This is a genomic window from Periweissella fabaria, assembly GCF_918814575.1.
GTDB classification, from domain to species: Bacteria; Bacillota; Bacilli; order Lactobacillales; family Lactobacillaceae; genus Periweissella; species Periweissella fabaria.
In genome coordinates this window covers 115344-576716 of the sequence record NZ_CAKKNS010000001.1, presented here as the reverse complement: position 1 = coordinate 576716, position 461373 = coordinate 115344, and the positions used below count along the sequence as shown (strand labels likewise).

Here is a 461373-nt window from a genome sequence, read left to right as displayed (position 1 = left end):
AGACCCTGGACAACAAGCTCAAATTTATGTATTTGTTTGAGAGTAGTTGGGTGATTAATACGATTAATAACTTAGCTGGTTTTGGTGGTTTTGTTAGTGTTGGGTTACGAACAGAGTTTTATGGTAAGAAAATTGAAAACAAACAATTTGCCGCAACGTTAACCCGGTTGTTTATGTTTATTATGTCCGGACTATCTTTTTATAGTTTAGTGGCGTTAATTATGATTTTCACCGGGGTTGCGACTGATTATGTTGGTAATTTCTGGATTTGGTTAGTTGGTGGGACTTTGTACATTCCTTTTGTATGGGTAACGTCAACGTTGAACAAAAATGTGATTACTAACAAATTCAAGCTCCAAGTTACCGGAATCTCAATCATGGAGTGGACCGGAGTGGTCGTAACGTTCTTCACAGCTGGCTGGGCACTTGGGATGCCCGTGCCATTCCATCAAGTGTTACCACTCTTAATTGCCGCAACAATCATTGGGATTTGTTCATTGATTCCCGGTTCTATTGGTAGTTTCGATGTTATTATGATCCTTGGTTTAAGTGAATTAGGGGTTAATCGAGAACTTGCGTTAGCCTGGTTGCTATTGTACCGGATTGCTTATTACTTTATTCCTTTTGCAATTGGGTTAGTGCTGCTTGTGCACACGTTTGGTACGACTTTTAATGAGCGTTACAACAAGGTGCCTGGTGAGATTCTAATGTCAGTCGGCCACCGGATTGTCAGTGCATTGCTGTATTTTTCAGGTGTCATTATGGTTTTATATGCGACGGTCCCAGATGCCTTTGAGTATTGGGATTGGTTACGACGCTTGAATCCATGGTCAGCCAATATTATTTCTGAATTTCCAAGTATATTATTAGGGTTTATGTTATTAATGGCGGCCCGGGGAATTACTTCCAAAGTAAAACGGGCGTTATATCCAACGCTGATAATCTTAGTGTTGACGCTTATTTATATGATTTATCATGAAGTATCATATTTATCAGTAGCATTTGCGGTTATTTTAATGCTATTAGTATGGTTAAGTCGCAAACGCCTATTCCGCAAACAGTTTGTCTACTCATGGGAAGCGCGGACAATTGATGGTATTATCTGGGCAACTCTCGTAATTATCTATGTTGTGATTGGGGTTTATAGCTTACCAGGAATTAAAAATATTCGGTTTATTCGCCCTCAGCACCTTGATTTTATTTTATTCCCATCAATGAGTGTCTGGATTTCTGGAGCCATGGCGATTGTGATTGTTGCCATCTCTACAGTCGTTATCGAGCGATTCTTTGAAGGGCATCGCGTGGTCCCTGGTGAAAAATTGCAAGGTAATGAAGCGCGGCTTGATCAAATCATTACGACGTTTAACGGGAATGCAACTAGTCAATTAGCTTACTTAGGCGATAAGCGGTTGTATTTTTATCAAAATGCGGAGCACGAAGACACTGTTGCAATTCAATTCCGACCAGTTAATAATAAATTAATTGTGATGGGAGACTTAATCGGTAATCCACTTGATTTTCCGATGGCCGTTGAACAATTCATTCATGAAAGTGATGATTTAGGATATGATCCAGTCTTCTATGAAGTTTCGCAAGAAATTGCGATGTTGGCCCATGAATTTGGGTTTAACTTTATCAAAATGGGTGAAGAAGCGCACGTTGAATTGCCTGAATTTACTTTAGCGGGTAAGAAACGGAAAGCGGAACGGACGATGTGTAATAAGCTTGAACGTGAAGGCTTTAAGTTTAGCGTTGTCCAACCACCGTTTGATGAAGAATTTATGCAAGACTTACGGGTCGTGTCTGATGCGTGGTTACATGGTCGTAAAGAAAAAGGGTTCTCATTAGGTTTCTTCAAGGAAAGCTACTTGCAAAAAGAACCTATCGCAATTGTCCAAGATCCGGAAGGTAAGATTGTGGCCTTTACAACGATTATGGATAGTAATAATGCGGTTGAAATTTCAATTGATTTGATGCGCTTTACTAGTGCTGCACCTTCTGGGGTGATGGATTACATGTTTATCAAGTTATTCACACATATGCAAGAACAAGGGTATATTGACTTCAACTTGGGGATGGCACCATTAGCTAATGTTGGAACATACTACCGTAGTTTTACGGAAGAACGAATTGCTAATTTAGTGTATCAATTTGGTACGAACTTCTATTCATTCCAAGGGTTACGTCGTTTTAAGGCTAAGTATGCTGATGAATGGCGGGCACGCTATACGTCATATTCAAAGACTAGTTTTATTCTGTATGTGATGATTGCGCTTTTAGTAGCGGATAATTCATCGGTTGAACCACAAACCGGTCACCGCTTTGGTATATTTAGATTTAATCGGAATAACTAACAAAAGATTAAAAAGAAGCTAGGAAAATTTTTCCTAGCTTCTTTTGGTGTGCGACAGAATTTATTGAATTTCACTTCGGTAAGTATTGTAATTTTGATATATGATATACTAATTATTAATATCAAAGCGGAGGATTAGCGATGACAAAAGTGTATTTCGTACGACACGGTAAAACTGAATGGAATTTAGAAGGCCGTTACCAAGGTGCCAATGGGGACTCTGAACTTCTGAACGAAAGTTGGCAACAAATTAAGCAATTAGGCGCTTATCTGCGTGATGCAGGAATCGTTTTTGATCATGTTTATGCTAGTCCAATTAAGCGCGCTCGTCAGACGGCATTTGGCGTGTGGCCATATTTAGCTGGCAACCCATCATTAACGTTAAAAAGTGGTCTAAAGGAATTCGCCCTAGGTAAATGGGAAGGCCAAAAATTTGAAGATGTTAAGGCGCAATATCCACAATTATATCTAGGTTTTCGTGAGAATCCGGAACTCTGGGATGGTGCGGTAATTGATGCTGAATCATTTGAAGATGTGATGCAACGGTTTACAAGTACCGTAAAAACGGCCGTAGCAGCTAATCAACCGGATGCGAATTTATTATTTGTATCCCACGGGGCAGCAATCACAGCCGGGGTAGGAGCGTTACTAGATGTGCCATTGGCGCAAGTGCGTGCCCGCGGTGGAATTAGTAACACGTCACTAACAATTTTAGAAACAACAGATAATGAGCACTATACTGAGATTATTCGGAATCAAACCGATTATCTAAGTGCTGCCCAAAGTGCAACGGATACAATTTAAAGTAGGTAGAATGGAAAATGTCAGATAAGAGAAGTGCTCTCGCTAATGAAGTTGACCAAACGATTAAAACGTTGATTAATAAAATTAACACACAACCAAAAGATTGGCGTAATTATAATGATTTGGGGGTCGTGTTGACGCAAATTAGTGATTTTAACTCAGCAGAAGAACTAATTATGAAGGCTCTGGGACTCTTTGGATCACAAGATGAAGTTGCCCACCAAACTTTACTATATACGTTAGGAAATGTTTATTACGGTGCGGGTGAATATCCAAAAGCGGTGACGTATTATCAACAAATCACTAGAGCCGATATTAAAGGGGATGCGTTTGTGATGTTGGCCCAAAGTTTTATGCAACAACAACAATATCAACAAGCATTGGTGTATGCCTTAACCGCCCATGAGAATGTGCCTAATGATATTAGTGTGATGGTCTTAATCGGTGACATTTGGTTAGCTTTAGGTGACTTCAAACAAGCCGATGCGATGTATGCCGAAGTGCTCAATCAAGCGGCCGATAATGTGGCGGCATTATTTGGGCGGGGCATTATTGCTTTGACCCTTGGACAGCCAAGTGCCGCCTTATTTGCCCAAGTTGAACAGTTGGATAGTAAATATTATGCTGATAATAAACAACGTGTTGATGAGATTGCAACCGTTATTCAAAATCAGCAAAATAAATAGATGAATTACTTTAAAAGGAGTCACCATGAACGATGAATTATCATTATTTGAAGACCAAACGGAGCAACCTTACTTATTAGGTAAGGTTACGACGGTTTTTTTTGCGGCGGCTGATAGTTTTTATAAAGTCGTCTTATTAAAAGTGTTGGAGAATAATTTTGATTGGGCTGAACCTGAAATCGTTGCCACCGGTTCATTTGGTGAACTACGGGAAGAAAGTACATACCGCTTTTTTGGTAAAGTGGTGCAACATGCAAAATACGGTCAGCAATTTCAAGTTACAAATTACCAATCAGAAGGGCCAACCACGGAAAGTGGCTTGATAAGTTATCTGGCGGGGGATGCCTTTACCGGTATTGGTGAAAAAACCGCCGAACGAATTGTTGATTTATTAGGGCTAGATGCGATTAATGAAATTTTAGTCGATGCTAGTAAACTAGATGCCTTGCATTTAAAAGCAGATGTCGTTACGAATTTAGTGGAACAGTTGCGATTAAATAACGGGATGGAACAAGTAGTGATTGGCTTAAACCAGTATGGCTTTGGTTCCACGTTAGCAACGGCGATTTATCAAAAGTATCAAATGGATGCGCTCGCAATCATTCATGCTAATCCATATCAATTGGCAGCTGATATTGAAGGAATTAGCTTTAAAAAAGCAGACCAAGTGGCCCAAATTATTGGGATTGAGATGGATAGTAGTGTCCGAATTGAAGCCGGGATTCTAGCAACGTTGGACCAACAAAGCTTTAATAGTGGGGATGTTTACAGTGATGTAAATAGTGTCTTGCAAGGGACACGGCAGTTATTAATGGCCGGGACGCGGGTTGATATATCGCTTGAACAAGTCCAACAGGCGTTATTGCAGCTAGTCGCTGACCAACGGGTGGTTGCAGATGGTGAACGGATATATTTAGCTAGTCTATACTTAGCGGAGTGGGAAAGTGCCACCCAACTAGTTCAGACGGCCCAACAAAAAAATCTAATAATGTATAGTGATGAACGCATTTTAACAACGATTAAAAAAGTCGAAAAAATGTTTAAAATTACGTATGATGACCTACAAAAGCAAGCAATTATTGATGGTATCAATGCGCCGGTCTTTGTTTTAACTGGGGGACCAGGAACGGGGAAAACGACCATTGTTAATGGCTTGGTAGCGACGTTTGCGTTACTACATGAGATTGATTTGGATGTTAATGCGTATAAAGAAGATAACTTTCCCATTCTATTAGCGGCTCCGACTGGTCGAGCTGCGAAACGGATGACTGAAACAACGGGCTTACCCGCCAAGACGATTCACCGTTTATTAGGGTTAACCGGACGTGAACGTAATGAGACGCCCGATGTTGAAGCGCTCAAAGGGTTGTTGTTAATTGTTGATGAAATGTCGATGGTTGATATCTTACTCTTCAATACATTGATGGGGGCGGTGCCAGCGAAGATGCAAGTCATTTTTGTTGGTGATAAAGACCAATTACCATCAGTTGGCCCGGGGCAAGTTTTTGCCGATTTATTAGCCGGACAAGCCTTCAAGCAAGTTGAGTTAACACGCATTTATCGCCAGGCTAATGAAAGTTCGATTATTCCGTTAGCCCATGCAATCAAAGATGGTGAGTTGCCGGCTAATTTAACTGTTAATCAGCCTGATAGAACCTTTATTGCCGCCCATGCTAATCAGATTCCAGGTGTGATTGAAAAAGTCGTTAAACGGGCTCAGGATAAGGGATTTGCCTTTAATGACATGCAAGTGTTGGCACCGATGTATCGGGGCTCAGCTGGGATTGATCACCTGAATCAAGTCATGCAAGATATTTTGAATCCGTTAAATGCGCAAAAAAAGCGGGAAGTTGAATTTAATCAACAAAAATTCCGAGTTGGTGATAAAGTCTTACATCTAGTTAATAGTCCCGAAAGTAACGTTTTTAACGGGGATATTGGTAAAATTGTGGGAATTACGTTAAAAACGGATAAAGGAAATGCCGAAAAAGTTGATCAATTAACAATTGCCTTTGATGCGGGTGAAATTACGTATCCTCGTTCTGAATGGAAACGCTTGACGCTCGCATATGCAACGTCAATTCATAAAGCACAAGGGAGTGAATTCAAGTTAGTGATTATGCCGATGGTGCAACAATATTCAGTTATGTTGCAGCGTAATTTAATCTATACGGGAATTACACGAGCTAGTGAGATGCTGATTCTAATTGGTGAACCAGCCGCATTTGAACGGGGGGTTAATAACTTAGGTGCACACCGGGCAAGTACATTACAACAACGAATCCAGCAAGTTCAAAGTGGTGAAGAAAGTGTGATTACTAGTCAGGTGGTTACAGAATTAGTAAAAAGCAATGATACGCCCACTAAAGAGGCGACACCGGAGCAACCGCCACTAGCCCAACCAGCACAGCCACAAATTAAGCAACCAACAGGCAGTGTGAGTGAGCAATTAGCGGCTAATACGTCATTAAGTTTGTTTGATGAACCAAGTAGTTATCAAGTACCCGTTACAGATGATAAGGTTAAACAAGTCAGTGAACCCGTCGCAGTTTTTGGAACGGTTTTAACACCTGAGATGGTCCAAGGTGAGCAGATTGATCCTATGATTGGGATGAATAATGTTTCACCATATGATTTTATTGAAAAAATTGATTAAGTTTGTTGCAAGACGTCGTTGAGCTTGCGATAATTGTAGTTGTTATAAAGTGAAATTGAGGTAGGAAAATGTCAGAAGAAAAACAGGTTAAGCTTTTTGCGCTTAATTCTAATTTACCATTAGCCCACAAAATTGCGGAAGAATTGGACCTTTCAATAAGTGAAGCCGAAGTGAACCACTTTGCCGATGGTGAAATTCAAATTCAAATTGGTGAATCAGTACGTGGGGCAGAAGTATACGTAATTCAATCTGTTGCTGATCCCGTAAATACATCATTGATGGAATTGATGATTATGGTTGATGCGTTACGTCGGGCCAGTGCGGCTACAATTAACGTGGTAATGCCATACTATGGTTACGCACGCCAAGACCGTAAAGCTCGTTCACGTGAACCAATTACTGCCAAATTAATTGCTAGTTTACTTGAAATGAATGGGATTGATCGTTTAATTACAATCGATTTACATGCTGACCAAGTACAAGGTTTCTTTAATATTCCAATTGACCACTTAATAGGGGCACCATTACTTGCTAACTACTTCTTCAGTCGTAAGTTAGTTGATGATGATCTTGTGGTCGTTTCACCATCACACTCAGGCGTAAGTCGGGCACGTAAGTTTGCCGAATTACTCAAAGCACCAATTGCGATTATTGATAACCGGGATGATGCGAATAATGAAGCCGGTCCATCATCAATTATTGGGGATGTTGCTGGTAAACGGGCAATTATCGTTGACGATATTATTGATACTGGGGTATCAATGTCAACTTCATCACAAGCATTGGCCTTTGCGGGTGCTAAAGAAGTCTACGGAGTGGCAACACACGCAGTCTTGTCAGCTGACTCAGTTGATATCTTACGCAACGCCCCAATTAAGGAACTTATTACCACAGATACCATCAATGTACCTGATAATAAGCAATTCAGTAAATTAACGCAATTATCAGTCGGACCATTGTTTGCCTTAGCAATTGAACGGATTCACAATAATGAACCAATTGAAGATTTATTGCGTTCAAAAGACAATCTCGACGTTCAATTATAATCGCTAATAAAAAATCAGATTTTAGGTTGACCAGGTTGCTGAAATCTGATAATATAACCTATGTTGTGTTTCACGTTTTTAACGTGTTGCTACAACCGCACGGATCACGTATTTAAGCATAGCGCGTGTTATGGCGAGTCTAAGAAAAACACAAAGGAGGTGCACAATATGGCTGTGTACGCAATTATTGAAACTGGCGGCAAGCAATACAAAGTAGAAAAGGGTGATGCCATCTACGTTGAAAAGCTTGACGTTGAAGCAGGTGAAAAAGTTACTTTTGACAAGGTTGTTCTTTACAAGAACCGCACTGCAAAGATTGGTGAACCATTCGTTGCTGGTGTTAAGGTTGAAGGTACTGTAGAAAAGCAAGGCAAGCAAAAGAAAGTTGTTACTTTCAAATACAAGCCTAAGAAGCACATGCATACTAAGCAAGGTCACCGTCAACCATACACTAAGGTTGTTATCAGTGACATCATTGCTGACTAATTCAATTTTACTAAATCAAAATTAAACTAAATCATGGAGGTGCTCAAAATGTTATTGAACATGGAAAGCCTTACAATGTTCTCCCACCACAAGGGGGGTGGATCATCTGCCAACGGACGTGACTCTGCTGGTCGTCGTCTTGGAACTAAAGTTGCTGACGGTCAATCATTGACTGCCGGTTCAATCATCTACCGTCAACGTGGAACTCACATCTACCCAGGTGTGAACGTACGTCGTGGTAACGATGATACTTTATACGCCGTTGCTGACGGTGTTGTTAAGTTTGAACGTAAAGGCCGTGACAAGCGTCAAGTATCTGTTTACACTCGTGAACAATACAACGCAATCATTGCTAAGTAATTGAACTTTGTGAAAAAGCCGTACATCCTTAGGGATTACGGCTTTTTTGTGTGCAAATTTTTGGTGTTTTAGATGCTTGGGGATATTTGGGGACATGAGAAAAATTTTAAAAGAATTTTAGCGCAGAAAGTGCAATGGTCGACAAGTATATGCATTTTGAATATAATCAGTAATCAAAAAGTTTTTATGATCACGTTTAGGTAGATTGAAGTATATGCTTTTTTAGTGAAATGTTAGAGGATACTTAAAAGTATTGTACATAACAGGTATAATTGAATTTGATTAAAGATGAAAAAATATAAAAGCTTAAGAGGTGAATATGGAGCATATTAAATTAGACCCAATACCGAATAGTAAAGAAATTATAGAACGAGTTAATTGGTTTGCTGAACGTGCAGAAGAAATTTTAAAGTGCGATTACTTTGAATTAAAAGAAAAATTTAAAGACCTAAAAAGCTTTAGCGATACGGAAGAAAAAATTCTGGAAAAAAATAAAAATATTGTTTATGCTCACAAGCATTTAACGATATATAAAAATTATTTTTCACACTTAGAAATAACCCGTGATAAAACACTTATACAAAAATTGAGGGAATATATTACGGTGAAAAATATATGGTTTACTAACGTTAAAGAAAAAATGTAGTTTAAAATGATATCTGAACTGACTCGTCTAATTGGCATAAATCCAATAGATGGGTGAATAGGTTTTTAGTTCGTCTGGGGATTAAGAACTGTGATATACAAATGTAAAAGGGCAGCGTAAAATATTATTTTAGAAATTGGCATAATAAAAAGCCCGCTAATATATTAGTCGGGCTTGAAACAAGATTTATGTTACTAAATAGTTTTAATATGAATCTTTGATGGAAATGATTTATACAAACATCTTCTGAAGCAGCGCTTTCTTCATTTGCTTAGTGTGTTCAAGTTGCCGTTCAAGTTCGGTAATCTGATTATCAAGCGACTTGAAGAAGGTGCCTATTTTTTTTTGTTCTGGTAGGATGGGAATCATAATCTGGAGAGATTTAATTATATTTCCCGACAAATTTCCTTGACCACCTTGCAAATATGTTCCTAGAATATGATTTTTGTCTTTTGATAATATTTCTTTTAGAAAATAAGAATCAATATCATTATTTGGTATGATGGCTAAAGTTGCTTGATTAATAGCACCATTTATCTTTGAGATGTCTACCTCACCACTTGTAGCCCCATACATGGCATACAATATATCGCCTTGTTTAACTAACTTTGCGGAAGAATTAGTTAATCCTAATTTAGTCAAAAATAATTCTGTCTTCTTATCGTGTATTTCTCCAGACCGTATAAAGGGTATATCACCCTTATAGTATTTAGAGTTAGTGGCACTAGGAGTTCCACCAGAAAACGATGTGGACACATCGTTAATTGTTGTTTCTTCCCAATCACCATCAAAGCCATCAAAGCGAAGTTTCGGAACTGTTTCACCTTTTTGAGGTAACATTTTTTGGAGCATGGCTTTTTTCTGTTTCTTGAGTAAATTTAATTGGCGCTGAGAAAGATCGATAGTTGTGTTAAGTTTTTCCATAAATTGAACAATCTTACTTTGTTCCTCGTACGATTTAGGAATAATAACTTTCCCTTCTAAGAATTCTAAGTCAGTAATGTTAACATTATTTCGTGCACCAACATTTACAAGTGGAAATAAATAGAAATCTAATCTATTTTTATCTTCAAAATAGAATTGAATAATACTAGAGTTAATATCTTTTTGTAATGTATAAACACAGTAGAGAGAAGGTACTATCCCTACATTACCTTTATTGGTTCTAATAATTCCGTTTGGAAATCCTTTTATAGGAGATTTTGTATATATCAAATCTCCGTTTTCAACAATACGATAATTTTTTACAGATTCTTCGGTTGATTTTAAACCAAAAAATATTCTTTTTGGAATTAGCTCTGTTCCCAAAGATGCAGCTAGAATATCATTTTGGTTATATAACCCATTATTATTTTTGTTTTTTGTTGGTTGAAATAACTCTTTCAACTTACGTTCTTCCCATTCATCCGTAAATCCTTTAAATCTAACCTTAGGTACATTACTCATTACCTTGACCTCCAATGTAGTAGTTTTTAATTTCTTCCTTCACCACATCTTCCATGCGATCAGGGATAACAAACGAGTCCATGAACTTCACATAATTGAGTTCAGGATCTTTTTTTGCGTACAGCGACATAAGTAACTTAATTGCTGTGGCGTGTGCAGCGTACTCAGTCTTTGAGTACCCGCGGCTTTGAAATGCGAGGCGACTTTCGGCAGTGTCGCCATTGATGATGTGTGCTAACTCATGTGAGAACTGAAAGGATATCTCATATTGGTTAGCGGCGTTCATGTTGACCATAATGAATCGCGCTTCAGGAACACACCAAGAAGGTTCATCAGGAGCAAGATGCGCACTATCTAATTGCACCCCGATACCATGTTCGAGTGCATAATTTAATAATTCGTAGATATAATCCATACATGTACGTCCTATTATTTATTTTTGAATCCGTTTTAACGTTTCCCGAATGAAGTTCATCGTATCTTCTGAGATTTCACGACCTTCATAGAAAAAGACGCCTTCACTGGCAAGGTCGGTATTGCTTACTGGTTGGTTAGCGGTACTTTCAATGCGACCACTTAATAGGCTATCGACACTAATATGGAAAAAATCAGCAATTTTCTGCATGGTTTTTTGACTAGGGTTACTAGTACGCCATTTGGAAATTTGACCATTAGATAGTCCGATGGCGCGTTCTAATTCCCGCCCGCTCTTGATATCGGGGCGCTTAGCCGACCAAATAGCAATAAGTTTTTCTTCGAAATTCATAACATTTCTCCTGCTGTGTAGAAAAATATTCTATATTTTATTTGACTCGCAGAAAATTATCTGCAATAATACACTACGTTATACGTTACTACCATCCGTTATGGATAGGGTTAGATACAGGTATCTAAGGATAAACATAGGTACTTATTTAGCTATGTTTATATTGTAGAATACTTTCTACAACAGTGCAATGAATTTCTACAATACGATGAAAGCAGGGACAACAATGATTAAACTGATTAAAAAGCAACTTCTTAATACGGATGGAAGTATTAACGCTCAAGTCTTAATGGCTGCGATTACAGCGCTATTAATGGTTATTCAATCAGCTTTAGCTGTTTTTAAGATTGAATTTCGGGGTGATTGGGGCCAAATTCAATTACTGATAAGTGCGATTTTGACCTTTTTAGCGGTTATTGGTGTCGTAAAAAATACCGATGATAAGCAAAAGGGGAGCGATGAATAAATGTTAATTTACCCGTTTGACGGATGTGAATACGCTATTGTTGTTTTGATATATTAAAAAAGATATAAATTAAAAGCTGTAATTAATAATTGCTTTAGTTTAGTGATAAATAGGCGTATAATTTTTCACTATTGTGTAATTTAATTTTAGGGAGGGTTTATGAAAGCATTTTTTTCAAAAAAACCAGTTATTTTTTCAATCTTTTTAGGTATTATTTATCCTTTGTTTATGGTGGGAATTTACATCGGTACATATAAGCAGTCCGTTCACAAGTTAGATCAATTGGAAATTGCCTTCACCGGTAATCGTCAAGTGTATGATGGCTTTAAGAACAGTACAGATTTTAAGTTTAAGTCAACGTATGTTAGTGACAAGCACCAAGGCGAACAAGCATTACAAAAACACCAAGCGATTATGGTTGTCGATGTTGATAAGAGTAATCACGTTAAGTACTATGTGAATAGTGGTAGTGATGTCTTCTCTCGCCAAGTCGCAGATAAGGCCGCTGAGAAGATTAATGATGCCTTATTGCCAGCGAACGTGCGGCAAATTAGTGATGCCGCTACCCCACACATTGTTGATATAAATCAAAATAATTCTAATATTAATGAGATTATGTCACCGTTTTTCCTTACAATTGCGACCTTTATCGGAGCACTCTCATCAGGGATTGTGATTGTTGGGGTCTTTAGAGCCAAGATTATGAACGAGAAGAAAATCTGGATGGATTATGTCGCCTTACAATTGGCGTTCATTATTATTTCAGTATTTTCACCAGTTGTTGGTGCAGTAACGTTGCAACATATTAACCATATTTCTAACGGGGTAACGATTGATTTAATCCTGCATGGTATGTTGTTTATGTATGTCAGTTTCTTACTCCTCCATATTGTCTTCTTGCTATTAGAACAATATGCGATGGCAGTGGCGGTACCAATCATGCTCTCACAGTTTGTAACGTCAGGCAGTATCGTACCATATTCAACTTTGACGCCAATTCGAAAATTAGTGACGTCAATCTTCCCAATGTACTCAAGTGTTAAAGATACCACAGCCATTATTTTTGGCTTTACGGATAAATTCAGTCAAACACCACACTTGATTGTTTTAGGAATTGCCTACTTAATTATTGGAATAATCGTCTTATACTTTAAGAACATTTACTGGAAAAAAGAATTTTCATTTATGACCTTAAAATAATATTAGTAAGTTAACGACCACTGCATTTTGCGGTGGTCGTTTTGTGTATAATCTAAAAATTTTAATTAGATTAAAATTAAATGTTGACATTCTCATTTAATATTATATTATTAATGCAACAATAAAAACATAACGAAAGACAGAGTACTAGTTTGCAATTCTCAGAGAGCCTTTGGATGGTGTGAAAAGGTGGATGAATGATTAGGAAAATGGGTCTGGAATGGTGGTAGTGAATTAGATTGAACTACCAACGGGGTTGCGCACGTTATCGCTGCTGGGGTTGAAATTTAGTTTGGTGACCTTTTTTTGGTAACTTTATTTTGGCACGCAGAGGCATTGTTGATAGTAGCAGTGTGAATTAAGGTGGTACCACGGATTAACATCCGTCCTTGTTTAAGGACGGATGTTTTTTTATTGTCATTTTTTGTCGGAGGAAGGAAATTTGCATAATATTTTACAGTATTTACCACAATTATTAGGAGCGGCTTTTAAATACACGTTGCCAATCGCGATTATCTCTTTTGTAATTGGGATGATTATTGCCTTGATCACGGCCTTAATTAGAATTTCAAACAAGCGGGGATTTGTCTTAGTTATCAAAGCAATTTTTCGTTTTTACGTATGGATTTTCCGGACAACACCGTTATTAGTCCAGTTATTCATTGTCTATTTTGGCTTACCATACTTAAAGATTGCAGGGATTGCGCCTGATGGTATTAAGTTAGCACCATTTACAGCCGGAATTTTAACATTTTCATTGAACACCGGAGCGTATTGTTCTGAGATTATCCGGGCGGCCATTATTGCAATTCCAAAAGGGCAGTGGGAAGCGGCAGCTACTATTGGCATGACGCGCCGACAAGCATTGCAACGAATTATCTTACCACAAGCATTACGAACATCTGTACCACCACTAGCTAACAGCTTTATCAGCTTAGTTAAAGATACGTCATTAGCGGCTTCCATAACGATTATTGAATTATTTGAAGTTAGTCAGCAGATTGCGGCGGCTAATTTTCAACCGTTGTTAATGTATTCTTTGGTGGCCATAATTTATGCGGTATTTTGTACCGTATTAACGTTTATACAAGGTTATCTTGAAAAAGTCACGTCCCGCTACACGATTGCCTAAAGGAGAAATACTGTGTTAAAACTAACCAATATCAATAAGACATTCGGTCAACATCAAGCGCTTAAAAATATTAATATCACCTTTAACGAGCATGAGACCACCGTCATTCTTGGACCATCCGGGTCTGGTAAATCAACCTTATTACGGTCACTTAACTTTTTAGAAAGACCTGAAAGTGGAACGTATGACTTTGATGGGACCGTCCTTGATCTAAGTAAGCACGTATCTGAAAAAGATATTTTTCGAATTCGCCGTGAAACGGAAATGGTTTTTCAAAACTATAATTTATTTCCACATTTAACAATCACTAAAAATATTACCGAAGGACCAGTACAAGTCCTAAAGCAACCTAAAGCAAGTGCCACCGAAAATGCACATGCTTTATTGGCCAAAGTCGGTTTGGCTGGGCATGAAAATAAGTATCCTAGCCAGTTATCAGGTGGGCAGGCCCAACGAGTAGCAATTGCGCGTTCATTGGCGATGAATCCCAAATACATTTTGTTAGATGAACCGACAAGTGCCTTGGATCCAGAATTGGAATTAGAAGTGTTAAAAGTATTAGTGACCATCGCCAAAGAAAAACGTTCGATGATTATCGTGACTCATAATATGGCGTTTGCGCAAAAAATTGCCGACAAGATTGTGTTTGTCGAAAACGGTGAAATTTTATTTGATGGACCTAAAGAAACCTTTTTCCATTCAGATAACCAACGGATCAATGATTTTATTTCGGCAATGACATTTACGGATATTTGATATTAATTGGAGGATAAAGCATGAAATTTAAAAAGCACATTTTTGCAGCGACCGCAATTATTACGGCCATCGTATTAGCTGGTTGTGGGAGTAATAAGCAAGGTTCTGCTAGTAAAGGGACTAGTTATCAAAGTGAACTCGTTAAAAAAGGTTCACTGACTATCGGTCTAGAAGGGACGTTTGCACCATATTCTTATCGGGATAATGGTAAATTAACTGGTTTTGAGGTTGAGTTGGGGAATGATATTGCGAAAAAGATCGGTGTTAAACCGGTATTTGTGCCAACTAAGTGGGATAGCTTAATCGCTGGTTTAGGTAGTGGTCGCTATGATGTTATTTTAAATAACATTAATAAGACCCCTCAGCGAGCGAAAGTATATGCCTTTGCCAACCCATATATTTATTCACGGTATGTCTTAATTAGCCGACATGATGAAAAGGGCTTCCAAACCGTCAATGATATTAAGGGTAAGAAACTTGTTGAAGGAACCGGAACGGATAACTTCAATGTCGCAACCAAATATGGGGCGACCGTTGTACCGAATGGTGATTTTCCAACAGCGCTTGGTTTAATACGGCAAGGACGCGTAGACGCAACGATTAATTCACGAGAAGCGTTCTTAGCATATGCCAAGAGTAATCCAACGAGTGATTTGAAATATGTTGATTTATCAAAGACCTTAACGCCAACTGCGGTGCAACCAATGTTGAATAAACAAGCCCCACAGCTATTAGCCAAAGTTAACACGGCCATTCAAGAGTTACGCCAAGACGGCACATTAACTAAATTATCAGAAAAATATTTCGGTAGTGATATTACCAAAGCCAACTAAAAGGAGCTGACAAGATGACAGAATTTAACACGAAATTAGTCCACGGAATTGATATTGATGACAATAATACTGGTGCCGTTATCATGCCAGTATATTCAGCCACAACATACCAATTTGCCAAGCCTAATGAATTACCACGTTGGGATTATGCCCGTTCCGGGAATCCGACCCGAGAATTTGTTGAAAAGCAAATCACCGAACTAGAAGGTGGTTACCAGGGCTTTGCCTTTTCATCAGGGATGGCAGCCATTCACGCAGTCTTTGCTACTTTTCGGCCAGGGGACCACATTATTATTTCAAACTCGATCTATGGTGGAACTTTCCGCTTGGTCAATGAATATTTAAAAGAGTTCGATATTGAATTTACCGAAGTTAATATTCAAGATTTAGCAGCAATTACGGCGGCCATTAAGCCTAATACGAAGGGGATTTATTTTGAAGTTGTTGATAATCCCTTGCTGCGAGTGGCTAGTGTTAAGCAAATTGCGGCAATTGCTAAGCAACATGCCATTACGACCATTGTCGATAATACGTTCCTAACTCCCTACTTACAACAACCATTAAAACTTGGGGCTAATATTGTTATTCACTCAGCGACTAAGTACTTAAACGGGCACTCTGATAATACGGCTGGTTTAGTTGTCGTCGATAGTGCAGCATTAGCTACGAAAGTTTACTTTACCCAAAATGCGATTGGTGGCACGTTATCTCCTGAAAATGCGAACTTGTTACGCCGTGGGATTCAGACATTATCAGTTCGGATGGATCGGCATTTAGCTAATACCCATCAGTTGGTTGAGTTCTTTAGTCACCAAAGCTATGTTAAAAAAGTCCACTATCCGGGCTTGCAAAATGACGCTAGTGACCAGATTGCTAACGAAGAGTTACGTGATGGGGGTGGTGTGGTGACGGTTACCTTTACCGATACGGTTGATGTGTCCGCAGCAATTGAAAAGCTCAAAATTTTTAAGCTAGCGGTGAGTTTGGGGTCAGTTGAAAGCTTGGTGGAAACACCATACAATATGTCACATGCTGAACTACCAGTAGCAGAACGTTTACGATTGGGGATTACACCACAATTAGTTCGCTTCGCGGTCGGGATTGAAGATGGGCATGATTTAGTTGCTGATATTGATCAAGCATTTACTAATTAAAAATAACAATTGTTTAAAGCAAAATTCCAGATGGACATGAATACCATGGCTAGCTGGAATTTTTTTGTTTTACAAAAGTGCATGAACTAGTGCGAGGGGGTTACCAATGTAGATAAAAAGTAAATATTACTTATCTTACGTATTATTTATGAAGCACATTTTACCAAAGATTACCAATTATTTACTTGAAATGCTAAAAGTTGTTGATATGTAAGGGTTTATAAATAAATAATTAATAACTTAAACGATACATTCAATTTACAAATATTAAAAACTACCATGCTAAGATTATTTTCAGTTAGTAAAGGAAGGAACCTGTTACATGGATTTGATTGAATTGAAACGTATTAACAAGCAGTATGAAAATAAAGAAAAGGTGATCGAAGATTTTGATTTGAATATCCAAAAAGGTGACTTTACGGTTTTTCTCGGACCTTCGGGATGTGGTAAGTCAACGTTATTACGAATGATTGCTGGATTAGAAAAGATTTCTGCTGGTGAACTTTTAATTAACGGTGAATTGCAAAATAATTTACCACCAAAAGAACGTGACATTGCGATGGTCTTCCAAAACTATGCCCTTTATCCGCACATGTCAGTTGAAAAGAATATGGGCTTTGGTTTAAAAATGCGGGGCATTGATAAACAAGTTATCAAACAAAAAGTCGCCGATGCCGCTAAAATTTTGAATTTAACTGATTATCTTGATAAATTCCCAGGGAACTTATCAGGTGGTCAACAACAACGGGTTGCGCTTGGTCGAGCAATTGTGCGTGAATCTGAAATTTACTTAATGGATGAACCATTATCAAACTTAGATGCCAAGTTACGAGCAGTTATGCGTGAAGAAATTGTAACGCTACACAATCAGATGGCTGCCACGACGATTTATGTGACCCATGATCAAACCGAAGCGATGACTATGGCTGATCGGATTGTGATCTTGAATCATGGTGATATTCAACAAATTGGGTCACCCAAAGAAGTTTACCAACGACCACAAAATATGTTTGTTGCGAGCTTTATTGGTATTCCACCAATGAATTTAATTCCGTTAAAAAATGTGGCGGGTAAATTTTATTTAGAAGATGCTGAACTAAGTTTGAAAGCAGATATTGACCAACAATTAGTTTTTGGGGTCCGTCCAGAGGATGCCTTTGTCGATGAAAGCGCACCATTGAAGATGAAAGTTACCTACATTGAAGACATGGGAGCTGATCGCTATGTGCACGGATTAGTTAATGGGACGAAGTTTACGTTACGTGACAGTTCCGTTAATGATTACCAAGTTGATCAAGAAATTGGGGTTGGGTTTACCGCCCAACAAGTTAGCTTCTTTGACCAAGTATCAACTAATCGGGTGGAGGATAACTTATGGAAATAAAGGCTAGCAAACGACAATTATTATTGTTTGTGGTTATTCCATTGCTCCCACTGATTGTCTTTTGGATTATTCCATTAATCGTTTCGCTGTGGTTAAGTTTCACTGACTGGAATTATATTAGTCCAACATTTAACTATGTTGGTATTAAAAATTACACGCAATTGTTCACCAGTCAAGAATTTAAACAAGCCCTTGCGCACACCGCATATTTTACGTTCTTTAGTGTTGTGCCAATAATTGTGTTGGGCTTCTTATTAGCGGTTGGTTTAAATAAACTAAAGCGCAGTTATAAATTTATTCAAGCTCTTTTATTTGCCCCATGGGTGACCCCATTGATTGGGATGTCAATTGTTTGGGGGTGGATCTTCAATAGTAAAGTTGGGCCGATTAACCAAATTTTACATCTCTTACACTTACCTGAACCCCAATGGTTAACCAATCCAACAGCAGCCATGTGGACCATCATTATTGTCACAATTTGGAAGAATGCAGGTTGGGCGGCGTTATTTTTCTCAGATGCCTTGGCAAAGATTCCCGCTAGTTTGTTTGAAGTATCCGACATGGAAGGGTTATCTTGGTGGCAAAAAATTTGGTATGTCTTAATTCCACTTGTATCACCAACAACGTTGTTTTTAGTAATTGTGATGATTTTGGAATGTCTACAAGCTTATGACCAGATTACGGTGTTAACACAAGGGGGTCCCGCGGGTTCAACGACCACCTTACTATACTTGTATTACCAATTAGGATTTAAACAATTCCAGATGGGTAGTGCTACCGCCTTATCAATTATTATTTTAGTTATCTCAGCAATTTTAGCTTACATTTCAATCCGCATGTCACGTAAGCATACTTACTACTAGGCATGGAGGTTTGTAATGAAAAAAGTCCAAAAAATTCAAGGCTATGTCCTGTTTATAATCTTACTAATCATTGGTCTTTTAATGGTTTATCCAATGATTTGGATGTTGGCTAGTTCGGTTAAGTCAGCTAATGAAATTTTGAATCAACCATTACAATTGATTCCCCGCACGTTGCATTTTGAAAATTTCACGAATGCACTAAAAGCAGCTCCATTTATGCAATGGCTCTGGAATAGTACATGGACGACTGTGGTGATTGTCTTTATGCAATTGTTCTTCTCAAGTTTGATTGCTTATGCCTTGACGCAGTTTAAGTTCATGGGGCGGAATGTTTTGTTTGCCATTATTTTGGCGACATACATGTTACCATCCGCTACAACTTACATTCCTAGTTACGTAATTTTAGGAAAAATGAACCTGATTAATTCATTAGTAGGGTTAGTAGTTTCCAACTTAGCCAATGTGTTTGTGATCTTCTTGTTACGTCAAAGTTTTATGTCAGTTCCAAAAGGGATTATCGAAGCTGCCCGTTCAGATGGAGCGAGCGAATGGACGATTCTTTGGCAAATTGTGGTACCAATGAATAAGAATTCGATTTTAAATGCAACGTTGATTGGCTTTATTACTAACTTTAATGGTTATCTATGGCCATCACTACTATTGAATGATACGAAAAAACAAGTCATTTCAGTAGGGTTGAATTCATTTTCAAATACCCAAGGAGCATTTAATCAGACATTCCCAATTATCATGGCCGGAACGACAATTGCCGTGGTGCCATTAATAATTGTCTATGTAATTTTACAAAAGTATTTTGTGCAGTCATCAAAAACATCAAGTATTAAAGGATAATAGGAGAATTATCAATATGCGTTTTAGTAAACGAACTTTAAAATACCTTGCACTTACTGTATCGGCTGCGTCAGCTTTAACGTTGATGGCTGGTTGTTCAAACGGCTCTGCCAATAACGCCGATAGTGGCAAACCAGTCCAAATTGAATTCTGGTATGGTTTAGGATCAGGTGCTGGTAAACAAATGCAACAAATGATTGCTGATTTTAATAAGTCACAAAAGCAAGTCGTTGTTAAAGGGGTGCAACAAGCCGATTACCCAACTACTTGGCAAAAAGTTCAAGCTGGTTTAGCAGCACATACGGCGCCAGCAGTCTTCTTAGCCCAATCAAATACAATTCAAGCATTTGGTGGTTCTAAAGGGGTTTTACGTGATTTGACACCAATGGTTAATCAAGCAAGTTTTAATAAAGCAGACTTCTTGCCAGTATTTACTAAAGATGACCAAATCAAAGGTGACACATATGCGGTTCCAGCATACGGAACCACGCAAATTGAATACTATAATGAAAAAGTTTTGAAAAAGGCTGGGGTTGATCCAAAAACGGCTTACTCAACTTGGCAAAACTTGGCAACTGCAAGTAAAGAAATAAAAGAAAAAGCGGGTGTTCCAAATGGTCACATGATCATGTGGGGCCCAGATAACCTTACTGATATGGCATTGAGTAATGGTGGTCAATTCTTGACAGCCGGTGGTAAGAAAGTTGCGATTAACTCTAAAGCGTGGGTGGAATCATGGGAATTTGCCCGCCAACAATTATTTGACACGAAGAACATGAGTACTATTTCAGGTGGTCAAGGTTGGACATACTGGTACAAAACAATTGATACGGTAATGCATGACCAAGCCGGTTCATACACTGGTTCATCAGGTGACCGAGCTAACTTGGACTTCTCATACATTAACGCTTTACCACAACCAGGCTTTAACAACAATCCAGCTAAACCACAAGCCCAAGCATTAAACATGGCAATTCCTAAATCAGCAACTGATGCGCAAGCTAAAGCGGCCTTCAAGTGGATTGAATACTTCACTAATAAAGAACGCCAAGCTCAATGGTCAGAAAAAATTGGTTACGTGCCTGTTCGTAAATCAGTTTCAGAAGATGCAAGTTACAAGAAGTTTGTAACAGCTAATCCATATGCGAACGTTGCCTTTGAACAAGCGCAAAATGCGTCACCAGAATTCATCGATCCAACTGGTGGTAAGATTTTAGCTGCTTTACAAAAGGCCGCTGATCAAGTTGAAATTCAAAACGTACCCGCTAAAAAGGCCTTGGATGAAGCTGCCAAAACAGCCCAACAAGCTTTAGATCAATCACTCGCAAGTAAATAATAATTTGGACGGCAGATAAATATGGTAGAGATTAAGTATCAAGTAACAGCAACCAACTCATTTGGTAGTTATGAATTTGATGTTAACGAAGATTTAGCACAAATTGAACTTAACTTGACGACAAGCCTTAAACCTTGGTATCACTTATTTGTGATTCATGAAGGTAAGCAAGTCGGACAAATCCTAATCACCCATAAACAAAATGCGCGCCAAGTGTTAATCGGAAAAACAGTCGCGACTTCAAGTGCGACTGTTTTTCCATCATTATCCTTGGTTGGCCATTGGGAGATTAAATTTTTTGCATCACAAATTGATGCCGAGATTGAAGAATTAACAATTTCACGAACAGATCATCTTAATGCACCGCTAGTTGATGGTGAAAGTCAGCAAGACGTTGTTCATGAACTGGCCAGTAATTTGAATAAGACTGGTTGGTTAAAAGGCGATTTTCATACCCATACGATTTACAGTGATGGGATGATGACCCGCCAAGCCAATCTTGAAAGTGCTAAAAACCAAGCGTTAGATTTCTTTGTTACCACCGAACATAATGTGGTAACGGCTTTATGGCCCCGCCAAGATGAAGTGGCGGTCTATGGTGGGTGTGAACTGACAACGCCATTTGGTCATACTAACTTTTTAGGAATTGATCGCCCCTTACTAGATGCAACTGGTATGCCAGGGTTTGTCGACGAACAGGCGCTAATGGCAGTTATTGAAGCTAATCAAGGTAATGGGATTATGTCAATTAATCATCCGTTTCTTGACCCATGGGCTTGGACACTTGACGTACCACTAGCATATGTTAGTTCCATGGAGTTGATTAATGATCCAACGTATCGGGATAATGATGCGGCAACGATTAAAGCGTTTGACCTCTGGAGTGCATTGTGGAACCATGGATGGCAAATTACCGGTATCGGTGGTTCAGATAGTCATTTACTTCCCGACGATAAGTATCCAGATGCTGACATGCCATCATTGATTGGCGATCCGGCTACGTATGTGTTTGTTGAAACCTTGACGCGGGATAATGTCTTAGTCGGTATTAAGGCTAAACATACGAAAGTTAGTCGTTTTGGTGAAATTAACTTAGTAAGTCAGGACAAAGGCGACATTTTACCTGGTGAACAACTGACAACCAATGTCCGTAACTTTGAACTCCAATTACCAGCAACAACGCCAGCCGGTTATCTAACTGAATGGATTTTAGATGGTACAGTTGTGGCGACATCAACTGACTTGACGTCAACATATACAATTACTAGTGATATTGATTTGAATGACTACCACTGGTTACGCGCAGATGTCAAAGACCAAAATGGGGTTCAACAAGCAACGTTTACGCCCGTCTTTTGGGGTCACCGGCAACCAACTATCACAACATATCAAGAGGTTTTAGTTAATGACTAAAGGGGTATTATTCGATAAGGATGGGACGTTGTTTGAATTTGATTCAATGTGGACGAATGCGATTGAAGAATTCATGCACCAAGTGCTAGTTAAAGCCGAGCATGCTGATCGTTTAGCACAAGCATTAGGGGTTAAAAATGGCCAAGTGCAACCTGATTCAGCATTATCATCGGGGACGATTAAAGACATCGCAACGGTATTATATGACAATGCTGTCTTTACCACGCACGATGCTGCCGAAGAATTTGTACGCGTATTTTTCCTGGAGTTTTTAAAAAAACATCTCGCACAATTAAAACCAATCGGGGATTTACGGGCATTAATGCAAGGATTACACAATGAAGATATTAAGGTTGGTATCGTTACATCAGATGACTACGAGGCAACTGTTATTAGCTTGGAACATGCCGGAATTGCCGATTTAGTTGATTTCATTGCTAGTGGTGATCGCTATCCACGCAAGCCAGATCCAGCACCATTAGTCGCATTTTGCCAACAATTTGGTTTGGAATTAAACGATGTAATAATGGTTGGTGATTCACGGATGGATTTAGAGTTAGGTAATGTTGGTAAAGGTGGGGTTGGGGTATTATCCGGTGTGGGTAGTGCCACAGAATTATCTGATCTGACAACAATGATTTATCCAGATGTGCAAGCAATTCCTTATACCGTCTTATTAAAATAGTTTTATTAAAGAAATTAGTCTAAACGGCTAATTTCTTTTTTGTACCATGCTAATTAGGTGAGATGGTAAAATTAGGCTAATAGATGTTGGTGGAGGTAACATGATGGGAAAAGGAATTCTGTTTGATAAGGATGGAACATTATTTGAGTTTGGGCCAATTTGGCTACAAGCCACGCTGGAATTTCTGGCGGCAGTAGATGCACGAACTCAAGATAATGAACAAGTAAAAATTGCTTTAGGGATGGTGGATGGCGAGTTATTAAGTGATTCCGCACTGACTTCGGGAACCCCAGGGGATGTTGCAGCCATATTAGTGGCGTATCATGCATTTGCAACCACCGACGAAGCAGAACAATTTGTAAAAGCATTTTTCTATGAATTTTTAGTGCAACATTTAGATAATGTTAAGCCCGTCGGGGACCTAATTGGTTTATTAACGCGACTTAAAGCGGAAGGGTATTATCTGGGCATTGCGACCTCTGATGAAACCAATTCGACGATGGCAACGTTGAAATATGCCAAGGTAGCTGAGTTATTTGATTTTATTGCGACGGCTGATGAATACCCAACTAAACCTAATCCGACGTCCTTAATTGCTTTTTGCAAACGCTATGGATTAGAATTAACTGATGTAATCGTTGTAGGTGATTCACGAATGGATATTCAGTTAGGTAACTTAGCAAAGGCGGGGGTAGCGGTGTTATCTGGTACTAGTCGAAGTGAGAACTTTACTGATTTAACAGAATACATTTATCCAACGATTCAAGAAATTCCGTATCAGCAAATTTTACCAACCGTAAATAATGTTTAAAGAATTTAGCGGATAACTTACAATAAATAAGCATTGATGCTAGGATATAACTATAATTTGAAATGAGGGTTAACGGATGCCACTTTTACGATTTGATTTGAATGCTAATGCTTGGTCAGATACACGGCGACGGCAAAAACTGCTTGATATTGCATATGACATAACGCTATCAGCTTTCGGTGCGCCTGAGGGTGATCGTTACCAAGTAGTAAACTTGCACCAACCAGAAGAATTGATCATTGAGGATACTGGTCTAGGTTTTAAACGGACGGAAGATGTCATTGTTTTATCAATTACCACCCGGCCACGAACAATTGTCGAGAAACAAACTTTTTATCGCGAGTTTGTGGCGGCCGTCAATGTTAAATTAGGAATTGCGGCAACTGATATTATGATTAACATGGTTGAAAATACAGATGCTGATTGGAGTTTTGCTAATGGAACGGCGCAATTTTTAACCGGCGAGCTTTAAGATATATTAGTGAGCAGATGATTTGTTTCTTTAACAAGTCCCCCGATATAATGGAAGCACAATTTAAAGGGGGACTACTAAAATGTCATTAGAAGAAAAATTAACAAATACAAAAGATCAAGTTACTGGTAAGGTTAAGGAAGTAACGGGCGAATTAACGGACAATCAAAAATTAGAAGCAGAAGGAAAAGCAGAAGGCCTCTTTGGTAAAGCTAAAGAAGCCCTAGCGGATGCTAAAGATAAGGCCTCTGAAAAGCTTGCTGACGTTTCAGAAGCAGTTGCTGAAAAATTTAATGATACCGTTGATGACCTCCGTGAAAAGAAAGCTGATCACGACGACAAAACCGACAAATAACTGAAAAATAGAGTACCGGCTAGCTTGGGCCGGTACTCTATTTTTGTTAGAAATTAAGTTTTTTATTGAGCAAAATTAAGTGTTTTAACTTAAGTAACAATGTTAAATGCTAATTTAAAAACTTTTTTATCTTTTTTTGTTTGTGAAGGTTGTAATTTGCTTGCTAGTGGAGTACTATAAGTGCATGGAGTTATTCCATATCTTCATGATTTTCCATCTAAAATATCTGTCCATAAATAAAAGGCCGTGAAATTATATTTCGTGGTCTTTTGTTTATGTAATAACAGGTTAACGATGTGCAAAAGATTAATCATGGTCCCATTTTTTACTAGGTGTGAAATGAAAATCGCACGACTAATCTTAGTTTGTTACTTGTTTTTCGTAAGCATATTCGCATAGTTATTAGACCAAAAAGGGTTATAATGGCATTGTCGATAGGTAACATTCATGCATGTTTGAAAGAAGGTTTTTAAATGGCTTATAAATCAATTAATCCTTATAATAACGAACTATTGCACAGTTATGACAATGCAACCGCTGATGAAGTTGAAACCGCAATTGCCCAAGGGCATGCGTTGTATAAACAATGGCGTAATGACGCTGTTAATTCACGCCAAGCCTTACTAAATAAGTTGGCGGACTACTTTGAAGCACACGAACAAGAACTTGCCGAAGTATTAACGAAAGAAATGGGTAAACGCATCGTTGAAGCCAAAGGTGAAGTTGCCTTGACGGCAATGATTGCCCGTTACTATGCTAAAAATGCCGAACAGATTTTACAACCCGCGCAAGTTGAATCTGTGATGGGGGATGCACAAATTATCAACCGCCCACTCGGAGTAATCTTAGCTGTTGAACCATGGAATTTCCCATACTACCAAATCATTCGGGTATTTGCCCCAAACTTTATGGCCGGTAATCCTGTGATTTTAAAGCACGCTGCTAATACACCAGGTTCAGCTGATGCTTTTGAAAAGGTTGTTGAAGCGATTGGTGCTCCAAAAGGCGCTTTCAAAAACCTCTTTGTAACGCATGATCAAATTGCGGATATTTTAGCCGATGATCGGGTCCAGGGATTAGCCTTTACGGGTTCAGAAGCGGGTGGTCGTATTTTAGCCAAAGAAGCCGGTGCTAACTTGAAGAAGAGTTCGCTTGAACTTGGGGGTAATGATGCGTTTATCATTTTAGATGATGCAAACTTTGTAGAACTTGATAAAATTATTGGTCAAGCCCGTTTATATAATGCTGGACAAGTCTGCACATCTTCAAAACGCTTTATTGTAACGAAGCAAAACTATCAAAAAGTACTCGCTTTATTAACTGAAAAATTTACGGGTGTGCATGTTGGTGATCCACTTGACCCCGCAACTAAGCTCGCCCCATTGAGCACCGTTAAAGCGAAAAAATTACTAGTTGAACAAGTTCAAAAAGCCCTTGATGGTGGTGCTAAGCTTGCTTTTGGGACGGTTGATACGGACTTAGAAACGGCGCATTTTGATCCGATTATTTTAACCAATGTGACTCCGGATAATCCAATGTATGATACAGAATTCTTTGGTCCGGTTGGTCAAGTCTATGAAGTAGCTGATGAGGCAGCCGCCATTAAATTAGCAAATGATTCACACTATGGTCTTAGCGGAATTGTCTTTAGCGGTGATGCTAAGCACGGTACTGAAGTGGCCAGCCAAATTGAAACAGGGGCGGTATTTGTTAACTCATACGGTGGAACATTGCCCGAATTGATCTTTGGTGGTGTTAAGAACTCTGGTTATGGTCGAGAACTTGGAGAAGAGGGGATTAAAACCTTTGTTAACCAAGAACTGATTGTTACACGCCAACAACCAATTGATCTAAATAATGCCGGTGGTGGATTTGTTTAAAAATAACGTATACCGCTGATATAAAACTAAAAAAGCCTGACTGCATGTAAAATATGCGGTCAGGCTTTTTAGATATGTGATTAGCAACGACGATTATGGTTTAAATTGAATGAAATTCGGTAACCGTTTCAATCGTATAGGTACTATTACCACTGAGTAATTTGGAGACGGGGCAACGTCCTTCAGCTTCTTTGACGAACGCTGTTGCAGTTGCAAAATCAACAGCGGGAATTCGGATCTGGACATGCACTAAAAATTCAAAAACTGCTCGTTGGCCAACAAAGGCAACATTGACGTGAACTTGCGCACTTTGTGGTACATGATGTTCGTTTTCAACCGCTTGTAAAGTAGCTTTGAGACAAGTGGCTAAAGACAGCCCCAATAATTGTTCCGGATTAGTCCCCGGATGGTCATTTAAAGGGTTACTTACTTGGATTTTAATTCCATCTGGAACGTAGGCGTGGCCTTCAAGACCTTCATCATTGATGGCAGTAGTTACATATAAGGGGTTTTCCCATCGCTTATCCATACAAAATCCTCCGACTTCTATTAAGTACCTTAATTTTAGATGAAAGCGCTAACAAAAACAATCGAAGCATAACAAATTGATTAAATCTTAACTAGTAATAATCATTTAAAATAATTTAATTTTTTTAATTGCAGATGGTTTACAAATGATGATGTACTATGTATAGTAGTACATGTAATATACATAAAAATAAGAAAGGTAGGGCTAACATGAATATCAACCCAACCGGTGGACGACCACTCTACGAACAGTTAATGTTTGGGATTAAACAAGATATTTTGTTAGGCATCTTGCGGCCTGGTGATAAATTACCATCAGTGCGTGAAATGGCCCAACAGCAACTTGTTAATCCAAATACCGTTGCGAAGGCCTATAAAGCTTTAGAAGGTCAAGGGGTAATTGATACAGTCCTTGGACGCGGAACCTTTGTTGCTCAAGAGTCCAGTGATTTAGGACCTGATCGACAACAAATGAATCAATTCAAACGCCAATTAAACGATTTACTGACGGAAGGAATGTATATCGGCTTATCACGGCAAGAAATTACTGATTTAATGAATGAATGGTATGGAGGGACACATGGAATTAACCGTTAATAATCTAAAAAAAGTGATTAATAATCACACCATCTTTGAAAATATTAATTTTAGTATCGCTCCTGGCCAAATTGTTGGGGTTGTTGGACGTAATGGGGTTGGTAAAACAACTTTATTTAAGACAATGACAGGCGTATATTTAGCGGATGCCGGCCAAGTATCAATTGATGAACAACCAATTGAGGACGAGTTGAACTTAAAACAAGATATATTCTTTGTTGATCCATTGAATAATTTCTACATTAACTACACGCCGATTGAGATTGCTAAGATGTATGCCATCACGTATTCTAAATTTAATCGTGATGAGTTTTTAGCAGCAGTCGCTAAACATAACTTGCCTATTAAACAACGTATTAAGAATTATTCGAAAGGGATGCAAGGACTCTTTAATGTCTTGCTGGCATTAGCGACGCGAGCCCAATTTATCATTTTAGATGAACCTTTTGATGGACTAGATGTTTTGATTCGTGAAAACGTTAAGCGTATTTTGATTAATGCGGTGCAATTAAACCAAATTAGTCTAATTATTTCATCACATAATCTCACAGAATTAGATACGCTAATTGATCGGGCGATTATTTTAAAAGATACAACCATCAGTAGTGAATATTCGTTGGAAAACTTGCGAGAAAATGCTCGTAAAATCCAATTGGTTTTCAAAGACGGCCTACCTGAAGAATTAAAGCGTTATGGGACGGTTGTTGAAGAACGTGGTCGCGTTTCCGTGATGATTTTTGAAAACTATACGCACGAAATTGATGAAAAAATTGCAATTTCAGCACCGTTACTTTATGAACAATTGCCACTTTCGTTGGAAGATATGTTCCGTTCGCAATTGGTAGACGAAGCTGATTTTATTCTTAAGAAATAGGAGTTATTATGAATATTTATAATTTATTATGGCGCCGGTATTATAAAACTCTCGTAACGGGCATGGTATTGATTTTGGGAATATTTATTTACCAAACAAGTTCACAAATTAATGAGTGGCACAGTACCAACCGCTTTATGCAGTCACAAACTTTCAAAGATGGCTATGCGAATGATTTAAAAGCATTAAATGGCTATGCGCATAAGACACAACGCCAACGTGAACGCATTAATGATAATCGGAATTTTATTTTGGCTGATAATGAAGCAAATCACCCGTTATCAGAAGCACAATTTGTTAAACGTGGTCTACAATTTTTCACACCATACGCTCACTTGCAGCCACATCCAAGCTATAGTTATCTTGAAAATGGTGGCATGCGGGATAACGGTTGGTTTGTCGCTGAAATGATTATTCCAATCGGGCTCATTTGTATTGTCGTGCTGATGTCTTTATTGGCAGAAGACAACGCCCAAAACTTCAATTTGTTCCTAGCAAGTACCCGCTTTAAACGTTCAAAGGTAATGTTAGCTAAAATGACACTGTTAGTTGGGCTACCAATTGTGGCGATTGCCCTTGGTTATGGAATTTATTTTGCAAGTGTCTACTTTGCAATCCCAACTGAGTACTACAACATTGGTAGTAAGGTGGCTGATTTTGGTCAATTATTTAATGCTTTTGGCTGGGGCTTATTTGCAAGTATGATAGTTTGTTTATCAAGTGTTGTTATTGGGAAGCGTTTTGGTAGTGCGATTTTGAGTACATTATTCTTGTTATCATTACAATTGTTATCACAAGCAATCGCACATACCATAGGCGTTAAGTACCAAGGTATGCATACATTTAATAAATTTATCCAATCACCACAAGTTGGGGTAGCATTAATCGTTGTTGCGCTAATCATTGCGGCAATAACAATGCGTGTCTTTAGTCATTTATCATTGGAAAGAAATGACCGCTTTGTGATGTTTAGTAAGTTTCGGTGGCCATTGTGGTGGATATCAGTTATCTATACCGGATATGTTTTCTTCGCAACTACAAGAGATGCAGGTACACCAACTGAAGCCAATATTATTGTAATTGTCTTATGGTTAGTGATTAACATTACGATGTATTACTTCATTTTTACGCCCCAAACACTCCGGCACCCATTCAAGTCAATTAATTAAAATAAAAAAGAACTAGCGCTTGCTAGTTCTTTTTTGTTGCCATTACTGGTAGAATTAATAGGATAGATTTAAACCGCTTTGCAGTATGCATAAGGGTCGTTAAATCCAGATAAATGATGGAAGATAGAAAGGACGGACTCGATAATGAACTTAGAAGAAATGCGAGAACGCCAAAAAAATATTCGGAACTTTAGTATTGTTGCCCATATCGATCACGGTAAATCAACAATTGCGGACCGAATTTTAGAATTAACACATACAGTTACTGCTCGGGAAATGCAAGATCAATTGCTTGATTCGATGGAATTGGAACGTGAACGTGGAATTACTATTAAGATGAACTCAGTTGAATTACATTATGATTCTGAAGATGGTGAAACATATATTTTCCACTTAATTGATACACCTGGACACGTTGATTTCCAATATGAAGTATCACGGGCTTTAGCAGCCGGTGAAGGCGCTGTTTTAGTTGTTGATGCGGCCCAAGGGGTTGAAGCACAAACATTATCAAATGTTTATTTAGCGTTGGATAATGATCTTGAAATTGTCCCATTGATTAACAAAATCGATTTACCAGCGGCGCAACCAGAAGTGGTCCGGGAAGAAATTGAAGATGTTATCGGAATTGATGCTTCCGAAGCAGTATTAGCTTCAGCTAAGCAAGGAATTGGGATTCAAGAATTACTTGAACAAATCGTTAAAACCGTTCCCGCACCTGATGGTGAACTTGATGCACCACTAAAAGCGTTGATTTTTGATTCAGCCTATGACCCATACCGTGGGGTTGTCTTGACAGTCCGGGTGCGTGAAGGGGTCGTTAAAGTTGGGGATAAGATTAAGATGATGCACTCTGGTGCTGAATATGAAGTGACTGAAGTAGGGGTTAACTCACCTAAAGCAGTCGCTCGTGATTTCTTAGGTGCCGGGGATGTTGGTTACATCACAGCCGCAATCAAAGATATTAAGAGCACGCAATCTGGGGATACAATTACGTTAGCTAATAATCCAGCTAGTGAACCATTGGAAGGGTACCGTCAAATGACGCCAATGGTGTACTCTGGGTTATACCCAACGGATAATGCTAAGTTTACTGATTTACGTGAAGCTTTGGAAAAGTTACAACTTAATGATGCGGCGTTAGAATTTGAGCCGGAAACATCACAAGCGTTGGGCTTTGGTTTCCGAACTGGTTTCTTGGGCTTGCTACACATGGATGTTATTCAAGAACGGTTGGAACGGGAGTTTGATTTAGACTTGATTACGACTGCGCCATCGGTAACGTACCATGTTACTAAGACTGATGGTGAACAAGTTGAGGTTTCAAACCCTGCCGAAATGCCAGAAGTATCAGCTATTCGCTTCATTGAGGAACCATATGTTCATGCAAGTATTATGGTGCCTAATGATTATGTTGGTACAGTTATGGAACTTGCCCAACGTAAACGGGGTGAATTTGACACCATGGATTATATTGATGCTGCCCGGGTCAATGTTAAGTACTACATGCCATTGTCAGAAATTATTTTTGATTTCTTTGATAAGTTAAAATCAGGTACACGTGGTTATGCTTCATTGGATTATGAACCAGCCGGCTACCGTCAAAGTGACTTGGTAACGATTGATATCTTGCTAAATGCTCAAAAAATTGATGCGCTTAGCTTCATTGTTCACCGGGACTTTGCGGCAGAACGGGGCCGGATTATTACTGGTAAATTAAAGAATATTATCCCTCGGCAAAACTTTGAAATTCCAGTCCAAGCAGCGATTGGTGCTAAAATTATTGCCCGGACTAATATTAAGGCTTACCGGAAAGACGTTACCTCAAAGATTCACACTGGGGATCCCGATCGTCGGGCGAAGTTGCTTGATAAGCAAAAGCGTGGTAAGGCTCGGATGAAGTCTGTCGGAACAGTTGAAGTACCACAAGAAGCCTTTATGGCGGTGCTTAAGACCGATGATGACGAGGATTTTAAAAAGGGTCATTAATCTACTTGCAATAAATGTTCAAACAAGTTATATTTATGTTTAATAACTGATGACTGAAGATAAAGAAAAGTACGGTAAAAGTTAGGTGCAGAAAATTGGTGGTTGCTGTGAACCAAGCTAACGATTACTTGAAAGACACTTTTGAAGTCCAGCTTAGGCTGCGTGTCCTCGCGTTACGAGGTAAGTAATAAACTAAGGTGGTACCGTGCTTTTTAGCGCCCTTACTGGCAATTTTGCTAGTGAGGGTGTTTTTTTGTCCAGTCGCTCATATAGAAAGGTAAAGCAATGGCTAAACAATCATTCCAAAAACCAAAAGGAACCGCAGATCTTTTGCCTGGTGACAGTCTTAAATGGCACTATGTTGAAGAAACCGCGCGGTTATTATTTAACAACTACCAATACAACGAAATTCGGACACCATTGTTTGAAAACTTTGAAGTTTTCTCACGTTCAGCCGGTGATACTTCCGATGTTGTGACTAAAGAAATGTACGATTTCCATGATAAAGGTGACCGACACATTGCATTACGTCCAGAAGGAACCGCTGGGGTTGTCCGGGCCTTTGTTGAAAACAAATTATTTGCTCCCGAACAAGTAAAACCTTACAAGGTATTTTACATCGGACCAATGTTTCGTTATGAACGTCCTCAAGCTGGCCGGATGCGTCAATTCCACCAAATCGGGGTCGAAGCTTTTGGGGCTGACTCACCAGCTTTAGATGCTGAAGTGATTGCTATGGCAATTGATTTCTTCCAATCATTAGGCTTAACAAGCTTAAAAGTAGCGGTTAATACATTGGGGGATGCTGAATCACGGGCTGCTTACCGCCAAGCATTGATTGATTACTTAGAACCACACGCAGCGGAATTAAGTGCTGATTCACAAGAACGCTTGCACAAAAATCCATTACGTGTGTTAGATTCAAAAGATGCCAAAGACCAAGCATTTGTTGCAAACGCACCATCAATCTTAGATTACTTAACACCCGCAGCACAAACGCACTGGGATAAGTTAAAAACAATGCTTGATGCACTTGGTTTGGATTATGAAATTGATGCATCAATGGTGCGTGGTTTGGATTACTACAACCACACAATTTTTGAAATCATGACTAATTCAAAAGCACTTGGTCACGGTTGGACAACTATCTCTGGTGGTGGTCGTTACAATGGCTTGGTTGAAGAACTTGGTGGCCCTGAAACATCAGGAATTGGTTTTGGGATTGGTTTAGAACGTTTGATGCTCTTGCTTGAAAGCGAACAAACACCATTGCCTGAAGTTGAACCACTTGATTTTTATGTGGCAAATATTGGTGAAGAAACTGATGTCGAAGCCTTGAAGTTAGTCCAAGGGATCCGTTCATACGGTTACACCGCTGAACGAGATTACTTAGACCGCAAACCAAAGGCGCAATTTAAAGCTGCTGACCGGTTAAATGCCTTATACGTAGTAACAATCGGTCCAGATGAATTAGCTAACCAAGAAGTTAACTTGAAAAACATGGAAACTGGTGAACAAGTTAAAGTACCATTGGCTAAAATTTACACAGAATTACCATTTTTAATTGAAAATGAAGAAGATGCATTGGCTAACTTAGCCGATGACGCAGAGTAGGAGATTAGTTATGAAACGGACAACATATGCGGGATTGGTTGATGAATCATTTGTCGGCCAAGAAGTTGTATTAAAAGGATGGGTACAAAAACGGCGTGATTTGGGCGCTTTAATTTTTATTTCTTTACGTGACCGTGAAGGAATTGTCCAATTAGTATTTTCTGAAGAATTTAGTGCGGATGCCTTGGCAGTTGCTGATCAAATGCGTTCAGAATACGTCATTGAAATTCAAGGAACTGTTAAAGCGCGGGATGCTAAGACCATCAATGCTGATATGAAAACTGGTAAAGTTGAAGTTGAAGTCCACGGTGCTAAGATCTTGGCAGAAGCCAAAACAGCCCCATTTGATATTGAAGATGAAATCAGTGTTTCTGATGAATTACGGTTAAAATACCGTTACTTGGATTTACGCCGGCCAGTAATGCAACGTAATATTTTGATGCGGTCAAAGATTACCAAGGCAACGCATGATTTCCTTGATGGTGAAGGCTTTATTGATATTGAAACACCATACCTTGCTAAATCAACACCTGAAGGAGCGCGTGATTACTTAGTACCTTCACGGGTTTACCCAGGTAGTTTCTATGCCTTACCACAATCACCCCAATTGTTTAAGCAATTGTTGATGGGGGCTGGTTTTGATCGTTACTACCAAGTTGCGCGGGCCTTTCGTGATGAAGATTTACGTGGTGACCGTCAACCAGAATTTACCCAACTTGATGTGGAAATGTCATTTATGGACCAAGATGAAATTCGTGAATTAGTTGGTCGTTGGGTTGCGCGGATTATGCAAGACGCAGCGGGGGTAACCGTTGATCCAGCTGCCTTCCCAGTTCTTGAATGGGCTGAAGCGATGGAACGTTTCGGAACAGATAAGCCTGATTTACGAATTGCCTACGAATTAGTTAGTTTGAATGAAATCGCTGCTAAATCAGAATTTGGGGTCTTTGCAAACACCGTTGCTAATGGTGGTGTCGTGAAAGGGATTACCGTGCCTGGCGGAGCTGATCACTACTCTCGTAAAGATTTAGACAAGTACACCCAATACATCGAACGCTTCGGTGCTAAGGGGCTTGCGTGGGTTAAAGTTACGGAAGAGGGTTTCAACGGCCCAGTGGCGAAGTTCTTGAACACGCAATTTGCTGAAATCACAGCCGCAATGGATGCTAAAGTGGGTGACTTACTACTCTTTGTCGCTGCTAAAGCTGATGTTGTCGCAGGTAGTCTTGATTACTTACGTCGTGATACGGCCAAAACACTTGGCTTGATTGATGAATCAAAATGGGGCTTTGCTTGGATTGTTAACTGGCCACTCTTTGAACATCAAGAAGAAGATGACCGTTGGATTGCGGCTCACCACCCATTCACAATGCCTAATGAAGAAGATTTACACTTCTTTAACGAAGGTGAAGATCCGCACCAAGCCCATGCCCAAAGCTATGACTTAGTGTTGAATGGTTACGAACTTGGTTCTGGCTCAATTCGTATTCACACAATGGACATTCAAGAAAAAATGCTCAAAGCACTTGGGTTTACAGCAGAATCAGCGCATGAAGCGTTTGGTTTCTTGCTTGATGCCATGGAATTTGGGTTCCCACCACTTGGTGGAATCGCCCTTGGACTTGACCGTTTAGCAATGATTCTTGCTGGTCAAGACAACATTCGTGAAGTGATTGCCTTCCCTAAAAATAGTAAGGCTTCTGAACCAATGACTGAAGCACCCCAACCAGTTTCAAAACAACAAATTGAAATTGATTTAGGTTTGAAAGCACCAGTGTATGCTGAAAATGATCAACCTAACATGGCTGAAGAATAATTTTGAGTGTGCTAATCGCTCTGTAAATACATGATAAAACTAGAAAAAGGCCTGAATTGTTAAAAATTCAGGCCTTTTTTTATTGGCTGCTAAGCACCGTTTGAGAGGGGGGTGTTTACTACAATGTTCGGATTTTAAAATGTTTATATCATCAAAACACGAACGATTATTTTGTAAATGTGATATTTTTCGTCTTAAAATAAATATTTCGCTTGTTTTTAATCTAAAGTTCGGTATAATACTTTCTTGGGGCTTTGTTATCGTATAAAGTTCGTGTTTTGATAATTTAAATAAAAAAGTTTGAGGATAGATAATGAATAATGGATTAACAGTTTTTGATTACGAAGATGTACAACTTGTTCCACGCAAATGTGTGATTACAAGTCGTTCCCAAGCTGATACGTCAGTTAAGTTTGGTCCTAAAACTTTTAAACTTCCCGTTGTACCAGCCAATATGCAAACCGTTATTGACGAACCCCTCGCAAAGCAACTTGCTGAAAATGGTTTTTTCTATGTTATGCACCGGTTTGAACCAGAGACCCGCTATGATTTTGTCGTTAAAATGCATGCAGCAGGTTTATTTGCTTCAATTAGTATCGGTGTAAAAGACGACGAGCATGCGTTAATCGAACGCTTTGCTAATGATGGTGTTGTGCCAGAATATATTACAATTGATATTGCTCATGGTCATTCAGAAACTGTGATGGACATGATTAAATTTATTAAATCCCGTTTACCAGAAACATTTTTAATTGCCGGTAATGTCGCTACTCCCGAAGGTGTTCGTGATCTAGAAGATGCCGGTGCGGATGCAACTAAAGTCGGCGTTGGCCCTGGTAAAGCATGTATTACTAAGCTAAAGACTGGCTTTGGGACAGGTGGTTGGCAATTAGCGGCTTTACGCTTATGTGCTAAAGCTGCGCGTAAGCCAATCGTAACTGACGGTGGTATCCGCTATAATGGTGATATTGCTAAGTCAATTCGTTTTGGTGCTGATATGGTTATGATCGGTTCATTATTTGCCGGTCATGATGAAACGCCAGGGGATAAACTTGAGATTAATGGTGAAGTTTTCAAGACTTACTTTGGGTCTGCTTCACAATTCCAAAAGGGCACTTACAGTCACGTTGAAGGTAAGAAATTATTGGTGCCATATCGTGGTTCAATCAATAGTACACTTCAAGAAATGCATGAAGATTTACAATCAGCGATTTCATATGCTGGTGGTCGGGTACTTAAAGACTTACATCAAGTTGACTATGTAATTGTGAAAAACTCAATTGTTAACGGTGATACTTACTAAGCTTAAATTAATTAAAAAAGGTCCTGCCACTCATGAATTAAGTCATGGGTAGCAGGACTTTTTGTATGCTAATTGTTTTTAGAAATGTGTATAATTTAGTTAAGGCGTATAATTTAAGATATTAAAATGTAGTATAATACTACAACAAAATCATGCATAACGTGGGGGACAAAGCTGGATGTTGCAAAAAAATGGGGCTAAGCTTTTACAAGCATTTGCTCAACAAAATGAACAAAAACATATTTACCATTTTGGTCAAGGCGTTCATCAATTTGTGGGCTATGGGCATAGTAATGCGATTGCCATTGAAGGGAGGACAAGTGTTATCTTAGTCGATACCCTTGACTCGCCAGATCGGTCGGCCTTGATGCTGACGGATTTACAAGCAATTACTAATAAACCCGTTCGGACAATTATTTATACACATGGGCATCCAGATCATCGAGGGGGTGCCAGTACATTTGCAGCGACTGCACAGTCAGTAATCGCTTTTGCTAATCGTGACCAAGCATTAATCGATGCACAAAAGGTCAATGATGTTTTATTAAAACGGACCCAACATCAGATGGGGTACCAACTTAACGATGCGGAGGCACTTACACAAGGTGTGGGCATGCGAGAAGGGCACACCCAAGGACAACGGGGCTATGCACCATTACCACCAACTGAAATAATCAGTGATATGTTGGTTGATCGGGTAATTGATGGCATTCATTTGCAATTAATTAGTGCACCTGGTGAAAATGGTGATATGGGCTATGTGTGGTTACCCGAGCAAAAAATAATGTGTGTGGGTGACAATTATTATGGGGCTTTTCCGAATTTAGCGGCAATTCGGGGTGGACAGTATCGTGATATTGGTCAATGGATTCAAAGCTTGGATTTGTTGATTGAATATAATGCGGTTGCCGTTTTACCAGGGCATCTACAACCTTTGGAAGGCGCAACAGTTGTTAAAACAACTTTAGTTAATTATCGTGATGCCATTGCAACGGTCTTTGATCAAACTCTTGCCCATATTGATGCGGGTTTACCAGTACAAGCAATTGTTGAAGTAGTCCAATTACCGGAGCATTTAAGGAATTTACCATACTTACAAGAAATATATGGCAGTGTTGAATGGACGGTACGGGCAATCTTTGCAGCATATGTGGGGTGGTTTGATGGTAATCCGACCAACTTACACCAAATGCCGGAGTACTTATATGCTGGTAAGATGGTCGCTTTGATTGGAGGAAAAGCAAAAGTTATTGTAGCAATCAAACAAGCACTCGCGGCAAGTGATTACTTATGGGCCTTACAATTATGTGATTTACTAATTGCCCTTGGTGAGGCTGAAGCAGTTGATTTAAAAATTACCGCACTATATGCATTAGCGGAGTTAGAAACAAGTGCTAATGGTCGCCATTATTATATTAGTTATGCTAAAGCGATGTTAGAAAATAAGTGAAAAAGTTAAGTCAATTTAGGTTGACTTAGCTTTTTTTGTAGCTCAAAATTAAGTTAGCTAGTTGTTTTTTATTAAAAAATAACTTTTTTATTATAAGTAAAAAACAATTTTAAGCGAAGGCTCTTAAATTCAAAATTGGGGGAATTAGGATGATTTATTTTATTAATTTTGGTATGCCAGCTAAAAAATCTGGGATAGAACATGCACAATTAAAGCGGGCGCACTTGTTTGATAAAAATAAAACGGCATATTATTTTTTAACGCGGGATTGGGTTTATGATTCACACGTAACAGCACACGAAGCGGGAATAAATGATTCACAAATGATTAATATGTTTGATTTTTATCAACAAGCATTGTTTGTTGAACCAAAAGAACTACACGTAAATGATATCGAGTTTGGATTAAAGAATTTACACTTTACCGATGAAAGTGATAATAGTCGCTTCATTGTTAAACGGGCAAATAATCAAATGGTTGCCCGTTTTAATTATATTAAGGAAAGTCAACAAGTTTATTCAGTTGAGATGTTTGATGGGTTCAATAACTTATATCGTGTGGATTTTTATGATCAAAGGGGATTCTGCTCTAAGTCGCAATGGTATACACCTGATAATAAAATTGGTACTGAAACTTGGTATACACCAGGGGGACAAATAGTGCTAAGAAACTTTAATCGCAAAAATGCAGTTAATGAAGTTGAAAAGACAGGTTGGCTTTTGAGTGAGCATGGAGGGACAATTCATCAATTTGATACAATTGATGAATTATTTGAATTCTTTTTGAATCAAATTAATGAGCAAAGTTCAGAGACGAATATTTTTGTGCTCGATCGTTCATCACTGGCTGATCAAGCATTAACGCGCTTGCACAAACCAGCATTTACAGTTATGTATTTGCACAGTTCACAAGCTGGGGATGCGCAAGATCCTATGAATTCAGTTATGAATAATAACTACGAATATGCATTAACAAATGTCGATAAATACTCGGCTGTTGTTTCGGCAACCCAAAAACAAGCTAAAGATGTCAAAGCTCGTTTTCCAACAATTCAACGTAATTATGTAATTCCGGTAGGTGTGGTACCGGAAGTAATTTTAGAACAAACACGAATTAAAATGAATACTCGAACATTCGGTAAAATTGTGGCGGTAGCTCGAATTGCATATGAAAAACGTCTAGGCGATCTTATACGGGCAGTCGCACTTGCACATGAAAAATTTCCAGAAGTTAGTTTAGATTTGTACGGTTATGCAGATTCGACTGACAATTATGCCGAAAAGAGAAAAATTACGGCTTTAATTAAAGAGCTTGATTTAGAAGATGTTGTGACATTTAAAGGTTATATTGATGACGTGCAAAGTATCTTAGATGATGCCCAGATTTTTGGGCTGACTTCATTAATGGAAGGCTTTAATTTGGCTATTATGGAAGCAATCTCACATGGGGTTGTTGGGATTACGTATGATGTCAATTACGGACCAAATGAAATTATACAAGATAATATTAATGGATACGTGGTCCCATTTAATGATTATAAGGCAATGGGGGCCAAAATAATTAGCGTCCTTACACACAAAAGAACGTTACAGCGCTTGAGTAATGGTGCTTATGAATCAGCACATCGTTATTCTGAAGAAAATGTTTGGCAAGCGTGGCAGCAATTATTGGATGATGCTAAGACACTTAAAGTTAAACATGTGCGTTAAAAAGGAGGGAATAATGATATATTCAGTTGGTGAAAATATTTATGGCTTTAATTCAGGTGTTGAATTTGTACAAATAAAGCGGACGCAAAGCTTATTAGCAAATGGAGAAGCTGCCAAAATTGTGACACAGGATTATAACCGCTTTTTGGCTCGTGATATTATTAATATGGGAATTGAAAACACCCAATATATTAATATGTATGACTATTTTCAACACGCCAATAATATTGAACGTCAAGAAACGAGTATCCGTTTTTTATCAACCATTCCATTACGGGATTATCATGTGACAAGTGTTAATGCAAACTATTCGACTATTGATTCAATGGGGCGTAAATTAGCCAAAATAAATGTTATGCCTGGAACGGTTGGATTAGTTGGAGATATTGTGTATTATGATCGCGTTGGTAATAAAGAAATAACACAGTATTACGATTGGCGGGGGTTCCTTTCAATGGAAGAGACTTATCATCCTGATGGATCAGTGGCATTACAAACATTTTTTGATGTCAATGGTAAGTCAGTCATTGAAATTGTGCATATGTTTATTAATGGGGTTGTTACACCAACGATGTATAAGTTACTCAATTTTTATGGTCAAGATTATGTTTTTGATACGCAAGTGCAGTTATTTACGTTCTTTTTAAATGAACTAAATATAGCTGAACCAGGGATTTTCGTAGCAGATCGACCTGGGGTTGTTGAGGCGGTTTTAGGAGTTCTTAATCCAGTCAAGACAGTGGCATATTTGCACGAAAATCATTTAGAGAAGAACCAAATTACAGATGAAAAAATGCTGAAACAAGCATATGCAGGAATTGTGACACCCGTAGGTAAACATTTTGACTTAATTGCTACTGCAACGGATGCGCAGACAGCAGATCTGAAACAAGGTTATACTGGTATTAATGCCTGTACGTTGCAATCAGCTACATATACAAGTATAGATATTAGTAAACAAACGGATTTAACTAAAATTGTATACGTTGGACGATTAGCACCAGATAAAAATATTTCCGGTTTAATTGACATTTTTCAAAGTATTCACGAACAAAAACCAGACGCTGAATTGTATTTGAAGGGATATTATTCTTCAACAGATTATAAGCAACAAATTGAACATCAACTTCACAATACTGAGATTGTTGATGCAGTGCATTTCCTTGACTATAGTATTGATAATCGAGACATTTATCAAGATGCCGCCTTATTTTTAACGGCAGCTAAAAGTGAAGGTTTTGGGATTAACGCGTTAGAAGGCATGAGCCATGGAGTACCGGTAGCTTGTTATGCTGTTGACTATATAAATAAAAATCTCGTAATCAATGGTGAAAACGGCATTACGATTACGAATCGCACGCCACATAACTTAGCAAAATTAATCGTAGCAACATTTGAAGATGTCAATAAAATTAAGAAATTAAAAAGTAATGCTTTAAAAACAGCACAAAAATTTGACGCTAATCGTTTAGTAACACAATGGCGTAGTATTGGTAAAAATTAATTATTAAAATCTCCAGAAAGTGCACTGGTATCTGTCAAGTTGACAAATGAAATAATATAAAATAGTTATGCGATTAACTGTTTTGAAATGGCCTTATGCCGGAATTCTTCCGGTGTAAGGCCATTTCTTTTTTCAGAATGCCGAATAGTATTAAAATACTTAACACCTTCTGCAACTAACATTTCCAATTCACCGTATGTAGTGGGACATGGATGAGTTCTAAGCCAACGTACTTTAAACTCATTCCAATACCGTTCCATTAATGAATTATCGTAAGGTATACCTGGTCGTGACATACTACGTATAGTATTTTTTTGAAACATAAAGTCATTAAATAAGCTGGAAGTGTATGCCGCACCACGATCAGTGTGAACCAGCGGCTCGGCATTATTAGCTACGTTGAAGGCTTGTTTAAAAGTATCAATCGTCGCTTCGGTTGTTTCAGTTAAACTCAAGTTATAGGCTACTAAGTAGCCACTGTAAGTGGGTAAAATCAGATAGCCAGATATCATCAGGCCGCTGGGCTTGCTTAAAATTTTGATTCAAGACGTTACCTTTAAGATATTGTTCAGCTTGCTTAATACGATTACGTTTCTTGATACGAATACCGAATTTACGAGTAAGAAATCTCAAACTACCTCGTCCAGCAAGGTATTCAGCAACAACTTTATTCTTTAATTCCGCAGAGTATGTGTTGTTACTTTTTCGCTAACACTGTATTTACTTCTTGGCGTATAAAAAAGCCTCCTGGTTGACAAATGAAATTTATTATTTCATTTGTCAACCAGGAGACTACCATAGCAAAGTGAAAGCTTTCTGGATATTTTTTTAGTAAACCGCGCTGAATGCTGATTATTTAGTGTTTTGAAATTAGTATAGTTTACAAATAAATTACAGTATTGATTTTTTTAAAAATATGAGTATTTTTAAAATTTAAAATACGTAATTAATATGAATTTAATTACTAAGTAATTACAAAATAAAGATGGTTTAAATAAATGTAATACTTACTTTAATGATAAGACAAAATAAGTATTAGCAGAATATTACAACGCTAATATCTTAGGAAATTCCTCGTATAATCAAAAAGAGCATGAAAATGCTTAGGAAATGTGTAACTTAGAGTTATAAAATCAAAATATTTATGAGTAGTTATTTTATGGGGGGAGCTATAATGCAAAGAAGGATTAATAACCATAATCAAATAATCGCCAAAAAACGATATAAAATGTATAAAGCTGGTAAAAATTGGTTTTATGCACCAATTATATTTTTGGGAATTGGAGTGGGATTGATTGCGGGGATGCCTAGTCATACTGCAGCGGATGAGATACATAATACTGCAACAGCAAGTATTTATACGCAAAAGAGACCGTCCTCTGATAATAAAGGTGTAAATAGCGCAACAACAAATAGTGCTGCTAGTGAAACTGCCACTAGTAGCACAGTAACAAGTAGTGCTACTAGTGAAACTGCCAACAGTAAAGCAACAACAAATAGTGCTGTTAGTGAAACTGCCAATAGTAGTGCAGTAACAAATAGTGCTGCTAGTGAAACTGCCAATAGTAGCACACTAACAAGTAGTGCTGCTAGTGAAACTGCCAACAGTAAAGCAATAACAAATAGTGCTGCTAGTGAAACTGCCAATAGTAAAGCAACAACAAATAGTGCTGCTAGTGAAACTGCCAATAGTAAAGCAATAACAAATAGTGCTGCTAGTGAAACTGCCAATAGTAGCGCAGTAACAAGTAGTACTGCTAGTGAAACTGCCAATAGTAGCACAGTAACAAGTAGTGCTGCTAGTGAAACTGCCAATAGTAGCGCAACAACAAATAGTGCTGCTAGTGAAACTGCCAATAGTAGCGCAACAACAAATAGTGCTGCTAGTGAAACTGCCAACAGCGGTGTGATAAATAGTAATGCTATTCCAATAAGAGTTTCTAATAGTACCAATATCAATACCAGTATCGGTAACAGTTTAGCGATTACAGATATCGCAAAGACGGTTAATCTATCGTTGAGTAACGACACGAGTACTATTAGTTCACAAACTAATGAGCAAGTGAATAGAATTACAGGTAAATTAAATCCTAATATCCTTTTGAAACAAGATAATGTGGCTAATGTTTCGACTGCCCAAGAATTCCATGATGCGCTCTTTAACGGTCAAATTAACCAGATTAATTTACAAAATGATATCAGTTTATCTACAGCTAATGTTCCACTATTTGCTGCGGCAGTTATTCCAACACGGAGTTTAACTATTAATGGTACCACTGGAACAGCTGGAAAATATTATACGTTAGATTGGCAAAATAACTTTGTTGATATGCCAGCTGGAGTTCAAAATGCTAATGTAAAATTCACGGATATCAATTTATGGGCAGCATCTTGGTGGGGGCCGATTCATTTGATGGGGTCAGCAAATGATCCTAAAGTGCAATCATTAACATTTAATAATGTTAATTACTATGGGTCACAGATGATTAGTTCATATGGAATTCCGGTCTTTATTTCTGGGGATGTGAATACAAAGCTACTTACTAGCTATAGTTATAAATCACCGGTTGACGGGAGTAATGTTTCAATCGCAGGTAACGGTGTTTTAGACCAAGAAATTTTTGAGTCAAGTAATGTTGAAGTCCTTGCGGGGGCGAACTTTACTGGGACAACTGCTGGGGGTACGGCAGTTGTCCTTGCACCTAATGGTGTTTTCAAAATTGACCAAGGTGCAACTGTTAATTTATCACGGGCAACCGCATACGGAGCCAATGAAACTGGAACCAATGCCTTAATTTACACGGCAGGTGGATCAGTGATTGTTGATGGGACGTTGAATTTACAAGGACTTAATATGAACGGGTTCTCTGGCATATTCTTAGCTGGTACGGGAGTGTTAACAGTAAGTAAATCTGGAGTAATTAATTACAATCAAAATAATGCAGATACATCGGGAAATAAGGCAATATATATTACAGGTGCTGGTACGGTTAATGATTATGGAACAATTAATATTAAACAAAATGGCCAGCTGTGGACTGCTAATACTGGTGTCATCCAACTAGATGGTAGTGGGACTTTTGTTGTTGGTAACGGTGGCTTTTTAAATGTTGATGCTACTAATCTTGGATCGCAAAATGCAATTATTATTAATTTATTTGGTACTAGTAATTTTAATTTCGAAGATGGAGCGAATGTAACTGTTACAGTAGATGGTAATGGTCAGGTAACGTTGTTGGAGACACAAGGTGCTAATTCAGTAATTACAATGTATCATGCGCACAAGGTTGTATTTGACTTAACCCAAAATACTAATCCGAAGAGTAGTGTTTTTTATTTTGTCTATCAAGGAAATATTAAAGGACAGCTTCAAAAAATTATATATAATACACCAAATGCGATGGCTATTGGACCATACTTATCTTTTAATATTCCGATGTTGAATAGTGCGGTTTATCAATATTCGTCACCTACTGCACAAGGGATGTCTCTTGATTCTGAAAAAGATATCAATAGCTTGGCAATTGCATTGTCAACAACCAAATATCTCGAGTTTGTAACCGCCGCGGATAATAAAGTTAATATTGAACCTGCAGTGACAGATCATACAACGGTTGTTACTGGTAAAACATTACCAGAGGGTTTTATTACTTTGACTGATCAAAATGGTAATGGCATTACTGGTTTGCCAGCGGGGACATTAGTAGCAAATCGGCAAGATACTACTAAATACATGGCTCAGGCAGATAGTCAAGGTAACTGGTCAATTACTTTACCAGCAGGATTTGCGTTAACAGCTAATACCATTTTGCGTGCTGTCTCAAGTTTGAATTACGTAAAAGTTAATTATGATGTCGTGGTAGGTGACCAAACATCTGTTGATAATAACAATAATACTCAAAGTAATGCGCAGGCTACATCAGCAACTGCTGTAACTTTAACAAGCAGTGTCAATGATGCTGCTAGTGCTGCTAGTGCTGCAGATGGTTTTAGTAAGGCAGCACAATCTTTAGCTAATGAATATAGTGATACAGCAAATGTAAAATCATACGCTAACACTGCTATGAGTGCAGCTAGTGTTGCTTCGACTGCTGCTTCGACTGCCGTCACTCAGCAAGCAATGGCTGATAACGCTGCGGCTATAGCTGCTAGTGCCGCGTCAGTTGCATCTATAGCTTTAAAGAACGAACAAAGTGCTACAAGCACGGCTAATGAAGCTTTAAGTGCTGCTCAATCTGCAGCTAGCGCAGCCAGTGCAGCCAGTTATGCAAATGATTCTGCTTATAAATCATTTGCAAGTGCAGCAACTAGTTATGCTGCCGCCGCAACGGTGGCTATTAATAATGCGACTGCAGATGCTAAGCAAGTTGCAATTGCTAGTAGTGTAGCTGCAAGAGCGATGTCGACTGCTAATGAGCAGCAATCGGCTGCGATAGCAAGTGCAAGTACTGCCGCTAGTGCTGCAAGTGTGGCTTCAAATGCACTGCTGGCGGAACAACAAGCAATTGGTCAAGTATCAGTAGATAAGGCCAAGTCAGCAGCAGATAGCACAAATAAAGTAACAGAAAATACAAAGGGTGATTATAACTCAGCTAACAGTAGTGCTACTACGGCCACGTCATATAGCAAAGTTGGTGATTCTGATGCTGCAGTTGCAACTAGTTATGCCAATTTAGCTAATAATGCAGCTAGTGAAGTATCCTCAACTGCAGCAATAAATCCTGATAATCAGGTAATTATGTCAGCTGCAAGTGCTGCTATGAATGCAAGTTCTACAGCTACATCAGCCGCATCAGTTGCATCAGCTGCGGCTTCTATTGGTGCTGATGCAACTAAAAATGCTCAGGTACAAAGCCAAATAGCTTCGAGTGCAGAAAGTGAAGCTGTCATCGCCAATAGCATAGCTTCAACTGCTTATAGTCAAGCAATTTTAGCTACTCAACAAGGTGATATTGAAGGTGCTAATTTAGCTGCAAGTACTGCAATAGAACAATTAACAAAGGCGAGCTCGGCTGAAAGTGTGGCATCATTGGCTGCCTCAACGGCGGCAAGTGATGCCGCAGTCGCTAAGAGTGCCGCAAGTACGGCGACATCAGCCGCTGCAGTTGCCAGTCAAGCACAAGCAACAGCAGAAGCAGAAAATAATGTCGCAACTAGCACCGCTAATGCAGTACACGCTGCCAACAGTAGTGCTGATAATGCGCAAACAACAGCTAGTGAAGCAGGATCAACGGCAACAGAAGCAGGAAATTACGCAAGTGCAGCTACAGTAAGTGCTAGTCAAGCCAGAGTTGATAACGGTACAACGAAGAGTGCTGCTCAAGATGCAACAATAGTTAATAAAAAACACCCCAAAAATACTACTAAGGTGGTACCAGTTACAGTAATTAATAAAACTAAGCCAGCTAAAAATATTGAAAAATCCCCCACTGAAAGTACCCATGTACAAAAGCAATTACCTAAAACAGATGAACAAGCGCAAACAGCAACGATTTTAACCATTATTGGTGAAACAATCCTTGGTTTGATTGGAGGATTAGGTTTGCGTCATCGGAAGGAGGACGAGAAGTAATAAATTTAAAAATAATTGATTGATTTTAGACGCCAAAGGGCCCGGAAAATTTTCCGAGTCCTTTGGCGTTTTATTTGTAATTATGAGGTTGTAAAGTTTGCTGTCCTATCGTTTGAAAGCGCTATCAAAAATCGGTAAAATGGAAGCAGATACTAATTGTTTAATTACATTTTTTCACAGTGAAAGGAAGTTAACATGAAAAAAGGCCGTATTATTAATTCAGATATCTCCCGCGTGGTTGCCCAAATGGGGCACTTTGACACGCTGGCAATTGGTGATGCCGGGATGCCGGTACCCAAAGGAACTGAAAAAATTGATTTGGCAGTTACTAATAATGTGCCAAGCTTCAATGTCGTATTACAAAATGTCTTAACAGAATTAGAAGTACAAAAAATCTATTTAGCCGAAGAGATAAAAACGGCGAATCCCGGACAATTACAAGCAATTAAGACGTTGCTACCTGAAATTGAAATAGCCTTTATTCCACACGAAGATATGAAGCAACGGTTAGCTAATACCCATGCATTCATTCGAACTGGGGAAATGGCACCATATGCAAATATTATTTTGGAAAGTGGGGTAACTTTCTAAAGTAGCTAGTGAAAATCCAATATTGCCATCAATACGGAGGGGTATTATGGAAATTGCAATGCAAAACATCTTCAAAAGCTTTGGTGATAATCATGTTTTGAAGGGAGTTAACTTCACATTAGCACCGGGGGAAATTCATGCCTTAATGGGTGAAAATGGGGCTGGTAAGTCAACTTTAATGAATATTTTGACTGGCATTTTACCAATTGAGCGTGGTCAAATCAAAATTAATGGGCAGGTAACGCATTTTAAAAATGCCATGGATGCGGAATTGCATGGGATTAGTTTCATTCACCAAGAAATGAATAATTATGGTGAAATGACCGTCTTGGAAAATATGTTTATTAATCGTGAAATCACGAACCGTTTTGGGATTTTAAAAACTAGTGCTATGCGCACACAAGCCCGCAAATATCTTGATTATTTAGGGGCTGACTTTGGTTTGGATATGCCAATTCATGATTTAAGTGTTGGTAATCAGCAACTAGTTGAAATTGCTAAGTCATTGATGACGGATGCGCAAGTTATCATTATGGATGAACCGACATCAGCTTTGACAGAAAATGAAATCAACAAGCTCTTTAAAATTGTCAAAGAACTCCAAGCAACGGGCGTAGGATTTATTTATATATCCCACCGGATGGAAGAAATTACGACGCTATGTGACACGATAACAATTATGCGAGATGGTATTTCGGTCACAACGACAAAGGTGGCCGATACAAATGTGAATCAAATTGTTAAAGCTATGGTGGGGCGTGATTTAACTGAATTTTATCCAGAGCGGACAACGCAAGTCGGCGAAGTCTATTTTGAAGCGCACGGTTTGAGTCGGCAAGGCGTATTTAATGATGTTAGCTTTGATGTGCATTCCGGTGAAATTGTGGCCTTTGCGGGTTTGATGGGGGCAGGTCGGACAGAAATCATGCGCGCTATTTTTGGGATTGATCGCTTAGATCATGGCCAAATTAAAGTGAGTGGCAAAGTTGTTGAGAATCATTCGCCAGCCGCTGCCATTAAACACGGGATTGGGTTTATGACGGAAAATCGTAAAGATGAAGGGCTGATTTTAGATGCGACAATTGCTGATAATATCGATTTAGCGAGTTTACGTAGTTTTACTAAATACGGCTTAATTGACGAACATAATGATCGCATTTTTGTGGAGGCATTAATCAAGCGGCTGACAATCAAAACCCAAACGGCCGATATTGCGGTAAGTAGCTTATCAGGGGGAAATCAGCAAAAAGTCGTTTTGGCAAAATGGATTGGAGCGGGGTCGCAAGTCTTGATATTAGATGAACCAACACGCGGAGTTGATGTTGGGGCCAAACGCGAAATTTATGATTTGATGAATGAACTAACGGCACGTGGCGTCGCAATTATTATGATTTCAAGTGATTTACCAGAAGTATTAGGTATGAGTGATCGAATTAATGTCGTGTACGAAGGTAAGATTATGGGGACCTTAGCCACGAAAAATGCCACACAAGAAACGGTTATGACTTTAGCTACGGGGGGACAAATCAATGGATAACACAAAGCGTCAGCAATTCAATGTGATGGATTTTATTGGTAAATTAGGACCAGTTTTGGCATTAGCGTTTTTGGTTTTTTTAGTAACGTTGTTAAACCATAGTTTTTTAGATATTAATAATCTTTTGAATCTGTTACGGCAAGTGTCGACCAATGCGCTAATTGCATTTGGGATGACGTTTGTTATTTTGACGGCCGGGATTGATTTATCAGTTGGTTCAATTTTGGCATTTACGGGCGCAATCACCGCACAAATGATTATTGCTGGCGTTCATCCAGCATTTGCGTTCTTATTGGGTGTCTTGATTGGGGCAATTTTAGGTGGTGTAAACGGTGTGATTATTGCCTATGGTGGCGCAGCACCGTTTATTGCGACATTAGCAACGATGACAATCTATCGGGGGGCAACGTATGTTTTAACCGATGGTAATCCCATTTCTGGAGCGAAGATGACCAATAGTTTCTTCTTTCAAGTTATTGGTCGCGGGTATTTCTTGGGGATTCCTTTTCCAATTGTGATAATGCTAGTAGCGTTCATTATTTTGTATGTACTATTGCATAAAATGGCCTTTGGACGTAAGACGTATGCGATTGGTGGAAATGCGAAAGCGGCATTTGTATCGGGCATTAAAATCAATAAAATCACCATTTTGATTTATACATTATCGGGCATTATGGCCTCAATTGCGGGCTTCATTTTAACATCCCGGCTTAATTCGGCCCAACCAGATGCGGGAGTAACATATGAAATGGATGCCATTGCGGCCGTTGTCTTAGGGGGAACATCATTAGCTGGTGGTAAAGGACGGCTATTAGGCACGCTTGTAGGGGCATTAATTATTGGGACTTTAAATAACGGGATGAACTTGTTAGGAATATCTAGTTTCTACCAACAAATCGTTAAAGGAATCGTCATTATCATTGCGGTATTAATTGACCGTAAGAAAGCCGTTTAGGGGGGAGTAATATGCGTAAACAGATTAAATATCTTATCTTAGGTATAATGACTAGTTTAACCTTAATATTATTAGCCGGTTGTTCCGTAATTACGTTAGAAAATCCATACCAGAAAGTTGATAATACGGCGAAGAAAAAGCCTAAAGAAATTAGGGTTGGGGTATCGTTATCAACGTTAAATAACCCATTTTTTATCGCTGTTAAAAATGGTGTCAATGATACTGCCAAAGCGCACGGTACGAAAGTCCAAATTGCGGATGCGCAAAATAATACGGCGAAGCAAACCAATGATGTTGAAGATATGATCCAACGGGGAGTTGATATTTTAATTATTAATCCGGTTGACTCAGATGCAATTACACCTGAAGTGAAAGCGGCCAATAATGCCGGCATTCCAGTTATTACAGTTGATCGCTCATCGAGTGGTGGGAAGGTCTTGACGTTAGTGGCATCAAATTCAGTTGAAGGTGGTAACATGGCGGCTAAATTTATGCTAAAACAACTCGGGACAGATGCCAAAATCGCTGAGTTACAAGGGATTCCTGGTGCATCAGCTTCGCGTGAACGTGGGCGTGGATTTGACAATGCGGTCAAAGGGAAATTAGATATTGTGGCCAAACAAACGGCTAATTTTGATCGGGCGCAAGGGTTGACGACTACGGAAAATATTATTCAAGGTCATCCCGATATCAAAGGAATTTTCTCACAAAATGACGAAATGGCCCTGGGTGCAGTACAAGCGTTACGTAATAAACCCGATATTATGTTAGTTGGGTTTGACGGCTCCCAAGATGCTTTAACAGCAGTTAAAAATGGTCAAATGGCCGCAACGGTTGCACAAAAGCCATATCAAATGGGTAAACTGGCAATGCAAGCAGTGTATGATCATTTTGATAAAAAGACCTTACCTAAAAATATCAAATCGCCATTAGAATTAGTTGTAAATAGTAAATATCGTTAGCAAAAAACCAGTAAGCTTAGCTTACTGGTTTTTTGGTTTATGCTTCGGTAAAAAAAAGCTGGGAAGAAATTTTATCGCAATTGCTAAAATGAATGCTTGAACGGTAATGATATGATATAAGATTAAGCTAATGAGAAGCGTGAGAATTGCTAACACATTAATTGCTAACTTGACTCTTTTTAATGTCATCTGAAAACCCCCAGACAATACTTTAGCCTAATTCTAACGTGTTTTTAAGCGGTTTTCAACTAGGGATGCTTTAGAGGGGCGAACTTTAGGACTTTTTAGGAAAATCATCAATATAGGGATTACCAGCTAAGCATATAATAATTGAGATGCTTTTGATATAATTTAATAACCTTGCCTAAAATTTTAAGGCATTAAGCTGACATGTAAGTCGCACAAGGTAATGAAATGTTAAATCGACAGCCATTCAATGTTCTTTTAATAGTATTGAATGGTTAATTATTATAAGGTAGTTTTACAGATACAGATAGTTGAATTGTGAAAGGAGCATAAAATGGCATTATTAGAAGTTAGTGGTTTATCAATGAGCTATGATGAAAAGCTCTTGTATCACGATGCTGAATTTGAACTTCAGCCAGGTGAACATTTGGGAATTGTCGGCCAAAATGGAACCGGTAAATCAACGTTAATTAAGTTGATTACCGAACAAATCTTACCAATTAGTGGCACCATTAAGTGGCAAAAAGATACCCGAATCGGTTATCTTGACCAATATGCCCAAATCGATAAGCACTTGACAGTCCGGGAATTTTTGGCAACCGCATTTACCGAGCTTTATCAATTGGAAGCGCAGATGGGGGCGTATTATGACCAATATGCGGTTGATGGAGATGATCAATTATTAATCCAAGCGGGGCAAATTCAAGAACAACTTGAACAAGCTGATTTTTATGATTTAGATACTAAAGTGCAAAAAGTTATCACGGGATTGGGATTGACTGAATTAGCTGAACGCACGACTAGTGAGTTATCGGGTGGGCAACGTTCTAAAATAATTTTAGCCAAGTTGCTCCTAGCTAACGATGATGTCTTATTGTTAGACGAACCAACGAATTATCTTGATACGGCGCATATTGAATGGTTAGTTGGCTTTTTACAAGCCTTTACGGGGACAACGCTGATTGTCTCACACGATTATGATTTTTTAGAACAAGTCACCAACAGTATTGTTGATATTGCGTTTGGTAAAATGACGAAATATCGTGGGAGCTTCCAAGAGGCGATGCGCCAAAAAAATGAAAACCGTAAGCGGCAACAACGGGAATTTACGCAACAACAAGAATTAATTGCAAAGACCCAAAAATTTATTGATAAAAATCAAGCCGGTACAAAGGCTAAACAGGCTAAATCACGTGGGCGGATGTTGGATAAATTAACCTTAGTAGAAGCACCAGAACAAAGTTTACGCTCGTATTTTGACTTTCCATTATATGAAGCACCGAGCCAGGAAGTTGAAGACCCATACGCGATTTATGATGAACCATTTGATAGTGCACCGGTTCCTCCAGCCACAACGCTAACGGTTGAAGAGTTGTGCGTCGGTTACGAGCAAGCCTTGCTGCAACCAGTGACATTTGAAATGGTAGCAGGGCAAAAATTAGCCTTGGTTGGGTTTAATGGTGCTGGTAAATCAACACTAATTAAAACGATTTTGGGTCAATTAATGGCGTTAAATGGGCATGCTAGTTTTAGTGATGACGTTGTAATTAGTTACTTTAATCAAGATCTAGCCTGGGATAATGAGCAATTAACGCCTTTGGATGTTTTACGTGATCACTTTCCAGACCTTGAACTACAAGCGATTCGGCGCGCGCTAAATAACGCCGGAATTAACAAACAAAATGCCCAAAAACCGTTGGCGTTACTATCCGGTGGTGAACAAGCGAAAGTTAAATTAGCTTTAATGAAGTTAACGCCTAGTAATTTTTTAATTATGGATGAACCAACCAATCATTTGGATGAAGCAAGTAAACAAGCGTTGCAACGAGCGTTAAAGCAATTTCCAGGTAACTTAATTTTAGTTAGTCATGAAGCTGATTTTTATCAAGACTGGTTATTAGATGTGCTAGACATCAGTGATTTATCACTAAATACGCCAACCGATTAAAGGTATAAAGGAGTTCCCCTGTGAAAAAGATGTATGAATTTAAAGCGCCCAAACAACACCCCCGCGTTGTTTTTAATAAGCACTTGTTGCAAGCCGCCAAAATGGGTGTCGGTACGATGCTAAATGCATTAAGCACGGTGTTACTAGAATCCCCAATTAATCGTGACCAACCGATTAACTTAACCATTCAAGTAGATGCAGTCGCCCATACCGCACTCCCAGGATTTGATGAGTTATTTACCCACATTGAAAGTTTGCAGGCCCAAGACTCATATACGAGTGGTATTGTGGCGCAAATGGACCGCTGGCAACAATTACCCAATGTACAAACAATGATGCTAACGGCGACAAATGTGCAGCTGCCGAAGTTAAAAAAAGCGGTCCGGCGCCAATTAATGGCTAGTTCAGAATTAAACTTAGTATACGTACAAACGATGGCTAGTAAACATAAGTTAGCACCCATTAACAGTTGGATTGATTTATTTGATCATGAGCTCGCTGGTAAAAAATATGGTGGTCAAGGTAAATTAACCGCAAAAGGTTCAGCTAAAAATGAATTATTTAACCTTACTGAGCCGGGACTCCAAATCGTATTACCATGTGTCCGGCGTAATTTTATTGAACGTGAAACTCTGGTTACGGCAATTTTTGAAAATCTGTGGTTAGCAATTTTACAACAAAAATTAGTCGTAACGGTCATCCATAATCAAAAGCCGGAAGTATTTGATGAAACGACTTTGCGTGATTTGTTAATTAATTACCGGGAGGTGTTGGTCAACAAAGCTGCCGATAACGCCATTCAAGCAGCCCAGTACCTCCAAGTCTATAAGGCCACCACGCCCCGTGAAATTAAAATTGGCGATAATTCGCCAGCGACACTGAATGCGCATGTGCGGCTCGATGCTGAAAAGACCCGTGGAAAGGTGGGAATTTTTGCTAAATCTGGTCTGAAATTAGTTGATTTAGACCTTAGTCCAGTCCAAGAACATGGGTACACGGCGGTCTTGATTGCGGATGCCGATGCCACGGCGATGATTAAGCGTCTTGCGAATAAAAAGGCCAATAAATTAAATGTCAAAAACGTCCCTAACGGTAAGCATAGAAGTACCGCCAAGGCATTTCTTAAGCAATTAGAAGATCAGTTGCTGGTATTAGTTAAGCATGAAATTACTCGCCAAAAACACCAATTATTATCGCCCAATGCCGTGATGAAAATGGCCTTAACGCCATCAGCCACAGGAATTACCCAACAAGAATTAGGCCCTTACTTGCCGGAATTACAAGCCTTACAAGCTCACCCAGTAGCCCAATACCAACAAAAATTTAACATCAACTTAATGATTGGGGGTCGCTACAGTAATCGATTTGCATGGGATAAAATTGGGATTAATGCTTGGACCCAAGGGGCGGACCCATATATTATGCAAATGCCGCCGCTTGATTTAGCAACGTATTTTCCAAGCGATGAAGTGGTCACATTTTATACCCCGGAAGGGACTAAATTAACAGCCCGCCTAACGGGTCAAGGGGCCCAAGCACGGCTCGCGTTTATTGATGGTAATATTTATGAATATATCCGGCGAAGTTTAAAACTAGCCCCGAAAACGATTATTACGTTAGCCGCTTTAAAACAGTTTGGGACCAATGCCCTTACCTTTGAACGATTAACTGCCACCAAATATGCGTTAAAATTTGGTAAATGAAATAAACAATGAAAACCAGTGCAATTGTTGCGCTGGTTTTTTGGTCGTTAGAAATTGATAGTTGAAATAGCCGACATAAGGGCGTAGCATTATTTAGATATATTGGGAATTTATACAATGGAAAAGAGGGCGCAATGGCATTATTAGAAGTTAGTGGTTTATCAATGAGTTTTGCTGATAAGCAATTATATGATGACGCAGAATTTCAATTAAATAAGCACGAACACATGGGAATCGTTGGTCAAAATGGTGCGGGGAAATCAACATTAATTAAGATTTTAACCGGCCAAACATTACCGGTAGCGGGGATGATTAACTGGCAGAAAAACCTAAAAGTGGGTTATTTAGATCAATATGCAGAAGTTCCAGCTGACATGACCATGTATCAATTCCTCCAGACCGCGTTTCAAGAATTATTTGATAAAGAAGCACAAATTAATGATTTATATGCGCAATACGGTGAAACTGCCGATGACGAATTATTAGTTAAGGCCGGCCAGTTACAAGAACAGCTCGAAGCTGCTAATTTTTATGAATTAGATACTAAAATTGATAAAGTGGTGACCGGGTTAGGTTTGAATGCGATTGGTGTTGATCACTTAACTGGTGAAATGTCAGGTGGGCAACGTTCAAAAGTTATTTTAGCCAAACTGTTACTTGAAAACGATGATGTCATTATTTTAGATGAACCAACGAATAATTTAGACACGGCCCATATTGAATGGCTCGTCGAATTTTTACAAGGTTTTGATGGTGGTGCCATTATTATTTCCCATGATTACGAATTTTTAGAACAAGTGACCAATACGATTGCCGATATTGCCTTTGGGAAAATTACTAAATACCGTGGGAGTTTCCAACAAGCAATGCGTCAAAAGGCCGAAAAACGAGAACAACAATTACGTAGCTTTGAAAAGCAACAAGTTGTGATTGCAAAAGCCGAAAAATTTATTAGTAAAAATAAAGCGGGTACTAAATCAAAACAAGCGCGTTCCCGTGAAAAAATGCTGCAAAAAATGGAAATCGTTGATGCTCCAGATGAAGAATTACACGCAAGTTTTGATTTTCCATATGTACCAATGCAATCACAAGAAGTGTTACAAGTTAAGCATTTAACAGTTGGGTATACCCACGCCTTGCTAAGCCCAGTTAGTTTTGCGATGACCCACGGGCAAAAACTATTACTAAAAGGCTTTAATGGGGCCGGAAAGTCAACGTTAATTAAATCAATTTTAGGCAAGATAACGCCACTGAATGGGGAAAGTAAATTTGCGCCAGCGGTTAAAGTGAACTACTTTAATCAAGATTTAGACTGGGACGACGATAAGATGACGCCACTTGAAGTAATGGCTGATGCGTTTCCTAAATTAGAACCCCGGATGGCCCGCCAACGCCTTGGTGCAGCCGGGATTAATGCCGCCAATGCCCAAAAAGCGATGCACCTATTATCCGGTGGGGAACAAACGAAAGTTAAGTTAGCAATGATGGAATTAATTCCTAGTAACTTCTTAATCATGGATGAACCAACGAATCACTTAGATGAAGATACGAAGCAAGCGCTGAAAAAAGCCTTGATTCGATTTGAAGGTAATCTGATTCTAGTTAGCCACGAAGGAGAATTCTTCCGGGATTGGTTACCATGGGAAATTGATGTTGCGGCATTGTCATTGAAGTAAGATTAAAAGAGAATCACGATGTACTTAAAGGCCTTTTGGTATGTAAGCGCATGGTGATTTTTTAAGGTAAACTAGCCAATATTTTATTTAAAATAAATATCAGGTTGCGAGTACGGCTATAATACATTAAAGTATTAATAATAGTAATGATTATTTAATGGTTATTAAATAAAATAATAGTAAAATAGCATATATTAAATTATGTGACGATGAAATATGCGCCAGTTGAATCGTGATTTAGCGATTAAATTAGTCAAAATAAAGTAACACATATACAAAAATGGTAACACATATTAAATGGGGAAGAGTTATGTTGATTGGAATTGATTTTGGAACATATGATTCAGGGAGTGCCGTATTTACCAACGCTGGTCCCACAGTAATAAAAACTAGTACACATGCAGAAATTATATCTTCGCGCGTGGCGCTTGGAAAGCAACCGCTAGTGGGTGGCAAGATTCCTAATTACGCCTTTACTAATCGGCATGTGATTAAATCAATTAAACGTCATTTAGGGGAGGAAAACTACCGCATCTTAATTGATGGGACGTTTTATACAGCGATTGAAGTTTCGGCGTTGGTCTTAGGCGAATTGAAGCAAAATGCGGAGGCTCAATTAGGTGAAGTAGTCACGGAAACGGTCATCACGGTGCCAGTAATGTTTGATGATACCCAACGCAACGCCTTAAAGCAGGCGGCTAAGCTAGCGGGCTTTGAAAAAGTCCGGTTAGTAAATGAACCAATGGCCGTGGCGTTAGCATATGCAGCCCAACAAGATTTTAACGTGCATGAATTGAATGTGTTTTATAGTATTGGCGCGGGGATGTCAAATGCGGCCTTGGTTGAAATAAATAATGGCATTGTGGAAGTACTAGCCGCTGGCGGGAGTTCGACACTTGGTGGGGATGAGTTTGATCGCATGATTGTCGATTGGCTAGTGCAAGATTTTTATCGCCAACAAAAGATTGATTTATCTAAAGTTAGTAGCGTGATGAAACGCCTAACACTCGTGGCTGAACAAGCTAAGATTGAATTAACAACGGCGGCCCAAACAACGATTAAAGTGGTGGCTGTTGCTAACGTAGGTGATAAATCACTAGACATTGATGTTGTTTTGACACGGGAACATTTTAATGAATTAGTTACCCCACTAGTTAATGCAATTAAGGCTCCATTTGAATTCTTAATTAAAGATGCGGGTTACTTGCTTGAAGAAATTGATAATATTTTCTTAACGGGTGGTAGTAGTCAAGTGCCAGTTATTAAGGATATGATGACTAAGCTTGTTGATACGAATGTCGCCGTTATTGGTGATCAAGTACTGGCACTAAAGGGAACCACTATCCAAGCGGCGATTTTGAGTGGGACGTTACCAAATGTGACGGCCATTGATGTTACGCCCATGGCCATTATGCTAGAACAAAGTAATGGTAGTTTTGTTAAAGTAGTGACGGACAATACAGTCTTGCCGAATGTGGCCCCAAGAATTCCAGTTGATAAAACGAATTTAACCCCGTTAAATTTATTACAGGGTTCTGACCACATCCAACAATTAGGTACGATTCAGTTGCATAATATGCCGTTGGGTGCAGCAACTGATGAGTGTGAATTGGAAGTTAGTTTAGATGAAAATGGCTTTATCACGGTTAAAGTATTGAATAATACGACTAAAGATGAGCATGTGGTCTTCTTTAATGATGTGATAATCCCGGTCGCTAGTAATGCAGCAATCGCAGTCACGCCAAGTAGTAATGCCTTAAATCCAGTCGCAGGGGTGTATTATACGAGTGCATATGACGCCATTGAAGCGGCATTTGATGATGGTCAATTCAGATATTGGGATGCCAATGGACAGGTAATGCAAATTGAGGTACCACTAGACCAATATGATTTAGCAGTTACCTTAATGGCCGAACGGATTAAAAATGGTGATATTCCGACAATAACCGATCCGCAAATGGCGCAAAAAATTATTCAAAAAGGGTTGTTTTCGTATGACCAAGTCTTACATTTGGCCTTAAATGGCAATGTTGACGTAATTAAGTATGACGAAGACACGGAAACCATTGTTGCCAAAACCAAGTTATCGATTAGTGTTGCTGTGGCCTATGTGATGCAGCGGTGGGCCGGTGCTACGGAAGAAGCAGCCCTTTTAAATACCGTCTATTTAGGTTTGAAAGTTAGTGGAATTGCCTTTGCGCACGCAATCGTTGAGGCTGAATTTAAGTGTTTAGGCTTAAATCCGCAGTTGTTGAAAAATTCAGAATTAATTTTGAATACGTTAGGGCAGCCGAATAGTGTTGAAATCCTCAAGGATGCCTTTAGCGCCGTGCCAGATTTACCAGCAGCAACCGCATTAAAGGATCAAATCATGAAAAAAGAGCCTGCCATCGACTATATTGATATCGATGATATTCATATTTTATTTAAAGGGCGGGTTGAGGCGCCTATTTTATATACAGCCGTTAAGCAAGCAAATGAGCGACACAGCAATATTACAAGTACTCTGGACCAATTTACGTTAACGGATGCGGAATTTATCGTGAAGGTGGTTCGTGAGCAGTTTATCGAATTGGCTCATGAATACTGCATCTTTCCTCTAGAAGCTCGCCAATTAGTAACCCAGTTAGTGAATGATGCCTCAGGCCGGCTCGCCAATGCTTTGTATGAGTATGTCGATCCGTGGACTTTTGCCAATCAGATTCTAGGACCATTGTTTGATGATTTTGCTAAACATCGGTACTCGTACCATTTAGCGTTAGATATGTTATTAGCACCATTGAAGCTAATCTTGGAAGATGCGAGTGATGTTGAATTTGATGAGTTTTAAGGATACAAGCGTTTGAAATTAAAGTTGATAATCAAAAAGCCCCTATTTATTAATAATAGGGGCTTTTTTTGTGCGCGCTTTTTTGCGTAACGGACAAACTGATGTCGTGTTTTTGTAATAGTTGCGGATGCTCCGAAATTTACGCGCAATATATAAAGCAATCAACGATGAAAGTATAATCATGATAATTCTCCAATTATTAAGTTAATAACTATTATCATAATATATTAATACTTTCTTGTAAAACTTTAAAAATATTTAATATTTGTAAAAGGGATTCAGCGCATAAAATTTGATATTTATGACTTAAGTACATTTTTAATTGATATTGGTGATTAAATAACGCTAAAATAGAAAGATGTACTAATAACAGGAGTAATTTAATGAATAAACGTAAAATCTTTGGGGGGATGTTATTACTAGTAAGTCTCTTATTAGTAGGTTGTGGCCGTTCGGAGGCACAGCCAGCATCAACAAAAGACCGGCAAGTTCATGATACAGATATGACAATTGCAACGCAGCAACCGATGCCAGCAGTTGTTTGGAGCAACCGCCAAGCTTTAGCCCTTGATCAATTTGTTAAACAATGGCAAAAGACGTATAAACCACAGCGTCATTTTTTGAGATATTTTCCAGGGGTAGCGGGGAGTAACTACATGGGTTATAGTTTTCCGCAAGATTTTAGCAGACGTAATCTAATTTATAATGGTGGGCAAATTAAAATCGGACTCAGTAAAGACGGGGCTGATCGCTATAATTATAATGTGGTTGCCGTCTATTCGGATGCCACTAATGCGACTAAGGAAAACACGGATCACTTATATATTATGACCATTCATAATGGCCAGCCCGTGGTGTTAGTTAATACCACAGACCCACAGCCTAAAAAAGGGTTCATCTATTTAAAAGTATCCCAAAATAAAGCTTTAACAACGGCATTTGCTAGTATTTTACATGCTAAGCCACAAGCGTTGAATGCATTAGCTGGTGATAAAAAATGGCCGCTGATCACGTTTGACGGAATGACATTTGATTATCGCCAATTAGGTGCGATGTTAGAAAGCTATCTATCCCTTTCTAATGAACGTATTACCTCGATTGCTGGTGAGGAAAGCTTTTCAATCATGCATGTCGAGAAAGGGCCGTTAACAATCGGTTATTATAATTTGAGTCCTAAAAGTGCCTACACGTATGATGCTAAGGAATTAGTGATGAAATCTAATGACTTAGTGAATCCAACAGCAACGATTGGCTTACACGATTTGATTATGAGTACTTACCGCACTCGTAAGCAACAACAAGATATTAATTATGCCGCCCAAATTATTAATTTAAAACCATAATGGTAGCGACTACCCAAAATATACGTAAAAAAGCTAGGAAGATTTATTTTTCCTAGCTTTTTTGGTGTTTAGGACGCATAAAGGCACCTATTACGAAAAAAGATTAACGATTAATAGTTATTAAATAGGCCTGTAATTATTTGTTAAGGATTGGTTGGTATGATGAATTCATAGCTTAACAGCAAACCAAATTTAAGAATATCTCAAGGAGAAAACATCATGAAAAAATCTAAATTACTTGGAACTTTAGTTGCAGTAGGGGTCGCTGGTATTTTACTGGCTGCGTGTGGTAGTAACGCTGCAAAATCATCATCATCAACTAAGAGCAGTGATGCCGCTAGCTCAATGACTAAAATGGTTGATACTGCGGCCTTCACCGGTTCATTCAAGGGTGATAACAAAATGAAGGTGGCCGGTAATGTAAGTATTAAAGATGGTAAGTTAACGTTAACTGATTTTAGCACTTCTGCTGGTCCTGACTTGCACGTTTACTTAGCTAAGGGCACTGATCCAAAAACAGGGGTTGATTTAGCACCAATCTCATTAACTAAAAAGACGCAAAGCTTTAGCTTAAAAGGTACGGATGTCAAAAAGTACAGTGATGTCTTAATCTTCTGTGATAAAGCCCACGCATTGTTTGGTCACGCAACGTACAATGCCGCTGCTGCCCCAGCAATGACTATGGATACAGCCGCAACATTATCAGGTTCATTTAAAGGCCAAAATGGTAAGCAAGTTTAAGGGGATGTGACCGTCAACGCTAATGAAATTGACCTTTCAAACTTTAAAACGGTTGCCGGTCCTGACTTACACATCTACCTTTCAAAAGATGGTTCAGTTGATAACGGGGCCATTAACCTTGGTAAAATCAGCTTAACTGACGCTAACCAAAAGATCAAAGTACCAGCTGGAACTAACATCAGCGATTTCAAACAAGTTCTTATCCACTGTGATGAAGCACACGTTACGTTTGGTGCTGCTGACGTCAAGTAATTAACTGAAAGTAGGAAAATCAATGGCAAAAGTTAGCAATATTGGCTTCTCAATTATCCGAATCTTATTAGGAATATCATGGTTGCAACAAGGATTATTCAAATTCCAAGCTCATTTTGATATTTTTGGCTTAGTCAACTCAATTCATCAAACTAGTAACGGGATTCCGGCATGGTATCAAGCCTTTGTGGTCCATGTTGTCGGGCATCTGGTGCCAGTATTTAATATTTTGATTCCGCTTGGAGAAGTTTGCGTTGGCTTAGGCTTGATTTTTGGAGTATTCACTAAGGGTGCTTTGGTAGGTGCTGTCTTTATGAATACTAACTACTGGTTATCAAATATGATCTATATTTATCCAATCCAAATGTTGACGGCAATTTTAGTAATTGTGTTCTTTAAATACGCTAATCACTACCGGGTATTTAAATTAATTACAAAATTTAAGCCAAAGCGGAATCATGAATTAATGATGTAGTACACTATACTTATACAACTTAATTAATAGCATTTAATAAGAATGACCCCATACACCATTCTTAGCAAACGAAAAAAGTACGATGTCAGTTCATGGCTCGTGCATTTTTTCGTATACATAGACTAAGTAACCAACCCATCGGAGGATGAATTATGGCTAAAAATATCTTACTAGTTGATGATGAACAAATGATTATTGAAATTGCAAAAAAATATTTAGAAAAAGAAGGTTACGGCGTGTTTCAAGCGACGGATGCGGCCTTAGCCTTACAGATTTTGGAGAATCAAACGATTGACTTAGTAATTACTGATATCATGATGCCAGAGATGGATGGGTATGAATTTATCCTAGAAGTCCTTGAAAAATATGAGAAGATGCCATTTATCTTTATTTCCGCTAAAAGTGCGAATCAAGATAAATTATATTCGTTGACGTTGGGCGCAGATGATTACTTAACGAAACCATTTAACCCGTTGGAATTAGTCTTGCGGGTCAAAAATATTTTACGGCGGGTCTATCCTGAAGCAACGCAAAAATTACAGTTTGGTAATTTAGTGATTGATCATGATCGCTATATTGCTAGTATTAATGAACAACCGATTGAGTTAACGAGCAAGGAATTTACCTTACTGTGGACATTGGCCAAAGAACCCGATAAAGTTTTTTCAAAATCTGAATTACTGCATCTAGTTTGGGAGTCAGAATTTATGGATGATATGAATACGGTGAATGTGTATATTCATCGGCTCCGTGAAAAACTCAATCAGTTTGGTAATGAAGAGGGGATGCCAATTATCAAGACCGTGTGGGGCATTGGTTATAAATTGGAGGTTAGCGCATGAAATTAAAACAATTACTGGCTTTAATATATGTTGCGATTTTGCTATGTATGGCAATCGGAACCATTGTGTTCTTGAAGTTAATGTATATTGATGCTCGGACTGCCAGTTATGTGATGACGGCGACCATTATTTCGACCATTTTATTTGCGGTCATTAATTACTTTGTCATTAAGCCGTTACTGGATACGATTATGAATTTACAAAAGGCGAGCCAACAAAATGCGGCCGGCCATTTTACAACGTTGAAAAAATATCCATTTGCCACTGAATTAGCCGCGTTAACGAAAGATTACAATACGATGGTCGATCAAATTACGCAGCAAGTTGAAGACTTGAAACAGAGTGAAAAAGAAAAAAATGAAATGATTGGTAATCTATCGCATGATATTAAAACCCCGGTCGCCTCATTAATTGCGATTGGCCAAGCTTTGTCGGATGATATTTTGACCGAGGAAGAAAAGGCCCATTATCTCCAAGCGGTCGCAGAAAATGCGCAACGAATTACGGTCTTAGCCGATGAATTGTTGCAAGTAACCGTTGATAACGCCAATGATCCGGCCCAAGTTCTGACCGGTGAAGTGATGGTTGATAATGTGTTAATTAAAGTTTTAAACGCCTTTAAGCCCCGCATTGATCATGACCAACGTGAAATTATGATTTCTGGCCTAGAGGCAGTACCGGCAATTCGGGCCAATGAAGATGCGGTATATCGCATTTTGTATAATGTAATTGAAAATAGTTTGAAGTATTCTCAAAGTGGTACCCCGATTCAAATCAATGTTAACGTCGAAAACGAAATGGTTCAGATGACGGTTGCTGATGAAGGCCAAGGGATTGCTGCTGATGAATTACCTAAGATTTTTCAGCGAACATATCGGATTGAGAAATCACGTAACCAAGCGACCGGGGGACATGGCTTAGGATTATTTATTACTAAAAATTTAGTTGAAAAATTGGGCGGTAAAATTGCCGTCACCTCAAAAGTCGGTCAAGGTAGTCAATTTTCCGTAGCGTTACCAGTCTATCTTAACTAGATATTGGTATATGCAACAATCAAATAAGTTAGTAAAACAGCGCCTGGAAAGCATTGCTTTCTAGACGCTGTTTTTCGATTAACAAAATTGTAAGGAATGGTAATTTTTACAGAACAATTGTTTGGAAACCGCTGAAACTCTGGTATGATGGTATAATACAAAATCTAACATGAATGGCTTTTGTAAGCGAACAAAAATAGATTTAATCAGAATTAATTTCGGAGCACAACAATGACAACTGTAATTCTAGCTGAAAAGCCAAGTCAAGCTAAGGCGTATGTTGATAGCTTGGCAACGGCGACTAAGCATGCGGGATACTACACGGTAAGTGATCCAATATTACCTAACGAGACATTTGTAACGTACGGGTTTGGCCACTTAGTGGAGCTAGTTACCCCTGATAAATATGATGTAAAATACAAACGCTGGGCATTAAATAACTTACCGATTTTTCCGGAGCATTATAAATACACGGTTCCAGCCGATAAGCAAGCCCAGTTTAAAATAGTCAAAGAACTCCTTACAAAGGCTCAGACAATTATTGTTGCTACTGATGCTGATCGTGAGGGGGAAAATATTGCTTGGTCAATTATGGTCCATGCCAAGGTTAATTTTAAAAACACAGAAATTAAACGCCTCTGGATTAATAGTCTCGAACCCGCAGCTATTCGCAATGGGCTAATTAATCTAAAACCAGGCTGGGATTATTATCCGAAATACTTAGAAGCCCAGACACGGGAAATTAGTGACTGGCTAGTTGGGATGAATGCCAGTCCGTTGTATACGTTATTATTGAAACAATATGGCATTGATGAAACGTTTTCAGTTGGACGAGTTCAAACCCCGACTTTAGAAATTGTCCACGAACGGCAAGCAACAATTGAAAACTTTGTGCCCGAGCGGTATTTACAATTAGAAGCGTTAATCACTACCAAAACCAAGTTAGCATTTAAGGCGCAGTTGCAGCCGAATTTGAAATTTAGTGATGACGAACAATTAATGGCGTTCATGAATAGTAAACACCTTAATGCCGGACCGCAATATGGGGAAGTCATTGATATTACGACAACCCCCAAAGTGGTTGCTAGTCCGCGCTTATTTTCATTATCGAGTTTACAAAGCCAAGCTAACCGGCTGTTTAAAGTTAGTGCCAGTGCAACATTAAAAGCTGTCCAAAATCTGTATGAAGCGAAGTTATTGACGTATCCACGTACAGATAGTAATTATATAACTAACAATGAATTTAACTACTTAAAAGAACATCTTGGTCAATACAAACAATTTTTAAACACGGCGATTACGACGCCTAATATGCAGCCGCAATCACGATATGTTAATGATGCTAAAGTCCAAGAACACCATGCTATTATTGTAACCCGCACCATTCCAACAGCCCAATCTTTTGCTAAATTAGGCCGCTTAGAACAACAAATATATCTGCTCGTATTGCGGACCACAGTCGCAATGTTTGCCAGTGGCTATATGTATGATGAAACTGTTTTGGTCCTTAAAATTGCTGCTGCCGAGTTTAAAAAGATTGGCCGGATTGAAAATCAACGTGGTTGGAAAGAATTGTTTGGTAATGACAAAAAGCTAGATGATGAAGATGATTTACCTAAATTAGCGGTCGGTGAATTGGTGGATGCTGATGTTATGGTCGTTGAAAAGTTTACCCAACCGCCAGAATTGCTCACGGAAGGGACGTTGATTACGGCGATGAAGCGTGCGGGAAAATTAGTTGATGATACCCAAGAACAAGCAATCTTGAAGGAAACGGAAGGGATTGGGACTGAGGCGACCCGGGCGAATATTATTGATAAATTAAAGGTTAAAAAGTATCTCACCGTTGAGCAAAATAATTTAACCGTTAGTCCTGCGGGCCAAATTTTATGTCAAGCAGTAGCGTCACAACCATTATTAGTAAGTCCGGAATTGACGGCTAAATGGGAAGTGGCCTTACAACAAATTAGCCAACAAACCCGGACCCCCGAAAATTTCTTGAAGCAAATTAAGCATTTTGTCAGTGACATTATTGCCAATACCCCAGCACGGTTGGCCAGTGATCAAGTATTGCAAAAGCAAATCGAGTTGTATAAGCAAACATTAGTTAAGCAATCAACACAAGCAGTCTTGGGGCAATGTCCGCGTTGTCAAATTGGCCTGATTACCGATAAAGGTAAATTTTATGGCTGCAGTAACTACGCAGCATCTGATGATGGTTGTCGGTTTACATTACCCAAACGCTGGAGTGGTAAGCAAATTCCGGCCGGAGCATTACAAAACTTACTCCAAGGACAAGAGACGCAAGTCTTAAAGGGTTTTAAGAGTAAAGCGGGTAACTCGTTTAGTGCCAAGTTAAAGATGACCGATGATAAGTTGACCTTTGTATTCACCGATAACAAAGCCAAGGTCTAATAAGGGCGCTTAAAACCCGTGCTAGCAGGCTAATATCTTCGCAACATACAAAATAAGCCTCCTTGAAGAAAAATTCTTCAGGAAGGCTTATTTCTGTATTTGGTGATACCGTCAAACTTCGACTGCCGGCTTTTTAATAGCTAGAATTTAGTGAATTTTTGAAATTCTTTGGGCGTAATTTGGGTATATTTAACGAACTCACGGGTGAAATGACTTGTATCGTAATATTGGAGCCGCTCAGCAACTTCAAAAATTTTCAAATTATGTTCAGCAGATAGTAAGGTACATGCCGTTAAAATCTTTTGTTCGTTAATATAATCTAGCGGGGTTGTATTGAGATCTTCTTTGATTAAGCGGCGTAGTTGAGGCCCGCTAATCCCAATTTGGTCCGCAAGGGTGCTGACGGATATTTTCTCAAAGATATTTTGTTGGACTAAATATCTAAACATTGAAACTGGGGTCCGGTATGAGCGCTCTGGAATCGTAAATAATTCCGCCATAAATTCTTCAATAAGAGGTATAAACGGCGGTTTAATCGTTTCAATCTTGTGGAGATATTGATCACTAATCGTGTAGACATAATCAGCATTCAGCCCGGCTGAGATGGCAATTTGTGTGATGTTAGCAATTAGGGCCACTAGTAAGTAGTCGGCCCGGACATTTGGAGGTAATTGCCCGGTTTGCCGATACTGTTGGTAGGCTTGGTTGGAATGCATGATTTTAGTAAGCGTGTGCATACAAGTTGTCAAATCATGATTTGCAATGGCCATTGTTAGGGCATTACGTAAAATACTATTAGTGGCCTTACTTGTGGGAATTTGTAAAACAGGGGTGCTGATAGCATTGGTTGAAATTTCACTGATGTATTTAAAGATAATGGGCGTTTTTTGATAAACGGATAGAATGACATCACGTAAAAAGCCTTGTTGATGATGTGCACTTGAACTGGGGAAATCAGACGCTTTCCGTGGTTGGGCGAGCATAAAAAAGGTTTCAACATGACCAATAAGATAAACCGCATCATCAGTAATTAAACCGACAAACGTATTATTGGTTGCTAACGTACTCTTAATTTGTTGATGAATATCGGCGGATACTTTGGGGATTTTCAACGTATGTAAATCAGGGATGGTTGAAAACTCATATTGTAACCAGGCTGACATGGTCCGTAATTTTTCAATATTAGTTGGCATAACAGGAACTCTTTCAGATGTATATTATTAAAGTTATGTATTTTTTATCCTATATGATGCGGAAATGTACATTTTAAATTGTTAGTAATAATTGTATAATTATTAGGTATCCATTAGCTGGGGGGCTTAATGAATATATTAGCTGAAATCAAGTGATTTCACTAGTTAGTTGAGTACGCACTAAGCTATCATCGGGGGGACGCTTTGAAAAGCGATAAACACATAATTTTATTACAGTATAGATTAAACGTATTCACTTTAATAGCCAAAAATCACACATATATGTGATTTTTTTTTTGCGCTAAATTCCCTAAAGATAAAATGTTATCAAATTAGCCGTTTGTGGATAGCCTTTTGGTGGTAAGTATATTAATATTATATGTTAATAGAATATTTAGCAGATAGGAGACAAAAGGTGCAAAAATTGATTCAAGGTATCTTAGCATTTATCTTAGGGGTAATTAGCTGCATGGTAATAGTACCAGCAGAGCCGGTTGCCGCGGCCCAAGCATCAGCCGAATTTGAATTAACGCCTATTTTGCCTAAAAACCAATTACCACAAGTTCGTAGTCATTTCTCGTTAAATGTCCGGCCACAACAAGTCCAAGCTTTACAAGTGGTTGTCACAAATTTAACGGACCATAAACTGACGGTTTATCAATCAACGGGGAATGCGTTTACGAAAACTAATGGGGACATTTCTACAAAGCATCCTCAAGCAGGGGAAGCATTTAAAGCGGATAGCTCATTAAAATATCCATTTGTGGATAGCTTTCGCATTTCAGGGCCTAAAAAGCTTACCTTGATGCCCCACGAACATGTGACGGTGACAGGGAGCTTTATTGGTAACGTTGATTTACGGTTTGCGGGTTTAATAATGGGTGGCTGGAACTTTACGACGCAACATGCGCATGAACGTGTTGCGACTAACCAGTCAATGTGGGTTGATTTACATGTAACCAAGCACATCCAACCAAATATTATTTTGCAAGGCGTCACAGTTGCGAATAATGATCATCATGAAAAATTGGTGGCCCGAATTCAAAATCCATTACCTGGTTTATTCCATGGTTTTATCAATGCAACGGTTATTAATGATAAAAAGCAAATTGTGAGTCAAGTTGAGTATCCCCAAATGCAAATTGCGCCCAATTCTAATTTTGATTTAGATGTATTAGCCAGTGGGGTCCATTTACAATCTGGAAAATATACGTTGAAAATTGATGCTGAAAATGCGCTAAGTAAGCAACAATGGCATCTGGCTCGTCAGTTAACGATTGCTAAAAATGGCCATCGGCAAGCTGTTACAGCAGACAATAAACCATTTTCATGGGGCTGGATTTTTGGTGGTGTTAGTGGCATCATTGCCTTAATTGCAATTGGTGGTTGGATTAGCAGTCACCGTAAACAACAGTAAATGATCCACTAAATAAAAAAGGCTCGGAAAATTTAATTTTTCCGAGCCTTTTTGGCACTAAATTATTAGTTATGAAAGCTGGTTAAGGCTTTGATTACGCTTACGGATATACGTGAAGAGGGCTAAGTTAAATAACATAATTAAGGTCCCCGCTACAAAGATACCAGAATAATTAAAGATATTAGCTAGTAAGGCCCCAAGCAATGGTCCTAAGACCGCCCCGATTGATTGGAAACTTTGGTTGTATGAAAAGACAATACTTGTTTCACTCGTCTTCGTATTACGGGTGAGCAATGTTTGGACAGATGGCAACATGGCCGCATCTGAAATTCCCGTTAAGAACCGTAAAATCATTAGTTCAGGAATATTTTGCGTCAGTGAAGTCAACAAGAAGATAATGGCCGCAAAGCTAAAACCAAAAATCAAAACTTTGTGTGAGCCAATCTGGTCACCAAGACGCCCAAAGCGTGGGGCGGCAAGGACGGTTGATATGCCGGGCATGGCCGCAACTAGTCCCGCTACGAATGTAATCGTTGCGGGATTAGCGTTTAATTGGCGAACGTATAAACTCAAAATGGGATTAATTGACATGTTAACAATTTGGACAGCCATGGTAGTAATAAATAAGATTAAAATGAGTTTGTTTTGCGTGACATCTTTAAAGGTTTTTTTAGCCGGTAATTGGCCATCCTTTGAAGGTTTGGGGGCAACAAAGGTTTCTTTAACAAAGAAATACGTCAACACAAAGACAGTGAGCATGATGATACCAGTAATATGAAACGACATCCGGTATGAAAAAACACTCGCTAAGGCGCCCCCAAGAAGTGGGCCTAACAAAGTCCCAGCCGTCATCCCCGTAACGAGAATGCTGAGTGATTGGCCGGCATGCTCGCGCGGTGTTTGGGTGGCAATTAAGGCATTTGAATTGGAAACGTAGCCACCAAAGGCTCCTTGTAAGGCCCGTAAAAACATTAATTGCCAGACATTAGTTACAAAGCCCATCAAGAAAAAGACAATTCCCATACCTAATGAAGCCCGCAGTAACATTAATTTGCGGCCTTTGCGATCGGCCATGCGTCCCCATATCGGTGAAACTAGGGCCATCATTAAAAATGATACTGAGAAAACAATACTACTATAAACTGTTAATTCCGGCTTATTGTAGTGACCAAGTTGGTCAATAAACAATGACAAGAAGGGCATGATTTCACTCATCCCTAAACCCGTCATGAAGACTCCAAACCATAAGACGATTAAGTTACGCCGCCATACGGGGAGACTATTTAATTTGGACATATCGGCTACCTCGAAATGATTATAAACACATCTCTGTAAACTAATCATTGAATGCAACGTAGAAATGATAAAGACCATCAAAATAGGGCAAGTTATGTGTTCAGTTAACATTAAAACTGTGTTTTTGCGAAATTAAAGCGGTTATGCTTTGAAAAATAATCAAAAAGATATGTCGCATGAGCTTTACAAAGCGTAAACAAATGGCAACGCAATCTTAATGATTATCAATAACAACCTTAATGATGCAATTAAAGACGCTGACCGTTGGGGTCAACAAGTAGTTTACAGATGATGCTACAGGGTAATTACTAAGAAAATATACACTGACCAGTTCCGAAGTTCAAGTGATTAGTGAAAGCTTTAGCAAAGCATAATTAATTTCCATCAGGATAATTAAGCAGCCTGTACGATGATTGAAGGTGAGGGATTGCAAAAAAGACGAGTAAAAAGGCCAGGAAAATTTAATTTTCCTGGCCTTTTTATATATTGTAAATGTAGCGATTTTCTGGCACTTGGTTTGGGGCGGTTACTAGTTAGTGGTTAATAACATGGTATAAATCAACACTGGCCACCCGGATAGTTTGTAAACTACCATTTGTGGTCAAAATAACGGTGTTTTTTAGTGATTTAGTATTACCGTAGTACGAACCATAGTAACTTAAATTAGCGGCCGCGGCGTGAATTAAACCATATTGGATGTACATCCCATTAGTATAAGCCCGTGAACCAGCTGGGAAAAAGTCTTCCAAGCGGTTTTTAGGAATTAAGGTGCCATTCTCAGTCGCAACAAGGACTTTATAAAAGTCACTTGTACTTTGGAAAATATCACCAGAACCATAGTCAGCTGAAACAATCCGGCGAATATCAGTAAGATATACTTTCTGTGCTAAAACCGTATTTAGATTTTCAGGATAGGCGATATTTGGATTAGCTGGTAATTTATTATAGAAATACGTTTCCTTAAGGCCTAAAGGTTGAATAATATATTGTTCAACGTTTGCCTGATAACTTTTACCAGTTATTTTAGTAATAATCCCAGCTAGCAAGGCATAGTTAGCACTTGAATATGACCATTTAAAAATCCCCGTTGATTTCAAAATATGTTCATTAAAACTTAACTGACTTTCTTCACTGCCTAATGGTGAAACTGGGAAGATATCACCACTTTGAATCCCTGAAGTATGACTCAATAAATTCTGAATTGAAATCCGATCAGCAAACCGGATGTCGGGGTAAAACTTTTTCAAACGGGTGTCTAACGAAAGTTTACCATCGGCAATTAAGTGATCTAAAATAATTCCGGTATACATTTTTTGAAATGAAGAGATGGGGAACAAGGTATGTTCATCAATTACCGTTTTAGTAAGCACATTTGAATACCCATTAGTAACAATCACCGGTTCATTTGAATTAACCGTCGTTGAGATGACAATCCCATTTAACTTTTGTTTGTTAATGATTTCGCGTAACTTATGCTGCGCGGGGGTATCATTTTTAGGATCTTGCAACACTTTTGAGGTATTTGGCGCAGCTTTAATGTGCGCATCAGTTGAACTTGGTTGTTTCTTGGTTGCAGTAGTCTGTTTAGTTTGATTTTGATGGTAGGCATGAAAAAAGTAACTACCCAAGGCCCCACCACCAAGAACTGCTACTAGTAAAATACTAATAAGGGCGCGACGGGGACGATGATTATTTGAACGATGATAAGTTTCACGACGATTGGCCATAATAAGAATGCAAACTCCTAAAGTTAAGATTAAAAAGAATACAGTGGATGCTGTAAGATGCCTCAATGTAATTTGAGGCTATACTACAATATACCACTGCTTTTGATTTTGTTTTACCATTATTTTAAAACGAATCGCCGTCGCTACCATGGGGTAAGCCTAAAATGACATGCTTAACGTGAGCGATTGTAGCTTCGATAACCTCTAAAATATGCGGATCATCAAGGCGATAGTGCACATGTTTACCAACTTTAGTTGAGGCAACAAGTTGATGCTTTTTTAAAATGGCCAATTGATGCGAGACACTAGGTTGATCCAATTCAAGGACTTTTACAATCGTCGAGACATCAAGTTCATTATTTTCAAGGGCATACAAAATGCGAATGCGGGTTGGATTACTTAGAACTTTATAAATGGCCGCTGTTTCGGCAAGCTCAGCTGCACTTAGAGCTTTTACGGTCGCCATCGCGGATCTCCTTTGATGCAATAAATTAGTGTGTAAGTTGAATAAGGTGTGGTACTAAATTACTTTCCAAAATTACACCGACTCCAATTATAACATAAATTAAGCGCGTCGCAATTTCACCGTACTTTTCAATGGCATTACCAATAATTGGCAGGTTATCGATTTTTTGGGCGAGAATTGTTGATAAAATCATTAAGATCGTGATGTACACTGCGCCAAGGAGGGTTTCAGGAATGGTGAGGCTACTTAAAACGGGAACATAAATGGCCATATTATCCGCCCCGCATGTCCCTAAATAGACGGCGGTAACGGCCAAAATGGCTGACTTTTGCTTAGTTTCACTAGCTTCTTCGTCATCGCCACCTTTAAGCGCCATGAAAATCGGAATTAAACCTAAAATTCCTAATGACCAGGCGGGGATGAATTCATGCAATGTTTGACTAATGGTAGCGGCCACAAACCATAGGAATAACATTCCAATCCCATAACCAATTAGGGCGGCTTTAAAACTATATTTCTTTAACAAAAAGAGCAAAATAACAAAAAAATCTAGGTTAACCCCAACAAATAGTAGGGTAAGTAGTACAATATTCATTTCTCCACCTCGTATATATAATATATGTTGCATGTGACATATATTATATTAGTTGAATTTACGTTAATTTACAAGGATAATTAAAAGAAAAAATAAGAGGGCTTGTGGTAAATGCAGTTAATTATTTCACCAACGAAAACAATGCGGACGACTAAAGTCGACTTCCAAAACTTAACGCAGCCGCAATTTAAAGCACAAATGCTACAAATTTGGGCGCAATTGCAACGCTATTCCATTGACGAGTTACAAGCGTTATGGCATTGCAATTTAGCCCTAGCAACCCAAAATTTTGGCCGTCTCCATGACGATGCCCTAATTTCGGGACCAGCAATCTTGATGTATCAAGGGCTGCAATTTCAAAATATGCAAGTGGAAGCGATGCGTCCCACAGAGTTGCAATACTTACAAGCTAATTTATGGATTGTTTCCGGTATGTATGGCTTGTTACGGCCGTTTGATGAAATTCAGCCGTATCGGCTCGAGATGCAAACACGCCTCGCGATTGGCGAACATAAAAATATATATGCCTTTTGGGCCGATCGTTTGTATCAGACGTTATTTGCCCAAAAAGCCAGCCAACCAGCAAATCTGATTGTTAATCTAGCATCTAATGAATATGCCAAAAGTATCAAAAAGTATCTGCATGCTAGCGATCGGTTCATTGACGTTATTTTCTTGGTTAAACGCAATGACAAGTATGTGCAACAAGCAACGATTGCTAAACAAGCGCGCGGGCGGATGGTGCAATTTTGTGCTATCAATCAAGTAACCACGCTAGCACAAATCAAAAAATTCAGTGAATTAGGCTTTATGTATGATACAACTAGGTCAAATGAGCGTGAAATTGTGTTTATTCAAGTATAATCTAACAAAAATTTGTACTTATATGTAAATATCGCGTAAATTTGTAGTAAAATGTTTAGCGGTAGAATTTTCTCAAAGATAGGATAAGGAACATACGATGACAAACAAACGACCAATCGTAATTGGGGTAACTGGGGGCTCTGGTTCAGGTAAAACAACGGTTACCAAAGCGATTTTAGATGATTTACAAGGCGAATCAATCTTAGTCTTGCAACAAGATAGTTATTACAAGGCACAAGATCAAAAGACAATGGCTGAACGCCGGGCCAATAACTACGATCATCCAGATGCATTTGATATCGATTTATACATTAAAGATATCGAAAGCTTACGTAATCGTGAAGCGGTTGAAGCACCGGTTTATGACTTTACTGTTTCAACACGTTCAACTGAAACGCGCCATGTTGAACCCGCCGATATTATTATTTTAGAAGGGATTATGGTCTTTTCAGATGCCCGCTTACGTGATTTGATGGATATCAAAGTCTTCGTTGATACAGATGATGATATTCGTTTTATTCGCCGCTTACAACGAGATGTTGTTGAACGTGGTCGGACGGTTGATTCAGTGATTGGTCAATATTTGGCAACCACTAAGCCAATGTATCACCAATTTATTGAACCAACGAAACGGTATGCTGATTTGATTGTTCCTGAAGGTGGTGAAAACCAAGTCGCAATCGATCTTTTAACGCTCAAAGCGCGTGATATTATCGCCCAAGCTAAAGATTAAGTTGTCGTTAAAAATAGCGTCCCCGATGAAAATCGAGGACGCTATTTTTAGGTAAAAGAAATTATAAAGGAGCTTAAAGCTAGCTGAATTGGGCAAATCCGGCGACCTTTAATTGGATGCAATAATTAATTTAGAAGTATGGGCGGTACCATTAGCGTTAGGTACAAGCAATATTGTAGCAAGCTTTTGCAAAGAAATGGTTTAAAAAAGGTAAAGAAGCGCTTTAATTATTGTAAGGGTGGCCGATATATTAGGTATTATAGTGAAATGAGGCTCTTTTATGTTAAAACCGAAGCACCTAGGTGTTGATATTCGCCCAGTGACCGTTGCGGATGCACCGGTGGTATTAGGGTGTTTGCAAAGAATTGATGCGACGGCACCGTATTTATTGTATCAACCTGGTGAACGCAACTGGGATGTCGATACAACTGCAATGGTAATTGATCAAAGTAGCCAGAGTGGCGTTTTTTTCGGGGCGTTTGCGGACCAACAAATGTGTGGTTATTTATTACTACAAGGTTCAACCTTACAAAAAATTCAACACAGCGCCCAAATTGTAGTCGCCGTTGATGCAACGTATCGGCATCAAGGAATTGGGCAGCGCTTATTAACCACGGCACTGGCATACGCGCAAGACCAAGGATTGCACCGCTTAGAATTATCAGTCATCCCCGAAAATACGGTCGCCAAGCACCTGTATGAAAAATTGGGTTTTACGGTTGAGGGGATTAAAAAACAAGCCATTCAGCAAAGTGATGGTTTTGCGGATGAAATGATAATGGCTAAACTCCTAAAATAAGCGGGCGTTTTTAGGTTCATTTAATCTTGCGGCAGTAAACTACTGATATTCCTTAGAATACAATGTTATTTGAAAAACTATTTAATCTGCAAAGAGGCTGGCCGAAACGTAAATTTCGACCGGTTTTTTTGTGAAAAAGTTAGTAAAAATTCAAAATCTTTAAAAATTTTCTTCTCAACGTTAAATGTAAAAGCTATAATAAGTACACTAATACGTTAATTAACGTGCAAAGGAGTATAGTGGATGCAAATAAAGACGGATAATTTTACAATTCGGCCGTTTACCGAGCAAGAAATTCCAGCATTTACAAAATATCACAATGATTTAACTTGGATGAAGTATCAAGGATTCAAGGGGCTCTCAGCGGAAACATTTGCCCAAGAACTACTACAACCAGTTGATTTATACGAAGGGCACCAATTTGCAGTTGTTAGCAATGATAATAACCAAGCCTTACTTGGTGATATTTACGTTCAACGTGATGGCCAAAAATTCTGGTTAGGTTTCACAACTAATCCCGTTTATGCCCGTCAAGGCTACATGCATAAAGTGCTCCAAGCGGTGATTTCTGAAATTCATCTCGATCCGGTCATTGAAGCCGTCGTTGCGGCCGTCGAAACGGAAAACGAAGCTTCAAGTAATTTACTCAAGAAAATTGGCTTTCAATATGTTGAAACTGAGGATGATGAAGATATTTACACCTTTAAGTTTGCATAGTTGTTAATTTTTTAAGTTCATTTAATCTTGTACGCTTAAGATGATATCAATCCCCTAAGGATTAAAACTTTCATTCATAAATTTACTTACAAAATACCCCTCTGATATGCTGCCAACATGTCAGAGGGGTATTTGTTTTAATTATTGGGCATCGCTACCGACGGCGACTTTAGGTTTGCGCCCCCGTTTAGCGGGTGTTTTAGGCGTGACGGCAACTTCCTTGTTAGGATCAGTAACGATTAATTTTCGATATTCACGTGGCGTAATGCCCGAAACGCGTTCAAATTCTTTGATAAAGTGTGATGAGTCATAAAAGCCAAGCATTTCCGAGATTTCATACGTTTTTAGTTTGGTATTCATCCGCAAAAGACTGTAGCTCGTGTAGATTTTTTGTTGATTAATATATTCAATCGGCGTGATTTGCAAATCATTTTTAACGATACTACGCAATTGATTAGGCGTGATATGCATTTGCTTGGCAATATCATCCGTTGATAACTTAGTGAAGATGTTTGTTTGGACAATTTGCTCAAATTGGCCAATTTCAACTTTGTGGGCTTGTTCCGGCGTCGCTAAAATATCCAGTAAGAAACGATCAATGAAGGAATTAGTCGGTTCGTGGGCATTTTCCACTTCTGTTAAGAATTGATCACAAATGGCGTAAATTTGATTAGCATCTAGGCCCGCCGCAATCGCTAGTTGGCCAATAATGACAATTAAGGCCACACTCATATATTTTTCAGATAAAATTTGGCGACTTTGGGCCGTAGGGTAAAGGGCATTACTTTTACGATTAGCAAAAATAATGACGCGGATAATACTAACACACTTCGCATAATCCCGAGCCTTGAGGCCATCATTAAACATGTTATAGAGCAGCTTACTAGAAGTCGCATTAAAGAGTAACGGCATTTGTTTAACGATTAATGGTGGGGTGGTGCTAGTGATTTTTTGATTAGTAACGACGCGTTCACAATTAATGGTGGTATCGAAGACATTTTCCAAAACGTATTTGAAAACGGTTTGGAATTGATCAGCGATGCCCGAGGTTGCTTTATGTATATTCCGTTGTGGTTTCGATGGCGTTAAAATCAAATATTCATCAAGTTTAACAATATAATGCAATGTTTGATGATCAATTAGGCAAATCGCCGTATGACTTTTATCAGTAAAATAATCAATGATAACTTGTTGTAAATTTTGTTCTAGATTAAGTGGCTTAAAAAAATCTTGCAAGTTAGGAGTTGTTGTATAGGTAAAATGCAAAGATTCGCCAAGTAATGCTAGAGTTTGTAATTTATTTGTATTCATATTACCCCTCATAAGACAACGTATTTTAGTAAAAAGTAAGTAGCTTTCTGGCTTTCGTTTTACTGCAATCAATTATATAATAATATTGTGATTTAAGGAAGCGCTTTCATTAGAAAGAAATTATTTTTCTAAAAATATTATACCATTTTTAAATGTTGATGAAACCTTTTTTTAAAATTAAATTACAAAAATAAAGTGAAAGTGGCGCGACTAAGCATTCGTTTTGGTGACTTGACCACCAATGAGGGAATAATAATGGAAGATGCTAGATTAACACAATTAATTAGTGAAATGACATTAGCGGAAAAAATTGGGCAGTTAGTGCAATTAACCCCCGGTTTTTTCGGTGCCGAATATGGGGATGTGGTTACCGGACCAGAATTGAATATTAAAATGGAGCACGTTGATATTTGGGAAACGGGATCAGTTTTAAATCTGTCCGGGAAAGGAACGTTAGATCAGCTACAAAAAACATACTTACAAAAAAGTCGCCTTAAAATTCCACTACTGTTCATGAATGACATGATTTATGGTTATAAAAATGTTTTTCCAATCCCATTGGCATTAGCGGGGAGTCATGACGAGCAGTTATTGGAATCAATTGGCGCCTTTTTAGCGCAAGAAGCCGCCGCTGATGGGGTGCATGTCGTCTTTACCCCGATGCTGGATGTCGTACGTGATCCACGCTGGGGGCGGGTGATGGAATCGCCGGGTGAAGATGTCCACACGGTCGCCGCATATGGCCGCAGTTTAGTGACGGGCTTACAAGGTAACTTGAGTCGCGATGCCAAGATCGATCTACACCACGTCGCAGCCTGTATTAAACATTACGCAGCCTATGGAGCCGTGGAAGCGGGCCGTGAATATACCGCGGCTGATTTATCACAATACAGTCTGTTAAATACGTATTTGCCCGGATATCTAGCCGCCGTGGAAGCCGGGGTTAAACTGGTTATGACTGCTTTTACGGTTGTCAACGGCATGCCGGCTTCCGTTGATAACTGGTTATTAGGGGAAGTGTTACGCAAGCAAGCGGCCTTTAATGGGGTTGTTATATCCGATTATAATGCCTTAAATGAATTAATTACGATGGGGTATCGGGATGATGATTTAGCCGCGGCCAAAGCGGCCTTATCAGCCGGGGTTGATATTGACATGATGGCCACAATTTTTGCTAATGGGATTACGAAGTTAATTGCCGCAGAGGCCTTAGACGAAGCGTTAGTTGACCAAGCGGTTTTACGCGTGTTACGGCTAAAAAATGATTTAGGTTTATTTGAAAATCCATATCGGGGTTTTGATAATCTTGGTAGCGAGGAAGAATTTACCCAACTTAGTCAACGAGCAACGGTTGAAAGTAGTGTCTTGTTGAAAAATGACGCAGCCCAGTTACCATTAGCAAGCGGTGAGCAAGTCGCGCTCATTGGACCGTTTGCTAATTCACCATTAACATTGGGGCTCTGGGGGTCCATTAATGCTGATTTCAGTAAGGTTAAAACGTTAAAAGCCGCCTTAGAAGCGGCCCATGACGACTTTACGTACGCCAAAGGTTTTAACATGTATGATGCTAAAGTTACCGCCACGGAAATGGGGAGTCAATTTGCTAAAGCTGAAAGTGAAGCGGCCCAAACAGATGCTGAATTAGCGGCAGAAGCCTTAGCAGTTGCTGCCAGTGCGGATAAAATTGTCTTAACGATCGGTGAAGATTTCTTACAATCCGGTGAGGCGGCTTCCAAAACGAATCTGCATTTAGCACCGACTCAAGTCAGTTTAATCAAAGCGTTACACGCCTTAGGTAAACCAATGATTGGGGTCATTTATACTGGACGGCCATTAGTCTTGACCGACGTTGAAAAATATTTTGACGCCTTGTTATTAGTTTGGTTTCCAGGAACCAATGGGGGACTGGCAATTCGCGAAATGTTATTTGGGGCGGCGACCCCCAGTGGTAAATTAGCGATGTCTTGGCCCCGGAGTGTCGGCCAAATCCCACTGCATTATGATAGTTTACCAACCGGGCGCCCATTAACCACGGCGAATGCGAATGAACGGTTTGTGTCTAAATATATTGATTGTGACAATACGCCCTTGTATCCATTTGGTCATGGCTTGTCGTATGGGCAAAATAATATTACTTGTGAGTTAACAAAGATCACGTTTAATCACGCAGCTGCGACCATTGAGCTGACGTGTCAAGTTAATAGTGATACCGTAGCGGTTGAAGATGTCTTACAAGTGTACTTACAACAACCTAAACAAGCGGCGGTGATTTTACCGACCCAAAAATTAGTGGCAACTAAGCGGATTAGTCAACAAGCCAACCATGCGTTGACCATTAGCGTGCCATTAGCAGAACTCGGCTACTATGATAATCAAGGGACCCAACATCTCGATGATGGCGCTTATACGTTTGAAGTTGGCTTGAGTTCCGCTAATCTGTTAACTAGTGGCACGGTGACAGTTACCCAATAGCTTAGTTACGGCATGGCGGACTTTAATCTAGAATTAATGTCGGATAATTATAATAAAAGCTATTCCTTGAAATTAAACGAGTTAAGATATTGAACAATTTTAATTCAAATTAACAGTGCTTAGACATACGTCGGGCTCAATCAAGAAAGCTAACAAAGCGACCTGGCGAAATTGATTTTTCCAGGCCGTTTTGTCGATTACGGGGTGGGCATTGTGGTAACTTTAAAAACATGCTTTAATGAAAGCAAGGATTGAAGTTAACTGAGGAGAAGGTGTCCATGACAGATATATATGAATTAGCGTCCACGTTTCATGAAAAGTTTGATGACCGTAAACCAGACCATCCTAAGCCGTTAGAGTGGCAAGAAGCAATTTACCGGTCGGGCTTTGTGTTAGAAGAATTAGTCGAATTTATGGCGACCACGTGTCCCAATGAAGAACTATTTACCGCCGCAATGGCGCAATTCCAAGCGTCCTTTGAACGGGCCCAGACGAAAATGCGCACTAAAAAGCGTGAACCACAACCAACGTTAGTTAAACAAGCCGATGCGTTAGGGGATGTTATTTATTTGGCGTATGGGACGGCGGTTTTAATGGGGCTTGATCCGCAACCAACCATCCAAGCAATCCATGAGTCAAACATGGCTAAGTTATTTGCCGATGGACAACCCCATTTTGATCCACAAACCAATAAAGTCATGAAACCCGCCGATTGGGAAGCTAAGCATGCCCCTGAAAAGCAGATTAAAGCGGCTGTTTTAAAGCAAGATCCGCAAGCACAATTAGAATTATAAGCGCACAAAAAGGCCCGGAAAAATTGATTTTCCAGACCTTTTTTACATATATGAGACTATTAGAGTACGTTTTTAGCAGCTAAGTCAGTGAGGGCATCGCCATCAACTCGGTAGACAGTCCAGCCGTCCATGGGTTTGGCACCCATGCGCTTGTAAAATTCAATTGATGAGGTATTCCAATCTAAACACCACCATTCAAAACGGCCGTAATCACGGGTAACCGCTAAGTTAGCTAGGTAGGCTAATAATTGCTTACCAAACCCAGCGCCCCGGAATTCAGGCTTAACATACAAGTCTTCAAGGTAGAGCCCCGGCTTACCAACAAAAGTAGAGAAGTTGCTAAAGAAAAGGGCAAACGCAACTGGTTGTTCATCAACTTCACCAATAATTACTTCGGCTTTATGGTCTTCAAACAAAGTTTTACGTAAAATGGCTTCGGTGGCCGTTACTTCGCTAAGTAGTTCTTCGTAATCGGCCAATTCTTTAATAAATTGAAGAATCAAAGGTGTGTCTTCGACAGTAGCTAAACGGACGTGTAAATCAGACATGGAAAATTCCCTCACAATTTTTTAATAAATTTAATATGACCTTTATTATAACTTATTTTAAAGAATTTTCAGCAAAGAAGTTTTAAATATTTGGCAGTTTATTTTAATGCTGAGCCGATTAGGCAAGCGAGTTGCAAATGTGGTAATATTTAAGGCAAATAAATAATGTTGGCCATTAATGACCACATAGTTAGGAAAAATAATGAAGGCATTTAACCAAACCGATGCGGCTTACGAGCAACGTTTACGGGATCTTGAAGTTCAATCAACTGAGATGGGGCAAATCGTTACCTTACCGGGAACCCCTGCCACAATTGATGAGTGGCATGCCGCAATTAAACAACGCCAACAACCATCACCACGGGTGGTCGCTAAATTACAGCAGTTATGGGATGAACATGACTATCAAGGCTTGGCGCATTTGTTACAGTTTACCCCCGCCAAATACAGTGTCGTCCGCCAGCCAGTTTCAGTTGTGACGAGTCACCGGCCAATTAGTCGCTTATTAAGCGCCCAAATCTATGAACTGACTCCTGGTACAGCGACGCATGCGTTAATCTTTTTACATGGTGGGGGCCTTGTTAATGGGACCGCTGAAAGAAATGCCGATTGGTTACAATATTTATTAACACAACTCGGTAGTGACTGGTTGATTGTCAATGTCGATTATCCACTAATAACCCAAATCACGCTGCCAACTTTACTAGCTGAAATCACCCAAGTTAGTGCCGTTGTGCACCAATGGTTACCCAACGTTAAGTTATATTTAGCCGGTGAAAGTAGTGGGGCAGCGTTGGCAATGCAGACTGAGGCCGCTAATCGGTCGTTGATTAACGGACAAGTCTTAATATATCCGCAGTGGCAATTTGGTGGGAGTACTCAGCCAAAACACCCGTTGGCCTTACCGTTGTTAAATGATTTCAACCGGATGTTAAATGTCCAAACGGCGTTGATTAATCAACAAATTGCGGCGCCACTCAGTTGGCAACTAGATACCACCATGCCGACATTAATTATTAAAGCTGAACATGATGTCTTTAATGCTGACTTAGCCACTCGGATTACTGGTCAACAACCGCAGTTACAAATCGCAGTGTTTCAAGGGCTAATGCATGGTTTTATTGATTACTTTGGTGTTTTACCACAAGCCCAAGTTGCTGCGATGCTCGTCAGTGAGTGGTTGCAACAACAATAAGGGACCGGCAGGAGAAAACGATGGGAGATGGAATGATTCAATTAAGGTCGCTCGTGCATGCTACTCAATCAGAGGCCCTCTTAGATGTGTTTTTAACCGTCAATGATCCCGCTTATCTGACTAATCAAGCTAAAACCTGTGTTGAAGCAAAAGCCTTAGCTGGGTTAGCCCGTCAACTCTTACGTTTGCCTGATTTTGGGATCGCAAAGCAAGGCGGCTATATTCTTAATTTTCCGTTTACGTATGACGTGCGGGAAGAGTTTGATGTCTTACGCTTTAGCCGGGATACGGTCTTAAATATTGAACTAAAGAGTCAATTTCCTCGTAAAAGCTCGATTATCGCCCAGTTACGCCGGCATAAAGCGATTTTAGATGTCCTGGGCAAGCAGACCATCTTGTGTAGTTTCATTCGCCAAGAAAACAAACTATATCTACTGCAAAATGATAGCTTGATTCCAATAACCTTTCGGCAATTAGGAAATCTAATTACCGATGATTACTTACTCGAAAATGAATTAGCAATGCTGTCGACCCCGGCTAAGCAACGGGCGGCGAAACAACATGCCCGCAAGGTGGCCGCCCAAAAGCAACAATTAGCCCGGCGGCCCCGGTTAAAATTTAGTTTTAAAGAGTAACCACTTGGTGGGGCAAGGTAGTATCAGAAAAAAGACGTGAAGCAGCAAGGGTTTTCTGATACTATTAAAGCATTACAAAATAAAGCTATTTGGAGGGTGCCACACTTGAATAGGAACTATATTGATAAAATATATCAGATAATTTTAGATGTCGCGATGATTGCACTAGGTGTGATTATGATCAGCTTCTTTGGTAAAGAAATCTGGAATTTAGCGAGTAGCCTAATGGATGGCGGCACATCGGTGAATTTTTATAAAATTTCAGAAATGATTCTGGAAACCTTTATGTTTTTTGAATTTGCTATTTTGACCCGGGAATATTTCGTTCAAGATCGGATTTCATTGCAGAACTTTATCTATATTGGTATTACGGCGATGTTGCGGAATTTACTCGTAATCCATAATGATACGTTAGATATGTTGATTCAAGCGGCTGCAATTGCCTTATTAGTGATTGTGTTTATTGCCTATAACTTGTCTAAACGGCATATCTTAACCCAAAAGCACCATGATGAACGTGACGGGAAAATTTTTACGGAAGAACATCCTGAACACGATTTTTAGATGAATAACAGGACAAAAAAGCCAGGAAAATTTATTTTTCCTGGCTTTTTTGGTTATGCTAGCTGGCGCTGCCACGTTGATGATTAAGTTATGAACCTGAAATCACCGATTGGACAACATTGATGGTTGGCACCGTTTTATTTTGTTTATCAGCTGTTTGATACGTGGTGCGTTTACCTAAAATACCCGTGACGTTCAGGGTGTTACCGGTATGAATCGTTTCTTTGCCGTTAAAGATCATGATATAGACATCTTTAGGGGCACTAGTATCAAAAGCGAGGACAAACGTATGGCCCTTACTATCACCGACTTGCGTAACTTTGGCTTGATTTAAGCCAAACGCCTTTGAAGCTAACTTATCAGACGCAATTAGTTCTTGATAGGGGTATTGTTGGGCGTTTGAGAATGTATTAACCATGGTTCCTTTGGCTTGATTATTAGGTTTACTGCTAGCGCTACTTGCACTAGCGGCACTTTTGAGCGCTTCAGGCAACGCCGGGGCTTTTTTTTGAATGGCTGGTTTAGTATTAGTCAAGATGGTTGTATTTAGGTTAAAGAGCCAAATACCACCGATAACACTAACAAACATGACCATGGTGCTACCGATTAATGCCCCCCGTGATTTTTGGCGCATCTCTTTGACTTGCCGCCACCGCAGCGTATGAGCAAGGCTGGAAACAAAGACGATTAACGCAATGACAGTAACAGTGAATAAAATAATCGCAATAATTTTCACGATAACCTCCAAGAGCTAAATATAATTTATAGATAGTTTAATTATAACATTTAACTTCTCTGTAAGGGTTGTACGAGGGTTAATAGAATAAAAAGTTAAGTAATTCGGTGGGGCCATGGACTGACCGGAAGCATTTTTAGACAATAAAAAACAGATAATAAAGTCTAAATAGGGGGGAAGACTCTACTATCTGTTTTTAAGGGGGGATTTTAACTAAGAAACAACGTTACCGCTGTTATATGTACTAGCTTGTATTTAGCTAATTATTTAACCTTCTAATTAAACAGGGGGGTGTTCGATTAGATAACAGATAAAATGGGGGGATCTGTTGAAAAGGTCATATAAATAAAAAGCGTTAATTACAATTCGTCACATTTCTTCTTTAAAAACCAGTCACTATTTCTAGCAACGTATTGAATATACCTTTTTTTGACCAAATAGTCAATTGTTTAACCTATAAAAAATTTAAGCACTTATGATAATTTTAAATGATAGCGCTTTCGCAGTACTGATAGTAACGAAAAACCGTTAATTAACATTCGTAACCGTTGCGCCTTTATCGAAAACGACTTTCCCATCGCGGATTGAATAAATCGCTTTGGTCGGATTATTTGGGTCCATTAGACTAACGGTGATTCCTTGACCAAATTGTTTACGGACGTTGTCATCAGTTTCATTAACTTTGTTTTTTAATTCGTGCCAAAAATCAAACTTTTTAAGCGGTTTACCAGTACTTAAAATATCCCCGATTTGCTCACCGGTACCACCTTTGAGCACGATGTTAATGTGTTTGGGGTCGGGTACGCTAACGCCGACGCGGTCTCTTGTAATATGGGCATTCGTTTGTTTGTCAATGGCGCGTTGAATTTCATTGGCGCGTTGGATTTGTTGGTAGTGGCGTAATTCGATACCACCAATGAAGGCGACCACCAAGACGATGATAATGCCAAAGATAACTTGCGGTTTTTTTAGTTTAAACATGATATCCTTTAAACTCCTTTCACGGTTAGGTACACACACACGGTATGTTACCAATAACTTATTATGATAATAACTAAATTCAAGTAATAAAGTCAATTTAGGTTGCTTAAACGCAACTAAAAATTAAGATTAGTGTGACTTTTTGCTAACCCGTTTGGCGGCTGGGGTGGTTTTAGCAGGTACAACAGGGTCCGTAGTCATTGCTAAAATGTGCTTAATCTGGGTACAGTCAACGGCATAGGCGACCATCATAATTAGTAAGGCAAAGACGGCATATGCCTGGTTGGTCGCAAGTAAAATGAACAGATCTAAAATGATATATACGACGACATCAATTAAGTAACTCCAGCGACCAAATTTAATAATTAAACGTTCACGAACTTGTTTGGGCATTAAAATGAACAACAATAATAAAATATATAAGACAAGCGTACTCATCAGCAAAGCCTCCAATAGTAATAATTAACTTAATCATAGCAAATTTAACTATTTTTTGAAAGCGGTTACGGTTGCGTCAGAACACAAAAAATGGGCTGAATTTTAATCGTTCAGCCCATGCATTAAATTATTAACTTAATAGTTTATTTGACACGTGCTGGTTCAACAGCTGGTTGTGCATCTTCATCATCACTATGGATGTTTTCTTGAATTTTGTGGACCCCATTAGAAGTGGCTTCCTTAACGGAATCAGTTAAGTCACTAGCTCGGTCTTGGAGCGAAACGTTGTTTTCAGCGAATTCAGCTTTGCCTTGGACATCAATCACACGAACGTTGACTTCTACTACGGTCAAACCAGTCATTTTCTTAACTTCGCGGGCGATGATTTCTTTAATTTGGTCATATAACTTGTGAATATCGCAACCGTATTCCGCAACGATGTTGAGGTCAACAGCAACTTCTTCTTTACCAACTTCGACATCAACACCTTCAGTTGGGTTTTCAGCGTTCACCAGCTTGTTTTTAATATTGGCAATAAGACCACCATCAATGGCGAGGAGGCCTTTGGTGTTTTCAAGTGAAATGCCGACAATTTTTTGAATAACTTTATCATCAAATGATAATTCACCATCAACGGTTGTCTTAGGGGCATCTTTAGCAGTTGTATTATTAATTGTAGTCATCGTATATCTCCTTATTTAGTTAACATTGATTTGATTAAAAGAATAAGATCATTGGGTGATAACTGATGTTTTTGCATGTAGCTACCACACCACCAACCTGCACCGGCTAAAAACAGTAGCAACAACGTCCGCCAGAAGCCTAATACCAAAAATAAAACGGCAATTAGCAATCCGGTGAGTAGGCCGATAACAGGAGGTTGTTTTAGTAAATGCTTCAATGGATTACCTCCTTTTTAAACGACGCGTGGGCGTGCTTTTTCCTGATGCGGCTTTTGATGCATGAGAATCTTAGTATGAATCTTGACCTGTTTATCACCAATAAAGTTGGCTAGCTGGTGATTGAGCTGTTCGGCAATTGCTTCAAGTTCGGGTTTTAACGCCGCCTCACTTTCAGTGGTGGCTTTAATCCTAATCTTAACTCGGTGCTTAGTTGTTTTAACGTTAACTTGCGGATTAACTAAACCAGCATTGCGCACGGCGATAGCAGTAAAACTAGCGATACTTTTGTTACTTAACTCAAGTTGGCCGGCGGAGTCTTTGTGTAACAATAACTCGAGGCGCGCGATTGGCGCAAATAACACAATTAACCAGATTAATAATAAAATACCCAATAAGATGAGACCGGTGTTAAATGAAACCGCAGCCCAAGCAATTTTGGGGATGTGCAGCTTTGGTAGGAACTCGTTGATTGCTTGGAGGGCTTGGTTAAATTCACGTGGCCAAACAAAGTTAGCGACGGGTATTGCATAAAAAATTAGGAGAAGCGACAAAATAAATTTTTGCCATTTTTTCACTTTACCACCCCCTCAATTGATGGAATATGATTTGCAATAGCATGAAACGGTGGAAAAAAAGACCGTAGTGAGAAGTCAATTAAGTTCCCATTACGGTCATTCTAACAAAAGTAATTAAAAAAAGGTTATTTGCGGATTAGCTGCATAATATGCAAGGGTTTTCAACGATATTGGTAATAAACCGTAACAAATAAGCGAAGAAACCAGTAGCGGCCTCTTCGCTTATTGAATCGTTGTTTAGATTATTGTTGGTTATTTTTATAAGCCATTTGTGGGGCTAACGTCCGGCGCATTTGGAGCGCACAGAGGACTTGTTGGAGATCTAAGCGGGGCATTGGTAGGGTAGGTGCCGTCGTTTTAAAATCTTCGATGAGCCGTTGATTAATCGTTGCATCATCCAGTTGCGCTGGTTGTTGACGTAACATAAGCTTTTGGGCAATGACGATGGGATTTAAATTATGAACAGTATTTTTCAAAAGACGTCACCTCGATATACGAAATATTGTGTGTCAACAACACTAAGGCTGCTGAGACGATAGGTCAATTTTAATGCGACTTGATTAAATGAAAATAAAGATTATTGCAGTAAATCATTCGCCAAGTTAGGATTTAAATTAATCGCCGTTAGATAATCAGCACTTGCTGCATCAAAGTTATTCAAGGCATGATATGCACTCGCCCGATTAAATAAGGCTTCGGGATCATCTGGTCGTAAGGTTAATGATTGACTGTAATTTTTAATCGCGGCATCAAAATCTTGTAAAGCCAAGTAGGCGTTACCACGTGTAAAATAAGCACTGGCGTAGTTAGGATTATTCGTTAAGACGACATCATAATCAGCGATCGCTTTTGTAAATTCACCTTGGGCTTCATAAGCAATCCCACGGTTAAAATAGGAACCAGCTTCGTTGGCATTTAGCGTAATTGACTGGTCATAATCCGCAATGGCGGCTTTGATATTCCCAAGAGCAAATTCAGTTGCCCCGCGGTATTGATAAACGATGGCTTGGCTAGCGTCAGCTTTGATGGCATTGTCAAAGGCGACAATTGCAGACGCAAATTGTTGATCATTAATCAACGCTAAACCGGCTTGTAAATAGTATTCGTAATCAGTATTTTGGTTCTGAGTTGATTTCATCGGAAGTCCTACCTATTTCTTTACTTACTAAACACCACCATTATAGCAAATTATTAAAATAAATTACGGCCTTTTTTAAATAAAAGCCTGAAAATCGGCTAATTGGCTAATTTGTAGTTAAAAATTAACGTAATTAATACATCCCGGTGATAGCACAATCACATAAAAATTAGGTATGCTGAGGCTAGTTATTTTAGGACATGTAGCGCATAATTAGCGTTAAGATTATTGTTCATGAAAACACAAAGTAGTACGCTTAACATAGATCGATGTTAGTTGGAATCGTCAAAATTAGTGAGGTAGTGAAATGCGAACACGAGCAGCCGTTTTAATCGTTGATGAAAAAGCACGTCAAGTACTATTGATTAGCAGTGTCACTGGTGATCATAAATATACCGTTATTCCTGGTGGTAGTGTCGCCGCCAACCAAGATGCCCGCACGGTTGTTGTCGAGCGGGTGCAGACAGAATTGGGCCTGGATATTGCCCAGGATGCAATTGACTGGTTAGGTGAATTCGACTATCAAGGGAATCCACAAATTTGTTTTGTCACAAGTTATGCTAAGACGACGCCTAGGCTAACACCCGGAACATGTGCTCAGGCGGCCCACTGGGTGTCATTCAATGAGCTTGAACATACGCTGGATTATTTACCAGCTGTGGTCGATGCCTTTTTCCAAAGTATTGTCGTCCTGCCTTAACTACGACAGGACAACTAACTAGCAAGATAATTGTCACAACGGCCCATAGATGATGGGTCGTTTTTTTGTATTGTTGCAGTTTTTAACAGTTATTGGCTCAAAAAGCAAATATTTACGCTCGTTTTACAGAGTATTTACGATTTTTTACACAGCTTATACAACAATTAATTAATTTAATGGTAAATTTAGATTACACGAAAGGAGACAGTTAATGTCAGATACTAGTAAGCGTCAATTATTTCTTGTTTCAGCGGTTGTTTTTGTTATTTTAATGGCGATTGCCACATTTGGTGATTTAGCAATTAGCAATACTTTGATTGATTATAATAATATTTTTGGAACAACTTTCCAAACCTTTGGGGAATTCCCAATTGCCTTAGTCTTTATTATTTCCGGTCAAATTGTGATGCACTATGCCGTGCGGAGCTTAGATAATAAGTTATTCGCAATTCCCGCTTTTCTAGGTGGCCTAGGGTTATCATTGTGGCAATTACGCCAATACTTGAAAGAAGCCGTTAGTTATAGTGTCTCATGGGCAACTAACTTGGCTGAACACAAGCCAATTGGATTAGCCAACAGTGATGCGGCAACTAAAGGCTTGAGTGCTGTAACAATGTTTATCTTGTGGATGGTGGTGTATCTTGTGATCACTGCATTGTTACAATTCTGGCTTCGGACTAAAACGAACGAACAAATCGAACAATTGTTATTGGTTGCCATCTTTGCTAGCTTGGCTGTGTGGTTTGCCTTGCAAGTTAATGGGGCCTTGAAAGAATATTGGGGTCGGGTACGGCCATATGAATTGAACAAAGCTCAATCAGACTTTACGTCATGGCTCCACCCAAATGGGGCCAATGGTCATAAATCATTCCCATCAGGTCACACAATGGCCGGCACGACATTTATTGTCCTCTCATGGTTTATTGGTGAAGCCAAACGGAAATACGTCTGGACAATCGGGATTACCTATGGCGCCATTATGGGACTTAGCCGGGTAATTGTCGGCGCCCACTTCACATCTGATGTCGTCTTTTCATTCTTCTTAACTGCTTTGATTTACTTCGTGATGCGTGAATTATATCACCGAGTAGCGGCTCACACTGGGAGTGAATACTTAGGTTAAAACAGTACACAATTAATTGGGTGGCATGCGCTGGGAATTCAACCAACGATATGCCAGCCAATTTTTTATTTATAGCGCCCCGCATCAAAAAAAGTTATTAAAGCGCATTTTTTTGTAATATACTGATGCTAATAACTTAAAAAATAATGAAGGTGGTTGGGGATGAAACAACTAACACAGCAACAACGGACGACAGTATTTGTCGCGTATGTCGGTCTGTTACTCGTAGGATATGGATTATTTGGCACCAATCTAATTGATCACAATATCAAGGAGTATCTATACACGCACTTAGCAAGTTGGCAAAATGGGCTAATCAGCATAATCCCAATTGCCATCTTGGCGTACTTGTGGCCGCGGAAGGCCCACCAAGCTTAAGGGCAAAGCAAAAGTCCGTTCGTGGCTGCACGGAGGGACTTTTTGTGTGGAAAGGGTAGTGTGCAAATTTATAATACGACTCTTAAAAAATAAACGTAAACTGCCTGGAGATACTAGGCAGTTTTTTTATTTATTTACAAAATTTATGCCCACTTTTACCGGCCTTATTTGACTGTATAGGTAAGAGTCTATTTAGTAGAGTGAGGTGGGCAAAATGGTTAAAATTTATCGCAGGAAAACCCGAAATTATACGGTCATTGATAATCAAGTTGCATGTGACAAGAACTTGAGTTGGCATGCCCGAGGGATATTTCTATATCTATATAGTCAGGGGGATGAGTGGGAGTTCCTGGCAGAAGAAGTAATCGCAGAAAATATTGCTCGCCATGATACGTTCATGCAAGGAATTAGTGAACTTGAACAAGCGGGTTATTTGCGTTGTGCAAAAATCCTTCCAAATTCAGATGGCAAACAAGAAAAATTATGGGAATTATCAATGTTGCCAGTTTTTGGAAATGTGGCTCCAAGAACAGTGCTAAAGACTGATATAAGTGGCTTTTCACCACATCCGGATTTTCCGGCGCCGGTTAAGCCAGTATTGGATTATCCACCCTTGGAAAAACCAGTATTGGAAAACCCGCAACTAATAAGTACTAATAAAATAAACACTAAATATAATAAACAACAATAAACAGCGAGCAGAGCACAGATCGCAATCAAGAGGCCTGCACCCAGATCATCACGCATTTGAATGCTAAGACTGGCCGGCGATATAACCCAAAGGCAATATCAACAAGAAAGTTGCTTAATGCTCGCTTACAAGAAGGCTATCAAGTTGAAGATTTCATCAAGGTCATTGACACCAAGGTTAGTCACTGGCTCAATGACGAAAAATATAATATGTATTTACGTCCAGGGACGTTATTTGGTGCAAAGTTTGATAATTATATCAACGAGAACGTTAGTAATTCAGACAAACGTAATGGGTCATGCAGCGATGAGGAAGTGTGGTATGAGTGAATAATTACCTGAGAAATTAAAAAATAATAAAATATTTTGGTGCATTTTGAAAAAGATTCGTACTGTATTTCCAATTCAGGTGATGAGGTGGAGGTGAAATAAAAAAATTTGAAAAATATGTGGTCAAAAAACAAAATACTCGTACTGTATTGGGGTATTGAATTTTCTCAGCATAGGAGGAACGTTGATACGTCATTTGTGGATTGAAACTAAAATTGGTGGTGCGTTTGGTAATTTAGTAATGGTAGCTCGTTTTTTGCGAAAAAAGCATAAAAAATTCCCTTAAGTTGGATGCAAGCCAATTTTAAGGGAATCAGTGTCCGGAAATTTGATTGTTTTTTGTTTGATATGTTTAGTTTAACTTACTTTAATCGCTTAAAAAGCGGATCCATAATGAAGGGGGCAATCACGGTTGTTAATGTGACAACGGCCGTGTAAAAGCCAAATTGAGAAGCAGTAATTAACTGGCTTGCCAAGCCGGCGGTTAAAATTACCAAGGCCATTTCACCGCGTGCAATCATCCCGCTACCAATGGCGGTAGCTTCAAGGAGTGACACACCACTCCATTTACTAGCCAGGATAGCACCCAACATTTTAGTAATAATTGCAATTAAGGTCCACCAAACAAGCGGACCAAGATGACTACTGAGGCTAGCTAAATCAATTTGGCGGCCAATGCCAGCGAAAAATAGTGGGATTACTGTCCAAGTGGCAAGGGTAATTAAGCCATGTGATACTGGCATTATACGAGTAAAACGACGACTGATGTAACCTAAAATAAACCAGATTAATGGTAAGAAATTCGCCCAGTTAAAACCATTACCACTTGTTAACATGGTTAAACCAGTTAGACCGATAATGGCAATTAAATCATCGATAATGGCAGCACCAAGAATAACACTACCAATCCGTGAACCGAGTTGATGGTGAGTTCCTAAGACGGCTAACGTAATTGAAATTGATGTTGCTGCAAAAACGAGACCACTAAAACTAGCGACTAATAAAGTTTGGTGTAATGCTAATTCAATGAGCATGAAAACGGTAAATGGGACTAAGGCTCCTAACCAAGCGACTCGATTAGCGATTTTGAAATTAGCCTTAAGTAATTTGGTATCAACGGCAATTCCGGCTTCATACATTAGTAACCAAACCCCAATCTCACCACCAAGGTGTAGCCAATCTGTCGGTAAAGCTAAATTTAATAAACTTGGACCTAAAAGTAAACCGGTTAATATTTGACCAATTACCGCCGGTAAGTGTAATTTGGTGGCTAACCAACCAACTAAAAGGGCTCCTAGAATTAATACTATTATTGAAATCATAAACTCCTCCAAATAAAAAAAGGGTCCCCAAGTACCAACTAGCTCCCCGACTAGTTAATTCTTGAAGACACCTTCAACCGAAAAATATATTGATGATAGTATACCAGAAAAAAATTTGGAATGAAAGTCCTCAAAATAATGCTTATCATTGTATAACATGTTATAGTGGTATTCATTAATAAGTATTAGGAGGTTTTTTATACATGCAAGGAGATCCAGAGAACTCCAAGGGATGGCATCGTACGTTTATAACTTGTTGGCTCGGGTGTTTTATTACCGGAATGGGCTTTTCAATGACGATGCCATTTTTACCACTTTTTATCGGAACGTTAGGGCAATTTAGTCAATTTCAACTAAATCTCTATGCGGGAATCGCATTTTCGATTACATTTTTGGCGCAAGCAATTATTTCACCATTATGGGGAAAACTTGCGGATTTAAAGGGCCGTAAGTTGATGTGTTTACGTGCATCTGGTGTGATGGCCTTTACCATTTTTACAATTGGCTTAGCAACAAACGTTTGGATGGTAATCGTATTACGCATGCTACAAGGGTTATTTTCCGGGTACATTAATAACGCAACGGCCTTAATGGCTGGCGAAACTAGTCGGGAACATTCCGGGTCCGTCATGGCTAAGATGATGACAGCTAATGTATCCGGCAATCTCTTAGGCCCATTATTTGGTGGTGTCTTAGCCAATTTATTTGGATATCGAGTGCCGTTTTTTATAACGGGGATTCTGATGGGAATAGCATTCATTATGACCATCATTAATGTCCATGAACACTTCACGCCAATTGAGAAGCAAGCCATGAAGCCATTGGGTGAAATGATGCATACAATCAAACGCCCTAAGTTAATCTTGACAATGTTTGCAACAACGATGATTATTCAATCAGCATTGATGTCAATTAGTCCAATTATTGCATTGTTTGTTAATCAACTGATGCATGGTACTGGGGATGTTTCTCTCGTTAGTGGGCTCGTGGCTGCGATGCCAGGGATTGGAACGTTACTAGTAGCGGGATATGTTGGGCGTAAGATGGATAAAATTGGTCCAGAAAAAATTCTGGTTGGTGGCATTATCTTAGCAATTTTATCATTTGTACCGATGGCTTTTGTCAGTTCACCATGGACGTTGGCGGCATGGCGTTTTGCCTTGGGCATGGCGAATGCCGGGTTGTTACCAGCCGTACAAACGGTCTTAACCTTAGCCGTGCCAAGTGAATCGTTTGGTCGTATTTTTAGTTATAATCAAGGCTTTCAATCGATTGGTGGGGTTGTTGGTCCGTTACTAGGAGCAAGTATTTCGGGAGCGCTAGGATATAGTTATGTTTTCTTAGCGACAGCGGCACTTTTGGTACTAAATCTTGGCATTATCATTATGCAACGGCGGGCACTAATTGATAGTAATAATGCTAACCGGAAAGCAATACGTGCAATGCACAAAGGTTTGGCTAAGTCATAATAACCGTATTTTAAAAGATATTAAGCAAAGAACATGCGATAAGCGTGTTCTTTTTTTGAAATTATTTGACATGTAATTATGAGGATGTACAATTATTTAAGCAATTATTAAATACAGAAAGTAATGGTTAATATGTCAAATGTAAGTAAAAATCATCCTCAGCACTTTATTGGGATTGATTATATTAAAGTATTTGCTTGTTTTGCTGTTTTATTGGTTCATTTTCGGTTAAATATTCAATATACTATTCCGGCAAATATATTTGGTCGCTACGTTGCATTGTTTATGGCAACGGATTATCAGCTTTTTATTACTAGTGTCCCGTTGTTTTTTATGTGTACTGGATACTTAATGCTCAATAAGCGTTTTAGTTATCAATATTACATTAAACTGGGACGCGTGTTATTGTTATATGTGATATGCAGCTTGTTAACATATATGATTTTAGTTGCCGTTAAGCAACAAACTTTATCAATTGGTCAAATATGGAACGGCATTTGGAGCTATCAATTAATTAGTTATGCGTGGTATGTTTGAATTTATGCAATTTTATATTTGTTGATTCCAATCCTTAATATCATTATTAATTATTTTGATGAAAATAATAAGTACTGGTTATTATTAATGATTGGTATTTTAATGATTGCCATTGGTTTGCCAACTCCACTTGCTAGTGGTTTTGGCATTAATTTGCCGATCAATCTACATGTCATTTACCAACTATATCCGTACGTGTATTATTTAATAGGAGCATATTTACGTAAATTTCCAATCAATATTAATTGGTTTTGGATTTTAAGCCTTGAGATAATTACAACATTGGCTGGTATTGGTATTAACATGTTACGACGTAATCCATTTGTTGGTGGAGCCGAAGGAAATTATCCTTCGTTACTGGTGATGATGCAAGCGGTTGCCTTGTTCATGCTAATTAATGTTCTTGCCAAACGGTCGCATAAGTGGATCACGTGGTTGAGCAAATACACTTTACCGATTTACTTGATGTCATTTGTCGTCGATATGTTTGTTTATCCATTTTTCATCCATTGGTTAGGAAGTGGGAAAGCCACATTACCATTTGCACTATTGATTGTGATAATTGTTTTTGGTTTAAGTCTCGGATTAACCCTGATAGCTGAAACAATCACAAATCTAATTTGGACACCATTAATGAGAGTATTAATGATGCCCCAAAAATTATGGGTGAAGCAGTTTACGATTAAGCAATAATTTTTAAAAGATGTCTTTTGAGACATCTTTTTTTGTGGTCAAAAGGCCCTGACTTGCATTATGCCAAAATAATTAAGATAATGTAAAAAAGAAAGTAGGCGCTCATTTTAGTAATGTCAAAGTGATAAGTTAATACACAGTAAGAAGAAAGCATGAGGTTGATTAATATGGCAAGTGAACCTGATCATAACTCCAAACAATGGCGTGCAACGTTTTATACAATGTGGTTTGGTTGCTTTATGACTGGATTTGGGTTTTCAATGACAATGCCGTTTTTGTCGTTATTTATTGGTAGTTTAGGGAATTTTAATCGGTTTGAGTTGAACTTATACTCTGGGATTGCCTTTGCGATTACATACCTCGCACAAGCAATCATTTCACCGTATTGGGGGAGCTTAGCTGACCGTAAAGGACGTAAATTAATGTGTTTGCGGGCTTCTGGGGTGATGACGATAACGATTTTATTGACGGGATTAGTAAGTAATGTGTGGCTCGTGATTTTACTGCGTTTAGTCCAAGGGTTATTTTCTGGTTACATTAATAATGCAACGGCCTTGATGGCTGGCGAAACGCAAAAGAGTGAATCTGGGGTCGTCATGACAAACATGATGACGGCTAGTGTTAGTGGTTCACTATTAGGTCCGTTATTTGGTGGGGTCTTGGCCAATTATTTTGGCTATCGGATTCCATTTATCGTGACGGGGGTGATTATGGGATTAGTCTTTATTGCGACTTGGTTTAAAGCTGATGAACACTTCACCCCAATTCCAGCTAAAAATATCAAGCATGGGGCCGATTTTTGGCATAGTCTTGGTGATACGAAACTTATTTGGACATTATTATTGACGACCTTGATTGTAGAAACTGCTTTGATGTCGGTGGGACCAATTATTTCGTTATTTGTCGCTGAATTGATGCATGGACATGGTAATATTTCCCTTGTTAGTGGGGTAGTAGCGGCAATGCCGGGCTTTGGGGCCATTTTGGTTGCGCGCAAAGTTGGTCATAAAATGGATAGTATCGGGGCTGGTAAAATTTTATTTGGCGGCTTGATTTTAGCAACGCTATTCTTTATTCCGATGTATTTTGTTACTAATCCGTGGATGTTGGCGTTATGGCGGTTGTTACTAGGAATGGCGAGTGCGGCGATGTTACCAGCTGTACAAACGGCACTGACGGTTAGTGTACCGCGGGATGTTTTTGGGCGGATCTTTAGTTTTAATCAATCTGCACAAGCCATCGGTGGGGTCGTGGGCCCAATGTTGGGGGCAATTATCTCAGGGGTGTTTAGTTACCAAGCGATTTTTGCCGTGACAGCAGCATTGTTAATTATTAATCTAATCGTGTTGTTCTTTAGTCGGACGCATTTGGCAAGTTTACGCAAATAATTGCGAATTATTTAAAATATACAAAAATTGCTTAATTTTTAGCAATCGATGTCAATAATCTGCTAAAGTAAAGATAAGCGTCATGCGATTGTGAGAGAGCGCATTGATTAGAAGGTTTTGAAAACCAACTCCGACGCATAAGAGAGAGGCTTAACTTATTAAGAGTTAAGCGTAGGGCTTGCCAGTTATAGCTAGGCAAGTCCTTTTTTGCGTCATTTTGATAGATGAAAGTGGACTGAAAGGTTAAGTGGTGACGTTAGTTCAGTTATTGTTGCAATAAAAATGGAACAATATTTGCAAAAAAACGTTGACAAATAGTAAGTAAATCCTTATATTAAACATGTAACACAGAGGGGATTTAACTAAATTAAAGGGGATACTTATGAAGATTTTAATAATTGGTGCTACTGGAATGGCCGGGAGCGCATTGACTGCTTTAGCAAACCAAAAAGGCCACACGGTGGTCGCAAATGGGCGTGATGCGGATAAACTAGCCCAACTTGCACAAGATAATGCCGGCATTGAAATACTAGCCCAAGACGCTTTTACCTTGACTAAAGCGCAATTAGCAGCATATGACGTCGTTGTAGATGCCTTTGCTGTGGCTCCAACTGCAGCATATTTGCACATTGATTTAGCAGCACACTTGGTTCATGAACTTCGGGGGGAAGACAAGCCACGTGTTGCCTTTATTTTGGGAGCTGGAAGTCTTAAGCATGGTGATCACTTAGTCGTTGATGAAATTTTAGCGGACGAAAGTACCTTGCCATGGCGAGCAGTACCACAAGCGCAGTTAGTCGAATTAGATTTCTTGCGCTCTGTCGATAATGTCAATTGGGTTGGTTTCTCACCAGCACAATTGTTTACGGCTGGTCCAGCTAGCGATAAGCCATTGCATGGGACGGAAGATATTTTGTTTAATGCAGCGGGTGAATCAGTTACTACGGCTGGGACAATGGCAGTTACAATCCTTGCAGAATTAGAACAACCAACGACTAAACATGGTCGTTTAACGGTTGCTAACGGCTAAATTTAAATGTAAAAAATAATAATATTTATTATGAATTTCTTACATTTAAACGACTTAATACTGCATTAATTTGGTTCATGGTTATAATTGAGTCAGCATTTTAAAGGAGACTTACTTATGACAGAAGCATTAAACTTAGATTTAGCCAAAACAGCGTTGGTCGTTGTTGATGTCCAAAAAGGCATTGTCGGCTATGATAATATTGCACCAATCGATGGTCAAACATTAGTTGCGCGCAACAATCAATTGGCAGATGCCTTTGCTGATGCTGGTGCAACCGTAGTATTAGTTCGGGTTCGTAATACTGGCCGTGAAGGTTTCAATCCAGTGACAGATGCCCCACATGCACCTGCTAAGCCAACCGAAGAAGCCTTTGCTGAATTAGCACTTGATGTCAAGGACAACCACGACGCTGATGTTGTGATTGTTGATAAACATAACTGGGGTGCTTTCCATGGAACTGATTTGGATACACAATTGCGTCGCCGTGGGATTGATACGGTTGTCTTGACGGGGATTGCTTCATCAATTGGTGTTGATACAACTGCTCGTGAAGCCGCCCAAGCTGGTTACAAGGTGGTTTTTGTTCCTGAAGCGATGACGGACTTAAGCTTACGTGCGCATGAATTTGTGACTGAAGTGATTTTCCCTCGTTTGGGTAAGACACGGACAGTGGCGGAAGTATTGGCAGCAGTAAAATAGCGTGCGAAAAACCTTTGGGAAAATTGAGCACGTTTTGGCTCAATTGCCTAGGCTTAAGCGATGACACTATTAATACGAAATGAAAAACCGACGAGCATTTGCTCGCCGGTTTTTTTGTGCGTAAATATTTATTTTACTCCACGCTTTCAACCGCAAGTTCATTAATTAGTGCGGTATGTTGCGGGAATTGAGCGTGCAATTCCGCTTGACTAAAAAGTTTGAAATCTGCAAAAGTGAAGCCGGGGGCAACCATGCAACTAACAAGGGCATAATCATCCCCAGCTGCCACCGATGAGCCGAAAATATTACCGTGATTAACAGTATATTGGAGGACATCCCCAGCCGCTAAGTCTAAGCCGACGGTCGTTTTTTGGTAGGCACCATCAGGTGAAATTTCATGGACTTGTAATGATGAACCATAGTGGAAGTACCAGACTTCATCGGCGGTTAAGGCATGTAAATGAGAAGGACTATCAGCCGTTAGCAAGAAGTAAATATTAGTGTATAGTGGACGGCCTTTATCAGCTAACCAAGTAGATGAAGCTGGTAATTCCTTGTAGTAACCACCTTCTGGATGGGGAATTAAATCTAATTTTTCAATCCAATATTCTTTTGGGATCATTGTCGGGTCTCCTTAATGTTAATAATTAAATTATTCCGGTAATAACCGAGACTGTCAAATGGTTCTTAATATTTTCTTAATGGTATGTATTGCAAACTATCCAATGTTATTGTAGTATGTATTACATACCATAGGAGGATGATGAAATGGCTGAAAATGTTTCAAGTCAACTGTTAAAAGGAGTGCTTCAAGGAATCATGCTGGTCATCTTGGCTAAGAAACCAAACTATGGGTATGGGATTACCAAGGAAATGAATGATTATGGTTTACTAGCAATTCCGAAAGGGACTATTTATCCATTATTAACGAGTATGACAAATAAAGGTTTGTTAACAACTGAAATGCATACGGCTGAAAGTGGCCGTGATCGAAAATACTACTACATCACAGAAGAGGGATTAGTAGAAAAAGCGAAATTTATTAGTGAATGGCACGAATTAGTCGGAATTGTCGGCGGCGTTGTGAAAGGGGAGTTATACGATGAAAACCAGTGAATTAATTGAAAAAAATAACGAATTACGGAAGTTACTAAATCCTGAAAATGAACAGTTTTATAGTGATTTTTTAGTCTATACACGATTAAAAGCATTTCAACAAGACGAGTTTAAAATAGAAACGATTTTATTGGAGATTCTCAACGATATTTTGGATGCGCAAGATGAAGGAATTAGTGCGGCGCAATATTTTGGTAAAAATCCTAAGCAAGTGGCTGATGATTTATTACATGTCGAGCCAATGTCATGGCGTGAAATTATTAAGTTAATTGCATTAGTGGTGGGGAATTTTCTCGCATTTGCTTTTTTACCGGCGATGGTTAATCCGCGAGCAAGTCTTGATGTTGGTCAATTTTTGTTGATGGCCGGCTATCTGATTGTCGTCATTGTCATTGGTATTAAGTACTTAGCGACAATCTTGTATCAAGCTAAGCAAAAAATTACGAATAAATATGGGCAATGGTTGTTGCAAATATTGGTCTTCATAGTGGTTGGCCTACCAATTTTGGGGTTATTTTACGTAAAGACGCCATGGCGATTTGTGTTTGCCGGTTGGCCAAGTATGGTCGTCATTGGCTTGGTTTTACTAGCTTTGACGATTTGGTATGTCTTTTTCACTAACAAGGAAACGAGATTAGTTTATTTGCCAATTTACCTTTTTGAGATTGTGAATGGTGGCTTAGGTCTGCTAATGCGCTTTAATGGAATTGAAAAATTAGTATTTGATACTAAAAATGGTCGCTTAATCTTGGGCGGGGGCCTCTTTGTATTATTGATGTTATTTTGGGTGGTTATTTACTTCCAAAATCGCAAAATTAAAAAGTAGTAATTAAAAACCGGTCTAAACACATTGTTTAGACCGGTTTTTAATTTAATGGAAAGTGCGCATATTAGACATGTGGATGGTCTGGTATTTATGGGATACCCGTTTTTTATAACGATAATGGCCGTACCCCCAACTGTAAAGCATGAAAAGGAAACAGAATGGTAGCATGATGTAATCATAAAATCGAAGCTGTGGGGTTTGAAGCCAGATAAAAATTAATCCGATAGTTCCGACGGTTGGTAGGATACCGCCGAGCCAGAAATAGCGATTGTTGGCGAGCACGAATTCTTCTAATAAGACTAATACAATTGCAATGATGATGAAAGTAACTTGATTCATATAAATGCTCCTTTTCATATTATAGGGTACACAATGATGAATGACTTATTGAATCCTATCATAAGCAATCTTTAGCCAAAAAGACACTATCTTAACTCAAAAAGGAAGAAAATTATTCTTGACTGTTCAGTCAAAAATACTTAAAGTAAGGGTATGGGAAGAAATAAGAAATTTGATCCAGCAGATGTATTACAAGCTATTGGTTTGTTGTTTATTAAAAATGGCTATAATGGCACATCGCTCGACGATATTGTTAGAGAAACCGGGTTACTACGAGGTAGCCTATACGGCACTTTTGGCAGTAAATTAGGGATGTTTATAGCTACACTTGAGTTGAGCTTACATGAAGAGAATTCGGAATTGAGGTGGGGGTTGTTACTCATTGGAATGCTTGAAGTAGCACCGCAAAGTACTAAAGTGACCCAAATAATGCAAACATGGTATGCCACTAATCAAACACCGGATATCGAAGCACAGATTGGCCATGCCTTATTAAAACACAGCGGTATTATTACAAAAGGAGACTAAATCATGGAAAATGTTGTTAAAATTGAAAATCAAACATTAATTGTCATACCGCAAGGGGTTAACAAACTGGCCGCGCTAAAAGATAAACTTGAATTTCCGCTAGCGCAAGTAGTCGGGGCCTCAATTGATGCTGGTATTTTACACGAAAGTAAAGGATTAAGGGCACCGGGAACCGCTTTACCAGGTTATTGGGCCGGTACATTTCACAAAGATGGTGAAAAAACGTTCTTTAATGTTAAAAGTAGTAGTCAACCGGTAGTAATTCAACTCAAGAATGCAGAATTTGCGCGATTAGTTTTAGGTGTTGACCAACCAGTTGAGTTGGTGCGTGTAATCAATAATCACATCAATTAACTTTAAACTACTTGGATGATTAATCTGTATCTGGAACGACTTGCCTCAATCCCCTTGAACGCTCTTAGTTGGTGTTACTTATGATTTTTGGTAAAATCAATAGTAGGAACATAAAGGGGGAAACGATGCAAGAAATTAAAAATGTACTCGCACCAATGCACAATAAGCATGGTATTAAAAATCAACAAGCGCTGTTAACGATTCGTGGTGCCGCTGTGGCTGCTGCTGGAGTCGCTGTATCGCCGATTCCATTTACTGATGCGGCCCTCTTAATTCCTGGACAAACGGCCATGATTATTGAACTATATCGGCTTTATGACCGTTCAATTACAGAAGGTGCGATCAAAGGAATCTTGAGTTCACTTGCTACAACGACGGTTGCCCGTGGCGTTGTCGGTAACTTATTTAAGTTTATTCCAGGATTAGGTACTGCGACTGGTGGGGCAATTAATGCCACCGTCGCATATACTTTTACTAACTCGATGGGAATTGCGGTTGCGCAAGCACTTGAAGCGGGTGAACTAGATAAACCAGGGGATTTAAAGGATGTTATTTTGGCAGCCTTTAACTTTCGTCGGACTGGTCGTAGTCGCCACCAAAAGTAAAAATGTGTTAATTAAGAAGTTACCATCACGGTGACTTCTTTTCTTATATGAAAAATTAACCAAATTCATGATAATTATTGGCATGTTTTACCATAATAAATTATTATTAGGATGGAGCTATTTTTGATAATCCGTAATATATAACGTATATTTTATTAATTAAGCTAAAAACTTACGGTTTAGTGTAAGTAAGCTAAGTGTTTGATAAAACAGATGATTGTATGGGAATAAGGAAGGGGTAACGCATGCAAAAATCAAAGGGAAGGTTGCTGACTGAAATAGGTACGATTGTCGGGATTGTCGTCTTAGGCTATATTGGTCTAGCACCTGAAAAGCCCAAAGATACAACAATCAAAATGGATCATGGTCAGATGACTTACACAGGAGCGATTTTGAACAATAAATTTGCCGGACAAGGAACGTTGCACGTTAAAAATCAAGGACAATATGTGGGAAACTTTGCGGATGGTCGTTTCCAAGGGATTGGAACCTTCACAGCTCAAAATGGTTGGCGAATGAAGAGTAATTTTAACAATGGACAACTAGTCAAAAAAGTTAAACTCCATATTGGTGATAAAACATATAGTCAAAAAATTTTAGCAGATGGGACGTTAAAAAATGCGCATTAAATGGTTTAGTCTAGTCCGTATTACTGGGCTAATTTTAGTGTTAACATATCACTTTTTTCAAACTAAATTCACTGGTGGTTTTATTGGGGTGGATGTCTTCTTTACTTTTTCCGGATTTTTAATCACGGCTTTAATGGTCGATGAATTTATTAAAACCAATGAGTTTAAGTTACTTGATTTTTATCGCCGGCGGTTTTACCGGATTGTCCCACCATTGTTTATCTCCGTATTGGTAGTTTTACCATTAACGTATTTTGTTGATCACGATTTTGTGACCGGGATTGGTAAACAAATTGCGGCGGCATTGAGTTTTACGACTAACTACTTTGAAATTGCCACTAGTGGGAGCTATGAAAATAAGTTCATTCCGCATTTGTTTGTGCATACTTGGTCGTTAGCCGTTGAAATGCATTTTTACATTATTTGGGGTATTATTGCCTTTATTGTTGCGAAAGTTAGTCGCCACTATCGGACCGATGAGTTATCGGGCGTTGCGTTATTTAGAAGTATTTTATTTGTTGTTTCAGGTATTTTAGCAATTGGTAGTTGTTTAGCAATGGCCATTGGCGCAATGGGTTTGAAAGATTTCTCACCAGTTTATTTCTCAAGTGTGACACATAGTTTTCCATTCTTTATTGGGTGTATGCTTGGAATCGTGACGGGGATAAAAAATCATATTCCAACATACAAGCGGATTACCGCGGCTGTTAATCAGCCGATTGCCACCGGAATTATGGTTATTAGTTTCTTAGCGTTGATTAGTCTAGGGTACTGGATGAAATTTGATAGTATTGTGACGTATCAAGGTGGTATGGTGGTTGCTTCGCTCTTAGCTGGTGCAATGATTTATGGTGCGCGGTTATTACACGACCACACGCCAAATATTAATGAGCCACGATGGGCAACGTTTTTAGCGGATGTTAGTTACAGTGTTTACTTGTATCACTGGCCACTGTACGTAATCTTCTCACACATGATGTCTAATACGTTAGCGGCTATTGTGACCACAATTGTGGCAATTATTTTATCAGCTATTTCTTATTATATTCTAGAACCAGTTATTGCCGGTAAGTCAGCCCAGTTCTTAGGACACACATGGACATGGCGTCAATTACAATGGCCGGTCCTAGCAGTGGCAGCTGCCTTAACAATTAACCTTGGCGTTGTGGTTAAACATGCGCCAACAGTCTCTTTATTAGAAGAATCATTATGGGTCGGCGGTATCTATCAAGATATTGATAAACTCACTGCGACTCACGATGCGATCTTAGCGGCGGCAAAACCACGTGATAAGCAAAATAAAGAAATTCCAGCGGGGGTATCAATTATTGGGGATAGTGTAACTTTGGGGACCCGGGCTTATCTAGGGGCTAATGTACCTGATAGTAGTATTGATGCTGAAGGTGACCGGACCATGAATTTGGCGTATCAAGTGATGATGAATCAACAACAAAGTCATACTTTACGGCAATATGTGGTCATCTGTATTGGGACGAATTCATTAGATGACTACGCCGTGCAAACAATGAAGCTCGTCAATGACTTAGCACCAGGTCACAAGTTGATCTTTATGACCCCGTATAATCAACACGCCACTGCGAGTTGGAACTCTACGAAGTCAGCAGTTTTAGAACGGCAATTAGCAGAAAAATACAAGTTTATTACGGTTGCAGATTGGGATAAGGCCGCTGCACAACATCCTGAAATCTTTCAAGGCACTGATGGAGTCCACTTTGCGGGGCGCCATGCAGGGGATGTTTTATATGCTGATGTAATGAACCAAGGGTTAAAAGAAGCCAAAGATAAACCAGCGAAATAAAAGTTTAACCCTCTAGCCAAGCACTAGTGGCAGTTACTTGTACAAAATCAAAAGGGAAGTGAACGCAATGTTCACTTCCCTTTTGATATACCTAGGATAGCTTATTTTAGAGTGTTTAAATCTAACCGTGTAGCGTTTCTTCCAACTTATCGCCGGCACTATCAATTTTTTTAGCAGCAAAGATTGTGCCACCAACTAAGATACCACCAACGAGAAGGGTTGAAGCAATCATAAATTTAAAAACGGCTTTTAAAATTTCCATGTTATTTCCCCCAAGCGAAAGATATTTGATGAATAATTAATTGTTAGTTCGTCCAAAAAAGAACGAAACAACCGCAACCACAATGACCGCCCCAATAATTGATGGGATTAAAGCCATATTAGCTAAGTGTGGTCCCCAGTCACCAAGAATTGCTTGGCCAACGGCTGAACCAACAAGGCCGGCAATAATATTGGCAATCCAACCCATGGATTGGCCTTTACTAGTAATTGCGCCGGCAACTGCCCCGATAATTGCTCCAATGATTAATGTCCATAACCAGTGCATAACAATACCCCCTTACAAAAAATAAATTTGGTTATTGGTAACACTTTAATAATACCAACATCCCTTTATTAAAGTATAAGCGGGTAATTAATAAACTACAAACATTCTGCTTACAGGATATGTTGAATTGTAAAGAAGTATCTTACGAGCGCCACAGCATAGTGGGGATGTTGTGCTTGAGCTTTGAGGATGGTAGCTAAACGACTTGGATAATCAGTAATAATGCCATCAACGTTCATGACGGATAACCAATACATTGATGGGCGATCGTTGGCCGTCCAAGCATAAACTTGCTTATGTTGCCGGTGTACATCTAAGACACCTTCAGGGTCAAGGGTGCTATATTCAATAGTATAAAAATCATTGTTACTAGTAGGAAGTGCCTCTGCATTATACGGTAAAATATAACCGATTTTGAAGTTACGGTTTTGTTTTTTTATATCACTAATTAAGTTCTTGTTAAGTGAGTGCAAAATCGCTCCGTTTTCGGCTAGTGGTTTGGCAAATTCACTTAGGAAATATTTAGCGGTACCTTTATCAGCAACGAGCGGTGTTTTTAATTCGACTAACAGGCGTTGATGATGTTTAGTGGCATACGCTAAGTACGCTTTCAATGATGGAATCTTAGCACTGTGACCATCAACATGCATCGTTAATTTAGTTAGTTGATTGAGGGTTAATTGAGCAGGTTCTTTATTAACACCGGTTAAGGCTTTTAAGTTAGGATCATGCATAACGACGAATTGATGGTCTTTAGTTAGTTGGACATCTGTTTCAACAAAAGCGGGATGGGCACTTTTAATTGTTTGACTAAGACTTTCAATACTATTAGGAACCCCGTTTTTCCCGTTAACACCGCGGTGTGAAAGAATTATGGGTGTGTGGGTAATTGGTTGTAACCAGCCGTTTTCCAATGTTACTGATAGTAAACCGCATAATAATAAGACAGTGGCATAGCCAATTGACCAGTGCCAACGCCGCTTGATGGCACGTAAAGGATGGCTAACGTGAAAATCAGTTGCCGGTACTGATAACAAATACCGCACCATTTGCCAGCAAAACCACGTGGTTAAACCATACATGAGTGCTGTGAAGACCCAAATTAACATATTGGCACTAAATAAAGCATCAAAAGCACTCGCGTGATCGGCTAATTTTTGAATACCATATAGGGCTAGAGCGGCTAATCCACCAACACATAGATTACAAATAACCGCCCCGATAAAACGGAGGACATGCCACCAGGTTAAGGTGTGCCAGCTTTGTTTGACGGCCGCCGTGAACTTTTGCCCAGCCATTAAGTTGGGGATGACTTGTGCTAACTTAAGCATGACTAGCAAATAAGCGCCATAACCAACTAATGCACTAAAACCTAAGGCGGGTTTTTCAATTAAAACTTGGCTGATGAAGTCGGGTAACTTAATTAACGTGATAAGCGGGAGGTGATAGCCAATCATGACCATTGGTACTAAGGCCAGGCTTGTTAAGAGTAACATGAAGAAAATTCCTGGATTAAAAGGATGAAAATACATCGCATCAGCGCGGGTTGGTTGTAACAAGCGGCGGAGCAAAATTTGGAGTTGCAAAGTAAAAAACCAAAAGACGACAAGATAGATAAATAATGGCAAAGCTAACTGGCCAAGATGACTAGTAATAAAGCTAAGAGCATCATGGATTGAAGTGCTAGGGATACTAGCGGTATTTAGAAAGTGCAAGTTGGCATAGTTGTAAATTGCCGCCCATAACCAGTTGAACATAAATAATAGAACAGGCGTGATGACAAAAAACGCTTGCCACAAGGCCGCTTTTGGCGGGGTGTACTTTGATTGAGGCATGAGAATACCACCTTTCAAATTATAATTACTTCTATCTTATGCAAAAACGACAAACTTGTAAAAAATAACGCATGCATCTAAGCTAAAAAGTGTTGAAACCTTTACATAGTCGTTACACGACCGCTAAGGGAAATTTAAGAATCATCGCTATAATTTAAGTAATTTAACGAATAAGATTGTGAGGGCCGGTCAATGTTAGTACAAAATGTGCAAGAAGTTATCAGCTTAGAACCTGTGAGGGTTGAAGACGCAATTGAAATTTATGCGTTAATTGAAAAAAATTATCAATATTTGGCGCCATGGTTACCATGGGTGGCTAATTTAAATAGTATTGCTCAAGAAGAAGCTTTTCTTGAATATGCGGTTAATAAAATCGCTAAAGGGCAGTTATATCTAACCAATATAGTAATTGATGGCCAAATTATTGGGCAAATCGATATTCATAATATTAGTCAGAATAATCATCGTGGTGAAGTTGGCTACTGGCTCGATCGCGAATTTCAAGGGCACGGCATTATGACGTATGCACTTCGGCACATCATGGAATATGCATTTGCCGAGTTACATCTTCACCGCTTAGAACTGTATACCGATGTTGCCAATGAAAGTAGTCAACAGGTCGCTCGCCGGCTGAGTTGGAAAAAGGAAGCCTGCTTAAGAGATTACTTAATTAGTGGGTCCGAGTATCGCGATGCCGTTTTATTTTGTAAGATCAATCATCAAAACTAAGCATACTCGGCTTAGCTGAAGATAAAATGTAAATATACTTAGGAAGCCACTTTGGAAAAATCACTTTTCTGAAGTGGTTTTGTTGTAGTTAGTGGATGCTAAAAAATAAAAAAATTTTTCACCTGTACTGGGCAGTAAAATTTATCGCCGTTAAGTGGTTGCTGACGTCTAGGAAGTCAATTTAAGGATAAATGTTGCTATAACTGGTTTTTGAGTTGCTAAAATAAGTTTTTAGGAAGGGATATTTATCGACCTATAAAAATAATTTATAAGATAGCAAATTTTTGACTATACCACGTTATTTCAGTTAAAGTAGCAGTATAGAAAAGCAGAAGGAGCAAAATGATATGCTTACAGGAAAAGATTTACTCAACAATCCATTTTTGAACAAAGGAACCGCCTTTTCAGCCCAAGAACGCGCGGACTACAAACTCAACGGTTTGTTGCCAACAGCTATCCAAACGCTCGACGAACAAGTTGCTGCAACATATGCACAGTTAGAAACGTACACAACCCGTTACGAACAAAACAAGTTCTTGATGTCAGTCTACAATACTAACCGGGTGCTCTACTACGCCATCGTTGGTTCACACATCAAAGAATTATTACCAGTAATCTACACACCAACCATTGCTGATGCTGTTCGTGGTTTCTCAGATGACTTTGTTCGTCCAAATGATGCCGTTTTCCTTGATGTTAACCACCCTGAAACAATGGCTGATGTTTTGAAGGAAGCTAGCAAGGACATGCCGCAAGTTGATATGTTAGTTATCACTGATGGTGAAGGGGTTCTTGGAATTGGTGACTGGGGTATTCAAGGGGTTATGATCTCAGTTGGTAAGTTAGCGGTTTACACAGTAGCTGCTGGTATCAACCCACAACACGTATTACCAATCGTGATTGATAACGGTACTGACCGTCAAGAATTACTCGACAATCCTAACTATGTCGGTAACCGTCAAAACCGTAAGACTGGTCAAGAATACTGGGATTACATTGATCAATTTGTTGAAACTGCTAAGGGCATGTTCCCTGATGTCTTATTCCACTGGGAAGACTTTGGTCGGGCCAACGCTAGTGTTATCTTGGAAAAATACAAGAATGATATCACTACTTTCAACGATGACATCCAAGGTACTGGGGTGATGATGGCTGCTTCAATGAACGCTGTTGCTAAAGCATCTAACAAGCCAGTTACCGAACAAACTTATGTTGTCTTTGGTGGTGGGACTGCCGGTATCGGGGTTTCAGACCAAATTCGGAACGAAATGATTCGTCAAGGAATGAGCGAAGCCGATGCAATGAAGCGTTTCTTCATCGTTGACCGTTACGGTTTAGTAATTGCTGGTCAAGAAAACTTGACTGAAGGTCAAACCCGTTACGCACGTCCAGCCGACGAATTCACGACCCCAATGACAACTTTGACCGATGTTGTGAAAGCTGTTAAGCCAACGGTCTTGATTGGTACTTCAGGTCAAGCTAACACCTTCACACAAGAAATTGTTGAAGTGATGAGTGCTAACACAGAACGCCCAGCTATCATGCCAATTTCAAACCCAACTGAATTACAAGAAGGTAAAGCTGACGATATTATCAAGTGGTCTAAGGGGAATGCCTTGGTAGTTACTGGTTCACCTTCAGATCCTGTTGAATTCGAAGGTACAACTTACTACATTGGTCAAGCGAACAACTCATTACTTTACCCTGGTTTGGGTGCTGGTATCGTTGTTTCTAAGGCAAGTACTGTGACGGATGCGATGCTTTCAGCTGCAGCCCACGGGATTGCTGATATCCAAGACTTGTCAGAAAAGGGTGCTTCATTGTTGCCACCTGTTGAAACTGCTCCACAAGCATCTAAGTATGTTGCGATGGCGGTTGTTAAAGCGGCTATTGAAGATAAGGTTAACCGTGCTGAAATTAGCAATATTGAAGCTGCGGTTGATGCAAGTATCTGGAAGCCAGAATACTAAGAAACACCGTGCGATAAGTTCTAGTTTAGATCGATTACCTTATGGAACTAAACCGCTTTAAAATTTGCAGATAAATAAAAATCCAAAGGAGTTTTCCTTTGGATTTTTTTGCACGTATTTATGGTATGATGTTGCTACTGAAATTTACTTATATCAATATAGCAAAAATATAAGGTAATCCATGATAAAAGAATGTATTATTTACATATAACATTGGTATAAGCATAGGAATCTGTATGAATTATTCCGATATTTCTTATTTAAAATTAAGAAAGTAGCCAAACTGACACAATTACGTAATTCCAAGTTCAATTAATGCCACTAAAAGAACCTTGTGCGCAAAATAAAAAGCCGATTATCAACTGATAACAGGCTTTTAAGGGGGGCGACTTACATGGGAATAATTTAAGGGGGGATTATTGGCCGTGCAAGCCTCTTAATTATTGTAACAAAGTATACGGAATATCCCAAATGATAAGGGTGACAACATTGTTTATTAATTAATAAGTTGTAAATTATTAAAAATTGAAAAATATGAAGTAACCTAATTAGCATTAATGAAAAAATGAAAGACCCAGTGTGGGGAGGAGGATTTCAATGTTATTACCAACTGAACGGATGGCGATCGCTGTAAGTGTTAGCGGTCACGATCAAGCGACTATCTTAGCAGCTATTAGGGCTTGTCAAAAGTATCCGATTGATTTAATTGAATGGCGCCTGGATACATGTTTAGCAGCTGGATATCAACCCGATGCGGTGGCAATGCGGTTGATTATTGCGGCTAGTCAGGTACCGGTTATTTTAACGTATCGAACTAGTGATGAAGGTGGGGATTATCCATTTGATGCTAATTTATATACGCAATTGTATTTAAATGGTTGGCAAGCCGGGGCCGCTTTTTTAGATGTTGAATATCACGTCTGGTCAAAAGTTCACTTGGCATTAGCGCCGGAAAAGCCAGCTATCATCTCGTCATATCACAATTTTAAAGAAACCCCTCACAACCTAGCTGAACGCATTAATATCATGGGGCAAACACAGCCAGCGATGATTAAAATTGCGGTGATGAGTCATAGTTCCAAGGATACCGATTACCTATTAGAAACAATTGCGGCGTGCCAAACTATTCCAATGATTGGTATTGCGATGGGGGCCACAGGAGAACGCAGTCGCACGGCCGGTTTTAATTATGGGTCACGGATTACGTATACAACGTTACCAGATACTAGTCCGATGGCACCAGGCCAGATTGATTTACCAACTTTAATTACAATTGTCCACAAAGGACACCCCCGGTTTTAATGAAAGCGAGAAATATTAAATGATTATTATTACAAACGATACACCAACAGCAACTGCTTTTAAGGCGGCTTTAGCGACGGAAGCTTCAACATTACTGGTTTTTCAACACGCTAATCGCCTCGCCTTACCAACAATCAAGGCAGTAGAAGCCTTGCCGTTAGCGTTACCATCATATGCGCAAGTGGTATTAAAACACCACGCTGCCGTACAAGCCAGTCGAGAATTCCATCCTGAAAATACGGTTATTACAACACCCCATAGTGTAATTGGTGATGGCGGTTTAACTGTGATGGCCGGACCAGATTCAATTGAAAGTCCAGAACACGTCGCTACGATGGGGCAAGAAGTTAAAGCAGTGGGAGCAACGGTCTTGCGAGGTGGGTCTTTTAAACCGCGTACAAGTCCATACAGTTTCCAAGGAGTCGGCGAAAGTGGTTTAATTGCACACCGACAAGCAGCAGATGCGGCTGGTTTGGATATGGTGACAGAAGTCTTAGATCCCCGTGACGTTGACGTCATTGACCAATACACAGATATCTTCCAAATTGGGACCCGTAATATGCAAAACTTTGCATTACTTAAAGCGGTCGGTGCTAAGCGCAAACCCGTGGTTTTGAAGCGGGGGATGTCAGCCACCCTTGATGAATTTTTGCAAGCAGCGGAATACATTGCAGCGGGTGGTAATACCGATATTATCTTGATGGAACGCGGGATTCGTTCATTTGATAATAAATACACGCGTAATACTTTAGATGTTGGTGCCATTGCGGTGCTTAAGCAAATGACCCACTATCCAGTCTTTTTAGATGCTAGTCATGCGGCGGGTGAACGGGCCTTAGTGACGCAATTGACCTTAGCCGGTGTTGCAGCCGGAGCCGATGGCTTCATGTTGGAAATTCATGATAACCCTGATGCAGCGTTAGTTGATGCGCAACAAGCCATTACGCCAGCTCAAATGGGTGATATTGTTAGTAAGGCACGGCAAATTCATACGATTGTGCGAGGTGTCTAGATGGAAGCCGTTATGTACACACACGATTACCGCCAAACTTTAGTTACGGATGTGATAGCTCAATTCCCAGCACAACGCGTCTTTATCTTAACTGATACCCAAGTTGGCGCCTTGTACCTTAAGCAAACAGTGGCAGCCCTTGAAACCACAGACCGTGAAATTCACACGATGACGGTCCCTGTTGGTGAGGGAAGTAAGTCATTAGCAACGTATGAACAAATTAGTCAAGCGCTTGCGGACGCCCATTTTGATCGGCACGATGCGTTAGTTAGTCTCGGTGGGGGTGTGATTGGTGATTTAGGTGGCTATGTGGCTAGTACTTATAAACGTGGAATTGCGTTTATCCAAGTACCAACTTCATTTACTGCTCAAGTTGACTCAAGTGTCGGTGGTAAAACCGCGCTTAACCTCGGGTCACAAAAAAATGTCATCGGCACTTTCTATCAACCGGTTACAACAATTATCGATAGTCAATTTCTGGATACATTAAGCACTCGTAATTTACTAGAAGGGTATGTTGAAACCATCAAAATGAGCTTGTTAGCGGGTGGTGATTTTGCGGCGTTAACCGCCACAATTAGCACGCCCGGTGAAATTTTGGACCATCGCGATGCCTTGATTAAAGCATCAATTGACTACAAAACTCACATTGTGGCGGGGGATTTCAAGGACTTTGGCCAACGTAAATTCTTGAACTTTGGGCATACGCTTGGCCATGCAATTGAATTAGCGGATCCAGATTTAATGCATGGGGAAGCCGTTGGGATTGGGATGTTCCAATTAGCCCAACTCTTGATGCCGATTGAGATTCAAGCCGCCATTCGCGAACGCTTAACGGCCTTAGGATTACCATTATCATCGCAATACTTAGGCACGGTCGCCTTTTATGATAATTTGTTAAATGATAAAAAAGTCGCGGGTAGCACGATTGATTTGGTGGTCTTACCAGTCATTGGTCAACCAGCAATTCAAACAATGCCGTTGACTGAATTCAAAACGTTGCTCCAAAGCGCTAATTAACAGGAGATATACCATGGGGAAGAAAGTCCACCGTTTGCAAAAAGAAGTTGAAAGTTTACGGCAAGATGTTATGACGTTGCAAGCCATTGTCCGGGATCAAATTGGTGAGCAACCTCAGACATTAAAGGAATGGGCGTTGCTCAATAATGTTTCGTTGCGCGAACTTGGCCGGTTGATGATGCATCTATTCAAATCACTTGAAAAAGGTAAGCCGCTTAAAGTTAACCACGTTACGCGCCGCTTGTTCAAATATAATCATCAATTAGATCAGGCGGAATTAGCGGAATTACGCCCGGCAACCGAAGAATACTTGCAATTTGTTTACCAACAAAATCCAGAATATTACGCTGACATTATTGGAAACATTACCGATTTTAAAATTAAATAGACATAGAAAAAGCGTAGGGTAACCTACGCTTTTTTGCACTGATCCCCTCGAATTGGCGTAAATTCAATCGAGGGGGTCAATGTAGGTTTTGAAAAATCTTATCTTTCGCCATAAATGCAATAAAAAAGCGCAGGAACGACCTGCACTTGGATGTTTATTTAAGTTGTGTTAAGTATTTGCGCAATTTTTTGACGTCAAAGTAGTAGGCAAGCCCGAAAGCCAACGTTAACATTGGCGTGATCACCCGAAAGGGACTAAAGAAAAAGATGGCGATAATGGTAACGTATAAGACCGCCCAAATGACGTATAGTTTAGCACCAAATGTTTGGTAGATGAATGCTTGATACGGCTTACTTATACCAATCGCCAAAAGGATAGAAAGTAGTATAAGTACAATGACATGATAATTGCCTTGTGTGTAAATTTGCTCTGCCGACATGTGAGGACCTCCGGATTGATTTATTGATGCAATTATAAACTAAATTAAATATGATGTAAATAAATTGAGGTAAATTAAAACCGGCTGGTAAATACCAACCGGTTTTGAGTTATTTTGTTGTAGGGCAGTAGGGTTCAATCGCTCTAGCCTAAACGTGCTCAAAGCCGCAAGCACCTAAGCATATACACAATAACTTAACGACTCAAAGATCGAGCCATCAGTTATTGCTAGTATGCTACGGTGCTTAGGCGCGGCTTTTCGCACTCTGTACCAATGCCTCAAATTTAGCATCATCATGGGCATCTTCAGCCTTAAGCTCATCGACACGGCGTTGGTGGCGTCCACCTTCGAAGTCAGTATCCAAGAATGCCTTGACCAAGACTTCGGCAAGGCCAGGACCAACAACACGTGAGCCCAATGCTAAGATATTAGCATCATTATGACGGCGGGCATATTCGGCTGAAAAGGCATCACTGACAGGTGCCGCGCGCACACCTTCAACTTTATTAGCGGCAAGGGAAATTCCAATTCCAGTCCCACAAATGGTAATTCCTAAATCAGCTTCGTGGTCGCGAATCGCTTCACCAACCCGTTTGCCGTAGATGGGGTAGTCGGTACTATCAGTATCATGGGTCCCATAGTCTTTAATTTCATATCCTAAACTTGCCACAAATGGTTTTAAGGTTTCTTTTAATTCAAAACCGGCATGATCAGAGCCAAAAGCAATAATTTTTGTCATATTAAGTTCCTCATATTTCTGATATAAAGCTTGTTAGATAGTCGTTCTTATTCCAATATACCGTTTAATGAAAACGCTGTCAATTTATCTGAGCGTAAAGATTTATATTAGCTATTGGGGCTAAGGACTGGTAGAATTAAGGTAGTATTTGGACCGAAAAATACAGACTCTTAATTCAAAGGAATGGACCGATAACATGGATAACTACATTGAAAATCTAACTTTATTTGGTAACATTGATGACAACGAAAACTTGGATGATGCCCAAAAGTTTGATTTTGTTAATCAAACAATGATGGCATACGAAAGTGTTAACCTTTTGACACAATCACAAGCATACATTGAAGAGTATGTTGAAGAATTAGGAGTTGATAAAGCCTCTGATCTGGAAGCTGATTTGGAAGATGCTATCTTGGCAGTTCAGCCAATCACCTTCCAAGTTACCGGACTTGCCAACCGTGCTGGTGACTTAGCCGAAGCCCTTTTAGGGGATGAATCAACTGAAGAAATGGCTTCAGAATCACAAGTTATCATGGACATTTTACGTGACTTCCAAGCAACTCTACAAGTAGAACTTGGTAAGTTAAATGCTGTGGTAGATGCTTTAGGTGACCTTGATGAAGAAGCTGATCAATTATCTGATAGCTTAGAACTCTTAGTGACTTACTTAGTTAACGTGTTCTTGTTAGCTGGTATTCAATTATTAGAACCAATTGAAGATGCTGACGACCATGAAGGGCATGCCCACGCTTAAGGTTATATAATAGAAGCTAAATTCATAACAACTTAAAAATGGATGTTGACGGCCACCGTATTAATTGCGGGGGCCTTTTTTATTGAGATTATGCAATGCTAACTGGTAATCACTGAAAAACACTCGTATAATAAATAATTGATTATAATACTATTACCAAAAGGAGTTTAACTGTGCATTGGCAACTTACCAGCAAAGCCTTTAATAGGGCTAAATATCCTGTATTCTTATTGGGTTTAATCATTTTACGCATCGTTTTTAATCATGTGCGGTGGCATGTTGTGTTATTGATGGTATACACAGTTATTTTTCTACTCATCGTGGCCTTCACGACACACCACATGGTTAAGAAACAAAGCAACAACAAGTAGTTCACCTAGATAAAGCCACCTTGTAAAAAGGGGGCTTTTTTGTTCTTATATTTAGTGAATCATTTCACAAAATAAGATAAAAAGATGCTAAATAGCGTAATTTAACCAGTAGGGAAGGTGCGCAGTGATTAGCGGAAAATATGCTGATTAAACACAAAAATGCGACTAGTAAACACAAAATTTGTTTACTAGAATGTCAATCAAGTGATTTTAAAAATTACAACAATCAATAATAATTCAAGTTAAGATTTACTAAAATATTTGCTAATTAATTTATCGGGTGATAAGTTAAAAATTATTGATTTATCGGCTTTTTTGCCTTTGGATTTATTAAAAATTTTAATCGAAAGCCACAATAAAAATGAGACCGGTTAAAAATTACTTGTTGACGTTCTTGTTTAGTAAACATAAACTGGGTATAAAGTTGTTTAATTAGGCATTTACTAAACACTTGTTGATAATTTTAACGAGGGTTATGAGAGCATAATTTTATGAATAAAATAATAAAATTTATTAGTAATGGATTATTAAATGAGCGATTTTTAAATTAATTAAAGTTATTTACACAAGTTAGGGGTAATAAAATTCAAGTTAATTGAATAAAATATAATCCTTAAAAATTTTTTTAAAAAATACAATCATTTTTCTAGGTAATCACTTGAAATACTTTTTTTTTTAGCATACGGTTAAATTACGGTACAAAATTAATTCATCAGATTGCTGTAGTTAGTACCAATATGAAATATTAAATAATGTCTTTTAAATTTAGATAAAAATTTCACAATGTATGGCATGAGAGTTCCGAGATTAAGGAGGAAGAAAGCATGATTTTCTTTGTTAATGATACTTTATTAGATAAAAAATCAGGGATTGATCAGGCCGTGATTAAACGGATGCAATTATTTGAACGACAAAACATAGCCTATACGTATGTCACTCGTGATTGGTCACAAGATTTACACCATCAGTTAAATGCCCTTGGGGTTAGTGATCGTCGTTTATTGAATATGTTCGATTATTACCAGCAAATGATTGATATTCAGCCGAATAAAACTTTTTTGCCCGATTTAGACTTTGGCTTGAAGAATTTACGTTATATTGATGAACAAAATGAAGATCGCTTCATTGTTCAACGCAATGATGAACGGCTTGTCGCCCGTGTGAACTACCAAAAAGAAGACCAACATGTGACTTCTGTGGAACGCTTCGATAGTGCGGGAAATTTATATGCGATTGATTTTTATAATCAACGCGGTTTCAAGTCAATGACCCAGTGGTATACCATTGACCACCAACTACGATCAGAAGTTTGGTACACACCAGAAGGCCTAGATGTTTTACATGCTACGTATCGCCAGACAAGTCAAGAAACAGTGGAAGCGATTGGATGGTTGTTGACGACACCTAACGGTCAAGTTTATCAATTCGCAACGATTACGGCTTTATTTGAACATTTTGTTAATGCCATTAACGAATTATATCCAGAATTTAACACTTTGATTCTCGATAGTGTCACGAGTGCGGATGCGGCCTTCACCCGACTACGCAAGCCAGCCTACACAGTTTTGGGTGTACACAATGTCCATGTTACCGATACACAAGAACCAGCCACGGCCCTCCTAAATGAAAACTATGAGTATGCTTTACTAAATGTCGCACACTTCTCTAATGTGTTAACGACAACCCCAAAACAAACCGCTGATATTGTTGCGCGGTTTCCTGATATAAAAGCCGCCACAACAATTCCGGCCGGCTATGTGACAAACGAGCAGCACCAACGCCCGCAAGTTAAAATGAACAAGCGTGAATTTGGTAAAATGGTGGCCATCACTAATATTAGCCCCAATAGTAACCTGATTGACTTGCTGCATGTAATTAAAAAAGTCCACAACCAGATTCAAAGTGTCACACTCGATATTTATGGGTATGCTGATTATGTTAATAATTACGCCGAAGAGATCAAAATTCGCCAAGCTATTATTAATTTAGAGCTTGAAGAAGTTGTCCAATTAAAAGGGCATGTTGATCATTTGCAACCTGTTTTAGAAAATGCACAAATTTTGGTAACGACGGCTCACAGTTCAAGTTTTGATCTCGGGTTATTAGCAGGCTTAACTAACGGCGTTGTCCCAGTGGCATATGCGGTGGATTATGCACCGAATGCGCTAATTACTAATGACCAAAACGGCTGCCTAGTTACGCATGGTGATGTTGATGCGATGGCAGAACAAATTGTGTATTTACTCAAGCACCAACGGATTTTACAACAATTTAGTAATAGTGCCTATGAGACACCTAGTGCTTATGATGAAGCCAACGTATGGCAAGCTTGGGCACAACTTATGACCATTGCAAAGGAGGAGCATCAAGCATGATTTATTCAGTTGGTGAAAATATTTATGCCTTTAACTCGGGTATCGAATTTGCGCAAGTTCAGCGTACCCAAGCATTGAATGCCGCTAAAATGCCTGCCAAAATCATTACGCGGCAGTATAATCGCTTTTTGGCTCGTAATGCAGCTTGGATGGGATTAACGAGCGCCGATTACATTAATATGTATGACTATTTCCAAAAAGTTACTAATTTTGAACCAATCGAACAAAGTGTCCGCACGTTAGCTTCAATTCCCCGGGAAATCTATCATGTCAGTTACCCTGACAGTAATCAGGCACAAATCTCAGAAGATGGGCGCCGGTTGGCCAATATTCATATGTTACCGGGAAAAACGGGGTTAGTCGGTAATATTGAATACTTGAACAACCTAGGGGATGTCATGATGACAGCATATTATGATTGGCGGGGGTTTCGTTCGATGGTCGAAACCTATCACCCAGATGGCAGTGTTGCTAGTCAGACGTTTTATGACCCAGCTGGCGTCCAAGTATTAGCAGTAACTTTTATGCCGCATAATGACGAAAGCCAAGCGACGAGTTGGCAGCTTTTAAACTATCACGGGAAAAATTATACGTTTGATAGTGAAAATCAATTATTCACGTTCTTTTTGAACGAACTAAATGATGTCGTCGCTAGTACATTTTTGATCGGCCCCAGTTGGCAGCGGGCGTATTGGGGATTGATACACCTAAGCGCACGATTGCGTATTTACATGATAGCCACTTACAAAAATATGCCACGGGGAATGATTACTTTGTTAAAGGCAGTTATCAAGCGGTCTTACAACCACGGGGACGTGAATTTAATATTATTGCCGTCGCCACTGCACAACAAGCGGCTCAAATCAAAGACCAGTTTCCAGAACGGGTGGTTCGCCAAGTACCAACCATCTTTACTAAGGTGGTCGAAGACAATACGGTTACGGATCTTAAAAAGGTGCTCTACGTTGGTCGCTTAGCCCCAGATAAAAATATCGAAGGCTTACTTAAAATTGTGGCGGCGTTAAAGCAACATTACGTAACCATTCAATTAGTAATGCAAGGCTACTTTGCTTCGACAGACTATGAAAAACAAATTTTAGCTGAAATTAAGGCGCTGAACTTAGTTGATAATGTTACGATTGCGCCCTATGAGACACCGGTACAATCTGCATATCAAGATGTTGGTTTATTCATTTCGGCGTCATTATCAGAAGGCTTTGGGATGAATATGCTTGAAAGTATGGCGCATGGGGTGCCGGTTGCGTGCTACGGGGCATTGTATGCGCGTGATAATCTCGTGGTTGATGGGTATAACGGTATATATAGTGATGAACTTAATCCCACGGCATTAGCCGATAAAATTATTACCGCTTTTGCTGAGCCATTAAATATTATGAATTTAAAGGTTCAAGCCAAGGCAACTGCAGCTCAATATCAAGCCGAACAATTGGTAGCAGCTTGGCAACAAGTTTTGAATTAGTAACTTGGCGGTTCAAGATGCTAACCGATCGGTATTTAGGAGGTATCATCTATGAAACGTGACAATGGAGTCGCAACTACTCGGTGGAGTGCTCAGCGAGCGACTAAACTAGTACAAGCAACACAACCAAATTCAAAACGCTTTAGTCAGTTTGGCATAATGGATCAAGCCAACTACCAACCGGTTATCTTACAAACACAAGTTAATCTGGATGGGGATGATGTCTATCAAAAGCGCCGTCCAACCACCAAGCGGACATTTTATGAACCATGTGCCTCTACGCCAGTACGACACTGGGAACGCCAAAATCAGCCACTGACACATGAAACGATGCCCATACTGGTAGCAGCCGATACATCACTATCACAGAGTGACTGTAGTCATTTAGCATTCACGCCGACGCAACCTAATCAACGACCTGTCCATTGTGCAGTTAAAGTTCAGCAATTAGTGCCGGTAAATTGTGCTATTGTGAGTGATGCTACGACAGAAACCCAGGGCACATGGCGACAATACGCACGTAAATACGGGCACTTAAAAGTCCAGATTAAACATCATTATCAGGTTAATGTCTGCTACTATGATCCGTATGGGAAACAACAGCATTGCCGCCGTTTAGTACATGCCTTAAATGACACTATTAAAGCGCAAAGTTGGGGGATGTTTAATATTACAGATTATGCCCCGGCAGTCGAAAGTTGATGTTTTTCTAAAATCAATAGCGCTTACCTTGAAAACATATTAGAATAAAGAAAAGTAATTATATGTGAAGGAGGCGCTAATGAAAAGTTTAATTCCACGTGAACCAACCATGCCTGAATTGTCTGCTGGCCAGCTGCAAATGATTACTGACGTTGTCTTTGGCCCACAAGTGCCACTACAAAATGGAGATTTGATTTTTGTCTTTAGTTCAGCACAAGCCGGAATTTGGCAAGCTACGCTCCAAGCATGGCGTCAAGGCCTTGCCCCACAAATTTTTGTTACCGGGGGGCAAAGTAAAACGGCTGATGCTGAGTATGCCGCTTATGTTGGCGACCGTACTGAAAATGCCATTATTACTGAAAAATTAATTGCCAATGGGGTACCGATAACGGCGATTATAGGTGAAGACCGGTCGTCGAATTCATTAGAAAATGTTATCTTTGCCACCGAAGTCTTTGATTTTACTACGATTAAACGGGTTGTCTTTATTACCAAAGCCCACGTGGTTGGTCGGCATTGGCGGACTTTGAAGCAACAGCTCCCCGCAACGGTGGAGCTAATTCCATATAGCTATGTTGCCGAATACGATGGTATTACGGTGACTCGTGATAATTGGGTAGCGAGTGCTGTTGGTCGTGCACGGGTCTGGGGTGAATATTTACGGATTCAAGCATATAGTGAAAAGGGTGATATTGCGCCCATGTAGCGGAAATTACTAAAAAGAAATGAGGTTATCAAGTGAATAACAAACCTAAACGCAATTCAGTAATCGCAGTCAGTTTTATTACTTTGGTTGTACTAGGAGTCTGCGTAGTTTTACCAATCTGGGGTATCTTCACGTTTGAAAAAGTGCTGTTGTTTAACTATCTACATTTAACGATGGTTGATGAGGCACGGATGGTACAAGGTTTTGCCGGTTCAATTTTAGTTGGTTGGTTGGCAGTGTACTTGCAAGAATGGTGGGTCACTAAGCATGGTACCGAATTTGGCCGCGGTGCTAGAGCGACGGTTAGCCGAATCTTGTTGACATATCCATTCTTTGTTGCCTATGTCTACTTACTTTGGTGTTACTTGGATTGGAATCAAAATTTAGGCTTGATTCTAGCAAGTGCAGCAGTAGCGACAGTAGGTTGGTATGCATCGCGCTTTCCAGAATTTATCGTTAAACATCGACCACATAATTAGTAAAGTAAAAAAATATTAATGATTTACGGTTGATTATCGGCTAATTAATGGGAATTATGCATAATTTACGAATGATTAGCACTTTGAGAAATCGTTTTCATAGAATTTCTTTTGTAGCGTTAAAATGCGAGCGTCTATATATTAAGAATATTAAGAAATTCTAAAGAGAAAACGCTTGCCTTATTGCAGACAAGCTCCTATAATAAGCATTGTAACCAGTAGAAGAGTGCTGGCGTACAGGGGGATTAGCTTTGTTAGTTATTAATTTAATAGCGGATAACAAAGCATTAAGAAATAATTGTTAGCGTGATGGAATTTGAATTCGGGGGGATTCCAACATATACAATTGGTGAATAGCTTGCACCAATGTAACAATTAAAAAATCGGAAAGTCCATTGCGGCCTTTCGATTTTTTGGTTGCGGGGCTGAAATTAATTTCAGCAAGCAATAAATGAGAATAGACGAAAAAATGCGACGGAAATGCAAATTTCGGTCGCATTTTATATGTTATTAGGTAGTTATCATACGAGAAATGATATACTAAAATAGATTGAGTAAACACGTTGGGGGAGGCTCAGATGAATAACGTAATTGGGCCATTGGCGATTTTGGCTTTGATTGGCTTGCTGACTTATAATTACGTCTGCTTGCAAGCAATTGGGGAGACCATTGAGCTGCAAATCACGATGTTTGTTGTGATAGGGATCGTCTTGGGGGCGTTAGTTCTTACCCGCCACGATAAGAAAAAATAAATGGGACTGCTTTGCCAGCTAATAGATAGAAGTACATAGGATTAGCTATTAAACGACCAACTCAAATTTTGAGTTGGTCGTTTTTTTGTTCTTGTAGGGGAATTTGTCACTTATAAGCAAATTATTTGCTAGGTCGAGGAGACAGGGTATATACTCCTTCATTGTACGTTATAAAATTATTAATTAACCATAATAAAATACTTTTAAAATTTAATGGTAAGTACGATATAACGTACGGATAAACTTACATAAAAATGAGGAAATAATAAAATGGCTAAAAATATTGTAATTGCAACTGCTACTCTCGATGTTGTTGGTTTGGCAACTGCTACGGAGGCACATGCTGACGACGTTAACGTTGGAACCGATGCCAATAAGGTGAAGGCTACAAATACTGAACCTACGCAAGCAACCAGTAATGTTACTGATCAAACACCAGTTGAACAAGCATCAGCTGCCGTGACTGCCGCATCAACCGCAGCCGCAACTGCCCAATCAGATAAAGCTGACGCACAAAAGAACTATGACGATGCGCAAACTAACCAAGCTGCTGCTCAAAAAGCTGTTGATTCAGCAACTACAAAGGCAACCAGTGCTGCTGCTACCCAAAGTGCCGCACAAGATTCAGTAACCGCTGCATCAACTGCTGTGTCAACTGCCCAATCAAACGCCGTTGACGCAACTCCAGAAAACATCAGTGCAGCTTCAACCGCAGTAACAACTGCCCAAACAAAGGCTAGTGACGCAGCAACATCAACAGCTGCTGCTCAAACAACTGTTGATAACGATACTAAAGCTGTAACTGATGCCCAATCAGCATCAACAAAGGCTCAAGTTGACGCCGATGCGGCAAAGGCATCTGTAACAGATGCACAAAAAGCTGTTGACAACGCATCAGCAACTATGGATACAACTGCTGCATCACAAGCTGTAACTAAGGCTCAAGACGCTGCAAATGCTGCCAAGACTGCCCAATCAGCTGCCCAAACTGCACAACAATCAGCCCAAACTGACAAGCACAATGCGGATGTTACAGTTGATGACGATCAAATTGCCTTGAGCAACTCACAAAAGGCTCAATCACAAACAAGTGACAAACTTGATGCGGCTAAAGCTGCAACTGCCACTGCGCAATCAAATGTTAATACTGCCCAAACTGATGTAAACAACGCTCAAACTGCATTAGATAATGCAACAAGTGCCCAAAACTCAGACCAAAACAGTATTATCAATGCAACATTTAGTCAAGATATTCAAAAAGCTGTCCAAAAATACATTACTGACGGTAAAGCCTTAGCAGCTCAAGGTAAAAATGCAACTCAAATTAATACGGAACTAGCTAACGATTTAACAGCTATCGGAAACGTATTTAGTAGCGGACAAACGTCAGCTAAATATGCAAACCTTCTTTATACCGGTAATACTGCCGCTGATTCATACACATGGATTCCCGGACAAGTTCGAAACGCATCCGCTGGTATTCCAGGAACATTTACAAAAGAACAAATTGATGAAGTTGAACAAGCCTTAGCTGCTGCCATAAATTCATTACGTGACGCACTTGGAATTACCCAACAAGTTGGACATGTCCAAATTTCAAACAGTGCATTAGACTTAGCAAAATTGCTTGCGGATCCAAACTTTGGAATGAGCATTGCAAATCAAAAAGCCGCAGCTACATCAACCCACGTTGACCGTAAAACAATCAACAGTTCAATGAACGACGCTATTGCCGATGAAGGTTTACGACTTCTTGTTAACCCACAAACAATAACATTCCGTGAAGTTAAACAATACTTAATCAATTCATACGTATTGTTACCATTCATATCATTAACAGATCCAACTCAAAGTTTAGGTAACGGTGCGATCTACAGTGATCAAACTGAAACCTATGCTAAACAATTGATTGGTGGAACTGCATACTTATTATCAGCTCCAACGCAAAACACCTACTTCGGACTTTGGAGTTCAACATTTGGAAACCCAAACGCTAATCCATACTTAGGTCTTGCAATTGTTAACGATGCCAACACTACTACTGGATTTGATAAGACTGGACTTGCAACACCCGGTCTTAGTGGTGGTTCACAAGCAAACGATACTGCAATCAAGAATGCCCAAGCTGCATTAAACAATGCTAAAACTACATTCACTAATGCAGTTAACACCTTATCAGCCGCATCAGCTGCTCAAACTAGTGCCCAATCTGTATATGACCGTGCAACTAACGAAGTTAACTACCGCACTGGTGCTTATAAAGATGCCGTACAAGCCCAAGCTGCCGCAGCTACTAAGTTAGCTCAAGCAAACGATACGTTAGCTCAAGCACAATCAAATGTAAAATCAACATCTGAAGCATTAACTGCTGCAAACGAAGCCTACGCTCAAAGTAAACAAGCCGTTGCTACAAAGCAAGCCGCACTAGATGCAGCTAAAGCTACTTTAGCAACTGCTGTTGAAAACGCAAAGACTGCTGACACTAATGCAACTGCTAAGAATCAAGCTGTTCTTGACGCACAAACAACTCTTGCAGCTGATCAACAAGCCTTGAACGATGCCAAAACTGCTCAAGCAGCCGCTGAACAAGCTATTAAAGATGCTCAAACTAAGTTGGCTGATTTACAAGCCGCACCTGAAGCTGTTGCTAAAGCACAAGCCGTCCTTAAAGATGCCCAAGCTAAGTTAGCTGCTGCAACAAGTGCTTACAAAGATGCCCAAGCCAATGTTGCTAACTACCAAACTATCCTAGATGCAACTAAGGGTGACGTTGCTGCTGCTAAATCAATTCTTGATAAAGCTGACGCAAACTTAACAGCCGCTCAAACAAACTTGACAGCCGCACAAGCAACACTTAAAGCTGCTCAAGACGCTGAATCAATTGCTGAACAAGTTGCTCGTCAACAACACGCAATCGAATCAACTGATGCCGCTAAGAAAAACGGCTACCACGTTGACGGTGATAAAGTTATTGACCAAGCTGGTACAGTTGTAACTGGCTGGACAGTTACTAACGGAAACATGATTGACCAATTCGGTAACACAATCACCGTAACTCCAGCAAAACCAGACAACGGTTCAACTGACAAGCCATCTGACAACAGCAACCCTGCTAAGCCATCTGATGACAACGGTTCAACTGACAAGAAGTCTGATGATAACAGTTCAACTGACAAGAAGTCTGATGCCAACGGTTCAACTGACAAGAAGTCTGACGACAATGGTTCAACTGACAAAAAGTCTGACGACAACGGTTCAACCAATGCGGAAGCTGATGACAACAGTTCTACTGACAAGAAGTCTGATGACAATGGTTCAACTGATAAGCAGTCAGCCAGTGATAGTTCAGCAGTCAATCCAGCAATGACAGCCTCAACTTATAGCTTAGATAAAAAGGATACGAATTCTGTAATGCCAACAGTTACTGCTGATAATGCTAAAACGTTGCCACAAACGGATGCAGACACAACTTCTGCCCGTGGATTATCTGCATTAGGTATGCTTACGGCGATTATCACATTAGGTGGTTCAGTAATCTTACGCCGTCGTGGTCGTAAAAATTAATAAACTACTGCTAAGGTAGTTGTTCTTACAAGCCATAAAATTATTAAAATGACCAACTCAAATTTTGAGTTGGTCGTTTTTGTGTTCGCATCATTGTGGATTATCGATTAGTAGATTAGTAATTTGGAGCGGATGAGCGGGTTCGTTCGATTCTGATGTCATCAAGGTGAAAATTAAGCTAGCAAGGTTATGGTAATCAAGATGGATGGTTTGCGCATTATTATGAAAAGGAAATTCGGCAAGATACGCCCAATGAATGGTACCTGTAAAAACGATTTTATTGGATAAAGGTGTTTGACGGATTAGGAGTAAGGGGGTTGCGGTTGTTTGTTGAATTCTTGTAATTTGCTGTTCCAACGTGAGGGTAGTAAGGGCTTCGTTAATGATAAGGGGGGTGGCATGTGATGGCTGGTGTGCAAGCATAAAGCCATACTTAATTAGGTGTTTTTGATAGTTATTCGTCGTACTGGATTGTAGTAAAACAGGTGTCAAACCATTATGCATCGCCGTAGTCGTCAAAAGCTTAACGGTTGAGGATATATTTGAATGAATCCATATAATATGGGGATCTTGTAGATTAGGGCCATCAAGCCAAATCACATGGTGCTTTTGAGCATACGACAAAATCTCAGTTAGCCAACTATCGTTATTACCTAACACAATTAGGGTTGCCACGGCTTCACTGGCTAGGAGCGCTAAAACTTGTGATAGTTCACCGTCATTATTAATCGGCCATGTTGTAATTAAGCGGCTATCTTGACGCGCACAAGTTGTCAGTTCATCAATTAATGGTAAGTAACCAAGCCTGGTCGTATGGGGTACGATAATAGCAATCGTCTGAGATTGGTGATTTTTAAAACTACGTGCTAGAGGATTTGGTTGAAAATGTAGGTCGTCAATAACTTGTAAAATGCGGGCCCGGGTTTGCGGGGCAATGCGACCACGGTGATTTAACACGCGGGAAACGGTGCTAGGAGCAACATCACATAATGCAGCGATGTCTTGTAATGAATAACGATGATTAAGCATGTCAGAAACCGCCTTTCATTTTCATAATGCGCAAACGTTTGCGCACCTTCAGATTAGTGATTCTAATGTTTGAAGTCAAGGATAGTAAAAAGAAATTGCAATAAAACCGACCTTTGTTTTTAGATAAAATATGGGGGAATTAGGCGCATCATAAAAGGAGATTGGCGGCTTTTATGATGACAGCTAAGCTATAAGTAGAAAGAAATATATCTAAAAATACAATTTAGTTGATGGGGGTACGAACAATGCGCAATTTAGATAAAATGTTGGGGACATTATATGGTCAAGCAATTGGTAGTGCGATGGCGATGCCGACGACCGGTTGGGCTCGTGAGCGCATTATCAAGGAATTTCCGTTGCCAATAACGGATTTTATGGACGGACCAAAAACCAATCCACTGGCACAAGACTACCACCGTGGGCAATATACAGTTAGCTTTCAACAAGCATTAGTTGTAATTCAAGCTCTGCATGCCAGCCATTGGGAATATGATCAGGAAACGGTATCACAGCATCTTTTGGATTGGGCGCGCCGGATTAAAGCATATGAAAAAGATACATTAGATGATACTAGTAAAGTCGCACTCCGGTTATTTGCTGGTGATAAAGATATTACCCGCATCACTCAAGTGGCGGTTGATAATGGTGCAGTAGTCCGCATACCATCCATTGGGGCATTGTACACACCAGAAGAAAAAATGCCCCTAGTTGAAATGGTTTACCAAATTTCAAAAATTACGCACGAAACTGATGTAACCATTGCCGGGTCAGCCCTTATTGCTGGAGCTGTCTGTGCAGCAGTCGCCGATTATGATTGGGATGAGATTATTGAATTTGCCTTAGTTACTAGTGAACTTGGGGAAAGTCTTGGTGCCCCAACATATTCCGCTAGAATTAAACAACGTGTCCGCTTAGGCCGCCACATTGCAGAACAATTTAAGCGCCGACCAGCTGGATTTGTCCGGGCAATGTATGAGTTAGTGGGAACTGGGGCTGCTGTAAGTGAAAGTGTCCCAACGGCGTTAGTGATTGCATATTATACGCGTGATGTTCGCAAGTGTGCACAAATGTGTGCCAACATAGGTGGTGATACGGCCACAATTGGGGCATTAGCGACTGCCATTTGTGGTGCTAAGAATGGTTGGCAATCCATTCCAAAAGATTGGTGTGGCTTAATTGATCGGCAAAATCCACCACAGGATTTAAAAGGAGTTGGCCAACAAATGCTGACGTTTCAACCTCTTAGTTCAAGTCAAAATAGCTAGCTAATTACAAATCATTGAAAGGCGGGGGTGAAGGTTATGAATGAAAAAGCAATAGACAATGCCGCTAAATCAACGGTCAAGCAATCAAAGCGTAATGAAATACCTGAAGATTTAGCTTATCAAATTGTGTTAGCGAAACTGGGTATTATTGGTGTGGCGATTGGCATCTTAATTGGCGGTTATAAATTATCTTTTTTACAAGCACTCTTAGCCGCCTTAGTTAGTTCCTTTGGCTTTATTATCCCGGCCTGGGTCGCAGCGCTTGGCCAAAAAACGGGCTTACCCAGTTTGACCTTGAGTCGGGCAACTTTTGGACTATATGGTAATCGAGCGGCTAAAGTTGTTGCGTGGTTCAATGCCTTTGGCTGGACTATATTGCAATTAAGTATTAGTTGTTGGTTGTTAACAGCGCTTATTACCCAGGGACATATTACTAAAAATCCTTGGGGAGTTGGTACTGGTGGCATCATTGCCGTAGTAGTATTAGGGTTCTTAATCTGGCAAGGTCAAAGTTGGAATCATGATATCCGCGTTTGGCTGCATGGATTATTTGTAATTTTAAGCTTAGTTGTGGCGGGAATCGCCTTTAATCAAGTGAATTGGCGGATTGAAAGTTATGTTCCTAGTACCAACTGGCTTGAAAAATGGTTACCGGCAGTTATGTTAGCCATGGTAGCAACAAGCCTGATTAGTACTATGGAAGCCGGCAATTGGGGGAAACAAATCAAAAAGGGGCACTATCGGAATAGTACGTTAGTGGCGGCTCTGATTGGTGGTGGCCTACCATCGTATTTATTGATCTTAGCTGGCTTATTATTGGGTTATGGTGTTCCGGATTTATCAAAGCAACGTTTACCTTTTATGGCCATTTATCATTTACTACCTGGTTGGCTTAGTAACAGCTACTATGTGGTTGCCGTTATTATTTTAAGCCTCCATGCCGCTCGGTCATTTAAGCATGCAACGCATCTGACGGACCCAATATTACCCCATGTGCGAATTACAAAAACTCAAATGCAAATCGGTCAATTATTACTTGCCGCCAGTTGCATGGCTGTTTTAGTCATTGTACCGCTTAAATTTTTCGAGCAATTTAGTACTTGGCTAAGTAGTATCGGAATTATCATCTTTAGCTGGTTTGGCGTCTTTTTAGCGGATTATCTGTTAGCACATCGTCAAGGATATGATGCTAGTGAAGTTTCAACAACGAGTAAATTACACTATCATTGGGAAGGCATTCTCGCGTGGCTCAGTGCCGTTTTCGTAGGTGCGCTTACTACGCAAACCGCCTTATGGCATGGCCCATGGGCGCATGGAATATTTCTAAATGCTGGTAATGGTGTTCTTTTAGCTGGTTTAGTTGGCTTTTTAACGATTTTTATTTTTAAAATAATACCTTTAAAACAATAATGAGGAGAAAATAAAATGCAAATAATTGTAACCGGATATGGTAATTTTGCTAGTGGGTTGTTAAGTAGTGCTAAGTATATTGCGGGGGATTTACCACATATTCAAGTCGTTGATTTTGCAGCGCCAATGGATGCGAAAGCCTTGGCGCACCGATATAATATTTTGTTAAAACATGATCCACAAACGGTCTTTTTTTGTGATATTGTCGGGGGCACACCATTTAAACAAGCCGTTTTAACCAAAGGGTTCCCCGATACCGATATCGCCGTGATGGCGGGTGGTAATATAAGTGGGCTACTAGCAATTGTTTGGCGCCATGATATTAACGGGTATCTTAATTCTGCTAGTTTAGCGAAAGCATTAGTTAGCGCCAGTCAAGCAGGCTTGGGGATTGATGAGTAAAAGTTAACGGTACTGTGACGTAAAGTAGGCGATATTTAGCTAACTAGCAAAAGGTTGGGGAAATTTAAATTTTCCCAGCCTTTTTTTGTGGGTATTTCGGACCTTTGGTGAGCAGTTTAGCTGCAAATAATTACTATTAAAGTGGTATATGACAATTGCTTTTAATTGTGAAAATATTAAGATATGTAAAATGTATTATGAAAAATGAAGGTAAAAGTATGTTTTTAGTTGTAAAATGACATATAATAAGGTTTATTAGAGCCGGCGTAGGCTTAATTTAAAACTATCTACATATGAATGTGAGTAATACTATGACTGATAACGATAATAATAAAATACCAACCCAACCTGTCACAATTCAAGATATCGCCCAAATTGCCGATGTTTCAATTGCGACTGTTTCACGGTATTTACATGGTCATTTAAATCGGATGTCAGCAGAAACGGCTGATCGAATCGCCCGAATAATTAAAGAAAATAACTATGTACCTAATAAAGTGGCCCAAAATTTAAAACAAAAAACTTCTAGTACGATTGGCATTATGGTTGCTAATATCGACGATAGCTTTTCAATCGAACTTTATAAAGGTGCCGAAGAATGCTTATTTAAATTAGGCTATGAATTAGTATTAATTAATAGCAAGGGCGATGCTAAACGTGAAAATCAATTAATTAATGATATGCGGAATCGGCAATTAGCCGGACTATTGGTACAACCAGTTCAAAATAAATTAGCCGATTTTAAGGTTCTTAGCGATTTAGGGCTACCTACGATGCTACTAGATCGTCATTTGGATGAACATCATTGGCCTGTGATTGAATCTAATAATGAAGCAATTAGTCGTGATTTGGGGCAAATGATTATTGATAAAGGCTATGAAGAAGTCATTATTGTTACTGAGACGGTTGCAGCAACAACTTCTCACCAACAACGAGCTAAAGGGATTTGTGAAATAGTAGAAGCCGCTGGTTTAATTACACACATTATTGAAGTGGATGAGAACCATTTTGATGGTGAAGCAGTCCATACTCAAATTGGTCAGTTAACCAATCATCGCCAAATCAAGACGGCTTTAATTGCTTTAAACGAACCATTGTTGATTCAATTAGTCGGGTTAAAGATTCGTAAGAACGTTAAATATCCCCAACAAATGGGGATTGTCGGCTATGCAGATACACCAATGATTAATATTTTAGATCCGGATTTAACTTTGGTACGCCAACAGCCAATCGAAATTGGTCGCAGAGCAGCGCAGATGTTAGTTGCAGAAATTCGTAACGAGGAAGTTGCGGAAGATTCTGTGATTATTAATGCCGAAATTATTGCAGGGAACTCATTATAATGAACTGAAACGGACTTAAATTAAGTTCGTTTTTTGCTTTTAAAAATAATAGATAAATTAATTATGGGATTTTTATATTACAATTATGTGACGTTGACTTGCAGAACTAGCCGAATGTTGCGTTAAAATGTTACGATGTTTTTTATCGCAGAACACGACTGCAAAATAACAGTAAAGGGTATGAAAATGATTGATAAGCAAGTATACACACAATTTGAGACGACTTACATTGATGATAACCGTCGCCAACGTAAATTAATTATGGGAATGAATTTATCACTTTTGATGATTAATCAATACTTAGGTCAATTTCGTCCAGCTAATTTTCCTGTTACAATTGCGGTAACCTTTGATGATCTTCTTGCAGATTTATCATCTGAAGAAATGGTCCTTGTGCTTAAAAAAATGGCAGTAAAATTGAATACACAACATCCTGAAAATAATTTATTTATTAAAATAGCTAATTTCTTGGCGGATTTTGATGTTAATGAAGCTGGTATGGCAGATTTACTAGCTAGTTGTATTGATTGTATCGATATGCTGACAATTGAAGATGATGTACCATGTACCCTACAGCGGTGGTACGATACGTATGTTAATGAAGCCGATGATGATGAACATGCCCGTGCTAAATATGTTCCATTACCAGTTATTGATCAACTTTTAAGCTATTACGAAATTCAGGATGAAGCTAATATTTATACGGAAAATGTTGGTAATGGGGCTATTCCATTACTAGTTGGCGGTCAAGCCAGTACGTATATCGATGTGGCCCAAAATGATTTTGTAACGCAATTATTTGGGGCAATTTATCAATTCCTCAATCAAGTACCAAATAATCGAATTAGCCAAGATTTTAAGTATGTAAAACCAGAATTACAGCAACAAGGATGTGATTTAGCAATTGTTAATTTGGGTGTTTTTAATCCCTTTGATTCCACAAGTACCCATGACACTATTCCAACTTGGAAACGTACATCTTTTAGTATCCGTCAGTTACAAGCCATTTTGAGCAACTATGGTCAAGCAGCCATTGTTGGTAATACAGAGGCGTTACAACAAATAAACTGGGATAATGGCACCCTGGAAGAAGGGCTTGAAAGTGGATTTATTGAAACAATGATGGTCTTAACAGCTGACCATAGTAAGATGATGCCCAAAGATGTTACCATTTTCTTCTTAAATATGGCTTTGGCCCCCTATCCTAAAGCATAGTAGGCTTGCTAGCGTATCGAACAACACCGTGTTAGGCGTGATAATCATGACTTGTCTTGTTAATGGGGGTTTGGTATATTATTAATAAAGTCTAAAAGGAGACTAAATGATGGATAATTATTTTTTTGATTTTGATGGGACTTTAGCCGACTCCGGCCAGACGGCAATCTTAGCCACACAAGCAGCATTTCGTGACTATGATTTGGCCGTCCCTGATGAAGATGCCATTGCTTATTTTATGGGTGTTCCAATTGAAGTATCATTTAAAAAGCTAGCACCAGATGCTGAATTTACTGACTATGAATTCAAAGCATTGTTGGCCATTTTTCGGTCATATTACAAGCAAATGGAAAGTAGTAATTTGACGTTATTTCCACATATTGAAAAGGTCCTTAAGCAACTACATGATGAGGGCAAACAATTATTTGTTGTATCAAGTAAACACTCGGCAGCATTAATTCGTAATTTGGAACAATTAGAGATTGATCAGTATTTCGATGCGGTCCTTGGTTCAGATCAAGTTAAGAAATTTAAACCGGCTCCAGATGGGCTTTTATTCCTACTTAAGAAGTATCACTTGGATCCCAATAAATCAGTTATGATTGGGGATGCCATTTTTGACTTACAAATGGGACAAGCCGCCGGGGTTGCGACATGCGCCGTTACTTGGGGAACCCATAGTAAAAAAGAATTGGTCGTACAAGAACCAACATTTGTGGTTAACAAACCAAAACAATTATTGAAGATTGATTAAGGAGTTCGTTGTCATTTTGACGACGAACTTTTTTATTGTATTTGGGGCACAAAAAGCGGTTTTTCACTAGCTAAATAACGCCGTTTACCTTAAATAAAGCACCACTTATTAATTTGGCAAAGTATTAGTAATTAACCGTGCTATACTAAAAATATTAATTCAGTACAGGGGTGATATAATGGGACTTTTAGATGGATTTAAAACATTGATGCGCGGTGGGGACAATAGCAATGCGGAGGTTAAGCATGCGATTGAAGTGGCAATGGCCCAAGCGGCGGCTATCGCAGCGACGCCAATTCCATTTTCGGGATCGGCTGGTTTAATTCCGACACAGATAAAAATGATTCAAACAATTTATAGCGTGCATGGTCAAACAATTTCTAAAGAAGTGTTGCAAAGCGAATTAAATGGATTAGTTCAAGGGGTTGTTAAAGCGGGAATCAAACAAGAACTAAAACGTTTATTTATTCCATCAATTTCAGAAATTGGGGCGAGTGTTATGAATGCTAAAGATGCTGCCTTATACTTGCAAATTATGGGAAATGAAATTGATAAGGGCCTTGAAATGGGAACCATTAAGGATGAAACTGACCTTCAAGTAGCCTTATTACGGGTAGCAACCCAATACTTGAACAATGTTGATCAGGCCCAAGTCGATAAAAATCAAGCTACTATGCAGCCTGAGGTAGGAGCTACTATCCCACATCCGGATACAAGTGAAATGCCTAAACTGCCATTAGATGAGCAAACCAATAATGGCCTCTTACAAAATGCATGGGGCGGTCTCAAACAAATGCGTGATGAACATCATCAGCAAGAAGCCCGTGAAAAGGAACTCAAAAAGTTACGCCATGATGAACATCATCACCACCATCATGATCACGATTAATATAGGCTAGTTAATAGAAGTCGGGAGAAATTTGCTCTCGGCTTTTTTGGTATATGCTAATAAAATAGGAGACTATGTTATGCATTTCAATCAATTAATAAATTTTTATTTGTTTTAATGTTAAATAAAAGTATAATTTCTTTAAATAAGTATATATTTATTTGTTATAAAACAATAAAAGGAGTTTTAGCTATGGGGTATAATGTTGGACTTGATATCGGAGTCGCTTCAGTTGGATGGTCAGTTGTTGATGACCATAATCGGCTAGTACGTAAAAAAGGAAAAAATTTAATTGGGGTGCGTTTATTTGAAAGTGCAACTACGGCGGCAGATCGTCGGACATATCGGACAACGCGCCGCCGGTTAGCTCGGCGACACTGGCGCTTAGGGTTATTAAACGAATTGTTTGCACCGGCATTAGCTCAAACAGGCGATACTGAATTTCTACACCGGCTTCAGTATTCGTGGGTTCATCCAGATGATGCGGCTAATCATAATAATTGGTACCAAGGGTCATTATTTGGTAATAACGATGCGGATAAGGCATTTTACCAAAAGTATCCTACAATTTATCACTTACGGGCAGCATTGATGCAAGATCCAAAGCAGCACGATTTACGGGAAGTTTACTTGGCAATTCACCACTTGATGAAGTACCGCGGTAATTTCTTGATGAACGCCGCTGAATTGAATTTGGCAGCAGTGTTTGATGTACAGGCATTTGGGGAAGCCCTTCAAATGCTTGATCCAGAATACGTGATTAACAATCCCAATCAATTGGTTGCTAGTTTAGTCGATACGAAATTAAATCGTACCGCACGGGTAGAAGCGGCCCGTGAACTAGTTAATATTGATAAACGGGTTGCCAAAGAAATTTTTAATGCGCTGGTCGGTTTAAATGTTAATGCGGCTAATTTGTTTGGCCGTAAAGTGGTAGGGGATGAAGCGAAGCCATGGAAATTTAACATGAATAATGCGGACATTGACGAGAAATTGGCAATTGTTAGTGATTTATTGAATGATGCGGATTTAAGTAGTGTTTTGTATAGTTTAAAGGATGCCTTTGATGGTTTAACCTTGCAGATGTTATTAAAAGGCAAACCATCATTATCAGCAGCAATGGTTGCTGGATATGAAGCCCACAAGCAAAATTGGGCATATATCAAAGCCCATGGGCGGACGCGTGAAAATAAAGTAGCGGTCAATGCGGCGCATAAGCAATTATTAAGTGATAATCCTGATGAACATGCTAAGGGACTTAAAGCCATGTTGGCAGCGCTTGACGGGGTTGTCCCAGCTGATGTTTTAGCCGATTTTGAACTTGCTGACAATAGTGATAACTTCTTGCCACGACAACGGACTAAAGCCAACGGGACGATTCCAGTCCAGTTACATGCGGAAGAATTAAAAGCCATTATTGCCAATCAAAGTCAATACTATCCATTTTTACAAGACACATATGTTGATGAAAAAGGAATTGCGCAAAATAAATTAATGGGCCTCTTGAAGTTCCGGGTGCCATATTACGTTGGGCCAATGGTCGTTGGTCAAAATGCGAAGGGGCGGGATCAAGCTAATCACTGGATGGTGCGTAAGAGTGCTGCGGCGATTACCCCATGGAACTTCAAACAAGTCATTGATACTGATGAATCGGCCAAGAAGTTCATTAATGCGATGATTAGTACGGATACATATTTATTTGGTGAACCAGCGTTAGCCAAGCACACGCCAACGTATGAAAAGTATAATGTCTTGCAAGAACTTAATAATGTCCGCCTAAATGGTAAGCGCTTGGATGTTAGTTTTAAACAAGCAATCTTTGATGAAGTCTTTACTGAAAATAGTAAGGTTAAACTGGAAGATGTCGCGGCATTCTTAATGAGTAAATATGGTCTGAAGGGTGAATTATCTGGATTGGCCAATAGTGAAAATAAATTCAACTCTAATTTATTCTTGAGAAAAAACATAAGGTTAAACGTTGATATAACAACGATTTTAAGTACATATAAATATATCTGGGGACATTTGGGGACGTGGGATTATTCGTTTAATAATTCAATGGTTTTTTCACTTTCGTTGATTTCTCGTTCCTTTAGTAAATGGGCATAAACTTCTAACGTGATTTTTGGGTTTTTATGGCCAATCCGTTTTGATACATATTCTAGAGCAACACCGTTATACAACAAAAAGGAAACATGAGAGTGTCTTAATGCGTGATAAGAAACATCCGGTATTGCCAATTCTTTAAGAACTTTACGAAGCTGAAAAGCGATATAACCATTTCTGCAATGCCTAAATATTTGTTGATCATTATATGAATGTTCAAGTAATACATTCTGTAATCTGTGGGAAATTGTAATTGTTCGGACAGATTCTTTAGTTTTTGGCAATGTCACTTCCATGTTGTATTGAGAAAACGATTTAGTGATAGATATCATGTCGTCTTGAACATCACTTGGGGTGAGGGCGAGAACCTCTCCTTGGCGTGCACCAGTTTCTAACGCAGTGAGAATCATTAAGTTTCGTTCGTCATCATTAATATGAGCATAGAGATAATTTTGCAATTTTTTAAAGTCAGTTGCAGACATAAATTTTAGTTTCTTTTCTGAGAACTCTGCACGATTTTTCAAACGACTCCACACATTTTTACGTACATAACCGTCTAAAATAGCATCGTTCAAAGCAGCTTTTAGACGTGTTAGGAGAGTTGTAACTCCGGAGTAAGACACATCTTTGGCAAATTCATTAAATCGTTCTTGAAGCAGTGCAGAACTCATATTATTCAAACGCACATCACCAAAATACTTATTTAATCGATATACCTGAGTATGATAAGTGTTGGTTGTAGATGCTCTGATGTCTGGTTTACGGTACTGCTCATACCATTTTTGGAAGTAATCCGCCAATAGCATATCTGATTCAACAAGAACGACACCTTTATTGCGATCAGACTCCATTTCAGTGGCCCATGCCTCAGCTTCACGTTTTAAGGTAAAGGTCTTGCTTACTTTTTTACGTGCTCCTGCTTCCATCACTGAAACGACTGCACGCCATTTTTTGCCACGTTTTTCAAAACTTGCCATAATAAAAAGCCTCCTAATATAGTAGTGATACTTAAATAAGGGGCTTACGTATGCTATAATTTTAAGCATAAGGCCCTCTAGTAGGGTATTAATTTCATAAACAGGACACAAACTTTCGACGGGGCGTGTCCTGTTTTTTATTTCTTATAACTGATATACTGAATTTGAAAAAATATCAGGAGGATAACCATATGAATCCAACGAAAGATGAGATAACAACGTTAATAGAAGTCATAGATTATTTTGTTTTTGACCATAATATTTATGATGTATCAATTGATGAAAATGGAACAAGATATGACATTGATACAAATGGTAAAATGATTTTTGATTCTTTTAACTTGAAACAAGTATCTATTTTTGATGAGCTTTATAATAAGCTAAACTTGGAATATAGTAATTTGTAAATATATTCTTTACGCCACTTAAAAGTTGATCGCATTGCTCTTTACCTGTAAACCCATCATTATGATGGGATACAGAATTTCTGATTGAGAAGAGAGTGTTAATATAACTATGTTGACGTGAATCAAAAGTAATATGCTGACTTGCGTCAAATTTGTTAATGTAATCATGAGCCGTAGGGTCTTTTCTAAGACCTTTTAAATCTTTATAATTTTTAAGAGTTAAATGCATTAGATGTTCTAATAAACTACCTATTCCTGCTGCTGCAATAAACCACTTTTTCTGATTATATCCAAATAAAACTTCGTTCAATTCGGCTGAAAATTGTTCGTTATTTAGAGTTGCGAGCATATCATCAAATTCAAATTTAGCTCTATGTAAGCTTACTGAATCAAAATCTATTAAATCTTTACTAGGTAATTTTAATTCAGAAACATTCCCATTATATTCATTAGAAACCCATTTGGAAATCCAATTTTTTATTCCAAAACTAAAAGTGTTTGAAGCGCTTGCTGCTGCTATAATGTTTTCTTTTTCAAAGTCAATTAGTTCCTTATTAAAAAGAAATTGAAGTCGGGATTCCGTACTTGTAGATATTGAAAAGAAATCGAAAGAATTAGTTTTAGCTGTAAGATCTATAAAGTTAATGTTATTTTCATCATTTTTTTGTACTAATGCCAATAAATCTATGAAGTCAACATTTTGTAAAGTTATTGCCAAAAATGTAATTTTAAGATTATTATTTTTCCAACTATACATTGGGTTTAAACTTTCTTCTAAATCTATAAACGCTACCTCATCTAGATATAATTTTTTTAAACCAGCAAGTATATTATCTAAATTAGATAAAAAGTCTTTATTTCTATCATGTCTAAAATCCATAATTAAGTTATCTATTTCTTGTGCGCTTAAAATGTTAGAATTTTTTTCATTTGACAATTTAATAGTCTCCCGTAATTTTATATAAAATAAACATTTTCAATATCAGCGGTCATTTGAGTGACCAGCAGTGAAGTAGTTTTCAATTTCTTCTTTAACCACATATTCCATGCGATCAGGAATAACGTTAACGTAGTTGAGTTCGTGGGCTTTTTTGATTAGCGTAAAGATTCGAATATCCTTACTACGTCAGACTGAAACAATTATAATTAATGTCATAACAAATTAGGTAAGAATTGCTATTTAATGTTTATTTATAATTGCAGTCTCAATCGCAATCTTTAACTGAAGAATATCTTCTTTTTCAGTTTTTATGAATGAAATAGTATTTTCATCCTTAATAGCATCAGTTACTCCACCTTTAGTATCTTGTGATCCAGGATAGTTGATTTGAAGATAGCCAACGGTAAGACCTGGTTCCTTTAATTGATAAGCAGTTATTTCTCGTAATAAAATTGATTTTTCACCATCAAGTCCTTGTAAAATGGTATTAATAGCACCTCCACGAGCAATTCGAATAAAATTAGTATCCAATCGAACTGTAGTTTTACTAGACTTAATGTAAAATGTTTTTTCATCATTTGACGTTGGAAATAGATTAATACCTGATTTTGAATCATTGAATAGTCCCATAAATATATCCTTAACAGCTTTTTGCGTGGATCAGGATTACACGTTTATTTAATTCGTAGAATACGCATATTACATTTTTAATATGGATTACTTAACATATTAGTTTTCAATTTCTTCACATACAATTGAATCGAGCCAACTAGGAGCATTAAAAATATCTACAAAGTCGGTACTACGGGCCATATATGGTTCTCTAACATCACAATAAAAGGGCATGAGGATTCTTATGGCTGTACGATTAGCAGCAACCTCTAACTTTGAACGATTATTAGCAGAAAAGTATAAAGGGGCTAACGCTATATCATCATTAAGTATGTGTCCCATTTCGTGCGCAAATTGAAATATGTAATCATGGTTATTAGCATTAACCATGATTTTTTTATTTGTGGTAATGCTATGGAAGGAATGTTCGGGGACAAGTCTCTACGGAGTTCAACAGCTATCCCATGCTCCATAGCAAAGTTTATTAAATCACTGGCTATATCCATATTAATCCTTCTTCCAACTGTCGATGATAGATTTTAAGATTTCCATCTGTTCATCGGATATTTCTTGTCCCTGATACAAGAAGACACCTTCTTTAGCTAGATCAGCAGTATTAGATGTTGGTTTTGCTGAATGCATCTCATCAGTATTGCCTAAAAGATAGTCAGTATCTACATTAAGTACAGCAGAAACGGCCTTCAATGAAACTTCGCTAGGTTCTTTAGTTTTCCAATTGTAGATAGCATTTTTACTTAGTCCTGCTTTTTCGGCTACAGTTTGTAAGCTATAACCACGTAATTTTGAAATTTCTTTAGTGCGTTCAAATAGCGTCATATCAACTTTCCTTTGATAATCGACGAAAATATTTCACAAACGTTATAAAAATAGTTGATTAATTTAACAATAGTTGTGAAAAAATAATTCATCAAGTAATACAGCAAAAAAGAAAAACTAAATTTTAGATATACTAATTGTTTTGGCGAACACGTATATATCTATAATAGATTTCTTTTGCTTATTTGGTATGCATTTATTTTACAATAGTTGTAAAATAAATGCAATAATTTGATGAATAAATTACAAGGAGGGTAAAAATGACCGGATTAGAACAAGCTGCAAAGAATGTTCAAAATACATTCAAAATTGCATTAATTAGTCGAGGTTTGAAGCAGGTTGAAGTTGCTGAAATGTTGAACACGATGCCAGCACAAGTTTCACGAGCTATTGCAGGTAATACAACACCTAAAGATACAAAAGAAGTTAGCAAAACTACTAGATGTACAAATTTAAGGAGAAATGAGATGGAAGGTGTAAATAAAAAAGAGCTGTTTACCTTATCTGAAGAGAAAGGCAAACAGCAACAAGATATATTCAAAAAAACTCAAGCAGAAAATATCACATCAGGGAAATTAGATTTACTTACTTTATTGATCATCCCGAGAAATGACACCAAGTTCTATCAAAGTGTTAATAGTAGCAATTAAAGTATTTTTTGTAGATCTTTTTAGTATTAATGGCAATGTGTTATTCAAAAGTAAATGTTCTTTTGGTGTAAGAGGTTGAGCCAAAGAAAGTTCCAACTTTCTAACAAATTCATTTTTTAGGTCGCTCTCCGCTTTACTATCCCAAACTTGAGCAGTATTTTTGGAAATTATATCCATAATTTGTTGATCTGTAAATGTCATATATTAATAGCTCCTTCAAAAGAATTTGTTTCATTAACATTATACATCAATAAGTTGATTAATAAAATATAAATATATTAAGGAAAAAAGAAATGAACTAATTACAAGTAATCGGAAAAGAAAATGTAGCAGGATATGAATTCACTGGAATTGAAAGTGGATTCGGAGATGGGACACGAGGCATGTTAGTTCGTGATATTGCAAAAATTCACGGAACTGATACGCGAACAATAAATCAAAACATTGAGAGAAATCGAAATCGGTTCAAAGATGGGACCGACATTATAGATTTAAAAACAAATAATATCGTTATCACTTTGAGTGATAACGGATTTACACAAAATCAAATCAATAGGTCTAAGCATATTTACCTATTATCTGAACGTGGTTATTCAAAACTTCTCAAGATTTTAGAAGATGACACAGCGTGGGATATTTACGACAAGTTTGTTGATGGTTATTTCAACATGCGAAAGCAAGTTAAAGAGCAACCAGAATTACCAGCTGATCCACATTCCATCATTCAAGCATTGCTAGAAGCATCTAATGATGACCATGAAACGTTAGTACAAGTTAATGACCGTGTAACTGATTTAGAAGAAAATGCGCCGTTATCTACAGGTGAGTACAACTATATCAGTAAACGAATTAATCAACGTGTATCTCAATATGCTAAGGACTTAGGTGGCGATTTAACATCTAAGCAACGAGGACAGTTATTCAAAGACATTAATAACGGTGTCAAAACTATTGCTGGTATTGATACACGGACACAACTTCGTAATCGTCACTATAAAGATGTTATTGAATTCATTAATGATTGGGAACCTTCTACTGTAACAAAGACTGTTATACGTCAAATGTCATTGAACTTAGAACAACCAGCGTAGGGGGAATAATGCAAGAAAAAATAGTTATCTACTTTTATAAGAATTTAGTGGGTCAAAACAAATATTTAGCAACAGCGACTGCAAATAGCGCTCAAGGAACAGACGCATTGTTGAGTTCAGTTGAAGAACAATTGTACAAAAAAATCCCTAAATTAAATTTAGGGAAATACGTATTGATTGATGGTGTTGTATTCAAGATTTAAATACCAATCTGTTTAGAAATGAGATCAGTTATAACCTTTGATGCGATATCAGATAGAACAGATAACGAAACGGATGAAACATTTTTAGCAATATTCTTTGTTTTATCCCATACCTTGTTATCTCTTATGTTATCTAAAAACTCATGTCCTTTCCAGGTTATACCACTACAACCGAAATGGATTACGACATTACTTCCATAAAAGAATTTGATGTCTATATAGTCAGCTTCATTTAACTTCTTGAGAGTATAAATTATTTCTTCTTTATCTATTTTTTCAAGTGATTTAGAGGAAAAAAAGTCGGACATTGTTAACTCGTGACCTTCTTTATGATTACTTTCAATGAATAAAAGAATGACACGAACGTATTCATGATTAAGTTGCATTATTAATGCTCCTTTCAAATTACTAGGCAGTGCAATGCCAGTTATTAAAGGATACCACTAAACTTATAAACCAAAAATTAATTAATGACAAAAAGGAGAAATGAAATGTTGCGATATATTTTGATTGCAGTATTAGTTTTGAACATTATTCATATCATTCAAATTGAGATGATTAACCGTAAATAAAAAATAAAAAGGAGTGCTAATTATGACTGAACAACGATTAGCTGATAACCAATTTCCACGCTTTTCCACGCTTAATGAATAAGCGAGTTTTGTGTGACTATCTCGGTGTTAGTGCGCCAATTGTTGACAACTTGATTAAGTTTGACGGATTAAACGTAGCAGCATTCACACCGTCACGAAATGACGGAAAAACGAACACGTTATTTATTAAAGAAAGGGTTCTCGAATGGGAATTAAAAGGTCGAGACGTAAATGAAGTGAGTGCTGCAATACAACGAACCGATAGACAGTTTTATCGCATCTTGAATAAAGCGTATATAGAGTTTGCTTACGGTTATCAAATAGAGTCACTGTTAGTGTACAGAGACGTGGTTAACTCTTGAAATGTCAGAAAAGTGTCAGATAAATGTCATACTTTAGATGATATAATATAAGATGAACATAACCTTACTTGGGAAGTTCCTCCGAATTAGTTTAGAAACATGTTTAGACATCCAGCGATGGGTGTCTTTTTTTGTGTATAATGTTTAAGTTGATCAAATAATTCGGGTTGCAAACTCGAAATCACAAAAAAATTTTTCTAGTCCAAATCACGTCTTTATAGTAGTATAATTACTGCTATTGGAGGAGATAAGATGCATGATTTTATGAAAGGTTTTAGTTTGAGATCGGAAATTATCATTCCGATTATTTTAACTATATTTACTGTAATCGTTAAAATATTTTGGAATAAATTTATAGAAACGTCAGTAAAAAGAGCTGCGAAGAAACGACCAGAATTTCAAGAGTTTATTAGAAAAGTTATCGAAAAAGAACAGAATGGTAAAAATCATTTTAGTCGTGATGCAGTAAAATGTTCACAAAATAATGTTATTAAATATGCCCGTTTCAAAGAAAAAATTGAAAAATCCGAAATTATTTGGTTTGACGAAATTGATAATTGGAACGCGCATAGAGATATTAAAATCAAACAATTTTATTATTATTTAACAATTACTAAAGATAAACGAAACAAGTACGTAAGCGCATAAGCACTTTTAAAAGCTATTGATGAACTCAGTGATAGTGAACTAACAGATAAGCAAAAAGCCTTTGTGCTAGAGTTTCTTCGTATTTCTAATGCCACGCAAGCGTACTTAAATGTTTATGATGTTGATAGAAAGACAGCTTTTGTAACTGGGCCAAGGTTGTTAGGAAATGTTAGAGTTCAAAATGAAATAAAGCGTCTGCGCAAAGCTAAATTACAAGAGCTTGGTGTGGACGCTTTTGATTTGATGGAAGACATGGTTGTTGAGGCGCGTGCTGATATAGGTGATTATATAGATTTCGGAAAAAGCAATCAAACTGTTTATGAGCGAGACTAAAACGGAGAAGAAATTGCTAACTGTCCTGAAACAGATGATGACGGTAATCCAATTGTTTATAGAAAATCATGGGTGCAATTCAAAGATAAAGACAAAGTCGATACACGGCCTATTAAGTCTATAAAAATGGGGTAAAGATAGCCCAGTGATTGAGTTATACGATCGTAGTAAGGCACGCGATAAATTGATAGATATCCTAAAGTCAGGCAGTGATAGCAAAATCACAGTTAACATCAAACCATTTGAGGAGGATATCTAATGCCTGTGATTAATTGGAATTTACCTAAAATGGTCAGCAAAGCTTACGCTCCGTTGTTTACTAGTAATAAGCGTTATATCGTTTATAAAGGGAGTCGTGGGAGTGGTAAGAGTGAATCTGCTGCACGTAAAGCTATCTTGGACATAGTTACTAAGCCGTATGTTAATTGGTTGATACTTAGACGATATGCAAATACCAATCGACAATCTACATTTACATTGCTACAAAAGGTCGCTACTCAATTAGGAGTTAGTGGCCTTTTTCAATTCAATAGTTCATTGCCTGAGATTACTTATAAGCCAACTGGACAAAAGATATTGTTCCGTGGTGCTGACAAGCCGTTATCTATCACTTCTATATCAGTTGAGACAGGTAACTTATGCAGGTTATGGGTCGAGGAATCATATCAGTTGGAGTCAGAAGAAGCGTTTGATGTTGTCGATGAGTCTATGCGTGGGGTTATTGATGATCCTAATGGTTTTTATTAAACGATACTCACGTTCAACCCATGGAACGAAAGACATTGGCTCAAGCGTAGATTCTTTGATGAAGATACACGAGAGCCTAACTCATTAGCATTCACTACAACGTATCGAGATAACCCATTTCTAGACGATGCTTATGTTAGTCGATTGCTAGAAATGAAGATTCGCAATCCACGGCGTGCCAGGGTTGTGGTTGATGGTGAATGGGGAGTGGCTGAAGGGTTAGTATTTGAGAACTTTGTTGTTGAACAGTTCGATTTATCTAAGATTCTTAAAGGCTCAATGATAGTACATGGTTTGGACTTTGGATTCACTCATGATCCAACAGCCTTTGTTGAAGCTGCGGTGAACACTAAGACACGATATATATATCTTTAATGAACTGTATCAAACGGGGATGTTAACACCACATTCAAAAGTGGTTGGTATCCAATGGGTATCAAAACACTGAGATATATGCTGACGCTGCTGAACCACGATTAATAGCAGAGCTTAAAGCTAATGGCGTTAGACGGATTAGAAAGTCTCGTAAGATTAAAGGAAGCATCATGTATGGGATTGAATACATTCAAGGGTTCAAGGTTCAGTCCAGACGCTAATGCAGTCTTTCAGATGGCAACAAAGGACTTTGAACTATATGAAGATTTATCAGCACAGACATTTGTAGATAAATTAACTAATTATATTTCAGTGTTTCAAGCAGACTAGCTACCACGCCTTAAAGAGTTGAACCGCTATTATTTAGCAGATAATAACATTAAGTATCGCGAGACTGGTCGAGATGTTAATCTTGCTTTAGATGTATGTCAGATTAATCAGTTCGATAACGGTAATCCGGTATAATGAGATATTATTCAATAATAGGGGGATTTGTATGTTAATTATCAAAGTTATTGGGACACTGCTAGTTTTGACAGTTGGCGCCTACATCGTCAATGGTGGGTGGGCTGAAAATTTAGGTGCACTTTATCGAAATTATAAACAATCGAATATGTCACTAGCTGAATTTTGGCGTGGTATCATTCGAAAACGTAAATAGCAATGTTTTTAAAAGGATCGTCGTCCAGTAATAATTCTGGACGACGATCCTTTTTTATTTTTTTGCACAAAATGTAATAGTACACACAGTACAATACCTTCAAAGTCAAAACCACGTCAGCAGGGGGTGAGAGGTCACCTTGTGACAACCTATTTTGTCATCGTAAGTGAGGTTCGTTTAGCTAAATATGAAGATCATAAAAGGTTGTTACTGGAATTTGAAGTGATTTTTTAATATCATAGTGATGTATTTAAATGTGTTAATGTTTGATTGGGATAGGGGCATGCTAGCGATGGCTAAATTCAACATGGTTCTATAGGAGGATTACACATGACAGAAGTTAGGTAAACGCCGTGTATGGTTATTAGTTGGTGCCATCGTCGGAGCAGTTGGAATGTTGATGATGGGCTTTAGTACTAACGTGACTACCTTAGTAATTGGTTGGATGATTGTTCAATTTTTCTACAATATTGCCGGGGCATCATTTTCAAGCTTAGTACCTGATCAAGTACCAGAAGAAAAGCGCGCTAGTTTTTCTGGCTTGATTGGTTTAGCCCAACCGCTAGGAGTTTTAATTGGGAACGTATTAGCTGGGGCTTTGAATGTTAAATTCCCAATTTTACTATGGATTATTTTGACCATCTTTGGTTTAGCCGGTCCAATCATTACTTCCTTGATGATTAAAGACACCGCTACCGTTAAGAAAACCGCTGAACCTAAAAAAAGTGTTGGTAAAATGTTAGGCAGTATTTTCCCCAACCCACGTAAATACCCAAATTACACGAAAGCATTCTTCTTAAAAATCTTTATTTTAATGGGTTATGGGGCCGGCACATACTTACCAATTATGTTAGCTCGAAAATTTGGTTTTTCAGGGAACCATGCTGGTCAAATAGTTGCGATTGTTAATATTGCTAGTTTAGTTTTTGCCGCTGGGATGAGTTTAGTGGGAGGATTTTTAAGTGATAAGATTAAACGCCAACGACCTTTAATCTTAGCTGGGGCAATCTCAATGATTATTGGGTTAATGTTATACATGACAGCAACCGGTATTCCAGTCATAATTATTGGTGGTATTTTCCTTGCAACTGGTTTTGGTTTATTTAACTCAGCCGATGCATCACTTGTTTTACGGGTATTACCTAACAAAGAAGACGCTGGTAAAGATTATGGCTTGATGACCTCCGCTAATAACTTACAAGGAGTCTTAATTCCATTATTAGCACCATTATTGTTAAAACTTGGTGGTTGGTATGCATTTTTCATTGGGCTAGCAATTATTTGTGCCTTAGGGATTGTAATGCTATATTCAATTCCAGAAGACCCACGTTATGCAGCTAGTAAACAAGCAGCAGCGGAAGAAGAAGGCCACCACGTTCCAGTAGCATAACCTAAATTTGGGAGGCAATTTAGATGGACATGAATATTGTAAGTGAAAGTTATAAAGCTAGTAGTCTTAATCGTAATGCTGAGAATGCAGCAATCACTGAATTAACGGTCATGCAAAATAGTACGGCAGCTTTTCAAGTCATTTTGCATGATAATAAGACTAAATGGGTAAATGTTGGAACTAGTTATCGTTTTGGACCGGATTTAGCAACCCCTATCTATCGGATTCAAGTAGAAAGTCAATTGAATGTTAATGTTAATCTAATTGACTATTATCTTGATGATCATGGAATCGCATACGCTGATAAAATTATTGAAGATGAATTTATCAGCTATCCAGGTTCGTTAGACGCCCCGATTTTAATCACGATTCCCACAACTAATTTAGCAGTCGGGGAACGTAGCTTGAATGTGAAAGTTTATCAAGGCTTACCAGGACAAGCAGAAACTTTAATTGATGATCGGCAATTAGTCGTTCACGTGATTGCTAATCCGCTTGAGGCTACGACACCACGCTTACATGTTGACATTTGGCAACAACCAGCTAATTTAGCTAAACAATTTAAAGTTGGTTTATGGAGTGATGCGCACTTCACCTTGATTGATCAAATGGCCTCAATGTTAGCCGAAATTGGTCAAGATGCCGTTACTTTAATTGTGAGTGATGATCCGTGGAAGGGCTGGGGCGCATCCTTTATTAAGTCAAAGCCCGCTGATTTATATGAAACTAATATGGTAACCGTCCGAAAACGGCAAGGTCAGGTGGTGACTGATTTCACTGCGATGCAACGCTACATTGACATTTTTGCTAGTCATGGGATTGACACCGAATATGATTTGTTTGGCCTATTAGGTCTGTGGGATTTACCGTTTTATACCGCCGTACCAAAGAGTGATTATCCCGAAAAAATTGTGATTCGTTATTATGATGAAGATGCCAAAGTATATGGTTTCTTATCCGAAAAGGCGGATATCATTACGTATGTTAAGCAGGTATTACAATACTTTCGTCTGCATGGTCTTTGGGAGCGGGTGCGAATTATGGCCGATGAACCTAAAGCCACAGATTTAGAACGATTTAAGGACTCATGTGCCGTCTTGCAAGCCCAAGTTGGTGAAGCAACACGCTTACCATTGAAAGTTGCATTCAACAATTTAGAAGTTTTAGCAGCGTTAAAAGCGGTTGTTGATTATCCAGTAACATCCCTGTATGCAACAACGCAAACCTTTGAGGGTGTTGAACATCCCCAGCAAGAATACTATGTCTGCAATATGCCTAATCGGCCCAATAGCTTTTTAGCAAGCCCATTGGGTGAAACGCGGCTATTAGGTGCATTGGCTAGTGAATTAAGAGTTGGTGGGATGTTACGTTGGGCCTTTAATTGTTGGGCTAGTGATGCGCAACATGATATTAATTACAATCCAAACTTCTTTCCCGTTGGTGATATGGGCTTAGCATATCCTTTGGAAAATGGCCGCTTAAGAGGCTCATTACGCTTGTTGGCTCTTATGCGTGCATGTGAAGATTACGCATTGTTGATGAGTGTTGATAGTGCAACCCGTCAAGTTGCGTTAGCGAGTCTATTTAATAATCACGATATTGCGAGTTGGATGGTTGATGAACGGACAACAGCGGATGGAATCTTTAGTAGTGATGATGATGCGTTTACTAAGTTTCGTAATATTTTGTTAGCCAAGTAAATGAGGGAGCAATAAAATGGCACAATTAAATCCAGCTTTACTTGCTGACAAACCTGAAATATTAGAACTGTTAGCGTTACTTGATGCAAAAGATTCAGCCGCAATAGCCCAACGTGATGGCTTATTGCGACAACTAATCCCCAAAATCAAACCATATCCAATTGAGCAATTAAGTTTAGATGTACAAGATGTCGGCTACCAAGCACGGGATGGCTATCAGTTAGTCTCACGCTTATATTGGCCAACTGAATTACCACATGACCACCAATCAATAGTATTGTACATTCATGGTGGTGGCTTAATCAGCGGTACGGTAGATGCAGCTGACCAATCAGCACGTGACTTTGCTAGTTTGGCTAAAGCACCGGTATTATCATTGGATTATCGCTTAGCACCACAAAATAACGCTAGTGATGATTTAGTTCAGGATGTGTTTAGCGGGCTACAATGGACAGTTGAGCAGGCCGAACATTTGGGGCTTGATGTTGACCGTATTCAGCTGGTTGGAGTCAGTGCTGGGGGATGTCTTGCAGCAGGCATAATTCCGTTAGCCCAAGCCCATAATATTGCAATTAACCAATTGATGTTGATTTATCCAATGTTGGATGATGCGACAATTAATGAGCAACCGGATTTAGTTGGCTTGACGACTTGGACACCACAAATGAATCGTCAAGGATGGCAAAGCTTACTGAAAGATCATTTAGGGGATGTGACGTTACCAAGTACGGTTGTGCCAATGCATACGCAAAATTATGCAATTTTTCCAACGACATACATTGAAGTTGGCGATTGTGATATTTTTGCAAGTGAAGACCAACAATTTGCTGCTAATTTAAAACAAGCGGGTGTAAGCACTGAACTACATGTGTACGCAGGCTTACCGCATGCCTTTGAGTCGTTTGGAGCGGCCGCATATTTACCAGCAATCTATCAAAATCGAAGTACATGGTTATTAAAAAATAAATAAGCTAAAAGGCAAGGAAAGCTGGTGGTTTCCTTGCCTTTTTGTATCTACTTTTAAAGTATGCTATAATTTTATAATAATTAATTGATTAATTAATAATTTTAATCAAGTTAATTACATTTTTTATTATCGAAAACGATTTAGGCATATGAGAGTGATGAAAAACGAATGACGCGTTAAATCAAATTAGTTGAGTTTAGTTAATTTGATTTGTTGATAAAGGAGTTTTAATAACATGAGTAATGCTAACAATACAAGTCAGACACCAGCAGAAGGTACACTCGATATCGATCGACAGCGGTTCTTAAAATTAATTAGTCAATTGGCAACGATTATGTGTATCGCAATGTATGTGTCGTATATTCCACAAATTATAGCTAACTTTACTGGTTCGCCAGTATCACCATTTCAACCGCTAGTCGCAACAATCAATGCGACCCTTTGGACAGGCTATGGTTCATTAAAAGCGAAAAAGGACTGGCCGGTAATTATTTCTAATGTCCCAGGGATAATCTTTGGGATATTTACAGTAATTACGGTTTACGTTCACTAGACTAGACCATAAACGGGATTTAATTCCAATTATAATCAATGTCACACGCTCCTAATAAAAAATGCAACGTTACTATATAAACGTTATCAGCAACCTTCTATGCAGAAGGTTGCTTTTTTTGTCAAAATAATAGCAAACGTGTCCGCAAGTCTAAAGTTAATTTTAGTTGATTAAGTGAAATATCGAACAAATTAGATTGCGGATATTATGTCAATAAACAAGACGTCCGATTTATACCGATTTAAGCTATAAGTCCAAAACGAATTAATCACGGGCATGAACATCAGCTTAATCTGTGAATTAAAGGGGCACCATATTTGAATAAACCAATTAATTTGGCCACTAGCATGCGGGCAATCAGATAGTTCAAAATTAACGATTATACCATTGACTAGTCATTCATGCTGAAGCGATAAATGATTAAAGTTAACTGTGCTGCTACCGCCGTTTTTTCGAAGAGTTAATCGTAAAAGTTGTGCGCACCAAGCAAAGGATGGGATAGCTTTAGCTACTTTGTGGATATTTAAGTTAGCTGTTAATTTAACCGCTTTTAATTTATGCCAACAGCGGTGATAATTAAGTTGGTTGACCAAGTTTATGGACTTCTTTGAACGGTGGATGACATAATATTAAGTGAAAACAAGGTTATTATTGCTATATACAAATTAAGCGTATTTTATTCCTTGTATCTAAAATAACAGTCAGATATTTTATCTTTTAAATAGCTTTTTGTTATTGACAATAAACAATAAAATAGCTGCTAATCAATTAACGATTAGCAGCTATTTTTAAGGGGTGCTTAGATAAACAATAAGCAGCCAGATATAAGTAAGAAAATATATAGCAAACGATTGAATTTTTGGGGATTAATTTTCGTTAATAGCCATTCTACTAAAATGCTAATGCCAATAAATCCTGGAATGAGGAGTAAAATTGTTTGCAAAACAGTTGCATTCCAAAAGCCACTGACCCCTTGACCAATGACAATGAAGAAGCCAACAACTGCAAAATAAGTTTGTAAATTAGCGCGGGTATATTGCAGGGACCATTTTGAGAGATTCCCATAAATCGCAACCGGGGCACCGTGGGTATTGATGGCCCCACCAAGAAATCCGGAAACAAAGCCAACAATGAACCGTGGGATTTTAATACGTGATTTTGTAAAACCAAAACCAAATAAATTAAAGATGGCATAGCAAATTAAAAAAATACCAGTAAACCATTTCAACGCATTTAAGCTACCGTAATGCACAAATAGTAAGCCTAAAGGAACACCAATAATCGAACCTGTGAAAAGATTCACCAAAAGATTACGATCGATTGCACGATAATTACGAACCGCACCAGGGAGTGCTAAAATGAGTCCCATGATACCGATAATTGCAATACCGTTGTGTAAATTATAGGCGATTAATAGCAGCAGCGGTGTTGTAATGAGGGCCTCACCAAAACCAAAAAAAGCGCGCACAAAGGCGCCAAATAAAAAAATTATATAAATAACAGGCGTTATCATGTTTTCACCTAACCGAAATGTTAATTTTAATTGTTATCTTTTGTGATTATACTAGATAAATATTAAACTCATATTAGTGTAATGTAAACTAGGGGGGACTATATGGAAAAAACAGAATTGTATCAGGCGTTATATGCGTTAATTGATAATTCAAATATGCAAAGTACCAACGGTGTTCGGCACTATGAACCCGATTTATTACAAGATGTCTTAATATGTATTCGTAATTTGAAGGAAAATCAAACGGATGACTTCTTTAATGAAGGGGCACTAAGTCGTTTTATTTTGAATTCGTGGGAAGACCATTATACCGGTACACAAGCAGCTGATGAAATGGCGGCTATTTTGGAACAATGGATTTTAAATCGGCAGTATAGTGTCTATGATGTGTTTTTACCGATTAGTGGGATTGAAATTACTAAACACTTAAAGGTTGGTGCGCTCGAATTTATGACCAGCGATGCGTGGCAAACCGATTTTCAAGCATTATGCACGCAATTTAACATTGATGCTGATGAACAAACTTTTTTTAATGATTCGCTTAAATTGCCGGCCATCAAAGTGCAAGTTTCCGCATTTTATTTGAAAGAAGCAATTACGGTGGCTCAGAGTGCTGCGCAAATTATTTTAAATTATCTGACAATTAAAACCGGTAATATTGGTCAAAGTAGTTATTTATTCCAAGTTAATAAAATAACCGAAATCCAACATTTGTATGCCTTAGCAATTGGCCATGCTGATGGCTATCATCGTATTAATCAGCCCCAACAAAAAATACTGGCGAATCGTGAATTTGTCAAAATTATTACGCAAACTGATGGGTTACTAAAATCGATTAAATTAATTAGTAAAAAAATTACTAATCGTGTTCCATTGACCAAAAGTGAAGTTAATTTACGAACCGCCCTTGATAAACAAGCCTCTGCATATTTAGATACTGATAATCAGCAAAAAATTACGTTGTTAATTGCTGGGATGGAAGCGATGCTAGAACAACCACCACGTGAAGTTCGTGAAGGTATTGGGAATCAATTAGTGCATGGAATTGTGATGTTGCTTAAAGATCATCAAACACATGCAGAATTGGAAGATTTAGCAACAATTGAAGAAAATGTGAATGAACTCTACAATATTCGTTCACGGATTCTACATGGGGATAACGTCTATGTTTTTAAGAGTGGTTTGCGGATTCTTGATCGGTACTTAACGGCAATTATCGATGAAGTCGCCGGAGATTTTAATAAATTTAACAATGATAACGGCATTGCAAATGCGGTTAAAACATTGCGTGATCAAAACAATGTTGTTAATGATATCAAGTGAGCTTGAACTTTAGGTGCTAGTGGGGCCCGTTGGGGTGATTTTGTTAAATTAAAGTGATTTTGTTATAATAGAAAAGTACATTTGCGAATATTATTAATGCTTCAATAAACATATTCAAGGATGGTACAGCATAGTTTAGCAAGACAAGCTACTAAAAACCTATAATCTATAAAGTTACGAGGCGACATCATAAAATGCTAAAGAAAAAAGTATTACAGGCAACGGTTCTGTCAGCAACAGTTTTATCAATTGGATCAGGGGCACTCTTGGTATTTAATCATCAGACAACATCGGATAAGATACATGCCGCAACATCTGATAAAAGTAAGTTAATTACATTAATTAAAAAAGCCCAAGAATTGCATAGTCAATATTGGACACCGGCAACTTTTAATCAACTTCAAGTTGCGTTAAAAGCGGCCCAACAAGTTAATAATCAAGAGCATGCTACTCAGGTCCAAGTTAACCAAGCGACTAATACCTTACAAAATGCGCTTAATAAAATGCAACGACAAGTCGGGGTTAATAAAAAAGGGCTACAACAACAAATAGATGTGGCAAGTACCCATAATGCGGCCGATTTTACTAAGGTATCATTTGACAAGCTACAAGCGGAACTAATTGCGAGTCGGGGGGTTATTAATGATGCTAATGCAACCCAAGCGATGGTTGATAATAGCATTTGGAAATTACGCAATGCCGGGCTTAACCTCGTATCGTTAGTACCATTACGGACTCAGCTTGGAGCAGCAACGCTTTATCAAGCCACAAATTACACACCATACTCATTTAAGCTTTTACAAAATGCAATTAATAGTGGCAAGATGATATTAGTGAATCCCGATGCAAGCCAATTAAATGTTAACAATGCGGTTAAGCAGTTACGTAAAGCAGTGGGAACATTAACTCACGAATTACCTAGTCTGACCTATACACAACCGAGCGGTACAAGCATTGCTTTTTCAAAGTTTGGTAATATTTTAAATGGTCAACAAGTTGATTTTACAAGTACATCATTTGACCAAAGTATTGTTTTTGATTTAATTGGTAACTACAATGATGGTATTACCAATGCACCACAATCGCTATACTTTAAACCAAGCCAAAGTGATGTTGAGACACCAATTAATTCGGGCCAATTGACTGATAGTCAAGCATTGGATTTAGCTAACTTTGCGGCGGGAATGATTAATATGGTACGCTCACAGATTGGTCAAACACCGCTACTAGTTAACAACGATAGTCAAAGTGAAGCGGCTGCAGTGGCGACTAATTATAGTAATGATAATTGGGATGGTTTCGCTAAGCCGCTTGAAGCGCCGCATAATCTAGCCGCTTTAAATGCTGCTAACAAGCAATTTGGTAACTACAATTTAGATGGAGAGTGCATGTCTTATACGCTCAACGTCAATAAATCTTACTTAATTAGTCAATATGGTGCCAATATGGCAACAGCTAAACTCGGATTAGCTTTTGATATTGTGCGCATGTTGTATGCTGATGGTGGTATCAATAAGTATAGCCATGAAATGAATTTATTAGATCTAGATAGTGCTGGTAATTTAATTAAGCGTGAAACTACTTATCTAGGTTTGGCAACTGATAAGTTTGGTAATTTTCATATTGCAACCACGCATCCGTTAGCACCAGATGAAAAGCAAGGTCAATTTACAAATCAATAATAATTGTTAAAAAAGCAAAGGATAAAACCTTTGCTTTTTTATTTATTGAATAATGGTATTATGATAGATAAGCGTATTTGGGATTGGTAACCAATCGCGAATAAAATGAACGAGGAATTAATAATAGATGATTGATCAACGCATTAATCGCCAATTTGATGAACCATATTTAGAAGATCACACAATGCAACGTAAGTACGTTATTAAAATGAATTTATCGTTACTAGTTGTCAAACAGTATTTACGGAATTTTGTTGGTAATGTAGATACTAAAACACAGAGTCCAATGTTGTTTGCAACTTTTTTTGAAAAGTATGCCGAACTTGATATCAGTAAAGGAATTCCATTAATTACACAGATAACGACAAAGTTAGCCGCTGAATTTCCCAATGAACCACTTTTTGACACCATGCAGGCATTTTTTATGGATCTTGATGAATATGATCCAGGTGTACAAGCAATGTTTATTGATTGTATTAAGCAAATTGATGATATACCTGAAATTGACGATTTAATTACCGTGCTACACGATTGGTATGATACCTACGTTAATGACACTGAAGATCCTATAAATGTCCAAGCCAATTATGTACCGCTACCAGTTATTGATGAATTAGTACGCTTTTTTAGTTTACAAGAACATGTAAAATTGTACGCAGAAAATTGTGGTTCCGGGGCCCCACAATTAATCTTAGGTGGTAAAACTAGTCACTTCATCATGTATGATACCAATGATGATGTAACGCAATTTTTTAGTAATTTATATCAGTTTAGTACGAGTATTCCAATCAAGCATATTAAGCGTAATGACCACGCGATTTCAATTTTTCCAGACCAACAAAACTGTGATTATGCGCTAATTAACTTAGGTTATACCGCTACCGCAATTAAGGCCCAACAGACATTAGCAACTAATCGGCCAAGTCGGAGCACTGATAATTTAATTGATTTAGCACAACTACGCCGCTTAATGGCCCCCGATAGTCGAGTTGTTTTATTTGGTAGTCAAGCAAGTTTGCAAGCCATTTTGTGGGACAATATCAACCTTGAGGATGTTGGTACAAATCAATTTGTAGAAGCATTAGTTGTTATTAAAGCAAATGAAGCTGAAATGATGCCAGAAGATGTGTATTTTCTCTATCTTGATATGGCCAATATTGAGCAAGTTTTAATTCACTAATGCTTCATGGATTAATAATGCTTGTTTGAGTAATTTACCACTTCGATAGTTACCATATTGACCACTACTAAGAATGACACGATGACAGGGAACGATAATGAGCAGTGGATTTTGAGCCACTGCATTAGCGACAGCACGTGTACTAGTCGGTCGTTTAAGCTGTTGGGCAAGCGTATGATAAGAAATAGTCGTTCCGGGCGTTAATTGCTCAAGTTCATGCCACACAAGTTGTTGAAATGGCGTTGCATTTAAAGCATGATGCGGCACGGTGAATTGAGTTGTCGGGTTATCAAAATAAGCACTTAATTCACTGGTTGCTAAGGTCAGAATGGGTGTAATTTGTGCTTGTAAATTAATGGCACCATACTTGTGTGTTAATTCTGTGCGAAAATCAACACAGGTACTAATATAGACGAGGGCGTCATTAGTCGCAATCAAGGTGAACTTATATTGCTGCCAAGTAAATGGTTGAAAATATAAAGTTTGCATTTGGTCACCGCCAATCAGATTTATTTTAAGTAAAAACTAAGAAAAAACCTTGTGAGCAAAAGTTCGCCAAGGTGTTTTTTGAGGTTCAAAACTATGAGTCAGTAATTTAGTTTGTATATAGCAAAAATTAGTCGTTATAAGTGATTGCTTTGACATTTGCAAAAACTTCAATACCATAGTGACTTAGTTCACGGCCATAACCAGAATCTTTAATACCACCAAAAGGTACTTCACTATGTGATGCCATGCGGCGATTAATTGAAATTTGACCTGTTTCAATACGACTAGCAAGGCGACGAGCGTGCGCAATATCCGTTGCATAAATAGCTCCGCCAAGCCCGTGTTCTGAGTTATTGGCTAATGCAACGATTTCGTCATCATCGGCTACTTTATAAATTTGCGCCACCGGACCAAATAACTCAGTATCATACATTGGATTATCAGGAGTCATCCCCGTTAGAATCATCGGCGTAAAGCCAGCACCAGGTTGGTTGGTATCAGTTAACTCACCATATAAAACTTGGGCGCCACCGGCAATAACTTGTTCGGTTTGTTCACGGAGTTTCTTTTGGGCGGCTTTTGAAGAAAGGGGCGCAAGAGTCGTGGCTTCATCGAGAGGATCACCGAGTTTGTAGGTGGCAAATTCAACTTTTAATTGAGCTAAGAACTCGTCATAAATATCAGCTGCTACAAGATATCTTTTACCGGCGGTACATACTTGACCGGCGTTAGTTAAGCGGGCTTGGGCGGCTTCTTTAACTGCCCGAGGAATATCAGCATCGGCTAAAACAACAAAGACATCTGTCCCACCAAGTTCCATGCTGGATTGTTTTAAATATTTACCAGCACTTGCCGCAACGGTACGACCGGCACCATCTGAACCAGTGAGGGCGACACCTTGAACGCGGGGGTCCGCAATGACAGCATCAACTTGATCATAATCGAGGAATAAATTTTTAAAAGCCCCCACAGGCCAACCAGCATTGTGACAAGCTTCTTCAAATGCTTGGGCACATTCTGGGACAATGCCGGCGTGTTTTAAAATAACCGCATTTCCTAAAATAAAGTTAGGTGCGACTACGCGCATTACTTGGGTATATGGAAAATTCCATGGTTCAACGGCTAACACAATCCCCGTTGCTTGGTACAAGACATAAGCGTTACTTTTATCAACACTTGGGAAGGTTTTAGGTTTAATAAATTCTGCCCCGTGTTTGGCATAATAGCGTGCAATAGCGACGTTATTTTTAACTTCGGTTCGCGCTTGACCGATTAGTTTTCCCATATTAGTTGAAAGTAATTTGGCATAATGTTCACTATTATTTTCAAATTCATCAGCAAGTTGGGTTAATAATTGTTCTCGTTGGTTAGGAGTTTGTGACTTACTGGCAAGATAGAATTCATGACCGTTGGTTAAAGCATTTTCAATATCTGTGGTAGACGCGTTTGAAAATTCGTTAATTAGTGTTTCATTGAATGGATTAACTGCTTGATAACTCATAATATTAGTCCCCCTTTTATATGCCTCCATTATTTCACTTTCTTTCTGTAAGATAAAGTAATACGGATTACTTGATGGGCAATTGTAAAGATAGTGTCAAATTACGGAATTATGATTTTAACAACTAGCGTAATATGATAGGTTATTGCCAATAATATCTTTTTAAGGGGGCACAAATATGCAAGCAATAACGAAAAGAAGTATCACCGGTGAGGGGAATGGCATTATCCAAGTGCCCCAACCAATACCAAAAACGGGCGAATTATTAATTGAAATTGCTGCAAGTGGGGTTAATCGATTAGATTTAAATCGGGTAGCGGCTGGTACTGCTGATTTAATTTTAGGTGTTGAGGTAGCTGGGGTGGTGCTTGAAAATCATAGTACCGATCCACACTTTGTGCCAGGCACCCGTGTCGCTGGAATTGTTGATGCAGGTGGTTATGCCCAGCAAGTCTGTTTGCCAGCTAAGCAAGCATTATTAATACCTGAGTCAATGACGTATGTTGATGCGGCCGCCATTCCGGAAAATTATTTAACGGCTTATCAAGCTCTAATTTGGTTAGCTAATTTACAAGTGGGTGAAACGGTATTAGTTCATGCCGGCGCAAGTGGGGTTGGTTTGGCAGCAATTCAGTTAGCTAAAACACTTAAACGCGCTAAAGTTATTGCAACGGCTAGTCCACGCAAACACGCTGCATGTTACGCTGCGGGGGCGGATTTAGTAATTAATTATCAAACAACGGATTTTGCAACGGCGGTCCATGATTACGATGCTCATGGAGCGGATGTTATTTTAGATTTTATTGGCGCAAGTTATTTCCAACAAAATTTAACGTGTGCAGCAGTCGATGGCCGGCATATTTTGATTAGCACGTTGGGAGGTAATCAAGTTGAACATTTTGATTTACGCCTCATTGCCGATAAACGCCTTAGTTTAATTGGGACGTTGCTATCACCAAGAAGTAACGCATATAAGGCAGCCTTAACACAAGCATTTGCCGCCGCAACGACAAGATTATTTACGACAGGCCAATTAAAGCCCGTTATTGATAGTTATTTTGATTTTGCTAACACAAAAGCCGCCCTCGAGTACATGGCGGCTAATCGAAATATAGGTAAGATAATTTTAACGCATTGACTATTTTGGATTACGACGATCTGCGTATAGTTCACTACTAATAGTTGACGCCGCCATCGCTAAAATAGCTGATGGATAACCTAGGTGATCACTAAAGCCAGTTAGTAGTAAGGCTGTGAACCAATAAATACAGCCAATAACACCTAAAACTTCACCACGATATGGAAATAACTTTTTGGTTAGTGGTGTCGTATTTAAAATTGGACCGATAAAAAGACCTATAATTAGTGCGCTAAAGAATATAATATCTTCAAAATTAAACATGGCGCATCCTCCAATATCTTTCAAAGGATACAAAACATCAGGGCGCTTTGTCAAATTAATTTCTAATAATTATTATTTTATAAAAAAATACTATAACATTTCTGTTGAAAACGCTTTCATAAGATGGTAATATGTACTTGTCAATAAGTATGTTTTGATTTCTCCATAGAATTAACTGAAATTCTCATTCCTTAGGCCTACTGGTGTAGGTCTTTTTTGTTGGAAAAATGCTAAAAATATTACGAAAACGCTAATTTTCTTTAAGGACCTAATGCATTTTGAAGTCGATTACGTGTATTATCAAAGGGGTATGGTATGATATAAGTACTGTCAGCTTAGTCTGACTAAGCGGCTAATAAATCGTCATAAAGGAGTTTATTGATGAAAGGATTAAAAAAGGTACTGGAATGGGTTATCCCAATTATTATTGGGGTTGCGATTGCCTTCTTTGTTAAAGATAACTTTTTATCAGTGGTTAAAGTTGATGGGACATCAATGCAACCAAACTTACAAAATCGTCAGTCTTTGGTCTTGTTACATAAAGCGCAGATTAAACATGATTCGGTCATTGTTTTTGATGCTAAAGAAGTTGACCCTCAAGCCAATGGCCAAAATATTGATTATGTAAAACGGGTGATTGGATTACCTGGTGATTCGGTTCGGTATAGTGCTGATGGTAAGTTGTTTATTAATGATAAACAAGTTTCCCAAAACTATATTGCTAAGGATCAACAAAATGCCGGCACGCTTAATATGTTAGGTCAAGTTTTTCCTGGCTTTACATTAACATCACTTGCCCAAGCGCATAAGTGGACTTTTAAAGCCGATAGTAACAACGTTATTCCTAAAGGTTACTATTATGTAATGGGAGACCACCGCTCCGTGTCAAATGATAGTCGTTACTGGGGACTTGTACCAAGAAGTCAAATTTTAGGTGTGGTTAAGGCCTTCCCATGGCAAGCCAACCACCAAATTATTAATAACTACAATCCAAATTAAGTAAAATAATCGCATGGTGTTATCTATAAATACCATATGAAGCCTCCGTGAAGAAAAATTCTTGACGGGGGCTTTTCTTGTGTCCATTTGGTTAAATTACTTTTGATTTAATAAATGTTAAAAACATACAAGAGTTTTACAGATTATCAAATGAATCTTATTTAAGGTATGGTACTGTTGTTAAATAGATAAAAAATATAATGAGGTATTCAGATGGTTTACGTTTCACTTGGAGTGGCCATTATTTCAGAGCTAGTTGCAACGTCTTTATTACGTATTAATGCAACGAGTTCCGGCTTCAATCCGCTATTAGTATTAGGAATTTGTGTATTTTATTGCATTAGCTTTTATTCATTAGGGCAATCATTGACCGTTATTCCAACCGGTGTCGCCTATGCAATTTGGTCGGCAGTTGGGATTGTTATTTTGACCGTCTTAGACCGAGTTGTGTACCATACGCAATTCACATGGCAGGTTTACTTAGCGTTAGGACTGATTGTTAGTGGGGTAGTGTTACTGAACTTATATGCCCCAAGTCACGGCTAAAATAAAGCAATATTGGTAAAATAGCTACAATAAAAGCCAGGAGAATGTATTTCTTTCCTGGCTTTTTGATTAAAGGCTAAAATCATTAATGATTTTGTTAATGGCATTTGTAATAACCGTTGATTTTCGATCACGACTCGTAAGTAAATAAAAATTACGATTGAATGTTTCGTCAAGCATTTGATAGGGGATGTCTTGTGGCAAGGCATTAATAGAGACAATTGATTTACCAATGCCGGCTTTTAATAGGGCAACGATAATATCATTATTGGCAATTGTGACTTGTTCTTCTGGTCGGAGATGATTGGCCTTGAAGTACTGTTGTGTGAAATGATAGACGCCTGATCCAGTTTCTCGAACCAACCAAAGTTTATTTCCCAAATCACCAGCCAAGACTAACTGGTCATGCATGATGACATGACTGGCAACATTATTATCAACGATCGGTTTTTCAATTAAGCCCATATCAATGTGATGCTGACTTAATAATTCCAGGACTTGGTCCGAATTATGCATTTGAACTTCGATATCAAAGTGTGTATTTTGGGCTAAAATAAATGGTAGTAATTTTGGTAAAAATATAGCGCCAGTAGTATGTGAAACGGCAATTTTAAACGGTATTTTAGGTTCGTTATGCGTTAAAACGTCTTGTTCAACAGCTTGCCAATCACTCATGATTTTCAGGGCACGATTGTAAATACGGCGTGCAATCTCAGTTGGAATTACTTCACTATGGCCGTTACGAATAAACAACTGAGTATCAAAATGATTTTCTAGCTGTTGAATGTGATTACTAACGGTTGGCTGGGAAATAAACAGTTGGCGAGCGGCATTTGAGAAATTACGTGTCTCATACACGGTGATAAAAGTTGTTAAAAGTCTGAACATAGTAAATCCTTCGTATTAAGAATACTGATTGATTGTATTAAATAAATAAATTTTACAAATCATACATTGCATTTTACACTATAGAATGTAAGTTAGTTAGAAAGAGGGTTTAATTAAATGAAAATTAAACGCACAATGGTTTTAGGCATTATTGTTACGCTTATATTATCGGTTGTTTCCAAGTTTTTGGCGACTTTTTTGCCTCAATTGGGGGCGGAATCAATTGCGATGATTTTAGGAATTATTCTTGGAAATACCGTGTTTACCAATAAGCGGTTTGCGCCGGGGATGAAATGGGCGGAAAAATATCCCATTGAAATTGGTATCGCACTACTCGGTTTAACCGTGACTTTTAAGACAATTGAAAATTTAGGGATTAACGGAATTGCATTTATTTTAATTCAAATGTTTTTAACAATTGCGGTTGTTTTATTTATGGGGGGCCGGTTGTTTAAAGTTTCCAAAGAATCTGCGATGCTAATGGGAGCTGGTAATGCGGTATGTGGCTCAAGTGCAATTGCTGCGGTAGCGCCGGTAATTGGGGCTGATGATGATCAACGCCGGACATCAGTTGCAACGGTTAGTTTGACAGGGGTATTATTGTTACTTGTTTTACCATTACTCGGACCACATTTAGTTGGCCATAGTAACGTGTTACTCGGAGCGCTGGTTGGTGGAACTGTCCAATCAGTCGGTCAAGTTGTAGGGACAGCGGCTTTGATTAACCCAACAGTTGTGACGTATGCAACTATTTTTAAAATGTTGCGGATCATTATGTTGACAGTCATTGTTCTTGTTTTTGCCCGGATGGCACAAAAAAAGCAAGCGACTGGAGATAATCAAGTTGCAAAAGTTAAAAAGGTTAATGTGCCTTGGTTTATTATCGCCTTTGTTATTTTCTTATTACTAAATAGTTTCTTGCCATTACCACATGTTCTAACTGGTAGTGCTAAAGAAATTGCGAGTTTCTTTGGTATTGTGAATTTGGCCGGAATTGGTTTGAATTTAAAATTCAAGACAATCAAAGATTCCGGAGTCCGTTTCTTAAGTTACGGTTTCGTTACTGGGGTCTTCCAAGTCGTCTTGGCAGTGATCTTAATTAAGGTCTTATTTTAATACATTATTTCTATATTAAAGGAAGTTTCCATGGTGGAAACTTCCTTTTTTGCGTACTGTATTAAAAATTAGAACCGAGGGAAATTTAATAATGGAAGTCCGTGATTTTTTATTACAGTTAAGTTTGACCCCAGGATTAACCCAAAAGCATTTAACCGTGCTAGTAACGTGGTTAGAAGAACATCCCCAAGCAGTATTACCGCTATCATGGTTGGCTATTTGCCAATTACTTAGTTTGACACCCCAGCAAGCTGAGCGTGGTAAAGCAACTTATGGTAGTCCCCGCCAATATCAGCAGATGGAGTGCCAATATCCATTTATAGCAATTTGTGATGCTAATTATCCGATGCTATTGAAGGAGATATACCAACCCCCAGTTATTTTATATTACGATAGTGATTTACGAGCGTTGCAACTGCCACTTGTAGCCCTTGTTGGTGCCCGTAAAGTCAGTACTTACGGTCAGCAAGTATTAAAGCCGTTAATTAGACCATTACAGACCGCTGGGATTGGCATTGTGAGTGGCTTAGCACTCGGCGTTGATTATTTGGTGCACCAACAATGTATCGAGCAACGGGCCGTCCCGATTGGGGTGATCGGCACGAGTCTGGATATTGCTTATCCAAAAAGTTCAACTACTTTACAGCAGCAAGTTGCACAAACTGGGATTGTCTTAAGTGAGTACCCGGTTGGCACGGGACCGCGAAAACATCATTTTCCCGCTCGTAATCGAATTATTGCTGGGTTATGCCAGACAACGGTCGTGATTGAAGCTGCTGAAAATTCTGGAAGTTTAATTACGGCAAACTTAGCATTACAAGAAAATCGGAACGTCTTAGCGGTTCCAGGACCGATTAATGCGGTAATGTCAGTTGGCTGTAACCAATTAATCGCCATTGGGGCTGGTTGCGTCTTACGTGGTGAGGATATTTTAAGCGAAATGCGTCTAAATAATATATAAACGACCTAATTATTTTTAAATAAGTACGGATTATTTTTGACATTTTTTAGTTTTCTGTGTTATCGTGCTAAATGACCAAATTATTTACAAAGTCGAAATATAAAATAAATACTAGGAGCATTCATGGCGACTACGACTAAAGCAAAGACTGCAACCAAAGCTAGTGACAAACCAGCGACTAAAGCAGCTACAAAAGCAAAAACAACTAAAAAAACTGTTAAACGTAAAAAGAACTTGGTAATTGTGGAATCACCATCAAAGGCCAAGACCATTGAAAAATATCTCGGTAGCACCTATAAAGTAGTGGCGTCACTTGGCCACGTCCGTGATTTACCAAAGTCACAAATGGGGGTTGATACCGAAAATAACTTTGAACCTAAATACATTTCTATCCGTGGTAAAGGGGATGTTATTAAAGGTCTCCGTAAAGAAGCTAAGGCCGCTAAACAAGTCTTTCTCGCAAGTGACCCGGACCGTGAAGGTGAAGCAATTGCCTGGCACTTAAGTTATTTATTAGGCTTAAACCCAGAAGATAAAAATCGCGTAGTCTTTAATGAAATTACTAAAGATGCTGTTAAAGATGCTTTTAAAACGCCACGTGCTATCAATATGGACTTAGTTGATGCCCAACAAGCTCGGCGGGTCCTTGACCGGTTGGTAGGTTACTCAATTTCACCAGTTCTTTGGAAAAAAGTTAAAAAAGGCCTATCGGCAGGACGTGTTCAATCAATTGCGTTGGATTTAATTATTAAACGTGAACGAGAAATTGAAGCATTTGAACCTGAAGAATATTGGTCATTGGACAGTGAATTTAAGAAAAACCGAACTAAGTTTAAAGCAACATTTTATGGTTTGAATGGTAAAAAAACCGCGGTGCCCAATAACGACGCTGTGCAAGCAATTCTAAAGCAACTTGATCAACAAGGTGATTTTGATATTCTTGATGTCCTTAAAAAAGAACGTAAACGGCAGCCACAACCACCATTTACCACTTCAACGATGCAACAAATCGCCAATACCCAGTTGAACTTCCGCACTCGAAAGACAATGATGGCAGCCCAACAATTGTATGAAGGAATTAACTTAGGTGGTAAAGAAGGTACGGTTGGGTTGATTACGTACATGCGTACTGATTCAACGCGGATTTCTGCAACGGCTAAAGCGGAGGCTGCACAATTTATTCACGATACATACGGTGAAGAATATGCAGCAACCCATCCCCGGGCGGTTAAATTACAAGAAGGGGCCCAAGATGCCCACGAAGGGATTCGACCAACCTCTGTTTTACGGACGCCTGACTCAGTTAAAGACAAGTTAACGAATGATCAATTCAAATTATATTCATTGATTTGGTCACGTTTTGTGGCGAGTCAAATGACACCTGAAATTTTAGACACGATGACTGTCACGATTGCCCAAAATGGGGTTACATTCCGCGCCAATGGTTCTAAGACGAAATTTGCAGGATTTACAAAGGCGTATGCTTCCGCCAAAGAAAAAGACAATGTCTTACCGGACTTAGAAGTCGGTGATACGGTTCAATTGAGTAAAATTGATCCGGCCCAACACTTTACCCAACCACCTGCACGTTTTTCAGAAGCGGCTTTAATTAAAGCGCTTGAAGAAAATGGTGTTGGACGGCCATCAACATATGCACCAACTTTGGATACAATTCAAAAACGGAATTATGTTAAGTTGGAAGCTCGCCGGTTTGAACCAACTGAATTGGGGATGATTGTGGAAGATGTTATTAAGGATTTCTTCCCAGATATCATTGACATTAAATTCACGGCCAATATTGAAGACCAACTTGATAATGTTGAAGTCGGTAAAGAGCAATGGGTTAAAGTAATTAGTGATTTCTTTGGACCTTTTGAAGAAGAAGTCCATAAAGCAGAAGAAAATCTTGAAAAAATCACCATGAAAGATGAAATGGCTGGTTTTGATTGTGATATTTGTGGCGCGCCAATGGTTGTTAAGTTGGGACGTTATGGTAAGTTCTATGCTTGTTCACGGTTCCCTGATTGTCGGAATACTAAAGCCGTCGTTAAAGAAATCGGGATGGCTTGTCCTGTATGTCATGAAGGGCAAGTAATTGAGCGTAAATCACGGCGTAATCGATTATTCTATGGTTGTTCACGTTACCCAGAGTGTGAATTCACATCATGGGATAAACCGTTAACCCGTAATTGTCCAAATGATGGCCATTTCTTAGTCGAAAAAAAGGTTAAGGGTGGTAAACAAGTTATTTGTCCAAATGGTGACTACGAAGAAGACGTCCAAAAATAAGGACCTTTATTTTAAAGCGGTTATCCAAAATAAAACCGATGAGCTTTTGCTCATCGGTTTTTTGTTAGTGTTCGGTTTTGATAATAGTTGAACCATCATAGTTAATCAAATCAGGATAATCAGCGGCTTGGGTATAACTGGTATAGCCATTGACAGGATCATTTAAGAAAATTTCAAAGTCCCGATAATTCTCAACCGTGTATTTTTGGGCGACTGTGAACAATTTGAGATCATCAATAACCTGCCAAGGCCAGTCAGCTAAAACCCCGTGGGCAATAGCTAAGTATAATCTTAGTGAACTAACCCGATACTTAAATGTATGATCAGGTGTTTGAATTTCAAGGTAAGTCGCATACGTATCTAATAATGTCCCAACGTTTAGGTCATCTCCCTGGGTCAAAGCACTACCAAAGGTATGTAGGATACCAACACGTAATGTAATATGATTAGCATCAAGAGCGAGGCTGTTTGTTGTTTGGTTAGTGACACGATAAAAAGTTAATTTGTCTGGGGTGATAGAAACATGGGGTAAAGGAATATCTAATCCTTTGGTGATAATTCCCAGTGTTAATGAAGTGATGGTTTGGTCAATCACGTAATGAGGCTTGGAACCAATCCGCTTTTGAGCATTAGCTGGATAAAAACTACCAGCTAAATCAACGGTAACTTTGATACTTTTTTCAAATCGGGGCATACGGCACGTCTCCTTAATAGTAAAATATAATCGTAATAGTATTATTGGCTAATTATAACACCTGATGTAAGCGGATACACATTCAAAAGGTTGCTTTTTTACGGTATACGAACAAGTGTTCTGGTGATGAAAAAACAGCATTTACGCTAATAATGATTAGTATTTAAAGCTACTAAGGCACTTTTATTGAAGTTGCCACGACTCTGTTATAATAATGCTAAACAGACTAAGGAGAGAACGATGGATATATTTTTGATGATAACCATGATTATGGTTACCGGGTTAATTGCCAATGTCATTGGCCGGCTAATGACAGCTATTCCACTGGCATTTATTGAGATTGCTGCGGGGATGCTACTAAGCATTATTCCGCCGCTAGCTCATTTTCAAATGGAACCTGAGCTATTTTTATTAATTATTATTGCCCCATTGCTATTTAACGATAGTCAAAATACTAAGTTAAGTGAATTAGTTAAACAGACGAAGTCAACTTTTGCCGTGGCTGTAATCTTGGCAGTGATGACTATTGTGATTATTGGCTTTGTGCTTAATTGGCAATTTAGTGTCTTTACCTTGCCATTAGCGATTGCCTTAAGTGCAATTGTGACGCCAACGGATGCGGTAGCAGTAAAATCTGTTACGATATCCCGGCAAGTACCTAGTAATGTCATGCAAACTTTGGAATTTGAATCCTTGTTTAATGATGCATCTGGAATTGTGATTTTTGATATTGCGCTAACCGTGTTAGCCACAAATCAGTTTTCATTTGGCGCTGGTTTGTTGAACTTTGGCTATGTCTTTTTTGGGGGCTTACTTGTTGGCTTGATTGCTGGTTGGTTAGTATTATGGTTACGCTTTAGCTTGTTATCCCATAATCTTGGTGAAGCAACGTTATTAGTGCCACTTAGTATTTTGACGCCATTTGCAGTGTACTTGATGGCTGAACATATTGGTGTATCAGGGATTTTGGCGGTAGTGGCAACAGGAATGCTTCACGCCTATCAACAGACCCGTTTACGCCTGACTTCAACCCGCTTGCAAGTGGTTAACAAAGAAGTCTGGAATATCCTGAGCGATACGCTTAATGGGTTTGTATTTGTAATTTTAGGCTTATTACTCCCCAATGTGGTGATTTCGATGACAAAGAGTTCGCCAGCTTTAATCCCATTATGTTTATTCATTGCGATTTTAATTTATGGCATGATGTTATTTGTCCGTTTTATGTTTGTTCGGATGAATCTTTCTGGCCATAACTGGCACGGCCGTGAATCATGGTTATTTAGTCTTGGTGGTGTTCATGGTACGATGACTTTGGCGATGGCTTTTTCATTACCTTTAACCTTAGGAAAAGAGGCCTTTCCATTTCGCACGGAAATAATTTTTATCGCCGCCGCCGTGATTGTAATTAGCTTGTTAGTGCCAACATTAGCCTTTCCACTAGTATTACCAGCTAAAGCAGTGGCGTTTACTCCCGAACAATTAAAGCAAACGCGGGCTAGTATGATTAATTATGCCTTAGATCGTTTAAGTGATGAAGATTATGATAGCCGGATTCAAACGATAGTTCGCGATAACTTGCGTTCCCAAAATGGGTTCTTTACAGGAGAGCAAAAAGAATTGCTAAGGTTGATTGAGGGGATGAATGAAGCCAATGCGGATGCGATTGATGCAGCCGTTCAAACCGGTATTTTACCGCCTGATGCTAATAAAATTACTAAGCGGTTATTAGTGAAATATAAGCACGGTCATTTATTCCACGGATTATGGGCACTGGCGCAAAGAACATGGTTTACTAAACGCCAAATCAAACGAATTGAAAACATACCGGACTTTGCTAAGCGGGTTGCAGAAATTAAAGCTCAGCATCATGAATTGTTAGATCAAGTAAAGGCCGTCTTAACGGATTCAACGAATACTTTTTTAGAATCGCAAAAGACAAGTGAAAATCACGAAGAAATTGCGATGGTTCATCACATCTTTATTCGTCGTTGGAGTCAATTTGCGCAACGGACAATTACAGATGACATGCAAACCGAATTAAACGATGCATATGTCCGTGTGTTCCAATTTGAATATCAATATTTACAAGACCAATTGACTAGTAATAAAATTTCACAAGGCCTAGCCAAAGAGTTATCCGAACAAGTATCAAGTTCAGAATTAGTCCAATTTGAGGCTGGATTATTAGATGGAGAGGCTTAAACATGGAAGCAACAACGGTTATCGCACCAGTTAATGGAGTCATTAAATTAAGTCAAGAATCAACTGACAGTCTTTTTAGTAGCAATATGCTTGGTCAAGGAGTCGTGATGTGGCCTGAGGGCATGCAAATTGTGAGCCCACTAGCGGGGACTTATTATCAACAAAATGATCATAATATTCAAATTCAAACAGAATATGGTCGTTGGTTACTCCATATTGGTTTGAATTTTGCTGGTATAGCAACGCCACCAGTTAAATATACCTTTACGGATGGGGATGTCTTAGCAGCGAATGTACCAATTGCAACCGTTGATTGGCAACAAGTAGCAGCCGCTAAGTTGGATGTCGTCCAAGAAGTGGCACTGTTGAATTTGGATCAACAAGCAATAATTAGCGAATTTGTTCCAGGAAATTATCAAACAGGTGGTATAATAGGGAAATTGAATTTAAAAGGAGCGTATGAAGAATAACTAATGGACTTAAAAGCAATTAGCGATTTACTAGTACAATTTGATGCTAGTACTTTGATGGAACTACGGTTAGATGACGCTGAAAGTCATTTATATTTTAGTAAACAGACAAATTCGATTTCATCCGATACGTCAGGCCAACTTGATACGGCAAGTCCGGTGCCAGATTCGCAAGCAACCGTAGCTGTGGAGAAGGTTGATAAGGTGACAAATGAAGAAGTAATCATTGCGCCAATTGTGGGTACGGTATATTTACAACCGGCACCTGATAAACCTATGTTTAAACAAGTTGGTGAACATGTTAATGTTGGTGAAACCGTTGCATTGATTGAAGCGATGAAAATGATGACTGATATTAAGAGTTCGGTCGCAGGAACCATAACAAGTGTGAATGTTATGCCTGAACAAACTGTTGAATATGGCCAAGTGCTATATACAGTTACGTTAGATTAAAACCTAGGGAGGAAAATAATGAGCGGTAATGATACTTTTACTGGTATTGTGATGTATCGTAAGAATTATCGTGAAGCGGATGTCTTAGCCAAAGTATTAACACGCGAGGCGGGCAAGCGGATGTTTTTTCTAAAAAATGGTAAACGGCCTAGTTATGCCCTAGCAAGTGAAACGTTACCTTATACGTATGCTGTCTATGAAGGACGCTTGAATCCGACGGGACTTTCATTTTTAAATACGGCTAAGCAAGCAACCCATTTTCGGCTCCTGAATGAAGACATTGAAGTTAATGCGTATGCGACGTATATTTTGAGTTTATTAGATGCTGCTTTTGAAGACCGAGTGATCATTACTGGTTGGTTTGATCAATTATTAGCGGCATTTGCGAAGTTAAATGATCATTTTGACCCTCAGGTTATTAGTCAGATAATTGCTTTAAAATTATTACCAGATTTTGGGGTGCCGTTGCAGTTACACGGTTGCGTTATGTGTGGAGAAATGACCGATACGATGGATTTTTCTGATAAGTATCATGGCTTACTATGTAGTCGTCATTTTGATACTGACCGCCATCGGTTAAATATGACGCCTAAAGGCTTGTATTACTTACGATTATTTAGTTTTATTGATATTACACAAGTTAACTCCATTAAGTTACGTGAAGAGACTAAAGCAGAATTACAACGCGTGATTGATTTAATTTATGATAATACCGTAGGGGTTCATGTACGGGCACGAGGCTTTATTGAACAGATGGATACATGGCAGCAAGCATTAATTGCTAGTCGTAAGCCTAAAATGATTTCGGATGAACCTAAATAACCAGCTAAAACACCACCTCTTTGCTAAGAACTAATTTTAGTTTGAAGCATAGGGGTGTTTTTTATAGTTATTTGCAAATCAAGGTCAGTAGTTAGCAGATTGTTTTTGGTTTTTAGTTTACATAATAATAATTCTGTAAATTGATTGTGTAATGCAACATGCCTACAAAATAAATTATTTTAAAATTGTCAACCCCTTGACAAAAAATAATAGACAAATTCAAGTGGTGTTGCTATAATAATTATCGGAGTTGAAAATTGAGTAAGTCGTGTCCATTTTTGGGCACGACTTTTAATGGCTTTAAAAAGAAAGTGGTGATGATTAGTGGCTACACGCATACCAGAAGAAGTTATTAATCAGGTTAGAACATCGGTCAATATTACAGATGTTGTTAGTGAATACGTCCAACTTCATAAACAAGGTCGCAACTTATTTGGTAAGTGTCCTTGGCATGATGAACGAACACCATCGTTTTCAGTTAATGAGCAAAAGCAAATTTTCCATTGCTTCTCATGTGGCCGTGGTGGGAACGTTTTTCAATTCTTAACCGAAATGAAGAATCTGTCATTTCCTGAAGCGGTCCTTGAAGTCGCTAAGATTGCCCATATTGATATTGATCAAAAGTATCTCGAAACAGCCAATTCTAATAAGCCGGTTAATGAACATGCTGCTTTATATGATTTGTATACTGAAGCCGCCAAGCTCTATCATCACATGTTGATGAATACGAGTGCCGGACAAGAAGCGTTGGATTACTTACATCAACGGGGATTAGACGATGATACTTTGAATCTATTCCATTTGGGATATGCTCCAAAGGAATCATTGCTATTACCATTTTTCCAAGAACGTGGTGTTGATTATCAGCTATTACGTCAAAGTGAATTATTTGTGGAAAATGAGGATGGGTCATTAAGGGATCGATTTGTTAATCGGGTATTGTTTACGATTCGCAATAGTAGTGGTCAAGTAATTGCTTTTTCAGGACGATCATTAGCACATGATGAACAAGCTAAGTATATTAATTCACCTGAAAGCGTGTTATTTAATAAGAGTCAGGAATTATTTAACTTTGACTTAGCGAAGAACCCTATTAAACGTAGCAAAGATGTTATTTTGTTTGAAGGGTTTATGGACGTCATTGCTGCGTTTTCAGCGGGAGTTCAAAATGGTGTCGCTTCTATGGGAACATCATTGACGGTTGAGCAAGTCCAAAAAATAAGTCGGCTTGCTGACCAAGTGTTAATTGCCTATGATGGGGATGCTGCCGGACAAGCAGCAACTAAACGTGCAATTGAATTAATTAGCCAAGTTGCCCCAGCATTGAAGATTAAAATCATCAATCTACCTGATGGGTTAGATCCAGATGAATATCTCCGTAAGTTTGGCGCGCAAGAATTTACTAATGCATTGTCACATGGCTTAGAAACCCCGATTACTTTTGCAATGCGGTATTTAAAGCAAGGGCGTAACTTAGCAAATGAAGCAGAAAAGCTCGGTTACCTAGATGAAGTTTTAAAAATTCTGGCAACCGTTGATAATGCACTAGAACGTGACTTACAAGTTAACCAATTAGCGCAAGAATTTAATGTTGGTGCAACTAGTTTACATGAACAGTTAAACCACTTAAGACAGCAATTACCACAAGCACATCATCAAGGTGCGTCGACATACAGTAAGGAACGTAGTAACAGTCAACGTTCATGGCAACAACAATCAGCGTCGCCAGAACCGCAATTAAAGGTTCGTAGTCGTACCGAACGCGCTGAACGGACATTGTTAATGTGGATGCTCCATGATTGGCATGTCTGGCAAGAAGTTACAGCGGTCAGTGATTTTCACTTTACCAAGTTAGAGTACGAAACATTATTCTTGTTGGCACAAGGATACTGGAGTACTCATCAACAATATGATTTAGGGTTATTCCTAGATTACTTAAACGATAATAATTTAGCACGAGTACTAACTGATTTAGAGAATGATATTATGATTTCACAACCATCATTACCAGCGGTTAAGCAACTCGTTGATCAGATAATGCATTTAACGCCATTAGTTGATCAAATTAAGCATAAATTGCAACAAATTAGTGATGCACAGCAATTAGGTAATAATGAACTACTAGTAACGTTAACCAATGAGTATATTGCATTACTTCGGCAACAACACGCACAGTAACAGAAACCAATAAGGGGGCCCAAATGGCTGAGAAAAAAGAATTTGACCAAAAAGCATTCGATACTGATGTAAAAACTTTGATTAAGGAATACAAGGCAACTAAAGAAATTAACTATGATACATTAGAAAATCAAGTTGCTAAAAAGCACCAACTTAACGCAGAACAGTTAGATGTTTTGATTGAAAAGGTTGAAGATGCTGGTATTTCAATTGTTGATGAAAACGGTAATCCTTCAGAACACGTGTTGAAAAAAGCGAAAAACACGCCTACTAAGAAGGAATTAGCAGCTGCTGATACTGCTCCAGGATCAATTAAAATCAATGACCCAGTTCGGATGTACTTGAAAGAAATCGGTCGGGTTTCATTGCTTACAGGGGATGAAGAAGTTGCGCTTGCTTTACGAATTGAACAAGGGGATGAAATCGCTAAGCAAGAACTTGCCGAAGCTAACTTACGATTGGTTGTTTCGATTGCTAAGCGGTATGTTGGTCGGGGGATGCAATTCCTTGATTTGATTCAAGAAGGTAACATGGGACTTATGAAGGCCGTTGAAAAATTTGATTACCGGAAAGGATTCAAATTTTCAACTTATGCAACATGGTGGATTCGGCAAGCGATTACCCGTGCAATTGCTGACCAAGCTCGGACAATTCGGATTCCAGTTCACATGGTTGAAACGATTAACAAGTTGATCCGGATTCAACGTCAATTACTTCAAGATTTAGGTCGCGAACCTACACCAGAAGAAATTGGGGCTGAAATGGATATGCCAACTGAAAAGGTTCGTGAAATCTTAAAGATTGCTCAAGAACCAGTTTCATTGGAAACACCAATTGGGGAAGAGGATGATTCACATCTTGGGGACTTCATCGAAGATCAAGATGCTACTTCACCAGCGGATTCAGCTGCTTACCAAATGTTAAAAGAACAACTTGAAAATGTGCTTGATACATTGACTGATCGTGAAGAAAACGTATTACGATTACGTTTTGGTCTTGAAGATGGTCGGACACGGACGTTGGAAGAAGTTGGTAAAGTCTTTGGAGTTACTCGTGAACGGATTCGTCAAATCGAAGCCAAAGCTTTACGGAAGTTACGCCATCCTTCACGTTCTAAACAATTGAAGGACTTCATGGATTAATCAAATATCATTAAATAATCCGGTAGATTCGCCTGAGTCTATCGGGTTTTTGCTTGTGAGTTTCGCTAATTGTGAAGCTTAAAACAGGTGGATATTTACCTCTGCCGTAAAAAAGTGTAAGCTAATTTAGTAAAAGACATTTAAATTAGGTGTGTTCGCTTGTCTGTTACGAATAAATAAAATAAAATTAAAAAGATTAATTAAATGAAAGAGGGAATCTAAATGGCTCAAAAACCTGAATACTCAGAAGATTCCATTACCGTCCTTGAGGGCCTCGAAGCAGTTCGTAAGCGCCCTGGGATGTATATTGGTTCGACGGACGGACGTGGATTACACCACTTAGTCTATGAAATTGTTGATAATGCAGTCGATGAAGCGTTAGCAGGCTATGGTGACATAATTGATGTAACAATCCATGCTGATAATTCAATTACAGTTGTCGATCATGGCCGTGGGATGCCAGTTGGAATGCATGCTTCTGGTAAACCAACACCAGAAGTTATCTTAACAGTGCTACATGCTGGTGGGAAATTTGGACAAGGTGGTTATAAGACTTCCGGTGGGCTACACGGGGTTGGTTCATCTGTTGTTAATGCCCTTAGTGAATCTTTAACCGTCACAATCGTGCGTGATGGCCAAAAGTTCCAAGAAGACTTTATTAATGGTGGTGTCCCAGTAGGTACTCTTGAAAATTTAGGTAAAACTAAGGAACATACTGGAACGACGTTAACCTTTAAACCAGATCCTAAGATTTTTTCAACGACGGTTTACAACTTTAATACGTTAGCCGAACGTTTACGTGAATCGGCATTCTTATTGAAAAATATCAAAATTACGTTAACTGATGAACGTAATAACCAAGAGCGGCATGAAGAATTCTTCTATCAAGATGGAATTAAAGAGTTTGTTTCATACTTGAATGAAGATAAAGAAGTTCTTGGCGATGTGATGTATTTTGACGGCGTTAGTCAAAATGTGGAAGTTGAAGTTGCTGCCCAATATAACGATGGTTATACTGAGACGACGTTATCATTTGTTAATAACGTGCGGACGCCCGATGGTGGGACCCATGAAGTCGGTTTCCGTTCTGCTTGGACCAAGGCTTTTAATGATTACGCTCGTAAAATTGGGTTACTTAAAGAAAAAGATAAAAACCTCGAAGGTTCCGATGTTCGTGAAGGATTAGCAACGGTTATTTCTTTACGTGTGCCAGAAGAGATTTTGCAATTTGAAGGTCAAACAAAAGATAAACTTGGAACACCGGAAGCCCGTTCAATTGTTGATACGGTTGTTAGTGAGCAATTGAGTTTTTATTTAATGGAAAATGGTGAATTCGGGCAATCATTAATTCGGAAAGCCTTAAAGGCTCGTGAAGCGCGGGAAGCAGCTCGGAAAGCGCGTGACGAAAGTCGTAGTGGTAAGAAACGTGGGAAGCAAGAACGGTTACTTTCAGGTAAATTAACACCAGCCCAATCTAAAAATGCTGCTAAAAATGAATTATTCTTAGTCGAAGGAGATTCAGCCGGTGGTTCTGCTAAACAAGGCCGCGATCGTAAATTCCAAGCAATATTACCATTACGTGGGAAGGTCTTGAACACGGAAAAAGCTAAATTAGCTGATATTTTGAAAAATGAAGAAATATCAACGATGATTTACACCATTGGGGCTTCAGTCGGAGCGGATTTTAATATTGATGATGCTAATTACAGTAAGATTATTATTATGACCGATGCCGATGATGATGGGGCGCATATTCAAACCCTATTATTAACGTTCTTCTACAAATATATGCGGCCAATGATTGAAGCGGGACGGGTGTATATTGCATTACCACCGCTTTATAAGTTAGCTAAGGGCACTGGTAAGTCACAAAAAATTGATTATGCCTGGACGAATGAACAGTTAGCTCAAAAAGAAGCTACTTTTGGTCGTGGTTATGCCTTGCAACGTTTTAAGGGGCTTGGTGAAATGAATGCCGATCAATTATGGGAAACAACAATGGACCCAGAAACTCGGACATTGATTCGCGTTAAGATTGATGATGCTATGCTAGCTGAAAAACGTGTGACTACTTTGATGGGTGATAAAGTTGAACCCCGCCGAAAGTGGATTGAAGAAAATGTTGCCTTTAACTTATCTGAAGGTGACTCAATTCTTGATACAACGCAAACATTAAATGAAACTGACCAAATCACAGAACCAACAGAAGTTGAACTTGATTTAGGTGATAACGAGCCAATGATTACTAGTTGGCAAGACTAACGAAAAAATGAACGACTAACAAAAGGAGAATTCAATGGCTGACAATATTCAAGAATTAGCCTTAGAAGATGTGATTGGTGACCGGTTTGCCCGGTACTCAAAATACATCATCCAAGAACGGGCGTTGCCAGATATTCGGGATGGTTTAAAGCCCGTACAACGCCGGATTTTGTATGCTATGAATAAAGATGGTAATACTTTTGATAAGGCTTATCGTAAATCAGCCAAATCGGTTGGTAACGTAATGGGTAACTACCACCCCCATGGTGATTCTTCAATTTATGAAGCAATGGTCCGGATGTCACAAGACTGGAAGTTACGCGAACCATTGATTGAAATGCATGGTAATAACGGTTCCATTGATGCTGATCCAGCGGCTGCGATGCGGTATACCGAAGCTCGTTTGAGTAAAATTGCGGGTGAGTTACTGCGTGATTTAGATAAAGAAACCGTTGAAATGGTTTTAAACTTTGATGATACCGAATACGAACCAACAGTCTTACCGGCACATTTCCCTAATTTACTGGTTAATGGAGCCACTGGGATTTCAGCTGGTTATGCCACTGATATTCCACCACATAATTTACGTGAAGTGATCGATGCCTTAGTTTATTTATTAGCGCATCCCAATGCTAAACTAGAAGATATGATGGAATTTGTAAAAGGCCCAGATTTCCCAACTGGTGGGATTATCCAAGGAATCGATGGCATTAAGAAGGCTTACGAGACTGGTAAAGGCCGCATTGTTTTGCGTTCACGCACTAAAATTTCAACAATTCGAGGTGGTAAGCAACAAATTGAAGTTACTGAAATTCCTTATGAAGTTAATAAAGCGCAATTAGTTAAGAAAATGGATGAAATTCGCCTCAACAAAGATGTTGCCGGAATTTCAGAAGTTCGTGATGAATCCGATCGTCAAGGATTATCCATTGTGATTGAATTGAATAAAGATGCGAATGCTGATGGAATCTTAGCCTACTTATTTAAGAAAACCGATTTACAAATCACGTATAATTTCAATATGGTGGCCATTAATAACCAACGTCCAGAACGAGTGGGGTTGTTGACGGCATTACAAGCATACTTAGATTTCCAAAAAGAAATTATTACTAAGCGAACACGCTTTGATTTAGCGAAAGCACAAAAACGGCAACATGTTGTTGAAGGATTAATCAAAATGATTTCGATTCTTGATGAAGTTGTGGCTACAATTCGTGAAAGTCAAAATCGTAAAAATGCTAAAGAAAACATCATGGCTAAGTTTGGTTTTACTGATATCCAAGCAGAAGCGATTGTAACATTGCAACTGTATTGTTTGACTAATACCGATGTAACGCAATTAGAAGCGGAAGCTAAAGAATTAGCGGCCACAATTGCTGAATACGAATTAATTTTGGCGGATGCTAAGGAATTAAATAAAGTCCTACGTAAAGAACTCAAGGCAATTGCTAAAGAATTTGGTAGTGATCGTAAAGCTGAGATTGAAGATCAAGTTGAAGAACTAAAGATTGATCAAACGGTGATGATTGCTGATGAAGATGTCATGTTATTAGTATCCCGGTCAGGATATGTTAAGCGTTCATCAGTCCGTTCATTTAATGCTAGTGATGTAACTGAAAACGGGTTACGTGAGGACGATCAACCAATCTTCCTTGAAAAGGTCAATACCTTGTCACATGTCTTTATTTTTACGAATAAAGGGAATTTGATTTATCGGCCGGTGCATGAAATTAGTGATGTTAAGTGGAAAGATACCGGTGAACACGTTTCACAAACGATTAATGGTTTGGATTCTGATGAAGAGATGTTATCAGTGATGATTTTTGATTCGCTAGAAACAGCCGGTAATTTTGTTTTAACTACGTCTGATGGTTGGATTAAGCAGACGGCATTTGTTGATTTAACACCTAGTCGAACATATCGCAAGCGTGCTGCGGTCGCAATGAAATTAAAAGATCCCACTGCAAAAATTGTTGCCATTAATTTCGTACCAACAGCGACAACTGGGGTCCAAGTATGCTTACTTTCAACGGTTGGATATGCTGTTCAATACGATTTAGCAGAAGTATCTGTGACAGGTGCCCGTACCGCAGGGGTCCGAGCAATGGACTTACGCGATGATGAAACAATTGCTAGTGCCTTAATTGTGCAGCCAACTGATGAAATTGGGATTATAACCCAACGAGGGGCCTTCAAGCGAATGGCCGTCAGCGATATTGCAGTTACTAGTCGTGCCCGTCGTGGAAGTATGATTTTACGCGAACTTAAAGCACAACCACATGAAATTGTAGCAGCATGTATCATTAATGATCCCTTGGCTGCTTTGGAGGTAGTTACGAGTCGTCATTTGATCCATGATATTATCCCTAGTAACTATCCCGTTAGTTCTGGGTACTCAAACGGGACATTTGTAATTGATGTTGATGTTGAAGGCCGACCAGTCCAGATGATAACTAAAATTTTAGCGATGGTTAACAATTAATTCCTTGAATAAAGGGAAAATGTTTAAGAAATTATTAATGTGATTTTTTATTAGTTATTTGTAGCTTCTCTTATAAATTTAAGGTTAAAACACTTGCTATTAACTTATAGTATGGGTATCATATATAATATAATAACTATAAGACAGGAGTGTGGAACTATGAAAACTACCCAAGAAAACATTTTTTCATCAAAGACATTGTCATACTTTTTACAATTGTCAGAAACGATGAACTATACACAAGCATCACAAATTTTGGGCATTACGCAACCAGCTTTAACACAACAAATTAAGAAATTGGAACGGACAGTGGGCGCACCATTGTTTTATTCAATTGGTAAAAAATTACGGATGACCGATGCCGGTTTAACAATGCTTAATGCAACTCAAGAGATTTATGAATTACTTAACCGGGCAACTGATGAAATTCAACAATCAACGTCAGCAACTCAAGGTGAAATTACAATTGGGATGCTTTCTTCAATCGAAGACCGAGTTGTTGAAGACTTTATCATGAACTACTATAAAGATAATCCAGATGTTCGAGTGACTTTCTTTACACTTAGTCGTAAGGAAATTTGGGAACGGCTTGAAAACAACCGGATTGATTTGGCGATTATGTACTTACCAGATGAATCAATTAAAAACTGGAAGCCATACCAAGCTAAGAGTATTATGACCGAAGATTTACTTTTCGTTCACAGTAATCCAGAATTGGCTAAGCTTGAAAAAATTCGCCTAAAGGATACTTTAGATGAAAACTGGGTAACTTATCCAGAAAGCTATTACATTGACCAAACAATTCGCGAAATTTACAAAAACCACTTACTTGATTTACCTAAATCAGTAGCGCGTTTCTCAACTCCAAATCAAATTTTACGCTTTGCTAAGCAAACTGCTTCACACACGGCGTTACCAAAGTCATTTATTACTAGTCACCAAGAAAACTTAGGTGGCAAGACTTTTGCAATGCCATTTGAACCAAGTGTTAAATTTGATTTGTCATTTGTTTACCGTACTGATAAGAGTGAAATTCCCCGAATTGCTAACTTCTTAACAGCGTTTGATGAATACTTAAACGCACATTGTTACGAAGACCGTTTGGAAATGCTCCAACACGTCGATGACTAATTAAAACTTGAAGAGAGGTCCACATACTATGATAGTGTGCGGAACCTCTCTTTTGTATAAAAGGAGATTTATATGGAACCATTGTGTGCATGTCCACAAATTACAACACTGAATGTTGAAGCTGATATGGGAGCTGAACCATTATGGTGTGCTGTCTGCGGTGATAATCTTGATCCGTATGATTTTCCGTTTAGCAGTGATTTACAAGCTGAATTAACAATATGGGCGAATGACTTTGGTAGCTGGGTCGATTGGGAGACTGAACAATTAATACCAGGTGCACAATTTACCGAAGTTGCGCATAATCAAGCTGGGCGAATGTTAACAACTAAAGTTCAAGAAACCTTAGGAAGTAATTACCAAGTTAAATTTATCCCTTCAATGATGTATCAAGCAAACGATTGAAGTGCTTAATATTTGTTACTTTTTAGCCGTTTTTTTGTTGGAGTAATGCGTAAAATTGGCTATAATAGTAATAACAGATTAATAATTTAATAATTGAAGGAGTCAATTATGACAAAGAAACTTGTTTTCGGACATTCAAACCCAGATACTGATGCGATTGTAGCTGCAATTGCATACTCACACTTGTTAAACCAACTTGGTGAAGAAACTGAAGCCGTTGCTTTAGGAACACCAAATGAAGAAACTCAATTTGCATTACGCCACTTTGATTTTTCAGCACCACGTGTGATTACCGCTGCGAAGCCAGAAGTTGAAGCAGTCGTATTGGTTGACCACAATGAAAGCCAACAATCAGTTAGTGATTTAGCTGATGTGGAAATTACTAACATTGTTGATCACCACAAGTTTGCTTTGGAAACAGCTGCTCCATTGTTTATTCGTGCCGAAGCACTTGGTGCAACTTCATCAATTCTTTTGAAGATGTACAATGAAAACAAAGTTGAAATTCCAGCCCAAATTGCTGGTTTGATGCTTTCAGCAATTATTTCTGACACATTGCTCTTAAAGTCACCAACTACAACTGAATTTGACAAGATTGCTGTTAAGACATTAGCTGAAATTGCCGACGTTGACTTTGAATCATATGGTCTTGAAATGTTAAAAGCAGGTACTAACTTATCAACTAAGACAGAACTTGAACTCCTTGAAGGTGACGCTAAGTCATTTGAAATGGGGGGTAAGACAGTGCGTATTGGTCAAGTTAACACTGTTGACATTGCTGAAGTTTTTGAACGCCAAGCAGCCTTGGAAGAAGTTATGACAGCTGAAAATGCTAAGAATGGTTACGATTTATTCTTGTTTGTTGTTACTAACATTTTAACTTCTGATTCAGAATTATTAGTTGTTGGTGAACCAACTGCCCCAGTTGAAGCAGCCTTTAACGGTACATTAGCAAATAACCGCTTAGCTTTACCAGGCGTTGTGTCACGTAAAAAGCAAGTTGTGCCACCATTGACAGCTGCATTTTAATTAATATGTAAGTTTATGCAGGTAGCAGTTAAACGCTACGCTGCAAAATGGACTTGTGGCATAATTGAATTTTAGTAGTAATTTACTATCAAAATACTGCTAGAAGTTCAATATATGTAAAAGGTCGGGAAAAATTTATTTTTCCTGGCCTTTTTTCGCGTATGTTTTGTTAATTCTTTAAATTGTTACATAAGCTTTTTGAAAAGAAAATGATAAAGTAATTAGCCGATTTATAATAAGGTTGAGTTTATCAAATGATGAAATTTTAATATAATCCATTGACAACTTCTTAAAATTAGCCTAACATTGTAAGCGGTTACAAAGTAATTAAACAAGGGGGGAACGTTAATGACTGACGTTAAAAAACTATTTGACCTAACCAACCAAATAGCGTTGATTACTGGGGGAGCATCAGGATTAGGGTATTATTACACACAAGCTTTAGTTGAAGCGGGGGCGGATGTGTGTATTGTGAGCCGAAGTACTGATGGCTGGGAGACAACTCGCGCATATGTCGAAAGTCATGGTCATCGAGTTGAATTTATGCAACAAGATATTACAGTAGTGGGGGCTGCTGCTAAGATTATTGATCATTGTATTAACGTATTTGGGCGACTTGATATTCTCGTTAATAATGCTGGTATTCAAATTAGGAATAACTTATTAGATTTTGCGGATGCGGATTGGTTGAAAGTAATTGATACTAATTTAAATGCATTATACTTCTTAGCTCACGAAGCCGCTAGGGTCATGATTCCACAACATTCTGGGAAAATTATCAATATTGGTTCAATGCAATCTTTTCGAGCCGGAAAGTTCATTTATCCATACGCAGCTAGTAAACATGGAGTAATTGGTTTAACCAAAGCTTACGCAGATGGTTTAGCACCCGAAGGTATTCAAGTTAATGTTTTAGCACCGGGGTATATTAATACTGAAATGACTAAACCATTACAAGCTGACGTCAGCCGAAATGCAGAAATTTTGGCCCATATTCCAGCTGGTCATTGGGCTGATCCATCAGAGCTTAAAGGCACCATTGTGTTTCTAGCCAGCGCTGCGTCAAACTATATTTCAGGGGCGACGATTCCAGTTGATGGTGGATATTTATTACGTTAACTAGGTTAAAGGAGAATACGTATGCCACTTATTGCGGTTTTAATTGGGGTTATTTTATTAGTTATTTTAATAACTAAGTTTAAGTTAAATACATTTGTTTCATTAGTTATTACAGCTTTCGTAGTTGGTTTGATTTTAGGGATTCCGGTAAGTAAATTACCAACAAGTATTGAAACCGGGATTGGCGGCCAATTAGGACACTTAGCAATTATCTTTGGATTTGGTTCAATGCTTGGTAAACTACTTTCTGATACTGGGGGTGGTTTCCGAATTGCACATAAGTTGATTGAAATTTTTGGGCGTAAACGAATTCAGATTGCCGTAATTGTAGCATCATTTATTATTGGTTTAGCCTTATTCTTCGAAGTCGGCTTAGTCGTATTATTACCAATTATTTTTGTGATTGCGCGTGAAGTTGATATGCCACTGTTATATCTTGGTATTCCAATGGCTGCTACTTTAAACGTCGCCCACGGATTTTTACCACCACACCCAGCACCAACAGCCGTCTCAGATGTTTTAAAAGTGCCATTGGGACACGTCCTTTTAATTGGAATTATTGTAGCAATTCCAACGATTATTATCTCAGGACCGATTTTTAATCACTTCTTACAAAAAGTTTATCCCAAAGTTTACAAGCGGGATATTAATATTTCCGTGCTTGGTGATTATAAAGAATTTAAGATTGACGAAACGCCTAAATTTGGTATTAGTGTACTAACGGCTTTACTTCCCGTTATCTTAATTGGGATTGGAACAATCTTGGACTTTATTTTACCGAAAGGTACATTAGTCGGCAATATTGTCGCCTTCATTAGTTCACCTGATGTGGCCATGTTAATTTCACTAATCTTTGCAGTCTTCACGATGGGCCTTAATCGTGGGTTATCAATGCAAGAAATTGGTGACAAAATGGCTGGTTCCGTTAAGCAAATTGCAATGATGTTATTAATCATTGGTGGTGGTGGTGCCTTTAAACAAGTCCTTGTTGATGGTGGTGTCGCTAAGTTTATTGGGGATTTATTCGGTCAATCAAATATGTCACCAATTATTGTCGCTTGGTTAATTACCGCATTACTACGGATTAGCTTAGGATCATCAACGGTTGCCTCAATCACAGGGGCTAGTCTAGTTACCAATATTGTGACTAATTCAACAGTTAACCCAGTGCTAATTGTATTGGCCATTGGGGCCGGAAGTATCTTCGCCGACCACGTTAACGATGCTGGTTTCTGGATGATTAAAGAATACTTTGGTTTAACATTAAAAGAAACTTTCTTATCATGGACGACTTTAACCTGCGTAATTTCGTTGTCAGGTTTAGCCTCAATTCTCGTGGCGTCATTGTTTATTTAAATATAGCCAACGCATATTAAAACTAAAATGCAGATGAAATTAAATATTTCGTCTGCATTTTTCGTATTTTATTAACTAAGAATAAATTATTCATAACAAGCAGCGCGGATATTTTTTATATAAAAATGTTAAGTGCTAGGAATTAGTGACTTATTTTAATAAAATTAAATTTATGGTAAAAGTATATTTTTTTATAATTGTTATTTAATCTTTTTATCATTTATGCTAGACTAAGCTTAGTTTAAATGATATTTAAGTCACGAAAATATGTAGATAGCGGAAATGGATATGGCTAAGGATGGTAAATATGTGTAACGATAAGCAAGCTGTTGATGTATTATTAATTGGCGCAGGTATCATGAGTGCCACGCTTGGGACTTTATTGAAGAAACTTGATCCAACGTTGAACGTTCGGATATTGGAGAAAATGGCCCAACCAGCACAAGAAAGTTCCAATGCATGGAATAATGCTGGTACTGGTCATTCGGCCCTCTGTGAATTAAACTATACGGCACAGAATTCAGATGGCTCAATTTCCATTGATAAAGCGCTTAATATTAATGAACAATTCCAACTTTCACGCCAATTTTGGACTTATTTAGTTGAGCAAGGGGAAATTCAAAATCCAGCTGATTTTATTCGTGCTATTCCCCATATGAGTATGGTTCAAGGCAGTGAAAATACCGAATTCTTGCAACGACGAGTAGCAGCGTTAACTAAAAGCCCACTGTTCCAAGGTATGGAGTATACGGATGATCCTGTAATTTTACAAAAATGGATGCCATTAGTTATGGCTGGGCGTAAGCCAGATACAAAAATTGGTGCAACTAAAATCAACTCCGGTACGGATGTTAATTTTGGAGTATTAACTCGCTTATTATTTGCAAATTTACAGCAATTAGGGGTTGAAATTGATTATGGTCATACTGTTAAAGATATTTGCCGTAAGAACGATAAGCTGTGGGAAGTGAAAGTAATTAATGAGCGCGGACAAGTTGAACAACTTACAACTAAATTTTTATTTATTGGCGCCGGTGGTGGGGCACTACCATTACTCCAAAAAACTGGCATTCCTGAAGCAAAACATATTGGCGGGTTCCCTATTAGTGGCTTATTCTTAGTATGTAAAAATTCCACAATTGCCAATCGCCACCATGGTAAAGTGTACGGTAAAGCAGCGGTTGGGGCACCACCAATGTCTGTACCGCATTTAGACACGCGGTTTATTGACGGTCAAAAAGCGTTGCTATTTGGCCCATTTGCTGGCTTTTCACCTAAATTTTTAAAGACTGGTTCGTCTTGGGACTTAATAAATTCCGTTAAGCCAGATAATTTAGTGACGATGCTTGCATCAGGAGTTAAGAATGTACGTTTGGTGCAATATTTACTCAAGGAACTAACTTTAACTAAAGCGCAACGAATGGCCGAACTTCGACAATTTATGCCTGAAGCGCAAAGTGATGATTGGGAACTTATTGTTGCTGGTCAACGGGTCCAAGTGATTAAAGATACGGATAAAGGTAAAGGGATCTTACAATTTGGAACTGAAATTATTACAGGTGCAGAAGGTTCCGTGGCGGCATTACTAGGCGCTTCACCAGGTGCGTCAACAGCTGTTTCGATTATGTTAAAGCTCATTAATACGTGTTTTGCTGACCGAATGGCCGAATGGACGCCTAAGATTTTAACAATGATTCCATCTTATGGTACAAAATTAAATGATGATGCCACATTATTTGCAGAAATTCAGGCTCATACAACTAAGACATTGCAGTTAGGTAGCTAATAAATTATTAAATGTTACTTGTAAAAGGGTAAACATGATGATAATCTTAAATTGTAAGTGATATGTACAATTATATAAATGTGTTACTAGGGGTGTGATGAACGTCACTGAGATCAGTCAGACTGGGACCCTTGAACCTGTTGAGTTGAAACTCGCGTAGGGAAGTACTGAATGAAGACCTTTTTAGTAGGTGTCAGTCCATGCGTGGATTGGCACCTTTTTGTTTACAGCCTACGTTTTTCGTCACAGCGCATAATTGGTTACTTATGATAATAATATTTTTGCTGGAGATGTTTATGTCTAAATTTTCTGAAACGCTGACGCAACAAGCGCAACCAATTTTGCAAGCAGTTATTGATCATCCATTTTTACAAGAAATAATTACGGATTCAATTGATAATGCTGCACTAATCACGTATGTCCAACAAGATGAATATTATTTACGTGAATATGCCAAAGCATTTGCGAATGCTTACTTATTGGCTAATGATGATGCCCAACGCGATTTAATTGCCCCAAGTATTACCACCGAAGCAGAAGTAATTGCCCATGAGTGGTTATTGGAATATGCGGGGACAACGTTAGCTGAAGTTGGTCTAGCCAAACCTAATCCAAATACAGTGGCTTATTTAAACCATATTAAAGCAAGTGGTGCACACAACTACTTCTACCAAATTACGGCTGTGTTACCATGCATGTGGGTATATCGTGAATTTGGAAAAGCCCTTGGTCCAAAGGTCGGTACAGATACGTTACTTGGTAAATGGCTACATTTATATGCTAATGATATGCCAGAATATTTTGAAATGTCGATTGTTGATGACTTATTAGCAATGCTTGATAAGCATATTGATGAACTCTCAGCAAATGATCAAGCCAATTTAGTTGAGATTTTTCTACGCGGATGTGAATATGAATATCACTTCTTTGATGCCGCTTATCGGCAACAAAAATGGCTCTACGAAGCTTAATTAACTAATTCAAATTAAATTTAAAGGAGTTTTTCCATGTTAAATTATCAGTTATTAGATCAAGTTCGGGCAACAACCCCTGTTATTGTAACGTTTGCTAACTATGTAACACCTCAAATTGTGGCCAATGCGGTTAATGTTATTGGGGGTTCTCCAATTATGAGTTTGGAACCTGCTGAAGCAGCCGCTTTGGTAAGTATGGCAACTGCGGTAACATTAAACTTAGGGACAGCGCAAAGTGCAGAACTTGACTTTGTTGAACTAGTGGCATTAGGTAAAGCCGCTAACGAACTCAATTTACCCGTCATTATTGATCCAGTTGCCGTTAGTGTTCCATTTCGGAGCCAATATGTTGCCCGTTTATTAAAAGAAATCAAGGTTGATGTTATTCGTGGTAATGCAAGTGAAATTGCTCATTTTGCGGGAGTTGCCGCAGAATCACGTGGTATTGATGCCGTTGGTGAAGTCGATATTGAAGCCGTGGCAATTGCAGCCGCTAAAAATACCGGCATGTTAATTGTATTGAGTGGCCCAACTGATATTGTAACGGACGGTAATAAAGTTTATAAGATTAAAAATGGCCACGAATTACTAGCAGCCAATGTTGGTTCTGGTGACATGCTTTCTTCAATTTTGGGAACCTTTTTACTTAAGGGGCAAGATCGTTTAGAAGGGCTCGCTTTGGCAACCTTATCGATGGCGGTTGCTGGCCAATTAGCAGGACAAAAAAATGAAGGTAAACCAGGTACGTTTAGTGCGGCGTTACTTGATGAACTTTATCAATTAACACCAGCTAAATTGGAACAATTTGGTGATTGGGAGGAAATTAATGACTAGTGATTTACAACAATTTCCGCAAATCTTAACTGTTGCCGGCATTGATTCTAGTGGTGGTGCGGGTATTAATGCTGATGTCGCAACGGCGTTTGCACACCACGTTTATCCAGCAACGGTGGTTGTCGCTGTAACGGCTCAAAATACCTATGGTGTCCAAGCAGCAACGTTACTTGATGCGCAGATAATTGAACAGCAGTTTGCTAGTATTGCTGATGATTTAGCCATTAAGGCCGTCAAAACTGGCATGCTTGGTGACCGTGAACACGTTGAAGTTGTTGCTAAAGCGTTAGCAAACTATGATTTAGGACCAATCATTATTGATCCCGTTATGGTTGCTAAAGGGGGTTCCAAGTTACTAACAGATGATGCCATTACAGCTGTCAAAGAACAGTTATTACCATTAGCAACGTTAGTGACACCTAATTTATTGGAAGCACAACAGTTGACGGGTATAGAGATTAAGACACCAACTGACCTAGTCCAAGCTGCTAAAATGTTACAAACACTAGGCGCCAAAAATGTCTTAATTAAGGGCGGTCATGGAACTGGTGATGAGTTAACTGATTATGTATTATTAGCTGATCAAAGTGAGTTTACATTAGTTAACCCGCGGATTGATACGATTCGAACCCACGGAACTGGTGATACTTATGCGGCAGCAATTGCTAGTAATTTAGCCCTTGGCCATGATTTAACCACCGCTATTAAGTTGGCTAAAAGTTATCTATATGCAACCGTAGCTGATGAAATCATTGTCGGGCATGGTCATGGGCCACTTAACCATTGGGCAAAGGGGGAATAAGGTATGCAATTTACAGCTAAGATGTTAAGTTCGTATTTAGTAATTGGCACCCAAGATTTGGTAGCTGGGCAAGATTTAGTAGCATTAGTCGAAGCAACCTTAAAAGCGGGTGTGACAATTGTTCAATATCGCGAAAAAGGCGCAACCGCAATTCAAAATCCCGCTGCTAAGTTGGCGTTAGCTCAAAAGCTTAAAAATTTAACCGCTCAATATCATGTTCCATTGGTGATTGATGATGATCTTGAATTAGCGTTGGCAATTGAAGCGGACGGGATTCATGTTGGTCAAAGTGATCAAAAAGTTGCCCAAGTAGTCGCAGCTATTAAGACTAGTCATAAGCCGGATATGTTTGTTGGGTTATCGGTTAGTAACTTAGAACAACTTGCTAATAGCGACCTTAGTGGTGTAAGCTATCTAGGGAGTGGTCCAATTAAAGCAACTAGTTCCAAAGCCGATGCTGATCCAGTCATTGGGTTAGCGGGGTTAACAGCGTTAGTTAATGCCACTAACTTGCCCATTGTGGCGATTGGGGGCGTTGCATTTACTGATGCAGGCGCGATTGCCGATACAGGAGCCAAGGGATTAGCGATGATTTCGGCATTTACACACGCTAGTGTTAACCAGCTCAATACATGGGTACCTCAGATTAATCAAACATTCAATAAATAAAGAATTTTAGGAGTGAAATAATGGAAGCAAGTATTGCAATTCAAGTATTACCAAAGGCAGAATCTGATGAACGATTAATTGAAGTCGTTGATCAAGTAATCGCTTATATTCAAAGCACGGGTTATAACTATCAAGTTGGGGCCTTTGAAACAAGTATTGAAGGTGATTATGAAGGCTTGATGGAAGTTGTTAAAAACTGCCAATTAATTGCCATCAAGGCTGGCGCACCTGAAGTATCAGCTTACGTTAAAATTACCTACCGTCCAGAAGGTGAAGTTTTAACGATTGCAAAGAAAACTAAAAAGCACGAACACTAATAAAGCACGTTTTGATATGTAAAAAAATAACAGCTAGCAGCATCCTCGCTAGCTGTTATTTTTTTGTTGGTATATGCAATAATTTGATTTAACAACACGGTAATTACAGTCATTAAATGAATTAGCTAATTAAGGGCAAACTAGTTGATATATACAAACATTAGTAAAGCAACTTGATTGCACTTTAGCTTTGTAATAGGTAAACTCAAGTCATGTAACCAAAATATTAGGCGGTATTTCGTTTGTAAAATATGCAGATGTGCTTGTCGATTGAGGAGGCATCAAGTAGAATTGTACGTAGCTTACTTTTACATTGGTTAAGCGCAAATACAGAAATGGTTCGAGAGAGGGTCATGGAAAGAAAAAAAGAATTAGTATCGCTGGGAACGGCGTTAGTTGCAATTGGGATTGTGTATGGAGATATCGGGACATCACCGTTATATACAATGAATGCGATTTTAGCGCATCAAGGTATCTTTAGTAACCTAACCAAAGATTATATTTTTGGGGCAATTTCATTAGTTTTTTGGACAATTACATTAGTTACGACAATTAAGTATGTGCTAATTGCGTTACGTGCTGATAACCGAGGTGAAGGTGGAATTTTTGCCTTGTATGCCATTGTCCGTAATCGCGCTAAGTGGTTGATTGTGCCGGCAGTCATTGGTGGTGCAGCCTTATTAGCTGATGGGACATTGACCCCAGCAATGACGGTTACGAGTGCCATCGAGGGTCTGAAAGGTCAAACGATTGGTAGTTTTGTTTTTAGTAATAACCAAAACATTGTTGTTGCCGCAGTTGTTGTTATTTTATTAGCATTGTTTATGCTGCAACGGTATGGTACGAATGCGATTGGAAAATTATTTGGTCCGATCATGTTCATCTGGTTTGCCTTTTTAGGATTAATGGGAATCATGAATATGTTTAGTTATCCTGATATTTGGCAAGCATTATTACCTCAATATGGTGTTAAGCTATTATTTAGTCCCGAAAATAAAGTCGGAATCTTCATTCTAGGTAGTGTTTTCTTGGCAACAACTGGTTCTGAAGCATTGTATTCTGATATGGGTCACGTTGGTAAACGTAATATTTACTTTACTTGGCCATTTGTCTTCATTACTTTAGTCTTGAATTATATGGGACAAGGGGCATGGACCCTAACCCATATGAAAGCCGATGCGTATCAAAATTTGAGTGGTATTAATCCATTCTTTGCTATGATGCCTGACGCTTGGCGGATTTTTGGAATAATAATTGCAACATTGGCCGCAATTATTGCATCACAAGCCTTGATTACTGGTTCATTTACCTTAGTAAATGAAGCAATTGGGTTAAAGATTTTACCCCGAATTCGCATGCGCTATCCTAATTTCCTTAAAAGCCAAGTCTACATTCGGTTTGTTAACTGGCTAATGTGTGCAGCTAGTTTGGGAATTGTATTATTATTCCGAACATCTGAACATATGGAAGCAGCTTATGGATTGGCAATTACCGTAACAATGTTAATGACAACCTTACTATTATATGAATTTATTAGTATGCGTCGTAATCGGGCAAGTGCTTTAGTAGTGGCCTTATTCTTCGGTGCGTTAGAAACATTGTTCTTATTGGCTAGTTTAATTAAGTTCATTGATGGTGGATATGTCACTGTCTTAATTACCTTAGCTATCGTTGGTGTCATGATCTTATGGTACTTTGGGAATAAAGCCCGTGATAAGTACGTTGATGAAAGTGAGTATGTATCATTACGTGATTTCCGTAAACAGTTAGTGAAATTAAGTAATGATACAACGGTTCCCGAATATGCCGCTAATTTAGTTTATATTGCCAATGTTAAACAAAACTATACAATTAAACGGTCCGTTTTATATTCAATCCTAGATAAACAACCGAAGCGAGCGAAAGTTTACTGGTTTGTTTCAATCCATGAAACAACTGAACCATTCGAACGACGTTATACGGTTGATATGATGGGTACACGTAATATTGTTTGTGTGCACCTCTATCTTGGATTTAAAGTTAGTCAAACATTAAGCTTGTACTTACGTGAGATTGTTAATCAATTAATTGCCGAAGAAGCAATTGACTTACAAATTCAAAAATACAGTACGATTAAAGGACGTAAAATTGGTAACTTTAGTTATGTTGTTATGAAACAAAAGCTTGCCGATTTACGTTCACTTCAAAGTTCATCATTTATTGATCGAACATTAATTGCGGGGCGACTATTCTTACAAGAAAAAATGGCAGCTCCAGCAATTTGGTATGGTTTAGAATTTAGTGAAGTGCTTGAAGAACCCGAACCATTATTTATTAATCGTAAAATATCCCGTAATTTGCATAAGGATTATATTAAAAATACGGTTCCTGCAACAAAAACGGCTGATAATAAGATTGATGATTAAACCAAAATATCTGATTTAGATGGTTAGTTAACTAAATAAAAACGGTTGAGTTCAATAATGACTCAGCCGTTTTTTTATCTAGGTAGAAAATAATTTAATATATTCAGGACTTTTGTAAGAAAATACAATAAAAATTTATTTAAATATAAAAAAATTATTGTAGCTCGAAATGCCTATTTATAGGCTTTATATCGTATTTTTTGAAAAAATAGCAATTTACTTTCAATAAAGTACACTTAAAAAGATAGACAGTAAAGAACAACAGTGCTATTATTTTACTTGTAAATGAAAGCGTTTACAGAGAGCGGTTACATTTAACAAACTTGAAGGGTAGATAATGATACATGACTTATAGATTAGCCGATGAATTTTTATGGGGTGGGGCAATTGCTGCTCACCAAGCAGAAGGTGCCTGGAATGTTGATGGAAAAGGCGTATCAATTGCTGATGTTCTAACAGCAGGTGATGCCAAAACCCAACGGCGTATTACGGATGGTATTCAAGCAGGTAATAATTATCCTAATCACCATGGTATTGATTTTTATCACACTTACGCTGAAGATCTTGAATTGATGGCTGAATTAGGTTCTAATGCCTTTCGGACGTCAATTGCGTGGACACGGATTTTTCCAAATGGTGACGATACCCAACCAAATGAAGCCGGTTTAGCTTATTATGACAAAATGTTTGATAAAATGCACGAATTAGGCATTGAACCAGTAATCACGCTAAATCACTTTGAAATGCCATATCACTTAGTTAAAGAATATGGTGGTTGGACTAATCGTAAGTTAATTGATTTGTTTGTCCATTATGCAGAAGTTGTCTTTAAGCGTTACAAAGATAAAGTAACGTACTGGATGACGCACAATGAAATTTCAAATCAAGCAGCTGTTAATTTCGGCCCACATGCCCAATTTGTTGTATGGACTAACTCTGGTTTTGTCTTCAATGGTGATGAAACTTTGAATGAAAAAATTGCGCAAATGGTTCAAGCAGCGCACTACGAGTTAGTAGCATCAGCAAAAGTTGTCGCCTTGGGGCATAAAATTAACCCGGCATTTAAAATCGGTGGTATGGTCAATGTCGCACCGTTCTATCCAGCTTCATCAGCACCCAAAGATATGTTAGCCTTCCAAAAAGCCCGTCAATCACGTGACTGGTTTAGCGATGTGCACATCAATGGTGAATATCCGGTTGAAATCGAACGTTTGTATGAAAAATTTGGTTTCCGACCAGATATTACGCAACAAGATCGTATCGATTTAAAAGCAGGGACCATTGATTACTTAGCGGTTTCATACTACAGTTCGACAACCGTTAAAGCAGTTGATGATCCTGATAACTTCAAGAATGCGTATGCAAGTTATGAAGTTACGAATAATCCATATATTAAGACAAATGATTGGGGTTGGGGGCTTGATCCAGATGGATTACGTTACTCATTAAACGAATTGAGTGAAATGTATCCTCATACACCAATTATGATTGTTGAAAATGGATTAGGAGCTTATGACAAGCTCGAAGATGATGAATCAATTCATGACCCATACCGTATTGATTACCTTAAGCAACATGTTCAAGCAATGGAAGAAGCCATTGTCGAAGACGGGGTGAAAGTAATCGGGTACCTTTCATGGGGGCCAATTGATATCGTTTCTGCCGGTACGGGCGAAATGAAGAAACGATACGGATTTGTCTATGTTGATTTGGATGACTTTGGTGAAGGCTCTGGTCGTCGATTCAAGAAAGATTCTTTTAAGTGGTATCAACAAGTTATTGCCTCAAAGGGCGCTAACTTATAAATACAAAAAATTTAAGTGAGGGATTTATCATGTCAGAAAAAACTATTATGCTCGCATGTGCAGCAGGAATGTCAACTTCATTGTTGGTTGAACGGATGAAACAAGCCGCTATCACTAAGGGTAAGGATTACGAAATCTTTGCTAAGTCAACTGCCGATATCGACGCACAATTGAGTAGCGCTGATGCTAAACCAGATGTATTGTTGCTTGGACCACAAGTTGGTTACATGAAAGCTGAAGTTAAAGCAAAAACTGATGCCGCTGGTATTCCAATGGAAGTTATTAACATGACAGACTACGGTATGATGCGTGGTGATAAAGTACTTGATGCAGCCGAAGCATTATTGAAATAAATTATCACACGCTAGTTTACTAGTAAAACGGGGAGAATTAGAATGAACGAAGAACATATGGAAGTTGTTATGGGCTTAATCATGCATGGTGGGAATGCTAAAGGGTATGCCTACCAAGCGATTCAAGATGCCAAGGCGGGTAACTTTGATGAAGCCGATAAAAAGATTGAACTTGCTAACCAAGAATTGAAAGCAGCACATGATACCCAAACGGGCATGCTTACCCAAGAAGCCCAAGGTAATCATGTGGAAGTTGACTTGTACATGGTTCATGGCCAAGATCACTTGATGAATGCAATCACATTCAAAGATTTAGCAATTGAAATCATTGAGTTATTGCGTCGTCTCGACGAAAAATAAGGACTTGCCTAGAGAAGGCGTAAAACTCGTATGTACTAAATATTATTACTAACAGCTATAGCTAATTTTATTTTAAAGAAACGAGTGTACGGACTTATGAACACATTTATTAATGAAAAACTTTTACCGCCGGTAATGAAGTTTGTTAACACGCGACCTATGACGGCGATTAAAAATGGGATGCTTTACCCAATTCCATTTATCATCATTGGAGCAATCTTCTTGATCTTGGGTAATTTCCCATATCAACCAATTGCAGACTATTTAACTAAAATTGGGCTAAGTCCAATTTTTGCCCAAGCATATAACGGTTCATTTGCGGTTATGGCATTACTATCTGTATTTGGGATTGCTTACAGTTGGGTGCACAATGAAGGTTATGAAGCTGTTTCTGCTGGTTTATTAGCGGTTATTGTTGATTTTATTCTTCAACCAAACGTTATCACAACGGTTACTAATATTGCTGATCCAACTAAAACTTCAACTAAGTTCATGGTTTCAAATGTAATTGATAAAACATGGCTTGGTGGTAAGGGTATGTTGATGGCAATTATTGTCGGATTACTTGTCGGCTGGAGTTACAGTTGGTTCCTTAAAAAAGGAATTACTATCAAATTACCAGAACAAGTACCAGCTAACGTGTCAGCTTCATTTACCGCTTTAATTCCTGCCGCTGCTATTATTGTTGCAGCGACTGTAATTTACGGAATCTTTAGCCTTGGTCTCAACACAACAATTGTTGAATGGATTTACGCAGTTATCCAAACACCATTGCAAAAGGTTACCGATGGTCCAGTTGGTTTGATTGTTATTACATTCTTACCAGTTTTCCTCTGGTTCTTCGGGGTTCACGGATCATCAATTATCGGTGGAGTTATGGGACCTCTACTTCTTGCTAATAATGCGGATAACTTAGTCCTTTATAAAGCTGGTAAGTTAAGCTTAGACAACGGTGCTCACATTATTACTCAATCATTCATGGATCAATTTATCACTGTTACTGGAGCCGGAGTTACAATCGGACTTGTAGTATTCATGTTACTTGGTGCTAAATCAGCTCAAATGAAGACCCTTGGTAAATTGGAAATTGGACCTGCATTGTTCAATATTAACGAACCTGCATTGTTCGGTGTTCCAATTGTATTGAACCCACTACTTGCGGTGCCATTTATTCTTACTCCAGTTGCAATTGGGGTTCTTAGTTACTTGGCAATCTTGTTTGGAATTATTCCACCAATGAATGGTAGTTTTGTTCCATGGACAACACCAGCAGTTATCTCAGGTCTTATCGTTGGTGGTTGGAAAACTGCTTTATGGCAAATTCTTATGTTAGCAATGACAGTTGCTATCTACTGGCCATTTGCACGTAAATACGACCGGACTTTGTACCAACAAGAACTTGATAACGCAGCTGCTGAAGGCATTACACCTGAAGCATAAAACTTCATATCATCTTATATATCTTATTGAAATCCGTTTATTCGGTTAAGCCACTCGCTCAAAATTTGAGTTAGTGGCTTTTTTGTATATTATGATAAATAGTAATCTTTACTATTTAATTGACAAAATAAGTTACTTTCGATATGATGTTTCTACAGTTAGTTAACCAGTTAACTAATGTTACAAAGGAGGCATAATATCATGAATAAGGAAGTTACATTAGCAGCAGCGTACCGCCAGTTGAAGAGTCCCAATATTAAGACGCGCGAACGAGCTTTAAAAATTATTCACGCGGCTAAAAAAGTCAACAAAGGAAAGTAATTAGGATTACATGAATATAACAATGATTCAGGTAAGTGAATTTTTAGTTATGATCCCGATGATTATTAGTGTCGGGGTGCTGTACTTAGACTATTTTCCCGTGCACCACAACGCCAGCAGTTAGGGAAACAGTTTATTGGGTTACTAGGCATGGGGGGTGTAATTTGGTGGTAATGAAGCGGCCTTTGATACGGCAATTCAATTAGCGCAACGTGGTATTAAAACAACTATCTATACCACGCAAAATAATTTTAAATTAGCCGAAAGTGATCCTAGTAAACGTTTAGCAACTTATACCTATAAGCGTTTTATGCAGTATCAAGAATTGATTACCATTAAGACTGGCTATTGGTTAACCGAAATTCAGGCAACTAATGCCTAGTATACATTACATTTTAAAAATGGGTTAACACATTCGAGTACACAGCGTCCAATTTTGGCCACGGGATTTAATATTAATCATAATCCATTAGTCCACCAATGGTTTGCAAGTGGCAAGCAAAGTGTAGTGTTAAATGAAAATGACGGTTCAACATTGGCACCAAATATGTTCATGATTGGTCCAGCGGTGCATTTTGAAGATACCATTCTATGCTTTATTTATAAATTCCGCCAACGGTTTGCGCCTATAATTGAGGCAGTCTTTGAACGTGAAGGGCAAGTAATTCCACATGCTGCCCATGATTTGTATCTGCGTAACAATATGTTTTTACAAGTTTAAATAATAAAAAATCCGCATGAAAATTCCTGCGGATTTTTTACTATTTAGATTTGATAATCAAACGCGAACAAGCAGCAGCTAAGCAAACACCTAACCCCATTGGTAAGTAGGCATCTGAACCGAGATGTGTAACTTCGATAATCATAAATAATGCCATTAATGGTGCTTGTTGGGAAGCGGCCAATAATGAAACAGCGCCAAGGAGGGCCCCTTGTTGGGGTTCAATTCCAAAGAGGGGACTTGCTAGGGCCCCAAAAGCGGCGCCGATGGCAATTGAGGGTGTCAAAGTACCACCAGCTGCACCGGCTCGAATCGTCAATACTGTGACAATTGCTTTAAGAATGGCACCAATTACTAAAAGACCTAGTAACTTAGTGCCAGTATTACTAATTGATAATTGTGCCAAAGCACGACCGTTACCCATGATTTGTGGTAATACAAAAGCGGCGATTAACCCAGTCATAACACTCACAAGCGGTAACTGCCAAAGGACATGCTTGGTGTGTGTTTGGTTTTTTTCGGCCCATTGACAAGCGTTACGGAATAAAGCGCCAAGAATTCCTGCTAGGGGACCAACAATCAAGACAAAGGGGAGTAAGGTAACTGAAAACTTAGTATCAGTGATGAAATAATATGGTTGGAATCCTTTTTCAAGTGATCCAATTAACATTGCAATTGTTGACATTGATAAACTAACAATCACGGTGCGCATTGAGACTTTCTTAAGTAAGATTTCAACCGCAAACAACATACCGGTAATTGGAGCAATATACACCCCAGCAAACCCAGCACCAGCTGCACTAGCAATCAATAATTGTTGGCTTTCTGGTGAAAGCGCATCTAAACCGGTCTTGGTTAATAGTTGATTCCACTTATTGGCAATGAGTGCTCCAGCTTCACGGGGAGCAAGTTCACGACCAACTGAACCACCAACACCAACATAAAAAATTTGGGTCATAACATGAATTAACATTGGTATGACTGGCATATTTTTACCTTTGATCGTGGCGTTAATACTAACAGGGCCTTGGGTTTTGCTGCGTAATAAGTACCAAATAATGGCAGCAATGAGCCCACCGATAACAACCGAACCAAAGCGATGCCAAGGCAGGGTTGCCACGGGGGCGGGGTTAAGCATGGTTTCCTTAAAATTAAGAAAAACATGCTCAACTAATGATAGCAATAAACTTAGTAAAACAGAGCTACAACCAACCAAAACACCTAATACAATGGTCGAGATGGTTAAGATAAGTGGCTCGGGAATACGGCGTGTTGCTGAATTTGGATTTAGCATAACTAAAGACTCCTCAATTTAGCTTAAAATAATAAAAAAACATAAATGACCAAAAATTAAGTATACACTTTAAAAGTTTGTAATGTTAGTCACAAAGTACCTTTAAATAAAACTTATATATTATTTAAATAAGCTTATAAATTTGGTGATAAGAGGTTATTACCCGCAAATGCAGACTGCGTAATCGGAGTTTGGCGAGCAACAAATTCAGCAGTGCAATCAGCCGGTGTTAATAAGTAAGTTGCGGGCATCCCAACAGCTGGCCATTGCATTTTACCATCTGTTGTAAGTGGCACAAGACCATCAGTCACTAAACCAAGTAATTGGGTTAGGTCAATTTGGTCCTTTACACCCAATATTTCACCAAGACGGGCGAGTTTTTGCTGTAAGGAAGCATCACCATATGGTGACCAACTATCATAAACATTATCACAACCTAGGTGCACAGGGACGCCCGCTTGTAATAATTCTTTAATTGGCGGCAAAGTATTATTAGTCAAAGGGACACTTGAAACAATATGAATTTTAAGTTTAGCAAGTTCAGCAAAGACACTTATTCGTTCACTACTGGTGAAATCATTTAACCCAAAAGCATGGCTAATAAAGACTTGATCTTGGAGTTGATGTTGGGCGGTTAAACGGATAATTTCACGAATAGTCATTGTCCCAGCGACACCTCGGTCGTGGACATGGATATCAATCCCCGCATGATATTTAGTTGCTAAGCGGAAGGTTTCAGCTAGTGAAGCTTGATAATCGCCATCTAATGAGTACGGATCAACACCCCCAATAAAGGTCGCACAACGTTGAAGGGCTACTTCAACTAGGTCACTTGCATGTGAACGTAACAAGCCATGTTGTGGGAACGCCACTAATTCAATTGGAAAAACTTGGTGGGCCCTTAAAGTTTGAATTGCGTCAAAATAACGTAACTCTGTCATTGGTTCAATATCGATATGTGAGCGAAATTGTGTTGTCCCAGCAGCCAGTTCTTGCTTAATTAAGTTAGTTGCTCGTTGCGTGATGGTGATAGGTAGTGCATCAAGTTGCGGAATTTCACTTTCAAAGCGTTCTACTAATGTGGCAGCTGGTGTAACTGGACGCCAAGCAGTACCTAGTTTACTTTTATCAAGATGACAGTGCTTTTCAACTAATCCCGGTAACAACAATTGATTTTGACCATCAATCACTGTACTCGTGCCATCAGTATGCCATAAATTTTGATCAATTATTTGACTAAAGTTACCATCCATGACTTCAATGGCGACCGTTTTTGATGCAGTACCAGCTATCCAGTCATTTTCATAACGGTAGCCAGTTTCAATCCGAACGTTAGTTAACCAATAATGCATACAGAACTCCTTATGTAAAAGGATTTTAACCCTTATTTTTTGTAAACGTTTTCATTTTAATTGAAAAATTACTAATATGCAACTTTACTTTATTATGCTTGCTTTATTCCTGTAAAACGTTGCTAAATCAACGTTTTTAGCTGTTAATATTAATTTTACTGCTTAATTTATGGCATATTTCGTAGTTTTACATCTATTTGGTACTAAAATTCCTTAATATTAAGTATTATAGCGTTTTTCGTGCTATGGCCGCCAACGATTAATTTAATCGTCTGATATTTGCCGTTTTAACTAAATTATTTAATTTGGCATCGCAAAATGACATTAATTTTTAGTGATTTTAAACATGTAAATCAAAGGTTTAAATTCGAAAAATATTGTTCAAAAGTTCTGCAACAACATGTGACGTTAAAGTCAGTAGCCATTTAATTATGGTGGCCAAATTAAATGGCTGCTGATAAAAATTATTAATGGGGGATTGAGCGTGAAATGATTACTATTTTATTTACTTTCTAGTTTACATAATATATATTATCCTAAGTTAAATCAGAAAAACACTATGGCTATTTTAAGTGCTTTTTACGGCTAAATTACCACTTATTTGACCAAAAACTCCCCCGAATTTAAGCCAATTGATTTTTTGAAAAATGCGGCTAATTGCTGTTCCAGCTAGTATTTGCTGGTTACGATACATTAAAAGTCGCTTTAAAGCTTGTTATATCAGCGTTTTATGCGATTTAATTTGCTATCTTGGTAGCACGTTGTATGCCGTTTTTGGTGCTATTTTTCAATAAATCACGTCCTAATGATCATTTTAGCTATCTTAAGATGTCTGATACGTGTATTTCGTTATTAATACTAGCTAGCCTAGCTATTTAACATGCTAACTACTGCTGGTAATAACTCAGTATCCATCTTAACCACGTATACTTAAATAACATTGGTTATAGCCGATGCGTACACAACTATGATCAAACTTTTTTACTCTTTCTTGTGAATTTTTCACAAGAATAACATTGTTAGCACTTAATATACCAGTAACCAATATAAAAACCACTAGTCGCAATGAACTAGTGGCAAAAAATATCTATTAACTTATCCTACACAACGGCAAGAAAACGTTCTTGCCAGAGGTGTTCATAAAATGCGATGGTTTGTTCAGCAGTCATGTATTGGTTATCATGCGTGCTACTTAAACCTTGTTGCAATTGAACTTCATAACCTAAGCCATGTGCCATGGTCATGGTTACATCGAGACACCCTTCTATTTGCGTCCCACAAAATTCAATATCTTCAACTTGGTGCTCTTGTAAGATTGCTTGAAGCTTGGTACCACAAAAAGCGTTGCAGTGTGCCTTCTGAAGATAGTAATCTTCATCGGTGTGATGAATTTCGTCCATCAAACACCATGCATCAGTTCCCCGGACTAATGCGGCATCATTGTTTTGAATAAAAATGATTGGTTTACCATGTGACCAGTATTCACGAATTCGATCATTAATCCCCGTAATCAATTGATCTAGATTGGCTAATGGTTTTTCCCCACGACAAATGCCTTTTTGCATTGCCATCACTATTAATGCGTCTGCTAACATAAAAATCCCCCGATACTATGCGCTGTGCGTGTTGTTTTCTTACTAAATTATTAATAACTTTAACTAATAATTTATACAAATAATATACCATTAAAGCCGCTTAAAAAGCTTATAAAAATTCACTTTTTTAAATTTATGAAAACATTACCAAAATATTATTTATATTTACTACATCTACCTTTCAACAGTGTCTATGGGCAAAATACCTCAAATAAAACCACAAGCCATAGAAAAAAGCCTGCAAACATTGCAGGCTTTTTTGCCATAATAACAGTAAAATAACTACTTGTTACCCTTTTTTAACATCTGTTGATAGATGATAACTGTTAAAACGTAATATAGAGTGTAAAAACTTACGATAATGAGTAACGAAGACGTTAGACCAATATAAGGATTAACCATTAACGCTTTAAACATTGGTAATCCATAGACAACATCAATAATACCAATCGTTAACGGTACGATGAAGATAATAGCAATTTCAAGTGCATTGGCGAATATTCGTTGAGCTGGTGTTGCTCCAATCATTGTAAGAATTTGGTAACGACGGCGATCAATATCAACATTACTTAATACTTTAAACATTAAGGTACTTGCTAACATGACTAAAAAGGCAATTGCCAAGAAAAAGCCCATAAATTCAAGCCCGCCAAAGACCCCTTTAGATATCTCTAAGAAGCCATATGCCCCGCTAACCCCAAGCGTGGCTAATGTTGGGAAGCGCTTAGTTTGCGTTGCCGCAAGTTTTTTAAGAATTTGCGCATTTGGTTGTGATGTCATATTTTTAACATGTACAATCGTAACGCGTTTGACAGGTGCCTTACTAATAGCAAACTTATGCGTATCGACAGTATTACCAATGCTTATATGATTAGGATTAGTAGCCGTAGCTAAGTCCGTCAATGTCTTGCGAATTAAAAAGTCAGACGGATTAGGCTTGCTGATTTGATTTGCGTTACCAAATTGAATTTTAGGGACGCTAGCAGTAAAAGAACTATTATCGCTAGTAGAACTTTTATAATAAGGTAATGGTTCCCGATCAAATTGCGCGGCATCCCAGACAATTTCATTAGTAAGCTGTTTATATTGATATGTTTTTGTGTAGGTAACACCTTGTAATTGACTAATTAATTGATCATCTTGCTTAGAAGGTTGATTAATATTAATTGTAAATGGTGACGATTGTTCAGCTAACGTTGGTGTGCTTAATTCATAGCCGCGGCCCACAGTTAAGGCACCTAACGCTAAGGCAAAAAGTAATGTAACGATGGTCAAGATACGTTCAAAAGCTCGTAGACGAAAACTAAGCTGACCCAAAGTAAAACGGCGTAAGCCAGTTGCAGAAAGTGAGCTTCCTTTCAACACGTTTAAAACCAACGTTAAACTACTGCGAATAAACAAGTATGTTCCACTGATGTTTAACACAATCGCTAAAACCAAAGCTATTAAGATAAATATACCCTTTGCAACCAATTGAGCCATCACAACAAAACTTAATATAAGTAAAACAATACCAATAATACCGGTAATAAAATTAGCAACCCCAGTTTTAGGTGTTTTTTCAGCGGATTGATTAGCCTGCAGTAATTTATTGATATCAGTTCGATTGATATACAATTGATTAAGAAAGCCGTTTAAACTAAAGACAATAATAAAATAACAGATTGTTATGATAAACCCAGTACTATTAAAAATTTGCCAATGTGGTAATGTTAAATCCAATTGTTTTTGGAGTACGTTACCAGCAACGATAGTTAACCCAGCGCCTAAGAAACTTCCCATTACTAAAGAAATTAAGCCAAGGAAGAACGTTTCCATGAACAATAAGCGGCTAATACTTAGTTTGTTTGCACCAAACATCATTAGGAGACCGTATTCACGTTGCCGTAATTGAACTAAAAAGCGATTGGCAAAATTTAGATATATAAAAGTAATTAAACCTAACAAAATTTCACCAATTACAAAAACAACAATAATTGATTTGATCGAAGTGTTAGCAGTTAGAAAGGCTTTATTATTCGCGACAGTACTAAACATGTAGAAAATAGCGGTTGAAATAACTAAGCCGGCAAAGAGAATTAATAGATTTTTCCATTTTGTTTTAATCGTTTGGACAGCAATTTTAGTTAACATTGTTTTTCCCCCTATTCTTCAAAGGTGCCAAGAAAATCAAGGACTGCCCGATAAAATTCTTCCCGTGTTTGATCACCTCGTTCAAGTGTTTGAACAATTTGGCCATCACTTAAAAAGTGGATTTTATTTGCGAAACTGGCTGAGAAACCATCGTGAGTTACCATCAAAATTGAAATGTGTTGTTCATTATTGATTTTATTCAAGTAATTCATCATTTCACGGGCATTAGCAGAATCTAACGCTCCCGTTGGTTCATCTCCAAAAATAAGTTTAGGTTGGTGAACTAAGGCCCGAGCAGCTGCAACCCGTTGCTTTTGTCCCCCAGACAACTCACTTGGAAATTTAGTAAGTTGCTCAGTCAAATGTAGCAATGTCGCCACATGATTAACGGCCTCTTTGATATTAGCTGCCTTAGCTTTGGCTAAACTGAGTGGTAAGGCAATATTATCAAAAACGCTCAAACTTTCAATTAAATTATATTCTTGGAAGATGAAACCAAGTTTTTGACCCCGGAATTTAGCTAATTGATTAGCGTTTAATTGCCAGATGTTTTGGTCATCAATCAAAACTTCACCGCTAGTCGGTGCTTGTAAGCTGGCTAAAACATTTAAGAGTGATGATTTACCAGAACCAGATGGTCCCATAATGGCAACAAATTTCCCTTCACTAACTGTTAAATTAACATCTTTTAGCGCATAAAATGGTTTGCTACCATTGGTGTTGTACGTTAAATTCAAGTTTTTAACATCAATAACATTTTTCATGATTTTAAATCCCCTTGTATAAATAATCTAGGACACTGTGTATCACGTGTTCTATTTGTACTAACTATAATAGTACACGTTAGATAATAAAACAACTATTTTGTTTAAGATACGTAAATAAAAAACGTTAGGATTACAATAAACTGCAATCCTAACGTTTTGGCGACTATTATTGGTCCACCACAACTGTTTCTTTTTTAGACTTAATTAAGGTTATGCGGTGTTTAAGGCGCGTGAAGACATGCGTATCACTCCAACCAATAATGGCTCCTTGAAATAATAGCGAAATAATCGTTCCGACATTAATAGCAACGACGTTTTTAAAGCTAATCCATAAAATAATGACAACTGATAGCGGTATCGCAAAGTTTAACATTTGTGCGGCTATTGGATTACCATGCACGTAGTTAAAACGAATAATATTGGTCATATCGTCGTTAGGATGTAAGATGACATTAACTCGTTGATAAATCGAAATGGCAATACCTAAACACAAAATACCACATATATCGAGGATAATCCGTTCTGGTATAGTAAGTTGATCAACACCTAAGTAGCGGAAATACTTAGCCCATAACGCAACAAAGTAGCCATATGGAAAAATGAAGATCAAATTGCCCAAAATTCGTGGCCAATCAAAATGCCGTAATAAAATAACATTAATTAAAATCGATAAAAGCCCATAAACGATTAAAATCGTGGCAATACTAATATGAAAGTCATGCGCCAAATTAGCAGCCGAAGCTGTCCACATGGCACTCCCCATATTACAAGCAACGGTCAGCCCATTCCCCATTGAGTTAAGTAAAATCGAAATCACTAAATACATAATTACTTCACGAAGATATAATTTACGTTCGGTACCATCAGCTAATGCATACATATAAAATGTCCTTTGAAAGTTATTTTTTGAAGCGTAACTGTTGTTGCATTAAATAACTAGCCATTGGAAAGATAACGAAACCAGCAATAACTGCTAAAATAAAACCTTGGATTAAATTAAATGGTAAGACCATGGTAACAATCCATTCACGCAAGTTTAAACCAACTGCTTGTAAGCTAAAGTTGGCAAATTTTTGATAGAGCGGAATGGCATAAATCCAGTTTAAAAGTGCCATAACAGCTGTCATTGCTAGTGTACCTAGGAAAGCACCAAAGACATAGTTTTTAATACGTAGGCCCTGATTTTTGTTGGTGAAAAGCCAAATGACACTAATAAAGACCGTCATGGCAATAATATTCATTGGCATGCCCACCCAATCAGCTACACCACTATTAAATAATAGCACTTTTAGTACAGAACGTAATAATAAAATTGTAAGCGCTCCCTTAATATTTAATAAGTACATACCAATCAATACAATGACAATTGAAAAATCAAGTTTCATAAAGCCGCCAAACATTGGAATCGTTGGGAAAATCATTAAAATGGTTGAGATTGCTGCTAAGATAGCAATTAAAATTAAACGCCGTGTTTTACTAATTTGATACATGTGGTTGAACCATCCTTTTCTGTTTTACAACAGATCTTCGTGGATTGATTTTACAAAACAAAAAATCCATTGATCAGCACAAGGCGTATCAATGGATTGGTCAAAATTGTTCACAAAAAAACCAATCTTCTGCATACCAGACTTTAACTGTCGGTGCTGGAATTACACCAGCTCAAGCAATTGAAGATTTCAATTGCAGTCGCGGACTATACCGCCGGTCGGGAATTACACCCTGCCCTGAAGATTTCTGTTAAATATTAAATTATTTTCAATACCTTTATTATATTAACTTACAAAAAATAAGTCAACTAAAAAGTGCTTTGATGTTTAAAGTCGGCCTTGAACTTTTAAGTTAGCTTTACCGTTTTTAAGTGCTTCAACTTCTTCAAAGCGTAGTTCACGGTAATCACCCGGTTGTAAACCGTGTAAATCAAGGAAGCCATAACTTTCACGTCGGAGACCGACAACTTCGTGACCAATGTGTTTAAACATCTTTTTAACTTGGTGATTACGACCTTCATGAATCGTAATTTGAACCAAAGAAGTCGTCTTTTTATTTTCGTTAGTCTTAGTATTTAAGATTTTTGTGCGGGCAGGTTTAGTCATTTTACCTTCTAACTTAATCCCATGACGCAATTGCATCAATTCATCATTAGTTGGAATGCCTTCAACTTTAGCCGTATAAACCTTATCAACTTCGTACTTAGGGTGTGTTAAGTAATTCATTAAGTCCCCATCATTTGTCATGATTAAGGCGCCAGTGGTATCGAAGTCTAAACGTCCAACCGGGTAAACCCGTTCATCAACATCTGTTAATAAGTCAACAACTGTCCGACGACCTTTTTCATCTTTAGCAGTTGAAACAAAGCCGCGGGGTTTATATAGTAAGTAATACACTAATTTTTCAGCTTGTTGGATGGGCATACCATCCACTTCAATTTTATCTTTAGGATTAACTTTGTAACCAAGTTCGGTCATAACTTGACCATTAATAGTTACATGACCTGTTGAAATGAGCTCTTCTGATTTGCGTCGTGAAGCGACACCGGCTTGAGCCATAACCTTTTGTAAGCGATCTGCCATTATTAATTCTCCATGTTAGGTGTTGATTCCATCTCGACGGCGAATGGAATAGGATATGCATCATCATCAGCCTGTGGACTAGGCTCAGTTTGCAAACGTTTGTTAAAAGCAGTTAGAAATAAATCACCTGACATCACTTGATCATCATCAAGTGCGGTAGCGGCTGCTAATGGTGGTAAATCATCAATATTTGCTAATCCAAAATAATCGAGGAAGTAACTTGATGTACCATACATAATTGGCCGGCCAGGTTCATTTTTACGACCGACATCCGTAATTAAATTTCGTAACTGTAATTTTTGAATAATTGAGCTTGATTGCACACCACGAACTTCATCAATTTCAATCCGTGTTACCGGTTGACGATAAGCAATGATGGCTAAAACTTCTAATGATGCTTGGGTTAAGTGTGTTGATAGTGGTGCCTCGAAAAATTGTTTGACAATGGGTGCAACGATGGCTTTGGTTGCTAAGCGATAAGTTTCATCACTTTGTAGTAATTCAAAGCTACAATCATTGTCTGCTTGATATTTCTCGGCAAGTTCGTCCAACATTGTTGTAATCATGGGACGGTCAAAGCCGGTTAACACGGCTAATTCAGCCAGTTCAATTCCTTCGTCACCGGCGACGAAAATTAAACTTTCAAGTTGCGCTAAATTTGTCAAAATAAAATCCTTTCCGGTAATCGTTTATTTTATCCGCGGTTGAATAACTAACTCATCGGCCATACTAAGTTGGTGAATTAGTAATTCGTGGTATTTAGCCATTTCAAGAATTGCTAAAAATGTCGTTACATATTCATCCATGTTACTATCTGCTGTAAAAAGTTCCATAAAAGGAATTCCCGCAGAACTTACCTTTAACCGTTGTTTAATACTTTGCCGTTTTTCAGCAATTGTATAGATTTCTTTGTGAATTGTTGTGATGACAGGCTTAGCAATTTGTTGCCGCTTAATCATATGATTAAAGGCCGCTTGTAATGCATCCAAATCAACACCAGGTGCCACAATGTTGACATCGAGATTGGTGGGCATTAAAGCCGGTGCACGCGTAAACTGTTGTTGCCGGGCTTCTTCACGCACACGTAAGGTCTGCGCAGCTTCTTGATAGCGACGGTATTCAATCAGTTGATCAACTAATCCTTGCCGAGGATCTTCATAAATCTCATCACCCGTCTCTAAATCAATCGTTGGACGACTAGGTAGTAAGTAACGTGATTTAATCTTCATCAAACTTGCCGCCATCACTAAGTATTCACCAGCAATATCGAGCGCTAATTTATCTTGATGTAAAAAATCCATATATTGTTCGGTAATGGTAACGATTGGAATATCGTAAATATCCATTTCAGAACTTTTTATCAAATGTAGTAATAAATCAAGCGGACCTTCAAAATCAGTCAACTTAATTTGGAGTTCGTTGTTCATTGTGCCTTCTCCAAGCATTAATAATCTTTTGACCGGCAATGGTCCCCATCAGGATTTTATCTGAATTATAAGTTTGTAAGGCATCTAGCACATTAAACATCAAATCACTGTCACGTAGTGCTGGGGTGATCGAAATATGGCGTAAGAGTAAAACACCATAAACATGTTCAACCCCGACGATGGCCGTAAAATGCCCATCACTATCACGCCACAATAATAATTCACGATTAGGTGAGGCGGCATACCAAGCAAACTCAGCTTCAAGATGCTGTAAATTGCGTAGGCCAGGAATATATGATAATAATCCTAAGGCAATTTTTTTATAATCAAGACGGTATTTAACTAGCATAACTGCTCCTTTTCAATTAAGCCCGTGGATGCGCTTTTTTGAAGACTTGTTTGGCCCGTTCATTAGTAATGTGGGTATAAATCTGAGTTGTTGAAATATCAGCGTGCCCAAGCAATTCTTGAACAATCCGTAAATCGGCCCCGTTTTCTAATATATGGGTCGCAAATGAGTGGCGCAGTGTATGGGGAGAAACATCCTTGGTAATCCCCGCTTGCAAAACTATTTGTTTAATAATTTTCCAAATCCCTTGGCGAGTTAATTGCCGACCGTGGTCATTTAAAAATAAAATTGGATTATCAGTACCCTTTAGCTGTAAAGCCCGTACATCCTGATAGTACGTTAAAACCCATTGCATTGCGACATCCCCGATTGGGACAATTCGTTCTTTGTTCCCCTTACCGATGGTTTGCAATAAACCTAACTCAAAGTGTAAGTCAGCTACCTTAAGATTGACGATTTCTGAAACTCGTAAACCAGTAGCATACATAACTTCAAGCATCGCACGATTACGAATACCTAAGCGGGTACTTGTATCGGGGGTTAATAAAATTTGTTCAACATCTTGCACTGATAAAATATCAGGTAAATGTTGTTTCTTTTTAGGCATCCCCACTTGTTGCATCGGATCATCCGGAATATAATTCATCCGCTTGAGAAATTGGAAGAATTTTCGTAATGACGTGACACAATGAATAATTGTATTCTCGGCATTACCTTGGGTCGTTAAAAACTGTAAAAATTGATTAATAAAGAAATTATCAATTGTAGTTAAATCCGTTACTTTTTGTTGTCCTAAGTAATTTTGAAATTTAACTAAGTCTTGATGATAACTAGTAATCGTATTAACTGATAGGCCCCGTTCAACTTTGACATACTGTAGGTATTCATCGATAAGTTCATTAACTTCCATGATGCATCCTTACTTTGTGGTATCGTCTGGATTCTCCGTATTAGCGGGGACTAGCACGATAGTACCATCAATTTGTTGAATGCGACGTTGCTTAAGTAAGTTACCGACTGCACGTTTAAATTGTCCTTTTGAAATCCCAAAGTAATCTTTAATTTCTTTAGGGTCACTCTTATCTGAGAATGGTAAAGTGTTATCTTTGCTATGTTCTAGCATTGCTAAAAGCATTTGTGCATCTTCACCAATTGCTTCATAAGCGCGGGGCTTTAAACTTAAATTAAGTAACCCATCAGGGCGAACCCCAATAACTCGAGCATTAACAACTTCTCCAAGTCGAGGTTCTTTGTCTCGTTCACCAGGGAATACAAATCCCATGTAGTAGTCATCGGTTAAGATAAAGGTCCCAACCATTTTTAAACGGAAAACAGTTCCAGTTACATTCATGTTTTGTAAGCCTTGCTTAGCTTTAAGTGTAACGGCTTTAAAAATTTGCTCATCGGCAAGTTGTGCCCATAAGCGACCTTTGGCATCCACTCGCAAACTAACCATTAACTTGTCACCCTTTTGTGGCCATAAAGCGGGGATAGTTGGTAAGTTATCCAATGACACGACAATATCCTTGTCAGGTAAACCAACGTTAACAAAGACCCCTAAGTCACGCCGTTGAGCAACAACTTCACCCCATGCGTAATGGCCGATTTGGACCTTAGGAATGTTACGGGTAATTTGCATTTGGTGGTGACCATTTTCATAAGCAAACCCAGTAATTAAACCACCGATGTGGAGTTCTTGACCTTCGGCTTCCATTTCACTTTTCAATAATTGAAAAGTAACTCCTTGTGCTTGCACAAAGTAATATTGATCATTTGAATCAATGACTTTTGCTTGAATAACGCGTCCTACTAATTCATTCATCTTGCGTTTCCTCATTTCGTTCCATAATTAGCTAGTTTCTAGTATAGCATGAACAGTTTACATAACCTATAGAAAGTATCAGATAACCACTGGTAATTTAACTAAAATTAGCTTTTTTTGAGCTATGTAGTTTACAAGACTAGATGAATTGGATATACTAACCTTATCAATTAAATTCTCGAGGTACACGATATGCAATATCGCGAAACTAAACGCTATCTAATTTTATATGAGGTCTTAAATGCCGTGACCCACGGGGTTGGTTTTTTACTTGCTGTGGCTGGCTATGTAGTTTTATTAGTGCTTGAAGCCATGCAACATCGCGGCGGTTTAGCAATGACGGCCTTTGCCATTTACGGAGCAAGTGTCTGTTTATTCTTATTGATGTCAACGTTATTTCACTCGTTAATCTTTACGAAAGCTAAGCGGGTGTTCCAAATTTTTGATCATGCAGGGATTTTCTTAGTTATCTTTGGTTCATACACCCCCTATTGTTGGTTAGCGATTGGCGGTTGGGTTGGTTGGACAATTTGGTCAGTAATCCTTGCCATGACCATTGCCGGCATTCTTTATGAAATTTTCTTTGTTGGTCGCTGGCTATGGCTATCAGTTACCATTTACATCGTGATGGGCTGGATGATTTTATTAGCCATGCCGACGTTATGGCATTCGTTAAGTCACCTTAGTTTCTGGTTACTCTTTGCCGGTGGTGTTACTTACACTTTAGGTGCGGGGGTTTATTCAATTAAAAGCATCCCCTTTGGCCACGTCTGGTGGCACATTTTCGTCCTCGCTGGCGCAGCGTTGATGTATTTCTCAATATTATTTAATGTTTAAGCTAAATAAAAAGCCGTCTGCAAATGCAGATGGCTTTTTTTATGGATAATGCTATACAGTCAGTAAAATCACGACACGAGAACAAGCGTTCGATTATAACGATTTAGGGTCTTAATTAATCCCCAGCAGGCTTTTGCCGCCATTCACGGGCTAATAAACCATATGAATATGTATCAACCCATTCACCTTTGTAAAAGACACCTTCACGATTAATACCTTCACGAACAAAACCAGCCTGTTCATATAACTTAATGGCTGCGGTGTTATATGCATGGACATTTAAAGTGACTTTATGGAGATTTAAATGATCAAAAGCGTATTCAAGGAGCAGGTTAAATGCTTCTCGACCATAGCCTAATGAACGGTCACCGGCTTGTGGAATCCCGATACCAAGTTCACCACGTTGATTACGGACCATAATATCGGAAATACCGGCAAAACCGACAAGCATATCATCACTAACGCGTCGAATGGTAAACATGATATCACTATTACTGTTAGCATCCCCGAAAAATTCATGCCATTCTTTAACCCCATATGGATGAACAACATCCGCAGATAACCCTAAGAAAAATTGTTCATCCCATTGCCAATCAGCTAAATATTCGGCATCCCCATCAAAAAGATTGGCTAAGTAAACTTTAGTTCCTCGTAACATATAACGCTCCTCCAAGATTAGTTGACTTCGACTGTTAGAACCTCAGGTAATTCTTTAAACATGCATTGGATGACTTGATGATTAATCCCTAGTGCTTTAACAATTACAGGTAATTCCGTAATTAGTTCTTCATGTGGCAACGTATATGCAATGACTTCATTAGCCATTAACTTTTGTTTTTCAAAATTCGTCAACAAAGTTGTTAGCACATCTTGGGACACCGCTTGCTTAAAGACTAATATAATTTCATGCGTTGATAACTCAAGACGGTGGGTACCTGAATATTCTTCGATAGGGACTTCTTTAATATCATCACAAGTTGCTTGGTCATCAATGCGGAAATACTGATAACGTTCTTGGTCACTTAAATAATATAAATCCATATTAATAACATAGCTAGGTAATTCTACGGCGAATTCAATGATAAGCGCTTCATCAGTTACCATTTGCTTAGTAATGGCAAATTTTTGAAATTCATCCTGTGCAAAGCTAGCCGTATAATGTTCAACCCATGTGAATGCCCGTAATGCGGTAATTTGTTTACTCGGGAAAATCATGCCATATGATTCACACATGTAATTGTCCGTGTCATCATCGTAGTCATCCCCAATATTAAGGTCCACACAGATGGCTTCCATTCGTTGCGCATCAGTAAACCCATCAATCTTAATAATTAATTCTACTTTATCAGCGTATTGTTTAAGCTCCGAAATTGTGAGTGTTTCATCAGCAATGAGCTGTGCTTGTGCTTGTTTGACTAATTGCTGAATTTCATTAGTCGTTAACATATGTGCGTCGTAAGTAAACGTCACATAACCTTTAATTTTAAGCATTATTTTATCCGCCTTATGTTAATTACTGCTTATTATAACGGTCTTAGTTTTGTGATTCAAACACAAAAAATTTTACTACACTAACTAAAACGCATCAAAAATGAGCCAAACCAGCATCGGTTGGCTCTATTAGTAGCGTACGGACAAAATAATTAATATGCTACTCAATACTTAAAATTAATTGGTTATAATCGTCCCTAGTCCTGATTGCAGATAACCAGTAACGTTATCAAGTGAGGTAATAACGGCAGTTTTGTCAGTTCGCCGGACAAAATTCATGGCCGCTTGAACTTTAGGTTGCATTGATCCGGGCGCAAAGTGGCCTGCATCCAGATACTGTTGAGCTTGCGCAACACTAATGTGCGTTAATTTGGTTTGTTGGGGCGTTTGATAATTTAAGTACACATTTTGTACCGTGGTTAAAATTAACAAAATATCTGCGTCGACTAATTCAGCTAATTTAGCAGCCGAGTAGTCTTTATCAATAACCGCATCAATGCCAGCATATGATTTACCAGCGTGCACAACAGGAATTCCCCCACCGCCAGCGGCAACCAGTGTCACCCCTTGCGCAACCAAAGATTGGATAATAGGGGCTTCAACAATATTTAATGGTTGTGGTGATGCGACCATGCGCCGATAACCGCGGCCAGCATCTTCTAAAATTATCCAATCAGGATGTAACGCTTGCAAATGTTTGGCCATTTTTGGTGAATAAAAGGGGCCGATTGGTTTAGTTGGGTGTTGAAATGCCTTGTCTTGGCCATCAACGACAGTTCGCGTTACTAAAGCAACAACATCATTGGTTAAACCACGTTCCATAAAGGCTTGTGTGAGGGCATTGGCCAGCCAAAAGCCGATTGCTCCTTGAGTCATTGCACCAACAGTATATAGTGGCATGGCCGGCAGATCACTATTACTCCCCCGCTGTTGTTGTAATAGTAAATTGCCGACTTGTGGTCCATTACCGTGAGTGATAATAATTTGCCAATCACTATTAGCCGTTAAAAGCACCGCTAATTGATGGGCTGTTTTTATAAGCGCTAGTTGCTGAGCGGTTGCAGAGGCATCCTTAGTCAAGATGGCATTCCCACCCAAAGCAATAACAATTCGTTTGGTCATAAAAAAGCTCCTTTCTAAATCGAAATTAAGCCGCTAATTAAAGCTCCAATAGCCGATATAGCCAGTGCAGATATCGCACCCATACTAACCCATTCATAACGCTTCATGGTTTGGTGATTTTCGTGTTTCGCTTTAATGTACAATATAAAGCCTAATAAATAAGCAATTGTACAAAGCCATAATAACTGTAACCCCGCCATCGCAATTGCGGTAATTTCAAACAAACACGTGATAAAGCCCGGCATAATAATGTGAAATTGCCGTTGCTGATAACCAAGTTTGAGCTCATAGGCCCCAACAAGGACATAGCAAACGACAATTGCCGCTGTACATAATGAATACGCGAAATTATAAGCTTCTTTAGTAAAAAGTAACGAGATTAAAAAGCCTTGCACTAAAATTTGTGTTAACCAAAGTGAATTAGCAGGCGCTTTGGCCGCATTAAGCTTGCCAAACCATTGTGGCAATAATTTTTGGTGCGCCATTAGTGATGTAGCTTCAACGGGTAACATTGTCCACGAAAGCCATGAACCCATAATTGAAATAATTAAACCGATACTAATAAAAGCCCCACCAAAATCACCGACTAAATTTTTAAATAAATAAACTAAGGCCGGATGGTGTAATTTAAGTAGTTGTGCTTGGGTCAAATACCCATATGGGAGCAAAGAAATGACGACATAGAGCATTAATAAAGATAGTAAGCCAATAATTGTAGCCCGCCCCGCATCACTTTTCCTCTGGGCTCGTCCCGCCATCATCGCAGCGCCTTCAACCCCGACAAAGACCCACATCATTGATAAAATACACCCTTTTACTTGATCGATAATGCCACTAGTAGTTGCTGAAGTAAACAAAGCTTGATTGTGCATATTAGTTTGAAAATTAACCCAAAAATGTTCCGTAAAAATTCCGGCATTAAAACTAAGAAGTGCCACTACAATAAACGCAAATAATGGAATTAACTTACAAATGGTCACAATCGTGTTAATAACGGCGGCTGATTCGACACCGCGCGTAACTAATAAAGTTAGCCCCCATGAAATTATTGAAGCAAACACAATCGCACTTAGACTATTACCAGATTTCAAACTAGGTACAAAATAACCAAATGCTGACATCATAATACTTGCAAACGCAAAATTACCCAGCCAGGCTGATAACCAATAGCCCCAACCGGAAATAAACCCGGCAAAGTCACCAAATCCTGCCTGAGCATAAGCAGAAACACCGGTTAATTCAGGTTTATTTAAAACTAAATGGTTCAGGCTCAGCGCTAGCATAAGAATCCCTATGCCTGTAATGAACCAAGCTAACATCACCGGCCCTGGGGTAGCGACTTTGGCAAATGTCGTTGGTAAATCAAAAATACCCGCCCCAATCGCACTACTAATCACTAATGCAATTAGCGCTGGTAGTGTAATTTTTTGAATATGTTTAGTCATCTAATTCACCGCCTGTCTTAATACTCTGGAACCTTGGGAATAAACAAATACCCTAAAGTTGCTGCCATAACAGCCTTAATGGCGTGTTTACGATTTTCAGCTTGTTGCCATTGACGAGCGTACTTACTATGAAAGACTTCATCGGTTACTTCCATTGCCGTAATACCATAATCAACATTAATCTGAGCACCGTAATCCGTATTCGTATCATGAAAAGCTGGTAGGCAATGTAAAAAAATTAACCGTTCTGGCGGTGTTTGCGTGGCCGTTAATAAATCCATATTAACTTGATAAGGCTTGAGTAACGCGACTCGTGTCTGCCAATCGGTTTCACCCATTGAAACCCAAACATCAGTATAAATAATATTGGCATTTTTGATACCAACTGCAATATTATCTGTCACAACTGGTTGGACATTACTTACTTGGGCTAGTTTATAAGCGAGGTGAATGATTTCAGCCGGTGGTTGGAGTTCTTTAGGTGCAATAATATGCACAGCAACGCCCAGCATCGACCCGGTAATGAGTAATGACTGCGCAATATTATTGCGACCATCCCCGATAAAGACTAAGGTCAATCCCCGTAGATGACCAAAATTTTCTTTGATAGTCATAAAATCGGCCAACATTTGCGTTGGGTGCCAAGCATCCGTTAAACCATTCCATACTGGTACACCACTATACTTCGCTAATTCATCAGCAGTTTGTTGATTAAACCCGCGAAATTCAATCCCATCAAACATCCGGCCCAGTACAATCGCCGTATCTTCAATTGATTCTTTACTACCTAACTGAATATCATTAACACCAAGATATTCTGGGTGGGCGCCTAATTCAACGGTGGCAGTCGTAAAGGCTGCCCGAGTCCGTGTGGATGGCTTTTCAAATAATAAGGCAATGTTTTGGCCAGCTAAATATTGATGAGCAATATTATGACGCTTTAAATATTTTAAATGCAGGCCAAAATCGATTAGATATGCTAATTCAGCTGGTGAAAAATCTTTTTCCGCTAAAAATGAACGGCCTTGAAAAATTGAATTAATGGTATTGGTTTTTACAGTTGTCATTGCATCCTCCTTTAGGAAACTAGCACCTACAAATTTTCACGCCATAATGGTTGTGACATACACCTTGGACCACCGCGGCCACGCGATAATTCACTAGAAGGTACTTCATGAACAATAATGCCATGTTGGCGTAATAATTCATTAGTGACATAGTTTCGGTCGTACGTAATTACTTCACCCGGGGCAATAGCAAGGGTGTTTGAACCATCATTCCATTGCTCACGTGGACCAACGATGGTATCCCCACCACCAGTTTCAATTAAATCTAACTCCGATAACTTGAGAACCGCCTTTAAGGTTGCTGCTAAATTAGTATGATGAACTAACTTAAGTGTATTATTTGGCCCAGGGGTAATAACAAAGATATTCAGTTGTCCTTCGGCATCCATCATTCCGGGAAAAACGGAAAACTGATCATAATTAATCATCGTAAAGACCGTATCTAAGTGCATCATGGCATGGTTATGAGGAATTTCAACAGCGATGATTGTATCGAACTTTGCAGCTGGATTAGCAAACAATTCACGGGCAAGTCCTTCAATTGAGCGTGATGATGTCCGTTGTGAGATGCCCATTGCTAAAACATGCTCATTTAAAATGAATTCATCCCCGCCTTCAATGCGACTATTATTGTTGCGATTACGCCAAATATTAACGAGCCCGGCAAATCGGGGATGATATTTCATCACATATTCGGTAATCAGTGATTCGGGTTGTCGAGCCGAATAGGTTAGGCGGTTAATGGTGATGCCATTACCAATTACCGCTTGTGGGTCACGCGTAAAATAAGCATTCGGTAATGGATTAAGGACATACGGATTAGCGGCATCTTGACCAGCTAAGTCGTGTAAGGAATCATTTTTAAACGTAATTGCATCACGCCGGACGCCTGCATATATTTGTTTAATCAATGTCTGCGGACTAAGTTGGTTTAAATATTCACTTAATGCCTCGTAAGTGGTCCCAATGGTATAATTTGCTTCCGCTAAAAATTGTTTAATAAATTGGGTTTTAACGCTAGTACTTTGTGCGCAAACCGCCGCCATAAGTTCTTCAAGATAAACAACTTCGGTGCCATGAGCACGTAAGCTATTAGCAAACGCATCATGTTCGCTTTGTGCAATTTTTAAATACGGAATATCATCAAATAACAAGTGGCTCATTGTGGCTGGCGTGATGTTTTCAATTTCTGCACCGGGCCGTTTGAGTAAAATTGATTTTAAACGACCAATTTCAGAATTAACATTAATCACGGATTTTTGCATTATATTACCTCCTTTTTAAACATTAATACACATCTAACAAAATCCCTTCTAACCCTTATATTACGCAATTGTTAGGGCTTGATATATGGTATAAAATGAAAATATAGCTATCCAAGTGTTAAAAATAACTAGCGCTTTGGATAACGGAATGGAGGTATTTATGAAAAGAAACATTGACCACTTTTTACATGAATGGCTAACCATTGCCGATACTGATCAAATAATTTCAGATGACCTTGAACATCAAGCCCAAGCGCTAGGCGTTGATTTACACCAAGCATATTATGCCATCATCATTAAGCATTCTGAGCAGGTCCTACCCGTTACCCATATACAATTAGCACTGCGGCTTGATGCCACACACCAAATATATATTTTGCGCCAATTTGAAGCACCGACGTTAGTAACTCAGTATTTTGCCGCGCCTAATCAAATTGGTATTGGCTCTCCTCATTTTGATGTGATAAGAACCATTCAAGAAGCCTTGCAAGCATTATGTTTTACAACGATTAGTCCCTTACAACATCAAGCGACGTATCAAACGACGCAACAATTTGAACTGTTAAGGCATGGGTTGATGGCAAATAAACAATTAATTGCAACTATGCATAATCTTGGTAATGGTACCGATGAATTGAACTTACTAAATACTTTTTGGTTTTTTACGTTAACCAATCATAACGTTGCTAAAACCGCACAAATCCTCCATGTTCATCGTAAAACCGTTGAATATCGTTTGAAACGGTTTACAGCGATTACGCAATACAATCCCCAGCACGTGATTGAAAATATTGATTTATTAGCGGCATATGTAACTTGGCGGACTAGAAATCTACCACTGCAATTAGCTAAATTAGCCCGCATCACAAACCATATGTTGCCACAAGATAGTCAGTTGCCTGACATCTAGGTGTAACCAAATAAAAAAACCTGGACTTCCAGGTTTTTTTATTTATTATTCGTTGCTACCTTAAGGTACGATGATGGTACCAAGCCCATCTTCTAAATAGCCGGTTACATTATCAAGTGAGGTGATAACGGCTTTTTTACCCGTAAGTTTAACAAAACTCATGGCCGCTTCAATTTTAGGCTTCATTGAACCTGCCGCAAACTGACCTTCTGCTAAATATTCTTGAGCTTGGGCTAAGGTAACTGTCGTTAATGCCTTTTGCTCTGGGGTGTTAAAGTTAACGAAAATATTTTTTACGGCTGTTAAAACAACTAGTTCATCGGCATCGACTAATTCGGCTAACTTAGCCGCTGAGAAATCTTTATCAATAACTGCATCGACACCAATAAATTCATTATTTTCTTTAATAACTGGAATACCACCGCCCCCAGCTGCAATTAAAGTAATGCCATCGTTAACCATTTTCTTGATCACATCAGCTTCAACAATGCTAATTGGTTTAGGAGATGGCACCACGCGGCGATAACCACGGCCAGCATCTTCAACAATATCCCAATCTGGATGTTGTTTAGTAATATCGGCTACTTCTGCTTCCGTGTAAAAAGGTCCGATTGGTTTAGTTGCATTTTGAAAGGCTGGATCATGAGCATCAACTAAGGTCCGAGTAACAATCGTGGCAACATCTTCATCCATATTCTTAGCGGCAAAGGCCTTATTAAGGGCGTTTTCCATCCAAAAACCGATTTCACCTTGGGTCATTGCACCTACTGTGTGCAGTGGCATCGCTGGATTTTTTTCAGTGCTACCAGACAATTGTTGTAGCACTAAATTGCCGACTTGCGGACCATTACCATGGGTAATAATTAGTTGTGTGTCACCGTCTTTTAAAAACGATGTTAACTGTTGAGCGGTTGACAACACCGCTGCTTGTTGAGCTTCAGCTGATGAATCTTTAGTTAAAATTGCATTGCCACCTAATGCGACAACAATACGTTTAGTCATAACGAACTCCTTAGTTAAATTGATAATGTGCCAGTTACTAAACTAATGACCGCAGCAATTGCAATTATAGAAATAATTACCATGCCGACCCATTCATAAGTTTTGACAGTCTTACCATTTTCTTTTTTTGCACGAATATAGAAAATAAAACCAAAAAGGTAAGCAACTGTACATAGCCAGAGTAATTGCAATCCCGCCATTGAAATCGCAATTATTTCAAATAAACAAGTAAACAATCCAGGTAAAATAATCCCTAATTTCTTTTGTTGCAGACCTAACTTCAATTCATATGCACCTACTAAAACATAACAAACCACAATGGATGCCGTACATAATGAATATGCAAAGTTATAGGCTTGCTCAGTAAAGATTAGTGATACTAAGAATATTTGAATTAAAATTTGGGTTAACCATAGTGAGTTTGATGGTACGTTGGCTTTATTAAGTTTACCGAACCACTGTGGTAGTAAATGCCGTTGTGCCATTAACGATGTGGCTTCAACTGGTAACATTGTCCATGATAACCAAGCACCCATGATTGAAATAATCAAACCAATACTGATAAAGGCACCCCCAAAATTACCGACTAAATCTCTAAATAAATAGACTAAAGCTGGGTGATTCATTTTTAGCAATTGATCTTGAGTTAAGTAGCCATATGGTAATAGTGAAATAACAATGTAGATACTCAAAAGTGATAAGAGGCCGATAATAGTTGCTCGACCAGCATCAGACTTCTTTTTGGCCCGACTAGCCATCATCGCAGCCCCTTCAATCCCAACAAAGACCCACATCATTGATAGGATGCAGCCTTTGATTTGTTCAAAGACGCCACCAGCCGTAGCGGTACTAAACATCGCTTTGCCACTCGCATTGGTTGCAAAGTTACTCCAGAAGTGTTCAGTAAAGATACCGGCTTTAAAGCTTAACAGTGCTACAACAGCAAAGGCAAATAGCGGAATTAACTTGCAAATGGTCACAACCGTATTAATGGCGGCCGCTGATTCAATTCCTCGAGTAACCAATAAGGTTAAGCACCAAGAAATAATTGAGGCAAAGATAATCGCCGGAATACTATTACCAGATTTTAGACTAGGGAAAAAGTAACCAAAAGCTGACATCATAATTGTGGCAAAAGCAACGTTACCCAGCCAAGCTGATAACCAATAACCCCAGCCCGATAGGAAACCCGCAAAATCACCAAACCCAGCTTGGGCGTAATCAGACACCCCGGTTAATTCAGGCTCACTAATGACTAAATGTTTAATACTCAGTGATAGCATTAAGATACCAAAGCCAGTGATGAGCCAGGCTAACATGGCAGGACCTGGAGCTGCTACTTGGGCCAATGTGGCTGGTAAATCAAAGATCTCAGCTCCAATCGCACTACTAATGACCAACGCAACTAACGCAGGTAATGCAATCCCTTTTTGATTTATTTTCTCATCCATAATAAATCACCTATTTTTCTAGTTCAGGAACATCAGGAATAAATAAGTTACCTAAGGTTGCGGCCATAATCGCCTTGATTGAGTGCTTACGGTTTTCCGCTTCGTCCCAGTGACGTGCAAATTTACTACGGAAGACTTCATCAGTTACTTCCATTTCGGTGATACCGTATTTTTCTTTAATATCTTCACCGTATTGGGTATTAGTATCGTGGAAAGCAGGTAAACAGTGCATGAAAATCAATTGATCATCCGGTGTTCCAGTCGCTTTTAACATAGCCATGTTAACTTGATATGGTTTTAATAAGTTAACTCGTTCTTCCCAGTTAGTTTCACCCATTGAAACCCAGACGTCGGTGTAAATAATATTAGCGCCCTTTACGCCCACTGCAATATCATCAGTTACTAATGGCTTAGCACCTGATTTAGCAGCATAGCTTTCAGCAAGTTGAATAATTTCAGCACTTGGGTGTAATTCTTTAGGAGCAACAATATGAATATTAACACCAAGCATTGAACCAGTTACTAGAAGTGAGTGGGCCATATTGTTACGGCCGTCACCAGCATAGACTAATGTTAAGCCACGTAAATGCCCGAAGTTTTCTTTGATAGTCATGAAATCAGCAATCATTTGTGTTGGGTGCCATTCATCAGTTAATCCATTCCAAACTGGCACGCCTGAAAACTTAGCTAAACCTTCAACGTCGGCTTGTTTAAAACCACGAAATTCAATTCCGTCAAACATCCGGCCTAAAACAATCGCTGTATCTTCAACAGATTCTTTCTTCCCAAGTTGAATATCATTCGCACCAAGATATTCAGGGTGTGCGCCTAACTCAATTGCAGCAGTCGTAAAAGCAGCGCGTGTCCGGGTTGATGATTTTTCAAATAATAAGGCAATGTTTTTACCTTCAAGATACTTATGTGGAATGTTATTGTGCCGTAATGCTTTTAAATGTAAACCAAAATCAATTAAGTATTGAATTTCGGCTGGTGTAAAATCTTTTTCTGCTAAGAATGAACGACCTTGGAATACTGAGTTAGTTTTTGAGATAGTCATTATTAAGTCCCCTTTTTAATTTAATAAATTAATCGCTAAATATCTTCACGCCAGATTGGTTGTGACATACAACGTGGACCACCACGACCGCGAGACAATTCACTTGAGATTACTTCGTGTACCCGAATCCCATGTTCACGCAAAATTTGATTACTAATGTAGTTACGGTTGTAAGTAACTACTTCACCAGGGGCAATGGCTAATGTGTTAGAGCCATCATTCCATTGTTCACGTGGTGCAACGATGTCATCACCGTTACCAGTTAAGATTAAATCAAGTTCAGGCAAGCCCAAGACTTCCTTCAATGTGGCAGCTAAGTCTGTGCGGTGTGCTAACTTGACTGTGCCATTATCACCAGGTGTCATGATGTAAATATTCATCTTACCTTCAGCACTCATAATACCTGGGAATACTGTAAATTGGTCATAGTTAATCATGGTAAAGACCGTATCTAAGTGCATCATGGCGTGGTTATGAGGAATTTCAACGGCCACAACGGTATCAAATTTGGCATCAGGGTTACTAAATAATTCCTTAGCCAAGCCTTCAATTGATTTTGATGATGTCCGTTCAGAAACACCAATTGCTAACACATGATCATTTAAGACTAATTCATCCCCACCTTCAATGCGGGTATCATGGTTACGGTCGCGCCAAATATCAACTTTACCAGCAAAACGAGTATGGTATTTCATAATGTATTCGGTAAATAGTGATTCTGGACGCCGGGCTTTAAAGGTCATATGGTTAATAGTCATTCCGTTACCGATAGATGCTTGTGGGTCACGAGTGAAGTAGGCATTTGGTAATGGATCTAATAAGAATGGATTAGCAGCATCACGTCCAGCTAAGTCATGCAATGAATCATTACAGAATTCAATTTCATTGCGTCGAACCCCGGCATACAACTTAGTTACTAAATCACGTTCTGAAAAAGTTGTTAAGTAATCTTTTAAGGCATCATGCGTTGTACCAATCCCATATCCGGCTTCTTCAAAGAAACGTTGTAAGAATTCCGTTTTTACTTGTGGATTGTCTTTAAAGACGTCGACTGCTAAATCATCGATATAGAGGACTTCAGCCCCGTTATCGCGTAAAGTATTAGCAAATGCATCATGTTCTTCTTGGGCAATCTTAAGATATGGAATATCATCAAATAACAATCTTTCCATTGTATCTGGTGTGATGTTTTCAATTTCTTCACCTGGGCGTTTAAGTAAAACGGTTTTTAAACGACCGATTTCGGAATTAACATTTACTGCTGGATCTTTCATGAAACTATCCTCCACACTAATTTAATTTATAATAATGTAACCGATTACATTTATAATAGTAATCCCTTGATAAGCTCTGAACAATACTCTAAAATGAAGTTAAAATACTCCACATGGATAAACAAAATTAGCAATATATGCAAGCATATTACTTGCAAATTAATGGGGATAATTACTGATCTTTTTCAGTGATTAAAAATGTTATAGGGGTCGATATGAAAAATTCAAAAACACAATTTTTACATGAATGGTTAACTATTTCTGATAAGGATATTGAGGTTTCAAAAGATTTCGAATCACGAGCAGCGTCATTTGGGGTTGATTTAACGCAACAATATTTTGCCGTGGTGGTTGAGCAAAAACCAATTAATCGCCAACTTAATATTCCACTAGCCTTCAGCCTTGACACGGTCAGAACGATTTATATTTTGCGTCAATTTGAACAAGCTAGTGTGGCTATCGATAAAGTTGACGGTAATGCACGGATTGGTGTGGGGACACTGCATTATGATTTATCAGGGACTATCCGGGAAGCATTACAGGCACTATGTTTTACTGAGACACCTTTTGATGCGCCAACCGTTGCGTATTTTAGTGATACCCAAAAACATGAAGCGTTACGAAATAGTAAATTCCATCAACCGGAGTTACTCGCAAAGATAACTAATATCGGTACCATAATGGAAGATTCAGCTATTTTGGAGACATTTTGGACATTTAACAATACTAACCATAATGTTTCTGAGACCGCTAAGCTTGAACATATTCACCGTAAGACAGTTGAGTATCGCTTAAAGCGGCTCCATGCGATGACTAATTTTGATCCGCGAGATGTCTTTGACAATATCGCCCTCTTGGCAGCTTACATTCAATGGTGAACCCGTGATTTAGACGTCTTGTTAACGGAACTTTCAAGTATCTCTAAGCGCATGTTACCACGTGATGCTGTGGTCCAAAGTTAGGCATACGAGAATAAAATACTAAAAAGGACTAAACTTACAAAAGTTTAGTCCTTTTTAGTTTGATACCGTATCTAAAGGTCTTTCATTACACACCTTACGTAATTAAATATTAAGTTCATTAATTTTATGGATAACTTGTTGATTTTGGCTGCGCCCAATTGTTATCCATAAAAGGATGGTTGCCATCAGCATTAAAGTCCCGGCAATGATTAATAACCGACTTGCGGGAATTACGTTTAATAACCCCGTATAGATTAAAATACCGAGTGGTGAAAAAACTTGGGTAATCCCGGATATAGCACTAAAGACCCGACCTTGTGCATTTTGAGGAATACTTTGTACCAAATAAGCAGTTAATGGCACGTTAGCAAACATTATCACGATACCAAATATCACGTTCATTAAGACGACTGTGGTAAGTAAGACCGTTGCTTGGCTAATCACGATACTGGCACTACCGATACTAATAAGAGGAATACAACAAGCTAGGCCCATCAAGCTGGTTAATTTAATTGGCGCCTTAAAGTTAGGATGGCGAGCAACTAGCAGCCCACCAATTAATGAACCGATTCCTATCCCCGCTGAGCTAAGCCCTAATGCCGTTGCTGATAAATGCAAGTCTTTAATGATGAGTACGGAAAGTAGTAAATCTAAACCACTTAAAATAAAGTTTACGATTGGTGAGAAAATCGTTAAAAATTTAAAGCCTGGATATTGGGTAAGCGCTTGGTGAATAAATTGCCAATATCGTATGCTTTTTTGGTTTGACGGTTCTTCAACGACCGCTGCTTTACTGGGTACTTGTTGGAAAGCATGAAAGTTTAAAGCCATCGTGGCGCTTAAAACGACAAGACTTTCGATTAAAATAATCAAAACCAGCATATGAAAGTTAACGGCTGCGTATAAGATTCCACCAAGAACGGGGGCCATAATCCCAGCTAATGATACGGATGCTTGTTCAAGCCCGCTTAGCCGTTGGACATCTTTAGTGGGGACTAGACTAACCACACTAGCCTGATAGGCAACGCCACTAATCCGACTGGTTACGTTTGTCCAAATCACAATCAGAATTGTCCAAAGATATAAGTGCTTAGGAAATTGGTTGACGAGAACGATATAGCCGCTATACATGACCAAATTAATTAATTCGGCACTAATAATAATGCGCTTGTGACTATATGTATCCGCAATCTGCCCGATTAGGCCACTAAATAGTAGTGCCATAACGGGACCAACCATTTGTAAACTCCCAAACGCCAAGATTGAATTAGTATCTTTTAAAACGTGGAGCCCAATGGCAAAGCTAAAAATACTGCCGGCCGTAACGGATAAAAAATCAGATGTCACGGCAATCGCGATTTGTCGTTTAACGAAACGCTTTATTTGGTACTCGGTTAATAATTGCATGATAAATCACTCCTTTTTCTAATCATTTGTTAATTTTAAGAATACAGTATGTTATGATTATGCAAACGATTGTTTCATAATTGAAACAAAAAAGGAGCGGCTAATGGAATTTTTAGGGGCAACAATTAAAAAGCTGCGCGAAGAAAAAGGCTTTACCGTTAAAGAAATCTATACTGGTGTCCTATCACGCACGACGGCTTATCGTTTTGAAAATGATTTTACCGATATTGGGTTTAGTAACTTACGCGAAATTACGCACCGGTTAAATATTTCATCACTCGATGAATTGGTTTATTTACGCAACCAGTGGTTTACTGTAACTGAAGGTGATGATACTCTACTGAGTGCAGTCAATAAAGAAATCACGATGCATCAGACGCAGGCTTTTGATCCTAAATGGGAAACAGTGAGTATCTATCAGCGGTTTAAAGATTCGCCTAATCCCAAAGAGCGGTTCTACGCCTACTTAATACATTTTGTTGCGTTATTGAATATGTGGCATGTTGATCAAGATATTGTGACATTTCCAAGTGAATTTACGGCCGAATATCAATTTATGCAACAATATCTGTTAAAAATGACGACTTGGACTAAGGATGAACTTGAAATTTTTCCTGTGATTGGTTGCTTTTTTGAACCGACGAGTCGAGCGGTTCTATTAAAACGCTTTAAAGTCAATTATGCTAAATATCATGAGCATATTGGTCAAAGTTGGTATGATAGTTACATTAACCACTTACTTAATTATGCGTTATCAATTAATACGTATGATAAACAACCAGCCACGTATGCTGAAATCGACCATATTGTCAGTGAAATTAATGCCCTATATGAAGAACAGCCAGATTTAAAATTGAACTTGATAAATTACCAACGGCTGATTCTTTTAAATGGAATTGTTGGTGCAACTAACCAAGATTATCAGCGAGTCGCGCTTAGTTTTGAGATGTTTCAACAATTAGAAACCTTCTTCGGTTCTAATATTGGGGTCTTTGACCTCGGAACTGATATTGGGGTCTTTGAATATCTTAAAAATTATCTGACCACGGAAACCCAGGCCCTTTTTCCAGCCTATTTTAACTAAATTTAAGTCGCAAAAAAGCCTCGTTAGTAATGCACATATTACTAACGAGGCTTTTGAATTTAATTATTTTGCGTTAAACGATCTATTTGCGGACGCGTTTAACTGTTTTGGCAATATTGGCGACCAATGTATCAATGTCAGCGCTAGTCGTATACGTGCCAAAACTAATCCGGAGTGATTCTTCAATCCGGGGTGATGTTTCACCATACATCGCTGTTAAGACATGCGATGGTTCAAGTGAACCAGCCGTACATGCGGAACCACCTGAAACGGCAATACCTGCCATATCAAGATTTGTTTGCATAACATACGTTGAAACCCCTTTGATCCAAATGTTTAACACATGTTGGAGGGCATCTTCTTTGATAGCACCATTAACTGCTACGTCTACACCAGCAGCGGCTAGACCAGTTAATACTTGGTCTTTGAAGGCCGCGTATTTGGCTTGGCGAGCTGCTTTTTCAGTGGGCGTAATTAATTCCACAGCAGTTGCAAAACCAGCAATTGCGGGGATGTTTTCCGTTCCAGCGCGCCGTTTTTCTTCCTGGTCTCCACCTTTTAAATAACTTGGGAACACCAAGCCATCGCGGCGGTATAAGAAGCCTAATTGCTTAGGACCATTTATCTTGTGGGCTGACGTTGATAGCATATCAATATGGTCACGCTTAACATCAATATCTAACAGTCCATAAGCTTGCACGGCATCAGTGTGGAACCATGCTTGGTGATCCGCTAAAACTTCCCCAATCTCACGAACGGGCATATGGGAACCGACTTCGTTATTCCCCATCATAATGGTTACCAAGATTGTATCATCACGTAAAGCGGCTTTTAAATCAGCAACCCTAACTTCCCCAGCTTCATTAACCGGTAAGTAAGTAATTTCAAAACCGTGTTCAGCTAACCACGCTAACGGTTTCAATACTGCTTCGTGTTCAACGGCACTCGTAATGATATGTTTACCTAAATGTTGCCGCGCTTCCGCAGTCCCAATAATGGCGGTATTATCAGACTCGGTCCCACCAGATGTAAAGACAATTTCATCGTCGTTAGCATTAATGGAACGAGCAATGATTTGGCGTGCATTTTCAAGCACCATGTGCGCTTGACGACCAAAGACATGGGTTGATGATGCGTTACCAAAAGTTGATTGCATCGTCGTTAACATAGCATCAATTACTTCTGGTGCCATAGGGGTTGTTGCAGCATTATCTAAATACACGACCCCAGTATTTAAAGCAACTTCTTTCATTTTTCCATCCTTTTCAAGACACGGCTAGTGAGAATTACTTAGCAGCTTGGTTTTTGAAAAGCGCAATTAACATGTCAGCAGATTGTTTACCAGCTTGAACGATGAATTCATCAAACGTAACCCCAGCATCACCATCAGCATTATCAGACATTGCCCGAACAACTGCATATGGAATTCCGAATTGGTGTGCGGCTTGGGCAATTGCTGCCCCTTCCATTTCCGCAGAAATAGCATCCGGGAAGTTAGCCTTAATACGGTCAACTTGGGCTGCACTGGCCACAAATGAATCAGAAGTCACAATTAAACCTGAAACAGTGTGAAGACCAGTATCTTTAGCAGCATCCATGATTTGTGCAACTAAATCTTTATCTGCTTCAAAGCGTGCTGGTTGTTGGGGTACTTGACCGTAATCGTAACCAAAGACTGTTGCATCAACATCGTGATAAGCCGTTTCAGATGCTACCACAACATCCCCAATTTTCAAACCAGCCCCAATGGCACCAGCTGAACCTGAGTTAATAATGACATCAACATCAAAATTAGTAATTAACAAAGCAGTTGTTAAACCGGCTTGTACTTTACCAATTCCTGATTCCACAACAACCACATCTTGACCCGCAATTGTACCAACGTGAAAGTCGATATGTTTGATGCTCTTGATGGTTAAGTTTTCCATCGCTGCTTCTAAGTTGGCCATTTCTTCTGGCATCGCATTAATAATTCCGTATTTCATTCTTTTCAAATTCCTCTCAAACTACAATGTCATAAACTAATTAATCGACAAAGCGTAAAATTAAAAATGTTGCAATAATTAATATTACTAAAACACCAATCGCTATATTCAAACGAAACTTAAGGCGTTGTTGCTTACCAAGTGACGTTAAACGCCCGAATTCATCCATTTCATAACGTTTGTTTTTGGCAAAACGTTGCGCTGTTTGACGTTCACTTTCCCCTTGAGGTTCTTGCGCCAAACTATCCATCCGTGTATGAATTTCACCATTTTCATCAACATAGCGGCCATCTTGCATTCGCCGGAAGCTCGTATCTTGATTTAAAGGCTCACTTTTTTGTTGGTTTTGTTGGTATTCCCGATACCCTTTACGGGTAATTGGATCTTTATCCATTGAGTAACCCCTTTACATATGCTTGATTTGCCGCCCAATACCAATATGCCACTTGTGTTTTAGAATCATCAAGTAAGCCTTGCGCGTTTAAGTCGGCTAATTCATCAAGTGTATACGTACTAAGGGCTAGATTTTCATCATCATCTTGTGGTAATTCATCATCAACTGGACTTAAACCGGTTGCAAGATATAAATGCATCATTTCATCAGCATAGCCAGATGAAAGATAAAAACTACTAATCTTTTCAATATGGGCCGCTTGCATTCGTGTTTCTTCATTCAATTCCCGAATGGTTGTTTCAAGCGGATTAGTATCACGAGCATCAACTTTACCAGCCGGAATCTCGAGCGTTTCTTTTGCTAATGCAGTCCGCCATTGCCGCATAATTATGGCTTTATTATCATTGGTGATAGCCAAAATGGCAATTGCGGGACAGTGGTGGACAATATCACGGGCTGCTATTTGGCCATTAGGTAATTCAACCGTTTGGACCTCGACGTCGATAATGGCACCGTGATATTTTAATTCACGACCAATAACTTTTTCTGCAAAATCCATAATAATTGCCTCCCCTAATTAGTCAGCTACTGGGGCATCAATAACCCGAACTTGAGCAGCTTGGGGGCCACGAACCCCTTCAACAACTACGAATTCAACGTAGTCACCAACGTTTAAAGCTTTGAAGCCATCGCTAACAATTCCTGAGAAGTGTACAAAGATATCATCTTGACCGGTAATTTCAATGTAGCCAAAGCCTTTTTCAGCATCCCAAATTTTAACGTATCCGTGTTCCATAATTATTCCAACTTTCTTAACTATTTATTGCCTTATCTTAGCATATTTATATGCTTGTTTGTAACAATCACTAGGATTCGCGTCGATTTTCAATATTTTTTTAGATTATTAAATAGCAAAAGACCAGCAGAAGCTGATAATCTGCTGGAATTTTACAATTGATTTTAAACGTATTGGAGTTCTTTTTCGGCGTTGTACGCACGATCGATAATGGCTGAACCGAAACATTCAGCACCATCATAGAAGACAACTGCTTGACCAGGTGTAATTGCCTTAACTGGTTCATCAAAGATAACCGTTGCCAATGTCTTATCCGCATTAAGCTTAACAGTTACTCCAGTGTCTTGTTGGCGGTAACGGAATTTCGCAGTACAGTGGAATTCCAAGCCTCGATCAATTGGTGTTGTGAAGCTAACTTCAGAAGCTTCCAAATGCGTGGCAAATAAGTACTTGTTGTCATCACCTTGACCAACAAACAATGTGTTAGTTTCAAGATCTTTACCAACAACGAAGAATGGATCTTCATTACCCTTTTGACCACCAATACCAAGACCTTTGCGTTGGCCAATCGTATAGTACATCAAACCAGCGTGTGGTCCCATATCACGACCATCAAAAGTCATCATGCGCCCTTCTTTGGCTGGTAAGTAATTGCTAAGGAATTCCTTGAAGTTACGTTCACCGATGAAGCAAATTCCAGTTGAATCTTTTTTCTTAGCTGTTGCCAAATTGTTTTCTTCAGCGATTTTACGCACTTCGCTTTTTTGCATGTGCCCAATTGGGAACATAACCTTACTAATTTGTTCTTGTGATAATTGTGAAAGGAAGTAAGTTTGATCCTTATTAGCATCCCCACCACGGAGCATGTGTGTGATGCCATTTTCATCCTTTTCAACTTGGACATAGTGTCCAGTTGCCACATAATCAGCTCCAAGTTCCATCGCATAGTCCAAGAAAGCCTTGAACTTGATTTCCTTGTTACACATTACGTCTGGATTAGGAGTACGTCCTTTTTTGTATTCGTCAAGGAAGTATTGGAACACGCGGTCCCAGTATTCCTTTTCGAAGTTCACTGAGTAGTACGGAATTCCAATTTCATCCGCCACTTTTGCAACATCTTTATAGTCTTCTGTTGCAGTACAGACACCGAATTCATCAGTGTCATCCCAGTTTTTCATAAATACACCAACGACATCATATCCTTGGTCTTTGAGCACTTGTGCCACAACTGATGAGTCGACCCCACCAGACATACCAACAACTACTCGTGTTTGACTGTTATCTTGTGTCATAACAATACCATCATTTCTTTAGATTCTGAGAATCATTACAATTTGAAGGTTGTAAAATTTCAGTAATCTACATTATACACGAACTTGCTTATTAACTACAAGTGTCACTAATTACCAATCAAATGCTTTTAGATATAGATTAACCTTAGCTTGATTCTCAGCCTTTTTAACTTTTTTTGTTCGCCGGGTCCGTTTTACAACTGGTTCTTGGGCTTTAGCCTGATGGCGTTCATAACGAGCAAAGGCATTGCGAATTGCATATGTATCTTCAACGGTTAACGGTAAATCAACTTCCGCATATTCACGCGTAAATGGCGTATAACGATGTGTCTTTTGTGTTAATAGCCACGCTTTAACATTTGCATTTAACTTCACCCCCCGACGATAGCGCCGTAAAGTTTCATCTAAGCCAAAATTCAATTGGTGAATCTGGGTTTGGAGTTGGCGCATAATTGGTTCAGGAATCTGAGCATGATCAGCAAAATGACTAATTCCAAGTTTAAGAACCTTACCACTTGATTGGTTTTGTAAAATATATTGGTGTTTTAATCGGCGACCACAATCACAAAACAATTGTTCACCATCGTGGCTATCATAATTTTCATTGAGATTATATGCGACAAATTCCCAATCAGTACTTTCGCCCAATAAATTACTGTTAGTGAACAATGATGTTTGCCGGTAACGGACATGCTCATTTAAGACAGCTTGTTGGGCTGGTGTTAAAAGCTGCCATATCCGTTGGCGCTCTTCTTTGCTTAATACGGTCTTTTTAGTTTGTTCTCTTTTCATAATGGTTAATTATAGCAACGTGAACACACGTTCGCAACTCATGTTTACACAGTCCCACAAAATATTGTTATAATAACGGTATAGTTAGAACGTGCAAGCGATATAGGAGGATGAAACATGGATTTCGTCATTTTGTTGGGGATTATTATTACAGTTCTAGAGGCAATTGTAATGATGCTAACTCCTCGTGAGCCAATGTGGGGTTATAGTGTCTACCGTTCAAAAAATCCCGCCATGTCAGCCTTAGCCGTATTTTTGATTATACTAGGCTTGGCAATTATTATTGTTAAAGCGTGGTTGAACGGTCAATTAGGTTAAATAAAAAGCGGCCTTAAAAGGTGTGCTATCGATATTAAAAAAAGCCGGGGATTAAATTTCCCCGGCTTTTTTAATGGTTATCATTGGTATTAGCACCAATTTGTTGGTTAAAGTAATTTAACTGTGATTGAGCTTGCATCATGTAGGTATCTAAAGCGGTAAATTGATTAACATATTGTTGGCGTTTAGCGATTAAACGATCTTGAAAAGCATCAATTTGTTTGTTCAAGTCCTTAATAGTCATATCAAAACTCGTGGTTTTAGTTGCAATAATGCCGGCTTTACCAGTTGACGTTGATAAATAGCTATTAGCAAACTTACTTAACACCGTGGCATAACCTTTTTCGTTTGAAGTTGTCCCTGTGACGTTAGAAATATCAGCGGAGTAGAAGAAATCTTTAACTGCTTGGGGATTATTTTTTAATGCTTTTTGGAATGTTGTCGTATCAAAGCCTAACGTTCCTTCTTTATCCACGAGAGAAAGACCAACCCCATTGGCGGATAAGTTGTGTGAATCCTTACTAGTTGCCGATGGGGTTACAAGTCGTTGTAACTGTGATTGTAATTGAATTAAATCACTATCACCAGCCAAGGCGCTTGTTTGGTTATCCGATTTAGTAGGATCACCGACATTTAAATCTGCTTTAATTAAACCCATCAAGCTATTGTATTGACTAACAAAGTCATTGACGGCACCTTGAAACTTACTATCATCATTGGTTAATCCAATTGTGGTTGGTTGTAGTTCGTTAGCGTCACCACTTGCTGCTTTAGGGCTAACCCCCGTCAATGTAATTGTTGCGCCATCTAAAACGCCAGTTATGCTATTACTGTTACGCGTCGTTTCGAGACCATCAATAGAGAAAACAGCGGCTTGACCAGCAGTTTGCTTAGCATTATCCAAACCTAACTGTTCAGTTAGCCCAGTTGTTTTAATCGCATAATTGCCCGCCAAATCACTCTTAATAACTAAATGATTATCAACTACCGATGCTTGAATATTACTGTCCTTACTGTGACTATTAATCTTGTCAACGATACTGCTAATTGTGTCGTTAGCGGAAATGTCGATTGCTAAATTTGATTTTTCAACCGTGCTCCCTACTGCCGGCGTGTCCGGAATTACTAATGGCTTCCCATTACTATCGGTAATGTCACTAGTACCTTGATAAGTTAGTGCGAGATTTAAGGTTCCCGTCACGTTAAGCGGTTCTTTACTACTTTTAACGTCTGAAATGCGGGCGCCTGTCAGTTTAGTATTAGTAGCTAATTGTTTAACGATTAAGTCATGACTACCTTGTGCCGCAGTACTATCACCACTAATCGTTGCGATTTTATCATTACTACTAGTATTTACTTTGGAATTAAAGGTGTCGGATTTTTGGAGGACGGTGATTTTATTTAATAAATTATTTAAGCGTGAACGAATATCGCCCCACGCAGTTTCTTTACTTTGAATTTGTTGCACTTGGCGTTGCATTAACAACATGGGGGCTGATTCAGCTTGAACTAATTGATCAATGGTTTGATTATTGATACCTGAATATTGCCCCATGTAGGCACCACCTAAACCGCTAGTACTAACCATCTTGCTACCTCGTTTCTTTATTTTTTAATCTGGCTTGTCTATGTACTAATTCCTTAATAAAAGCTATCGGTTATTTTTTATTAAATTTAAGGTGGCCAATAAAAAAACGACAGAAAATTTTCTGTCGTTTTTAATTTATGCTTCTTTACCTTGAAGGTCATACATTTCTTTGTACTTACCATTTAAAGCTAATAATTCAGCGTGGGTTCCACGTTCAATAACTTCACCTTGATCAAGCACCAAAATCAAATTAGCATCTTCAATCGTTGATAACCGGTGCGCAATCGCAATCGTTGTCCGATTGTTACGCATTTTTGCCAATGCTTTTTGAATTGTCACTTCAGTTTCAGTATCGATGTTGGCAGTCGCTTCATCAAGCACTAAAATTTTAGGATTAGTAACAATTGTCCGTGCAAAGTTAAGTAATTGCTTTTCACCAGCTGAGAAAGTTGCTCCATGTTCAATAACTGGTTCGGCATATTGCTTAGGCAGTTCTTCAATAAAGCGATTAGCTTGCACAAATTCAGCAGCTGCCTTAACTTGGTCATCGGTGATAGCTTGATTAAACATGCGAATGTTAGAACTAATATCCCCGTAGAACATGAATGATTCTTGTAGAACTAAGCCCATTTTTTTACGAATTTCAGCAATTGGATATTCACGAATATCTTGGTCATCAATTAAAATCTGCCCTTCCTGAAAATCATAAAACCGCATTAAAGCATTAATTGTAGAACTTTTACCGGAACCAGTATGGCCAACTAAGGCGATGGTTTGGCCAGGTAAAGCCGTAAAAGATAAGTTCTTCAAGATTGGATGAACACCATCATATGAAAATGTCACATTCTTAAATTCAATCTTACCTTGCGTGATTTGACCATGTGGTTGTGCCACTTGCGCCGGTGCAAGTTCTTGATTTTGCAAAATCCGTAACACACGTACTCCCGCTACTGAACCATCTTGGAATAAAGCTAATTCTTGCATGATTTCACTCATTGGTGCAAAGAAGTTATTCAAATAAGAAATAAACGCATACACGGTCCCGGCTGCAACCGCGGCATCCATTGAATGCCAACCAAACATTCCCAAAATTATAACGATACCTAACCCATTGAATAAGTTCATCAATGGATTAAGTAACAGTGATTCCGTTTTAATCATGCGAATACGGGCCATTTGATACTCGTCGTTGGTTACCGCAAAGTCCTTCCCCATGCGCATTTCTTGCCGGAATTGTTGAATGACGTTAATTCCATTAATTGATTCGGCAATTTTAGCGTTTAATTGGGAAAGTTTTTCACGCATACCACCATAGACTTTGGAACTTACACGTTGGTAGTAAAAGATAGCACCAAGTAAAAATGGTAGGAAAACCAATAGAGCCAAGGCAATCTTAGCATTGGTAATAAACATCGCATAATATGATGCCAATAATCCAAATAGTCCCATCAAGACAAGCATGAACAACCGCCAAATTTCAAATAAAGCTTGGGTATCGTTTGTGACCCGTGACAAAATTGAACCTGCGGGATTTTGGTCAAAATAGCGCATCCCCAATGTATGGAGGTGTCGATATAGTTTTTCACGCGTATTTACTTCAGCATATGCTCCACCCAAGCCATATAGATATTCTTGGATAAATTGCAAGATCGCCTTTAATAGTGAAACACCAAAGTAAACGGACGCAAAAATGATTAAGACTTGGAACTTCGTATCAAGATGGATCAAGTATTGATTCATCAGTTCTTGCAAAATTCGTGGTAATAAGACGTTAATCGCTGAGACAAACCCAATGGCAATAATCGCACTAATGAAATACCACTTATAGGGTTTAGCAAATGGCAATAAACCCTTAATGACTTTAACTTGGTCTTTAAAAGTTAATTTTTCTGTCCAAATTGATTGTTCTTTAGCCATTAGGCTTCACCCCCTTCTGTGGTTTCACTCATCCCATGTTGTTGTTGCTGATAAATCATGGCATACCAACCGTGATTAGCGAGTAATTCACTGTGCGTACCCCGTTCTTTAATCTGACCGTTATCAAAGACGATGATGTTTTCCGCATTCATTACTGAACTCATTCGGTGGGCGGCAATAATGGTTGTTTTGTTAGCTCGTTCACGCTTTAAAACATCCAAAATGGCCGCTTCCGTCCGCGCATCAACGGCTGATAATGAATCATCAAGAATCAAAATTTCTGGATCAATAAGGAGTGCCCGCGCAATCGTCAAACGTTGCCGTTGACCACCTGATAAACTAATTCCATGTTCACCAACTTCCGTTTCATAACCAGCCGGCATCTTCATAATATCATCATGGAAAGCTGCTTTTTGAGCAGCCGCTTGGACTTGTTCATCACTAGCATCCGGACACGTAAAGCGAATATTTTCCTTGATAGATGTACTAAACAAGAAGCCTTCTTGTGGGACATAACCAATGGCTCGTAAGTATGTGTCTTGCGGGAATTGGCGAATGTCAGCCCCATTTAAGGTAATGACACCATCATAATTATCATATTGACGGAGGAGCAGTTTTAAGAGCGATGTTTTACCAGCACCAACTTGACCGACGATTCCCAATGTATGTCCTGCCGCAACAGTGACATCAATATCTTGTAACGCAATTTCTGGATCATCAGGATATTGGAATTGTTTAATGGCAAAATGTACATCCCCTTGGGCTGGAATCGTTACGGGTTGAGCGGCGTCTTTAATGTGAGATTCGTTACTTAAAATATCCATCACCCGGTCATAAGACGCATTCCCACGTTCAATAATGTTGAATAATTGTCCAATGGCAAACATTGGCCAGATTAACATTGAAAGATATGAAATAAAGGATACTAATTGCCCAATGTTAATTTGGTGGTGCAAGACCATCCAACCACCATAAACAATCGTTACCACATAGGCCAAGACGATGATCATTGTTGTTAATGGGTCATATAAAGCAGAGACAAATTCGACCTTTTTATATGCCTTCATCAAAGCGCCATTGTGAGCATTGAAATCTTCAATGTCTTGGGCTTCTTGTCCTAATGTCTTAATGGCTTTCATCCCTGAAAGTGATTCTTGCACCTTATCACTTAACTTAGAGAATGCACGTTGTTGATCACCAAAAGCATTATGCATCCGATGGCCGAGCTTAATTGACATGATTGCTAATAACGGAAATGGTAAAATGGCGACTAATGTTAAACGCCAATCAACTACAAAAGCCATTGTAATGATGGTAACCATTCCAGTTGTCAACGAATCAACTAATGTCAAAATCCCCATCCCCGCAACTTGGCGAATTTGAATTAAGTCATTAGTTGCGCGCGTCATTAAATCCCCGGTCCGGTATTTTTGATAAAACTTCGTATCCATGTGCATAAAATGCATATATAGTCGTTGGCGTAATTTGCGCTCAAGATAGGTTGCACCACCCCAAATATGAACGGCCCAAATGTAACGAAAAGCATATAATGTTACTGCTTCTGCACCGACCCCCAATAAAATTAAAGCTAGCTTTAGCGGTGTCAAACTATGAGCGACAATCTGATTGACGGTATAACCGATTAAAAATGGCGGAATCATGTTTAAAAAGGCCGTCATCATCAATGCAAGTAGCCCACGAATATACATCGCTTTTTGTTCTTTGAAGAACCAAGTTAGCTTGCGGAATATATCCATAAAAACTCCTTTCTTAATGTAAAACATTAATTACGTATTTTGCTTTAGTTTTTAATCAAACTACAATACTTTTAATATATCATTCTATAATGCTATCAACAACTATAAAAATAAACAACGTTTTCTAATTTTGATTTAAAAAAGCAAGTAAAAACGGCTTACTAAGGCGTAAACCGTTTTTTTGACTATTGATTGATTTTGTAAATATGTTTTTCGTCTTGGATACCGGCAAAGACAAATGGACTATGATCATTGGTTAAATCAAACATGACATTTTGTCCATCAGTCGGCGCCTTAGCTGCGAAGAGTTCTTCATATTCGGCGACACTGACCTTCGTTCGATTAGCAAATAACGCGTTAAAATCAGTTTGTAACCCATGTTTAAAGCCTGCTTCAACGGTAGCTGAGTAAAATTCACCTTCAGCACCAGAACCATAACTAAATAGTCCTAAACGATCACCGGCTTGAACGGAACCATTAGCAAGTAAAGAGATTAAACTTAAGTAGAGCGAACCAGTATATAAGTTACCAATCCGCCGGTTATATACACGACTTGCTTCAAATTCGGCTAATAAAGCAACTTGCTGCTCCTCAGTAGCTTCTGGCAAAATTTCACGTAATCCTTTGAGGCCCATTTTAGTAAATGGTAAATGGAATGCAAACGCTTTGAAGTCATTAATTGCATGTCCAGTTGTCGCACGGTAGCGATCCCAAAGTTCTTTAAAGAAATCTTGGTAGATATTAGCAGAAAAATGCCCATCAACTAAGGCTTCACTACGATAAATTGGCCGCCAAAAATCCATCACGTCATCTGACATGTAAACACTATCGTCATTTAAACTAATAACTTGTGGATTAGCTTTAACCAGCATTGCGACCGCCCCACCACCTTGGGTAACTTCCCCAGGTGTATCGATACCATAGCGGGCTACATCCGCTGCAATCACTAAAACCTGCTTATCAGGATGACTAGCCACAAAGTCACGGGCAAACATCAAGCCAGCGGTTCCAGCGTAACATGCTTGCTTAAGTTCCAAAGTCCGGGCATAGCGGTTAATATTAAGTAACTTTTGAATATAAACTGCCGCTGATTTGGAATTATCAATCCCTGATTCCGTAGCAACAAGTACCATATCAATGGCATCACGATTACTTTCGTTAATAATTTGCGCTGCGGCACTAGCTCCTAACGTCACAATATTTTGGGTTTTACCAATTACTGCTTGTTCACTTTGACCAATTCCGATTAAGAATTTGTTCGGATCAGTATCCCGGGCAAGTGCTAAGTCTGTTAAATCAAGATACTTATCGCTTGTTGCAAAGGCGATTTGATCAATACCAATTTTCATTTGGTCCTCCTAATTGGATTTCATGGGAATGAAAATGGAAGATTCCGTTGACGGGAATCTTCCATTAGCGTAAATATGAAATCTCCATCTGATAAATATTTTACCATATAAATGAAGATTCAAAAAAATAGCAATCAAATAATAATTTAAATATCACTAAGCCATTATCAAAAAATAATTAGGTTTTATATTAGTTTACTGAAGTATCTTGAACCCAGCCAAGTGCTAAGGCGCCTTGACCGAGGTGAGTACCGATAACTGGACCGATTTCAGCAATTTCAATTGATAATGTTGGATACGTTTGTTTCAATTCAGCAAACCATTCTTGGGCTACTTCGGGTGCATTAGCGTGATAAACAGTTAACTTAATCGTATATGGGACGGTAGTAATAACCTCAGCGAACAATTCTTCAACTCGTTTACGAGCTTTTTTCATTGAGCGAACTTTTTCAAACGCGACAATTTCATGAGTGTTATCATCAAACGTAAGTAAAGGTTTAATCTTCAAGACTGATCCAATAAAGGCACTTGCATTAGATAAACGACCACCACGAACAAGGTTTTGCAAATCATCAACCACAAAAAATTCTTTGATTGTTTTGCGCACTTTATCAAGTTCTGTCAAGATAGCTGCTGGTGTTTCACCATTTGCCGCCATCCGGGCAGCATCAACGACTAATTCCCCCATCAAACGCATCGTGATTTGACTATCATATGGATAGATCTTAACCCCTTCAATTTGACTAGCAACATTGACAACCGTGTTGTACATCCCAGAAATTGTTGATGACAAGTGGATTGAAATAATTGTATCAAACCCTTGGTCACGCAAACCTTCATAGACATTGATCAATTGACCAATTGCTGGTTGTGATGTTGATGGAAATGATTGTGAGTGCGTCAACATATCGTAATATTGAGCATTTGAAACTGTTACGCCTTCTTCGTATACTTGTCCGTCAACAATCACTGGAATTGGAATAACAGTGATATTATTATTCGCAACTTCTTCGTCGTTTAAGTAACAAGTACTATCAGTAACCACGGCGATTTTCATTCAATAACCCTCGTTTCTTTAAGTCTATTAGCAATAATTTATTTTCGATATCAAAAGTTTTCAATATCAAAGTATTGCTCTATCATACTGTTTTTTTAAACAGCTTGTCAAATTAGTTGATAAAATTTTAATTATTCAGCAACCCGCCCCATTGATTTTTCTAAACGATTGAGCAGGATTCGCAACATGTTAATTTCTTCGTTAGACCATTTATCAAAAATAACTCGCTCCAATTGTTGATATTCGCTATTAATTGCTAATACCGCATCGCTTCCTTTAGGTAATACTGAATATACCAATTGGCGACGGTCACGACCGGTTGCGACCTTATCGACAAATTCTTTGGCGAAAATACTTTTTAATTGGCGGGATAAAGTCGATGTATCCAATCCAGTTTCCGCTGATAATTTATCTTGCGTATCAAACCCTGCCATCATCGTTGATAAAAGTTGCCATTCTGCAATGGTTAAATTGTGGTGCTTGGTAATTTTCATTAGTGCGCTACGTTGAATTTTTTCACTATCACGCAATGCATCCAAACTAGATTTCATAATGCCGCCTGTACCTCGGTTAACTTAAATTGATTTTCTCTTAGTTTATCATAAACTTAGCTTATTGTGTATACCAACTATATTTTTATTAATTTTAATTAACTAAATGCATGCACATATTCAGTAAATATTAAAGTTTACTAAGCGTGCTACTTGGCGTGAACATAACTTTATCTCCAATCGCTTTAAAATGCGGTATAATGGTAACTATCGAATTATTTACATACGGAGGAACATGCTCAATGAGTTTTGATGGTTTATTTACCCATGCGATGGTTACGGAACTTCAAGGGCTCTTAGTTGGTGGGCGCATTGCCAAAATCCACCAACCATATCCCCAAGAAGTAGTCTTAGTAATCCGCAGTAATGGGAAGAACTACCCCTTATTATTATCAGCACACCCAACATTTGCGCGTGCCCAAATTACGAATATCCCTTATGCTAACCCAACGACACCACCTTCATTTGCAATGATGCTCCGTAAGCATCTTGAAGGTGCTAAAGTTGAAAAAATTGAACAAGTTGAAAACGACCGGATTATTAAGTTGTCTGTTTTAACACACGATGAACTTGGTGATTTGGAAGAAGTCGTTTTGATTCTTGAAATGATGGGTCGTCACTCGAATTTATTTTTGGTCAATCAAAAAACGAACAAAATTATTGAATTAATTAAACACGTTTCAGCTGATCAAAATCGGGTTCGTTCCCTATACCCTGGCGCCCAATATATTGCGCCACCTAAACAAGACGTGGTTAATCCATATGAATCTTTACAAGGTTTAGCGAATTTCATTTTAGATATTCCAGACCAAAAAGAATTAGCAAAAGCGATTCAAGGCCATTTTCAAGGATTTGCGTTTGATTCCGCACTCGAATTAGCAACAGTTGTCCATGAACCTAGGGATGCCATGGCCCATGCTCAAAACTGGTTAGCTAATTTTGGCACACCAAGCCCCCAATTAATTGATTTAGCAAGCAACAACAAAGTCGTTTTTGCACCCTTTAAATGGCTAACTCTTCCGGGAACCGTTCGTGAGTTTGCTACCCTTGGTGAAATGCTGGATGTCTATTTCGCCGACCGTGCCGAACGTGACCGTGTGCAACAACAAGCTGGTAACGTTATTCGAGTCGTCCGTAACGAAATTAAGAAAAACAAGACCAAGCTTAAAAAACTTGAACAAACATTAGATGCCTCTGCACATGCGGATGAATTTAAAGTTAAAGGTGAATTACTAACGACCTATCTCTATCAAGTTGAACGTGGGATGACGGAAATTACATTACCTAACTACTACGATAACGAACAACCAATGAAAATTACGTTAAGTAATCAAATTGGGCCTTCGCAAAATGCACAAAAGTATTTCACCAAATACAATAAGTTAAAAAAAGCCGTGGCGTATGTTGATGAACAAATTGCCTTAACTCAACACGAGCTTAACTACCTTGAAAATATTATGGCGCAAATTGAAATTGCTAGTCCAAAAGACATTAATGAAATTCGCCTAGAATTAACGACGGAAGGTTACATTCGCAATAAAGCTAAAAATAAAAAAGCACGCTTGCAAATTTCTCAACCGGAAAAATTCTATGCGACAGACGGCACTTTGATTGAAGTCGGTAAGAACAATTTACAAAATGATAAATTAAGTCTTAAAACGGCCGCTCGCAATGATATTTGGTTACACGTGCAAAAAATGGCCGGTTCGCACGTCATTATTCATGATAGTAATCCAAGTGAGCAAACCTTATTAGAAGGTGCAACCCTCGCTGCTTACTTCTCAAAAGCTCGTGAATCAGCCAATGTGCCAGTTGATTACCTCCCTGCTAAATTATTACGGAAACCCAATGGTTCAAAACCGGGATATGTAATTTTTGAAGGTCAATCAACAATGTATATAACCCCAGATGCGCAATTAGTGGCACAATTACGTGATAATAAAGGTTAATTAATAATAGAAAGAGGTCCTTGCAAGTAGTTTGCAAGAACCTTTTTTTATTTTTCCTTCTATTATATAGTGTCGTTAAACACCTTATTAACTAGACTCAAAAACCATCTTTTAAAAAGAGTGTCATTACCGACATAAAATAACAACACGAACACCTAGCTTAATGTACTAAGTCCAGCAGCGCTAACCATCTTAATTATTTAGCTTATCCTTAAAGTCACTACCACATACTAACGTCTTATCATCAATATTTGACCACCTATTCTAACTCGAACCGTAAACTAAATGATGCATGCTACACTCTATCTATTACTTATTAAGAAGGTTTATTATGTACAAAAATTTTACGTGGTTGATTGCCATTGGGCAAACCGGCTTTATTTTAGGTTTAATTACTTGTCTTCGTCATTGGTTATTACCATTTGATACTTTTTCAATTTTAGCCCGTATATTTGGTCATCAACGAGAACTATTCACAATTATTGGTGATGGCATTACGCTTGTTTCTTGGCTCATTTGGACCCTAATTATTGGCAGTCTTTACTACTTAATTCGGCACAAACTTACCCTTAATATGCATTAATTACTAAAAAATACCTAGTATCGTTTATTACTGATACTAGGTATTTTAATTTATTTGGTAATAGCAATAAGCTTTATTTATTGCCTTTAATTGTTAATACTATTTAGCGCCATTAGCACCTTGCTGAATTAATTTAAATTTTACGGTAACGTATGCAAAATTTAATTGTAGGTAACAATGGTTAGTTCAGTTATCCAACAGCATACCAGCATTCTTTAACGGAAATATTTAATTAAACGCCACATCAGAATGGTACTAAATAAGACTAGCATTGCAAAAATCATCGCGACCCAGTTATTAGCCAAGGGATTAGCACCTTCCTTGACCGTCACCGTATTGATAATGATTGCTAGCATACCTAAACATGTGTTAGTAATTGTTAAAATTAAGACAATCCGATCAAAGGTATTTTCATAACCGGATATCGGATCGAGTAACACGGCTACTAATGTAATTAACGCTAAACTAATCATCCCAACGGGGCCACTCAAATGATAGACCGCATTAGTATGCACCTGTAACGCTAAAACTAAATTTAGCAAAGTCACTAAACTTACAACACCCCAACTAAGTACTCCTTGAAAAATATCTTTGACATGCGCCAAGATATAGCAAATCAAAATCGCCCCCGCGCCACCCAAGACCATAAATAAGATTGTGCCACTTAAATCAAACATGTGCTCCGGCCCTAGGACTTGGGGAAAAGCAAACGTAAGAGCAAACAATAACCCAGCTTTTAAATAGCTCCGCCCAGAATGTGGTGTTTGCGCCAAGTGATTACGTGCAAGTTCAACGGCACTTGATTGGTAATACGCTTGGCATACTTGATTGGTCTTTTGTAATTGAATGATTTGTTGTAAAACCGTTTGTTTTTGTTCTTCAAGAATCAATGGCGGACAAAAAGCTCCATTATCAATTAAATACTGTGCATAACAGTGATAATAATGCGCATAATCCATATCTAATTGTTGCTGTAAATGTTGATTTTCTGCACTGATGACTTCAATCGACTGCGCAGGCATAACAATCCCCCTTATTGTTATTTATTACATGTAATTAGTAATATCCCGATAATTTGAATACTATTCTATCACGCACATACCACCAATTGCACAGTTTTGAATTGTTACCTGTTAAAACTGGATGTGCTTACCAATATCATATGAATAGACTAATAAAACGCCTTGGTATATTGACCAAGACGTTTTATTTAAGTTTATCATCGCTAATAACGCATCGTTATATTTTTAATTGTTTACGTGCATTGAAGTATTCACGGTAACCAAGATAGGCAGCAATGAATGAAGCAATACTAGCGGTTGATAGTAACATAAAGGTCACCATAATTTGATATTTAATTGCCCGCACTGGATCAACACCGGCAAAAATCAACCCCGACATCATCCCTGGCAAACTGACAATTCCGACTGTTTTAGCCCCATCAATCGTTGGCTGCATCGCAGTTTTAATACTTAGACGAATAATTGGTAATGTCGCATCTTTTAAATCAGCCCCGAGAGTTAATTTTTCAATAACTTGTTGACGTTGATCTTTGAATGCTTGATCCATCGTCTTAAAACATAACCCAACAGCAATCATCGCATTGGAAGCAATCATGCCTGTAATTGGAATAATTTGAAATGGCACTAATTTAATCGCTCCAGCAAGAACTAAGCCACTAAGCGTAATACTGGTCCCAATCGCAATCGCGGCTAGTGGAATTTTAAATGACTTCAAAGCACTACGCTTCATTGCGTTATAACTAGCATTAAAGATAATGAACATCGCCATAATTAACGTAATCCATAATTGATCTAAATGAATAATGTAACGCAACACATACCCGACGATAACTAGTTGAATAACCGCTCGAATAACAGCAATAATCATATCTTTATCGAGGCCCAATTTTTCATGCCAGGCAATATAAAGGGCAATTACAACAAGTAAGGCAGCATAAAATAATGATTGGTTGTTAACAGCAATTCCCATTTTAGATAACCCCACTTTCATCACTTATCCGACCATCAACAACTTTAAGTAAACGATTAGCCATCGCAATTTCTTCAGCGTCATGCGTAATTTGGACAATCGTAATTTTTTGTTCACGATTAAATTGCTCAATCAAATTATGAATAATTGTTTTGTTAACAGTATCTAATCCGGTTGTTACTTCATCTAATAACAAGACCCGTGGTTCAAATAAGACATTCCGTAATAAAGCAACCCGTTGACGTTCACCACCAGACAAGCTTGCGATTGGTTGGTCCAAATAATGGGCATCTAATTGAACTTGCTCTAAGTAAGCTTCAACTTTGGCAGTATCAAATGCTTGTTTACGAATCTGATATGGAAAGGCAAAATTATCACGTACCGTTTCGCCAAACAAGATTGGTTGTTGGACACAATAAGAGACTTCACGGCGATATTCAATCGGATTAAGCGTCATAATATCTTGACCATTATAAGAAAGCACCCCTTCATCAGGATCGATTAAACTTGCTAACGCTTTTACTAAAGTGCTTTTACCACTCCCTGATGGTCCAGTAACAGTTATGTAATCACCATTAGCAATTGTTAGATTAATATCTTGTAGAATATGTTTTTGCTCACGTATGATACCCACGTGTTTTAACTCAAATTGCATGCAGTTCTCCTTTTATCCTCAAATGTATTTCTTAATAGTACGATAATATAATATTTACATTATTATACATGCTTTTTGGGATACTTTTTAGTATAAATCAAATTATTTAGAATGAATTTAAATAATTAGTGTGAAATAACGTATTATTTCCAGAAAGTGTGTTAGACTTAAGGCACTAGTTAAAGGTGCAAGAAAAATTCGGGGGAATTTTCCAAGTGCTGGTTAAGAATCAGTTTCAGGGGATTGTTGCTTCTTAACTTTCAATATTATTTGGCTAGCTACTAAGTACTGGTGCGTTCAAATACCGGTACTTTTTTATGTTCTTTGCACTTAAGCTATTTTCAGCTAAAATAATATTATTATCCGCCTAGCAAGCGGTAAATTTGAAGTTGATTGGATGGTAAATTCGATGAAGCAACCAACGTGTCTTTTTTGTCAACGTGAACAAATTACTTTTGTCCTCGAAAATGATTTAGCCGGAGCATTTTGGGATCGTTATCCCGTAAGCACTGGCCATTTATTAATTATCCCTAAAACACATCGGGACAATTACTTTGATTTAACAACGCCTGAATTAGTCGCTGTTAATAACTTACTGCATGAAGCAAAGTTATTACTTGACCATGATTTTCATCCGGATGGCTATAATATTGGTGTCAATATTGAACCAGCAGCCGGCCAAACGGTGATGCATGCGCATGTCCACGTTATCCCTCGTTACTCGGGTGATGATCCGCATCCCGCTGGTGGTATTCGCAAGATGTTTCCCGGTGGCGGTGAGTTTAACTAAATCGATTGGAGTCCATACAACATGAAAGTTCGTTATCAAACCCCTAGTGCCATTTTTGCGATTATTCTATCAAAAGATGGCCAACAAATTTTACTACAACAACGCCAAAATACAGGATATCAAGATGGCGCCTATGATTTAGCTGCAACTGGGCATGTCGAAGCCGGTGAATCATTACCGCAAGCCCTCTGTCGCGAATTAGCAGAAGAATTAGGTATCACAGTCGTACCAGATGATTTAGAATTTGTGACAATGATTCATAAGCATGACTTAGATACGGATAATGTTTATTTCAACGGTTATTTTAAAGTGCTAAATTATACTGGAACCCCTCAAGTGATGGAGCCACATAAAAATGCCGGCTTATCTTGGTGGTCTCGGGACCAATTACCAACAACTTTAATTAATGATCGTAAATTAGCATTGGACCTTTATGACCAACATATTCCCTATTATGAACTTGGTTGGTCATAAGCAACATTGTACTTTTAAACTAACTGTGCTACGGTGATGATAAGCCAATGTTAGGAGGTTGTATGATGAAAACATATCAATATACGCACTTACTTCCAGTCTTAGAACATGCTGTCACTGATCTTGAAATAAAAAATATTCCGGTGATTTACGATCGTATTGAACAATTGCGGCAATCAATTTTGGCTAATGAAAATGGCCAAAGTGCCGCTCAAATCCAAGCCCTCAATCAAATGCTTGTATTGTACATGTTGCAACACCATGCGGATTATCCGCGGGAAATCAACACCCTTGTCAACGTCTTGCGGCAATTGCAACGGCCCCCTGTATAATATACAAACAGAGCGAGGCCATAAGTCAGCATAATCAAATAATACACTAAATAGCCTCCCTGAAGAAATTCTTCAGGGAGGCTATTGTCATATTATAAATATATTCAGGTTTAGCAGTAACTGACGCCTAACCTTTAAGCATTCAGATATTCGTTATTGTAATCAGCAAGTAATTCCAAAATGGCGATGGCAACTTGGCTATATGCTTCATCTGGTAAGTTAGCTTCCGAAACACGGATAACCCCTTCTGAAGTTCCAAAACCAGCACCATCCATTACTACAACCCCACTTTTTTCAGAAAGCTTGTAGAGAAAATCAAGTTGTTCAAAGTTGGCCATTAAGTAATCACGGAAACCTACGTCATATCGTTTTTCAGCTAATTGATAAACATCGATTAAAGCATAATATTTAGAATTATATGGACTAATATTAGCAGGAATTTCTAAGCTATCAAATAAGGCCGCATATCGTTTGGCCACAATCGCTTTAGACGCTTCAACATAATAATCACCATTGTTAGCTTCAAGTAAGAAGTTTAATGAGAATAAAACTTCCATTAATTGCTGTGGTGTTGAAAGACCGGCTGTATGATACAACCCAACGGCACGACTGTCAGCGACAATCCGATCAATAAATTGCATCTTAGCTGGTGCGAAGACGTTTAATGCATAGCGTGCGTCAAGTTCGGCGCGTTGTTCAGCTGGCAATTGACTAATTAAGCGGTCAAAAACATTGTCTTCGTGCGCGGCAATCATCCCTACTCGCCAACCAGTTGCTCCAAATAATTTTGAGTATGAATACACCAGTAATGTATTGTTGGGTACGACTGAATAAACAGTTTGGAAATCGTTAACAAAGGTCCCATAGACATCGTCAGTGATAATAATTAGATCCGGATTATTGACCACTAACTGCTTAATTTGCGCTAATGCACGTTCATCAAGTGCCATTGCGCCAGGATTTGATGGATTAACTAAGAATAATGCTTTGATGTCCGGGTCGCTAACCTTAGCTAATTCAGTTGGTTGAATTTCCCAGTTAGCTTCTTCAGATGAACTTAAATCTACTTCAACCATGTCATATTCATTTAACACTGGGATTTGTAGATATGGCGTAAAGATAGGTGTGCTAACGGCAATCTTATCTCCAGGGGCAAGCAAGTGATTAACCCGCAATGAATTGAAAATGTAGACAATCGCCGCTGAGCCCCCTTCAGTTGGGAATACGTGGGTTTGCTCAGCTAAATCGACACCGTTATAAAGGGTTTCTTGTAAATAAGCGTTAAGAATTTTTTCGGAATGTTTTAAGACCCGACTTGGAACCGGATAATTGTTCCCAATGACCCCATCAACCATTTCTTTGACAAATTCATCACGATTAATATTGAAGCGATTAGCTACATATTCGAGCGATTCAAGCAAAAAGTTATCGGTACTATCACCAGCATCAAGAAACTGAGCAAATCGTGTTGAAATGTCAGTTAAGGTTGTATAGCCAGCTAAATCACCTTTTAAAATTGTCCGCCGTGACTCAGCCACCCCAAATTCAATAATCCGGGCAAACGCCAAGCGAGCTTTAGTGTTAATCCAGTTAGGATTACCACGTCCCGCATCCATTACGACATTATTTTTTTCATTATGTTGTGCCAATTTCAACATTTCTTCACTAATTTCAAAAGCTCCAAGATGTTCTAATTGGTGTTCCATTTCTTTTTGATTTGATTCAATGCTCATATGCAGCACACTCCGAAGTAATATTTTTACCGTAACTTATTTAATTTAAGTTTTTGTATAAATGCAATTTTAACGCAAAAGGTATGCAATTACTTCGAAATAATAAATTCTTAATACTTTTACTTATGACTTATATTAGCAAAACATAAAAGTATACAAAATACATATTAACGGCACTTAAAATGCGTATGGTATTCAGCGAGTAATTCTAGTATTTGTTGAGCAATTAAGCCATAATCCTCATCTGGTAAATTAGCTTGTGAGATACGTAAAATTCCTGCCTCAGCCCCAAAGCCAACTCCATCCATTAATACGACTCCGTTTTTTTGTGACAAATTATATAGGAAGTCAACTTGTTCAAAGTTTTCTGCTAAGTAATCACGAAAGGCCGCATCATAACGTAACTCGGCTAATTGATAAATATCAATCAAAGCATAATATTTTGAATTTTGGCGACTAATATTTTCCGGTAACCCTAAATTTTGATACAGCAAATGATACCGACGGTGGACAATTTGTTTGGCCGTCTCGATATATGGATCTGTTTGACCGTCATGTATTAAATACGTCAGTGAAAATAACACCTCCATGATTTGTTGTGGCGTGGATAAACCAGCGGTGTGATATAGCCCTACTGAACGGCTGTCGGCAACAAGGCGTTCAATGAACGGCATTTGACTGGGATTGACGACATTAATTGCGTAACGGTGATTCAATAGCGCTTGGGTTTTACTTGGTAACTGTTGAATCAAACGATCAAAGACATTATCGCGATGGGCCGCAATCAGTCCTAAGCGCCAACCAGTTGCCCCAAATAATTTTGAGTATGAATAAACTAATAATGTATTATGTGGCGCAATGGCGTATACCGATTGAAAATCATCAACAAACGTTCCATAGACATCATCGGTAATAATAATTAAATTTGGATTAGCCGTAACCATTTTTTGAATTGCTACCAAAGCAGCGTGATCAAAAGCCATAGCACCTGGATTTGATGGATTAACTAAAAATAACGCTTTAATCGTTTTATCCTTTAATTTTTCAATTTCACTTACTTTTATTTCCCAGTTATTCTCTTCTGTTGAGCGTAAATCAATTTCTTGTAGCTCATAATCATTTAGTGTCGGAATCTGTAAATACGGCGTAAAAATTGGAGTGTTAATTGCAATCTTATCACCCGGTTCCAATAAATGATTTTCCCGTAACGAATTAAAAAGATACACAATTGCAGCCGTCCCCCCTTCAGTTGGAAAAATTTGGGTGGGTGTACTTAAATCAACCCCATGAAAAAGCGTTTTCGTTAAATAACTACTAATAATCCTTTCTGTATTATACAATACCCGACTTGGAACCGGGTAATTATTACCAAGCACCCCATCCGTAAGTTCATGCACAACGTCATCTAAATTGAGTTTTAAATGGGTATTTGTATATTGAAGCGCCTGGCTGATAAAGGCATCAGTAGCGTTATTTGTAGGTTGCAAAAAGCTAATTAAATGGTCATAAATCCCATCTTTAATTGTATAGCCACCTAAATTGCCATCATTGATAGTCCGATTTGACTCACTAATCCCAAATTCAACTAACCGATTAAATGCTAATCGCGCCTGTTTATTAATCCAATTCGGATTCCCCCGGCCTGCATTTAAAAACACGTTACTTTTTGCATTATGGCGGGCTAATGTTAGCATCTCATCACTGATTTCAAAAGCGCCCAATTGCTCAAGTTGTTGTTCCGTCTCACGTTGTGTCATGACCGTCCCCCTTTTATAATTACATACTAAATTATGCTCTTTATTATAGTCGTTTTATGCGGGAAATAATGGTTGTAAGTTTATAATTAATAATGCTGTCATATTAAAACAGCTAACAAAAAAGCCAGCAAAATTGATTTTGCTAGCTTTTTGAATAGTTTAGACATGGTGGTGATAAATATGATATTCATGCACAATTGGTGCGTGATAGTATGAGTGATACCCATAATGGTAAGTTGGTTCATAATACGAATGGTGAAAAAATGGTAGGTGGAAGAATGGATGGAAGCCAAATGGTGAAAAGAAACTGTGATAGCCATAACCACCATAATAATGGTGGAAACCAAAAATACTATGCACCAGTCCCAAAATAAGTACAATTCCAATAATAGGAATTAAACATCCCATGACACCACACCCCAACATTGGAGTGCCACCCCACATTGTTTCGCCATTGCGATTTGAAAACCACATCGCTACACCAATGATAGCAATAATGATAATAAGTAGTTCCATTTAATCCGCTTGCCCGTTGGCAAATCCTTCTAAAAATTAGCACAATCGCGTGCCTGAATAAATACTTTAGCTCAACGACCCCCGATACTCAAGCTGCTTTAATTAAAATTAAGTAGTTTAATAAAGTAGTAACTAACATTAATCACTAAAATAGGTATCATAATGGAGCCGACATTTAGGATTAAAAGGATGCTGACATTTAGGACAATTTCCACGCGTATAACTAGTAAAATTCATGAGCGTTTTGCATACACCACACATTACCGCTAAGTCCGTTTTAGAACTCGCAACAAATGTATGGTCCCGTAGTTGATCATGACAAGTATAGCAGGCAAAAAATTGTTGGCATTTAGCACATTTCAAGGCGGCAATATCAGTCGGTAAATGGTAATGTTCACATCTCCCATCCGCATCAAGATTACAGCCAAAGATTTCCAAGATAAACGGCCCTCACTTTCAAATGTTGTTTAATTCAATTATCACCTTCCTTAGTCGGATTGTAAGCGCTAAAAAGGAGTCTTAACTAATAAAAAAGAACTTCTACTTAGAAGTTCTTTTTAGTTATTTCATGATTTGCGATGCATTAGTTGGCGCAATTGCTTGTAAATACTTTCATCGGAATATTCCAAAACATTGCGTTGATAGATTTTTAACCCAAACATCAATATCAAAATAACCACGATTACCTGTAAGATAATGGCGATAAACGCTTGCGGATAACTCACAAAATTGAGCGCTAAGCGACTTGGGATTAAAGTTTGCGAGATGAATGGGATATAAGAAGCAATGTTAATAATCATATTATGTGGTGCACTCGTAACAATAAATGATAAGACATAACCAATCATTGTAAGGTAACTAACTGGTTGGACTGCCTGTTGTACTTGGCTTTGGTCGTTTACTAGCGAAGCGATAATCGCTGCTAAAGTTAAGTACATCACGATAGCAAGTAATAGCATGACAATCGTAACGGCAGCAAACTGCCAACTAATGTTACTAAAGATTGCTTTGGCACTTTTTAAAATACGATTATCACTAAAGATGTTAATCGCAGCACCACCGACAACTACATAAAGTAGCATTTGCGTTAAGGCTAAAGCAAAGACACCCGCAATTTTACCGTAGAATTGACTAGCTGCACTAGTCGCTGCTAACAAAATTTCCATGATACGTGATGACTTTTCATTAGCAATTTCTTGGGCGATGATTTGAACATAAAACAATAAGATAATGAAAAATAAGACACCAATACTGATACTAAGGGTTGAATTAGCCTGGCTATTACCGCCTTTAGTCGTTTTATTTTCATGATTCATCTGTTGGACTTTAAGATTGACGGGGGCGGTTAACGCTTGTAATTTATCAGCAGAAATATTGAGTGATTGTGCCGTAGCTGCCATTTTGAATTGTGTTAAAACCGTCGTTAGCGTTGCTTGATTAATTGTACTGCTGCCAGTTGCAGAAGTTACCAATTGGTAATCCGTATTATTTTTAACGAGGTAGCCATCAATATCGGCCTGCTTGAGCTGTTTTTTGGCGGTTGCAACAGTTGTGACATCTGTTAATTTGACATCAAGTGCTTTTGATTGCTTGAGTGTTTGCGTTAATTGTGGTTGTTGCACAATTGCTAAGGTTGCTTTATCTTGACTAGAACTAGCACTTGAAAAAAAGATACCTATGCCAATTGAAAAAGCGGCTAATAACAACGGTGATAATACTAACATCCAGTAACTTAATGACTTAATCCGAATCCGATATGTTTGTTTAGCAACGATTAACCATGGTCTTTTCATAGTTCCACCTCCGTAGCCGCAACTTCTGTGCGGAAAATTTCATCTAATGATGGTGGGGTTTGCATAAATGCTGGCACATAATTGTTTACGGTTGTCACTCGTTCAAAAACAGCATGGCCCGCCGCTTCATCGCGTAACTTTAAGACCCGCCCAAGATTGGCCTGACTAATCGCTTCAACGCCGTCAATTTGTAATAAGTCAGCATCACTAACATCTGATTCCAAGTAAACACGCGTCCGCCCAAAACTTTCACGAATCGCATTTGTTTCACCAGCTAACACGGTCTTTCCTTGCTTGAGCATTAATAAATGGTCGGAAAGTTCTTCCACACTAGCCATATTATGGGCACTGAAAATGATGCGTGCTCCAGCATCACGTAGTAATTTAATTTCGCGCATCATTAAGGACGTATTTACTGGATCTAGGCCCGTAAATGGTTCATCTAAAATGAGTAATTGTGGCTCAAAGATGAGCGTTGCAATTAATTGGACTTTCTGAGCGTTCCCTTTTGAGAGCGTTTGGACTTTATCAGTTGGTTTACCAACAACTTCCAAACGCTCTAGCCAACGTTTTAATTCACTTTTAACTGTGGCCTTTTTCATCCCATGTAATTCACCAAAATACTGCATTTGTTGTTCAACAGTCCATTTTTGATATAACCCACGTTCCTCAGGTAAAAAGCCAATTTTTTGCCGAATGGCTGGTGTAATTGACTGACCATCAAAAAGAATCTTACCATTATCCGGTTTAATAAAATCTAGTAGCATTCGAAAGGTTGTTGTTTTTCCCGCCCCATTTTGACCAATTAACCCTAAAATTTGCCCATCGTTAAGCGTTAATGATAGGTTATCAACGGCTGTCTTAGTGCCAAATTGCTTAGTTAAATGTTGTATTTCAATTGCCATATAATCGCCCCCTCTTTATAGCATAAAATTATCTATAAATAATCTTCTACTATAAAGAGTTGTTTGACAAGTCTTTATTTAATGAAAATTTAAATTTGTATATACCAAAATTATTAGACGTGCTAATAAAGACGATTAAAAAAGCCCCAAAATAAATTTTGGGCGCTTTCTTAAGATATTTATGTAGTCAAATTTTCATAGACCATCAATGCACATAAAAAAATTATCCAGTTCATTAATGCGAACTGGATAATTTTGACGAACAATCAATAGTCCGGGGGGACTGTAATCTGAGGAAATCAAATTAGATGCCTATCAACTAACCCCATCCTATCTCATACCCTAATTATATCAGTTAGTTTCTAAATAATATGATTTGCGGATTGAAATTGACAAACTTCTATTTACGTTACGCTTACAAATATTAGTAACGTTTAATTATTAAATTAAAATTAAATGATAAATTTGTGTTGCTTTTTTCATTTTGCAAGCGTATATTTTAGCTAAGTTATTTAAAGGAGCTAATAATTATGTTAGATAAAAATATGCAACAATTGAATAACGCGTTTTTACTCTTCTGGTACCGCGCAGATTAATTCTGAATGGCATCAGTCCTTTTTCGATACCATTCAGCTCAACTTAGACCTGAGTGGAATCGATACCATTTTATGTGATATCAAACAACCAATCCTCTCAGGCTAGTCTGGGGGGATTTTTAATTTATTAACACAAACATTTGGAGGCTTATCATATTATGGAAAATTTTAAGACAAATACCCGGTTAGATCAGTTAGCACCCTCATCAATCTTAGCTTTTGATGCTGAGATTTCAAAAATTCCAGGCATTATTAAATTAACCCTTGGGGAACCAGACTTTAATACCCCCGAACACGTTAAAGACGCTGGTAAAACTAGTATTACTAATAATGCAAGTCACTACACGGACTCATCAGGTAAGTTGGCACTCCGTACAGCAGCCTCCACTTTCTTAAGTCAAAAATACCATGCTAACTACGACCCCGCCACGCAAATTGTTGTCACCGTTGGGGCAACGGGTGCAATTTACTCAACTATTACAGCGTTAACTAATCCGGATGATGAAATTATTATTCCTATTCCGATTTTCCCATTTTACATTCCAGTAACGTTACTGAATGGTGCCAAGCCAATCTTTGTTGATACAACCGCTGATGGCTTTAAACTAACACCAGAAAAACTTAGCGCAACCCTAGCGGCGCATCCTAAAGCTAAGATGTTAATTATGAACTACCCAACTAATCCGACTGGCGTGACTTATGATCGCGCCGAACTTGAAGCATTAGTAGCACCTATTCGTAATAAACCGATTGTTGTGTTAAGTGATGAAATCTACAGTGAACTAAGTTACAGCCAAAAACACGTTTCACTAGGTGAAGTATTACCCGAGCAAACTATTTTAGTTACTGGGGTTTCTAAGTCACATGCGATGACGGGCTGGCGAATTGGCTTTGCAGCCGGCCCAGCTGATTTAATCCAAAAAATTGCAATGATTAATCAATTTACAGTAACATCCGCTACTACCAATGCACAAGATGCCGCCATTGAGGCATTAACCGCCGGGGCCGACGACGGACTAATTATGCAAGCTGAATATCTTAAACGCCGTGATTACTTAATTCAACGGTTAACTGCCATGGGCATTGAAGTGATTAAGCCTGATGGGGCCTTTTATATCTTTATGCGGATTCCAGCGCAATTTGGTACCGATAGTTTTGCCTTCGGTCATCAGCTTGCTCAAGAAGCACAATTAGGCCTTGTCCCAGGGGGTGCTTTCCCAGCTGGTGAAGGTTACATGCGCTTAAGTTATGCCGCTAGTCTCGCTAATATTACAACCGCAATGGATCGCTTAGAAGCCTTCATTAATGCCAACCAAAAATAGGAGTTTTAATTATGAAAATTTTGATGTATAGTGTCCGACCAGATGAACAACCAGCGATTCATGCCTGGGCTGAACGTAACAATGCCCAAGTTGATACAACACCACTACCATTTGTGGGTAACATTAACTTAGCTACCGGCTATGATGGTATCTCAATTTTACAACATGCCCGCATTGACGATGTGCATGTGTATGAAGACCTTGCCGCTTTGGGTATTCACCATATCTCATTACGAATTACCGGATATAACACGATTAACTTTGAACACGCGGATGCAAATGGGATTGTTGTTACCAACGTTCCGGCCTATTCACCACGTTCAGTTGCTGAAGCTGCCTTAATGCATACCATGGTACTTTTACGCCAACTTGAAAATACAGAAGCCCGGATGCGGCAGCATGATTATAGTTGGAATGGTCTCCAAGCCCGTGAAATTCATAATCTGACGGTGGGTGTTTTTGGCGCTGGTAAGATTGGTGGCACTGTGGCCCGGATTTTTAAGGCTCTCGGTGCTCGTGTTATTGCCAATGATTTAACACCACGTACCGATTTGATGGATACGGTTGAGTATGTTGATTTTGAGACGTTATTAGCTGAAAGTGACGTCCTCACAATTCATACCAATTTAGATGCTACGACCCATCATTTATTTAATACTGCAACCTTCGCCAAAATGAAAAATGATGCCTTTTTAATTAATTGCGCGCGTGGCCCAATTGTTGAAACGGCAGATTTAATTACCGCCTTACAATCTGGTACGATTGCGGGGGCTGGTTTAGATGCCCTTGAAGGTGAAGAATTATTTGTTGAGCATGATTTAACTAATGATCAAACCCATGACTTTAGTCTCTATGACCAACTTTTGGCCTTACCTAATGTATCAGTAACACCACATATTGTCTTTTACACGGATGCGGCGGTCCAAAATATGGTTGATATCGCCTTAGATGATGTTGCCCTGATTGTCCAAGGTAAACCTAGCCCTCATATTGTCCATGACTAGCAAAAAACCGTAGCGCATATTGCGTTACGGTTTTGTTTTTTTTTATGATCTTGTTTGACTTTGTTGATAAACTTGCCAAGCAAGATAAGCGATTCCAATCAGTAATGCTGGAATAAAAAGTATTTTGACAAGAACCCAACAAAAATAGAGTAACATAGCTAAAATTAAATAGGGAATGGCTTTATTAAATAAGTACCCAAGAATTATCACAAGAATTAAGAATGTGAGCATAAAAATACTCCTTTCATTAGTTATTATGAATTAAATTATACCTGATATTAACTAATTTGTCACATACAAAAAGCCTGCTAAAGATAAACTTTTAGTAGGCTTTCTTAATTATTATTTACAACCATTAAATTATTTAACGATGATTATACTGATAAATAATCTGGTAAGTCTTAGTTTCGCCAGGCTCGATACTGATATCTCCAAAACCAAGATGATTGACCGCATCTGGTAAGTTTTGGGCTTCAATCGCAATCCCTTCATATGGATGGCCAAGTCCGCGGTTCAAGTTCATAGTCGCATCATTTAAATCATTTGCTGTATACAAAATAATGCCATTACGGTCTGAATAAACGGTGACTTGGCGCCCAGTCGCATCATCAACTAAGGTTGCAGCAGGCATACTAAGATCCCCGCTAACAATAAAGGCATCATCTAAGCCGCGTTCTGTTGTCATTGCTTTAAAATTTTCAAGCCGGTCGCCTAAATTAGTCAGATCGGTAAAATCATACAATGCATTACCAACCGGAACTATTTCACCTGTTGGAACTTTGTCAGCACCTAATACTAAGCGTGCTTCACTAGCAACTTGTAAACTCATCTGAGTAACATCACTAACGATTGGATCACTTACATTGAAATACGTATGAACCGTTGGATTAAAAATACCGCTAACCCCTGCTTGGGTTCCACTTAAATTAATCACCACTTGATCATCATTATTCAATTGATATTGGACTTCCATATTAAGTTCACCAGGATAGCCATCACTAGCTTCCGTTGCTTGGTAACTTAAAATCACCGCTTCATTCAAACTATCAATCCGACTTGCGAAAACTTGATTTCCTAAACCATTGGGACCCCCGTGCAAGCTATTGCCATTTTCATTTGCCGGCACAGTAATTTGCTTCCCCGCCGATGTTTGCCAATTGGCCCCACCAATGCGACCAGCATGGCGGCCAATTACTCGATTGAAATTATAGCCATGTTCCGTAAAACCAGCTAAATCATCAAAACTCAAAACCAGATTAATCCGCTGACCGGCATCCATAACCGAAAATTCTTGAATGATGCCGGCATATGACAAAATTCGTAACCGGGTTTGATGCTGATTTTCAATCGTATAACGATAAATTGGCACCCCATCATAGTGGCCAAATTCTTCTTTAGTGACTGTCATTTAGTCCTCCTTTTGCATAGTTAATTTTGCTTCAAGTTCACTAACAATTTGAGCGTGTTCTTTTTCAAATAACCGGACCTTCCAGAAAAAAATAATCCCAGAAAAGAGCATTAGTAAAGCTGGTAACGCAAAGGCAAATAAATTGAATGTGTGAATATCATGTGGTGTGATATTACTTACTGAAGCAGTCCCACTCATACCAGCCGCCACTGCGATAAAACCGACAATCCCGTTTGAGAGTGCGCCAGCAATTTTATCCATCAATGGTCGTAGTGACAAGGTCACAGCTTCGTTGCGCACCCCATTCTTTAATTGCCCGTATTCAACTGAATCGGTAATTGTCATTAATGCTGATAAGAAAATCCATTGTTGTGGGAAGTAAAATAAGACGGTCGCAATTTGCACCATTAACAGATTTTGGCCAGCAAACATAAAGATTGCATATGCCAAGATGTTCATAATTAGGCCAATAAGGTAGACATACCGTCGTGAAAACAACTTAGCCAATAACGGAAACATTGGGACAGCAATAATCCCGGTAATTGTGGCAATTAAACCCACAAACCAAAATTCACCAACTCGGCCAAGGACGAATTTGTAGAATAACAATAAGACCCCGGTTGTGGCGACATTGGCAATGGCATAGGCAATATATGAAAGTGCTAACCACATTAATTGGTCATTTTTGGTAATAACAACAAAGACTTCTTTAAAGCTAATTTTCTTATTTTGTTGTCGGACAATTGATTGATTTTCTTTAGTCGTTAATGCGGTGATAATGGCTGTTCCAGCCGAAATGATCCCCACAATTACCGCAAACCAAAACCATCCAACGGCACCTTGTTCATGCCGACCAGTAACCAAGTAGGTAATAAATGTAGTTAACGGAACGACGACCAACGTGGTCCCGTTAGCCCCAATTGATGAACCAAATCGGGCAAACGTGCCTAATTTTTCACGTTCATTAGAATCAGTTGAAAGCGCTGGAATCATTGACCAAAAGGCAATATCTTTAAATGAGTAAAAGCAATCTAGTAAGACAAAAATAATCCCAAATAATACGATAAACAAATCACTACCGGTCTTTGCTAAGCCAAAGAAGTTTGTAAAGATAACCATTAATAGTAATCCTGATACCACCCCACCAACGACTAACCATGGTTTGAACTTACCATATTTAGAACGGGTGTTATCAATAATATTTCCAATAATTGGGTCAAAGACAATTTCAATTAAGCGGATAACCACGACTAGGGATGTAATAATACCAATTAAACGGGCGGTATCTTTACCGGCCCCTTGGAACATCACACTTGTCACAAAAATAATAAAATACGTACTCAAAGTTACATAATATGTGTCATGACCAAAGGCCCCTAGCGCATAACCAATTCGTTGCTTCCATTTGTTTGTAGTATTCATTTTAAAACCTCACTGATATTAGTGTTTTATTTCGCAAGCACTAATCAATTCTGAGATTTAAGTCTTATGCCAAACTTGCAATGAATGCTTTAAAAGCTGCTCGACCAGCCGGCGTTCGTTTAAAGACCCCCGCATCTGCTAGTACCCGACTAAAGACTGCCCCAATTTCAGTGTTGATAATTGCATCAACATTGCTGGTGGTAATATGTGGATATTGGATCTTTAGCCCATCTGCCCATTTTTGGTGAATGTCGTCAACTCGGTCATTTGTACCAAGCAAGTAATCTCTCACGCCCGCCATTTCAGGAACTAACCGTGGTGGTAAGATTGCTAAGCCCATGACTTCAATTAAACCAATATTCTCTTGTTTAATATGTTGGACATCTTGGTGTGGGTGAAAAATACCATCCGGATATTGGGCAGATGTATTGTTATCACGGAGGACTAAATCAATTTCATATAAGCCATCATGCATGCGGGCAATCGGCGTCACCGTGTGATGGCGAACTCCATCAGGGGTATAAGCAATAATGTCTTGGGCTTGATAACTAAAGTGTTGCCACTTAGTCATAATTAATTCACTTGCTCGGACTAACTTCTCATAATCAGCATCTTGTAAGCGAATCACAGACATCGGCCATTTAACAATCCCTGCCGCAGCTAAGGGAATACCTGGAATTTCAATCGGTGTTTCAATTGGTGCTTGGGCCATGGGCATGGTATACCGACCGGCTTGGAAATGATCATGCGTTAAAATTGATCCACCTACAATTGGTAAGTCGGCATTCGAACCAATAAAGTATTCGGGGAACAGGCGCACGAATTCAAACAAGCGCCGGATGTTGGCCCCATTTACAATCATTGGCCGATGCTCTTTTGCAAATACAATGGCATGTTCATTGTAATATGCATATGGTGAATACTGGAAGTACCATGGCTCGCCACCTAACGTTAACCTAATGACCCGATGGTTTGAGCGTGCAGGATAATTTAAACGCCCAAAGTAGCCTTCGTTTTCTAAACACAATTGACAAACCGGATAGCCACTACTGGCCACCTTTTGGGCTGCCGCAATTGCTTTGGGGTCTTTTTCTGGTTTAGACAAATTAATTGTTATCTGCAAGTTGCCGTATTCACTAGCATATGGGAATTCAATATTACGAGCAATCTCACGTGTTTTAATATAATTAACGAGTTTTGAACGATGATAAAATCCATCAGTAGCAGTCCGGGGACTAACTTGATATTGCTGCCAGAATTGTTGATTAATAATACTTGGTAATGGCAACATCAAATTCATAATGGCCGCCCCCAACATATCGGTATTAATTGATAGCCCTTGAGCGGCGTAATTATTAATACCAATAGTGACTACTTGGTCCATTAAATCAAGTAAAGTTCCTTCAGCAATGGGCGTATAATTATCAAATTGCTCTTCTTTAATAATGACTAAAATTTGATTAATCAAGTAAACCGCATCCTCATCAGTACAATCAGAAGCTGTAATCATTGCATGTGCGAGGCCTTTTACTAAACTCGATGGATTAGTCATGCTAATACCTCCTCAATTGCGCCAACCCAGTGCGCACCATCGCCAATTTCGGCAACGTAAAACGATGGTGCATATCCGATCTTATCGGTGTATACTTGGCCCACATTGGCTTCAAAGTTCGCAACTTGTTCGCGTGGTACTAAGGCAATCGCACAACCACCAAAGCCCGCCCCAGTCATACGCGCCCCAAGCACACCAGGTTGTTGTTGGGCCGTTTCAGCTAGAGTATCTAGTTCAACACCACTAACTGCATAATCATCTTTGAGTGATTGATGTGAAGCATTCAACAACTTACCAAACTCAACTAAGTTACCCGCAGTTAAATACTTTACCGCCGCTTGTGTACGTTCATTTTCAGTAACGGCATGCCGCGCACGTTTTAAGACAGTTGGATTAGTAATTAAGTGTTGCGCCGCCGCAAACTCAGCGCTAGTTAATTCACCTAAAGTGTTAATTTTGAGTTCTTTTTGTAAGCAATAGACGGCTTCCTGGGTTTCTTTAACCCGTTCGTTATATTTAGAATCTACCAAGTTACGGGGTTTGTTGGTATTCATAATGACCACAACGTAATCCCCTAATTCAACTGGGACCATCTCATAAACCATGGTATTTGTATCCAAATAAATCGCTTGATTAGCTTCACCAAAGCCAATTGCAAATTGATCCATAATCCCGGTATTAACACCGATGTATTCATTTTCAGCTTGTTTGCCACTAGCAACTAATTGTAAGCGTGGCACTTTAAGGTTAAATAAACGTTGCGCAACAACGCCAATCATCAATTCCAAAGAGGAAGATGATGATAAGCCAGAAGCACTTGGAATATTGCCTTCAATTACTAAATCGAAACCATGCTCGAATTTATTACCGTAACCACGTAAGGCGATTAAATCGCCTTTAACAAAGTTGGCCCAATTACCATGTGGTAACTTGGTGGTATCATCAATATCAAATTCAATAATGCCCGTTTCAGTAAAATTAGTTGAATATAAACGGACTAATTTATCAGATCGGGCCGCACCAACACCATACGTACCAATCGTAATGGCGGCTGGAAAAACATGCCCGCCATTATAATCAGTATGCTCACCAATTAAATTGATTCGTCCTGGTGAGAAAAAAGCATCCGTTGGGGTGGTATTAAATTGTTCTTTGAAGATGGTATTAAGCTTTGTAAAAACTTGTGTGTCCATTACTTAATCCTCGCTATAATAAAATTATTAAAATTCATTGCGTTTAATGTAAGCGCTAACATAGTTGGTACACCTATATTTTATATGTTGAATTAACGTTATGCAATTATAAATATAAATTTCTGAATTATAAAAAGCCCCTTGAAAACAAAATTTTCAAGGGGCTTTACGTTACTTAACAACGCTCCAATCATCAAGCGTCCGTCCATTGGCATCTTGGAGAACTAACCAACTGTTAGTGCCTGCAAAGTATAAAAAGTGCCCAACTTCATTTGGGCTTTTCAAAATGATATCCTGTGTCGTTTGATAATCACTGATTGCCGCTGCTTGTTCTGCCCGTAATGTATTAGCAAAACGGGCCGAAAAGCCAAGGCTACCATCTTGATTTAGTGGTGCTTCAGGAACCAAAGTCGCTCCGGCAACTAACCGCATCTCATTACGCTTTTGCCAATAGACTGTGGCCGTAACACCAGCATAATCGACATAAAACGGTATCGTGCTAAGGGCTTTTTGCCACCGATGTTGTGGCTTGCCACCTTTTTTACTTGGTGTTACAGCTTCTGCAACTGGTGTCGCCTGTACGAACGCATAACCCAACCAATTTAACAGTGGTTCAACAACCGTAAGATATTCCGCTAACGGCGCGTGATAATTTTGGGGGATTTTAATGGGTTCATAAAGCGCGTCACTAGCTAACCACCCTAATTCGTGGGCACGATTAGTCACCGCAGCTAATAAATATTGAGGTTCCATATCCCAAGCTGGTACAAGCGTAATTGTACGATCGAATGCTTGTTTATCCAAAGTTGTACTTCCAACCGCAATTAGTTGATGCGCCGTAAAATACAACGTCACCCCACCATTGGTTGGTGCCGTGTCACTAATAATTAGCTGTCCCAAATCATTTGGTAACGTTAATGTTAATCCTTCTGCATTCATGATGAATTCATTTGCCATCGGTAATCACTCCTTATTCATGTTACTTACGTTGACTTAATGCAATCGCTGCTTGGTTGATAAAATGAAAACTGACCAGTAGTAATAAAATACTGATACCCACTAAACCATATGTCACGCTTGGTTGCCCCCATTTTAAAGCGGTCACAACCCCAATTAGCATAACGGGCAATATATTTAACGCCATTACTAGTAGTAATTTGACGCGAAGTTTAAGATTACGAAAGAATTGCATGTTAGTTCCTCTATGAAGATTATTTTAAGTGTAATTATAACAAAAAAGACAGTTGGCACAATGCCAGCCTGTCTAGTGAAAATTATTTGCATGTTGCGGGTTTAATACTCGCCCACCTTGGTAAATTAGCGTCAATGCAATCAGGCCAATGACTGGCATCAAAATATCACCAAGTCGCCAAACCCAAGCATCACTATGCATTAAGTATGCCGTAAAACTAATTAATAAAATTGGTAAAATCAATCCCAGATACTTATTACCAACATAACCGGCCACAATTTGGAAAAGTAAACAACCAATTGCAAAAACTATAAAAATAACATTTCCCATATGTATCGCCCTTTACTCTCTTCTAACGAGCCTACCAATTTTACAACAAGCTAATTCTCGCTTTAACCCATTTTAATTGGCTCTGACTGCTCAATAATTGCTTGATCATGTGTAACTAGTAAAATAATTTTATCGCTAAAGCGTGGACTATGCAATAAACTGACTAGTCTTGGGACAATCTTAAAGGAAATGTTAGCAAATGGCTCATCTAGAATGATTAAAGAAGTGTGCGGCTTAAATAATGTGGCATACAAAATGACTAATTGCTGTTCGCCACCAGATAATTGATTCATCGCAGTGTCTAGCAACGGTGTTAAATTAAAAGATTCCTCAAAGAAAATGGCTTGCGTCAGGGCATCATTATTACTACTTGGACTTACATTAAATTGAGCTAAATAATCTCGAACGTTAATCCTAGTTGCTTCGTCACTTTGTAACATAACCGCCACATTGTGCTGCCGATAATTACGCATCGCTAAGTTCTTAAAGTCGATATCATTAACGTATATATTACCATCGTAATTAGTAACCAGGCCTAACAGAATACTCGTCAAAGTTGTTTTACCAACACCATTTGGTCCAACTAAGGTATACAACTTTCCGGGTATCATGGTAAAAGTTAACGGCTGAGAATATAGATATTGATTCGGAGTAATAGCGAAATTGACGTTTGTCATGGTTATTTTTTTGAGCTGCGGCATGGTCTGATCAGCCGAATTTTCAACTGGTAGCTCTAATAATTCCCGCAAGCGAGCTTGTGACGCTTGGTAATCTTGAAATTCACTTCCCACATAAAAGCAGTTATCAACAACACCCAATAATATATTGAAATACTGCAAAATAATCGTAAACGTTCCAATTTGCCAGTGCCCTTGAATAACGGCAACGCCACCAATAATAAAAAATACAGTTTGAAAGAGAATTGACAAACTAATTTTAGACGTTGATAAAATATAGTGCCATTTAAAATTCCCTCGCATGGCGCCAAACATCTTTTGAGCAAGCTGCTTATTTTTTTGCTGTTCGGGTACGAGTAATTCCTTGGCTTTAATTGCTAAATACCGGGTGAAAATACCATTACGGTCAGCAAAATAATGGGCACTTGTTTCTTTAACCGCCATTGATGTCGTAAAAATATAGTAGCGTGTCACCCAATAAACTAACATATACGCACTGATAAAAATTGCAAATAAACCCAAAATACGAATATTAAAAGCGGCTAAAAAGGCCCCGACTCCTAAGATCGTGATGATGTTGGCGATGAACTTAGGGAGCGTGATGTAAATAAATTGTGCTGTAATCGTAACATCTTGATTAACGCGTGAATTTAAATATGTACCATCATACTGGCGCATCGTCTGCGGCGTAACATGATAAAAATGTGTAATTAAACTATCAATCACCGTCACAATGATTTTAGGTAATTTACTATATTGCATTTTAGCGGTGAAGTAAGAAATTAATAAATTAAAAGTCGCCGCAAAAAACAGTAATACAATGTTATTAATAAATAGCGGCACACTGTGTTGATAAACAATCGCGTTAATAATATGCCCCTCTAAATATGGCATATATAAGTCAATTAAAGTCGATATTGCCACCACAATCACTTGTAAGCTAAAGGCTAATTTAAACGGGCGCAGTTCATTATTAATAGCTGATTTCATCTACCATCCTCGTTTTATTATAATATTTTAATTTAATTAAAATATTATAATTATATATCGGTAATTGCAAGTTAAATCGGCCTAAATTACGTATTAACTAGGCGTCTCACTAGCTGTATCGTTATACAGACATAAACGACCTATGTTACAATAGAGCTACAATCAACATTTCTAAAGGAGTTTCACCATGGATATCAATAATCAAGAATCTGAGAATACCGAAAATCAACCCCTTAATGACGAGCTTAATTTTTTTAATTACGCAATTAACAGCGATAATAATCCCAACTATTATTTGGAACGGGCATTAACATATATCAATGCACCGGAACCAGAATACTTTAAACAAAATGCGCAATATGCCTTCCGTGATATGTTGACATATTGCTTAACTGAATACCGTACGTACCTTGAATTACCAGCTGATAGTGATGAAAAAGCACCGCTATTTGAAAAACTCTATCAAAACGTGCGCCAACTTAACGAATGCTACATTATGTTATTTGTTGATAAAGCTAATCGACCATTTCTAGATGAAATGCGTGAATTGACACTAGCCACGTTTGCAGATGAAGATGGTGAACTTCCCGCAGAAGCTCCAACTGAATTATTGACGAACTACGCTAATTTATTTACCTTCATTAAACAATTAATGCAAAACGATAAATTATATAACACTTTTGCCAATACGTTAACTGAAGATCAAGTGGTCTTATTTGATACGCCTGATGCACGTGATTTATTAGTTGCATTTGTTGATGCCATGGCTAAATATGAACCTGAAAATGTCACTACGGATGACTTAACACCACACGTTTCCGATACGACTGGGATTACTAATATTTTAGAAAAAGCAGAACCCATTGATTATGCCGCTGAATTAAGTAACCAAGCCGCGGAACTACGGACCAATGGCCAATATGACCAAGCCATTATTACGTATACGCAAGCCATTAATGTTGACCCACAACCAAAGTATTTCTTTGAACGTGGGACAACGTATGTCTTAGTTGATACCGATTTACGCTTCAATGCAACGGTGGCTTTTGATAATTTCTTTGCAACATTAGTGATGTTATTCCGTGACCATCGTGATGGTTTACTAACATTGACTGATACTGAATTTAAATCACGGATGCATGAACTATTCAAATTGGCCAACTACTGTTACCAATTACAAATCGAAAGTGCTTCTTGGGATGCTGATGGTCAAATCATGCACAACGTCTTGCAAGCCGAACTATTCCCAGATGCATACCAAGTGAACTTGACATTGGACCAAAAAGTTGAAATTACCCTTTCAACCAATATCTTAGAGTTCATCAATAGTATGGTAATCTCACAAGATGAATTCGTGAACTATGTTAGTTCAACATCAAGTGATATTGAACTACAATTGAACCAACCCGGAATGCGGGCCTTGCTTGAAGAATTACTAGCGCAAGTCTGCATTGCCTAACACCGTTCAAATAAAATGGTGCTGCCATAGCAATAAAATAAAAAAGCCAGGAAAATTAATTTTTCCTGGCTTTTTTGGCTAGTCTTAATCTTGGGCCACAATTTCTAAATCGACCCTTGCTTTACCAGTAACTTCAAAGGCCAGATGATTTAAACCAATATGCTTACGATGATACGAGCTTGTTAAGTATTTGGCCTCTGTTTACACAAAAACAAGATAGCTGTCTTTATCTTTATAACTAAAATCTACCGGCCATTCACTTCAAGGTAATGAATCATCAACTGGTACTTCCTAATTTAACCCTTAGTAATAGTGATTTTCATCTTAATTGTATCAATTTCTACTTCACCTCCCAAAGGAAATGTGAAGATAGGTTGTGTATGACCAAAATCAATATGATATAACACCGGAATCGTTTTTAATACCGGATACTTATCCAAAATTGCTAGTAAGTCGATGTCATTTACATTGTTGATAGTTGGAAACCGCCCAATTAAAAGTCCTTTAATATCAGGATGAAGTTGTAAAATTTGGGCTAAAGTTCTTGAAAACTCCAGAATGGAACCCTCTTCAGCTTGTTCGATAAAAATGATTGGTTCATTAACTTCAGGAAAATAGCCTGTCCCAGCTTGCAGTCCATAAGTTTGAATGTTCCCACCTGTAATGGTACCAATGGCGTGGCCTTGGTTATAGATTAACCATTGATTAGGCATTAAATGGCGTGGTTGTGATGCATCAAACCATAAGTCACTTGACCAGCTAGCACTAGGTTGCAGCTGATATGTGGTTTTTGACATACTTTGCATCCACGCCTGTGATTGATAGTCTTGTAATTCATTCATTTTAAAAGCTGAGTAACAAGGACCATAATACGTAACCAAGCCTGTCTTAGCTCGGATTGCATTATGCAAGCTAGTAGTATCTGAATAGCCAATGAATAATTTAGGATTATTTTGGATTAACTCCCAGTCAAGATATGGTAATAGCTCATTAGAATTAAGGCCCCCAATAGTTGTTAATATGGCTTTAACGTTTGCATCAGCGAACGCAGCGTGTAAATCACCCACCCGTTCAGTAATTGAACTTGAATAAAATTGATCACTAACATTAATATTTGCACCAAAAGTTACTTTGAACCCAAGTTCTTCTAGGCGTTTTTTGGCAACTAAATTATCATCAAAGCCACCTACACGTTCCATTGATGAACTAGGAGAGATTACCCGAATTTCATCACCTTGTTGTAGTCGCTTAGGAAAAATACGTGTATTAGCCATACAAAATTACCATCCTTTTCTAAATACTTTTCAATATAATATCCTAGTGCATCTATTAATTCAATAAGAATCCATCATCCTCTCAACGTCGCTATATCACAAGTAATTCACACTCAATTTACAAGTAGTTGTCGTTTACCAGCTGGCATTTACAGCCCCACAATCATCCGCTTATAATGACGTTGAAATACCGATTAAGGAGGCTTTTTTATGCAATTAAATCAAGTTATCGATCATACTTTACTCAAACCAGAGGCCACACAAACCGACATTGATCAATTAATTACCCAAGCCCTCACCCACAAATTTCATGCCGTGATAGTCAATCCGTGTTGGGTTCATTATGCCCATGAACGGTTAAAAGGCTCTGATGTCTTAACTGGTAGTGTCGTGGCGTTTCCCTTAGGTGCCAACACAACCACAATTAAAGTTGCCGAAGCCCACGATGCCTTAGCTAATGGCGCACAAGAACTTGATATGGTTTTCAATATTGGTGAATTTAAGGCAGGCCATTATAATCATGTCCGCCAAGATATCCAAGCCGTTGTCGACGAAGTTCATGGCGCTGGTAAAATTATTAAAGTCATTATTGAGATTGGCTTATTAACTGATAATGAAGTTGCAGTGGCTAGCCGGCTCGTTGCAGATACGGGGGCGGATTATGTCAAGACTTCCACAGGTTTTACTACCAGTGGTGCCACCTTGAATGACGTTAAGTTAATGAAAAACGCCGTTGATAATCGCATCAAAATTAAAGCAGCTGGTGGGATTCGGACCCGTGAAATGGCTGAAAACTTACTTGATGCTGGTGCTAGTCGCTTAGGAACTAGTAGCAGTCTGGCTGTGCTAGGCGTTGCAAATGAATATGAGTGAATAACTAACGATGAGGTGTCAAATGCCCAAAATAACTGTGATTGGATCAAACATGTACGAGTTAACAACGTATACGGACCATTTACCACACCGTGGCGAAACCATTGAAGCCCAGGATTTTGCAGAAGGCTTCGGTGGTAAAGGTGCTAATCAAGCGGTGGCCGCCGCCCGCCTAGGTGCTGATGTTACCTTATTAACCGTTGTTGGTAATGATTACTTTGGCCGGCAACAACAGCAAAATTATACGGATAACCACATCCACTCAGCCGGTATTTTAGTCGGTCATCAAGGTAGTGGTGTCGCCTCTATTTTTGTTGAATCAACTGGTGCCAATCGAATCCTGATTGTGACACGCGCTAATAATGAGTTAACTCCGGCTGTAATCGATGCGCACTTAGACTTAATTAAAAATACGCAATTAATCGTTTTACAACAAGAAATTAACTTAGTAACGAACTATCATGTAATTGAGATGGCTAACAAATATCACATTCCTGTCATGCTTAACCCGGCACCGGCTAATTTGGAATTGGACATTAACTATGTGACGAAAGTGACTTTTTTTACACCTAATGAACATGAGTTAGCAACGATTACCGGTTTGCCAACGTATACACAACCCGAAATTAAAGCAGCCGGCCAAACATTAATTGACGCCGGTGTACAAAACTTGTTCATCACACAAGGTCGTCATGGTGTCCTTTGGATGGATCAACACCATAGTGAGCAAATTGCAGCGCTACCAGTTATGCCGGTTGATACAACTGGAGCTGGGGATGCTTTTGCCGGCAGTTTTGCGTACTACTATACTGCCGGGGCACCGATTGGGACAGCTATTAAATTAGCCAATCAATATGCAGCCATCTCCGTCACCCGCTACGGAACACAAACGGCCTATCCCACTAAATACGAAATGCGTAAAATGGATTTACCGTTTCAATTTGAATAAGCAATTAAAAAACCAGCTCGTGTTAGGCACGGGCTGGTTTTCTATTAGTTCAAATGGGACCACATTGGTAATTTAAATATGCTAAAAGTAGTCATATTCAGTAAGTTGGCTACGGACAATTGCGTATCCGTGAAATGTGTTTGCAGATACCCTTTGATACTTGTAATACTTTGCTTTGAAAGCTTATCCGCACTTTCGTTAAACAAACACATGAGTAAGTGGTCGTCAGTCATTAGAATTTTTAAAATTTTATTATTAGCCTCAGATGGAAATGCATCCGTCTCATACAAGGCAACCGTATTTGGACTCCAACCAAGTAATTTTGCAAATTCACGTTGTGACAAGTTAATTTTGGCACGATATTGCTTAATATCATCCGCAGATACTAGCCCCATTTCTTGCCGATACATTTGATTAGCAATTGCAACAGCACCATCATCCAATTCAATATCATCGACTAACTCATCAGTAGTCGCATCAAAGCGAGCTGGGGCGGTAACTAAATATTCATGTTGATGAATAATAAAAGTGTTCGTGTAATCTTTAACGTAAGTTGTTTGCATCGACTATACCCTTTCTATTAATCGGAGATATGAAAGCTAATGAATTTCACGCGGCTATCGGCATCCATAAATTTAAATTTTATATAGTATACCTCGCCAAAATACGTTTTATATATCCAAACAAATTCATCAGGGACATCTCGATCTAATTCATGCCCTTTAAAATCTGTAATCTATAATTGAGTAACAATACATTTTGCTAATGTTGATGTAACTGCCTGAGCATGGATTGCACGCCGATTTACCAAACTAAATTTATCTTGTGCAACTAAATCTTTTAAAAGTAGTAACGCTTCCGCTGGATTCAAAATGAGTAACCTCAATTGCTTATTTATAGTATACCCGACTAGAAATTAGTTTGCTACTAATTAGTAGCAAACATAGTATAAACTATATGCTATTAAAGTACGTTAGTTTACAACAAATACACCACTAAAAAATAAAAGACCCATGGGCATGATTATCCACGGGTCTTTATTTTGTTGCCAGATTCAATTAGTATGCTTATCCGGTTGTTCGGTATTATTGGTACACATTTCAAACTAATTTGGCCGTAAATGTTAACTTAATCGCTGACAATGTATACTTTGCTTTGTGGCATTTTGCGTATCAAATAACCACTTGAGTTGGGCTTTACGCGCAATCAAATTTTTCTTGATATAACCACTATCGACACGTACTCTGACACCAACAATCTTAATGCGTTGACCATTTAAAAGTTGCGTATCAATTGCGAGCCAGTTTGGTTGTCCGCATATTAATATTCCATTCTAATATTTTCACTGTATCCGTCATTGGCTTATTTTCGGTTAAGTGAATATGCGTTACCTGTCGCTTGGTATTGTTGGTAGACTTCCCACACGGCTTCACCAGCAAAGGTTAATTTCGTTGCCGGAATTTCACTAATCGGTACCCACTTTTTGGCGTCAATCTCGGTTGTGTCGATATCGTTGCTTTCAGCATCCCATTCTTCACATAAAAAGACGTTTGAGAATAGTTGGGTTGTATCACCATTCGGATATTTGGCAATAAAGTTGTCACCAGCAATATTACCGATTAATGCCAATTTTTCTGGCTTAATTTGAATACCACCTTCTTCTAAGGCTTCACGAGCAGCATTTTCTTGCCATGAAAGGCCTGGTTCATTGCAACCACCAGGAAAAGCCCAAGCATCAAAATCTCGATTGTAAATCAATAAAAATTCATCGGCGTTATTTTTAATCACAACATCAACAGTTGGCATCACTAATAAGAAATCATGACCCACCTTTTCACGAACTTGAGCAATGTATGAATCTTGGTATGGCATTATAATTCTCCTTTAGCTTTTCTTAAATCATTTATGTTAATAATAGCTAATAGTTATGCGAGCGTCAATATTTGCTCTATGCTAAATCACCACGAATTAAAGACCACATCATCAGATTGCCTTGCTGACCTTAGAGATTATATGCTTGACGTAAAATACATTTTAAAAAGTCATTGAATTCCTACGAGTTCAACGGCTTTTTATTATGACCAACGATATTGCTGAGCATATTCATCAATCTGGGCTAAGTGGCGGCTAAAAGTGGCTTCATCAGCTGCCGTAAAGCGTAACTTAAACAGTAAGTCAGTAATACTTTGACTAGCTTGAGTTTGTGTGGCAACTTGCGCCATTGGATAAAAAGCACTAACCCAGGATAGTGTTGGTAAGTTACTAGTTGGGACGGTCGTTAAATAACCGGTCTGGGCAAATTTTTTGTACCATGCGACAATTTGCGTTGGTTGAAGGCGAACTGGTCCATCTTCTAAAACAACATCCCCGTTTTGGCGTAACCAATATTCTTGGGCGATATCAAGTCCAGTTTCGGCAACAATTAATTCTAAAATACCACCTCCACCAAAACGTTTCCCAAGTTCACAAAAAGCTAAATTACCACTATCATCGTAAAATAATTCCAGATGAAATGGCATTACTTGATCACATGAATTTAGCGTGCTAATAATCGTTTGCGTAAGTGTAAAAATTTTAGTCAACATTATAGAATCGTTGCTACTATAGAAGTGAGCCGTACGTGTAACTAAAGCTTGCTGGGCTTGTAAACTGGCTAAGATGGGTGTGACATATTCATGAACAATAAACCGCGTAATTTGACCATCAACGGCATACCCATCGACCGTACACATATGCGGATACGGATTAAAAGTTTCTAACATGTAACCATCTTGATTACTAGCCAAAAGCGTTGTTAGTTGTGCCTGAATAGCTGTTAATGATTGCGTGGTAATATCCAAAATTTGAACGCCACTAGCTGAGTCATCACGGCGTGGCTTAAGAATGACTTTTTGATGCGTTTGTACAAAAGATAAGGCCCTCATAACATCCGTTAATGGCAAAAATTCTGGTTGAGGCACAATTCCTGCAAGAACAGCACGCATATAATACTTATCTTTGCTAAGCGTATTTTCAAGATACTTTGAAGGCCGCTTAAGAATGATATCTTCAATTAGCCCCACCCACATAACATCTGGTTCGCTTAAGGTATTGACACTGGTAACATCCGTTCGTTCTCTTAAAGCTGCTAAGACGGTTTGAAAGTTAATTTCATCTAAGAAAAGCATGGTCGGTATTTGCTTACCAAAATATTGTTCATAAGCAGTTTGCCGATTACGGGGCGCCACAATCACAGTGTTCGCTAAAGCTTGTGCGTGAATACTTTGGGGCGAGTATTTATAAACAAAATAGTTCATGATGCCTCCTACTGTGCGTATTTAATTGTCGTTGCTAAATACTGTTCAATTTCCCGGAGCTTTGAATATACTCCAGCATGTGTCGTATCACGAACACTAACGGCAACAACGGCTTGATTAATGGAATTACTTCCATCATATATTTTGCCCACTTTCCCAAAAACGTGGTAGTCGTATATGCCAGTTACTGGTATTGCGTTTGGTATCTCAATTAAGGTACCACGATCTGGTGCAATGAAGATAAAGCCATGAATCAAATTGTTTTGGGCCGTAATTACAGGGACAGCACCGCCAATTACCGCCTGAATGTAGGCTTTAATTGGCCAAATACTATAACGGTCATGGAGTTCTTCATTAATTCGGCCCCCACCGAGACGATTTCCAATCTCACAGAAATAAATTTCATCAGTTACCGGATTAATAAAGACCTCTAAATGAAAAAGCATTGCTGCATCGTGGGGTAAAATAGTCAGTAATCGCTCAACATAGGTTGTTATTTTACTATTCAGTAGTGTGTCACGCTCAATTTCAATTGAACCCGAATTTTGTTGGTGTAAATAATTAATACCCCCTTGACCTAGATACTTAGAAGTATTCAAATACATAACTTTATCATCATTCACCAAACCATCAATATGATACAAGGGCCAGTCAATATATTCTTCAATAATATAGCGTGCCCTAGGTACAATTGTGAGTGTGGCAATCTCAGTTGTAGCTGTAATAACGGTAATGCCTTTTGCGCCAGCGCCATCAATTGGTTTCAAAATACTTGTGCCCGTAAAATTAGCTTGCCACGCCTTTATATCAGCAATTGATTGGACTTCTTGATATTGCGGAACAGCAATGCCACGCTGAGCGACATATTGTTTCATACTAAATTTGTTACGGTATAACACCGCATCAGCTAATCGTTGACCTGGAATTTGAAATTGCTCACGTAATTGTGCGGCAACTTCAACATCATGCTCATCACAGTGGATAAGGTAATTCACCGACATTGTTGCTGCTATATTACTTAATGCGTTTTGTAAACTAGGATAGTTCCATTCATCAACGGTAATGATTTTAATATTTGCTTGAGTAGTTTGATAATTAGTAGTAAAGCGTGTGGGGATGATATAAATATAAGTATTTTGGTCAATTGGTGCCCATTCAAGTGCTCCGATATAGGTATTACTTAGTGGCGATAGAATGACAATATTCATTGATTACTCCTTTTTTTGTATTGGTGATCAATCATAATCCACATAAGATTAAAAATCACAAACCCTATGGCAACCACAATTAACGTTAAGTTAAGCGCAAGGCCATTAATGTAACCAAATGTTAAATTACCAATTGGTGAGGCAATATTAGCAAAAATAAAAATGGCCGAAAATGTTTTACCAATCAAAGCACTTTCAACTTCTCGTTGGACAATTGTCTGAGAAGCAATATTGTATCGTGCTAATACAATACTAATAATGATGGCAACTACAAAAATAAAGCCAATATTTTGAAAGACTGTTAATAGTAATAAAACTAGCGAAATAATAATTAATCCTGCTCGCTCAATAACTAGACTCTTAGTAATAGGAAACCTAGAAATTGAATATGATCCAACAATTCCCCCTACTGCTTGGCTAGCCAAAACAATCCCATATAACTTACCCGCATGTAATTGGTGAATAACCATGATGAGAAAGAAGATGTTTAAACCCGCTAAGAAAAAGTTCAACATTACCCCCATAAATAAAAACTGTAATAATGATGGGTTAGTGAAAATATTTTTAAACGTTTGCCGATAACCGACAAATTTGTGTGTGGGTTGCTTATTTAATGTAAATGGCTTCAGGAAGTAAAACGCCCCGAAAAATGATACCCCATTAATAAAAAAGGCCATCGGTAAACTTAACCAGTGCCAACTATATAAAAAAGTGTTAACTGGTGGAACAGTAACACTGATAATTTGTGTCCCAATCGCCATTTTTTGGTTAAAAGTCATAATCGCATCACGTTTGACAAAAAAATTAACCATTTTCTTAAAAATTGGTGAACTTAAATACGCATTAACGTTCAATAAAAAGACAGCGGTATTAACTTGCCATAACGCTAACTGCGTTTGGTAATGATATAACCCAACAAAGGCTAAACACAAGACACCAGAAATCAGATTGATACCTTTAATCACGGTTAGTAAATATTTTGAATCAGCGATATAGCCACCAAAAATACTACAAATGAATGTTGCTGAGCTAGCAATTGCCATCGTCTGGCCCAAAATATTAGATGAGCCAAATGTATGCACAATCCATAAATCAATAATGGTATTAAATACTAATGTCCCGCCAAATGACACAAACTTAGCATACTGAATTTGTTTAGAAATAAGCGCTTCCTCCTGACTAGCTAACAATAAGTTAACGGATCATCGTATTGATTAGTCGCAACATCAAAGTTATAAGCGAAATTTTGGACTGGTATTATGCCTACAAGTACAGACGGTGAGACTGTGATGGAATTAGCTTGCAGCCATTTAAGTGCTAAAACTGGTGGTAAGCCATATGAGGCATAGAAATAATCTAATACCGTCTTGTCAACTTGCAAATCCGGATGTTGTCGGACATATTTACGTAATTGGCGTTCTCCTTGCGCAATACTTTTAGTAAAGCTCACCAACTCTTGTTGCAAACTGGTCATCTGTTGCTCATTTAATAGTGCTACTTGCGAAAAAACATTCCAAATAACTTGTGGGTTAATCTCAGCCACCATTAGTTCTGTTAAGACATTACGAATCAAACGCCGAACTGTGTATGCGTGTTTTTTAGCCCCTGTTCCCGTTGAAATTTGCTCAAGAATCGTCAAAGCTGCCGTTACCTCACTAATAGTCAAATGAACAAGTTCTTTTGTTGGTAAAACAGCTCTTAAGGCGGTAAAGAGTGTTTGCGTTGTTGAAACCTCGTACAAACTTAAGCCACGTTGTTGAAGCATCACTAGTCGTTGCGGATAAAAGACACTATCTAACATACAATTATCAGTTGCCACATCATAGTCAACTAAGACAAAATTAGCTACGGTCACTAGGCCAGAATGGTATTTAACGGCAATCTTGACATAATAATGTTGCCCCGGAAATGGTAACTTACAATGAAGCCTAGCAGCCGGTATTGATATAACATGTTCCGGCCATAACATGTTATATCCAACTGTTATGTTAGGAACATCGGGCACGATTAAATATATTTCATCTGCTAGTAACCCGAGTTCGGTAACTAGTAAGTTTGTTATTACGCCTTGTAGTTTTTGGTATGGGGCCTGCCGGTGCGTATCATGATAGCTATATAGTACTTGTAATGGTGTAGCTAATGGATTAACTGTATCACTCGGATAAACATGTCGAAAACACACTTGCCGTTTAAAATACTTGCCGGGATTAGTTTGTTCGGTATATAAATGTTCGACATCTTGAATTGGTGAAAATGTGAATAGATGTTGATCTGTTCGTACTAATGGTGACTCTGGTAAAAGTTTCGCTTGCTTAACAAAATAAGTATTTAGTTGTGGCTCGACAGATAGCATTTAAACATCCCTTTCGTTTTTCTAATAATTATATCATCAAAAAACAAATAAACTAATATTATTTTAATCTTTAAGTGAAATTTATAGGAGAAATAATAACTAGTATTAAGACCAGTTAGAAAAGTATTGTGTTATACACAAAAAGAACCTAAATCGCTAACGACTTAGGTTCTAAAAGGTTATTAATAGTTTGCTAACGCACAACCATCACTGTTACGGGCGCGTATTTTGCAATATAGGCGGCTTGGCTCCCCCAATACTTACCAAGACCAGTCTTCGTTGCAGAACCAACAACCACAATGTCAGGTGCAACATCCGGAATAACGTCTTTGACAATCGTTTCACCAGGTTCGCCTTCAGCTAAAACAACATGGACGGTCTTGACACCGGCGTCAAGTGCTTGTTGTTTATAGTCTTCCAAACGCCGTTCAATTGCTTGGCGTCGTTTGGTTAGTTCATCCTTATCGAGTGCTTGGAAAACGTTTAATTCATCAGTTTCAAAAACGGTCACAATGTGTAACATTGCATCGTCTTCGAGCGCATGACTAACCGCCGCCAAGAACGCATATTGCGCATCGGCTGAATCGTCGACACCGACTAAAATATTTTTATGTTTTGGTAACACAAATTGTTCATTGCTCATTATGATGCTCCCCCTTAAACAGCGTGTATAAATTGTTGAACGATACTGATAACTAATTGGAAATTCAAAATTGTTAATCCAATCGCTGAAATCCAAGCTAAGATAGAAACCCATAATGGGTTAACGAACTCTCCCATGACTTTCTTAGAACCAGTAAACCAAATTAATGGAATCATCGTAAATGGCAACGCAATTGATAAGAAAACTTGTGAGTAAACAAGTAAATTGTCAAGCGCACCTTCTGTACCACCCCATACAACGGCGGCGATAACAACGGGAATAACGGCAATTAAACGGGTAATTAACCGACGTGCCCACATTGGAACTTTTAAGTGAATAAAACCTTCCATAACAATTTGACCTGTTAAGGTTCCAGTAATCGTCGCATTTTGACCAGATGCTAATAATGCAACGGCAAACAATGTTGACAAGATTGGTGAGGCAATCCCCTTGGCAATCTCGTTATTACTTAATGCATGGTACAAATCCCCAAACGCTTGCAATTGATCACCGTGACCATAGAAAAGAGCGGCTCCTAAGATTAATAACAACGCATTGACGATGGTTGCGCCAATTAATTGAATATTAGAATCCCAAGTACTAAAGCGAACTGCTTCTTTTACTTCGTCTGGATTATCATGATTAACTGCCCGCGTTTGAGCAATTGAAGAGTGTAAATACAAGTTGTGTGGCATCACTGTGGCACCAATAATCCCTAAGGCCAATAATAATTGATCATGATGGAAAATTTGGGCTTGTGGAACAAGGCCACCAGCAATCCCTGCAATACTTGGTTGTGAAAGTGCTACTAAGTAAACAAAGATACCAAAGATTGTGGCAATTAACGTAACCACAATTGCTTCAATTTTACGGAAACCGAGCTTGGTGAGTAATAATAATAAGAAAACGTCTAAAACGGTTAGCATAACCCCGCCAACTAAAGGAATGTTGAATAATAGATTTAACGCAATCGCTCCCCCAATAACTTCCGCAATATCTGTTGCCATAATCGCCAACTCAGTCATAATCCAAAGCATAAAGCCAACTGGTTTATTTGTGCGGTGACGAATAGCTTGAGCTAAATCCATCTGGGTAACAATTCCAAGCTTAGCCGCCATGTATTGCATAATCATCGCGATAATACCTGAAATAACCACCACAGATAATAGTAAGTACCGGTACTGAGCTCCCCCAACAATTGAGGTAATCCAGTTACCGGGATCCATGTATCCAACTGCTACTAAAGCACCTGGACCACTAAAAGCAAATAATGTGCGCCAAAAGCCGGCGTTTTTGGGCACTGCAACCGTGCTATTTACTTCTTCCAAACTGGTCGTTCCAGCCGTTGAAGCAAATGCTAAATGAGTATCTTGTGTCATGAACTCCTCCTTCATGTGACAGGAGATTCCTAGTACGTGTCGACCAAAGCTCGTCGCTTTGCAATCTAATGCGATTCGTGAACATTCGTTGCATAACCAAACCTACTCTGAGCTCGACAAACTAAGATCTCCTTCAGGGTTTTATTTGCGCCAAGTCAATCACTTGACAAATTGATTATAACCCCCTTAATTAATACTTGTCACGCTTTTTTATTATTTTAACTTAATTAATATATATATTTTAAGTTACACATACCGTTTAAACGTTATCAAATAGCGCTTTTGCCACTTTAAATTATTTAAAATAAAAAATACATTGTAAATATGATTAATTGTTAATATAATTGAACAAACTTTTAGATTAATGAATTACGTTGTATCTGGCCACCCCCGTAAAGGAGCATATACTATGAACATTATTCTTAACTTTCCCTCCCCCGAAGATATCTTTTTGATGCGGTTGGGATTGACCCAATATGTGGGAATTGATCCTGAATTTATCGACCTGTCCATCGACACCTTACTGATTGCCCCGTCACATTTAGGACCCGATTTTAGCTTTGTCATTGACCAAAATCATCCAACACCTTTTCATGTCCCGCGGAGCCCCGCAACCTTACTTAGAGCTCAAGAGTATCATACATATTCCCAATCAAATCAATATCTACTGGCGGAAAGTCAATGGCCATATCAGACGAGCCGACTACCATGTGCAACGCCGAATTCCTTGTTGACACCGTTAACCTCACATGAGGGCCAGCACAATATTTGGCTTAACCCCTTTGCCATTAACCACTTAGAACAATTAGATAGCACCCAGACTTACATACATATTGGCATTAATTTAGCGCAATTTGACTATCACGGCACAATCACGCTACATGCCGCCTATCAATTAGTGCAACACCGCATTGGTGAAACCATCATCTTGCATGAATACTTATTTAAGCAATATTTGACCCAACTACCCGAGCTTAACGAAGAAGTTACGCCATTTTACAGTTTGCCGCTAATTCTACAGGAACAAATACGGCCATTACGCGATTATTTCTACCAAGTCAACCACGCGGATTACCACCATCTTAAAAGATTATTTTGGGACTAATCTGATAATTAAGCCTTACTTGTACATATTTCAGCTCCACATTACTACTAGAAAAGCCCGTGAGATAAACTCACGGGCTTTTCTTATTGGTTATTTAATTGTATTAAATATAGTAATTTTTCAAAAACCATGGAATAAAAGCAACATCCAGTAGCGCTAAGATGATAAAGATAATCACCATAATGATATGCGTCTTTTTATAACGAGCCAAAATGGCGATAAATTCTCGGATGAGCGCATTGAACAAGAAGTACAAACGCGTATGTGCCCCAATCCCATTAATATGCAAGCCATTATCAAAAGCAAAGATCCCCGCGCGGAAAACGTGATAGTCACTAGTGACAAACAAGCCCTTAGTCAAATCAAAGCCTTTTTCGAGCAATTTTTGTTTGGAATATTGCATGTTTTGCACAGTTGTTTTAGATTGATCTTCAACGATTAGTTGTTGTTCCGGAAAACCCACAGATAATGCATAATTGGTCATAGCAACTGATTCAGGGATTTTCTCATCACCTCCCTGGCCACCAGACATCACAACATATGGGTAGACCCCGGTTTGTGCATATTGTTCATTAGCAAAATCTAGGCCTCGTTGTACGCGCCGTTTAAGCAATGGTGAGATTTGATCACCATTCAATAATCCCGCCCCAAGTACGATTAAGTATTCTTTATCGTACTTAGGTTTGATGAAGCGATAGATGAAAAATGATAACCCATAACAGAGTAACCACATCATTAAGTAAAAGAAAATCATTCCTTCAATGTCAGTTAAAAAGCGAAACAACATCGAAGGTAAGATGGTCCTAAGCACACCAAGAAGCAATGGTGAAAGGATTAAATAAGAACCAATCACTAATGTTAACGAATTAGCAATTGAGTGTTGTTCGTGTCGCCAGACAATGGCGGCATTCCACAATAATAAAATCCCTGAAAGATAACTTAAAATGGCAATTAGGACAAAGACGACAATAAAAATCGTTAATAACACACCTAATATCGGATACCATCTAAAATGTAGCGCGGTTAAACTTATCGCCAAGATGAGTAACCCGGTACTTGGTATCAAAAGCATCCCATTATAAAGTGACACTGGTCGGTTAATAAATAGCGCAATTAAACTAAGAATAAAAATGATTGCAAGTAACCACGTAATAATTACTGGTTGGATGCTAATCGTTTCATTATAAAAATTCACAAAACTATCCCCTTAAAATTAATATTTTCCCATATAGCTAATATTAGCATTAATAATGATAAATTTAGCAAATCTTAGGCTAAATTTTCACCCCAAAAATTAACTATTTACTACTTCGGCTATGCCGTGTGGCAATATCATCTTCAACATTCACTTGGTTTGCAAATTGCTTGAGCTTCCTATCAGTGTAATTCGTATTTAAATAGCCGACTAAGTGATTGACTTTAACGGTTGCCACATCTGCCCCTGTTGACGCATAGTATTTAATGGTATCGTGGTTCATCCCCGTAACCGCAAAGTATGGTTGCCCCGGCTTATCAGTGGCAATGTGATAAAGAGCGAGCTCATCACTTGGCTGACTCTTGATGACTTGCAAACGGTTATCAAAGCTTAAGGCCTGATATTCGGGATGATTAACCCGTTGCTTCCCATAGACAAATACCGCCATGGCCATTAATTGATCGTCGTGCTTGAGTTTTGCTGGTGTTAAGGTGCCTTTTTTTATGATGATACTGGCTTGATTCTGTAAAGCCTCATCGTTCCGTAGTTGCTTTGTAATTAGGACGAGACCGCCAATAACTAAAATACTTAGGGCCAAACTACCGATAATGACACGCGTTTTATGTGTTTTCATATATCCCCCAATCATATAAATCTTATTAATTTTAGCCTACTATGGACCTCATCAAAACGCAATGTATGTGCTTAGTACCAGTGCTGTTTTGGATAGTTAAATGTCGATGAAAAAACTCGAACCACTTATCATGTGATTCGAGCTTTTGGTTAGGTTATACTTCTACTTCTTGGCGTAACTCAATGTTAATTCCGAGACTACTTAAGTCACCAACAAGGTTCTCATATCCACGGAATAAGTGCTTTACATCGTGTAACCGGGTTTCCCCTTCAGCACCTAAAGCCGCAAATAACAGACACGTCCCCGCACGGACATCCCGACAATTAACATCTGCATCCGCAACTAAATCACGATAATGGTGACCATGGATGAACGCAACGTTATTTTGCCGACCAAGGTGGATGCCCATCTTAGCGAGTTCTTCAACGTGGCTAAAACGGTTGTAGTAGACATTATCTTGGACTGAACTTGGTGTATCAGCATAGAGCATCAACGCTGTTAATGGTTGTTGTAAATCAGTCGCAAATAACGGATACATCCCCGTCACAAGGCGCATCCCATTGATACTACCAACTTTGCGTGACGTAATCCCAGTACTTGTCCGAGTAATTTCAAGGCCCATGTCTTCTAGGGCAAATAGTAAACTGGCGAGATGTTCGGGAATAGCATTCGTAATGGTCACATCGCCACCAACAATCCCAGGTAACATTAGTAATGAACCCGCAATTAAGCGGTCAGGAATAACGGTATACTTTAATTCATGAATATGTAAATTTTGATTAGGCGTAATTGTAATCGTATCCGTTCCTGCCCCCACAATATGATGACCCATTAAGTTCAAGAAGTTAGCCACATCGACAACTTCAGGATCAGTGGCGCAGTTAGTAAAAGTGGTCTTGCCACTCGCTAATGTCGCAATTAACATGAGATTAATCGTTGCCCCAGATGTCACCACTTCAAAGTGAAATTCGGTACCAACTAAGTTATCCGCATACACTGTATAGTGACTACCTTCTGGTTCAATCCGGGCACCGAGTTTTTTCATCCCTTTAAAGTGTTGGTCAATTGGGCGTGACCCAAAGTCATCCCCACCAGGATAGGATAAAGTAACTTTTTTGAATTTCTTGAGTAATGGTGCAATGAAATAGTATGATGCCCGAAAATCAGCGGTAATATCAAAATCAAGTACATAGTCTGTTGCTAACCGTGCATCGACTAGGAATTCTTCGGCTTCACGTGAGGTGTGAATACCGACTTTAGCGAGCATCTTTTCAATCAAACGAAAATCCCGTAAGTCTGGGACATTCTTAAGGTGGACAACGTTGTCATTTAAACAAGCCGCGGCAACTAATGCTAAGGCACTATTTTTTGAGCCTTGAATAGCAATATTACCATGAACGGCGGGTGATTTTTGAACAGCAATATATTGGTTTTCTTGCATAGGTAACCCCTATCCTTTAATTTCTAATAGTCATCTGGCATAAAATAGCAATGCCGGCTGATCGAAACGTTGCGATAGTGGCAAACCGCGTAACGTTATTGCTTTTATTATATTGAACTATAACATAAATGTATAGTTATATGCGTTCTGTTACGAACTCTTATAATAAAGCAGACTGCTACTTATTTTACGATAAATTATTTTATGTGGTAGCTTATATTGCTTCAAGCAATTAGTATATAATTTAGGAATTCAATAATTGAAGGATGTAGGTAAGGATGATTCAATATCGTAGTTTCAAAGATTCAGATGCAGAGGAAATTGCTAGTTTGGTTAAAGAAACCATGTTAACTACCAACATAAAAGATTATTCTAAAGAGTATTTAGATAATGATTTAAAACATCTTACTGCTCAAGATTTTAAAGAACGAGCCAAGAATTTTCACTGTTATGTATTTATTGATGATACTGTCAGTAAAATCATTGCTGTGGGTTCAATTGGGGCATATTGGGGTAAACAAGATGAAAGTAGTTTGTTCAACATTTTTGTATCCTCTGAATATCAAGGACAAGGAATTGGTAAACGTCTGATTCAAGTATTAGAACAGGACGAGTATTTTGAAAGAGCCACGCGTATTGAAATTCCTGCTTCGATTACTGGTTTGGGCTTTTATCAAAAAATGGGTTATGCGTTTAAAAATGGGCAAAGTACACTTGATGATGAACAGCTATATCGCTTAGAAAAATTCAATAAAAAATAGGTTGCGGTTTTTATCAAGAAACGTTGTAACAGCAGCGGTATAGGCGTTCACAAAATAAAAGCGATGAACCAGACATTGTATATATAAATAACCGTAGAACCTTTATATGGTACTTCTATATGGCACTTCACGATTCAGAAATTTTTTGATCATCTTCTCGCTTTATCACCTGAACTTCGTACATCCTATGAATTTTATCAAGATATCATACACTCCCTTAAGCAACGCGATGCCGTATATTTAGCGAATGTTCTTCATGATGCCACTAAATTACCACCTCAAATGATGAAAGTTCGACGTGCCATTAAAAAAGTTTACATCGAAATCCTCAATAGTTTTAAATATGGTTTTTCCAATGGGCCAGTTGAAGGTATGAACAATAAAATTAAAGTCATCAAACTAATGGGTTATGGCTTTCGTAACTTCGGGAACTTCCATCAACGGATTTTAATAGCATTTAAAAATTAATTTTTCGTAATGAATTACAAAAAAGCGACTAGTTCGAATCTCGAACTAGTCGCTTAAGCAAATAAACGCATTTATTCAATTTTTAGGTCCATCAGTACCATTTGACTTATAACCAAAAAACGCATGATCCGTAAGGCTACATATTTAGACAATTCGGTAATTGAGAGTTTCTTCAGAACTTTAAAAGTGTGCCCAGTACTCCAAAAGCAATATCAAACGTTCGCTGAGCTAAAATCAGCAGTTATTAAATTTATGGATTACTACAATAACAAACGAATTAAAGAAAAATTGAATGGCATGAATCCAGTTGAATTCCAGAACCACGCCATCCAATTAATCACTTAAAACACCACTCAAATTTATGGGGGTCAGTTCATTTAGCAAGGTTTTTATAATATCTTCCTTGGATTGATACGGTGTATTAATTATTAATGGGTTTGAGTTAATATATGATGTCCAATAGGGATCAGAATCTATATTGTCAATATTTCTGTCAATAGCTTCAGTAGCCCATGAATAAAGGAGCTGATTGGTTCCAAGCATAGATGAACCAGGTGCATTAATTATGGAACCGACAATATTAGATGATTCAGGGGTCGCTTTGATAAATGCTATATCAGTTTGATCAATAAATGTACGTCCACGTAAGTACGTATTTGCTGAAAAATTTGATGATCCTACCATTAAAAAATTAACTTCCTCATTTTCAAATATGTGAATGATTTTGCTATGATTACGAACATTTGTACCAATACTCGTAGAATATCCGCGGTATTGCAACTCGTTTAAAATATCTTTTGACGTACTACCCGGGTAATAATCGTTCAGAACAATTGTTACTTTATTTTTGGGCACATTATGAAACACTTCATTAACTAGATCTTTAACTGAAGTTCCATTTGAAATGACCTTACCCCAGCAGGCACCCCAAATATGTATATTAATATTATTTTTGGTGTTATTACAATACATGTTGATAATAGCATTTATATAATTAGCCATATATCCAGGACTCATTTGAGACTTTATTAAGGCTTGTATTACGTAATTATTCATCTTTTATCCTATCTTCTATGATATGTTATTATGGTTTATTTATAATTAAAATTCCTATTCAAATTTGTTAAATAATATCTTATTTACTATTTCGTTGGCCACTTGATATGATCTTTCTAATATTTTGTCATTAACAGTTCCAAAATTATTGTCCTCTAATTCTTCAAATACAATATCAAAATCTGTTTTTTTAGGGTAAAAAGATTCCGCTATAACTTTATCATATTTTTTGGAATTATCGATCTCATATAAAGTTTTGGTCTTTTTATTTTGATTCAGATTTTTTGGCAAATACATAGCATTTCCCAATCTCCCTAAAATAACTTTTTTCCCCGTATCCTTTTCTCTAATTCTTGCCTTTGGATAAATATGTTCAAATTGTAATGATTCACCATAATCAACCAGATCAGATAGATATGTCAAGTTTGCATGAATCGTCGATAATGCTTTTACGTCAGAAGTAAATCTTTCAGTTGCTGTATTTTCATCCCTTATCCAAGACCTAAATCTATTAAGAAACTCATTTTTATCAGGTGCAGTCATATAGTGTTTCGTGTTACTTTTTGGGTAAAACTCGTATAACCTACTATCACCTGCATTCCCCCATATTCCGTCTATAGAATCTTTAACATAATAAGCGGGAATATTTTTAATTATGGATATCTCATCAGTTGAACCTTCTTTCTCATTCCAAAGAGCTGCAAAATATGACAACGTCTTATATGTTGTACTTAAAGCTCTGTGATATTCTAACCCATTGTTGTTTTTATTTGTATTTTGCTGAATTAATTTATCAAAAATAGTAGATAGTTTGTTACTAATTCTATCTGCTTTGTTAAGTATAGTCTCAATATTATCCTGAATATAAATTAAACTATTAGGTATACTGCCTAACTTTTTAGGATCGATATTAGTTGAAATGCCTAATATTCCAAATCCTATTTCATTAATACTTTTTTCAGCATCAGTAACTAATGCGGGTACTCTTTTAGAGACAAACCTTCCGATTCCGATTCCGAGTTCATATAGATTTATGACACGCTTTTCTGTTAGATCATCTTCTGAAAATCCATCTAGAGAAAATCCATAATTCTCTGCTTTTTCTTGTTTATTTAAATAAAAATCTTTAACGTGACTTAATATCTCATTTTGGAAATCTGTGAAATTTAATTCAATTGCAGTATGTGTCCATGCAGCCGCAAATATTTCGAATTTAGATAGTTGAACTCCGCCTTTGTTCAAATTTTCAAATACTTGTGCAATATTACCCTCATCGCCGGTATACCTAATTATAGGTATTTGAATATCTTCAACTTTTAAATATTCACTGATCAAATTCTGAACATGTTTTATCAAATCCCGAATATCTTTGGCTTTTTTGTGTTCAAAATTGTATTTTTCTTTTTGCTCATCTGCCCAGTCGGATAAGTCATATCGATAAGATAGAATATCATCAAATTCACCCTCTGATATTTTGTCAACACTGTTTCCTGTAATCCAACTATTTAATTTATCAATATTTTGCTTATATATATCAGGTGACAACTTCTTAAAATAGGACGCTGAGTTTTTTTGAAAATCTAAAATAGTTGACCACCTTTGTTGACCATCTAGTAGTTTTTCTTTTTGATCAACAGACTTTTGAAAAGTTAGCAAAGCTCCAAATGGAAATCCTCGATGTAAACTTTCAATAAGTTCTAATTTTTTGGATTTATTCCATACATATCCGCGTTGAAATTTAGGAAGGACGATATTGTCTTTTAATCCAGACACTGTAACTGTAGTAACCTGATAATCACTCATAAAAAACTCCTATTATTAATTTTTTTGTAACTCAAAGAATCAAATTTTCATTTACCAAATATCCACCATTTTTAGATTTCCCTTTTTTCTAATTAGTACTATTGCCCAAATCACTGTTATCATTAATTTCGTCTTTTGGGTTACTTTTTTATCAGGAAATGTTGTAACAGTAGCGGTATAGGCGTTCACAAAATAAAAGCGCCACACTATCGTTAATGGGCGCTGTTATTTATTCATTTTATATTGCTAGGGGGATGCCGATAATAATTAAAATTATCCCAAACCCGACACTACTCCAGAGGGCCATTATGCTAAATGATGATGTGCCTTGGTTACCGTGTTCTTTGATATTTTTAAAATATTGACTCGCAAAGTAAAGTTCAAAAATACCAATTATAATCGCAATAATACCCGCAATATGTTCAAACATAACCTATCTCCCGTCTTGATTTCTTAACCATAACGCCTTCTCGAGTGTAAGGATACTCTTTGTGGCAAGGTAATTCAATTAATCGGTATTGAGCTGGGGTAATGCATTGTTATTGTCCTTTATTAGGGTTGCTAGCACTGGCAATGACCGCATCCAGTTGGCTGATGAATGGGACGTAACGTTGATTAAGGTCGTTGACACTCGCCGTTGTCGGCTGAATGGCCCCTGGTGTAGGCGTCGCTGGATCTGGGCCTTCATTAACGGTATCACCGTTAACATGAAAAACGACTTTACTTTCGGGATTACCCGCATCAATTGAGATGGTGCCATCAGGTGCGGTATTAAAGCTTAACCCCGCGCCTGCTCCGAAACGTTGGAGATTTGCGTCAGGTGTCGTGCCATTAATATCTAGATAGGCCGCCATGGCTAATTCAGGATTCGATAATTTGGGTTGTGCGGAACTAGCCGCAGAGACACTACTAGCAAAACTAGCCGCATCTTTGAGACTGCTAATAGAGGCATTGGCTTGTTGATTAGCGCTTTGTAGCTCATTAATCGATTGTTGGGCCCCTGAGAGTTGTTGGGCGGTAACGGCATCGGCGGCATCGTTATAATGATACCCGATTAAAATACCGGCACCAACTCCCATCATTAGGACTAATAACATAAAAACGGTGTACATGATTTTGCGCATATGGTCCTCCTTGAAATAATTCATTATCTAACTTGTTCTATTTTACGGCAGGACAGCCGCGAGTGCATCAAATATTGACTAATTAGCTCAAAAACATCGCATCGGAACTGCTTCCCGTGCGATGTTGGTTTAATTACACACCTATTTCTTATAACAACGCTTGAAAAAGTGAATGTGATATAGGTTGTTGTAACTTAAGTTCCCATTTTAATAAATTGGTCTCTTTATCATTAATATCTTTGACGACAACTTCCTCAGTATTGATAACTTTAGCTGAACCCAAGTAATAAAAACTTTTTCCATCTTTAGTAACTTCATCCGAACGTTTTACAAATACTTGAATAAAGCCATATTTATCAGTTGCTGAAATGATTTTTTCTGTCGGACTTATTAATGTTCGTTTACTCTTTGAATACCAAATCATTGTGTCGTTATTTATAAAACGATCTTCATATGGCACCAAATTGGTAGCGGTTATTTTTTCTAAGTTAACAAACATTGGTAAAAAGCGATTGTTTTTACTTTTGATGTAGCCACCTACATTTTGCCCGGTTTGTTCTTTTTCCCAATTCAATAAACGAATCGCATCTTTACGATAGTATTTTTCACCAATTTGAAACCGTTGCGTTAAATCATAATTATGTTCTAAATCAAGCTTAGTAGCTGCTAAGGCATCATCCACATATTTATGAAAATTAACATCAGCTAAAGCTAACTTAAATTCTCCAGACAATTCCCATAGATTACCTGTCCGCGTAATTAAGCTCGTATCACCATATTTTTTCAAAGTACCCGATAAATAATACTCTAACGTCAACATCTTTTCTAAACTCATTAATGAATCATCATCATAGAAATAATTATTTAAGTCAAAATTGGCCAATAGTTGCTCATCAGTTAACTGGCTCTTATCAATTAACATTTTAAGCGTCACAACATCAATTATTCGTTTAGAATTAACAACTTCTTTATAAATAAAATTCAACATTTTACATTTTTCGTCAGTAAACGTTGGCAATACAGTATTAACGTCCTCGAATTTGGCTTGCATTGCATATAGTGAGTCAAATTGTTCAATTAAATCATGGATACTAATTGAACCCAACGAAAGAATATCTAGTAGGAATGGTACCCGATTACCAATTTTTTGCTTAACATTTAAATATGCTTCTCGAAAAATTGAAACTGAGTTTAGCTTGGCTGCTCTAATTGATTCCAAAATTCTTTTAGCCGCAATTTCTTCAAAATTTATCGTTGAAACACCATTAATCACTGGTGCCACAATATTTTTTCGGAGTTTCTCTTTATCTGATGTATTTGATTTATCAAACGCCATAGGAATCATAAAGTTATTTTGATAATTTCCAATAAAATCAAGCACTGTGACGTACTCTTTATTACCACTTTTACGTAGCCCTCGCCCTAATTGCTGTAAAAAGATAATACTTGAAATAGTTGGACGCATCATTACTACTTGGTTAACCTTTGGAATATCGATTCCTTCATTAAAAACATCAACGGTAATAATATATTGAATTTCGCTTTCTTCTAATTCAGAAACAACTTTTTTACGCGTTTCAATACTATCTTTACCGCTCAAAAACTTTGCAGGCACACCACGATTCGTTAATGCAGTTGCCAAAGCTTTACCTTGTTCAATCTGACTAACAAAAATCAAACCATATAATGTGTCACCAGAGTAACCATAATAATGCGTCTTTTTCAACAGATGTGTAACTCGTTCATCAGTAGCCAGATTAGTTAATACACTACCTTCTTCCATTACTTCGCCATCAAGCGTATAGTCTGTGACACCAATGTAGTGAAATGGTGCCAATAGATCTGCCCCTAAAGCATCGAGTAATGAAATTTCATACGCTAAATTATAATCAAAGTATTGATAAATATCAGCGCCATCAGTTCGCTCTGGTGTGGCAGTCATACCCAATAAAAATTGAGGGGTAAAATGATTCAAAAAGCGTTGATACATTGTCATTGACGTTTTATCTTGACTTGTCCCAATTCTGTGCGCTTCATCAATAATAATGTAGTCAAAGGCATCTTCTGCAATTTGGTTTAGAAAACCATCCTTTGAAACCATATTGATGGTCGCAAAAAGATACTTAGCATCACTATCTTGGGTATGACCAGATAAGATTCCATAATCATGCTCACTACCACCGAGAACTAACTTAAAACTTTCGATTGCTTTTACTAAAATTTGCTCTCTATGAACAACAAAAAGTAATCTTTTCGGTCCAGTCTGTTTAACATCAAGGGCCGCTAAATAAGTTTTACCCGTCCCAGTAGCTGCAACTACTAAACCTTTACTAGCTCCTGAACTACGTAATGCTGATAACTTAGCTAATGCCTTTTTTTGCATTGCGTTAGGTTGCACCGTCTTTAAATTCGTCTTTGCTATTGAATTAAAATGGGTATGTGCATTTGATTGCGGCATAATATAAGTACTCGCATAATCATCAATCCATTTTTGTGTTAATGGAATCGCATTTTCCCAAATATTTTCCAAACCATTGGTTACTTGATAAACGATATCACCTTGTTGCATTGAGGTAACTCGTAAATTCCATTCAACATTCTTCTTAAGCGCATTTTGCGTTAAGTTTGAACTACCGATTATCATAGACAGATAGTCTTGATGTTCAAACAGATAGGTTTTGGTATGAAATCCATCTACATCCGCTAAACGAACTTCTAAATTTTCAATTTTTAATAACTCACGAAAAACCTTAGGATTATTGAAATTCAAATAAATTGACGTAATCAAACGGCCTTTAATCCCTCGTGTAGCCATATCCAAAAGCGTACTTTTTAAATCAATTAAGCCACTTTCGGTAACAAACGCAACCGCAAAAGTAAATGATTTAGAGGTTTTCATCTCTTCAATTAAATAATCCAGCACCGAAGTATCAGCCTGATTCGTTAATAATTGCGGTTGAAGTTGTACTTGAATATTTTGTTCAGTTCTTTGATCAATAAAAGCATATTTTGCTGCCTCAAGTAATTCATCTGAACGATTATTCATCCGCCTTAAAACCTTTCTTAACGAGGTCTTGCATAGCGGGAATATCGGTTGGGACCCAAGCTAATTCTTGAACCTCAATTTCATCAACCCAACGAGTTTCGTCATGTTCAATCATCTTAGTTATCGGTGATGTTAATTTTGCATAAAAAACTTCTAGTACCACAGTTCCAAAATCATAACTGTGTTCATACACAGATTTAAATTCTTCAGCAACCTCACATTCCGCCCCAAATTCTTCAAAAATTTCACGTTTGAGCGCTTCTGGGCCAGTTTCATTTTTTTCAATTTTTCCGCCCGCAAATTCCCAAAGGTCACCTAGTGAACGTCCTGTTGACCGTTTTGCAACGAATAATTTACCATCTTGTATAATCGCTGCCCCGACAACTTTTATAATTTTATTCATTTATTTTCACCTATATTAATTAGCATATTTTATGTATATATTAAAATTATAAATGTTTATCGCCATTATTTATAGTAAATTCCCAAAATAATCCTGATATATCAGTCTATCCTCCCCCATCTTCCCGTCCTCCAGTTCTTTTGTGTTTACAAATGTAAACGAACGTGGCAGAATAGATGGTGGAAAGCGGATTATATGCGAAAGGAGATAGCTGCTATGGAATCTATGGAAGTCAACGGCACCGAAATGACGAGTGCGGAATGGGAATTGATGCGAATTGTCTGGACTAAAGGTCAAGCCAGTAGCACTGACATCATTCACTTGATTCAACTCAAAAAAGATTGGTCTGAATCAACCGTCAAGACCCTCTTACACCGGCTCGTTAGTAAGAACTACTTAAGCACAACAAAAGAAGGCCGACGCTTTATCTACACGCCCCTCATTGATGAAGGTCCAGCTGTGCAACAGATTACTAGTGATCTATTCAATCAGATCTGTGATATGGAGAAAGGTCCTCTCCTCCTCAAGCTCATTAAGGAAACGACATTGAGTCAAGCAGACATCACTAGCATGCAAGCAGCCCTAACAGTTAAAGCCCCAAATGCGCCAACTGAGATTCACTGTCATTGTCTACCTGATGACACTTGTAATAAATGTTGTTAACTACTATCTACTTTTAAACGGAGGTCATTATCATGACTAAAATTATTGTTCTCATCGCTGGCCTAGCGCTAATTGGCTTTATCATTTGGTGGTTTTTCGGTAAACATGAAGTTGCTACCGGTACAGCCACCGTTGCTAACAACCACCAAGACATCGATATTGAAGTTAAAGGTGGTTACTCACCTGAGGAAGTCGTGCTCGAACATGGTGTGCCCGCAACCTTACACTTTACCCGTAAAGATGCCTCAAGCTGTCTTGACCACGTTGTCTTTTCAGACTTTGGGATTAACCAAGCCCTTCCACAAGACAAGCAAGTCGCCGTTGAAATCGATACAAGTAAGCCTGGCGAATACACATGGGCTTGTGGCATGGACATGTTCCACGGTAAAGTCATTATCAAGTAAACGACAATTAATCGGAGGTAAAAAATGAAAATCACGACCCGTTTCTGGGTATCATTAATTCTCTCACTACCAATGTTGATTGAAATGATTTTGATGCCCTTTACCAACTTCATGCTCCCTGGTGGTCACTGGACAATGGTTGCCCTCACGACTGCCGTAATGCTAATCTCTGCGCGCCCATTTGTAACTAGTGCATGGGCCTCCTTCCAAAAGCACCACTCAAACATGGATACATTAGTCGCCATTGGTACCGCCACGGCCTACATATACAGTATTTATGCGATGCTTACTGATAAGGCTGTCTTCTTTGAAAGTGCGGCGTTTGTTATTACCTTTGTCCTCTTAGGCCAAGTTCTCGAAGAAAAAATGCGTGATAACGCTTCTGATGCCATCGAAAAACTCGTTAATTTACAAGCCAAAGAAGCCGAAGTTCAACGCGACGGTCAATTCGTTAAGATTCCATTAGCGGATATCGTCGCTGGTGATTTAATTCGAGTTAAACCCGGCCAAAAAGTTGCCGTTGATGGTACGATTGTCGAAGGAACTTCAACGATTGATGAATCAATGGTCACTGGTGAAAGCATGCCGGTCAGCAAAGCCGCTGGTGACAAAGTTATTGGTGCCACGATCAACAGTAACGGGACATTTGTCTTCAAGGCCGAAAAAGTCGGTAATGACACGATGTTAGCCCAAATTGTTGAATTAGTTAAAAAGGCCCAAAATAGTCATGCTCCTATTCAAAATTTAACCGATAAAGTATCTGATATTTTTGTTCCAGTCGTCTTAATTATTGCTATTGCAACCTTCCTCATCTGGTATGTCTTCCTTGGTACCAGTGTGGCCGACGCCTTAATCTTTGCCGTTTCGGTCATGGTAATTGCTTGTCCATGTGCCCTTGGTCTTGCAACGCCAACGGCCTTAATGGTTGGAACTGGTCGTGGTGCTAAGATGGGGATCTTAATTAAAAACGGTGAAGTTCTCGAAGCCGTTAACGATGTTAAGACTGTGGTCTTTGATAAGACAGGAACCATTACCGTTGGGAAACCAGCCGTTACCGATGTAATTGGTGACATTCACCAAATTATCCCTGTTGCTGCTGGGCTAGAAGAATCATCTGAACACCCGCTTGCCGCTGCTATCATGACGTATGCGAAAGCTCAAAACATTGCCGCTACACCGGTGGAAGCTTTTAAAGCCATTGAAGGCAAAGGTGTGCAAGCCCAAGTTAACGGTCAAAAAGCCTTTGTTGGGAACGACAAACTTCTTGAAGACGTCGAAATTAGCGCTGATTTAAAAACCAACATGCTTAAGTTACAAAATGAAGCCAAAACCGTCGTCTTTGTAGGGCTTGATAATCAAGTGATTGGTTTGATTGCCATTCAAGATGCCCCCAAAGCAACTTCCAAAGAAGCCATGGCGGCCCTCCATGCTCGGGGTCTCAAAACCGTTATGCTCACTGGTGATAACCAACGGGTGGCCGAATCAATTGCTAAGCAAGTCGGTATCGATGAAGTTATTGCCGATGTCTTACCAGCTGACAAAGCTGACCACATCAAGCACTTGCAACACAGTGGTGCCGTTGCCTTTGTTGGTGATGGAATTAATGATGCTCCGGCTTTAACAACCGCCAATGTTGGCATTGCGATGGGTTCGGGAACTGATATCGCGATTGATTCGGGTGGAATTGTCTTAATCAAAAACGACTTACGTGACGTTGATACGGCGTTAGCTTTGAGTAAGAAGACTTTTAACCGGATTAAGCTCAACTTATTCTGGGCCTTCATCTACAACGTCCTCGGAATTCCAGTTGCAGCCGGTTTATTCTACGGGTTAGGCTTAACTTTAAGTCCTGAAATCGCTGGGCTAGCGATGGCCTTTAGTTCCCTTTCAGTCGTCACTAGTTCCGTCTTACTAGGTAAGAGTAAAATTACCGCACATACCGCAACAATATAATAGAAGTAAAATATCCTTATCGTTAAATCTCCCTAAAGTGGTAAACCACTTTAGGGAGATTTTTTAGCTATATTTGGTAAAAAATCTTTTACATATAGAAGTTGGGTAAGATAACCATATGCACTTACTAGTCAGTGTCCCACTTAAAATTTCAGTAACTACACTTGTTGAGAGCATTGGTTCAATGAATGAAAATGTAATTGCTAATTACATCGATAATCAATGAAAAAATGATACTCAATATTGACTTAAGAACATATCTCGGATACCATATACTTCTATTAAAAAACATTAATAAATACATTAATATCCATGTTCATTTAATGTATTTTAGGCTTTGAAAGGATTTACTTATGTTACATTTTAAGCAACTAAGCTTGGTACTTCCCGTCGCTCTTATCGCTGCAACTTTAGCAGCTTGTGGGCAAACTAGTTCAAATAACGCAGCTAAATCAAGCAGCGTATCTACTTCGAGTAGTACTGCTGCAAGCTACAAGGATAGTGATTTTGATCACTCTAATGAAGGCAGTCCAATTGCTACGGTCGGTAATGACAACTCAACCCTCCAAAATAGCCCAGCTGCAAAAGAAGCGCTTAACCGTCTGATTACAGCCCAACCACTGACACAACGTAATCGTATTAAAGTTTTAAATAATGATTTACAAGCTCAACTAGGTCAAGTGGCCTTACCACAAGTAACTGGTTTAGGCCAAGGTAGTCAAAATCTTAATATTGCGTATACCGGTAATCACAATAATTACACGATTAATTATACGGTTGGTGACACACCACTCGCTTTTAATAGTCCGATAGTTAATAAACAAAACCCATATGCCGTCTTACAAAAACAAACATTTAACTCAGCCAATGAAGCTAAACAACAAATTAGCTATATTGTTGCTGAAGATACCTTTAGGGGCATGCCCGTTACCGGCTTAAAATCTGGGATTACGGCCTTTTATGATCAAGGTGCTGGCCACAGTAACCTCTACTGGAATGAAGGTAACTGGTCACTTGGGGTTAAAGCTAATTCATTAGCTGACCAAAAACCAGATCCACTAGCCCACCAAACGCTTGACTTGTTAGATCAATACTACCTACCAGCTCCTAAGAGTGTCGGGCAAATCTCATTTAACAGTACAATTACGCCACGTATGCGTGATCAAGTAATTAAGTGGCAAGATGGTAACATCGTCTTTACCCTTACGGCTCATGATCCTGAAACAGCTATTAAAATGGCTGCAAGTATTCATTAGTCCAGCGTATTATTGCTTTAAAAATTGAAAAAAGCGACTAGCTCGAATTTCGAGTTAGTCGCTTTTTAGTTATTAAACGCCATCGTTGGTCAAAGCAGCCACCATTACGGTTAACGGTGCCGGTTGGTCATGCCAGATTGTAAAACTTAACGCCCCTTGATGACTTAACATTGGTAAGCCGCCCATGACACCATGACCAGTTTGAACCGCTGCTTGCATCAAGGTAGTCTGGGCTTGACGATAGATTAAATCAATGACCAATGCATGGGGCGGTAACTGCCCTACTTCGGCTAGTGTTAAAATACTTTGGTCATCGGTTAAGCCAACACTCGTAGCATTGATTAAGATATCAACCGTTGGTAATACCGGCTCGAGGGCTGTTAATGGTTGTAGTTCACACGCAAAAAGCCGTTGTAACTCAACTTGATGACTAGTAAAGCGTGGACTTAATTGATTAAAAACCGTTAAATTAACATCACTGGGGCACGCACTAATGATGGCTTTAGCTGCACCACCTGCGCCAATTAAGGCGATGTTTAAGCCCGTAATATCACCGGGAATACTTTGCCAAAAACCGGCCCCGTCTGTTGAGTAGCCAACCCACTGCCCGTTGATATTTTTAACGGTATTGACCGCTTCAATCTGAGCAGCCGAAACATCTAAACTATCCACAAATGGGATAATCGCTTGCTTAAAAGGTGTCGTGACATTAAAGCCAGCAATATTATCCGCTCGAAGCCGTTCAACAATCGTGGTAATTGCTTCACCTGGCGTGTTAAGTAAGGTGTATTGGCCATTGATTTGACATGCTTGTAAGGCCGCATTTTGAATTTGCGGTGATTTTGAATGAGCAATTGGATCCCCGATTAAACCATATTTTTGCATCTATCACTCTCCTAAAAGGCTTGTACTTCACGTCGGTATGCGGCAACTTGTTCCTTTAAACGGTCAATATTATCGTTATCAAACTTGGCCAACACAGCTTTGGCCAATTCAATTGCCACCATATGTTCGGCAATTACAGCCGCCGCCGTTACCGCGGTTGTATCAGACCGTTCAATACTTGCCTTGTGTTCTTGGTGTGTATCAATATCAACCGACCGCATTGGTTGGTATAACGTTGGAATCGGCTTAACAACGCCACGCACGACAATCATTTCCCCCGTCGTCATGCCACCTTCAAAGCCCCCCATATTATCAGTTGCCCGGTAAAAGCCCCGGTCAGCAGACCATAAAATCTCATCCATTACTTGACTACCGTATAAGCCCACATGGTCAAAAGCGGCCCCAAAATCAACCGCTTTAAAGGCATTAATGCCTACAATAGCACGGGCAATCTTAGCATCAAGCTTCTCATCGGCACTTACATAAGAACCTAACCCAGCGGGCATCCCCGTTGCTAAGACTTGCACCATTCCACCGACCGTATCGCGTTGCTGTTTAGCTTGGTCAATGACTTGTTGCATCTGTTGGTCTGTTGCTGCACTCAATGAGCGAGTTGGTAACGCTTCACTAACTGCCCGCACCGCCGCTAAATCTGGAAACTCGGTTAACGCCGCTAAGTCCGTTTTAACTGGTCCTAGCTGTTGGACAAAGCCATGTACATCAACGCCAATTTCGGCTAGTAATTTCTTGGCAACGGCCCCCACCGCAACCCGCATGACCGTTTCCCAGGCCGATGAACGTTCCAAAACATTGCGTAAATCAGCTTGATGACGGTATTTTATCCCGCCCACTAAATCAGCATGTCCCGGTCTAGGACGCATGACTTTACGGACGGAATTTTCCGGGGTCGCTGGCTCATCGGGGGCCATAATTGCGGCCCAATTATTATGGTCATTGTTGTGAACATTTAGTGTAATTGGTGATCCCAATGTCACTTGGTGGCGAACACCTGACAAAATACTAACCGTATCGGTTTCAATTTTTTGCCGTTCTCCGCGACCATAGCCATGTTGGCGCCGCGCTAATTCAAAGTTAATATCAGCACTACTAAGCTTTAAGCCTGCGGGAATACCTTCAATAATGGCTAATTCTTCTGGACCATGGCTTTCACCAGCTGTCATGTATTTCATAATATATCCTCATTTCTATTCTATTGTGCTAAAGTTTCGTGGCCGTGACGCCGTTGGTAAACGAAATTAATACTAACAATCACGATATTAATTACGGCAATAATGATTAAACTACGCATTACTACCGCTAAATGGGTGGCGGCAAAAGCACCGGTTATTGCGGGCATCAATAATATGGCAATCCCACCACAAAAGAAGTACCATCCGGTTACCCGACCAGCAAATTCAGGATTGTGGGCAATAAATTGACTTAATCCTAGTTGTAAAGCACCCCCAGCGGCCGCAGCTCCGAAAATAAAGCTACCAATTCCAGCCAATACCATCGTGTGGCTTACTAAGACTAGACTCAAGCCACCAAACGCACTCACGGCAGTTATTAATAATAACGTGGCTTCTTGTAACCAGACTCGCTGAGTAATAACAAAAATTACCCCGACACCCGTTAACGAACCAATACTGTACACACTCAATAGTAACTGGGAATGTGCAACTGAAAAATCTTCTAATGTTTTGAAGTAGCGTGTGACCCACTGAGTGAAATGAATCATTAGCCACATGGCAGTGAAGCCATAGACTAAAAATAAGCTATTCAATAAATCCCAATGCCACTTTTTAGTCGTGACTTGTTGTGGCCGTGTATTGGGAAGCGTTAATGTTGCCAAGACTTGTTTATCAATTGTAATGGCGATAATGATCGTCACAATTAAGACCACTGCCGCTGTCCAAAAGGCCCAACCAAACCATAATTGCCGGTGTAAAAGAAAGACTAAAATAAGCGGTAAAATAGCCTCACCTAAGGAAATCATGGCTTTAATGAAAACATTCCCATTGGATTTCCCATGATTGATTGCTAGTAAAGTCGGATATGCAACTGAATCTAGCGTCGCATTGGCCACCCCTGCTAACCCGGTTAACACAAAGGCCACCACAACCGTCTGACTCAGTGGTAATAGGCTAAAGAATATTAAGTATGCTGCTAACGCTCCGAGTAATAAGTACTTTCGATTAAGGTGGTCAGCAAGTTCACCTAAAAGTGGGTAAGCCACTAACTTACCAAATCCAATCGCTGATACAACCGTCGTGGCGCTCGCCAATGATGCATGCCATAGCCCCGTTAATTGTTGAACGGTTTGCGCTAAGATAATCAACGTAAAACCTTGAACAAAATAACCGAGGTAAATCGCAATTTGAATCAACAGCCGGGACGGATTCGCTTTGATATTATTAATGATTTTCTGCATTAGTCCTCCTATCGAATGCCCATTTGGGCCATTCTTTGTTGATGTTCAATGGCAACTCGAGTCACTAACTGCAAGTATTCAGCAATTAACTTGTGCGGTAAGATATCGCCAAAGCGGGCAATAATATCATCTTTAGCTGTGTTCATCCGGTTAGGCTGGACAATTGGTAATTGATGTTGCGCTTTGATTTCGCCAATCCGTTGGACAACCTCCATACGCTGGGCTAATGCTTGCAAAATTTGATTATCAAGGGCATCGATTTGACTGCGTTCAAACGCTAAGACAGAATCCTGCGTTAATTTAGTCATGATTTCTTGTGTAATCTGGTCGTGATCCTTGAAGTCAGTCACAATATGTTCAGTTGCAACGGCGATAAAAGCGGCCCGGCGATGTTGCCATAAGGCCTGTAACGCTACGATATTATTGTTCAGTAGTAATGGCCGATCAGCCGCATCGGTCCCTAAAAGCCGACTAACGTTATTCGTAAACGTACTATCAAGCCAAATTACTTGCGCATCACTATGCTGAATTATTTCAAGTGATTCAGCTTGTTCAAGTACCCCACCGCCTGTACTCAAAATAAAGGCATCTTGGTCGAGAATTTCTTCTAGTAATGTAAATTCAACGGCTCGGAAACGCTCTTCACCAGCATGCGCGAAAAAAGTGGCGGTTGTTTCGCCAATATGTTCAGCAATGCGGGCATCTAAGTCAATAAATGGTTCGTGCATCTGGGCCGCAAGTTGCTTACCAATGGTGGTTTTACCCACACCCATAAAACCGACAAGAATAATTTTCATAATAAGTCCCCCCTAAAGGTCTTGATTTTTTCTAGGATTGTTGTTAATTCAGTCGTCTCTGCTTGCTGTGTTAAGCCTTCTAAGTATGTTAATTTAGCGTGCAATAACCGAATAGCGTCACTAACAGCTGTGGCATTATGGTGGTAAATATCCGTCCACATACTTGGATTGGCTTGAGCAATTCGCGTTGTATCACGGAAACCACCACCGACAAATGGTTGTAAGCTCGGTGCATCCCCTAATTCCATCACCGTTAAGACTAACGCATCGGCTAGAATATGCGGTAAGTCACTCGTGTAAGTTACCCGCGCATCATGGAGTTGTGGCGTTACCGTTTGGAATTGCGCTTCCAATGGTGCTAATAAGCGTTGCACCATCGCAATATCGTTAGGTTTACCACTAAGGAAAAACGTCTTATCACAGTATGAAACGCTGCGATGCCACGTGTAACCGGCATGATCTGTCCCGACCATTGGATGCCCCCCGACAAAATGGGGCAAATCCTGAGCGGCGTTAATAATATCCGTCTTCAACGAACCTAAATCCATAATTAAGGTGGTGATTTTGAAAGCGGCTAATGCTTTTAACTGGTCAATAATAATGTGGGGTGGCGTTGCTAAGATAATTAGGTCAAACGGCGTATCAATAGCCGTTGTTAAAGTTCGACTCGCCGTATCGATAATCCCATCCGCTTGGGCTTGGTCTAGGGTTGCTTGGTCTGTATCAATCCCGGTAATGTTGATTTCACGGCTTACTTTGAGTTGACGTGCGAGGGCTGCCCCCATCACACCAAGACCAACAATTGCTATTTTAGTCATTTAATAATTCCTCCAAATCATCAATAAAGTGTGGGTATGAGATATTTACGTTACTAACATCAGGCGTCTGGTGTGGTGTTCCAGTCATTAAGTGGGCAATTAGACTAAGCATCGTAATGCGATGATCACCAAAGTCATCAACGACACCGGCGGGCACCTGTAACGATGTTGGGCCGCTAATCGTAAAGCCATCATCGTTAACTTGAATATTCGCCCCAAATTGTTGGAGCACCTGGCCAACTGCTAGTAAGCGATTGCTTTCTTTAAAGCGTAACTCTTGGGCACCGGTAATATAGGTCACCCCGGTAGCTTGCGTTGCGAGAAGTGCAATAATCGGTAGTTCATCAACTAACTGGGGAATCTCGTTAGCACTAATCGTGGTGGCTTTTAAATTACTGGTATAGCGGATATTGATATCGGCAACCGCTTCCCCATGAACTACGTGTTGGTGCGTTAAGGTCACTTGGGCCTGCATGCGGTCTAAAACAGCTAAGATACCGGTCCGTGTTGGGTTTACACCGACGTGGGCCACTGTTAGTTCACTAGCGGGAATAATACTCCCCGCCACTAACCAAAACGCCGCTGAAGAAATATCGCCGGGAATATTAATTAATTGAGGCCGTAAAGTTACTGGCGCTGATATATGAATTCGAGGACCATTAGTTGTCACTGGCACCCCAAACGCTTGTAACATAAGCTCAGTATGATTGCGAGTCTGGAAAGAATCGGTAACCGTTACGGGAATGTCAGCCCCCAAACCAGCTAGTAATAAAGCGGTTTTAACTTGCGCAGAACCAACTTGGAGTTCGGTATCAATCACGGTGGCCGTTATCCCTTGATTAATTGTCAGTGGTAAGTGCCCATCCGTTAGCGTTATTTGCGCCCCTAACCTAACTAACGGATCGACAACCCGTGCCATTGGCCGCCGTTGTAAACTCCGATCCCCGGTAATGTGAGCGGGAATGTTAAGCCCGGCTAACAAGCCAATCATTAACCGGGTTGTGGTCCCAGAATTACCAAAGTCAAACGCCAACGTGGTGGCCAAAGTAGCCACGTATGCTTGGATGCCGCGACGCCCAAGTCCTTGAACTTTAATACAAGCATGCTCATCATCACGGGTGATTGTAATGCCCAATTGCTCAAGGGCCTGAATGGTCTGGTTAATATCATCTGATGCAAGTGGATTTAAAATAGTGGTCTCACCTAGAGTAAGTGCCCCTAGGATTAAGGCCCGGTGCGTCATGCTTTTATCGCTGGCCGGTCGAATTGTCCCGGTTAAGGTTGGTGTTTTTAGTGGATTCATCGTGTTACTCCTGTCTTGATTTTACTAATTTCGTAAATTTAGGTATAAAAAAAACGAACCGCTGCGCTAGTTTTAGCGTCGGTTCGTTTAAGAAAAATCAATATTAGCCGATTATCCCTATTCCAGACCGAGCGCTTAAAAGTTACGCCCGATTCGTTGCAATAGAAGTTGCTTCTATTTCGGGCACGTCATGATTGACGTGCCCTGCACATGCAATCATGAGATTAGAAATAGAAGTAATATGAGTTATTAAATTGGATTTTGGTAAATTTCATAATATAATTCCTCGTTTAATAATTTAATCGTGCTCTCATAATATCTAAGTTAATCTTGACTGTCAACTATTAAATTAAATGAATTGCTTTTTTTCAGTAACCGTAATAAATTTTTCTAACATCTGCATGCCAGCCGGGGTCCCAATTGATTCTGGATGAAATTGTAGTCCATAGAGTGGTAAATTCTGGTGCTCCATGGCCATAATTTCACCATCATCGTCTGCTTGACCGGTAACAATAAAATCCGTTGGTAAGTGTTGTGGATCAATAATTAGTGAGTGGTAGCGCATAATATCATAGTCGCCTTCGGTAAATAAAGTTCCCGCTCGCGTGGTCATCGTCGAGACTTTCCCATGACGAATATGTGGTGCTAAAACAATTTGCCCACCAAATACTTCGGCCATAGCTTGGTGCCCCAAACAAATTCCTAGCATTGGTTTTGTCGATGCAAATTGCTTAATTACGGCTTCCATTTGGCCGGCTTGCTCTGGGGTCCCTGGTCCAGGTGAGAACACAATGCCCGTCGCTGTCGCAGCAACCGCAACTAATTGCGGGTCGTCATTACGCATGACACGCACCGTGGTTAGTTGGCCAATCATTTGGGCGAGGTTGTACGTAAACGAATCATAATTATCAACAAGTAAAATCATCTTAACCCTCCCACGTTCAATAAACCGCGTGCTTTATTGAGTGTCTCTTGATATTCATTAGCCGCAATTGAGTCATATACAATCCCCGCACCTGCTTGGACATAGCCTTGACCATCTTTGACAATCATCGTACGAATTGCAATCGCAAAATCAAGCTGATTATCTTGTGAGAGATACCCCACTGCCCCGGCATAGACCCCACGTTTGACGGGTTCTAATTCATATAAACGTTGTAAAGCACGTACTTTGGGCGCCCCTGAAACCGTACCAGCCGGTAAAGTTGCTTTTAGTGCTTCAATTGCTGGGGTCTTGGGGATTAATTGGCCTTGAACCTCAGACACTAAGTGCATCACGTATTGATATTTCTCTAATTCGAGTAATCGTGTTACTTTGACTGACCCATACGTACTAATCTTGCCAATATCATTGCGACCTAAATCAACTAACATCCGATGTTCGGCTAATTCTTTTTCGTCTGTTTGTAGCTCCTTAGCTAAAGCTTGATCATGAACCGCATCACGACCACGTTTGCGTGTACCAGCAATCGGATTAGTTGTAACGACATCCCCACGGACTGTAACGAGACTTTCCGGTGAAGCACCTATAATCTGATAAGGACCATAATCTAGAAAATACATATACGGTGATGGATTGGAACGCCGTAACTGCCGATAAAAATCAAATGGATCATCAACAAAGTCAAATTCAAAACGTTGTGATGGCACAATCTGAAACATATCCCCCGCTGTAATTAATGCTTGGGCTTGCTCAACCATCCCGGTAAATTGTGCTGGACTCATATTCGGTTTAGGTTGTAATTCATGGAGCTTAACTGGGACATCTTCGGCCGGCTGGACTGCATGTAGTTGCTCAATAATGTTAGTTATCACCGCATCTAAATTGGTCCGGCCTGAATAGCAATTATCCGCAACTATGGTTAGGGTTTGTGCTTGGTTATCAAAGATAATAAACGTCTCATACACAAACAAATGCATATCCGGCATGTTTAAATCATTAACCGGTTGTGCCCCTAAATCTTCATATACCGCTACCGTATCAAATCCCACATAGCCAATCGCACCACCTTGGAATGGTAATCCGGGAATTGGTTCTTCTTGTTGGACAACTAAAGCTTGTAACGCTTGTAAGGGATCGGTCGATGCTTGTAATTGACCATCAATATAAATCGCAGTCCCGGTCGCTTGAAATTCATGGACTGGATCAACGGCAATGATTGAATAATTAGCACTAGCCGTTTGGTTACCTTTCGACTCTAACAAGAAGGTCTTCGTTCCCCGTAAACGCATATAGGCACTAACAACCGTGAGCGTATCGGCATCTAATTTTTTAACTTTACGCATGCTGCGCCTCCTTCATTGCGGTAATGAACGTTGTTAAATATGGCCCGGCATCATAGGGGTGTTGGGCAATGATTTTAACAATCGCGGAACCCACAATAATGGCATTAGCTGTTGGAAACTGACGGGCATGTTCAACACTACTAATACCAAAACCAACCCCCACTGGAATATCACTATATTTGCGAATCTCACCAATAATCTGATTAGCTTCATTGGATAATTTCTGGCGGGTACCCGTAATTCCTAATGATGACACGACATAGACAAAACCAGAGGCTCGTTTAAGAATATCTGGTAACCGATGGATTGATTTACTTGTAACCAGTTGGATAAAATCACGCCCATATTGTTGCGCTAATGGTAAGAAGGCCGCCTGCTCTTCAAGTGGTAGATCGGGGAGAATAAGTCCTTGAACATCGTGGGCTTGCATTTGGGCTAGAAATTGCTCGTACCCGTATTTGAAGGCAATATTGGTATAGGTCAAAAAAACTAATGGCACATCGGTCTGTTGCCGAATCCGAGCGACCGTTGCAAAAACTTTAGCGGTTGTCACGCCGTTGTCTAAGGCCCGTTGGTCAGCACTTAAAATTGTCGGCCCATCAGCACTCGGATCACTAAAGGCAATCCCCAGCTCAACAACATCCGCACCAGCTTGAGCCATTGCCACGACGTATTCAACCGTGTGGTCTAAATCAGGATCACCGACGACGGTAAAAGCAATAAATTTACCAGGTTCTTGAAGCGTTTCAGTTAATGATTTCATGTTTGATTCCTCACTTTTTGGACTAATTTCTGCATTTGGGCCAAGTTTTTAATACCGGCTAATTCACTACCTGATGAAATATCAACTACATCTGGTTGCACTTGGTGAATGGCCTGCTCAAGATTACTAATATTCAAGCCCCCCGCTAACATTGTTGGTGTCGTACTAGCGACAACTTGTTGCCAATCAAATACCTGCCCATCCCCGGCGCCCGCATCAATTAAGCGATAAGCGGCGTGTGTGCTAACTTGTTGGTCGGGTGTCATCACTTTTATCACTGGTAACCCATGGGCCTGGATAGCGGCAACAAGGGCTTCGTCTTCTTGGCCATGGAGTTGAACATATTGGATAATATCTTGATAACTCAGAATTTCACGGAGACTTTGGTTCATAAACACGCCGACTAACGGAATATTATCAGCTAACTGTGACCGCATCGTTTGCGCTAAGGTTCGACTGACACTACGGCGATGACCAGGCGCTAAAATAAGGCCGGCAAAATCAGGTTGTACTTGATTCAAGTAGTCAATATCTTGGAGGCGAAAATTACCACACAGTTTAATTTTGGTCATATTTGAACCCGCGTAATTCATTAATCATTGCTTGTTTATTAGGGGCTCGCATGAACGTTTCCCCAACTAAAATCCCATTAACTCCGGCTTGTTCGAGTTGGGCAACATCCGCTCGAGTTTTAATCCCGGATTCGGAAATGACCGCAATCTCTGCAGGAATGCTTGTCCGAAGACGTTGAGTATTCGCAAAATCAACCGTAAAATCTTTGAGATTGCGATTATTAACACCAATAATTTGCGCCCCCGCCATGACAGCACGTTCAACTTCTGCACTATCATGAGCTTCAACGATTGCTGCTAGCCCTAGTTCAGTAGCTAATGCCAAGTATTGGGTAAGTTGCGCGTCCGTTAAAATTGCCACAATTAGTAAAATGGCACTTGCACCGGCAGCCTTTGCTTCATAAATCATATAAGGATCAATGGTAAAGTCCTTACGTAAAATTGGTAACGGGGTTGTTTGGGCAACTGCCGTTAAAATCGCTAAGGACCCTTTAAAGTACTCTTCTTCCGTCAAAACACTAATCATGTCGACTTTGGCGGCTGTATAATCACGGGCAATTTGTTGGTAATCAAACGCTGTGGGCGCCACAATTTGCCCTTTGGATGGTGACGCTTGTTTAATTTCAGCAATCACTGTCATTGGTTGTCTCATCAATTGCGCAACATCAAATGAACGCCGGACGGGTTGTGCTGCAATTTGCGCTTGTAAATCAGCGAGTGATACTTGGGCTTGGCGTGCCACCATATGTTGACGTGTTGTGGCAACTAGATCATCTAAAATCATTGGCGAACCTCCATCGTAGCAGCTTGGAGCTTGGTTAGTTGTGCTAAGGCCAAGCCACTAGTAAGGATGGTTTGCGCACGATCAATTCCAGCTTGAATGTCGGGAACTTGGGCGGCAGCATATAGCACCATTGCGGCATTTAAAATCACAATATCAGTCTTGGGACCAGGTAGTTCCCCTGCTAAAATGGCTTGCGTACTCGCTGCATTATCACGTGGTTCACCACCCCGTAAATCGGCAAGTTGGCAGTAATTAAAACCATACTCCGCTGGATCAAAGACCATTGTCGTAATCTGATAATCTCGTAAAATAACTAAGTCGGTTTTAGTAGTCAGCGTTACTTCATCGAGCCCATCTTGACCAGTAACCAAGATTGCATTTTTAACACCTAGTTGCGCTAACACATGTGCTAGTGGGACTAATAAATGTTTGGAATATACCCCCATTAGCATGCTTTGTGGGCGAGTCGGATTTGTTAACGGGCCTAAAACATTAAAGACCGTTCGTAACCCCAAACTATGACGGACTTGAGCCACGTATTTCATAGCTGGATGATACGTGCGGGCAAATAAGAAAGTTTGCCCCGTCGCTTTTAATACTGCGGTGGCTGCTTTGGGATTCAAATTAATATTGATACCCAAACTTTCCAAGGCATCGGCTGTACCAGATTTAGAACTCGCAGCCCGATTACCGTGCTTAACAACCGGCACACCCGCAGCGGCAACAATAAAACTAGCGGTCGTCGAAATGTTAAATGTATTCGCCATATCACCACCAGTCCCCACAATATCCATTGCCGCTAACTCCGCTGGAATTTCAACACTATGAGCGATCATTGCTTGGGCCTAACCAACAATCTCAGGAATAGATTCGTTTTTAACTGCTAAGCCCATTAAATAAGCAGCAATTTCAATATCTGATGCTTGGCCAGCCATAATTTCATTCATCACGTCCTCAGCTTGGCTTGTTGTTAAATTTTGACGTAAAGATAAGGTTTTTAATGCATCTTGAATTTTACTCATGTAAGTCAACTCCTTTATAACGCGCAATTGCAGCGACATCTTTATCTCCCCGACCACTTAGTGTCACCATAATTTGTTGGTCAGGCCGCATTGTTGGTGCTAATTTCATTGCGTAAGCGACAGCATGCGAACTTTCAATTGCGGCAATTATTCCCTCTTGTTTTGCAATATAATCAAAAGCGGCAACCGCTTCATCATCAGTGATTGGCACATATTGTGCTCGTTTAATATCCCGTAAGTAGGCATGTTCTGGACCAATCCCCGGATAATCAAGTCCGGCTGAGATACTGTAAACTGGGTCAATTTGACCATCACTAGATTGTAAGAATTGCGATTTCATCCCATGGAAGATACCGACACTCCCACGTGTCATCGTAGCGGCCGTTTGGTTCGTATCAACCCCTTTACCAGCGGCTTCAACACCAATTAATTGCACGGCGGCATCATCGATAAAGTTGGCAAATGAACCAATCGCATTTGACCCACCCCCAACACATGCTAAGACGGCATCGGGTAAGCGCCCCGTTTGGTACAAGAATTGTTCGCGGGCTTCTTGGCTAATAACTGACTGGAAATATTTAACCATTTCCGGGAATGGATATGGTCCAACGGCTGAACCCAAAACGTAAAAGGTATCGTCAATGCGTTTAGTCCAATCTTGAAATGTTGCATTGACCGCATCTTTTAATACTTGGGTACCAGTAGTGACGGCATTAACCTTGGCACCCAACATTTTCATCCGATAAACATTTAACGCTTGGCGGTCAGTATCTTCTTTACCCATAAAAATTTCACATTCTAAACCAAATAAAGCAGCAGCAGTTGCGGTGGCGACCCCATGTTGACCAGCCCCAGTTTCAGCAATTAAACGTTTTTTACCCATTTTTTTAGCAACTAACGCTTGCCCTAAAACATTATTAATTTTGTGGGCTCCGGTATGATTTAGATCCTCACGCTTTAAATAAATTTGTGCTCCCCCTAAGTCAGCAGACATATTCTTGGCATGGTACAGTAACGATGGCCGATTGGCATAATTGATAAATAAGTCTTTGAGTTCCGCTTGAAAGGCGGGATCTTCACGATAATGGTGAAAAGCCGTGGCAACTTCATTCACTGCTGGCATCAATAATTCGGGAATAAACTGGCCACCGTATTGGCCAAAGTAACGTGGATCGTTTGTCATAATCATTTCCTCGTGGATTCTTAATGTGGTTTTGTACGCAAAAAAACCGCCCAGAAATTTGCATACACAAAAATCAGGACGGTTTCCCGCGGTGCCACCTGTTTTCAGTTACCCTTCGATAACTACTCTCCACAGTCTGCTAACACAGACCTGACAACTGACGCGTGTCGTACGTTCTGACTTACTCGCTAGGCTTTCAGCAGACCCTCAATGGTCCATTTGCCAATCTGCGTTCGGCCCGGCTCTCAGTACCCCGGACTCCCTGTGCGTGCACAATTGGTTTGATCTCCATCTCATCGGTTTAATTTGGACGATTTAAATTAACCACATTCTAATCAGCAGTTAATTAATTGTCAACAACTTTTAATTAAAAAGTTTCGGTAGCGGATAAACTTTGGCAGAAACCACGGCAAAATTAATTATCCAAAACACTTATAATATCTGTCTTTGTTCCATACAAGTATCATTACGTTTTGGATTGAGGAAAATTGTTAATAAAAAATAAATCTTCCAACTCACCCCCTGCTGACGGGGTTTTGACTTTGAGGTCTTTGTACTGTGAGTACTATTACAATTAGAATATTTTATCAGTAGTTTTTTACTATCAATCAATAATATTTATCAGGCATATCACTGACGGTTATTACTGAACTTAGGTTATACTTAGCGTAGAAAGTATTAGCAGTTTAGGTTTGTCAGGGGGACGCGCATGCTAAAAAAATTACTATTGATACCACTGGCCGCTACTAGTGGCTTATTATTAGCGGGATGTGGTTCCTCCACCCTTGATGGGTCCTATAAAGGTCACTTAAATCTAATTGGTACCCGCTCAACTGAAACCTTGGAATTCAACGGCCATCACGTTACTGCCTTACAAAATGGGGCCAAAACTGGTGAAACGGGTACATATGTTTTGAACGGCAAACAGGTTAAATTAAACATTGATAATGCGCATATGACCTTTAACGTCACTAACCATGGTAATGATCTAGTGGTGACTGATGCAGATGGCATTAAAGCCCTTGCCCATGGGACCCCGTATCTCAAAATTGCGGGCCAATGATGTTGATATTTGACTCTAACGCACACAAAAAAGCAGCTACACCGGGATGGGTGGCTGCTTTTTTTTTGGTTAATTATAGTCTAGCTTTAACTTTAGTTATTGCCGTTAATTAACATTTGCGTTCCATTAACATTCTCTGTTAACGTTTTACCCGGATGATACACGGAACTTGTTCCGCCGATAAAGTAACGAGCCCCGGCAACTTTGCACTTGGGAATTGTAGCGGCCCCCATACTACCATCGACTTCGATTGGGATATTTAAATCGCGTTCATGCAACAGCATACTCAACTTGGCAATTTTGCCATACATGGCCGGGATAAAGGCTTGCCCTGCAAAACCAGGATTGACGGTCATAATAACGATATAATCAACTACATCATAGACGTAATCAAGGACTTCTAGTGGCGTAGCTGGATTTAAAGCCACACCAGCTTTCATCCCGGCTGCTTGAATGCTCGCTAAAGTACCTTGCAAGTTCGTCGTTGCTTCAGCATGAATTGTTAGCCGATCAGCACCCGTTTGCCGGAAAAGATTAATAAAGTGCTCGGGTTGTTCAATCATTAAATGAACTTCAATTGGTTTGGTCGTGATTTCACGGGTGCGTTTAATAAAATCTGGTCCTAAAGTGAAGTTCGGCACAAATTTTCAAACGAGAATTAATCATGTATAAATGGCTATATATAGGCATTTTGAAAAATAAAAACTAATATAAAAGTATTCGTTTTAGTCCCCATGTCCCCAAATTTTCCCCAAAAACAAAAAGTAATACACAACAAAAAAGACCTAACAAATTAAGTTAGGTCTTTTTCTCATGTCTAACTCCGCTTAGGATGTTATCATTTTAACTTATTTTAGATATCTAGTCAAATTTATATACATAAACTCTATAATAAACATATCTTGATTATCACTGATTTACAGATCATAAAATATAAAGAACACAAAATAAAATGCAGCAGCAAATAATCTAAACATTTGAAACTTATTAGTTTAAAGTTTAGAATATAATATGTTAATAACTAATTATTAACATATTATATTCTAAGGGAGATTTTTTATGCATATTTTATGGGTTTTAATTATTGGTGCAGTTATTGGAGCTATTGCCGGTGCTATTACTAGCAAAGGCACATCAATGGGCTGGATTGCTAATATTGTCGCAGGTCTTGTTGGTTCATACGTTGGCCAAGCTATTCTTGGTAACTGGGGGCCTCATTTAGCAGATATGGCTTTGATTCCATCAATTATCGGTGCAGTTATTGTTGTTGTTGTTGTTTCATTTTTTGTTAGTCGTTTCAACAATTAAGGTAAGGATTTTTATGTTTAATTATATTAAAAGCTATCTTTAAATTAGTTGCTGCTTTAACTTTAGTTATCTCTGGAATTTTTATAGGTGGTACAATTTTCACAGCCAAAAAATTGATGATGCTGGAGATAAATTACAAGAAACAATACATGACTAACAGTTATAATTGTTTCTAAATAATATATAAAAAGGAAGTAAACACAATATGTTTACTTCCTTTTTATATATTACTTATTTTGAGATTTGCTTAGACCAATCTTTTTTCATCTCTTCAAATATTTTAAAAACATCATCTGTGATCTGTTTATAAATATTTAATTTACTTGGTTGCTTTACAACTTCCTCAAAATCTAAAATTTCATAAAATAAAGCATCTTCTGTTTTACCTAACTTCAATTCTTCTGTTTTACCAGTTTCTGTATGATACCATACACCTGAATCTGCACGAGGATAGTCATGAATTCTAAAATAACCTTTAGTTCCTGAAATGGTTAAGGCTTTAGGTTGCTTAGCTTGTAATGAAACAGAGACAGTAGCCATTTCACCATTTGAATTATGTAAAATAGTTACAGATTGTTCATCAACAGTTGTTGGTGCAAAGTCTACAAACGAATGTATATCATCAGGATACTTATTCATAAAGTACATTGCACCAGTAACACCATATACCCCCATATCAAGTAATACTCCACCACCTAAATCAGGATTGAAGAACCTATTTTTTTCATCATATGGTTTAAAACTACCATGCGTTACAGAGATGTTCTTTATATCTCCCAACTTACCTTGAGAAATCATCTTCTTCAATTCTTTCATTAAAGGCATATGAACTATAGTCATTGCTTCCATTAAAATTAAATTTTTTTCAGATGCTAATGTTTCTAGGATATCCAAATCAGTTTTATTTAATGTTATTGCTTTTTCCATAAAAACATGTTTTCCATTAATTAAAGCCTGTTTAGCGATATCAAAGTGTGTATTATGTGGTGTTGCAATATATACAGCATCTACATTTTTATCTAAAAAAACATCTTCTAAATCATTGAATCTTTTATCTATGAGATATTTATTTGCAAAGTCTTCTACCTTTTCTTTATTTCTACTAAAAACACCGTAAATATTGGCATGATTTTTATTAAATACAGTTGCCATTTCATTAGCTATAGCGCCTGTTCCAATGATTGTCCAGTTTAAAGCCATAATAACTCCCCCATATATTTAATTAATACATAAAAATTATATTATTAAACAACTTAGAAATTCAAACATTTTGCTTGAAATTAAAAATTATTTAAGCATTACATATACATAACATATATTTATAATATAACCCCAAAATACATGTCCTAAAAATTCAGAAAAATGTTCCTCAAATGGTTGTTTACTGATACTAGGTACAGTGTGCGTAATTGGCATAATAATCAAATGAAATAATACCCAAATGAATATTCCATAAATTGTCCCCTGCCAAATACCAATAACAGGAAATAAAGTAATAAGCCAAACGTACAATAAACTAAAAGTTATAGAAAATCCAAAATGCATAATTAATGATACATATTGTACTTTTTCACCAGAATACTCATAATATTTGTGTGTAAATTCTTTTGAAAGTCCCACCTGTTGTAACATACGTTGAGGTGGATTTGTCTCGTTTCTAGCTTCATTCCTAGGTGGCAAAAGAATCTCCCATCCTAATTTAAAAAATCCTGATACTACACCAGCTAATAATCCGGCTAAAATAATAAGCATTACATGCTACTCCTTTGTTATTTATTTAGTACAATCATATTATAATATGGTTGTACTTATACTTAAAAATATTTGTGTCCAAATAAAAAACCTAGCAAGGAATTTGCTAGGTTTTTTATTATTTTAATTTATAAAATTAAAATATCTGAGAGTGCTAAAAGAACAAATTAATCATAACTCAATTATTATATAATTACAAGTGTTCTAGTTTTAAATAGACAAAAAAATCCTTAAACAATTAAAGTCAAGGATTTTTCTGATATCTGTTATCGTCAAAGTATTTTCAGAGACCAAGTAAGTATAAATTATTTTAAATACTTGGTCAAGTTATCTAGTATTCAAATTTGCCACTAAGGATATGACTTACTCACAACAAAAAAATCCCCAACCAATTAAAGCTAAGGACTTTTCTGTTATGTGGTTTAAAATTAGTATCAAGCATTAAAAAAATGAAAAAAGGTACATTTGGACATTTTTAATAATAAAACTATAAAAATTTAATTGCAAGTATTTAGTTTACACTCAAAAAATATCAACCATTAACGGAAGAAACTTCTCTGATAATTAATTCGTATATTTTTATATAAAATAAAGGTACAAATTGGATGTCATTAGGATATAAACTATTATAATTTAAATTGCGAGAATCTAAATACCGAAAAAGCCCCCTGTCCAGTTAAGGTCAGGGGGCTTTTTCGGTATTTAATTTATTCAATTTAATAAGCTCTAAAGGATTATTTATATAATACTTAAATTAGAATAATATTGCAAGTATTTAATTCAAAAAAATAAAAGACCTAACTAATTAAGGCTAGATCTTTTACTAAGTATAAGTAGTTACACTTCAAAAATAGGATAACTTAAAAATAAAACTAGATAAAATAAATATCAAGTAGCCTTACCATAATTTTAATAACTTTAATTAATAATATAGCTTCGGATAAAATTAAAGTGATTTTTGCATTATAAGTTTTTAATTTTGAGAAGTAAACAAATAAAAAAGACCTAACCAATTAAGCCTAGGCCTTTTCTAGTTTAGATTAGTCACTAGCATTTACACCAATAGAGAATATCTTAATATTAAAACTATTATAGTAATATTGCAATTGTTTAGTTTGATAACAAAAAAATCCCAACCATTTACATGGAAGGGACTTCTCTGACAAATTAATTCATATATATGTGTGACAAAAAAGGTACAAATTGGATATTATTAATAATACACTATTATAGCTAAATTGCAATAATTTAAACAAACAAAAAAGACCTAACCAATTAAGGCTAGGTCTTTTCTGGCTATATTATTATTCTTAACTATTCGAGAGAATGCAGTTAGTATAGCTCATTTTAAATATTTTGACAAATAATCTGGTCTGAACCCTTGCCATGAATTATTAGCCGTCACCACGACTGGCAATCCTGAATATCCTTGTAACTTAAGGTCATTAAGCAATTCAGTTCTTTCAGTTGTATTTAATTCTTCATAACCAAAGCCGTGTTCAGTAAGCCAACGTTCAGTCATTTTGCAAGCGGGACAGCCAACTTTTGTATATACATTAATCAATAATAATATGCCCCCGATTCAAATTAGATTGAATTTGCTTAACAGTCGCTTGTCCTGCATATCCATCAGGATAAACATGTAAACGTGCTTGAAGTGCTGAAATTGTAGCTGGTCCAAAGTAACCGTCAGCTTGAACACCTAATACTTGTTGTAAATTGTAAATCATTTGTGATCCACCACTTGCTACCTGAATGTTCATAAAGTTAGGTGCAAATTGAGCTGAATACTTAGATTGCCCACTAATTACACCATCTTGCGTTGTACCTAATACACGTTGCATCGCTTTAATCGTTGCTTGTCCTGCATAACCATCAACAGTAATGACATCAGGCTTATTCATATAACCGTTCATTGTGATACCTGTTAAATCAACGTTACCGTCAAGGCCACCTAACACGTATGTGCTAGTGAATTGCCACATACCAATCCCTGCCATGCTAGGGAAGTAATCAAATAATGGTTCACTACGAACTTGGTAATCTGGATAAGCTGCTAACCACAAATGACTAGGGTATTTACTCAAGAAACGAGCAACATCAACGTGGGCATAGATGTATGGTTTACCAGTGTATAACATTGGCGTGTAGCCAGCTTGTGCAATGCGATCCATCGCATAAAGAATGGCATTCGTATTATCAGTTATATTTCCACTAGCACCCTGTTCGTAATCAATGGCTACGATTGAGCCTTTAGGCGTTTTAATTCGTGGCAAGAAATAATCCAACACCAGCTTGGCTTTGTTAGCATCACCACCCACTTCAAACCAAATATAGGTATGAAGTCGTAAGTCAGCCATTGCTGTTAGTTGAGTTGGATAGGTCGCTTGGTTATAGATACCAGTAGATGGACTATAACCCCCAATTTGTAGAATAGCGAATCCATCACGGCCGTAGCCACGTTTACCATTGGGACCTTGCCAACGAGCTTGGTCAGTGCCATATGCTTTAATTTGTGCCATTTTTTAGTCCTCCTTAACTGGAGCAAGCGCATTAATTGCGTCAATCGCTTGTTGCTTTTCATCAATTTTAGCTAGGATATTAGCTGATTGTTCTTTTAAAGTTGCCAATTCTTGAGCGGCTGAATTAGCTACTTGTGCTTGATTTTCAGCAACTGCCACTTCAGCTTGTTTAGCATACACGGTATGAAGTTGGTCAACTTGTTGGCTGTATGCACGTTCAATTTCATTGGCGATTAATGTTTCATCGGCTGACTTCAAACCAGCTTTAGCAAGTTGAGTTTGAACCTCATTAATGGCAGCTTGATGTTTTTGCCGAGAAGTTAAATTATTGAGAATGCCTGACTTCTCAACCGAAACAACTGCTGCATTGGCTAAAGTCGCTAATGTGGCAATTATTTTTTGTTGGCTTGAAGTTGTTGCATACTCTTTTAATTTGGCAGTTACAAACCCACCTAAGGCCGTGATAATGATTGTACCGATTGCTTCAATTAATTGTGTGATTGATTGTTCCATGTTATTTGTCCTCCAATTTGTTAAGTCTTTCTTCGTGTACAGCGATTGTTGTTTTAAGTTCAGTAGTATCACTTTAAAGCTCATCAACTCTAGTAGTTACGCTTCCTAGCACGTCAATTCGGCTAGTTAATCGTTCTAATCGATCCGTAAGTTTATCCACTTTAGACATAATGCGTTCAGTCACTTGGTCAATTACTGCATTGAACATGTCGTTAAAACTCGCTTTAAATAAAAATCGCCACAAGGCATACAACCCCGCGACGACTCCAAAAATTAATCCAATATCCGTTATAGTTCTCTCAAATATAGCCATACTTTAGCCTTTCTATATGTTTAATCGGGCATTTCACCCATTCGGCATTTAAGTATACTGACTAATCAATTATTAAGCTGGTTGTTGATCAGCTTGTGGTTGTGGTGCTAACATTGCGTCCACATTCGCTTTAAACTTAGCGATTGCAGCTTTTTCAACTTCTGGTTTAGTTGATGTTAATGAAATGCCTTCATCTTTACCTAATTCAATACTACTGTTGACCGTTTCAGGATATTTACCACCTGAAACCGTGCATAACATGCTTTGTAATTCAAGTGTACCGTCTGCTGTAAATACTGGTGTGATTTGGTTAATTGTTACGTTCATTTTTTAATCCTCTTTGCTTTCTTTTTGTAATTCTGTGATTTGTTTTTTCAATTCTGCAATTTCCGCTTTAGCTAGTTCCTCATTTACTTGAGACTGTGCTAATCGAATAGCTAACCCACTAATTACTTCTTCGTTCATTTTTCAATTCCTCTATTTCTTGTTTTAAATTTTTAATAACAGGTATCAAAGCAACCGCTAACCGGTCATATTTAATACCTTCAATTTCACCAGTTGGGTCACGCACTACTAGCCAATCCAATCCAGCATCTGCTAAATCTTCCGCAATCATTCCAAACTCAACTCGTGGTCTTTGTTCCTCGTTTTCTTCTTTAAACCGGCGAATGGTTGCTTTATCGAACCATGTTGCCATCGGTACATTAAGAAGCTTGTCCCCTAAGTGTGAACTATCTGAACGATGAATTGACGTTTTATATTTTGTGGCTGATGTTGTCCGAACTAGAGCTCCCGTATATGTTACGGCCAAATTAGCTGGTGTAGAATTAGTTTGATTATACGCTGACGGGATTTGTACATATTCGCCATTTAAAGTGATGCGGGTGCCGCTATATGCTGATCCGGTACCTTGCGAACTACTTGAACCAACTATAATTGAAGGACTCGAAGTCATGATGCCTCCGTATTCTTTACCACCCGAAATAATGACACCCCGAGAAGCCCCACCAATCTTAGTTGGTTTCCAATCATCGCCATCTCTCCCACCTGCTATGCCGACGAAAGTTTCTTGACCTAAGTTAACATCGAAAATGTTGCTAGAATTATCATTTGTTGTTACAACAATGTATTGGCTACCCTTCAGCTGAGCACCTTGATATGTTAATCCTGAACCATTATTAGTTAAACTGAAATATGGATTATTACTCGTGTCAAAAATATTAGGCTGCGTGAGATACAAACCACCATCTCGCAACGTTGCACGGGCTGCATAATTTTTGACAGATATATAGCCCTCATCAATGTTGATATCAACATTTTCCGAATTTGATTTAATCCGTCCCCTTGCAAAATTAACCGAACCGGTTGTTAAATCAATTTTCAGACTAACACCGTTTATTGCCCCGGCAGTAATGTTTCCTGCATCAATATTAGCTACTCTTACTTTTGAAGCATCAAGTGTTCCAGTTGTGAAATTAGATGCATTAAGATTTTTAAAATTACCACCTTTTGCGTAAAAGTCACCAGTTACATTTGTATCACCGTCAAGAGTTAATAATTTACCTTTAATCTGTGCACCACTATTATCAAGGTTTATGAAGCTGATGACCTTCTTATTATTATCTTGAATAGCTTGGTTGAATGAGTTAGCGGTTTGGCTCATAAGAGAGCTTCCACCGTCAACACCTTTCATCAAGCTGGTTTTAAGTAATGCACTTATGAACTCACTTGATAAATTGCCGCTTGCATCTTTAACAAAGTTTGTAATTGAGTCCGTTTTAACTTGGATTGAGGCTAATGCACTGGCTGTATCTTCTGGGGCATAACTGTGCGGTGTGGCTGTTGCTCCTAATTCAATTTTGATGTTGTCTACTGTTTTCCAGCCAATGCTTGGTTTGTCATGTTGAAAACCAAAACGTAACTTGCTGATTGTAATGTCAGTAGGTAATGTTTGACTGAAACTAACGCGTTTCCATGACATCTGATTACTCATATCATGAACAGTATGAGCCATCATTTCATGTGGATTCCCTTTTTCATCAAACCAGTAATCACTTGCTCGTGGGGCGTCACCAGCTACTGCATAATCATAGCTAATCGTGAACCGTTGACCAGCTTTTATTGTGATGGGATTATCCAAAATCCAAAACCATACTTGCTCCGGCATTGTTTTGTTATCCGACATTACCACTGCATACTTACCCGATGGTTGTGGATAGTGGCTAGCAGTCGCTTCAGTGCTGTCATATAGAGTACCTAAGCCATGAGCTTTACCTGATTCAAAACCTGAATCTAACAATAAATTACGATTTTCATAACTTAAATTATCAACCTTACCAACTGTTAAATCAAAGCCGTTAGCACGCTGTTGTAATGTTGATACATCGCCCTTTGTACTTTGGATAGTTGCACTATTTTCGTCAGCCTTAGCGCTTAAAGCGTTCAAACCCTTTTGTGGGTCATTAATTAAAGCTGACGCCCCATTAGCAGTAGTTTCAACTGTGGTCATTCTACCATTAAGGCCTTGCACTTGAGTTTTAGCACCATCAGCGGTTTGTTGCGCTGTGGTAATACGTCCATCTTGAGTTGAAACAGTTTGGTCGATTCGATTAGCTTGTACGTGAATACTTGCTAAATCAGTTATCGTGTCTTCGGGTGCTGGACTCCAATCCGTTGAAATGTCTCCACTCTCTATCTTAGGCATTTTAATGTAAACATCTAGTGGACTATTAGTCGTATCAAAATAGATAGTGACACCACTACCAGTTTTAGGCGCTGTTCCCACTACAGATATACGAGACCAATCAGATGATAACGAACCCGAAACTTTATAATCGGAAGCTCCTTCAATACCCCACGAACCTTTATAAAAGGTACCAGTGCCTTTTATATCGAACGATATAGCATATTTACTGCCTCCATTTATCCCCGCAGGAAAAGTATAAATACCACACGCAGTGCCTGAATTTGCTGGAGACGTTAAGTGAAGCATAGTTATGTTATTATCGAAACTCTGCTTTGTGATATTGATAGAACCGTTCGTTCCATAACTAAAACCAAACGATGCAGAATTTAGAAGTAGATTCCTAGCTCCTACCTTAAGGTTATTAACCTTAGCTACTGTTAAATCAAAACTGTTAGCACGTCCTTGTAACGTTGCAATGTTACCTTTGGCGTCATTTAAACCAGCTGTTAAAGTATTAGCAGTTTGCGACAACTTGGACACATCGCCTTGTGTATTAACCAAGCTAGCTGATAATTTATCGCTATTTAAGTTAATAGCTGCGATTGATTTACCTTGAGTTACTAATTGCGCATTTAGTTGACCGTTAGCAGTGTCCACGTAGGACACCGAAGCCTTATCGTTTAACTTGGCATTTAAATCAATCTTGGTTGCTACTAAATCATCAGCTGTATTATCTAAGTCTTTCTTGGTTTGTACTAAATCAGTATTAGCTTGATTGGCTGTATCTTGTGCATTATTTGCTAAATCTTTAGCATTATTAATCCCACTTGATAAGTCTATCTGCGCTTTAGTTAGTGCGTCATTAGCATTCTGTGAAGCCTGCGAAATGTCAGCTTCAACCTTAGACTTAACACTATCAGTGTATGTCTTGGCTTGATTAACTGCGTTATTAACACCTTCTGCAATTTGCTGACCCATTTCAGGGTCAATACGCTTATCCCAGAAAAAACTACCGTCTGGGCGTTTGGTATAAATGTATAACACTAATCCATCGCCACTTTGTACCCAACCTTGGTCGCCCTCATTAGAATTTTGGGGTAACTCATCAACGGAGTTAACACGATATGAAGTATTCTTACCATCAGCCGTAACTTGAGCTGATATCGCAGCTTGATTAGCTTGGTCAGCTGAATTGATAGCATTGTTAATGCGTGATGAGATTGAAGCGTTAGCCTCTTGATAGTGTTGGACTGAACTAATGTTACCTGCTGTAACCGCATAACTAATCCGTGTACCATCTGCTGAAAACTCATCATCAACACTAATAATACGTATCTTCTGCTTGAAATTAATCTTTTCATCAACCGCAGTTATCCAATCACCAACTTTGGCCATATTGTAAGGATAACCAGACTTGTTTAAGTCGTATAACGATAAACTAATTGATACTGGTAAACTATCATCAACCTTAGCTTTTAATGCGTCCCATAAGTTTTCAGGAACAGTATAACGTTCGTCATCAATCGGTTCAGCGTCAAGTCGTCCATAAATTTTTAACAGTGGGTTTTCATCGTACACCACATGCAAACGTGGACTATTTTCATCATCAGGATTAGTATGAGCACCCCAACCTTCCGCATAAGTCACAAGTCCTGATATATCATTTTGAATTGCCATATCTGATAAGTTAAAACCGTGGCGAACAATCGTTGATAAATCAGTCCCTATTTTCTGATAGATTGATACAAGCGTTCCATTAACTTCAAACTCTGCACCAATTGCCGTGATAATGTCATTAAACATGGACATCTTGCTTGTCATACCGAAACTATCTTTGCTGATTGCGTTTGGCTTAAAATTCAAAGCATATTTATACCCAGTTCCATCAAAAATGTTACCTAAGTAAGTATCAATGGTATTGCTACCGTTAAACTTGCGATAGAACATTTTCTTCGAGAAATCCCAGAAGAACTTATGAATCGCATCAAATGAAATCGTATTATCAGAGTCGTGGTGTTCAAAATAAGTAATTACATAAGGTTCACTATCAAACTCTAAGCCCCAGCCTGTATCAAGATTATTGAGTACATCATCACCACTGTAAATCGTTCCAGATAATGACTTTTCCCCATTCACCGAGTGCTTACGACTAATACTAGCAACTGCCAAGTGAGTATTATTATTAATGTCTTTAAACTTAATCATAAATAAAGCTCCTTGTAATCATTGATAGTAATAGTTGCGTCAATTGAACATTGAACGGGTATTTGCCCTGTTTGTGTGGGCTCGAGTACAAAGTATTCAACGTTCGTATAGTCGTTGATTGATATTAAATTCTTGGTATTGTACATGCCACCGAGTACAAATACGTCACCATCCGCTACCGCACCGCTATATGTCCATGTCCGTGAGCCAATGGTTAAACTGATACCACTAGCTGTTTGATTGGAGGTTAACTGTACATAAAAAGGCACCTCAAGTTGAGATGCCTTAGCAGTTCCTGCGTATGGTATTGAATTAGTGACAGTTAATGTCTTATCGATTGATTGTCCAAATGGCAAACCTGCCGTAATGAATGTAATTTCTAATTTATAAATTTGCTGACCGTTTATATTCCCCACAAAGTTAGGTTCAATCACATCATCAACAGTCACATAAAAACATTTAAAACTAGCAACTTCATTAGTTTGACCTATTACATTCCCGGACGTTTGCCCCGGACGTTCAAAACTATATTGCCCATTATCAGAGTACATTGGTGTGATGTAGTAAGGATCTATACCACCTAATACCTGGTATAACCAATTACGCTTTACCTCATAATCAGATTGATTACTAGCAACTAAATACCCTGAAAATTTAAGCTTTTTATCTCCATAATCGCCACCAAAATTAACCTTTCCATTCCGTCCTTTAAACGACAATGTGTTTGGCGTAATACTTGGTGACGATTCGTCAAAGTTAGTTGTAACAATGTTCCTGCTACTCAACTTAATGCTTCCTAAATTATTAGTGATTAGTAGGTCCATTAGATACCTCCTCCCATGATTAAATTATTGATATTTTGTCGGCGTGAATTGTTACTGTTTACTGTCGTTGTAATTTTGTCACCTACAAGTTCGTTGTGTACATAGAATGTAGGTACTTGAGCACTTTGTTCCGCAACTTCATCACTAAGAGCATTTAATCCACCATTAATTTGACCAGCTACACCCACACTACTTGCAGTTAATTGAGCATTAGCTTCGTATTCTTGATGTCCAAATTGATCTGCAATTTGACCAGCGTATGATGAAACTGAACGTTTAACATCTTCGAAGTTGTTATTCAAGGAACCGCCAAAACCTTCCATAATCGCTTTACCAGCTGGAATCAATAAGCGCCGGTCATAACTGATTGGGCCTTTATTCGCTCTCACCCAAGGAGCTATACCACTAAAAAATTTTTGAATACCACCCCATACTGCTTTAAGCCCATTAAAGAATGAGTTCATAATCGCTTTACCAGCACCTAATAAATCGAAATGCATAGCAGTGTGAATAGCCTTTTTAACTCCATTCCACAAATTTGATACAAATCCTATCAACCCATTCCATGCATTCTTTAAACCATTAAACGAAGCACTTGCTGCATTTGAAATACCAGCTTTAATTCCAGTCCATAAACCAGAAATAGTATTTTTAACGCCAGTCCATAAACCAGAAATCCACCCTGGTATACTATTCCAAATATTTTTAATTCCAGTCCATAAACCGGTAGCGAATGTTGTTGCTCCATTTATGAATCCGTTCCAAATTCCAGTTACGGCACTAACTATCGAGTTCCAAATAAATACAGTTGTTGCACTTATAGTATTCCAAATATTAGTTATTGCATTTTTTATCAAATTAAATATTTTTGTAGCTACATCTACTATATTTTGCCAAATAGTACTTATATTTGTAACAATATCATTCCATATGTTTTGAGCATCTGTTCCTAATTGCTTAAAATCACCAGTGATTAAATCCAACACTAATAGGACCGGCCCCATAATTGCATCTTTTATAAGGCCCCAAACACCAGTTGCAATGCCAACAATTCCATTCCAAATTCCACTAAGATTAGTGACGATATTATTCCATGTATCAGAAAAGAATGTACCTACTGGTGCTAAAGTAGCCGTGATAGAATTCCAAATACTTGTAAAGAAATCACCTATACCATTCCAAAGATTTGTTACAAAATTTTTAGCGGTGTTCCAAGTATCTTGGATAAATTGACCAGCTGAAGATACACCTGATGTTATACCTGTCCAAATGCCGCTAAAGAAACTAACCATACCTGACCATGCACTTTGAATCCAAGATGTGAACGCTTGCCATGCTGCTTGTCCAGACTTAGTTTGAGTAATCCATAAAGTAATACCAGCAATTAATGCCACTATTGCCACACCAATAATTACGAATGGATTAAGAGACATAATTAAATTAAATGCAGCTTGAACCCCAGTAGCTATACGTACTGCTGTACTATATACCGTAAATCCGATTTGAATTGCTTTTAGAACTCCTAACACAGTTCCAAATACAACTGCCATACCTGCTATACCAATTACTATTGTAGAGATAACATTTGATACCCCAGACATAGATAAAAAAGCGGTAACTAAATTAGCAACAAAAGATATAACATTTCCAATCACAACAGCAACACTTCCGATTACAGTTCCTATAGTTTGCCAAATCGATACAGATGATCCTGCACTTGAAAACGAGCCAATAACATTACCGACAACCGAGATGATTAATTTAATTACAGTTACAACTACGTTAAATACTGCAACCAAGTTATTCCATGCGCTTTGAACTGCTCCAGTATTGACAAACCCTGTAATAACATCAGCAACTGCATTTCGCAAAATTGTTAAAACATTAACCACTTGAGAGACGACTCCTGCAATTGAAGCAGCAATACTTGATAAGTTAACACCTGTACTAATTTCTTTGCCCATTCCTTGTAATTTTGACGTTAAAGGCGCAAAGGCTGCGATAGATCCAGTAATAAAATCACTAAAACTAACCTTAGCAAAACTTAATGCTGGTGCTAATACTGTATTAATAACATTTCCAATAGTGCTAAATATTCCGACAATAGCAGGCATAGCACCTTGAATCACCCCATTAATAGCAACGAACGAAGTTACAATAATCTGCTTAGCTTGATTAAATATACCTGCTATACCGTTGGTTATCCCTGCACTCTTTAAACCATTATCAATTGCAGTAATCGTATTAGCTAGTCCGTTTGTCACGGCGTTCTTCATGTTAGTAAATGACGTACCAATACCACCTGTTGCTGTACGAGCGGTATTAGCAAATCCATTCATACCACCATCTAACTCAACGAAACGTTTGTTTAATTGGTCCATGGTTATATCACCAGACTTTAACTTAGCATATAAATCCCGTTCTGCTGATTTACCAGTCAATCCAAATGATTTAGCAACCGTAGTCAACGCATACGGCATAGTTTCTTGTAACGTTTTCCAACTCTGTAAATCAACTGAGCCACTGGCTAACATCTGGCTGTATTGTTCTACCCCTCGACTAGCATCTCCCGCGCTTGCGCCTGATGCTAAGAATGCATCATTCAATGCGGTTGCCGTTTGAGCCCCTTTAGTTGCACTCTTTTCAAGAATCGCAAAACTTTGTGCGCTTTGGGTTAAGTCTTGCAAGGACGTTGGTAATCCATCAACACCTTTTTTCAAGATACCAACTGATTTATTCGTATCTTGCGTTGAATATCCCATTTGTTTCATAACTTTAGGATAGGCATTCAATGTATCAAATCGAGCCACTGCACTACCAACACTGTCTTTAAGTACACCAATTCCTTTTGAGACCAGAGTAACTGCACCAACACCAGCTGCAATCTGCCCCACTGTACTATTCATCAAGCTAAACTTACCAGTCGTTGAACTAGTCGCTGCTGCAGCGCCACCCATTGTTTTGCTAGTAGAGCTTGATACAGCCCGCATTGCTGATTGATAATCAGATATGTCTGCTCCAATGTGAGCCGTTACCGAACCACCATTATAACTCGCCATCTTCACTCCTTTCTCCACCAAATACGGAACGAACTTTGTTGTATAACTCAAGTCGTTGTTTGTTGGTAGCTTTTACTTTTTCAGGATTGTAAGCCTGTTCGAGAGCTTGCTCTTCCTTGCTTCTATCAAAGATATTCTTAAACTTAGGACGTTCTGCATTACTGAAATAACCAACACTAGCAGCAAGCACTGCTAATCGTTCACGTTCATCAATATGCCCCATTTGAATACCTTTAATCACCGCATCAAGCTCCCATTTATAAAGTGACATAGCCCATTCAAAATCAAAAATTCCGAATCGAGCGCATGACTCAATTAAAGATTGTCGTTGATTAATGTCACAATCCGTTGAACTGCCATAATTTGTTGTGTTGTTTCCTCTGTTTCGTCCTTCTTCTTGAGCATTTCTAACGCTTCTTCCAACCCCTTCTTTTGAGTTTGGATTGACTTGACGAAAAAACCACTATGCTTCAATTCATCCATTAGCTCTTGAAGAACATCATCAAGCTTTTCTCCTTCTTCAGTTAATTGATCAACTGCATTAAACATATCTTCATCAGTAACTTTGCTTACACTAGTAGCTACTTTGATTACATCAATAATGGCTAATGAGTCACCTAAAGCAAGACGTGTAAATAAATTAGTTGCCCCGTCACCCATGTTGTTGCCATTTTCATCGATAGTACTGAAATCTTTGTTAGCTTTAAATAATGCCTTGAAGTTAAATTTTAATTCGTAAATAGTTCCTTTAATTGTTACTTGCATGTTTTTATTCTCCTTTTATGTAAAGGGCCTATAAGCCCTTGTATTTACTTAGTTGCGTCATCTGTACCAAAGTTACCGCTAGATTGACCTGGACGTTCGAATTCATACATTTCTTCCAAGACTGCTAACTGGTCGTCTGTCAGTGGGAATGTACCTTCTTTCAATTTATCCAAGATGTTAAGCGTGTAATCAGCAGATACTAAATCGTCACCATCATCTAAATCCAAACTATCTACAACCCCATATCCAAACATTGCTGGGAATACTTGGTGTGTCTTTGCGGGGTCAGAATCATCCTTTTCTTGAGTTGCAAATCGTTTGTCAACAATCACACGCCATACTTTTACTTGATTACCGTTATGTTTTGCATCTTTAATAACATCAATTGCTAAATCACCGGGAACAACGTATGTTTTAAGCTTGATAGAGTCTTCATTAGTTGAAGGCATAACAATACGACCAAATTTAGTTTGTTCATCAATCGAATCCCCTTCAATGCTTGTTGAACCATCTGTTTGTAATGCTGGTAGTAAAGCTTTAGATCCTACCGGTGCTTGTGTAGATTGGATAAAATACCAAACTTTCTTACCAAGTAATGGATTACCTTTAGTTGCTGTTACACCGTTATCTACGTATGCCATTTTTATTTCTCCTTAAATGTATGCTGTAACTAAAAAGATAACGTGAAAAACATCTCTCCCGATTGAACTATCTACAATCGTTCTAGCTGTAACTCTCGTTATCTTGTCAGTTGAATTTTTAATTATATTTTTTGTTTGATAAATCTGGTCTTCAAGTGCCATTCTGTCATCAATCGGATAGTACATATCGATTTGTACTTCGGTTGTTGATACTTCATAACCTGACTTACCAGATGGACTATCATCTTCTGAGTGAGATCCGATTACTAATAACGGTTCTGGCACTTCGACACCAGGTAGCACCGTGTAAACCGGTATATCTCCATTTTTTAACGCCTTGTACAAATCAATCAATAAGTTACCAGTTGGTGAATGCATCATTTAAGTCCTCCATTCAGTAAATTTTGTAATTTCTTCATGAATAATGGCCCTTCTTGATCCACAGCCGGACGCATAAATGGATGTGCTGACATCTTACGTGTCCCATATTCTTGATAGATTGCATAATCTGCTGATGCAACTACTTCAGCACTCATCTCACCTGTTTTATTAACTGCAATATGTTGACGCAAATATCCTGTATCAACAGGCGCATTATCTGATGCACGTTTTTCAACTTGTAAAGCGTAATTCATAATGATTCCACTTGCTTCACGCTTAATTGCTGCTGGTTGGTTATTGAACTTCCGAATCAACTGGTCTGCACCCTCAAACTTAATGTTTACTTTGGCCATGCTACACCCCCTGAATTACAACTATCGTGTTCTTACGGGCTTTAATTACTACTTCTGGTTTACGTTCCACACCGTTATAAATAAGCCCTGAAATAGTTCCTAATCCGCCTTTAAGGTGAACTGCAAGTGCATTAGAGTTGTATTTACCAAATACACCAATGTTCATAGTTTGAGACACACCAGTAATACGACATTCAATCCAATCTGAGATTATCTTTTTAGTGACGGGTCCAAGTTCACCATCAACTGATTGAGTGGTTACTATCTTAATTCGATCGTTATATCTCATTAAATGAACCTCGCAGTCCCACGTCCACCTTTGCGCTGCCGATATTTATTTAAATAAACAGCAAAGTCTTGAACATCATCATCGGACCAAGTCGCCGAAACATCACTTTCACTTGATGACTTCTTGCCTTCATCACCAATACGATTAAAGCGGCGCACTGTTATCTCACGCAACAACCATGCTAAGTCCGTTGGAAATTTAACAGACGTGTTACCATCTTGGTTAATGTAACTAAGCAACCGTGCTTCATTATCTTCAAGCAGCAAATTAAGCAAATCATCTTGGTTGCTATCTTTAATTGAGAGCAACACTTTAACCTTAGTTAGATCATCAATTGTCATGCTACCTCCTTAATGGGCTTCTCACCCCATCCGAGCGATTAATCACTGTGTTTTTTTATTTACTTGCCGTCACTAGGTGCAGCTGGTGCCTTAATAGATGCAGAGATACCACCTTTTTGCTTATCCTTGATAAAGAAATCATGATAAAGGCGGTTTTGGTAAAGATAACCGTCACCTTGAGTATGTTGACCAGGTTCAAACAAGAAGATTGCATTTTCCTTAACGATTGGAATAACTGCTTGTTTGGCCACGAATACGAAGTTAATATCGTTAGCGTTTGCCTTAGGCTTAAATCCATTTGTGAAGTCATAATCTGTCTTAAAACGATCTGCGTCCCATACTTCAATCAATTGCACACCATCAAGCGATGTGATTCGTGACTCAAGGGCTGTCATTCCAACATTTTGGTTAGTGATTGAGCGAGTGAATTCCTTTGAACGTTCCAAAGCGTCCATTACTTCACTAGAAACGAAACCAACAATGTTTTGTGAACCATATTTACGAACTGGTAACAATGCAGCTTTCAATTGCGTATAAACATTATCAACTGTCAACGTTTCAGTAACAGTTGTACCGGCCCCTTTAACCATAGTTGCAAATCGGTATGCATCAATTTCAGGCTGCACATTATCTTCAATGAACACTTTTGAAATGTTACCAACTGCTAAATCTTGGTTAGTTTCGTCCACGTCTTGAGTATCAATATAGAACTCAACGTCCCGGTCTTGACCCATTGTGTAGACCTTTTTATCGTTAGTTGCAGTACCACTATTGAAACCTTTGTTTCGTGTATGTGGTTGTAATCCTGATGTTGAAATGGTCGTAAGTGTAAATGACTTACCACCATTTACCAACGTAACATCTGGAACTCCTAGCGCTCCTGTTAAAAGACCTTGATTAATCTTTTGATCAAACAAGCCTCCATCTTTAGTTACATAGTTAATTGCCATTCTTAATTCTCCTTTTATAATCCTAAGGCGGAACTCATATCTGATTTAGTATCAGTTTTTCCGCCTGCGCTTGGTGTTGAACCTTTTAAGCGTTCATTGACTGCCGCTTCAATCGACTTATCAAATTCTGCTTTAAGGCTAGTAATATTGTTCTTGGTTGTTTCTGCATCATCAGATAAAACCATATCAACAAACTTTTCAGGTAATCCTTGTTCTTCAAGTTGCGCCTTAGCTTCATACCGATATTCACGCATATTTAGCTCTTGTTCACGCTTGTTTAGTGCATCTAACTTAGCCTTATCTTCAGCCGCTTTACGTTCGGCAGCATTCATTTTAGCTAATTCTTCTGCCTTAGAAACCTTAGCTTGTGTTTCTGCTTCCCATTTTTCTTGCCATTTACCTTTAGCAGTCTCTAGTGCCTTAGAGGTACGTTTATCAACCAGTGAATCTAACTCTCTTTGAGTTAATGTCAAAGTTTCTGGTTCATCAACTTTTGGTTCTTCTTCTGGTGTTGGTGTTAAATCATCAGCCATTCTTAATCTCCTTTTAAGTCCATACATACTACTAAACATAACGTCCCATGCACGTTTCCCCACACACGACTATTTAGCAATCCATACACGCTTTGCCCAGTTTCATGACGTATGACAGGTCAAATTTTAGGTACAAAAAAAGACAGCTTCAAGGCTGCCTAGGTTAATCATCTAAATACTTATCGTACTTACTCAAATCATCATCGCTTGGAACTATACGACTCCGACAATTTGGATGCATAGCTGGTGCATTAACACCTGGCTTGAAGTCTTTGAGTGGAAATGTTTCACCATTCAAATGTCGACAAATGCTAGATGTCCGACTGTCAATGTGTGCACTAAATGTATAGCTTTCAACACCCATGTCATTGTATCGCTTAGCAATCGTTGCATTAGCCACATACGTTGACTCTGTCCTTACCAAACGTTCTGTGTTGGGCTTTGTTCCACCAAATGAATCACGTAACTTTTTGGCCGTTACTTTAGGATTGCTCCCGTTGATTGCAGCACGTACCAACTCATCTTTTAACTTGTTAGCAAGTAAATCATTATCACGCCACAAACGTTGGGAGTAATTAGCTCCACTCCATTCATTTTGGATAATCGTTTCAATCTCTTTGTCGTTCAAGGTATCAATTGTCTTACCATTCAGTAACTGATCATAGATATATGAACTCTCTTTTGATAGATAATCAGTAAACGACTTATCTTGTTTGTCACTGGCCTGGATAAGCCTAAAGTCAATCTCAAGCTTCAATAACTCTAATCGATTTAATCTAGCTGTTGTGTACTGTGCATTCAAGCGCCGTAACATTTCAGGGTTCTTGTCACTTGCTTCTCGATAATCATTGGCACGCTTAACATAATCACTCAAATCAGTTGCACGTATCTGTTTACGTGCATCATCATAGTTCAGTGTCCCATCTTCGGCATACTTGTCATAGAAGTCTGCTATTCGCTTTGAGATGTCGTCTGACGCTGCTTTATACTCCTTGAGCATTGCAGCATTCAATTTCTCATCTCTCGTGTCCAGCAAATCCATGATGTCATTAATCCGCTTGGTCCAGTAGTTGTCCATCTTGACCACCATCATCAGGCTTTAACTGTTTATAATTCGTTTGAGCAGTAAAGTCATCCATACCTTTTTGCTTTTGTTCATCGAGCCGCTTCATTTCTTCATCAGCATCCACACCAGTAAACGTTTCTAACAACTCGAACAAAGTTTCGTCACTAATGACACCATACAATGCTTTAAGCTGTGTGACCCGTTCTTCATCGTTCTGTGGCACGTTAGGCGTGAACTTGAGTTGTACTTCATTAATCACACCATATAGAGTGTTCTTAATACTCCACACGTTCCCAATAAGCCGTAACCGTCGCATAATCCCACGAGTTAGCAAACGTTCTTTAGTCTTACGTAAATTATCATTACCCATCAACTTGTACTTCATAGCTTCACCGGATTGTGTCCCGGCAAAGTTCTGGTCATTAGTATCTGGGGTAAATGTAAACCGTAAGATGTCGTCAACTAAACGTTTCTTGTATGCTTCAGCACCTGTTGAGTCGTATGTCTTCGTTAAATACTCTGCACTTGGGTTTGGTCCATCTGGATCATTGTTGTTATCCAAAATTAGTAATCGTGCTTTAAGCATGTTTTGAACGACATCAGTCTCCGAATTATCAACAGCTATCGGGTTGTTGTATTCATCAAGTACAAGCTCACCATTTTCATCAGTTTGATATTCTGGTTCGCTGGTCCCAGTCATTGGGTTACCCGTGATAACTAGGTACGCATCATTCATATCTTGTTGAAAGTTGGCTAATTCTGATTGAGATAAGTCATAAGCATCAATTCCATCTAGCACGCTCTCATAGTCACCCAAACGTTCTTCATTGTTCTTATACTCATTTATTGGCACACCTTGAAAGGGTGATGTCTCAACTCTATCAAACTTAATCCCATTGAAATCACTAGCTTCTGAACTGAAGTAGTAAATCTCATCCGCTGTATATACTTCAACAAAGCTACTAATACTAGTTGGACTGTATTTAATCTGATAAAAGCGAACGCCAAATAATGAATTACGGGCAATCGTATCATCATAAACCACAAATGTGCCTTCTGGATCTAACTTAACAATCCGTTCTTGCGATTGCTCATCCGAATAAAGCAACTCATAGGCACGCCCATAAATACTTAGATCTGTTTCAATCAAGCCATCGTGATAATCGGTACTGTTCTCTTGATTGAATTGTTCAATCTTTTCAACTAAGCCATCATCCCCGGTATATGCGATTGGATTACCCAAAATGTACCCTTGCATGAACACCGTGATGTATTTGGCCCAGTCACTTGCTATACGATTATCAGCACGATTAACATCTCGACCTGTTTCACGATACTTAATGTTGTTATCTGCTAAATAATAGCGTTTCAACTCTTTAAGGCGTGGTAGCTGGTCTGCTTGAAATACTGAAATATAATTAGTTAATTTATCTACAAATGTTTGCGCTGATAAATCTTCATATAGTTCAAAGTCCTTTGCCGCCATCTGAAAGACCGCATTAGCGTCTGGATTGAACCTTGTTTTATTTAAAAAATTTACGTTGTTCATATTACCGTCCTAATCCTAAATCTTTGAATGCCTGCATACGGTCATTTGTACTCTTTCTAGTCATGATTAATGGCTCTACTGCATATCTCATGGCGTCCATCAAGTGATTGTTTTTATCAACAGCTTTACCAACCCAACCACCTTCTTTGTCAGTATCATAAACATAAGAGTTAAGTTCTTCTATGGTGTGCTCGAGTGATGGTAGTACATGTATTTTGAAGTCTTGTAAATAAGTAACACCAAACATAATTTCGTACTTGTGTGCACGTTTCATGCCTGATATTCCTTTGTTCTTCAATTCTTGTATCATGCGATCACCACCATTGGCATAATCTGCTCTAATATCACCTTGTTGGTGTCCATGAACATAAAGCCACTTAAATATTTCATCAGTTAACATGTGTTTCTTATACATTTCTTTGTATATATACACATCTTTTGTTCTGGTATTGATGGCATATTCAATAAAAGCTGTTGGGTCTGGTCCATATCCCCAATCTATTCCACGTACAATACGAGCATTTTTAACAACTTCTCTAACATCAAATTTCTCAACAATAGTATTTTCATATATCAGACCTTCAGCCACACCCCATTCACCATCAACCGCAACTCGAGCACGCCGTGGATTACGTATCTTCATCTCTAGCAACCGGCTAACATAAGCATCGTCTAGAAATGGATTATCTCGATATGTTGTAGTAAATGCCAATGAGTTAGGCTCTCGTGTGTCTTCATCAAAGAATCTACGTTTGAGCCAATGTCTTTCGTTCCATGGGTTAAACGTGAGTATGGTTTGATAAAAGCCATTAGGATCATCAATAACACCACGCATAGACTCATCGACAACATCAAATGCTTCTTCTGATTCCAACTGATAGGATTCCTCGACCCACAGCCTGCATAAGTTACCTGTCTCCACCGATATAGATATGATAGATAAAGGCTTGTCAGCCCCACGGAACAATATCTTTTGTCCTGTCGGCTTATACGTTATTTCTGGCAATGAACTATTGAATTGAAAAAGGCCACTAACTCCTAATTGAGTAGCGACCTTTTGTAATAGTGTAAATGTAGATTGTCGATTGGTATTTGCATACCGTCTAAGTATCAGCCAATTAACATACGGCTTAGTAACTATGTCCAAGATAGCTTTACGTGCAGCTGCTTCACTCTTACCACTCCCACGACTCCCTTTATAAACAATATAACGCTTATTACTAGTAAACAACGGAGCGTAAGCTTTGCTGACCATTTTAGGTAAATTCCAATTAATCACAGGCATTACTCATCACCCCCAAATGGTTGAATATTAATAGTTACATCGTCATCTTTACCACCGTTCAACAATTCAAGTTTCTTCTTCGCCAATTCAAGGTCTGTCTTTGCTTTTTCAATCTGTAAAGCCTTTAACTTCTCATCAGGAGCTAAACGTTTCAACAATTCATCACGGGCTTTACTACGGTCATGAAGTTCAAGCTGCACTCCATCTTTACCAACTGATACTTTCTTGATCAGTGACGTATCTACATCAGCCTTATCTTTAAGCCACACTTGAGACTTATGCGCTATAATTTCAGCACCATTTGTATCAAGCACCGGCTTACCTTTACCGTCAACAACCGTTTCATCGTGACTAGCAAAGTTTACATACTCACCAATATCTGCATTAGCTTCACGCGCTAGGTCAAGCAGCAACGACTCATACGACAAATCAAGCTTGCGAGCTTTCTCTTTTTTGAGCCGTTCAATTTCAGTCCTAATCTGAACATTTCTTAACATCTTTGAGGCTAAGGTTTGCGCCGATTCATAGGTTGCATCGTACACGTTCATGTATGCTTGCGTTGCATTGTATGACTTCATGTATTCCCTTGCAAAAGCCTGTTGTTTAGCGGTTAATCCGTTATTGTTGTCTGGTGGTTTGTCTTCTTCAGGTGGTGGTGTTTTCTTCTCTAATTCATTTGAACCCTTTGAGTCCTTTTTTGAACCCTTTTTTGAACCCTTTGAACCCTCTCTTGAGTCCTTTGAGTCCTTTCGTTTTTGAACCCATCCATTTCTAGTTCGCCAAGTTTTTATAGTGTTCTTACTTAACCCATACTTAGAGGCAATGTCTTCTATGCTCATTCCCTTAATGAAATCAAACTCTGCTAACTCTTTAATCTCTTCTCGAGTCATGTCATCACACCACCTCCATTCTTTTCTATGTACACTAACTGATTAGTTATTACTAAACAGTAGCCCTGCTTTATGTTTTGCCATTACTGGCAACTATCGTGATAGGATTCGAACCCATATATTTATGCTTTGCCATTAAGCTACACGACATCGTTTCTTTATTTCATGCGTTTGTAGATACCACGGTCATATACATCTTCATGAGTTATCTTGTGATTTTTAACCAATGTTATTGCTTGTTCAGGAGAACTCTGTTTAATTTTCCGTCGTAATTCACGATTGAAAATACTTTTGTTTTCATGCTTTCTCTTAGCATTTCCTCTCATATTCTAAACTCCTCAAACATACTTATTTTGGTAACCCTACTTTCGGGGGTACCAAGCTGTAAAACGTTAGTATTACTACATTCCCGTGACACTAATATGTACGTGTTAGTTTTCATTATGCAATGGTTTCCGAATCATAATACGAAGGCGTGCGCACACCCACTAACACTTACGCAAGGTTTCCCATATAGGGATATTTTCTTTTTAGCTACCCGCGCCTAAAACGATGATAACCAACCAGCTAAAAGGGGTCGAATTACACCCCTTTTATGGAAATGGCAGGAGTCGAACCTACTACCTTCTGCGCTTCAAACAGACGCTCTACCTGGTGAGCTACACTTCCATGATTGCATCAAAAAAGACACCCATCTCTGGATGTCTAAACATGTTTCTAAACTAATTCGGAGAACCTTCCCAATTGAGGTTATGTTCATCCTATATTATATCACTAAAAGTATGACATTTACCTGACACTTTACTGACATTTTTCTGACATTTCAAGAAACAACTACATCTCGATATACCAGTAAAGATTCTATTTGATATCCATAAGCGAATTGTATATAAGCTTTATTGAGAATGCGATGACATTGTCTATCAGTCCTTTGTATTGCAACACTTACTTCAGCTACATCTCGACCTTGCAAATGATGTAATGTGATTGTTTTGCGTTGCCTAGTTTCAAGTGAATTAACCACTCTTACTACTTCTGCAACAATTTTCTTCGCATCAATGGTTGCTGCAAGCTTCTCTTCGTTTGAATTACCATAACTTGGTGATGATGGCATGTCGTTGATTGAAGGTGATTGCAAGTCTGCCAAGCTGGTACCACTAAGCAACATCCAACGTTTAAAATCATTCTTGAAAAAACGTCTTACTCGTTCTTCAGTTGCCCGTTCGTTGATTTTTTTTAGTTCCATTCACCTTCCTCCGCATACCGCACCTTTAATCCACCTCGTAGTTCTTCACCCTTTGTTATCAGCTTATGAATAACATCTGATCCAGAATATCCAAACGCCATAGCAACCGTAGCCATATTAGGATAACGTTTCTTTATCCCATACTCGTTAATTGTTATTACTGGTAATTTATCATCAAAAATTACGGAATCTTTCTTTTTCTCAGGAGGTTTACTTTTACAATGTTTTTGTAAATCTTCTAGTAATTCCTCATTGCAAGGTGATAACAATGTAATACCAGGTCCCTTAATTTCACGAGCTGCGATCTGTTCAAATATATATTTATCTTTTGCCATTACATTTCCTCCGTTAAAACGTGTTCTACATAGCTCAACTTAGTTTTACCTAAATTAACTTCATAAGGTGCTTGTTGGTACTTCAATAACCTTTCCAACATTTTTGGAAATTCATTGATTAACTCATACTTTCCATGACGAATTGTAGCTCGTTCATATCCACCCACAATTTGCTTCACATACATGTTTAGTAAGTCCTTAAACTTACGATTCGAATTACGTAACTGTTTGCCCTGCAGCTTGCTATTATATTCAATAACCTTCGGCAACTGAAACTCAATAGCTTTTAACGTATTGTCATAAATATTTGGCAACTTATTTTTGATGTAATCTAAAATCTCTTGCTCGTTCATTTGCACCTCCGAATGGGCCTTCCACCCAGACGCCTTTCGGTTTAATCTACGGCCACTAACACTCTCGAATTCTTGCTTGCACGTTTTTGATATGATGGAGCAAGTAAGTGCCTAACAGTTGCGACTTTGACACCAGTATATTCAGCTATATATTCAAGAGTTCCCATGCAAATAAACTCGTCACCCTTGTATAATGCGTACATATCATTCTCCTAATGGACAATTTTGCCCACCTGCCTATTCGGTCTATTTTTATTTAGAATGGCATATCATCGTCATTAATGTCAATATCAGCGCCACCAAAACTATTTGGCTTTGTGTTCGATTGATAACTTTGTGATTGATCAGCCTGCTTCTGGCTTTCACTACGACTTTCCAGCAAGCTAAAGCTATCAGCATTGACTTCGGTCACATATACACGTTGACCTTCTTTATTTTCATAATTCCGTGTTTGAATACGTCCTTCAATACCAACTAACGAACCCTTATGCGTGAAATTCGCAAAATTTTCAGCGTTTTTACGCCACATAACACAATTTATGAAGTCTGCTTCACGTTCACCGTTTTCGCTCTTAAATTGGCGATTAACAGCTAATGTAAAGTTTGCGGTTGCATTACCGCTTTGTGTGTAACGGAGTTCAACATCTTTGACCAAACGACCAACTAAAATTACTCGATTAATCATTTTCAATTTCCTCCAAAACAGTTGTTACTTTAGCGATGTGCAAACCTGCACTCTCGTAATAATCTTTCTTCTTACGTGCCAAAACTCGTTTAGCCGTTTCTTTAGTTTCATAAAGTCGTACGCTAAATGCAGTTCCTTTCGTTTTCTCAACAATGAAACTTCCGTCAGTTTTTACAATTCCGTAAAATTCAGTCATCTACTCCACCACCTTCTTAGCTTTGATTAATGCCTCTCTGGTTAGCCTAGCTAACATCATTTCTAAGGGGTAATGCGAATACTTTGACATGTTGATTATCAAATCCATAGTTGCTTCTTCTAATTGCTCAAGAGTCCCATCAACAGCTGCACCTTGTTTGCCAGTTTCATCAACAACTACACGAATAATTGTCTTTTGCGCCATTACTCCACCACCTTTTTAATCTTAAACTTGCCAGTGTCACGCATCGCGAATGCGAAGTCTTGGTCGAATAGTTCGTCTGGCGACGCATTTATATCTGGTACTCTATCTGTATTTACACGCCTTGGATAAAATCTTGACTCTTCAGCCATCGCATAGATAGTGTAATGAACTTTACCCGTTTTGCTATTCTCGTTAACCTGATAAATCACATACTTTGGTTTCTTTTCAACCAATTCAATCTCGCCCGCCCAAATCTTAGCAAATGTAAGTTGGTTAGCAATAGAGTCTTGAAAACCATCACAAAATATATATTTGTATAAAACTGGAAAAGATTTTTCACTTTTATAAATGTGTTCCATAGCTATATTTAGCCACATATTCCGATTGGTTAATATGCTAATTTCTCTGATAAATTCCTTGCTTTGTTCCAATTTTTCAGTCATTGATTTTATCCTCCATCGCAGCTACTACAATTGCACGCTTCTTTTCTGAATAATCAGGAGCAGGAATAATTCCCACTGAAATGTTGAAGTTAACGTCTTGATTAAATACCGCTACCTCGTTGTAACTCATTTCGCTAATTTCATCGCTAAAATTTTGATCGCTTAATGCTAGTAATCGTTTAAGATTCATTTTCATTCTCCTTGAAATATGTTTTTCTCTGTTCTTCTGTGCCATCGTGTGACCAATCACCAAGTTTTAATTGCCGTGTCATTTCAGTAGTGAGCTTAGTACCTTGCAAGTGGTACTTATCTGCAAATTTTGCCCACCCCAGTGAACTATCAGCCTCTCGATGATGAAATACACATAACTGTACTGCACGACGTCCTACGTGGCTTATTTTGCGTCTATCATTACCAGAGCCAATTGCATCAATATGGTGTAACTCGCTTGGCACTTTACCGCAAACTACACATTGCTTATTCATCAACGCTGCATACTCCATTTTTGAAGTCTCACGGTCATCTAAAACAGGGCGTCCAGTCGCTTTAATCAATATTTTATTTTCAGTCATGAACTCGATTAAGAAATCAATAAACGCATTAGTCGTGTTCACATCTCCCAATCGGTCACTCATGCTGAAACTGTCTAGGCCTGCGTACATTTGAAACCATGTATAGAACAACATCTTGGTGTATTCCAAATCGCCGTTAGTGACATCATCAATTGAGCTAAGCAACAAGAATGCAAATTTGCGTTGACTATCTGATATGTGGCGTTGATCCCGCAGATTAATTTCAATCAGCCGATGATTAAACTGAACGTATTTATTCACGAATCGCTTAGCTTCATCTGGACTATCAAAATCAATCGTTACTTGTTTACCAACCCGTTTGGTTGGCGTTGAGTAAAATTTTCAATCATTTCGCACCACCGCTTTTAACTACAACGTCCATTGCTATTGTTGTCGCCATATTTTGAGGCTCAACACCATACTCATTAGCCAGTAATATTATTAGATTTGAAATAATATCTTTTAATTCAGCACCACTACAATTGCCAGAGGCTTGTTGTTCACCGTTTTCATCAACTACAATTTCAAGAATTGTCTTTTGCATTAAAGTTCTCCTTTAGGCATACGACTAGCTTTAAGACGTTCAATAGCTTTTCGGGTAGATTCAATTTCAGCATCATCAACGGGTGTTTCAATTACTGGTACTGTTTGTTCAACTGGTGTTGGTTGCGTTGGATAATTAGGCTTCTTTTCAACAACACGTTTAGCAGGTTTGAACTTCTGCTTGTCTCGTTTAGTTTGCCGTTCTAATTTTCGTGCCTTAACATCAGCAACCGTTTTTAATTGTTGGGCACATATTTTCCTAGTAATTGCAAATACATAACTAGGAGTTCTCGCAGAATTCATAGCTGCTTCTGAAATGGCATACTCTATTAATTCAATAGCATCTTGCTGTGTAGTGAACTTTTTCATATCCTCAATATCTTTTTTAACATCTTGAGCAACCATTGAAGTTATTTGTCCAATCTCTTGCTGCCAAATGTCAAAGATTTTTGAATAGGCGGATTCATCGGTTTGGATCTCCTGTGGTAGAGGAGGAATATTTACGTCTTTAGTTATTAAGTCTTTAGTTATATTAGTACTTAGTAGTGTTGGATTTTCCGATATCGGTAAATCCGACGTCGGTTTTACCGATATCGGTTTTTCAGTAAGCGGTGAGAATGTTGGTGTATCAACGATTAGCCAATCAAAGCTACCAAATTTACCATTTGCCGAACGAGTCTGTTCTCTTTTTATGAATCCAGTCTTTTCCAATTCTTCAAGTGCTTTTCGAATAGCGTCTCTACCATTTTTAAAATGCGTGGCTATTTCATCAATATAGAAATCCCAATCATCTGGGAGAGAAAGCAAATAACTATATAAACCAACAGATTGTATGCTTAGCCCATGCTTAAAAATTTCATTCGATAAAGTTGTAAAACCCTTATCTCTTTTTTTAATCAACTTCGTCATTTTTAACTCCCGATTCATTTAACTAGTTGGAACATGTCCCAAATTTCAATACCCAAATTTTTAGAAATTGCATATCCATAGTCAAGATTTATTCCATGACCAGCGATAGCATGATATATCACACTAACGGTAATATCAGAACTATCAGCTAGTGATTTTTGTGTGAATCCTTTTTGTTTATATTTCAGTCTGAATGCGACTGGATCAATCAGTTTACAATACATACATTCTCCTAATGGGCATTCCACCCACTCGCCACTTCTGGTCTATCTTGGTTACACAAATTCAATTTCATTAACTCGAAAATGAGCTTTGAAATATCGACTATCATCGGCCGACATTCGCGGTTTAACTTCACCGTCAATGATCTGCTTGATATGCTTTTGACTGAATTTAACTTTTTCTAGTGCTTCATCCATCGACATTTGACTTGGCGAAAACATTCTTGCAATTGGTGTTTCTTCTTTTGAAACCGCCCAAATGATTGGCATGAAGTCTTTCCCATACGTTTGACGAAGCAGCTCTTGATAGATGGCCATTTGCATGTCATACTTCCGTGCATGAATGAAATGTTGTTTTTGTCCATCTTGCCAAATAGTACAATCGCCATCCAAATCTTTAACCGTCTTAAAGTCAATAAAATAGCCGTCCTCGACGTTTAAAGCATCTGTCTTACCTTTCCATAGGACGCCATCAATTTCGCCTGTAATGATTGTTTCTCGCTCTGTTCCTGCTAGCATATTCACAAACATATCATCAGCTTCAAGGCGTTTAATCATGGCTTCACATTTCTTGTATTCAGTTTTCAATTGACCCTTTGTAGATCCTCGTGATGATAGAATTTCAGGGTGTTCATTAATGAATGCTGCGTGTGCTTCTGGACTTTCAAAATAAGAATGTAAATAATTCCCCATCAGCAAAGCCGTATCATTATCAAACCACTTATATTCTCCCTTTAAATCAGCCAAAGCAGCTGCTTCATTTTGAAGAAAGTTTTTAAAAATAGAAAAGCTCATGTATTGAAAATCAGTGGTCTTTTCATAGTAATTTTCAGCGGTTAATTTAGTCGGCGTTTGAGTCATATTCTTCTCCTAATAAATTAATTTCTTCAGTATCCAATTCATCGCTATCTTCATGGACATTTTGTTCATCAACAGAATCGTTATTAGTTTGTTCCGAAGTTACAACTTCTCCTTCGACAACTTCCGCTTTACGTTCTTCCTGTTTAACATTTTTCTTTTTAAACTTATTAACTAAGTTTTCAGCCTTAGCTTGGCCAACTTCTTCTGAAGCTGGCGTCTTATCGTCAAGCGCACGGTCATCTTCTGTATACATTGCCCCTAATGATTGTGGGAATGCTTCACGAAGCGCATTAACAATCGCCGTTTTACGAATCATCGTTGCGGGCATATTTTTCCAAGTTGCCTGCCCTTTACTAAATTCTTGCATTGAAATTTGAGATTCAATAGGAAACTTACGATCTTTGCGGTATACCTTAGCCCAACCACCAACAATCTTGTCATCAGATAAAAAGAACGAACCTTTTTGTTCAACAATTTCATTGTTCCGAAGTAAGATAACTCCCGCTTCAAATCCTTCATAATTTTCATTAGATTCAGCCCGCTTCATAAATGCTTCTTTTGAAACAATCATTTGAGCTGGTCGTCCTGCAAACTTAACTAAGTAACATTCTTTCAAGAATGGATCCAAACGATTATGTTTGGCCAACATGATAAAGTTGGTTAATTCAGATTCAGTAACCGAGTTCTGTGCATTGTTGTCACCACTCACTAAGTTCATACGAACAAAGTTCATGCTTAGCTTAACTTCATTACCATTAACTTCGTATGAAGTCATCTTGTCTTGCTTTTCTGTTTGTGGCGCTTGCATTGGTTGTGTAGTCATTAGTCCATCTCCCTAAAATCTGCTTTTTCTGCTTCAAAAATAGTTACATTAATTGCTTCGTCGTACGTTGTTCCTTGTTTTTTTAACCAGACATCCAAGTCTGAATCATGGATAAATTCATCGTTATCCGTCTTCCAAACGTCTTTTATTTCATCAATTGAAATTTCACAACCAAAAATGTCAGTTACTACTAAGTCGTATGTTTCAACTTCATCTTGAAATAAGTCTCGAATTTTTGTATATAACATGTTATACTTACCTCGGACATTTCTTTCACTGGCAGCTATCAATTTATTGATGGCTGCTTTTTTTGTTGTGCCAACGTTTTTCAATTTCTTTGCGTGTGTACCAGTCATGTACATTCATTGCCGTCATTGACATAGCTGCAATGATTAAGAACACTATAATGCCGACCATACGTTCACCCCGCATAAAGCAGCAATAATTTGCATACTTGCCATAAATGCAGCAAACACTACAATTGCCGTTTCTAGCTCTCGACCTGTCACATCGTCAAATACTTTTGTTGCAACTTCATCAAATACTTGTTCGATAAATCCCATTACAACCCCACCTTTAATTCCCATTCGAGAACCCTTTCTTTAATAAATAATGTGTTCATTTTTCCGCCATTTCCTGATGGCGTGAATGCTGCAACGTTTAATCCGTCAAACTTAATCAAGTTGTCAACAATTGACGCACTAACGCCGAGATAGTCACATAAAACTCGCTTATTCATTAAGCGTGGAAATTGGTTATCAGCTAATCGTTGTTCAGTCATAATTAGCACTCCTTTTTATTTAATTTATATTTTTATTAGATTTAAAAAGTTATATTTTGGTATACTTCATATAAAATAATCTTAGGATAGGCGGCATTTATGAAAATACAATTCACATTAGATACACTCATTGCTCTCATTGCTCTAGCAGCTTCTATATACTCAATATTTAGAACGAACTGGTTAGATAGATACTCACTTGAGGTTTCCTCGTTTGAGTCTGAATTATCAAACGGTGAAATCCTTTTTGGATACTCTGTTATCAACACATCAACAAGAGTTTTAAAGGTTACTGATCTAAAAATGTATTCAAAAGGCAAAGAATTAAAGCCTTTGAATATCGATAGACAGACCGATGTGTATCAATCAGCAATATTTCATCAAATCAATTCAAGTAATATTCTTGATGAATGCATTTATTTTAAGAAACCAACTATTCTATTACCTGGCTCTAGGTTTCAGATTAGTGTGTACCTGAAACACGATCCGGATACTATCGAGTTAACCGCCGACCATCGTATTAAAGGTTTCAAAAAAACTAAGCTATTTCCGGTTAATCATCTCAATTTGAATGATATGAATAATGTTCAAAACTAATACTGCAATCAAAATATATCTCAACATTTCATTTCTCCTTTTATAGTTAATTGCTTGTTTAGCTGCGTTCTTCGTACGAAGCTGCTAAAAACTCTATATTGATCTTTACGATATTTTCTCTTAGGTGTTCAGGTTTAACATCAGTTACAAAGTCTAATTTCTGTCCGTCTATATAAACTCCATCATTTGTTACCAAAACTTTTTGACTCGGTTTTAGTGACATTTTTTTTGCGAGTTTTTTTAGGTTGTCCTCTGTTATTTCATTCCCACACAAACTGCTTAATTTGAATACAACACCATCGATCAATGCGTATTTCCCTAAATTTAATTTAGGGATTTTTTTGTACAAGTGTTCTTCAATTGAACTTAACAATGCATCTGTTCCTTGAGCGCTGGTTACAGTCGCTGTTGCTAAATATTTGTTTTGACCCACTAAATTCTTATAAAAATAGATAACTGTTTTTTCTTGCATTCCGATTACCTTCTATTATTTTTTCGGCTTCGCAGTTGAACCAAAAGCAAATCCCATCAAGAAACTGACTTGTCCTTTCAGTTCAGTGACTTCTTTTTTCAATTTTGCAATCTCTTCTTCCATTTCAGTCATGCTTACGCCTCCATCGCAATCTGAGCATTCAACTCTCGAATACGTAGTGACATGTTGATTGATGGTTGCCAATGGTGAGTGTAGTCCAAGCCTTCATTGAATCGTTTCATCGCCAACGCATCGTAACGGGGTAATTCAAAGTACTGTTTGAAATCACGACCAAATTCAGCAAACACGTTCTTACTTAATTTCTTGTAAGCAATTGAATTTTTACCGCCCAGAATGGTAGTAACTTGCTTGCGTCGTGCAACCATTAACGTTTCAGCCATGTTAGCTGGTAAGCCCATGTTGTCTTTGATATCTTCAATTTCATTTTCAACTGCCATGAAGCGTTTATCATGTTCTTGCCAACCTTTAAGTGCTAAACTAACCTGCTCTTGTGTGGTCATTGGACGTTGAGCCTGCTTTCGCATGTTGAAGTAACCATCAACAAACTTGTCGTAAATATCCCACGCTGTGTCATCTTCTAAAATCTTGAGAAGTTTTGAATAACCACGTTCAGATAATAAGTAGATGTACTTTGAACGGTTAATTGAATTTTGTGTAAATCCGTTATCGTTCAAAACGATAACGAACTCGTCTTGTTTTAAATTGATAAGATCTACACCATCTTTAAATCGTTTTTTATTACGATTAATAAGTTCATTAATTCGCATAGTTGAAGTTCTATGAATTTTTGCAATATCACGAACTAACATGCCTCGTGTTCCATCTCCGAAGCCACCTTCAATTCCAGTGAATTCATATCCTGCTACATTTTCTTTTCCGATTACTTGTAATTCGTTCATTTCTTTTCTCCTAAACTAAGAACTTATTGACAAAGAACTGTTGCCCCTTGCCGGTAACCTTTGGCGTTTTGTTGATTGAAGTGTGTCCATCTGAATGTGCAATAGACGTCTCCTTAATCTCAAACAACTGTTGCTCCATAGAACGCTGCGTTGGCATGTTGTAATCTGTTCCTTTTCGCTTAATCAAGAACCCATTTTCTCGAAGCCAACTAAATAATTTGTTTTGCCCCATTTCAATGCCATTCTGTTTAAGTATTTTGGCTAACTCACCAACCAAGATAGAGGTATGCGATGCTGATACCGCATCAGCAAATACTGCTTTAGGTTTCAACTCTGCAATTAACTTATCTTTGTTCTCTAACTTCAATTTACTAATTTGCAATGCTCTAGCCATAATTTGATCAGGACTATTCCAAGCCTTCTCGACCTGAATGAAATACATCCGTACTTCTTTTCCTTTTTCAGTTCCAGACATCATGGCAATTTGTTTTGCTGCATCGATTGTTAATGCATAATCTTGGATTGGTTTAGCAGCCCCATTATTAACAACCGTGCTTGTAAGCACACTTGTAAAATCTTCACTTTCAATCAATTGTTTTGAATTCATTTCAAACCAACGTGAGAAACGAGTATTTTTTGAAACTCCTAAAGCATCGTACAGTTGACGGGCGCTAACTTGAACATCACCTTGTTCATTTTGGTTAATCTTGATAATTTCGTTCATTTCTTTTCTCCTTAAATTTGTACATCTAATATTTTTGCTAACTTCTTTTGAATCTCGATATCTTTAGGTGTTGTGTTTCCTGCAATAGCTCGTGATACTTGTGATGGTGTTGTGTTCAACATTTCAGCAACTTCAATCTGCTTCAATCCTCGACTAACTAATGCAACTTTGAATGTATTTTGAACATTCTTTGCAGCTTGTTCTAATTCCGTCATTTATTTTCTCCTGTGTTATTATTCATCAAGTTGTTGACAAACTTTTACACAAAGTGTAATATGAATGCATACTAAATAAGCAACAAAAGGACACGTTACCCAATCAAACCGCCAAGCAAGATTTAAATATCGTTGTTTTTTGTTGCTCAATTACTTGATGTATTTATTATTACACAAGGTGTTATTTATCGCAAGTTTTTTGTGTGTTTTTGTGTAAAATATTTCATCAACATATGAAAAGGTGTTGATATGACAACGTTTGAAAGAATTAAAAGTACTGCAAAATCACGTGGTATGAATTTAAAACAAGTAGCTTTAGCTTCTGGAATGAGTGAAAACGCAATTTACAGATATAATCAAGGTGTCGACCCTAGCGGTCCAGCTATAAAAGCAATAGCAGACACATTAAATGTGTCTCCAAACTATTTACTAGGTCAATCAGAGGAACCGCATGTATATGAAAATAAACCTATAAACCTAGATGATTCTGACCTACTGTTGGCATTCGATGGTAAAGAAATAGATGAAGAAGATAAACAAGCTATCATAGGCTTTTTAAAATTCAGAAGGGCTCAAAAGCGTAACGAGGGCAAATAATGGACAAATTCAAACCTATCATTATTGATGAGCTTCTTAATATCGCTACCAAAAACAACATTTATGTTCATAAGATGGATATGAAAGTCACTACCCCTGATGTATCAAGTCCTAATGACGCTACCATTATTATGAATACTAATTTTCAAACTAATACCACTTACTCTTACAGGCTTGCTCACGAGATTAGTCACATTCTATATGGTGACCATGACGCCCAAGCTGTCTATCAATTCAGCGAGTACGGCAAACGTGGTGAAGAGCTGCTAGCTCATCGAAATGCTATTAACATGCTCATGACTATCGAAATGCCTCGTAATCCTCTTTTATTTATGGATTACTATAGAGTTCCTAGCTGGTTGGAGTCTGACGTCGTAAGGATATTCGAATCTTTACGCTAATAAAAAAAGCCCACGAACTCAACTACGTTAAGTTCATGGACATGTTCGCTATTCCTGATCGCATGGAATATGTGGTTAAGGAAGAAATTGAAACGTACTACACTGCTGGTCACTCAAATGACCGCTGATATTTAAAATGTTTATTTAAGGAGAATGATAGAACTATGGATATGAATGATATTGAACCAATTATTGCTGCTCTTCCAACTTCAGTTGTTGAAGCTACTCTATTAGCTCCTGCACAAGCTATTGGTAATGGATTGAAAGACATAATTGAAATTGTTTTTTCTCCAATAAAAAAAGCAAATTTATATGTTGATGGAAAACTGAAGAAATTCGAAAATAAAATAAAAGAAGAAGTAGAAAAAATACCTGTGGATAGACTTGATGATTCTAAAAATGGATTAGTTTTAAAGGCATTAGAAGATTCAAGATATTCCATTAATGAAGATATCATGCAAACGCTTTTCGCAAAATTAATTGCTGCATCAGTAGATAAATCAAAAAACCAAAAAATAACACCAAATTTTTCAGAAATACTGAAAAAATTATCACCAGACGATGCTTATGTCTTACTAAGTTTAAAATCGCAAACCCTTTGGCCAATCGTAGGTTTTGAATATCAAACCGAATCCGGAGCTTCAAACAAAATTTTAAAAAATCATATTATTTGGTCAGATAATACCTTTCAGGATTTAAATAATATAATTCCTGTATTGAAATCTTTCGGGCTTATAAACGTCGACTATGAAAATTGGCTATCATCAGACATTTATTTACAAAAGTATGACTTAATTTCATCTGAAAAACTTTATATGGATTATAAAAACGCTATGCCAAAAGAATATACCATCATCACCCCCTCTAAAGGATATTTAGAAGTTACCGAATATGGTCACCTTTTTTTATCAATTGTTTCACCATAACTTGCATAGAGCTTATTAACTATTGGATTATTATCTTTGGCAAAACCTTCAATTACAGATAATTTAGCAATTCTATACATTCTATCTTCTTGTTTTTTTAGTTGGTATGCCATGATATGTGACATAACAAAAATGCTGATTGCTACACTTATCAAAATTATCAATAAAGTACCTAACATGATTATCCTCCTGATAATTATCTATTCACCGTTAGTAAATCATAAATACAACAAAAAAGCCACTGCTCATCTTTGGACGGACTGCAGCAGCTTTTATTAATACCCCTACTACAGGGCCTTATGTTTAAAATTATAGCATATGTAAGCCCCTTATTTAAGTATCACTACTATATTAGGAGGCTTTTTATTATGGCAAGTTTTGAAAAACGTGGCAAAAAATGGCGTGCAGTCGTTTCAGTGATGGAAGCTGGTGCACGTAAAAAAGTAAGTAAGACCTTTAACTTAAAACGTGAAGCTGAGGCATGGGCCACTGAAATGGAGTCTGATCGCAATAATGGTGTTATCCTTGTCGAATCAGATATGCTATTGGCGGATTACTTCCAAAAATGGTATGAACAGTACCGTAAACCAGACATCCGAAATTCTACCGCCAATACTTATCATACACAGGTATATCGTTTGAAAAAGTACTTTGGTGATGTTCGGTTAAATAATATGAGCTCTACCCTACTTCAGGAGCGACTCGATGAATTCGCTAAAGATGTGTCTTATTCAGGAGTTTCAACTCTCCTTACACGTTTGAAATCTGCTCTAAACGATGCTATTTTAGACGGATATATTCGTAACAATGTATGGAGCCGCTTGAAAAATCGTGCTAAAGTTTCAGATAAGAAATTAAAGTTCATGTCTGCAACTGACTTTAAACGATTGCAAAAATATCTCTATGAGCATCTTGATGATGATGAACGAAACTTAATGATCCTTACTGCGCTAGAAACTGGTGCACGTCAAGGAGAGGTTCTTGCACTCTCACCAACTGATATTAAAGATGATACTCTGTCTATCACTAAATCATTTTCACCGTATAATATGGAAGTAACTTTACCCAAAACACCTGAATCCGTTAGAACTATAACAATCTCTCATAGATTACAAAACGTGTTACTTGAGCATTCATATAGTGATCAGCAAATATTTAGATATTGCAGAAACAGTTATATCAGTTTTCAACTTAGAAAAGTACTGAAAGAACTAGAAATACCCAACGTTTCTTTTCATGCATTAAGACACTCTCACGTTTCATTTTTACTATATAACGACGTTGCTCTCGAGTATGTATCAAAACGTATTGGACATAAAAACCCAAAAATAACATTAGAAATTTATGCCCATTTACTAAAGGAACGAGAACTCAACGAAAGTGAAAAGACTATTGAATTATTAAGCGAATAATTTCATGTCCCCAAATGTCCACAAACACATATACACGTTGCTTATAAATCCTTTTATACCAACGTTCAAAGTCACTTATCTTAATAGAAATAAATTCGTCACAAATTTACCATCCATGATGTCAATATGATAACCATCAATACCGGCTCGTTCTAACTCTGTAATATCTCGTGCTAGGTTTGCTAAATTTCCACACATTAATGATGCTGCTAGTTCATACATAATTGTGTCCCCCATTGATTGAATGTGAAATGAACTATTTCTTACCATTCGCATAGCTCAATTGAAGTAATTTGCAATCCTTAACCCTCTAAACACCTCACATTATATCGGTTACACCACGGATGTCAAACTCATAGCCTACCTGCGTGTGGGTGGTAAAAATGATTATGCCAACCGGTGGTTAGATGTGCTGTGGAACTAGAAACCCCTGACTGAATATTAAAAATTCAGTCAGGGGTTTTTAGTTTATGTTCTTATCTGCTCTAAGCTTAATTAGTTTGTTTGATTTTCATGGTAAAAGTCTTGAACATGCTTATATGCACTTTGATAACGTGCAAAATATTGATTGTACGCCACATGTCGTTGGTCGTTAGGTTCAACTTCCGCATCAATTTGAATCCAATTATCAATATCTTTGGGATCAATTGCACCGATACCAATACCAGCAAGGATTGCACTACCAAGATTAGCTTCACCACCACCCTTAGTTGTTAATACGGTTTTGCCGGTTACATCAGCAATCATCTGAACCATTTTGGGCGAACCACTAACACCCCCGACTAAGGTCAGTTCATCACCTACTTCAACGCCAAACTGCTCAATACTTTGGCGAACTGCAAACGCAATCGCTTCTTGAAAAGCATTATATATTTCGATACGTGTTGTATTCATTGAGATTCCTAAAATTGTCCCTCGAACATCTGAATCCCAGATTGGGCTACGTTCTCCCATAAAGTAAGGTAAGACGGTAATTCCGTTACTACCTGCCGGAACATCGGCACTATTTACATCAAGTTCCTGAGTACCATTACCAAGTTCAGCAGCAAATTCACGGACAAACCAAGCAATAATAGCTCCGGCTGTATTAGCTCCAGCAAAATTATAATAATATTCACGTGGCTTGTAGACATATGGCCAAATAATCAAACCATTATCACGTTGTGGTGTAGATGTAATAACAGCCGCATTCATCGACGTACCAATTGCGATGGTTACTTTTCCCGGCTTAAGGACACCTGTTCCAACCGTTGCAGGTCCCACATCAACACCTGTATTAAATACGGGTAAGTTTATTGGTAAGGTCAACTTTTCTGCCCATTCAGCTGTTAAATGACCAGCTGGAGTTGTGCTATCGATAAACTTTTGCGGTAATTTAGTAATATCTAAGCCTAATTTATTAGCTAATGACTGTGACCAAGCATGCTTATTAATATCATAGATGCCGGCTAAATTACCAGCCGCTGCATAATTAATGCTTACTTCACCCGTTAATCGTTGAATAACATATGATTCTGGTGGTAAAAATTGAGCTGTTTGTTGATACAACTTTGGTTCATTATCGCGGAGCCACATTAGCTTGGTAAAACCATAATATGGATCAACTAAATTAGCAGTTGTTGCCATCAATTCAGCATTTGATACCAAAGTCTTAACTAATTCGGTTTCCTTTGTTGCTCGCCGGTCCATCCAAATTAAGGTTGGTCCAATAACTTTACCGGCTACATCAACAGGGATACCTGCTCCACCATATAAGCCATCAATTCCTAACGCAATAATATCTTCAGCGTTAATATCGCTTGTCAACTCCTCAATTACTTTGGTAACTGCCGCAAACCAATCTTCAGCGTTTGCTTGGGCCCAACTGGCATGTGGTGTCTCTAACGGATAGCTTTGTTTGGCTTGCTTGATGACTCTACCCTTAGTTGTTACAAGCATCCCTTTTGTACTCGAGGTTCCAATATCAATCCCTAAAATGTATTGTGTCATGGTTTACTCCTTATCTGCATCATTATTAACTGGATGTTTGATATACCGATATGCAAAGAGTGCAATTGCACCAAATGTTAGTAGATGAACACCAAATGAAACTGACATTGAGCCTGTCACATCAGCAACCCATCCTTGAACTAATGGCCAAAAAGCACCACCAATAACCATCATAACAATCATTGCTCCGGCCGTTTCTGTTTGTGCCGGATCCTTAATGAAGCCAAGTGTTTCTGTGAAAATCGTAGCAAATCCAGGACCCATTAAACCAGAAACTAAAATTGCCACGTAGACACCATTAAAGGAACGATCAATTAACATATATGCAATTGCAAACATACCTAAAACGGCATACCAGAATAATACCTTTAAATGTGCAAATTTCCGCATTAAGTTATCCGCAATTAAGCGTCCAATAAAGAATGCAATGTAACTATAAATCGCAAAATCTGATGCAACACGTTCATTCAAATTAGAATTTAAATCTAGTGCTAAACGAATCGTAAATGACCAAACAGAAACTTGCAATCCCACGTACATAAATTCGGTAAATAAACCATACACAAAGTTTTTATTTTTAAGTAAACTGACAACTGTTTGTCCTAAATTTTCTTTTTTGGTAGCTATCAATTTTTTCGCCTTACTCTTTGGAAATTGCACAACCATGAAAATGATAATCATAACTAGTAATACCATAATCATATAACGATATGGTAAGAGCGTTTTACGTAATGCTTGTTCTCCAAATGTTATTTTGGCCTGACCAGACAATCCCTTTAGTTGCTCACTCAAATTAACCCCATTACCAAAAATCAAATACTTACCTAATAAAATACCCGCAATTGATCCAGCTGGCAAAAAGGTTTGTGAGATATTCAATCGTAATGTTTTTAAATGTTTTGGTCCAAGTAATGAAGAAAATGTATCGGCCGATGTTTCAATTAAACTAAGCCCCGTTGCCAAAACAAATAACGCAAATAAGAAAAAGCCATACGTGGCAGCTGCAGACGCTGGGAAAAACAACGCACTCCCAATCAGATATAAACTCAACCCAACAATGATGGTAAATTTGTAAGATGTTCGTTTAATAAGATATGAAGCGGGAATTGCCATAATAAAATATCCTAAAAAGAACGCACTTTGAACATATGCAGACGCCAGATTACTTAAATCAAAAATCGTTTTGAATTGTGTAATCAAAATATCATTTAAACTTGCTGCTGCCCCCCACATTGGAAACAACAGTGAAACTAAGACAAATTGTAATACTGGAGTTTGATCAAGATAACCACTATCAAGCTCGTGCCCCTTAAATTTGATAAAGCCAAATTCACGTTTATGATTCATGAAATAAATCCTCCTATAAAATGAAAGCGCTACCAAATTATTTATATCACTTTTTAATTTTTATGTCCAATTATTTTATACATTAATAACTATCGTCTAAATGATTACATTTCTATCGTCAATTTTACCCACAAAAAAAGCAGACTAAATTAAATTTAGTCTGCTTTTAGCGCTTAACGAGTAGGCGTCTAAATTATTAGAAGCTGTACTTGTTGTCGCTTGTTTCTTTAATGTAGTTTGAAGTAAGACCTTCTGCTTCAAGGAATTCACGGAATGGTACTAATTCTTGTGCTTCGTACTTTTCCTTGTATTCCTTAACGATGTCTTCACTGTACAAGTTAGTGTCAAGCTTCAAAGTTTCAACTGGGATTGGACGATCCTTAGTGATCTTAGCGTCAACAACAACAACACGACCTTGGTTGTAGTATTCAACGGCTTGCTTCATCACGCTGTCAATGTCTTCGATACGGCTAACAGTTAAACCAACGGCTCCTTGAGCTTCACCGATCTTAGCATAGTCAACATCAGTAAAGTCAACCCCGAAGTTGTAAGTGTTAGTGTCTTCGTACTTGTTCTTAATGAAACCGTACTCAGTGTTAGTGAAGACCACGTTAATAACTGGTAAGTCATAACGCACGTTTGTCACAACGTCTGGGTAAGTCATTGAGAAGGCACCATCACCCATCAAGTTCCAAACTTGACGATCTGCGTAAGTCTTCTTAGCAGCAATACCACCTGGTAAAGCGATACCCATTGTAGCAAACAATGGAGAAGTACGCCATAAGTTCTTAGGTGTCATGTGCAAGTGACGGATTGACATTTGAGTAACGTTACCAACGTCAGTAGAGAAGATTGCGTCTTCTGCAGCGTACTTGTTAATGGCGTTGTAAACTTGGTAAGCTTGAAGATCACCTTCAGTCTTGTTTTCAAGTTTGTTCATGTAATCGCGCCAGTTTTGCACGTTCTTAACGTTAGCAGTCCACCAAGCTGATTCTTCAACTGGTGATACTTTAGCAAGGATTGCGTCAATTGCTTGACCAGCATCCCCAAGGATAGCAACGTCAGTTTGGTGACGCTTACCTAACATAGCTGGGTTGTTGTCGATTTGGATGAACTTGTCAACGTTACGGAAAGTACCTTCAACTTCAGAGAATGGGAAGTTAGTACCAACGAACAAGACAGCATCGGCTTCAAGAACAGCTTCGTTGGCAGGCTTCCAACCAACACGGAAAGTTGAACCAGTGAAGGCTTCAAAGTCCCATTCGAAAGTTTCAAAGTTCTTACCAGTAGTGATGATAGGTGCTTTGATCTTACGAGCCAATTCTTGAACGGCTGGACCGTGACCCATAGTACCAATACCAGTGTAGATGATTGGACGCTTAGCTTGGTTCAACAATGCAACAGCTTCATCGATGTCAGCTTCGTCAACTGGAGCTGATTTGTAGTTCTTGAACTTTTCACCTGATGAGTAAAGTGGTGTTGAGTAAAGTGATTCTGCATCAAGTTCAGCAAAACCAAAGTCAGCAGGGATTTCAAGAACGGCAACCCCGCGCTTAGCGATGGCAGTACGGATAGCGTCATCAACTAAGTGTGGTAATTGTTCAGCAGTAGCAACACGACGGTTGTAAACTGCGATGTTGTCGTACATTGGGTTTTGGTTCAATTCTTGGAATGAGTCCATGTTCAATTCACGAACTGGCTTTGAACCCAAGATTGCCAATACTGGAATGTTATCCATTGCAGCATCGTATAAACCATTGATTAAGTGAGTTGCACCAGGTCCACCTGAACCAACAGTAACCCCTAATTTACCACCAAATTTCCATTGCATAACGGCAGCCATGGCACCAATTTCTTCGTGCTTAACTTGTAAGAATTAGATGTTGTTTTCTGGGTTACCCATCGCATTCATCAAACCACTTAAAGTACCTGATGGAATACCGTAGATGGTGTGAACACCCCAGCCTTCCATAACTTTTAAGGCTGCTAATCCAGCCGAAATCTTCTTTTCTGACATATTATGTGTCTCCTATTTTTAAAATGTAACCGTTTTCAAGTATAATATACTCACCAAAAAATAGCAATGAATGCACCTTTTTTAAAAACGTTAATTATATTTTTATAATTTAAGTGCAATATTGCTGCATTCCTATGATTTGGCTGGTCACATTAATCCTATTATTTTTAAAGAATATAAGTTAATTATAAATTAAGTCATAACATTTGACAACATATTATCTAATAATAGTTAGTTAAGCTAATTATTATTAAAATCGCAGCTAGTTAAAATAATAATTCACGAGTTTGTGCATTGTTGCACTAATTTTCGCTATACTTATGATTATTGCTTTATCAGCCATATCAACTTCACGGGTGTGATCCATCACCCTAATCTGAAACACCTATATTATCACCAATGATATTAAATTATGTTTGAATAATAAAAAAATGATATATAATGCTTAATATGCTAACTTATTAACAATCAATTAAAGGAGGCCCTTACTGATGAGTCTTTTCCAAAAAATCTTAGCTACCATCCTTGTGATTTTAGCAGAAATTACGTCGACTTATTTTAACTTAGATTACGTCAGCACCATTCTATCCGTGCTCACCTTATTGGTAATCTTCATGCCTGTGAAAGACAAAGAAAATCGTTAAAGTATTAAAGATAAGCATGCTGTCCCTGTCATTACGATAGGCGTATCACCATCGTAATGATTCAGCAAATACGTCAAGCTGTCCTGAAGATTTACTCGTCTAACATTAGCTTGACGTATTTTTGTAATTAATCAAATAAATATCACAGTAATCTTGCGTTTTCACGCTTCATATCTTACGATTGTTGAAAATAACAATGAAAGGCGGTAGCTTAATGCTAAATCAACACATTGCAATGCGTACTGAATATTCATTAATTTTAACCATCTGGGAGCAATCTGTCGCAGCTACGCATACCTTTTTGCATCCTGCTGATTTTGCATTTTACAAAGACCTCCTCCCTACTTTTCTAGATCACGTTGAATTACGGCTGTGGTCAATTGGTGGCCAACCGATTGGCTTTAGCGGTACTAATGGAGATGAATTAGTGATGCTATTTCTGGATCCTACCAAAATTGGGGCTGGTTATGGCCATCAGATTTTAACGTGGTTAATTGCCAATCAGCAGATCACTAAAGTTGACGTGAATGAACAGAATCAACGAGCGCAAGCTTTCTATTTAAAACACGGCTTCCAAATTATTGGCCGCAGTCAACGGGATGATTTTGATAAACCTTATCCGATTTTACATTTAGCGACGCGTGACCAACGTGTGTAAATTGCACTAAATATGCTATTCATACTTAAAATTTTCGATAGATCACCTAATTATATAACTGTCCGAATTGTTTAGCTGCTTTACTATCAAACGACCAATTGTACTTCATAGACCTAATTTAACCTTGATTTCTTACGCTGAAACATATTCGCGATTTTCCGAATTAATCACTTTCATCGCGTCCGCATAGTCTTCGTCATCTTGCCGTGCTGTTTCGATTAAATCAGTAACTCCCGTCCCTTTAGAAGCGGCGAACTCTTTAGCCCAAGCCATTGTATCGTCTGATAAGCTTACCGTCATTGCACGCATGCTTATTCTCCGCCTATGTTTACGACACATGTAGTGTAACACGCTACTATATTTGTAATAAATTGAAGTCATTCATACGTTCACCACAAAAAAGTGCCTACCTCACTGATTGAGGTAGGCACTTCTATTTATTTGTATTGTTGAATGCGTTTATAATTGTACTTTCCGTGTGAAATCTTTTTAAACGTGGCCACATCAATATCTGGTTGAGCTTCGGCAAAGAGTAGTTCGCCATCGCCTTTAAACCCTTGTAGCAAAACTTCGTCGTTGTTTTTAGTCACATAGAACCGATTAGTTAAGTTTCCGGAACCAAAGTAACTAACTTCATCCGTTAAACCATACGTTAAAAAGCCCAATAACGTCGTCTTCTTTTGGGCGATGACCCCAATCACAACTTCATTTTCCGCCATTAATTTTTCAGTAATAAAATTTTGTTTCATTATTCTCACTCTTTCTTCAAGTTATTTAATGTTTAAAACGATACTTAAGACCAACTTACCGCCAAGGTGCGCTGACTGAGCGCCCGCTTTAAGCTAAGCCAGGTTACCCCAATTAACACTACGGCCGTCACTAGGCTTGGTAGATAGAACTGCTTGACAAAGACTAACGCCACTCCCAGGAATACATACATGCCAAATTGGGCGATAGTCAGCCAAATTTTGGTGCGCCGCGCGGTTACGACCATATAGAGGTAGTCCGCTAACATCAATCCAAATGAAACGAGGATAAACAAGGTGTAGTTTTTGAAACTAACATCTTGTAGCACCAACGCTCCAAGGCCGCCCAAGATGCTAAAAATCAGCCACGCACCAATACTAAATTTCAATTTTTGGCAGTGGACTTTTTCGATATCCGCTACTAATAACTGATTGTTCCAAAACACGGTATCGGCCGTGGTCAGGACATAGGCTTTATGCTGGTCCTTTTTAATGAAGAAACTGTTAAGGCCCCGATAGATTACAACCACAAAAATCAGATAATAACTCACGGCCCCGCGCGTTGCAAACAAAATCATGAACAAGCCAAGATTGACCAAGGAACTAAAAAACGCCGGATACATGAAGATCACATCACGAAATAAAAACAAATCGACTTTTTTGACCAGTCGTAATTGATCTTCAAAGCGGTCAGTAAAGTTATTATCCCAACTACGCGCGCGAAATGAGAGTCCATAGATAATCATGGCATACCCTAGATACCCGCTTATCAAGACCAACCAAGCTAATGGAGTGAGGCCTTTGATCGTCAAAAATGTGAAGCCAATCAAAAAACCGGTTTTAATGACCAAGGCGCCCGTTGCTATGCCAACTCGATTGAAAAATACTAAGTGCTCACTGGGCGATAACAGAAAATGCATGCAATAAGCCAAACCTAGCACGCCCGCATATGCCGGAGCTTGGTAGCTTAAAAATAGCTCCAAGCCGATAAAAACGAGACTGTTAGCAATAAACGCATCTCGAAAATAGCGTTGCACAATATAAAAGCTGTCAAAGGCTACCGTGTGGGCCGCAAACCCCAGCATGTTTAAATCAAGTTCGTTTAAAAATTTTTTGGTTGCTAACGCGATCATCGTGCCACTGAGATATAAATACAGCAAAACGATAAAGTCAAAGATGGCATGGTTTTCAAGGAATAACACCGCCAACATCGCAACCAATAAAATGGCAATGATCGTTTGTTTTAGCACTGTCTTGAGTGCGAGATGACGGCAAGTCAGGCGGATGAATTTACCCATGAACTGATAGCTCATTTAGGGTCCCCCCTTCCATGACATAGACTTGTTCAACACTTTGCTGTAAGTATGCTAAATCATGGCTGACAATGACTAACTCCTTGTTGAGGCTTGGTAAAATCTCCAGTAGTGCTTGATTACTAGCCGCATCAATCGCTTCAAACGGCTCATCGATTAGGAGTAATTCACATCGGGAGGCAAAGGCAATCAATAACGCAATTTTCTTATTTGTGCCTTTGGACAAGTTGCGAATCTTTTTAGAAAAAAACTGATCAACCTGCAACTTGGTCGCTAATTCATACAGGGTGTCGGCGTTAAAAGATGCCAAGCTAGTCAGCATGTCAAAAAATTCAGCAACAGTGAAGGCGCCGTATTTTTCTAAATCATAATCTACTAAAAAGGTTGATGGCGAACAATTAATCGTCCCCGTGTATTTTTGCCGTCCCGCGATTAGATTCAGCAACGTCGTTTTACCAATCCCATTGCTACCAATAATGCCAATCCGTTGATAGGGAATTTTTTTAGTTAAGTTCTTAAAAATGGTGTCAGTTTCATTATAAGCAAAGCTCAGCTCGTTAAATTCAAGTATCAGCCGTTACCTCCATTCAAAATAATTAATCAATGTAGACTAAATATGCCTTTTTCGTTAAAATTATTAATAGAATTATATTAAAGTTATCTTTGCATTACTATTAAAAACCAACATTCTAAAGAATAACTTAATAAAATACCCCGATACTTAAGAATCACAGCTGACAGCATTGTTTAGGCATGGGAGTCGAAGTGGTTAATAGATCTGATTATGATAATTTTGCCAGTGCTGAAGAAGGCTTGGTTTTCTTGAGTGACTGAGTTTAAGTACAAAAGTACAAGAACGTGCTAGTACGTAGATGATACAAAAAAATAAACCCCTGAAGAAAATCCTTCAGGGGTTTATTTAATATTGCGTATACATATTAGTCGACTAGGACATAAATTAACAACGACATATTATTAAATATTTTGCTTACCGCGCATAACTACCACACCAATAAGTATAATCATAATTCCATATATTAAATATAAGCTGGTTGGCGAAATCCCTACCATCAAAATAGACACTAAGGCCGCCCCAATTGGGTACACCATTTCTTGAATCGTATAATACCAGGTGATAACATCGGCCCTAGTTTCTTCACTCAAAGATGTTTGCATCGCGGTATAGCTAATTGGACTCGCAAACGTACTGATCAATGAGATCGCCATGCTCACAACCACCACCGCAAGTAAGGCCGCTGATTTCGACGTAATACCAAACATGAGGGCTAATATTAGATACAGTGCGCCAATTGCTACGGTTGTTACTCTTAATATCTTTAATGCATTAGGCGTCTTTTTAAAAAATGCTACCGATGCGCCGACCACGGCCCCGATACCAGCAATCCCTTGGACGAGCCCCAAATATTTTTCCGTAACAAACCCGCCAGTTACTAGAATATATGGGATGGCCACAATTTCTGATATCAAAAATATCCCTAAAAGCGTCTCTAATATGAATACTTTTCTTACAGTTGGTTGCTTTAATACTGAGGCAACCACCATTTTGAAGCGTGGTAGCTCTGCATTGTCATCCGCACTCCGTACACCTTGATACTTAACATGCGGTAATAGGACAATGCCAATCAGCGAAATTCCCACTGCCACCCAGAGCGTGTTTGGCAAACTTATCCATGCCCACAACAAGGCCGTTATGATCGGGTTAACGATTTGCAGCACTGAGATACTACCTTGCTCTAACGCGTTTAGTTGCTGAATATGATCTTCGCCGACAATGTAAATTTGATTATTCATATAAGCGTAATTAAATATGCGCATGAATATTCCATTAATGCTCAAAAACAACACCGCGTTATAGATCATAGCTTTATTATCACTGATGAAGAAACTATATAGCAACATTGAAAGCGTTGCCCCGACTAATCCAATCGTAGACAATAAATGATTATCAAATTTATGAAGCAACACGGTAATTGGCTTGGCAAGGACCAGGCCGATGATTGGGCCAGTTATCAATCCCAGACCAAAACTAACGGAACTATGGGTTTTATTAAGTAACTCCAAACTCGTCCCATAGTTAAAGATACCGTTTGCAGCCAAAGTAGCAAACATAATTAAGGCCGGAATCATTATTTTTATTTTCATATTCGATCTCCAAAGTTCACCCCATTCGTCGATGATTCTCCATGATTAGTATTTAAACGAATTGTTTAATTAGAATTTTATAATAATTTAAACACATTACAACTTCACTAACAACTTCCTTTTACCGGAATTGAATATTTTTTGAATATGCGTAGCCATGTTATAAACACTCGCAACAAAAAAAGCCAGGCAACGAGGAATGGCCTCCCCTCCTAGAGAGCTCCAAATCAACATTGACTATCCCCATAACTTGCTTTATATTTGTCATATATATATGACAAATGATTGTAGAGGTTTTATATGAATCGGGTTCGGGAGTATCGCAAATATTTAAATTTTACACAAATGGATTTAGCACAATTAGTTGGTGTCGCTAGACAAACGATCAATTTGATTGAAAATGACAACTATAATCCATCATTAGCATTATGTATTAACATAGCCATTGCCTTAGATACTGATTTAAATACACTTTTTTGGGAGGAAATTAAACATGAAAAACAATAAAGTAGGGAATTTTTTTATTAAACGGTTTTACGGCATTGATGATATTTTAGATGAATATAAGGAAAGTCAGGTAAATAGATTCGGCAATATCGCCTTTATTACCTTACTTAGTTATTTAATCTTATCAACGTTTATCGCTTTCCTTATTTATCTGGTCAATATTAAATGGGCTTTCATATTTATAATTACCAGCAACACCCTCTTATGGTTTATCTATCTATGCCTAGGTTCGTGGTTTATAAGATTGAAGAAATTAGACCATATTGATGTCCCGTCTGATGACGTTAATAGCGTTAAACAACGGTATCTGAAGCGTGCTTGGGGAACAGGGATTGGGTTTGGTATTGGTATGTATGCACTCAGTATTATCCTTGCTGTTATCTCGGGGGATAGTACCCTTCACGAAAGTATTGGCAATGTCTCTAACATTATCACTGCTTTGTTTGAAGGCGTGATATTTGGTGTATGTACATATTGTTGGTATTTACGCAAATTAAAAAAATAAGCACCACGTTCAAAAGTAATATTTGCGAACTATTCGAATTTTGCTTTCGTTGGTATAGCTTGCATTGATACTAATCAATAGGCTAATTTTACTCAATACTAAGTTTATCTTAAAATTTTGGTAACAGAACTAAATTCACTTGTTTTACTAATCAAAACATAAAAAAAAGTGTATTATTAAGACGTAATAATTAAAACGTTTTTTCACAAACGTTATTGAGGAGAGAGGTTAATATGGACTTAGTAGAAGAACTAGTCAATGTTGTGGGTAGCAAGAATGTCATTACCGATGCAGCTAAATCTTTACGTTTTCGCAAAGGTTATCGCTCAGGTAAAGGTGACGCAGTTGCGGTCGTATTTCCAACTAATTTAATGGAAATGTGGCGTGTACTGAATATTTTGCATGACAACAATATTATCATTATTATGCAAGCCGCCAATACGAGCTTAACTGAGGGATCCGTCCCTGCTCCAGGTTATGACCGTCAAGCCGTGGTTGTCAACGGGATGAAAATTAAAGATTTAGAGTTAATCAATCATGGGGAACAAGCCCTAGCCTTCCCTGGGACGACCCTATTTCAATTAGAAAATAAATTGCGGCCCCTTAAACGGGAACCACACTCAGTCATTGGCTCATCTAATTTGGGAGCCTCAGTCATTGGTGGGATTAACAACAACTCTGGTGGGGCTTTAATCCGCCGTGGGCCCGCTTATACCGAGTTATCATTGTATGTCTGGATTGATGAACATGATGAAATGCACTTAGTTAACCACTTAGGCATTGATTTAGGTGACACGCCGGAAGAAATCATTACTAATTTGCAAAACCGTAATTTTGATTTGGATCATGTCCCTGCTACTGAACGGCATGGTTCAATGTACGATCATGAAGCAGTTGTGCGGGATATTGAATCTGATCAACCAATTCGCTACAATGCCAATCCCAAAGAATTGTACGAAGTATCTGGTTCAGCCGGCCACGTGGCTGCCTTGGCGGTTCGCTTAGATACCTTCCCTATGGATGACCAAACCCAAATGTTTTACATTGGGACGAATAATCCCGATGAGTTGGAAGATATTCGCCGCCACATTATGACAACCTTCAAAGAATTACCAGTTTCTGGTGAGTATATGCATAAAGATGCTTATAAATTGGCCAAAAAATATGGTAAAGACTCATTGATTGTCATTGAAAAAATTGGGACCGGTCACTTGCCAGAGATGTTTGCGCTCAAAGCTTGGGGCGAACGCTTTTTGAAGCACATCCCCGTGTTCAAGCCTTATTTCCCCGATCGTTTACTTCAAACGGTAAGTAATATCTTCCCTAATCAAATGCCTAAACGCATCGATGATTATTACGAAAAGTACGACCATTATCTCCAATTGGAAATGGCGGGTGATGGGATTGAAGCCGCACGTACATATCTCAAAGAATATTTTGCCACCGCTAGTGGTGACTACTTTGAAGCCGATGCCAATGAGGCCAGCAAAGCGGCAACGCACCGTTATGTAACCGCTGGGGTGGCGATTCGCTATCAAGAATTAAAACAAGATAGTATTGACATCTTGCCCCTTGATATTGCGTTGGCAAGTAATGAATATAAGTGGTTCGAGCACTTGCCTAAAGAAATTGAAGACCAAATCGAACACAAAATTTATTACGGTCACTTACTTGATCACGTTATGCACCAGGATTATATTCTAAAACCAGGTGTCGATGCGCATGCCCTTAAAGCCGAAATGCTTAAAATTCTGGATAAACGCCACGCCGTTTATCCAGCCGAACACAACGTTGGGCACTTATATGTGGCCGCACCAGCCTTGGTCGATCACTATAAGAAAAATGACCCAACGAATAGCTTCAACCCCGGCGTTGGTAAACAAACCATGTCTAAGCACTGGGGCGCATATTAATTTGTTGAAAAAAGACTACTTAGCGCTTACGCTAAGTAGTCTTTTATTTTCCGATGAATTGTGGGGCACTGTAAATTCGGTGCCCTCCTCATTTTAGCTAGCGATTAATTCAATGATTTTATCATGGTAATGTTCTGAATAAGATAAGATACAGGCTAAGACCTTATCCCCATCTTCTGTTGATAATTTTGTATTAATTATTGCACCTATTTCAGCGTGGAGCACCATGTTGTGTATCAATATACTTTAGTAGTTTGGTGGTGACATTAGGGTCGGGCGCTAATGCAACAAGGCAGGCTGTTAAACTGAAATTATTTTCTGTCATGATTATATTGCTCCTCAGGTAATATTTTTCTAAGATTGGTTAGTTAAGCGGCTTGTGTTGTGCATTTTACTTTAGAAATAAAGCAGTCCGGATATTGAGTATCGAATCAAAACCAAACGCTCAGCAATGTTGTCGCCTTGTATGACAAAGAAAACTCGTTCGTCAGCCTGATGATATGAACATTGGAGTACTTTGCGCAGTTGTGCCGTAGTCTGGGGTAGTAAAAAGGACTCTGTTTAGATTATAAACATTCATACCACATTGTATTAGATGTTGTCATCCGTGTTGCTGAATCCACAGTAATAAATTTTATTTTCTTATATTCTGTAACTTTTAATTTTTGTGCTAATTTTTTTTGCTTTACAACTTCATTTGTACTATTTTCAACATCGACTATAACTAATTCTTTGCTATCTCGGTCAATCAACGTTCGAATTATTCCATTTATATGCTCGTCATCTGAATTAAACCCAAAACCAATTGATACTATATAGTCCGATTCTTTCAGTTTATTATAAAATTCAACATATTTTGCAGACATGTCTATCGATGTCATAGGTTTCGTACCACTTTGAGTAAAAAGTAACGGTACAACTATATGCTTTGAATTATTATTAGCTATTGCATTTAAATATGGATCATACAGTACATCGATACCACCATTCAAAAATGTTATTTCCTGTTCTAATACCTGCTCAATAAATGAACTGTAATTTGTTGTTCCTATTATGTAAGCATCAATTTTCCCACTATCAATTTGATTTCGTAAATCAGAATAGTACCCACCCTTGGATTTATCTAAATTTTTAGCCTGTTTTTCAATATATTCTTTAACAGTATATAAGAATAATGTTATTTTTGAAAATTTAGCCCATTCTGTAGAGGGATTGTATAAATAATGCCAATTTGAATCTATTAATGTCTTATAATCCAGTACATCCGCATATATTTGTTCTAATATTTTATAACCAAATTTAACCACCTTGTGTTCTATCTGATCAATGTTTATATCCGCTAAAGTATTTAATCCTTCAATTCCAGCAACATCATAATTAACATTAAGCGTACCACCTAAATCGTCAAAAAAATCTAACTCTAATTTATCTTTTTTAAATAAAGAATCTTCTAATTCATGGGTTACATGTTCACTTAATGCACCTAACTGTAATTGAAATATTGATTTTATTATGCTTTTAAAAATTGATTTATCCGATACTCCAAATTTATCATAATCCTTATAATAAATAACTAGCGCTGCAAAGTATTTATTTCGAAATAATTGATTACCATCACTGAACAAACTATTATATTCTAATAAATTACCAATGTTAATATCTAACATGGATTTATTTAAATCTTTGCTAATCAGCTCTTCTAACTCGTCCATTCCATTCTGACTATTAAACGAACTATTTAAAGCATCATTTGCCAAACTATCAAAATCGTTAAGTTTATCAATAATATTTTTACGATTATTGCCTATTGTATCTTTGATTATAGTCTCAAAAACCCGTTTACCAAAAGATGATACACTTCGTTCTTCATAATTACTAGGCAACCATTTTTCTGCATAATCCGAAGATGCATCTACTTCGGCTCGCATATTTTTAAATGTTTCTTTTGCAACATCCGGTGATTGTCTAAATACATCAAGTGCAAATTTACCACCACTTGGCATGCCATAGCTAATTTCTGCACCTGCACCAAACAAAAAACCTATTTTTTCCATAGTTTCCTCACAAAAATATATTTTAGTTTAATTAGTTATAAGCGATAAAAATAATTTTTAATAAATTTTATTATTACTTAATTTTGATATAATGTAAATATGAAAAATTTTAAAATATCAAACTTATCAGAATTTATGAAGATACTTCAAGAAATATCATCAGACAATAAAAGATTTTATTTTCGTGGTGAGAGTTTAAAATATAAGACTCCTTTGGTTGCTAGTGGTTACAGATATTCACGCTTTTCATCCGAATTAAGTAATATGAGAAAGGAATTCTTTCGAGAAGTAGGATTTGCTTTAGATGTAGATAGCAGAGAAAATTTCATGGCATATAGTCAACATCATGGTCTTCCAACCGAATTGTTAGACGTTACCGAAAATCCTATTGTTGCGCTATACTTTGCTTGTGAAGATAATCTTGAGAATGATGGTAGCTTATACGCAATAGAAAATAATAGCGCTATTATAGATCCATTAAATGACAAAGTATATGATAAAGAAAAAGATGTCGAATCCATCCAAAATCAAATGTGGAAAGCATCTAGTTTTTTTCAAGAAACAGGCGGTAAGCGTATCCTGTTTGAAAATTCTTCTTTTTATCAAGAAATGCGTAGTCACTTCTCAAACGTATTACTTCTCGAATATGTGAATAAGGAAATCGCGCATTCAAAGCAATATATGAATTCAAAATTAACTCTTTGTAAATATATTTTAGAAATGCATCATAAAGGTTCTTTACCATCAATTATTCAACATCCATCTAACATAATTAAAAACAAAGATAACATCACAGAATTAATTAATTTACTAGATAAATATTCAAATCATACCGAATTATTTGAATTAGAAAATTTCTACTCTGAGTTTAGTAAACTTGAAATTGTAAATGAAATTGAAATTCAACCTAATGACGATATAGATAATCCATACAAAGAAAGGAATCAAAATTTTTGTCCTAATCCACTTTTATTACTTTTTATTATTGCGTATGAAATAAGAAGTGATGTTTTCCCCCCTTTTCCAAAAATAATTTATAAGCCATCTATAATTTTTGATCGTTTAAAAAATCAACAAGGCCTTTTTATTTATCAAATGAGTTCTCATAAATATTCCCCACTACCTCCATCATATAGGGAAGAAAAATATGTTGATGCTGTAAAACAAGTTATTCAAAAAATTGATTATGAATATGAAATTATAGTAACTAATAAAAAGAAAATACTACAAGAATTAGATTTTATTGGTATAAATAGGAAATTTATATATCCTGATTCGGACAATATAGCTCAATATATAAAAAATAAAAATAATATGTAGTGATTGTACTGTGATTGCTAAACTAAAGTGAACTAAATGGGTTGCTGATAAATTCAAATTGACGACAACATTAATATTATCAATAAAATAGTACACCATATGTCCTAGTGTTAAAATTAAGTCGATAAAAACCAAAGAAAGCATAGGTATAAAAGATGTCCCATAATGTACTTTTGTTGGCAAATGTTTTACCATTGAAACTAAAGATCTACCTGATACGGCAGTAATCTTGATTAAAACATTGAAGAAAAACCTCAAAGGTATTTAACGAAAGTTGTGACTCACCTTACTCAAATGGTCCTTTAGAAGGTTTAAAACAAATCAATAGAAGCGGCTATGGCTATCGAAATTTAACCGCATCTAAAAAGACCATAATTTTTTACGATTTAGTAGCCAAAAACTCAACATCATTTGACAAAGAGCCTAAACAAAAAGCTATCCAAGAACAATGTTCTTCGATAGCTTTTTTACATGATCTTAATATTTTAAAGCTTAATGCATAAATGAAACTAATAACCCAGCGACCACTAACATAATGGCCCCACCAAGTCGGTTACCCATTTGTGCAAAGGCAATTAAATTCATCCGGTTAGATGCGGCAAGGACTGAAACGTTACCTGTTCCACCCATTGAGTTATTACATAAACCAGCTGTAATAGTTGCTTCAAGTGGGTACATACCGAATAATTTACCAACAAATCCTGAAACTAATGAAATTACAATCACACTAGTTAAGCATAGGATAACGAATTGCCATGAAAGTGATGCCGCTAAGACCTTCAAGTCAAGTAATGACATTCCGACCCCACAGAGTAAGGCGTGTGTCATATTGTTAACAACTAAGTCACTAAACATCACGACTGATTGTTCGTAGTATTCTGGAAGGAAACCAAACGCTTTAACTAAGATAACTGACAAAATGATAAATGCATAAGTATTAATAGCTGGGACTAACATGTTAAGCAATGTTCCAAGCATGAAGAAGGCCATTGCAATTACTAAACCAACCCCGATACGGGTAACATCAAGCGGTGCTTTTTTCTTTTGTAACATATCGTCGCTAACTGGCATTAACACCCCGTTACCGTCAATTTTAGAACCTTGGAAAACTTTTGAAAGCATGCCGGCACCAACAATAGCTAATAAGTTACCAAAAGTTGTTGCAGGGAATAATTGTGACAAGATGTGTGCAGCTGGTTGACCAAAGGCATGGCTGTAAATACCTGACAATGGTACAATCCCAGCACCAACCCCACCGGCCATGATTGGAATTGAGACGTAGTAAATTGAGTGAGCAAAACCTTCACCAAGGAGCATTCCGACCCCACCAACCGCGAATAATGTTACGGCCATTGAGATAAAGGCAACTGGTAAGAAACGAACGGCAGCCCGGAGTAGTAATTTACGGTTCATTCCTAAAATTGAACCAACAATCAATGAAACAATGTAGAAATCAAGGAAATCCATATTGTTAACAAATGTCTTACTAATGGTCACCACGCTTGATGGAATAATGCCATACGTAACTAAAGCAGCGGCTGTAAAGATAGTAAAGACGGACCCACCACCAAGATACGTTTTAAAAATTGGTAAATTGGCGCCAATATAATAAAACAAATGTCCAAGAAGAACTAAGACTAAGATTGCCCCTAACATATTATTAGGTAATGCATGTAGGTTGATCATTAATAGTAAGATTACTGCCATGACGATATATAGCGGTAATCCGATACCACTAATTTTAAACTTTTCAAGCTTGCTCAAGAAGTTGGGCTTGCCTGCAGGGGTTGCACCTTGTGTTTGTTGATCCATTTCTTTAACCTCATAAATTGGTAGTGATAATAACTTTTTCACCTGAATTGAGCTAATAAGGGAGCGACAACTGTCCATGATTGCGCTAACTTATTATGACGACGCTTCTGAATCTCTTCTCCAAAATATCTCTCTTAGTTAAATCTTGTTAAATCATTGTGGTTAATAATCCAGTGTAGATGGTTAAGATTAATAAATCTGCTGAACCACCTAAACTTAGATTTCGTTCCTTAAATTGGTCATCTAGTTGGTGTAAAAAAGCCATCCCCTCAGCTGTTTTACTACCACCTAAGTCAAAATACTGCTGTGTCCAAGCGTGCATCTCGGTCAAAATCTCAAGCTCGCCGGCGCGCTTAATTAAATTGGAATCCCGGGTATTACCGGCAATATACATTAATGTATCTAATAGCCGTTGTGGTAATGTCCCCGTCGTCTTTTGTAGCTGCGGCAAAGCTAGCCCAAAGACGGTTGGATAACCGGCGGCGGCTTCACCACGAATTCCGGTCACTTGGTATTTTAAAAACTGCTGTTCGCCCGCCGTTAACGTGGCCTTGGTCGTCAAACCTTGGAAATCGGTTGTGATTAACGTTGCTAACATCGCTTTAACCGTTGCTTGTAAATGCGTTAAAGTTGTTAGCTGATGGCGATAACAATAACCCGTCGCTCCTAGTAAAATCCCTAATGAGAAAATCGCCCCTTTATGGGTATTTACCCCATTAGTTGCGGTAAACATCGCCGTTTCTGCTTCCATACCGTGTTGACGTAATTGCGCAAATAACTGGGTTAAGTCTGCTTCATTAAAGTTAAAGCCAGCCTGGTAAGCCGTATTAAAATATGGTCCCAACGCCAAACTACTATCAATAAAGGTAAACACATCCATATCATGATGGGCCCCAGTACTGGCCGGGTCAACTAACCCTGGTTTTGGGTTCAAACTAACCTCGTACAATAAGCCTTTTTGCGCAAAATTAACGGCGTGCGTTTGATCCCAGTCAGTGGCGTGGAAATGTTGTTGGTAACGGTGTTCAATCACCGCTAATATTTCCGGATACGTGTGCGCTTGCGTTTTGGCACAAACTTTGGCGTCTTGCTCACATACCAAACATTTGCGGGCAGAAAACCCTAATGCTTGGCGTGAAAGCTGCGTAGCGTTACCTTGCGTCATAACATCAATATCAAATAAGCGGCCAAGTGGTAAGTGCGTTTCAAGTTCAATCATCACTTTTTTAACAACTGACAGTGACCCATCAACAATGATAAAGCCTTCGGGGCCAGTTGCTAATTCGCGATATTGAACGGTGTGTTGCACATGGTAACCATCTTGGTTGAGCGTTGCTAAGATATTGTGCCAGCCGTCAACAAAGATGTTCACGATAGCGGCATTGGTTTTGACATTACCGGGAATATTTAATTTAACAGCGCAAATTACTTGATCGGGGTACGCTGCTTGGAATTTCGTTTGGCGAGCACTCCGAACTTCCTTACTTGTTAAAATATCCGTTAAGCTAACCGCTTGGCCTTCAGTAAACATCACACATTTCCTTTCAATCAGGGGGATTTTTTAATCGGGGGAATTACTAAGCTTAATCTTTTACTTCGTGAATCACGTCCATAATGGTCCCGTCACGGTATTCAATCAAGGCTACGACACGGTCAGTAAATTCAAGTGGCTTAGGTGTGCCAACTTTCTTTTCTGCCATTTGTTGGAGTTCTTCAATCGTAAATACTGGTACACCAGGCACATCACTAAGCACGGCTAATAAGTCTTCGCGTAATGGGTTAATGGCAATCCCAACTTCCGTTACGATAACATCAATTGATTCACCAGGGGTTACAACCGTTGTTACATCAGGTACGATAGTGGCAATCCGTCCCCGCACTAATGGTGCTGAGATAATCGTCAACTTAGCGGTAGCGGCATCTTGGTGACCACCGATTGCGCCACGAATGACACCATCGGAACCAGACATTACGTTTACGTTGAACTTAGTATCAATTTCTAATGCTGATAAGATTACAACGTCTAACTTATCAACCATCGCACCTTTGTTAGCGGCATCCGCATACCAAGAAGCATCGATTTCTTGTTGGTTGCGGTTTTTGTGCATTGATTCAGCCGCGCCCTTATCGAAATCTTGCACGTCCATCAAACGACTAATCAAACCTTCTTCTAAGAGATCAACAGTTGGCTTAGTAATCCCACCTAACGCAAATGAGGCTTTGATTTGGTTATCAAGCATTGCTTGGCGTAAGAAACGGGTTACGGCTAAGGCTGCGCCACCAGTCCCGGTTTGGAATGAGAAGCCGTCTTTAAAGTATGGTGAGTGGGTAATCACTTTATTAACCATTTCCGCAATCTTTAATTCTTTAGGGTCTTTCGTGAACCGCGTGGCTCCAGAACCAATCTTTTCAGGATCGCCGACAGCATCAACTTGGACAACGTAGTCAACTTGGGTTTGTTTAATTGAAGCTGGTGTGTTGGGGTATGGCTTCAAAGTATCGGTGATTAAGACCACTGTTTGAGCATATTGGGCATCCATTAAGGCATAACCAAGGGAACCAAAAGCAGAGTCCCCGTCCATCCCATTGGCATTTCCCATTTCATCAGCATTGGGAACCCCTAAGAAGGCCACGTCAATTTTGATGGCGCCGGTTTCAATGGCGCGAGCCCGGTTACCGTGTGAACGGAAAATAACAGGATTAGCTAAAGCACCGTGTGAGATGGCATCCCCTAAGGTTCCACGCATCCCAGATGATGTAATGTTAGTAACGACCCCCTTTTCAATCGCTTCAACGACAATATCGTTCATAACATTTGTCAAAGATGATGGTGCTAAAGTTAAATCTTGATAGCCGTTATCGATGATAATGCGCATAACTTTGTTAAACACAAAGTCACCTTCCCGGAAGTGGTGGTGAAATGAGATTGTCATCCCATCACGGACCGTCTTGTTGACTAAATCGGTTAATGAATCAACTAACTTATTGCTACCAGTGGTTGCTTCAAAAGTTGGTAAGACCCGTTCAACTGGCATCCCTTCGATGTCCGTTGATGTAAATGGTTGGTAAGCATATTTTGCTAAAATTTCATCTGGGATGTTGCGATTTACTTTATTTTCCAATGTATTCACCTTCTGCATCTACTAAATTATTGGCTTTGGCTAAGCGCATAACCCGTTCTGCTCGTAGCACTACGGGACGATCAACCATTTGGCCATTCAATGAAATAACGCCAGAACCCTTAATCCGGGCTTGTTCAATGGCCATGATAACTTGTTGGGCATTGCGAATTTCTTTTTCTGTTGGTTGGTAAACTTTATTAACCATGGCTACTTGGCGAGGGTTAACCAATGACTTACCGTCAAAACCAAGTTGGTGAATCAATTCAGTTTCCCGGTAGAAACCAGCTTCATCATCCATGTTAGTAAAGACCGTGTCAAACGCAGCAATTCCGGCAGCCCGGGCGGCGTGTAAGATCACATTCCGAGCATATAATAATTCTTGGCCATCAGGATAACGGTGCGTTTTCATATCAGTGGTGTAATCTTCAGCGGATAAGGCAATCCCAATCATCCGAGGTGATGCCGCCGCAATTTCATTAGCGTTAACAACCCCTTTGGCTGATTCAATCGCTGCCATTAAGTTGGTGCTACCAACTTCACGGCCAAATTCAACTTCAGCAGCGGCCACTAATGTTTCCAATTCGTGAATCATCTCCGCAGTCTCAGCCTTTGGTAAGCGAATGACATCAATACCAGCTTTAACCATGGCTTTAATATCATTTTGATAATATGGTGTATCCAAACCATTAATCCGGACAACTAATTCGGCATCCCCGTAATCAATCGTAGTGATTGCTTCATAAATCAAGTAACGGGCGGCATCCTTTTCGGCCATTGAAACGGCATCTTCAAGGTCAAACATGATTGAATCAGCGCCAAAGATACCGGCATCCTTAATCATGGCGGGGTTATTACCTGGCACAAACATCATTGTGCGCCGGAGACGTTCTTTTGAATCTGACATAATTACATTACCTCCCAATTTGGTGTATCAACAATCCCTAATGCACGTTGCACCGCTGTAAGGGCGCGGGCTTTGATAACTAAGTCTAACGCGCCTTTATCAACGACACTGATTTTGGCATTTTGGATATCATATGCTTCCAACACATTCGTAATTGTTGCTTTAATTTGATCACCAAATTGCTTAGCGACGTCTGATTCTAATTCAAATTCGTAACCATTTGTGCCAGCACTAAGCATGATTTGGATATCTGATGATTCCAAGGTACCGGCCATGGCGGTTTCTTTAATTTCCATTGATATTTTGTCCTTTCGAAATTCGTGATTGTAATGTTAGTAAATTATTATGGATAAATGTTACAGTAGTTGGTGGAATCAGTCCATCTAAATCACTTAGATTACCGGTTTTAATTAATTGCCGGACATAACTTGCCGAAATCACTTGTGGCCCGTTCGTTAAGCGCGGCAAGATTTTAACGGCAATGTCAGGCGCTAAGATTCGCTCCAAGCTGGCATTATACAGTGCGGTGGTATGTGAGAGTGGTTCACTGCCTAGATAACGAGCGGTGATCCCTAATGCCGGTGCAATTTGTTGCTTGAAAATACTAGCATCCAGTTCCGTTTGGTAGCGAATGATGGCGTCGTTATCTTTAATGAAGTATGCCGGAAAACTAACAAAACTGACTAAGTAATCTTGGCCGTTGACGACCACTACGTTTGGTAAATCGCGTGTCCCTTCAATGACTAATTGGAGGCGCTCAGCCGTTGAGAATAATGACACATCGGCATTAACGACAAAAACGTAGACAACATCATTTTGCTTGGCGGCTTCAGCGACTAAGAACCGATGGCCATTGGTGAACGGATTAGCATTCATCACAATCCCCGCAACCTTTTTAGCTGCCGGAAACTTGGGAATCTGCGCAAGGTAATCTTTGATATTAGGCATTCCTTTTTCAAGGATAGCCCCTTGCTCAGTCGCTCCTAGTAGTTGAAAGCCGACGTATTTAAAACTGTCAATATAAGCTGGCTTGGTGAAGACAAACTGATGAAAGATTCCTTGGGCGCCTAAGCGATTTGTTAATTCTGAAATCACTTGGTTAAACCGCGCCCCTTTCGTCTCGGCATCCCGATCACAAACGGCCACAAACTTAATGATGTTATTGGCAATTGAGCCGGTCCCAACGAGTTGATTATCGGCATTATACAAGCCAATTGTTTGATCAATTGTACTGACTTCTTGCGCATTAAAATTCGTAATCCCACGTTGTTCTAAAAACGCTTGCCAGGTATGCTGCGTGTGCTTATCGCTTAAATATAAATCACAAATCGTATCCATCAATCCGCACCCACCTTTACTTATTTTTCTTGACTGTAACTAATCACGGCAGCGGTAACTGCATCAACAACACCTGGTTGGAAGACCCCTGGGACAATGTTTTCGGCATCGGGCGTAGTAATCAAGTCAGCTAAGGCTTGTGCAACTTTAATTTGTAAGTGCATGTCAACGGCTTTTAAACCACTTGCTAACAAGCCTTTAAACAAACCAGGGAATGCCAAGATATTATTAACTTGGTTGGCCCATTGTGAAGAACCAGTTGCGACCACACAGGCCCCAGCGGCTAAGGCTTCTTCCGGTAAAATTTCTGGTACCGGATTAGCAAGCGCCATAATGATTGCTTTATCAGCCATCCGTTGCACTTGCGCACCACTTAACACGTTAGCGTCTGATAAACCAATGAACACATCTTGGCCATCGATAATATCATCTAAGGTGGCCCCAGCGGTTGGGGTAATCGCATTTAATAATTCAAGTTGGTATGGGTTGTATTGAGTATCATCAGGATGAATGACGCCATCAATATCAACTAACGTTAAGTTTTTGAATCCCGCGGCAATTAAAATCTTTGCGGTAGCAACTCCGGCTGCTCCCACTCCGTTAATCACAATTTTGAGATCAGTTAGCGGCTTGGCAACGACCTTAGCGGCATTAATCAAGCCTGCCAAGACGACAATTGCCGTTCCTGTTTGATCATCATGATATACCGGAATATCTAATTCCGCCGCCAAGCGTTTTTCAATTTCAAATACTCGTGGTGCGGCAATATCTTCTAAATGAATCCCGGCAAATGAAGGCGCCATGTTTTTAACCGTTGCCACAAATTCATCAATTGAACCTTGATTGAAAGCTAATGGAATAGCATCGACCCCGGCAAAGTTTTTGTAAAGCAACGCCTTACCTTCAATGATTGGTAAACTAGCGCCCGGACCAACGTTGCCTAATCCTAAGACCGCTGAACCATCTGAAATAATGGCTACGAGCTTCCCACTCATTGTTAACTTCGCTTTTTGACTAGGATCAGCGTGAATCATCTTAGATAACTCAGCGACCCCCGGTGTGTAAGCTTCTCCTAAGTCCGTGCGATTCTTAACATCAAAACTTGGTTTTATTGATAAAACACCTGTTTCTTTAGTATGCAAATCGATAACCCGATTTATATCAACCATTTTTAAACCTCGATTCTTTTAACGAAAGCATTTTTTATTTTGCTTGTTACTTTCTTAACAAGATTGATTCTAGTCCTTCCGCCCATTTTTGTAAAGCATTTTGTTTTAAATTTTAAAAATAATCTTTTTAAAAGGCTTTTTATTTTAAAATTTTAAAATAAAACCAATTTTGTAACTGACAAATTGTGAAAATCCTGTACAATGAAAGTATCAAATATGACGAGGCCTTTAAATATGAATCAAGATGAACTAATTGTCGCTGTGGCTGAAGACTACTACCTCAACAAAGCGTCTTTTGCGGCAATTTCTAAAAAATATAATCTTAGCCGTTACCTAATCAATAAATATCTCAATGATGGCTTAAAATCCGGCTTAGTCCGTATTGAAATTCAATCAAACTCACATCGCAATCAACAATTGGAGCAACTATTTAGTGCCCAATTCCCCGATGTCCACTTCACAATTATTAAAGATGCCGCCGATGAGATTGAAAGTATGCACCGGTTAGCCGAAAATAGTGCCAACATTGCCCAACAACTTATCCAAGCGCAAAACCCCCAAGTTCTCGGGTTAGCCTGGGGGGAATCAATGTATAATTTAATTGATAACTTCAATAATATTCCGTTGCGGGATACATACTTCGTCCAATTCATTGGTGAAAATATGAAATACCACTCAACGGTCGGCTCTACTCGGATGGTCGAAAAAGCGGCCACGAAGTTTTCATGCGAATTTCGCACCTTACTAGCTCCCCTCTATATCCTCGATGATCAGACCCGCCTTGGCTTGGCCCATGAACCAGCCACCAAGAGTACCTTAGCAATGGGTTCCCAGATGGATATGCTCATCACCGGCTTGGGGACGCTTAAATCATTGCAATCAATTGAACCATGGAATGATAACTTAACTGCGATTATCCCTGAAAGTGACTTGCCCAACGTTGCCGGCTTAATCTATGGCCGTCCGTATGATATTGATGGCCAGTTCTTAAACGTTGACCATGATAAAACATTTGGGCTGGACCTTGAGACTATCATGCACGTACCAACCCGCTTTTGTTTTGTCCGTGGTAAGTTCAAATCGATGACGACGATCGGTGCTCTGAAAGGCAAACTAGTGACTGATATTGTTTTTAGTGAATCACTGGCCTACCGGATGTTGGATGACTTAAAAAACCTTTAACGACATGTGAAATCAAAAAAACTCTAAGGCGATGCTTGAACATCAACTTAGAGTTTTTTAGTGCATTTATTTAGTTGGTGGTGTCACAACGGAAGCTTGAATAATTTGGGCGTAATCAATTAACAAACGACCACCGGCGGCATGTTGGTGCCCACCGCCTTGGAAAGCGGCGGCCACGGTTGCCAAATCAACTTCAGCGGCTTCACTACTGCGTAATGACAAGCGATTGCCATTCACGACAATTCCAAAATCTGCAGCTGGTAATTCGGCTAACATATTACCAACTTCTGACATATTTTTTGATGCTTGGACATAGGCAACATGATATGTGTGGTCACCAATGTGTAAGTCCATAAAAGCGGCGGCATCTTTTTTACGACCGACATACTTATCAACATCGAGTAATTGCTTATCAATAATCGCATTTAACACCGGGCCAAAAATCGTGGCACAAGTTGGCGTTGGTGCTTGCTTAGCGGCCGCATTGAAAGCGGGAATTTGTTGCATGAAAGCGTCTTTCCCTAGTAAATTAACCGCAATGGCCAGCTTTTGGGCCAATTCGGCGGTCAATGCCGAATCAGGCTTATTATACCAATCCCATGTATCTAATTCCCGCACGGCTTCAATAATCAACGGGGCATTATCAGCAACTGGATAGCGCTCAGCAACCATTGATGTGGCACATGTCTGCTTACCATTAGTGTGCTCATTGTAGTTCGTAATGAATGGAAAATCCGTCGCCAAATGCGCAGTTGACGCATGGTGGTCAATGACTTCAACGACACACTGATGGTCATGGGCGTAAGTTGCTAGAGCCGTCAAGACATCCGGTGATGGTGTCAAATCGGTAATGCCAATGTAGGCCGCCTCAGGTTCTGTCGCTAACCAATCCGTAATGGCGCGGTCAATGGTCCCAAATGAACCAGTTGATTCAAATGAATAAGTAATCGTAGCATCGGGATACTGATCCTTAGTCCCCGCAATTAAAGCGGCGGCTGACATAACCCCGTCAAGGTCGGTATGTGAAAAATAACGTAATTCAGTCACAAGTGTTCCTCCAGAAATGTATTATGTTTATCATACCATTTTTCGGGATGGTGATGCGGCGTGGTTTTTGTACTATGATGTCAATAAAATGGAGCGCTTCCTCCTTAAATACGTTCCTTGACATTAATCAACGACCTAATTATGATTAATAATCAATACATAAGTTTTTGCATATTGCATTCAGAAAGGCATGCCACATGTTTAAAATAACAGCTCAACGGCGGGCATTATTAGTTGCCTTGCTTTTTTCCTTACTAACAATCGTAACCTATTTATGTGGTGGTACTTCTACTACCGGGTGGTTTAAAATCACCAATACCGCTCATGAAGCTAGTCTTAACTTCGGCGCTTCATGCCTGTTACTCTTTTTAATCATTAGTCTGGCCGCTTGGCTTAACTTACTGATTAAGGTATTACGTGGTAAATAATACGTTCCAATACGGCATTAAAAAATCCTCGCCGCTTCAATAAACATGAAGTTGCGGGGATCTTTTTAGCTTTAATTAGTCGGCAAATTTAACTAAGCGGCATCGTTTGGGCCGTTGTATTAACGTCGGTTTGTTGGGCGGCAGTGTGGTAAGTTGCTTTGACTAAATCGGCGACACTGACTGTGGCAGTTTTTCCAGAATCCGGCCATGTCAAGTGAACACTGTGTTGGTCGTAACTGTACTCAATTGCTTTTTCGGTCTCACGGGTGCCGATGTGTAATTTACCATTAACAACATCCAAACTGGCGAGGGGATTGGTTCCCAGATATTTTACCAGTGGTGTCGCATCCGGATTGGCATATTTGTAAGCCATCACCCCAATCTGACGATAATCTAACTTAGTCCCTTGATAGGTAAGCTCTGGTTGCTTATGAATCGGTTGACTAGGTTCTTTAACTAACTTGGCAAAGCCATTAATTAATTCCTGATTAGCAGTTGGCGTAAAGTGCAACAAATGATCAGGCATTCCTTCATTTTGTTCGGTAACGAGCACCACTGGTTGGCCATGATGCAAAGTCATAAAGTACAAGTGAGCAACATCGCGTGACTGTAAAGTCAGATAATCTGAATAGATTGCCACCACATTATAATCGTACTTATCGGCCCCGGTTGGACTAACATTCGCACTCACATGCTGATTATTAACAGCAATATTATTTTGGCTAAAATCATCGGGAAACTTATAACCCATATAATTACTTGTCGCCTTCGTGGCCGGATAGAAATTATCATATACTTGCGCTGGACTAAAGCTGCGGCCCCAGTTATCCATGAAGCGATCTAAAGCGACTTGCTTTTGATTATCCCAGGCAACTTGGGGCAATTTAACATCCGCCATCGCGCCTGTCGTTTTAGTTGATTTTGTAGAACTTGCCGTCTTGTTAGCCAATGTGCCTTTCGTTTTTGTCGGATTTTGCGCTGGCTTACTTGTGGTACTTTGACTGGTTGATTGACTCGTAGCATTTTGACTACCGCAAGCACTTAATAGCACGGCACTACTCAACGCGACTACGCCTAACCAAATTCGTTTACTCATTTTATTGCATCCCCCCATTAATATGATATCGCTATCAGTATACCATTCTCTTAAAGTAATTAATAAAATGTTAACCGCAAGCTTGATGGCTAATTGCACTGGCTAAAATCACGATCCTAATAGCTAATTTACGTTTTTATTTGTACGCTACAATCAACATCTTTCAACTGCGGATTCGTGGTGGAAATCCAAGCAAAACCTGCAAATGACTACAAAACTTAAAACCTTTATTCATCAACAAATTGCGTATAGCAAATTAATAATTATTAGCCTCTTTGAGCTGCTTCCAAGAGGACGGTAATCCTTCCATTATCACAAATATTAAATCCCACTTTTTCATCGTCGGTTTGTCCGGCTGATGCTTTATCGCTCACTCAAATTTTGGTGTAATATCTTAAATAAAGGATGGTCAATCCCGCCAAAAAATGAGCTACTTTCCACTACACTGATGGCTAATTATTTGAGGGCCATTAACTATGTCATTGTATATACCAATATTAATGCTAAGCTAGGTTTAAATCGTAAATTACCCTTTAAAATTATCCAAAACTATATTAATATATATTGTAATCAAAACTCAACATTCATTAATATTATGAATCATTGCCTAGTTGATCGCATACCATTATCGTCGCTATAAAATTCAGGTATGTGCATCAACTAAATAAATACCAAGGATATCCTCATGAAAAAAACATTAAGTATCATTGCCGCAACGAGCCTCTTATTTGTCTTAGCTGGTTGCAGTCAACCACACTCAACAACTGCTAAAGAAAGCAACAAGCAATCGGCTTCGTCAGCACAAACTAGTAGTGCTGCCACTGCAAGTTCTAAAGCAGCGAGTTCAACTAGTACCCCTGATACGCACAGTAGTTCTGCTAGTTCATCAAGTGCGGCCAGTTCATCAACTAACAACCCTGCTACAACAAGTAGTAATAGTAGCTCACAACCGACTGATAGCAATCAAGCTCAAGCAAGCGGTAAGGTGACAACCCCTGAACAAGCGGTCAACGTTTTGCGGGCCCAATTAGGACCTAGTGCCGACAATGTGTCACTATTGGCGAATGGAACATCAACCCTTTACGGTGAAACTGTCTTCAACATCAACATCTACCAAGGTGCTGCTAAAGCCCCTTCTGCTGCTTACACCGTTTCTCAAGATGGTAAAGTAACGCAACAATGGTAATCAAAAACAGCGCAGGTTTATCTGCGCTGTTTTTTTGTTGGTGTCACTCGATACGTTCTTGGCACTCATCGGTGACAAAATACCTATTAACCGATTTTTAATTACGTTGTATTCTTAACCTATCAAAAGGGGGTACACATTATGAACAACATGTTTGAACCAACACACATTATCATGGATATCAAAGGAACAACTCAGGCTGACGTTTTGGCTGAATTAGCCACTAAGGCTTACGAACTTGGGGTCGTTAATGATGCCAATCAACTTGTCGCTGACTATCTAGAACGCGAAGCAGAATCAACTACGGGATTTGGAAATGGCGTAGCAATACCCCACTCAAAATCAAGTAATAATAAACAAGCGACAATTCTATTTGCTCGTGCTGATCATGGCGTTGAATGGCAAGCACTTGATGACGCACCAGTTGACACTTGGTTGAGTTTAATTGTGCCAGATACCGAGGCTGGTTTGCACTTACAACTCCTGGCCAAGTTAAGTCGTCAGTTAGTTCATCCTGAGTTCATCGAAACCTTAAAACATGGTACCGAAGCTGAAATTACTACATTATTAAATGATATTGTTGGATAACTAAATAGCTTGCCCAAGGGGGAACGGATTATGGCAAATTTAAAAATCGTTGGGGTAACCAACTGTCCAGCCGGAATTGCACATACTTATATGGTCGCAGAAGCCATTGAAACAAAAGCAAAATCATTAGGTTATGAAGCGCATGTTGAAACACAAGGTGCTAACGGGGTCGAAAACAAACTAACAAGTGATCAAATTGCCACTGCAGACTATGTCATATTAGCGCTTGGTAAAGGAATGACCACCGAAGATAAAGCGCGTTTTGATGGTAAACAAGTAATTGAGCTACCTGTCTCAGAAGCCCTAAAAAAGGTAAATACCATTTTTGATAATTTAGCTAGTGAAGCACACCTTTTTAAAGCAACTGGTGGAAGTCCTGTCAAGTTAGGTGATCAAAAAGACACAGATGGCGTGATGAGTCACTTAATGGCTGGGGTATCAGCTGCCCTGCCATTCGTAATTGGTGGTGGATTATTAATGGCTCTTGGGAGTCTTTTAGTTCAATTTGGGGCCGCTAATACAGCACCAACTCCCGGACACATTGCCTCATTAGCATGGGTTTTAAATACCGTTGGAGGATTAGGCTTCACAATGATGATTCCTATTATGGGAGGATACATTGCTTACTCAATCGGTGATAAACCCGCTTTAGCACCTGCTTTTCTAGTAACTCTTCTCGCTAATTCACCCGACGTTTTAGGGACTAAGGGTGGTGCCGGTTTCTTAGGTGCCATCGTTATTGGTTTAGCTATTGGATACTTCGTTAAGGCCTTCCGTAAAGTTAAACTAGGCAAAACTTTCCAATCAACACTTGGTTTCTTAATTATTCCATTTGTTACACTTTTAATTTTTGGTCTTTTAACTTACTATCTCGTTGGTCCTGCCATGGCTGGCTTAATGGCTGGTTTACTCAACTTCTTGCACACTATCCCTGCATCTTACGCAATTGCCGGTGGTTTCCTAATTGGTGCAATGTTGTCATTTGATATGGGTGGCCCTATCAACAAAACCGCTTGGTTCTTTGGCTTTTCACTTTTAAGCTCTCATGTTTACACGTGGTATGGTATTGTTGGCGTTGTAACAGTGCTACCACCAATGGCTGCCGCAATCGCAACCTGGATTAAACCAAAGCTCTTTACTAAACCTGAACGTGAATCAAGCATCTCGGCTTTCTTAGTTGGGATGACAGTTGCAACCGAACCCGCGATTCCATACGCTTTAGCTGCACCAATTCCAATGATTGCAGCAAATACATTAGCTGGTGGTATCGCTGGTGCCATCTCAATGGCTTTAGGTGTTGAACGTTTAGCTCCTGGTCTTGGTGTTTTTGATCCAATTATTGGCTTAGTTCACCCAGCATGGGGATACTACTTAGCCTTTGGAATTGGTTTAATTATGAATGTCGCTTTCATTTTAATTTTCAAGACAGCTTGGGTTAACCGTCAAGCCAAAAAGCACGCTAATAGCTCAGCTAAACTTACTACTCCAACACCTTCTGTAGCTGACGATAAAGGTAATATTGGTTCAGCGCCAAGTTTCCATGACGCCACCAAATAATGTCCCATTATAACTTTAATAGCGGGCCATACACGTTTTATATCTTAGCAGATTAACTGCTACCAAACGAAAGCCGGTTAGGAAAGTGTCCATTTCCTAGCCGGCTTTCTAGCCATTACCTGGACACATGTGTCTGTATTTAATTGGAGGAATAACTATGACCAAGTATGATTTTGACAAACTTATTGATCGCCACAACACTTACAGTACCCAATGGGATTACATTAGTGATCGCTTCGGTCACGATGATATCTTGCCTTTTTCCATTTCAGATACTGATTTCGCCGTACCTAAGGCTGTCCAAACGGCTTTAATACAACGAATTCAACACCCTATTTATGGATATACTCGTTGGAATCATCCAGCTTTTAAAGATAGTATTGTTAAGTGGTTCGAAGCGGATTCTCGTGTCAAGATTGATTCTGATTGGATTGTTTATAGTCCTAGTGTTATTTATACGTTAGCGACATTAATCCGTATGCATTCTCAACCTGGCGATACAGTAGCAACCTTCACACCAATGTATGACGCATTTTTTGGGGCAATTGAAAGTAATCATCGCGTACTTGCACCTATTCGCTTAAGTCCTGCTGACCAAGACTATCGCATCGATTGGGATAGTTTAGCCCTGATATTAGCACAAACAAGAACAAAAATATTCATCCTAACTAATCCACACAATCCGACCGGAAAAGTATTTACGCCGGCTGAACTAACTCGCTTATATGAACTTTGCCAAGCGCATAATGTGTATCTCATCTCAGATGATATTCATCGCGACATCATCTATCCAGGAATGCAATACACCCCTATTACTATGATTGGCCTTAAAAACGTAGCCCTTCTATGTTCTGGTTCAAAAACATTTAATACACCTGGATTAATTGGTTCATATGCATTATTGCCAGATGAACCAACCCGAAGTGAATTTTTAATTGAACTAAAACAACGTAATGCCTTATCATCAGTTAGTATTATGGGGATGACGGCACAAATGGCTGCATATAATGAAAGTCGTGATTATGTTGAGCAATTAGTTGCCTACTTAGATAACAACATGCGTATTCTTGATAATTTTATAAAAAAAGAATTACCTTTAATTAAATTTACCAAGCCACAAGCAACCTATCTAGCATGGCTTAATGTTAGTGCTTTAAATCTTAGTAGTACCGAATTACAGCAACGTCTCACTGAAATTGGTAAAATTGGTATTATGCCCGGTGAAACATATGGCGACAGTACCTATCTGCGGATGAACATCGCATGTCCTGTCGATAAGTTAATGCGGGGACTTGAGGGTTTAAAAAAAGCTATCGGAGGATCATAGTATGTTAGCAGTCCGCGAAATAAAGTTACTAAATCTTTTGCGAGATAGTGACTATTCTGGTGAATCACTTGCCAAAGAATTAAATGTATCACGCCGAACCATTATTCGAACAATTGCCCGCTTAAATGAACAATTAACTAGCTTAGCAATTGGCAAAATTATAACTACTCCAAACTATAATCTTGTCGTTGATGATAATAATCAATTAATGGCCCTCCTAGAGCAAGGTCGTGATGAACAAAACTTAATCATTCTTTTATTAGCCATGCATGGTTCATTACCACTTGCCGAAATAATGGATACGCTGTTCTTATCACGTAATACTGTTCTAGAATATGTTGAGCAGATTAATCAAGAATATCAAACATTATTTGTCATTACTGCCCAACCTAGGATTGGTCTAGAACTTCAACCTCAACGGTTAACATTAACTGATTTAGTGGCTAATTTCATTTATGAATACCCACATCTCTTGGCGAAATTACCGCCCGTCAGTTCCCAAGCTGAAATTGAACTTCTAGGAACTACCATTATTAATCCCTATACTAAATGGATTACCCCTGAGCAATGGCAAAAACAACTTTTAGCAGTTTTACTTACAAAACAGCCTTATCAAACGGGACCAACTTATCCAATGCCCCATGAATTGCCCTTAACAAGTCATCAAGCTCAACAATTGGCGTACTTTATTGGTCAACGAATAACGAATTTACAATTAATTTTGCAAGCAAAAGCAGATATTATCAACAGTACAATGCAACTCGCAGTAGCGTTTCAATTAGTTGATTTACCCTCGACAACTTATGAGGCAATTTTTGATCATTTATGTCGAGAGGTTGCTTTTCCACGACCAACAATTACTTTAAGTCCTTTGGAAATTCGGGAAATTAAAGGTCAAAATCCGATTGCTTTTGAGTTTGCAAATACCCTAATTGCAGACTTGATGGTTCAATTCCCAATGCAATGGTGGGATGCCCAGTTTTTAGCATTATACATTGTACAAGCTATTGCTCAGCATGCTAATGTGCCAATCAAAATTTTATTCTTATCACAACGACCATCATTAACACGAATTAACACGAGTATTCTGGAACAACAACTCCCCCAAATAGAGTTAAAGATTGCGTATAGCCTAGCAGATTTTAAAAATTTACTAGTCAAAGAAACGTTTGATCTTAAAGTTCTCAATGCTCAACGAACATTAAGTGTTGAAACGCGCACCATATTTGACTATACCTTTCAAACAATTATTACGGAACATGACCTACAGATGCTCAGTAAGCTAATTAGTGGCAAGCATTACTATAAACATCTCCCTGACTTCATGCCTCAGGATAACTTTATAACTATCGATAATGACCCCAATGATGATTACTTTATGGTCTTAGCTGACGGATTGGAACATTTTGTTACGGCTAATCAACTTAGCCCTTATGATTGTCATGAATTAATTAATCGTGAACTTGCTGGTAATCAATTGTTGCTTCAACACGTTGCCATCCCCCATATCATGGCTAAACATGTTCAGGAATATCAAATATTCGGGATTAAATTAACACATCCTGTCCAACTTGCAGATCAGACCGTCACGCTGATTCTAGCTGTCTTAGTGGGCTCATCTCAAACTACTAAAACTAATCTATTTAGTTATTTATACCAAACATTACAGCAAGTATCATTACCAACAATCGATACCGCCATGGACTACCAAAAACTCATCAAACTACTAACAGCTACAAATCCATCAAGCACACAAGTGGCAACTTCTACAACGATCAATGCTTAAAGTTTATGTAGGTCCTAAAAAATAATCCTCAACGCTAACATCCTAGCATTGAGGATTATTTTTATTCATTGCGCCGCTTTTACCACCTCTTGCTGGGCAACTGCATTATAATGTTCACCCCAATTTGCCATTGCACCAATCACAGGGATTAAAGTTTCACCAAATTCAGTTAAACGATAATCTGTTTTAGGTGGCATCACTGGATAAATTGTTTTCTGAACGATGCCGTCAATTTCTAATTCTTTAAGCTGTAATGCTAGCATGCGCCGTGAACAGGCCGGAATTTGCCGATGTAGCTCACCAAAATACCCCACTTTATCTTTGATTAAATGGTACAAAATAACGGCTTTCCATTTTCCTGAAATAATTTGTAAAGTGCTTTCAATCGGACAACCGGGCTGACAATTATATATTTGACGTTTCATCTTAATCCTCCGATGCATATCGACTTTTCTCTTATGGTACCGCAATTCTTGAACTTTGCACTAGTGAACAATTTGTAACTAGTCACGAAAATTTCAATATTGTAACGTCCGCAAAGATTATTAAGATAGTTATTAAATAAGGAGGCTTTATTTATTATGAATAAAACAATGCACGCAATCGGGTTTACTCAGCACTTACCAATCACTAATCCTGCTAGCTTAATATCTGTTGAACTGCCCATCCCCACGGCAACCGGCCATGATATTCTCGTCCATGTCACTGCCACTTCTGTCAATCCTGTTGATGTTGGTGTCCGGGGGCATGGCACTAAGTCGCTTACGCAACCCAAAATTATTGGTTGGGATGCCGTCGGGACTGTCACGGCTGTCGGCGAGCACGTAACCCTTTTTAAACCTGGCGAAATCGTCTTCTATGCGGGGGCTTTTGACCGTCCTGGCAGTAACAGCCAATATCAGCTAGTCGATGAACGGATTGTCGCTCATGCACCAACTACACTTACGGCACCGCAAGCAGCCGCAATGCCCCTCACCGCAATAACTGCGTGGGAAGCACTATTTGAACAATTAGGCATTGACTTGCATGACCATCAAACCAATCAAGCGCATACCATTCTGATAATTAATGGTGCTGGGGGTGTTGGCTCGATTGCCACGCAACTAGCGCACTTGGCCGGTTTAACCGTGATTGCAAGTGCTTCACGGCCAGAAACAATTACTTGGGTCCAAGCACACGGCGCTGACATGACCGTTAATCACCACCAAAACTTAGTCACACAAGTTCATGCACTAGGCTATCCCACCGTCGATTATATTTTAGAATTAAGTAATCTAAATCGTCACTGGGACGCAATTGTTGAGCTAATTAAACCGCATGGTAAAATTGTTTCGATTACTGGCAATCATAAGCCACTAAATCTCACGGCCCTTAAACAAAAGAGTGCCACTTTTGCCTGGGAGTGGATGTATACCAAATCTTTTTATCACACTCCCGACATGCTTAGCCAACATCACATTCTCGAAGCAATTGCATCTTTATTGGATACCGGTGCGTTGCAAAGCACCTTAACCAAAACGCTGTCACCAATCAACGTGACTAATCTCAAGACCGCACATCAGTTAGTCGAATCAAACCAGATGATTGGTAAGGTTGTGGTCAGTGATATATAAGCCACTACACATTATGGTCACGAACTTTAACAAAGCACTCATAAATATCACTTATTCATTGTGCGGATTTTTTGGTCGATTTTGGCAATCGTGGTCACATTACGAGAAGTTAAAATGCCCCGGTACTTAGCACTTCCCAGCACTTTACCACCAAAGCCTTGTGTCGTGTGGCCTTTCTTCACCAGCCAATAGATGGCATGGGGACCGGCAGGACGGAGCACTTCTTCGCTGGTATGATCATAACTGGTAAATAGTGGCGCTAATTCGGCATAGAGCTTAACTTCGGTTAATAACAACATCGCATTATATTCAGCTGGAACGGGTGGACAGGCCGCTAATAACACCGCTATTTCATTAGCCGTTCGTAGTGTGGCGGCAATTGGCTGACCAAAATAATTGCTGAGTTGCGTAACCACATACTGTTGGGTCGTATGGGCGCTTAACGTGGTTTGAATAATGACATTCCCAGTTGCCAAGACTGTCTCAATCGCCGTAAATTCGGGACACGCCAGCTGCTTAACTAGTTCCGCCATCGTAATCTTTAGCCCACCGGCATTAATTCCTCGTAAAAAAACCACATACGTCTTCATGCCACTACCCCCGTTTGTTCGTCTGTTATTTTGCTGGTGTTGCCACCTTTTGGTCTTGCGTGATGCCTTATTATAACAAGTTATCATTAAGCATGCCTAACAGTTGGTGGCTAATCACAGTTGAATTTTATGATAAAAGCACTAGCGCATAAGACATTAATTTAAACTATTAAATAATACACCACCTACAAAACCTATTAACAGCTAATATCTCTTTTTTACCGTGAAAATGTACAGTTATCAATTCACACCTCACGTGAGACAATGCGGGTTGATTTACGGTAATCGGTCGGTGATTGGCCTTCTACTTGCATGAACTTCCGCATGAAATACGTATCGTAGTTAAACCCAACAGTAGCGGCGATTTCCGTGATACTCATCCCCGTGTGGACCAACATCACTTTGGCGATTTTGATGCGATAATTACTAACAAATACCATCACTGACACACCATAGTTGTGCTTAAATAATGCATTGAGCGTGTTGCGATTCGCATGGGCTGCTTGGATGATTTGGTCTAACGTCAGTGGTTCAGCGTAATGCAAGTAGATATAGTCCAAGGCCAAATCTAGTGGATTATTGCTTTTATCACGAAACAGATTCTCCAGAATCGTAAAAATCTGAATTAACTGTTGCTTAATACGACATACCCACAAACTGTCACTTTGCGCTAAAACCTCAATCCCCAGAATACTAAACCAGTTAAAAATCAAATAATAACTATGCGTTGTCAATGCAAATACCCGTTCATTGACCTTTGATGCTTGACACAATCGGTTACCAGTTTGCAACGTCAACGTTAACGCATAGTCTGCCCCACTACTAACCAATGGTGCAACTTTTAAGAAATCTGGATGAAACGCAAATGCTTGGGCTGCCAATGCTTGCTGGTCATGGACCGTAATTCGGTCAGTCGCATTCAGACAAAGAATTGCAGGCGCAACAATCGTCAGCAACTGTTCATTTAACGTCAGTGTGATTTGGCCATTTGTCACTAAGACAATGACATTACGCTCTAGACGCGGTAAGTCGTGGAAATCTTCATATGGCATAAATTCAATTGCAACGGTACGTGGTTTGTAGCGATCAACTTGTGGCATTTTGCCCCTCCTGTGCAAATAGTATAGTTAAGCTATGACGCCTGTTTATTACATCATACGCCCTTGATTAATATAATTGTATCGTAACTTATATTAACTTTTGGAGGTTTTATTATGACTATCAAAGTTGCAATTAATGGCTTTGGCCGTATTGGCCGCTTAGCATTCCGCCAATTATACCAACGTCCCGAATTCGAGATTGTTGCTATCAATGACTTAACTAATCCGACCATGTTGGCACACTTACTGAAATTTGATTCAACACAAGGCCGCTTTAGCGCTAGTGACCAAGTACACGCAGATGACGAGAGTATCTCAATTGCTGGCGTGCGGATTCCTGTCTTTGCGGAAACGGATGCTGCGGTCTTACCATGGCAAGCGTTAGCCGTTGATATCGTGCTCGAATGCACGGGATTCTATACGTCAACCACCAAAGCTCAAGCACACATTAACGCTGGGGCCAAAAAAGTAATTATCTCAGCCCCAGCTGGTAATGATCTACCTACAATTGTGTATGGTGTCAATGAAAGTACCCTCACTGTGCACGATACGATTATCTCAGCAGCTTCGTGTACGACCAATTGTCTAGCCCCGGTTGCCAATACACTCAATTGCCTTGTACCAATTGTCAAAGGTTCGATGACGACCATTCATGCATATACTGGTGACCAAAATACGCTGGATGCCCCGCATCGTAAAGGTGATTTACGGCGGGCTCGGGCAGCTGGCTTAAATATTGTCCCAACAAGTTCGGGGGCCGCTAAAGCAGTTGGGCTAGTTGTTCCCGCTTTAGCCGGTAAACTTGATGGTGTCTCACAACGAGTCCCAGTCCCAGTAGGTTCCTTAGCCGAATTAGTCGCAGTCGTCGATGGCGTAGTCGATACTGACCAAGTCAACGCCGCCATGCATTCGGCCCAATCTGATGCATTCGGTTATAACGAAGACTTGATTGTATCATCTGATATTATCGGTATGACATATGGTTCATTATTTGATGCTACCCAAACAAAAACGACCACCTTACCGAACAACCAAACTTTAGTCAAAGTTGTCGCTTGGTATGATAACGAGAATTCGTTTGTCAGCCAGATGGTCCGGACATTAGGTTATTTTGGTGCGTTGCGTTAGGAAAAAGATATGGTTGTACGATAGTCTTAGCCCTTCCTATTCCATCAGCTAAGTAACGCGCTTAAACCTGGTTAATCGGTGGGTCATAATCTTTGTAATCGCAGTATTTTTAAGCTAATATTTACGGTAGTATAATAAATACTTCAAAAAGAGAGTATCTGCTTATGATTAATACCGTCCTTGTAATTGTACTTGCCGTTTTGACTGTTATTGGCGCAATCGCTGCGTTTAGTAGATTGCTGCTCACCAATACCAATCTATCACTAACGTTGGAGTTATTGCTCCTATTCCTAGGGTTATCGTTGACGTTATCGAGCTTGCGCTACGTGGGCTTAATAATCGCAACCCTCGCTGGCCTAGGGATCTTATTAGAAACCAAAATCAAATAGCTATTAAAAAAGTAGCGTCCCGAGTGGGCGCTACTTTTTTGGTAATTATTTAGGAGATAAATCGGTAAAATACGGTGTTTGCCGATGATGTGGATGTTGAAAAGGCACTTTCTTGTAGTGACTGTCTTTTCAGAGAGTGTAATTATGCAACTTATTGAAATACACTAAATCGATCTGCTAAATACTTGAACCGTTCCTTGTTATCATGATTGTGGTCACCCCAAGAACTCTGAACACACCTTTTTTGTAATTCCGATAATGTAATTGGCTGATCTAATTCAACCTGTTCACGCGGAATATCGACTCGTGTAACAACATATTTAAAGCGTACGAATTTATTAACTGCAGACTCGTAAATATAAATAATATCGCCCACATGAACATTGATTTTCTATGACCATTGAATATAGCCATTATCATGGAGTTTTCGTGAACTATCATAAAACTTTGGATTGGATGGTATTAACCACTGCATAAGTGCGCCTCAAAGGTTTGCTACTTTAAACCTTTTCTTCTAATAATCCTAATTCTATATCATTTTGGTAACTTAATTCACACATAATTGTTTGTGGACAAAACGAATAACAATAGTCTTCTGTTTCTATCGATATTTTCGAAATTGATTTCAAAATTTTTTCTATTTTGTTTATCTCACTATAATCAACATCCTTTAATTCAGGTACGTTTATTTTAATAGGTGTATCAACTAAGGAAATTATTTTACAAAACTTTGTAGAGAATAAGTATTTTGTTGAAAAATCTAACAAATACCATTCACCTTCAGAAAAATATAAATTAGCTACATGAAAGGAATTATTCTCATCGTTATAAAATCCGTATTCTTCAGTATTGTTATCTTTAAAATATAAAGATCCCAACAATGGATATGCAATTTTTTTAAGTTTTTCATTATATAATAAATAACAGCTAAGGTTAGCCCATAAAACACAAGTATCTATTTTAGGTATTCCTGTTTCTTCAAATGCACATTCCAACTTTTTATTAATATCATAAAATTGTATTTTGCACATTAATATACGAATTCTCCTAATCTATCATTTTTTGTTATTTCATCTAACATAATTTCGTTGTTTTTCATAATTGATTGAATCACTTCAATTCCTATTTTCTTTGAGAAGTTAGGTTTTTCTTCATTTATAAATTTTACTGAACAATCTAAATAAATATTTTTTACTTTTAATATTAAATACCCATACAAATATAAAAGAAGGAAAGTTTGATCATCCAGGTTATCAAGTAATCTTTTCTTACTTGAATCTCTTAAATCTAATATTATAGTTGAATCCTCATTCACAAAGTAACTTACATTAACATCATCATCTTCAATTCGCATACTTATTTTTCTCAATTGTCCCCCATTACTTATAAATGCTTTGGTTACAATTAATTCCGTAGTTTGATACGAAGTTCCAGTAAATATATTAGCTTCGTCAGTAACATTACCTACAAACCCATTAATATTTTTCAAAGTAATGTTAGTATTCAATATACCTTTATGTTCTTCATATGTATAAATTAACCAGTTAAATAATTCAGGTGATAAATTATAATTTAAATTACCTGTTTCATCTAGACTCTCTCCAATTAATTTTTTTACTCTACGTAGATGATTCACGTCAGAAGTTAAAATTAGCACAAAAACCTGATTATCTTTTTCAAAGAAAATGGTTTCAATATTAGCTATATTTAGACGATCTTGCTTCAATAAAATTTTTTTATCATCACCTGTTATCTTCTTTTTAGAATATTCAATTTGAGCAACAACTTTTTTAAATTTTATAGTATTTTCACTTAATGGAACTTCTTTTTCCTTTAATCTTGGAATCTTTAACTCATCTACTGGGTCTGGAGTCAACCACCTAAAATAAAAAAAACGTTCTGATTCATCTAATTTATCCATTTGCAGATTATGCTTTTTAGCATGTTGGAATTCATCCTTATAAACTTTTTCAAAAAATTCCTCATCTTCAATCAACGTTGTCTTTTCGTGTATTAAATAAATACTGGAATATATCTTTGTCATCTTTCTTCCCTTTCACAAACTATATCAACAGCACTCAATACATTTAAATTACTAAATATTTTACATATATATCCACCAAATCTATCTGTTAGTTGGACCTGGATATTTGCTGTTGCGTGTTTTATACGCTTTGGTTTTATTTTAAAAGATTCACTTTGCATAAAACTTTTTTTACTCGATTCATTTATTCTATAATCACGCAATACTTCGAATATTAGATCCTTATTTTTATTAAACTTAACCACTTGAGTATTTCTATCCATCCAATCATCATCGTTTTCCAATATTATATCTACAATATTCGGATTAAAAAAAACAGTCATTCCTATTTTCATTTTTTTAGAAAGCCACATTATAAAAGTTCCTGAAGGTTTTATTGAAATATCGACATTTATTTGTCTTTCAACATATGTACCCTTTACTGGCGTGAAATAAATACATTCCGAATCATTCTCATTTTCTAAATAGAACGTACATTCAATTGAAATTCTTCCAAAGAATTTATCAATAAATTTAATAACATATTTTTTCAAAAATCTAAGAATGCCTTGTAATATTGTTGTAAATAAAGTTATACACAGGCTTAATCCTGCAGCATGAAATGAATTTAAACTTAGTTTGTCGAGAAAAGCGTATATTAAATTATTAGTATTCGAAGCTATTATTAGAGCAAATAATGAAATTAGGAAAGAAAGAATTGCATTATACACTGTATTCATTCTTTGATTACCTTAAGTCCTAAATTTAATGTGTCAATCAATCTAATTATGCCATTATATTTTTTATTCTTTGATAAATCATCGTCAAAGCCTAATACGCCATTTTTTTGTAAAATTAAATGCTTATAATCAGTTGTTATACATGAAATTTCCTTAATCGTTAGTTTATTTTCTAAAATAATACTTCGTAATTCGTTAACATCAATCTCATCATCATCCAAATAATCATCAATATCTCCACAATCAAATTTACAATTTCTCAATTCAATATTAAATATCTTTTGATAATAAATTATTTCTAAAAATTTTTGGTTAGTCATTATCAATTGTTGAACATTACACTCGTTAAACTCTTTAAATATATTATTATCAAGGAGTAAATCATTATATTTTTCAGGATTATATTGTATGGCAAAAGAAAATTTCTTATTTCCCACTATATAACTATCTTTATCTAAAAAATTATAGAAAGGAGAATGCTTTTTATTTCTTTGTACTAAAATTTTATAGAAATACATACATAATTTTTCCTTTATTATTTTTAATTAATTATTATATAAATATTTATAAATGTAAACTTTTATTTTTCATATTCTCTACAAAAAAAGGCCCACCCGCAGGCAGACCTCGTCTTACATACTCTATTCTTCCATCAACGGACCAATGACGTTTTCAGCTAAATCCTTAACCCCATTGCGGATGGCTCGCTTGTACTTTAACTTGTTAATTGGTTCGCCACTGGCTGCTTTATACGCATCCAAGTCACCGTTATCAACAAGCTCATTGACACCCATGTGACGTTCGGCATCGGATTGATAGTTATTAACGGCATAGGCTACTTGGCTTTCATCCACCTTCATCGTATCAGCAAAGCTATGCACGGCTTCGTCATAGCGCGCTTCAACAATGTCGTTAAGCAGCGTTATGATGCTCTTACCACGGAATTTTTCCCGGTCCTCAAGCAATTCTTGCAGCAAGCCTTGCATAATTTCAGCCCGGACCTTGTTGCCATTGGCATAGTCATGGATGTTCTTAGTAATCATCTCAACCAGCTTTTGATCAGCAACATTCCCATCTTCTCCGATACTAATTAATTCCGTTTCGGCATCTTCGCTTGGCACAAGTTGTTGCATCAAGCTAACGATATAACTGTAATCAATCTTATCGGTCTTAAACGATGATAATTCATACTCAATATCAAAGACCGGTACGCCCTCGTCTTCTTCGGCCTTGCTCTTTAATTCCACCAGCACATTTTCATACTTACCCTTAAAGTCTTCCACCTCATGCATATCGACTTTGTAATCGACCAATAAATCCTTATCAGCAAATTCGGTATAGACTTGAATGTCGGTAATCGCCTTATCGAGTGCTTGGAAAGCCTTCGCAAATTGCTTCTTTTGCGTATCATCCAACGCATTAACGTGTTCAGGACTTGCAGCAATCGCATGTAAGTCCGCTAAGGCGGCTTTCAAGGCCACTTCACTCTCATCAAACGTTGGTGCCAATACTTCAGCTTCACCACCATTGGAATATAAAATCAATGCTTCTTGCACGGCCGCTTCAAATTGTCCAGGCGTCTGGAACGTCACAATCTGACCAAACGCCTTGTCCTTATCAAACAACTGGTTCGTCCGTGAAAAGGCCTGAATCAACGCATGGGGCTTCATTGGGGCTCGATCGATAAACAACGTTGAAATCGCCGGAGCATCAAATCCCGTCAACAAACGGTCCACAACAATCACAATGTCTAACTGTTTATCACGATTAACGTACTGGCTCTTCTTACGAGCCAAACGAGAATTAACATCATTGTTGTAACCGCGTATTTCGTCCATACTAAAGCGCGTATTGAACATTTCATTGTAATCTTGCATTGACGCTTTCATCTTCGCTTGATTATCAATTGATGTATCTTCATTCTCAGAAACCGAATACGTTACCGCGACTTTCGGAAAATCAGGGGCCACTTCGCGGATTGATTGACTAATCGTAAATGGCGCTTTACCATTCCGAACCGCTTGGAACATATCGTAATACTTTTGTGCTTGAGCAATTGAGCTGGTTGTCAAGATAGCCTCATATGCATTCCCTGACCCACGTCCTAACCGCAATTTACGCTTAGACTTATTAACGATTGATTCAACGACTTTCCACATGTGGTCTTCATGCAAGAACACATCCTTAGGCAGTTGGGCTTCTTTATCAGCTAATGATTGATCATCAACGCTAATCGACGAATCATAGCGCACTAAAGCTTCATCGAGCTCTTCTTCTGTAAAGGTACTCTTATATTCGACTTGGAACCCAAGCACCGCATTATCATGAATCGCTTCCTTGATCGTGTATTCATGTAGCCGCGTGCCATATTGTTGTTCAGTTGTCCGGGCTAAATCCCCGACAGCGGCTTTGGCATTTTCGGCAAAAATTGGCGTCCCCGTAAAGCCATACCAGAGGGATTGTCCAAATAACTTGGTAACTTCCTGTTGCTTAGCAGCTGAAACAGCCCGGTGACATTCATCGACAACAAAGGCAACCTTTAGCGCCCGAATCTTGGCTAACTTCTTGTCTTCCGGATGTTCATCACACCGCTTCATCAAATGAATTAACTTTTGAATCGTGCTCACAATAACTGTCCGATCATCACTAGTTAACTTCTTAACCAAGTCACTAACGTTATCGGTCTGGTCAATATCAATGACATCATTTTCAGCATAGGCGGTAAATGAACTCGTCGTTTGTTGGTCCAAGTCTACCCGGTCAACGATGAAAATCGTCTTGTCTAATGAGGGAATCTGGAGTAAGTTGCGCGCCACCTTATAGGCCGTCAATGTCTTACCAGAACCCGTGGTATGCCAGACATATCCTGATTCTTGGCGTCGGGAAGCAGCTTTAACCGCTTCAATCGCGTGAATCTGATATGGTCGTAACATGATTAGGCTCTTACTGTTACTATCCAAGACCGTGTATTGGGTAACCATCTTGTGAGCTTGCGGAATTGATAAAACTTGATGAGCGAAATCCAAATAATCCGTTACCGGCGTGTTATTAACGTCACTCCAACCTGATAAGAACTTCTCATTTAACTTATCCCCTTGAGCACTGGCAATATACTTCGTGTCGGCTCCATTCGTCACAACAAACATTTGTAAAGCGGAGAAAATACCCGTGAACTTATCTTCAATCAGGTACTTCTTAATCTGATTAAAGGCCTTGTTAAATGGTTCTGCCTTACTCTTTAATTCAATTTGAATTAATGGTAGCCCATTGATTAATAAGATCACGTCAAAGCGGCGATCTTGTTCAATTCCCACTTGCCGAGGAACTTTGACTTGGTGGACAACTTCATAAGAAGACATCCCCCCGGCCACATCTTGGCGATTTAAAACATGTAAACGGGCGGTGCCAAGATCAGCATTATCACGTTGAACATCAATTTTAGCAATCCCATTTTCACCAGCTAACCATTTAGCGGCTTCAAAGAAATTGGTGAAGTTGATCTTATTTTGAATCTGCTTTTTTTCTTGGTCCGTTAATGGTTCATCATTTAACTTGTCAGTATTATTTTGACTAAGTTTAGCGAAGAAATTCGCCCATAGTGCCGCTTCATCTTTAATGTCCTCACGTAACGTCCATTGTGAGTCCCCATGAATGAGTTGCTCAATTAACTTATCTTCTAGTACTGCTTCTTTGGTTACGTTCATGCGGACTCCTAATTAAATAAACATTTTTTGTAGTAGTGCTTGCTTGAATTGCTTGGTTTGTGACAGCTTGGCTTCAAGTTCACTGATTTGATCATCAAGGGATTTGAAGAATGATCCAATGCGTTGTTGTTCGGGGAGTGAGGGATATAGTGCAACAAAATCTTCAACACTCTTCTTTGATAAATTTAATTGTGACATACCAGCGCCTTGTAATCTGAAATAACTTTGATTTTTATTCAAAATTATATTCAAAAATACTGGGCTCACACTTATATTTGCACGTAATAAAGCTACCCTTTGATTTAATACGTAGTAATTGTTTTTTCGTATTAACGCTGTTTTCCCAAGTAAGTACCCGTGTCCTACATCACTTAAAATCATTACTATATCATTTATTTTCAATGTTTTCTCAGCAATGTCTACAAATTTATTAGACGTCTTCAATCTACCATCTATAGAAATAGAATTTAAATTCACTAATTCATATTTTCCAGATGGAGTCTGTTTTTTTTCATTTCCAACGCCATTGCTATATTCTGCCAATGATGCTAACTTCTTTTCTTCCCACTCGTCTTCAAATCCCGCAAACCGAATCTCTGGCACCTTTGCATCCTTCTTTGGGAACATCTTTTGCAACATGGCTTTTTTGAATTGTTGTTGCACATCTAATTGCTTTTATTGCAATTCAATTGCGGTGTCAAGTTTTTGGAAAAGTGAACCAATTTGTTGTTGTTCATGTACAACCGGAAAATTTAAATTAACTGCTTTCAAATCTTGGTTATTTAAGTGAACAACTGATTTACCTTGTGCTCTTTTTGATAATTCTAATTTCTGCTTACCATTAGAGATATTTATGCTCAAAAATATTGAATCTAATATATCAAATTTTGGATGTATTATATTTAAATCACCACCTAAAATAAGTGCATTAGATAATACTGCACTTGCTCGTGCAATATCTTCAGCTGATTCACCAGAGGATGGAACAATAACATCACCAAACAAACTAAATATCGCATCTTGTGCGTTATTTACAAATGTATCCTTTACTCCACTAATTACAGTCTGATAATCTGTATAAAGTCTTCCATAAAGTATAATTGGATATCCTCTTTTTACAATATCATTTTTTGTATATCCCTTACCCTTTGAAAAAGTTGCTAATTCACCTAACTTCTTGCTTTCCCACGCCGCATCATAGCCCTTAAACCGGACTTGTGGTACTAATTTAGTCATGTTTTACGCCACCTTCAAGCATTTCAATAAACTTCGCGATTTCACTGACAACCTCAGCATCATCACTTGTGAGTTCCTTTAGCATCCCCGCTAATTCAGCTTGGTTAGCTGCGAGTGCGGCTGAGTTGGCTGCCATATCAGCGTTTAATTCCTTCAAGTCGATTTCAGGTTCTTCTTCAAACGTGTCAACGTAACGTGGAATATTCAAGTTAAAGTCATTTTCCTTGATTTCATCGTATGAAGCAACGTGCGCATACTTTTCAACATCTTCACGTTGGTTGTATGCTGTCAAAATCTTTTGAATGTTATCTTCATTCAAGATATTTTGTGTCTTTTGCTTTTCAAAGTCATTAGAAGCATCAATGAATAAGACATCCTTATTCGTCCGGTTCTTCTTCAAGATAATAACCGTTGTTGGAATTGATGTACTAAAGAACAAGTTACTTGGTAACCCGATTACCGTATCAATTGCCCCCATTTCAAGGAGCTTTTCACGGATTTTACCTTCAGCGTTACCACGGAATAAGACCCCGTGTGGTAAGACAATCGCCATCACCCCAGTATCCTTCAAGTGGTAGTAACCGTGTAATAAGAAGGCAAAGTCAGCTTTTGACTTTGGTGCTAATACTCCAAAGCTTGAGAAACGTGGATCTTCAAGGAACCCTTTTTCGGCACCCCACTTAGCTGAATAAGGTGGGTTCATCATAACCCCATCAAAGTTAGTTGGTTCTTCACTTGGCCAGTCCACATCAAGAGTGTCCCCATTGCTCAAGTGTTGGTTAGCAGCATCAACCCCATGAAGCATCATGTTCATCCGGGCTAAGTTATAAGTTGAAGTGTTCAATTCTTGTCCGAAGTAGTTAATTGAATTCGGTTCGTGTGAGTACTTCTTTGCGTTCAAGAGTAATGAACCAGAACCACAAGTTGGGTCGTATAAACTCAAACCTTTTTGGTCTTCTTTACCTTGAATCATAATCCGGGTCATCAATTCTGAGACGGCTTGTGGCGTATAGAATTCACCGGCTTTCTTACCTGATTCAGACGCAAATTGACTGATCAAGTATTCGTAGGCATCACCTAAGACATCCCCCGCATGTTCACCGAAATCTAACGTTGAGAGTTCCTTCATCACGGCCGCAATCGTTGCGTTTTGCTTTTGTGGTGTTGCACCAAGCTTGTTAGAGTACAAGTCCACGTCTGCAAACAAACCATTGAAAATTTCAGCTGATTTTTCGACATTGGTGAAACCTTGCTTCAAGTCTTCCAATTGGAACGTACCGTCATTGATGTTATCAACTAAGCTACTAAAAGTTAATTGTGGTTCAATTACGAACGCCAAATCATTCTTAAGTTCGTCAACTAAGTCAGCTTGAGTTTCGGCATCTTCCCAGGCAGTGTTATATGTAGCTTGGGCTTCCTTCAAATCATCGCTAGCTTCTTCCAATAAGTCAGCTGATTTGTACAATACTTGATCTGAAAGGTACTTGTAAAAGATTAACCCAAGTAAGTAGTTCTTGTATTCGTTGGCATCCATCTTAGAACGAAGGATGTCGGCGGAGTTCCAGAGAGTTTGGTACAAGGTGCTTGATGTGTTTTGTGTGTCGGCCATTAGTGGGCCCTCCTATTGATTGTAATTAGTTTTAAATGGTATTAATGATGCGCATCATAGCTTGGTGTTGCTGTTGTGCATTTTGCTGCATCAGTTGGTATTGCTGATTCGCTAAGTAATAAATCCGGCCAATCTTTTGTTGCTGCTCGATGGGCGGTAAACTTACTTGGAGTTCTTTGATAATTTGTGGCGTTATCTTCGGTAAAGTCGACCCTTGCTTCAAGGCTTCCTTTTGCCGCATGATGTCATGGGACTCATTTAGTAAGTAACAGAGGTAATATGGATCAATGATAGTGGCATCCATATTAATTCGGGCAAAATTTTGATTCAGGACTTTGGCTTGATTAACTTCACTAATAATCGCAGATATTTGGGAGCCGACGAGACTCGTTACAATCTCAAGGCTTTCTTGATTACTAAGGCCACTACCTAGATCAACTTGTAAATCGTCATACGTGTATCCGGCTTGTTGGCGAACATCATCAGTAGTTAACCGTGATGAGTTTAAACCAACTTTGATGTCGATAATATCACCTAACTTCATCGGAAATCCCCTTTCTTTTTATGGTAATTCAATTGAATTACTCTTCATTATTACAAATATTAGTATGCCATAACGTTTTATTAATCGCAAGTAATTTTCGCGAATTACTTGAAAATAAATTAAAAAAGCTTATCCAATATCGAATAAGCTTTAAATAATCGCACTAATATTAAACAAACATCTTCTACAATTAATAGTTGCACTTTTCTCCTCGATTAAATTTACTCCAATTCTAGGGGATTAGTGTATTTCTAATTTTTTGTGTTAATTTATAGGCTTAATTATCAATCTCAGTGGTAATTTGACTATCCATTTGACCCTTCACGTCCCAATCTTAGAACTTGAAACGCTTACCATTTTGCCCACCTCACTCTACTAAATAGACTATTACCTATACAGTCAAATAAGGCCGGTAAAAGTGGGCACAAATTTTGTAAATAAATAAAAACGGCTAACATGTTGCTGGTTAAATTCCAGGTCCATGTCATCCGTTTAATTACTTTTTAACTCACATATCTAATAGAATCCAGCCTCCTAGGAGCATGAAAATAACTGGTACTAATTTATCCGTATAGCGTGCCAAAGCCCATTTTATTGGTGGAATACGAGCAATCAATACCGATAGTAAAATCCAGCCCACCGTTAACGGGATAAACATTAACACAATGGCCGCTACTGCTTGACTCGTTTCCCGTTGAAAAACTGGAATGTACACAGCAAGATTATCCGCACTTCCTGCTAATGTTAGGGCCGTAATTGCTAAGATATTGCGCCATCCACTTGTTTGCCCCCGTAGCGTTTGTTCATTAGTGGTTGAACGGATATTGTTAATCAACATGCGAAGACCAATTAACAACGGAAAGATACCTAGCCACCGCGTTAATCCTGGCACAAAATGACTCACGCCAAGGCTAATCAACCAACTGATTAGCCCGATAATTAAGATGCCCAAAATTTGGCCATACATCAATTCTCGTAGCTTCAAGCGCCGGTTAATTACTTCTTCATTCAATAGAAGTAACATAACTAAATCATCTAAATTAGTTGTTATAAAAATGCCTATCGTTAAACCAATTAACTGCACCATCAATAGCCCCTCACTTACTTAATAATATGTAGCCACCGGTGATTGAGATACCACAAGAGGTTGGTCCATAAGTATGCTAAGGCTGCTCCCCCCATGACATCAGTTGGATAGTGATTTCGCAAATATACCCGTGAAGCAGCAACCATCACAACCCACACAAACGCTAAAACTTGAAATAAATGATACTTAGCATTGTGTGTTTTAAATAGTGATAAGAACATCAATACGCAAATTGCCGCCGTCATTGTATGAATACTTGGAAATGAATAACCACTATCCAAAATTAACTGATGCAAAGGTCGATGACGGCCAACGAGGATTTTAATCACGGTTGCCAGGATAATCGCACCATCAAGCCAAAATGCCATGTAGATGGCTGCTGCGTATCTTTTCCCGATAAAAAATAAGTACAATATTACTAGATTTAACACTGTCACCCAAATCGCTGGGGAAGAAAAATACGTAATTTCCAGCATCCACGGCGTGTTAGGGTCTAAAATGGTCCCATGATCAATACCGAACCCCCAGTTATCAATACCAGTTGCATGATGGGTAATTACTAGGGTCATTAATGCGAGAAAAATAATGGCACTAATCCCAATTTTTAATGTTACTTTTTTCATAAAAACCTCTTATCGTCCAAAAAATTTCAATATTAAGACTTTACCAAAGATTTACTTGCGATACCATTAAATGAAATTTAAATTAGCCATTTTTCAACGATTTAAGATTTTCATAACCACCACCAGCTTTGCATAGCCCATTTCTGCAGATAAACAGATTATTAGGTATATATTTAAGAAGTGTTATTATAGGTCTTAGGGAAGCGATTAGTCATCCCAAGCTATAACTTCCTAACTAGTTTTTACCCCAATTTACACTAGTTCATCATACGTCTGTCGAGCATGTAGGCTTCCTACGTGCTCTTTTTTACGATGTTTTAACATCATAGGCTTCTAATTTAACTTCGACAAATACTTTCAATTAATAAAATTAATTGAAAATTAAGAATGATTATTTTTTTGATAATTATTCAAGTATCATCTAGTAATTATTCAACTATGTAATAAAGCTGTAACTTTAATACCACTTAACAGTAACAATAACGATGTAAAATAAGCCTATATTCAAAAGACATTAAACGAAGTCGTCGTTTTTCAGCGGTGCACAAATAACATAAAAAAAAATTAACATGTCTAACTTAGGAGATCAAATATGAATAATTCCATCAAGAAAACTGTTTTAACTTCTATCGCTACTGTTGCTACTGTTGGTGTAACTGCTATTGTTGCAAACGCTGACACCATTACTGTTCAATCTGGTGATTCACTTTCAGCAATTGCTGCTCGTAACCACACAACTGTTGCTGACTTAGTTAAGTTAAACCACATTTCTAACCCTAACTTGATCTTCGTTGGTCAAAGCTTACAAACATCTGGTTCAGGTGCTACTTCAGCCCCTGCTACGCCAAGTGCACCAGCACAATCAAACAACAACAACAATGGTGCATCAACTGTGACTGTTCAAGCCGGTGATTACCTTGCTAAGATTGCAGCCGACAACAACACAACTGTGTCTGCTTTAATGCAATTAAACAGCATCTCTAACCCTAACTACATCTATGTTGGTCAACGAATTGTTGTCCGTGGCGGTGCAAATGCCGTTCCTGGTTATGCCGGTGCTACTTCAACGCCCGCACAACCAGCGCCAGCTGCTGCCCCAGCCCCACAACAACAATCAAACAACGGCTCAGTTAACCAACGTGCCGCTGCTGCTGCACAATACGCACTTAACTTTATCGGTACACCATATGTTTGGGGTGCTGCTTCACCTTCTGCCTTTGACTGTTCAGGTTTAGTTACTTACGTAATGGCCCACTACGGTATCAGCTTACCTCACCAATCAGGTGCTCAAGCTGCTTCTACTGACCGTATCCCAACTTCACAAGCCCAAGCCGGTGACTTGTTATTCTGGACTTTACCAAGCGGTTCAGTTTACCACGTTGCTATCTCACTTGGTAACGGTCGCTACATCAGCGCCCTTGAACCAGGTGTTGGTACTCAAATCGGTGGTATGGCTCGTCAAGCTAACTTTGCTGGTCGTGTACGTTAATATCACAATTAAAAAACCAAGTAATGAAATTTCATTACTTGGTTTTTTTGTGCACTAATTACTGGCCTTCAACTGACATGACGGACATGTCCCAACAAGCTCAAAATGCTCTTGTTCGATTACATACCCTGGTAACTGCGCTAAAATAGCACTAATATCTGGTTGTGCAATTTCCATGATGCGCCCACACTGCTCACAAATAAAATGAGCATGGGTTGTATTATTGAAGTCACATTGAAATTTAGCCCGAATCCCATTATCAAATAATCGAGTTTCAACAATTTGCAGTTGCTCTAATTCTTTCACGTTCCGATACACGGTTTCGTTACTCATTTTAGTGAATTGTTCGCGCATTTGTTTGGTTAATTCGGCTAACGTTTGATAAAAATCTTTTTTAGCAAATAATAGTTGTAACAAAGCCAATCGTTGCTTGGTGGCTTTTAAACCGCCTTTTTTCATAATTTGAATGGCTTGTTCAACATCAATTTCAGTAGTTAAATTCATTAAAAATCTCCTAAACGGTAATTTTTACTATTTACAAAATATAATTATATGGTAAAGTTAAATAGTACTAATTACCATTTACTATAACATATCTTTGGTAATTTTGAAATCGCATATTATGTTACACGAGGAGAAATCAATGTTTCGTTCAAAAAAAGCACCATGGCATTTATTAGCAGTTGGGGTTCTTGCCCTTACCACTGCTTTCACTTTAGCAGCTTGTGGCTCAAATAAGAGTGCCACTTCTGAAACTAACAATCATGATATTAAAGTTGTCGCTACAGTTGACTTTTACGGTGAAGTTGCCAAAGCGGTGCTTGGTAACCAAGGTTCTGTAACTTCAATTATTAACAACCCCGACGTTGATCCACACGATTACGAACCAACGACCAAAGTCGCCCAACAAGTTGCCGGTGCGAATGTCTTGTTATCTAATGGGATTGGTTATGACACGTGGATGAACAAATTAGCGCAAAATAACAGTAAAGCTACAAACATCCGAGTTGGTGAAGATGTTGTCGGTAAGAAAAACGGTGATAACCCCCACCTATGGTACCAACTCCAAACTATGCCTGCCTTGGCTAATTATTTAGCAGATAAATTTGCTAAGATGGATCCTAAAAAAGCCGACTATTTCAAAGCTAATGCTAAAAAATATGTTGCTTCATTAGCACCACTTAACCAATTAGTCGACAAATTAAAAGCCGGTAGTGATGGCAAAGGCGTTGATGTCAGTGAACCAGTCTTTACTTATGCCTTAGACGAAATGAATTACAAAGTTAATAACCAAAGCTTTGCTGATTCCGTTGAAAATGGTACTGACCCCGCACCAAAAGATGTCGCAGCAATGCAAAAAGACATTACCGACCACAAGATTGACTTCTTTGTCCAAAATACCCAAGCATCCGATAAAACGGTCGGTCAATTAGTTAAACTTGCTAACAAAAATAACGTACCCGTTGTGAATGTCACTGAAACGATGCCCGCTGGTAAGGATTATCTCCAATGGATGACTAGCCAATTTAAACAAGTTGAAAAGATTCAAGCAAAACTTGGAAAATAATTTGACTATTGCACAATTCTGTGTAAATTTATAAAGATAGATATTTTTGTGGCGGTGGCCCCATTAATTCGGATGATGATTCTCATCGTCCGAATTTTTGTTACCACAACAGCCGTCGCTATATAATAGGAGGAATTATTTTGTTCGCACTTGAATTTATGAAAAACGCCTACTTTGCCGGGACAACCGTGGCAATTTTATGTGGGGTATTAGGTGTTTTTGTAATCGCCCGGCGCTTAGCATTTCTCGGGCACGCCTTATCTGAAATTGGTTTTTCAGGCGCTACCTTTGGTCTGTTGATGAATTTTTCACCCCTTAATGGAATGTTACTGGCCACTGTTTTAAGTGCCTTTGCTGCGCATGGCTTAGGTGTCCAACGTGAACGCAGCGAAGTAGCTACTAGTGCTGTCTCAGCGGCTTTCATGGGGGCGGGAGTATTATTCTTATCTCTTTCCAATAAAAATGCTTCGTTTGCAACTAGTATTTTATTTGGTAGTATTGTTGGAATTAGTGTTCAAAACGTGATTCAAATTTGTTCAATTTCATTAATTGTCTTGTTGATTATGTTATTCATCTATCGCCGTTTGAAATTTGATTCATTTGATGCGGTTGGGGCTTCTATTCAATACACCAACACTAACTTAATTTCCTTATTATTCTTAGTGATTATGGCTGTTAGTGTCAGTGTCGCCGCCCAAATAGTTGGCTCACTGCTAATCTTTGTCCTCCTTACATTACCCGCTGCAACGGCCCAAATTTTCTGTAAGTCAGTTAATAAGATGATTTTATTTGCGGTTGTCCAAGCAATCTTAGGTGTTTGGCTTGGCTTGGCCCTTGGTTACTACACAAGCTGGCCGGTTAGCTTCTTTATTGCCATCTTCGAATCAGGGGTCTACTTGATCTCTCGCATCATCGTTCGTAACAAATAGGTAACAGTGTTTATATATTACATGTCAGTCCAACATCGGCTGGCCTTTTAATTTGTTCTGGATTACGCTAATTTATTTTAATTTTTTATGCAAGTTTTAGTTTCTTCTAAAAACAAGTGATATTTAATGATTTTCGTTGTATCATATATTTAAGTCAGTTGATTAATACGATACATACGTGAACGTCTATTTTGGGGGGCAAATGAACATAATCGAAAAATTTACCGCTGGCAAGCGCGCTAATCAAGCACTAAATGAGGATGCTATTTTCCATAATGATAACTATGTTGCCGCAATTGATGGGGTCACTAACAAATCAACAACCGGTATTTGGTCACCTTCGCCAGGCGTTCAAGCGCAAGAGACCATCTTATTTGCGCTTCGGCATGCTAATAAAAATTTTAATGCCTATGAGATGTATGGTTTTTTAAATGAATGTCTCAAGACACGCTACCAAGATATTAACTATTTCCGCCAACATCCAAATGATCGTCTACAAGTTAATTGCATCATTTATAGTGTTGCTAAACAAGAAATTTGGTTTTTTGGTGACTGTCATTGTCTGGTAGATGGCGTCTATCATAGTAATGTTAAAAAAATCGATACTTTGTTGGCTGACTTACGGAGCTTTGTTTATCAAGTCAATCATTTCCAAAAAGTCACTCCATTAATCGAAGATGCGGCCCGCCAAGCTGTGCTACCGTTTTTAGAAGTTCAAGCAACATTAGCCAATACCCCCACCGAATTTGGCTATCTCGTGCTTGACGGGATTGGTGCTTTACCGGAACAAATTAAAATCATCCCCGCTAGCGATGCTCAAATGATTACCTTAGCGACCGACGGCTTTCCAATTCTAAAAAATACCTTAGCGGAAACCGAACATGCCTTAGCGGAATTAAAACACACTGATCCACTCTTGGTTTCTAGTTATAAAGCTACAAAAGGTTTTTCATCAAAATACGCGTCGTTTGATGACCGTTCATATATCCAATTTACCATCTAGTAATTGACCACTCATTAATTTGGGTGGTTTTTGTGTTTATTATGAAAATGCTTGCTATAATTAATTAATATATTATTTTGATTGGAGGAACCAACTCATCAAATATCTCACATTACCCCACTTCACCCTCAATAAGTACCTCAATGATAGTTTCTGGGAAACGCTCAAAAAATATTACAAAGAGTTTATTGGGGTCTGGGCATTATTTGCTTTCTTTATCATTTTAAATAGTGTTATTTCCTTTAATGATACGAATAAAGAACACGTGAACATTTACCAAACTACCGAAGTCAAAATCCTCGGGACTTACCGTGATGGTCAATTAATGAAAAATGATAAAGCACCCGTCTTTTATCATGTTTCGTTACCAACTGGTAAAAAAGAACGCATTCATATTGAAAGTGCACCAACCAAAACGGAAATTAGAACCGGAAAAGGTTCAAAATTTGCCGTCACTGAACGTAACCCGGCTTTAAACGTCGGTCAAACGATCACTTTATATGAAGTATCCGTCGTCCAAGCTGGTAATCGCACAACTTCGGTCTATGCCACCGACCTTGCTACTGCTAAGGCCCAACAAACACGGTTAGCCAATACCCGGAAACACGCCTTATGGACGATTGTGCTTAACACCATTCAATACCTCTTATTGACGGCCTTTATTGTGGCTGGCGGTGGTTTGTTAGCTAATCAAATTCGGAAGAATAGTAAAAACGATTCAGCTACAAGTACCCCAATAGTCGCCAATACGACATCTTCTTACGTCCAATTACCTAAAAATTAATTAATTATCAGCTCACCTTTCTCATTTAAGGTGGGCTGCTTTTATTTTTGGCGCAAATTTCACGTTTCTATTCGAAATTACGATGAATATTAAATTAAAATTCAACTTTTTCAAAAATTATTCCCAACCAATTTCATAAGAATTTTCATCATCCTAAAAACGTTGATATACCAACATTTAAAAGGCTTTCAAAACTTAATTTTAATAATTAGATTCTTTTCGTATCTTGCCAAATTAGCCAATTATTAAAATAAAAATATTTATATTAAAATTGACTTAATACGGTGGATTATTATAGAATAGTGATATTCATTTTAATATTTATTTGCTCTATTAAAACGAAACACATCTGCATCAATTTCGATTTTTGCAACAAAAGGAGATTTATCTATGCAATATTCTCGCGAAGAAATGCTTGAAAGCGTTCCTCAGAAGGGGTTCTTCGGACATCCCCGTGGACTTGGAGTTCAATTCTTTATGGAATTCTGGGAACGTTTTAGTTACTACGGAATGCGGGCAATCCTACTTTACTTCCTATATGACAGTGTTAGTCATGGTGGTTTAGGATTTAGCCAAACTGTTGCCCAATCACTTATGTCACTTTACGGTGCTTTGATCTTTATGACTTGTATCGTTGGTGGTTGGGTTGCTGACCGGTTAGTTGGTTCTCGGGCGGCAATGCTCATTGGGGCCGTGCTTATTATGTTCGGTCACATCGCCTTGTCAAGTCCTGTTGGTGGTCGTACTAGCTTCTTACTTTCAATGTTATTAATCATTGTTGGTACTGGGATGTTGAAGCCCAACATTTCAGCTGTGGTTGGTGGTTTATACGATAAAAAAGACCCTCGGATGGATAGCGGTTTCGTTATCTTCTACATGTCTGTTAACATGGGAGCTTTCGTAGCACCATTTATCGTCGGAACTTTACAATCATCATTTAACTACCACGCCGGTTTTGGTGCCGCAGCCGTTGGGATGTTCATCGCCTTGATGGTTTACGTTATTTTCAATAAAAAGAGCCTCGGTTTAGTTGGTAAAGATGTTCCAAACCCATTTTCACCTGAAGAATTCAAACGCTTCAAGGTTAGCTTGGTTCTTGGAGTTGCTGCTATAATTGCCATTCTTGTCATTACACACTTAACTGGTACTTTAACTTTCAACAACTTCTCAATCTTTGTGACAGTTCTTGGGGTTGTCTTACCAATCGCTTACTTCTCAACAATGTACAAGAGTAAGAAAACTGACAAAGTTGAAAAATCACGTTTACTTGCATACATCCCAATGTTCTTAGGTGCGGTTATGTTCTGGTCAATCCAAGAACAAGGTTCATCAATCTTGGGAGCCTTCGTTGATACAAATACTCAACGTAACTTAAGTGGCATCATCGGTTTTCACTACACTATCCCTGCTGCTTTCTTCCAATCAGTTAACCCATTGTTGATTGTTATCTTTGCCCCAATTATTTCAGGTATCTGGACTAAGTTAGGTAAAAAAGGACCTTCAACACCAATCAAGTTCGCTATTGGTCTTTTCCTTGCCGGTGTTTCATTCTTAATTATGGTTATCCCAACAATGGGTATGACTAGTAAGACTTTGATTAACCCATTTTGGATTATCATTAGCTTTGCTATTTGTGTTATCGGTGAACTTTGCTTATCACCTACTGGTTCATCAGTTTCTGTTAAGCTTGCACCAAAGGCCTTTGAAGCACAAATGCTTTCACTTTGGTTGTTAACTAGTGCTACTGCGCAAGCGGTTAACGCCCAATTAGTTCGTTTATACGACATTTGGTCAAAATCAACTTACTTTGGTTTCCTTGGAGCCTTAGCAATTGTACTTGCCATCATCGTTGCTTTCTTAAGCCCATGGGCTGTTCGTAAGATGGAAGGTATTAAATAATTAATACCGAAAACTCGTAAGCATCTGCTTACGAGTTTTTTATTTACCATTAACTTGGATACCCCCTTAAAATCACCGTACAGCCATTTTAATCCTCACTTTAGTATATTTTATGCCAAAGTTGTAAAAATTAACTAGCGCGACATTTAACCAATGATTAATAAAATTTAAATATGCTACCAAAAAAGGGTCCGGAAAATTCATTTTCCGAACCCTTTTAGTTATTTCACATCACGCAACTAGCTTAACGTTGGATTGCAGCTAGTAACTTATTAGTATCATTAAAGCGATTATCCGAGTGCATTACAACCGTAATCATCCGATGTTTCCCTGGAAGACTACTTGTACCAACAAAAACTTGGCCGGCGGCGGGTGTTGTTCCGGTCTTTAAACCATCAATGCCATGTTTCGGATCAAAAAACTCCAAGCCCTTTAGATAGCGGTCCGTTGATTGGTGAACCACATCATCGACAGTCACATCAGGGAGTTCCGTTAATTGTAAGATTTGTGGGAATTGGGTGAGTAATGCTTGGCTCAACATCGTCAAGTCATATGCAGATGACGTATTGCGGCCGTTTTTAGGTGCATTTTTTAAATGAAAACCATATGGTGTCACATCGTCAACATCCAGCCCTGAAACGGAATAAAAATGCGTCTGATGCAGTTGTAGATCGTTAGCAGCCGCATTCATGGCATTGACCATGGCGTCATTTGATCCAAAGGCCCAGATACCAAGGGCGGTAATACTTTCATTGGATGACACAACCATCGCATTAGCTGCTAATGCTTGTGCTGTATACCCTTTATCTAAGCTGAGCGGAATTTCACCTAATCCTGGTGTCTGACTCATTTTAACAATCGCCGGATTAGTAATCTTAACTATATCTGACCAGTGCAAACTTGGGTCAGCCTGCATGCGTTTGTAAATGACATACATCGCCATTAATTTTGATGTTGAGGCACTGAATTGTTGCGTATGCACGTTTTTAGTGTAGATAAACTGATGTGCATTAAGATCATAAATTGCCGCACTAGTGGCCGTTAAATCAGGAATATCTGTTATTACTGGATATTCGGCTTTCGGATTGGCCACTGGTGATGCTAATTGTGGCTTAGCGGTCCGTATAACCGGACTAGCGAGACTTGCTTCTTTGTCCTCACTGATATTTACTATAAAAGCTCCCGCACCAACAATCACGGCACAAGCTGTAATCCAATATTTTAAACGCATTATACTTTTCCCAATATTTATTTTGTTAAAAAAGATTTCACAATCTAAGCATTTTAACATAATCATATTACACATATGTAACATTCATTGATTAATTTAAATACATTAAGAATCATAGCCACCAGATTCGTTACTGGTTATTCTTCTTGGGATAACGCCCTACGCTATCACGTTTAATGATTTGTGATGGTACTTTCACCCGTAGCGGCATCTCTGCTAGGCCTTGTAAGTGTAAATCAGCTAAATTAACAGCTACTTGACCCATCATTTCGGTATTTAAATGCACCGTTGTTAACGTCGGTACTAAAAACCGGGTTACGTCAATATCATCAAAACTAACTACTGCCGTTTGCGCTGGAATCGCAATATTATGTGCCTGACAAACATGATAAATCCCAAGGGCAATTGGATCAGATGCGGCAATTAGCGCCCTCGGTAATTGCTCACCATACGCTAGCATCTTATCTAAAGCTTCAATGGTCGCTTGCGTATCCCAATCATTTAAAATAATCGGCGCATGTGGCAACATTAAGTTGTGCTGTGCCATCCATGCAAGATACCCCGTATACCTGACATCATCAATATATTGACTAATAGCCCCGGTCCGATTATATAGGGGCATCTGGGCCCCAACAAAGCCAATTTCTTGATAGCCTTGCTGGTACAAATAATCTAATATATGGCCAATTTGGTCATTAAAATCATTATAGACCGTATCATACCCTTGGCCTGGACTGTGCTCATCGACGACAATTAAGTGTGGGTTAACTTGTAATAAGTAGTCCCGTAACTGGTCATCGATACAACCAATCACAATAATGGCCCCACATTGCTTCACAAGTGCCCAATTAGGTTTGACATCATGCAGTGAAAAGAGAAATTCAAGTTTACGTTGCTTTAAGGCGGCCCCTTGGTTTAACCCGTTACGGATTCCCAAAAAATATGGGTCATCAATTTCTCGTAATTCGTTATACGTTGTGATTACCCCAATCGTGCTACTGTTCACCCGTTGCCGCTTATTGACTGATGTATTTTTGGGCCGTCGGGAATAATTTAACTTACTAGCGGCGGCGAGTACCCGTTGCCGGGTCAAATCAGCGACTTTAAAGGTCGTATCTTCATTTAACACCCGTGAAACAGTAGCTGGTGATAATCCAGCTTCACGGGCAACATCGCGAATTGTAGCCATTTAAAAAACTCTTTTCATTACAATTAGTTAAGCTTCTGGACGCTTTGACGCTCAATTAGCTGTGAAGTTACTTCGACAGTAATTCCAGGGGTCCGTTTATCATTAATTTGTTCTAGTAGTAACCGTAATGCCATTTTCCCCATGGTCGTTGTTGCTGGATGAATCGTCGTTAAGCTTGGAATTAAGAACCGACTATATTCAATATCATCAAAACTCACGACACTAACTTGCTCAGGAATTTGCCAACCATTTTCATGCAACATATTATATAAGATAATCGCAATCGGATCAGAACTTGTAATAATGGCTGTCGGTGGGGTTGGTAATGTCATTAAGCGTTGGCCCCCCGTAATGACAGCCTGAATTTCCCACGTTGCCAAAATCTCAGAATACGCCGGTTGGTGAAGGCCCTTTTGCTGCATCCAGTCTTCGTATGCTTGCTGGCGCACATCAGTAATCCATTCACTGACAGCACCATTTGCGTCATACAACGGATTTTGAACACCTATAAAAGCAATTTTACGATGCCCTAATTGATAGAGGTGATCTAATAAATGGCGGGTCTGAAACGCAAAATCATTGCACACGACATCATAATCAGGTAATTCCCGATTATCATCAATTACAACTAAATGTTTATTATATGTACTTATTGTATTTAGCAACTTATCAGCAAACGTTCCAATCAAGATCACCGCATCATAGCGCACTAAGGCATCCCATTGCTTGTTAGGTGAATGTAAGGTAAACAAATAATCCAAATGGATGCGTAATGCTTGCGCCCCTTCATCTAAGCCATTCCGCAACGCTAGAAAATACGGATCGGACACTTCATGGCGCCGTTCATAACTGGTAATTACTGCAATATACATTGGTTTGGCTTTACCGCTGCTAGCGGCCTTTTGCTGTCCGCGTGGACGATGCCGATAACCTAGGCTTTGGGCGGCCCCTAACACCCGTTGCCGCGTGGCCATCGTGATTTTTAAGGTTGGATCTTGATTAAAAACACGCGACACAATACCGACTGACACACCGGCCTGTCGCGCAACTTCTCGCATACTAGCCATACCGTCCCTCACTTTCTTAGCTAATCGAAATTTAAAAAAATGAAACCGACTAAACAGGTCGCTTTCACTTTAATAAGATATTGTTATGTTAATTAATTTTAATGTATTCATAAATAATATCATAGCGTTTTGTTGCATTAACTGCAATTGAAATAGATCCAAACTCAGGAATGTTAACGCTATTTGGTAAACTTTGGGCCATGATAGTTAGCCCATTGATGCCTTGTTGTTCAGTACCTGTTTGACGGGAACTTGCTACATACAAACCCGGCCGGTTAGAAAAGATTTGGATTTGATGTTGGCTTACTGGGTCCGTAATTTGCGCGGCCAATTGAGTTAAGTCTGCTGGCACAATGTAGGTCGCACTGTGGCCGACCACGGGTATATTAATTTGATGCCCCAGTTGTGGCCCCTTCGTCACTTCATCCACAACGAGCCCCTTAGCAATACCCACCTCATCAATTACAAGCCGTTGGTGTCCATTAACTAGTACTTGCGGTCTTAACAAATCAGCAGTAGCCGCCGACGCAACTGCAAAAACCGTTTTTAACGTTGGATCAAAAATCCCGTCCCGTTCAAGTTGTTGCGCTTTAAAAGTTACATGGACACAATCATCGGCGGTTAGTTGATAACTGATACTAACTACCACATTGCCAGGAAACCCATCGGTCCGCTCGGTGGCCCAATAATGTAACGTCAGCATTCCCAATTCAGGCTGTGGTTCAACATCAAAGAATTGATGGTCAAAACCATTGGGGCCACCATTTAATGTATGTTGATAATAGTTAGTCGGTAAATTCCACCACCTGTCAGCCGTCATGAAGCAACTATTTTCAATAACCCCAGCAACGCGGCCAATCAAGTGATTAGCATAGCCCTTTTGTTTAATTAATTGTGGCAATTCCGGTGGTGTCAGCAGTAAATTACCCTTATGTTCTAGGACGGACATTTCTTCCATTAGACCACCATAATTTAAGACTGCCAAACGCATCTGATGTTGATTTTCAAGTTCAAACCGCAACACCCGGTGCGTCGCAAGCATCCCGATACATGTGACTGTTAAATTCATTACACTTCCTTTTCGGTGGTTGTTTGTTGCTGGTGTAACTGTAATTCCAATTGCTGCACAATTTGGGCATGTTGCGCTTCAAAAAGGCGCACTTTCCAAGCAAAAATAACGCCCGCAAAAACCATTAAGATAGCTGGTAAGGCGAAGGCAAAGACCGTAAATGTCCCGACGTTAGCAGCCGTAATATCATGATACGTAGCGGTCCCACTCATTCCAGCCGCTACGGCAATAAAGCCTACAATGCCATTAGATAAGGCTCCCGCAATTTTATCTAACAACGGCCGGATTGAGAGGGTTACGGCCTCATTACGGACGCCGTTTTTAAGTTGACCATATTCAACCGAATCGGTAATTGTCAGTAGTGCTGATAAGAAAATTAATTGTTGCGGAAAATAAAAACACACCGTCGCAATTTGTACTAACATTAAGTTGCTATGCGCAAACATAAACAAGCCATAGGCGACTAAGTTTAAGACCAAGCCGCCTAAATAAATTAACCGGCGTGACATTATTTTGGTGAGCACTGGAAATAATGGTACGGCAATGAGACCGGTCACAGTTGCAATGACACCAACAACGACGAATAAATCCGCCCGTCCTAAGACAAATTTGTAAAATAATAACAATACCCCTGTCGTTGCCACATTAGCAATCGCATAGGCAATATACGATAAGCCAAGCCACAGTAATTGATCATTTTTTGCTAACGCTTTAAAAATATCGCGCAGTTGTGCTTTTTGCGTTTGTTGCCGAATAATTGACATATTTTCATGGGTGGTCAGCGCCGTAATAATCGCTGTGCCTGCCGAAATAACCGCGACAATCACGGCAAACCAAAACCAACCAACGGCCCCTTGCTCATTTTTACCGGTCAGCCACAACGTGATGGTTGTCGTTATTGGTACTACCAACATCGTTGTCCCATTCGCCCCAAGCGATGAACCAAAGCGGGCAAAGGTCCCCAACTTCTCACGCTCTTTTGTATCTGTACTCAAAGCCGGAATCATCGACCAAAAGGCAATATCTTTAAATGAATAAAATGAATCCAAAATAATAAAGCCAATCGTAAACAAGGTGATAAAGAGCGTTTCATTTTTTAAGGCCAAGCCAAACATATTCGTAAAAATAACGATTAATAAGGCGCCCGAAACGAGCCCGCCCCCAACGAGCCATGGTTTAAACTTACCATACCGACTCTCAGTGTTATCAATAACACTTCCAATTAAAGGATCAAAAATAATTTCCACCAACCGCACCGTCACGACTAGTGTAGTTACTAAGCCAATTAACGTGGCCATATTTTTACCACTCCCAGCAAACATGACACTCGTCACAAAAATCATAAAATACGTATTCAAAGCCACATAGTAAGTATCATGGCCAAACGCACCTAAGGCATACCCCATTCGTTGCATCATTTGTTTATTCACCATGCATCCTCCTTGTTGAATTTAAATTGTATTAGCCAACAACTCGTCTTTACAACGTTTTAACCGCCCCAATCCATTGAGCCCCCGGGCCAATTTGGACCGCAAAAAAGCTCGCATCATATCCCAAAACTTCGTGAAACCGGGCGCCTACTTGTTCTTGAAACCGAGAACGACTTTGTTGTGGTACCAAAGCAATCGCACAGCCCCCAAAGCCCGCCCCAGTCATTCGGGCGCCTAAAACACCCGGAAAAGCTTGCGCGGCAGTCACTAACGTATCTAATTCAATCCCAGTAACATCATAGTCATCGCGTAATGATGCATGCGATGCATTCAACAACGCCCCAAATGCCACTAAGTCACCATGTGTTAGTTCTTTGACGGCTTCAATTGTCCGTTGATTTTCACTAACCGCATGGCGCGCCCGTTTTAAAAGCGTCGAATCTTTAATTAACTGTTGATGCGCTTCAAACGTTACTGCATCAATATCGCCTAAACTCTTAATCGGCAACTCAGTTTGGAGGGCCGTTAAGGCTTGTTGCGTTTCATTAACCCGTTCATTATATTTTGATGTCACCAAGCTCCGGGGTTTATTGGTATTCATAATAATAATTTCAAAATTACGTAAAATAACCGGGACTAAGCGATAGCCCAAAGTATTTGTATCAAGAAAGATGGCGGTATTTGGCGCACCAAACCCTACCGAAAATTGATCCATCAAACCTGTTTTGACCCCGATAAAATCATTTTCCGCTTGATGTCCTGCCATAACTAACTGTAACCGCGGGATTTTTAAGCCAAATAATTTTTGAATCACGACCCCGATTAATAGCTCTAAGGAAGCTGATGATGATAGGCCAGATGCAATTGGAATGTCCCCTTCAATCACTAATTCAAAGCCCTGATCAATGACATAGCCTAAGTCAGCTAACGCTTTTAAGACTCCCTTGATGAAATTCACCCAGTTATGTGCCGGCATTTTACTGAAATCATCAACAGCAAAACTAATCACCCCTAATTCCGGAAAATTTACCGAATATAACCGGACTAGCTGATCATCACGGCGTTTGGCCACGCCATACGTCCCCAACGTTAGCGTAATTGGAAAAACATGCCCGCCGTTATAATCTGTATGTTCACCAATTAAATTAACCCGCCCCGGCGAAAAGAACATATCCGTCGGTTCGCTCGCAAATTGGGTTTTAAATGTTGTCACAATATTATGCAAAGTTTGTTTTTTCATATCGGCCCCCATTTTTATAACATCGCATTGAACTCCTGTTCAATTTCGCCTTCAGTGTAGGCGGTTGTTAGTAAAAGGTCAATGGAATTTTGTAATTGGTATACCAACATACCCAATTGACAAAACCTTAATATTACTTAATATTGGTACTAGCAAATAAATTTTAAAACACATTTATTACGTAAATAACCAACGAAATGGAGGAAGAAATTTAACTTAGTTCGATAAAAAAAGTTCGCTGATTCCAGACCAATTTAGTAGTCAACGCAGCTTAAATTGTATTAGCCAACTATTTTATTCAGCGTTAAACGTTTTTAAAAACAACACAAAAAAGCGCCAGAAATAATGTTCCTAGCGTTTTAATGTATATCATCAGCTCTTGGTGCAGTAATTATATTACTGCTTAATTATAGAATCTTAGCTAAGAAGTCTTGCGCCCGTTCTGTCTTAGGAGCCGCAAAGAAGTCTTCTGGGGTCGTTTTTTCTTGAATAAAGCCATCGGCCATAAACCATACCTTAGTGGCTACTTCACGGGCAAAGCCCATTTCATGGGTTACGACAACCATTGTCATCCCTTCGTCAGCCAAATCTTGCATTACTTTCAATACTTCACCAACCATTTCTGGATCCAAGGCTGATGTTGGTTCATCAAAAAGCATCACTTCTGGTTTCATCGCTAATGCCCGGGCAATCGCAACCCGTTGTTGTTGTCCACCAGACAAACTACTTGGGAAGACGTCGGCTTTATCAGCTAACCCAACTTTGGCTAATAATTCCTGACCAACCTTCGTGGCTTCTTCGTTACTAACCTTTTTGATTTTCATTGGGGCTAATTTAATATTTTCAAGGACACTCATGTTCGGGAAGAGGTTAAATGATTGGAATACCATCCCCATATTCATTCGTAAATTATCAAGTTGCTTATCATTTAATTTCGTCAAATCTTGACCGTCAAAAATCACTTCCCCGGCAGTTGGCACTTCTAACATATTTAGAGCACGCAAGAAAGTTGATTTACCAGCTCCAGAAGGTCCTAAGACTGCAATCACTTCCCCTTTATTAACCGTTTCGGTAATATCTTTAATTACCGCTGTGTCACCAAAATGCTTTTCTAAATTTTTAATCTCTAATACTGCACTCATCGCGATTCACCTCTTCGTTTATTGTTATTTGTTAGTCTACCAATTAAATTGTATAAAAACAAACATATTTCTATCTATATGCATATTTATACAAAATAACCATGAATATGTAAAAATAAATGTATAAAAACTTAATGAAACTGGTAATTAAATTTTACTTACTTATAGTATATAAGTATAGCGATTTTGCCACCGTTACTCAAGACTAGGCGTTGAATTCATGGCGTTAATGGCAAAGAAAAAGCATGCCAGAACTTGCTTTACAGCGTTCTAGCACACTTTTATGATTTTAATTATTTTTTTACCCGTAAGCGTTGGTTAATGACCAAGAAAATCAACGTACCTAACCAAATAACAATCGTTGATATTAAGAATAATTTATCATAAGTTGCATAATCAATGATAACGGCCCCAAAGAATGGTCCAATCGCACGACCTAAGGCACCGGCACCGGCAACCATCCCTTGAAATTTACCTTTTTGCGAATCAGGCGCTAACATATTCACAAATGTTGCTACGGCTGGTAAACAAGCAATTTCCCCAATTGTTAGTAAAGCCATTGAAGCAACAAAGAAGGCATACGTATGTTGCGCAAACGGTAAGATTAAAAATGAAGCCCCAATGAGGAAGAAACCAACGTATAAGCGCATGTTGATGTGCCGTAATAAGAAGGCATCAAAGTAAGTCATAATTGGTTGAATTAAGACAATCAAGATGGCATTAACCGTCCACATGTAACTGTAATCTTTAACCGTAAAGTGATTAGCAACCATGTAAGTCGCAATATTACTTTGCCATTGTTCATAAAAGATCCAAATAATTGCTAATAAGGCCAATAACGTCATAATCCGGACTAAACTTGCCCGTTCGAGGTATTCACCACCACCGGTATAATTCCGCGCAATGTTACTTTCTTGCTCGTGACCACGATAAGCGACTAACACAATCAACAACAAGATAACATAGAGGACCGTGGCTGCTCCAAAGACGATGCTAATCCCTAAGTGTAATAAGAAGCCCACCATCAAGGTACCAACAACTAAACCTAAGTTACTCATAAAGTATAAAACGTTGTACACATAACTCGGACTTTTACCTTCTACCATTGTTGCAAATGAATTAACCGCGGTCACAATCAGTCCATTCCCAAAACCAAGGAGGATGAGCCAGAACGCATAGTTTGGCCATTGGTGATTAAAAATCAGCATGGCACTCGATAAAGTTACTAAAATCGTCCCAATTAAAACGGTATAATAATGGCTCCAATTATCGTAGAGATAACCTCCGATATTTGTTCCTAACATGGTGAATAATGAATTAATGAATAACACTAACCCCGCCACGGTTAAACTTTTACCTAAGTAGTCATGCATGTAAATCGTGGTTAGCGGCCAAATAAAACTAATTCCGGTGTTACTCAGAAATGATCCAATAAATAATGAATATGCAGAAATTCCTTTTTGTGCTCGTGCCATTTTAAGCTCCTCTCCTATTATTTCGGTATCGCTTATGCATTAAGAGAAACCATATTGTTTAAATTATAACTAAAACACTACCGTATATCAAAGCTATCCTTTAGATTTTCTTAAATTATCATCTTCTTATCAGTGCTTGCTTACACAATTTTAATTATTAGCTACTGAATGCTCTTGGGCATCAAAAAATCGGCTAATCATCTGATCAACCGATTTTAATATTTGCTAATACCGCACTTGGTCGTATTGCCCACCTTGGCCGCGTTTACGTAACATCGTCACAATTGTCAAGACTAAGCCACATAATGAAATGGCCCACATCCAAACGTATAACAATGGTACTTGGAAACCAACGTTAATCTGACCTTTATAATTTGCAGGTAAGCGTACAGCTACCAAGCCATCAATATTATGCGTTGCTGGCAAGTTAACCCGCTGACCACTTGCTAACCGGACATAATACCCTGGATAGAAGATCTTTTTAAAGACCAGATAGTTATCAGCCGCCTTGACATTCACATCGGCACTAATAAACTGATTAGCGTCTAATGTGTGCATTTTGATGTTAGTCGCTGTGACGTTATGTTTTTCTAAAATCACTGCTGGGTTACTAATAATACCTTGGTGTAAATACACCCCCGTACTAGCATATTCAAAATACCACGCATCACTCTTAGTATGTGGGTTAAAGGCCTTATAACCATTAGCAATCGCCGCTGGTTGATTAGCTAATTTCACCGCATGCCGGACTGAGTGAGCATATTGGAATGTTTGGCCTAATGCTAATACTAAACTAATTCCTAAAGTTACTACGACTGTTTTTGAGATTCGCTTGTGACTACTAAAGTTACTAAAACTACTGTATTCTTGGACAAAAACTTCAATGGCAATCGCAATTAAAAAGGCCATAAAGAAATAACCGATATACATAAAGCGCCAGAGGAATTGTAAGTTATAGAAGACACTTGGTAAGTAACGCCAATTAAGGGGCGCATAACTTAAAAAGGCAAACACAGCGGTAATTACTAAACTAACTTTAAACAAACTAAACTGCATCTGATCAGTACGTTGCTTAACGGTCGGCCACTTAACAATCAAGCCCACCGCCCCGATTAAAGCTAAGCCATTGACCACCTTAATTAAAATACTATATGGTTGCCAACTATTGGACTTAGTTAAAAAGGCCGCCGTTCGATCCATTACATAGATATCTTTGAAAAAGGCATTATAGAGGTCAAGTGATTTAAGCTCTAGCAACGGTAACCAGAAGAAAGCACTAATTACTAATGCTAACAAGCCGGCACTGACAAAGCGCATAATAGTTTGTAAATTAATATCACGCCACGCCCAGATTAAAATAATAATAACTGCTAAAATCGCTAAAAAGGTACTTAATAAGTGGCTTGATAACAGTAAGGCACTCCCAATGGCTAAGTACCCAATCCCATTGTCTTGGTCTTTTAAAATTCGAAAGACCCCAATAAAAATCATTGGTAATAATGCGATCCCTAGAATTGCGCCTTGGTCTTGTGTTACAAACAAATTATGTAACATAAAGGGCGATGCCATGTAAAAGCTACTAGCAACCATAATGGCATTCCCGTGGAAAAACTGCCGGAGTAATTTATCCATCAATATTCCGGCTACGAAGGTGGCCACAATATTAAAGATTGTAAATGTCACGGCCACCGAATGGGTTAAGCCATATAACGGTGCTAATAAAAAGGCTTGCCACGTACCATAAAAATAATTGGATCCTAATCCCATGCCATGAATGGCCCATGGATTAACATATGGAATCAGTTGACCACTTTTCCAACCGCCCCAAGCCCCAACAACGCGGCTAATATGAAACGGAACATCGAAACTATTTAATATCCGCGGTAAGATAATAATACTCACCGCATTCACAATCAATGCGAGGATTAAATAATAGCTATATCGTACTTTAACTTGCTTTAAAATGTGCTGGTCCTCCATTACCAAATTTTTAAAATTTAAATAAATAATATCCTATATTAGTCACATTTTAAACTACTTTACCCATTAAATCGATTATAAAATTTATGTTAAGAGCGGTTACTATTTATTTACTTTAAGTGTAAATACTGCTGTATCAGGCCTCCTACCAGGATATTTTTTCATGACACCATTCTTTGTAAAGTAATTGTAAAGTCAACCACCAGCAATTATTGTCCGCTAAAAAAGACAGCGAAGCGTTATTAACACTCCCTGCCTTTTTACTATCTATATTCAATCGGTATTAATTACCGGAGTTATTTTGATCTTTGAAGTAATCTTTAACGGTCCCACTAGCATCATGCCACGATGTGGTTTGCGTTAACTCACCGCGTAAAACAACCCGGCCATCATTATGCGTATAGTTACAAGTAAACAACGTAATCACTTGCTTACCTGGGACCGGGTCAGTAATTTGGACCGCCGTTGATGGTACGACTTTATACTCCGTTGTGGTATATTCATAAACGTGTTTTAAATCCGTTAAATAAATTTTTTGCCCTTTAACCCCATCATTTTTATGATAATACAATGGTGAGAAGAGTAAATTCTTACCAATATATACCATGTGACTCGCTAGCACATAGTTGCCTTGTCCCATTTTTTGATCTGGCAAAATTGTAGCGGCTCCTAAGGCGAGGTTATCACCACCGGTCCCAGCTGAGATTGGTAACGAAATCCCCATGGCCGGCACAGCAACATAGCCAATAAAATTAGCCGCATCAGTTTTGAACCGGGCTTGGATAATTTGCGCTGATGAAACGCTATTAACTTTGCGCCAATCATAACTTGCAGACTTCTTTTGGGCCGCTGCAATGGATGTGGTTGTCACATTTGGATGAAACGTTTCCAGTGCCAACTTGGCAATTTGTTGGTTAAAAATCAACCCTAACGAAATAATCAATAACACCGTTATGCCAAGATATGCCAGAATTCTTGGTACTTTCTTCATACGTACGCCCCCTATTTTTTACTAACTTCATTATAAACTATCGGGGCATTTTAATTTAGTCCGACCACCTAAACTTAATTAAACATTGCGCTTTTTAAAAATAACGTACGCTAAGGCTAGAAAAATCAACGTATAAACAACACTACCAGTCACAATCATTGGCGTACTAAAATGGGTCATCTCATGAAGATCTGGAGTGCTAATTTGCGCCCCGGCATTCAACATGTTAAGGGGATTCCATTTTAACCAAGTCCATTTCTCAATGGCAATCGCTTGGGCCAATTGCAATAACGAAGCCGCAAAATAGCCCAAAATCCCAATTGTAATGGCCGCGGCACTCGTTTTAAATAAATTAGTAATTAATAGCACTAATGCTAAAATCATCCAGATACCAACAAAGGCACCAACCAGCGATAATCCTAAGTGACCAAGGACGGTTGTTGTCCCAGCCTTACCACTTAAGTTGACGTTGTTGAACAAAACCACCTTCAAAAGTAATGTATAGCCGAAAATAAGAATATAATTAAGAATTGAATATAGCAATAACGTTAAGACCTTACTAGCAAACACTTGCCCCCGATAGTACTTACGATATAACAACGCTTTAATTGTGCCATATTGAAACTCCGAAGCAAAGATTGTTGCCGTGACACTAATTAAAAAGAAAGCTAAAAACATCGTACTGTTAAAACCATTCATAATTTGGCCCTTTGCACTAATCCACTCCGGCTTCAGCTTGGCAAAAACAGCAAAAATTGTCATCACTAAAATATTAAACAGCATTGTAATCCAGGCAATATTTTGATGACGTAATTTAAAAATTTCTTGGCGTAATAATGTCGACATGCTTAGGCCTCCTTAGTTTCATTGTGTAAAATTGATAATAATGCCGCTTCGAGATCTTCACCTTGATGCACAACATCATAAATATCAATGCCCGCTTGGACGAGGGTTTTAATAACTACCGCCAGCGTTCTAGTTGCAGTTTGATTAAACACAATTCCCGGCGTGTCTACAACGAGAATGCCCGCTTCATGTAAGACTACTTTTGCCTGGGTATCATCACTAGTTTTAAGGACAATAAAATCATTTTCTTGGTGATTGAGATTGGCCACTGTGGCTTGTTTAATTACTTGACCATGATCAATAATGACCACTTCACTAACTAATTTTTCTAATTCACTCAGAATATGACTTGAGATTAAAAATGATGTTCCAGTAGCCGCTTTGTTGATAATTACATCCCGTAAATCTTTGGTTGCTTGTGGATCTAATCCATTCATGGGTTCATCTAAAATCACCAATTCAGGGTCATTAATTAGTGCTAAGGCAATCCCTAGCTTTTGTTTCATTCCTAATGAATAATTCTTGGCTTTACGATTAATGTAACTATCCATCTTCATTTGTTTAACAAGACGGGCAATCCGCTTATTAACATCGGCACCAGTCGCATTTAATTGTAAGTGTTGCAAACCCGTCAAATACGGATAAATCGCTGGATATTCAATTAAGGCCCCCACTTTACCTAACGCTTGGTGACTTGTCTCTGACACAACCCGATTATCAATCTTAATTTGGCCTTCTTCGTATGAAAATAAACCTAAGATGGCCTTCATAATTGTCGTCTTTCCGGCTCCATTAGGGCCAATTAAGCCCACAATCCGGCCCTTGCCAACCGTGAATTCAACGTTTGACAAGGCTTGCTTTTTGCCAAATCGTTTACTCAACTGGCTAACGTGTAAAATATTTTCCATTATAGTCCCTCCACTTTTTCAAATTGTTACACAGTCACCTTAACAAAAACTTAAGTAAAAGACAATCTTTTGTAAAAAATAAAATAATAACTAATTAAGCGTGCCATTATTTTAGTACCCCTACCACCGCTCCTAAATCCCAAAAAATACGCCAATAGTCCACCCAAAACGGACTGTTGGCGTATTTTTTTAAATATGATAGATATTAACTGATGACAGATTCACATTACCAGTAATAATTAACTCAGCAGTCGTAATTGTATCGGCGGCCGTTTTTTCTTCAACATCACTCAACAAAGCATTAGCATGATTAACGACATGCCAATCACGGGGCACGTAAATCAAGACATCTGATAAATTAACATCGAGATTCAACGTTGCCGTAGTATTAATGTGGGCTTTGTCAAAATACAACTTAACACTCGCCATCTTGGCCGTCACATCCCCACGTTGGAAATCTTGGGCCTTCACATACCGAAATGTGGAAGTCATATTAGCATTTAAGTTAAGTTCACTGTCCATACTTTCTTGAACATCATCGGGGCCATAGACATATTTTTTCTTGAATTGGTGTTGCCCATGACCATGGTGGAAGGTGTAGTATCGATGATTTTTCGTTTTAAAAAGTAATTCTAACCCGATAATTACTAAAATTGCGACCACAATAATAGTCCATGGTACCAACTTTTCAATCCCTAATGGGCGGGCATAGAGCATGGCTAAAATCGCCAAGCTCGCTACCGGAACTACAATCCCACCATAAATAGCATCTTTGATCATAAAGAAGGCTAAAATCACGGTAAAAATCAACGTCCAAATTCCAACGTGAAAATTCAACCAGCCTAATTCGTAAACTACTAGGAAAGCGCCGGCTGCTAAAAAGCCTAAACCGGGAATAATTGTATGTTTGTTCATAAGTTACGCTCCTCTTCTAAACGTTCTTTTAAGTCTTTAAAGTATCGCCGGGAAACAAAAACCAATTTCGGACTATTTTGAAACCCCACCGTAGCCCCAGTAACGGTCCGCGTTAAGCCATAAACAGCATGGATATTCAATAACGCCGACTTGGAAATGCGCATAAACCGAGGTGCCAAACGTTGCTCTAGCTCATAAAGACGTTGTTTAACTAAGTACGTCTCATCATTAGTATGCGCATAAACCTCGCGCCCATCAGTTTCAAAAAACAACACTTCAGTATCATTAAAGTAATACTCCGTATCATCTTTGATATATGTAAGGGGGCTGATTACCGCTGATGTCCCCGCCGTGGCAAATTCCTGCAAAACCGTTTGTAACTTAGCCACGTGCTCATCAAATTGGGGCGTGTGAATAACCACTTCCAAGTCGGGGGTGGTTGTATCAATTTCAATTGTTATTTTCATATTGCCCCCTTCCATGTTTATAAGTATTCCACATTCTTGTTTATAGGTAAATATCCTTGGGCTAAGCGGTCAAATTTGCGGTCTAAGTGGTCAGGTTTATCGGTACAAAAAACTCCTATACACTTTAACCAAGCATATAGGAGTTTCACTATAACTGGATTACCGGCGCCGATATAATCTGTGCACAATTGTATTGATAATCCGAAAAAAAATGTAAAAGGCAAATGTAAACATTATTACAAACCATCCACCCACGATGATTGGTAAATACCAGTAACCACTTGCGCCGATTACATTGATGGTTTGAATAAATTTACTCGCCATCGAACCTTGATCGAGGCTATCAAAAATAACCTTAACGAAAAGGCAAACCATCGCTAAGAAAAAACTAACTTTGAATTGATTTTTATTAATCATACGCCCACAGTCTTCCTAACCCATTAGTACATCTGTCTACTAATAATATCTGTACTTCTTATTTTAGCATAAATTGTTTAAATACGCCGTCTCATGGCGTTTTTGTTGTATTTATGTAAACTGTACGCGGCGCCCAAGCGGTTATTATGCACAAAAATACCGGTAAGCCATCTGCTTACCGGTATTTTTTATGTGTTAATCATAACTGATTTTAAAGGTATCTATGTGTCGTTAGCTGCTTTCGACTGCTAAATAGCAGTATCTACTAACCTAACTTAAACCGTTTTTCGATTAAGTTTAAAATGCGAGTTAATCCAAATGTTAACACAAAGTAAATCAACGCTGTGATGACAAGTGGTAAGAATGGGTTAAATGATGCCCCTTGGACGGTAGCAGTTTTAAACATTAACTCACCAACCCCAATAACTGAGACCACTGAAGATTCCTTAATGACTGTCACAAATTCATTTCCAAGCGCTGGTAAAATATTTTTCACCGCTTGCGGTAAGATAACATACCGCATTGATTGGCCTGAAGATAATCCTAATGAACGCGCCGCTTCATTTTGACCGCTGGCAACAGAGTTAATACCGGAACGGATAATTTCAGCCACATAAGCTGCTGAGTTCAAGCTCACTGCAATCGCCCCAGAAGCAAATGCGCTGATGTTCAAGTGGAATAACCATGTGGCCCCAAAGAAGATAATATATACTTGGACCATTAAAGGAGTCCCACGCACAAATTCAATGTAAACATTTGAAATAATTTTACCAATTAGTTTCCCTAATTGCGTGAACCATGAATTTGACGCATCAAGTTTAGCCCGTTTAAGTAAGGCTAAAATAACCCCTAAAATAGCGCCGAAGAAAACCCCGATAATGGCTAAAACAACCGTCAAACCAGTTCCTGAAATAAAGTAATTACCATATTGATCAAAGAAACTTTTTGAAACAAATATTTGTGAATTAGCAAGCTTTTGCCATTTTTCAAATGAACCATCATGGTTGACACGGCTAATCACACTGTTAACTTGCGCCGTTAAAGCATCCGCCCCTTTCGGCATTGCAATAACTGTTTCCCCCGTATCTTCAGGGAAGTTCATTGGGATTAAGGCTAAGTTTTTATCGTGTTGCGCATATGCTTCACCAACTGGACCTTCAACGACAATGGCGCCGACCTTACCAGATTGCAGTTGTAAAATGGCATCAGTAAATTTAGTAAGCAAGACTGGTTTATCACCTGGTAATGCTTGGCTTGCTAAATCAGATTGGGTGGTTCCTTTTTGCGCAGCAACACTCACATTTGAAAAATCCGTAACACTCTTGTACTTGTCTTTGTCCGCTGCTTGAATCAATACTTGTTGTTTAACTTTTAGATATGGTTCTGAAAAATTAACTTCTTTAGCCCGTTCTGGAGTTGAAGCCATCCCCGAAATAATCATGTCAATTTTCCCGGTCTTTAACGCCCCTAATAACGCATCATAGGCCATTTCTTTAATTTGGAGCTTAACACCTAATTCTTTAGCCACTGCTTCGGCCATTGAAACATCAAAGCCGACAATTTTATCTTGCCCTTTAATTGTTTGGTGAAATTCATACGGCGCATAATCGGCCGATAACCCAACAACTAGTAAGCCACTTTTTTTAATGTGGGCCAATGTTGGATCGGTCTTAGCAGTATCCGTAGCTGCCATAGCCGCACCAACATTACTAAACATAAACATAAATGCAAAAACTGATAAAAATAATTTATAAATTCCTTTTCTCATCGCATATCCTCACTTCGATTTGTTAATACATATTAATATACTGACATCGATATTAATATGCAATGTTTTTTGCGTTATTTCGCATAAATATACATCAATACGATGAATATGCAATTTAATAAACAATTATCGCGTAAAAATCTATACCCGTTAAAAAATTTTTTAGGCCATAAAAAAAACGGTGAGAAAATTTTCTCACCGTCAATTCGTGCCTTAAATATTGATTTTGTCCGAGCAACACGCCGGTTTTAACTTCCCTATCCTAAAAGCGAATCACTTCTACTAAGTCAAAAACCCAAAAAAGTAAACATAGCGTTACCATCAAATTTAAAATACGTCCGTGTTTCATTATTTTAATTACCCCTTTATATTAACTAATCGTCAATATCAACCGTCATTGCAGCTGGTTCAGGATCAATAACCTCTTCGCCAGTTATTTCATTAATCTTTTCAAATAAGATACCTTCACGAATCCCGGCTTGCGAGAACGTAATCTTATTGGCATCCACATAGCGTAATATTGCCATCAAGGGCATTAATCCCCCAACGATAATATCACCACGTTCTTTGGCTAAACCTGGCACTTTACGACGTTCTTCCAAATCTTTACTTAAAATATCCGTATAAATTGCAAAGGCTTCATCACTTGAAATACGGTATCCATGTAAAGGCGTATCTTGAATATGCTTAGCTCGCCGGGAGATTTTCCCTAATGTCCGGTTAGAACCACCTAACACAACAAGCGGAAATTCATGGGCTTGTCGTAACCAAGATACACTATTCAACCGTTCGTCAACCGCTGTGAACGCTTTAAATAACGCTGCTGCACTAATCTCGTCGGCTTCCAAGTATTCCTCTGAAATGTTAACAGCTCCTACCGGAATGCTAACCTCATGGCGTGATTCCTTATCAGCCACTAAAATCAATTCAGAAGAGGCCCCACCAGTATCTAAAATTAACGTATTACTAATATTTAGGGTATTAATAACCCCTAAATAGTCATAGTGAGCTTCTTGTTCCCCGGTTAAAACTTCTAATTTCAAGCCGACTTTTGTCTGGACTAATTCCAAGAATTTAGCTTGATTAGTTGCTTGGCGGACTGCCGCTGTTGCCACTGCCCGCACGCTAATATCGTCATATTTTTTAATGGCGTCATCAAAGTCAGTTAAAGCTTTCAAAGTCCGTTCAATTTCTGGTTTTTGTAAAACCTTTTCTGGCCCCATATTATTTGATAAGCGCACCATTTCTTGCATGCGTTCAAGGACCGCGTATGATCCATCTGGATGAATTTCACTGATGGTCATCCGTGCCGAGTTTGACCCTAAGTCAATGATTGCAAATTTCTTCATAAATCCCCTTCCAATTAATCCTTTCAGCTATCACTATTCTTCAAAAGGATTGTTTAATGGTGTGAACCGCTCTGTTAGCTCGGCTTCTTTAGCAGCATGCTGTTGGGCCTTGCTTTTTTGATTGGCTTCTTCCATAAAGGCTACTTGCGCATCAAGAGATTCTTGAACACCGCGACGGTCAACCTTTTGGTAGCTACCATCCGATTGTAACACACGGGTTTTAATGTTATCCATCCACATGGTTTGGTAAATTGCCAAGATTCGTTGCTTTAAGTTTTCCGCATGCACCGGGAATAATAACTCAACCCGACGATTTAAGTTACGGGTCATTAAATCCGCACTTGAAAGATAAATTTCCTTGGCCCCATTATTTTCAAACATATAAATCCGACTATGTTCCAAAAAGCGGCCCACAATTGAATGTAATTCAATATTTTCACTAACTTCAGGAATGCCCACACGTAAAATCGCAATCCCACGGACAATCAATTCCACTTTAACCCCAGCGTTACTTGCTTCGTATAATTTCTTAACCAAGCCCGCATCGGCGACTGAGTTAACCTTAATCTGAATTTTAGCCGGCTTACCAGCTTGCGCATTGGCAATTTCTTGATTAATTTTAGCTTCGATGAATTCCCGAATACCATCTGGTGACATGTGTAATTCATGGAAGTATTGTTGTTCTGAATATCCTGATAAAATATTAAACACATTAGCCGCATCAATCCCAATGTTGGTATCAGCGGTTAACAACCCCATATCAGTATAGAAGTGTGCCGTCACATCGTTATAGTTCCCCGTTCCTAAATGGAGGTAACGGCGAATTTCATCACCTTCACGGCGAATGACCATCGCAATTTTTGAGTGAGTTTTAAGGCCTTTTAATCCATAAATTACATGGACACCCATTTGTTCAAGTTCACGGGCCCAATGGACATTATTTTCTTCATCAAACCGGGCTTTAACTTCGACTAACACGGTTACTTGCTTCCCATTTTTAGCGGCTTGGCCAAGAGCTTTAATAATTGGCGAATCCCCTGAAACCCGGTATAGCGTCATTTTGATTGCTAAGACATCCACATCAATGGCGGCTTGTTGAATCAACCGCACAACTGGTTTAAACGTATCATACGGGTGGTGGAGTAATTGATCATTTTTACGAATAACATCAAAAATATTGCCAGTCATTAATTCCGTTGGTTCAAAATCTTCAAATGCCGGGTAACGCAGACTTGGCATATCCGTGACTTGCTTGGCAACATCTGACAAGAAGGTTAAATCAATTGGCCCATTGACATCATACGTCCGCACATCAGCGACTTGTAGTGCTGCTTGGAGGCGTCTTTTAATATGTTGACTCATTGTTCCTTCACACTCTAAACGAATCACATCACCACGTTCACGTTCTGCTAACCGGGCTTGGACTTCTTTTAGTAAGTTAGGGGTTTCGTCTTCATTTTCCGCCACATCTAGTTCCATATCCCGGAGGACCCGGTAAGTTGCCGTTTCTTTAACTGTATACCCTAAGAATAAGCGGTCAACAAATTGTTTAATGATGTCTTCGAGTAAAATAAAGTGATTATCTTGATTAGGCACGGGAATGACCCGTTTAAAGACATTATCAGGGACTTGTAATGTGGCAAATAATTTCGTCTTACCGTCTTCATCTTCTTTGGATAAACGAACGGCAATATTTAAACTATCATTGGCCAAGAATGGAAATGGTCGCGTTTGGTCATCGGCCATTGGCGTTAACACTGGGAAAATTTCACGATCAAAATAGTCTTCAAAATAATTCAAGGCATCAGCATCTAATTCATCTGCTTTAACAATCTGAATCCCTTGTTCTTTTAACGCTGGTATTAACACGCGTGTATAAGTTTGGTATTGTAACTTAACATGTTCACTGGCAGCGACACTAATTAGTTCAAGCTGTTGCTTAGGTGTATAGCCGGCCGGATCTTTTTTACGCACATCAACATGCGCCATTTGAGCTAAGGAAGCCACCCGCACCATGAACCATTCATCTAAGTTATTTTGGCTAATACCTAAAAAGCGAATCCGTTCAAGTAATGGGTTTTGGCGGTCACGGGCTTCTTCAATAACACGCTCATTAAATTGCAACCAACTTAATTCCCGATTCACAAAATAGTCGGGGTGTTCAAAATTTTTCTTATCACTCATTATTTTCGACTCACTCTCTTCTTTAATGTGGCTTGAATACCAAAGACGTCCATGAAAAAGGCCGACTTTTGTTCAAAGGTCCAGGCTTCTAATAAGATATTAGCCGGCGTTGTAGCAGTAATCACGACTTCCGTTTCACGTAATGACACTGAAATGGTCTTAATTTTTTGTAGGCGTGAATCATCAAGCGCATCGGCAATTCGTAAAATGGCCGTTAACTTGGCAATTAACAAGCGTTCTTTCTTATTAAAGCGTTCAGCTTCTGATTGATATTCACCGGCCACTGGGGTTTTAGAACTATGAAATTGTGAGACCATGGCAATGATTGCTTGTTCTTTATCTGACAAGCCGTGAAAATCCAAACTTTGAATCAATTTGGCTGAATGAATATAGTGGGCATAACTATTCACAAAATTACCAATATCATGCACAATGCAGACTACATCTAAGAGTAGCCGTTCCCGGTGTCCTAAGTGGTGAACGGGCTTTAATTGGTCAAAAATATGCAAGGCAAACGTTTCGACTTGTTTCCGGTGATTGTATTCAACCCGATATTGGTCAGCAATATTTTCAGCAGATGCAATAATTTCACTTTCACCTGGCAACTTCGCATCTGGTTGGGCAAAAATTAAGCCATCAATTGCCGCCAAGCGAGTTAACGTGATTGTTTGGGCATGAATAATGCTAAAGGCCCGTTCCAAAATAAAAATTTCGGGCATTATGTAACGAACAATTTCTGGTTGAACGCCAAATTGTTCAATTAATTCTTGGCGTGATAAATGTTGGATTTTACGTTTTAAAGTATTAAATTCCGTAATATTAATCGTGGCACTCGCGGCATCAACTGGAATAAAGAACTTATTTAAAATGTCTGAACCCGTAACCAATAAGTTTTGGCATGGTTCAAGTTGGGGTAATACTTGGGCAAAATCCGCAATCTTACTCCCAATAAAATCTGTCAAAAATTGCGGATAATCAACAATTTGGCTTTCAATTTCTTCGAGTGATTCAGCAATCCGAATCGGTCCTAAGAGTAAACTACGTGAGAACTGAAATTCACTCTTATTATAGTAACCAATGTCTAAGCGGCCTGAATTAATCCCAATAATGTAGAGATTATCAGCGGCCATTTTTGCAAATTTCGGGAAATACGTCCGAATAGCCTGATTGCGATAAAACTCCTCTTGACTACTATTTAAGCTCTTAACAAGATAACCTGTTGCTTGCTTAATTTGGTCGGCAATAAATTCTGAATTAGCGGCTTGCATAAACAATTCACTAGCCCATACTTGGACATTTTGAACATCGTAATCGGCCATCAATTGACGATAACCTTGCATAATTACAAGTAATCGGCGTGCAACTGAAAATGGCACGGAGCCGGAACTATAAATATCAGATCCGCCTTGCATATTTTTGTGGACACTTTCAACTACCGTATTAGAATTGGTATTATAAATAATCAATTCAACCGTAGTCGTATTTATCAGGATTTCTCCAATTAAATTTTTCGCCATAAAGCACCCCTTTTGTCATTATCTATGTAATATTATACGGCAACTTTTACATTTCAAATAGTAAATTAATGTTTATATAACTTTAACACAATATCTATATTTCCTATACCTGTTCTTTACATTATCTTGATTTAGCCACAAAAAAAGCGTTATTTCAAGGCTTTGAAATAACACTTTTATTTATATTACAATTTAACCTTTACAAAACACCTCATTATCTTTCAAAATGAGGTCCCCTTTTACCATGTCCAGGTACTTAAAATTAGCGCTAATTCCCTAGATTACAATTCATCAGCTAAGGCACTGACTTGGTCAAGCATATCATAATCTTCAGGTTGTAGTTGAACATATTGACGACCAAGCTCTAAGGCCCACTGACGATCAGCATCTTCTTTAGCAAAGCTGAAGGCTTCATGTAAGTAATCCGCATTATCCATAAAGCTATCCGCTGCCGCATGCCAATATTTACGGGCTAATTCCCACTGGTCAACACGCGTTAATGACTTAGCCACGTTCCAATAAATTTGCGGGTCAACTTCATCATTTTGGACATAATCACTCAACAACTCAATGTTGTCATCATCATTTTCGGCTTGTAAATACAAGTTAGATAATCCCAATACTAATGAAACATCGTCTGGTTCAATGACTAACCCTTCTTCATAATACTTAGTTGCTAAGGCAAAATCACCCAACTTAATGGCGGTTTCAGCGGCAATCTTAAAGAGTGTTTCGTTAAATTCATCAACCGCTAATCCTTGTTGGAAAATCCGTAACGCATCTTCTAACTGATTAGTTTCAACTAACGCTTGCCCTAAGTATGGGTAGACACTCGCAAATTGAGTATCCATTTCGATGACTTTTTCCAATGCTGGAATCGCCTTTTCATATTCCTTTAATTGGAAATACGTAAAGCCAAGTTGGAATTGAATTGCTGGTGTCATATCAGCTTCATGAATTTGTTCTAAGTAGCCAATCGCATTATCAAAGTTCCCAGCTTGGGCGTAAGCGACCCCAATTCGCGAAACTAAATCAACCCGAGAAAAGTTCTTAACCCCTTGTAACAAGAGTTCTTTGTAGAATTTAATCGCTTCTTTAAATTGCCGCATATTGAAATAAAATTCCCCGAGTGCAAATAAAATCACTGGTTCATCTGGGGCAAGATTATATGCTTCCACGAGCTTTTGTTCACTCGCTTCAAATAATTCTTCCGTTTGGTATAAATCAGCCATCACTAATAAGCTTTCAAGGTAAGCTGATGAGGCCGGTGTGATTTGGCTTAAGTAATTAATAGCTTCATCAATCTCACCTTCATCAATTAAGACATCGGCTAAGCCTGTCCGCAATTCATCAGCATCAGGATACGCTTCGAGCAGCTTCAAATAAACACGTTTGGCTTGCTTTAAGAAGCCTAAACCATATAATTCTTCTGCTAAGCTAAAAAGCATATCATCATCATCATGGCGTAAAGCAGAAGCAAACAACTTCTTCGCTGCTTCTAATTGGCCACTACTTAAGGCAACTAACATTTGTTCTGAATATGATTCTTGCATGATATTCTCCTTTTAACTACAAAACTACGAGATAACAAAACCCACACAGCTGCCTAAGCATTTGTGCGGGTCGTCGTACTTAATTAATGAAGCTTACTTACGTTCACGAATAATTAAGTGAACTGGAGTCCCTGTGAAATCAAAGGCTTTACGAATTTGATTTTCAAGGAAGCGTTGGTATGAGAAGTGCATCAATTCAGGATCGTTAACAAACACCACAAATGTTGGTGGTTGAACTGCTACTTGCGTTCCATAGTAGATTCGCAAGCGTTTCCCGTGGACAGTTGGGGTTGGCGTAGTAGCAACCGCATCCAAGATAACTTCGTTCAAGACCGAACTAGTAATCCGCTTTTTGTGGTTTTCATTTACTTGCTTAATTAAAGCTGGTAATTTTTCTAACCGTTGTTTAGTTTTTGCTGACACAAAGACAATTGGCGCATAATCCAAGTACTTAAATTCATTACGAATATGGTCTTCGAATTCTTGCATTGTTTTGTTATCTTTTTCAATGGCATCCCATTTGTTAACAACCAAAATGATTGCTCGACCAGCTTCGTGGGCATAACCCGCCACGTGCTTGTCTTGTTCACGAATACCTTCTTCAGCATTGATAACCATTAAAATAACATTTGAGTCATCAATGGCCCGCATCGCCCGCATAACAGAGTACTTTTCTGTACTTTCATATACTTTACCACGCTTACGAATACCGGCTGTATCGACCATCACAAATTCATCACCTTCATCAGTGGTAAATTTAGTATCGACCGCATCTCGCGTTGTTCCTTCAATTGGTGACACAATAACCCGGTCTTCACCAAGTAAAGCATTCACTAATGATGACTTACCAACGTTTGGACGACCAATAAATGAGAAGCGAATTGAATCATCTTCAACTTCTTCTTCGGCTTCTGGGAAGTTTTTAACTACTTCATCCAACAAGTCCCCTAAACCAATCCCGTGTGAACCTGAGATTGGGTAAACTTCTCCAAATCCGAGTGCATAGAAATCATAAATTTCTGAACGCATTTCAAAGTTATCAACTTTGTTAACGGCCACAATAACTGGCTTGTCAGCGCGATATAAAATCTTTGCGACGTGTTCATCAGCATCCGTCAAACCTTCTTGTGCACTAACCATAAAGACGATAACATCAGCTTCGTCAATGGCAACTTCGGCTTGTTCCGTAATTTGCCGCATGAATGGTTGGTCATCGATATCAATTCCCCCAGTATCAATCAAGCGGAATTCATGACCGAGCCATTCACCACGTGCATAAATCCGGTCACGTGTAACCCCTGGCGTATCTTCAACAATTGAGATACGGTCACCAACAACCCGGTTAAAAATTGTTGATTTACCGACATTTGGTCGGCCAACAATTGCAACTAATGGATATCCCATAGTGATTCTCCTTTTTTATATGTTTATAAAATAAAAGAGAAGATCGGCTCTTCACCAATCTTCTCTTTAAATGACAATTACTTGTTCAAGTCACCAAGAATATCGCCAATAGTGAAGCCTTCGTCATCGTCAGAGCTGTAGTTCTTGATGTCTGATGATGATGCAGAAGATTTATCTTCTGACTTTTCAGCTTTTTGAGCAGCTGGGCGTTCTTCTAAAGCCTTGATTGAAAGGCTCAAACGTTGAGCAGCTGGGTCAACTGACAATACCTTAACCTTAACTGATTCACCTGACTTCAATACGTCAGAAGGTGCATCAATGTGGTTGTGTGAGATTTGTGAAATGTGAACCAAACCTTCAACACCGGCAGCAACTTCAACGAAAGCACCGAAGTCAGTCAAACGCTTAACAGTTCCTTCAAGGACAGAACCTTCAGGAGCGTCTTGCGCAATCTTTTCCCATGGGCCAGGTTGAGTTTGCTTGATTGACAATGAAATACGTTGCTTTTCAGCGTCCATTGCAAGTACTTTAACCTTAACAGTTTCACCAACTGAAAGAACATCAGATGGTTTTGAAACGCGGTCGTATGAAATTTCTGATACGTGGACAAGTCCATCTACACCACCGAGGTCGATGAAAGCACCAAAGTCAGTCATACGAGCAACTTTACCTTCAACAACATCGTTCACGCTGATTTGGCCAAATACTTTTTCAATAGCAGCTGAGTGTTCAGCTGAAAGAACGGCACGACGTGAAAGGATCAAGCGGTTGTCAGCTGGATCGATTTCTACGATTTCAGCACGGACAGTTTGACCTTTGTATTGGTTTAAATCTGAAACGAAACGGTTTTCGATCATTGAAGCAGGAATGAAACCACGAACACCAGCATCAACTACCAAGCCACCACGGACAACTTGGATAACAGGTACTTCAAGGATATCACCAGGCTTGTGGTCTTTTTCAAGATTTTCCCAAGCCTTACGTACTTCAAGGCGCTTCTTAGAAAGGAGGTATGAACCACCTTCCTTATCGCTACCGATTTTACGAGTAACAACAAGGTCTAAAACGTCACCGATTTTTAATTCTGCAGTCATATCTGCATCTGGGTTGTTTGAGTATTCACGACCTGGAATCACACCTTCAACACCAGTACCTTGAATTCCCACAATAGCTTGACGTTGATCGTCAAATGCTAAAACTTCACCCTTAACAATGTCACCAACATTAATTTCTGCTGCTGCATCAAGGGCTGCTAATAATTCGTTGTTTTCTTCATTCATGAAAAACAATCCTCCAATAAAACGACTCTATAGGATATTGTACCCTACTTATCAGTTTTTGACTATATATTTATCTCAATTATCACAAAAAAATTATTTAGCCGATTTTTTTGCTAATTAAATTAGTGATTTCTGTAACTACTTGTTCGATGCTTAACCCTGTTGTATCAACCAATACAGCATCATCGGCCTGCTTTAATGGTGATACTTCACGGTGGGAATCAAGATAGTCACGACGCGCAATTGATGCTTCAATTTCTTCCAATGTTAACTCAGTATCAAGCCCCTTCGCTTGATTTTCAGCAAATCGCCGTTGGGCACGTTCCGCGACACTGGCCACTAAAAAGATTTTAACTTGCGCATTTGGTAATACCATTGTCCCAATATCACGTCCATCCATAACGACACTACTTGTCGCTGCCAATTGCCGTTGTCGTTCAACTAAGTCCGTCCGCACAGCTGGAATGGCCGCAACCAATGAAACCAAACTATTAACATCGGCTTGACGAATATCTTCAGTTACATCGGTATCATTTAAAAAGACCAGTTGACCATTTTCACTAGGAGCAAAACCAATTTCAACATTAGTTAATAACTCACTAATTACTTGCTCATCAGCACTAGTTTGACCAACCGTAATTTTATTAGCACGGATGGCCGCCAAAGTAATGGTCCGATACATGGCACCCGTATCGACATAGATGTAGCCGAGTTGGGTTGCAATAATTTTAGCAATCGTTGACTTACCTGCCGAAGCGGGACCATCAATTGCGACTTGTATTTTTGTTGTCATAAATTACTTAATGTTCCAATCTATTTGTTTTATTTAACGCGAAGTGATTCGCCGACGTGCACGTTATTTAAATCAACACCAGGATTCAATGCTTGCAATTCACTCAATGACATTCCGTGTGCCAATGCTAAACGGTAGCCATTAACCTTAACAGTGTCATATTGACCATCGGCTGATGAACTTGAGCTGCTATCAGCACTACTTGATGAGCTTGATGAGTCTGCTTGTTTAGCTGATTCTGCAGCTTTGGCCGCATCAATTGAAGATTGTTTAGCTGCTTGACTGCTTGCGACAGCCGCACTACTTGCAGCGGCACGACTATTAGCCACAGCTTGGCTACTAGCAGCGGCAACACTACTTGCATCAGCTTTACTTTGGGCATCTGCTGCATCTTCCTTAGACTTAGCAGATGCTGCTTTATGACTACTATTACTTGGCGTAGTTGTTGAAATTTGCGTTTGGGTAGGTTCATCAGCTGATGAGCTTGAAGCGTTAATTGATTCAACATAACGCACCACTGGATAGGCTGCTAAAACAACCACCGCCAAAATCAATAGACTAACAATCCATGCCGTACGTGAACTCCGCTTACGAAACTGAGTCCGTGATGGGGCCGCTGATTCTTCCGGACTATTTTCTTCTGAAAAAGAAGCCTCCCACGGTTGCTTTTTTTGATCGTCGTTTTTTTGAGTCATGAAACTCCTCCTAAAAATTATCAGTGAATATTGTACCATATATCATAATAATCAGCTTACTGATTAAATAATTTTTCTAACCGCTTTTGCCAATCAATATTTGCACTAGCATTGTTACTTTCTGTTACCGGCAAATGCAAACTTGGAATTTCTAAAGGTGTTGCTTGGGTTGACCAATTTCCAGCAGCCGCCCCTGTTAACTCAGCCTCACCAAAGACCCGTAATAAATAGTTGCGTTTTTCTGTCGTAATTTCAATATACTGCACCATTTGCTGAAGCGCCAATCTTTTGACTAGCAATCGCCGTTGAAATAATTGCATAACTGCTTGGGCATCTAAGCCTTGGGCCGCATAATACTGTAACAAGCGCAATTGTTGCGGTTCAAATACATAATGCGGTGTTTGTAAATAAAAATGTTTAATTGTCACTTCATCCGGAATACCACTAATTAATAAATTATTAACTAAGTAATCATCGGTTTCAGTATATAGCAAAATCGCTACGGCTGGTTGTTGGTCCCGGCCAGCCCGGCCAATTTCTTGTAAATAACTTTCTAAGTCACTAGCCATATGGTAATGAATCACCCACCGCACATCAGCTTTATCAATGCCCATTCCAAAAGCAGACGTTGCCACAATTACATCCAACTGATTTTGCATAAATTGTTGTTGAATCGCAAACCGTTGTTCATTTTCAATGTCACCATGATATGTCGCTACTTTACGCTCCGTTTTTTGCTGGATATCAATGCGCAGTTGATTTGCTTGCTTCTTACTTGAAAGATAAATAATCCCGGGACCCGGTAATTCCCGCACTAATGCCAATAACCGGGCATGTTTTTCTTGTTCATTGGCGAGTTTTTCTGTTCGTAAATGAATATTAGGACGATTGACTGAATACACAAATTCCGTTAATGGCGTTGTTAATTCAAATTGACTTTGAATTTGTGCGCGGACTTTTTCACCGGCCGTTGCGGTTAATAATAGTAAACGAGGGTGTTTAAATGCGGCATATGCCCGCCCAATTTCTAAATAATCGGGTCGAAAATCAGGCCCCCATTGGGCAATACTATGAGCTTCATCAACCACTAACAAATTAATTGTTTGTTGAGCTAAAGCCTCAAGTACGCCCGGTTGCGTTAATGTTTCGGGGGCAATAAATAAATAATCAAATTTGGCTAAATTTTGTAAAATAAAATACTTAGTCCGCGGATGTTGCATCGAATTTAACGCGACCGTCCGGCGAATTCCATGGGCATTTAACCGGGCAACTTGATCTTGCATTAGCGATAACAATGGTGAAACAATGACCGTTAAGCCCCCTAAATAGCGTCCTGCTAATTCATAAATCAAGCTCTTACCGGTTCCGGTTGGCAAGACCGCTAAAACATCTTCGTGGCGTTCCAACAGTGCTGTGAGCACTTCAGCTTGACCTGGGCGAAAATCATCAAAATGGTAATGCTGCTGTAAATACGCCCGCAGCTGGTCATTAAAGTTTGACATTCATGGCCTCCCGTTGTTTCGCTAATTGCAATAACTGATATAACCTAAAATACGTAAAGTAGCGCGGATCTTTACCACCCGCATAGGCTTTAAAATCCCACGTACTAATATCAGACACCTCATAACACTGCGCTAATGTCGTCTGCTCAGCATTTGGAATTAGTTCTTGAATCTCACTGGCCGACCATTGTTGCAACATCGCTGCTTGTAAAATATGCTCACGAACCGTATTGGCTTTAATCTGGCGACGTTGGGCCACTTGACTTAACGAATGCGTTTGTTGCCACAATTCAACACTCTGCTGGGCACTATTGGATAATAATGGCCGGGCCGTAACTGTCATTAAGCTTTTAATTAACGAATCTGTTTGCAAGCTAGTTGTCATCAAGGCCGCTAGCTGGTCAAGTTGCCATAATTGCCAGTCAAACTCCGTCCAAGTTACTGGTACGGCAAGTTCACTAAACAAAGCATTGGCAACCTCATGGCCAAAAAGCATCTGGGTAAATAACTCAGCATCCGTATCAGGTATTGACTTTAACCATGTTGTTAATTCTTGATACCACTGGTTAATCAGAATTTCGCGTGGATGCATCTTTAACCAGTGTTTCAGTTGCCATTGCGCCCGTAAGTCAATTTGATAAGGATAAAATTGAGCGTTACTGTACGCTAACTCCGAGATTGTTTGATTAGCTAATAAGAAAACATCACGAAATAACTTCAAGTCATACGTCTGATTGATTGCTAAATTACGAGGGACATAATGTTCGACTTGATATTGACCTTGAGCCGCCACCCCTTTAGCCGTTAATTGAACTAAGCCTTGCTCATTGCGTGCGAGTAAACCGGCATGGTGTAGTTGTTTAACATACTTTGCCATGTCAACATTTTCAAATAACCCCGTCTCTGGTAAGACATCATACACTAAGCCCCAAAAACTAGTTGAAACCGTTTGCGCACCACCTTGCCAAATATTACTAAAGACTTTGGCGCGACGCCATTCAGTTGTATTCAATTTCGTTAAAACATACCCTGCTAGCATCCCCTCGCCCCTTTGTAATTATTTAACGCGCTTTAAGTTAGCAATAAAGAAGCCATCTGATTGGTAATCATCAGGATAGATAGTCAATGTTTGATTGGCATTCGTTGGTAAGTTATTCGTTGTAACAACTGGTGCTAACTCAAACTCAGCATGGTTAGCTAAAAATTGTTGAATAACTTGTTGGTTTTCAATATCCAAAATAGTACAAGTTGAGTACGTTAATAGACCATCGACTTTAACTAAGCTGGCCACACTATCTAAAATTGCCAATTGAATCTTTTGTAAGTTTTGACTATCAGTTAATTGTTTTTCGTAACGAATTTCTGGTTTCCGACGTAACAAACCGAACCCTGAACATGGTGCGTCAACTAAAACGCGGTCAAAACTCGCTACGTCAAATTCTTCACTTAATTGACGCGCATCAATCGCTTTAGCCACAATACGGTCATCAACGTGTAACCGTTGGGCGTTGGCGTTAATTAATTTAACTTTATGGTCATGAATATCTAAGGCATTCACTTGCCCACCATCATCGGCTTCTAAGTAACTAGCAATTTGCGTAGTCTTACCACCAGGAGCTGCACATGCATCAAGGACTTTGTAACTTGGTTGGTCAAGTTGCATTACTTCGGCAACTAACATCGCTGATTCATCTTGAAGGGTAATGTAACCGTCTAAGAATGGTTGGCTACCCGCCACAAAGCCACCGTGAACGAGTAAGCCATCTTCGGCAACTTGGGATTTTTCAACTTCAAAGCCTTCTGCTTCTAAAGCAGCCAACATTTCATCGACATTGGTTACAGCCCGGTTAACCCGGACTGATTGGGCTGGTGCTTCATTAATTGAAGCAGCAATTGATTCTGTCTTAGCTAACCCAACTTGTTCATTAAGTTTTTCAAGTAACCAAACCGGTAAACTGGCGGTAACTGATAACCGTTCCACTGGGTCGGTAATGCTATCAAATGATGGTAAGCCTTCACGATCAATTTGGTGTAAAACTCCCGTAATGAAACGCCGTTGACCATCATGACCACGTTGCTTAGCAATTTCAATCGTTTCATCAAAAATTGAGTGCTTAGGAATTTTATCTAAGAATTGCATTTGGAAAATAGCCGTATAAAGTAATTCCCGTAACCAAGGTTGCATTTTCTGTGGTTGCTTTACGAATGGTTTTAACCAGAATTCAAGCGTCAAACGGTGTTGAATAACCCCATAAACGATGGTTGTATATAAATTTTTATCTTTTGGCGCCATTTCAAACTTTTTAATAGTGGCATTTAATTGTAAGTTTGAGTATGCCCCGTTTTTGATGCTTTCAAGCGTGTAAACTGCTAATGCACGTGCGGTTTTCAATTGTGGTTTTGCTGGTTTAGCCATTAAAAATTACCTGTTGTCCTTCTTCAAAACTTGCTAAGTTACCGTTTAAATAATCAGTGATACTCATTTTTGGTTTACCGGCTGGTTGTAAGTTAACCAAGCTAATAATTGTGCCTGCACCGGCCGCAAGCCAAACTTCTTTTTTAGATTTCTTCACAACCACACCGGCTGGTTGGTCAGTAGTTTCATCAATTACTTTAACGCCTTGGATTTTAGTCCGGACACCATTAATCACGGTATAAGCCGTTGGAAATGGGAATAAGCCACGGACATGGTTATCAATCACTTGCGCGGGTTGATTAAAATCAAGTTGTTCTTGTTCTGGTGTGATATTAGGTGAGAAGCTTACTAAGCTTTCATCTTGTGCAACCGGAGTTACGTTACCGGCAATTAAATCTGGTAAGGTTTTGATTAATAGGTCACGACCAAGAACACTTAACTTGTCAAACATTGTACCAACGTTATCAGTCCCAGTGATTGGTTCTTCAGCAACAGCGATTACATCCCCTGCATCCATCTTTTTAACCATGTACATAATTGAAACACCGGTTTTAGCATCTCCATTAATAATTGAATAATGTACTGGTGCCCCACCACGGTATTTTGGTAGTAACGATGCATGGACATTAATTGCGCCAATTTTAGCGGCGTTTAATAATTTTGTTGGTAAAAATTGGCCGAAAGCAGCCGTGATAATCAAATCAGGGTTGATATCAATCACCCGTTGCATTTCATCAGAACCACTGATTTTTTCGGGTTGTAAAACTTCAATGGCGTGAGCCAAAGCAACTTCTTTAACCGGCGTTGGCGTTAAGATACGCTTACGACCAACTGGCCGGTCTGGTTGTGTAACGACGGCTTTAACGTCGTAGCCATTAGCAATAACGGCTTCTAATATTGGAGCTGAAAACGCTGGGGTTCCCATAAATACTACGGATGTCATAAAAATCTCCTTTTACATAAAGCTGACGGGTTCACGGTCAATTGACAGTTGGAAGGCATTGCGGCCAACACTTTGGGCCCGTTCTAGCAGTTCATTTAATACTTGATCTAATTCATTTTGATGCCGATATTTGATTACAATTTGGTAATAATAACGTTGGTTAATTCGGGCAATTGAGCGTGGCGTTGGTCCTAAAAATATCGTATCAGCTGGTAATCGTTTCTTTAACCAGCGCCCAATTTGACTCATATTTTGAGCCGCCGTCCGTTCATCCAAGTCACTTCCTTGTAACTTAATCGTGAAAAAATATGGTGGGTACTTCGCAAGATGGCGTAATTGCATCTCTTGTTGATAAAATTGCTCATAATCGTGGGCTTTAGCAAGCTGAATGGCATAGTGATCAGGGTTATAGGTTTGCACATATACTTCTCCTGGTAACTCAGCGCGACCAGCCCGACCAGCAACTTGTGTTAACAACTGAAAAGTTCGTTCAGCAGCATGAAAATCTGGTAGCCCTAAGGCCGTATCCGCATTTAACACACCGACTAATGTCACCAACGGAAAATCTAGTCCTTTAGCAATCATTTGGGTACCAAGTAAAATATCAGCTTCATGGGCGCCAAACGCCGTCAACATATTCTCATGGGCGCCCTTTTTACGGGTGGTATCTAAATCCATCCGTAAAATCCGTGCTTCCGGCAGTAATTCATGTAATTCTTGTTCCACTTTTTGTGTCCCAGTACCATAATAGCGAATCGCTGTTGATTGACAGTTAGGACACATCTTAGGAATACCTTCTTCGTGACCACAATAATGGCATTTCATCGAATGAGTATCCATATGAAGTGTTAACCCAATATCACAATTAGGGCATTGCAAAACATACCCACAATCCCGACACATCATAAAGCTCGAAAAACCACGGCGATTAAGCATTAAGACACTTTGCTCACCTCGAGCTAACCGTGCTTTTAAAGCGGTCAATAACGCTTCGGAAAAGGTCGATTCTGGTCCCTTTTTGATTTCTTCACGCATATCAACAATTTCAACCGCTGGCATCACCTGTTGATTAATCCGCTTAGGCATCCTTAATAACTGATAGACGCCTTTTTGGGCGCGGGCGCGAGATTCAAGCGACGGCGTAGCTGACCCTAACACAATTGGCGCTTGGTAGTATTGACTGCGCCACATCGCCACATCACGCGCATGATAACGCGGATTTTCTTCTTGTTTGTAGGTTGTTTCGTGTTCCTCGTCCATAATGATTAAACCGATATTATCTAATGGTGCAAATACCGCCGATCGAGCACCAACAACAACTTTGGCTTCCCCACGTTCAATGCGCCGCCATTCATCATAGCGTTCACCAACCGATAACCCCGAATGCAAGACCGCCACTTGTTGTCCAAAGCGTGACCGAACACGGACCATCATTTGCGGTGTTAGCGCAATCTCTGGTACTAACATTAAGGCAGTGCGACCTTGAGCTAACGTATGTTGCATTGCTTGTAAATAAACTTCGGTCTTCCCCGAACCAGTTACCCCTTCTAATAAGAACGTTTCAGCTTGGCCGGCAGCATCATTAATCGCTGTCAGGGCGGCTTGTTGGTCAGGTTGCAAGGTTAACGCTTGGCTAGGCTTAATGTCATAATTAGCCATCGGGTCACGGTAGATCTCCATTGGTACTTTAGCTAACCAACCTTTTTTAGCGCCCGTTGTAATAACTGCTTCACTGATATCGTAGGTGGCTAAAATTTGTTCTTTAGCAACTACTTGCTCAGGGGCTAAAGTTTGTAGCAGCGAAAGTAATCCACTTTGTTTATGAGCAGCTTTAGTTAAGCCGCTTCGTGCTTCTTCAAGCTGTTCAAAATCAAGTAAGCTTTTGATTCCCAATCTGGTCTTAGCTTTGGCTTGATTATTAACTTCATAGTAAAATTCTAAGCAACCTTCACGTTGTAGCTTAGTTAATTTACTAACTTGTTCTGGGGTAAACTGCGTTTCATCATATTCAATTAATTCACGTCCCGCAAATAATTGTTGAATTTCCGGATCATTGATTTCATCAATTGGTCGTAAATATTTCTTATACTTAGCCCGAAACATACTTGGAAGCATCGCCTGTAAGACCGTAATTTGAAAGGCATAGGCTTGATGTGCCAACCAAGCAGATAAGCTAATTAACTCTTGGTTTAATACGGGCTTTAAGTCTAAGACCGCCTTAATCATTTTAAGTTGCACATTTTCTTGAGCAGTTGGATCAACTTCACTAAATCCGACGACAAACCCTTGAATCATCCGGTTACCACGCCCAAATGGTACCGCCACTCGCATCCCCAATTCAACTGTATGTTTGAGTGGAGCCGGAATTAGATAACTATATGGTTGGTTCGTTTGCATTGCCGGCACATCAACAATGACATTAGCAACCTGTTCCATTTCCGTTTCTCCCCCTTTTTTAATTGATGTTTAGCATCATTTTGTAAATAAAGCGCTAGTAATAATGATACTAGTTAGCTATAAAAATTGATAGTAGTTAATGTTTATTATACCTTGATTTTAGTTAAAAAGGCATTGCTCAACACGATATTAATGATATTTTTCGCAATTATACGGCGTACCTCAACGTTATTTTTTCAAAATTAATGGTATACTTTGATAAGTTATCATAACCAATTATTTATGTCATAATATGTAATTTTTGAGGAGCTGGTACATGGAAATAAAACAAGCAACGATTGCCGATCTCAAAGCGTTGACCAAGCTTAATTTGAATGGTTTCATCGGCTATGAACTCTTTAACGTTGATGCCCCTAATCATCAAGTCACTAAAGCATTGTGTGCGTTATTAAAACTAAATACGTTAGCTAGTATCCACGCCGGTTATAGCTATGCTTGCTACGACAATGCCCAACTGGTCGGTTATTTTAGCTTGATTCCAGCTGGTCAAGAACTCGATGGCCCCGCCTTTTTAAAGGCTGGCGCTTGGAAATTGCCATTTCAAACGACTTTTAAAGTAACCCGCCGCTTGTTAGGCAATGTTTTACAAGCTGAAGCCATTTTGAAGCCATTTCCAAAAGATTACTGGTATTTAGATACCCTCGTCGTGGCTCCTGGCCAACAAGGTAGTGGCTATGGGTCAAAAATTTTAACCGCCGTTAAGGATCACGTTATCGAACACGGCGGGCATAAATTACGTTTAATCACAAACGCTAAACGCAATCGCGATTTTTATACGAAAAACGCTTTTATCAATGACGTAATGCTTACACCAAATGATAATAAGCGGAACTTCACAACTTGGTCGTTTTATTTTGATATTAAATAACCTAATTCACAGAGGAGATTAACATGAGTAATGTAACTTGGTTTGCTGGCGGAAAAGACCGCAATGAAAAAGCCTTAGAAATAATTAACACCTTACTAGCAACAATTAAGCCCGAAACACAATTGCATCAAGTATTAACGGATTATCACAAGCAACTAACTAAACCGACAACAGCAGTTCCATTAATTTTAAGTCAACTCAACTTAGCCATTGCTAATGCCACTAAAGAAGATGGTACGCAATTAACCGCTGAAGAAGCAACATTAATCAAACAAATTAATGAATTAAGCAACATTCGCTATGGATATTAAAAAAGCCGCCCATTAAGGCGGCTTTTTATGTTCATCTATTAATTGTATATATCAATAACTTTAATTTAAGTGATTTTAAATAACTCTTCATCGCACGAATTAGGGTCTAATTTAGATGCCATTTATCAATGTAACACGCTAATTGCGTTACATTAACCAAAAAAATCCGTATGCTAAATTTAAAGGAGCTATTAAAAATGGAATTTGCTAATAACTTAAGAACCACCCGTAAGGCATTAAACATAACTCAACAAGAACTCGCCGACCAATTACACGTCACCCGCCAAACTTTGTCTCGTTGGGAAAATAATCAAAGTTATCCTAATCTCGATACATTAGTTCAACTTAGTGATTTGTTAGCAATCCCTTTAGATAGTTTACTTAAAGGAGGAGATAACCCGATGGTTACCAAAATTAGTCATGATGTTCGTACCAAAAAGCGATACCAACGCTACTTACTTATTATTGCAAGTTCACTCTTGCTAATTGTAATCTGGCTTGGGACGCTCGGATATGGGCGTGCCAATCAAATTCAACAGATTGACCGCATTAACCCTTTTTTAACACCCCAAGTTGGTTATGCTATTTTACCGCCAACCCCTGCTAGAGATAAAAATGGGTTAAAAGTAGATGCCTTTGTTGCCGATGATCCTTTTGGGAATGGTGCATGGCTTAACTTTTACACAGGTCAATACACTCCAAGTAATCAATGGACCTTAGTCGAACACAAAGGTTCGTATATTAAGCATGTGCGCTTAATTAAACAACAAACAATCCCCAAAATAATGCAGCTTCAAGTGGGCACACATTTCATCAAATATAATGCCCAAGTCGAACCACGAATTAATAAATCAAAACCTTGGTTACCATTTAACTAATAAAAAGCCTAGTTAGTAACGTTATCCGTTACTGCTATGGTAGCCTCCTGGTTGACAGGTCCCAGTGCAGAATTAATGGAAAAAAAGCAACATAAAAATAAATAATAAAAAAGTGCAAAAACTAATAAATAATGTTTTTGCACTTTTTGTATTACTTTTCTACTACCTGCCATGTGTTTGGCACTTGCAGAATGTGTTTAATTGAAATAATGTTATCTTCATTCTTATGATGGAAGAGATTTTTCCAAATGTCAGAATTGTATATCCATTTTGTCGTCACTGTCTTTACTTGAGCATTTTCAACACTAGTTTTTTCGTAGGTTGACTTTGTCTTAGTGGCTTTCACAATGGCATTTGTATCCGGTACAAAGTGCGTACTTGCCTGTTTATCGTTTTCAGAATTTTTATAAACTAAGACGTAGTTATCCGTTCCGATCTTCTTAACTGCTACGGCCTTCACGGGTGACTGATCAGGTGTAATAGCGTACACCTTCTTTGTTGTTGTCACCGTGGTTTCTTTCATACCAAAGTGATTATCCATATTTGCAGAAAGCAAACCGATTGCAAGCACAGTTGCCAGAGCAAATATGCTACCAAATATGTAACGCATTGCTTTGTTACCAATTAAAAACATAGAAAGAAAAGTCAAAACCGTTAATCCGGCAATAATCCAAATCATCATCTTACTTTTCTCCCTTCTTATCGTCTTTCATAAAGAAGACAAAGACAAAACCAATTACGGCAAAAATTAATGAACTTAAGAAAGCAGTTTGAAATCCATCCATTGAGGCGTTTAAGACTTTTCCAGCATATTGAAGTGGGTCAGAAGTCTTCAGTGAAGAACTTGGTGTATTGTTATTAATCACGTTTTGTACGATTGATGTCAATAAAGCCACTACAACAGATGAAGAAACTTGACGTAACGTGTTATTGGCAGCAGTTCCATCGGCACCTTTTTCATCAGGTAAAGCGCCCATGGCAGCAGTTGTCAATGGCATCATAACCAAGGCGATCCCCGCCATACGTAATGCGTAAAGGACAGAAATAACGACTGTTGGTGTTGTCGTATTCAAAAAGATGTAAGGGACTGTTCCTAAAGTTAAAACACCAAATCCGAAGAAACATAATAACTTCACACCGACTTTGTTATACAAAATTCCTGCAACAGGTGACATGAATCCCATGAAGAGTGCTCCCCACATCAATGTGATTCCAGAGTCCAAAGCAGACAATCCACGGACGTTCTGTAGATAAGTAGGCAGCATCATTTCGACACCGTACATGGCCATAGTTGCCAACAAAAGAGCAACAGTTGGAATAGTGAATTCTTTCTTAGCGAAGACTCGAATGTCCAAAAATGGGACTGGCAACTTCAACTGACGCCAAGCAAAAACAGCTAAGAGCATAACGCCGGCTGTAATTGGTACAATGACTTGTCCAAAGTCACCCCAACCTTGGGAAGCAACGTTTGTAAATCCCCAAAGAAAGAGACCAAAACCTGCGACAGACAAAATCAACGATGAATAGTCCAGCTTCAATTTTTGTGTTTCCATCACATTCTTCAACAAGAATGGTGCTAGAACCGTAGCAATAACAATAATGATAAATGGAATTACAAAGATTGAGCGCCAGTCGTTTGACAAAGTTAGACCCAATATTGTGTGATCTTTATCTAATATCCATCCGGACAAAGTTGGTCCAATGGCTGGAGACATTCCCACAACCAATCCCATCATTCCCATCGCAGCACCACGTTCTGCAGGTTTGAACATGTTAATGATCAAAACCTGTAACATAGGCATCATGATTCCAACAGCCATAGCTGCCACTATTCGTCCAGCGACAAAGAGCCACCACATATCTTTTTGGGCAGGTGTAAACATCGAAAGAGCCACACCAACTAGCAAGAGAACATAAGCAACAATATGCAATATTTTTGTTGGAATTCGGTTTGCCAAGTAGGCTGACAAAGGAATCATCATTCCGTTTACAAGCAAGAACCAAGTAGTTGCTTGCTGAGCAGTTGACAAGTCAATACTGAAAGCCTTCATCAAGGTTGGTAAAGCCGTTCCTAATGAAGTCTGCATTAAAGCACCTGACATGGCGGCAGTCATCAAAACTAAAAGAATTAGCCAACGGTTATAAGATGGCTTTATATTCATAATTTTTCTCCATTTCTTTATGGTATAATTTGTACCAGTGAATAACAATAATCACTATACCAGAAATTTAAACTGTGTCAATATGTTCCACTTGGTTTTTATCTGGTAAAATATTCTTAGTATTAACGAGGAGAAAAACATGAATTACGGTCAGCAAGAAAACACACGAGTCAAAGAACAGCTTGTAAACGGACTCTTTGAAGAACTGCAACACAAACCTTTTTCAGAAATTCGCATTGCTTCACTAATTAAGACAGCAGGCGTTGGGCGTACTTCTTACTACCGTAATTTTGATAGTAAGGAGGACGTTTTAAATTACTATTTGTCGCAGTTGATTATGCAACGAAGAAAACAAAAACCCATTATTCGATGGACAAGAACTTCTTTTACTGACGACTTAACAGAAACTTTCAAATTCTTTTTAAAGCAAAAAAAACGTTTTCTTTTACTATTTAATGCTGGTTTGTCAGCTTATATCTTTGAATACTTCCATTCAACTGCGAATAATGCCAAAACAGAAGAAAGAGGAAATGAATTTTTAAAAAAACCTTATTTACTTGCATTTGTTGCTGGCGCTCTCCCTTCCGTACTCTTTGAATGGCTAAAACGTGATAGCCCTGAAAGTCCAGAAGAAATGGCGAAGATGGTTGTTGCTCTCCTCCCAGCCGAGTTATTTACCGATGAAACACATCAATAAAAAACAGCCCTTAATGCTAAGGTAGCCTCCTGGTTGACAAATGAAATACTAAATTTCATTTGTCAACCAGGAGGCTTTTTATATGCCAATTATTAAGAAGCCAGTTATATGATCAAAAAATGCAATTACTTTTTAGCTTTTTGTTTTAACTTAACATACTCAATTAAAGAAATAATGCCAAAAACCACGATGGCCCCAAAGGTTGCCGTAAGCGCTGATGTGAATACCAATCCAACAATTTTAATATATTTTTGCCAAATCTTTTTCAAAGCATCGTTTTGCACCCTTAGATCAAGGCAATATAAAAAACTAGTTGGAAATGCAATGCCTTTCCAACTAGTTTTAATTTTGTTTTCATTAATGCACCGATCATAACGCCTACATATATAATGATAACCAGCAAATTTTGTTTACCAGTTACGGTTATACTCTGCACGGTTTGACGCACTTCTTTAATTACCAGATTCAAAACCACTATCAACAATATTTTTATAGTGTTCTTCACCTTCATCCTCAACGTTAACTGCCCAAGAATTAAAATGTGCCACAATTGAAAGGGCTAAATAAGTCAATGCCAAGAAATACGCATATTGGTGTTCATTAGTTTTCAATAAAAAAGTATCTAACGCAAAGATGCCTGGAAAAACAAGTAATGTCCACCATGGGGTATATGTTCGTTTGATATACCAACCAAGTGCGAAAGCGCCAATAAAGTTAATGGTGATTAACAACCAAATAATCTTACTGTTAGCACTAATTCCTGACACATTAAATACATTTGGCAGCACTGCTCCCAATAACAATCCCACTATTGCAATTACTACATAACTCCATCGTTTTGATGCAAACATACTCTTCCCTGCCTAAATCTAGATTTTATTTCTATTGTTGTGGTTGCGCTAATTCCAACGCAAAGCTAATTGCGCTCAACCAATATAGCGGTGCCGTTTCGGCCCGTAAGATACGTGGACCAAGCGCCGTTACCACATACCCATTGGCTGTTAATTTTTCAATTTCTTGTGGTGCAATGCCCCCCTCGGGACCAAAGACAGCACAAATTGATTGTTGGGGTTCAATCCTAGCTAGCGTTTGTGCCAGTTGAGCTTGCTCGCCAGTCTTAGCCGCTTCCTCATACGCAATCATTTTGTGATCAAATGCCAATGCCGTAACATCCGTTAAACTTGCCAGATAGTTAATAACTGGGACACGGGTCCGGTGAGATTGTTCAGCCGCCCCCGCCGCAATTTTTTGTAATCGGGCAATTTTTTTAGCAGCTTTATCATTCCATTTAGCTACACTCCATGCTGTTTGGACAAAGATTACCTGATTAACACCTAATTCAGTGGCTTTTTGAACAATTAATTCGGCTTTATCCCCTTTAGGCAAGCCACACACAATCGTTGTATCAACTGGCAATTCAACATTACTAGTTAATGTATCAACAACATTCATAGTTGCCATACCATCTACAACCGTTGCTAAACTTGCGATAACGACTGTTTGATTAGGTTGTACAAACTCTGCTTTGGTGCCTTCTTTAGCCCGTAAAACAGTCACAAAATGATGATAAGTTTCATCATCAAGTGTAAAAGTTGTATTGACATTATCGTTTAAAAAATACCGTTGCATACTTCACCTTAACCTTGTGCTGTAAATTCATTAACATCATCAGGATTAGGCTTGTATGCAATAATTCCATACCAATCACCAATTTGCAAAATTTGTTCAATTTTGAAGCCGGCGGCAATTTGCGCATCCCGAATTTCAGTAAATTTATCTTTAATAATTCCGCTCGTTAAGAAGTAGCCACCAAGCCGGAGTTTATCCCAGGCTTGCGGAATTAGCGGATGAATGACTTCTGCTAAAATATTAGCTACAATCAAATCAACATTTTCTTCAGCCACGTCTTTGAGTAAATCTGAAACATGGACATCAATGTCTTTAGCGACTGGATTAAGTGCTAAATTCTCTTGTGCTTTAGCCACGGCAATGTCATCGATATCAGTTGCCGTAATTGGGCCAACACCAAGATGCTTCGCCGCAATACTCAAAACACCAGAACCCGTCCCAACATCAAGGACCCGTTCACCACCACGAACAACAATCGTCAAGGCTTCTAACATCAAGCGGGTTGTTGGGTGCGTTCCTGTCCCAAAAGCCATCCCCGGATCAAGAACAATGAGCTTCTCATCACTTTGAGCTGGTTGGTAATCTAACCATGAAGGTACAACTGTTAAATTACGGGTCACTCGTACTGGATGGTAATATTTTTTCCAAGCAGTCGCCCATTTTTGATTATCAATATCTTTGACAATCACATCCCCAGGCAAGTAGTCCAAACCAAATTCACCTAATTGCACTACCTTAGCTTTAATTTGCGGTAAAATTGCCGGATCAAAATCATCCTCATCAAAGTAGCCACTTACAACAGCTCCAACCTTAGGTAAGTTTAACTCATCCCAATCAATATAGACGGTTTCATCAGCTCGTTCATAGTTTAAGTTTTCGTTGGCATCCTCGATTTGAATACCCGCCGCACCAAGTTCCATTAAAATACTTGATACTGCTTCAACGGCCTCACTGGCAGTCTTAACGCTGACTTCAGTCCAATTCATCGTTTGTTCTCCATTATCTTTGAATAATATTATGTCATTAATAGCCCACACAAATTTGGTGATTATTACATTTAATACTTTAATTCTAAAGCATTAATAGGGTCGATGGCAAATTTATCAATACTAATGGCCATAATAGCTTTGTTTACTATACTTGACCCTGTGATTAAGGTCAATTCAATTAACAAGCTTTTAATTTTAATTAACTTAATTTTTCGATATACTTAGACTGTAGCAGCATATCTTTAAGGAGGCTTAGGTTATGAATAAACGACTTTTCCGTAGTAATGACAATCGCATATGGCTTGGTGTCTTAGGTGGCTTAGGTGAATACTTAAACGTTGACCCTACTCTTTTACGCGTGATTTTTGTGGTTTTTGGCGTCTTTGCGAATGTTTTGACACCTATCATCTACCTGCTCTGTGCGTGGTTGATGCCCAAGCGTTTTGAATAGTTAATGTAATTTTTAATAAATAAAAAACCGAAGGCAGTCGTCCTGATTGCCTTCGGTTTTTATGTGCAATTTAGTAGGTAATGCTACCGCTTTTTTCGGTTACTTAGCCAGCCAATAAAGCCAATAATTGCACCTGTAATTAAAGCACCAATAATAAATGGCACAATCATAATATTGTCGGTTAAAATTCCCATAATTCCTCCTGCTAAGGCTTATTCAAAACCGTCTGTCGTCATTGACTTTCGGTATAAGTCTACCACATCAGCAGGTGTTAATGGTACATAACCGGTTACTGTTAGGTCCTTTAAGTTAACCGCATGCTCAGCCATTGCCACAAAATTAGTTTCTTCATTAATGTCAACACCACCTAGTGTCGTTGGCAAGCCTAATGCTTTAATCCAATCATACGTTGCTTGAATCGCATCATGCGCAACTTGGCTATCTTCACCATCCAAGTGCCAGACATTCCGACCAAAGGCCACAAATTTAGCCTCTGTATCAGCATTCAAACAAAATTCCATCCAACGAGGCGTTAAAATAGCTAACCCAGCACCGTGAGTAATGTCATAGTAAGCTGACAATTCATGTTCCATTGGGTGAACACTCCAACCATTACTATTACCAAGACCAACTAAGCCATTTAGGGCCATCGTTGAAGCCCACATTAAGTTAGCTCGCGCATCATAGTTATCAGGTTGCGCAAGTGCTACTGGCGCCCACTTGATAACTGTCCGCATAATACCTTCAATCATCCCTGCTGTCACATCATTGTTGGCTTCCCGATCAAAGTATTGCTCTACTAAGTGGCTGAAAATATCAAATGATCCCGCAGCAGTTTGCCAAGTTGAAACACTGTACGTTAATGTTGGGTCCAAAAATGATACTGCTGGGGTATTAGGACCATAAGTTCCAATCTTTTGCTTAGTGGCTAAGTTTGAAATAACAGAACCTTTGTTCATTTCAGTTCCAGTTGCGGCAAGTGTCAAAATATCAACGACTGGTAATTGTGCAATTTCTAACCGTAAACTTGGTTTAATTACTAAGTCCCAAGCATTACCATCATAGTATTTAGCGGATGCAATCACTTTAGCAGCATCAATCACTGAACCACCACCGATTGCTAACACAACATCAACATTGTGGTCTTTAGTTAATTGTTGACCAGCCGTAACTGATTCAATCCGTGGATTAGGATCAATCCCTGCTAATTCAACAACATTTAAATCTGCTAACAAAGCTTTGACTTGATCATACAACCCACTTCGTTTGATTGAGCCACCACCGTATACTAATAAAACATTTTCCCCAAATTGACTTACCGCCGCATGTAATTTACTAGCAATTTGATCTTTACCAAACACAATTTCTGTTGCATTTTTGAAATTAAAGTTTTGCATATATCCACCTATTTTCTTTTAAAAAGTTAGTTTAGTGTTTTAATTATATATTTTCCCTATTTATGAATGCAAGTATCGACCCAACATACGTTATCTCTTATAAATTCCTTAAATTACCACAATTTTTTTTATAAAAAAAATAGGCAATGATTGCACTCATCGCCCATTTTGCTAAAATAATAATAGATGTATTACTTTTCGTTTTTATAAATGTATGAACGGCTCATAGGTAAGTTGGTACCTGAAGGCCCTTTTGTCATTAAGAATTGAATTATATCGATGTTACCACTTTCAAATGAAGCAGCACACCCTTGTAAATATAGATCCCACATCCGGGCAAATGGTTCACCATACGCTGCAACCGTTTCATCAAAAACCGGCATGTAGTTCTTGTACCATGCTTCAAGGGTTCGTTGATAGTGGCGACGCAATGGTTCTAAATCGTCCAATTGTAATTGGGCATCCATGATATGTTGCATATTTTCGACTACGTTTGGAATGTAGCCACCTGGGAAGATATATTTCGCGATAAATGGATCAACACCGGCGCCTTCATGTTGGCCGGTAATACCATGAATTAATGCACGACCACGTGGTTTTAAGTATTCATTGACCTTCTTAAAGTAAAGGCCAAGATTTTCTTTACCAACGTGTTCAAACATCCCGACAGACGTTACAAAATCAAAGGTCATATTACCAAGTTCACGATAGTCAACTAACTTAACGGTAACTAATTCTTCCAGATGAAGCTCTTTAATGCGATTAATCACAAATGCGTATTGTTCTTCTGATAAAGTTACCCCAGTTGCTTTTAAGCCATATTTTTGGGCCGCTGTAATAATTAATGTCCCCCATCCACAGCCAATATCTAATAATGATTGGCCAGGCTTTGAATCGAGCTTATCTAAAATATGGTGAACTTTGGCAATTTGAGCTTCTTCAAGTGTCATATCATCGCGCAGCCAGTAAGCACATGAGTAAGTCATGGTGCTATCAAGCCACTTTTCATAGAAGTCATTACCAATATCATAGTGTGAATGGATATCCGCTTTTGATTCTTTTTCTCCATGTGAGTGGACAAATTTGGCCAGAACGCCTTTGAAACCATCTTGATTAGTCAAGAAACTATCGTGTTTCCGGTAGGCTGATGTGATTAACTCTTGAATACTACCTTCGATTTCAATGTCTTTATGCATATAAGCTTCTGCAAGCACCAATGTCGGAGTTTTGGTTAGATCCTTCATATTAAGTTTTGTATTCAATTTAATATGAATAGTAGGTAACCCTTCACCATAATTTTCTGATGTTCCATCCCAATACGTTACCATTACGGGAACATCAAAAGCACCTGCTAAGAGTTTCTTTAAAACTTGTTTTTCGAGCATCTATCTTCTCCTTACTTCATCCAAACTAACTATAATTTTTAAGTGATTAAAAATGTAGTGAACGTTTATATCAGTTAATATACTCCTTTAAAAGCTATGTTTGCAAATTTTTCAGCAATCTTTAACCTTCTTTATAACATCTAATGATTTATTCTGATATCGTTGAAAATCGTAGTCTAATAAGGTTTTAGCTAAAAATTATTGTTAAAATAATCACATAAAATAGCTTTCGAGTACTTTGATTGATAAAAACTTCACAAAATTAAGAAAAAATAGTGGAAAACAGCTAATTATCATGTATAATAACTTGTGTAATAACAAACAAACATCTGAGGAGATATATATATCATGACTAAAATTTTTGCTTACGGAATCCGTGATGACGAAAAACCAGCTTTACACGCATGGGAAGCTGCCCACCCTGAAATCGAAGTTGATTTTACTGGTGAGTTATTAACACCCGAAACAGCTGCCTTAGCAACTGGAGCAAACGGCGCCGTTGTATACCAACAATTAGATTACACGCGTGAAACAATTACCGCATTGGCTGCCGCTGGTGTTAAGAGCCTTTCACTTCGTAATGTTGGTACTGATAACATCGACTTTGACGCCGCCCGTGAATTTAGTTTTAATATTTCAAATGTACCTGTATACTCACCAAATGCCATTGCCGAACACTCAATCATTCAAATGAGTCGTTTGCTTCGTCGTACTAAACCTTTGGATGCTAAAATCGCTAATCACGATTTACGTTGGGCACCAACTATCGGCCGTGAAATGCGGATGCAAACTGTTGGGGTTATCGGAACTGGTCACATTGGTCGCGTTGCAATCAACATTCTTAAAGGTTTCGGTGCAAAGGTGATTGCCTTTGATCCATTCCAAAATGAACAAGTTAAGGCTGAAGGTTTATACGTTGATTCACTTGATGAATTATACGCCCAAGCTGATGTAATTACCTTATATGTTCCTGGTGTTGCTGCTAACCACCACATGATTAACAGCGAATCAATCGCTAAAATGAAAGATGGTGTGGTTATTGTCAACTGCTCACGTGGTAACTTAGTTGATATTGATGCCATTATCGCTGGATTAGACAGTGGTAAGATCAGTGACTTTGCAATGGACGTTTATGAAAATGAAGTTGGCTTGTTTAACGAAGACTGGTCAGGTAAGGAATTCCCTGATGCTAAGATTGCTGACTTAATTGCCCGTCCTAACGTCTTAGTAACGCCACACACTGCCTTTTACACTACTAAAGCAGTTGAAGAAATGGTTCACCAATCATTTGACGCTGCCGTTGCTTTTGCAGCTGGCCAAACACCAGAAACAGTCGTTGAATACTAATTTCAGCCACCTTTTTATTAGGATTAACGATTTTAAATTAACACATTAATTTCATATAAGAGGAAAGAGAATATGATTAAAGCACAAGGCAAAAAATGGTTCAGCAAGGAATCACAAGATGTCCGTAACCAAGAATACGCCCGTAAAGCCAAAGAAATTGCCCCACAAGTATTTGACGGAACGACTGAATTACACATTAAGGACTTCTTCTTTAAAGTCCTTTCAGGTTCAGCCCAAGGGATTTTAATCGGGGTCCTTCCAAGTGCCGTTATGAAATACATTTTAAAATACTCTGGTTTGATGACAACTGGTTTTGGTCAAGACCTTAGTGCCATTTTAAACTTATTTACTATCTTGATTCCATTCTTAATTGGGATGGCCGTGGCTATGCAGTTTAAGATGAAATCGCTTGATGCTGGAGTGGTTGCGATTGCTACCGCAGCTGCATCAGGCTCAATTAAATGGACAACGGCTGGTGCGCATGCCATCAACCCTATCAGCAATACGCCATGGTTGCCAAAATCAGTCGTTTACGTTGCTGGTGGTGCTGGTGATGTGATTAACGCCATGATTGTGGCCGGATTAGCCGTTTTTGTTACTTGGCTAGTTGCTAAATACCTCAAAGGATTTGGTTCTGTTGCGATTATTTTAAGCCCTATCCTTGTTGGTAGTTTAGTTGGTTTGGTTGGTCTCGAAATTGCCCCTTATGTCGCTCAAGTTACTGCTGCAATTGGGAATGCTGTTGAAACATTTACTAAACTTGCCCCTGTACCAATGGCAATGTTAATTGCGATGGCTTACTCAGTTATCATCATTACACCAGTTTCTACCGTCGGGGTTTCACTTGCTATTGGTCTTGCTGGTCTTGGTTCTGGAGCTGCTGCCATGGGAGTGGTTGCCACAACAATCGTCCTTATTATCAATTCATTGAAAGTTAACAAACCTGGTGTTACGGTCGCAATTTTCTTAGGTGCGATGAAAGGTATGATGCCTTCAATCTTCAAGAAACCTGTAACCATGTTAGCCTTTATGCTTAGTGCGGCTATCGCTAGTTTACCAGTCGCTATCTTTGGAATTGAAGGTACACCAACCACAGCCGGTTTTGGTTGGATTGGAATGGTTTCACCTATTCAATCAATGGTGATGGATCCAGCTGACAAGGTCTTCATGGCCCACACAGTTAGCCCTATCATCGGTTTACTTGCATGGTTTGTGATTCCTGCGATTGCTGCATTTGTCGCTAATTTCCTCTTTACGAAAGTATTTAAATTATATACCGCTAAAGATTTCCAACAAGATTTATAATCATCATAAAAAAGCCCCCTCGCTTGGATATACTCCAATTTGAGGGGGCTTTCTTGTGCACTTTTCAAAAATCCAGCCGTAATTGTTGGATAAAAATACCCCAAAATTTTGACCACAAAAAACGCATTGTCCAATCATGTTTGGACAATGCGTTAATTAATTTATGGATTACAGAAAAATTAGATGCTATGCGTCCAATTGAATTTCACGGTTTGAAAGTTAAGAAATAAAGTTTCCGCTCGGTAAAAAGAACTCATACATATTGGGTACAATTGTCATTTCAAGCGGTAATTGTGGGCCTAGATTACCATCTAACATGACACTAATGATTTTGCTATCTGTATTTGATACCACCACTAATTGTTTTTGCGCTTGGTCGTGGCAGACATTAGTTACTAATGACCGGGTCAACATCATGCGTGATACCGCCCACAGTTGCGTTAATGGATGGCTATTCAAGTAACGTACGGTATAATTACTTTGGTTAATATCTCGATGTTTAGGTCCTTTAGTGATGACATATGGATTAACTTTGAAAATGCGGGTCAAAATAGCGTGCCCCTCATCATTACCAAAACGATAATTCAAACTAAGCTTGGGTGATTTTTTTAAATAATTTAACCACCACCGGAACTGCTTCCACCCTCGAAACGGGGTTTCTTGTTCTAATTCATATATGGCGGCAGTTGGATCTGTCCCAATTGTCAACGTTGTATGACAAACATAATCATGATTAATAACCGCTGCGCTAACCTTCTTGATCCGGCCACTAATTATTATTTGACATGCTTTTTCAACATCTTTAGAAATTTGCCAACGTTTTGCAAATAAATTCTCGCGACCACTTGGAATTAAGCCTAATGGTACAAAACACCCACTTTCAAGCATTGCGGCCATCGCGTTATTAAGCGTGCCATCACCACCAACAACCACTAAGCCATCCAATTGATCTAAATACTGTTGTAATAATTGACGTGCTGCAGTGATACTTGGTGCCGTTAGCAATTGGCATTGGTATCCTACAGCAGTTAAGCGTGCTTTTACGGTAGCAGCTTGCGTTGCTGCTACCTGACTGCCTGCGGTATCATTGTAAAAAATACCAAAATTTGGTGCAGCCTTTGTCCCCCTCATAGCTTCCCCCTCTATAAATTTTCAAAACCAATAACGTGTTTAATCTGCATAATGCATAAAATTTGCATTCACCTTCTTAAAGATACCGAGCACCCGAGTCTTTTGCAAGCAATGTGACCGCATTTAACCCAATGGTAATGTTTGTTATTTATTCGACAACAATCCGCACTCTAATGATACATAAAAACGACTTTGGTAAAATTTACCAAAGCCGTTTTTTTAATATATCTTTAATTACGAGCGTTACGTTTTAATAAAGTTAGTGCTGCTAAGGCGCCTAATAATACAATAATCGTTCCTGTCATTAGGGTAGTCGCTAACCCCCGATTGTATGCTTCAACGATGGCTGTTTGAAATTGCTTTGCACCGGGAATTTGGGCAACTCGTTGGTTAAACGCAATTGCGTGACCACCAAACGGGCCGGCCTCAACCAACGCTGTGTGTAAATGATCCAGAATTTCTTTTGGCACTGGCGTATTAGCTAGTTTCACATCTAATTGATTTTCATACGTGTTAGCTTGTACTAAACCAAGAATAACAATCCCAAACGAAACACCAAATTGACGAAAGACGTTTAATAATCCTGAAGCCATCCCCATTTCAGGCAATGGAACCCCATCAAGCCCCACCGTGTTTAAGAGCGGATTAACAATTGCATTCCCAATTCCCATCAAAATCATCATTGGTAAAATTTGGGGATAACCCGTTGTTAATGATAAGCCATTAATCAACAAAACAAACCCAATCCCAACTAGCACTAAACCACCCGAAACAAGACCTTTACGTGAATATTTTTGACCTAACATCCCCGTAATTGGTCCTAATACTAGTGACCACACTGAAATTGCTAATTGTCGAATTCCTGTATCAAATGCTGACCAACCAATGTAGTTTTGCATCAAAATGGTGATAAAGGTATTCATTGAATATACCCCGGCCCCTAATGCAAAGGCTACAATTACGGCTCCTACGAAATTTCGTTGCTTAAACATACGTAAGTTCATCATGGGATGCGTAAGCTTCATTTCAACAAAAATAAAAATTACTAATAAAATAATTGCTGCTAACAACCAACCACCAATATGCGGATTAGTCCAGGCCATATGCACATTGTCTTCTTTTTGAATCAAACCAAAAATAGCACAGAACAACGTTGCCGCTGATAAAATCATCCCTAAAACATCAATCCGTTGATCTTTACCATAACTTGGGGTTTCTTTAACAAATAAGAACGTCATAATAACGGCAATAATTCCAACCGGAACATTAATATAAAAAATTGATTGCCAACCAAATCTTTCAACTAACAAACCACCCACTAAAGGACCAGATGCTGATGACAAGCCAATCACAGACCCAACAATCCCTAAGGCAATTCCCCGTTTAGCACCATCAAAATTTGATGCAACTAACGCCATTGATAATGACATCATCCCAGCGCCACCAATTGCTTGAACTGCTCGGCTAATATCAAGGGCTAATAATGTTGGCGCTAAGCCATTGGCTGCCGAGGCAATGATAAATAAAATAATACTTGCTAAGAAAATTTTCTTGCGGCCAAACATATCGCCTAATTTTGACAAAATCAAAATCATGACGGCAAAAACAATCGTATAAGAACTCAAAACCCATTGTAAGTTATTGAATGGTTCATTAAATGATTTTTGCATTGTTGGTAAGGCCAC

The 461373-nt window shown here is 38.7% G+C and carries 455 protein-coding genes, 1 tRNA gene, 5 pseudogenes, 2 riboswitches and 2 other annotated features (2 of these 465 running past the window's edge); of the genes and pseudogenes, 207 read left to right on the top strand and 254 right to left on the bottom strand.

The window, feature by feature from the left end:
* The 8 genes from mprF to LQZ75_RS02825 all read left to right on the top strand — a co-directional run.
* On the top strand, positions 1-2354 hold the 3' portion of the coding sequence (mprF, locus tag LQZ75_RS02860) for a bifunctional lysylphosphatidylglycerol flippase/synthetase MprF (RefSeq protein ID WP_230096339.1). It extends 232 nt beyond the left edge of the window; the window shows 2354 of its 2586 coding nt (coding positions 233-2586); its start codon lies beyond the left edge, outside the window; it ends in the stop codon at positions 2352-2354.
* Positions 2355-2494: 140 nt separating this feature from the next.
* Positions 2495-3157 (top strand): histidine phosphatase family protein, encoded by a 663-nt coding sequence (locus LQZ75_RS02855; RefSeq protein WP_230096338.1) that lies wholly within the window; start codon positions 2495-2497, stop codon positions 3155-3157.
* Positions 3158-3174: 17 nt separating this feature from the next.
* The gene (locus LQZ75_RS02850; protein WP_230096337.1) at positions 3175-3843 is read left to right on the top strand and encodes a tetratricopeptide repeat protein; all 669 of its coding nucleotides are present in this window, start codon (positions 3175-3177) and stop codon (positions 3841-3843) included.
* Between the two features lie 25 nt (positions 3844-3868).
* Positions 3869-6499, top strand: a complete 2631-nt coding sequence (gene recD2 / locus LQZ75_RS02845; protein ID WP_230096336.1) for an SF1B family DNA helicase RecD2 — start codon at positions 3869-3871, stop codon at positions 6497-6499.
* A gap of 68 nt (positions 6500-6567) precedes the next feature.
* Positions 6568-7545 (top strand): ribose-phosphate diphosphokinase, encoded by a 978-nt coding sequence (locus tag LQZ75_RS02840; RefSeq protein ID WP_230096335.1) that lies wholly within the window; start codon positions 6568-6570, stop codon positions 7543-7545.
* 83 nt (positions 7546-7628) lie between these two features.
* Positions 7629-7696 (top strand) — a sequence feature (ribosomal protein L21 leader region).
* A 23-nt stretch (positions 7697-7719) separates the two neighbouring features.
* A complete protein-coding gene (gene rplU / locus LQZ75_RS02835) occupies positions 7720-8031 on the top strand; it encodes a 50S ribosomal protein L21 (protein ID WP_230096368.1) in 312 nt (103 codons plus the stop codon).
* 48 nt (positions 8032-8079) lie between these two features.
* Positions 8080-8391: a 50S ribosomal protein L27 gene (gene rpmA / locus LQZ75_RS02830; protein ID WP_230096334.1), complete on the top strand. Its 312-nt coding sequence runs from the start codon at positions 8080-8082 to the stop codon at positions 8389-8391.
* Positions 8392-8710: 319 nt separating this feature from the next.
* Entirely contained in the window at positions 8711-9037 is a 327-nt protein-coding gene (locus tag LQZ75_RS02825) for a hypothetical protein (protein ID WP_230096333.1), read from the top strand.
* 231 nt (positions 9038-9268) lie between these two features.
* On the opposite strand, the gene LQZ75_RS02820 is transcribed toward LQZ75_RS02825, so the two are convergent.
* From LQZ75_RS02820 to LQZ75_RS02810, 3 genes are read right to left on the bottom strand one after another with little or no spacing between them, the layout of a single operon-like run.
* Positions 9269-10483: a restriction endonuclease subunit S gene (locus LQZ75_RS02820; RefSeq protein WP_230096332.1), complete on the bottom strand. Its 1215-nt coding sequence runs from the start codon at positions 10481-10483 to the stop codon at positions 9269-9271.
* Positions 10476-10898, bottom strand: coding sequence for an ImmA/IrrE family metallo-endopeptidase (locus LQZ75_RS02815; protein WP_230096331.1), 423 nt, complete (start codon positions 10896-10898; stop codon positions 10476-10478). The genes LQZ75_RS02820 and LQZ75_RS02815 overlap by 8 nt, the downstream gene beginning before the upstream one ends.
* A gap of 18 nt (positions 10899-10916) precedes the next feature.
* The gene (locus tag LQZ75_RS02810; protein ID WP_230096330.1) at positions 10917-11249 is read right to left on the bottom strand and encodes a helix-turn-helix domain-containing protein; all 333 of its coding nucleotides are present in this window, start codon (positions 11247-11249) and stop codon (positions 10917-10919) included.
* Positions 11250-11475: 226 nt separating this feature from the next.
* Between LQZ75_RS02810 and LQZ75_RS02805 the strand changes: the two genes are divergently transcribed.
* The 16 genes from LQZ75_RS02805 to LQZ75_RS02730 all read left to right on the top strand — a co-directional run bounded on the left by LQZ75_RS02805 (position 11476) and on the right by LQZ75_RS02730 (position 26841).
* Complete coding sequence (locus LQZ75_RS02805) at positions 11476-11715, top strand: phage holin (RefSeq protein WP_230096329.1); 240 nt, start codon at positions 11476-11478, stop codon at positions 11713-11715.
* Between the two features lie 159 nt (positions 11716-11874).
* Positions 11875-12915: an ABC transporter permease gene (locus tag LQZ75_RS02800; RefSeq protein ID WP_230096328.1), complete on the top strand. Its 1041-nt coding sequence runs from the start codon at positions 11875-11877 to the stop codon at positions 12913-12915.
* 123 nt (positions 12916-13038) lie between these two features.
* Positions 13039-13309: a binding site (T-box leader), on the top strand.
* 48 nt (positions 13310-13357) lie between these two features.
* The gene (locus LQZ75_RS02795; protein ID WP_230096327.1) at positions 13358-14047 is read left to right on the top strand and encodes an amino acid ABC transporter permease; all 690 of its coding nucleotides are present in this window, start codon (positions 13358-13360) and stop codon (positions 14045-14047) included.
* A gap of 12 nt (positions 14048-14059) precedes the next feature.
* A complete protein-coding gene (locus LQZ75_RS02790; protein WP_230096326.1) occupies positions 14060-14803 on the top strand; it encodes an amino acid ABC transporter ATP-binding protein in 744 nt (247 codons plus the stop codon).
* A gap of 20 nt (positions 14804-14823) precedes the next feature.
* Complete coding sequence (locus LQZ75_RS02785; RefSeq protein ID WP_230096325.1) at positions 14824-15636, top strand: transporter substrate-binding domain-containing protein; 813 nt, start codon at positions 14824-14826, stop codon at positions 15634-15636.
* Between the two features lie 14 nt (positions 15637-15650).
* A complete protein-coding gene (locus LQZ75_RS02780; RefSeq protein WP_230096324.1) occupies positions 15651-16790 on the top strand; it encodes a trans-sulfuration enzyme family protein in 1140 nt (379 codons plus the stop codon).
* A 322-nt stretch (positions 16791-17112) separates the two neighbouring features.
* Entirely contained in the window at positions 17113-18174 is a 1062-nt protein-coding gene (locus LQZ75_RS02775) for an ABC transporter ATP-binding protein (protein ID WP_230096323.1), read from the top strand.
* Positions 18165-19037 carry a carbohydrate ABC transporter permease gene (locus LQZ75_RS02770; protein WP_230096322.1) on the top strand — a complete coding sequence of 291 codons (873 nt, stop codon included), beginning with the start codon at positions 18165-18167 and terminating at the stop codon, positions 19035-19037. Before LQZ75_RS02775 ends, LQZ75_RS02770 begins: the two co-directional genes overlap by 10 nt.
* Before the next feature lie 15 nt (positions 19038-19052).
* A complete protein-coding gene (locus LQZ75_RS02765; RefSeq protein ID WP_230096321.1) occupies positions 19053-19889 on the top strand; it encodes a carbohydrate ABC transporter permease in 837 nt (278 codons plus the stop codon).
* Between the two features lie 16 nt (positions 19890-19905).
* Entirely contained in the window at positions 19906-21225 is a 1320-nt protein-coding gene (locus LQZ75_RS02760) for an extracellular solute-binding protein (RefSeq protein ID WP_230096320.1), read from the top strand.
* 21 nt (positions 21226-21246) lie between these two features.
* On the top strand, positions 21247-22638 hold the full coding sequence (locus tag LQZ75_RS02755; RefSeq protein ID WP_230096319.1) for a CehA/McbA family metallohydrolase: 1392 nt from the start codon (positions 21247-21249) through the stop codon (positions 22636-22638).
* Positions 22631-23323: an HAD family hydrolase gene (locus tag LQZ75_RS02750; protein WP_230096318.1), complete on the top strand. Its 693-nt coding sequence runs from the start codon at positions 22631-22633 to the stop codon at positions 23321-23323. The genes LQZ75_RS02755 and LQZ75_RS02750 overlap by 8 nt, the downstream gene beginning before the upstream one ends.
* A 100-nt stretch (positions 23324-23423) precedes the next feature.
* Positions 23424-24134 (top strand): HAD family hydrolase, encoded by a 711-nt coding sequence (locus LQZ75_RS02745; RefSeq protein WP_230096317.1) that lies wholly within the window; start codon positions 23424-23426, stop codon positions 24132-24134.
* A 76-nt stretch (positions 24135-24210) separates the two neighbouring features.
* Positions 24211-24606, top strand: coding sequence for a tautomerase family protein (locus tag LQZ75_RS02740; protein ID WP_230096316.1), 396 nt, complete (start codon positions 24211-24213; stop codon positions 24604-24606).
* Between the two features lie 82 nt (positions 24607-24688).
* On the top strand, positions 24689-24961 hold the full coding sequence (locus tag LQZ75_RS02735) for a CsbD family protein (RefSeq protein ID WP_230096315.1): 273 nt from the start codon (positions 24689-24691) through the stop codon (positions 24959-24961).
* A gap of 473 nt (positions 24962-25434) precedes the next feature.
* Positions 25435-26841, top strand: a complete 1407-nt coding sequence (locus tag LQZ75_RS02730; protein WP_230096314.1) for an NAD-dependent succinate-semialdehyde dehydrogenase — start codon at positions 25435-25437, stop codon at positions 26839-26841.
* Between the two features lie 100 nt (positions 26842-26941).
* Here the strand turns inward: LQZ75_RS02730 and LQZ75_RS02725 are convergent, their stop codons facing one another.
* Positions 26942-27370: an OsmC family protein gene (locus LQZ75_RS02725; RefSeq protein WP_230096313.1), complete on the bottom strand. Its 429-nt coding sequence runs from the start codon at positions 27368-27370 to the stop codon at positions 26942-26944.
* A gap of 209 nt (positions 27371-27579) precedes the next feature.
* On the opposite strand from LQZ75_RS02725, the gene LQZ75_RS02720 reads away from it, so the two are divergent.
* The 10 genes from LQZ75_RS02720 (at position 27580) to LQZ75_RS02675 (ending at position 41394) form a co-directional block, all read left to right on the top strand.
* Positions 27580-27966, top strand: coding sequence for a GntR family transcriptional regulator (locus tag LQZ75_RS02720; protein ID WP_230096312.1), 387 nt, complete (start codon positions 27580-27582; stop codon positions 27964-27966).
* Entirely contained in the window at positions 27950-28840 is an 891-nt protein-coding gene (locus tag LQZ75_RS02715; RefSeq protein ID WP_230096311.1) for an ATP-binding cassette domain-containing protein, read from the top strand. The genes LQZ75_RS02720 and LQZ75_RS02715 overlap by 17 nt, the downstream gene beginning before the upstream one ends.
* A gap of 8 nt (positions 28841-28848) precedes the next feature.
* Positions 28849-30009, top strand: coding sequence for an ABC-2 family transporter permease (locus tag LQZ75_RS02710; RefSeq protein ID WP_230096310.1), 1161 nt, complete (start codon positions 28849-28851; stop codon positions 30007-30009).
* A gap of 144 nt (positions 30010-30153) precedes the next feature.
* Positions 30154-31998, top strand: a complete 1845-nt coding sequence (gene lepA, locus LQZ75_RS02705; protein WP_230096309.1) for a translation elongation factor 4 — start codon at positions 30154-30156, stop codon at positions 31996-31998.
* 285 nt (positions 31999-32283) lie between these two features.
* A complete protein-coding gene (gene hisS, locus LQZ75_RS02700; protein WP_230096308.1) occupies positions 32284-33612 on the top strand; it encodes a histidine--tRNA ligase in 1329 nt (442 codons plus the stop codon).
* A 10-nt stretch (positions 33613-33622) separates the two neighbouring features.
* Positions 33623-35428, top strand: coding sequence for an aspartate--tRNA ligase (gene aspS, locus LQZ75_RS02695; protein ID WP_230096307.1), 1806 nt, complete (start codon positions 33623-33625; stop codon positions 35426-35428).
* Between the two features lie 313 nt (positions 35429-35741).
* Positions 35742-36731, top strand: a complete 990-nt coding sequence (locus LQZ75_RS02690; protein WP_230096306.1) for a GMP reductase — start codon at positions 35742-35744, stop codon at positions 36729-36731.
* A gap of 178 nt (positions 36732-36909) precedes the next feature.
* Entirely contained in the window at positions 36910-38181 is a 1272-nt protein-coding gene (locus LQZ75_RS02685) for an alkyl/aryl-sulfatase (RefSeq protein ID WP_230096305.1), read from the top strand.
* 149 nt (positions 38182-38330) lie between these two features.
* The gene (locus tag LQZ75_RS02680; protein WP_230096304.1) at positions 38331-39890 is read left to right on the top strand and encodes a glycosyltransferase; all 1560 of its coding nucleotides are present in this window, start codon (positions 38331-38333) and stop codon (positions 39888-39890) included.
* Positions 39891-39903: 13 nt separating this feature from the next.
* Complete coding sequence (locus LQZ75_RS02675) at positions 39904-41394, top strand: glycosyltransferase (RefSeq protein WP_230096303.1); 1491 nt, start codon at positions 39904-39906, stop codon at positions 41392-41394.
* Positions 41395-41459: 65 nt separating this feature from the next.
* On the opposite strand, the gene LQZ75_RS02670 is transcribed toward LQZ75_RS02675, so the two are convergent.
* Both LQZ75_RS02670 and LQZ75_RS02665 read right to left on the bottom strand, forming a co-directional pair.
* On the bottom strand, positions 41460-41849 hold the full coding sequence (locus LQZ75_RS02670; protein ID WP_230096302.1) for an integrase core domain-containing protein: 390 nt from the start codon (positions 41847-41849) through the stop codon (positions 41460-41462).
* 1 nt (position 41850) lies between these two features.
* The gene (locus LQZ75_RS02665; RefSeq protein ID WP_230096301.1) at positions 41851-42027 is read right to left on the bottom strand and encodes a hypothetical protein; all 177 of its coding nucleotides are present in this window, start codon (positions 42025-42027) and stop codon (positions 41851-41853) included.
* 541 nt (positions 42028-42568) lie between these two features.
* Between LQZ75_RS02665 and LQZ75_RS02660 the strand changes: the two genes are divergently transcribed.
* The 16 genes from LQZ75_RS02660 (at position 42569) to LQZ75_RS02585 (ending at position 66456) form a co-directional block, all read left to right on the top strand.
* Positions 42569-46966 carry a KxYKxGKxW signal peptide domain-containing protein gene (locus LQZ75_RS02660; RefSeq protein WP_230096300.1) on the top strand — a complete coding sequence of 1466 codons (4398 nt, stop codon included), beginning with the start codon at positions 42569-42571 and terminating at the stop codon, positions 46964-46966.
* Positions 46967-47161: 195 nt separating this feature from the next.
* Positions 47162-47557, top strand: coding sequence for a D-ribose pyranase (rbsD, locus tag LQZ75_RS02655; RefSeq protein WP_230096299.1), 396 nt, complete (start codon positions 47162-47164; stop codon positions 47555-47557).
* 46 nt (positions 47558-47603) lie between these two features.
* On the top strand, positions 47604-49094 hold the full coding sequence (locus LQZ75_RS02650; RefSeq protein ID WP_230096298.1) for a sugar ABC transporter ATP-binding protein: 1491 nt from the start codon (positions 47604-47606) through the stop codon (positions 49092-49094).
* The gene (locus tag LQZ75_RS02645; protein ID WP_230096297.1) at positions 49087-50049 is read left to right on the top strand and encodes an ABC transporter permease subunit; all 963 of its coding nucleotides are present in this window, start codon (positions 49087-49089) and stop codon (positions 50047-50049) included. The genes LQZ75_RS02650 and LQZ75_RS02645 overlap by 8 nt, the downstream gene beginning before the upstream one ends.
* Before the next feature lie 11 nt (positions 50050-50060).
* A complete protein-coding gene (locus LQZ75_RS02640) occupies positions 50061-51011 on the top strand; it encodes a D-ribose ABC transporter substrate-binding protein (protein WP_230096296.1) in 951 nt (316 codons plus the stop codon).
* Between the two features lie 520 nt (positions 51012-51531).
* Positions 51532-53145 carry an ABC-F family ATP-binding cassette domain-containing protein gene (locus LQZ75_RS02635; protein WP_230096295.1) on the top strand — a complete coding sequence of 538 codons (1614 nt, stop codon included), beginning with the start codon at positions 51532-51534 and terminating at the stop codon, positions 53143-53145.
* Between the two features lie 20 nt (positions 53146-53165).
* Positions 53166-54848: a hypothetical protein gene (locus tag LQZ75_RS02630; RefSeq protein WP_230096294.1), complete on the top strand. Its 1683-nt coding sequence runs from the start codon at positions 53166-53168 to the stop codon at positions 54846-54848.
* Between the two features lie 134 nt (positions 54849-54982).
* Entirely contained in the window at positions 54983-56524 is a 1542-nt protein-coding gene (locus LQZ75_RS02625) for an ABC-F family ATP-binding cassette domain-containing protein (protein ID WP_230096293.1), read from the top strand.
* A gap of 310 nt (positions 56525-56834) precedes the next feature.
* Positions 56835-59354, top strand: coding sequence for an Hsp70 family protein (locus LQZ75_RS02620; RefSeq protein WP_230096292.1), 2520 nt, complete (start codon positions 56835-56837; stop codon positions 59352-59354).
* Between the two features lie 383 nt (positions 59355-59737).
* Positions 59738-60697, top strand: a complete 960-nt coding sequence (locus LQZ75_RS02615) for a DUF4767 domain-containing protein (RefSeq protein WP_230096291.1) — start codon at positions 59738-59740, stop codon at positions 60695-60697.
* A 219-nt stretch (positions 60698-60916) separates the two neighbouring features.
* Positions 60917-61438: a DM13 domain-containing protein gene (locus LQZ75_RS02610; protein ID WP_230096290.1), complete on the top strand. Its 522-nt coding sequence runs from the start codon at positions 60917-60919 to the stop codon at positions 61436-61438.
* Positions 61439-61444: 6 nt separating this feature from the next.
* Positions 61445-61690, top strand: coding sequence for a DM13 domain-containing protein (locus tag LQZ75_RS02605; protein ID WP_230096289.1), 246 nt, complete (start codon positions 61445-61447; stop codon positions 61688-61690).
* A 22-nt stretch (positions 61691-61712) separates the two neighbouring features.
* Positions 61713-62165 (top strand): DoxX family membrane protein, encoded by a 453-nt coding sequence (locus LQZ75_RS02600; protein ID WP_230096288.1) that lies wholly within the window; start codon positions 61713-61715, stop codon positions 62163-62165.
* Positions 62166-62317: 152 nt separating this feature from the next.
* Positions 62318-63007, top strand: a complete 690-nt coding sequence (locus LQZ75_RS02595) for a response regulator transcription factor (RefSeq protein ID WP_230096287.1) — start codon at positions 62318-62320, stop codon at positions 63005-63007.
* A complete protein-coding gene (locus tag LQZ75_RS02590) occupies positions 63004-64041 on the top strand; it encodes a sensor histidine kinase (RefSeq protein WP_230096286.1) in 1038 nt (345 codons plus the stop codon). The genes LQZ75_RS02595 and LQZ75_RS02590 overlap by 4 nt, the downstream gene beginning before the upstream one ends.
* A gap of 231 nt (positions 64042-64272) precedes the next feature.
* Positions 64273-66456 (top strand): type IA DNA topoisomerase, encoded by a 2184-nt coding sequence (locus LQZ75_RS02585; protein WP_230096285.1) that lies wholly within the window; start codon positions 64273-64275, stop codon positions 66454-66456.
* Between the two features lie 140 nt (positions 66457-66596).
* Here the strand turns inward: LQZ75_RS02585 and LQZ75_RS02580 are convergent, their stop codons facing one another.
* The gene (locus LQZ75_RS02580; protein WP_230096284.1) at positions 66597-67649 is read right to left on the bottom strand and encodes a helix-turn-helix domain-containing protein; all 1053 of its coding nucleotides are present in this window, start codon (positions 67647-67649) and stop codon (positions 66597-66599) included.
* Between the two features lie 415 nt (positions 67650-68064).
* Between LQZ75_RS02580 and LQZ75_RS02575 the strand changes: the two genes are divergently transcribed.
* Positions 68065-69066, top strand: a complete 1002-nt coding sequence (locus LQZ75_RS02575; RefSeq protein WP_230096283.1) for a WxL protein peptidoglycan domain-containing protein — start codon at positions 68065-68067, stop codon at positions 69064-69066.
* 69 nt (positions 69067-69135) lie between these two features.
* Here LQZ75_RS02575 and LQZ75_RS02570 read toward each other — a convergent pair whose 3' ends face one another.
* From LQZ75_RS02570 to LQZ75_RS02555, 4 genes are all read right to left on the bottom strand, one after another.
* Entirely contained in the window at positions 69136-70362 is a 1227-nt protein-coding gene (locus LQZ75_RS02570; protein WP_349304979.1) for an MFS transporter, read from the bottom strand.
* A gap of 533 nt (positions 70363-70895) precedes the next feature.
* Entirely contained in the window at positions 70896-72089 is a 1194-nt protein-coding gene (locus LQZ75_RS02565; protein WP_230096281.1) for a serine hydrolase domain-containing protein, read from the bottom strand.
* A 124-nt stretch (positions 72090-72213) separates the two neighbouring features.
* Complete coding sequence (locus LQZ75_RS02560) at positions 72214-72555, bottom strand: ArsR/SmtB family transcription factor (RefSeq protein ID WP_230096280.1); 342 nt, start codon at positions 72553-72555, stop codon at positions 72214-72216.
* Between the two features lie 25 nt (positions 72556-72580).
* Complete coding sequence (locus LQZ75_RS02555) at positions 72581-73150, bottom strand: cadmium resistance transporter (protein ID WP_230096279.1); 570 nt, start codon at positions 73148-73150, stop codon at positions 72581-72583.
* A gap of 111 nt (positions 73151-73261) precedes the next feature.
* On the opposite strand from LQZ75_RS02555, the gene yaaA reads away from it, so the two are divergent.
* From yaaA to LQZ75_RS02535, 4 genes are all read left to right on the top strand, one after another.
* On the top strand, positions 73262-74014 hold the full coding sequence (yaaA, locus tag LQZ75_RS02550; RefSeq protein ID WP_230096278.1) for a peroxide stress protein YaaA: 753 nt from the start codon (positions 73262-73264) through the stop codon (positions 74012-74014).
* Positions 74015-74111: 97 nt separating this feature from the next.
* A complete protein-coding gene (gene udk, locus LQZ75_RS02545) occupies positions 74112-74747 on the top strand; it encodes a uridine kinase (protein WP_230096277.1) in 636 nt (211 codons plus the stop codon).
* Positions 74748-75027: 280 nt separating this feature from the next.
* Positions 75028-75546, top strand: coding sequence for a GNAT family N-acetyltransferase (locus tag LQZ75_RS02540; protein ID WP_230096276.1), 519 nt, complete (start codon positions 75028-75030; stop codon positions 75544-75546).
* Between the two features lie 243 nt (positions 75547-75789).
* Positions 75790-76263, top strand: coding sequence for a GNAT family N-acetyltransferase (locus LQZ75_RS02535; RefSeq protein ID WP_230096275.1), 474 nt, complete (start codon positions 75790-75792; stop codon positions 76261-76263).
* Between the two features lie 141 nt (positions 76264-76404).
* Here the strand turns inward: LQZ75_RS02535 and LQZ75_RS02530 are convergent, their stop codons facing one another.
* Positions 76405-77574 carry a helix-turn-helix domain-containing protein gene (locus tag LQZ75_RS02530; RefSeq protein WP_230096274.1) on the bottom strand — a complete coding sequence of 390 codons (1170 nt, stop codon included), beginning with the start codon at positions 77572-77574 and terminating at the stop codon, positions 76405-76407.
* Positions 77575-77829: 255 nt separating this feature from the next.
* Here LQZ75_RS02530 and LQZ75_RS02525 point away from each other — a divergent pair, with 255 nt between their 5' ends.
* Entirely contained in the window at positions 77830-80046 is a 2217-nt protein-coding gene (locus LQZ75_RS02525; RefSeq protein WP_230096273.1) for a glycoside hydrolase family 3 N-terminal domain-containing protein, read from the top strand.
* Between the two features lie 278 nt (positions 80047-80324).
* Positions 80325-80840: a pyrophosphohydrolase domain-containing protein gene (locus LQZ75_RS02520; protein ID WP_230096272.1), complete on the top strand. Its 516-nt coding sequence runs from the start codon at positions 80325-80327 to the stop codon at positions 80838-80840.
* A 59-nt stretch (positions 80841-80899) separates the two neighbouring features.
* Here LQZ75_RS02520 and LQZ75_RS02515 read toward each other — a convergent pair whose 3' ends face one another.
* Positions 80900-81388, bottom strand: coding sequence for a GNAT family N-acetyltransferase (locus LQZ75_RS02515; RefSeq protein ID WP_230096271.1), 489 nt, complete (start codon positions 81386-81388; stop codon positions 80900-80902).
* Between the two features lie 202 nt (positions 81389-81590).
* On the opposite strand from LQZ75_RS02515, the gene LQZ75_RS02510 reads away from it, so the two are divergent.
* From LQZ75_RS02510 to LQZ75_RS02500, 3 genes are all read left to right on the top strand, one after another.
* Positions 81591-82583 (top strand): alpha/beta hydrolase, encoded by a 993-nt coding sequence (locus LQZ75_RS02510; RefSeq protein ID WP_230096270.1) that lies wholly within the window; start codon positions 81591-81593, stop codon positions 82581-82583.
* 20 nt (positions 82584-82603) lie between these two features.
* On the top strand, positions 82604-83218 hold the full coding sequence (locus LQZ75_RS02505; RefSeq protein WP_230096269.1) for a hypothetical protein: 615 nt from the start codon (positions 82604-82606) through the stop codon (positions 83216-83218).
* 105 nt (positions 83219-83323) lie between these two features.
* Positions 83324-83782, top strand: coding sequence for a phosphate-starvation-inducible PsiE family protein (locus tag LQZ75_RS02500; RefSeq protein ID WP_230096268.1), 459 nt, complete (start codon positions 83324-83326; stop codon positions 83780-83782).
* A gap of 88 nt (positions 83783-83870) precedes the next feature.
* Here the strand turns inward: LQZ75_RS02500 and LQZ75_RS02495 are convergent, their stop codons facing one another.
* The 8 genes from LQZ75_RS02495 to LQZ75_RS02460 form a co-directional block, all read right to left on the bottom strand.
* A complete protein-coding gene (locus LQZ75_RS02495) occupies positions 83871-84518 on the bottom strand; it encodes a hypothetical protein (RefSeq protein ID WP_230096267.1) in 648 nt (215 codons plus the stop codon).
* 528 nt (positions 84519-85046) lie between these two features.
* Entirely contained in the window at positions 85047-85499 is a 453-nt protein-coding gene (locus tag LQZ75_RS02490) for a hypothetical protein (RefSeq protein WP_230096266.1), read from the bottom strand.
* 129 nt (positions 85500-85628) lie between these two features.
* On the bottom strand, positions 85629-85937 hold the full coding sequence (locus tag LQZ75_RS02485) for a hypothetical protein (protein WP_230096265.1): 309 nt from the start codon (positions 85935-85937) through the stop codon (positions 85629-85631).
* A 143-nt stretch (positions 85938-86080) separates the two neighbouring features.
* Positions 86081-86620, bottom strand: coding sequence for an Asp23/Gls24 family envelope stress response protein (locus LQZ75_RS02480; RefSeq protein WP_230096264.1), 540 nt, complete (start codon positions 86618-86620; stop codon positions 86081-86083).
* Between the two features lie 11 nt (positions 86621-86631).
* Complete coding sequence (locus tag LQZ75_RS02475) at positions 86632-86838, bottom strand: DUF2273 domain-containing protein (RefSeq protein ID WP_230096263.1); 207 nt, start codon at positions 86836-86838, stop codon at positions 86632-86634.
* Positions 86839-86853: 15 nt separating this feature from the next.
* Entirely contained in the window at positions 86854-87414 is a 561-nt protein-coding gene (gene amaP, locus LQZ75_RS02470) for an alkaline shock response membrane anchor protein AmaP (protein WP_230096262.1), read from the bottom strand.
* Between the two features lie 242 nt (positions 87415-87656).
* A complete protein-coding gene (locus tag LQZ75_RS02465) occupies positions 87657-87890 on the bottom strand; it encodes a hypothetical protein (RefSeq protein WP_230096261.1) in 234 nt (77 codons plus the stop codon).
* 101 nt (positions 87891-87991) lie between these two features.
* A complete protein-coding gene (locus LQZ75_RS02460; RefSeq protein ID WP_230096260.1) occupies positions 87992-88552 on the bottom strand; it encodes a tetratricopeptide repeat protein in 561 nt (186 codons plus the stop codon).
* Positions 88553-88859: 307 nt separating this feature from the next.
* Between LQZ75_RS02460 and LQZ75_RS02455 the strand changes: the two genes are divergently transcribed.
* The 5 genes from LQZ75_RS02455 to LQZ75_RS02435 all read left to right on the top strand — a co-directional run bounded on the left by LQZ75_RS02455 (position 88860) and on the right by LQZ75_RS02435 (position 91773).
* A complete protein-coding gene (locus LQZ75_RS02455; RefSeq protein WP_230096259.1) occupies positions 88860-89252 on the top strand; it encodes an NUDIX domain-containing protein in 393 nt (130 codons plus the stop codon).
* 211 nt (positions 89253-89463) lie between these two features.
* On the top strand, positions 89464-90375 hold the full coding sequence (locus tag LQZ75_RS02450) for a phosphatase PAP2 family protein (RefSeq protein ID WP_230096258.1): 912 nt from the start codon (positions 89464-89466) through the stop codon (positions 90373-90375).
* Between the two features lie 162 nt (positions 90376-90537).
* Entirely contained in the window at positions 90538-90753 is a 216-nt protein-coding gene (locus LQZ75_RS02445) for a hypothetical protein (protein ID WP_230096257.1), read from the top strand.
* Positions 90754-90967: 214 nt separating this feature from the next.
* Positions 90968-91444 (top strand): hypothetical protein, encoded by a 477-nt coding sequence (locus LQZ75_RS02440; RefSeq protein WP_230096256.1) that lies wholly within the window; start codon positions 90968-90970, stop codon positions 91442-91444.
* Positions 91441-91773, top strand: coding sequence for a conserved phage C-terminal domain-containing protein (locus tag LQZ75_RS02435; RefSeq protein WP_354002014.1), 333 nt, complete (start codon positions 91441-91443; stop codon positions 91771-91773). Before LQZ75_RS02440 ends, LQZ75_RS02435 begins: the two co-directional genes overlap by 4 nt.
* Positions 91774-92135: 362 nt before the next feature.
* On the opposite strand, the gene LQZ75_RS02430 is transcribed toward LQZ75_RS02435, so the two are convergent.
* Positions 92136-93095: a cation:proton antiporter gene (locus LQZ75_RS02430; protein WP_230096254.1), complete on the bottom strand. Its 960-nt coding sequence runs from the start codon at positions 93093-93095 to the stop codon at positions 92136-92138.
* Between the two features lie 203 nt (positions 93096-93298).
* Between LQZ75_RS02430 and LQZ75_RS02425 the strand changes: the two genes are divergently transcribed.
* The 5 genes and pseudogenes from LQZ75_RS02425 to LQZ75_RS02405 all read left to right on the top strand — a co-directional run bounded on the left by LQZ75_RS02425 (position 93299) and on the right by LQZ75_RS02405 (position 98914).
* The gene (locus tag LQZ75_RS02425; protein ID WP_230096253.1) at positions 93299-94564 is read left to right on the top strand and encodes an MFS transporter; all 1266 of its coding nucleotides are present in this window, start codon (positions 93299-93301) and stop codon (positions 94562-94564) included.
* Positions 94565-94687: 123 nt separating this feature from the next.
* Positions 94688-95794, top strand: a pseudogene (locus LQZ75_RS02420) (acyltransferase).
* A 167-nt stretch (positions 95795-95961) separates the two neighbouring features.
* Complete coding sequence (locus LQZ75_RS02415; protein WP_230096252.1) at positions 95962-97182, top strand: MFS transporter; 1221 nt, start codon at positions 95962-95964, stop codon at positions 97180-97182.
* A 382-nt stretch (positions 97183-97564) separates the two neighbouring features.
* Positions 97565-98212, top strand: a complete 648-nt coding sequence (locus tag LQZ75_RS02410; RefSeq protein WP_230096251.1) for an NAD(P)-dependent oxidoreductase — start codon at positions 97565-97567, stop codon at positions 98210-98212.
* A 117-nt stretch (positions 98213-98329) separates the two neighbouring features.
* Entirely contained in the window at positions 98330-98914 is a 585-nt protein-coding gene (locus LQZ75_RS02405) for an isochorismatase family protein (protein WP_230096250.1), read from the top strand.
* A 133-nt stretch (positions 98915-99047) separates the two neighbouring features.
* On the opposite strand, the gene LQZ75_RS02400 is transcribed toward LQZ75_RS02405, so the two are convergent.
* Positions 99048-99536, bottom strand: a complete 489-nt coding sequence (locus LQZ75_RS02400; RefSeq protein WP_230096249.1) for a cupin domain-containing protein — start codon at positions 99534-99536, stop codon at positions 99048-99050.
* 146 nt (positions 99537-99682) lie between these two features.
* Here LQZ75_RS02400 and LQZ75_RS02395 point away from each other — a divergent pair, with 146 nt between their 5' ends.
* Positions 99683-100030 (top strand): PadR family transcriptional regulator, encoded by a 348-nt coding sequence (locus LQZ75_RS02395; protein ID WP_230096248.1) that lies wholly within the window; start codon positions 99683-99685, stop codon positions 100028-100030.
* A complete protein-coding gene (locus tag LQZ75_RS02390) occupies positions 100017-100856 on the top strand; it encodes a DUF1129 domain-containing protein (protein ID WP_230096247.1) in 840 nt (279 codons plus the stop codon). Before LQZ75_RS02395 ends, LQZ75_RS02390 begins: the two co-directional genes overlap by 14 nt.
* 45 nt (positions 100857-100901) lie before the next feature.
* Here LQZ75_RS02390 and LQZ75_RS02385 read toward each other — a convergent pair whose 3' ends face one another.
* Positions 100902-101195 carry a hypothetical protein gene (locus LQZ75_RS02385; protein WP_230096246.1) on the bottom strand — a complete coding sequence of 98 codons (294 nt, stop codon included), beginning with the start codon at positions 101193-101195 and terminating at the stop codon, positions 100902-100904.
* A gap of 153 nt (positions 101196-101348) precedes the next feature.
* On the opposite strand from LQZ75_RS02385, the gene LQZ75_RS02380 reads away from it, so the two are divergent.
* From LQZ75_RS02380 to LQZ75_RS02360, 5 genes are all read left to right on the top strand, one after another.
* Entirely contained in the window at positions 101349-101723 is a 375-nt protein-coding gene (locus LQZ75_RS02380; protein ID WP_230096245.1) for a TetR/AcrR family transcriptional regulator, read from the top strand.
* 3 nt (positions 101724-101726) lie between these two features.
* Positions 101727-102077 (top strand): hypothetical protein, encoded by a 351-nt coding sequence (locus LQZ75_RS02375; RefSeq protein ID WP_230096244.1) that lies wholly within the window; start codon positions 101727-101729, stop codon positions 102075-102077.
* Between the two features lie 125 nt (positions 102078-102202).
* The gene (locus tag LQZ75_RS02370; RefSeq protein ID WP_230096243.1) at positions 102203-102682 is read left to right on the top strand and encodes a YcjF family protein; all 480 of its coding nucleotides are present in this window, start codon (positions 102203-102205) and stop codon (positions 102680-102682) included.
* A 245-nt stretch (positions 102683-102927) separates the two neighbouring features.
* A complete protein-coding gene (locus tag LQZ75_RS02365) occupies positions 102928-103311 on the top strand; it encodes an MORN repeat-containing protein (protein WP_230096242.1) in 384 nt (127 codons plus the stop codon).
* Positions 103301-105130, top strand: a complete 1830-nt coding sequence (locus tag LQZ75_RS02360) for an acyltransferase family protein (RefSeq protein ID WP_230096241.1) — start codon at positions 103301-103303, stop codon at positions 105128-105130. The genes LQZ75_RS02365 and LQZ75_RS02360 overlap by 11 nt, the downstream gene beginning before the upstream one ends.
* Before the next feature lie 121 nt (positions 105131-105251).
* Here LQZ75_RS02360 and LQZ75_RS02355 read toward each other — a convergent pair whose 3' ends face one another.
* The 3 genes from LQZ75_RS02355 to LQZ75_RS02345 all read right to left on the bottom strand — a co-directional run bounded on the left by LQZ75_RS02355 (position 105252) and on the right by LQZ75_RS02345 (position 107512).
* Positions 105252-105392: a hypothetical protein gene (locus LQZ75_RS02355; protein ID WP_230096240.1), complete on the bottom strand. Its 141-nt coding sequence runs from the start codon at positions 105390-105392 to the stop codon at positions 105252-105254.
* A gap of 36 nt (positions 105393-105428) precedes the next feature.
* Positions 105429-105677, bottom strand: a complete 249-nt coding sequence (locus tag LQZ75_RS02350) for a GlsB/YeaQ/YmgE family stress response membrane protein (protein WP_230096239.1) — start codon at positions 105675-105677, stop codon at positions 105429-105431.
* A 110-nt stretch (positions 105678-105787) separates the two neighbouring features.
* Positions 105788-107512, bottom strand: coding sequence for a glycerophosphodiester phosphodiesterase (locus tag LQZ75_RS02345; RefSeq protein ID WP_230096238.1), 1725 nt, complete (start codon positions 107510-107512; stop codon positions 105788-105790).
* Between the two features lie 192 nt (positions 107513-107704).
* On the opposite strand from LQZ75_RS02345, the gene LQZ75_RS02340 reads away from it, so the two are divergent.
* The 6 genes from LQZ75_RS02340 (at position 107705) to LQZ75_RS02315 (ending at position 113933) form a co-directional block, all read left to right on the top strand.
* The gene (locus LQZ75_RS02340) at positions 107705-108241 is read left to right on the top strand and encodes a GNAT family N-acetyltransferase (RefSeq protein WP_230096237.1); all 537 of its coding nucleotides are present in this window, start codon (positions 107705-107707) and stop codon (positions 108239-108241) included.
* 320 nt (positions 108242-108561) lie between these two features.
* Entirely contained in the window at positions 108562-110211 is a 1650-nt protein-coding gene (locus LQZ75_RS02335; protein ID WP_290368218.1) for an NAD-dependent malic enzyme, read from the top strand.
* A gap of 597 nt (positions 110212-110808) precedes the next feature.
* Entirely contained in the window at positions 110809-111513 is a 705-nt protein-coding gene (locus tag LQZ75_RS02330) for a type I 3-dehydroquinate dehydratase (protein WP_230096235.1), read from the top strand.
* A 19-nt stretch (positions 111514-111532) separates the two neighbouring features.
* Positions 111533-112525 carry a 3-deoxy-7-phosphoheptulonate synthase gene (gene aroF, locus LQZ75_RS02325; protein WP_230096234.1) on the top strand — a complete coding sequence of 331 codons (993 nt, stop codon included), beginning with the start codon at positions 111533-111535 and terminating at the stop codon, positions 112523-112525.
* Positions 112526-113545: a 3-dehydroquinate synthase gene (gene aroB, locus LQZ75_RS02320; protein ID WP_230096233.1), complete on the top strand. Its 1020-nt coding sequence runs from the start codon at positions 112526-112528 to the stop codon at positions 113543-113545.
* A gap of 13 nt (positions 113546-113558) precedes the next feature.
* Complete coding sequence (locus LQZ75_RS02315) at positions 113559-113933, top strand: hypothetical protein (RefSeq protein WP_230096232.1); 375 nt, start codon at positions 113559-113561, stop codon at positions 113931-113933.
* Positions 113934-114087: 154 nt separating this feature from the next.
* Here the strand turns inward: LQZ75_RS02315 and LQZ75_RS02310 are convergent, their stop codons facing one another.
* Positions 114088-114372 (bottom strand): hypothetical protein, encoded by a 285-nt coding sequence (locus LQZ75_RS02310; RefSeq protein ID WP_230096231.1) that lies wholly within the window; start codon positions 114370-114372, stop codon positions 114088-114090.
* A gap of 244 nt (positions 114373-114616) precedes the next feature.
* Positions 114617-115111 (bottom strand): ribose 5-phosphate isomerase B, encoded by a 495-nt coding sequence (gene rpiB, locus LQZ75_RS02305; protein ID WP_230096230.1) that lies wholly within the window; start codon positions 115109-115111, stop codon positions 114617-114619.
* A 196-nt stretch (positions 115112-115307) separates the two neighbouring features.
* On the opposite strand from rpiB, the gene LQZ75_RS02300 reads away from it, so the two are divergent.
* The 9 genes from LQZ75_RS02300 (at position 115308) to LQZ75_RS02260 (ending at position 126294) form a co-directional block, all read left to right on the top strand.
* Positions 115308-115865 carry a hypothetical protein gene (locus LQZ75_RS02300; RefSeq protein WP_230096229.1) on the top strand — a complete coding sequence of 186 codons (558 nt, stop codon included), beginning with the start codon at positions 115308-115310 and terminating at the stop codon, positions 115863-115865.
* A gap of 1195 nt (positions 115866-117060) precedes the next feature.
* On the top strand, positions 117061-118611 hold the full coding sequence (locus LQZ75_RS02295; RefSeq protein ID WP_230096228.1) for a glycosyltransferase: 1551 nt from the start codon (positions 117061-117063) through the stop codon (positions 118609-118611).
* Positions 118608-119588: a hypothetical protein gene (locus LQZ75_RS02290; protein WP_230096227.1), complete on the top strand. Its 981-nt coding sequence runs from the start codon at positions 118608-118610 to the stop codon at positions 119586-119588. The genes LQZ75_RS02295 and LQZ75_RS02290 overlap by 4 nt, the downstream gene beginning before the upstream one ends.
* Positions 119498-120091: a glycosyltransferase gene (locus LQZ75_RS02285; protein WP_354002011.1), complete on the top strand. Its 594-nt coding sequence runs from the start codon at positions 119498-119500 to the stop codon at positions 120089-120091. Before LQZ75_RS02290 ends, LQZ75_RS02285 begins: the two co-directional genes overlap by 91 nt.
* Before the next feature lie 51 nt (positions 120092-120142).
* Entirely contained in the window at positions 120143-120793 is a 651-nt protein-coding gene (locus tag LQZ75_RS02280) for a hypothetical protein (protein WP_230096225.1), read from the top strand.
* 79 nt (positions 120794-120872) lie between these two features.
* Positions 120873-121499 (top strand): YdcF family protein, encoded by a 627-nt coding sequence (locus LQZ75_RS02275; protein WP_230096224.1) that lies wholly within the window; start codon positions 120873-120875, stop codon positions 121497-121499.
* A gap of 32 nt (positions 121500-121531) precedes the next feature.
* Positions 121532-121978: a hypothetical protein gene (locus LQZ75_RS02270; RefSeq protein ID WP_230096223.1), complete on the top strand. Its 447-nt coding sequence runs from the start codon at positions 121532-121534 to the stop codon at positions 121976-121978.
* Between the two features lie 578 nt (positions 121979-122556).
* Positions 122557-122730 carry a hypothetical protein gene (locus tag LQZ75_RS02265; protein ID WP_230096222.1) on the top strand — a complete coding sequence of 58 codons (174 nt, stop codon included), beginning with the start codon at positions 122557-122559 and terminating at the stop codon, positions 122728-122730.
* A 270-nt stretch (positions 122731-123000) separates the two neighbouring features.
* On the top strand, positions 123001-126294 hold the full coding sequence (locus tag LQZ75_RS02260) for a hypothetical protein (RefSeq protein WP_230096221.1): 3294 nt from the start codon (positions 123001-123003) through the stop codon (positions 126292-126294).
* A 90-nt stretch (positions 126295-126384) separates the two neighbouring features.
* Here the strand turns inward: LQZ75_RS02260 and LQZ75_RS02255 are convergent, their stop codons facing one another.
* A complete protein-coding gene (locus tag LQZ75_RS02255) occupies positions 126385-127323 on the bottom strand; it encodes a LacI family DNA-binding transcriptional regulator (protein ID WP_230096220.1) in 939 nt (312 codons plus the stop codon).
* 245 nt (positions 127324-127568) lie between these two features.
* Here LQZ75_RS02255 and LQZ75_RS02250 point away from each other — a divergent pair, with 245 nt between their 5' ends.
* The 8 genes from LQZ75_RS02250 to cas9 all read left to right on the top strand — a co-directional run bounded on the left by LQZ75_RS02250 (position 127569) and on the right by cas9 (position 136710).
* Entirely contained in the window at positions 127569-128588 is a 1020-nt protein-coding gene (locus LQZ75_RS02250) for an ADP-ribosylglycohydrolase family protein (protein ID WP_230096219.1), read from the top strand.
* A 36-nt stretch (positions 128589-128624) separates the two neighbouring features.
* Positions 128625-129998, top strand: coding sequence for a cytosine permease (locus LQZ75_RS02245; RefSeq protein WP_230096218.1), 1374 nt, complete (start codon positions 128625-128627; stop codon positions 129996-129998).
* A gap of 15 nt (positions 129999-130013) precedes the next feature.
* Entirely contained in the window at positions 130014-130400 is a 387-nt protein-coding gene (locus LQZ75_RS02240) for a PTS sugar transporter subunit IIA domain-containing protein (protein ID WP_230096217.1), read from the top strand.
* 311 nt (positions 130401-130711) lie between these two features.
* On the top strand, positions 130712-131743 hold the full coding sequence (locus LQZ75_RS02235) for a LacI family DNA-binding transcriptional regulator (RefSeq protein ID WP_230096216.1): 1032 nt from the start codon (positions 130712-130714) through the stop codon (positions 131741-131743).
* Between the two features lie 186 nt (positions 131744-131929).
* A complete protein-coding gene (locus LQZ75_RS02230; RefSeq protein ID WP_230096215.1) occupies positions 131930-132958 on the top strand; it encodes a hypothetical protein in 1029 nt (342 codons plus the stop codon).
* 109 nt (positions 132959-133067) lie between these two features.
* Positions 133068-133712 carry an HAD family hydrolase gene (locus LQZ75_RS02225; protein ID WP_230096214.1) on the top strand — a complete coding sequence of 215 codons (645 nt, stop codon included), beginning with the start codon at positions 133068-133070 and terminating at the stop codon, positions 133710-133712.
* Positions 133713-133890: 178 nt separating this feature from the next.
* On the top strand, positions 133891-134601 hold the full coding sequence (locus LQZ75_RS02220; protein WP_230096213.1) for a hypothetical protein: 711 nt from the start codon (positions 133891-133893) through the stop codon (positions 134599-134601).
* A 192-nt stretch (positions 134602-134793) separates the two neighbouring features.
* On the top strand, positions 134794-136710 hold the full coding sequence (gene cas9 / locus LQZ75_RS02215) for a type II CRISPR RNA-guided endonuclease Cas9 (protein ID WP_230096212.1): 1917 nt from the start codon (positions 134794-134796) through the stop codon (positions 136708-136710).
* On the opposite strand, the gene LQZ75_RS02210 is transcribed toward cas9, so the two are convergent.
* Positions 136641-137684, bottom strand: a complete 1044-nt coding sequence (locus LQZ75_RS02210; protein WP_230096211.1) for a tyrosine-type recombinase/integrase — start codon at positions 137682-137684, stop codon at positions 136641-136643. The genes cas9 and LQZ75_RS02210 overlap by 70 nt on opposite strands.
* A gap of 191 nt (positions 137685-137875) precedes the next feature.
* Between LQZ75_RS02210 and LQZ75_RS02205 the strand changes: the two genes are divergently transcribed.
* Complete coding sequence (locus LQZ75_RS02205; RefSeq protein WP_230096210.1) at positions 137876-138091, top strand: hypothetical protein; 216 nt, start codon at positions 137876-137878, stop codon at positions 138089-138091.
* On the opposite strand, the gene LQZ75_RS02200 is transcribed toward LQZ75_RS02205, so the two are convergent.
* From LQZ75_RS02200 to LQZ75_RS02190, 4 genes are all read right to left on the bottom strand, one after another.
* Complete coding sequence (locus tag LQZ75_RS02200) at positions 138039-139028, bottom strand: hypothetical protein (RefSeq protein WP_230096209.1); 990 nt, start codon at positions 139026-139028, stop codon at positions 138039-138041. The two genes, LQZ75_RS02205 and LQZ75_RS02200, sit on opposite strands and share 53 nt — an antisense overlap.
* A gap of 243 nt (positions 139029-139271) precedes the next feature.
* Positions 139272-139661 carry a DUF4429 domain-containing protein gene (locus LQZ75_RS02195; protein ID WP_230096208.1) on the bottom strand — a complete coding sequence of 130 codons (390 nt, stop codon included), beginning with the start codon at positions 139659-139661 and terminating at the stop codon, positions 139272-139274.
* Between the two features lie 99 nt (positions 139662-139760).
* Positions 139761-140054, bottom strand: coding sequence for an ImmA/IrrE family metallo-endopeptidase (locus tag LQZ75_RS09795; protein ID WP_432443444.1), 294 nt, complete (start codon positions 140052-140054; stop codon positions 139761-139763).
* 96 nt (positions 140055-140150) lie between these two features.
* Positions 140151-140480, bottom strand: coding sequence for a helix-turn-helix domain-containing protein (locus LQZ75_RS02190; RefSeq protein ID WP_168721259.1), 330 nt, complete (start codon positions 140478-140480; stop codon positions 140151-140153).
* A gap of 260 nt (positions 140481-140740) precedes the next feature.
* Here LQZ75_RS02190 and LQZ75_RS02185 point away from each other — a divergent pair, with 260 nt between their 5' ends.
* Positions 140741-141130, top strand: a complete 390-nt coding sequence (locus tag LQZ75_RS02185; protein ID WP_230096207.1) for a hypothetical protein — start codon at positions 140741-140743, stop codon at positions 141128-141130.
* Here LQZ75_RS02185 and LQZ75_RS02180 read toward each other — a convergent pair.
* The gene (locus LQZ75_RS02180) at positions 141071-141331 is read right to left on the bottom strand and encodes a hypothetical protein (protein WP_230096206.1); all 261 of its coding nucleotides are present in this window, start codon (positions 141329-141331) and stop codon (positions 141071-141073) included. The genes LQZ75_RS02185 and LQZ75_RS02180 overlap by 60 nt on opposite strands.
* Before the next feature lie 182 nt (positions 141332-141513).
* On the opposite strand from LQZ75_RS02180, the gene LQZ75_RS02175 reads away from it, so the two are divergent.
* Entirely contained in the window at positions 141514-142221 is a 708-nt protein-coding gene (locus tag LQZ75_RS02175) for an ORF6N domain-containing protein (protein WP_230096205.1), read from the top strand.
* Between the two features lie 8 nt (positions 142222-142229).
* Entirely contained in the window at positions 142230-142424 is a 195-nt protein-coding gene (locus tag LQZ75_RS02170; protein ID WP_230096204.1) for a hypothetical protein, read from the top strand.
* On the opposite strand, the gene LQZ75_RS02165 is transcribed toward LQZ75_RS02170, so the two are convergent.
* Positions 142421-142810 (bottom strand): DUF2513 domain-containing protein, encoded by a 390-nt coding sequence (locus LQZ75_RS02165; RefSeq protein ID WP_230096203.1) that lies wholly within the window; start codon positions 142808-142810, stop codon positions 142421-142423. The two genes, LQZ75_RS02170 and LQZ75_RS02165, sit on opposite strands and share 4 nt — an antisense overlap.
* Before the next feature lie 821 nt (positions 142811-143631).
* On the opposite strand from LQZ75_RS02165, the gene LQZ75_RS02160 reads away from it, so the two are divergent.
* The 11 genes and pseudogenes from LQZ75_RS02160 to LQZ75_RS02115 all read left to right on the top strand — a co-directional run bounded on the left by LQZ75_RS02160 (position 143632) and on the right by LQZ75_RS02115 (position 150753).
* On the top strand, positions 143632-144027 hold the full coding sequence (locus LQZ75_RS02160; RefSeq protein WP_230096202.1) for a hypothetical protein: 396 nt from the start codon (positions 143632-143634) through the stop codon (positions 144025-144027).
* 63 nt (positions 144028-144090) lie between these two features.
* On the top strand, positions 144091-144360 hold the full coding sequence (locus LQZ75_RS02155; protein ID WP_230096201.1) for a terminase small subunit: 270 nt from the start codon (positions 144091-144093) through the stop codon (positions 144358-144360).
* 258 nt (positions 144361-144618) lie between these two features.
* A pseudogene (locus LQZ75_RS02150) lies at positions 144619-145248 on the top strand (PBSX family phage terminase large subunit); the annotation flags it as partial.
* A 12-nt stretch (positions 145249-145260) separates the two neighbouring features.
* Positions 145261-145482, top strand: coding sequence for a hypothetical protein (locus tag LQZ75_RS02145; protein ID WP_230096370.1), 222 nt, complete (start codon positions 145261-145263; stop codon positions 145480-145482).
* A gap of 44 nt (positions 145483-145526) precedes the next feature.
* Positions 145527-145703, top strand: a complete 177-nt coding sequence (locus LQZ75_RS09790; RefSeq protein ID WP_349304981.1) for a terminase large subunit — start codon at positions 145527-145529, stop codon at positions 145701-145703.
* Positions 145657-145812 (top strand): hypothetical protein, encoded by a 156-nt coding sequence (locus LQZ75_RS02140; protein ID WP_230096200.1) that lies wholly within the window; start codon positions 145657-145659, stop codon positions 145810-145812. The genes LQZ75_RS09790 and LQZ75_RS02140 overlap by 47 nt, the downstream gene beginning before the upstream one ends.
* A gap of 166 nt (positions 145813-145978) precedes the next feature.
* On the top strand, positions 145979-146143 hold the full coding sequence (locus tag LQZ75_RS02135) for a hypothetical protein (protein ID WP_230096199.1): 165 nt from the start codon (positions 145979-145981) through the stop codon (positions 146141-146143).
* 349 nt (positions 146144-146492) lie between these two features.
* A pseudogene (locus LQZ75_RS02130) lies at positions 146493-147533 on the top strand (MFS transporter); the annotation flags it as partial.
* A gap of 23 nt (positions 147534-147556) precedes the next feature.
* Entirely contained in the window at positions 147557-149233 is a 1677-nt protein-coding gene (locus LQZ75_RS02125; protein WP_230096197.1) for a DUF4091 domain-containing protein, read from the top strand.
* Between the two features lie 16 nt (positions 149234-149249).
* The gene (locus LQZ75_RS02120; RefSeq protein ID WP_230096196.1) at positions 149250-150203 is read left to right on the top strand and encodes an alpha/beta hydrolase; all 954 of its coding nucleotides are present in this window, start codon (positions 149250-149252) and stop codon (positions 150201-150203) included.
* Between the two features lie 232 nt (positions 150204-150435).
* A complete protein-coding gene (locus LQZ75_RS02115; RefSeq protein ID WP_230096195.1) occupies positions 150436-150753 on the top strand; it encodes a SemiSWEET family transporter in 318 nt (105 codons plus the stop codon).
* 799 nt (positions 150754-151552) lie between these two features.
* Here LQZ75_RS02115 and LQZ75_RS02110 read toward each other — a convergent pair.
* Positions 151553-152266 (bottom strand): sulfite exporter TauE/SafE family protein, encoded by a 714-nt coding sequence (locus LQZ75_RS02110; RefSeq protein ID WP_230096194.1) that lies wholly within the window; start codon positions 152264-152266, stop codon positions 151553-151555.
* A 102-nt stretch (positions 152267-152368) separates the two neighbouring features.
* On the opposite strand from LQZ75_RS02110, the gene LQZ75_RS02105 reads away from it, so the two are divergent.
* From LQZ75_RS02105 to LQZ75_RS02095, 3 genes are all read left to right on the top strand, one after another.
* Positions 152369-153589, top strand: a complete 1221-nt coding sequence (locus LQZ75_RS02105) for a hypothetical protein (RefSeq protein ID WP_230096193.1) — start codon at positions 152369-152371, stop codon at positions 153587-153589.
* Between the two features lie 194 nt (positions 153590-153783).
* Positions 153784-155271 carry an SEC10/PgrA surface exclusion domain-containing protein gene (locus tag LQZ75_RS02100; protein ID WP_230096192.1) on the top strand — a complete coding sequence of 496 codons (1488 nt, stop codon included), beginning with the start codon at positions 153784-153786 and terminating at the stop codon, positions 155269-155271.
* Between the two features lie 127 nt (positions 155272-155398).
* Positions 155399-156451 (top strand): hypothetical protein, encoded by a 1053-nt coding sequence (locus tag LQZ75_RS02095; RefSeq protein ID WP_230096191.1) that lies wholly within the window; start codon positions 155399-155401, stop codon positions 156449-156451.
* Here the strand turns inward: LQZ75_RS02095 and LQZ75_RS02090 are convergent.
* Together LQZ75_RS02090 and LQZ75_RS02085 are read right to left on the bottom strand one after the other, a co-directional pair.
* The gene (locus LQZ75_RS02090) at positions 156440-156940 is read right to left on the bottom strand and encodes a methylated-DNA--[protein]-cysteine S-methyltransferase (protein WP_230096190.1); all 501 of its coding nucleotides are present in this window, start codon (positions 156938-156940) and stop codon (positions 156440-156442) included. The genes LQZ75_RS02095 and LQZ75_RS02090 overlap by 12 nt on opposite strands.
* A gap of 127 nt (positions 156941-157067) precedes the next feature.
* Positions 157068-158441, bottom strand: coding sequence for an NAD-dependent succinate-semialdehyde dehydrogenase (locus tag LQZ75_RS02085; protein WP_230096189.1), 1374 nt, complete (start codon positions 158439-158441; stop codon positions 157068-157070).
* 178 nt (positions 158442-158619) lie between these two features.
* Here LQZ75_RS02085 and LQZ75_RS02080 point away from each other — a divergent pair, with 178 nt between their 5' ends.
* Entirely contained in the window at positions 158620-159579 is a 960-nt protein-coding gene (locus LQZ75_RS02080; protein ID WP_230096188.1) for an NAD(P)H-quinone oxidoreductase, read from the top strand.
* Here LQZ75_RS02080 and LQZ75_RS02075 read toward each other — a convergent pair whose 3' ends face one another.
* Positions 159580-159843, bottom strand: coding sequence for a hypothetical protein (locus LQZ75_RS02075; protein ID WP_230096187.1), 264 nt, complete (start codon positions 159841-159843; stop codon positions 159580-159582).
* Positions 159844-160224: 381 nt separating this feature from the next.
* On the opposite strand from LQZ75_RS02075, the gene lepB reads away from it, so the two are divergent.
* A complete protein-coding gene (lepB, locus tag LQZ75_RS02070) occupies positions 160225-160842 on the top strand; it encodes a signal peptidase I (RefSeq protein ID WP_230096186.1) in 618 nt (205 codons plus the stop codon).
* Positions 160843-161055: 213 nt separating this feature from the next.
* On the top strand, positions 161056-161388 hold the full coding sequence (locus LQZ75_RS02065) for a DMT family transporter (protein WP_230096185.1): 333 nt from the start codon (positions 161056-161058) through the stop codon (positions 161386-161388).
* Positions 161389-161457: 69 nt separating this feature from the next.
* On the opposite strand, the gene LQZ75_RS02060 is transcribed toward LQZ75_RS02065, so the two are convergent.
* Complete coding sequence (locus tag LQZ75_RS02060) at positions 161458-162276, bottom strand: LysR family transcriptional regulator (RefSeq protein WP_230096184.1); 819 nt, start codon at positions 162274-162276, stop codon at positions 161458-161460.
* A 117-nt stretch (positions 162277-162393) separates the two neighbouring features.
* On the opposite strand from LQZ75_RS02060, the gene LQZ75_RS02055 reads away from it, so the two are divergent.
* From LQZ75_RS02055 to topA, 3 genes are all read left to right on the top strand, one after another.
* Complete coding sequence (locus LQZ75_RS02055) at positions 162394-163392, top strand: YeiH family protein (RefSeq protein WP_230096183.1); 999 nt, start codon at positions 162394-162396, stop codon at positions 163390-163392.
* Positions 163393-163483: 91 nt separating this feature from the next.
* Complete coding sequence (dprA, locus tag LQZ75_RS02050; RefSeq protein ID WP_230096182.1) at positions 163484-164353, top strand: DNA-processing protein DprA; 870 nt, start codon at positions 163484-163486, stop codon at positions 164351-164353.
* Positions 164354-164476: 123 nt separating this feature from the next.
* Positions 164477-166642: a type I DNA topoisomerase gene (gene topA, locus LQZ75_RS02045; protein ID WP_230096181.1), complete on the top strand. Its 2166-nt coding sequence runs from the start codon at positions 164477-164479 to the stop codon at positions 166640-166642.
* 64 nt (positions 166643-166706) lie between these two features.
* On the opposite strand, the gene LQZ75_RS02040 is transcribed toward topA, so the two are convergent.
* A complete protein-coding gene (locus tag LQZ75_RS02040) occupies positions 166707-167336 on the bottom strand; it encodes a hypothetical protein (RefSeq protein WP_230096180.1) in 630 nt (209 codons plus the stop codon).
* A 240-nt stretch (positions 167337-167576) separates the two neighbouring features.
* Here LQZ75_RS02040 and LQZ75_RS02035 point away from each other — a divergent pair, with 240 nt between their 5' ends.
* The 26 genes and pseudogenes from LQZ75_RS02035 to LQZ75_RS01910 form a co-directional block, all read left to right on the top strand.
* A complete protein-coding gene (locus LQZ75_RS02035) occupies positions 167577-169538 on the top strand; it encodes a cation:proton antiporter (RefSeq protein WP_230096179.1) in 1962 nt (653 codons plus the stop codon).
* Positions 169539-169540: 2 nt separating this feature from the next.
* Entirely contained in the window at positions 169541-170008 is a 468-nt protein-coding gene (locus tag LQZ75_RS02030; protein WP_230096178.1) for a PTS glucose transporter subunit IIA, read from the top strand.
* Positions 170009-170011: 3 nt separating this feature from the next.
* Complete coding sequence (locus LQZ75_RS02025; RefSeq protein ID WP_230096177.1) at positions 170012-170461, top strand: acetyl-CoA carboxylase biotin carboxyl carrier protein; 450 nt, start codon at positions 170012-170014, stop codon at positions 170459-170461.
* A gap of 18 nt (positions 170462-170479) precedes the next feature.
* Positions 170480-171283: a DNA repair protein RecO gene (gene recO / locus LQZ75_RS02020; RefSeq protein ID WP_230096176.1), complete on the top strand. Its 804-nt coding sequence runs from the start codon at positions 170480-170482 to the stop codon at positions 171281-171283.
* 324 nt (positions 171284-171607) lie between these two features.
* The gene (dnaG, locus tag LQZ75_RS02015; protein ID WP_230096175.1) at positions 171608-173461 is read left to right on the top strand and encodes a DNA primase; all 1854 of its coding nucleotides are present in this window, start codon (positions 171608-171610) and stop codon (positions 173459-173461) included.
* Positions 173462-173484: 23 nt separating this feature from the next.
* Positions 173485-174603 carry an RNA polymerase sigma factor RpoD gene (rpoD, locus tag LQZ75_RS02010; protein WP_230096174.1) on the top strand — a complete coding sequence of 373 codons (1119 nt, stop codon included), beginning with the start codon at positions 173485-173487 and terminating at the stop codon, positions 174601-174603.
* Between the two features lie 222 nt (positions 174604-174825).
* Positions 174826-176865 carry a DNA topoisomerase IV subunit B gene (gene parE / locus LQZ75_RS02005; RefSeq protein ID WP_230096173.1) on the top strand — a complete coding sequence of 680 codons (2040 nt, stop codon included), beginning with the start codon at positions 174826-174828 and terminating at the stop codon, positions 176863-176865.
* 34 nt (positions 176866-176899) lie between these two features.
* Complete coding sequence (gene parC / locus LQZ75_RS02000; RefSeq protein ID WP_230096172.1) at positions 176900-179347, top strand: DNA topoisomerase IV subunit A; 2448 nt, start codon at positions 176900-176902, stop codon at positions 179345-179347.
* A 159-nt stretch (positions 179348-179506) separates the two neighbouring features.
* Positions 179507-180478: a LysR family transcriptional regulator gene (locus LQZ75_RS01995; protein ID WP_230096171.1), complete on the top strand. Its 972-nt coding sequence runs from the start codon at positions 179507-179509 to the stop codon at positions 180476-180478.
* A 72-nt stretch (positions 180479-180550) separates the two neighbouring features.
* Complete coding sequence (locus LQZ75_RS01990; protein WP_230096170.1) at positions 180551-180883, top strand: immunity protein CdiI family protein; 333 nt, start codon at positions 180551-180553, stop codon at positions 180881-180883.
* Between the two features lie 108 nt (positions 180884-180991).
* Positions 180992-181912, top strand: coding sequence for a manganese-dependent inorganic pyrophosphatase (locus LQZ75_RS01985; protein WP_230096169.1), 921 nt, complete (start codon positions 180992-180994; stop codon positions 181910-181912).
* Between the two features lie 348 nt (positions 181913-182260).
* On the top strand, positions 182261-183031 hold the full coding sequence (locus LQZ75_RS01980; protein WP_230096168.1) for an SDR family oxidoreductase: 771 nt from the start codon (positions 182261-182263) through the stop codon (positions 183029-183031).
* Between the two features lie 21 nt (positions 183032-183052).
* Positions 183053-184387, top strand: a complete 1335-nt coding sequence (locus LQZ75_RS01975; protein ID WP_230096167.1) for a gluconate:H+ symporter — start codon at positions 183053-183055, stop codon at positions 184385-184387.
* Positions 184388-184694: 307 nt separating this feature from the next.
* The gene (gene mqo / locus LQZ75_RS01970) at positions 184695-186173 is read left to right on the top strand and encodes a malate dehydrogenase (quinone) (RefSeq protein WP_230096166.1); all 1479 of its coding nucleotides are present in this window, start codon (positions 184695-184697) and stop codon (positions 186171-186173) included.
* Between the two features lie 78 nt (positions 186174-186251).
* Positions 186252-186353, top strand: a riboswitch (TPP riboswitch).
* A gap of 116 nt (positions 186354-186469) precedes the next feature.
* On the top strand, positions 186470-187144 hold the full coding sequence (locus LQZ75_RS01965) for a TenA family protein (protein WP_230096165.1): 675 nt from the start codon (positions 186470-186472) through the stop codon (positions 187142-187144).
* A 36-nt stretch (positions 187145-187180) separates the two neighbouring features.
* Positions 187181-187981 (top strand): hydroxyethylthiazole kinase, encoded by an 801-nt coding sequence (thiM, locus tag LQZ75_RS01960; RefSeq protein ID WP_230096164.1) that lies wholly within the window; start codon positions 187181-187183, stop codon positions 187979-187981.
* The gene (thiD, locus tag LQZ75_RS01955) at positions 187974-188783 is read left to right on the top strand and encodes a bifunctional hydroxymethylpyrimidine kinase/phosphomethylpyrimidine kinase (RefSeq protein ID WP_230096163.1); all 810 of its coding nucleotides are present in this window, start codon (positions 187974-187976) and stop codon (positions 188781-188783) included. The genes thiM and thiD overlap by 8 nt, the downstream gene beginning before the upstream one ends.
* Positions 188784-188786: 3 nt before the next feature.
* The gene (gene thiE, locus LQZ75_RS01950) at positions 188787-189452 is read left to right on the top strand and encodes a thiamine phosphate synthase (RefSeq protein WP_230096162.1); all 666 of its coding nucleotides are present in this window, start codon (positions 188787-188789) and stop codon (positions 189450-189452) included.
* A 20-nt stretch (positions 189453-189472) separates the two neighbouring features.
* Positions 189473-189769: a thiamine-binding protein gene (locus LQZ75_RS01945; RefSeq protein WP_230096161.1), complete on the top strand. Its 297-nt coding sequence runs from the start codon at positions 189473-189475 to the stop codon at positions 189767-189769.
* A 353-nt stretch (positions 189770-190122) separates the two neighbouring features.
* Positions 190123-192174 carry a KUP/HAK/KT family potassium transporter gene (locus LQZ75_RS01940; RefSeq protein WP_230096160.1) on the top strand — a complete coding sequence of 684 codons (2052 nt, stop codon included), beginning with the start codon at positions 190123-190125 and terminating at the stop codon, positions 192172-192174.
* A 344-nt stretch (positions 192175-192518) separates the two neighbouring features.
* On the top strand, positions 192519-193979 hold the full coding sequence (locus LQZ75_RS01935) for a 6-phospho-beta-glucosidase (protein WP_230096159.1): 1461 nt from the start codon (positions 192519-192521) through the stop codon (positions 193977-193979).
* A 29-nt stretch (positions 193980-194008) separates the two neighbouring features.
* Complete coding sequence (locus LQZ75_RS01930; RefSeq protein ID WP_230096158.1) at positions 194009-194332, top strand: PTS sugar transporter subunit IIB; 324 nt, start codon at positions 194009-194011, stop codon at positions 194330-194332.
* A 42-nt stretch (positions 194333-194374) separates the two neighbouring features.
* Positions 194375-194692 carry a PTS lactose/cellobiose transporter subunit IIA gene (locus LQZ75_RS01925; RefSeq protein ID WP_230096157.1) on the top strand — a complete coding sequence of 106 codons (318 nt, stop codon included), beginning with the start codon at positions 194375-194377 and terminating at the stop codon, positions 194690-194692.
* A gap of 96 nt (positions 194693-194788) precedes the next feature.
* Positions 194789-196132, top strand: a complete 1344-nt coding sequence (locus LQZ75_RS01920) for a PTS sugar transporter subunit IIC (protein WP_230096156.1) — start codon at positions 194789-194791, stop codon at positions 196130-196132.
* A 201-nt stretch (positions 196133-196333) separates the two neighbouring features.
* The gene (locus LQZ75_RS01915; RefSeq protein WP_230096155.1) at positions 196334-196453 is read left to right on the top strand and encodes a putative metal homeostasis protein; all 120 of its coding nucleotides are present in this window, start codon (positions 196334-196336) and stop codon (positions 196451-196453) included.
* 178 nt (positions 196454-196631) lie between these two features.
* A pseudogene (locus LQZ75_RS01910) lies at positions 196632-197174 on the top strand (NAD(P)-binding domain-containing protein); the annotation flags it as partial.
* Positions 197175-197214: 40 nt separating this feature from the next.
* On the opposite strand, the gene LQZ75_RS01905 reads toward LQZ75_RS01910, so the two are convergent.
* The 13 genes from LQZ75_RS01905 to LQZ75_RS01845 form a co-directional block, all read right to left on the bottom strand.
* Positions 197215-198468 carry a chloride channel protein gene (locus tag LQZ75_RS01905; protein WP_230096154.1) on the bottom strand — a complete coding sequence of 418 codons (1254 nt, stop codon included), beginning with the start codon at positions 198466-198468 and terminating at the stop codon, positions 197215-197217.
* Positions 198469-198602: 134 nt separating this feature from the next.
* Positions 198603-199820, bottom strand: a complete 1218-nt coding sequence (locus tag LQZ75_RS01900) for an amidohydrolase family protein (protein ID WP_230096153.1) — start codon at positions 199818-199820, stop codon at positions 198603-198605.
* 1100 nt (positions 199821-200920) lie between these two features.
* Positions 200921-201415 (bottom strand): isochorismatase family protein, encoded by a 495-nt coding sequence (locus tag LQZ75_RS01895; protein WP_230096152.1) that lies wholly within the window; start codon positions 201413-201415, stop codon positions 200921-200923.
* A 282-nt stretch (positions 201416-201697) separates the two neighbouring features.
* A complete protein-coding gene (locus LQZ75_RS01890) occupies positions 201698-203548 on the bottom strand; it encodes an ABC transporter permease (RefSeq protein ID WP_230096151.1) in 1851 nt (616 codons plus the stop codon).
* Between the two features lie 11 nt (positions 203549-203559).
* Positions 203560-204312 (bottom strand): ABC transporter ATP-binding protein, encoded by a 753-nt coding sequence (locus tag LQZ75_RS01885; RefSeq protein WP_230096150.1) that lies wholly within the window; start codon positions 204310-204312, stop codon positions 203560-203562.
* 169 nt (positions 204313-204481) lie between these two features.
* Positions 204482-205195 carry a YczE/YyaS/YitT family protein gene (locus tag LQZ75_RS01880; protein ID WP_230096149.1) on the bottom strand — a complete coding sequence of 238 codons (714 nt, stop codon included), beginning with the start codon at positions 205193-205195 and terminating at the stop codon, positions 204482-204484.
* 19 nt (positions 205196-205214) lie between these two features.
* Positions 205215-205805: an ECF transporter S component gene (locus LQZ75_RS01875; RefSeq protein ID WP_230096148.1), complete on the bottom strand. Its 591-nt coding sequence runs from the start codon at positions 205803-205805 to the stop codon at positions 205215-205217.
* A gap of 120 nt (positions 205806-205925) precedes the next feature.
* Positions 205926-206054, bottom strand: a riboswitch (FMN riboswitch).
* Between the two features lie 78 nt (positions 206055-206132).
* Complete coding sequence (locus tag LQZ75_RS01870; protein ID WP_230096147.1) at positions 206133-206888, bottom strand: pseudouridine synthase; 756 nt, start codon at positions 206886-206888, stop codon at positions 206133-206135.
* Between the two features lie 2 nt (positions 206889-206890).
* A complete protein-coding gene (gene scpB, locus LQZ75_RS01865; protein ID WP_230096146.1) occupies positions 206891-207553 on the bottom strand; it encodes an SMC-Scp complex subunit ScpB in 663 nt (220 codons plus the stop codon).
* Between the two features lie 24 nt (positions 207554-207577).
* Positions 207578-208315 (bottom strand): segregation and condensation protein A, encoded by a 738-nt coding sequence (locus tag LQZ75_RS01860; RefSeq protein WP_230096145.1) that lies wholly within the window; start codon positions 208313-208315, stop codon positions 207578-207580.
* Positions 208293-208664: an N-acetyltransferase gene (locus tag LQZ75_RS01855; protein WP_230096144.1), complete on the bottom strand. Its 372-nt coding sequence runs from the start codon at positions 208662-208664 to the stop codon at positions 208293-208295. The genes LQZ75_RS01860 and LQZ75_RS01855 overlap by 23 nt, the downstream gene beginning before the upstream one ends.
* 16 nt (positions 208665-208680) lie before the next feature.
* On the bottom strand, positions 208681-209574 hold the full coding sequence (gene xerD / locus LQZ75_RS01850; RefSeq protein WP_230096143.1) for a site-specific tyrosine recombinase XerD: 894 nt from the start codon (positions 209572-209574) through the stop codon (positions 208681-208683).
* A 9-nt stretch (positions 209575-209583) separates the two neighbouring features.
* Positions 209584-210486: a CvfB family protein gene (locus LQZ75_RS01845; RefSeq protein WP_230096142.1), complete on the bottom strand. Its 903-nt coding sequence runs from the start codon at positions 210484-210486 to the stop codon at positions 209584-209586.
* Between the two features lie 192 nt (positions 210487-210678).
* Between LQZ75_RS01845 and trhA the strand changes: the two genes are divergently transcribed.
* Positions 210679-211323, top strand: a complete 645-nt coding sequence (trhA, locus tag LQZ75_RS01840) for a PAQR family membrane homeostasis protein TrhA (RefSeq protein ID WP_230096141.1) — start codon at positions 210679-210681, stop codon at positions 211321-211323.
* A 115-nt stretch (positions 211324-211438) separates the two neighbouring features.
* Here the strand turns inward: trhA and LQZ75_RS01835 are convergent, their stop codons facing one another.
* From LQZ75_RS01835 to arcA (LQZ75_RS01810), 6 genes are all read right to left on the bottom strand, one after another.
* A complete protein-coding gene (locus tag LQZ75_RS01835; RefSeq protein ID WP_230096140.1) occupies positions 211439-211981 on the bottom strand; it encodes a GNAT family N-acetyltransferase in 543 nt (180 codons plus the stop codon).
* Positions 211982-211998: 17 nt separating this feature from the next.
* Positions 211999-212814, bottom strand: coding sequence for a hypothetical protein (locus LQZ75_RS01830; protein WP_230096139.1), 816 nt, complete (start codon positions 212812-212814; stop codon positions 211999-212001).
* Positions 212815-212991: 177 nt separating this feature from the next.
* Positions 212992-213936, bottom strand: a complete 945-nt coding sequence (arcC, locus tag LQZ75_RS01825; RefSeq protein WP_230096138.1) for a carbamate kinase — start codon at positions 213934-213936, stop codon at positions 212992-212994.
* Positions 213937-213950: 14 nt separating this feature from the next.
* The gene (locus tag LQZ75_RS01820; protein ID WP_230096137.1) at positions 213951-215381 is read right to left on the bottom strand and encodes a basic amino acid/polyamine antiporter; all 1431 of its coding nucleotides are present in this window, start codon (positions 215379-215381) and stop codon (positions 213951-213953) included.
* Positions 215382-215398: 17 nt separating this feature from the next.
* Positions 215399-216448, bottom strand: a complete 1050-nt coding sequence (argF, locus tag LQZ75_RS01815; RefSeq protein WP_230096136.1) for an ornithine carbamoyltransferase — start codon at positions 216446-216448, stop codon at positions 215399-215401.
* A 26-nt stretch (positions 216449-216474) separates the two neighbouring features.
* Entirely contained in the window at positions 216475-217713 is a 1239-nt protein-coding gene (arcA, locus tag LQZ75_RS01810) for an arginine deiminase (RefSeq protein ID WP_230096135.1), read from the bottom strand.
* 160 nt (positions 217714-217873) lie between these two features.
* Between arcA (LQZ75_RS01810) and LQZ75_RS01805 the strand changes: the two genes are divergently transcribed.
* Entirely contained in the window at positions 217874-218623 is a 750-nt protein-coding gene (locus LQZ75_RS01805) for a helix-turn-helix domain-containing protein (RefSeq protein WP_230096134.1), read from the top strand.
* A 60-nt stretch (positions 218624-218683) separates the two neighbouring features.
* Here the strand turns inward: LQZ75_RS01805 and arcC (LQZ75_RS01800) are convergent, their stop codons facing one another.
* The 4 genes from arcC (LQZ75_RS01800) to arcA (LQZ75_RS01785) are packed head-to-tail and all read right to left on the bottom strand — an operon-like array spanning position 218684 to position 223407.
* The gene (arcC, locus tag LQZ75_RS01800) at positions 218684-219625 is read right to left on the bottom strand and encodes a carbamate kinase (RefSeq protein ID WP_230096133.1); all 942 of its coding nucleotides are present in this window, start codon (positions 219623-219625) and stop codon (positions 218684-218686) included.
* A 14-nt stretch (positions 219626-219639) separates the two neighbouring features.
* Positions 219640-221076 carry a basic amino acid/polyamine antiporter gene (locus LQZ75_RS01795; protein ID WP_230096132.1) on the bottom strand — a complete coding sequence of 479 codons (1437 nt, stop codon included), beginning with the start codon at positions 221074-221076 and terminating at the stop codon, positions 219640-219642.
* Positions 221077-221086: 10 nt separating this feature from the next.
* Entirely contained in the window at positions 221087-222133 is a 1047-nt protein-coding gene (argF, locus tag LQZ75_RS01790; RefSeq protein WP_230096131.1) for an ornithine carbamoyltransferase, read from the bottom strand.
* Positions 222134-222168: 35 nt separating this feature from the next.
* Entirely contained in the window at positions 222169-223407 is a 1239-nt protein-coding gene (arcA, locus tag LQZ75_RS01785) for an arginine deiminase (RefSeq protein WP_230096130.1), read from the bottom strand.
* Positions 223408-223622: 215 nt separating this feature from the next.
* Here arcA (LQZ75_RS01785) and LQZ75_RS01780 point away from each other — a divergent pair, with 215 nt between their 5' ends.
* Positions 223623-224285 (top strand): PucR family transcriptional regulator, encoded by a 663-nt coding sequence (locus tag LQZ75_RS01780; RefSeq protein WP_230096129.1) that lies wholly within the window; start codon positions 223623-223625, stop codon positions 224283-224285.
* Between the two features lie 186 nt (positions 224286-224471).
* Here LQZ75_RS01780 and LQZ75_RS01775 read toward each other — a convergent pair whose 3' ends face one another.
* On the bottom strand, positions 224472-225776 hold the full coding sequence (locus LQZ75_RS01775) for an MFS transporter (protein ID WP_230096128.1): 1305 nt from the start codon (positions 225774-225776) through the stop codon (positions 224472-224474).
* Positions 225777-225879: 103 nt separating this feature from the next.
* Between LQZ75_RS01775 and LQZ75_RS01770 the strand changes: the two genes are divergently transcribed.
* Entirely contained in the window at positions 225880-226860 is a 981-nt protein-coding gene (locus LQZ75_RS01770) for a helix-turn-helix domain-containing protein (protein WP_230096127.1), read from the top strand.
* Positions 226861-226942: 82 nt separating this feature from the next.
* On the opposite strand, the gene LQZ75_RS01765 is transcribed toward LQZ75_RS01770, so the two are convergent.
* The 7 genes from LQZ75_RS01765 to LQZ75_RS01735 all read right to left on the bottom strand — a co-directional run bounded on the left by LQZ75_RS01765 (position 226943) and on the right by LQZ75_RS01735 (position 232119).
* The gene (locus tag LQZ75_RS01765; RefSeq protein WP_230096126.1) at positions 226943-228112 is read right to left on the bottom strand and encodes a cysteine desulfurase family protein; all 1170 of its coding nucleotides are present in this window, start codon (positions 228110-228112) and stop codon (positions 226943-226945) included.
* 34 nt (positions 228113-228146) lie between these two features.
* A complete protein-coding gene (locus LQZ75_RS01760) occupies positions 228147-228845 on the bottom strand; it encodes a 5'-methylthioadenosine/adenosylhomocysteine nucleosidase (RefSeq protein ID WP_230096125.1) in 699 nt (232 codons plus the stop codon).
* Between the two features lie 40 nt (positions 228846-228885).
* On the bottom strand, positions 228886-229239 hold the full coding sequence (locus LQZ75_RS01755; protein WP_230096124.1) for a hypothetical protein: 354 nt from the start codon (positions 229237-229239) through the stop codon (positions 228886-228888).
* Entirely contained in the window at positions 229232-229798 is a 567-nt protein-coding gene (locus tag LQZ75_RS01750) for an NUDIX hydrolase (RefSeq protein ID WP_230096123.1), read from the bottom strand. The genes LQZ75_RS01755 and LQZ75_RS01750 overlap by 8 nt, the downstream gene beginning before the upstream one ends.
* An 18-nt stretch (positions 229799-229816) precedes the next feature.
* Positions 229817-230035, bottom strand: coding sequence for a cold-shock protein (locus tag LQZ75_RS01745; RefSeq protein WP_230096122.1), 219 nt, complete (start codon positions 230033-230035; stop codon positions 229817-229819).
* 164 nt (positions 230036-230199) lie between these two features.
* Positions 230200-231327: a tRNA 2-thiouridine(34) synthase MnmA gene (gene mnmA / locus LQZ75_RS01740; protein WP_230096121.1), complete on the bottom strand. Its 1128-nt coding sequence runs from the start codon at positions 231325-231327 to the stop codon at positions 230200-230202.
* A 111-nt stretch (positions 231328-231438) separates the two neighbouring features.
* Entirely contained in the window at positions 231439-232119 is a 681-nt protein-coding gene (locus LQZ75_RS01735; RefSeq protein WP_230096120.1) for a hypothetical protein, read from the bottom strand.
* 117 nt (positions 232120-232236) lie between these two features.
* Here LQZ75_RS01735 and LQZ75_RS01730 point away from each other — a divergent pair, with 117 nt between their 5' ends.
* Positions 232237-232437, top strand: a complete 201-nt coding sequence (locus LQZ75_RS01730; RefSeq protein ID WP_230096119.1) for a hypothetical protein — start codon at positions 232237-232239, stop codon at positions 232435-232437.
* Positions 232438-232507: 70 nt separating this feature from the next.
* Here the strand turns inward: LQZ75_RS01730 and fliD are convergent, their stop codons facing one another.
* From fliD to LQZ75_RS01700, 6 genes are all read right to left on the bottom strand, one after another.
* Positions 232508-234025, bottom strand: coding sequence for a flagellar filament capping protein FliD (fliD, locus tag LQZ75_RS01725; RefSeq protein WP_230096118.1), 1518 nt, complete (start codon positions 234023-234025; stop codon positions 232508-232510).
* Between the two features lie 135 nt (positions 234026-234160).
* Positions 234161-235942 carry an ABC transporter ATP-binding protein gene (locus LQZ75_RS01720; protein ID WP_230096117.1) on the bottom strand — a complete coding sequence of 594 codons (1782 nt, stop codon included), beginning with the start codon at positions 235940-235942 and terminating at the stop codon, positions 234161-234163.
* Positions 235942-237699: an ABC transporter ATP-binding protein gene (locus tag LQZ75_RS01715; protein WP_230096116.1), complete on the bottom strand. Its 1758-nt coding sequence runs from the start codon at positions 237697-237699 to the stop codon at positions 235942-235944. Before LQZ75_RS01715 ends, LQZ75_RS01720 begins: the two co-directional genes overlap by 1 nt.
* Positions 237700-237884: 185 nt before the next feature.
* The gene (locus LQZ75_RS01710; RefSeq protein ID WP_230096115.1) at positions 237885-239048 is read right to left on the bottom strand and encodes a hydroxymethylglutaryl-CoA synthase; all 1164 of its coding nucleotides are present in this window, start codon (positions 239046-239048) and stop codon (positions 237885-237887) included.
* Positions 239049-239238: 190 nt separating this feature from the next.
* The gene (locus LQZ75_RS01705; protein ID WP_230096114.1) at positions 239239-240105 is read right to left on the bottom strand and encodes a DegV family protein; all 867 of its coding nucleotides are present in this window, start codon (positions 240103-240105) and stop codon (positions 239239-239241) included.
* A 131-nt stretch (positions 240106-240236) separates the two neighbouring features.
* Positions 240237-240656 carry a MarR family winged helix-turn-helix transcriptional regulator gene (locus LQZ75_RS01700; RefSeq protein WP_230096113.1) on the bottom strand — a complete coding sequence of 140 codons (420 nt, stop codon included), beginning with the start codon at positions 240654-240656 and terminating at the stop codon, positions 240237-240239.
* Positions 240657-240898: 242 nt separating this feature from the next.
* Here LQZ75_RS01700 and LQZ75_RS01695 point away from each other — a divergent pair, with 242 nt between their 5' ends.
* Together LQZ75_RS01695 and LQZ75_RS01690 are read left to right on the top strand one after the other, a co-directional pair.
* Positions 240899-242605 carry an NFACT RNA binding domain-containing protein gene (locus LQZ75_RS01695; RefSeq protein WP_230096112.1) on the top strand — a complete coding sequence of 569 codons (1707 nt, stop codon included), beginning with the start codon at positions 240899-240901 and terminating at the stop codon, positions 242603-242605.
* Positions 242606-242936: 331 nt separating this feature from the next.
* Positions 242937-243188 carry a hypothetical protein gene (locus LQZ75_RS01690; RefSeq protein WP_230096111.1) on the top strand — a complete coding sequence of 84 codons (252 nt, stop codon included), beginning with the start codon at positions 242937-242939 and terminating at the stop codon, positions 243186-243188.
* Positions 243189-243403: 215 nt separating this feature from the next.
* Here the strand turns inward: LQZ75_RS01690 and LQZ75_RS01685 are convergent, their stop codons facing one another.
* The 3 genes from LQZ75_RS01685 to LQZ75_RS01675 form a co-directional block, all read right to left on the bottom strand.
* Entirely contained in the window at positions 243404-244210 is an 807-nt protein-coding gene (locus tag LQZ75_RS01685) for a hypothetical protein (RefSeq protein WP_230096110.1), read from the bottom strand.
* Positions 244211-244427: 217 nt separating this feature from the next.
* Positions 244428-245180 (bottom strand): ABC transporter permease, encoded by a 753-nt coding sequence (locus LQZ75_RS01680; protein WP_230096109.1) that lies wholly within the window; start codon positions 245178-245180, stop codon positions 244428-244430.
* A 1-nt stretch (position 245181) separates the two neighbouring features.
* Complete coding sequence (locus LQZ75_RS01675; protein ID WP_230096108.1) at positions 245182-245835, bottom strand: ABC transporter ATP-binding protein; 654 nt, start codon at positions 245833-245835, stop codon at positions 245182-245184.
* Between the two features lie 409 nt (positions 245836-246244).
* On the opposite strand from LQZ75_RS01675, the gene LQZ75_RS01670 reads away from it, so the two are divergent.
* The 3 genes from LQZ75_RS01670 (at position 246245) to LQZ75_RS01660 (ending at position 247431) form a co-directional block, all read left to right on the top strand.
* Positions 246245-246625: an HIT family protein gene (locus tag LQZ75_RS01670; RefSeq protein WP_230096367.1), complete on the top strand. Its 381-nt coding sequence runs from the start codon at positions 246245-246247 to the stop codon at positions 246623-246625.
* Positions 246626-246646: 21 nt separating this feature from the next.
* On the top strand, positions 246647-247099 hold the full coding sequence (locus tag LQZ75_RS01665) for an NUDIX hydrolase (RefSeq protein ID WP_230096107.1): 453 nt from the start codon (positions 246647-246649) through the stop codon (positions 247097-247099).
* A 62-nt stretch (positions 247100-247161) separates the two neighbouring features.
* Positions 247162-247431, top strand: coding sequence for a hypothetical protein (locus LQZ75_RS01660; protein ID WP_230096106.1), 270 nt, complete (start codon positions 247162-247164; stop codon positions 247429-247431).
* Between the two features lie 134 nt (positions 247432-247565).
* Here LQZ75_RS01660 and LQZ75_RS01655 read toward each other — a convergent pair whose 3' ends face one another.
* The 6 genes from LQZ75_RS01655 to LQZ75_RS01630 form a co-directional block, all read right to left on the bottom strand.
* Positions 247566-249164, bottom strand: a complete 1599-nt coding sequence (locus tag LQZ75_RS01655) for a bifunctional aspartate transaminase/aspartate 4-decarboxylase (protein WP_230096105.1) — start codon at positions 249162-249164, stop codon at positions 247566-247568.
* Positions 249165-249331: 167 nt separating this feature from the next.
* Positions 249332-250921, bottom strand: a complete 1590-nt coding sequence (locus LQZ75_RS01650; protein ID WP_230096104.1) for a bifunctional aspartate transaminase/aspartate 4-decarboxylase — start codon at positions 250919-250921, stop codon at positions 249332-249334.
* Between the two features lie 159 nt (positions 250922-251080).
* On the bottom strand, positions 251081-251437 hold the full coding sequence (locus LQZ75_RS01645) for a hypothetical protein (RefSeq protein WP_230096103.1): 357 nt from the start codon (positions 251435-251437) through the stop codon (positions 251081-251083).
* A 138-nt stretch (positions 251438-251575) separates the two neighbouring features.
* Positions 251576-251875, bottom strand: a complete 300-nt coding sequence (locus LQZ75_RS01640) for a CHY zinc finger protein (RefSeq protein ID WP_230096102.1) — start codon at positions 251873-251875, stop codon at positions 251576-251578.
* A 128-nt stretch (positions 251876-252003) separates the two neighbouring features.
* Positions 252004-253230 carry an ABC transporter permease gene (locus LQZ75_RS01635; protein WP_230096101.1) on the bottom strand — a complete coding sequence of 409 codons (1227 nt, stop codon included), beginning with the start codon at positions 253228-253230 and terminating at the stop codon, positions 252004-252006.
* Positions 253227-254135 (bottom strand): ABC transporter ATP-binding protein, encoded by a 909-nt coding sequence (locus LQZ75_RS01630; protein WP_230096100.1) that lies wholly within the window; start codon positions 254133-254135, stop codon positions 253227-253229. Before LQZ75_RS01630 ends, LQZ75_RS01635 begins: the two co-directional genes overlap by 4 nt.
* Positions 254136-254889: 754 nt before the next feature.
* Between LQZ75_RS01630 and LQZ75_RS01625 the strand changes: the two genes are divergently transcribed.
* Positions 254890-256053, top strand: a complete 1164-nt coding sequence (locus tag LQZ75_RS01625; protein WP_230096099.1) for an aminotransferase class I/II-fold pyridoxal phosphate-dependent enzyme — start codon at positions 254890-254892, stop codon at positions 256051-256053.
* A gap of 8 nt (positions 256054-256061) precedes the next feature.
* Positions 256062-257057 carry a D-2-hydroxyacid dehydrogenase gene (locus LQZ75_RS01620; protein WP_230096366.1) on the top strand — a complete coding sequence of 332 codons (996 nt, stop codon included), beginning with the start codon at positions 256062-256064 and terminating at the stop codon, positions 257055-257057.
* A gap of 364 nt (positions 257058-257421) precedes the next feature.
* Here the strand turns inward: LQZ75_RS01620 and LQZ75_RS01615 are convergent, their stop codons facing one another.
* From LQZ75_RS01615 to LQZ75_RS01580, 8 genes are all read right to left on the bottom strand, one after another.
* Positions 257422-258465 (bottom strand): aldose epimerase family protein, encoded by a 1044-nt coding sequence (locus LQZ75_RS01615; protein ID WP_230096098.1) that lies wholly within the window; start codon positions 258463-258465, stop codon positions 257422-257424.
* Positions 258466-259887, bottom strand: a complete 1422-nt coding sequence (locus LQZ75_RS01610; RefSeq protein WP_230096097.1) for a glycoside-pentoside-hexuronide (GPH):cation symporter — start codon at positions 259885-259887, stop codon at positions 258466-258468.
* Positions 259888-259951: 64 nt separating this feature from the next.
* On the bottom strand, positions 259952-261439 hold the full coding sequence (galT, locus tag LQZ75_RS01605) for a UDP-glucose--hexose-1-phosphate uridylyltransferase (protein ID WP_230096096.1): 1488 nt from the start codon (positions 261437-261439) through the stop codon (positions 259952-259954).
* Entirely contained in the window at positions 261436-262632 is a 1197-nt protein-coding gene (locus tag LQZ75_RS01600; RefSeq protein ID WP_230096095.1) for a galactokinase, read from the bottom strand. The genes galT and LQZ75_RS01600 overlap by 4 nt, the downstream gene beginning before the upstream one ends.
* Before the next feature lie 171 nt (positions 262633-262803).
* Positions 262804-263589 (bottom strand): hypothetical protein, encoded by a 786-nt coding sequence (locus tag LQZ75_RS01595; protein ID WP_230096094.1) that lies wholly within the window; start codon positions 263587-263589, stop codon positions 262804-262806.
* A 22-nt stretch (positions 263590-263611) separates the two neighbouring features.
* On the bottom strand, positions 263612-263824 hold the full coding sequence (locus LQZ75_RS01590) for a hypothetical protein (RefSeq protein WP_230096093.1): 213 nt from the start codon (positions 263822-263824) through the stop codon (positions 263612-263614).
* A gap of 72 nt (positions 263825-263896) precedes the next feature.
* Positions 263897-264154, bottom strand: a complete 258-nt coding sequence (locus LQZ75_RS01585; RefSeq protein WP_230096092.1) for a hypothetical protein — start codon at positions 264152-264154, stop codon at positions 263897-263899.
* Positions 264155-264216: 62 nt separating this feature from the next.
* A complete protein-coding gene (locus LQZ75_RS01580) occupies positions 264217-265821 on the bottom strand; it encodes an ABC transporter ATP-binding protein (RefSeq protein ID WP_230096091.1) in 1605 nt (534 codons plus the stop codon).
* Between the two features lie 187 nt (positions 265822-266008).
* Here LQZ75_RS01580 and LQZ75_RS01575 point away from each other — a divergent pair, with 187 nt between their 5' ends.
* On the top strand, positions 266009-267280 hold the full coding sequence (locus tag LQZ75_RS01575; RefSeq protein ID WP_230096090.1) for a hypothetical protein: 1272 nt from the start codon (positions 266009-266011) through the stop codon (positions 267278-267280).
* A 296-nt stretch (positions 267281-267576) separates the two neighbouring features.
* On the opposite strand, the gene LQZ75_RS01570 is transcribed toward LQZ75_RS01575, so the two are convergent.
* The gene (locus tag LQZ75_RS01570; protein WP_230096089.1) at positions 267577-268554 is read right to left on the bottom strand and encodes a S66 family peptidase; all 978 of its coding nucleotides are present in this window, start codon (positions 268552-268554) and stop codon (positions 267577-267579) included.
* Between the two features lie 210 nt (positions 268555-268764).
* Between LQZ75_RS01570 and deoC the strand changes: the two genes are divergently transcribed.
* Together deoC and rbsK are read left to right on the top strand one after the other, a co-directional pair.
* Positions 268765-269427: a deoxyribose-phosphate aldolase gene (gene deoC / locus LQZ75_RS01565; RefSeq protein ID WP_230096088.1), complete on the top strand. Its 663-nt coding sequence runs from the start codon at positions 268765-268767 to the stop codon at positions 269425-269427.
* Positions 269428-269449: 22 nt separating this feature from the next.
* Positions 269450-270376, top strand: a complete 927-nt coding sequence (gene rbsK, locus LQZ75_RS01560) for a ribokinase (protein WP_230096087.1) — start codon at positions 269450-269452, stop codon at positions 270374-270376.
* 44 nt (positions 270377-270420) lie between these two features.
* On the opposite strand, the gene LQZ75_RS01555 is transcribed toward rbsK, so the two are convergent.
* The 9 genes from LQZ75_RS01555 to LQZ75_RS01520 form a co-directional block, all read right to left on the bottom strand.
* A complete protein-coding gene (locus tag LQZ75_RS01555; protein ID WP_230096086.1) occupies positions 270421-270939 on the bottom strand; it encodes a helix-turn-helix domain-containing protein in 519 nt (172 codons plus the stop codon).
* A gap of 173 nt (positions 270940-271112) precedes the next feature.
* Entirely contained in the window at positions 271113-271247 is a 135-nt protein-coding gene (locus LQZ75_RS09750; RefSeq protein WP_284707481.1) for a hypothetical protein, read from the bottom strand.
* A gap of 491 nt (positions 271248-271738) precedes the next feature.
* Positions 271739-272248, bottom strand: coding sequence for an NUDIX domain-containing protein (locus LQZ75_RS01550; RefSeq protein WP_230096085.1), 510 nt, complete (start codon positions 272246-272248; stop codon positions 271739-271741).
* Positions 272249-272451: 203 nt separating this feature from the next.
* On the bottom strand, positions 272452-273672 hold the full coding sequence (locus LQZ75_RS01545; RefSeq protein WP_230096084.1) for an ATP-grasp domain-containing protein: 1221 nt from the start codon (positions 273670-273672) through the stop codon (positions 272452-272454).
* Between the two features lie 8 nt (positions 273673-273680).
* Entirely contained in the window at positions 273681-274880 is a 1200-nt protein-coding gene (locus tag LQZ75_RS01540; protein WP_230096083.1) for an ATP-grasp domain-containing protein, read from the bottom strand.
* A complete protein-coding gene (locus LQZ75_RS01535; protein ID WP_230096082.1) occupies positions 274877-276070 on the bottom strand; it encodes an MFS transporter in 1194 nt (397 codons plus the stop codon). Before LQZ75_RS01535 ends, LQZ75_RS01540 begins: the two co-directional genes overlap by 4 nt.
* A complete protein-coding gene (locus tag LQZ75_RS01530) occupies positions 276064-277233 on the bottom strand; it encodes a hypothetical protein (protein WP_230096081.1) in 1170 nt (389 codons plus the stop codon). Before LQZ75_RS01530 ends, LQZ75_RS01535 begins: the two co-directional genes overlap by 7 nt.
* Positions 277234-277426: 193 nt before the next feature.
* On the bottom strand, positions 277427-277876 hold the full coding sequence (locus LQZ75_RS01525) for a universal stress protein (RefSeq protein WP_230096080.1): 450 nt from the start codon (positions 277874-277876) through the stop codon (positions 277427-277429).
* Positions 277877-277890: 14 nt separating this feature from the next.
* Positions 277891-279255: an Nramp family divalent metal transporter gene (locus LQZ75_RS01520; protein WP_230096079.1), complete on the bottom strand. Its 1365-nt coding sequence runs from the start codon at positions 279253-279255 to the stop codon at positions 277891-277893.
* A gap of 409 nt (positions 279256-279664) precedes the next feature.
* On the opposite strand from LQZ75_RS01520, the gene LQZ75_RS01515 reads away from it, so the two are divergent.
* On the top strand, positions 279665-280360 hold the full coding sequence (locus LQZ75_RS01515) for a hypothetical protein (protein WP_230096078.1): 696 nt from the start codon (positions 279665-279667) through the stop codon (positions 280358-280360).
* A 103-nt stretch (positions 280361-280463) separates the two neighbouring features.
* On the opposite strand, the gene LQZ75_RS01510 is transcribed toward LQZ75_RS01515, so the two are convergent.
* The 3 genes from LQZ75_RS01510 to murA form a co-directional block, all read right to left on the bottom strand.
* Positions 280464-281555 carry a YdcF family protein gene (locus tag LQZ75_RS01510; RefSeq protein WP_230096077.1) on the bottom strand — a complete coding sequence of 364 codons (1092 nt, stop codon included), beginning with the start codon at positions 281553-281555 and terminating at the stop codon, positions 280464-280466.
* A gap of 103 nt (positions 281556-281658) precedes the next feature.
* Positions 281659-282189, bottom strand: coding sequence for a hypothetical protein (locus LQZ75_RS01505; protein WP_230096076.1), 531 nt, complete (start codon positions 282187-282189; stop codon positions 281659-281661).
* A gap of 154 nt (positions 282190-282343) precedes the next feature.
* The gene (gene murA, locus LQZ75_RS01500; RefSeq protein ID WP_230096075.1) at positions 282344-283630 is read right to left on the bottom strand and encodes a UDP-N-acetylglucosamine 1-carboxyvinyltransferase; all 1287 of its coding nucleotides are present in this window, start codon (positions 283628-283630) and stop codon (positions 282344-282346) included.
* Positions 283631-283908: 278 nt separating this feature from the next.
* On the opposite strand from murA, the gene LQZ75_RS01495 reads away from it, so the two are divergent.
* The 3 genes from LQZ75_RS01495 (at position 283909) to LQZ75_RS09780 (ending at position 285204) form a co-directional block, all read left to right on the top strand.
* Positions 283909-284391: a GNAT family N-acetyltransferase gene (locus tag LQZ75_RS01495; protein ID WP_230096074.1), complete on the top strand. Its 483-nt coding sequence runs from the start codon at positions 283909-283911 to the stop codon at positions 284389-284391.
* Positions 284392-284478: 87 nt separating this feature from the next.
* Positions 284479-284859 carry a transposase gene (locus tag LQZ75_RS09785; RefSeq protein ID WP_354002012.1) on the top strand — a complete coding sequence of 127 codons (381 nt, stop codon included), beginning with the start codon at positions 284479-284481 and terminating at the stop codon, positions 284857-284859.
* Positions 284860-284982: 123 nt separating this feature from the next.
* Complete coding sequence (locus tag LQZ75_RS09780) at positions 284983-285204, top strand: IS3 family transposase (protein ID WP_354002010.1); 222 nt, start codon at positions 284983-284985, stop codon at positions 285202-285204.
* Here the strand turns inward: LQZ75_RS09780 and LQZ75_RS01490 are convergent.
* The 6 genes from LQZ75_RS01490 to LQZ75_RS01465 all read right to left on the bottom strand — a co-directional run bounded on the left by LQZ75_RS01490 (position 285193) and on the right by LQZ75_RS01465 (position 292291).
* Positions 285193-285915, bottom strand: coding sequence for a hypothetical protein (locus LQZ75_RS01490; RefSeq protein ID WP_230096073.1), 723 nt, complete (start codon positions 285913-285915; stop codon positions 285193-285195). The two genes, LQZ75_RS09780 and LQZ75_RS01490, sit on opposite strands and share 12 nt — an antisense overlap.
* A gap of 54 nt (positions 285916-285969) precedes the next feature.
* A complete protein-coding gene (locus tag LQZ75_RS01485; RefSeq protein ID WP_230096072.1) occupies positions 285970-287718 on the bottom strand; it encodes a DUF262 domain-containing protein in 1749 nt (582 codons plus the stop codon).
* 238 nt (positions 287719-287956) lie between these two features.
* The gene (locus tag LQZ75_RS01480) at positions 287957-288148 is read right to left on the bottom strand and encodes a bacteriocin immunity protein (protein WP_230096071.1); all 192 of its coding nucleotides are present in this window, start codon (positions 288146-288148) and stop codon (positions 287957-287959) included.
* Positions 288149-288257: 109 nt separating this feature from the next.
* Positions 288258-288842, bottom strand: a complete 585-nt coding sequence (locus tag LQZ75_RS01475; protein WP_230096070.1) for a hypothetical protein — start codon at positions 288840-288842, stop codon at positions 288258-288260.
* Between the two features lie 148 nt (positions 288843-288990).
* Positions 288991-291888 carry a DEAD/DEAH box helicase gene (locus LQZ75_RS01470; protein WP_230096069.1) on the bottom strand — a complete coding sequence of 966 codons (2898 nt, stop codon included), beginning with the start codon at positions 291886-291888 and terminating at the stop codon, positions 288991-288993.
* Positions 291881-292291: a (deoxy)nucleoside triphosphate pyrophosphohydrolase gene (locus LQZ75_RS01465; RefSeq protein ID WP_230096068.1), complete on the bottom strand. Its 411-nt coding sequence runs from the start codon at positions 292289-292291 to the stop codon at positions 291881-291883. Before LQZ75_RS01465 ends, LQZ75_RS01470 begins: the two co-directional genes overlap by 8 nt.
* A gap of 216 nt (positions 292292-292507) precedes the next feature.
* On the opposite strand from LQZ75_RS01465, the gene LQZ75_RS01460 reads away from it, so the two are divergent.
* The 4 genes from LQZ75_RS01460 to LQZ75_RS01445 all read left to right on the top strand — a co-directional run bounded on the left by LQZ75_RS01460 (position 292508) and on the right by LQZ75_RS01445 (position 296567).
* Entirely contained in the window at positions 292508-292954 is a 447-nt protein-coding gene (locus LQZ75_RS01460) for a CopY/TcrY family copper transport repressor (protein WP_230096067.1), read from the top strand.
* A gap of 32 nt (positions 292955-292986) precedes the next feature.
* Complete coding sequence (locus tag LQZ75_RS01455; RefSeq protein WP_230096066.1) at positions 292987-293358, top strand: cupredoxin domain-containing protein; 372 nt, start codon at positions 292987-292989, stop codon at positions 293356-293358.
* Between the two features lie 24 nt (positions 293359-293382).
* Positions 293383-295311, top strand: coding sequence for a copper-translocating P-type ATPase (locus LQZ75_RS01450; protein ID WP_230096065.1), 1929 nt, complete (start codon positions 293383-293385; stop codon positions 295309-295311).
* A 353-nt stretch (positions 295312-295664) separates the two neighbouring features.
* Positions 295665-296567, top strand: coding sequence for a hypothetical protein (locus LQZ75_RS01445; RefSeq protein WP_230096064.1), 903 nt, complete (start codon positions 295665-295667; stop codon positions 296565-296567).
* A gap of 72 nt (positions 296568-296639) precedes the next feature.
* Here the strand turns inward: LQZ75_RS01445 and aroE are convergent, their stop codons facing one another.
* From aroE to trpB, 14 genes are all read right to left on the bottom strand, one after another.
* Entirely contained in the window at positions 296640-297452 is an 813-nt protein-coding gene (gene aroE, locus LQZ75_RS01440) for a shikimate dehydrogenase (RefSeq protein ID WP_230096063.1), read from the bottom strand.
* 11 nt (positions 297453-297463) lie between these two features.
* Positions 297464-298642 carry a chorismate synthase gene (gene aroC, locus LQZ75_RS01435; protein WP_230096062.1) on the bottom strand — a complete coding sequence of 393 codons (1179 nt, stop codon included), beginning with the start codon at positions 298640-298642 and terminating at the stop codon, positions 297464-297466.
* A gap of 20 nt (positions 298643-298662) precedes the next feature.
* Complete coding sequence (locus LQZ75_RS01430; protein ID WP_230096061.1) at positions 298663-299883, bottom strand: MFS transporter; 1221 nt, start codon at positions 299881-299883, stop codon at positions 298663-298665.
* An 8-nt stretch (positions 299884-299891) separates the two neighbouring features.
* A complete protein-coding gene (locus LQZ75_RS01425) occupies positions 299892-300680 on the bottom strand; it encodes a shikimate kinase (protein WP_230096060.1) in 789 nt (262 codons plus the stop codon).
* Positions 300677-301498 (bottom strand): prephenate dehydrogenase, encoded by an 822-nt coding sequence (locus LQZ75_RS01420; protein ID WP_230096059.1) that lies wholly within the window; start codon positions 301496-301498, stop codon positions 300677-300679. Before LQZ75_RS01420 ends, LQZ75_RS01425 begins: the two co-directional genes overlap by 4 nt.
* Entirely contained in the window at positions 301491-302801 is a 1311-nt protein-coding gene (aroA, locus tag LQZ75_RS01415; protein WP_230096058.1) for a 3-phosphoshikimate 1-carboxyvinyltransferase, read from the bottom strand. The genes LQZ75_RS01420 and aroA overlap by 8 nt, the downstream gene beginning before the upstream one ends.
* Before the next feature lie 349 nt (positions 302802-303150).
* A complete protein-coding gene (locus tag LQZ75_RS01410) occupies positions 303151-303726 on the bottom strand; it encodes an anthranilate synthase component II (RefSeq protein ID WP_230096057.1) in 576 nt (191 codons plus the stop codon).
* Positions 303723-305087 carry an anthranilate synthase component I gene (gene trpE, locus LQZ75_RS01405; protein WP_230096056.1) on the bottom strand — a complete coding sequence of 455 codons (1365 nt, stop codon included), beginning with the start codon at positions 305085-305087 and terminating at the stop codon, positions 303723-303725. The genes LQZ75_RS01410 and trpE overlap by 4 nt, the downstream gene beginning before the upstream one ends.
* Positions 305080-305850 carry a tryptophan synthase subunit alpha gene (gene trpA, locus LQZ75_RS01400; protein ID WP_230096055.1) on the bottom strand — a complete coding sequence of 257 codons (771 nt, stop codon included), beginning with the start codon at positions 305848-305850 and terminating at the stop codon, positions 305080-305082. Before trpA ends, trpE begins: the two co-directional genes overlap by 8 nt.
* The gene (locus tag LQZ75_RS01395) at positions 305847-306422 is read right to left on the bottom strand and encodes a phosphoribosylanthranilate isomerase (RefSeq protein WP_230096054.1); all 576 of its coding nucleotides are present in this window, start codon (positions 306420-306422) and stop codon (positions 305847-305849) included. The genes trpA and LQZ75_RS01395 overlap by 4 nt, the downstream gene beginning before the upstream one ends.
* Positions 306409-307206: an indole-3-glycerol phosphate synthase TrpC gene (gene trpC, locus LQZ75_RS01390; RefSeq protein WP_230096053.1), complete on the bottom strand. Its 798-nt coding sequence runs from the start codon at positions 307204-307206 to the stop codon at positions 306409-306411. Before trpC ends, LQZ75_RS01395 begins: the two co-directional genes overlap by 14 nt.
* A complete protein-coding gene (gene trpD / locus LQZ75_RS01385) occupies positions 307203-308042 on the bottom strand; it encodes an anthranilate phosphoribosyltransferase (RefSeq protein WP_230096052.1) in 840 nt (279 codons plus the stop codon). Before trpD ends, trpC begins: the two co-directional genes overlap by 4 nt.
* A 9-nt stretch (positions 308043-308051) precedes the next feature.
* Positions 308052-308228 (bottom strand): hypothetical protein, encoded by a 177-nt coding sequence (locus LQZ75_RS01380; RefSeq protein WP_230096051.1) that lies wholly within the window; start codon positions 308226-308228, stop codon positions 308052-308054.
* Entirely contained in the window at positions 308221-309417 is a 1197-nt protein-coding gene (gene trpB / locus LQZ75_RS01375; RefSeq protein ID WP_230096050.1) for a tryptophan synthase subunit beta, read from the bottom strand. The genes LQZ75_RS01380 and trpB overlap by 8 nt, the downstream gene beginning before the upstream one ends.
* Positions 309418-310120: 703 nt before the next feature.
* Between trpB and LQZ75_RS01370 the strand changes: the two genes are divergently transcribed.
* Positions 310121-310474: a YgdI/YgdR family lipoprotein gene (locus tag LQZ75_RS01370; protein ID WP_230096049.1), complete on the top strand. Its 354-nt coding sequence runs from the start codon at positions 310121-310123 to the stop codon at positions 310472-310474.
* Positions 310475-310566: 92 nt separating this feature from the next.
* On the opposite strand, the gene LQZ75_RS01365 is transcribed toward LQZ75_RS01370, so the two are convergent.
* Positions 310567-311115 (bottom strand): ribulose-phosphate 3-epimerase, encoded by a 549-nt coding sequence (locus LQZ75_RS01365; protein WP_230096048.1) that lies wholly within the window; start codon positions 311113-311115, stop codon positions 310567-310569.
* Positions 311116-311533: 418 nt separating this feature from the next.
* On the opposite strand from LQZ75_RS01365, the gene LQZ75_RS01360 reads away from it, so the two are divergent.
* Positions 311534-311782, top strand: coding sequence for a GlsB/YeaQ/YmgE family stress response membrane protein (locus LQZ75_RS01360; RefSeq protein ID WP_230096047.1), 249 nt, complete (start codon positions 311534-311536; stop codon positions 311780-311782).
* 231 nt (positions 311783-312013) lie between these two features.
* On the opposite strand, the gene LQZ75_RS01355 is transcribed toward LQZ75_RS01360, so the two are convergent.
* The 45 genes from LQZ75_RS01355 to LQZ75_RS01155 all read right to left on the bottom strand — a co-directional run bounded on the left by LQZ75_RS01355 (position 312014) and on the right by LQZ75_RS01155 (position 342871).
* Positions 312014-312982: a Gfo/Idh/MocA family protein gene (locus LQZ75_RS01355; protein WP_168721310.1), complete on the bottom strand. Its 969-nt coding sequence runs from the start codon at positions 312980-312982 to the stop codon at positions 312014-312016.
* Between the two features lie 87 nt (positions 312983-313069).
* On the bottom strand, positions 313070-313534 hold the full coding sequence (locus LQZ75_RS01350; protein WP_230096046.1) for a DUF1440 domain-containing protein: 465 nt from the start codon (positions 313532-313534) through the stop codon (positions 313070-313072).
* A 1342-nt stretch (positions 313535-314876) separates the two neighbouring features.
* Positions 314877-315098, bottom strand: coding sequence for a glutaredoxin domain-containing protein (locus LQZ75_RS01345; RefSeq protein WP_284707483.1), 222 nt, complete (start codon positions 315096-315098; stop codon positions 314877-314879).
* Positions 315091-316056 carry a GH25 family lysozyme gene (locus LQZ75_RS01340; RefSeq protein ID WP_230096044.1) on the bottom strand — a complete coding sequence of 322 codons (966 nt, stop codon included), beginning with the start codon at positions 316054-316056 and terminating at the stop codon, positions 315091-315093. Before LQZ75_RS01340 ends, LQZ75_RS01345 begins: the two co-directional genes overlap by 8 nt.
* A 3-nt stretch (positions 316057-316059) precedes the next feature.
* A complete protein-coding gene (locus LQZ75_RS01335) occupies positions 316060-316569 on the bottom strand; it encodes a phage holin, LLH family (protein WP_230096043.1) in 510 nt (169 codons plus the stop codon).
* A 73-nt stretch (positions 316570-316642) separates the two neighbouring features.
* Positions 316643-316777, bottom strand: coding sequence for a hypothetical protein (locus LQZ75_RS09745; protein WP_284707331.1), 135 nt, complete (start codon positions 316775-316777; stop codon positions 316643-316645).
* A 177-nt stretch (positions 316778-316954) separates the two neighbouring features.
* Positions 316955-317209 carry a hypothetical protein gene (locus LQZ75_RS01330; RefSeq protein ID WP_230096042.1) on the bottom strand — a complete coding sequence of 85 codons (255 nt, stop codon included), beginning with the start codon at positions 317207-317209 and terminating at the stop codon, positions 316955-316957.
* Between the two features lie 3 nt (positions 317210-317212).
* Positions 317213-317347, bottom strand: coding sequence for a hypothetical protein (locus LQZ75_RS09740; protein WP_284707294.1), 135 nt, complete (start codon positions 317345-317347; stop codon positions 317213-317215).
* The gene (locus LQZ75_RS01325; protein WP_230096041.1) at positions 317328-321773 is read right to left on the bottom strand and encodes a phage tail protein; all 4446 of its coding nucleotides are present in this window, start codon (positions 321771-321773) and stop codon (positions 317328-317330) included. Before LQZ75_RS01325 ends, LQZ75_RS09740 begins: the two co-directional genes overlap by 20 nt.
* Positions 321770-322597: a phage tail domain-containing protein gene (locus LQZ75_RS01320; RefSeq protein ID WP_230096040.1), complete on the bottom strand. Its 828-nt coding sequence runs from the start codon at positions 322595-322597 to the stop codon at positions 321770-321772. The genes LQZ75_RS01325 and LQZ75_RS01320 overlap by 4 nt, the downstream gene beginning before the upstream one ends.
* On the bottom strand, positions 322597-325656 hold the full coding sequence (locus LQZ75_RS01315) for a tape measure protein (protein WP_230096039.1): 3060 nt from the start codon (positions 325654-325656) through the stop codon (positions 322597-322599). Before LQZ75_RS01315 ends, LQZ75_RS01320 begins: the two co-directional genes overlap by 1 nt.
* Positions 325643-325897 (bottom strand): hypothetical protein, encoded by a 255-nt coding sequence (locus LQZ75_RS01310; protein WP_230096038.1) that lies wholly within the window; start codon positions 325895-325897, stop codon positions 325643-325645. The genes LQZ75_RS01315 and LQZ75_RS01310 overlap by 14 nt, the downstream gene beginning before the upstream one ends.
* A 74-nt stretch (positions 325898-325971) precedes the next feature.
* Positions 325972-326421 carry a tail assembly chaperone gene (locus LQZ75_RS01305; protein WP_230096037.1) on the bottom strand — a complete coding sequence of 150 codons (450 nt, stop codon included), beginning with the start codon at positions 326419-326421 and terminating at the stop codon, positions 325972-325974.
* 44 nt (positions 326422-326465) lie between these two features.
* Positions 326466-327062: a phage major tail protein, TP901-1 family gene (locus LQZ75_RS01300; protein WP_230096036.1), complete on the bottom strand. Its 597-nt coding sequence runs from the start codon at positions 327060-327062 to the stop codon at positions 326466-326468.
* Between the two features lie 12 nt (positions 327063-327074).
* Positions 327075-327443: a hypothetical protein gene (locus LQZ75_RS01295; RefSeq protein ID WP_230096035.1), complete on the bottom strand. Its 369-nt coding sequence runs from the start codon at positions 327441-327443 to the stop codon at positions 327075-327077.
* The gene (locus tag LQZ75_RS01290) at positions 327440-327796 is read right to left on the bottom strand and encodes an HK97-gp10 family putative phage morphogenesis protein (RefSeq protein WP_230096034.1); all 357 of its coding nucleotides are present in this window, start codon (positions 327794-327796) and stop codon (positions 327440-327442) included. Before LQZ75_RS01290 ends, LQZ75_RS01295 begins: the two co-directional genes overlap by 4 nt.
* Position 327797: 1 nt before the next feature.
* Positions 327798-328085: a hypothetical protein gene (locus LQZ75_RS01285; protein ID WP_230096033.1), complete on the bottom strand. Its 288-nt coding sequence runs from the start codon at positions 328083-328085 to the stop codon at positions 327798-327800.
* Positions 328085-328426 (bottom strand): phage head-tail connector protein, encoded by a 342-nt coding sequence (locus LQZ75_RS01280; protein ID WP_168721294.1) that lies wholly within the window; start codon positions 328424-328426, stop codon positions 328085-328087. Before LQZ75_RS01280 ends, LQZ75_RS01285 begins: the two co-directional genes overlap by 1 nt.
* Before the next feature lie 59 nt (positions 328427-328485).
* Positions 328486-329376, bottom strand: coding sequence for a hypothetical protein (locus tag LQZ75_RS01275; RefSeq protein ID WP_230096032.1), 891 nt, complete (start codon positions 329374-329376; stop codon positions 328486-328488).
* 14 nt (positions 329377-329390) lie between these two features.
* The gene (locus LQZ75_RS01270) at positions 329391-329909 is read right to left on the bottom strand and encodes a DUF4355 domain-containing protein (RefSeq protein ID WP_230096031.1); all 519 of its coding nucleotides are present in this window, start codon (positions 329907-329909) and stop codon (positions 329391-329393) included.
* 163 nt (positions 329910-330072) lie between these two features.
* Positions 330073-330987, bottom strand: coding sequence for a minor capsid protein (locus LQZ75_RS01265; RefSeq protein ID WP_230096030.1), 915 nt, complete (start codon positions 330985-330987; stop codon positions 330073-330075).
* Entirely contained in the window at positions 330959-332524 is a 1566-nt protein-coding gene (locus tag LQZ75_RS01260) for a phage portal protein (protein WP_230096029.1), read from the bottom strand. The genes LQZ75_RS01265 and LQZ75_RS01260 overlap by 29 nt, the downstream gene beginning before the upstream one ends.
* A gap of 1 nt (position 332525) precedes the next feature.
* Positions 332526-333809, bottom strand: a complete 1284-nt coding sequence (locus tag LQZ75_RS01255) for a PBSX family phage terminase large subunit (RefSeq protein WP_230096028.1) — start codon at positions 333807-333809, stop codon at positions 332526-332528.
* Positions 333809-334699: a terminase small subunit gene (locus LQZ75_RS01250; protein ID WP_230096027.1), complete on the bottom strand. Its 891-nt coding sequence runs from the start codon at positions 334697-334699 to the stop codon at positions 333809-333811. The genes LQZ75_RS01255 and LQZ75_RS01250 overlap by 1 nt, the downstream gene beginning before the upstream one ends.
* Positions 334700-334857: 158 nt before the next feature.
* Positions 334858-335025: a hypothetical protein gene (locus LQZ75_RS01245; protein ID WP_230096026.1), complete on the bottom strand. Its 168-nt coding sequence runs from the start codon at positions 335023-335025 to the stop codon at positions 334858-334860.
* Positions 335026-335295: 270 nt separating this feature from the next.
* A tRNA-Phe gene (locus LQZ75_RS01240) sits at positions 335296-335368 on the bottom strand.
* Between the two features lie 154 nt (positions 335369-335522).
* Positions 335523-335945, bottom strand: coding sequence for an ArpU family phage packaging/lysis transcriptional regulator (locus LQZ75_RS01235; protein ID WP_230096025.1), 423 nt, complete (start codon positions 335943-335945; stop codon positions 335523-335525).
* Complete coding sequence (locus LQZ75_RS01230; RefSeq protein WP_230096024.1) at positions 335936-336280, bottom strand: hypothetical protein; 345 nt, start codon at positions 336278-336280, stop codon at positions 335936-335938. The genes LQZ75_RS01235 and LQZ75_RS01230 overlap by 10 nt, the downstream gene beginning before the upstream one ends.
* Complete coding sequence (locus LQZ75_RS01225) at positions 336280-336633, bottom strand: hypothetical protein (protein WP_230096023.1); 354 nt, start codon at positions 336631-336633, stop codon at positions 336280-336282. The genes LQZ75_RS01230 and LQZ75_RS01225 overlap by 1 nt, the downstream gene beginning before the upstream one ends.
* A gap of 41 nt (positions 336634-336674) precedes the next feature.
* Positions 336675-336836 carry a hypothetical protein gene (locus LQZ75_RS01220; RefSeq protein WP_230096022.1) on the bottom strand — a complete coding sequence of 54 codons (162 nt, stop codon included), beginning with the start codon at positions 336834-336836 and terminating at the stop codon, positions 336675-336677.
* 53 nt (positions 336837-336889) lie between these two features.
* Positions 336890-337318: a single-stranded DNA-binding protein gene (ssb, locus tag LQZ75_RS01215; protein ID WP_230096021.1), complete on the bottom strand. Its 429-nt coding sequence runs from the start codon at positions 337316-337318 to the stop codon at positions 336890-336892.
* Positions 337311-337514 (bottom strand): hypothetical protein, encoded by a 204-nt coding sequence (locus LQZ75_RS01210; protein ID WP_230096020.1) that lies wholly within the window; start codon positions 337512-337514, stop codon positions 337311-337313. The genes ssb and LQZ75_RS01210 overlap by 8 nt, the downstream gene beginning before the upstream one ends.
* Positions 337515-337718 (bottom strand): hypothetical protein, encoded by a 204-nt coding sequence (locus tag LQZ75_RS01205; RefSeq protein ID WP_230096019.1) that lies wholly within the window; start codon positions 337716-337718, stop codon positions 337515-337517. It abuts the gene before it with no gap.
* Complete coding sequence (locus LQZ75_RS01200; protein WP_230096018.1) at positions 337718-338161, bottom strand: hypothetical protein; 444 nt, start codon at positions 338159-338161, stop codon at positions 337718-337720. The genes LQZ75_RS01205 and LQZ75_RS01200 overlap by 1 nt, the downstream gene beginning before the upstream one ends.
* A complete protein-coding gene (locus LQZ75_RS01195; RefSeq protein WP_230096017.1) occupies positions 338154-338351 on the bottom strand; it encodes a hypothetical protein in 198 nt (65 codons plus the stop codon). Before LQZ75_RS01195 ends, LQZ75_RS01200 begins: the two co-directional genes overlap by 8 nt.
* Positions 338341-338994 carry a putative HNHc nuclease gene (locus LQZ75_RS01190; protein ID WP_230096016.1) on the bottom strand — a complete coding sequence of 218 codons (654 nt, stop codon included), beginning with the start codon at positions 338992-338994 and terminating at the stop codon, positions 338341-338343. The genes LQZ75_RS01195 and LQZ75_RS01190 overlap by 11 nt, the downstream gene beginning before the upstream one ends.
* An 85-nt stretch (positions 338995-339079) precedes the next feature.
* Complete coding sequence (locus tag LQZ75_RS01185) at positions 339080-339277, bottom strand: hypothetical protein (RefSeq protein ID WP_230096015.1); 198 nt, start codon at positions 339275-339277, stop codon at positions 339080-339082.
* The gene (locus LQZ75_RS01180; protein ID WP_230096014.1) at positions 339277-340185 is read right to left on the bottom strand and encodes a DnaD domain protein; all 909 of its coding nucleotides are present in this window, start codon (positions 340183-340185) and stop codon (positions 339277-339279) included. Before LQZ75_RS01180 ends, LQZ75_RS01185 begins: the two co-directional genes overlap by 1 nt.
* Positions 340186-340199: 14 nt before the next feature.
* Positions 340200-340409 carry a helix-turn-helix domain-containing protein gene (locus LQZ75_RS09775; protein WP_354002009.1) on the bottom strand — a complete coding sequence of 70 codons (210 nt, stop codon included), beginning with the start codon at positions 340407-340409 and terminating at the stop codon, positions 340200-340202.
* A 51-nt stretch (positions 340410-340460) separates the two neighbouring features.
* On the bottom strand, positions 340461-341267 hold the full coding sequence (locus LQZ75_RS01175) for a PD-(D/E)XK nuclease-like domain-containing protein (protein ID WP_230096013.1): 807 nt from the start codon (positions 341265-341267) through the stop codon (positions 340461-340463).
* Entirely contained in the window at positions 341248-342090 is an 843-nt protein-coding gene (gene bet / locus LQZ75_RS01170; protein ID WP_230096012.1) for a phage recombination protein Bet, read from the bottom strand. The genes LQZ75_RS01175 and bet overlap by 20 nt, the downstream gene beginning before the upstream one ends.
* Positions 342090-342338, bottom strand: a complete 249-nt coding sequence (locus LQZ75_RS01165) for a hypothetical protein (protein ID WP_230096011.1) — start codon at positions 342336-342338, stop codon at positions 342090-342092. Before LQZ75_RS01165 ends, bet begins: the two co-directional genes overlap by 1 nt.
* 43 nt (positions 342339-342381) lie before the next feature.
* Positions 342382-342507, bottom strand: a complete 126-nt coding sequence (locus LQZ75_RS09735) for a hypothetical protein (protein ID WP_284707284.1) — start codon at positions 342505-342507, stop codon at positions 342382-342384.
* A complete protein-coding gene (locus LQZ75_RS01160) occupies positions 342492-342653 on the bottom strand; it encodes a hypothetical protein (protein WP_230096010.1) in 162 nt (53 codons plus the stop codon). Before LQZ75_RS01160 ends, LQZ75_RS09735 begins: the two co-directional genes overlap by 16 nt.
* The gene (locus LQZ75_RS01155; protein WP_230096009.1) at positions 342653-342871 is read right to left on the bottom strand and encodes a hypothetical protein; all 219 of its coding nucleotides are present in this window, start codon (positions 342869-342871) and stop codon (positions 342653-342655) included. The genes LQZ75_RS01160 and LQZ75_RS01155 overlap by 1 nt, the downstream gene beginning before the upstream one ends.
* A gap of 99 nt (positions 342872-342970) precedes the next feature.
* Here LQZ75_RS01155 and LQZ75_RS01150 point away from each other — a divergent pair, with 99 nt between their 5' ends.
* Complete coding sequence (locus tag LQZ75_RS01150) at positions 342971-343468, top strand: hypothetical protein (RefSeq protein WP_230096008.1); 498 nt, start codon at positions 342971-342973, stop codon at positions 343466-343468.
* 58 nt (positions 343469-343526) lie between these two features.
* On the opposite strand, the gene LQZ75_RS01145 is transcribed toward LQZ75_RS01150, so the two are convergent.
* From LQZ75_RS01145 to LQZ75_RS01130, 4 genes are all read right to left on the bottom strand, one after another.
* Positions 343527-343940: a hypothetical protein gene (locus LQZ75_RS01145; RefSeq protein WP_230096007.1), complete on the bottom strand. Its 414-nt coding sequence runs from the start codon at positions 343938-343940 to the stop codon at positions 343527-343529.
* Between the two features lie 134 nt (positions 343941-344074).
* Complete coding sequence (locus LQZ75_RS01140) at positions 344075-344860, bottom strand: ORF6C domain-containing protein (RefSeq protein WP_230096006.1); 786 nt, start codon at positions 344858-344860, stop codon at positions 344075-344077.
* Between the two features lie 10 nt (positions 344861-344870).
* Positions 344871-345584 (bottom strand): phage antirepressor KilAC domain-containing protein, encoded by a 714-nt coding sequence (locus tag LQZ75_RS01135; protein ID WP_230096005.1) that lies wholly within the window; start codon positions 345582-345584, stop codon positions 344871-344873.
* An 11-nt stretch (positions 345585-345595) separates the two neighbouring features.
* Positions 345596-345799: a helix-turn-helix domain-containing protein gene (locus LQZ75_RS01130; protein WP_230096004.1), complete on the bottom strand. Its 204-nt coding sequence runs from the start codon at positions 345797-345799 to the stop codon at positions 345596-345598.
* Between the two features lie 249 nt (positions 345800-346048).
* On the opposite strand from LQZ75_RS01130, the gene LQZ75_RS01125 reads away from it, so the two are divergent.
* The 3 genes from LQZ75_RS01125 to LQZ75_RS01115 all read left to right on the top strand — a co-directional run bounded on the left by LQZ75_RS01125 (position 346049) and on the right by LQZ75_RS01115 (position 347723).
* Positions 346049-346396: a helix-turn-helix domain-containing protein gene (locus tag LQZ75_RS01125; RefSeq protein WP_230096003.1), complete on the top strand. Its 348-nt coding sequence runs from the start codon at positions 346049-346051 to the stop codon at positions 346394-346396.
* Positions 346396-346797 carry an ImmA/IrrE family metallo-endopeptidase gene (locus tag LQZ75_RS01120; protein ID WP_230096002.1) on the top strand — a complete coding sequence of 134 codons (402 nt, stop codon included), beginning with the start codon at positions 346396-346398 and terminating at the stop codon, positions 346795-346797. Before LQZ75_RS01125 ends, LQZ75_RS01120 begins: the two co-directional genes overlap by 1 nt.
* Positions 346798-346961: 164 nt before the next feature.
* Positions 346962-347723 carry a DUF4393 domain-containing protein gene (locus LQZ75_RS01115; protein ID WP_230096001.1) on the top strand — a complete coding sequence of 254 codons (762 nt, stop codon included), beginning with the start codon at positions 346962-346964 and terminating at the stop codon, positions 347721-347723.
* Here LQZ75_RS01115 and LQZ75_RS01110 read toward each other — a convergent pair.
* Entirely contained in the window at positions 347693-347902 is a 210-nt protein-coding gene (locus tag LQZ75_RS01110; RefSeq protein WP_230096000.1) for a hypothetical protein, read from the bottom strand. The genes LQZ75_RS01115 and LQZ75_RS01110 overlap by 31 nt on opposite strands.
* A gap of 189 nt (positions 347903-348091) precedes the next feature.
* Between LQZ75_RS01110 and LQZ75_RS01105 the strand changes: the two genes are divergently transcribed.
* On the top strand, positions 348092-349135 hold the full coding sequence (locus LQZ75_RS01105) for a tyrosine-type recombinase/integrase (RefSeq protein ID WP_230095999.1): 1044 nt from the start codon (positions 348092-348094) through the stop codon (positions 349133-349135).
* A 75-nt stretch (positions 349136-349210) separates the two neighbouring features.
* On the opposite strand, the gene LQZ75_RS01100 is transcribed toward LQZ75_RS01105, so the two are convergent.
* The 4 genes and pseudogenes from LQZ75_RS01100 to spxB all read right to left on the bottom strand — a co-directional run bounded on the left by LQZ75_RS01100 (position 349211) and on the right by spxB (position 354488).
* Complete coding sequence (locus tag LQZ75_RS01100; protein WP_230095998.1) at positions 349211-349405, bottom strand: hypothetical protein; 195 nt, start codon at positions 349403-349405, stop codon at positions 349211-349213.
* 225 nt (positions 349406-349630) lie between these two features.
* Positions 349631-351124, bottom strand: coding sequence for an FGGY-family carbohydrate kinase (locus LQZ75_RS01095; protein WP_230095997.1), 1494 nt, complete (start codon positions 351122-351124; stop codon positions 349631-349633).
* 3 nt (positions 351125-351127) lie between these two features.
* Positions 351128-352471, bottom strand: coding sequence for a sugar MFS transporter (locus LQZ75_RS01090; RefSeq protein WP_230095996.1), 1344 nt, complete (start codon positions 352469-352471; stop codon positions 351128-351130).
* A gap of 196 nt (positions 352472-352667) precedes the next feature.
* Positions 352668-354488 (bottom strand): annotated as a pseudogene (spxB, locus tag LQZ75_RS01085) (pyruvate oxidase).
* Positions 354489-355346: 858 nt separating this feature from the next.
* Here spxB and LQZ75_RS01080 point away from each other — a divergent pair.
* Positions 355347-355790: a GNAT family N-acetyltransferase gene (locus LQZ75_RS01080; RefSeq protein ID WP_230095995.1), complete on the top strand. Its 444-nt coding sequence runs from the start codon at positions 355347-355349 to the stop codon at positions 355788-355790.
* Positions 355791-355922: 132 nt separating this feature from the next.
* Here LQZ75_RS01080 and LQZ75_RS01075 read toward each other — a convergent pair whose 3' ends face one another.
* The 5 genes from LQZ75_RS01075 to LQZ75_RS01055 form a co-directional block, all read right to left on the bottom strand.
* Complete coding sequence (locus tag LQZ75_RS01075) at positions 355923-356099, bottom strand: hypothetical protein (RefSeq protein ID WP_230095994.1); 177 nt, start codon at positions 356097-356099, stop codon at positions 355923-355925.
* A 128-nt stretch (positions 356100-356227) separates the two neighbouring features.
* Complete coding sequence (locus LQZ75_RS01070; protein WP_230095993.1) at positions 356228-356539, bottom strand: hypothetical protein; 312 nt, start codon at positions 356537-356539, stop codon at positions 356228-356230.
* Between the two features lie 44 nt (positions 356540-356583).
* The gene (locus tag LQZ75_RS01065) at positions 356584-357849 is read right to left on the bottom strand and encodes a hypothetical protein (protein ID WP_230095992.1); all 1266 of its coding nucleotides are present in this window, start codon (positions 357847-357849) and stop codon (positions 356584-356586) included.
* Positions 357827-358327, bottom strand: coding sequence for an ATP-binding cassette domain-containing protein (locus LQZ75_RS01060; protein WP_290368217.1), 501 nt, complete (start codon positions 358325-358327; stop codon positions 357827-357829). Before LQZ75_RS01060 ends, LQZ75_RS01065 begins: the two co-directional genes overlap by 23 nt.
* A gap of 497 nt (positions 358328-358824) precedes the next feature.
* A complete protein-coding gene (locus LQZ75_RS01055) occupies positions 358825-360012 on the bottom strand; it encodes an MFS transporter (protein ID WP_230095990.1) in 1188 nt (395 codons plus the stop codon).
* Positions 360013-360312: 300 nt separating this feature from the next.
* On the opposite strand from LQZ75_RS01055, the gene LQZ75_RS01050 reads away from it, so the two are divergent.
* The 3 genes from LQZ75_RS01050 (at position 360313) to dld (ending at position 362937) form a co-directional block, all read left to right on the top strand.
* Entirely contained in the window at positions 360313-360519 is a 207-nt protein-coding gene (locus tag LQZ75_RS01050) for a helix-turn-helix transcriptional regulator (protein WP_230095989.1), read from the top strand.
* A complete protein-coding gene (locus tag LQZ75_RS01045) occupies positions 360506-361024 on the top strand; it encodes a DUF3278 domain-containing protein (protein ID WP_230095988.1) in 519 nt (172 codons plus the stop codon). The genes LQZ75_RS01050 and LQZ75_RS01045 overlap by 14 nt, the downstream gene beginning before the upstream one ends.
* 233 nt (positions 361025-361257) lie before the next feature.
* Complete coding sequence (gene dld / locus LQZ75_RS01040; RefSeq protein WP_230095987.1) at positions 361258-362937, top strand: D-lactate dehydrogenase; 1680 nt, start codon at positions 361258-361260, stop codon at positions 362935-362937.
* Between the two features lie 566 nt (positions 362938-363503).
* Here dld and LQZ75_RS01035 read toward each other — a convergent pair.
* Positions 363504-364991, bottom strand: a complete 1488-nt coding sequence (locus tag LQZ75_RS01035) for a hypothetical protein (protein WP_230095986.1) — start codon at positions 364989-364991, stop codon at positions 363504-363506.
* 99 nt (positions 364992-365090) lie between these two features.
* Between LQZ75_RS01035 and LQZ75_RS01030 the strand changes: the two genes are divergently transcribed.
* A complete protein-coding gene (locus tag LQZ75_RS01030) occupies positions 365091-366311 on the top strand; it encodes an FRG domain-containing protein (protein ID WP_230095985.1) in 1221 nt (406 codons plus the stop codon).
* Positions 366312-366803: 492 nt separating this feature from the next.
* Here the strand turns inward: LQZ75_RS01030 and LQZ75_RS01025 are convergent, their stop codons facing one another.
* The 7 genes from LQZ75_RS01025 to LQZ75_RS00995 form a co-directional block, all read right to left on the bottom strand.
* Complete coding sequence (locus LQZ75_RS01025; RefSeq protein WP_230095984.1) at positions 366804-368123, bottom strand: 2-hydroxycarboxylate transporter family protein; 1320 nt, start codon at positions 368121-368123, stop codon at positions 366804-366806.
* Between the two features lie 148 nt (positions 368124-368271).
* Positions 368272-369654 carry a triphosphoribosyl-dephospho-CoA synthase CitG gene (gene citG / locus LQZ75_RS01020; RefSeq protein WP_230095983.1) on the bottom strand — a complete coding sequence of 461 codons (1383 nt, stop codon included), beginning with the start codon at positions 369652-369654 and terminating at the stop codon, positions 368272-368274.
* A 52-nt stretch (positions 369655-369706) separates the two neighbouring features.
* Complete coding sequence (citF, locus tag LQZ75_RS01015; RefSeq protein ID WP_230095982.1) at positions 369707-371245, bottom strand: citrate lyase subunit alpha; 1539 nt, start codon at positions 371243-371245, stop codon at positions 369707-369709.
* The gene (gene citE / locus LQZ75_RS01010; RefSeq protein ID WP_230095981.1) at positions 371235-372149 is read right to left on the bottom strand and encodes a citrate (pro-3S)-lyase subunit beta; all 915 of its coding nucleotides are present in this window, start codon (positions 372147-372149) and stop codon (positions 371235-371237) included. The genes citF and citE overlap by 11 nt, the downstream gene beginning before the upstream one ends.
* A 2-nt stretch (positions 372150-372151) precedes the next feature.
* Complete coding sequence (gene citD, locus LQZ75_RS01005; RefSeq protein ID WP_230095980.1) at positions 372152-372445, bottom strand: citrate lyase acyl carrier protein; 294 nt, start codon at positions 372443-372445, stop codon at positions 372152-372154.
* Positions 372435-373490, bottom strand: coding sequence for a [citrate (pro-3S)-lyase] ligase (gene citC, locus LQZ75_RS01000; RefSeq protein ID WP_230095979.1), 1056 nt, complete (start codon positions 373488-373490; stop codon positions 372435-372437). The genes citD and citC overlap by 11 nt, the downstream gene beginning before the upstream one ends.
* A 17-nt stretch (positions 373491-373507) precedes the next feature.
* A complete protein-coding gene (locus LQZ75_RS00995; RefSeq protein ID WP_230095978.1) occupies positions 373508-374656 on the bottom strand; it encodes an NAD(P)-dependent malic enzyme in 1149 nt (382 codons plus the stop codon).
* Between the two features lie 234 nt (positions 374657-374890).
* Here LQZ75_RS00995 and LQZ75_RS00990 point away from each other — a divergent pair, with 234 nt between their 5' ends.
* Positions 374891-375838, top strand: coding sequence for a sugar-binding transcriptional regulator (locus LQZ75_RS00990; protein WP_230095977.1), 948 nt, complete (start codon positions 374891-374893; stop codon positions 375836-375838).
* A 66-nt stretch (positions 375839-375904) separates the two neighbouring features.
* On the opposite strand, the gene LQZ75_RS00985 is transcribed toward LQZ75_RS00990, so the two are convergent.
* The gene (locus tag LQZ75_RS00985) at positions 375905-376885 is read right to left on the bottom strand and encodes a hypothetical protein (protein WP_230095976.1); all 981 of its coding nucleotides are present in this window, start codon (positions 376883-376885) and stop codon (positions 375905-375907) included.
* 197 nt (positions 376886-377082) lie between these two features.
* Here LQZ75_RS00985 and LQZ75_RS00980 point away from each other — a divergent pair, with 197 nt between their 5' ends.
* Positions 377083-377313 (top strand): hypothetical protein, encoded by a 231-nt coding sequence (locus LQZ75_RS00980; protein WP_230095975.1) that lies wholly within the window; start codon positions 377083-377085, stop codon positions 377311-377313.
* An 88-nt stretch (positions 377314-377401) separates the two neighbouring features.
* On the opposite strand, the gene LQZ75_RS00975 is transcribed toward LQZ75_RS00980, so the two are convergent.
* Positions 377402-378409, bottom strand: a complete 1008-nt coding sequence (locus tag LQZ75_RS00975; protein WP_230095974.1) for a DUF4767 domain-containing protein — start codon at positions 378407-378409, stop codon at positions 377402-377404.
* A 685-nt stretch (positions 378410-379094) separates the two neighbouring features.
* On the opposite strand from LQZ75_RS00975, the gene LQZ75_RS00970 reads away from it, so the two are divergent.
* From LQZ75_RS00970 to LQZ75_RS00950, 5 genes are all read left to right on the top strand, one after another.
* Positions 379095-379595 (top strand): hypothetical protein, encoded by a 501-nt coding sequence (locus LQZ75_RS00970; protein ID WP_230095973.1) that lies wholly within the window; start codon positions 379095-379097, stop codon positions 379593-379595.
* A gap of 141 nt (positions 379596-379736) precedes the next feature.
* Positions 379737-380183: a PTS fructose transporter subunit IIA gene (locus tag LQZ75_RS00965; protein ID WP_230095972.1), complete on the top strand. Its 447-nt coding sequence runs from the start codon at positions 379737-379739 to the stop codon at positions 380181-380183.
* A 30-nt stretch (positions 380184-380213) separates the two neighbouring features.
* Complete coding sequence (locus LQZ75_RS00960) at positions 380214-381740, top strand: PTS fructose-like transporter subunit IIBC (RefSeq protein ID WP_230095971.1); 1527 nt, start codon at positions 380214-380216, stop codon at positions 381738-381740.
* Positions 381741-381897: 157 nt separating this feature from the next.
* Positions 381898-383067 carry a MalY/PatB family protein gene (locus LQZ75_RS00955; RefSeq protein ID WP_230095970.1) on the top strand — a complete coding sequence of 390 codons (1170 nt, stop codon included), beginning with the start codon at positions 381898-381900 and terminating at the stop codon, positions 383065-383067.
* A gap of 1 nt (position 383068) precedes the next feature.
* Positions 383069-384853, top strand: coding sequence for an HTH domain-containing protein (locus LQZ75_RS00950; protein WP_230095969.1), 1785 nt, complete (start codon positions 383069-383071; stop codon positions 384851-384853).
* A 65-nt stretch (positions 384854-384918) separates the two neighbouring features.
* Here the strand turns inward: LQZ75_RS00950 and LQZ75_RS00945 are convergent, their stop codons facing one another.
* The gene (locus tag LQZ75_RS00945) at positions 384919-385278 is read right to left on the bottom strand and encodes a winged helix-turn-helix transcriptional regulator (RefSeq protein WP_230095968.1); all 360 of its coding nucleotides are present in this window, start codon (positions 385276-385278) and stop codon (positions 384919-384921) included.
* 168 nt (positions 385279-385446) lie between these two features.
* On the opposite strand from LQZ75_RS00945, the gene LQZ75_RS00940 reads away from it, so the two are divergent.
* Positions 385447-386466 (top strand): zinc-binding alcohol dehydrogenase family protein, encoded by a 1020-nt coding sequence (locus tag LQZ75_RS00940; protein ID WP_230096365.1) that lies wholly within the window; start codon positions 385447-385449, stop codon positions 386464-386466.
* 47 nt (positions 386467-386513) lie between these two features.
* Here LQZ75_RS00940 and LQZ75_RS00935 read toward each other — a convergent pair whose 3' ends face one another.
* A complete protein-coding gene (locus tag LQZ75_RS00935) occupies positions 386514-387056 on the bottom strand; it encodes a DUF1697 domain-containing protein (protein ID WP_230095967.1) in 543 nt (180 codons plus the stop codon).
* Between the two features lie 245 nt (positions 387057-387301).
* Complete coding sequence (locus LQZ75_RS00930) at positions 387302-388156, bottom strand: helix-turn-helix domain-containing protein (RefSeq protein WP_230095966.1); 855 nt, start codon at positions 388154-388156, stop codon at positions 387302-387304.
* A gap of 114 nt (positions 388157-388270) precedes the next feature.
* On the opposite strand from LQZ75_RS00930, the gene gap reads away from it, so the two are divergent.
* A complete protein-coding gene (gap, locus tag LQZ75_RS00925; protein ID WP_230095965.1) occupies positions 388271-389284 on the top strand; it encodes a type I glyceraldehyde-3-phosphate dehydrogenase in 1014 nt (337 codons plus the stop codon).
* Positions 389285-390173: 889 nt separating this feature from the next.
* Here gap and LQZ75_RS00920 read toward each other — a convergent pair.
* The 11 genes from LQZ75_RS00920 to LQZ75_RS00870 form a co-directional block, all read right to left on the bottom strand.
* Positions 390174-390704, bottom strand: a complete 531-nt coding sequence (locus LQZ75_RS00920; RefSeq protein WP_230095964.1) for a hypothetical protein — start codon at positions 390702-390704, stop codon at positions 390174-390176.
* Positions 390704-391717 (bottom strand): hypothetical protein, encoded by a 1014-nt coding sequence (locus LQZ75_RS00915; RefSeq protein ID WP_230095963.1) that lies wholly within the window; start codon positions 391715-391717, stop codon positions 390704-390706. The genes LQZ75_RS00920 and LQZ75_RS00915 overlap by 1 nt, the downstream gene beginning before the upstream one ends.
* Positions 391714-392436 (bottom strand): hypothetical protein, encoded by a 723-nt coding sequence (locus LQZ75_RS00910; protein ID WP_230095962.1) that lies wholly within the window; start codon positions 392434-392436, stop codon positions 391714-391716. Before LQZ75_RS00910 ends, LQZ75_RS00915 begins: the two co-directional genes overlap by 4 nt.
* Complete coding sequence (locus LQZ75_RS00905; protein ID WP_230095961.1) at positions 392433-392954, bottom strand: hypothetical protein; 522 nt, start codon at positions 392952-392954, stop codon at positions 392433-392435. The genes LQZ75_RS00910 and LQZ75_RS00905 overlap by 4 nt, the downstream gene beginning before the upstream one ends.
* 123 nt (positions 392955-393077) lie before the next feature.
* Complete coding sequence (locus LQZ75_RS00900) at positions 393078-396140, bottom strand: type I restriction endonuclease subunit R (RefSeq protein ID WP_230095960.1); 3063 nt, start codon at positions 396138-396140, stop codon at positions 393078-393080.
* Positions 396141-396152: 12 nt separating this feature from the next.
* On the bottom strand, positions 396153-396803 hold the full coding sequence (locus LQZ75_RS00895) for a restriction endonuclease subunit S (protein ID WP_230095959.1): 651 nt from the start codon (positions 396801-396803) through the stop codon (positions 396153-396155).
* 12 nt (positions 396804-396815) lie between these two features.
* Positions 396816-397376, bottom strand: a complete 561-nt coding sequence (locus LQZ75_RS00890) for a restriction endonuclease subunit S (RefSeq protein WP_230095958.1) — start codon at positions 397374-397376, stop codon at positions 396816-396818.
* Positions 397369-398985 (bottom strand): type I restriction-modification system subunit M, encoded by a 1617-nt coding sequence (locus LQZ75_RS00885; RefSeq protein WP_230095957.1) that lies wholly within the window; start codon positions 398983-398985, stop codon positions 397369-397371. The genes LQZ75_RS00890 and LQZ75_RS00885 overlap by 8 nt, the downstream gene beginning before the upstream one ends.
* Before the next feature lie 31 nt (positions 398986-399016).
* The gene (locus tag LQZ75_RS00880) at positions 399017-399529 is read right to left on the bottom strand and encodes a restriction endonuclease subunit S (protein ID WP_230095956.1); all 513 of its coding nucleotides are present in this window, start codon (positions 399527-399529) and stop codon (positions 399017-399019) included.
* A 508-nt stretch (positions 399530-400037) separates the two neighbouring features.
* Complete coding sequence (locus tag LQZ75_RS00875; RefSeq protein WP_230095955.1) at positions 400038-400616, bottom strand: cadmium resistance transporter; 579 nt, start codon at positions 400614-400616, stop codon at positions 400038-400040.
* A 14-nt stretch (positions 400617-400630) separates the two neighbouring features.
* On the bottom strand, positions 400631-401239 hold the full coding sequence (locus LQZ75_RS00870) for a phosphatase PAP2 family protein (protein WP_230095954.1): 609 nt from the start codon (positions 401237-401239) through the stop codon (positions 400631-400633).
* A 592-nt stretch (positions 401240-401831) separates the two neighbouring features.
* On the opposite strand from LQZ75_RS00870, the gene LQZ75_RS00865 reads away from it, so the two are divergent.
* Positions 401832-402728, top strand: a complete 897-nt coding sequence (locus LQZ75_RS00865; protein ID WP_230095953.1) for a C40 family peptidase — start codon at positions 401832-401834, stop codon at positions 402726-402728.
* A 54-nt stretch (positions 402729-402782) separates the two neighbouring features.
* On the opposite strand, the gene LQZ75_RS00860 is transcribed toward LQZ75_RS00865, so the two are convergent.
* Complete coding sequence (locus LQZ75_RS00860) at positions 402783-403232, bottom strand: Fur family transcriptional regulator (protein WP_230095952.1); 450 nt, start codon at positions 403230-403232, stop codon at positions 402783-402785.
* A 139-nt stretch (positions 403233-403371) separates the two neighbouring features.
* On the opposite strand from LQZ75_RS00860, the gene LQZ75_RS00855 reads away from it, so the two are divergent.
* From LQZ75_RS00855 to LQZ75_RS00835, 5 genes are all read left to right on the top strand, one after another.
* A complete protein-coding gene (locus LQZ75_RS00855; RefSeq protein WP_230095951.1) occupies positions 403372-404295 on the top strand; it encodes a metal ABC transporter solute-binding protein, Zn/Mn family in 924 nt (307 codons plus the stop codon).
* Between the two features lie 140 nt (positions 404296-404435).
* The gene (locus tag LQZ75_RS00850) at positions 404436-405224 is read left to right on the top strand and encodes a metal ABC transporter permease (RefSeq protein ID WP_230095950.1); all 789 of its coding nucleotides are present in this window, start codon (positions 404436-404438) and stop codon (positions 405222-405224) included.
* 202 nt (positions 405225-405426) lie between these two features.
* A complete protein-coding gene (locus LQZ75_RS00845; protein WP_230095949.1) occupies positions 405427-406227 on the top strand; it encodes a hypothetical protein in 801 nt (266 codons plus the stop codon).
* Between the two features lie 265 nt (positions 406228-406492).
* Entirely contained in the window at positions 406493-407011 is a 519-nt protein-coding gene (locus LQZ75_RS00840) for a hypothetical protein (RefSeq protein ID WP_230095948.1), read from the top strand.
* Between the two features lie 390 nt (positions 407012-407401).
* Positions 407402-408910: a peptide MFS transporter gene (locus tag LQZ75_RS00835; RefSeq protein WP_230095947.1), complete on the top strand. Its 1509-nt coding sequence runs from the start codon at positions 407402-407404 to the stop codon at positions 408908-408910.
* Between the two features lie 244 nt (positions 408911-409154).
* Here the strand turns inward: LQZ75_RS00835 and LQZ75_RS00830 are convergent, their stop codons facing one another.
* The 29 genes from LQZ75_RS00830 to priA form a co-directional block, all read right to left on the bottom strand.
* On the bottom strand, positions 409155-410141 hold the full coding sequence (locus tag LQZ75_RS00830) for a D-alanyl-D-alanine carboxypeptidase family protein (protein WP_230095946.1): 987 nt from the start codon (positions 410139-410141) through the stop codon (positions 409155-409157).
* A gap of 130 nt (positions 410142-410271) precedes the next feature.
* Entirely contained in the window at positions 410272-411330 is a 1059-nt protein-coding gene (locus tag LQZ75_RS00825) for a LacI family DNA-binding transcriptional regulator (protein ID WP_230095945.1), read from the bottom strand.
* A 23-nt stretch (positions 411331-411353) separates the two neighbouring features.
* Complete coding sequence (locus tag LQZ75_RS00820; protein ID WP_230095944.1) at positions 411354-412397, bottom strand: LacI family DNA-binding transcriptional regulator; 1044 nt, start codon at positions 412395-412397, stop codon at positions 411354-411356.
* Positions 412398-412485: 88 nt separating this feature from the next.
* Entirely contained in the window at positions 412486-413466 is a 981-nt protein-coding gene (locus LQZ75_RS00815; RefSeq protein ID WP_230095943.1) for an aldose epimerase family protein, read from the bottom strand.
* Positions 413466-414896: a glycoside-pentoside-hexuronide (GPH):cation symporter gene (locus tag LQZ75_RS00810; RefSeq protein WP_230096364.1), complete on the bottom strand. Its 1431-nt coding sequence runs from the start codon at positions 414894-414896 to the stop codon at positions 413466-413468. The genes LQZ75_RS00815 and LQZ75_RS00810 overlap by 1 nt, the downstream gene beginning before the upstream one ends.
* Positions 414897-414945: 49 nt before the next feature.
* Positions 414946-416136, bottom strand: coding sequence for a galactokinase (locus tag LQZ75_RS00805; protein WP_230095942.1), 1191 nt, complete (start codon positions 416134-416136; stop codon positions 414946-414948).
* A 407-nt stretch (positions 416137-416543) separates the two neighbouring features.
* A complete protein-coding gene (locus tag LQZ75_RS00800; protein ID WP_230095941.1) occupies positions 416544-417278 on the bottom strand; it encodes an amino acid ABC transporter ATP-binding protein in 735 nt (244 codons plus the stop codon).
* A 293-nt stretch (positions 417279-417571) separates the two neighbouring features.
* Positions 417572-418753, bottom strand: coding sequence for an MFS transporter (locus tag LQZ75_RS00795; RefSeq protein WP_230095940.1), 1182 nt, complete (start codon positions 418751-418753; stop codon positions 417572-417574).
* A 225-nt stretch (positions 418754-418978) separates the two neighbouring features.
* Complete coding sequence (locus LQZ75_RS00790) at positions 418979-420733, bottom strand: YfhO family protein (RefSeq protein ID WP_230095939.1); 1755 nt, start codon at positions 420731-420733, stop codon at positions 418979-418981.
* A 283-nt stretch (positions 420734-421016) separates the two neighbouring features.
* The gene (locus tag LQZ75_RS00785; protein ID WP_230095938.1) at positions 421017-421724 is read right to left on the bottom strand and encodes a class A sortase; all 708 of its coding nucleotides are present in this window, start codon (positions 421722-421724) and stop codon (positions 421017-421019) included.
* Between the two features lie 78 nt (positions 421725-421802).
* Entirely contained in the window at positions 421803-422570 is a 768-nt protein-coding gene (locus LQZ75_RS00780; protein ID WP_230095937.1) for a DUF2705 family protein, read from the bottom strand.
* A 2-nt stretch (positions 422571-422572) separates the two neighbouring features.
* The gene (locus LQZ75_RS00775) at positions 422573-423478 is read right to left on the bottom strand and encodes an ABC transporter ATP-binding protein (protein ID WP_230095936.1); all 906 of its coding nucleotides are present in this window, start codon (positions 423476-423478) and stop codon (positions 422573-422575) included.
* Positions 423479-423667: 189 nt separating this feature from the next.
* Positions 423668-424393 carry a LiaF transmembrane domain-containing protein gene (locus LQZ75_RS00770; RefSeq protein WP_230095935.1) on the bottom strand — a complete coding sequence of 242 codons (726 nt, stop codon included), beginning with the start codon at positions 424391-424393 and terminating at the stop codon, positions 423668-423670.
* Entirely contained in the window at positions 424390-424860 is a 471-nt protein-coding gene (locus LQZ75_RS00765) for a LytTR family DNA-binding domain-containing protein (protein ID WP_230095934.1), read from the bottom strand. Before LQZ75_RS00765 ends, LQZ75_RS00770 begins: the two co-directional genes overlap by 4 nt.
* A gap of 159 nt (positions 424861-425019) precedes the next feature.
* Complete coding sequence (locus LQZ75_RS00760) at positions 425020-425277, bottom strand: hypothetical protein (protein ID WP_230095933.1); 258 nt, start codon at positions 425275-425277, stop codon at positions 425020-425022.
* 265 nt (positions 425278-425542) lie between these two features.
* On the bottom strand, positions 425543-427045 hold the full coding sequence (locus LQZ75_RS00755; RefSeq protein WP_230095932.1) for an ABC transporter substrate-binding protein/permease: 1503 nt from the start codon (positions 427043-427045) through the stop codon (positions 425543-425545).
* Between the two features lie 374 nt (positions 427046-427419).
* Positions 427420-428394, bottom strand: coding sequence for a Ppx/GppA family phosphatase (locus LQZ75_RS00750; RefSeq protein ID WP_230095931.1), 975 nt, complete (start codon positions 428392-428394; stop codon positions 427420-427422).
* Positions 428395-428427: 33 nt separating this feature from the next.
* Positions 428428-430578, bottom strand: a complete 2151-nt coding sequence (locus tag LQZ75_RS00745) for an RNA degradosome polyphosphate kinase (RefSeq protein WP_230095930.1) — start codon at positions 430576-430578, stop codon at positions 428428-428430.
* The gene (locus LQZ75_RS00740) at positions 430578-432095 is read right to left on the bottom strand and encodes a Ppx/GppA phosphatase family protein (protein WP_230095929.1); all 1518 of its coding nucleotides are present in this window, start codon (positions 432093-432095) and stop codon (positions 430578-430580) included. The genes LQZ75_RS00745 and LQZ75_RS00740 overlap by 1 nt, the downstream gene beginning before the upstream one ends.
* Positions 432096-432376: 281 nt before the next feature.
* A complete protein-coding gene (locus LQZ75_RS00735) occupies positions 432377-433648 on the bottom strand; it encodes a tetratricopeptide repeat protein (RefSeq protein WP_230095928.1) in 1272 nt (423 codons plus the stop codon).
* A gap of 93 nt (positions 433649-433741) precedes the next feature.
* The gene (gene der, locus LQZ75_RS00730; protein ID WP_230095927.1) at positions 433742-435052 is read right to left on the bottom strand and encodes a ribosome biogenesis GTPase Der; all 1311 of its coding nucleotides are present in this window, start codon (positions 435050-435052) and stop codon (positions 433742-433744) included.
* A 77-nt stretch (positions 435053-435129) separates the two neighbouring features.
* Positions 435130-436332: a 30S ribosomal protein S1 gene (gene rpsA, locus LQZ75_RS00725; protein ID WP_230095926.1), complete on the bottom strand. Its 1203-nt coding sequence runs from the start codon at positions 436330-436332 to the stop codon at positions 435130-435132.
* A gap of 97 nt (positions 436333-436429) precedes the next feature.
* Positions 436430-437125, bottom strand: coding sequence for a (d)CMP kinase (cmk, locus tag LQZ75_RS00720; RefSeq protein ID WP_230095925.1), 696 nt, complete (start codon positions 437123-437125; stop codon positions 436430-436432).
* Between the two features lie 29 nt (positions 437126-437154).
* Complete coding sequence (locus LQZ75_RS00715) at positions 437155-437820, bottom strand: hypothetical protein (RefSeq protein WP_230095924.1); 666 nt, start codon at positions 437818-437820, stop codon at positions 437155-437157.
* A gap of 56 nt (positions 437821-437876) precedes the next feature.
* A complete protein-coding gene (locus tag LQZ75_RS00710; protein ID WP_230095923.1) occupies positions 437877-439322 on the bottom strand; it encodes a RecQ family ATP-dependent DNA helicase in 1446 nt (481 codons plus the stop codon).
* The gene (locus LQZ75_RS00705) at positions 439309-440361 is read right to left on the bottom strand and encodes a helix-turn-helix domain-containing protein (protein WP_230095922.1); all 1053 of its coding nucleotides are present in this window, start codon (positions 440359-440361) and stop codon (positions 439309-439311) included. The genes LQZ75_RS00710 and LQZ75_RS00705 overlap by 14 nt, the downstream gene beginning before the upstream one ends.
* A gap of 18 nt (positions 440362-440379) precedes the next feature.
* Positions 440380-441738 (bottom strand): 16S rRNA (cytosine(967)-C(5))-methyltransferase RsmB, encoded by a 1359-nt coding sequence (rsmB, locus tag LQZ75_RS00700; RefSeq protein WP_230095921.1) that lies wholly within the window; start codon positions 441736-441738, stop codon positions 440380-440382.
* Positions 441731-442681 carry a methionyl-tRNA formyltransferase gene (gene fmt / locus LQZ75_RS00695; protein ID WP_230095920.1) on the bottom strand — a complete coding sequence of 317 codons (951 nt, stop codon included), beginning with the start codon at positions 442679-442681 and terminating at the stop codon, positions 441731-441733. Before fmt ends, rsmB begins: the two co-directional genes overlap by 8 nt.
* Before the next feature lie 12 nt (positions 442682-442693).
* The gene (gene priA, locus LQZ75_RS00690; protein WP_230095919.1) at positions 442694-445117 is read right to left on the bottom strand and encodes a primosomal protein N'; all 2424 of its coding nucleotides are present in this window, start codon (positions 445115-445117) and stop codon (positions 442694-442696) included.
* A 277-nt stretch (positions 445118-445394) separates the two neighbouring features.
* Here priA and LQZ75_RS00685 point away from each other — a divergent pair, with 277 nt between their 5' ends.
* From LQZ75_RS00685 to LQZ75_RS00675, 3 genes are all read left to right on the top strand, one after another.
* A complete protein-coding gene (locus tag LQZ75_RS00685; RefSeq protein ID WP_230095918.1) occupies positions 445395-446006 on the top strand; it encodes a GNAT family N-acetyltransferase in 612 nt (203 codons plus the stop codon).
* 23 nt (positions 446007-446029) lie between these two features.
* Complete coding sequence (locus LQZ75_RS00680) at positions 446030-446317, top strand: bacteriocin immunity family protein (protein WP_230095917.1); 288 nt, start codon at positions 446030-446032, stop codon at positions 446315-446317.
* Positions 446318-446514: 197 nt separating this feature from the next.
* On the top strand, positions 446515-447195 hold the full coding sequence (locus LQZ75_RS00675) for a helix-turn-helix domain-containing protein (RefSeq protein ID WP_230095916.1): 681 nt from the start codon (positions 446515-446517) through the stop codon (positions 447193-447195).
* Between the two features lie 151 nt (positions 447196-447346).
* Here the strand turns inward: LQZ75_RS00675 and LQZ75_RS00670 are convergent, their stop codons facing one another.
* A complete protein-coding gene (locus LQZ75_RS00670; protein ID WP_230095915.1) occupies positions 447347-447877 on the bottom strand; it encodes a DUF4811 domain-containing protein in 531 nt (176 codons plus the stop codon).
* A 1-nt stretch (position 447878) separates the two neighbouring features.
* Entirely contained in the window at positions 447879-449357 is a 1479-nt protein-coding gene (locus LQZ75_RS00665) for an MDR family MFS transporter (protein ID WP_230095914.1), read from the bottom strand.
* Between the two features lie 139 nt (positions 449358-449496).
* Between LQZ75_RS00665 and LQZ75_RS00660 the strand changes: the two genes are divergently transcribed.
* The gene (locus LQZ75_RS00660) at positions 449497-450054 is read left to right on the top strand and encodes a TetR/AcrR family transcriptional regulator (RefSeq protein WP_230095913.1); all 558 of its coding nucleotides are present in this window, start codon (positions 449497-449499) and stop codon (positions 450052-450054) included.
* Between the two features lie 125 nt (positions 450055-450179).
* Here the strand turns inward: LQZ75_RS00660 and LQZ75_RS00655 are convergent, their stop codons facing one another.
* The 4 genes from LQZ75_RS00655 to prmA all read right to left on the bottom strand — a co-directional run bounded on the left by LQZ75_RS00655 (position 450180) and on the right by prmA (position 452669).
* Complete coding sequence (locus tag LQZ75_RS00655) at positions 450180-450323, bottom strand: hypothetical protein (RefSeq protein ID WP_230095912.1); 144 nt, start codon at positions 450321-450323, stop codon at positions 450180-450182.
* A 183-nt stretch (positions 450324-450506) separates the two neighbouring features.
* Positions 450507-450905, bottom strand: a complete 399-nt coding sequence (locus tag LQZ75_RS00650; RefSeq protein WP_230095911.1) for a hypothetical protein — start codon at positions 450903-450905, stop codon at positions 450507-450509.
* 31 nt (positions 450906-450936) lie between these two features.
* Positions 450937-451683 carry a 16S rRNA (uracil(1498)-N(3))-methyltransferase gene (locus tag LQZ75_RS00645; RefSeq protein ID WP_230095910.1) on the bottom strand — a complete coding sequence of 249 codons (747 nt, stop codon included), beginning with the start codon at positions 451681-451683 and terminating at the stop codon, positions 450937-450939.
* Between the two features lie 8 nt (positions 451684-451691).
* On the bottom strand, positions 451692-452669 hold the full coding sequence (prmA, locus tag LQZ75_RS00640) for a 50S ribosomal protein L11 methyltransferase (RefSeq protein WP_230095909.1): 978 nt from the start codon (positions 452667-452669) through the stop codon (positions 451692-451694).
* A gap of 262 nt (positions 452670-452931) precedes the next feature.
* On the opposite strand from prmA, the gene LQZ75_RS00635 reads away from it, so the two are divergent.
* Positions 452932-453123, top strand: a complete 192-nt coding sequence (locus tag LQZ75_RS00635; RefSeq protein WP_230095908.1) for a PspC domain-containing protein — start codon at positions 452932-452934, stop codon at positions 453121-453123.
* A gap of 212 nt (positions 453124-453335) precedes the next feature.
* On the opposite strand, the gene LQZ75_RS00630 is transcribed toward LQZ75_RS00635, so the two are convergent.
* A complete protein-coding gene (locus LQZ75_RS00630) occupies positions 453336-454520 on the bottom strand; it encodes an iron-containing alcohol dehydrogenase (protein ID WP_230095907.1) in 1185 nt (394 codons plus the stop codon).
* Positions 454521-454711: 191 nt separating this feature from the next.
* Positions 454712-455905, bottom strand: coding sequence for an SAM-dependent methyltransferase (locus LQZ75_RS00625; protein ID WP_230095906.1), 1194 nt, complete (start codon positions 455903-455905; stop codon positions 454712-454714).
* Positions 455906-456253: 348 nt separating this feature from the next.
* On the opposite strand from LQZ75_RS00625, the gene LQZ75_RS00620 reads away from it, so the two are divergent.
* On the top strand, positions 456254-457252 hold the full coding sequence (locus LQZ75_RS00620; RefSeq protein ID WP_230095905.1) for a D-2-hydroxyacid dehydrogenase: 999 nt from the start codon (positions 456254-456256) through the stop codon (positions 457250-457252).
* 72 nt (positions 457253-457324) lie between these two features.
* Positions 457325-458557, top strand: coding sequence for a PTS sugar transporter subunit IIC (locus LQZ75_RS00615; RefSeq protein WP_230095904.1), 1233 nt, complete (start codon positions 457325-457327; stop codon positions 458555-458557).
* A 219-nt stretch (positions 458558-458776) separates the two neighbouring features.
* On the opposite strand, the gene LQZ75_RS00610 is transcribed toward LQZ75_RS00615, so the two are convergent.
* Positions 458777-459688 (bottom strand): diacylglycerol/lipid kinase family protein, encoded by a 912-nt coding sequence (locus tag LQZ75_RS00610; RefSeq protein WP_230095903.1) that lies wholly within the window; start codon positions 459686-459688, stop codon positions 458777-458779.
* 230 nt (positions 459689-459918) lie between these two features.
* Positions 459919-461373 carry the 3' portion of an MFS transporter gene (locus tag LQZ75_RS00605; protein ID WP_230095902.1) on the bottom strand. Its footprint extends 90 nt past the window's final position, so only the last 1455 of its 1545 coding nucleotides appear in the window; its start codon lies beyond the right edge, outside the window; it ends in the stop codon at positions 459919-459921.

Coding starts and splice junctions, on each gene's coding strand:
- LQZ75_RS01250 (WP_230096027.1), bottom strand. CDS start 334,699: ATGACTCGAGAAGAGATTAAAGAGTTAGCAGAGTTTGATTTCATTAAG.
- LQZ75_RS01460 (WP_230096067.1), top strand. CDS start 292,508: ATGGAATCTATGGAAGTCAACGGCACCGAAATGACGAGTGCGGAATGG.
- LQZ75_RS01870 (WP_230096147.1), bottom strand. CDS start 206,888: ATGGCAGATCGCTTACAAAAGGTTATGGCTCAAGCCGGTGTCGCTTCA.
- LQZ75_RS02505 (WP_230096269.1), top strand. CDS start 82,604: ATGGGAGATGGAATGATTCAATTAAGGTCGCTCGTGCATGCTACTCAA.
- LQZ75_RS00645 (WP_230095910.1), bottom strand. CDS start 451,683: ATGCAACGGTATTTTTTAAACGATAATGTCAATACAACTTTTACACTT.
- rpiB (WP_230096230.1), bottom strand. CDS start 115,111: ATGACAAAAATTATTGCTTTTGGCTCTGATCATGCCGGTTTTGAATTA.
- LQZ75_RS01495 (WP_230096074.1), top strand. CDS start 283,909: ATGATTCAATATCGTAGTTTCAAAGATTCAGATGCAGAGGAAATTGCT.
- LQZ75_RS01295 (WP_230096035.1), bottom strand. CDS start 327,443: ATGATGCATTCACCAACTGGTAACTTATTGATTGATTTGTACAAGGCG.
- udk (WP_230096277.1), top strand. CDS start 74,112: ATGACAAACAAACGACCAATCGTAATTGGGGTAACTGGGGGCTCTGGT.
- LQZ75_RS01880 (WP_230096149.1), bottom strand. CDS start 205,195: ATGTATGCATTAGCTGATGGTACCGAACGTAAATTATATCTTCGTGAA.
- LQZ75_RS01200 (WP_230096018.1), bottom strand. CDS start 338,161: ATGACTGAAAAATTGGAACAAAGCAAGGAATTTATCAGAGAAATTAGC.
- LQZ75_RS00830 (WP_230095946.1), bottom strand. CDS start 410,141: ATGCGTTTAAAATATTGGATTACAGCTTGTGCCGTGATTGTTGGTGCG.
- LQZ75_RS01685 (WP_230096110.1), bottom strand. CDS start 244,210: ATGCCTGCGCAGTCGATTGAAGTCATCAGTGCAGAAAATCAACATTTA.
- LQZ75_RS02170 (WP_230096204.1), top strand. CDS start 142,230: ATGCAAGAAAAAATAGTTATCTACTTTTATAAGAATTTAGTGGGTCAA.
- LQZ75_RS01395 (WP_230096054.1), bottom strand. CDS start 306,422: ATGACCAAAATTAAACTGTGTGGTAATTTTCGCCTCCAAGATATTGAC.
- LQZ75_RS01720 (WP_230096117.1), bottom strand. CDS start 235,942: ATGGCTAAAGAACAATCAATTTGGACAGAAAAATTAACTTTTAAAGAC.
- mqo (WP_230096166.1), top strand. CDS start 184,695: ATGTGTAACGATAAGCAAGCTGTTGATGTATTATTAATTGGCGCAGGT.
- LQZ75_RS01430 (WP_230096061.1), bottom strand. CDS start 299,883: ATGCAGAAAATCATTAATAATATCAAAGCGAATCCGTCCCGGCTGTTG.
- LQZ75_RS01455 (WP_230096066.1), top strand. CDS start 292,987: ATGACTAAAATTATTGTTCTCATCGCTGGCCTAGCGCTAATTGGCTTT.
- LQZ75_RS01795 (WP_230096132.1), bottom strand. CDS start 221,076: ATGGATGAGAAAATAAATCAAAAAGGGATTGCATTACCTGCGTTAGTT.
- LQZ75_RS00780 (WP_230095937.1), bottom strand. CDS start 422,570: ATGTCGACATTATTACGCCAAGAAATTTTTAAATTACGTCATCAAAAT.
- LQZ75_RS00775 (WP_230095936.1), bottom strand. CDS start 423,478: ATGGAAAATATTTTACACGTTAGCCAGTTGAGTAAACGATTTGGCAAA.
- thiD (WP_230096163.1), top strand. CDS start 187,974: ATGACTAGTGATTTACAACAATTTCCGCAAATCTTAACTGTTGCCGGC.
- cas9 (WP_230096212.1), top strand. CDS start 134,794: ATGGGGTATAATGTTGGACTTGATATCGGAGTCGCTTCAGTTGGATGG.
- LQZ75_RS01480 (WP_230096071.1), bottom strand. CDS start 288,148: ATGTTTGAACATATTGCGGGTATTATTGCGATTATAATTGGTATTTTT.
- LQZ75_RS01895 (WP_230096152.1), bottom strand. CDS start 201,415: ATGTTAGCAGACGCATTAATAGTGATGGCAATGCAAAAAGGCATTTGT.
- galT (WP_230096096.1), bottom strand. CDS start 261,439: ATGACTAATCCATCGAGTTTAGTAAAAGGCCTCGCACATGCAATGATT.
- ssb (WP_230096021.1), bottom strand. CDS start 337,318: ATGATTAATCGAGTAATTTTAGTTGGTCGTTTGGTCAAAGATGTTGAA.
- LQZ75_RS00745 (WP_230095930.1), bottom strand. CDS start 430,578: ATGAGTGATAAGAAAAATTTTGAACACCCCGACTATTTTGTGAATCGG.
- LQZ75_RS09740 (WP_284707294.1), bottom strand. CDS start 317,347: ATGAACGAAGAAGTAATTAGTGGGTTAGCTATTCGATTAGCACAGTCT.
- LQZ75_RS01515 (WP_230096078.1), top strand. CDS start 279,665: ATGAACATTATTCTTAACTTTCCCTCCCCCGAAGATATCTTTTTGATG.
- LQZ75_RS02125 (WP_230096197.1), top strand. CDS start 147,557: ATGGACATGAATATTGTAAGTGAAAGTTATAAAGCTAGTAGTCTTAAT.
- dprA (WP_230096182.1), top strand. CDS start 163,484: ATGGAAGTCCGTGATTTTTTATTACAGTTAAGTTTGACCCCAGGATTA.
- LQZ75_RS01355 (WP_168721310.1), bottom strand. CDS start 312,982: ATGGCTTTAAACTGGACAATCATTGGAACAGGCGCTATAGCTAATGAA.
- LQZ75_RS01695 (WP_230096112.1), top strand. CDS start 240,899: ATGAGTTTTGATGGTTTATTTACCCATGCGATGGTTACGGAACTTCAA.
- LQZ75_RS02095 (WP_230096191.1), top strand. CDS start 155,399: ATGATTGATCAACGCATTAATCGCCAATTTGATGAACCATATTTAGAA.
- thiM (WP_230096164.1), top strand. CDS start 187,181: ATGTTAAATTATCAGTTATTAGATCAAGTTCGGGCAACAACCCCTGTT.
- LQZ75_RS01805 (WP_230096134.1), top strand. CDS start 217,874: ATGAAAAGAAACATTGACCACTTTTTACATGAATGGCTAACCATTGCC.
- LQZ75_RS01230 (WP_230096024.1), bottom strand. CDS start 336,280: ATGGCAAAAGATAAATATATATTTGAACAGATCGCAGCTCGTGAAATT.
- LQZ75_RS01540 (WP_230096083.1), bottom strand. CDS start 274,880: ATGAATATTGTCATTCTATCGCCACTAAGTAATACCTATATCGGAGCA.
- LQZ75_RS02175 (WP_230096205.1), top strand. CDS start 141,514: ATGTTAGTTCGTGATATTGCAAAAATTCACGGAACTGATACGCGAACA.
- LQZ75_RS00890 (WP_230095958.1), bottom strand. CDS start 397,376: ATGACTAAATTAGTACCACAAGTCCGGTTTAAGGGCTATGATGCGGCG.
- LQZ75_RS01160 (WP_230096010.1), bottom strand. CDS start 342,653: ATGGGATTTATCGAACAAGTATTTGATGAAGTTGCAACAAAAGTATTT.
- LQZ75_RS01525 (WP_230096080.1), bottom strand. CDS start 277,876: ATGAGCAATGAACAATTTGTGTTACCAAAACATAAAAATATTTTAGTC.
- LQZ75_RS02730 (WP_230096314.1), top strand. CDS start 25,435: ATGGCTTATAAATCAATTAATCCTTATAATAACGAACTATTGCACAGT.
- LQZ75_RS01610 (WP_230096097.1), bottom strand. CDS start 259,887: ATGAATACTACAAACAAATGGAAGCAACGAATTGGTTATGCGCTAGGG.
- LQZ75_RS00990 (WP_230095977.1), top strand. CDS start 374,891: ATGAATCAAGATGAACTAATTGTCGCTGTGGCTGAAGACTACTACCTC.
- LQZ75_RS02800 (WP_230096328.1), top strand. CDS start 11,875: ATGAAAGCATTTTTTTCAAAAAAACCAGTTATTTTTTCAATCTTTTTA.
- LQZ75_RS01630 (WP_230096100.1), bottom strand. CDS start 254,135: ATGGCAATTGAAATACAACATTTAACTAAGCAATTTGGCACTAAGACA.
- LQZ75_RS01900 (WP_230096153.1), bottom strand. CDS start 199,820: ATGCATTATTGGTTAACTAACGTTCGGATTGAAACTGGCTACCGTTAT.
- LQZ75_RS01675 (WP_230096108.1), bottom strand. CDS start 245,835: ATGCAATTTGAGTTAAAACACGTGGGTATCATACGTGAGCAAAAACAT.
- fliD (WP_230096118.1), bottom strand. CDS start 234,025: ATGGTTAGTACTAGCGGTTTAGGTGGTGCCTACATGGGGCAATATTCA.
- LQZ75_RS01380 (WP_230096051.1), bottom strand. CDS start 308,228: ATGAGTAAAATTCAAGATGCATTAAAAACCTTATCTTTACGTCAAAAT.
- LQZ75_RS01335 (WP_230096043.1), bottom strand. CDS start 316,569: ATGGAACAATCAATCACACAATTAATTGAAGCAATCGGTACAATCATT.
- LQZ75_RS01340 (WP_230096044.1), bottom strand. CDS start 316,056: ATGGCACAAATTAAAGCATATGGCACTGACCAAGCTCGTTGGCAAGGT.
- LQZ75_RS00880 (WP_230095956.1), bottom strand. CDS start 399,529: ATGAAGTTAGGTGATATTATCGACATCAAAGTTGGTTTAAACTCATCA.
- LQZ75_RS02080 (WP_230096188.1), top strand. CDS start 158,620: ATGCAAGCAATAACGAAAAGAAGTATCACCGGTGAGGGGAATGGCATT.
- LQZ75_RS02760 (WP_230096320.1), top strand. CDS start 19,906: ATGCGTTTTAGTAAACGAACTTTAAAATACCTTGCACTTACTGTATCG.
- LQZ75_RS00735 (WP_230095928.1), bottom strand. CDS start 433,648: ATGCAAGAATCATATTCAGAACAAATGTTAGTTGCCTTAAGTAGTGGC.
- LQZ75_RS01245 (WP_230096026.1), bottom strand. CDS start 335,025: ATGAGAGGAAATGCTAAGAGAAAGCATGAAAACAAAAGTATTTTCAAT.
- LQZ75_RS01700 (WP_230096113.1), bottom strand. CDS start 240,656: ATGAAATCTAGTTTGGATGCATTGCGTGATAGTGAAAAAATTCAACGT.
- LQZ75_RS01265 (WP_230096030.1), bottom strand. CDS start 330,987: ATGGACAACTACTGGACCAAGCGGATTAATGACATCATGGATTTGCTG.
- LQZ75_RS01465 (WP_230096068.1), bottom strand. CDS start 292,291: ATGAATAAAATTATAAAAGTTGTCGGGGCAGCGATTATACAAGATGGT.
- LQZ75_RS01425 (WP_230096060.1), bottom strand. CDS start 300,680: ATGAAAATTATTCTTGTCGGTTTTATGGGTGTGGGTAAAACCACCATT.
- LQZ75_RS01330 (WP_230096042.1), bottom strand. CDS start 317,209: ATGAACGTAACAATTAACCAAATCACACCAGTATTTACAGCAGACGGT.
- LQZ75_RS01915 (WP_230096155.1), top strand. CDS start 196,334: ATGAATAAGGAAGTTACATTAGCAGCAGCGTACCGCCAGTTGAAGAGT.
- LQZ75_RS01115 (WP_230096001.1), top strand. CDS start 346,962: ATGGATATGAATGATATTGAACCAATTATTGCTGCTCTTCCAACTTCA.
- LQZ75_RS02035 (WP_230096179.1), top strand. CDS start 167,577: ATGGATATATTTTTGATGATAACCATGATTATGGTTACCGGGTTAATT.
- LQZ75_RS01905 (WP_230096154.1), bottom strand. CDS start 198,468: ATGCTAAATCCAAATTCAGCAACACGCCGTATTCCCGAGCCACTTATC.
- LQZ75_RS00705 (WP_230095922.1), bottom strand. CDS start 440,361: ATGCTAGCAGGGTATGTTTTAACGAAATTGAATACAACTGAATGGCGT.
- citD (WP_230095980.1), bottom strand. CDS start 372,445: ATGGAAATTAAAGAAACCGCCATGGCCGGTACCTTGGAATCATCAGAT.
- LQZ75_RS00960 (WP_230095971.1), top strand. CDS start 380,214: ATGGCAAATTTAAAAATCGTTGGGGTAACCAACTGTCCAGCCGGAATT.
- LQZ75_RS02590 (WP_230096286.1), top strand. CDS start 63,004: ATGAAATTAAAACAATTACTGGCTTTAATATATGTTGCGATTTTGCTA.
- LQZ75_RS01135 (WP_230096005.1), bottom strand. CDS start 345,584: ATGAACGAAATTATCAAGATTAACCAAAATGAACAAGGTGATGTTCAA.
- recD2 (WP_230096336.1), top strand. CDS start 3,869: ATGAACGATGAATTATCATTATTTGAAGACCAAACGGAGCAACCTTAC.
- LQZ75_RS00660 (WP_230095913.1), top strand. CDS start 449,497: ATGAATTACGGTCAGCAAGAAAACACACGAGTCAAAGAACAGCTTGTA.
- LQZ75_RS01645 (WP_230096103.1), bottom strand. CDS start 251,437: ATGGAACTACTTATTATCATTATTGCTATCATTGGTGTAGCGATGTGG.
- LQZ75_RS02240 (WP_230096217.1), top strand. CDS start 130,014: ATGCAAATAATTGTAACCGGATATGGTAATTTTGCTAGTGGGTTGTTA.
- LQZ75_RS01715 (WP_230096116.1), bottom strand. CDS start 237,699: ATGGATATATTCCGCAAGCTAACTTGGTTCTTCAAAGAACAAAAAGCG.
- LQZ75_RS02340 (WP_230096237.1), top strand. CDS start 107,705: ATGTTAGTACAAAATGTGCAAGAAGTTATCAGCTTAGAACCTGTGAGG.
- rpmA (WP_230096334.1), top strand. CDS start 8,080: ATGTTATTGAACATGGAAAGCCTTACAATGTTCTCCCACCACAAGGGG.
- LQZ75_RS01305 (WP_230096037.1), bottom strand. CDS start 326,421: ATGCAAGTAACAATTAAAGGAACTATTTACGAATTAAAATTTAACTTC.
- LQZ75_RS00970 (WP_230095973.1), top strand. CDS start 379,095: ATGAAAAAAACATTAAGTATCATTGCCGCAACGAGCCTCTTATTTGTC.
- LQZ75_RS01995 (WP_230096171.1), top strand. CDS start 179,507: ATGAAAACTACCCAAGAAAACATTTTTTCATCAAAGACATTGTCATAC.
- LQZ75_RS00680 (WP_230095917.1), top strand. CDS start 446,030: ATGAGTAATGTAACTTGGTTTGCTGGCGGAAAAGACCGCAATGAAAAA.
- LQZ75_RS02675 (WP_230096303.1), top strand. CDS start 39,904: ATGATATATTCAGTTGGTGAAAATATTTATGGCTTTAATTCAGGTGTT.
- parE (WP_230096173.1), top strand. CDS start 174,826: ATGGCTCAAAAACCTGAATACTCAGAAGATTCCATTACCGTCCTTGAG.
- LQZ75_RS01855 (WP_230096144.1), bottom strand. CDS start 208,664: ATGCTAGTTAAATACCGTCTTGATTATAAAAAAATTGCCTTAGGATTA.
- LQZ75_RS02110 (WP_230096194.1), bottom strand. CDS start 152,266: ATGATAACGCCTGTTATTTATATAATTTTTTTATTTGGCGCCTTTGTG.
- LQZ75_RS02585 (WP_230096285.1), top strand. CDS start 64,273: ATGACAACTGTAATTCTAGCTGAAAAGCCAAGTCAAGCTAAGGCGTAT.
- der (WP_230095927.1), bottom strand. CDS start 435,052: ATGGGATATCCATTAGTTGCAATTGTTGGCCGACCAAATGTCGGTAAA.
- LQZ75_RS01770 (WP_230096127.1), top strand. CDS start 225,880: ATGGAATTTTTAGGGGCAACAATTAAAAAGCTGCGCGAAGAAAAAGGC.
- LQZ75_RS02615 (WP_230096291.1), top strand. CDS start 59,738: ATGAATAAACGTAAAATCTTTGGGGGGATGTTATTACTAGTAAGTCTC.
- mnmA (WP_230096121.1), bottom strand. CDS start 231,327: ATGACACAAGATAACAGTCAAACACGAGTAGTTGTTGGTATGTCTGGT.
- LQZ75_RS00955 (WP_230095970.1), top strand. CDS start 381,898: ATGACCAAGTATGATTTTGACAAACTTATTGATCGCCACAACACTTAC.
- LQZ75_RS02145 (WP_230096370.1), top strand. CDS start 145,261: ATGAAGATTCGCAATCCACGGCGTGCCAGGGTTGTGGTTGATGGTGAA.
- LQZ75_RS00715 (WP_230095924.1), bottom strand. CDS start 437,820: ATGACTCAAAAAAACGACGATCAAAAAAAGCAACCGTGGGAGGCTTCT.
- LQZ75_RS02350 (WP_230096239.1), bottom strand. CDS start 105,677: ATGCACTGGTTATGGACATTAATCATTGGAGCAATTATCGGGGCAGTT.
- LQZ75_RS00835 (WP_230095947.1), top strand. CDS start 407,402: ATGCAATATTCTCGCGAAGAAATGCTTGAAAGCGTTCCTCAGAAGGGG.
- LQZ75_RS09735 (WP_284707284.1), bottom strand. CDS start 342,507: ATGGTCGGCATTATAGTGTTCTTAATCATTGCAGCTATGTCAATGACG.
- LQZ75_RS02120 (WP_230096196.1), top strand. CDS start 149,250: ATGGCACAATTAAATCCAGCTTTACTTGCTGACAAACCTGAAATATTA.
- LQZ75_RS01095 (WP_230095997.1), bottom strand. CDS start 351,124: ATGACACAATACATTTTAGGGATTGATATTGGAACCTCGAGTACAAAA.
- LQZ75_RS02490 (WP_230096266.1), bottom strand. CDS start 85,499: ATGTTTAAACTAAAAAAACCGCAAGTTATCTTTGGCATTATCATCGTC.
- LQZ75_RS01140 (WP_230096006.1), bottom strand. CDS start 344,860: ATGAACGAATTACAAGTAATCGGAAAAGAAAATGTAGCAGGATATGAA.
- LQZ75_RS00930 (WP_230095966.1), bottom strand. CDS start 388,156: ATGCCACAAGTTGATCGCTACAAACCACGTACCGTTGCAATTGAATTT.
- LQZ75_RS02380 (WP_230096245.1), top strand. CDS start 101,349: ATGGGAAGAAATAAGAAATTTGATCCAGCAGATGTATTACAAGCTATT.
- LQZ75_RS02365 (WP_230096242.1), top strand. CDS start 102,928: ATGCAAAAATCAAAGGGAAGGTTGCTGACTGAAATAGGTACGATTGTC.
- LQZ75_RS01615 (WP_230096098.1), bottom strand. CDS start 258,465: ATGACAGTCACTAAAGAAGAATTTGGCCACTATGATGGGGTGCCAATT.
- LQZ75_RS02485 (WP_230096265.1), bottom strand. CDS start 85,937: ATGAGTACGCTTGTCTTATATATTTTATTATTGTTGTTCATTTTAATG.
- LQZ75_RS02205 (WP_230096210.1), top strand. CDS start 137,876: ATGAATCCAACGAAAGATGAGATAACAACGTTAATAGAAGTCATAGAT.
- LQZ75_RS02820 (WP_230096332.1), bottom strand. CDS start 10,483: ATGAGTAATGTACCTAAGGTTAGATTTAAAGGATTTACGGATGAATGG.
- LQZ75_RS02360 (WP_230096241.1), top strand. CDS start 103,301: ATGCGCATTAAATGGTTTAGTCTAGTCCGTATTACTGGGCTAATTTTA.
- LQZ75_RS01065 (WP_230095992.1), bottom strand. CDS start 357,849: ATGAGCTATCAGTTCATGGGTAAATTCATCCGCCTGACTTGCCGTCAT.
- LQZ75_RS02085 (WP_230096189.1), bottom strand. CDS start 158,441: ATGAGTTATCAAGCAGTTAATCCATTCAATGAAACACTAATTAACGAA.
- LQZ75_RS02515 (WP_230096271.1), bottom strand. CDS start 81,388: ATGTCTGATTTACACGTCCGTTTAGCTACTGTCGAAGACACACCTTTG.
- LQZ75_RS09775 (WP_354002009.1), bottom strand. CDS start 340,409: ATGTATTGTAAACTGATTGATCCAGTCGCATTCAGACTGAAATATAAA.
- LQZ75_RS00630 (WP_230095907.1), bottom strand. CDS start 454,520: ATGCAAAACTTTAATTTCAAAAATGCAACAGAAATTGTGTTTGGTAAA.
- LQZ75_RS01885 (WP_230096150.1), bottom strand. CDS start 204,312: ATGAAAAATGTTATTGATGTTAAAAACTTGAATTTAACGTACAACACC.
- argF (WP_230096131.1), bottom strand. CDS start 222,133: ATGACTATCTCAAAAACTAACTCAGTATTCCAAGGTCGTTCATTCTTA.
- LQZ75_RS02265 (WP_230096222.1), top strand. CDS start 122,557: ATGAATAACGTAATTGGGCCATTGGCGATTTTGGCTTTGATTGGCTTG.
- LQZ75_RS01600 (WP_230096095.1), bottom strand. CDS start 262,632: ATGGACACACAAGTTTTTACAAAGCTTAATACCATCTTCAAAGAACAA.
- LQZ75_RS01775 (WP_230096128.1), bottom strand. CDS start 225,776: ATGCAATTATTAACCGAGTACCAAATAAAGCGTTTCGTTAAACGACAA.
- trpD (WP_230096052.1), bottom strand. CDS start 308,042: ATGATCGCTCATAGTGTTGAAATTCCAGCGGAGTTAGCGGCAATGGAT.
- LQZ75_RS01585 (WP_230096092.1), bottom strand. CDS start 264,154: ATGGGAAATGTTATTTTTATAGTTTTTGCAATTGGTTGTTTACTTTTC.
- LQZ75_RS01835 (WP_230096140.1), bottom strand. CDS start 211,981: ATGTTACGAGGAACTAAAGTTTACTTAGCCAATCTTTTTGATGGGGAT.
- LQZ75_RS01705 (WP_230096114.1), bottom strand. CDS start 240,105: ATGAAAATCGCCGTGGTTACTGATAGTACTTGTTACTTAAACGACGAA.
- LQZ75_RS01650 (WP_230096104.1), bottom strand. CDS start 250,921: ATGACACAACGTGAGACGGAACAACAACTTGAGCAATTGGGCGCTTTT.
- LQZ75_RS00765 (WP_230095934.1), bottom strand. CDS start 424,860: ATGAAAATAACAATTGAAATTGATACAACCACCCCCGACTTGGAAGTG.
- LQZ75_RS01550 (WP_230096085.1), bottom strand. CDS start 272,248: ATGCCATACCAAGATTCATACATTGCTCAAGTTCGTGAAAAGGTGGGT.
- LQZ75_RS01155 (WP_230096009.1), bottom strand. CDS start 342,871: ATGACTGAACAACGATTAGCTGATAACCAATTTCCACGCTTAATGAAT.
- LQZ75_RS01990 (WP_230096170.1), top strand. CDS start 180,551: ATGGAACCATTGTGTGCATGTCCACAAATTACAACACTGAATGTTGAA.
- LQZ75_RS01980 (WP_230096168.1), top strand. CDS start 182,261: ATGACTGACGTTAAAAAACTATTTGACCTAACCAACCAAATAGCGTTG.
- LQZ75_RS01760 (WP_230096125.1), bottom strand. CDS start 228,845: ATGAAATACGGAATTATTAATGCGATGCCAGAAGAAATGGCCAACTTA.
- LQZ75_RS02580 (WP_230096284.1), bottom strand. CDS start 67,649: ATGCCAACTAATATTGAAAAATTACGGACCATGTCAGCCTGGTTACAA.
- aroE (WP_230096063.1), bottom strand. CDS start 297,452: ATGCAAAAATATGGTTTAATCGGGGATCCAATTGCTCATTCAAAATCA.
- LQZ75_RS01860 (WP_230096145.1), bottom strand. CDS start 208,315: ATGAACAACGAACTCCAAATTAAGTTGACTGATTTTGAAGGTCCGCTT.
- LQZ75_RS02225 (WP_230096214.1), top strand. CDS start 133,068: ATGGATAATTATTTTTTTGATTTTGATGGGACTTTAGCCGACTCCGGC.
- LQZ75_RS02135 (WP_230096199.1), top strand. CDS start 145,979: ATGTTAATTATCAAAGTTATTGGGACACTGCTAGTTTTGACAGTTGGC.
- LQZ75_RS02260 (WP_230096221.1), top strand. CDS start 123,001: ATGGCTAAAAATATTGTAATTGCAACTGCTACTCTCGATGTTGTTGGT.
- LQZ75_RS01225 (WP_230096023.1), bottom strand. CDS start 336,633: ATGAACGAGCAAGAGATTTTAGATTACATCAAAAATAAGTTGCCAAAT.
- LQZ75_RS01165 (WP_230096011.1), bottom strand. CDS start 342,338: ATGTTATATACAAAAATTCGAGACTTATTTCAAGATGAAGTTGAAACA.
- LQZ75_RS02620 (WP_230096292.1), top strand. CDS start 56,835: ATGTTGATTGGAATTGATTTTGGAACATATGATTCAGGGAGTGCCGTA.
- LQZ75_RS02780 (WP_230096324.1), top strand. CDS start 15,651: ATGACAGAATTTAACACGAAATTAGTCCACGGAATTGATATTGATGAC.
- LQZ75_RS01655 (WP_230096105.1), bottom strand. CDS start 249,164: ATGAGCATTGAATCAAATCAAAAAGAAATGGAACACCAATTAGAACAT.
- LQZ75_RS02370 (WP_230096243.1), top strand. CDS start 102,203: ATGCAAGAAATTAAAAATGTACTCGCACCAATGCACAATAAGCATGGT.
- LQZ75_RS01285 (WP_230096033.1), bottom strand. CDS start 328,085: ATGAGATATAACGATCGAATTAAGATAGTAACCACTCAATCAGTTGAT.
- LQZ75_RS00935 (WP_230095967.1), bottom strand. CDS start 387,056: ATGAAGACGTATGTGGTTTTTTTACGAGGAATTAATGCCGGTGGGCTA.
- LQZ75_RS02300 (WP_230096229.1), top strand. CDS start 115,308: ATGGATAACTACATTGAAAATCTAACTTTATTTGGTAACATTGATGAC.
- LQZ75_RS01290 (WP_230096034.1), bottom strand. CDS start 327,796: ATGGCCAAAGTAAACATTAAGTTTGAGGGTGCAGACCAGTTGATTCGG.
- LQZ75_RS01575 (WP_230096090.1), top strand. CDS start 266,009: ATGGATATCAATAATCAAGAATCTGAGAATACCGAAAATCAACCCCTT.
- citG (WP_230095983.1), bottom strand. CDS start 369,654: ATGTTTACTGAAGGCCAAGCGGTTAGCTTAACGGATATTTTAACAAGT.
- LQZ75_RS02540 (WP_230096276.1), top strand. CDS start 75,028: ATGTTAAAACCGAAGCACCTAGGTGTTGATATTCGCCCAGTGACCGTT.
- LQZ75_RS01590 (WP_230096093.1), bottom strand. CDS start 263,824: ATGCAATTCTTTCGTAATCTTAAACTTCGCGTCAAATTACTACTAGTA.
- LQZ75_RS02745 (WP_230096317.1), top strand. CDS start 23,424: ATGATGGGAAAAGGAATTCTGTTTGATAAGGATGGAACATTATTTGAG.
- LQZ75_RS02755 (WP_230096319.1), top strand. CDS start 21,247: ATGGTAGAGATTAAGTATCAAGTAACAGCAACCAACTCATTTGGTAGT.
- LQZ75_RS01280 (WP_168721294.1), bottom strand. CDS start 328,426: ATGACAATTGATGATCTAACTAAGGTTAAAGTGTTGCTCTCAATTAAA.
- LQZ75_RS02555 (WP_230096279.1), bottom strand. CDS start 73,150: ATGAATATTGTACTACTTACCCTACTATTTGTTGGGGTTAACCTAGAT.
- xerD (WP_230096143.1), bottom strand. CDS start 209,574: ATGGAAGTTAATGAACTTATCGATGAATACCTACAGTATGTCAAAGTT.
- LQZ75_RS00910 (WP_230095962.1), bottom strand. CDS start 392,436: ATGAATACAGTGTATAATGCAATTCTTTCTTTCCTAATTTCATTATTT.
- LQZ75_RS02805 (WP_230096329.1), top strand. CDS start 11,476: ATGATTAAACTGATTAAAAAGCAACTTCTTAATACGGATGGAAGTATT.
- LQZ75_RS00675 (WP_230095916.1), top strand. CDS start 446,515: ATGGAATTTGCTAATAACTTAAGAACCACCCGTAAGGCATTAAACATA.
- LQZ75_RS01315 (WP_230096039.1), bottom strand. CDS start 325,656: ATGGCGAGTTATAATGGTGGTTCGGTAACGGCTCACATTGGAGCAGAC.
- LQZ75_RS01300 (WP_230096036.1), bottom strand. CDS start 327,062: ATGGCATACGTAGATAACGGTGTAACAGCAACTAAAGGTAATCCATTA.
- LQZ75_RS00965 (WP_230095972.1), top strand. CDS start 379,737: ATGAACAACATGTTTGAACCAACACACATTATCATGGATATCAAAGGA.
- LQZ75_RS01735 (WP_230096120.1), bottom strand. CDS start 232,119: ATGAAAAGAGAACAAACTAAAAAGACCGTATTAAGCAAAGAAGAGCGC.
- LQZ75_RS02430 (WP_230096254.1), bottom strand. CDS start 93,095: ATGATTTCAATAATAGTATTAATTCTAGGAGCCCTTTTAGTTGGTTGG.
- LQZ75_RS02445 (WP_230096257.1), top strand. CDS start 90,538: ATGAAACAACTAACACAGCAACAACGGACGACAGTATTTGTCGCGTAT.
- LQZ75_RS02785 (WP_230096325.1), top strand. CDS start 14,824: ATGAAATTTAAAAAGCACATTTTTGCAGCGACCGCAATTATTACGGCC.
- LQZ75_RS00940 (WP_230096365.1), top strand. CDS start 385,447: ATGCACGCAATCGGGTTTACTCAGCACTTACCAATCACTAATCCTGCT.
- LQZ75_RS01260 (WP_230096029.1), bottom strand. CDS start 332,524: ATGAACAACGTAAATTTTTTAAATAAAACAAGGTTCAATCCAGACGCT.
- LQZ75_RS01680 (WP_230096109.1), bottom strand. CDS start 245,180: ATGGGAATTGCTGTTAACAACCAATCATTATTTTATGCTGCCTTACTT.
- LQZ75_RS02455 (WP_230096259.1), top strand. CDS start 88,860: ATGCGAACACGAGCAGCCGTTTTAATCGTTGATGAAAAAGCACGTCAA.
- LQZ75_RS02385 (WP_230096246.1), bottom strand. CDS start 101,195: ATGAATCAAGTTACTTTCATCATCATTGCAATTGTATTAGTCTTATTA.
- LQZ75_RS01410 (WP_230096057.1), bottom strand. CDS start 303,726: ATGATTTTACTTGTTGATAATTATGATTCGTTTACGTACAACCTCGCC.
- LQZ75_RS01505 (WP_230096076.1), bottom strand. CDS start 282,189: ATGAAAACACATAAAACGCGTGTCATTATCGGTAGTTTGGCCCTAAGT.
- LQZ75_RS09780 (WP_354002010.1), top strand. CDS start 284,983: ATGATCCGTAAGGCTACATATTTAGACAATTCGGTAATTGAGAGTTTC.
- LQZ75_RS01045 (WP_230095988.1), top strand. CDS start 360,506: ATGAAAAACAATAAAGTAGGGAATTTTTTTATTAAACGGTTTTACGGC.
- rbsK (WP_230096087.1), top strand. CDS start 269,450: ATGCCCAAAATAACTGTGATTGGATCAAACATGTACGAGTTAACAACG.
- argF (WP_230096136.1), bottom strand. CDS start 216,448: ATGACAACTGTAAAAACCAATACCATTAATTCAATTTTTCAAGGCCGT.
- LQZ75_RS01930 (WP_230096158.1), top strand. CDS start 194,009: ATGTCAGAAAAAACTATTATGCTCGCATGTGCAGCAGGAATGTCAACT.
- prmA (WP_230095909.1), bottom strand. CDS start 452,669: ATGAATTGGACTGAAGTCAGCGTTAAGACTGCCAGTGAGGCCGTTGAA.
- arcC (WP_230096133.1), bottom strand. CDS start 219,625: ATGACTAAACGTATTGTTGTCGCATTAGGTGGCAATGCAATTTTAACT.
- LQZ75_RS00650 (WP_230095911.1), bottom strand. CDS start 450,905: ATGTTTGCATCAAAACGATGGAGTTATGTAGTAATTGCAATAGTGGGA.
- LQZ75_RS02230 (WP_230096215.1), top strand. CDS start 131,930: ATGATTGATAAGCAAGTATACACACAATTTGAGACGACTTACATTGAT.
- topA (WP_230096181.1), top strand. CDS start 164,477: ATGGCGACTACGACTAAAGCAAAGACTGCAACCAAAGCTAGTGACAAA.
- aroA (WP_230096058.1), bottom strand. CDS start 302,801: ATGAATCCACTAAAAACACCAACCTTAACCGGGACAATTCGACCGGCC.
- LQZ75_RS00685 (WP_230095918.1), top strand. CDS start 445,395: ATGGAAATAAAACAAGCAACGATTGCCGATCTCAAAGCGTTGACCAAG.
- LQZ75_RS02560 (WP_230096280.1), bottom strand. CDS start 72,555: ATGGCGACCGTAAAAGCTCTAAGTGCAGCTGAGCTTGCCGAAACAGCG.
- trhA (WP_230096141.1), top strand. CDS start 210,679: ATGCAATATCGCGAAACTAAACGCTATCTAATTTTATATGAGGTCTTA.
- LQZ75_RS01075 (WP_230095994.1), bottom strand. CDS start 356,099: ATGCGTGCAATGACGGTAAGCTTATCAGACGATACAATGGCTTGGGCT.
- LQZ75_RS00790 (WP_230095939.1), bottom strand. CDS start 420,733: ATGGAGGACCAGCACATTTTAAAGCAAGTTAAAGTACGATATAGCTAT.
- LQZ75_RS02685 (WP_230096305.1), top strand. CDS start 36,910: ATGTTGCAAAAAAATGGGGCTAAGCTTTTACAAGCATTTGCTCAACAA.
- murA (WP_230096075.1), bottom strand. CDS start 283,630: ATGCAAGAAAACCAATATATTGCTGTTCAAAAATCACCCGCCGTTCAT.
- LQZ75_RS01120 (WP_230096002.1), top strand. CDS start 346,396: ATGGACAAATTCAAACCTATCATTATTGATGAGCTTCTTAATATCGCT.
- LQZ75_RS01595 (WP_230096094.1), bottom strand. CDS start 263,589: ATGGCAAATGAATTCATCATGAATGCAGAAGGATTAACATTAACGTTA.
- LQZ75_RS02650 (WP_230096298.1), top strand. CDS start 47,604: ATGGAAATTGCAATGCAAAACATCTTCAAAAGCTTTGGTGATAATCAT.
- LQZ75_RS01100 (WP_230095998.1), bottom strand. CDS start 349,405: ATGGTAAGAAATAGTTCATTTCACATTCAATCAATGGGGGACACAATT.
- bet (WP_230096012.1), bottom strand. CDS start 342,090: ATGACTACACAACCAATGCAAGCGCCACAAACAGAAAAGCAAGACAAG.
- LQZ75_RS02775 (WP_230096323.1), top strand. CDS start 17,113: ATGGATTTGATTGAATTGAAACGTATTAACAAGCAGTATGAAAATAAA.
- LQZ75_RS01665 (WP_230096107.1), top strand. CDS start 246,647: ATGAAAGTTCGTTATCAAACCCCTAGTGCCATTTTTGCGATTATTCTA.
- LQZ75_RS01175 (WP_230096013.1), bottom strand. CDS start 341,267: ATGACTCAAACGCCGACTAAATTAACCGCTGAAAATTACTATGAAAAG.
- LQZ75_RS02355 (WP_230096240.1), bottom strand. CDS start 105,392: ATGGAAATTTTAAAAGCCGTTTTTAAATTTATGATTGCTTCAACCCTT.
- LQZ75_RS02195 (WP_230096208.1), bottom strand. CDS start 139,661: ATGGGACTATTCAATGATTCAAAATCAGGTATTAATCTATTTCCAACG.
- LQZ75_RS02030 (WP_230096178.1), top strand. CDS start 169,541: ATGGAAGCAACAACGGTTATCGCACCAGTTAATGGAGTCATTAAATTA.
- LQZ75_RS02855 (WP_230096338.1), top strand. CDS start 2,495: ATGACAAAAGTGTATTTCGTACGACACGGTAAAACTGAATGGAATTTA.
- LQZ75_RS01975 (WP_230096167.1), top strand. CDS start 183,053: ATGCCACTTATTGCGGTTTTAATTGGGGTTATTTTATTAGTTATTTTA.
- trpC (WP_230096053.1), bottom strand. CDS start 307,206: ATGATTTTAGATGATCTAGTTGCCACAACACGTCAACATATGGTGGCA.
- arcA (WP_230096135.1), bottom strand. CDS start 217,713: ATGCAAAAATCCGTGATTAATGTTAATTCTGAAATTGGTCGTTTAAAA.
- LQZ75_RS01745 (WP_230096122.1), bottom strand. CDS start 230,035: ATGGAACACGGATACGTTAAAATTTGGGATGCTGAAAAAGGCTTTGGC.
- LQZ75_RS01780 (WP_230096129.1), top strand. CDS start 223,623: ATGAAAAATTCAAAAACACAATTTTTACATGAATGGTTAACTATTTCT.
- LQZ75_RS01475 (WP_230096070.1), bottom strand. CDS start 288,842: ATGCGCAAAATCATGTACACCGTTTTTATGTTATTAGTCCTAATGATG.
- LQZ75_RS02765 (WP_230096321.1), top strand. CDS start 19,053: ATGAAAAAAGTCCAAAAAATTCAAGGCTATGTCCTGTTTATAATCTTA.
- LQZ75_RS02525 (WP_230096273.1), top strand. CDS start 77,830: ATGGAAGATGCTAGATTAACACAATTAATTAGTGAAATGACATTAGCG.
- LQZ75_RS00980 (WP_230095975.1), top strand. CDS start 377,083: ATGTTTAAAATAACAGCTCAACGGCGGGCATTATTAGTTGCCTTGCTT.
- LQZ75_RS00845 (WP_230095949.1), top strand. CDS start 405,427: ATGAACATAATCGAAAAATTTACCGCTGGCAAGCGCGCTAATCAAGCA.
- LQZ75_RS01845 (WP_230096142.1), bottom strand. CDS start 210,486: ATGAATGAATTAGTAGGACGCGTTATTCAAGCAAAAGTCATTGATTCA.
- LQZ75_RS01490 (WP_230096073.1), bottom strand. CDS start 285,915: ATGAATAATTACGTAATACAAGCCTTAATAAAGTCTCAAATGAGTCCT.
- LQZ75_RS01025 (WP_230095984.1), bottom strand. CDS start 368,123: ATGGATCAACAAACACAAGGTGCAACCCCTGCAGGCAAGCCCAACTTC.
- LQZ75_RS02255 (WP_230096220.1), bottom strand. CDS start 127,323: ATGCTTAATCATCGTTATTCATTACAAGACATCGCTGCATTATGTGAT.
- lepB (WP_230096186.1), top strand. CDS start 160,225: ATGAAAGGATTAAAAAAGGTACTGGAATGGGTTATCCCAATTATTATT.
- LQZ75_RS00770 (WP_230095935.1), bottom strand. CDS start 424,393: ATGAACAAACATACAATTATTCCCGGTTTAGGCTTTTTAGCAGCCGGC.
- LQZ75_RS02220 (WP_230096213.1), top strand. CDS start 133,891: ATGGGACTTTTAGATGGATTTAAAACATTGATGCGCGGTGGGGACAAT.
- LQZ75_RS02075 (WP_230096187.1), bottom strand. CDS start 159,843: ATGTTTAATTTTGAAGATATTATATTCTTTAGCGCACTAATTATAGGT.
- LQZ75_RS01445 (WP_230096064.1), top strand. CDS start 295,665: ATGTTACATTTTAAGCAACTAAGCTTGGTACTTCCCGTCGCTCTTATC.
- LQZ75_RS01210 (WP_230096020.1), bottom strand. CDS start 337,514: ATGACTGAATTTTACGGAATTGTAAAAACTGACGGAAGTTTCATTGTT.
- hisS (WP_230096308.1), top strand. CDS start 32,284: ATGGCTAAACAATCATTCCAAAAACCAAAAGGAACCGCAGATCTTTTG.
- LQZ75_RS00860 (WP_230095952.1), bottom strand. CDS start 403,232: ATGAATTTAACTACTGAAATTGATGTTGAACAAGCCATTCAAATTATG.
- LQZ75_RS01750 (WP_230096123.1), bottom strand. CDS start 229,798: ATGGATTTTGCAGAAAAAGTTATTGGTCGTGAATTAAAATATCACGGT.
- LQZ75_RS01320 (WP_230096040.1), bottom strand. CDS start 322,597: ATGGACCTACTAATCACTAATAATTTAGGAAGCATTAAGTTGAGTAGC.
- LQZ75_RS01485 (WP_230096072.1), bottom strand. CDS start 287,718: ATGAGTGATTATCAGGTTACTACAGTTACAGTGTCTGGATTAAAAGAC.
- dld (WP_230095987.1), top strand. CDS start 361,258: ATGGACTTAGTAGAAGAACTAGTCAATGTTGTGGGTAGCAAGAATGTC.
- LQZ75_RS02850 (WP_230096337.1), top strand. CDS start 3,175: ATGTCAGATAAGAGAAGTGCTCTCGCTAATGAAGTTGACCAAACGATT.
- LQZ75_RS02595 (WP_230096287.1), top strand. CDS start 62,318: ATGGCTAAAAATATCTTACTAGTTGATGATGAACAAATGATTATTGAA.
- LQZ75_RS01050 (WP_230095989.1), top strand. CDS start 360,313: ATGAATCGGGTTCGGGAGTATCGCAAATATTTAAATTTTACACAAATG.
- LQZ75_RS01110 (WP_230096000.1), bottom strand. CDS start 347,902: ATGTTAGGTACTTTATTGATAATTTTGATAAGTGTAGCAATCAGCATT.
- LQZ75_RS00665 (WP_230095914.1), bottom strand. CDS start 449,357: ATGAATATAAAGCCATCTTATAACCGTTGGCTAATTCTTTTAGTTTTG.
- LQZ75_RS02425 (WP_230096253.1), top strand. CDS start 93,299: ATGCAAGGAGATCCAGAGAACTCCAAGGGATGGCATCGTACGTTTATA.
- LQZ75_RS02090 (WP_230096190.1), bottom strand. CDS start 156,940: ATGCAAACTTTATATTTTCAACCATTTACTTGGCAGCAATATAAGTTC.
- LQZ75_RS02715 (WP_230096311.1), top strand. CDS start 27,950: ATGGAATTAACCGTTAATAATCTAAAAAAAGTGATTAATAATCACACC.
- LQZ75_RS01055 (WP_230095990.1), bottom strand. CDS start 360,012: ATGAAAATAAAAATAATGATTCCGGCCTTAATTATGTTTGCTACTTTG.
- LQZ75_RS01935 (WP_230096159.1), top strand. CDS start 192,519: ATGACTTATAGATTAGCCGATGAATTTTTATGGGGTGGGGCAATTGCT.
- LQZ75_RS00820 (WP_230095944.1), bottom strand. CDS start 412,397: ATGGCTAGTATGCGAGAAGTTGCGCGACAGGCCGGTGTGTCAGTCGGT.
- LQZ75_RS01670 (WP_230096367.1), top strand. CDS start 246,245: ATGAAGCAACCAACGTGTCTTTTTTGTCAACGTGAACAAATTACTTTT.
- LQZ75_RS01450 (WP_230096065.1), top strand. CDS start 293,383: ATGAAAATCACGACCCGTTTCTGGGTATCATTAATTCTCTCACTACCA.
- LQZ75_RS02690 (WP_230096306.1), top strand. CDS start 35,742: ATGAATAATGGATTAACAGTTTTTGATTACGAAGATGTACAACTTGTT.
- LQZ75_RS00815 (WP_230095943.1), bottom strand. CDS start 413,466: ATGAATTTAACAGTCACATGTATCGGGATGCTTGCGACGCACCGGGTG.
- LQZ75_RS02310 (WP_230096231.1), bottom strand. CDS start 114,372: ATGTCGGCAGAGCAAATTTACACACAAGGCAATTATCATGTCATTGTA.
- LQZ75_RS02280 (WP_230096225.1), top strand. CDS start 120,143: ATGAAACGTGACAATGGAGTCGCAACTACTCGGTGGAGTGCTCAGCGA.
- recO (WP_230096176.1), top strand. CDS start 170,480: ATGAGCGGTAATGATACTTTTACTGGTATTGTGATGTATCGTAAGAAT.
- LQZ75_RS02345 (WP_230096238.1), bottom strand. CDS start 107,512: ATGCCTCAATCAAAGTACACCCCGCCAAAAGCGGCCTTGTGGCAAGCG.
- LQZ75_RS01545 (WP_230096084.1), bottom strand. CDS start 273,672: ATGAACTATTTTGTTTATAAATACTCGCCCCAAAGTATTCACGCACAA.
- LQZ75_RS02680 (WP_230096304.1), top strand. CDS start 38,331: ATGATTTATTTTATTAATTTTGGTATGCCAGCTAAAAAATCTGGGATA.
- LQZ75_RS02710 (WP_230096310.1), top strand. CDS start 28,849: ATGAATATTTATAATTTATTATGGCGCCGGTATTATAAAACTCTCGTA.
- LQZ75_RS00760 (WP_230095933.1), bottom strand. CDS start 425,277: ATGATTAATAAAAATCAATTCAAAGTTAGTTTTTTCTTAGCGATGGTT.
- aroF (WP_230096234.1), top strand. CDS start 111,533: ATGATTATTATTACAAACGATACACCAACAGCAACTGCTTTTAAGGCG.
- LQZ75_RS01730 (WP_230096119.1), top strand. CDS start 232,237: ATGGATTTCGTCATTTTGTTGGGGATTATTATTACAGTTCTAGAGGCA.
- LQZ75_RS01690 (WP_230096111.1), top strand. CDS start 242,937: ATGTACAAAAATTTTACGTGGTTGATTGCCATTGGGCAAACCGGCTTT.
- LQZ75_RS02510 (WP_230096270.1), top strand. CDS start 81,591: ATGAAGGCATTTAACCAAACCGATGCGGCTTACGAGCAACGTTTACGG.
- cmk (WP_230095925.1), bottom strand. CDS start 437,125: ATGACAACAAAAATACAAGTCGCAATTGATGGTCCCGCTTCGGCAGGT.
- LQZ75_RS01255 (WP_230096028.1), bottom strand. CDS start 333,809: ATGCCTGTGATTAATTGGAATTTACCTAAAATGGTCAGCAAAGCTTAC.
- rbsD (WP_230096299.1), top strand. CDS start 47,162: ATGAAAAAAGGCCGTATTATTAATTCAGATATCTCCCGCGTGGTTGCC.
- LQZ75_RS01985 (WP_230096169.1), top strand. CDS start 180,992: ATGACAAAGAAACTTGTTTTCGGACATTCAAACCCAGATACTGATGCG.
- LQZ75_RS02140 (WP_230096200.1), top strand. CDS start 145,657: ATGGGATTGAATACATTCAAGGGTTCAAGGTTCAGTCCAGACGCTAAT.
- LQZ75_RS01765 (WP_230096126.1), bottom strand. CDS start 228,112: ATGAAAGAAGTTGCTTTAAATACTGGGGTCGTGTATTTAGATAATGCT.
- LQZ75_RS01420 (WP_230096059.1), bottom strand. CDS start 301,498: ATGACTAAAATAGCAATTGTTGGTCTTGGTGTGATGGGGGCAGCCCTC.
- LQZ75_RS02105 (WP_230096193.1), top strand. CDS start 152,369: ATGGAAAAAACAGAATTGTATCAGGCGTTATATGCGTTAATTGATAAT.
- aspS (WP_230096307.1), top strand. CDS start 33,623: ATGAAACGGACAACATATGCGGGATTGGTTGATGAATCATTTGTCGGC.
- LQZ75_RS01235 (WP_230096025.1), bottom strand. CDS start 335,945: ATGGAACTAAAAAAAATCAACGAACGGGCAACTGAAGAACGAGTAAGA.
- LQZ75_RS00805 (WP_230095942.1), bottom strand. CDS start 416,136: ATGAAAAAACAAACTTTGCATAATATTGTGACAACATTTAAAACCCAA.
- LQZ75_RS01070 (WP_230095993.1), bottom strand. CDS start 356,539: ATGAAACAAAATTTTATTACTGAAAAATTAATGGCGGAAAATGAAGTT.
- LQZ75_RS02660 (WP_230096300.1), top strand. CDS start 42,569: ATGCAAAGAAGGATTAATAACCATAATCAAATAATCGCCAAAAAACGA.
- LQZ75_RS02040 (WP_230096180.1), bottom strand. CDS start 167,336: ATGCCCCGATTTGAAAAAAGTATCAAAGTTACCGTTGATTTAGCTGGT.
- LQZ75_RS02295 (WP_230096228.1), top strand. CDS start 117,061: ATGATTTTCTTTGTTAATGATACTTTATTAGATAAAAAATCAGGGATT.
- LQZ75_RS00915 (WP_230095963.1), bottom strand. CDS start 391,717: ATGACAAAGATATATTCCAGTATTTATTTAATACACGAAAAGACAACG.
- rpoD (WP_230096174.1), top strand. CDS start 173,485: ATGGCTGAGAAAAAAGAATTTGACCAAAAAGCATTCGATACTGATGTA.
- LQZ75_RS02810 (WP_230096330.1), bottom strand. CDS start 11,249: ATGAATTTCGAAGAAAAACTTATTGCTATTTGGTCGGCTAAGCGCCCC.
- LQZ75_RS02185 (WP_230096207.1), top strand. CDS start 140,741: ATGACCGGATTAGAACAAGCTGCAAAGAATGTTCAAAATACATTCAAA.
- LQZ75_RS02625 (WP_230096293.1), top strand. CDS start 54,983: ATGGCATTATTAGAAGTTAGTGGTTTATCAATGAGTTTTGCTGATAAG.
- priA (WP_230095919.1), bottom strand. CDS start 445,117: ATGGAACAGGTTGCTAATGTCATTGTTGATGTGCCGGCAATGCAAACG.
- aroC (WP_230096062.1), bottom strand. CDS start 298,642: ATGAAATACATGACAGCTGGTGAAAGCCATGGTCCAGAAGAATTAGCC.
- LQZ75_RS02725 (WP_230096313.1), bottom strand. CDS start 27,370: ATGGATAAGCGATGGGAAAACCCCTTATATGTAACTACTGCCATCAAT.
- LQZ75_RS01270 (WP_230096031.1), bottom strand. CDS start 329,909: ATGGCTGATGATTTAACACCAACACCAGAAGAAGAACCAAAAGTTGAT.
- LQZ75_RS02600 (WP_230096288.1), top strand. CDS start 61,713: ATGGCAAAAGTTAGCAATATTGGCTTCTCAATTATCCGAATCTTATTA.
- LQZ75_RS02640 (WP_230096296.1), top strand. CDS start 50,061: ATGCGTAAACAGATTAAATATCTTATCTTAGGTATAATGACTAGTTTA.
- LQZ75_RS02450 (WP_230096258.1), top strand. CDS start 89,464: ATGTCAGATACTAGTAAGCGTCAATTATTTCTTGTTTCAGCGGTTGTT.
- LQZ75_RS01530 (WP_230096081.1), bottom strand. CDS start 277,233: ATGCTATCTGTCGAGCCACAACTAAATACTTATTTTGTTAAGCAAGCG.
- LQZ75_RS00975 (WP_230095974.1), bottom strand. CDS start 378,409: ATGAGTAAACGAATTTGGTTAGGCGTAGTCGCGTTGAGTAGTGCCGTG.
- LQZ75_RS01625 (WP_230096099.1), top strand. CDS start 254,890: ATGGAAAATTTTAAGACAAATACCCGGTTAGATCAGTTAGCACCCTCA.
- LQZ75_RS02025 (WP_230096177.1), top strand. CDS start 170,012: ATGGACTTAAAAGCAATTAGCGATTTACTAGTACAATTTGATGCTAGT.
- LQZ75_RS02565 (WP_230096281.1), bottom strand. CDS start 72,089: ATGGCCAATCGTCGTGAAACTTATCATCGTTCAAATAATCATCGTCCC.
- LQZ75_RS00800 (WP_230095941.1), bottom strand. CDS start 417,278: ATGAGTGCAGTATTAGAGATTAAAAATTTAGAAAAGCATTTTGGTGAC.
- LQZ75_RS02115 (WP_230096195.1), top strand. CDS start 150,436: ATGAGTAATGCTAACAATACAAGTCAGACACCAGCAGAAGGTACACTC.
- LQZ75_RS00750 (WP_230095931.1), bottom strand. CDS start 428,394: ATGAAGAAATTTGCAATCATTGACTTAGGGTCAAACTCGGCACGGATG.
- LQZ75_RS01920 (WP_230096156.1), top strand. CDS start 194,789: ATGAACACATTTATTAATGAAAAACTTTTACCGCCGGTAATGAAGTTT.
- gap (WP_230095965.1), top strand. CDS start 388,271: ATGACTATCAAAGTTGCAATTAATGGCTTTGGCCGTATTGGCCGCTTA.
- LQZ75_RS02735 (WP_230096315.1), top strand. CDS start 24,689: ATGTCATTAGAAGAAAAATTAACAAATACAAAAGATCAAGTTACTGGT.
- LQZ75_RS02290 (WP_230096227.1), top strand. CDS start 118,608: ATGATTTATTCAGTTGGTGAAAATATTTATGCCTTTAACTCGGGTATC.
- LQZ75_RS00740 (WP_230095929.1), bottom strand. CDS start 432,095: ATGGCGAAAAATTTAATTGGAGAAATCCTGATAAATACGACTACGGTT.
- rsmB (WP_230095921.1), bottom strand. CDS start 441,738: ATGGCTAAACCAGCAAAACCACAATTGAAAACCGCACGTGCATTAGCA.
- LQZ75_RS01360 (WP_230096047.1), top strand. CDS start 311,534: ATGCATATTTTATGGGTTTTAATTATTGGTGCAGTTATTGGAGCTATT.
- LQZ75_RS02520 (WP_230096272.1), top strand. CDS start 80,325: ATGACAGATATATATGAATTAGCGTCCACGTTTCATGAAAAGTTTGAT.
- LQZ75_RS02160 (WP_230096202.1), top strand. CDS start 143,632: ATGCATGATTTTATGAAAGGTTTTAGTTTGAGATCGGAAATTATCATT.
- LQZ75_RS01830 (WP_230096139.1), bottom strand. CDS start 212,814: ATGCTTAAAATTAAAGGTTATGTGACGTTTACTTACGACGCACATATG.
- fmt (WP_230095920.1), bottom strand. CDS start 442,681: ATGACATCCGTAGTATTTATGGGAACCCCAGCGTTTTCAGCTCCAATA.
- yaaA (WP_230096278.1), top strand. CDS start 73,262: ATGCAGTTAATTATTTCACCAACGAAAACAATGCGGACGACTAAAGTC.
- LQZ75_RS00635 (WP_230095908.1), top strand. CDS start 452,932: ATGAATAAACGACTTTTCCGTAGTAATGACAATCGCATATGGCTTGGT.
- LQZ75_RS00995 (WP_230095978.1), bottom strand. CDS start 374,656: ATGGTTGATATAAATCGGGTTATCGATTTGCATACTAAAGAAACAGGT.
- LQZ75_RS00870 (WP_230095954.1), bottom strand. CDS start 401,239: ATGAAAAAAGTAACATTAAAAATTGGGATTAGTGCCATTATTTTTCTC.
- LQZ75_RS01220 (WP_230096022.1), bottom strand. CDS start 336,836: ATGTACGCATTATACAAGGGTGACGAGTTTATTTGCATGGGAACTCTT.
- rpsA (WP_230095926.1), bottom strand. CDS start 436,332: ATGAATGAAGAAAACAACGAATTATTAGCAGCCCTTGATGCAGCAGCA.
- LQZ75_RS02395 (WP_230096248.1), top strand. CDS start 99,683: ATGGCTGAAAATGTTTCAAGTCAACTGTTAAAAGGAGTGCTTCAAGGA.
- LQZ75_RS02375 (WP_230096244.1), top strand. CDS start 101,727: ATGGAAAATGTTGTTAAAATTGAAAATCAAACATTAATTGTCATACCG.
- LQZ75_RS02750 (WP_230096318.1), top strand. CDS start 22,631: ATGACTAAAGGGGTATTATTCGATAAGGATGGGACGTTGTTTGAATTT.
- LQZ75_RS01105 (WP_230095999.1), top strand. CDS start 348,092: ATGGCAAGTTTTGAAAAACGTGGCAAAAAATGGCGTGCAGTCGTTTCA.
- LQZ75_RS00885 (WP_230095957.1), bottom strand. CDS start 398,985: ATGGCCGACACACAAAACACATCAAGCACCTTGTACCAAACTCTCTGG.
- LQZ75_RS00945 (WP_230095968.1), bottom strand. CDS start 385,278: ATGAAACGTCAAATATATAATTGTCAGCCCGGTTGTCCGATTGAAAGC.
- LQZ75_RS01660 (WP_230096106.1), top strand. CDS start 247,162: ATGATGAAAACATATCAATATACGCACTTACTTCCAGTCTTAGAACAT.
- LQZ75_RS01820 (WP_230096137.1), bottom strand. CDS start 215,381: ATGACTAAACATATTCAAAAAATTACACTACCAGCGCTAATTGCATTA.
- trpA (WP_230096055.1), bottom strand. CDS start 305,850: ATGAAATCATTAACTGAAACGCTTCAAGAACCTGGTAAATTTATTGCT.
- LQZ75_RS02235 (WP_230096216.1), top strand. CDS start 130,712: ATGACTGATAACGATAATAATAAAATACCAACCCAACCTGTCACAATT.
- LQZ75_RS00920 (WP_230095964.1), bottom strand. CDS start 390,704: ATGTGCAAAATACAATTTTATGATATTAATAAAAAGTTGGAATGTGCA.
- LQZ75_RS02390 (WP_230096247.1), top strand. CDS start 100,017: ATGAAAACCAGTGAATTAATTGAAAAAAATAACGAATTACGGAAGTTA.
- arcA (WP_230096130.1), bottom strand. CDS start 223,407: ATGAAAGATCCAGCAGTAAATGTTAATTCCGAAATCGGTCGTTTAAAA.
- LQZ75_RS01035 (WP_230095986.1), bottom strand. CDS start 364,991: ATGGAAAAAATAGGTTTTTTGTTTGGTGCAGGTGCAGAAATTAGCTAT.
- LQZ75_RS01555 (WP_230096086.1), bottom strand. CDS start 270,939: ATGCAAACAACTTACGTTAAAGATTACACGAACACTTTTATTATTCAT.
- LQZ75_RS01185 (WP_230096015.1), bottom strand. CDS start 339,277: ATGCAAAAGACAATTCTTGAAATTGTAGTTGATGAAAACGGTGAACAA.
- LQZ75_RS01205 (WP_230096019.1), bottom strand. CDS start 337,718: ATGGCGCAAAAGACAATTATTCGTGTAGTTGTTGATGAAACTGGCAAA.
- LQZ75_RS02740 (WP_230096316.1), top strand. CDS start 24,211: ATGCCACTTTTACGATTTGATTTGAATGCTAATGCTTGGTCAGATACA.
- LQZ75_RS02815 (WP_230096331.1), bottom strand. CDS start 10,898: ATGGATTATATCTACGAATTATTAAATTATGCACTCGAACATGGTATC.
- LQZ75_RS00855 (WP_230095951.1), top strand. CDS start 403,372: ATGTTTCGTTCAAAAAAAGCACCATGGCATTTATTAGCAGTTGGGGTT.
- LQZ75_RS02065 (WP_230096185.1), top strand. CDS start 161,056: ATGGTTTACGTTTCACTTGGAGTGGCCATTATTTCAGAGCTAGTTGCA.
- LQZ75_RS00625 (WP_230095906.1), bottom strand. CDS start 455,905: ATGCTCGAAAAACAAGTTTTAAAGAAACTCTTAGCAGGTGCTTTTGAT.
- LQZ75_RS02275 (WP_230096224.1), top strand. CDS start 120,873: ATGAAAAGTTTAATTCCACGTGAACCAACCATGCCTGAATTGTCTGCT.
- LQZ75_RS01570 (WP_230096089.1), bottom strand. CDS start 268,554: ATGGCTAATACACGTATTTTTCCTAAGCGACTACAACAAGGTGATGAA.
- LQZ75_RS00620 (WP_230095905.1), top strand. CDS start 456,254: ATGACTAAAATTTTTGCTTACGGAATCCGTGATGACGAAAAACCAGCT.
- LQZ75_RS02770 (WP_230096322.1), top strand. CDS start 18,165: ATGGAAATAAAGGCTAGCAAACGACAATTATTATTGTTTGTGGTTATT.
- LQZ75_RS01030 (WP_230095985.1), top strand. CDS start 365,091: ATGAAAAATTTTAAAATATCAAACTTATCAGAATTTATGAAGATACTT.
- LQZ75_RS01080 (WP_230095995.1), top strand. CDS start 355,347: ATGCTAAATCAACACATTGCAATGCGTACTGAATATTCATTAATTTTA.
- LQZ75_RS01180 (WP_230096014.1), bottom strand. CDS start 340,185: ATGACGAAGTTGATTAAAAAAAGAGATAAGGGTTTTACAACTTTATCG.
- deoC (WP_230096088.1), top strand. CDS start 268,765: ATGCAATTAAATCAAGTTATCGATCATACTTTACTCAAACCAGAGGCC.
- LQZ75_RS01275 (WP_230096032.1), bottom strand. CDS start 329,376: ATGGCAATTAACTATGTAACTAAAGATGGAGGCTTGTTTGATCAAAAG.
- LQZ75_RS02610 (WP_230096290.1), top strand. CDS start 60,917: ATGAAAAAATCTAAATTACTTGGAACTTTAGTTGCAGTAGGGGTCGCT.
- LQZ75_RS01925 (WP_230096157.1), top strand. CDS start 194,375: ATGAACGAAGAACATATGGAAGTTGTTATGGGCTTAATCATGCATGGT.
- LQZ75_RS02635 (WP_230096295.1), top strand. CDS start 51,532: ATGGCATTATTAGAAGTTAGTGGTTTATCAATGAGCTATGATGAAAAG.
- LQZ75_RS01370 (WP_230096049.1), top strand. CDS start 310,121: ATGCTAAAAAAATTACTATTGATACCACTGGCCGCTACTAGTGGCTTA.
- LQZ75_RS01090 (WP_230095996.1), bottom strand. CDS start 352,471: ATGAATCATAAACGTGAATTTGGCTTTATCAAATTTAAGGGGCACGAG.
- LQZ75_RS01710 (WP_230096115.1), bottom strand. CDS start 239,048: ATGAAAATTGGTATTGATCAAATCGCCTTTGCAACAAGCGATAAGTAT.
- LQZ75_RS02645 (WP_230096297.1), top strand. CDS start 49,087: ATGGATAACACAAAGCGTCAGCAATTCAATGTGATGGATTTTATTGGT.
- LQZ75_RS02410 (WP_230096251.1), top strand. CDS start 97,565: ATGAAGATTTTAATAATTGGTGCTACTGGAATGGCCGGGAGCGCATTG.
- LQZ75_RS00905 (WP_230095961.1), bottom strand. CDS start 392,954: ATGTATTTCTATAAAATTTTAGTACAAAGAAATAAAAAGCATTCTCCT.
- LQZ75_RS01125 (WP_230096003.1), top strand. CDS start 346,049: ATGACAACGTTTGAAAGAATTAAAAGTACTGCAAAATCACGTGGTATG.
- LQZ75_RS01130 (WP_230096004.1), bottom strand. CDS start 345,799: ATGACGGAATTAGAACAAGCTGCAAAGAATGTTCAAAATACATTCAAA.
- LQZ75_RS01755 (WP_230096124.1), bottom strand. CDS start 229,239: ATGGATAAAGATCCAATTACCCGTAAAGGGTATCGGGAATACCAACAA.
- LQZ75_RS09745 (WP_284707331.1), bottom strand. CDS start 316,777: ATGTTCAATGCAGTAATTGACCAAGTGACTGAACGCATTATGTCTAAA.
- LQZ75_RS01945 (WP_230096161.1), top strand. CDS start 189,473: ATGGAAGCAAGTATTGCAATTCAAGTATTACCAAAGGCAGAATCTGAT.
- LQZ75_RS00615 (WP_230095904.1), top strand. CDS start 457,325: ATGATTAAAGCACAAGGCAAAAAATGGTTCAGCAAGGAATCACAAGAT.
- LQZ75_RS02480 (WP_230096264.1), bottom strand. CDS start 86,620: ATGACTACAATTAATAATACAACTGCTAAAGATGCCCCTAAGACAACC.
- LQZ75_RS02165 (WP_230096203.1), bottom strand. CDS start 142,810: ATGCAACTTAATCATGAATACGTTCGTGTCATTCTTTTATTCATTGAA.
- LQZ75_RS02210 (WP_230096211.1), bottom strand. CDS start 137,684: ATGGCAAGTTTTGAAAAACGTGGCAAAAAATGGCGTGCAGTCGTTTCA.
- LQZ75_RS01145 (WP_230096007.1), bottom strand. CDS start 343,940: ATGCAAGAAAAAACAGTTATCTATTTTTATAAGAATTTAGTGGGTCAA.
- LQZ75_RS02530 (WP_230096274.1), bottom strand. CDS start 77,574: ATGAATACAAATAAATTACAAACTCTAGCATTACTTGGCGAATCTTTG.
- LQZ75_RS02440 (WP_230096256.1), top strand. CDS start 90,968: ATGGTTAAAATTTATCGCAGGAAAACCCGAAATTATACGGTCATTGAT.
- LQZ75_RS02245 (WP_230096218.1), top strand. CDS start 128,625: ATGAATGAAAAAGCAATAGACAATGCCGCTAAATCAACGGTCAAGCAA.
- LQZ75_RS00875 (WP_230095955.1), bottom strand. CDS start 400,616: ATGGTGCAGTTAATTGGTTTAACGATAGGCATTTTTATAACAACTAAT.
- LQZ75_RS01940 (WP_230096160.1), top strand. CDS start 190,123: ATGGAAAGAAAAAAAGAATTAGTATCGCTGGGAACGGCGTTAGTTGCA.
- LQZ75_RS01635 (WP_230096101.1), bottom strand. CDS start 253,230: ATGAAAAGACCATGGTTAATCGTTGCTAAACAAACATATCGGATTCGG.
- LQZ75_RS02190 (WP_168721259.1), bottom strand. CDS start 140,480: ATGACGCTATTTGAACGCACTAAAGAAATTTCAAAATTACGTGGTTAT.
- LQZ75_RS01195 (WP_230096017.1), bottom strand. CDS start 338,351: ATGAATCTTAAACGATTACTAGCATTAAGCGATCAAAATTTTAGCGAT.
- LQZ75_RS02415 (WP_230096252.1), top strand. CDS start 95,962: ATGGCAAGTGAACCTGATCATAACTCCAAACAATGGCGTGCAACGTTT.
- LQZ75_RS02825 (WP_230096333.1), top strand. CDS start 8,711: ATGGAGCATATTAAATTAGACCCAATACCGAATAGTAAAGAAATTATA.
- LQZ75_RS02315 (WP_230096232.1), top strand. CDS start 113,559: ATGGGGAAGAAAGTCCACCGTTTGCAAAAAGAAGTTGAAAGTTTACGG.
- LQZ75_RS00900 (WP_230095960.1), bottom strand. CDS start 396,140: ATGAACGTAACCAAAGAAGCAGTACTAGAAGATAAGTTAATTGAGCAA.
- LQZ75_RS02405 (WP_230096250.1), top strand. CDS start 98,330: ATGACAGAAGCATTAAACTTAGATTTAGCCAAAACAGCGTTGGTCGTT.
- LQZ75_RS00950 (WP_230095969.1), top strand. CDS start 383,069: ATGTTAGCAGTCCGCGAAATAAAGTTACTAAATCTTTTGCGAGATAGT.
- trpE (WP_230096056.1), bottom strand. CDS start 305,087: ATGCGTAAAGTTAAAAAATTAGATGCCGATACGCTCACGGTTGTTAGT.
- LQZ75_RS01580 (WP_230096091.1), bottom strand. CDS start 265,821: ATGAAATCAGCTATTAATAATGAACTGCGCCCGTTTAAATTAGCCTTT.
- LQZ75_RS02330 (WP_230096235.1), top strand. CDS start 110,809: ATGTTATTACCAACTGAACGGATGGCGATCGCTGTAAGTGTTAGCGGT.
- LQZ75_RS00865 (WP_230095953.1), top strand. CDS start 401,832: ATGAATAATTCCATCAAGAAAACTGTTTTAACTTCTATCGCTACTGTT.
- trpB (WP_230096050.1), bottom strand. CDS start 309,417: ATGATTATGACAAACGATCCACGTTACTTTGGCCAATACGGTGGCCAG.
- LQZ75_RS01325 (WP_230096041.1), bottom strand. CDS start 321,773: ATGATTAAGTTTAAAGACATTAATAATAATACTCACTTGGCAGTTGCT.
- LQZ75_RS01150 (WP_230096008.1), top strand. CDS start 342,971: ATGAAAATACAATTCACATTAGATACACTCATTGCTCTCATTGCTCTA.
- LQZ75_RS01890 (WP_230096151.1), bottom strand. CDS start 203,548: ATGTTAACTAAAATTGCTGTCCAAACGATTAAAACAAAATGGAAAAAT.
- LQZ75_RS01350 (WP_230096046.1), bottom strand. CDS start 313,534: ATGCTTATTATTTTAGCCGGATTATTAGCTGGTGTAGTATCAGGATTT.
- LQZ75_RS01875 (WP_230096148.1), bottom strand. CDS start 205,805: ATGTATCAAATTAGTAAAACACGGCGTTTAATTTTAATTGCTATCTTA.
- LQZ75_RS02180 (WP_230096206.1), bottom strand. CDS start 141,331: ATGACATTTACAGATCAACAAATTATGGATATAATTTCCAAAAATACT.
- LQZ75_RS02535 (WP_230096275.1), top strand. CDS start 75,790: ATGCAAATAAAGACGGATAATTTTACAATTCGGCCGTTTACCGAGCAA.
- LQZ75_RS02570 (WP_349304979.1), bottom strand. CDS start 70,362: ATGTCCAAATTAAATAGTCTCCCCGTATGGCGGCGTAACTTAATCGTC.
- LQZ75_RS02840 (WP_230096335.1), top strand. CDS start 6,568: ATGTCAGAAGAAAAACAGGTTAAGCTTTTTGCGCTTAATTCTAATTTA.
- LQZ75_RS02400 (WP_230096249.1), bottom strand. CDS start 99,536: ATGATCCCAAAAGAATATTGGATTGAAAAATTAGATTTAATTCCCCAT.
- LQZ75_RS02720 (WP_230096312.1), top strand. CDS start 27,580: ATGAATATCAACCCAACCGGTGGACGACCACTCTACGAACAGTTAATG.
- LQZ75_RS02460 (WP_230096260.1), bottom strand. CDS start 88,552: ATGAAATCAACTCAGAACCAAAATACTGATTACGAATACTATTTACAA.
- LQZ75_RS00795 (WP_230095940.1), bottom strand. CDS start 418,753: ATGGCACGAGCACAAAAAGGAATTTCTGCATATTCATTATTTATTGGA.
- thiE (WP_230096162.1), top strand. CDS start 188,787: ATGCAATTTACAGCTAAGATGTTAAGTTCGTATTTAGTAATTGGCACC.
- aroB (WP_230096233.1), top strand. CDS start 112,526: ATGGAAGCCGTTATGTACACACACGATTACCGCCAAACTTTAGTTACG.
- LQZ75_RS00670 (WP_230095915.1), bottom strand. CDS start 447,877: ATGATGATTTGGATTATTGCCGGATTAACGGTTTTGACTTTTCTTTCT.
- parC (WP_230096172.1), top strand. CDS start 176,900: ATGGCTGACAATATTCAAGAATTAGCCTTAGAAGATGTGATTGGTGAC.
- LQZ75_RS02060 (WP_230096184.1), bottom strand. CDS start 162,276: ATGTTCAGACTTTTAACAACTTTTATCACCGTGTATGAGACACGTAAT.
- citE (WP_230095981.1), bottom strand. CDS start 372,149: ATGTCAGATTCAAAAGAACGTCTCCGGCGCACAATGATGTTTGTGCCA.
- LQZ75_RS01520 (WP_230096079.1), bottom strand. CDS start 279,255: ATGACACAAGATACTCATTTAGCATTTGCTTCAACGGCTGGAACGACC.
- LQZ75_RS02055 (WP_230096183.1), top strand. CDS start 162,394: ATGAAAATTAAACGCACAATGGTTTTAGGCATTATTGTTACGCTTATA.
- LQZ75_RS00825 (WP_230095945.1), bottom strand. CDS start 411,330: ATGGCTACAATTCGCGATGTTGCCCGTGAAGCTGGATTATCACCAGCT.
- LQZ75_RS00610 (WP_230095903.1), bottom strand. CDS start 459,688: ATGAGGGGGACAAAGGCTGCACCAAATTTTGGTATTTTTTACAATGAT.
- arcC (WP_230096138.1), bottom strand. CDS start 213,936: ATGACCAAACGAATTGTTATTGCTTTGGGTGGGAATGCCATCTTGACT.
- LQZ75_RS01965 (WP_230096165.1), top strand. CDS start 186,470: ATGTCTAAATTTTCTGAAACGCTGACGCAACAAGCGCAACCAATTTTG.
- LQZ75_RS02100 (WP_230096192.1), top strand. CDS start 153,784: ATGCTAAAGAAAAAAGTATTACAGGCAACGGTTCTGTCAGCAACAGTT.
- LQZ75_RS00710 (WP_230095923.1), bottom strand. CDS start 439,322: ATGTCAAACTTTAATGACCAGCTGCGGGCGTATTTACAGCAGCATTAC.
- LQZ75_RS01470 (WP_230096069.1), bottom strand. CDS start 291,888: ATGAATAATCGTTCAGATGAATTACTTGAGGCAGCAAAATATGCTTTT.
- LQZ75_RS02250 (WP_230096219.1), top strand. CDS start 127,569: ATGCGCAATTTAGATAAAATGTTGGGGACATTATATGGTCAAGCAATT.
- LQZ75_RS00755 (WP_230095932.1), bottom strand. CDS start 427,045: ATGAGAAAAGGAATTTATAAATTATTTTTATCAGTTTTTGCATTTATG.
- LQZ75_RS00785 (WP_230095938.1), bottom strand. CDS start 421,724: ATGAAGAAAGTACCAAGAATTCTGGCATATCTTGGCATAACGGTGTTA.
- lepA (WP_230096309.1), top strand. CDS start 30,154: ATGAACTTAGAAGAAATGCGAGAACGCCAAAAAAATATTCGGAACTTT.